Here is a 427,005-nt window from a genome sequence, read left to right on the forward strand (position 1 = left end):
GGAGAGGGTTTTTCTTTTGCGCCGTGCGTGCCCTCGCGGCGGCAACGACATCGTCAGCACCGGCGCTTGGTACAAAAGTCCTCCTCGCGAAGAACAGACTCGCGCAAAGCCCTTGGAGGAGCGCCCCTGGGCGCCACCACGCGGGCAGTGGTTAGCCGGGGAACGGCCAGCATCGCGGTTGCGCCCAGGACGCCTCTACATGGGCTATGGCGGAGGTGGGCCTGCGCGTTCTCATCGGAACGGCGAGGCGAAGGCGCCGCGATGCCCGCCAACTTGAATCTGACGCGCGCCCCGGGCGACCGGCGATCACCGCCCAGCGTTTGTGGTCCCGGTCCGCTCCCAATCGTACCCATGCCTCTATGATGTGAAGGGATACGCCATCGCGCTGAGGGAGAGGCCGCTTGTTCGTCCACGTCGAAACCCGGCGGCGCACCACCACACAGTGGGCGACGTTGCTGCTGGTGGTTGTCTGTGTGGCCTGTTTCGTGGCGCTGGCGCTGATGTTGCCGCCGCAGCGGATTTCGTTTCTGCTCGAATGGGGCACGATCCCGGCGAATATCTTCGATACCCACGAAGCGTTCTGGCGGCAGCTGGCGGATCCGGCGCTGGTGCGCCTGTTCACGGCCCTGTTCATTCATGTGGCCTGGATCCACCTGTTGAGCAATCTGCTGTTCCTGGTGATCTTCGGCCTGCCGGCGGAGCGGACACTGGGCTCGGCGCGGTTCCTTTCGCTGTTCGTCGCAGGCGGCATCGTGGCCAACCTGGTCGGTGCCCTGACGCTGGCCGGCGTACGGCTTCCGATCATCGGCTGCAGCGGCGCCGTATCGGCCGTGCTGGGTGCCTATGCGGCGTTGTTCCCGCGTGCGCGGTTGGGCCTGGTGTTGCCGCTGGGCCTGTTCCTGGAATTCGTGCGCGTGCCGGCCTACCTGCTGATCGGCATCTGGGTGCTGCTGCAGCTGCTTTTCAGCTATGCGGGACCCAGCTATGGCGCGGTGGTGTGGTGGACGCACATCGCGGGCTTCCTGTTCGGCATGGCGTTCGCGCTGTTCTCGCGTGACGCCATCGCGCGCCGGCTGCGCGGTTAGGCGGCCATATGCGAGCCAGGAAACTCTACAAGGTCACCTTCCTTCACCTGGGCAAGTGCTACGAGCTGTATGCGCGGCACGTGGATACCAGTTCGTTGTGGGGTTTCACGGAGGTGAGCGAGCTGGTGTTCGAGCCGGCCGGCGCAGGGTTGCTGGTCGATCCCACGGAGGAGCGCCTGCGCGAGGAATTCGCCGATACGCGCGTGCTGCATCTGCCGATGCCCTCCATCGTCCGCATCGAGGAAGTCGAGCGCAAAGGCGCACTGGTCATTCGCGACGCCAGCGATGGCCAGAAAGTTACCCCGTTCCCGATGCCGTCCAAACCGCGTTGAGCGTCGTCTGCAGGCGTGGGCGCCCACGTTGGAAAGGAATGGACGGCCGGCGGCGCAAGCTGCGCGGCTGACAGCCCCAGCTATATGGCAGGTTGGCCGCTGCGTGGGAACCGATTGGCGCGAGGCTCAGCCGGCACTCAACCCGTGGCGCTGTCCGAAACCGCGCATGAGCCGCCGCGCGATCGGCGTAGCCGCGACCTCGCGCCAGAGCTGCATCGGATCGCTGCCTTCGCGCTGGATCGCCTCGCGCCTGCGCCGGATATAGGCGCGCATCACGTCCGCGTTGAACTCGGGATGGAACTGCACGCTCAACGCATTCGGTCCATAGCGCAGCAGGTGGTGCGGGTCGCGCGCCGAGCCTGCGAGCACCGTCGCGCCAGCCGGCGGTTCCAGCACGCTCTGCTCGTGGGTGGTGTGGGCGCGGAAGCTGGCCGGCAATGTCGACGTCAGCGGATCGTCGGCCGCCGCGGTGGTCAGTCCAATCGACTGCGTGCCGATCTCGCGGCCGCCAGGCAGGTAGTCCACCCGGCCACCCAGCGCGTGGGCCATCAGTTGGTGGCCATAGCACACGCCGAACAGCGGCAGTTGCGCATCCATCGCGTGGCGGATCCAGCCGGCCGTGCGTTCGCTCCAGGCGGCGCGCTCGGTGACCATCGCGGCCGAGCCGGTGATCAGCGCCCCGGCGACCTCCCCCGGGTCCGGCAGGGCTTCTCCGGAAGCCACGTCGACGATGCGCACGCGCACGGGCGACAGTGCCGCGCACAGCCGGAACCAGTGCGGGAAATCGCCATGGCGCGCGCGGATCGAATCCGGCGCGCGGCCGGTGCGGATGATCAGGACGGGTTTCATGCGGACGCCTGGATGGCGAAGCCTAGGACTGGCTTTCGTGTTCGATGGGTGGCAATACGGTGAGGACTTCCTGCACCGTGGTCAAGCCCTTGGCCACCTGCGTCGCTGCCGAAATGCGCAGCGGCTGCATGCCCTCGGCCAAGGCCGCCTCGCCCAGCCGTGCCAGGTCGAGCTGGGCCGAGATCAGGCCGCGCAGACGGGGACTCAGCCTGAACATCTCGTACACGCCGGTGCGTCCCATGAAGCCGGTGTTGCGGCATTCCAGGCAGCCGACCGGTTCGAACACCTTCTCCGGCAGCGGCAGCGACCAGCCGTGGGTCAGCGCCGTCCACGCGTGCGGATCCTGCGCCGCCTCGCGCTTGCAGTGCGGGCACAAGGTGCGCACCAGGCGTTGCGCCACCACGCCGGTCAGAGTGGACTGGATCAGGTAGTGCGGCACGCCCAGATCGAGCAGGCGGGTCACCGCGCTGGGTGCATCGTTGGTATGCAGGGTGGACAACACCAGGTGACCGGTCAGCGAAGCCTGCACCGCCATCTGCGCGGTTTCCAGGTCGCGGATCTCGCCGATCATGATGATGTCCGGGTCCTGTCGCAGCAGCGTGCGTACGCCGGCGGCGAAATCCAGGTCGATGGATGCCTGCACCTGCATCTGGTTGAGCTCGGGGCTGACCATCTCGATCGGGTCTTCCACCGTGCACACGTTGAGTTCCGGCCGCGCCAGGTGCTTGAGCGTGGAGTACAGCGTGGTGGTCTTGCCCGATCCGGTCGGGCCGGTCACCAGCACGATGCCGTGCGGGCGCTCCACCATCGAGCGCCAGATGCCGCCTTCCTCCGCAGAGAACCCGAGCTGGCCGAAATCCTTGGCCACCACGTCCGGATCGAAGATGCGCATCACCACCTTCTCGCCGAAGGCGGTGGGCATGGTCGAGATGCGCAGCTCCACTTCTCGCCCGGCCGCAGAGCGGGTCTTGATGCGGCCATCCTGCGGACGGCGCTTCTCGGCCACGTCCATGCGCGCCAGGATCTTGATGCGCGCGGTGACCGCGGTCATCACCGGTGAGGGCAGCTCGAAGACCTTGTGCATCACGCCATCGATGCGGAAGCGCATCTGCCCGGCCTCGCGGCGCGGCTCCAGGTGGATGTCCGAGGCGCGCTGCTCGAAGGCGTACTGCAGCAGCCAGTCGACGATGTGCACGACGTGCCGGTCGTCGGCACCGACCTCGCCGGTCTTGCCCAGCTCCACCAGCTGTTCGAAGTTGAGGATCGCGGCGGAGTTGTCGTAACCGGCCGCCTTGGCGTCCTGCGCCAGCTGGATCGAGCGCTGCACGCCGTAGAACTCGGCCAGGTAGCGATTGATGTCCAGCGGACTGGAAACCACCCGGTGCACGTCGCGGCGCAGCATCTGTGCCAGGTCGGCCGCCCATTCCGCATCGAAGGGTTCGCAGCTGGCGAAGGTGACTTCGCCGGGCGTGGCCGCGACCGGCAGGATGCGATGGCGCTTGGCGTAGGCGTGGCTGACCACCTGGGTCACCGCCGCCACGTTGATCTTCATCGGGTCGATCTTGAGGTACGGCAGTGCCGCCTGTCCGGCCAACCATTCGGTCAGCCCTTCCAGGCTCAGCGGCCGGCCCGGCTCGCGCTGGTTGGGCAACTTGGCGTTGGCGATCAGCACCAGCGGATGCAGTTCCACCGTGCTGCGGCCGGCGCGCGCACCCATGCGCACGTTCCTGGCGTCCTCGGTCGAGACGTAACCATCGACCACCAGCGCGGCCAGCATGTCATCCAGTCCAAGTCGGCCGCGGCGGCCAAGCAGGGATGCGATTTGCGGTGATGCGGCCATCCGGACGGTTCCCCCGAGCTGCGTGCGACCCTGCGCCGGACCAGTGCGGGCGCGGGCTTTGGCTATACTAACGCGCTTTGTAGTTGGGCCAATCGCCATGCCAGCGCGCACTTTCCAGGACGTGATCCAGACCCTCAACCGCTACTGGGGGGCGCAGGGCTGCGTGCTGCTGCAGCCGCTGGACACCGAGGTCGGCGCCGGCACCTTCCACCCCGCCACGTTCCTGCGTTCGCTCGGCCCGGAACCCTGGGCCGCAGCCTACGTGCAGCCCTCGCGCCGTCCCACCGACGGCCGCTACGGCGAAAACCCCAACCGCCTGCAGCACTACTACCAGTACCAGGTGGTGATGAAGCCCAACCCGGAAAACATCCTGGAGCTGTACATCGGTTCGCTCAAGGAGCTGGGCCTGGATCCGCTGGTGCACGACCTGCGCTTCGTCGAGGACAACTGGGAATCGCCCACGCTCGGCGCCTGGGGCCTGGGCTGGGAGGTCTGGCTCAACGGCATGGAAGTCACCCAGTTCACCTACTTCCAGCAGGCCGGCGGCCTCGAATGCCGCCCGGTGACCGGCGAGATCACCTACGGCCTCGAGCGCCTGGCGATGTACCTGCAAAATGTAGATAACGTTTATGACTTGATCTGGACTGACGGCCCACGTGGCGTCGTCACCTACGGCGACGTGTTCCACCAGAACGAGGTCGAGCAGAGCACCTACAACTTCGAGCACGCCAACGTGGCCGAGCTGCTGCGCTGGTTCGACGTGTGCGAGGCCACCGCGACCGAGCTGGTGGCCGCCGGCCTGCCATTGCCGGCCTACGAACAGGTGATGAAGGCCAGCCACACCTTCAACCTGCTCGATGCGCGCCGCGCGATCAGCGTGACCGAGCGCCAGCGCTACATCCTGCGCGTGCGCACGCTCTCGCGCAGCGTCGCCGAGGCCTACGTGGCGCAGCGCGAAAAGCTCGGCTTCCCGGGCCTGAAGAACGTATCGAAGGAGCAGGCCGCATGAGCGCCGCCAAATCACTGTTGATCGAACTGGGTACCGAGGAGCTGCCACCCAAGGCGCTCGACGAGCTGTCGCAGGCGTTCCTGGACGGCATCGTCCAGGGCATGAGCAAGCGCGGCATCGACGCCGGGCTGGATGAAGCACGGGCCTATTGCACGCCGCGCCGGTTGGCCGTGCTGGTGCCGGCGGTGGCCGCCATGCAGCCCGAGCAGCACATCGAGCGCCGCGGCCCCGCGATCAATGCCGCGCTGGACGCGCAGGGGCAGCCTTCGCGCGCGCTGCTCGGCTTCGCGCAGTCCTGCGGCGTGGACGTGGCGCAGCTGGAGAAACTAGAGACCGACAAGGGCGCCTGGTTCGTGTTCCGCGCGGTCAAGCCGGGCCAGAGCCTGGCCGCCTTGTTGCCGGAAATTGTCGAGGAGGCGCTCAAGGGCCTGCCAATCCCGCGCCCGATGCGCTGGTCCGATCACGACTACGCTTTCGTGCGCCCGGTGCACTGGCTACTGATGCTGCATGGCGCGGACATCGTCGATGGGCGCGTGCTCGGCCTTGCGAGCGGGCGCAAGTCGCGCGGCCATCGCTTCATGCATCCCAACCCGGTACACGTGACCGACGCCGACAGCTGGCTCGATGCGCTGCGCGCGGCCAAGGTGCTGGCCGACCCGGTCGAGCGGCGGCAACGCGTGCAGGACGAGGTGGCCCGGGTGGCCGGGGAAACCGGTGGCGTGCCGCGACTGGACGGCGTGCTGCTCGACGAGATCGCCAATCTCACCGAGTGGCCGACGGCGATCGCCTGCACCTTCGAATCGGCGTTCCTGGCAGTACCGCCGGAGGCGCTGGTCACCACCATGGAGACCAACCAGAAATTCGTGCCGGTGTTCGATGCATACGGCAAGCTCAGCGAACATTTCATCGGCATTGCCAACATCGAATCGAAAGACCCGGCCGAGATCCGCAAGGGTTACGAGCGGGTGATCCGCCCGCGCTTCGCCGACGCCAAGTTCTTCTGGGACGAGGACCTGAAGACCCCGCTGGCCGGCTACCAGGAGGCGCTGAAAAACGTCACCTATCAGCAGGCCCTGGGCAGCCTGTGGGACAAGAGCGTGCGCGTGGCGGAACTGGCGCGTGTGATCGCCGCGCGCATCGGCGTCGATGCCGGCGCGACCACCCGTGCCGCGTCCCTGAGCAAATGCGACCTGCTCACCCGCATGGTCGGCGAGTTCCCCGAACTGCAGGGCGTGATGGGCCGCTACTACGCGCGGCATCAGGGCGAGGGCGACGCGGTCGCACAGGCGCTGGACAGCTACTACCAGCCGCGCTTTGCCGGCGACGCCATCGCCGCCGACGAGGTGGGCCAGGTGCTTGCCGTGGCCGAACGACTGGACACCCTGGCGGGCATCTTCGCCGTCGGCATGAAGCCCAGCGGCAACAAGGATCCGTTCGCGCTGCGTCGCGCGGCGCTGGGCCTGGCGCGCACGCTGGTCGAGGCCAGGCTGGAACTGGACCTGCGCGCCAGCTTCGCCGAAGCACTGGAACTGCTGCCCGACGCCGCGCTCGCCGCCGGGCTCAAGCCGGGCAAGGACGGCAAGCCACCGGTGCTCGATGCCGGTGCGCGCCGCGCCGCCTTGCTGCCCGAGCTGGTCGACTTCGTGTTCGACCGTCTGCGCGGCTACTACGCCGAACTGGGCTTCACCAGCGAACAGTTCGAGGCGGTGCTCGCGGTCGCGCCGGTCACGCTGCCCGACCTCGATCGCCGCCTGCGTGCGGTGGCCGAGTTCGGCCGGCGCCCGGAGGCGGCCAGCCTGGCCGCGGCCAACAAGCGCGTGGCCAACATCCTGCGCAAGGCCGAGGAGGAGACCGGCACGGCACCCGCCGGCACCGTCGATGCGGGCTGTTTCGAGTCCCCCGCCGAGCATGAGCTCGCCAACGCGCTGGATGCCGCGCTGGCCGACACCGCCGCGCCGCGCGCCGCCGGCGACTACACCGCCGTCCTGACACGGCTGGCCCAGTTGCAGCCACCGGTGGACGCCTTCTTCGAGGGCGTGCTGGTCAATGCCGAGGATGCGCGCGTACGCGCCAACCGCCTCGCGCTGCTGGCCCGGTTGAAGGCGCAGTTCGCCGCGGTGGCCGATATCGCGCGCCTGTAGTCAGGCGCCGCGGGCGCGGCCGATCCGCGCGGCCAGCTGCCGGTTGAAGGCGAGCATCGCGCGGGTATCCACGCGCGTGCCGCCGGGCCCCAGCGCCTCGTAGAGCCCGGCCAGCAGATCGGTGGTGTCGGTCAGCGCAAGCGGTTGGCCGGCCAATTCCAGCTCCGATTCCAGGATCCGCATGGCGGCGGCGAGCCGTGACGCGTCCATGCCGCCGCGGGCCTCCGGCAGATGTCCGCCCACGCCATCCGGGGGTGGCCGCGGCGGATCGATGGTCGCGCTGCTGGATTGCTCGTCGCTGCCGGAATCCACGTCCGACAGGATGGCGCCCTCCCCGGCGACCAGCCACACCAGCGAGATGCCCAGAGTGCGCGCCAGCGTGACACAACGCGCGCGCGAGGGGTCGGTGTTGCCGTCTCGCCAGCTGCGTACGACGCCCTCGGAAAAGCCGCACACGCGGGCGATCTCCGTGGCGCTGCCGACGCGCTGGATCAGCAGTTTGATGCGATCGGCAAAGCTATTGCCGGTGTCGGGGGTGAGCGAAGGCGGTGCGAGGTTCATGGGCCCTCCCCAGATAGCTGCAGGTACGCTGGCGACCCGCCGACCGGCGGGCCACCGTTCGCCATCCTAGCGCAGCGCGTCGCCGCGGGCTTCGATCGGCGGCATTCAGGCGCAGAGAGGACGGATCGTGGCTTGCCGGGCGGCATGGCCAATCAGTCTGGCTTGACTTTTGCGTGGGTATGGACCTTTCGGCTATGCTTGGAACTTCCCCCGCGGAAAACGTGTCGCCGTGCGCTGGACGTTTCCGTGTATTTCCCAAGCTTTTCTTTCAATTAGAGGTTTCCCCATGCGCAGGATGGTCTGGTCGCTGATGTCGGTAGCTGCGTTGGCCTTGGCCGGCTGCAATGGCTCCAATGCGCCCGATCAGGGCAATGAGGGCAACGCTGCCGCGGTGAAGGCCGACTCGGTCAGCGGCACGATCACCGTGCGCGGCGACAACGCGGTCTCGCCGGAAGCGAAGCTGGTGGTCAACCTGGTGGACGTCTCCTCGACCGACCAGGCCGGCGCCGCGCCGCTGGCCAGCAAGTCCATCGCGCCGGTGCAGTTTCCGCAGTCGTTCGAGCTCACCTTCAACCCCGCAGACGTCAATCCGGCCGACCTGTACGTGGTCAAGACCGAGCTTACCGACGGCGAACGGCACTACAAGATGGCGCTGCAGGCGCCGGTGCTGACCAAGGGCGCGCCCAACCAGGTGTCGATCGAACTGGTGCCGGAGCAGACCGCGGCGGAGAAGGAACTGGCCGAGTTCCAGTCGCTGCAGAAGCAGATCGGCGGCATGAAGATCAGCGACGGCACCAAGCTGGAGAAAGACGTCTCGCGTGCCTGGCAGGTGTTCCGCCAGGATGGCCAGGTCAAGTTCATCCGCGGCCGCGCCGATTACGGCGACAAGGGCTTTACCAGCACCGACTACGCCTACAAGGACGGCAAGCCGTGGGTCGTGGTGCAGCAGAAGAAGGCCAGCCAGGATGCCAAGCCCAGCTCGATCGAGCGTGCCAGCTGGGACAAGGATGGCAACCTGGTGCTCAAGCAGGTCGTGTCCGGCGGCAACACCAGCGCCAGCCTCGGCGACGACCAGGCCGCCAGCCTCAAGCAGCAGGCGCAGGACATCCTCAAGCTGGCCACCGGCGGCAAGGGCAAGTAAGCCGGTTGCTTGCAACGGACGTCCGTCCGCCTGGACGTCCAAACAAAAAAAAGCCGCCCGGAAGGGCGGCTTTTTCGTGGGCGTCGATGGGCGTCAGAAGCCGATCTTGACGCCCAGGTTCAGGCTGTCGTCCTTCTGGTTGTCGTCGCTGAAGCGGCCGTGATAGCCGAACCACCCCGTGACGCTGGAGCTGAACTGTGCGGACAGGCCCACGTCGGCGCTGGCCCAGCTGCGGTCGGGCTCGTAGCCGGTCAGTGCAAAGCTGCCCGGCATGCTGACCAGGCCGGCCTCGACCGCGTGCGGATCGGCCTTGTCGTCATGGTTCCATGCCAGCTCCACGAACGGCATCAGCATGGCGCCGCCGGCCTGCCACTGGCCCTGCAGCCGCCAGCCCAGCGTTTCGATCAGCGCATCGCGCTGCTGCGAGCCGAACCACATCGCGGTGCTGTCGCTGCTGCCTTCGGTGAACCCGTCCACCTTCACCGTCTGCCATTCGACGTGCGCGAACGGGCCGGTCTTCAGGCCATCGGTACCGAACCACCAGCCGCCCTCCAGGCCACCGCCCAGGTGCGTGCCGTCGGCCTTGCCGCCCTCGGTGCGCAGCGCCTGGCCCAACTGGATGCGACGGTTGATGTCGGTGAAGTTGGACTGGCCGAAGCTGGCGAAGCCGCCGACGTAGCCGCCGCCGTTGTGGTACGTCGCGTAGCCGAGGCCGGAGATGTCAGTCATCTTGTAACCGCCCATGCCGCCGGCGAAATCGGCGTCGTGCTGGCCCAGGCCAAGCGCCACGCCCAGGGAGACGTGCTCGCTGGCGCGCACGTCGGCGCCGAGGGTCAGGTTGACATTGTCGCTGTCGGTCCTGGGCGAGCCGCCGGTGGCGTCGAAGCGCTGCCGGCCGTAGTCGACGCTGGCGAACACGCGCGTATCGCGGCCCTGTCCATCGGCCAGCATCTCGTTGCGGATCGCGCGGTACTGCGCGGCGGTGGCCGCCAGCGGCGCCTCGCCCAGCAGCGACATCTGGCCCGGCGCCATGATTTCGGACACCACGTACTGCGCCAGCATGGCGTGGGCCGCGGTGGTCGGATGCACGCCGTCGGCGAACAGGTAGGTCTGGTCGGTGCCGGCGGCATACGAGAACGGCAGGCCCGCGCCGGCCGGTCCGCACTGCACCGAACTGCCGGTGCAGGCCGGTGTGGTGACATTGTCGAAGCCGTAGGCGGACGGGTTGGCGATCACTTCGTTGAGCAGCGCGAAGGTGTTCACCGGGATCACGTTGAGCCCGTTGGCGCTCAGCTGGGCGATGCCGGCATGGAGCACGCCGTTGTAGACCACCGACAGCTGCGTGCCGCCGGCCTGCGCCGCCGGGCCGCCCGCCGCGCTGGCCGGGGTCTTGCCGACGTCGGGCAGGTTGTAGACCACCACGTAGCGCGCGCCGGCGGCCTGCAACTGGCCGAGCATGTTGACCTCGGTCAGCGCCGCGTTGGCGGTTCCGGCGGCCAGCACGTTCGTATCGGTGCTGGTGCCGGTCAGGTAGAAGATGTCGTTGGCGCCGCCCCAGACCTGGTACAGCGCGTTCGGATCGGCGGTGCCCCCGCTGGCGCCCAGGTACATCGCCATCTGCTGCGGCAGCGTGGGCACCGGCGCCACGCCCCGCACCACGCCCGCGCCGCCGAAGGCGAAGTCGGTGCCGCCGGCGACCGACGGGGCCAGGGTGAAGCCCAGCGAGGTCGCCACGTTTTCGGCCGTGGTGGTGCCCGGGTTGGTGGTGAAGCGCAGCGGCACCGGCGAGCCCTGCGAGAGCGACAGGTTGCCGGCATCGCTCAGGCTGTCGCCGAACACGACGACCTGGCTGAAATCGGTGGCGGCAGCGGCAGTACTGAACAACAGGCCGGCCAGGATGGCACCGGCGAGACGACGGGTACGGGGCATGGGCAACGCTCCTAGGGCCGGGATGGCCTCGTTATTTGCACGTTACGTTAATGCACGCCATACGGAAGCGCATGCTGCGCCGCATCGCGGCGTCGCCGGCCACGGACGGGCATCCGGGGGCGTTCAGCGCCGCCTGACCAGCCGATACTGGCCGTGGTCGCCGTAGTGCCTGCCATTGGTGTCCAGGCTGGCGCACAGCCGACCGTCGCAAAGGCTTACGTCCGCTTCGTTGTAAGCCTGGAGTGTGTCCGCGGAGAGCCGGTTCTGGTTGATGACCCGCGCGTAATGCAGCGAGAGCCACGCGCCGCCGGCCAGAAGCAGGAGCAGGCTGGCCAGTGCGATGCCGGCCGCCTTCCACACCAGATGCCGGTGCAGCCGTTCCAGCGCCACCATGCGTAAGGCAAGTGCCTGCGCCTGGCTGTCGACGTCGCGGCTGGCCGCCTGCAGGCGTCGCTCGTGGTCGTCGAGCGAGCGCCCGATCCCGGCCTGCATGACATGGAGCAGCCGGTCCGGCAGGGTGTCCAGAAGGCCGCCGGACGATTGCCGGACCGCCGCCGGAACCTGCTGCACGAGCAGGCCGAGGCGCTGCTCGATGAGGTCACAGCGCCGTTCGAACTGTTCCATCAGCATCGCGGCCTTTTCTGCCGTTGCGATGAGCTGCTCTTCCGGTGGCATCACTTTTTCCCGTAGCGAAAAGCGTCAGCGGCCCCAGGCCGGGCCGGCGGCGTCCGGGACCGGCTGCGTGGGTGCCGGTCCCAGCGGCTGCCACTGCTGGTCGATCATCCCGGTGGCATGGGCGCGCAGTGCCTGTCCACGTTCGGACGAGGCCAAAGCCTGCGTATCGTCGCGGAACCGGTCCCAATCACCCGCGCCCGCGGCAGCGAGCATGCGGTCCAGCCGCGCCGAAAAGGCGGCAAACCTTCCGGCGACGCCATCCACGATGGCTTCGCCACGCTGTTCCAGCTCATGCAGGCCCTGGGCGATGCCATGCCCGACGTGGCGCGCGGCCCGGACCGCCCGTTGCCCCTCGCCGAGCCCGAACGCGAGCGTGTTCACGAGTGGCTGGGCGGCGGCTCCGGCGAGCAGCGACGTGGCGGCGCGGGCGTGGCCGATGTCGCCGCGGTAGGCCTGGATCATGATCGCGTGCTCGCGGTAGCGGGCCGCATTCGCCGGGGCGAGCAGTGATTCCCCGTCACGCGCGGGGTCCGGCACGAAGTTGGCGATGCCATGCGCGTCGGCCTGGACCTTGCCCAGCCACGGCGCATGTGTCGACGGCAGCATGTTCAGAAGCGGGATGTCCGTGTAACCGGCCCGGCCCAGCGCATCGACGTCCTGCGCGGTGGCATAGATACGCACTTCGCCGAAATGCGGGCTGGCCGCGCTGACCACGTCGGTGGCGCGAACGTGGTTGATCACCTGGTGGCCACCTTCGGGTATGGCTGGCATCAGGCCGGCGGCGCCATAGGCGTTGAAGGTTTCGCCTCGGAGCCCGTACTCGTAGGCCATCATTTGCGCCAGCGTGCCGCCGAGGGAGTGGCCGGTGACCGTCACGTTCAATTCGTAATGCCCTCGCTCCGCTTCGAGCTTTGCTTTCGCCAGGACACGTTTGGTAAAGGCCATGGCATCGGGGGTCTGTGCGTTCAGGCCAGCCATGACCATGCCGGCGTCAACGCAGACGTCGAGCCCCTCATCCACCCGGCGTCCCTCGCCTGTTTCGGTACCACGATAAGCGAGAACCAGCTCGTGACTACCGTCGGGGTTTATATGTTCGTAAGCGGTAGCCTGAAAACCGGTGCGGGGGTTGTCCGCATAGCCTGCGATCGTGTAATCGAAATCGCCCATATGAACCAATTCATGCAAGCTGCGTGATCGGTAGGAGTCCTGGTCCAGCAAGGCGTAATCGGCTGATCCGAGGGTCACCGGGCGGCCTCCTTTGTCGCAAGGGCGACATGGAAGAAGGCATCGGGATGTTCGCTTACATAGGTGGTGAGCGGTTGCCCTGACATTCCGCCCGTCGGGTCACGATAGGAAACTTTTGGGAAGTAAGTGATCGCCGCTTTCCCGGCGGCAATATCTTTGGCCCAGATCGCGGAGCTGAAGCCTGTTGAGCGAGTTTTCAGCTGAGCTCCGACACCCACCAGTGCCCAGTGGCATGTGCCCATCTGGTAGTAATCCGCATCCAGCATCAGATCGGCAAAAAACGACCCCTCGTACGTGTTGTCTCCGATCCCCTGCAGGCGAATCGGCATCTGCCGATGCGGTGCAAGTCGGGCACCGCTGACAGGCTGCAGTGGAACGCAACCACTGTTGGTGACCTGGTAATCGACTGTCCCGCCGATGGACTCGAACGGTCCGGGCGCATCTTCGACGGTTACCGTTAGCGTGTATCGCTTTACCGGATGAGGGTTCTGTCTGATATCGGCGGGCGGCACTGACGAGCTACAGGCGCAAAGCGTTAGGACGGCCAGGAGAAGGGCGAGGGTGGAGCGTCCGGCACGGGCGGGATCCATTGTTCCTCCGTGAATCATGAATGCCTGTGCCGAGTATAGGAGCGGGGCCGACGGGCCTTGCTGCCTTCATGGCGCGCGTGGTTGTAGGCCGGCGCCGGCAGTCAACGGAGGGGTGCGCCGGTGCGCGGCTTCGCGCACGCAGGCGAAACTCCGGTAGCAGTGCTACCCGAGGCGTGAGTGAAGTAGGAAGTTAAGGCCACCTCCCGCCTGGTTGGGGAGGTGGCCGGACGGTTGAAGGTGACGGCGCGAGTGTTACCGCTTTTCCTGCTTCGCACGAAGCAGCGCCTCGGCGAAGGCATTGTTGGCGGGCGGAGCGGAGGGCTTGGGTGTCGGCGCGCTTCGCTGCTGGCGACCGGGGCGCTGGTCACCGCCAGAAGGACGCGCGCCGCGGGTCTGCCCGGGCTCGTCGTCCAGGCGCATCGACAGGCCGATGCGCTGGCGTGGCAGGTCCACTTCCATCACCTTGACCTTGACGATGTCGCCGGCCTTGACCGCGTCGCGCGGGTCCTTGACGAACGTGTGCGACAGCGCCGAGACGTGCACCAGCCCGTCCTGGTGCACGCCGATGTCGACGAAGGCGCCGAAGGCGGCGACGTTGGTGACGCGGCCCTCGAGGACCATGCCGGGCCTGAGGTCCTTCAGGTCTTCCACGCCCTCGGCGAAGCTCGGGGCGACGAATTCCGGACGCGGATCGCGGCCGGGCTTCTCCAGCTCCTTGAGGATGTCGCGCACGGTCGGCACGCCGAATTTCTCGTCGGTGAACTGCTCGACCTTCAGGCCGCGCAGGAAGCCAGTGTCGCCGATGATGTTGCGCACCTCGCGACCGCACTGGGCGATGATCCGCTCGACCACCGGGTAGGCTTCCGGATGCACCGCGCTGGCATCGAGCGGGTTGTCGCCATTGGGCACGCGCAGGAAGCCGGCGCACTGCTCGAACGCCTTGTCGCCCAGCCGCGGCACCTTGAGCAGCGCCTTGCGGTTGGCGAACGGGCCGTTGGCGTCGCGGTGCTTGACCACGTTCTCGGCGACGCTGGCGGAGAGGCCGGCCACGCGCGAGAGCAATGCGGCCGAGGCGGTGTTGACGTCCACGCCGACGGCGTTGACGCAATCCTCCACGCGCGCGTCCAGCGCGCGCGCGAGCTTCACCTGGTTGACGTCGTGCTGGTACTGGCCCACGCCGATCGCCTTGGGTTCGATCTTGACCAGTTCGGCCAGCGGGTCCTGCAGGCGGCGGGCGATGGAGACGGCACCGCGCAGGCTGACGTCGAGGTCGGGGAATTCCCTGGCGGCCGTTTCGGAGGCCGAGTAGACGGACGCGCCTGCCTCGCTGACCACGATCTTGGATAGCTTGGCGTCGGGCAGTTTCTTGATCAGTTCGCCGGCGAGCTTGTCGGTCTCGCGCGAAGCAGTGCCATTGCCGATCGCGATCAGGTCCACCCCGTGCTGCTTGCACAGTTTGGCCAACGCGATCAGCGACTCGTTCCACTGCCGCCGCGGCTCCAGCGGGTAGATCGTCTCGGTGGCCAGCAGCTTGCCGGTGGCATCGACCACGGCCACCTTGCAGCCGGTGCGGATGCCCGGGTCCAGGCCCATCACCGTCCGGGCGCCGGCGGGCGCGGCCAGCATCAGGTCTTTCAGGTTGTCGCCGAATACGCGGATCGCCTCGTCCTCGGCGCCTTCGCGCACGCGGCCGAACAGGTCCAGGGTCAGATGCAGGTGCAGCTTCACGCGCCAGGTCAGCCGCACGGTCTCGCGCAGCCAGGCGTCGGCGGGGCGGCCGCGGTCATGGATGCCGGCGTGCGCGGCGACCCGGCCCTCGCCTTCGTGATGGCCCTGCTCGGCGTCCAGCAATGGCTGCAGTTCCAGTTCGATCACGCCTTCGTTGCGTGCGCGCATCAGCGCCAGCAGCCGGTGCGAGGGAATCTTGCCGACCGCTTCGACGTGGTCGAAATAGTCGCGGAACTTGGCGCCTTCGTTCTCCTTGCCCTCGACCACCCTGGCGCGGATCTGGCCCTTGTCCCACAGCCAGTCACGCAGTTCGCCGACCAGGTGCGCGTCCTCGGCGATCGACTCCATCAGGATCGCGCGCGCGCCATCGAGCGCCGCGCGCACGTCGGCCACGCCCTTGTCGGCGTCGACGAACGATTCGGCGAAGGTTTCGGGGGTGAGCGTGGGGTCTTCGCGCAGGCCGGTCGCCAGCGGCTCCAGGCCTGCCTCGCGGGCGATCTGCGCCTTGGTGCGGCGTTTGGGCTTGTAGGGCAGGTAGAGGTCTTCCAGCCGCGCCTTGGTGTCGGCGGCGAGAATGTCGTTCTTCAGCGCTTCGCCGAGCTTGCCCTGTTCCTCGATGCTGGCCAGGATCGCGCCGCGGCGATCCTCCAGTTCCCGCAGGTAGCGCAGGCGCTCTTCCAGCAGGCGCAACTGGGTGTCGTCCAGGCCGCCGGTGGCCTCCTTGCGGTAGCGGGCGATGAAGGGAACGGTGGCGCCCTCGTCGAGCAGGGCCACCGCCGCGCGCACCTGGTCGGGCTTGGCGGCGATGTCCTGGGCAATGCGGTGTTCGATGCTGAGCATGTGATCGGTGCTTCGGTGGTGCAGGAAGCCGTCGATCATAGCAACCGCAGCACGATTCGTAGGGTGGGCTTCAGCCCACCTTGCGGCGTGGTGATGGTGGGCTGAAGCCCACCCTACGCGGCCCTACGCGTGGAAGGAGCGGTCGTCGCGCGGCGCCGGGCTGTGGAACGCGCTGGCGCGGCCATTGAGCACCAGCGTGTTGGCCAGCATGTCGTGCAAACCCTGCTTGCGCCGGGTCCAGGCAATCATCAGGAAGCCGATCGCCACGATCATCCAGCTGAGGATCTTGGCCGCGTAGCGACCCAGCGCGCGCCAGAAACTGATGCGGCGTCCTTCCAGGTCGGTCACGCGGATACCCATCGCCAGCTTGCCGACGGTGGCCTGCCACTTGGAGCTTTCGCACAGCGCGAAATAGAGCCAGGCCAGTACCGCGGTCAGCGCGATGCCGACGCGCATGGTCTCGTAGTACTGGCCATAGGCGGCGAGCATGACGTTGGGGTCCGTGCTGGCCGCCAGCAGCGCCTGCTCCAGCCGGGCCTGCGCCGCGCCGTTGCCGAACGCCTGCATGATCAGCATGTTGGGCACGTACAGCACGATGATGTCGATGATGTAGGCGGCCAGCCGCTTCCAGAACCCGGCGTAGTCCTCGAGCGACGCGGTGGTGGTCGGCGGCGGCATGGCCGGTGCGTGAGCGTCGGCCGGGACCGGCGGCGCCGCCGCCAGTGCGTCGCGGAACAGCACCGACAGCGGCTGCCAGTCGGCCAGGCCCTCGTACCAGCCCAGGTCCTCGGCGGCGAGCTTGCCTTCGCGCAGCCACAGGCGCACGTCCTCCTCCTTGTACGGGCCATGGCGCTGGCCGTCGCGGCCGATCCAGATTTCCATCGCTTGCTCCACGAACGTCGTTGGGCTTGATGATGCCATGGGGCAGGGCGAGGTCGCGCACGGGGCGCGATCCAGCGGTGGCCTGTCGCCGGTCTCCTGCAGGTTCCTCACACGACCTGCATGGGGCAGCAGGGGGCGGTGTCAGGCGCTGCGGCGCTTCAGGTGCACCAGCAGCAGCGAGATCGCCGCGGGCGTGACGCCGCCGATGCGCGCCGCCTGCCCGAGCGTGGCCGGCTGCGTGCGCTTGAGTTTGGCCAGCACCTCGGCGGAGAGGCCGCGCACCTTGTCGTAGTCGAAACCATCGGGGATGCCGGTGTGCTCGTGGCGGCGCTGGCGTTCGATCTCGTCGCGCTGGCGCTCCAGGTAGCCGGCGTACTTGGCCTGCACTTCCACCTGCGCGGCGACGTCCTCGCGCGCCACCGCCGGGCCGAGTCCGGCGACGGCGGTGAGTCTGGCGTAATCGAGTTCGGGACGGCGCAGCAGGTCCAGCGCGCTGGTCTCGCGGCTCAGCGGGGTGCCGAGCTGGCGTTCGATGGCCTGGCCCAGTGCGTTGGCCGGCGCGGCCCACAGGTGGGCCAGGCGGTGGGTTTCGCGCTCGACCGCCTCGCGCTTGGCGCGCAGCGCGTCGAAGCGCGCCTGCGGTACGACGCCGAGCGCATGGCCCTGTTCGGTCAGGCGCAGGTCGGCATTGTCCTCGCGCAGGTGCAACCGGTATTCGGCGCGCGAGGTGAACATGCGGTAGGGCTCCAGCGTGCCGTTGCTGGTGAGGTCGTCGATCAGCACGCCGAGGTAGGCCTCGTCGCGACGCGGGTACCACGGTGCGTCGCCGCGGGCCGTGCGCGCGGCGTTCAGGCCCGCGACCAGGCCTTGCGCCGCCGCTTCCTCGTAGCCGGTGGTGCCGTTGATCTGGCCGGCGAAGTACAGCCCGCCGATGGCTTTGGTTTCCAGCCACGGGTTGAGCCCGCGCGGGTCGAAGTAGTCGTACTCGATGGCGTAGCCGGGGCGCGTGATGTGCGCGCGTTCGAAGCCGCGGATCGAGTGCACCAGTTCCAGCTGCACGTCGAACGGCAGCGAGGTGGAGATGCCGTTGGGATAGATCTCGACGCTGTCGAGGCCTTCCGGCTCGATGAAGATCTGATGCGAGGCCTTGTCGGCGAAACGCACCACCTTGTCCTCGATCGACGGGCAGTAGCGTGGGCCGACGCCTTCGATCTGGCCGCTGTAGAGCGGCGAGCGGTCCAGTGCGCCGCGGATCAGCTCGTGCGTGCGCTCGCACGTATGGGTGACCCAGCAGCTGACCTGGCGGGGATGTTCGGTGCGCGTGCCGAGGTAGGAAAACACCGGTGCGGGATCGTCGCCCGGCTGCTCGTCCAGTCCGCTGAAGTCGATGCTGCGTGCGTCGATGCGCGGCGGCGTGCCGGTCTTCAGGCGATCGGCGGCCACCGGCAGTTCGCGCAGGCGCTGCGCCAGCGTGCTGGCGGGCGGGTCGCCGGCGCGCCCGCCGGCGTACTGCGCCGGGCCGATGTGGATCTTGCCGGCCAGGAAGGTGCCGGCGGTCAGCACCACCGCAGCGGCGCGGAAGGTCACGCCCATCTGCGTGACCACGCCGGTGACGCGGCCACCCTCGATGAGCAGGTCGTCCACCGCCTGCTGGAACAGCTCGAGGTTGGGTTGCGATTCGATAATGTGCCGGATCGCCGCGCGGTACAGCGCGCGATCGGCCTGGCAGCGCGTGGCGCGCACGGCCGGTCCCTTGGAGGCATTGAGCGTGCGCCACTGGATGCCGGCGCGGTCGGCCGCATGCGCCATGGCGCCGCCGAGCGCGTCGATCTCCTTGACCAGGTGGCCCTTGCCGATGCCGCCGATGGCCGGGTTGCAGCTCATCGCGCCCACGGTTTCCAGGTTGTGGGTCAGCAGCAACGTGCGCGCGCCGCAGCGGGCCGCGGCCAGCGCGGCCTCGGTGCCGGCATGGCCGCCGCCGACCACGATGACTTCGTAGCGGGTGGGATGGATCATAAGTGACAGGCGCGGGACGCGTGCAGGACGAAACGTGCTTATGTTAGCGCTTCGGCGCGCGCTCCCGTGCATAATCAAGAGCTTGGCACGAATACTGCTTCACCTTTCGTGCACTTTCCATGGGCAGACGCTGCGCGATCGCGCGCCGAGGCCGGGCAGACAGGGGCCTGACCGCGTACCGGGAGAGGAAGCATGACGGCGCCGCTGGGGCTTCCCACGGCGCCGTCGCCTTTTCCGTACCCCGGAAAAACCAAACCCCGCCAATGGCGGGGCTTGGTTTGCTTAGATCTGGCGCCCGGCGGTCTCAGGAACAGGGGGAATCCAGGATGACCGTGTTGCCGGGCGCCAGAAACCGGAAAGTTCGCGGGCGTCGTCGCGATCCGTCGCGACTGCGAGAGCGATATTCCCAGTACGGTCGTGAATAAAAAGTGACTAATTCCGGCTTTTTTTTGTAAGGCAGTTGACGCTCAGCGTCAGCCCGCCAAACAGGCCGGGGCTTGAATGTGACGGCGATCACGCTCTGGCACGCGCATTGCAGAGTCCGCTTCACCAACCCAACCAGATCTGTTCTGTCATGAACAACGTCTTCGACTTCCAGCCTGTCTATCCGCGGCACGACCTGATGATCGAGATCGGCAAGGTGCAGATGGCGATCGAACACCTGACCGCGCGCAGCGAGCAGGAGCGCCAGCAGCTGCGTCCGCGCCTGGAATCGCACATGCACCGCCTGCGCAGCGCGCTGAGCCAGCTGGCCGCCTGAGCGATCTGCGGCCGCACCCCGGCACAGGACGCCCGCCGCACCCCTGCAGGAGCCCACAAGTGGGCTCCTGCGAGGACCGTGAAGCCCGCGTGGCTCAGCCCTTGAGCATGTTGCCGACGATCTCGGCCAGGTTGCGCGACAGGCGCTTTCCGGCCAGTTCCGCCACCGCCGCGCGTGCCTGTTCGCGCCGCGACGGCTCCAGCCGCTGCCAGCCGTTGAAGGCCGTGGCCAACCGCGCCGCCACCTGCGGGTTGAGCGCATCCAGCGTCGCCAGCCGCGCGGCCAGGAACCGGTAACCCTCGCCATCGGCCCGATGGAAGCCGCTTGGGTTGCCGCGCGCCCAGGTGCCCAGCAATGCCTGCACGCGGTTGGGATTCTTCAGCGTGAACTTCGGATCGGTCTCCAGCGCGCGCACGCGCCCCAGCGCCGGCTCGCCCGGGATCTGCGCCTGCACCGCGAACCACTTGTCCAGCGCCAGCGCATTGTCGGCGTGGCGCGCGCGGTAGCGGGCGAGGGCTTCGGACGCTTGCGGCGCCCCGCTGCGCACCAGCACGGCTAGCGCGGCCAGCCGGTCGGTCATGGTGGTCGCACGATCGAACTGCGTGGCCGCGAACGCCTGCGCTGTGGCCGCGTCGAGCAGCACCAGCAGTTCCAGCACGCGGCGCTTGAGCCGCCGCCGCGCCTGGCTGGGCGCGTCCAGCGCATCGCTGGCCTGTGCGACCAGGGTGCGGTAGCGCTCGGCCAGCGGATTGACGCCGATGCGGTCGGCCAGCTCGCGCTGCAGCGTCTGGCGCAGCGCGTGGATGCGCGCCGGGTCCACGTCGGTCTCGCGTTCGGCCAGCTCCACTTCGCCCGGCGGGGTCAGCAGGTCGGCCAGCAGCGCGGGGTCGAGCGCGGCCTGGTCGAACAGCCCGGCCAGCGTGTCGCTCCATACCGTCAACGCTTCGCGGCCGTGGCCGTCGCGCAGTTCGGCGTAGGCGGCCCATGCCAGCTGCTGGGCGGCCTCCCAGCGATTGAAGCCGTCGGTGTCATGGGTCAGCAGCAGGGCCAGCTCGGCCGGCGCGTAGGCGGCGTCGAGGACCACCGGGGCAGAGAAACCGCGCAGCAGCGAGGGTACCGGCGCGCGTTCGATGCCCGGGAACACGAACGCCTGTTCGTCCGCGGCGAGCACCACCACCTGTTCGGGGGCGCCATCGTGCAGCGGCAGCATGCGGCCGTCCGTATCGAACAGCGCGAGCTTGACCGGAATCGGCAGCGGCCGCTTGTGCGGCTGGCCGGGCGTGGCCGGCGTGTGCTGGCGCAGGGTCAGCGTGTAGGAGCGCGTGTCGGCGTCGTAATGGCCGACGGCCGACAGCTGCGGCGTGCCGGCCTGGCCGTACCAGGCCAGGTAGGGCGACAGGTCGATGTCGTTGGCCTGGCCCAGCGCGGCGAGGAAATCCTCCAGCGTGGCGGCGCGGCCGTCGTTGCGCTCGAAGTACCGGTCCATGCCGCGGCGGAAGCCCTCCGGCCCCAGCCGTCCGGCCAGCATGCGCACCAGCTCCGAACCCTTCTCGTACACCGTGGCGGTGTAGAAGTTGTTGATCTCGCTGTACGCGGACGGACGCACCGGATGGGCCAGCGGACCGGCATCCTCCGGAAACTGCGCGCGGCGCAGCAGGGCGACGTCGTCGATGCGCTTGAGCGGGGCCGAGTTCATGTCCGCCGAGAACTGCTGCTCGCGGAACACGGTCAGGCCTTCCTTCAGCGACAGCTGGAACCAGTCGCGGCAGGTCACGCGGTTGCCGCTCCAGTTGTGGAAGTACTCGTGGCCGATCACCGCCTCGATCGCGCGGTATTCGTCGTCGGTGGTGGTGTCCGGATCGGCCAGCAGGTACTTGGCGTTGAAGATGTTGAGGCCCTTGTTCTCCATCGCGCCCATGTTGAAGTCGTGCGTGGCCACGACATGGAACACGGAAAGGTCGAAGTTGCGCCCGTAGGCCTGCTCGTCCCAGCGCATGGCGCGCTCGAGCGCGTCCATGGCGAAGTGGCAGCAGTCGATCACGTCCGCTTCGGCCCAGATCACCAGCCTCACGTCGCGCCCGTCGGCGGTGCGATAGTCGCGCTCGAGATGTTCCAGCCGCCCGGCGACCAGCGCGAACAGGTAACTGGGCTTGGGATACGGATCGACGAAACGCGCCCAGTGGCGCCCATCCGGCAGCTCGCCGGCACCGTCCGGATTGCCGCCGGCCAGCAGCACCGGAAAGCGCGCGCGGTCGGCGCGCAGCGTGACGGTGTAGCGCGCCAGCACGTCCGGGCGGTCGGGGAAGAAGGTGATGTGGCGGAAGCCCTCGGCCTCGCACTGGGTCAGCAGGAAGCCGTGCTCGCGCGAGCCTGACAGGTACAGGCCTTCCAGCGCGGTGTTGGCCGCCGGGCGCACGCGCACGCGGGTCTCCAGCACGCTGCCGTCGCCGGCGCCATCGACCTCCAGCACGCTGTCGCGATAGCGGTAGGCCTGTGCGTCCAGCGGCTGGCCGTCCAGCAAGATGTCGACCAGCTCCAGGCCTTCGCCGTCCAGCCGCAGCGGCGCGTCCTGCGCGCCATCGCGGCGCAGGTGCAGGCGCGTGCGCACCTCGGTGGTGTCGATCCCCAGGTCGAACTCGAGCTCGATCCGGTCGACCGCCCACGCGGGTGGGCGGTAGTCGGCGAGGCGGATGGGCGAGGGGGTCTGGTCGTCGCGCGCAGTCATGGGGAAAAAGCCGCTGGGGGAAGGCTCAGGCTAACATGCGACGCTTTCGCGACCGGGCCGAGACATGGGTGCTTTCGACGCCGCCATCGAGTGGCTGGACACGCAGCCGGTGGTGGTATTGGACGACACGGTGCGTGGTCGCCGCGTGCGGATCGCACGGCACGGCGCCTGCGTGCTGGGGCTGGCGGCGCGCTTCGGCGGCGGCTGGCTGGAGCTGGCCGACGGCCACCGCGATGCCGTCGAGCTCGGCGCGCGGCCGGGCTCGCGCTTCGCCGTGCTGGCGCCGTTCGCCAACCGCATCGCCGATGCGCGCTACCGCTTCGACGGGATCGAACACGACCTGCTGCCGGACGCCCCCGATGGAGCACGAGCGAGCCGGCACGGTTTCGCGCGCGATGCCGATTTCGCCATCGGCGCGATGGCGGCGGATGAACGCACGGCGCAAGTGGCGTTCACCACCACGATCGGGCCGCGGCCGGGTTATCCGTTCACGCTGGACCTGGCGGTGCGCTACACGCTGGCGGCCGACGGCCTGACGCTGCAGACCACCCTGCGCAACGTCGGGATCACCGCGGCACCGGCCTTCGTCGGGTGGCATCCGTACTTCCGTCTGGGCGACGGACCACTGGCGTCGTGGGAATTGAACATCCCGGCGGACTGCGTGATCCGCACCGACCAGGATTTCATTCCGCTGCCGGCCGAGACCGCCTATCTGCCCCTGGACCAGGCGCCCGAGCTGGACTTCCGCCAGCCGCGCGCGATCGGCACGCGGCAACTCAACCACACCTACGCACGGTTGCGGTCCGACGCCGACGGCCGCGCACGCACCTGGCTGCGCGAACCGAAACGCGGTCTTGCCATCGCGGTGTGGCAGGAACACGGTGTCATGCTGGCCTTCACCGGCGACACGCTGGAACGCGGCGCGCGCCGCTCCATCGCGCTGGAACCAATGGAAAGCCTGCCCGACGCCTTCAACCGGGCCGACTGCGCCCACGCCATCCGACTTGAACCTGGCGCCGCACGCACGTTCCGCTGCGGCGTGGAGATCGACCTGCCATGACCACCGTTGCCCTGCCCACCTTTGCCCGGATCCAGGACGCCGCCGCGCGCATCGCGCCGCATGCGCGCGTCACGCCAGTGATGCGCAGCGACGCGCTCGATGCGCTCGCCGGCGCCGAGCTGCATTTCAAGTGCGAGAACCTGCAGCGCGGTGGCGCGTTCAAGTTCCGTGGCGCCTGCAACGCGGTGTGGGCACTGGACGAGGCGAGCGCCGCGCGCGGCGTGGTCACGCATTCGTCCGGCAACCACGGCAACGCGCTGGCCCTGGCCGCGGCCACCCGCGGGATCCGCGCGCACGTGGTGGTGCCCGAGGGCGCGGTGCGCGCCAAGCTGCAGGCGATCGAACGCGCCGGCGCGCTGCTGCATCGCTGCGCGCCGACCCAGGCGGCGCGCGAGGCCACCACCGCACAACTGGTGCAGGACACCGGCGCGGTGCTGGTGCATCCGTATGCCGACACGCAGGTGATGGCCGGGCAGGGCACGATCGGGCTGGAACTGCTGTCCCAGGTGGCGCAGCTCGAGGCCATCGTCACGCCGGTCGGCGGCGGCGGGCTGGCCGCCGGCGTGGCGATCGCCGCGCATGCGCTGCGGCCCGGACTGGTGCTCCATGCCGCCGAACCGGCCGGCGCCGATGACGCGGCGCGCTCGCTCGCCCGCGGCGAGCGCGTCACGGACGTGGTTCCGGACACGCTCTGCGACGGCCTGCGTGCGCTGGTGGGCGAGCCCAACCTGGAGGCGCTGCGCACGCACCGGGTCGACATCATCACCGTCAGCGACGCGGAAACCGTCGCCGCCATGCGCCTGCTGTGGCAGGAGCTCAAACTGGTGGTGGAAGTCTCCAGCGCCACCGCGCTCGCGGCGATCCTCAAGGCCCGCGAACGTTTCGCCGGCCGCCGCGTCGGCGTGGTGCTCACCGGCGGCAACGTCGACCTCGACGCACTGCCCTGGTAAGCGGATCCGTAGGGTGGGCTTCAGCCCACCGCCACCTTGCGGCGTGCGGGATGGTGGGCTGAAGCCCACCCTCCGCCAGGCTACGTACGCTTGCGGCGGGCCCCGACGCCGACCACGGCCATCAACCCGGCGAGCACCAGCGCGATGCCCAGCCACTCCATCGCGTCGGGCCGCTCATCCAGGATCAGCCACGCCAGCAGCACGCTGACCACCGGCACGCCGAGGCTGGACAGGCTCGCCACCGTGGTGGGCAGGCGCTTGAGTACCACCAGCCACAGGCCCCAGGCCACGCTGGAGGCCATCACCGCGCTGTAGGCCAGCGCGCCGGCGAACGCCCAGTTCCAGACGATCGGCCGCGACGGCACCAGCAACGCCACCACACCCAGCACCAGCGCACCGACCAGCATCTGCCAACTGGTCAGCGCCAGCGGCGTCACCGCGTGGCGCTGGAACAGCCGCTTGCTGAGCACCGTGCCGCCGGCCCAGCCCACGCCACCGGCCAGCGCCAGCACCGTGCTCAACGGACTGCCCAGGCCCTGCCACGGCTCCAGGATGCACAGCAGGCCCACCGCGGCCAGCGCCAGGCCCAGCCAGTGCCGTGCCGAGGGTCTCTCGCCCAGCAGCGGCCAGGCCAGCAGCACTGCCCAGAACGGCATGCTGTAGGCCAGCAGCGCCACGTGCCCGGCGCCGCCGCCGACCAGCGCCCACTGCTCCAGCCCCTGGAACGCGGCGGTCTGGAACAGGCCGATCAGCACCGTTGGCAACAGCGGCGGCGGCCGCAGCGATTGCCTGCTCACCAGCATCACCGCGAACAGCACCACCGCGCCCAACAGATAGCGCAGCGCGGCGAAATCGAACGGCCCGGCCCAGTCGAGCGCCTGCTTCATCACCACCCAGCTGTAGGCCCAGATCAGGATGGTGCCGGCCAGCGCGGCCAGTGCGCCGCGCTGCGGCGAAGGGTTCGACATGACGGGAAGGGTGCGGGGGAAAGTGCGCCAGTGTACGCCGCAGGCGCTGCGCTACAGTGGCGCCCTGCCACCACGGGAATCCACATGCAGCGCTGCGCCTGGGCCACCGACGACCTGCTTTGCGCCTACCACGACACCGAGTGGGGCGCGCCATTGCACGACGACCGCGTGCTGTTCGAGTTTCTCTGCCTGGAGGGCGCGCAGGCGGGACTGTCCTGGCGCACGGTGCTGGCCAAGCGCGAGCGCTACCGCGAGGTGTTCCATGGCTTCGACATCGCCCGCGTGGCGCGCATGAGCGACCGCGAGCTGGAAAAAGCGCTGCTTGATCCGGGCATCATTCGCAACCGCCTGAAGGTGACCGCCACGCGCGACAATGCCCGCGCCGCGCTGGCCGCGATCGAGGCACACGGCAGCCTGGATACCTACCTGTGGTCGTTCGTCGAAGGCCGGCCGTTGCGCAACCGCTGGAAGACATCGGCCGAGGTGCCGGCGACCACCGCCGTCTCCGACCGCATGAGCAAGACGTTGAAGAAGGACGGCTTCCGCTTCGTCGGCAGCACCATCTGCTACGCCCTGATGCAGGCCACCGGGATGGTCAACGACCATCTGGTCGGTTGCTTCCGCCACCGCGAGGTTTGAAGAACTCCCGCCTCGGTGCGGGTTGGCGAGCGGTGGCCGGATGATCGTGCGGGACCGTGCCGTTGCCGCTCTCGCGGCGCCCAACGACGATGCCCTGGGCCGCGCTTCACCGGTGCATCACCCGACAGCGGCTTGCATGGCCGGTGGCATCGGCGACGGGAACAAGCGTGGCGAAACTCCGCATCGGCATCTCCGGCTGGCGCTACGCGCCCTGGCGCGGCGTGTTCTATCCCGCGGATCTGCCGCAGCGCGCGGAACTGGAATATGCCTCGCGTCAGGTCGGCAGCATCGAGCTCAACGGCTCGTTCTACAGCCTGCAGCGGCCGGCGAGTTACGCGGGCTGGAACGAAGCCACGCCGCGCGGCTTCGTGTTCGCGGTGAAGGGGCCGCGCTTCATCACCCACATCAAGCGGTTGCGCGATATCGACGGACCGCTGGCCAACTTTCTGGCCTCGGGCGTGTTCGAGCTGGGCGCCAAGCTGGGGCCGATCCTGTGGCAGTGCCCGCCCAACCAGCGCTTCGACGAGCCGTTGTTCGACCAATTCCTCGGCGCATTGCCGCGTGACACCACCCAGGCGGCGGCGCACGCGCGCCGGCACGACCATCGTCTCAAGCACGGCGCCAGCGTCACGCCCGACCGCAAGCGGCGGCTGCGCCACGCGCTGGAGATCCGCCACGACAGTTTCATCTGCGAGGACTTCATCGCGCTGCTGCGCCGGCACAAGGTGGCACTGGTGGTGGCCGACACCGCCGGGCGCTGGCCCTACCTGGAGGACGTCACCGCCGACTTCATGTACCTGCGCCTGCACGGTGACGAGAAGCTCTACACCAGCGGTTACGGCGAAGAGGCGCTGGAGCGCTGGGCGGCGCGCGTCCGGGTCTGGTCGCAAGGCGGCGAGCCGGAGGATGCCGTGTGCGCCAGCGAGCGGGCGCCGCCGAAGCGGGTCGGGCGCGACGTGTATTGCTACTTCGACAACGATGCCAAGGTGCACGCGCCGTTCGACGCGCAGGCGCTGATGCGCAAGCTGGGTCTGTAGACTGCATCCGGGCTACGCAGAGTGGACTTCGGCCCACCATGCCTGCGCGTGTGGGCTGAAGCCGACCCTGCGGGAACGTTACGGCTTGCTGGCCGCCTTGGCTTCGTTCGCCTCGTTGGCGGGATCCTCGTGCAGCAGCCGGCGGGTCACGCCGTTGGTCCAGCCGAAGCCGTCCTGCAATGGGTACTCGCCGCCGCCGCCGCCTTCGGCGTTCTCGCCGTCGTGGGTGATCACGTACTTCTCCACCAACTTGCTTTCCGACTTGTAGAGCGTGCCGACGGTGCGCAGCCAGCGGCAAGCTATGTCGGTGGCGTCGATGTCGTAATTGCGCAGGCCGCGGATCGCCATCCACTGCAGCGGCGCCCAGCCGTTGGGCTGGTCCCATTGCTGCCCGCTCAGCGATTCGCTGGTGCCCAGGCCGCCCTGGGACAGCAGTCGGTCGTGCAGGGCGTCGGCGGTGCGCCGGGCCTGCTCGCGGCTGGCCAGGCCGACGAACAGCGGCGTGGCGGCGGCGCTGTTGAGCGCCTCGCGCGGCGCGTCGCGCGCCCAGTCGAAATCGAAAAAAGCGCCAGCCTGGTCGTTCCACAGCAACCGCTCGATCGCCTTCTTGCGCAGCACGGCCCGCTGCCGGAACTTCTCCGCCTGCCTGGATTGCCCGGCGGCATGGTTGAGCAGGCAGATCTGTCGCTCCAGCTTGAACAGGAAGCAGTTGAGGTCCACCGGCAGGATCGAGCTGGTGCGGATCGTCGACAGGTCGGTGCCATCGCACCAGCGTGAGCTGAAATCCCAGCCCGACTCCGCGCCCGCGCGCAGCTCGCGGTAGACCTCGTGCGCCGCGCGCGAGGACTGGCGCGCGGTCGCCACGTCCTCGTGATAGGACTCCTCACGCGGCGAGTCGCGATCGTCCCAGTAGCGGTTGAGGATGCTGCCGTCGTCCAGGCTCACGCAGCGGCCGCGCGTATCGCCCGGGCGCATGTCCTCGGCGCCGGCCATCCAGTAGTTGTATTCCTTGCGCAGGCGCGGCAGGTACTCGATCGCCTTGTGCACGCCGCAATCCTCGAACAGCTCCACCATCAGCGCGAACACGGGCGGTTGCGAGCGGCTGAGGTAGTAGGTGCGGTTGCCGTTGGGTACGTGGCCGTAGGTATCGATCAGGTAGGCGAAGTTGTCCGCCATCGAGGCGACCAGGTCGTGCCGCCCGCTTTCGGCCAAGCCGAGCATGGTGAAGTACGAATCCCAGTAGTACAGCTCGGCGAAGCGCCCGCCGGGCACCACGTAGTCGTTCGGCAGCGGCAGGATGGACGAGTTCGGCGGATGCTGGCGCGGGTGGCGGGTGAGCACGTCCCACAGGCTGTCGATGTGCGCCTTCAGCGACTGGCCCGGCGGCGACTTGTAGTTGCTGGTGTGCACCGTCGGCGGCTCGAAGTGCGTGTCCACGAAACCGGCCAGGTCGAAACCTTCGTCGTCGCACTTCTCCCGATAGCACTCCAGGATGTCTTCCGGATCCCCGCGCGGCACGCAGTCGACGAAGGTCTTGCTGTCGGCGAACACGCCGCCCATCTGCACGTCGACGAACAGCTCCTGGTAGCGGTCCGCCGGCGTGAGCGTGTCGGCCTTGGGGACGCTGGCGGCCTTTTCCTCGTTCTGGCGTTTGGTCTCGTCGGTCATTGTTCGGCGTAGTTCCACAGCAGGCCGCCGTCGATGAACAACGTGCTGCCAGTCATGTAGCTGGCGTCGCCACCACACAGGAAGGCCACCGCGCCGGCGACTTCCTCGGGCGAGCCCAGCCGCTGCAGCGGGATGTTCTTCATCAGCGCCTTCATCAACGCCGGGTCACTCATCAGGTGAGCGTTGATCGGCGTCTTGATCGCGCCGGGTGCGATGTTGTTGAGGGTGATGCCCAGCGGTGCCAGCTCCACGGCGAGGTCGCGCATCAGCATCTTCACGCCGCCCTTGCTGGCGCAGTAGCTGGCGAAGTGCGGGAAGGGCAATTCCTCGTGCACCGAACTGATGTTGACCACGCGGCCGCCGTCGCCGCGCTCGCGCACGTGGCGGGCGAACGCCTGGGTGAGGAAGAACACGCCCTTGAGGTTGACGTTGAGCACCAGATCGTAGTCGGCCTCGGTGACGTCGAGGAACCCGGCGCGCCGTTCGACGCCCGCATTGTTGACCAGGATGTCGATCCGGCCGAGCTGGGTCACCGCCTCGGCGATCACGCGCCGGTCGACCTCCACCTCGCCGATGTCGCCCTCGATCAGGCAGGCTTGCACGCCGCAGGCCTGGACCTGTGCCAGCGTCTCCCGGGCACGGTCGTTGGCGACACGATCCTCGATCGCCACCGCGGCACCTTCCTGCGCCAGCCGCAGCGCGATGGCGCGGCCGATGCCCTGTGCTGCGCCGGTAACCAGCGCGACCTTGCCCTGCAGCCCCATCGCGGCTCCTTCGGAAGTGGATGAGGTTGTCCACGTTAGGCGGCCACGGGTGAAAATTGCGCTTCGAACGCCATCCACGGCCATGCGCGCGCCTCCATTTCGGCCGCGATTTGCCCGAACCGGACAGGCCCGGTTCGGCAAGACTGCCGTTTCCGTTGCATACGAAAAGGATCTTGCGATGCACCGCGTTCCCGGACTGGACCTGTTGCGTGCCTGGGCGATCGCATGGGTGATGCTGTTCCATTCCTACGTGGTCGGCGGCCTGGGCGAGCGTTTCGCGTGGCTGGGCAACGACGGCTGGATCGGCGTGGACCTGTTCTTTGTCCTTTCGGGCTACCTGATCGGATTTCAGTTGCTGGCGCCGCTGGCGCGTGGCGAGGCGCTTGCGTGGCGGGCGTTCTACCTGCGTCGCGCGTTCCGCATCCTGCCGGCATTCCTGGTCGTGCTGGCGGTCTACGCCGCCTGGCCGGCGCTGCGCGAGGCGCCGGGCCTGGCGCCGGCGTGGCAGTTCCTCAGCTTCACGCTCAACCTGTTGATCGACTACGAGCACGACAAGGCGTTCTCGCATGCCTGGTCGCTGTGCGTGGAGGAGCACTTCTACCTCGTGTTTCCCTGGCTGGGGTGGTGGCTGATGCGGCGGCCGTCGCCGGCCAAGGCGCTGGCCGTGGGGCTGGGCGTGGTCGGCTTCGGCATGGCCGTGCGTGGCTACGTGTGGCTGCACGACATGGCGCCGGTGATCGGGCAACCCGGGCCGGCGTTCGGCCTGCGTTTCGTCGAGGGCATCTACTACCCGACGTGGGCGCGGCTGGACGGATTGCTCGCGGGCGTGGCGCTGGCGGCGCTGAGGGTGGGCCGGCCCGGGGCGTGGATGCGCCTGCAGCGCCATGCGGGCCTCGTACTGACCGCGGGCCTCGGCCTGTTCGTGCTGGCGCTGTGGATGTTCCGCGAGCGGCTGGGCCTGTGGCCGTCGGTGTTCGGCTACCCGCTGCTGTCGCTGGCCCTGGCCCTGTGCGTCGGCGCCGTCACTGCCATGCACACGCACTGGCGGCTGCCGGGCGTCGGCTGGATGGCGCGCGTCTCCTACAGCTTGTACCTGAGCCATAAGCTGGCGCTGCATGCGGTGGCGACCTGGTGGGTGGGGCCGTGGCAGCTGCACGGGCTGGCGGCGTTCGGCCTGTATGCCGTGGGCGTGCTGGCGGCAGGCGCGGCGCTGTACTACGCGGTGGAGCGCCCGTTCCTGCGCTGGCGCGAAAGGCTGGATGGACGCCGTCCGGACGTCGTCGCCCTGGACATACCGGCGTCTACGTAGGCTCGATCCTGCAGGGAACCTCGAAATACCCCAAAAAAAGCTTCCGACGTCCCTGTAAGTGGGCTCCTACAAAAAACGTCGCACGAAGGGAGTTATTCGAGTTTCTACAGGAATCCCGCGTCAGCTCAGCTCCGCCGCGAGCCGCGCAGGCTGGACAGCGAGAAGGTGGCGATCTCGCCTTCGGGCGTGCGCCGCGCCTGGCCCGGCGGCGGGCCCCAGGCATGGGCGGTGACCACTTCCCAGGTGGCGGGAATGCGGCCATCCACGCGCATCGCCTCGTAGGCGGCGAGCATGGCGCGGTAATGGCTTTTGCCGGTGAGGTGGCGTTCGCGCGCGTGGTCGGCATGGGTGGCGCCCAGGCCTTTCAGCTCCTTCAGCAGCGCGCGCGGCTCGCTGTAGGTGAGCGTGTAGCGGTTGACGTCCAGTACCGGGTCGCGCAGGCCGGCGTTGATCATCGCGTCGCCCACGTCATGCATGTCCAGGAAACGGCTGATGTGCGAGCGTTCGTCCACCGCCGCCCACGCCGCGCGTAGCTCCTTCAGCGTGTCCGGGCCGAAACTGGAGAACGCCAGCAGGCCGCCGGGCTTGAGCACACGCACGCATTCGCCGAACAGCCGGGGCAGATCGTCGATCCACTGGAAGCAGAGGCTGGAATACAACACGTCCACGCTGCGGTCGGGCAGCGGCAGGGCGCTGGCTTCGGCGCAGACGCGCTGGAACGGGCGCAGCAGGCCCTGGTGCCGGCGCGCCGCATGCAGCATGGGCTGGGCCTGGTCGATCGCGATCACCTGTGCCTTGGGGTAGCGCTTCTTCAGCAAGGCACTGCCGCGGCCCGTGCCGGCGCCGACGTCCAGCACGCGTTCGGGCGTCTGCAGGTAGAAGTCCAGACGGCCGAGCAGGTCGGCCTGGACTTCGCGCTGCAGTGCGTCGTGCTGCTCGTACGTGGCGGCGGCGCGGGCGAAATTGCGGCGCACGCGGGCGCGATCGAGGTGGAACGTGCTCATGCCGGACCTTCCGTGAACAGGGGCTGCAATGCGTCGGCGACCGCGCTGGCGTGGCCGATGAAGGGTGCGTGGCCAGCGCGCGGAATCTCCACGAAGCGGCCGCCGCACTGGTCGGCCGCCCAGGCCATCGCGGCGGGTGGCACCAACCGGTCGCGGCGGCCGGCGATCCAGACGCTGGGCACCCCCAGTTGCGGCAGGCGCTGGCGCAGGTCGCTGCGTTCGAGCAGGCCGATGCCTTCCTGCAACACGCGCAACTCCGGCTCGCCGCGCTCGAACACTTCCGTGCGCAGGCGCTGCAACTCGGCCTTGGGGTCGTCGCTGCCCATCGCTTCCAGCGCGAGGAAGCGCTCGATGGTGGGGTGGTAACCGGTTTCCAGATCCAGCGCGAGCTGGCGCACGAGGGAGGCATCGCTGCCGTGCGGCCAGCTGGCATCGCGCACGAACCGGGGCGTGGCGCAGAGCATGGCCAGGCCCTGCACGTGGGCGGGGTTGTCCAGCGCCGCGGCGAGCGCGACCAGGCCGCCGAGCGACCAGCCCAGCCAGGGCGCCGGTGGCGTGGCCGCGGCGATCGCCCCGGCGATGGCGTGCGGCTCCAGCGGCAGGCCGCAATGGCGCGAATGGCCGTGGCCGGGCAGGTCGGCCACGTACAGTGTGCAGCGTTCGGCCAGCGCCTCGGCCAGCGGCGCGAACACGCCGCCGTGCATGGCCCAGCCGTGGAGCAGCACCAGCGGCTGCGGGCCGTGGCCGAGTCTGTCGATATGCAGGCTCATGCGACGCTCTTTGTAACCTCTTCTCCGGTTCCCACCAGGGACGGGGCAGAGGGGCGGGGCGGATTGCCGGAATCCGCGGGAAAGGCGACTTCCGCGAGCGCGTCCGGGTCAGGCCCTGTGCAAGAGCCGCTGCCCATCACGGCGTTCTCCCCGGGGGGAAGAGGGCGCCCGGCCGGCCGCAGGTCGTGGTCCACCGCGCCGCGCCCGTCGAACACGAAGCAATCGCCTTCCCAGTAGCTGCCGTCGGTCTGCTCCAGGTACTTGAGGATCCCGCCTTCGAGCTGCAGCACGTCGCCGAGCCCCAGGTTGGCCAGATGCAACGCGGCCTTCTCGCAGCGGATGCCGCCGGTGCAATAGGACACGATGGTCTTGCCGAGGTAGCGCTCGCGGTCGGCCAGCACCGCGCCGGGCAATGCGGTGAAGCTCGGCAGGCGGTAGTCGATGGCGCCGGCAAAGCGGCCGGCGTCGGTTTCGTAGTCGTTGCGCGTATCCAGCAACACCACGTCGCGCCCGGAATCGTCGTGGCCCTGGTCGAGCCAGCGCTTGAGCGTGGCGGCCTCGACCGTCGGCGCGCGGCCCTGGTGAGGAGCGACCGGCGCGCGCAGGGTGATGATCTCGCGCTTCAGCCGCACGCGCAGGCGACCGAAGGGCACCTGTGCGGACAGCGATTCCTTGAGCGGCAGACCGGCAAAGCGCGGGTCCTCGCGCAGCCAGGCGAGGAACGCGTCGATGCCGGCGCGCGCCCCGGCGAGGAACAGGTTGATGCCTTCGGGCGCGAGCAGGATGGTGCCCTTGAGCGCGGCCGCCTCGGCGCGCGCGTACAGCGACGCGCGCAGCGCAGGCAGGTCCGCGAGCGGGACGAAACGATAGGCGGCGACGTTGACGATCATGGGAGCGTAAGGCGGTGAGCCGCCCATTATACGGGCCATCAGCCGGGCGGCCGCGGCAGGGCGGCCAGTGCTTCCAGCAGGCGGTCGACGTGCTCGTCCTCGTGCGCCGCGCTCAGCGTGATGCGCAGGCGCGCCTGGCCGGCCGGCACGGTCGGCGGCCGGATCGCCGCGACCAGCAGGCCGCGCGCCTCCAGCGCCCGGGCCGCCGCCAGCGCGTCCGCCGCTTCGCCCAGCAGCAACGGCTGGATCGGCGTATCCGAGCGCGCCAGCGGCAGGCCCAGTTGTGCCGCGCCGCTGCGGAAGCGCGCGGTCAGCGCGGCGAGCTTCTCGCGGCGCCAGCCCTCCGCGCGCGCCAGCCGCACGGCCGCCAGCGCGGCGGCGGCCAGCGCCGGTGGCATCGCGGTGGTGTAGACGTAGGTGCGGGCGAACTGCGTCAGCCCCTCGATCAACGCGGCGGAGCCGGCGACAAACGCGCCGTGGACGCCCAGCGCCTTGCCCAGCGTGGCCATCAGCAGCGGCACCTCGCGCGCGTCCAGGCCGGCCTCGGACACGCTGCCGGCGCCATCGGCGCCGAGCACGCCCAGGCCGTGGGCGTCGTCGATCATCAGCGTGGCGCCCTGGCGCCCGCACAACGCGGCGAGTTCGCGCAGCGGGGCGCGGTCGCCGTCCATGCTGAACACGCCATCGGTGGCCAGCAGCGCAGCGGCCCGGGGTTCGCCGGCGAGCTGGCGCGCGGCCGCCGCGGCGTCGCCGTGCGGGTAGCGGCGCAACGTGGCGCCGGCGAGCCGGGCGCCGTCGAGCAGGCAGGCGTGGTTAAGCTTGTCCTGCACGCACAGGTCGTCGCGGCCGAGCAGCGCCTGCATTACGCCGAGGTTGGCCATGTAGCCGGTGGAAAACAGCAGCGCACGCTCGCGGCCGGTCCAGTCGGCCAGCGCCTCTTCCAGTTCGGCGTGTTCGCGGCGGTGACCGCAGACCAGGTGCGCAGCGGTGCTGCCGACGCCCTCGTCGTCGGCCACGCGCTTGAAGGCGGCGATCAACTGCGGGTGTTGCGCGAGGCCGAGATAGTCATTCGAGCAGAAGGCGAGCAGGCGGCGCTCGCCGGCTTCCAGCCAGGGACCTTGAGCATGGCCGATGGTACGGGCGCGGCGGAGCCGACCGGAAGCGGCACGTTCGGACGTCTGGATGGCCAAGCGCTGAAGCAGGTCGGCGCGCTTCGCGCCGCTTTCCCCTGCGGTGGGCGTCATCGTGAAAGGGCTCCCGGCTTGTTGCTGCTCATGTCAGCGCGAAGGACCTCGCCTCCTTGCAGCCCTCTTCCCCGGCAATGCCGGCAAGAGGGCCTGGATCACGCGGATTCGAGGATGTCGGCGTGAACGGTGTTCGCGCGCTCGGCCACGTCCAGCGGGTGCAGGTCGAGCCGGGCGAACAGCGCGCGGTCGGCGGCCACGTCAGGGTTGCCGGTGGTCAGCAGTTTCTCGCCGTAGAAAATCGAGTTGGCGCCGGCGTGGAAACACAGCGCCTGCACCGCTTCGTCCATCTGCTGGCGACCGGCGGACAGGCGCACCATCGAGGCCGGCATCAGGATGCGCGCCACCGCGATGGTGCGCACGAACTCGAACGGATCGAGCGCCGCGGTGCCGTGCAGCGGCGTGCCCTCGACCTGCACCAGCTGGTTGATCGGTACCGACTGTGGATGCTCGGGCAGGTTGGCCAGCGCCTGCAGCAGGCCGGCGCGTTGCTCGCGCGATTCGCCCATGCCGACGATGCCGCCGCAGCAGGTCTTCATGCCGGACTCGCGCACGTGGCCGAGCGTGTCCAGCCGGTCCTGGTACTCGCGGGTGTGGATGACCTGGCCGTAGAACTCCGGCGCGCTGTCGAGGTTGTGGTTGTAGTAATCCAGCCCGGCCTGCTTGAGCGTGCCGGCCTGCTCGCCGCTCAGCATGCCCAGCGTGGCGCAGGTTTCCAGGCCCAGCGCCTTCACCGCGCTGACGATCTGCGCCACCTTGGCCACGTCGCGATCCTTCGGGCTGCGCCAGGCCGCGCCCATGCAGAAACGGCTGGCGCCGGCGTCCTTGGCGGCCTGCGCGCGCTCGAGCACCGCTTCCACGCTCATCAGCTTCTGCGCCTTGACGCCGGTCTGGTAGCGCTGTGCCTGCGGGCAATAGGCGCAATCCTCCGGACAGCCGCCGGTCTTGATCGAGAGCAGGGTGGACACCTGCACCGCATTCGGATCGTGGTGCGCCCGATGGACCGTGTGTGCGCGATGGAGCAGGTCGTTGAACGGCAGCGCGAACAGCGCGGCGACTTCCGCGCGCGTCCAGTCGTGGCGGATGGGAGTGGGGCTCATGCGGGGCTCCGCGTGGGGACGCGGCAGTGTGGGAGCGGTTTCGCGAGCTGTCAACTTTGATCATTGATTGTCGGTTGACGGACATCCGGCCCGTGCCGCTCCGCTACCATCGGCGAACCCACTCCAGCGGAGCCACCAGATGAGCGCAGGTCAGGGCAGCAGCGGCAACGTGATTGCCGCGGTATGCAGCTTCTTCATTCCCGGGTTGGGCCAGCTGGTGCAGGGACGCCTGCTCAAGGCGATCGTCATGTTCGTGCTGGCGGCCGCACTGTGGATCGTCTGGCTGGGCTGGATCATCCACCTGTGGTCGATCCTCGACGCGGCGCTTTACAAGCCGCAGGGCTGAGACAGCCATGCGCATGGATGCGCTCTTCCGAACAGTCCAGGGGCTGCACGCCTGGCTGCTGCCGTGGCGCTGCCTGCTGTGCGGCGATGCCGGCGGCGACGGACTGGACCTGTGCGCTGCGTGCGCCGCCGAGTTGCCACGCAACACCAGTTGCTGTGCGCGTTGCGCGCTGCCCCTGCCGGGCGCGGTCGCCTTGTGCGGCGCCTGCCAGCGCAAGCCGCCGCCGTGGCAGGCGGCCTGGGCGCCGTTCCGCTACGGCTGGCCGCTGGACCGGCTGGAGGCGCGCTACAAGTTCGGCCGCGACCTGGCCGCCGGACGCACGCTGAGCGAACTGTGGCGACGCGCGGCTCCCGCGGTTGCGTTGCCGGCGTTGATCCTGCCCGTGCCGCTGCACCGCGCGCGCCTGCGCCAGCGCGGTTACAACCAGGCGCTGGAACTGGCCCGGCCGTTGGGCCGCGCGCTGGAGATCCCGGTACGCCACGACCTGCTGCTGCGCGCGCGGGCCACCGCGGCACAGACCGAACTGGATGCCGCCGCGCGCCGACGCAACGTGCGCGGCGCCTTCGCCGTGTGCAAGGGAGCGGCGCTGCCCTCGCACGTGGCCTTGCTGGATGACGTCATGACCACCGGTGCCACGCTGGCCGAATGCGCGCGGATGCTCAAGCGGGAGGGCGTGGCGCGGGTGGACGTGTGGGCGCTGGCGCGGGCGCCGTCGCCGCGCCACCGCCCTTCGTAGGCTCCTACGAAGAGCGGGCCAGCCAGCGGACGGGTGGGCTTTAGCCCACCATGCCCGCGCCGTCGCGGTGGGCTGAAGCCCACCCTACGCAACGCTTCACTTCACGGCCAGGCCGAGCACGATGCCGATCCACACCACCAGGCCGACCCAGTTGTTGTGCCGGAACGCGGCCAGGCAGGCATCGCGGGCGCGGCCACGGATCAGCCACAGCTGGTAGCCGAACAACCCGGCGGCGGCGAGCAGCCCCAGCCAGTAGGGCCACGGCAGTTGCGCGCGCTGGCCGACAAACAGCATCGCCAGCAGGAACGTGCCGATCAGCATGCCGAGGATCGGCACATCCGCATCGCCGAACAGGATCGCGGTGGATTTGGCGCCGACCTTGAGATCGTCGTCGCGGTCGACCATCGCGTACTCGGTGTCGTAGATCACCGACCACAGGATGTTGCCAAGGAACAGCAGCCAGCCCAACGGCGGCACGTCGTTGGTCACCGCCGCGAACGCCATCGGGATGGCCCAGCCGAACGCCGCGCCCAGCACCACCTGCGGCAGGTAGGTCCAGCGCTTGGTAAACGGGTAGATCGCTGCCAGCGCGGCGCCGGCGAAGGACAGCTTGATGGTCAGCGCATTGGTGAACAGCACCAGCACGAACGCGAACGCCAGCAGCGCGCCGAACACGGCCAGCGCCTCGCGCGGGCTGACCCGGCCGCTGGCGATCGGCCGCCCGGCGGTGCGCGCCACCTGCGGGTCGAGCTTGCGGTCGGCATAGTCGTTGATCGCGCAGCCGGCCGAGCGCATTGCAAACACGCCCAGGGTGAAGATCACCAGCGCGCCCCACGGCGGAAAGTCGCCGGCGGCCAGCCACAGCGCCCACCAGGTCGGCCACAGCAGCAGCAACGCGCCGATCGGGCGGTCCATGCGGGTGAGCACGAGGTAATCGGCGGCCTTCTCGCGCCAGTGCGGCGGCAGCGGGCGCAGCAGCAGGTCGAGCACGCGCGTGGCGCGAGTCGAACTGTCGGCCGGACGGACCGGGCGGGCGGGGGCGGCGGGGCGCGGCCGCGCCGTCGTCGGCGGCGTACGGCGCTGGCGCTTGCGGGAAGGAGGGGCCATGCCGGGGAGTTTAGCCCGGGGTGGACTGCAGGATTGGCTGGTCAGTCGCTTCGCTTGCCGTCCTCGAAGCGCAGGCCGCGGAGCCGAAGGGTCGGGTCCGGCGGGCCATGTCGCGCCCCGACCCCCTTCCGCGCCGTCGACCGGTGCGGGCAAGAGGGTCATGAGGCCCGGGCAAAAGTCACCAGGAACCGTCAGAGCGGCGGCGGCGCCAGCGGATCGTTCTCCTCCAGCGGGCTGCCCAGCGGATCGGGATCGGCATCCCGCGCCGGGCTGGCCTGGCCGGGGTTGCGGATTTCATCGTCCGGTCGTTGTTTGCCGGGCTGGGCGATGGGCGGCTCCGGATGTTGCGGATTGTTCGGCATGAAAGGTCTCCCGTGGGATGGGAGTCCAAGCGTTGCGCAATCGCCGTCAAGCGGGCGAGAGCGCGGGAAGTCCGGGCGGTTGCGTTCCTGCGTAGTCCGTTCTACCCGCCGTTGTGAGTGGCATGCGCAATGCTGCACGGCGCTCGAGCGCTCCCGCCAGCGACAGCGCCGACTAGGCGCTGCAATTGGAAGGACATGGCCACAACCGCACTCGTGGCATGTGCCAAGCGATCTCTTGCCGCGTCCGGTTCGGTCGACGATATCGGCCGGCTGGACGTCCGTACATATCGTCGCGCCAACAGTCCGGATGCCTCGTCCAGCGCCCGCTCCCTATGGCAAGTGCCGGTCGCGGGAACCCGGGCCGCGTTGGCAGTGCGAATAGGCCCTTCGGGCGACTTCGCATGCTGCGCTGCGTCGTTGCTGCACGTCACAGTTCGCGGTTTGCACGCTTGAGTCGTCGCCCGATAGTGGTAGAACAAAAGTCACGAAGCCTGCACTCGGCGGCTTTTTCGTTCAGCGGAATTGGACGATTCCAGTCTTTTGCGTTGGCCCGCATGGCTGCGCATGACTCATTCCACGGATCGGAAATGATGACTCGGCAGTTGCTCTTCAGACGCGAGGTCGTCGAAGCCAGGCAAGACGGATGGATGGGCACCGCCATCCTCGTTGCGCCGCGCATCGGCTGGGTCGTCGCAGGGATCGGCTGTCTTGCTGTCGTCGCCATAGGCCTCCTGGCCGTATTTGGCCATTACACGCAGCACGTCACCGCGACAGGGCGGCTGGTTCCCTCGCGGGGGCTGCTTACGCTCACCTCCGCGGAAGCTGGCGAGCTGACATCACTGCGTGTCCAGCAAGGGCAGTCCGTCCATCAGGGCCAGGTCATCGCGACAGTCTCCGGCGAGCTCGACAGCGCGGCCATGGGCGGCACCTACGCGTCGGTGAGCAAGCAACTGCGTTCGGAGAAAGACCGGCTGTACTCGAATCTACAGTCGAACAAAGCGGCGTTCGATCGTCAGCGGCAGCTTCTGGAGAGTCGCATCAGCTCGCTCTCCGGCCAGGCCGAAGAGCTCGACGGGCGCATCGCGCTCCAACGGCAACAGGTCGAGATCAACCGGCGACTTCTGGACAAGATGCAATCCCTCAGCAGCAAGGGCTACATCTCAACCTTCCAGATCGTCCAGCAAAAGGGCACGCTGCTCGACCAGCAATCCCAGCTCAATGCCTTCGGCGTGCAAGCCCTGGCCACCAGGCAGCAGCTCAAGGAGGCCCGTAGCGATCTGGCCCAGCTTCCGCTGGATGCCGCGGCGAAAGGCAACGCCATCCGGAGCAAGCTGGCGGATATCGAGCAGACGCTGGCGCAAAACGAAGCTCGGCGCGCTTTCGTCATTCGCGCCCCGCGCGATGGTGTGATCTCCGCCGTAATGGTCGAAGAGGGCCAACCCGTCAAGAGCGGGCAGCCGATCATGGTCGAGTTGCCGGCGCATTCCGTGTTGCAGGCTCGCCTTTTCGTGCCGAGCCGCCAGGTCGGCTTCATCCATCACGGCAGCGCCGTGCTCCTTCGTTTCCAGGCCTTTCCCTACCAGGACTTCGGTCAGGCGCGCGGCACCGTGCGCGGGATCTCGCAGAGCGCCCTGTCGCCGGAGGATGTCCAGCGGCTGACCGGCAAGCGTTCCGAAGAGCCGCAGTACCAGATCGAGGTTGCGCTGGACAACCAGACGGTCGGTGGAACGGCGGCGGACAAGCTACTGCTTCCGGGGATGACGGTCGATGCAAGCATCCGGTTGCGCAAGCGGCGGCTCATCGAGTGGTTCTTCGAGCCGCTACGCGACTTCCGGTGGCGTTTCCGATGAGGACGGGCCGGAGCCGGAGCGTGAAGGCCAATTCGATGTGGCCCTTGTTCAGCGGCCGCCGACGGCCCGAACTCGTGCTTCAGTCCGAAGCTGCCGAATGCGGCCTGGCCTGCCTGGCGATGATTGCCGGCTACCACGGACACGAGCTGGATCTCAACGCGCTGCGCCGCCGCTTCGGTTCCTCGCTCAAGGGCGCGAGCCTCGCGCAACTGATCGCCACGGCCAGGAATCTCGGGTTCGACACCCGAGCGCTGCGTGCAGAAATGGAGTACCTGTCCCGGCTCGACATGCCGTGCATCCTGCACTGGGACTTGAACCACTTTGTGGTGCTCGAGCGCGTCGATGGCAACGGGGTGCACATACTCGATCCCGCCCACGGGGCGCGGATGATCTCACTTGCCGAAGCCGGCCGGCATTTCACCGGCGTCGTGCTGGAGCTGAGCCGATCGGCCAGTTTCGAGCCGATCAGGGACGTCGAACAGGTCCGTCTTCGGACGTTGACCGGCCGGGTACGAGGCCTCGGCAAGGTGTTTTCCCAGGTGCTGTGTTTTGCCCTGGCGATCGAGACCTTGGGGCTGCTGCTGCCGTTCCAGCTGCAGTGGGTCGTCGACAAGGTGCTCGTATCCGCGGACGGCAACCTCCTTTTGATCATCGGGCTGGCGTTTGCGGTGATCGTCCTCGCGCAGGCCGGATTGATGTTCGTGCGTGGCTGGGTCATCAGTTGGGCGGGCGCGACGCTGTCCGCGAAATGGACGACCAACCTGTTCAGCCACTCGATGCGCCTACCGCTCGAGTTTTTCGAAAAGCGCCATATCGGCGACGTCGTTTCCCGATTCTCCTCCCTCAATCAGATCCAGCAGACCCTGACCGGAAGCTTCGTCGAGACACTGCTCGATGGAATCGTGGGCCTGCTGGCCCTCGTGGCGCTCATGATGTACAGCGCATCGCTGACCTGCATCGTGCTTGCCGGCGCCGGCCTGTACGGCGTATTGCGGATGTTGATGTACAGGCGGCTATGGCGCGCCAACGAGGAGCAGTTGGTCTACGGCGCGCGCCAGCAGAGCGAGCTGATGGAGTCGATAAGGGGCGTGCAGGCGATCAAGCTGGCCAATCGCCAGGCCAGTCGCGTCGTGCGTTTGACCAACCTGACCCAGGAATCGGTGCTCCGGTCCATGCAAAGCCAGCGCATCGGGCTGGCCTTCACCGCTATCAACCAGGGTGTCTTCGGTATCCAGCGAGTGGCGCTCATCACGATCGGAGCGCGCATGGTCATCGGCGGCGAACTGACCGCCGGGATGTTGATCGCCTTCCTCGCCTTCGCCGACCAGTTGACTCAGAAGGTCGGCAGCGTGATCGACAAAAGCATCGATCTGGGAATGCTCCGGCTGCACAAGCAGCGCATCGCCGACATCGCTCTTGCGCTGCCGGAACGCGAGGGCGAGGGAAGCGTCCATGCCTGGGAAGCCGAACCTGGCGTAGTCGTCCGCAACCTGAGTTTCCGCTATTCGGACAATGACCCATGGGTGTTCCGCAACCTCGACTTCAGCGTCAGGCCGGGGGAATCCGTTGCCATAACGGGGCCTTCCGGGTGCGGAAAATCGACACTGGCGAAAATCATTCTCGGCCTGCTCAAGCCCACGCAGGGCAGCGTGGAGATCGGTGGCATCGACATCGAGCGGCTCGGAATGGAGCGCTACAGGGAGTTGATCGCTGCCGTCATGCAGGATGACCAGCTATTCGGCGGGTCGATTGCCGAAAACATCGCGTTTGGCGATACGGGCGCGTCGATGGAGCGCATCATCGAGGCGGCCATGATCGCGTCCATCCACGACGAAATCATGGCGATGCCCATGGGATACGAATCCCTCGTAGGCGATATGGGATCGTCGCTGTCCGGCGGGCAAAAACAGCGCGTGATCTTTGCTCGAGCGGTATACCGCCAACCCAGGATCCTGCTTCTGGACGAGGCGACGAGCCACCTGGACGTCGCGCGCGAAGGATGCATCAACGATGCGGTCAGCCGGATAAAGGCGACCCGAATCATTATCGCCCATCGAAAGGAAACGATTAACAGTGCCGATCGCGTGATCGACATGGGAGATCTGTCCCTGGTCGCGTCGCAGGTCGCATAGTTTTGGGTGCACGGAGGCGCCTCACCGCGCCGGAAAACTGTCTTTCCGGCAACCGATCATCGCACTTACGGAAGATGTGCGTTCGATCAAATCCCGTCATAGGAGAAAGCGAAATGGATGCGAACGAAATGGTGAGCCCGGTGGGTCTGGAACTGGCCCGTGAGCTGTCGGTGTCGGAAACGGAGATGGTCGGCGGTGGGCGCGTCAAGCAGACTGCTGGCGGCAAGTTGACCGGTTCGACCGGCGACTGGGACGCCGAAGTCCACTACGACGTCGAATGGTAAGTTAGTTCGGGGAACGCCTGGCGCCTGTGGCGCCAGGCGTTCCTATTTCCACGCGGCCGGATCTGCGCTCTTTGGTGGAATAAAGTCGATCAGAGAGACGCGGGTGTCGGAAGCCGACGAATGAATCGTCAGGACAGGCAGACAATGGACAAGCCCATCATCATATTCAGCCATGCTGGCGACTACCACGCTGCGGCGGTGAAGTGGGCTCTCGAGAAGCGCGGTCAGGACGTGCTTCTCTGGGAGGGTTTCGGAGAGGCCGGCTCCGGCCACGCGACCTGCATATCGGGTCGGTTGTCTTCGGCAGTGAAACTGGATGGTCGCTCTTGCGACGCGTTCGCCTCCGCGTGGTTCCGGCGTCGTTCGCCGTGCCGCTCCCTGAAGGAGGTGCACCCCGATGGTGTGGGGTTCCTCAAGAACGAGGCGTCCAGCGCTCACGAAGCGTTGTCCCTGTCCGTGGAGAGCCGCTCGGACTACATAGTAGGTGGCGTGGCCTCGCGACGCGCGTCGTCCAAGCTGCTACAGCTGGAGGTCGCCCGGTCGGTGGGGCTCGCGGTGCCGGAAACGATCGTCTCCAACGATTACGGGCAGGTGGCGCAATTTGCGTCGCGCTTCGAGCGGATACTGGTAAAGCATTTCCTTCCCCATTACTGGGGCCACACGGCCGATGGTCGCATCACCGGCGTGGCACCGAGCATTATCGAGAATGTCGCTTCCATGAATCGGCGGTCCATCGAAATCTGCCCGGCGATCTACCAGGAACTGGTCCACAAGGCCTACGAGATCCGGGTCACGGTGATAGGGGAAAGGCTGTTTGCCGCCCGGATCGCGTCCCGGCAGGGGGAGGCGTTCCTCGATTGGCGCCAGGAGTACGGCAATAGCGACATGGTGATGTCCGCTATGACGCTGGACCCGGTGACCGCGCGCGGCGTGCGCAGTTTCATGGATGCGCTTGACTTGCGATTCGGCTGCTTCGACTTCGCGGTGGACCACGAGGGCACTCCATTCTTCCTGGAGGTGAACCCTGGTGGCCAGTTTTTGTTCGTCGAAGAGTACGTGCCGCAACTGCATTTGCTTGACGCGTTCGTGTCGATGCTTGTCGAAGGGTCGCCCCGCTATCGGCTCAGCTCCGATGACGCGATCACGGACGCCGCGTTCATGGACAGCCCGGAGTATGACGTGTGGACCCGGGAGCGGGCCCTGAGCGGCACTGACGAGCGTTTTGTCACGTTCGTTTAGAACATGAGTTGCTCGCCGGCCGGTCCGGCGGGCGTCTTTCGGGAAAGGTGGCCGATCCCCGTTGCCGGGCACGCGTCGTCGAAGAGACCCGATCGCTTCCGCGCCGCCGTCGACGTTTCGGCTTTTCAGCAACCTTGGTTCACGGGAGAGGACAGAAGGCAGATGGCCTACAATCTCAGAGTAGTGGGCGCGCTCGGGCTGGCCTTGGCGGTCATGATGCCGGTATCCGGTGCCATCGCTGCGACAGACGACGCCGCCTTGTTCGAAGCTTGCCCGGGCTTGTCCGGCTGGGCAGCCAGACATCCGCACGGGAGGCGCGACGTGAATAGCGGCGATGGCGCGTGGACCTCATCGGTTCCGGACGGAACGAGTGCCGAACTTGCGCGGCGCGCAGCGCTTGATCAGCAGGTTCGGGCGCCCTTGTCCGGCGGACAGACCCCCAGTCCCGCGGAGCTTCGGCGCTTGGCGGAAGTGGATGCCGACAATCTTCGCTGGCTCAAAGAGCAGATCCGTCGGCACGGATTTCCCTCAGCCGAGCAGGTAGGGGAGCAGGGGGAGCTGGACGCCTGGTTGCTGGTACAGCATGCGGATGCCGATCCCCGCTTCCAGCAATCGGTTCTTGCCTCGCTGATGGCCCGTCCGGCCTCCAGCGGCATAAGGAAGGCCGACATGGCAATGCTCTCCGATCGCGTGCTGCTTGCCCAAGGCAAGCCCCAGAAGTACGGCACTCAGTTTGTGCGGAACGGGAGTGGCGAGTTCGTGCTGCAGGAGCCCGTCGAAGATCTGGGCGGCATCGATGCGCGCAGAGCGCGGATGGATCTCATGCCGCTAGGGCTGTACCGATGCGTGCTGCACGCAACCTATGATCCACCGGCTGGCTAGCGATGAAACCCGGCGGGTTGTTCATGTCGCTGCAGTTGCCCGGCACTCGCTTCCCGAAGACGCCATAGCTGAAGGATGAGGTGACGGCGGATGCCACCGGAGATGCCCGCCGCGAGCTGCCCGGATTATGGAAGCAGCCCGTCTGAGCCTCACTCGGAATCTTTGTCGCGAGGTGGTGGCCCCCGAGGCCTGTTTCGCCACGCCGCTCACGGCGTGCGAAGCCATTGTTGGAAAGCCTGGTCGTCGACCGGCATGGACGCCGCGTGGGACGGGCGTTGCAGCATGGCGGCGAGCGCCGGCGGCACCGCAAGGGAGTGGCCGAGCAAGGGTTCCAGTACGAGCTCGAACTTGGCCGGATGCGCGGTGGCGACGACCGCCCAGGCGCGTCCGTCGCGGCGCGGCGCCTGCTCGAGCACCGCCAGGGCAGTCGCGGTGTGTGGGCAGACGACCTCGCCGTGCTCGCGGGCGTGGCGCAGCAGGGTGGCGCGGATGGTGGCGTCGTCGATGCTCGTGGCACGCAGCGCCCGTCGCAGCGCGTCGTCGTCGCCGTGGAAGAGCCAGCGCAACCGTTCGAAATTGCTGGGCGCGCCCACGTCCATGGCGTTGGCGAGGGTCGCGGTGGCATCGCGAGGCCGGTAGTCGGCGCCGGCAAAAAACTCCGGCAGCGTGGCGTTGGCGTTGCAGGCCAGCCGGATCTCGCCGATCGGCAGGCCCATGGCGCGCGCCCAGAGGCAAGCCTGGGCGTTGCCGAGGTTGCCGGTGGGAATGATGAAATCGAGCGGCCGACCATGAGCATGCCACCAGCCGAGCGCGGCATGGGCGTAGTAGCTCATCTGTGGCAGCAGGCGGCCGAGACTGATGCTGTTGGCGGAGCTCAGCGGCACCTCGCGCTGCAGGCGCGCATCGTTGAGCGCCGTCTTCACCATGCGCTGGCAGTCGTCGAAACTGCCGGCCACCCGCAACGCGTGCACGTTGTCGCCGAAGCAGCCGAGCTGGTGCGCCTGGCGCGGCGAGACGCGGTCGTCCGGATAAAGGATGACCACGCGCACGCCGGGTTGGCCGTGGAAGGCGGCGCCCACCGCGGCGCCGGTATCGCCGGAAGTGGCGACCAGGATGGTCAGCGGCGCGGATTGCCCCTGGCGAAGGCGGCAAAGGCAGGCGGCGAGAAAGCGCGCGCCAACGTCCTTGAAGGCCGCGGTCGGGCCATGGAACAGCTCCAGCAGCAAGGCATCCGCGCGCGCCAGCGGACGCAGCGGCGTGTCGAGGGTGAAGGCCTCGGTGCAGATCGCGGGCAGGGCATCGACGAGCGCATCGCCGGCGAAGAACGGCGCGAGCAGGGTGGTCGCGGTGGCGGCCAGGTCGCCGTCGGGATCGAACGCCGCCAGATCGATCGACGGCAGCTGCCCGGGCACGTACAACCCGCCATCGGGCGCCAGGCCTGCGGCAATCGCGTCGCTCAACGATGCCGCCGGCGCCCGTCCGCGCGTGCTCGGGTAGTGCAGCGCGCTCATGCGATGGGTTGCGCGGCGGGCCCGTCGATGGGGCCGACCAGCACGTCGCTGTCCAGTCCGGCCTCGGCGAAGGCCGCGCGCATGGCGGCGGCGGCGGCGTGGGCCGCCGGCGCTTCCTCGAACCAGCCGAACACGCTGGGGCCGGCGCCGGAAATGCTGGCGCCGAGCGCGCCATGGTCGAGCGCGGCCTGCTGCACGCGGGCGAAGTGGGGCACCAGCGGCGCGCGGCGCGGCTCGACCAGCACGTCCTTCAGGCCCTCGCGCACCAGCGTCGCGTCGCCACGCCAGCAGCCGGCGAGTACCTGCGCCAGGTTGGCGCTCTGCGCGACGAACTCGCCAAGCGCATAGTTGCCCGCCAGCGCCGCCCGCGCGCGGCGCGTTTCCAGCACGCAATGCGGATGCACCAGCGCGCAGTGCCAGGCCGCCGGCACCGGGATGCGCACCAGCCGCGTGGCGGTGGCGAGCACCAGGCCGCCAAGCAGTTGCGGGCCGACGTTGTCGCCGTGGCGGCCGCCGCTGGCCACCGCCTCGCCGTCCATCGCGAAGCCGTACAGCGCCTCGCGGGGCAAGGGTTCGTCCAGCAGCGTGTTGGCTGCCACCAGCGCGGCCACGCAGGAAGCGGCCGAACCGGCCATGCCCGAGCCCAGCGCGATGCCCTTGTGCAGGGTCAGCTCGAAGCCGTGTTGCAGCCCCAGCGCCTCGCGCAGCGCGATCAGCGCGGCACCTGCGGTGTTGCGTGCGGCCTCGCGCGGCAGGTCGCGGACGACGCCGTCGATGGTGGTGATGCGCACCGCTGGCTCGTCGATGCGCGTGACCCGGGCGGTATCGCCCGCGCCCGCCAGCGTGTGGCCGAGGATGTCGAAGCCGACGCCGACGTTGCCCACGCAGGCGGGAGCGAAGGCGCTGGCGACCGGCAGAGAAGGCTCAGTGGCCGGCATGGCGACGATGATGGTGGGGCTGGCCGTCGACCTTGGGCGGTACGGCGCCCTTCAGATCGATCGCGTAGGTCGCGGTGCCGTCGCCATGATCGCGCAGCTGGCGGATGCCCGGCACGCCGTCGGCGGCGGCGATCGCCTGTTTGCCGCTGGCGGCGGTGAAGGTGACCGGGCCGCGCGTCTGCAGCACCGCGAAGCGCCACGAGGTACCGGGCAGGTCGGCGCGGTCGAGCGTGCCGGTGCGCTTGAGCCAGGCGGCGACGATCTCGCGCACGCCGTCCTGCGAGGCGAGCACGGTGTTGCCGCCGCCAAGTCCCGGGAAGTTGCCGCCGCCGCTGGCGCGGTAGTTGTTGGTGGCGACGATGAAGGGCTGTGCCGGCGTCACCGGCTTGCCCCGGTACGTGAGCGACACGATGCGCTGGCCGACCGGCTTGCCGACGTCGATCACGTACGCAAGGTCGCCCTGGATCTGGTCGAAGTTGAAGCCGGGCACGTGGGTGTTGATGAGCGCCTGCTCGCCGGTCTTCGCCGGATCGATGCGGTTGAAGCGCGCGGCGGATTTCTCCAGCCACGCCTTGACCCCGGCGCCATCGGCTTTCACCGCGGCCAGGGTGTTGGGGTAGAAGTACAGGTCGGCGGCGCTGCGCAGGGTCAGCGGGCCGGGTGGCACGTCGGTGTAGTCGTCCGGTCCGCCGAAGCCGGTGCGGAAGGCGGCCGCCGCGGCGAGCACCGGTATGCCGGCCAGTTCCGGGTGCAGCTTGGGCAGTTCGCGCTGCACGTAGTCGCGCTGCGCGGCGTTGACCACCGCCAGCGCGCTCATGTCGCCCTCGTCGGCGAAATAACTGGACAGGCGCAGCGTGCTCTGGCCGATCGGCGTGTTCACGTAGGCCACGGTCGCCCTGTGCGCCTGCGCCACCAGCGGCGCGATCGCGGGGTCGGCCGGCACGCACTGGTCCTTCGCCGGGCAGATCGGGCGTACCTCGCTGTGGGTGTCGGCGCGGTCGATCGTCCAGCGACCGCCGGTGCGCTCGAGCGCAAGCTTGATCACGCCCAGGTCCTTGCCGAAGAAGCCGCCCATCACCGCCGGCTTGCCCCGCACGAAGCCGCGCCTGGCGTCGACCTCGGCCATGCCCTCGTAGCGCGGGCCGGGGAATTCGGTATGCGAATGGCCCAGCAGCAGCACGTCGATGCCCGGCACGCCGGCCAGGTACCAGCCGCCGTTCTCCATGTTCGGCGTGTACGGCGCCGTGTTGAGGCCGCCGTGCAGGATCGCCACCACCAGGTCCGGATGCTGCGCTTCGATCTGCGGCATGTAGCGCTGCGCCGCCTCGACCACGCCGCTGACGGTGACCTTGCCCTGCAGGTTGCGCCGGTCCCACTGCAGGATCGGCGGCGGCGTGAAGCCGATCATCGCCACCTTCAGCGGCACTCGGATGCGGCTGCCGTCGGGCGTATAGGCCTCGATGGTCCGGGTCACCATGGTCCACGGCTTGAAGATCGGCTGGCCGCTCTGCGCGTCGAACACGTTGGCCAGCACCAGCGGGAAATGCGGGCCGGCGCAACGCGGCGTGCGCGTGCCGTCGATGTCCATCGGGGTGCCGGTGACCTGCGAGAGGAACGGCAGGCCATAGTTGAACTCGTGGTTGCCGGCGGTGCCGCCGTCGTAGCCGACCGCGTCCATCGCCTTGTAGATGGCCAGTTCCTGGTCGCAGCCGACCGGCGCGACCAGCGCCTGGTAATCGGCCAGCACGGTGCCCTGAATGGTGTCGCCGCTGTCGAACAGGAAACTGTTGGGAAATTCCTCGCGTGCACGGCGGATCAGCGTGGCGGTGCGCTCATAGCCCACGCTGGAATCGGCCTTGGCCTTGAAGTAGTCCCAGCTCAGCACGTTGGCATGGACGTCGGTGGTTTCCAGGATCGCCACGTCGGCGCGGGTACCGTCGGGCGCGGCCACGGGGCGGGTTGCGCTGCCGGCACAACCGGCGAGCAGGGCGGTGGCGAGCAGCGGCAACAACGGGCGGAGCGACATCGGGGAACGTCCAGCGGCAAACGGCAGGGCGGGCAACGTAGCAGATCGGCGCGGCGGCGGGCGGGCCGTACGCTGTCCTGCCCGACACGCGTGGGCCGTAGGGTCGGCTTCAGCCCACCGTCGCCTCGCCGCTAGGTGGCGGTGGGCTGAAGCCCACCCTACGGAGTTCGCGTGGAGGCTTGACAGGCCGATAGTCCAACTGTACTACTACGAATAGTACAGACAGGACACCGCCATGCCCCGCACCCGAGGCTTGATGCTGCAGATCGCCACCGGCGACGCGCGGCCGATCAGCAAGCAGATCGTCGACGGCGTGCGCATGAAGATCGCCACCGCCGAACTCGTCCCCGGCGACCAGCTGCCCAGCGTGCGTGGCCTGGCGCAGCAGCTGACGATCAACCCCAACACCGTGGCCAAGGCCTACGCCGAGCTCACCGCCGAGGGCTGGCTCGAATCGCGCCAGGGCCTGGGGCTGTTCGTCGCCACCCCGCGCCAGCGGCTCTCCGACGGGGAGCGCGACCGGCGCATGGACGAGGCCATCTCGGCGTTCGTGCATGAGGTCGCCGCACTGGATTACCCGCCTGAACGTGCGCTTTCGCGGCTGGACCGCGCGCTGCAGGTGTTGTCCCGCAAAACCGCCTGAACCCCCGACGGAACCTCGATCATGGCCGATACCGATTACGTCATCGAAACCCGCGCGCTGACCAGGCGCTACGGCGACAAGCTCGCGCTCGACACGCTGGACCTGGCCATCGCCGCGGGCCACATCCACGCCATCGTGGGCGCCAACGGCGCCGGCAAGTCGACCCTGTTCCGCATCCTGCTCGGCTTCCTGCCGCCGAGCAGCGGCAGCGCGCGCATCCTCGGCCGCGACAGCCAGCGCCTCACCCCCTCCGATCGCGGCCGTATCGGCTTCGTCAATGAAGAGCACACGCTGCCCTCGTGGATGCGCGTCTCGGCGGTCACCGCCATGCAACGCCACCAGTACCCGCGCTGGAACCAGGCGGCCTTCGACGAAGTGATCGGCCACTACCACGTGCTGCCGCAGCAGAAGGTCGGCCAGCTCTCCCGCGGCGAACGCGCCGGCTTCAACCTGGCGCTGACCCTGGCCCAGGGGCCCGAACTGCTGGTGCTGGACGAACCCACGCTGGGCCTGGACGTGGTGGCCAAGCGCGCGTTCCTCGAATCGCTGATGTATTCGAGCGCCGCCGAGTCGTGCACGGTGGTGTACTGCTCGCACCAGATGGAGGAGATCGAGCGGGTCGCCGACAACCTGATCATCCTCGAGCGCGGACGCCTTGCGCACATGTCCGCGCCGGACGAATTCTGCGGCCGCGTCACCCACTGGATCGCCGACATGCCGTTCGCCGGCCCGCCGCCGGCCAGCGTGCCGGGTCTGCTGGAGGTGCAGCGCATCGACGGCCTGCACCATTACCTGGTGCTGGACCAGGACGAAGGCTTTGCCGGGTTTCTGCGTGGCGCCGGCGCGCGCACGGTGCAGAGCATGCCGGTGAGCCTGGATCGCGCGGTCAACGGCTTCCTGGCGAAGAACCACGCGATGCCGGTGGCGGCATGAGGAGCGGCGACATGCGCGATCTGGTCAAGGCCGAGCTGCTGCGCTTCCGCGGCTGGGCGCTCGGTGCGTTCGCGGCGCACCTGCTGGTGCTCGCCTTCCTCGCCCGCGTGGTCGACCTGGCGCAGCAGCCGCTGCTGGTCTACCGCGTGTTCGGCAGCATCTACGTACTGGCCGGCGTGCTGCTGGGGCTGTACCAGATGGGCAGCTACCGCCGCCCGAACGTGTGGCTCAACCTGCTGCATCGGCCGCTCGCGCCGTGGCGCATCGCGACCTCGCTGCTTGGCGCCGGGCTGGCCTGGCTGGCGGTGGCGGCGGCCTTGCCGGTGCTGCTTGCGGCCGCCTATCAATCAGGGCTGACCGCACGCGTGGTCGATGATCGCCACTGGCTGCTGCCGCTGGCCGCGTGGCTGCTCGCCGCCGGCGGCTACCTCGCCGGCGCCTGCTGCATGCTGGGCACGCGCAAGCGTTCGGCCGCGGCGCTGGTGCTGCTGGTCGCGGTGGCGCTGAACCAGGCCAGCGGCGTGTGGGCGCTGCTGGTGCAGGCACTGGCGCTGGCCTGGCTGGTGGCGATGCTGATCGTCTCGTTCAAGCCGGATCTGTCGGCGCCGCCGCGCGCGCCGCTCGCCACCGTGCTGCTGGCGCTGCCGCTGCAAATGGCCGTCTACCTGATGATCCTGCTGCTGCAGTTCGGCGGGCAGATGTTGTGGATCATGCAGGGCAGTCATCCGAACAACACCGAAACGCCACCGCGCGGCGGCGCGAACGAAACCGAGCGCATGTCGCCCAAGCAGCGCATGCTGGCCGGGCTCGCCGTGAGCCGCGCCGCTCAGGCGCCGCTATGGCGCGAGCAGGTGGCGCTTTCCGACGTGGCCGGGATCGGCCTGGACCTGCATGCGGTGCCGGTGCGTGGCGCATTGACCAACGCCGCGCCGACCGATTTCGACGATGCCGGGCGCGGCGTGCGCTGGACCTTCAGCCACGACCGCATGCGCCTGGCCGGCTACCGCATCGTGGGAGGCCGCGCGGCGGGCACGCTTGGCGTGGGCGCGGCCAATGCCGCCTTTCCGGCCCCGACCGTCGCCATCGGTGGGTTGCCTGGCCAGCCGAAAGGCGACCGCAGCCTGATCGCCGGCAACATGCTCTACCACTACGTCAGCGACAGCGCCCGCGTGCTGCCGCGCATCCGCCTGCCGGCCGGCGAATGGCTGCTCGGCGTCACTCCGGTGGGCGAGAACCTGGCGGTGCTGAGCGACCGCGCGCTGTATTTCTTCGACGGCCGCGACGTGGTTCTCGGCGAGGCGTTGCTGGCACCGCGGCAGCGCATGCCGATTCCCGGTGCCGCCGGTGACTTGCGCGACCTGGACCTGATCGAACTGGTCGACGGCTACCTGGTATCGGCGTCGTTCACCAGCTATGCCTACATGATGGACGGCGCGGCCCCCTACCAGGCGCTCAGCTGGGTCCACGACGACGGCCAGGTCACCACGGTGGCGCGGCGCGCGCTCGTGTTCGACTACCCGGCCTGGTTCCGCTACCAGGCGTGGTGGCCCTCGCCGGCGCTGTACGCGCTCCGCCAGGGCGCGCTTGGGTTGTTCGCCGTGCCCGATCCCCTGCAGGCCACGCATCCGGCGCCCATGCCGCGCGGCATCAAGCTGCTCGCCGCCGGGTTGATGCTCGTCTCGCTGCTTGCCGCGCTGTGGCTGGTACGCCGGCGCGCATTGTCGATGCCGGCGCGGATGGGCTGGGTGCTCGCCTGCGGCGCGATCGGCCTGCCGGCACTGGCGAGCCTGTGGCTGCTGTATCCGGCGTGCGAACTGGCCGGGCGGCGAGCGGAAGGACAGTCCGCCCTCGCGTCGGCCGCGCCCTTGTAGGAGCCCGCTGGCGGGCGATGCTCCTGGTCTGGCACCACGGCAAGAGCATCGCCCGCCAGCGGGCGCCTACAGGGGTTTCCTGTGCCGTGCGGCGGCACGGCAAAACGCTTGTGCCACCCATCCCATGCCGTGCCACGGAGACGTGTCCATGCTTTCGCTCCCTCGATGTCTGCTGATCCTGTGCGCCGCCTTCGCGCTGCCGGCTGCGGCGGTCCGCGCCGACGCCGCGGCTGCCTTGCATGCCGCTGTGGCGACCGAGCGTGCAAGGCCGGTTGCACCGCGCTTCCCGCGCGACGCCTTTCTGGTGCGGCCTGCGATATCGGGCGTGACGCTGTCGCCGGACGGCCGACGGGTGGCTTACCTGCACGAGCAGAACGGCCATCGCAGCCTGTGGCTGCTGCCGGCCGATGGCGGCGAGCCGCGGCGGCTGCTCGGCGAAACCGATGCGCAGCAGCTCGAGTGGTCGCACGACGGCCGCTGGCTGCTGCTGCAGTCGCCGCGCCAGCTCTTCGCGGTGGCCGTGGCCGGGCAGGGCGGGTCGGGCGCCATCGCTGCGCTGGGCGGCCGCGAGCAGGGCAAGTGGGTGATGGTCGACCCGTCGCAACCGGCCGCCGTGCTTCTGCGCGAGCGCGTGCCTGCCACGCTGGATTCGCCCGAGCGCTGGCGCTTCGTGCGCGTGGACATGCAGGGACGGCGCACGCTGTTGCACGAGGACGCGCATCGCCTGGTCGACGCCGCGTTCGATCGCAGCGGCCGCCTGGCCTACCTGCAGCGGGTCGAGGGCACCGCGCTGGTGATCCACCGCGTGGACGCGCAAGGTCGCATGCACGAGGCCGTGCGCTGTGCGCATCTGCGGCGTTGTTCGCTGTTGCCGATGACCGGCGCCGGCCGGCCATGGCTGCGTAGCGATCTGGGCGGCGACCTGCAACGCCTGCTGCGGCTTGCAGCGGACGGCACGCTTGCCACCGTGCATGTCGACCCACGCGGCGAGGCCGACCTCGACGCGCTGGTGCTCGATCCGGCCGATGGCACGCCAAGGATCGCCAGCTACCGCGGTACGGTGGCATCGAGCTATGGGCTCGACGCGCACGCACAGCGCCAGCTCGGCATCCTCCGTGCCCGCTTTCCCGGGCGCTGCCTGGAACTGGCGCTCGGCGCCTCGCACTGGCTGGTCGGCGAACTCGGCAGCTCGCTGCAGGGGGAACGCTGGCACCTGTTCGATCCGCGCACGGGCCAGCTGCGCGACATCCTCGAGCAACCGCCAAAGGGCAACGACGGCAAACCGGCGCAATGGCTGCCCGAGGCCGCCATGGGGCGGCAGCTCCCGGTGGCCTGGCGCGCTGCCGACGGCATGCGCCTGCATGGCTTCCTGTGGCTGCCGCCGGGACGCGATCCACGCACGCTGCCGCTGGTGGCGCTGGTCCATGGCGGACCATGGAACGGCGTGCAGGCGGAGGAATTCGGCAGCGGCATCGCGCAGTTCCTGGTCAACCGCGGCTATGCCGTGTTCGAACCCAATTTCCGCGGTTCGACCGGCTATGGCCGGCGCTACACGCTGGCGGCGCAGGGCGATTTCGGCAACGGCCGCGTGCAGCAGGACATCGTCGAGGGCGTGCGCTGGCTGCTCGGCCAGGGTGTCGGCGATGCGCGGCGCGTGGGCATCGTCGGCGCCTCCTTCGGCGGCTATTCGACGCTGCTCGGCGTGACTTTCCAGCCGGAGCTGTTCAAGGTCGGCGTGGCGATGGTGCCGCCGCCGGACTTCGCCTGGGACATGCGCTGGATTGCCCGCAGCGGCGAGGCGCTCCAGCTGTCCCGGTATATCCCGTTCAAGGACTGGCTGCGCCTGTTGTCGCTGGATCTCGACGACCCGGTCGCGATGGGCCGCCTGCACGCGCAATCGCCGCTGGCCCACGCCGCACGGATGAACCGCCCGCTGCTGTTGTTCGCCGGCGGCGAGGACCATCGCGTGGCGATCCGCGGCGTGCTGGGCTACGCCGCGCGTCTCACGCTGCTAGGCAAGGACGTCAACCTGCTGGTCGATGCCGAGGCCGGCCACCACGGCAGCATCCAGCCGGTGGCGCGGGAAGCGCAGTACTACCTGACCGCCCTGATGCTGCACCGTCACCTTGGCGGCGCCGCACCCACGCCGCCCGGCCCGGCGCTGCGCGATTACCTCAGGCACAGCCTGCGCATCGCCGGCAGCGACCTGCACGCGGTGGGGCTGGAACCAACGCCGGAACCGTAGGGTGGGCTTCAGCCCGCCGGCTCCGATGGGCGGCATGGTGGGCTGAAGCCCACCCTACGGTCTGCCGGGAGTTGATGGTTGCCGGTGTGCCCGTCTGTCGGTTGCCAGTGCTGATCCGGCCGGAGCTCGTCACGCCAAAGCGTAGGGTGGGCAGCCGGACTGAGGCAGGGTTCCCGGTTTGTCCGCCTGTCGGTTGCCGGGGTCTGGAGGGCCATGCTAATCCGGCCGTGCAGGGGAAACTTGCTGAAAGGAGTTCAAGCATGCTGCGCAAGATCATGACCGTCGCTATGCCCGTTGCCGCGTTGGCCGCGGTGTTCACCTTCTTCCCGGCCAAGACCGCCCAGGCCTATCCGGCCAGCTGCGACTCCACCTACTGGACGTGCATGTACAGCGCCACCTCGATCGATGGCCTCGGCAAGTGCGTGCTGGCGTTCTATGCCTGCAGTGGCGGAGCCAACCCGCCGCCGCCGAGCTCCAGGGTTGCGGCCCGGCAGCACTGAGTCATCCCTTCCCGGTCGGCGCTGCCGGCCGGGAAGTCTTGTTCAGGCCTGCCAGCGCGTGCCGCCGACCCAGGTCTCGCGCACGTGCAGGGTGTCGTCCAGCACCGCGAAGTCGGCACGTTGGCCCGGGGCGATGCAACCGTGGGTCTGTTCCAGGCCGAGCCATTCGGCCGGGTAGGCGCTGGCCATGCGCGAGGCTTCGGCCAGCGGCAGGCCGAGCAGGTTGACCGTGTTGCGTACGGCGCCGGCCATGTCCAGCGCGCTGCCGGCGAGCACGCCAGCGTCGCTCATGCAGATGCCGTCGCGGGCGGTGATGGTCTGGCCGTTGAGGACATAGTCCGGCCGCGCACTGCCCACCGGCGGCATCGCATCGGTGACCAGCACGCACTTGCCCGGCGGCTTGGCGCCGATGGCGATGCGCAAGGACGCCGGATGCACGTGGTGGCCATCGACGATCAATCCGCACCAGCTGGCCGCGTCGTCCAGCGCGGCGCCGACCACGCCCGGTTCGCGGCTGGTCAGCGGACTCATCGCGTTGTACAGGTGGGTGAAGCCGCATACGCCGGCATCCAGCGCGGCGCGCGTGGTGGCGTAGTCGGCCGCGGTATGGCCGGCGACCACGCGTACGCCGGCGGCGACCAGGCGCGCGATGAACGCCGGTTCCACCCGTTCGGGCGCCAGGGTGAGCATCACTACGCCGCGGCGCTGCGTGGTCAGCGCGAGCAGGTCGTCCGCGTCGGGCGTGCGGAACAGTGCCTCGTCGTGGATGCCCTTGCGCGCCGGCGCCAGGAACGGGCCTTCCAGATGGATGCCGAGGATGCCGGGCACGCCCTGGGCGATCGCCGCGTCGACCGCGTCCAGTGCCGCGCGCATCTTGGCGGCGGTGTCGGTGATCAAGGTGGGCAGCAGGCCAGTGGTGCCGAAGCGGCGGTGCGCCGCGGCGATGCCGCGCAGGGTGTCGACCGTGGGTGCGTCGTTGAACAACAGGCCGCCGCCGCCGTTGACCTGCACGTCGATGAAGCCGGGCAGCAACAGCGCGCCGGCCAGGTCGTGGCGCTGCGCCTGCGCCAGGCGCGGGTCATCGGCCGAGGCCAGCGCCAGCACGTGGCCCTCGCGCACGAGCACCGCGACATCCTCGCGCAGGCCTTCGTCGGTCAGCACGCGGGCGTTGGCCAGGGCGAGCAGGGGTGTCGGATTCACAGTGTCTCCGTAACCTTGCGCAAATGCGGCGGAACGTCCGGATCGTAGCCGCGCGCCAGTGAAAGCGCGCTGGTGGCACGGTAGAAGCTTTGCACGGCGAGCAGCGGCGTGGTGATTGCCGGCACGCCCGGCGGCAGCGGCAGCGCGTCCGGGCCGGCGGCGCCGGGCGCGGCCACCCACACTTGTGCGCCGCGCTCGCGGAATTCGCGGGCGACGGCGAGGGTGTGCTCCCGCGTGCCGTCGTCCTGGGCGAACACCAGCACCGGAAAACCCGCGCCGACCAGCGCCATCGGGCCATGCCTGACCTCCGCGGCGCTGAACGCCTCGGCGTGCAGGCCGCAGGTTTCCTTGAACTTCAGCGCCGCTTCCAGCGCGGCGCCGAAGCCATAGCCGCGGCCGACCACGAACAGGTTGCGTACGTCGCGCAGGCCGGTGTCGAGCGCGGACCAATCGGCCTCCCAGCCCTGGCGCAGGTCGCCAGGCAGGCGCTGGAGTGCGGCGTGCAGCGCTTCGTCGCCGCTCCAGCAGGCGGTCAGCTGCAGCACGGCCGCAAGCGTGGCGAGATAACTCTTGGTGGCGGCCACGCTGTGCTCCGGGCCGGCGCGCAGCGGGATCACCGTGTCGGCCATGCGGGCGAGCGGCGAATCCTCCACGTTGACCAGCGCCAGCAGCTGCGCGCCGCCCTCGCGCGCCGCTTCGGCGCTGCGCAGCAGGTCGGGGCTCTTGCCCGACTGCGAGATGGCGATGAACAACCCGTCCTCGAGCCGCAGCGGCGCCTCATAGATCGAACTGACCGATGGCGACGCCGACGCGGTGACCACGCCCAGGCGCGTCTCGAACACGTACTTGGCGTAGGCGGCGGCGTGGTCCGAACTGCCGCGCGCGCAGGTAACGATGCAACGCGGCGGCCGCGCGCGCAGGCGCGCGCCGAGGTCGGCCAGCAGGTCGGCGTTGGCGATCAATTGTTGCGCGATCACGTCGGCGGCGGCGTGCGCCTCCTGGTACATCAGGGTGTCGTGGGGTGATTTCATGGGATGTTCCGGGGGAAAGCGCGAGGCCACGGCGTGCATTGCCTCTCCCTCCGGGAGAGGGTGCCCGCAGGGCGGGTGAGGGTTCGGGCGGAGCGAGGTGTACGGCAGTGTCGGGCCCTCACCCCAACCTTTCTCTCGGAGGGAGAGGGGCTCGGTTTGCGGCAAATTGGGGGACCCTTCGACTTCGGCCGTTTGGGCCTACGCTCAGGGCGAACGGCTTGTGAAACCCGTTCGCCCTGAGCGTAGCGAAGCGAAGTCGAAGGGCCTGCCGGGTCTAGTCTCAGCCCTTCCGCGGCGGCGCCGTCGACCCACGCACCACCAGCTCCGGCACGAAGCCCTCGTTGGCCGTATCCGGCGCTGCCTCGCCCTGCTGAAGCTCGGCCATCAGCCGCAGAGCCGCATGCCGACCGATCTCGGCGGTGGATTGCCGTGCCGTGGTCAGCGCCGGCCAGGCCTGCTTGGAAAACGGGTTGTCCTCGAAGCCGGCGATCGACAGATCCCACGGCACGTCCAGTCCGGCCGACCGCGCCGCAGCCAGCACGCCAGCGGCGATCTCGTCGTTGCTGCCGAAGATGGCGGTGGGCGGATCTTTCAGCGCCAGCAGCTTGCGCGCTCCGCGGAAGCCGTCGTCGAAGGCGTAGCGCCCGGGCAGGATCAGCTTCCTGTTGGGCGCGATGCCGTAATCCTTCAATGCATCCGCATAGCCCTGGTAACGCTCGGGGCTGGAGCGGTGGTGCGGCTCGCCCCACAGGAAACCGATCCGCGTGTGGCCGAGCTGGACCAGGTGCTCGGTGATCGCGTAAGCCGCATCGCGGTCGTCCACCCACACGCAGGGCGAGCCATCGGCCGGGTCGGTGCGCGCGGCCAGGATGCGCACGAAGGCGATGTCGTGCGCCTTCAGCGTGGCGATCAGTTCCGGCTGCTCGGACATCGGCGGCGCCAGCACCAGCCCGGCCAGGCGCGAGCGGCGCACCAGCGCGCACAGCTCTTCGGCCAGGTCCGGCGAGCTCGAATCGCAGGGATGGATCTGCAGGCCGAAGCCGCGCTCGCGACAGGCGGACAGCACGCCGTTCTGCATGCTGATGACGTAGTGCGCATTCGGGTTGTCGTAGACCAGCCCGATCGCGTAGGAATGCGCCGCGCGCAGGCTGCGGGCGGACAGGTTGGGGCGATAGCCCAGCGCCTGGATCGCGCGCTCGACCTTCTCGCGCGTGTCCTCGCGCACTGAGGCCTCGTGGTTGATCACCCGCGATACGGTCTTCAGCGACACGCCGGCGCGCTTGGCGACATCCTTGATGGTGGCGTGACGCAACGACGGGTTCTCCGCGGACTCGGCGCGCCATCCTAGCCCACCGCCACGCCGGCGTGGCGGGGCAGTCACGCCGGACGGGCGCCATCGCCGTCACGCAGGCCCACGCGATGGCCGCGCAGGCCGTAGTACAGGATGTACAGGTAGCACGGCACCATCAGTGCCGCGAACACCAGCTGGAAGCCGAAGTGGACCTTCAGGTGCGCATACAGCTGTGGCACCACGGCGCCGCCGGCAATACCCATCACCAGCAGCGCCGAGCCGGCCTCGGTATGCCGGCCCAGCCGGTTGATCGCCAGCGGGAAGATCGCCGGCCACATCATTGCGTTGGCAAATCCCAGCGCCGCCACGAAGCCCACCGACAGGTAGCCGTGGGTGAGGTAGGCGCACACGCTGAACAGCACGCCCAGCACCGCCGACACCGCAAGGTAGCGCTGCTGGGAAATGAAACGCGGGATCACCAGCAGGCCGACCACGTAGCCCAGCAGCATCCCGCCCAGGGTGAACGCGGTGAAGAACTTGGTCTGGTCCAGCGGCAGGTCGAAGCCGGCGCCGTAGGTGCCGATGGCATCACCCGCCATCACCTCCACGCCCACGTACAGGAACAGGCACAGCACGCCCAGCCACAGATGCGGGAAGCCCAGAATGCTGGTGTCTCCGCTGGCCTGCTCGCTGTTGGCCCTGGTCGGGCGGATCTCCGGCAGCGGCGAGCGCAGGATCCAGACCGCCAGCAGCGCCAGCAGCACCGCCATGCTCAGGTACGGCGCATGGATCTTGGCGGCGAACGCGCTGAGCAACGCTTCGCGCGCCTGCGGCGTGGCGGCGGCCTGCACCTGCGCGTCGATGTCGCCGATGCCCGAGAGCACCAGCGAGCCGATCACGATCGGCGCCAGAATCCCCGCGCACTTGTTGCAGATGCCCATGATCGCGATGCGCTGCGCCGCACTGTCGATCGGCCCGAGGATGCTGATGTAGGGATTGGAGGCCGTCTGCAGCAGCGACAGGCCCGCACCGATTACGAACAGCCCCACCAGCGCGCCGGAGAACACCCGCATGGTGGCGAACTGGCCGAACGCCAGCGCACCGATCGCCATCACGAACAGCCCCAGCGCCATGCCCTTCTTCATGCCGGTGCGGCGTAGCACCACCGATGCGGGCAGCGAAAAGACGAAGTAGGAAATGTAGAACGCGAACGGCACCAGGAAGGCATAGACGTCCTCCACCTGGAAGGCCAGCTTGACGAAGGCGATCAACGGGCCGTTGAGCCAGGTCACGAAGCCGAAGATGAAGAACAGCAACCCGATCACCAGCATCGGCCCCAGTGCCGAGGGCTTGGATTGATCGGCCGCAAGCGTGGTGGACGACATGGACGGCTCTCCTGTCAGGCAACGCGATGCAATGCGAGCGCCGCCGACGCGGACACTCCCCCGGCGGGCTTTATGGCCTTGCCGGCCAACGTTGTCAATTTATGTCCTTCCCAACCATGGGTATTCGTAACCGGCCAGACCCATCCAATGGCCTACCCGCGTTATCTTCTGATGCGGCGCGTCATTGCCAGGCTGAGTGTCTAGAGTCCATGAAACATAGTGCTGTGGCGGCGTTTAGCCTAGGTTTTCATTTGTCACGACAGCTAATGCGCCGATTTGTGTTGCGACGCGTAAACATCACTTCCGAAAATCGCTTCAAAACGCGTTGACAACGTTGTCATCGCTGTCCAGACTGCGGCCCCGCCGGTGTTTCTGGAATACCGCGCCAAGGGAAGGGAGGAGTCGCGTGGCCGAGGTCGCCAACTCGAGGAGTGCGCCGCAGCGCCTGCCGCAGGAATCCCTGCTGCTGGCCGCCGACGTCGGCGGCACGCATGCGCGGGTGGGCCTGCTCAGCCAGCGCCCGGACGGGGCCAGCCCGGTGACCGTGCTGCGCTACCAGCGCTACGCCTGCGCCGAATGGCCCAGCCTCACCGCGGTGCTGCAGCACTTCGTCGCCTACCTCGACGCGCCGGCGCCGATCGAGCAATGCGTGGTGGCCAGCGCCGGCTACGTGCTGGACGACGCCATCGTCAACGACAACCTGGCCTGGCCGGTGTCGATCCGCGAGATCCGCGACAGCCTGTCGCTGGATCGCCTAGCGGTCATCAACGACTTCGAGGCGGTGGCGTTCGCCACCCAGTTCCTCACCGAGGCCGACACGCTGCCGGTGATCGAAACCAGCGCGCCGGCGCAGCCCGGCCCGGTGCTGGTGATGGGCCCGGGCACCGGCCTGGGCTCGGCCGTGTTGTTGCCCGGCCAGCCGCACGCGACGGTGCTGGCGACCGAGGCCGGCCAGATCTCGCTGGCGCCGGGCAACGAGCGCGAGATCGAGATCCTGCGCCTGCTCGCGCGCGAGCGCCCGCACGTTTCGTTCGAGCATGCCTTGTCCGGCCCCGGCCTGCGCAATCTCTACCGCGCAATCGGCACGCTGCGCGGCACGCCGGCCACGCTGGTCGAGCCCAACGCGATCACCCACGCCGCGCTGATGCAGACCGATCCGGCGGCGGTCGAGGCGCTGGAGGTGTTCTGCGGCCTGCTCGGCAGCTTCGTCGGCGACCTGGTGCTGCTCTACGGCGCGCGCGGCGGCGTGTTCCTGGCCGGCGGCATCCTGCCGCAGATCCGCCAGCCGCTGCTGGCCAGCAGCTTCCGCGAGCGCTTCTTCAACAAGGGCGTGATGCGCCCGTTCCTGCAACAGGTTCCTGTACGACTGATGGAGCACGGCCAGCACGGCGTGATCGGCGCGGCCGGCATGGCGGTGTCCGGCCACGTTGAACCCGGGTGAGTTCCTAACGACAACCGCAAACGACCGGGCGCGAGCCCATACAACCAGGCAGCGCCCCAACCATCGCACGGCGCTGGACTTCTTGAGGGGAGAACGACCATGTCACACCGCAAAACGCTGTTGACCGCGAGCATCCTCGCCAGCCTTTGCCTCGCCGGTGCGCTGCATGCGCAGGATGCGGGCCAGACCACCACCGAAGCCGAAGGGGGCGGGGCACAGACCTCAAATGCCCAAGCCGAGAAGGACCGGATCAAGCAGCTGTCGACGATTACCGTCACCGGTATCCGCGGCTCGGTCGAGAAGGCGCTCGACATCAAGCGCGACTCCAGCTCGACCATGGAAGTGGTCACCGCCGAGGACGTCGGCAAGCTGCCGGCGCACAACGTGGCCGACACCCTGCAGCGCCTGCCCGGCGTGAACATCAGCTCCTCCAGCGCCGACGAGGGCGGCTTCGACGAGGCCGACCGCGTCAGCCTGCGCGGCACCAGCCCGAGCCTGACCCAGACCCTGATCAACGGCCATGGGGTGGGTTCGGCCGACTGGTTCGTGCTCAGCCAGGGCAACAACGTCGGCCGCAGCGTGAGCTACACCCTGCTGCCGTCGGAACTGGTCAGCCGGGTGGAGGTGCACAAGTCCTCCGAGGCCCGCTTCCAGGATGGTGGTACCACCGGCAACGTCAACATCATCACGCGCAAGCCGCTGGACTTCGAAAAGCAGTACACCGGCAACCTCAGCGTGGGTGCGGTCTACGCCGACGCGCCCGGGAAGACCGATCCGCAGTTCTCGGGGCTGTTCAACTACAAGAACGACACCAACACCTTCGGCATGCTGGTGCAGGCGTTCAAGCAGAAGCGCCACCTGCGCCGCGAGGCGCAGGAGATTCCCGGCGGGTTTGCCGTGATCGACGCGGCTTCGCCGCTGGCGCAGAGCAATCCCGACCTGGCCGGCGTGTCCGTGCCCGGGCTGCTCGGCTCGACCCTGTTCGAACAGGTGCGCGACCGCAAGGGTGGCCTGGTCGAGCTGCAGGTGCGGCCGAGCGATGACCTGACCCTGGGACTGAGCGGCTTCTACTCGAAGATGGAAGCGAACAACTACAACCGCAACTTCATGTTGTGGGGCGGCAGCTTCGCCACCAGTCAGGCGCCCGAGCTGGGTTACACCGTGCAGGACGGCGTGCTGACCAACGCCACTTACGCCGGCGTGCCGGGTACCAACTATGTCGTCTACGACATGATCTACCGCGAAGCCTCGTCCAAAACGCAGTACTACACCCTGGACGCGGACTGGAACCTCTCCGACAACGTGTCGGCCAAGTTCCAGGCCGGCACCACCAAGGGCGTGGGCGAGACGCCGCGCCAGTTCATCGCCGAGGTGACCGCCGCCAATGGTGGCGGCGCCAGCTGGACCACGCACGGCAACAGTGCACCGGTGGATTGGAATGTGGGCGGCGACATCAGTCCGGCCGGCGTCACCAGCTTCGGCACCTGGGGCAATCAGGAAGTTCGTGCGTTGGACAAGGAAAACTGGTTCACCGCCGACTTCACCCAGTACTTCAACGCCGGCATGGTGCAGTCGTTCAACTACGGCGTGCGCTACGCCAAGCACAGTCGCGAGGCGCAGTCGCCCGAAGGCGCCACGCCGGGCGACATCTGGTCGACGCTGCAGAACGGCGCCACCGCCAACTACCCCGGCGGCTTCGCCGAAGGTATCGGCGGTAGCTTCCCGCGCGACCTGTGGTACTTCACTCCGGATGCGCTGAAGAGCGCGATCACCGGCAACTCCACCTGGCTGTCCAACGACGACGGCCCCACCGGCCGCCACAACTACGGCGCCGAATGGAGCGTTGACGAGAAAAACCTTGCCGCCTACTTCCAGGTCAATTTCGAAGGCGAGAACTGGAGCGGCAACGCCGGCCTGCGCTACATCAAGATCGAGCAGGACATCGACACCTATTTTGCCGATACGGTCAGCCCCGACGTGAGCAGCCTGTTCGGCGCGTGGGACCGCCGCCACTACGACAACAAGCACAGCCGCGTGCTGCCCAGCGCGAACCTGAAGTTCAACCTGGCCCAGGACCTGGTGTTGCGCCTGGCGGCGTCGCAGACGCAGACCCTGCCGGATTACTCCGCGTTGGGCGCCTCGTCCTGGGGCTCGGACCTGAACAAGACCGGCGGCGGCGGCAATCCGGACCTGAAGCCGGTGATCTCGACCAACGTCGACGCGGGTCTGGAGTGGTATTTCATGCCGCGCGGCCTGCTGTCGGCCACCGCGTACTCGATGGACATGAAGGACTACGTGGCCTACGGCGTGCAGACGCAGATGCTGTTCAGCGAGCTGACCAACCAGCTCGAGGCCTACCAGGTGTCCCGGCCGATCAATGCCGACGCCAAGGTCCGCGGCGTGGAACTGGCCTACCAGCAGCCGATCGGCGAGTACTTCGGCATCAATACCAACTACACGTATGCCGATGGCAGCTCCGACTTCACCTGGGCCGACGGCAGCGACCACCTGCTAGGCACCTCGAAGAATACCTACAACGTGGGCGCCTACTTCGAGAACGACACGTTCGGTGCGCGGGTCAGCTATACCCGTCGCTCCTCGTTCCTGATCGGCCTTTCCGGCACCCGCCCGTACTATCAGGACAGCCTCGGCACGCTGTCGGCCTCGCTCAGCTACAAGGCGACCGACTGGCTGAGCTTCAGCCTGGATGCGCTCAACCTCAATAACCCGACCATCAAGTACTACCAGAGCGAGGCCATCCCGACCTCGTTCTACGAGAACGGTCGCCAGTACTACCTCAACGCACATCTGAACTTCTGATCCGCCGATGTCCCGCAGGCCACGGATGGCCTGCGCTCTCCCCGCTCGGGTCCGGTGCACGTTTCGGGCCCTTCTTTTTTGCGCAGGCCGCGGCGATGGCATGCTGGGCCATCTCAAGGAGATGCCGATGATGCGCCGACCATCCTTGTTCCGTAGCGTCGTGTTCCGTTATGCGTGCCTGTTGTCCGCCTTGGTCCTGCTGCCCGCGCGCACGGCGCTCGCCGCCACGCCATCGCCTTCGCTGATACCGCTACCCGCACAGCTCGAGCTGCAGTCGGGCCGCTTCACGGTCGATGCGCACACGCCCCTGGTGGTTGCGAGCCGGGACGCCGCTACCCGCCAGACCGCGCAATACCTCACCGAATTGCTCGCGCGCACGCGCGGGCTGCAGCTGTCCATCACCGGACAGGACGGCGGCGCGCCTCCGATCGTGCTCAGGCGCGATCCGCGGGCTTCCGTGGCGCAGGCCGGCGGCTACTCGCTTACAGTTGCGCCCGGGCGAATCGAGGTGATTGCGCGCGATGACGCCGGGCTGTTCCATGGCGCGATCACGCTCTACCAGCTGCTGACGCCCGATGCTGCGCGCGGTGCGGTAGCCGTGCCCGCGCTCGCCATCAGGGACTGGCCACGCTTCGCCTGGCGCGGGTTGATGCTCGATTCGGCGCGCCACTTTCAGAGCGTGGCCGAGGTCGAACGCCTGATCGACCAGATGGCCCAGCACAAGCTCGACGTGCTGCACTGGCACCTCACTGACGACCAGGGCTGGCGCATCGAGATCAAACGCTATCCCGAGCTGACCAGGACCGGCGCCTGGCGCACGCCGCCGGGCGCCGGCCATGACGGCGAACCGGGACGCTACGGTGGTTTCTATTCCCAGGACGAGATCCGTCGAGTGGTCGCCTACGCCGCGGCACGCCACATCACCATCGTGCCGGAGCTGGACATGCCCGGCCACGCGCAGGCGGCGGTGGCGTCCTATCCGCGCATCGGTGTCACGGGCAAGCGGCCGCAGGTGTCCGCCGATGCCGGCATCAATCCCTGGCTTTACAACGTGGACGAGAACACCTTCAATTTCATCGACAACGTGCTCGACGAAGTCATGGCGCTGTTTCCGTCGCAGTACATCCACGTGGGTGGCGACGAGGCGATCAAGGACCAGTGGCAGGCCTCGCCCGCGGTACAGGCGAAGATGCGCGAACTGGGCATCACCAGCGAGGACGCATTGCAGGGCTGGTTCATCGATCGCATCGGCCGGTATCTCGAGCGGCACGGCCGCAAGCTGATCGGCTGGGACGAGATCCTCGAAGGCGGCAACCTGCCGGCCGGCGCCACGGTGATGTCGTGGCGCGGCACCGACGGCGCCATCAAGGCGGCGCTGCTCGGCCACGACGTAGTGATGTCGCCCTCGCCGGACTTGTACTTCGACCACGTGCAAAGCGATCTTCCGGGCGAATACGCCAGCCGGTTCGGCGTGGAGTCGCTCGAGGACGTGTACCGCCTGCAGGTGGTGCCCGCCGTACTCACCGCGAAGCAGGCCAAGCACGTGCTGGGCGTGCAGGCGAACGCGTGGACCGAGCACATGCCCACCATGGCGCATGTGGAGCACCAGGTATTCCCGCGGCTGGACGCGCTCAGCGAGGTGGCGTGGTCGCCCGCCGGCAGCCGCGACTGGCGGGGTTTCCTCGACCGGCTGCCGGCGCAGTTGGCACGCTACCGCGCGCAACACATCAACGCGGCCGACAGCACCTTCGCGGTGGCCATCGACCTTGACCGCAACGTGGCGCTGGCCACGGGCATAGCGACGGTCAGGCTTTCCAACCAGACGGACTTCGGCGCCATTCACTACACGCTGGACGGCAGCGTGCCGACGCCGGCCTCGCCACGCTACGGCATTCCGTTCAATGTGACGCTGCCGGCCACCGTGCGCGCCACCAGCTTCGCAGGCGGCGGCAGCGCGCTGGCTGCGCCGCGCGAGCGAAAGCTCGATCGCGCCGCCCTGCTTTCGCTGCCGGGAACCGCGCTGGCGAACTGCCCCGGCAGCGACTTCCGCCTGTTGCTGCAACCGACGCCCGACGCGACGAGTACGCAGCCGGTCTATGCGGTGAACTTGTTCGATACCTGCCAGCGGTTCCCGCCGACGCTGATGGGTGGTGTCGGGGCGATCCACGTCGATGCTGTCCGGCTGCCGCGCAATTTTCAGCTGGCGCACGAACAGAAGCTGGTGGTGTCGCGCCCGCACGCCACGCCGTTCGGCGAACTGGTGGTGCATGCCGATCGCTGCGACGGTCCGATGCTGGCGCGCCTGCCACTGCCCGATCCGGGGCACAGCCCGCGCCGGTTCAAGCTCGACGCGAAGCTGCCCGCGCAGGAGGGCGAGCACGGCTTGTGCCTGGTCTACACTGCGCCCATCGACGGTCCGCTGTACGCGCTGGAGCGCGTGTCGCTGGAAGCAAAGCCTTGAGGGCCTGCCGTCCCCCCGCGCTCGGCTGCCGTGGCGACTGGCCGCGGGCATGAGCGCGTCGCCCGGGCGCCTTGCCTCCCTTGATGCCCTGCGTGGCCTCACGGTGGCAGGCATGCTGCTGGTCAACGACCCGGGTGACTGGGGCCACGTGTACGGCCCGCTGGAGCACGCCGCTTGGCACGGCTGCACGCCGACGGACCTGGTGTTTCCGTTCTTCCTGTTCGTGATGGGTGTGTCGGTGGCGCTGGCGATCCTGCCGCGGCTGGAGCAGGGCGTGGCGCCCGGCCGGCTGCGTCGTGCGGCGCTGTGGCGGGCGCTGCGCATTCTCGCGCTGGGACTGGCGATCAATGCGCTGGCGGCATGGTGGCTGCCGGGACGCGACATGCGCTGGCCCGGCGTGCTGCAGCGGATCGGCGTGTGCTTCGCGGTCGTGGCGGCGTTCGCCATCTATACGCCGCGGCGCGCGTGGTGGATCGCCATCATGGCACTGTTGGCCGGCTACACCGCACTGCTGCTGTCGGGCGGCACGCTGGACAAGTGGGACAACATGGTCGACCGCATCGACGGGATGGTGTTCGGGCAATACGTATGGGACCACCATCCCCTCACCGGCCAGGTGCACGACCCCGAAGGCCTGCCCGCCACGCTGCCCGCGATCGCCAGTAGCTTGCTCGGCTTGTGCGCGGGCGCGTGGCTGCGTGCAGGGCGGCTTGGCCGGCTCTCCGTCGCCGGCGTGGTGGCACTGGTGCTCGGCGCGGCGTGCTCGCCGTGGATGCCGCTCAACAAGAACCTGTGGACGCCTTCGTTCGTCCTGTGGACGGGCGGCTGGGCAGTGCTGGCGCTGCTGGCCTGCCACTGGCTGGTGGACGTGCGCGGCTGGCCGGCGTTGGGACGCCGCTTCGGCATGAATGCGATCGCCGCCTACGCCGGTTCGGAGTTGATGCAGATCCTGCTGCCCGCGCTGGGCTGGCAGGACCGGTTGTACAGGCACCTGTTCGCCGGTTGGATTGCGCCGCTGGCCGGGCCTTACGTCGCGTCGCTGGCCTGGGCCATCGCCTTTGTGGCGCTGTGGTGGGCGATCGTGTGGGCGATGGACCGGTGCCGCATCTATCTCAAGCTCTGACGCAGCCTGCGCGCTGCCGGTCCTGAGCGAACACCTCTCGTATCGCGCCAGCAGGCCGTTCACCGAGCCGCACGGCGCGCCACGAGGGCCGGCTGCGAGTAGGCCTGGAGCCAGGGTTCCTGCCGCGCGCCACGCGACGGAACCCATCGTCGGAAATCCGCCAGCACCGGGCCGCCGGGACCGATACATTCTTTACCGAAGAGCCCGCGCCGCCTGTGGCGCGACGCAACAATAAACAGCGATTTCGCCAAATGTTGAATTTTTGCTGGCGTGATCTTAAGGTTCAGTCAAACGAGCCCCGCTTCCCCACAAGCCTGTCTCGTCAGCGCCGATCCCCCTATGCGGTTGCTGACTTCTCTCAGGCACTCCTGTGAAACCGGTTTTTTGGATGCGGAAGGATGTCCGTGCTCGTTGCCACGAGGCATAACGATGGCCTCAGTCCTTTATCCAAAAAACAGGTTTTGGGGAGTTTTGCATGAACTTGCAAGTTGCCAATCGCCCGGCGATCCGCCGGACAGCCCTGGCTATTGCCCTGAGCGTGGGCTTTGCCGGCGCCGCTTTCGCACAGTCGACCACCGGCAGCATCTTCGGTGATGCACCGGCCGCCCAGGGCGAAACCGTCCTGATCCAGAACAACACCGGCTTCTCGCGCGAAGTCGCGGTGGGTGCCGATGGCCGCTTCGCGGCCAACCAGCTGCCGCTGGGCAACTACACCGTCACCCTGCGCCAGAACGGCCAGACCGTCGACTCGCGCACGAACGTCAGCCTGCGCGTGGGCACCAGCACCCAGGTGTCCTTCGGCGCGTCCTCGGCTGATGCCCAGAACCTGTCGGCGATCACCGTCAGCGCCAACGCGCTGCCGACGATCGACGTGACCGGCGTCGATTCGCGTACCGTCATCACGGCCCAGCAGCTGGCCCAGCTGCCGTTGGCCCGCTCCGCCGAGAGCATTGCTCTGCTGGCTCCGGGCGTGGTCGAGGGCAGCGGCTACTTCGGTAGCAACGCCACCGGCGGCTCCCTGGTCTCGTTCGGCGGTGCATCCGTCAGCGAGAACGCCTACTACATCAACGGCATGAACGTCACCGATCCGCTGCAGGGTCTGGGTGGCATCACGCTGCCGTACGGCTCGATCGAGCAGCAGGAAGTGCTGACCGGCGGCTACGGCGCGGCCTTCGGCCGTTCCGATGGCGGCGTCATCAACCAGGTTGGCAAGCGCGGCACCAACGAGTGGCATTTCGGCGCCCAGATCCTGTGGACCCCGGATTCGCTGCGCGCCGATCCGAAGAACTGGTACTTCCCGGAAGACGGTTCGCTCTACCGCTACCGCAACGACAACAAGAGCACGGTCACGACCGCCAGCGCTTACGTCGGCGGCCCGCTGATCAAGGACAAGCTGTACATGTTCGCGTCAGTGGAAGGCGAGAAGACCACGGGCGACAACGTCGCCTCCGCGGCTTCCGGCACGATGACCACCGAGACCTACCACGATCCGAAGTGGTACGCCAAGGTTGACTGGAACATCACCGACAACCACATCCTCGAAGTGACCGGTGCCTCGACCAAGCACGAGTATTCGGGCAACGTCTACGAGTACGACAGCGAGGCCAGGAGCCAGGGCGACTACCTGAATGCCGATACGCACACCAAGGCCTCGGCCGACATGTGGATCGCCAAGTACACCGGCTACATCACCAACGACCTGACCATCAGCGCCCAGTACGGTGAGCAGAAGACCGACCTGTACAGCGAGCTGACCGATTTCGATCCGAGCCTGATCTACATCTCGGCCGCGACGAATCAGAACCCGGCCTATGCGCCGACCGGTGGTATCCGCAACACCCAGACGGTCAACGTGACGGACAACCCGGCGCACAAGACCAAGGGCTCGAACTACCGTTTCGACGTGACCTACATGATCGGTGATCACACGATCACCGCCGGTATCGACAACCAGCGCACGCAGGATCTGGACGACGGCACGTATGTTCCGACGGACGCCGGGTACATGTGGTCGTATGGCAAGGCCGGCTCCGCGACCGAGCGCCTCGAGGCGGGCCAGGTCGATCCGACTGGCCTGTATCCGGGCGGCGCGGAAGGCTACTACGTGACCGAGTACCGCTACCGCACCGGTGGTTCGGTGAAGGTCGAGCAGCGCGCGCAGTACATCGAGGACAGCTGGCAGATCAATGACCGTTGGCTGGTCAAGCTCGGCCTGCGCAACGACCAGTTCACCAACTACAACAGCGACGGCGAAGCCTACCTGACCCAGACCAAGCCGCAGTGGGCTCCGCGCCTGGGCTTCAGCTGGGACGTCAACGGCGACTCCAGCTTCAAGGTCTACGGTAACGCCGGTCGCTACTACCTCGCGCTGCCGACCAGCGTCGCGCTGCGTGGTGCCTCCGGCTCGCTGTTCACCCGCGTGTACTACACCTACACCGGCATCGATCCGGCCACCGGTTATCCGACCGGCCTGACCGAGATGAACACGACCAAGGGTCCGGGTGCCCAGATCTCGTCCAACAACGAGTACGGCCAGTCCCCCGATCCGCGGACCGTGACGGCCAAGTCGCTGACCGCGCAGTACCAGGACGAGTACATCCTCGGCTTCGACAAGCAGCTCAACGAAGCCTGGACCTACGGCGCCAAGGCGACCTACCGCAGCCTGAAGAACGCCATCGACGACACCTGCAACTACCAGTTGTTCTTCGACGCGGCCGAGGAACAGGGTCTGGAGACGGCCAACCTGCGTGGTTGCTACTTCTTCAATCCGGGTCGCGCCGCCACGTTCCAGCTGCCCGACGGCAACGGCGGTTATGGCGAGCTCACGCTGACCAACGATCAGCTGGGTTACGAGCACGCCAAGCGTGACTACTACGGGTTGAACCTGTACCTGGACCACCCGTTCGACGGTACCTGGTTTGGTCGCATTGACTACACCTTCTCGCGTAGCTACGGCAACACCGAGGGCCAGGTGAAGTCCGACATCGGCCAGGACGACATTGGCGCCACCCAGGACTGGGATTACCCGTCGCTGATGGACCTTGCCAACGGTCGCCTGTCCAATGACCGTACCCACCAGCTGAAGATCCAGGCTGGCTACCAGATCAACCCGGAGTGGATGGTTTCGGGACTGTTGACGGTGATGTCGGGCTCGCCGACCTCCTGCCTGGGTGCCTATGGTCCGGAGCGCGGCTACCCGGCGTACCAGGGTGACTACTACCACTGGTGCAATGGTCAGCCGGCCCCGGCCGGTTCGGCGGGTGACCTAGCCTGGCAGAAGCGTCTCTCGGTCGGTGTTTCCTACCGGCCTGAGTTCGCCGACAAGAAGCTGGCCTTCAGCATGAACGTGTTCAACGTGTTCGATGACCAGCAGCAGACGATCGTCCTGCCGGATTACAACTCCGGTGCCTATCGCCTGACCCAGGCCATGTCGCAGCCGCGCTACGTGCGTTTCGGCGTGAGCTACGACTACTAAGTCGCCTGTAGGCTTGGAAGCCATGAACGCCGGAGCTCGCTCCGGCGTTCTTTTTTTTGTCGGTTGGACTCCACCGCAGGCGCCGCTGGTTCGGGCAGCATTTTCGACGACAACCGATCCCTCTCCAAATTGGCGCAGCGCGCGGTAGGATGCAGATTCGCAGCGCGAATAGGGGGGCGGTGTTCGCCGGAAAGCCATGCACCTGCAGGAACTGATCATCACCTGGGCCACGCCGGTGTTCTTCGCCCTGATCGGCCTGGAGCTGCTGGTGGCGCGCTGGCGCGGCCGCTCGGTCTACCGCACGAACGACGCGATCAGCAGCATCGGGCTGGGTGTGATCTCGCAGGTCGCGGGCGTGTTCGGCAAGCTGCTATCGATCGGCATCTACGGTTGGGTCGCGTCGCACCTGGCGCCGCTGCAGCTTCCCGCCGACAGCGTCCTGGTGTGGGTGTCCGCGCTGCTGGCCTACGATTTCCTCTATTACTGGCTGCACCGCGCCGGGCACGAGGTGAACATCCTCTGGGCCGCGCACGTGGTGCATCACCAGAGCGAGCACTACAACCTCTCCACCGCGCTGCGCCAGACCGGCAGCGGCGTGCTGCTGGGCTGGCTGTTCTACCTGCCGATGGCGCTGGCCGGCATCCCGGTCGAAGTGTTCGCGGTGGTCGCGTTGATCGACCTGCTTTACCAGTTCTGGGTGCACACCGAGCAGGTCGGCCGGCTGGGCTGGTTCGATCGCGTGTTCTGCTCGCCCTCCAACCATCGCGCGCACCACGCGGTGAACGATCGTTACCTGGACCGCAACTACGGCGGCATCCTGATCGTGTGGGACCGGTTGTTCGGCACCTTCGTGGAAGAAGACGACACCGACCCGCCGGTGTACGGCACGCGCGCTCCGCTACGCAGCTGGAACCCGCTGTGGGCCAATGCCGAGGTGTACTGGGCGTCGATGAAGGACGCGCGGCATGCGCGCCGCTGGCGCGACAAACTGCTGGTCTTCTTCAAGCCGCCGGGCTGGCGCCCGGCCGACGTCGCCGCGCGCTACCCCAAACCGGCCTTCGACATCGGCCGCGCGCGCTTCGACCCGCCGATGTCCCGTGCGCTCACGATCTACTGCCTGATGCAGTTCGCCCTGCTGCTGGGCATGGCCACGCACTTCCTCCACCTGAGCGCGAGCGCCAGCCTGCCGACGTTGTTGGCCTACGCGACCTATCTGGTCGGTAGCCTCACCGTGCTCGGCGCGCTGATGGAAGGTCGGCGCGCTGCGCGCTGGCTCGAGGCGCTTCGCGTGCTTGCCACCGCATGGCTGCCATGGGCAACCGGACGCTGGTTCGGCGTGGTCCAGCTCGATCCCGGTGTGGCGGACACGATGCTGGTGGTTTTCGGTTTCGCCGCGTTGGCGTTGCCCTGGCTCGCTCCGGTTCGTCCGTTCGCTACGGCACCGGACGCGGGCGCGAAAGGCCACACGGCTGGCACCGCGAACTGAAGCCGGAATCTGCAGGTCGCGATTTGCTGCCAGACATTTTGTGAGGGCGCCTCGAATAAGCCTTTCGCGTGATATTTGTAGGCGCCCACTTGTGGGCGATGCTTTCGTCGCTGCGATCAGGCGTGAGGCCATCGCCCACAAGTGGGCTCCTACAGTGGTCGCCGGAAGCTTGCAGAGCTTTTCGAGTTCCCCTGCCAGGTCGCTGCGGCACTCCTGCGTCCTTGAATCGGCGCTGTTCGTGCGGTCGCCGCGTTTCCGGAACGGCCCGACGGACACCACCACCCCACCATGGGTTGCAGCCACTTGCAAGCTCCACGTTATGATCGGGGCTTGTTTTCAAGGGGACATCCGATGGGTTTTCTTTCCAGGCTCGTCCGCCGCAAGTCGGTTCAACAACTTCAATCCGAGGCCGGCGGGTCGAAGGATTTCCGGCGCACCATGGGCGTATGGCAGCTGACCGCCATCGGCGTGGGCGCCATCGTCGGCGTCGGCGTGTTCGTGCTGGCGCCCAACGAGGCCGCGCTGAACGCCGGCCCCGCCATCATCCTGAGCTTCCTGGTCGCCGGCATCGGCAGTGCCTGCGCCGCGCTGGCCTATGCCGAGTTCGCCGGCATGATTCCGGTCACCGGCAGCGCCTATACCTACGGCTACGCCGTGCTGGGCGAGTTGCCGGCGTGGATCATCGGCTGGGACCTGCTGGTCGAGTACGCGCTGATCGTGGGCGTGGTGGCGGCCGGTACATCCAATTACCTGCAATCGCTGATCATCCAGGTGACCGGTCTGCATCTGCCGGTCTGGCTGCAGGGCGCCTACGATCCGGCACAGCCGGACAGCGGCAAGGTAGTCAACCTGATCGCGGTGATCGTGGCGCTGGGGATCTCCTGGATCCAGATCATGCGCACCGAGGTCGGCGCGCGCTTCAACACCATCGTGGTGACCATGAAGGTGATCGGCGTACTGGTGGTCATCGTGGTGGGTGCGTTCTTCGTGCATGCGTCCAACTGGACCCCGTTCATCCCCGACCTCATCCACAATCCGCTCGCGACCGGCGGCACGCGCTACGGCTGGGACGGCGTGCTGGCCGCGGCGAGCATCGTGTTCTTCGCGGTGTTCGGCTACGACACGCTGACCACCGCGGCCGAGGAATCGAAAAACCCGCAGCGCGACCTGCCATTGGCGGTAATCGCCTCGCTGGGCATCTCGATGGTGATGTACCTGGCGATCTCGCTGATCCTGACGGGCATGGTGCCCTACAACGGCTGCGTCGATCCCACGCAGGCGGCCGGTCAGTGCACCAGCGGGATGATTCTGGCCAGCCAGGCGCCGGTCAGCGCCGTGTTCGAGGCACGCGGCCTGCACTGGGTCAGCGGCATCATCGACCTGGCCGCGGTGTGCGGTATCGCCAGCGTGGTGTTCGCCTTCATGCTGGGCGCCTCGCGCATCTGGTTTGCGCTGGCCCGCGACGGCCTGCTGCCGCGCTGGTTCGCCAAGGTGCACCCCACCTACGGCACGCCGTACCGGCCGACCATGCTGCTGGGCATCTTCACCGCGCTGGCCGCCGGCCTGCTGCCGATCCGCGAGCTGGCCGAACTGGTGAACATCGGCACGTTGTCGGCGTTCATCGTGATCTGCGCCTCGGTGCTGATCCTGCGCATCACCCAGCCGAACCTGGAACGCCGTTTCCGCACGCCGGCGCTGTGGCTGCTCGCCCCGCTGGGCATTGTGTTCTCGCTGTTCCTGATCATCGGCTGGCCGTGGATGACCGAAGGCCACTTCCACATGATCGGCGGCCTGGACATGGTCACCATCTGGCGCTTCCTGATCTGGATGGGCATCGGCCTGGTGATCTACTTCGCCTACGGCATGCGCAACAGCCGGCTGGGGCGCGAGAACGCCGGCGGCTGAGTTCGAACCGCCGTGATCCTCCACGAAGGCCCCCGCGGAAGCGGGGGCCTTCGTGCTTTGCGCTGTCCCCGGCAGGGGATTGCCGGTGAAAGGCGCCCGCCGCCCTGGGCCGCCTCGCATCGCGCAGCCTGCCGCTTGCCGTGACCTCTGGCAGGGGGAGGGGCGTGACCTCTGTCCTACCATCGGATGACTGCCGTGTCGGCCGCCGGGTTGCGATCCGGGCCGGCACGCCAGGCGGCGGCGCGACGCGTCGGCCGCTGTTCGCCAGGGGAGTGTGAGTGAAAGACGTTCGTTCGAAGCTGTTGGTGGTTGCGCTGGGCGCGGCCTTCTCGTGGGCTGCGCAGGCGGGCCAGGTGCCGGCGAAAGACGTGCCCTATCCGGGCATGCTGACGCTGAAGGTGGACCTTTCCGACGCACCGAAGAAGATTTTCCGCGTGCACGAAACCATCCCGGCCAAGCCGGGCGCGTTCACGCTGTACTACCCCCAGTGGATTCCCGGCGAACACTCGCCTTCGGGCCCGATCGACAACCTCGCCGGCCTGGTGATCACCGCCAACGGCAAGCGCGTGCCGTGGCGTCGCGACTTGCGCGATATGTACACGCTGCACCTGGACGTGCCCGAGGGCGCCGATGCACTCGAGCTCGATTTCCAGTTCCTCTCGCCGGGCGAGGGCGGCCAGTTCGGCGCCAGCCCGTCGTCCACGCCGAACCTGGTGGACCTGGAATTCAACCAGGTGGCGTTCTATCCGGCCGGCTACTACACGCGGCAGATCCGGATCCAGCCGACCGTGACGCTGCCCGCGGGCTGGCAGTTCGCCAGCGCGATGGAGGTGCTCTCGCGCGACGGCGCCAGCACCACCTTCAAGCCGCTCAGCTTCAACAACTTCGTCGATTCCCCGCTGGTCGCCGGCGTGCACTTCAACCGCGTGGATCTGAATCCCGGCGGCGACGTGCCGGTGCACCTGACCGTGGTGGCCGACGAGGCCGACCAGGTGAAGCTTTCCGGCGAACAGCTCAAGCAGCACCGCGCGCTGGTCGACCAGACCGGAAAGCTGTTCGGCGCGCACCACTACGAGCACTACGACTTCCTGCTCACCCTGTCCGACCACACCGGCCACTTCGGCCTGGAGCATCACCAGTCCAGTGACGACCGCCTGCCGGCGGACATGCTGGGCGACGACTCGCTCTACACCCTGGCCGCCGACCTGATGCCGCACGAATACGTGCACTCCTGGTGTGGCAAGTTCCGCCGCCCGGCCAAGCTGTGGGCGCCGGACTTCAACACGGTCGAGGAAGACGACCTGCTGTGGGTCTACGAAGGCCTGACCGACTACTGGGCCGGCGTGCTCACCGCCCGTTCGGGCATGTGGACGGCCGCGCAGTACCGCGATTCGATGGCCAGCATCGCCGCGGCCATGTCCGCGCGCACCGGCCGTTCGTGGCGTTCGCTGCAGGACACCGCCGACGCCGCGCCGCTGACCTACTTCGGTGGCGGCGGCTGGGCCAACTACCGCCGCGGCACCGATTTCTATCCCGAAGGCCAGCTGTTGTGGCTGGACGTGGACACGCAGATCCGCGCGCTCTCCGGCGGCAGCCATTCGCTGGACGACTTCGCCCGCGCCTTCTTCGGCATGGACGACGGCAGCTACGTCACCCGCACTTACACGTTCGACGACGTGGTCGACGGCCTGAACCAGGTGCAGCCCTACGACTGGAAGACCTTCCTGCGTACGCGGCTGGACTACACTGGCGATGCGCTACCCGAGCATGGCATCGCCCGCGGCGGCTGGAAGCTGGTCTACACCGACACGCCCAACGCGCAAGCCAAGGCGGCCGAGTCGTTCCGCCACAACGTCAACCTGGCCCATTCGCTGGGGCTGTCCGCGTCCAAAAGCGGCAACATCTACGACGTGCAATGGGACGGTCCGGCGTTCCGCGCCGGCCTGGTGCCGGGCCTTGCCATCGTCGCGGTCAACGGCAAGGACTTCTCGCCCGAGCGCCTGAAGGACGCCGTGGCCGCCGCGAAAACCGCCAAGGCGCCGATCGATTTGCTGGTCAAGAACGTGGACGTCTACACCACCGTCAAGGTGGACTACCACGGGGGCCTGAAATACCCGCATCTGGTCCGCGCCGATGGCAAGGACCGGCTGACCGCGATCACCACCCCGCGCAAGTAACCCAGGCAACCAACCCATCCACCCCTCACCGTTCGTCCTGAACGCAGGCCCAAAGGGCCGAAGTCGAAGGACCGGCGCGCGGCGAATGTCTTTCGACTTCGCTGCGCCACGCTCAGGAAGAACGGTCAAGTTCGAGCACCACCACCGGAGAGTCCCTTCCGTGAAAACCAAGCCCCTCGCATCCGCCCTTCTGGCCGCCGGCTTCGCGCTGGTCGCCATGCCCGCCTTCGCCGACGTGCCGCCGCCGAAGGACGTGCCCTTCAACGGCACCCTCAAGATCGAAGTGGACGCCACCGACATCGCGCACCGCGTGTTCCGCGTCCATGAAACCATCCCGGCCCAGGCCGGGCCGTTGACGCTGCTCTACCCGCAGTGGATCCCCGGCCACCATTCGCCGACCGGCCCGATCGACAAGTTCGCCGGCCTGGTGGTGAAGGCCAACGGCAAGGTGCTGCCGTGGAAGCGCGACCCGCTCAACGTCTATGCCTTCCACGTCGACGTGCCGCAGGGCGCGAGCGAGGTGCACGCCTACTTTGAATTCCTCTCGCCGCAGGACAAGCGCCAGGGCCGCGTCGTGATGACGCCGGAAATGCTCAACCTGCAGTGGGACGTCGTCTCGCTCTATCCGGCCGGCTACAACACCAACAACATCACGGCCCAGGCCAGCGCCACCTATCCGAAGGGCTGGAAGGCCGCCACCGCGCTGGAGGTGGCCTCCACCGACGGCAACACGGTCACCTACAAGCCGATCGACTACACCAACCTGGTCGACTCGCCGGTGTTCGCCGGCAAGTACTTCAAGCGCGTGGACCTGGACCCGGGCGCCAAGGTGCCGGTGTTTCTGAACCTCGTCGCCGACGATCCGAAGTACCTCGAATTCACGCCCGAGCAGATCAAGCCGCATCGCGAGCTGATCCAGCAGATGTACAAGCTCTACGGCGCGCACCACTACGACCACTACGACTTCCTGGTCTCGCTCACCGAAAAGATGAGCGGCATCGGCCTGGAGCACCACCGCTCCAGCGAAGACGGCCTGAGCGCCGACTACTTCACCGAGTGGGACAAGAACGTCTACGCGCGCGACCTGTTCTCGCACGAGTTCAACCACTCCTGGGACGGCAAGTACCGTCGCGGCGCCGACCTGACCACGCCCAACTACAATGTGCCGATGGGCGACACCCTGCTGTGGGTGTACGAAGGCCAGACCCAGTTCTGGGGCAACGTGATCGCCGCCCGCTCCGGCCTGTGGAACAAGGACGAGACGCTGGACATGTTCGCGCTGGTCGCCGCCACCTACGACAAGGGCCGCCCGGGCCTGGCCAGCTGGCGCAACGTGCAGGACACCACCAACGACCCGACCATCGCCCAACGCAGCCCGCTGCCGTACCGCAACTACCAGTCCAGCGAGGACTACTACTCCGCCGGCGCGATGATCTGGCTGGACGTCGACGGCAAGCTGCGCGAGCTGTCGCACGGCAAGAAGAAGATCGACGACTTCGCCCGCGCGTTCTTCGGCATGAACAACGGTGACTGGAGCGTCAACACCTACACCTTCGAGGACGTGGTCAAGACCCTCAACGACATCGCGCCGTACGACTGGTCCAGCTACCTGCGCAAGCGCCTGGACGACCACGGCCCGCTGATCGGCGGCATCGCCTCGCACGGCTGGAAGCTGGTCTACACCGACAAGCCCTCCAAGGCGGTCAAGGCGATGGAATCGCGCCGCCACTTCACCGACATGACCTACTCGCTGGGCCTGTCGCTCGGCAAGGACGGCTCCATCGCCGACGTGCTGTGGGACGGCCCCGCGTTCAAGGCCGGCCTGTCGCCCGCGATGACGGTCGTGGCGGTCAACGGCAAGGAATTCTCCGGCGACGCGGTCAAGGACGCGGTCACCGCCGCGGCGAAGAACAAGAACCAGCCGGTGGAACTGCTGGTGAAGAACTTCGACGAGTACAAGACCGTCCGCATCGACTACCACGACGGCCTCAAGTACCCGCACCTGGTCCGCGACAAGAGCAAGCCCGACACCCTGTCGGACCTGATCAAGCCGCTCTAACCCGCTCCGCTCCCTCTCCCCTCCGGGGAGAGGGCCGGGGTGAGGGGCCAAGGCTTGCCAAGGCCCCGATCGAAAGCCAAGAACCAAAGCCCCTCTCCCGTCGGGAGAGGGGTTGGGGAGAGGGTCCGGAAGAACCTCAGCAGCACGCGTCGCCTGCACCCCACCCGCCCTCCGGGCACCCTCTCCCGCTGGAAGAGGGAACCCCCATGAACCACCCCACCCAACTCCGCTATACTGCCCGTCCGCCGAGGATCCACCCGATCCCCCGCGCACGCCGCAACACCACGCGCCTGTAGCTCAGCCGGATAGAGTAGTGGCTTCCGAAGCCATTGGTCGGGGGTTCGAATCCCTCCAGGCGCGCCATTTCCTGGTTCAAACGACACCTCACCGAGGTCGACGACATCGCTCGTCCCTGAGTCCCTGCGCTAGTATCGGTGAAAGGGGAACACCGGGTTGGGCATGGCGACCGTGGATAACAGCTCGTTGCAAGGCGATGGCGGAAACTTTTCGTTTCTAGGCGAGCACGCACCCATCCTCCTGCAGCTGGCCCGCACGGCCGAGCAGATTTTTGCCAGCGATCCCAACACCACGTTGATCAAGCTTCGGCAGTTGGGCGAAGCGCTGGCGCAGGATCTGGCCACCCGTTCCGGCGTCGAATTCGATGCGACCATCGCTCAGTCCGAGTTGCTTTACCGGATAAACCGGGAGCTCCACCTGGACCCGGCCATCAACGGCCTGTTCCACACGTTGCGGGTGGAAGGCAACAAGGCAACGCACGGATTCACCACCCGCCACCGTGAAGCGATGGACGGGTTGAAGGTCGCGCGTGAACTGGCCATCTGGTATCACCGCTCCTTTGGCAAGGCGGGAAGCGAGTTCAAGCCCGGGCCCTTCGTTCCGCCGCGTGATCCCAGCGAAGCGTTGCGTGATCTGAAGGCCAGGATCGAGCAACTCAGCATGCAGCTGGGCCAATCGCACGAAGCGTTGCAGCAAAACCAGCAGTTGATCGAGCTGCAGCGCTGCGAACGTGAGGAAGCCATGGCGCTGGCCGAGGCCATGGATGCCGAGGCGCGTGATTATCAGGGCCTGGCAGCCGCCCGCGACGCCGAACTCACCAGGCTGAAGACCGAGTTCGAACACCGGCTGGCAAGCGTGCGTGCTGAGTTGGAGGCAAGCCCCCAACTCACGCAACAAGTCCAGAAAAAGACCCAGCGCGCCAGTCATGCGTTCGACCTGACCGAGGATCTCACCCGCATCCTCATCGACCAGCAACTGCAAACCGCCGGTTGGGAAGCCGATTCGCTCGACCTGATCCATGCCAAGGGCAGCCGCCCCGAGAAGGGCCGCAACAAGGCGATCGCCGAATGGCCGACCAGCAGCCCCAAGGCCTGCGCCGACTACGTGCTTTTCGCTGGCATGACGCCCGTCGGAATCGTCGAAGCCAAACGCAAGCGGCTCAACGTTGCCGAGCGCATCCCGCAGGCCGAACGCTATGCGCGTGACCTGCCGATCGCCGACGGCCTCGAACCGGCGTGGCCAGCCGTGGCGCCGGTGCCCGGTTGGCCGGACGGGCAGAGCGGGCTGTTCAAGGTGCCGTTCGCCTTTGCGTGCAACGGCCGACCCTACATCGCCCAGTTGGCCGAGCAATCGGGTACCTGGTTCCGTGATCTGCGCAGCCCCGCAAACCAGCGGCGCGCCCTGCGGGACTTCTACACGCCAGGTGGACTGCTGGATCTTCTCGCCCGCGATCGCGCGCTGGCGGAGCAAAAGCTGCAGCAGGAAGGGTTCGGCTACCTCAAGCTGCGCGACTACCAATGCAACGCCATCGCAGCGGTAGAACGCGCATTGGCCGACAACCAGCGCCACTGCCTGCTGGCCATGGCCACCGGCACTGGAAAGACGCGCACCATCATCGGCCTGATGTACCGGCTGCTCAAAGCCGAGCGCTTCCGTCGCATCCTGTTCCTGGTCGATCGCAACGCGCTGGGCAAGCAGGCCCGCGACGCGTTCGACGAGGCGACCCTGGAGCAGAACCACACGCTCTCGCAGGTCTACGACATCAAGGACCTCGGCGACATGGCGGCCGAGGCCGAAACCCGCATCCAGGTCGCCACCGTGCAGGCCATGGTGCGGCGCATCTTCCAGTCGGACACGCCGCCGCCGGTCGACCAGTTCGATTGCATCATCGTCGACGAGGCGCACCGCGGTTACACGCTCGACCAGGAGATGACCGAGGGCGAGCTGACCGTGCGCGACGCTCAGCAATACATGTCGCAATACCGGCGCGTGCTGGACTACTTCGACGCCTGTCGCGTGGGGCTTACGGCAACGCCGGCCAAACACACCACCGAAATCTTCGGCAAGCCGGTGTTCACCTACAGCTACCGCGAAGCGGTGGCGGACGACTGGCTGATCGATCACGAGCCGCCCATCCGCTACGAAACCCAGCTCGGGCGCCATGGCATCCACTTCGACAAGGGCGAGCAGGTCGAGGTGATCAATGCGCGCACTGGCGAGGTGGACTCCGCCGAGCTTGAGGACGAGCTCGATTTCAACATTGAATCGTTCAATCGCCGGGTCATCACGCCCGAGTTCGATCGGGTGATCTGCACCGAGCTGGCCAAGGAGCTGGACCCGGAGGGCGAAGAAAAGACCCTGATCTTCTGCGTCAACCAAGCCCACGCGGTGCGTATCAAGCACCTGCTCGATGCCGCATTCTCCGCGCTGCACGGCGACAGCTACCAGCAAGCCGCGGTGGAGGTCATTACCGGGCAGAGTGACAAAGTCGACACCTTGATCCGGCGCTACAAGAACGAGCGCTACCCCAACATCGCGATCACCGTGGACCTGCTCACCACCGGCATCGACGTGCCGGCGATCGCCCATATCGTTTTCATGCGCCGCGTGCGCTCGCGCATCCTCTACGAGCAGATGAAAGGGCGCGCGACGCGCCGTTGCGACGCGATCGGCAAGACCGTGTTCCGCATCTACGACCCGGTTGACCTGTACGCCGCGCTCGAGGCGGTCGACACCATGAAGCCGTTGGTGAAAGACCCCAACGTCACCATCGAGCAGTTGGTGCGCGAGGTGCAGGACGAGCGCAGTGCCAAGGTGCCCGGCAGCCAGCCGGGTCACAGCCATGCCGATGATGCGCTCGACCAGCTCAGCCAGCGCGTCATGCGCATCCTGCGCCGCGCCAGCCACAAGGCCGAGCGCAGGCCGGAGCTGAAGCAGCGCCTCGACCAGCTCGAAGGAGCCTGGGGCGTCGCACCCACCGAGCTTCATCGCCACCTGCGCCAGCTCGGTCCGCAAGGCGCGACCGCCTTTCTGGGAGAACACCCGCAGCTGCTGGAACAGTTGAACCAGGTCCAACAGCTGGGATCGACCGACTACCCGGTGCTCGCGCCACACGCGGACCGGCTTCTGGCGCGCGAGCAGAACTACGGCATCCGCGAGAAGCCCGGGGATTACCTGGAGAGCTTCAACCAGTTCATCCGCCAGCAACTCAACCAGTCCGTCGCCTTGGGTGTAGTGGTCAACCGACCGCGCGATCTCACGCGGGCGCAGTTGCGCGAGGTACGCCTGCTGCTGGATCAAAACGGCTACAGCGAGGTCAACCTCAGCAGTGCCTGGCGCGACCAGACCCAGCAGACCATCGCGGCCAGCATCGTCGGCTACATCCGGCAGGCTGCGCTGGGCGAAGCATTGGTCCCGTTCGACCAGCGTGTTGGCCGGGCCATGCAGCGGATCTACCAGGAACACGCCTGGACACCGGTACAGCGGCGCTGGCTGGAGCGTCTGGCCCAGCAACTGGTGCACGAAGTGGTGATCGATCGCCCGGTGGTCCAGCGCAATTTCGAGTCCGACGGCGGCACGGCCCGCCTTGATCGGCTGCTCAGCGGCCGGCTGGATGATGTACTGCAGGCGTTGAACGATCACCTCTGGGAGCAGGCCGTCGCCTGACACGCGCCCGCGGGCTGGTCAGTGAGCCGAATCCAGCGCATAATCAGCTCATCAACCGAGCCGAATAACCGATTTAATCGGCTCAAGACCCGGAGCACTGCGCTTGGACCGCCCCCGCTGGATCTGGCAACAACCGCAATGGCCGCACTTCCGTTGGCAGGCCGAAGCGCTGGCGCCGCTGCTGCGAGACTGCCAACAAGCGCAAGGCCGGCTGCTGGGCATGGCCGGCGCCATTGCGGGTGACGCCCAGGCGCAGGGCGAACTCGACACGCTGCTGCAGAACATCATCACCTCGTCCGCCATCGAGGGCGAACAGCTCAACGTCGCCTCCGTGCGCTCGTCCCTGGCCCGCCGACTCGGCGTCGACCGGGACGCAGGGGCGCGTCCAACGCCGCGAAGCGAAGGCCTGGCCGCGCTGATGCTCGATGCCACCCAGCACTACGACCGGCCGCTGGACCTATCACGCCTGATGCGCTGGCATGCGTGGCTGTTCCCGGTACAGGACACCGTACTGGCGCACCCGGTCCGCGCCGGCCGGCTGCGCGGCGACGAGCCCATGCAGGTGGTGTCCGGGCGCATCGATCGCCCCACCGTGCATTTCGAGGCGCCGCCGCGCGAGGGGCTGGAGGCACGGCTCGACGCCTTCCTCGACTGGTTCAATCGCAGCCGCAGGGACGCCACGCTCGACCCGCTGCTGCGCGCCGGCATGGCGCATTTCTGGTTTGTCACCCTGCATCCGTTCGACGACGGCAACGGCCGCCTCACCCGCGCCATCACCGATCTGGCGCTGGCTCAAGGCCAGCACCAGGCCATCCGCTTCCATGCGATGTCCGCCAGCATCCTGGCCGATCGCGCGGGCTACTACCGCGTGCTCGAATCCAGCCAGAAGGCCGGCCTGGACATCACCGCCTGGCTGCAGTGGTTCCTGACCACGCTGCTAGCCAGCCTGCACGACGCGTTGCAGCGCATCGACCGCGTGCTGGCCAAGGCCCGCTTCTGGCAGCAGCACCATCAGCACGGACTGCTGGCCGAACAGATCAAGGTGCTCAACCGCCTGCTCGACGGCGGCGAACGCGGTTTCGAGCAGGGCATCAGCGCGGCCAAATACCAGGCGGTGGCCAAGGTGTCCAAGGCCACCGCCACCCGGCACCTGGCCGACCTGCTGGACAAGGGCTGCCTCGAGCGCCTGCCCGGCGGCGGTCGCAGTACGCGCTACCAGATCAAGTCCGATCACTTAAAAACAGCGGCCAGCGCGTTGCCGTTGCCGGCCCCTCTTTCCGTTCAGAGCAACCCATGACCCAGAACGACATCGTCCAGAAACTCTGGAACCTCTGCGACGTCCTGCGCGACGACGGCATCAACTACAGCGACTACGTCACCGAGCTGGTACTGCTGCTGTTCGTCAAGATGGAATACGAGCAGGTGCAGAACAACGCCGACTTCGAGCACAAGCTGCCCGAAGGCTGCCGCTGGCCCGACCTCACCAGCCAGTCCGGCACCAACCTGTATTTCCACTACCGCAAGATGCTGCTCGATCTGAGCATGAGCCACGATCCGATGATCGCGGCCATCTATGCCGACGCGCAGACCCGTCTCAAGGAACCGCGCCATCTGGAGCAACTGGTCAAAAGCCTCGATGGCCTGGACTGGTTCAGCGCGCGCGAAGACGGCCTGGGCGATCTCTATGAAGGCCTGCTGGAAAAGAACGCCAACGAAACTAAATCCGGCGCCGGCCAATATTTCACTCCGCGCGCGCTGATCGACGCCATCATCCGCTGCATCCAGCCGCAGCCCGGCGAAACCATCCAGGATCCGGCCGCCGGCACGGCCGGCTTCCTGATCGCCGCCGACAACTACATCAAGCAGCACACCGACGACCTCTACACGCTGGACGACAAGGCCCGCCGTTTCCAGCGCCGCAAGGCCTACGTCGGCATGGAGCTGGTGCCCGGCACGCGCCGGCTGGCGCTGATGAACTGCCTGCTGCACGGCATCGAAGGCGAAGGCGAAGGCGTGGTCCAGCTCGGCAACAGCTTGGGCAACCCCGGCGCCAACCTCGAGCCGGTGCAGATCATGCTGTCCAATCCGCCCTTCGGCACCGCCAAGGGCGGCGGCGGCCCCACCCGCGACGACCTCACCTTCCACACCAGCAACAAGCAGCTGGCGTTCCTGCAGCACATCTACCGCGGCCTCAAACCCGGCGGCCGCGCCGCCGTGGTGCTGCCGGACAACGTATTGTTCGAGGCCGGCGTCGGCACTGACGTGCGCCGCGACCTGATGGACAAGTGCAACCTGCACACCATCCTGCGCCTGCCCACCGGCATCTTCTACGCCCAGGGCGTCAAGACCAACGTGCTGTTCTTCCAGAAAGGCAGCCCCGCCAGCCCGCGCCAGGACACCGGCTGCACGCAAGCGGTGTGGATCTACGACCTGCGCAGCAACATGCCCAGCTTCGGCAAGCGCACCCCGTTCGGCCCCACGCACTTGAAGCCGTTCGAAGAAGCTTACGGCGCCGACCCCAACGGCCGCAGCCAGCGCACCGACGAAGGCGAACAAGGCCGCTTCCGCTGCTTCAACCGCACGCAGATCAGCGAGCGCGGCGACTCGCTGGACATCAGTTGGCTGAAGGACGCCGACAGCGTCGATGCCAACGACCTGCCGGCGCCCGAGGTGCTGGCTGGCGAGGCGATGGCCGAGTTGAGCGAAGCGATGCGCGAGCTGGATGCGCTGATGCAGGCGTTGGGCGCGGGCGATGAGGCGCTGGCCCAGAAGCGGCTGCTGGCCGAGGTGATGGGGCTGGATGTGGCGCAGGGCGAGGTGGAAGGTGAGTGAGTTGTCGGATACTTGGGCTGAAGTGACGATAGGCGAGATCAACGCCTACAAGTCCGAGACTTTGGATCCCTCAAAGAACCAACAGCGGACGTACGAGCTTTATAGCGTTCCAATCTTTCCGACGCGCAAGCCGGAGCTCCTGGCCGGAAAAGAAATTGGATCGACCAAACAAAGGGTCGAGCCGGAAGACGTGCTCCTGTGCAAGATCAACCCGCGCATCAACCGCGTTTGGATCGTGGGCGAGCGGGCCGAGCACGAACAGATAGCCTCATCGGAATGGATTGCTATCCGTCAGCCGCTCTTGGACGCCAACTTTATTCGCTATCAGTTGAGCGAAGCCTCCTTCCGAGATCGCTTGTGCGCGGAAGTTTCGGGAGTGGGTGGCTCTCTGACACGCGCGCAACCCAAGAAAGTCGAGGGCTACACAATACGCATTGCACCTGTCGCGGAGCAAAAGCGCATCGCGCAGAAGCTGGATGCGCTGCTGGCCCAGGTCGACACCCTCAAGGCCCGCATCGACGCGATCCCCGCCCTGCTCAAGCGCTTCCGTCAGTCTGTCTTGGCTTCCGCCGTATCTGGCATGTTTCCTTTTCCGCGTAAAGACGGAGGCGATCCCATAACGACGCGCGAGGCAAAGCTGGCGCTTGGCGATGAACTCATCTCTATCCCGACCAGTTGGACCATCGCATCACTTGGCCAAGTGATTAACCCGCTGAGGAAGCTTTGCTACGGGGTGGTGCAACCAGGCGCCGCTGATGTAGAGCAAGGCGTTGAAATGGTCCGCGTGTGCGACATCGATGACGGTCAGATCGCTTGGCAGAATCTTCGGAAGATCAGCCGCACGGTTGACTCCGAATATCGACGCTCAAGGGTTATGACAGGAGATGTGGTCTTGTCGATTGTGGGATCAATCGGTCGTGCCGCAATTGTACGAAGCGCCAGGGAAGTGAACATTGCAAGAGCGGTCGCGCGCATCTCGCCCGAGACTTCAAAAGCATCAGCTGAATGGATCTTCTATTGGCTTTCATGCCCCAGCGTTCAGTGGTGGCTGATCAGCTCGTCGAAGGAGGTCGCCAGGAAAACGTTGAATTTGAAGGAGCTTTCCGAGCTGCCGGTACCGCTGCCGCCTCTGTCAGAACAAACCGAAATCGTCCGCCGCGTCGAACAGCTCTTCGCCTTCGCCGACCAGCTGGAAGCCAAGGTCGCCGCCGCCAGGCAGCGCATCGACATGCTGACCCAGAGCATCCTCGTCAAGGCCTTCCGCGGCGAGCTGGTTCCGCATGATCCCAACGACGAGCCGGCCAGCGTGCTGCTCGAACGCATCCGCGCCAAGCGCGCCGCGGCGCCCAAGCCCCGGCGCGGGCGCAAGGCATCGACATGATCGTAAGGTTCAGGGCCCTCGCCAAGGTTCTTGCTGCATCAACACAGGGACTCGGCTTCCGGCCCGGCCTGCGGAGAGCAACATCCAGATGGTTTTTTCGCGCGAGCGTGTGCCTGGCATCCGGCACGTATGCGCGATTGAGCGGTAGTAACGGGCATCGACGAAATCGTCCGCTTGCTGCCCGAGGTTGGCGAGCGCGGCGCGAGGAAGGCACAGCGCAAGGCGCGGTTGGCCCACGTGATCGCCGCGAATGAGATGGTGATCGAGAAGACGAGCAACGACATCAAGCAGTACGACTGAGGGGGCGAGATGAGCAAGGAAGATAAGGGTGGAACATCCAGGGCGGCCTGGTTTGTCGGCGCCAGTTTCGGTGGCACGGATGATCAAAGCGAACGATTCCTTGCCGATGGTGTGTGGGAGATAAGTAACCCGACTCCCAAGGAACGCACCGTCGTGCGATCCATGCAGGTTGGTGAGAGGATTGCGATCAAGGCGGCGTATACACGCAAAAACAACCTTCCGTTCGACAACCGAGGGCATTCGGTATCGACCATGGCGATCAAGGCCATCGGCGTGATCGTGTCCAATCCGAACGACGGTGAGCGCATCCAGGTGGACTGGGAGCGCGTCGAGCCGCTGCGTGAGTGGTACTTCTATACCTATCGTCCCACGATCTGGCGCGTAGAACCCGGCGCATGGCAAACCGACGCATTATTGGCGTTCGCATTCCAGGGCGAGCCGCAGGATGTCGATCGCTTCCGCAACGCGCCTTTCTGGCGCGAACGCTTTGGCACCGTTCCTGCCGAGGAGAAGCGCTTCAAATGGACCGAGTTCTACGAGGCTGTTGCCGACAAATTGCTGGCATACAGCAGGGATCGTACGCCGCTGATCGAAGGCATCCACGAAATTGCGTCACGTGTCGCCGGCCTTGGCTATCTACAGGACAAATTCGCCGATGGCAGCAGTGGGCCCTTGCGGGATATCTGCCCGTTTACGGCGATGGGCACCTTCAACCGCTCGATGACCGACGCGAACCGTCGAACAATTGCAGCCGAGTTGGCAAAGCTTATTGGCGTCACCGTACCGGTACCGGATTCCTTCGAGGGCATACCGGTACTCAACAATCAGCGCTCGTGGTTCTTCCGTTACGCGGACAAGCGAGGAGCTGACGACATCGATAGGCTGTGGAGCGTATTCGCGGCCGGCGCGGACCTCGTGAACGACGAGGGCCACAAAGCAGAATCCGCTTTCGCGGAAGCCTACGACCGGGCAGGCAACGTGTGGGGCGTGGCGTGGAATCTTTCCACGGGGCTGTACTGGGCGCACCCATGGGACTTCCCGACGCTGGACAGCCAATCGCGCCACTATCTGGATGCGCGACTGCAACAGCCCGTTGCCAGCACCGGCCAGGACGCGTGCGATGCAAAGAGCTACCTGGCATTGAGGGACGCGTTGCTGGTCCACTTCGATGAAGACGATTATCCGGTACACAGTTTCCCCGAGCTGTCGCTTGCTGCGTGGCAGTACAAGGATCCTGCCGAGGTTGCCGGTTCGCCGGCGGAGGTAGAGCCGGAAGGGTCTGGTGGACAGGAGCCGGGCGAGCCGTTGCCGGATGCCTTTCAGCCAGCGCCGCCCATCGTGCCCTACGCCATTGAGGACATTTTGAAAGACGGGTGCTTTCTCGGGCAGGACGAGATCGCCCTTTTGCTTGAGCGCTTGCGGACGAAGAAGAACCTCATCCTGCAGGGCCCGCCCGGCACCGGCAAGTCATGGTTGGCCAAACGGCTGGCTTTCGCCCTGATCGGGCAGAAGGATGACAGCAGAGTTCGGGCCGTGCAGTTCCATCCAAACCTGTCTTACGAAGACTTTGTAAGAGGCTGGCGCCCCACCGGCGAAGGGAAGTTATCGCTGGCTGACGGCGTGTTCATGGAGGCGATCAAGGCAGCCGCCAGGGAGCCGTCGTCGAAGTTCGTGGTGGTGATCGAGGAGGTCAACCGAGGCAATCCCGCGCAAATCTTCGGTGAACTGTTGACGCTGCTGGAAGCCGGCAAGCGCACGCCACGCGAAGCCATCGAACTGTGCTACCCCGATGCCGATGGCAAGCGTCGCCCGCTCCACGTCCCGGAAAATCTGTACATCGTGGGCACAATGAATATTGCGGACCGCTCGCTGGCGCTGGTCGACCTGGCGCTGCGTCGCCGCTTTGCTTTTGTCGGCCTGGAACCGAGGCTGGGCCAGGTCTGGCGCGACTGGGTAGTGAACGAGTGCGGCCTAGACCCAGAGCTTGTCGCCGATGTCGAGAGCCGGATTCTTCACTTGAATGAGCAGATTGCGTCCGATCCGAGACTCGGCAAGCCATTCTGTGTCGGCCACAGCTATGTGACCCCGCCACACCGCCTAGACCCCGATGGCACTAGGCGCTGGTTCAAGCAGGTGGTGGAGACCGAGCTGGCTCCGCTGCTCGACGAATACTGGTTCGACGCGCCGGAGGAGTCGAACAAAGCCGCTGCGCGGCTGGTGCAGGGCTGGTGATGAGCGCAGTTGCCTATCAGGTGGATGGCGCGACGGATATCGCAGAGGGATACATCGGGCGGATTCCAGTACGCAACCTGTGGTTGTTGATGCTGTATGCGTCCGACCTTTTTCGGATGCGAGGCATCGGCAAGGTTGGCCTAGAAGACAGCCCGGAGGATCTGCCCGATCTGGTCGCCCAGATGCTTGCCCGAGCGGTCGAGCTTCGGCAGCGTCGGCAGCTGAGTTTCGGTTATCGATCGCGGGACGCTCGATTGAACCGTGTGCGCGGTCGCATCGATGTCCTGACGACCGAGCGCCATCAGTTGCTGAGTCGGGGCCTGGTCGCATGCAGGTTTGACGAGTTGACTGTCGACACGCCGCGCAATCGCTTTGTTCGTGCAGCGCTCGAGACGATTTCCAGCATCGTGCGGAGCAAGCACGTTGCGCACCGTTGCCGCGGTCTCGCCAGCAGCATGAAGGCCATGGGCGTCTGTGGGGAGGTGCCTGCCCGGGCACGGATGAGCATGGAGAGATTCGGCCGCAATGATGCCGATGACCAGTTCATGGTGGCGGTGGCGAAGCTGGCATTTGATCTCGCCTTGCCGACGGAAGGCGCTGGGTCAAATGTGTTATCGCTGCCAAGTCGTGAGGAAACGTGGGTGCGGCGATTGTTCGAGCGGGCGGTCGGCGGATTCTATGCCGTGGCGTTGAGCCCGCATGGCTGGCACGTACAGTGCGGCAAGAGGCTCGAATGGCAGGTTGAAGCCGGCACCGCGGGCGTTGGCAAGATCCTGCCGATGATGAAGACCGATGTAGTGCTCGACCATCTGGCCAGCGGGCAGCGGATTGTGATCGACACCAAGTTCACTTCGATCGTCACAAGCGGCTGGTACCGCGAAGAAACCCTGCGCAGTGGCTACGTTTACCAGATCTATGCCTATCTGCACTCTCAGGTTGCACAGGGTGACGTACTTGCGGACAACGCCCACGGCTTGTTGCTGCATCCGGCCATCAGCAAAGAGGTCGATGAGCTCGTTGTCATCCAGGGACGGAAGATCAGGTTTGCCACGGTGGACCTCGCTGCTACGTCTGCAGAGCTGAGAACAAGACTGTTGAGCTTGTGCAGCGAGGGGTGGGCTGGATAGTTTTTCGGGCGTTTTCATCAGCGTTCCAGCTACTGGCGGGATCGGATCGACTTCGAGGCTGAAGCGGGACCCAGTATTCGGGCTGGCGACGCTGGCCTGCACGGCTATCTCGGCGGCGAGCCAATGCCGCAGGATCCCAACGACGAGACGGCCAGCGTGCTGCTGGAGCGCGTCCGCGCTCAGCGCACCGCCGCGCCTAGGCCTCCGCGGGGGCCTAGGCAATCGGTGTCCGCAAGGATGCCCCCGGTCTGATGCGTGACCGTACCCGCTAGCCCCGGGCACGATTCAAGCCCCGGAAGTTTCTGCCGATACAGCCAGCCTGTAGCGAAGGGTCATGGCGTGAAGGGCCTCATCATCGACGAGCCGTGGCTCGGCAACATCCTGCGCGGCGAAAAGGTCTGGGAAATGCGCACGACTGCGACGTCCGTGCGCGGTCGGATTGCGCTGATCCGCAAGGGCAGCGGCCGGGTGGTGGGCGTGGCCGAGTTGGTCGATTCGATCGGGCCGCTCGATGCCATCGCCTGCCGCGCCCATCGCGACAAGCACCGGATTCCGTCCGAGCAGGACGAGGCGCTGCTGCGCTGGAACCATGCCTGGGTGCTGCGCGACGCCCGCCCGCTGGTGCAGCCGGTGGCCTACCAGCACCCGAACGGCGCGGTGATCTGGGTCCGGTTGCCGGACGCGGTCGCGCAGCAGATCGTGCCGGACTTTGGCAGCGCCGGTCGTGCGGGCTTGCCGCCAGCGGTCCGGCGCGCGGGCGCTTCTTCGGCGCGCCATGCCGCGGTTCCGGGCAATCCCGCGGAACCACCGACCGACGCTCCGCTTTCCGACCAACCCTCGATGGTGCCGGTAGCCAAATGCGGCAGCTGGTTCGGTCCCCATCTGGCCCGTCGCGGGTGTTTCACGATTGGCGCCAAAGGCGAGGAAGTTTCCCTTGCCGACTACGCCCAGGCGCTGGCGGCCTTGCGCGCCATGCGGGCGCCCCGCTGGCGCCGTCCGAACAGCAACGGCAACTGGGGCATCGTCACCGGCGTGCGCTGGTGTCACCCCGACGAACTCGAAAGCTTCTAGCAACACTGCATTGGACCTACCCCTATGAGCGATTTCCTCCACCTGGTCACGGCGGACTGGTTGCACCAGCTCCTGGCCGGCGTCCTCCTTGTGCTGGTGCTGTTCTTTATCTGGCACGTGCTGATCAAGGGCCTGTGGCTTACCTGGCGGCTTGGTCAGCTGCGCAAGAAGATCGGCGCGCTCGGCAAGGAGCCGCCCGCGCGCATCAAGGCCGCCCTGACCCGCGTCTTCGAGGGCACGCCATGGAAGGACGCTTGGCGGGAATACGAGGAAACCCTGCACGAGCAGGTCGACCCGTCCCGCGCCGAGCCGACCGTACTCGGCGTGCGGGCCACGGTGCAGGCCGAAGCGTTCTTCCATACCGAAGCGCTCGTGGACGATCCGCTGCATATCGAGTTCTACAAGCATTTGCCGGGCATCCTCACCGGCATCGGCATCATCGCCACCTTCCTGGGCCTGATCACCGGTTTGCAGCAGTTCGACGCGTCGGCCACCGAGCCTGAAGCGTTGAAGCACAGCCTGAGCGGCCTGTTCGACTACGTGCGCCACGCGTTCATGTTCTCGGCGCTCGCGATCGGTATGGCCATGCTGCTCACGATTCTCGAAAAGGTGATCTTCAACCTTTGCGTGCATCGCGCCGTGGGCGTGGCGGCCGAACTGGACGCGCTGTTCCGTGCGGGCCTGGGTGAGGAATATCTGTCGCGGCTGGTCAAGTCTTCGGAGGATGGCGCCACCCAGACCAAGCACCTCAAAGAGAGCCTTGTCCAGGATCTCAAGGCGCTGCTGACCAACCTGACCGAGCAACAGATCCAGGCGACGCGCCAGCTCTCCAGCGACATCGGCCAGAGCCTGCATGCCAGCCTGCAGGAGCCGTTGCAGAAAATCGCCGACACGGTCGAGCGGGCCAGCGGCGACCAGTCGGCGAACTCGGCGCGGATGCTCGAGAACCTGATGAGCGCGTTCATGGCGCAGATGAAGGAAACCATGGGCGGCCAGCTGGGCGACCTCAGCGGCCTGATGCAGCAGACCACCCAGGCGGTGGCGCAGGTGGAGTCGACCTTGCGCGGCCTGGTCGCCGACATGGAGCGCAGTTCGCAGGCCTCCGCCAGTGGCATGCAGGCGGCGGTGAAGGGCCTGATCCAGTCGCTGGCCGATCACCAGAACCAGCTGGCGCAAAGCGCAGCCACACAACAGTCGCAGGCATTGGACCAGATGCAGGAGGCGCTGCAGCGCATGGCCGAGGCACAGGAAGCTTCCATGCGTCGCACGCAGGAGGCGAGCAGCACCGCCAGCGAGCAGATCGGCCGGGTGACCGCCCAGTCGATCAGCGCCAGCCAGCAGGCGACGGAGGCCGCGCAGGCGTTGCTGTCCGGCGTGCAGCAGGTGTCCATCGACGCCATCCAGGGGCTCGAGCAGGGAGCTACGCGCATCGCCGCCTCGGTCTCCGCCATGGACGCTGTGGCCGAACGCCTCACGCGCGCGGGCCAGTCGCTCAGTGGCCTGCAGGAGCAGTCAATGGAAGCCACCGGCAAGCTCGAGCGCGCCTCGACCACGCTGGGCACCGGTGCGCAGACCCTCTCCCAGGCCATGACGGCGCTGGGGCAGGCGTCCATGCGGTTCGAAGGCGTGTCCGGCTTGATGGCCAGCGAAACGCAGGCGCGCGAGGTGACCTTGCGCGAGATCCAGAGCGTGCTGGTCAAGAGCCGGGAGGCTTCGGAGCTGTTTGGCCAGCTCACCGGCGAGGTCGAGAAGCACCTGGTTGACGGTGTCGACCGGTTTGGCGATGCCACGTCAAAGGTCTTGGACAACGTCCTGAAGCAGTACGACAACGCGCTGGGCTCGACCGTATCGATGCTTAAGGAAACGATGGACGAGCTTCGCGACGCCACCGCCGATCGCATCGGCGTGCTGGAGCGCTAACCGATGTTCGCTCGCTCTACCGCCCCGCGCCGCCGGGGCAAGTCCGAAGGCGAGAAGCCGTTCTGGATCAGCTACGCCGATCTGATGACGGCCATGATGGTGCTGTTCCTGAGCGCCATGGCGGTGACCATCGCCGCCATCACGCGCAAGGTCACCGGGCCGGAGGAACAGCGGCGAAGCGAGATTGCCGAGATCTGCTCGAGCATCCAGCAGCAGCTGGCCGGCGTGGGAAACCTGCAGGTCGATTGCGTCAACAACCGCATTTCCTTCGGCGATGCCGGCCGCTTTGCCACCAACGATTACCGCCTGCCCGCCGAGGCCAACGCCGCGCTGGCCAAGCTGGTGCCAGCGGTGCTGGACGTCGCCGATGGCCCGTTGGGCCGCAAGTGGATGAAGCAGGTGGTGGTGGAGGGCTACACCGACACCGTGGGTGGTTACCTGTACAACCTGCACCTGAGCATGCAGCGTTCCGAATGGATGCTTTGCCTGCTGATGGACCCGCGCAAGAACGCGCAGCTCCAGCTCTCGCCCCCACAGCTGCAACGCGTGCGGCAACTCTTCCTCGCCGGTGGCGTGTCCTTCAACAACCAGCGCGCCACAGCGGACGAGAGCCGCCGGGTCGAGCTCAGGCTCCAGTTCTACGGGCTGCAGGACCAACACGCGCAACCCCAGCCCCTGTCCAGCGAGTCGCCGACGGATACGTGCCAGCTATGAGCACGCTCGCCGAAGATCTGCCGAACAGTCTCCAGCGCAGCCTGCAGTTGTTGCAGCAGCGCAGCCAGAACTGGTCGCCCCGAGTGCTCGAGCAGGCGCGCCAGACCATCTGCGGCTCACGCGAGCTGCCGATGTTCGATCCGCGTGCGAGCAGCCGCCTGGATGAAGCAGTGGACCGCCTGCTGGCCGGTGGCGCCGCCGGCGTCGCGGCGCGCGATCACGTGGTGCTGGCCTATAACCTGGCCGAGCCGCACCCCAACCTCGACGGCAACAGCCTCCTCAACACGACGGCAGAGCTAATCCCCCTGCTGGGGCGCTGGCGCATGCTGCTGGGTACGCGCGGTTCGTACCGGCAAATCTGGCGCGGCGCGCTGCTTAGCCTGTTCCGCGGTGCGCCCGAGGACGCGGGGTTCGAGGCCACGCGCCGCTTCCTTGCCGACACCATCGGCGTGCTGCGCGCCGGCAAGTTTCACCCGGCCTGGCTCGATGCCATGGAGCGGCACCCACGCTTGCTTGCCCAGAACCCGGTCAGTTCGTATGCCCTTGCCTGGCTCGAGGGGCACCGCGAGGGCATTGAGGAAGTCCGGGAATTGATCGAGCTGCCGCCACGCAGCTGGTTCTGGAGCCACCTGATCGAAGCAATCGTGGAAGCCTGCTGCGGTACATCCAACGACGCCTTGTTCGATGAGCGTTGGCCGGTGGTCGTGAAGCTGATCGATGACCATCCGTATTGCCGCGACCTGGTGTTGGGGCGCGTGCTTTCGCGGTATGCGAAGAAGAGCGCGCCGTTGCGTGAGAACCATTTGTTGCAGGTGTCGTTAGGCGCCTGGGGCAGTCCAGAGCTTGGCGCAGACGTGGTTGGGCGCTGGTCTGATACGTCCGATGACGCGCGTGCAATGGTGTGCGGTTGGTTGGCTGAAGAGGACCTAGAAGACTTCGCAACCTATTGCAAAGGCGACAGTACAGTTGATGCCCGCCGGCTCTCTTACTGGCTCCGGTTCAAAAAGCAGATCAGTTTCAGTCGACTTGTTCTCGGTTCCTCTATTCGGGACGCGCAGGATATGGCGAGCAGAGATTTCATCGCTCGGAAAAAAGGACGAGTTGCGTACCTGCATGGTCCATCGAACAACAACGCCATCATCCTTCGCATCGGTGCTTGGTGGTTCGTGGAGTTCAGTGAGAAAGGCAATGCCTGCTATCCCTACGCGGACCACCTCAAGCCCTTCAATGCTGCACGCAAGGAATTCAACGCGGCGGACCTGCGCGACGCTATAGCCATGGAAAACGGCGGCGGCAGGCGTTTGATACATCGCGATACGAAGGAAGGCCTTTGGGAATCGGCCAAGTTCGATCCCTTTCTTTCGGAGCAGGGCATCTGGCCCGATGCGGTCGGCAGGCCACCGAGCCGTGTTGCAGCCAGCGTGGCCACAACGAGGCCGCGCTCAGACACGGCGATCCGGCCTCACAGTGCGACAGCGCCTGTCGGAGCTCTCGCGTCCTTGGGCTTGAGCGAGTCGCTGCTGAACGACCTGAGGCCGTTCAAGCCAAGGGTGGTGGACAACCGCAGCAAGCGAGGTGCGCTGTGGATCGAGCTTGCGCGTGCCCCCGGCAGCGAGTTGCTGCGGTCAATGGAACGGCAGGGTTTCCGCTACGCCAAAGGTAGAGGCTTCTACAAGCAATGAAACGTGGATGGTTTGTTCGCAAGAAGCACGACGGCACTCAGCACGTCCATCGGCCTGCGGCATCCGAAGACGGGTGGGTGTTGGGCAATGTCGACCAACCAGACCACTCCGAGCTTGGCGCCTACGCCGGGCAACTGGTCGAAGAAGGCTTTGCCGAGAAAACCGAAGACCGCTACCTGCTGCCCTGGGATTCCCTCTATCGGCTGCTGGACGAGGAGGCACACGCCGCCAGCCTGGTCCTGCTTGGTTTGCCGCCCCAGTCGGAGCTGATACCACACCTCGCCAGCGAGGGTTCGCCTGCAGATACCGACTTTCGCATCCGACTGGCGCATTGGGTGAGCCCGCAGGGCGCGCTGCCGCCCTCTTCGGTGTCCCGCACCGGTGCTGTCGTGCGTTGGCACGACCGCGACGCGTTGCTCTCGCCAGCGGCCTATCGCTTGTTGGGCGCCATGCACGAGCTGGCCAACGAGGGCGACCGCTGGACCCCCGAGCAGCGACTACTGGCCGCCGGCCGCATCCAGTCACTCGCGCACGCATGCCGCGCTTCCACCGACGGCTATCTGTCGCAAACGGAAGTCGTGGTGCCAGAGCGGCTGGATGTCGAGCTGATCGCCGAGCAGGCGTGCGGCGTACCGGTGGTCGAGCTCGTACCGCGACCGGACGGCGCTCCCGACACCTGGCCCAGGTACTTTGACGACTACGATCATGTCCGCGCGCGCTACGACATCGTGCGCCCCGACGGCGAGCTGACCCACGTCGCCTTGCCGCCGCCCGTGCGCGGTGTGCTCGAGCAGATAAAGAAGGTTCCCGGCCGACGCTATGCCTCGCAGGCGGCCGATGCCTTCCTGCATAACCCTTATCCGTTCCTTGGCGAGGGCGCCGAAACTGTCCTGCCGCCGGAACGGTTCGAGCAGGCGAAGAAGGCCAGCGGCATCGTCGAACGCGAACTTCTGGCGCTGCCTTCGGACCCCGGCTGGGACCTGCTTTTGCTGGACACCACCGGCGAGCACAGCGATGTGTGCAAAACGATAGCTCGGCCGGAGGAGCTGAAAGACCTGTTAGCCGCCGCGGCGGAGGCGAGGACGACGGGTTTGCCGCTTTTTCGTTGGGGCCCCCATCGCGTCCTGTTCTCAGGTACCACCCATGAAGCGTTGCAGCAGTTGGGCACCTGGGTCGCTTCGGCGGCAGCGACGCCTGCGGCGCTCGACATGGCCGAGGTCTTCGATCTGCGGGCCTACAGCGATCGCGTCGTCGGCTTTGATGGCAAGCCCATTCATGTGCCTTTTCTGGGCCGAAAGGATGCCTCCGGCGACTTGGTGCCCGACAACCTGCAACTTGTCATTGCCTCCACCGATCCGATTACCGGCCACACGTCTACCACACGGCTTGCCGCCAACCAGCTGGCAGAGTTCGATCGTGCCACCCGCCAGGCGTTGGACGATGGTGCGGCTACGGTGCGGCTCCCGGGGGCGACCCTCGAGGTGCCAACCACCGAGGCGAGGGAGTGCCTGGATGCCTTCGACAAAGCCTGGAAGAAGCCGCCGGCCGCGCCGACGGTCCCCAAGCCACCCCAGCCCGGGCGTGCCACCAGTCTCAGCATTCTTCACAACATCGAGGCGCTGGAGTATGGCGCGGCGGTCGCCGCGCTCGACTCGGAACCGATAGCCCCCGTGCTGCCTGCCGCGCTGCGGCCGGAAATCGAATTGAAGGGGCATCAGCAATCCGGCCTCGCTTGGCTGCAGCATCGCTTTGCCCAGCGGCCCTCCGGACTGCGTGGTGCGTTGCTGGCCGACGACATGGGCCTGGGCAAGACGCTCCAGTGCCTGTGCCTGATGGCGTGGTATCGCGAGAACCATCCCCACCCCCATCCTTGTCTCGTCATTGCCCCTGTCTCGCTGCTGCAAAACTGGCACGCAGAAATCGGAAAGTTCCTGGACGGCAGCCAGGGCCCAACCCTGCTGCTATACGGACAAGCGCTGGCCGGACACCGTGTCGAACCGTCGCAACTGGGCGAAGACGTGCAAGCCATGGGTGTGAAGAAGCTCCTGCGCCCCGGCTTCGCCAATGGCGCGGCCTTCGTGCTGACCACTTACGAAACGTTGCGCGACTACGAACTCTCCTTTGGCCGTGAGGCCTGGGGCGTGCTGGTTTGCGACGAAGCGCAGAAGATCAAGACGCCAGGGGCGTTGGTGACGCGCTCGGCCAAGGCGATGCAGGCCGACTTCAAGATCGCCTGCACCGGAACGCCCGTGGAGAACTCGTTGGCCGATCTTTGGTGTCTGTTTGATTTCTTCCAGCCGGGCCGACTCGGCTCCTTGAGCGAATTCACCAAGAACTACCGCAAGCCTATCGAACTGCGCGAAGACGACCATGCAACGCGAGTGGAGGATCTGCGGACGGCCATTGGTCCATGGGTACTCCGACGTATGAAATCGGAGGTCGCGGACCTGCCGGACAAGATCGATGCCACCCACAAGGACTCAAACTCGGTTTGGGCAAGCCTTCCCATGTCGGAAATGCAGCGCAGGCTTTATGGTGAAGCCGTGGTGGGCTACAAGCGCGCCATGGAAAAGGCCAAGGATGATGGCGAACAGGCCGGCACCATGACGCTCGCCTTGCTGCATCGGCTTCGGATGATCTGCGCAAACCCCCTGGCGATGGCCCACGAAGGCGCTGGCGAGTCTCCTGTTAGTGAGCATGTTGCCCATTCACCCAAGTTGCAGTGGCTCCTGCAGCGGTTGGGAGAGGTCAAGCAACTTGGCGAGAAAGCCATCGTGTTCACTGAGTATCGCGACATACAACGATTGGTTCAGAAGGCTGTGGCGGAAAGGTTCGATATCGACGTCAGTGTGGTAAATGGCTCGACTACAGTCGACCCACTCAAGGATGCATCCCGCCAACGGCTGATCGACCGGTTCCAAGACAGCCCAGGCTTTGGCGTCATTGTGCTTTCGACCACCGCCGTGGGTTTCGGCGTGAACATTCAGAAGGCCAACCACGTGATCCATTTCACCCGGCCCTGGAATCCCGCCAAAGAGGACCAGGCGACCGATCGTGCGTACCGCATCGGCCAGGACAAACCCGTCTGGGTCTATTGCCCGACGATGGCGGGGGACGGCTTTGAGAGCTTCGAGCAGCGTCTGGCCGAGCGCCTGGATCGCAAGCGTGCGCTTTCCCAGGATCTGTTGGCACCCGAACAGTCGGTCGGTATGGCCGACTTCGAGGACTTGATCAGCTAGGTCTCTCGTCGTCTCATTAGCTTTGGGAGAGCCACCGGCGCGGCACGGGATAAGAAGAAGTCATCGCTGCAGAGGCGAGCCGTTGGAGGTTACCCGACTGCGGTGATGGTCACGCCGGGCGTAAGCGGGCGGTGGTGTCGCCTTTGATTGGCGCCCTCTCCGCCAGCAACTCCCGCAGCATCAGGGCGGTGGCTTGCAATTCCGCCTGCAACGCACCCAGGGCCGGCTCCACGCCACGCTCGGCACGGATCGCCTCGCGCAGTTGCGTGCACAGGCTGACCGCTTCGCTGCGGCCCATCACCAGGAAAGCGTTCTGCAACCGGTGCAACCGCGCGGCGGTGGCGGTGCGGTCGTGGGCGCGCAGGGCGGCGAGGAGTTCGTCGTTGTCCTGCTGCAATTCGGTTTGCCAGCTTTGCAGGTAGGTGCGGCGCTGCTCGGGAGTGGCGATGCGGCAGATCAGGGCAAGTGAGCTTTCCGCCGGACGCGGGGAAGCGTCGGTCGCGCTCGGGGTGCCCGGCGGCGGGCTGGCCGGGAACGTGGGGGTACGGGTGCCGACCTGGCGCAGCAGGGTGAGCAGGCGCTCGATCGAGACCGGTTTGGTGAGGTAGGCGGTGGCGCCGTGGGCGAGGGCCTGTTCGATCGCGTCCGGATCGGAGTCGGCGCTCAGCATCACGATCGGCATGCCGTCGTGCGGGTGGCGCTGGCGGTGGCGGGCGAGCACGTCCAGGCCGGAGAGGTCGGGCATGTGCATGTCCAGCAGCACCAGGTGCGGGCGGTGCGGGCCGTCCATCGCCTGCAGGCCTTCCTCGCCGCTGCCGGCGAACAGCACGCGGTGGCCGGCGCGGCGCAGCAGGTGGCCCAGGGTGTCACGGCTGGAGCGGTTGTCGTCGACCACCAGGCAGGTGATCGCCGGCACGCGGGCGCGGTGGGTGTCCAGGGCACTGATCGTGTCCAGCGGCTCGGTCACGGCCTGTTCGGGTGCGGCGCGGTCAAGCGGCAAGGCGGCGGTGAAGATGCTGCCGCCGCCGGGGTTGTCGCCGACCGCGACGCGGCCGCCGAGCTGCTGGCAGATGCTGCGCACGATGTGCAGGCCCAAGCCGGTGCCGTCGTGGCGGCGCACCAGGCCGTCGCTGGTCTGGTAGAACGGGTCGAAGATGCGCGTCTTCATCTCATCCGGCACGCCGCCGCCGGTGTCGGTGACGGTGCATAGCAGGCGCGGCTGGATCAGGCCGTTGTCGGCCAGACGCACCACGATGCCGACGTCGCCGCCGGCCGGGGTAAACTTGACCGCGTTCGTGCCGAGGTTGATCAGCACCTGCGCGATGCGGCCGGGGTCGCCCAGCATGGCGTCGTCCAGGCCGCGGCCTTGCACGGTGCGCAGGCGCACGCCGCGCTGGTGCGCGAGCGGCCCGACCACGTCGCGCACCTGGCCGAGCACGTTGGCGACCAGGAACGGTTCGCGGCTGAAATGCAGCCGGCCGGCGTCGATCGCGGCGACGTCCAGCACATCGTTGACCCGCTGCAGCAGCACGTTGGCGTTGGCGCGCAGGGCGTGCATCAGCTGGCGGTCGGAAGCGTCCAGCGCGGCGATGTCGATCAGCGAGGCGGCGTGCACCACGGTGTTGAGCGGCGTGCGCAGTTCGTGGCTCATGGTGGCGATGAAGCGGCTCTGCGCATCGCGCGAGCGCAGCGCCGATTGCGAAATGGCCGAGATGGTGCCGAGCAGGCGGTAGACGGTCAGCGGCAGGCCAACCAGCAGCACCAGTGCGAACGGCACGAACGCCGGCCGGTCCACCCAGTAGTGCGGCGGCGCGGCCAGGCCCAGCACCAGTACCGAGCCGGCCATGAAGCCAAAGAACATGCGCCGGCCGAAGCGCGTGCCGACCATGATGGTCGCCAGCGGCAGCAGCGTGATCATCGAGATGCACAGGTTCCAGGCCAGGCTGAGCAGCACGCCGATGCCCAGCACGTTCACCGCTGCGCCGATGCCGTCGACCAGCTCGGTGGTGCGCACCAGGCGCAGCCGCACCGCGCCCATCCAGGCCAGGCCCAGGGTGAAGAACAACTGCGCCCATGGCAGCAGCAGGGAAGCCTCGCGCGCCAGTACCACTTTCGAGTGCGAGGGGCCGGCCAAGTACTGCCAGTACAGGCACCACAGGATCGTCAGCCCCAGCAGCAGGGCGCGGCGTACCGAGACGTGGTATTCGCCGTAGCTTGCGACCAGCCGGGCCAGCCGTCCGTCGCGCAAACGCTGGGCGATGACGCGCAGCGAGCTTGGCGGCGCTTCCGCAGTCCCAGGATTCATGTGGTGGTTCCCCCTGCATGGCGGTCACCGGCAAGCCGGTGTCGCTGGGGCATTGTACGCACAGGAGCCGGTTGCTGGCGTGGAGAGCCTGGCAGCCTCTCGGGTCGGACGGCCGCGGGGCGCTCGGGTAGCTTGAGCCGGGGCGATGACCCCGGAACCTGGGGCCTGCGTCTCTCCCCGGCTGTGCCGGGGAGAGGGGCCCAAGGGGTGTGCGCCGGAGTCAGGCTTGCGGCGGGTAGACCAGGTGGTCGCCTTCGCGTTGGGCCGCCGGCGTCATCCGTGCCGGCTCGGCGCGGCCGTCGCCCTTGATGTGGCATACCGTGCGGCCGGCGGCGAGCAGGTAGTCGGCGATGATGCGGCGGTGGCAGCGCCACCACAGCACCTCGGCGCACATCAGCGTGCAGCGGCGCTGCGACGCCAGCTCGAGCAGTTGCGCGAACCCGTCATGGAAATCCTCGCTCATGGCGTAATCGGCGTAGCGGCGGAAGCTGGCGTTTTCCCAGAACCCGTTCGGCGAAGGTGCGCCGGCCGGCAGGCTGCGCCCGCGCCGGCCACCGAGCGGGGGCATGTGCAGGTAGTCGATGCCAAGCGGCTCGAGCGACGCGGCCAGCGCGGGTCCATCGTATTGCGGGAAGCGGCGCGAGCCGGGCAGGCGGCGCACGTCGACCACGCATTCGATCGCATGTCCCTGGAGCAGTTCGACGAACGTCCCCAGCGGATGCGTGGAATGGCCAATGCCGAAGACGGGCAGGGCGGGGTGATGACCGGGCATGGCCCGAGCATGCACCCACGGGTGTGCCTGCGGCGCGATGGCGTGTGCTTCACGGCGCCATCGCCGCCAGTTCCTACGATGAACCTGCGGCGTCCCCGTCGACCATCGACCGCCCGCGTACCGCCCATCCGATGACGAGAGTGACCCCCATGGCGAACCACGACATCCGCGTGCTCAACGACCTGATCGAAACCACCATCGACAGCGCCGAAGGTTATGCCGAAGCAGCCAGCGAAACGCAGAGTCCGCGCTTCAACTTCACCTTCCGCGAACGCGCCAGCGAGCGCCGCCTGGTGGCGACGCGACTGCAGCAGAAAGTCGAGGAGCTCGGCGGCACGCCCGAGGACGACGGCAGCGTGCTGGCGTCCGCGCATCGCATGTTCACCAACCTGCGCAAGAGCCTGCACGACGAAACCGCGGTGATCGACGAGGTCGAGCGCGGCGAGGACCACATCAAGCACAAGTTCGAGGACGCGCTGGACGACGAGGACGTCAGTCCGCCCACACATGCGTTGATCGCCGATGCCTACCGCTCGGTGCGGTCGGGGCATGAACAGATGCGTGGCCTCAAGCGGGCGGCGCACAAGACGCAGTGAGTGCTGGCCGGGCTCCTACAGGGTCGAGGACGCCGTATGGGCTGCGGAGAGCTTCGGCCCGGGCCTCAGGCCGACTTCACTTCGAACGTCTCGCTCTTGACCGGCTTGCCGTCGATGGCGATCTCCACCTTGTAGGTGCCGGCCGGCCAGTCGTTCGGGTTGCGCAGCTTGAACGCGGTGACCGCCGGCCCGTCGGTGGCGATCGTCTGGCTGATCGTGGTGACGTCCTGGCCCTTGCCCTCCAGGTAGCTGAAGTGCGCGCTCAGGGTGGCGCCGGTGGTGCTGCCGGTGGTGGCGACGCTGGCGTAGATGGTGTTCTGCGACGGTGCGAAGGTGGTGGTCGGCTTGGCCACCTCGTAGCCGGCGGTGACCGATCCGCCCAGTTCCACCTGCGCGACCTGGAAGACCGCGGGGGCGGCAGGCGCGGCGACGGCGCTGGTGCCCGCACTGGCCGGCACCGCGCTGGTGCCGGTGGCCGCGGGCGCCACGGTCGATGCCGGTGCCGGGGCGGTGCTCGCCGGCGCCGGCATCGGTGCGCTGCTGGCGGCCGGCGGGGTGGTGGCCGTTTCGTCGTCGTGCTTGCCGCAGCCGCCGAGCAGCAGCAGGCCGGCCAGGGCCATGCCGGGCAGGGCGAAGGAGCGTGCTTGGATCGTCATGGCGGGTGTCCCGTGCAGTCGTCGCGGCCGCGGATCGGCCTGGCGAAAAGGCTAGCGCCGACGATCTGAAGCGCCGATTACCGGGCGTCTGCGCCTGGCCTACTGGCGCGCGCCGCGCGGGTTGCCCGGCACCGCCTGCGGGTCGGTGCTGCGGAACGGGTTGATGTCCAGCCCGCCGCGCCGGGTGTAGCGCGCGTACACGGTTAGTTGCATCGGCGCGCAGCGCGCCATCAGGTCGACGAAGATGCGCTCGACGCACTGCTCGTGGAATTCGTTGTGGGTGCGGAAGGAAACCAGATAGCGCAGCAGGCCGGCACGGTCGATCGGCGCGCCGCGGTAGGCGATCTGCACGCTGCCCCAGTCGGGCTGGCCGGTGACCGGGCAGTTCGAGCGCAGCAGGTGCGAGAGCAGGATGTCCTCGACCGGCTCGGCGTCGTGGTTGGCGCTGAGGTAATCGGCCTTGGGCGGACCGTAGTCGTCGATCTCCAGCGGCTGGTCGTCGAGCAGCTCGCCGGGCAGGTCGGTGATCGCGTGGGTCTGTGCGCACGGCCCGCTCAGCGTCACCTCCACCGGGGCGCCGGCCGCGGCGGAAAGATCACGCGCCAGCGTGTCGACAAGCACCGGCGTGTCGATTTTCTCTTGCGAGAAGCCGTTCAAATACAGCTTGAACGACTTCGATTCGATGATGTTGGGCGAGTCGGCGGGTACGCGGAATTCACCCAGCGCTACCTGCGGCTTGCCGCGGGCGTCGAGCCAGGACAGCTCGTAGGCATTCCAGATGTCCACGCCGGTGAACGGCAGCGGATCGATCACGCCGATCTCCACGCGCTTGTGTTCGCGCGGGATGGGGAACAGCAGGGACGGGTCGTAGCGGTCGGCGTAGGCAGTGGCCTTGCCGAGGGGGGAGTGTTCGGGGGTGCTCATACTGCAAGTGTAGTGGGCGGGGCTTCTAGCGCCCTCTCCCCTGCGGGGAGAGGGCTTCAAGCTTGAGGGCGCGGCCAACTAGGCGTTGATCGCCTGCATCGACGGGCCGGCGTAGCGGTCACCCGCCGCAGCGTTCGGCGGGAATATCGCGTCGATGGCCGCAAGTTCGGTGGTGCTCAGTTGGACGTCCAGCGCCCCCAGGTTTTCATCCAGCCGGGAGCGGCGGCGCGTGCCGGGAATGGCCAGCACGTCATCGCCCTGGGCCAGCACCCAGGCCAGCGCCAATTGGGCTGGCGAGCAGCCCTTGTCGGCGGCCAGCTTCTTCACCTCGTCGACCAGCGCCAGGTTGCGGGCGAAGTTGTCGCCCTGGAAGCGTGGGTTGTGCCGGCGGAAGTCGTCGGCGTCGAAGTCGTCCGGCGAGCGGATCGCCCCGGTGAGGAAACCGCGTCCCAGCGGCGAGTATGCCACCAGCGCCACGCCCAGCTTGCGGCAGGCGGCGAGCATGCCGTTCTCTTCCGGGTCGCGTGTCCACAGTGAGAATTCGCTTTGCAGCGCGGCGATCGGGTGCACCGCACAGGCGCGCGCCAGCGTCTCGCCGGAGGCTTCGGACAGGCCCAGGTAACGCACCTTGCCCGCCTTGACCAGCTCGGCCATGGCGCCGACGGTCTCCTCGATCGGCACGCTCTTGTCCACGCGGTGCTGGTAGTACAGATCGATCGTCTCGATGCCCAGGCGTTTCAGGCTGCCCTCGCAGGCGGCGCGCACGTACTCGGGGCGGCCGTTGACGCCGCGCGCGGAAGGATCGGACGGGTCGCGCACGATACCGAACTTGGTGGCCACGAAGGCCTGCTCGCGGCGGCCGCGGATCGCCTTGCCGACCAGTTCCTCATTGGTGTGCGGGCCGTACATGTCGGCGGTGTCCAGCAGCGTGACGCCGCGGTCGAGCGCGTGGTGGATGGTGGCGATCGACTCGGCGTCGTCGTGCGCGCCGTAGAAATCGCTCATGCCCATGCAGCCGAGGCCGAGGGCGGAAACCTGGGGGCCGTTGCGGCCGAGCGTGCGCATCTTCATGGGTGGCTCCTTGGGGTGGCGAACGTACGCCGTGGAAGGTGTGAGCATCGTGCGCGCCGGCAGGCCTTCGATAAATGCTCAATAATCGCCAACACCATTCCATCAGAATCAACAATGGATCGCCTGCATGCCATGCGGCTGTACACCCGCATCGTCGAGCTGGCCAGCTTCACCGCTGCGGCCGACGACCTCGCGCTGCCGCGCGCCACGGTCACCCACACCATCAAGGCGCTGGAGGCGCGGCTGGGCGCGCAACTGCTGCAGCGAACGACGCGGCGCGTGCGGGTGACCTGCGAGGGCAAGACCTACTACCAACATTGCCTGCGCCTGCTGGCCGACGTGGACGAGGTGGAAGCCAACTTCCGCGAGGCGGCGATCGTGCCGCGCGGGCGATTGCGCGTGGATATCTCCGCTACCTTGGCGCGGCTGCTGGTGATCCCGGCGCTGCCCGAATTCCTTGCGCGCTTCCCGCAGATCGAGCTGGACCTGGGCACCGGCGATCGCTTCGTCGACCTGGTGCGCGAGGGCGTCGATTGCGCGCTGCGCGTGGGCGATCCGGGCGACAGCGGCCTGGCGGGCCGGCGCATCGCCACGCTGCCGCAGCTGACCCTGGCCAGCGCCGACTACGTGCGCCGGCATGGCCGCCCGAAGACGCTGGCCGACCTGCAGCAGGGCCATTACGCGGTGCACTGGGCTTCGCCGACTACGCGTCGCCCGGAGCCGCTGGAGTTCGTGGTCGGCCGGCAACGACGCGAGCTGCAGCTGCCCGGACGCATCACCGTCAACGGCGCCGACGCGTATCTCGCCTGTTGCCGCGCCGGCCTGGGCATTGCTCAGTTCTCGCATTACCGCATCGCCGAGGAACTGGCCGATGGACGCATGTGCGAGCTGCTGCCCGACACGCGGCCGCCGGCGCTGCCGATGACGGTGCTCTACCCGCCGCAGCGCCAGATGCCCGCAAGATTGCGGGTGTTCATCGGCTGGCTGGTCGAGCTGGCCGCCACCCGGTTCGCGCCTTCGCGCCCCCTGTAGGAGCCCGCTTGTGGGCGATGCTCTTGTCGATGGTCTCTGTTGAAAGAGCATCGCCCGCAAGCGGGCTACGAGGGCGACGCGAAGCCCGGCTCGAAAAGGCCAAGGTGACCCCGCAACGACGCCCCCCACTAATGGCATGGGTGCCATGACTTCCGGCACGTTAGGATCGTTCGATAAGCAGTCCTGACAAGGGGAACAAGATGGCATCGATGATCGGCAGCAAGCGCCTGGTGGGCGCGCTGGCACTGGGCCTGGCGGCCACCGGCGCACTGGCGCAGGGCCACACACTGACCAAGGACGACTACGCCCGCGCGGAGCGCTTTCTCGGCTACAACACCGCGCCGCTGGTCGACCATGCCATCCAACACGTCACCTGGCTGGACGACGGCCACTTCTGGTACGTCGACCACGATGCCAAGGGCGACCACTACCGCGTGATGGACGTGGCCACTGGCAAGGTCAGCGACGCCTTCGACCAGCCACGGCTCGCCGCGGCGCTGGGCAAGGCGCTGGCCAAGCCGGTCAGGGCGGACAAGCTGGGCATCCGCGAATACCTCATCGCCGACGATGGCCGCCTGGACGTGCAGTTCAAGGGCAAGCACTACCTGTGCGACCTCAAGCCCGCGCAGGGCGAATGCGTGGTCAAGGAAGGCGGCAGGGAACCGGGCGTGCTGTCGCCGGACAAGTCCTCCGAGGCCTTCATCCGCAACTGGAACCTGTGGCTGCGCGACGTCGCCAGCGGCAAGGAAACCCAGCTGACCACCGACGGCGTGGAGAATTTCGGCTACGCCACCGACAACGCCGGCTGGAAGCACACCGACAACGCCATCCTGGTGTGGTCGCCGGACTCGAAGCAGATCGCCACGTTCCAGCAAGATCAGCGCAAGACCGGCGACATGTACCTGATCAAGACCAAGGTCGGGCATCCGGAACTGATCAAGTGGAAATATCCGCTGGTCGGCGACAAGGACGTGACCATGATCGAGCGCGTCATCATCGACGTGCCGAGCAAGAAGGTGGTGCGCCTGAAGATGCCCGCGGATCAGCATCGCTCGACCCTGTGCGACGACGTCAGCTGCGGTCCCGCGGGCGGCTGGGACGACGTCAAGTGGGCGCCGGACGGCAAGACGCTGGCCTTCGTCTCCACCTCGCGCGACCACAAGCACGAGTGGTTCCGCATCGCCGATCCGAAGACCGGCGCCGTGCGCACGGTGTTCGAGGAGCAGGTGCCCACCTACTACGAGAGCGGCAACGGCCAGGTCAACTGGTTCTACCTGCCCAGGACCCACGAGGCGATCTGGTTCTCCGAGCGCACCAACTGGGGCAACCTGTATCTGTACGACCTGCAGACCGGCAAGCTCAAACACGCCATCACCACCGGCGAGGGCAACGTCACCGAGGTGCTGAAGGTCGATCCGAAGACGCGCACCGTGTGGTTCCGCGGCGTCGGACGCACCGACGGCGTCAATCCGTACTACCAGCAGTTCTTCAAAGTGAGCCTGGACGGCGGCAAGCCGACCCTGCTCACGCCCGAGGCGGCCAACCACGAGATCACCCTGTCGCCCGAGGGCGACGCCTTCGTCGACAGCTATTCGACGCCGACCACGCCGCCGGTGACCGTGCTGCGCGACAGCGGCGACGGCCACACCCTGGCCACCGTCGCCAAGGCCGACATCAGCCGCCTGCGCGCGGCCGGTTGGGTGCCGCCGACCCCGATCACGGTCAAGGCGCGCGACGGCAAGACCGACCTGTACGGCATGATGTTCAAGCCGACCCGTTTCGATCCGCACAAGAAATATCCGATCGTCGACTACATCTATCCGGGCCCGCAGACCGGCTCGGTGCGCGGCCGCAACTTCCTGTCCGCGCGTGGCGACCACCAGGCGCTGGCCGAGCTCGGCTTCATCGTGGTGGCGATCGACGGCATGGGCACGCCGTGGCGTTCCAAGGCCTTCCATGACGCCTACTTCGGCAACATCGGCGACAACACGTTGCCCGACCAGGTCGCCGGCCTGAAGGAATTGGCCAAGCGCTATTCGTGGATCGACCTCGACCGCGTGGGCATCTGGGGCCATTCCGGCGGCGGCAACGCCACCGCCGGCGCGATGTTCCGCTACCCCGACTTCTTCAAGGTCGGCTGGGCCGAGAGCGGCAATCACGACAACCGCAACTACGAGGACGACTGGGCCGAGAAGTGGCAGGGCCTGGAAGTGATTAAGGACGGCAAGAGCAACTACGACGACCAGGCCAACCAGAACCACGCGGCGAACCTCGAGGGCAAGCTGATGCTGGTGCACGGCACCCTGGACGACAACGTGCCGCCCTCGCAGACACTGCTGGTGGTCGACGCGTTGATCAAGGCTAACAAGGACTTCGACCTGCTGATGATCCCCAACGTGCACCACGGCTATGGCAAGGACGCAGGCAGCTACGCCATGCGCCGTCGCTGGGATTACTTCGTCACCCACCTCGCCGGCAACACTCCGCCGAAGGGGTTCAAGATCACGGTGCCGAAGGACTGACCTCACCGCGCTCTGCAGGAGCGCACTCGGGCCTGACCAGTATTTCGGTCGCGCCCAGGTGCGCTCCCATAGCCGCACGAGGTCCTTTGCAGGTGCGCCCTTGGGCGCGACAGCCATCGGCAGCCTGGCGCGATGACAGGTCCGAAAAGGCGCTAGGCCGCCGACACTGCGCCCTCGACCGGCGCCAGATCGAACAATCCCGGCGCCGGCCCGCTGCAGACCGGCAAGCCATCGACTGGTGCGCCGTCGCGTCCCGCCAGCGCGGCGATCGCGCCGGCCACCTCATGCAGTAGCGCCAGGTTGGCCTTCAGCCGCACCCGCACGCCGGCATCATCCAGGCTGTCGTGCATCCCTTCGTTGAGCGCGCGGAACCAGTCCAGCCGGCGCTGGTCCAGCATCACCGAGGGGCGCTCGCTGGTCGCCGCCGCATGCCAGTCGCGGAACAGCGCCTGTACCCGCTCGTTCAACCGCTGCGCCTCGGCCAGCGCCGGCCCCAGTTCGGCGAACAGCGCCGTATCGACCAGCCGCCGCTGGAACACCAACTGGCACAGCACGCCCCAGTAAAAGGCCTGGTCCCAGACGATCTTGCTGGCCATCACCTGGGGGTTGCCGAACAACGGATACTGCCCGCGGAAGATCGCCAGCATGCTGTCGTAGAACGACTGATAGAGCCGTTCGCTCAGCCGCACGCGCGCGGCCAGCGGCTGACTGGCGCGATCGGCGCGGATCAGTTCGCAGATGTAGGTATTGGCCAGCGCGATGAAATCACTGCCGGGCGAATAGAACGGATCGAGGAAGGCGCCGGCTTCGCCGGTCAGTGCCCAGCGGTCGGCGCTGAACATCTGCCTGCAACCGTGCGAGTAGCCGCGCAGGAAGCGGAAATCCAGCAACGTGTCGCGGTGGCGCTCGACCTCCTGCGCCACCTGCGGTTGCTGGCGCGCCAGCCATGCCAGCGCGCGGTCGAAATCGCGGTACTCCTCCAGCGGGTGCATCGCTGCGTCGGCAACGATGCCGACCGAATGCGCGCCCGAAGCCAGCGGGATCAGCCATACCCAGTAGCCCGGCCCGCACAGGTGGTTGGTCGAGCGCCAGCGTTCCGGCGGGCGGCAGCGCGCGCGCCAGGCGGTGCCTTCGCACCAGTCGTCGATGGCCAGCCGCGCGCCGAGCCGGAACCAGGCGGCATTGACGTGGTGGCCGTCATCGCGGGTCAACTCGAAGCGCCGGCGCAACAGCGCCGCACGGCCGGAGGCGTCGAGCAGCCAGCGCGCCTGCAGGTGGTGTTCGCGCGCGTCGGCGTCGGCGTAGCGCACCGAGTGCGGCGCGCCATCCACGCCCACTTCGAACTGGCGCACCACGGAGCCGGGTCGGAAATCCACGCCGCGCCGCAACGCCTCTTCGCCCAGGAAGGTTTCGAAAAGTCCGCGGTCGAGCTGGTAGCTGGGTGCGGGAAATGCCTCGCTCAGGCCGAGTTCGGTGGCCTGGCCGAGGTCCGCGCAGCCGTCGGAGAAGAAATAGCGCAGGCCGAACTTGAAGATCTGCTCGCGCTTGAGGTAATCGCGCAGCCCCAGCGTGTCGCGGAAATAGTGTGCACCGATGTCGACCGTCGACTCGCCAACCTTGTGCGCCGCCGGCGGCAGCGGATGGCGCTGGCGTTCGAGTACGACCACGTCCAGGTCGGGAAACTCGCCGCGTAGTTGCAGCGCCAGGCACAGCCCGGCCAGGCCGCCGCCGAGGATGACTGCGTCGTGCGTGGCACTGGCTTCGGACATGCGATTCCCCTGCGGCCTGCGGTGGAAGACGGTGCCGGACGTGCAGCAGGCCGCCCCCCCGGCGGCCGTGGTTCGGATCAGCGGATCAGCCGCGCCGGTTCGCCCGCCTCGACCGCGAGCAGCCCGTCATCGTCGATCACCGTCGGCGGCGCTTCGTGCGAGCGTCGATAACTTGCCACGATGTCGCCGTAGGAAGCGATGCGGCCGATGGTGTAGGCGGTGATGCGGACCACGTCGCGCACCGGACTGAAATGGCTGAGCCTGAACTCGCCGTGGTAGCGCGAGGCGATCGGCACCGAGACCACGCCCAGCCCTTTCTCGCGGCAGGCGGCGATCAGGATGGCGGCTTCGAACACGAAGTTCTCCGCCGGCAGGTCGACCAGCTCCAGCGCGGCGCGCGGATACCAGCGCTGGCCGCTCTGGGTGTCGGCCACCGGCACCCCGCAGCCCCAGGAAATGCCCCAGTCGGCCACCGCATTGGCGCGGCGACGGCCCTTCGGCTGCTGCTCGCGATCGAGCAGGCGCGCGCCGATCACGATGTGCCCGGGGTAGCGCTGCGCCGCGGCGACGATGCGCGGCACGTCGCCGGCCAGATGCTGGCCGTCGCCGTCCATCGTCACCACCGCATCGAAACCCTGCCGCAGCGCTTCGCGGAAGCCGTGCCGCAGCGCCTCGCCCTTGCCGCGCCGCTGCGGGTGGCGCAGCAGCGTCACCGGCAGCGCGTCGACGATCTGCGGGGTGCGGTCGTCGGAACCGTCGTCCACCACGATCACCGGTACGTTCAACGCCAGCACCGATTCGACCACGTCGCGGATCGCCGCCTCCTCGTTGAGGCAGGGGATGAGCACGCACCAGCGTGGCGGAGTCGGGTTCACGCGCATTCCTCCAGGTGGACATCCATGCCGAGCGAACCGGCGGCCCTCAACGTGCAGCGGCCCGCGCCTTGCGCCAGCAGGGCCAGCAGCGGCAGCGCCGTGGCCGACGGGCTGCTGGCCAGCCACCCGGCCGGCAGTGCCGGAACAACCGGTGCGTCGGCGATGCTACCGGGGCAAAGGTGCAGATCAAGTCGGCCCAGCGTGGACACGCCAGGCTGGGCGTTGAGCACCAGCGCACTGCCGAACGGCGCAGCGCTGGCGGTCATGGCGGCCAGCGGGCCGCTCCCGGCGGTATCACTGCATACCAGCAATACCGGTCGTGCGTCCGCCACCGCCAGCGCGGCCGCCTCGAGCAGGCCGGCGCCGAAGCTCGCCCGCTGCGCGCACACCGCATTGGACGGCGCGTGGCAGCCGGTGGCGATGGTCCAGTAGCCGGCCGGCGCGTTGTGCACCGAGTTGTGGAAGCGCGTCGGCGACAGTTCCGCTGGCGTGCTGGCCAGCACTGCGCACATGTAGTCCATGATCGGCTGGTCGCCGTGGGAGGAGGCGAACACGCAGGCCAGCGAGGCCGCTTCGCGCCCGCTCATCGCCACCGCCTGGCTGGCCACCTCGGTGGCCAGCAGCACGCTTTCCGGCGCGCGCCGGCGCTCGTTGGCCGGCAGCAGGGCCGCCGCCGGGCGCGCGGGCGGCGGTGCCACCGGTTGCCCCTGCAGCGCCGCGCGCAAGGCGGAGAAGTCGGCCAGTTGCGGCGACCACAGTCCGACGCCTTCGACATAGACGGTCAGCGCGCTCATGCCCGCCGCTCCGGGCCGGCGAAGGCCAGGCAGGCGTTGTTGCCGCCGAAGCCGAACGAGTTGCTGAGCGCCACCTCGACTGGCCGCATCTCGTTGCGCCAGGCGAACTGCGGGCCACAGGCGGGGTCGGGATCGGCCCCGCCAAGGTTGCCCGGCACCAGTCCGTGCCCGATCGCCAGCAGCGCAATCACCGCCTCGAGGATGCCGGCTGCGCCGAGCGTGTGGCCGGTGAAGCCCTTGGTGCTGCTGGCGCGCGTGGAAGGCGGAAAGGCGCGGGCGATCAGCGCGGCCTCGACCTCGTCGTTCTTCAGGCTCGCGGTGCCGTGCAGGTTGATGTAGTCGACCTGGTCCGGGCGCAGACCCGAGCGCGCCAGCGCATCGCGCAGCGCCAGCTCGGCACCGAGGCCTTCCGGGTGCGGCGTGGACATGTGGTGGGCGTCGCTGGCTTCGCCGTAGCCGAGCAGTCGCGGCGCCTCCGGCGCGGCCTCGGCGCGCTCGAGTAGCGCGAAGCCGGCCGCCTCGCCGATCGAAATACCGGTCCGGCTGCGGTCGAAGGGCCGGCAGGGCTCGCGCGAGACCAGCTCCAGCGCGTTGAAGCCGAACAGCACGCTTTCGCACAGCGTATCCACGCCGCCGACCACCGCCGCGTCCACCAGTCCCAGCCGGATCATGCGCTCGGCGCTGGCGAATACCTTGGCACTGGAGGAGCAGGCGGTGGAAAGGGTCAGGCACGGTCCCTCCAGCCCCAGCGCGGCGGCGAGGAAGCCGGCCAGCGAATGCGGCGCATGGATCGGCGGACGCCGCATGTCGTCCGGAAAGCCGCCATCGGCATCGAGCCGGCGGTAAGCCTCCTCGGTGGCGCCGATGCTGGCGGTGGAGGTCCCCAGCAGCAGTGCCACGCGATCGGCGCCGTAGCGCTCGCGCGCGGCGAGTGCCGCCTCGAGGAAACCGTCCTGGTTGAGGCCCAGCCAGGCTAGCCGGTTATTGCGGCATTCCCAGGTGGCCTGCGAGGGTGGCAACGGGGCCTGCTCGACACCGTCGACACGGCCAACCCAGCAGGCCAGCGGCGCGAGGCTGAAATCGTTGGCGCGCAGCCCGGTGCGGGCATCGCACAGGGCGCGCAGGTGCGCCTCCCGGCCGCGGCCCAGGGCGGAGGTAGCGGTGAACGCGGAGACAGCGAGCGGAATTATCGGTTGCAACATCGAAGCAGCCTAGCGGCGGCCCGCAGACTTGCCTAGCCTTGCGCACACGGTGGCGGCCGCTCGTTCACCGAGGTGACGGAGGCGTGCACGATTGCGGCGGCAAGGCCGCCTGCGCACACTGTCGGTTTGCCGTTTTCCGATACCCGTGCCTTACCCTGCGACCCGCAATCCCTGGCGCTACCTGCGCGATGCCGACGTGGTGCACGCGGCCGTGGTCATGCTGTTTGCCGTGCTGCTTAGTGCCGGCCTGGTGTGGCTGGGCTACATCGCGCACGTGTGGCGCATCGCGCGGCGCACACCGACGACCCGGCCGGGACGCTGGGTGGTGTTGGTGTTCGGGCGGCAACTGGCCGGCAACCACCCCGAAGCCGATTACCGCGCGCGGCTCGGTCGTGCGCTGGCGCTGGTCCGCGCGGGGCAGGCGCGGCGGCTGCTACTGCTGGGTGGACACAGCGGCGGCGATCGCAGCGAGGCGCAGGCCGGCCTCGTCTGGCTGCAGCGGCACGGGTTGCCGGCGGACGCGCCGGTCGAACTGGAACAGGAATCGACCGATTCGCTGGAAAACCTGCGCCATGCGCGCGGCCTGCTGCAGGGCGGCGACCGGGCCGAGCTGCTGCCGCCGGTGGCCCTGCTGACCAGCCGCTACCACCTGGCTCGCTGCCTGCTGCTGGCGCGGCGGCTGGGCTTCGACGCCCACCCGCTGGCCGCCGAGGCCACGCTGCCGCGCACCCCGCGCTACCTCGCCCGGCTGCTCATGGAAGCGACCTACCTGATGTGGATCGACCTGGGCGTGCGCTGGGCGCGACTGATCGGCCACCGGCGTATGGCCGCGCGGATCAGCTGACGCCGAACGCCGCGACCCTGCAGACAACTGGAAAGAGCGCCATCCCATGTGGGAGCCCACTGGTGGGCGATGCTTTTTCGGCCGGACTTCAGAGCAAAAGCATCGCCCCACGAGTGGACTCCCACAGAAAGCCTGTCGATCGGGGCCGATCGACATCGTCCGCCGCGTCGACGCGCCACAGTTCCGGCACCAACCCGCTTGCTAAGCTTTTCATCCCACACCCGTCCACACCGATCCCGCCATGAGCCAGCAAGCCGACCAGGCCGAAACCTTCCTGCGCGAAGTGCAGGACCGCATCTGCGACGCGGTCGAACGCCTCGACGGCGGCGCGCGCTTTGTCGAGGATCGCTGGAAGCGCGAGGCCGGCGGCGGCGGGCGCACCCGCGTGCTGCGCGACGGCGCGCTGTTCGAGCAGGCCGGGGTCAACTTCTCGCGCGTGCACGGCCACACCCTCCCGCCCAGCGCCACCGCGCACCGGCCGGACCTGGCCGGCGGCAGCTTCATTGCCACCGGCGTATCGCTGGTGCTGCATCCGAAGAACCCGTACGTGCCCACCACGCACGCCAACGTGCGCTATTTCGAGGCGAGCAAGCCGGGCGTGGAACCGGTGTGGTGGTTCGGCGGCGGCTTCGACCTCACCCCGTTCTACCCGTTCGATGAGGACGTGCGGCACTGGCATACCGTCGCGCGCGAGCTGTGCGCACGCTATGGCGAGGACGTCTATCCGCGCTACAAACGCTGGTGCGACGACTACTTCTACCTCAAGCATCGGGACGAGACGCGCGGTGTCGGCGGGCTCTTCTACGACGATCTCAACGAAGGCGGCTTCGAACGCTGCTTCGCCTTCACCCGCGACGTGGCCCAGGGTTTCCTGGACGCCTACCTGCCGATCGCCGAGCGCCGCCGCAACATGCCCTGGGGCGAGCGCGAGCGCGAATTCCAGCTGTACCGGCGCGGCCGTTACGTAGAGTTCAATCTGGTCTGGGACCGCGGCACGCTGTTCGGCCTGCAGTCGGGCGGGCGCACCGAGTCCATCCTGATGAGCCTGCCGCCGCGCGTGCGTTTCGAATACGCCTACACGCCCGAGCCGGACTCGCCGGAGGCGCGCCTGGCCGATTACCTCAAGCCCCGCGACTGGCTGTAGGGCGTAGGGTGGGCTTCAGCCCACCACCGTGCTGCAACAATGGTGGCTGAAGCCCACCCTACGCTGTGCGCGGTTTACGGGTGCTCGCCGCTGAACTTCTTCGGCGTGGCGCCCTTGACCGGCCCGATCTGCGCGCTGTCGCTGACCTCCAGCACTACCTCGCGGCGGAATTCCAGCGTGCCCTGTACCACGGCGTGCGGGCCGATCACGATGTGCGGCGCACGGCTGTTGCCCCAGTGGAACCAGCCGCCCGGCTTCTCTACCAGAATGCCGCCTTCGACCCGCGAACCGGCGCCCACGTTGATGTCGCCACCCACGGTGCCCAGGCCGCCGGCCACGTGCGCGCCGTCCAGCTCGATGGCGCCGTTGACGTTGGACACGCGGCCGCCGACGTCGGCGTTGCGGCCGAGGTGGATGGAGCCGTTGACGGCCTCGATGGTGTCGCGGATGCGGCTGTCCGCGCCTACTTCGACTCTGCCGTTGACCGTATCGATGGATTCGGCCTGCACGTGCGAACCCAGTTCGACCGCGCCGTTGACCGTGCTGGCCTCCTCCACGACGGCGTTGTCGCCGATGCGCACGGCGCCGTTGACGGTGCTGACGTCGCCGGCGTGCGCGCCGGCTTCAACGCGCGCGGTGCCGTTGATCTTGTCGATGTCCCCGTCGCCGGCCACCGCCGCGAGCGGCAGGCAGAAGGCGAGGGCCAGGGCGAAAGCGAGATGGTGGCGACGCATGGAGCGGTTCTCCTGTTGGGATGCCTTCACTGGGATGCACGAGCGCCGGTTCGGGTTGGCATGACCTGTGGCAGGGCCTATTTGACCTCGCCGCGGCCACCCCGCACCATTTCGCGTTTCCCCGCCGCGAAGCCTACGCCATGTACAAGCTCGTCCTGATCCGCCACGGCCAGTCCCAGTGGAACCTCGACAACCGCTTCAGCGGCTGGGCCGACGTCGACCTCACCGAACAGGGCATGGCCGAGGCGAAGGAAGCCGGCCGGTTGCTGGCGGAGGCGGGCTACACCTTCGACGTGGCGCATACCTCCGTACTCAAGCGCGCGGTGCGCACGCTGTGGGGCGTGCTCGACGCGATGGATCTGATGTGGATCCCGGTGGTCACCGACTGGCGCTTGAACGAGCGCCATTACGGTGCCCTGACCGGTCTCAACAAGGCCGAGACCGCGGCCAGGTACGGCGAGGGCCAGGTCAAGATCTGGCGCCGCAGCTACGACATTCCGCCGCCGGCGCTGGAGCGCGCCGACAACCCTTCGTTGCGCGACCCGCGCTACGCGTTGCTCGATCCGTCGATGATCCCGGACACCGAGTGCCTGAAAGACACCGTCGCCCGCGTGCTGCCGTACTGGCACGACGTGCTGGCGCCGGCGGTGGCCTCCGGACAGCGCGTGCTGGTGGCCGCGCACGGCAACTCGCTGCGCGCGCTGATCAAGTACCTAGACGGGATTTCCGACGAGGCCATCGTCGAGATGAACGTGCCCAACGGCGTGCCGCTGGTGTACGAGTTCGACGAGGCGATGAAGCCGCTGCGCAGCTACTACCTGGGCGATCAGGCGGCGATCGCGGCGAAAATGGCCGCGGTGGCGAACCAGGGCAAGGCGAAGTAGGGCAGGGCTCCGGCAAGACGCCCCCGACCGCCGGGCCGGCCCGGCGCAGTAGGGCGGGCTTCAGCCCACCACCGTCGCGCCGGGAAGGTCGCTTTGACTACGCGGCTAGAGCGCGTCGTTGTCCAGCTCGCCGGTGCGGATGCGGATGACCTGTTCCAGCGGGGTGACGAAGATCTTGCCGTCGCCGATCTTGCCGGTGCGCGCCGACTGCTGGATGGCCTCGATCACCCGCTCGAGCTGGTCGTCGGCCACCGCCACCTCCAGCTTGATCTTGGGCAGGAAATCGACCACGTATTCGGCGCCGCGGTACAGCTCGGTATGGCCCTTCTGGCGGCCGAAGCCCTTGACCTCGGTCACCGTGATGCCCTGGACGCCCACTTCGGCCAGCGCCTCGCGCACGTCGTCCAGTTTGAACGGCTTGATGACCGCCACGACCAGCTTCATGGGTGCTCCTCGCTCGCGTTCCCCCGGATCACCACCATTGTGCCTGCCGGCCCGCGGCCTGTCGCCCCGGCGACGCGTGTAGGACAATCCCTACATTCTTTGGCGGAGCCGGCCGATGGTGTGCACACGTTCACAGTACCTAGACTTGCTACCGACCCGTTCGAGGCGCCGTCCATGATGGATCGGCAGGAAATCGACAGAATTGCCCTGCGACTCGTGTCGCTGGTACCGCCAGGGTTGGCACAGGCGCAGCAGGATTTGCGAACCAACTTCCACGATGTCCTGATGCAAGGATTGCGTCGCCTCGAGCTGGTCACCCGCGAGGAGTTCGAAGTCCAGAGCCAATTGCTGGCACGCACCCGTGCCAAGGTTGACGAACTCGAAAAGCGCGTCGCCGAACTGGAGGCCGACGCGGCTGCCCGCGGTCTTTAGCTACCAGCTCCCGGGAGCCGCCCCCGATCCGTCACCCTCACCCCGAGAACGATCGGGGGCGGTTATTTTTTGCCTGAGCAAGATGGAGTCGCGTTTCACATGCATTCTGGCGACCCCATCGCGTACGGCCCCGGCGGCTGTCGCGCATCTCGTCGGCGCGCGGCCCGGCCTTCCGACACGGGCGTCCGCCATGACGGTCGTCGCCGAGTCAAACCCTTCCTGTTTCTCCAGCCGTTGCGGTCAGGGATGACCGTGCTTTGGCCCCTGCGGTGCACGCCATGAGCCTGGCGGTTACGCTGACCCGCGCCCAGGAAGGCGTGTCCGCGCCGCAGGTGATGGTCGAGGTGCATCTTTCCGGCGGCCTGCCGGGCACGCACATCGTCGGCCTGCCCGAGGCGGCGGTGCGCGAGGCGCGCGACCGCGTGCGGGTGGCGATACAAAATGCCGCCTTCGAATACCCCAACCGCAAGGTCACCGTGAACCTGGCACCGGCCGAGTTGCCCAAGGACGGTGGCCGTTTCGACCTGGCCATCGCGCTGGGGATCCTGGCCGCGGGAGGGCAGGTGCCGCGCGAGAAGCTGGACGAGTGCGAGTTTCTGGGCGAACTGGCGTTGTCGGGCGACCTTCGCGGCGTCTCCGGCGTGCTGCCGGCATTGCTGCGCGCGCGGGCACGCGGGCGGCGCGTGGTGGTGCCGCGCGCCAACGCCGCCGAGGCCGCATTGGTGCCGGAGGCCGACGTACTGGTGGCCGATACCCTGGCCGAGGTCTGCGGCTGGTTGCGCGATGCGCAGGAGCTGGCGATGCCGGGCCCGGCCAACGACGGCCAGACGGTCGATCCGGAAGTGCCGGACCTGGTCGACGTGCGTGGCCAGTTGCAGGCGCGCCGTGCGCTGGAGATCGCCGCCGCAGGTGGCCACCATCTGCTGCTGATCGGTCCGCCCGGCACCGGCAAGACCATGCTGGCCGAGCGCCTGCCCGGCATCCTGCCGCCGCTGAGCGAGACCGAGGCGCTGGAAACCTGCGCCGTGCTGTCGGTCGCCGGGCGCCAGGTGGAACCGGCGCGCTGGCGCCAGCGGCCGTTTCGGGCGCCGCATCACACCGCCTCCGCCGTAGCACTGGTCGGCGGCGGCTCGAACCCGCGCCCGGGCGAAATCTCGCTGGCGCACAACGGCGTGCTGTTTCTCGACGAGTTGCCCGAGTTCACCCGGCACGTGCTCGAAGTGCTGCGCGAGCCGCTCGAGTCCGGCCACATCCTGGTCTCGCGCGCGGCGCGGCAATCCACGTTCCCGGCGCAGTTCCAGTTGGTCGCGGCCATGAACCCGTGCCCCTGCGGTTATGCCGGCGACGCCCGCGAGCGCTGCCGCTGCACGCCCGACCAGATCCAGCGCTACCGCGGCCGCATTTCCGGACCGCTGCTGGATCGTATCGACCTGTGCGTGGAGGTGCCGCGCGTGCCGCTGGCCGAGCTGGGCGCACCGCGCAGCGTCTACGACGAGGATTCGGCCACCGTGCGTGCGCGCGTGATCCAGGCCCGCGAACGCGCGCTGGCCCGCGCCGGTCGGGCCAATGCCGAGATCAATACGCGCGAGCTGGAGCGCGACTGCGCACTGGGCGCGGCCGAACGGAGCTGGTTCGAGGCCGCGCTCGAACGGCTGGGGCTGTCGGCGCGGGCCTATCACCGCATCCTGCGGGTCGCCCGTTCGATCGCCGACCTCGACGGTGGCGCAGCCCTGCTGGATCGAGCGCACCTGGCCGAAGCGCTGCAATACCGGCGTTTCTGACCTTTTCTGAACTGGCGGGTATTGACTTCCCCCGGGACGCGTTTAATATCTGCACTCGCCGGTACTTAAATGCCTCCGGCCTGCCGCCCCGGTATCGGTCCCCTCCCCCCCGCCCGATACCGGGGCCGGCCTCTCTCCTTCCGCGCGGTTCACGATCACCGAACCGGCCTTTTTCCCGATCCACGCACCGCGGCCCTTGCAGGCGCCCATCTGTCGGCGATGCTCTCGACCATGGGCGAGAGCCCGCAAGCTAAAGTCGGGCAGGTTCTCGCGGCCAGCTGTCCCGGGAAGGTTTTGCTCCGTCGCAAGCCGTGTTCGTGCGGCAAACCCCGTGGCGCGCGCGCTTTCGAAACGACGGCGACACTCAGGCAGAATGGGCCGCCCCGGAAGCGAAGGATGGCGATGACGCTACAACCCGGGCTGATGCTGGCGTGCATGCTGGGTATCGGCTTTCTCGCGCAATGGCTGGCCTGGCGCGTGAAGCTGCCGGCGATCCTTTTCCTGCTGCTGGCCGGCATCGTGTTGGGGCCGGCCACCGGCGTGTTCCGGCCCGACGCGATGCTTGGCGACCTGCTGTTTCCACTGGTGTCGCTGGCGGTGGCGCTGATCCTGTTCGAAGGCAGCATGACGCTGCGCCTGCACGAGTTGCCGGGGATCGGCCGCGCGGTGCGCGGCCTGGTCAGTTACGGGGCCATCGCCTCCTTGCTGTTGCTGGCCTTGGCCGCGCACCTGATCGCCGGGTTGAGCTGGGACGTGGCGTTACTTTTCGGTGCGTTGACCTGCGTGACCGGCCCAACCGTGATCGCGCCGATGCTGCGTACGCTGCGGCCCAACGCGCGCATCGCCAACACGCTGCGCTGGGAAGGCATCGTGATCGACCCGCTGGGTGCGTTGTTCGCGGTGCTGATCTACGAGGCCATCGTCTCGCACCAGGAAGGCCACACCGTGGGCGTGTTCCTGGGCACCATCGGCTGCGGCGCGATTGCCGGCGCACTGGCGGCATGGGCGCTGGGCTGGCTGCTCAAGCGCCAGATGATTCCCGAATACCTGCAGAATTTCGGCGTGCTGGCGACTGTGTTGATGGCCTTCAGCATCTCCAACGCCATCGCACACGAGTCGGGCCTGCTGGCGGTGACGATCATGGGCTTCGCGCTGGGCAACATCCGCGGCGTGCACATCGACGACATCCTCGATTTCAAGGAGCACCTCACCACGCTGCTGGTCTCGAGCCTGTTCATCCTGCTCGCGGCACGGCTGCAGTGGCCCTTGCCCGGCGGCATGCTGTGGGCCGGCATCGCGGTGTTTCTGGTCGCCCAGTTCCTGATCCGGCCGTTGACCGTGATCATCTCCAGCGTGCGCAGTGCCCTGAGCTGGCGCGAGCGTGCGCTGATCGCGTGGGTGGCACCACGCGGCATCGTGGCCGCCTCGGTCTCGGGACTGTTCGCGCTGCGCTTGCAGGACCTGGGCGTGCCCGGCGCCGAGGCGCTGGTGCCACTGGTGTTCATCCTCATCATCGGCACGGTAGTACTGCAGAGCGCGACCGCGCGACCACTGGCGCTGTGGCTGCGCGTGGCCGAGCCGGAGCCGCGCGGCGTGCTGATCTACGGCTCCGACGAGGTGGCGCGCGCGATCGGCAAGGCCCTGGCGGACGCCGGGTTCCGCGTGGTGCTGGCGGACGATTCGTGGGACGGCATCCGCCTCGCGCGCATGGAAGGGCTGGCGACCTTCTTCGGCAACCCGGCCTCGCCGCATGCCGAGCGCAACCTCGACCTGACCGGCCTGGGCCGTCTGCTGGGACTGTCCACCCATCGCGAACGCAACTCGCTGGCCTGTGTGCATTACCGGCGCGAATTCGGCCGCGAGAAGGTCTACCGCCTGCGTAACCTGGCCCCCCACGAGGCCACCGACCGCGCCGCGATCGCCGGCAACCTGCTGGCGCCGCCCCTGTTCGGTGAGGAGATGACGCACTCGCGCTTCGGCGAGCTGCTGGCGGCCGGCTGGCGCATCCGTTCCACGCGGCTCAGTGCGGCATTCGGCTGGCCTCAGCTGCTCGAACGGCACGGTGCGACCAGCCTGCTGCTGTTCGCGGTGGACGAGAAGGGCAATCTGCGCGTGGCATCGGCCAAACGGGTGCTGGAGCCGAAGGCGGGATGGCTGGTGCTGGTGCTGACGCCGCCGGGGGAATCGTCCGCCTGAGATGGCCGGCAGGCGTGGTCTGTGCATTCCAAAGCGGGCGGGGGTGCGAGGCCGTCGTTATGCGAGTTGGCGTGCGGCCCGCCCTGGTGGTCGCGCCTAGGGGCGCTCCTGCTGGAGATGGGAGCCGCGGGCGCGCAAAGTGCGACGCACTTCCGGTTTCGGTCGCAGGGCCGGCCCGTAAGCTCGGCCCATGTCTACTGTTTCTTCACGCCCGGCCGATAAGCCTACGGCTGTCCTCCAAGGAAACGCGGCGTGACCCTCTTTCTTTATCTGGTTCTGGCATCGTGCGCTTTCAGCCTCGCTACCTTGGCGTGGGGCTGCCTGCTGGCGTGGAAGCGCAGCCGCGCACCCCGTCACGGTGAATCCGCGAAAACTTCCGCACTCGCGATCTGAGCGCCATTTCCGCGTAGTGATGCGGCCCGCCATGCGGGCCGCATGCGTTTTGCGGGCGCCGTTCGCCTTCCGGCGGCAGTCCCCGTTCGGTACGGATGGACCTTCCGCACATGTTCCCGGCGCTTGGTTGCCGTCGTACTTAACGATGGCGGGCTTTACACATATCTCTATTGCGCGTAAACCAGCGCCATCCAGACTCCAGCCTGTCGCACCCGCGACGCCCCTCCTGGAGACCTTCCATGAAAGCACCCGCCTGTCTTCTCGCCGCGCTCCTCGTCTCGAGCCTGGCCGCCGCCAGCCCCGCACTCGCCGGTCCGTCGGATACCCCGATGGCCGCGGTTCCCGCCGCGCCCGAGCTCGACGCCGCCCTGCGCTCGCTCTGGCACGGCCACGCCGTGCACACCCGCGATTACGCGCTGGCCGTGCATGCCCACGACACCGCCAAGGCCCAGGCCGCCGCCGATGCGGTGGTCGCCAACGCCAAGCAGATCGCCGGCGCCGTTGCCGGCTTCTACGGCCAGCCGGCCGGCGCGAAGATGCTTGATCTGCTCGCCGGCCATTGGGGCGGCGTCAAGGCGCTGACCGACGCACGTGCCGCCAACGACCAACCCGCCGAGCAGAAGGCCATGGGCGCGCTCGACAGCAATGCCCAAGCGATCGCGGTGTTCCTCTCCACGGCCAATCCGAACCTGCCCGAGCGCGCGGTCAAGGACCTGCTGACCACCCACGTGGCTCACCATTCGACGCAGATAGAGCAGATCATGTCCGGCGACATGCAGGGCGAGCGTTCCACCTGGCAGGCCATGCAGGCGCACATGGACATGATCTCCGACGCCCTCGCCGGCGCCATCGCCAAGCAGTTTCCCGACAAGGCCAGCTGAGAATGAGCGCACTCGCACGGCTCGGTGCCACCCAGCAACGACTGCTGCGCCAGCTGCTGATGGCGCCGGAGGGTTGCTCGGTGGAAGAGCTGTGCGAGCGCCTGCACATCAGCCACAACGCGGTACGCCAGCACCTGAGCGCACTGCTCGCGCGCGAGTATCTCGAGCGCGGGCAGGCGCGGCCCACCGGCGGGCGCCCGCAGGCGCGGTTTCGCCTCACCGAGACCGGCCGCGCGCTGTTTCCGCGCAACTACGGGATGCTAAGCACCGCGTTGCTGATGAAGCTGCGCGAGCGCTATGGTCCGGCCGCGCTGGAGGAGATGCTGCAGGAACTCGGCCGTACGTTGGGCGGCCACGAGGTGGCGCTGCCGCCGGAGGCCAGCAATGACGAGGTTGCGCAACGGTTGGCCAGCCAGCTCGATGCCCTGGGATACGAGGCGGTGGTCGCTCGCCACGGCCAGGAACAGCACGTGGAAGCGTTCAACTGCGTGTTCCACGCACTGGCCCGCAGCGCGCCGCAGGTCTGCAAGTTCGACCTGGCCTACATGGAGGCGGCCAGTGGCCGGCGCATCCACCACATGGAATGCATCATCCGCGGCGGCCACGTCTGCCGCTTCCGCGTCGGCGACCCGAAGCGCTGATTGTCGTAGGAGCGCACCTGGGCGCGACCGCCATCCCGGTCGCGCCCAGGTGCCTCCTGCAGGGCGCGCTCGCTACGAACGCAACCCCACGCCCCTGCCCAACAATTGCAACGCCACGAACGACAACCCCGCCACGAACGCCAGCATCACCACGAACGCCACCCCGATGTTGACGTCGCTGATCCCCAGCACGCCAAACCGGAACGCATTGACCATGTACAGGATCGGGTTGGCCCGCGAGATCGCCTGCCACGGCTCGCCCAGCATGTTCACCGAATAGAACACGCCACCCAGGTAGGTCAGCGGCGTCAGCACGAAGGTCGGCACCAGCGCGATGTCGTCGAACTTCTTGGCGTACACCGCGTTGACGAAGCCCGCCAGCGAGAAGATCGTCGCGCCCAGCAGCACCGAGAAGAACGTGATCACGGGATGGACCACGTGCAGCGAGGTGAAGAACAGCGCGATCAGCAGCACCAGCACGCCCACCACCAGGCCACGGGTCACTGCGCCGGTGACGTAGCCGAGCAGGATCACCCAGTTGGGCATCGGCGACACCAGCATTTCCTCCACCGCGCGGCTGAACTTGGCCCCGAAGAACGAGCTGGAGATGTTGCCGTAGCTGTTGGTGATGATGCTCATCATCACCAGCCCCGGCACGATGTACTGCATGTAGGAAAAGCCGCCCTCGATCGAGCCGATGCGGCTGCCGATCAGCTTGCCGAAGATCACGAAGTAGAGTGTCATCGTGATTGCCGGCGGAATCAGCGTCTGCGTCCAGATGCGCAGGATGCGCATGATCTCGCGGCGCACGAGGGTGTGCAGGGCGACCAGGTTGGCGGTGGCGTTGCTCATAAGCTAAAGGTCTCTGGTATCAGCTCTTCGTAGGAGCCCACTTGTGGGCGATGCTCTTGGCTCTGGTCCAACATCCAGAGCCCGGGAGCATCGCCCACAAGTGGGCTCCTACAAGGGAAGGGGTCAGGCGGCCTTGTCCCGCCCGTTCTCGACCAACCGCACGAACAACTCCTCCAGCCGGTTGGTCTTGTTGCGCATCGACTTGACCGTCACCCCGTGCGCCGAAAGCGTGGCGAACAGCGAATTCAGGTCATGCTCGCGCGACATCTCCGCTTCGAGCGTGTAGTCGTCCACGCGCCGCAGCGTCACCCCCGGCAACGTCGGCAGCGAGGCCGGCGCCGCCACCACGTCGAGGATGAACGCCTCCACGTCCAGCGTCGCCAGCAACCGCTTCATCGTGGTGTTCTCCACGATCGTGCCGTGGTCGATGATCGCGATGTTGCGGCACAGCTGCTCGGCTTCCTCGAGATAGTGCGTGGTGAGGATCACGGTGGTGCCGGCCGCGTTGATCCCGCTGACGAACTGCCACATCGAGCGGCGGATCTCGATGTCCACGCCCGCGGTCGGCTCGTCCAGGATCAGCAGCTTCGGCTCGTTCATCATCGCCCGGGCGATCATCAGGCGCCGCTTCATGCCGCCGGAGAGCATGCGTGCCTGGTGCTGCGCCTTGTCCCACAGCCGCAACTCCTTCAGGTACTTCTCTGCCCGCTGCGCGGCGATCTTGCGCGGGATGCCGTAGAAGCCGGCCTCGTTGACGCAGATGTCGAACGGCTTCTCGAACTGATTGAAGTTGATCTCCTGCGGCACCAGTCCGATCAGCCGCATCGCGTCGTTGCGTTGCTTGTTGACCGACACGCCGAACACCCGCGCATCGCCGCTGGTGGAATTGACCAGCGAGGAGAGGATGCCGATCAACGTCGACTTGCCGGCGCCGTTGGGCCCGAGCAGGGCGAAGAAATCGCCCGGCTGCACGGTGAGCGAGACGCCCTTGAGGGCCTCCACGCCGTTGCCGTAGGTCTTGCGCAGGTTGTCGACGACGAGGGCGGGCGTGGCGGTGGCGGATTGTTGCGGCATGGGCTGCACCATGGAGGTTAGCCCTTTATTATACGAGGCCGTTTAGTTGCCGCCCGGTCACGCCGTGCGTGCCTCCCGCTCCGGAATCCCATGGCCGACCATTTCACCCTTCGTCTCGTCGACAGCTTCATGCTCGCCCCCAGCGTGCGCCACCTGGTGTTCGAGCGCGCCGACGGCCAGCCGCTGGCGTTCCAGCCGGGGCAGTTCCTGCAGGTGCATTTCCACTACGAGGACGGCACGCCGACAAAGCGCAGCTACTCGGTCGCCACCATCGGCGACGGCAGCGCGCCGGTGCAACGCATTGAGATCGCGGTGAGCTACGTCGAAGGCGGCGCCGCCACCAAACTGCTGGGCAACCTGCAGCCGGGCGAAACCATCGAAGCCAGCGGCCCCTACGGCCGCTTCTGCCTGCACCCCGGCGACGCCCACCCGCGCTACCTGCTGCTGGCCACCGGCACCGGCGTCACCCCCTACCGCGCCATGCTGCCGCAGATCCGCCAGCTGCTCGCCACCGGCGACCGCGAAGTAGTGCTGCTCTACGGCGCCCGCAGCGAAGCCGAACTGCTCTACGGCGAAGAATTCGAAGCCTTCGCCCGCGAAAACCCCCGCTTCACCTTCCATGGCTGCCTCAGCCGCCAGCCCCGCACCGCGCCCCGCCCGCACGACCGCAGCGGCCACGTGCAGACCGTCCTGGCCGAATTGTCCCCCCACGCCGATCGCGACATCGCCTACCTCTGCGGCAATCCCAACATGGTCGACGCCGCCTTCAGCGCACTGAAGGAATACGGCCTGCCCGTAGCCCAGATCCGCCGCGAAAAATACATCTCCTCGCGCTGAAGCGGCCGCTCCCCCAAAGTCACCGAAAACCCCTGTAGGAGTGCACCTGGGCGCGACCACCATTCACCCGGCCGCCCAAATGTGCGCCCCTGCAAAATCCCTCCCCCTGCAAGCAAGGGGAAGAACCAAAGCCCCCCGGCCAAAACCCCTGTAGGAGCGCACCCTGTGCGCGACCGGGTGGATGGCGGTCGCGCCCAGGTGCGCTCCTACAGGAAACACCCCCGCCCGCGGCAGCAACCCGCCGCCCGCCCCCGCAACCCCTTCAGTTTGTTTCCCCCACGTCGATAACTCCCGCACCAGCGCACGCGCGTCCCTCACCCGCCGTCCGCTAAACCTTCCCCTGGCCGGGACCGTCAAAAAATGTGACGGCCATCGCGCTTTCGGCGGGAAGTCCGCCGCGCGCCATCAAGACCGCGTGCATGCTGCCGAAAGCACCTTCAGGCCACCCCGCGAAAAAGCGGGAGCGATGAGGGCAACGATATGGCGCACAGGTTTAGCCGCACCCTGATGATCGGCGGTCTCTTGGCCGCGCTGGCGCTTGCCCCCTCGGCCCGTGCGGCCGATGGGCGGATCACCTTTAACGGCATGATCGTCGAGACCACCTGTGCGGTGAGCGTGGGCGACATGGCGTCGCTGGCCACCGATGCAGGCTCCGGAGCGATCGCCACCTCGCGCGGCAGTTGTGGCCAGGCACCGGCTGGCGTCCATGCGGGCTCCCGTTACGAGCTGGCCGTGACCACCCTGGTCGTCGACCGGCAGGCCGATCAACTGCTCTCGTATTTCGGCGGCTACGTGCGCGCCAGCGGCGCCACCGCCCACCTGGTCACCCAGACCTACGAATGATGCGTCCCGAGCAGACCGCACCGGTCCCGACGTTTACGGATAGGTCAGGGTAAAGGTCAGGCCTGCTTTCACGCGGCCGCCCTGCGCCGGCTGCAATGCGTAATACCTTGCGTAATACACGGTGGACAGCGTGCCGCCGCCGCTCGGCACGCGGCCGATGTAACGACGGCTGTTCCCGCTGATGTCGGTTGTGTTGAAGGTGGTGTCGTTGTTCAGAATCTGCACCGCGACGTTCGGTTCGGTCCCGGTCGATTGCACGACGCCCGAGCTGGCAGGCATCCCGGCCGGGGGCGTGCCAGTCAGCGCAATCGATAGCTGGGTGCCCGGCTCGCAGCCGGAGACATCTATCGGGATGGGCGTCGGTGCTACGCCAGTGTATGGGCCAGCGCTGGCTAGGTCCTGCGTGGTGACCGTCGGCAGCTGCACCGTGACGCTGTTCGCCACGCAGGACAGGCTGCGGATCGTGGTGCCCGCGCCTATCTTGACGGTGGCAATGGTCGCCGCCTCGCTTTGATTGCCGTCCTTCGTGTTGAGCAGGTCGACCAGCGTGGCGGATATGTTGCCGGGGTCGACGTTACCCACCTTCTTGACCAGTTGGATGGAAAAATTGGCAAACCAATCCGTTTGCCATTTGCTGAGCGAAGCAAACTCGTAACGATCGCCGCCCTCGTCGATGGGCTCGGAAGAAGGGAACGACCATACCAACCGGATCTGTACGTCCAGGTTGGGGTCGCCGGTCGGGACCATCCAGGTGTTCGTCCCTGCATCGTAGGTGCCGCCGTGCATCTGGCCCTGTATGACCATCCGCGATTTGTCTGCTGAACCCGAAAAGACGCTCTGAGGACAGTGGATGAGAACGGTCTGGTTCAGCACCGGCCCAACCGGTCCGTAGGTGCCGTAGGAGAAAGCTACGGAGCCGAACGGAATGGTTATGACTGCCCCTTCATTCATACCGTTGATCGAGCAGGGCTGGGTCTTGGCGTGCGCGGCCGGGATCCATGCCAGGAGAGCAAGCAGGCAAAGGACAATGGCCGGGCGGCGGCCGACGAAGGCGAAAAACTGTTTCACGAAGAACTCCCGCCCGGTCGGGCAGACGCGTCCGGTGCGGTGCAGGTGACCGCCATCTGCCGGAATTGGCTGGTGCGAGCCTTGCCGCGAGGCTCGTCCAGCCGATAGTTGAACGAGCAGCTCTTCGCCGCGCCGGCCTCATCCTGCCAGCGCACCGCCAGCTGGCCGGCATCCACCACGCCACGCAACAGGCTGCGGCCGGATTGGCCAACCACGCCCAGGACCTGCCCTTGCGCATCGACCACCTCCGCGCCGAACGGCGCGGCGCGGCCGTCGACCATGCGCACCTGGACGATGAGGGGCCGGCCGCTGTCGGTCTTGAAGCGCAGCATCACGACAGCGCCGGCGTGCGGTGCCACCCGGGCGCTGGTCGCCTGCAACTGCACGCCCAACGGCAGGCCTTCCGGATCGAGCCGGACGGTATTGAGAGAATATGGCGCCAGGTAGGGCACCAGCGCATGTCCCGCCCCATCCACCGTCACGCCCGGCGCGCTGCTTACGCGGGCGCCTTCGGCGTGCGGCGCCACGACGATGCCGACGGTGTCGCCGGCGGGCTGGCCGAAGCTCACGCCGCCCGGGTAGGCGACCACCGTACCGGCGGCGCCGAACGAGGCCTGCGAGTAGTGCTCGCCCTCGCCGTAACTCGCACTCAGCTGGGCGTGGGAGCCGCGGTAAGCCCCGTAGACGCTGCCGGCACTGCCCGCGTCATCGCCGTGCGAGGCCGTCGCGCCATAGCTGAGCTGGTTGTCCCTGCCCGCGCTGCCGCTCAGGGTCGCCTGCTCCAGCCATCGGCTGTCCTGGTTGCGCCCGATGCTGCCGGTAAAGCCGGGGGCATGGGCGCTCTCGCCCAGCGGCAGCGAGAAGCTCAGGAAGTATTCGTTGCGATAGCGACCGTCGAAATCGCGGGCGCGGCTGGCCGACAGGCTGTAGCTCAGGTTCCGGAAGCGGTTGTTGTAGCCCACCTGGAACTGCACGTCCGTGTCGTTGCGGTTCCAGTAATCGCGTGCCGAGGCGGTGGCGTGGACCGACCCGGCGCGCAGACCCAGCTGCTGGTTGAGGGTCAGGTCGAACCGGCTGCGCTGTCGGTTCAGCGCTGTGGTGCCGGGCAGGGCAAAGCGGTTGCCGAACAGCAGGCTGCGCTGCGCCGGGGTGAGGAGGTCCGGCCGGGTATCCGCCGTGTTGGAGGACTGCAGACCATCGGCCAGCGGGTACCGTCCGCCGAGCGCGTAATCGCGGGCCAACAGCGCATCGCGCAGTCCGAGATAGCCGCTGCTGGAGTAGCGATAGGTGGCCACCGTCACCGAAGTGTCCGTTTCGGGCAGCACCTTGCTGTAGCTCAGGCGCACGCTGTGGCCGGACAGGTTCGCCTGCCCGGGAATCTGCGTGTGCGCCCCGGTCACGTCCACGGCGAACGCGCCGTAGCGGGTGTTGAGTGCCGTCCCGAGCACGGCCGCGGCGTACCCTTGCGAGCCCACGATGCCGCCATAGCCGGTGACGAGGTTGCTGAAGCCGCGCTGCATGGTGGCCTGCACGACCCACGGCGAGCGATCGCCCAGCGCGTCGTCGAGCTGGCCCACGGCTGTGTCGAAGCGCGTGGTGCCGGGCCGCAACAGCTGCGGCACCGCAGCGTAGGGCACGTCGAAGCTGCGCACCCGACCATCGGCCTCGGCCACGCTCACCTGCAGGTCGCCGCCGTAGCTGGTGGCGTAGAGGTCGTCGATCACGAACGGTCCGGGGGCGACGGTCGTCTGGTAGATGACTACGCCGTTCTGGCGCACCGTAACCTTGGCGTTGCTTTCGGCCGTGCCGCGCACGGTGGGCGCGTAGCCGCGCAGCGACTCGGGCAGCATGCGGTCGTCGGTGCTGACGCGCACGCCGAGCAGGCGGACACTGTCGAACAACTCGCCGCTTGTATAGGCGTCGCCCACGGTCAGCTGGGCGCGCCAGGCGGGCAGGTCGCGCTGCGCGTAGGTGGCGATGTTCTGCCAATGCCGCTCGCTCGAGTGTCCGGCGAAGGCCGACTGCCAGGTCAGGGTCGCGTTCTGGCGCAGGTGCCACGCACCGAGGTTGAGTCCCGCGTTGAGGCCGAGGTAGGCGAACGTCTGGCCCTGGCCATCGTTGTGGCTGCGGTAGGTATTGAGGTTGTAGTCGAGCCGGAAGGCGGAAACGCCCGGGTCCCAGTACTCCGGCGCGACATAGCCGCGTGGAGGCGTCTTCAGCAGCGCCTGCGGGATGCTGGCGTCGAGCCGCAACTGCGACTGGTCGAAGGCCAGCGTGCCGCCCGGGACCAGGTCCGCGAAGGCCGTACAGCTTTCGGGCGCTGCGAGCTTCGCCTGCTGCAAGGGCTCCAACTGCTCTGGCGACATGTTCAGCAGTTGGAGCAGGTCGGCGGTCACGCACGGTTGCGCGTTGGCATCGGGCCTGGGCGCGGAAAACCGCACGTCGCTACGGCCCGCGAACGTATTGTTGAGGTAGATATCGACGCGATAGACGCCCGGCAGCACCGGGTTGCCGCGCTCGAACCGCGACAGGTCGGTGGTGTTGTGGCCTGCGCCCGCCAGCATGCTGCGGTCGAACTCCGCCTCGATGACGCCGCCGTCGGCCTCCGCGCCCGGGCTGGCGACCGCGTTGCCGGAGGCGATGGCGGCACGGCCATCGACCGACCAGCCGGCCAGGGCGGCAGCGATGACGAGGCTCAGCAGTACCTGGCGGTGCACGGCTTGGCCGCGGCACCGCTGTGCTTGACGAGCCTGGCCATGCCGCGGGCTCACCGGCCTACTTGCCCAGTGCGGCGGTGAACGGCGCCACCGCGCCGTAGTCGTTGATCGCACCGAAACGCAGCGACGTACCCGTGGCAGGCGCCTGGTGGAGATCGCTCACGGCCAGGCGCAGGTCCGAGTAAGGCGCGACCATGCCCGGCTCGCTGGTATAGGTCTTGCCCGCCATATCCAGCTTCACCCCGGCGAGGGTGATATAGAACGGCGTGGGGTTGTGCACGGCCAGGCCGTAGCCGGTGTCCCCGGCGATCGGTTTGAACGACAGTTGCGCCGGAGCCTTCTCCACGTCGCCGAGGTTCTCGGGCCGATAGAAGACTTTCAGCCGCGAGCGGATCGCCAGTTGAAGGTAATTCTTGCCTGCGGCGTCCGGGCCGCTTGGCTTGGGCGGAACTTCCAGCACGTTCAGCCAGAACAGCGATTCGCGGTCAGCCGGCAGCGGTTCCTGCGTGAAGATGATCCGCAGGCTCTGGTCCTTGTGCGGGTCCATGCGGAACAGCGGCGGCGTGATCAGGAATGGGGTATCGACCTTGTCCGGCGTCGCTTTGGGGTCGCCACGATCGATCCACGCCTCGACCAGCGCCGGCTTGGTGTTGTTGTTGGTCAGGCGAACGGTCACTTCGCCCGGCTTGGCCGGGAAAACGATGCGGGTGCCGGTGATCTGGACGTTCGCGTTCGCGACGGGCGCGAAAAGGGCCAGCGACAGAAGCGCCGCGGCGAGGATGCGGAAAGGGCTCATGGCAAGGCCTCGTCGGGTGCGGCAGAGGCGCGAAAGGCGCCGTGGCACGAGCCACGGCGCCTTTCGGGGTTACAGATAATTGATCGTGTAATCGACCGTGGTGCTCACGCGACCGGCAGCGGCCGACCCCGCGCTGGTCTCGCGATACCGCGCGGCGTAGGTCAGCGTCGCTTCGCCGGTGGTGCTGTCCACCGTGGCCGTCTTGGTGCTCTGGCTGGCGGCCGTCGTGTTGCGCAGGTCGATCGGGTTGCTACCGCCGTCGGTCAGCTCGATGGCCACGCCATTGGCGGTGGTGGTGTCCTTGAGGTAGCCGGTGGTGCCATCGACGTTGGTGCCGTCGAAGAACACGGACACCACGAGCGGGTCGATGTCGCTGCCGGTCGGGCAGTTGGTCATCTTGACGTCGAAGGTGGTCTCGCCCGCCACGCCGGAGCTGAAATCGGTGGTCTGCACCGTCGGCAGCGTCACCGCATTGCTGGTGCCTGCGACAACGTCGCACGTGCTGCTGAGGACGAGCCCCTCGATGGTGAGCGTGCCGTCGGCGGCGTTGGCACCCGGGACGAAGGCCAGGCCGAGGCCGGCGATCAACGCAGCGGAAAGGAGTTGCTTGGACATGCTGGTTCCTCTGAAGTTGGTGTGTTGCAACTGACTCAAGTGATCCTGGGTGCGGTGCAGGCCTGCAGATTTCCGAGCTGCCTTCCGCGGCACAGCAAGCAGACAGGCGCCTGCCTTGCTGTGACCCGCTTCGCAATTCCTATGCCAATGGGCGAAAGGAGACGCCAAACTCTTGGCGCGAAAGGACTTGTGTCAAAAAAATGCCGCCTCTGCTGGAGGTGGCTTGCTCGTCTCCGGTGGACTCCCCAGTCCCGGATTGCCCCTGTGCGTCACATGTTTCACATTGTGATCACAATCACAGTTTGAACACTCAAGATGATCAACGCAAGACCGACATGAGCACCGATGTAAAGGGTGCTTGACACGTGGACGCATGATACCTACGCTGCGTGTCAAGTTTGCTTGACAGGTTCGCCGTGGGGGCGGCCTGGTCCGGCAGGGAGCCCGCCCATGTCACGTTCCAGCGCAAAGCACTACCGCCACCAGTTCAGCCTCGCGATGGTGGCCTACATGGCCGCCATGCTGCTGGTCTGGCCGCTGAGCCGGACTGCGGGCAGCGTGCCGTTGAAGGTGTTGCTGGCGGTGGTGCCGGTGTTGCCGATGCTGTACGTGATCGTGCTGATGGCGCGGCGCATCGCGGCGAGCGACGAATTCGAGCAGCGCGTGCATCTGCTGGCGCTCGGTGCTGCAACGGCGCTGCTGGGTGCGCTCAGCCTGGTCGGCGGGTTTCTCGCCGCGGCGCAGGTGCTGGCCCTGGATGGCAGCATCCTGATCTGGGTCTTTCCCGTGACGATGTTCGGCTACGGCGCCGCGCGCTGGTGGCTGCTGGTGCGCCATTACGGCGGCAGCGCGGCCTGCGAGGAGGGCGGTTCGCTGGCCTGGCGCCAGCTGTTGCTGGGCGGGTTATCGCTGATGGTGGTGGTCGCGGCCTGGTGGCGCGGGCGGCTGGACGATTTCCAGGCCGGCCTGCTCTGCGGCATGGCGCCGGGCGTGTTGTTCCTGGCCGCGGTGGTGCTGTGGCGCCGGCGCAAGCGCCGCGCGGCGCAGGAGCGCTGAGCATGGCCATGCGACCGGTGCACAAGCGTTACCTGAAGCGGTTCCTTCCGGCGATGGCCGGCTACGTGGCGCTGATCGCGCTGTACGGCTGGCTTGTTCCGCGTACCGAGAGCGTGGCCCTGCGCACGCTGCTGGCGTTGCTGCCCATGGTGCCGGTGGTGCTGGTGATGCGCGCCATGGCGCTGGTCATCCGCGAGCAGGACGAGTTGGAGCGGCAGATCGACCTGCAGGCGCTGGCCGTCGCGGCGCTGCTGACCTCCTGCGGCTTCCTCAGCTTCGGGCTGCTGCTCAGCGCTGAAGTGGTACAGGGCGCGCCGGCCGAGCTGGTCGCGATGATGGTGCTGCCGTGTTTCTTCTGGCTCTTCGGCATGGCCAAGCTGGTGCTGGTGCTCAGGCTGCGCCGCCGATGAAGAACCAGGTGCGCGACCTGCGCGGCGAGCAGGGGTGGTCACAGGCGGACCTGGCCGAACGGCTGGATGTGTCGCGGCAGACCGTCAACGCGATCGAAACCGGCAAGTACGACCCCAGCCTGCCGCTGGCCTTCAAGATCGCCCGGCTGTTCGGGCAGCCGATCGAAGCGATCTTCCAGCCGGACTGACGGGCGACAAGGAAACGGAGGAATGGCATGAACAAGTTGCTCAAACGCTACGCGCGCGCCATGTGGCTGCCGATGACGGTGCTGATCGTGGTCATCGCACTCTTCGGAACGGTCGCTCCCCATCTGGCGCCTGAGGGGAAGGTGGTGGCGCTGGCGGTGGTGATGGCGAGCTATGGCTGGGCCGGCTGGGCCGAATTCCGCCACATGCAGCGCATGGACGAAATGCGTCGCCGGATCGAGATGGAGGCGATGGTGCTGGGCTTCATCGCCAGCCTGGGCTCGACCTTGCTGTTGTCCTTCGCCGTCATGCTGAAGCTGGCCGCCATCCCGTTCGAGCTGGCGCCCATCGTGCTGGTCGGTTGCTATCTGCTGGCGCACTTGTGGGCGCGCGTGCGCTATCGCTACTGGTCGCTCTAGGGAGGTCCACCGTGAAAAGGAAAACCATCTTCGTCGCCGCTGGCTTGCTGCTGCTCCTGGGCACGCGGTCGGTGGCATGGCCGGACGTCGCGTCGATCGCTTCGGCGCCCGCGCCCGTGCTGGCGCTGGGCAACCCCGCGCACGACTGGGTCAGCGTGCGCATCGAATGGCAACTGGGGCCGGTGCCGCGGCACTGGCTGGGACTGCTTCTGGAAACGGGAAGGGAGTTGAGGACATGGCTTTGAAATCGCGCACCGTGTTGCGCATCGTGGTGGTCGCCGTCGCGCTGGGCGTGCTGGCGTGGAACCAGTTCCGCCCGCACGGCTCGGCCAAGGCCGACGCCGATGGGATCGCCGAGACGGCGCCGGCCAAACCGCAGGCCGCGGCCAAGCCGCGCACCTGGAAGCTCGGCCGGCTCACCCTGACCGCCTGCGAACTGGGCCGTCCGGACAGCGGCCTGACCACCGCCGCCTGGTGCGCGCCGTTCGAGGTGCCGGAGAACCGGGACGATCCGAACAGCCGCAAGATCAAGCTCAACCTGGCGGTGATCCGCTCCGACGCGCAGGTGCCGGCCAAGGACATGCTGGTGTTCCTCGCCGGCGGCCCCGGCCAGGCGGCCACCGAAACCTGGCCGATGGTCGCCCCGGCGCTCGATCCGCTGCTGGCGCACCGCAACGTGCTGTTGATCGACCAGCGCGGCACCGGCAAGTCCAACCCGCTGGACTGCAAGGCGGCCGACAAGGCCGACAAAATCGGCGCCGTCGCCGGCTTCGACGCCGACCGCCTGCGCGCCCAGGTCGCCGCCTGCCTGAAAGAAGTGCAGGCCACGGCCGACCCGCGCTACTACACCACCACCGCCGCGGTGGCCGATCTGGAGGACGCCCGCCAGGCGCTGGGCGCGCCGAGTTTCGACCTGGTCGGCGTGTCCTATGGCACCCGCGTGGCGCAGCAGTACGCCATGCACCATCCGGACGCCGTACGCAGCATCCTGCTCGACGGCGTGGCGCCCAATTCGCTGGTGCTGGGCGAAGACTTCGCGCGCAACCTGGAGGACGCGCTCAAGGCGCAGTTCGCCCGTTGCACTGCCGAGCCGGCGTGCAAGGCGCGCTTCGGCGATCCCTACCAGACGCTCTACCAGTTGCGCGATGCGTTGCGCGCCAACCCGCACAAGGTCAGCTTCCGCGATCCGCAGACCTACAACAGCGTCGAGCGCACGCTGAGCGACGATGCGCTGGCCAGTGTGGTGCGCATGTTCGCCTACACCCCGGTCACCGCTGCGCTGCTGCCGCTGTCGATCGACGCGGCCGCGCACGGCGACGTCGGCCCGCTGCTGGGGCAGGCCAAGCTGATCACCGGCGACCTGGCCGACAGCATGAACGGCGGCATGCAGTCTTCGGTCATCTGCAGCGAGGATGCCGACCTGCTCAAGCCGCGCCCGCAGGACGCCGACACCATCCTGGGCACGCGCATGATCGACACGCTCGAGGCGGTCTGCTCGGTGTGGCCGCACGGCACGCGCCCGGCCGACTTCCATGAGCCGCTGAAGACGGCCATCCCCACGCTGCTGCTGTCGGGCCAGTACGACCCGGTGACGCCGCCGCGCTACGGCGAGGAGGTGCTTTCGCACCTGTCCAACGCGCGCCACCTGGTGCTCAAGGGCCAGGGCCACAACGTCATCGGCGCCGGCTGCATGCCCAAGCTGGTCAAGCAGTTCATCGAGGACCTGGATCCCAAGCAGCTCGATGCCGGCTGCCTGGACCGCCTGCAACCGACCCCGCTGTTCATCGACTTCAACGGAGCGACCCCATGATCGAGGTCAAGGATCTGCATAAGGCGTTCGGCGCGGTGAAAGCCGTCGACGGCGTCAGTTTCACCGCCCGCGACGGCGAGATCACCGGCCTGCTCGGCCCCAACGGCGCCGGCAAGACGACCACGCTGCGCATGCTCTACACGCTGATGAAGCCCGACCGCGGACAGGTGCTGGTCGATGGCGTCGACGCGGCCACCGACCCGCTGGCGGTGCGCCGCCAGCTGGGCGTGCTGCCCGATGCACGTGGGCTGTACAAGCGCCTGACCGCGCGCGAGAACGTCGACTACTTCGCGCGCCTGCAGGGGCTGCCGGAGGACGAACTGCGCGCGCGCCGCGAGACGCTGATCGAGGCGCTGGGCATGGCGGACATCGCCGACCGCAAGACCGAGGGCTTCTCCCAGGGCCAGCGCGTGAAGACCGCGATCGCCCGCGCGCTGATCCACGACCCGCGCAACGTGATCCTGGACGAGCCCACCAACGGCCTGGACGTGATGGCCACCCGCGCGCTGCGCCAGTTCATGCTGAGCCTGAAGGCGGAGGGCCGCTGCGTGCTGTTCTCCAGCCACATCATGCAGGAGGTGGCGGCGCTGTGCGACCGCATCGTGGTGATCGCGCACGGCCGCGTGGTGGCCGACGAGACGCCCGACGCGCTGCGTGCGCAGACCGGCGAGGCGAACCTGGAAGAGGCCTTCGTGAAACTGATCGGCACCGATGAGGGACTGGCCGCATGAACAAGATGGACACTCACCCGCTGCGCCGCAGCCGCGCCTTCCTCACCGTGTTCTTCAAGGAAGTGCGCGAGAACCTGCGCGACCGGCGCACCCTGATCAGCGCCTTCGTCACCGGCCCGCTGCTGACGCCGCTGCTGTTCGTGATGCTGATCAGCTTCACCGTCAACCGCGAGTTGGACAAGGCCGAAAAGCCGCTGGAGGTGCCGGTGATCGGCGCGCAGTACGCGCCCAACCTGGTCAACGCGCTCAAGGCCGGCGGCGTGGTGCCGAAGCCGGCGCTGGCCAACCCCGAGCAGGCCGTGCGCGAGCAGCAAGCCGACCTGGTGCTGCGCATCGCTCCGGATTATGCCGAGGCCTGGCGCAAGGGCGAGCCGGTGCAGGTGGAGCTGATCTACGACTCCTCGCAGCGCGACTCGCACACGCCGGTGGAGCGGGTGACCGACCTGGTACAGCACTACGCCCGCCAGCAGGGCGCGATGCGGCTGGTCGCGCGCGGGCTGTCGCCGGCGGTGGCCTCGCCGGTGATGGTGGCCAAGCGCGACCAGGCCACGGCGGAATCCCGTGCGGTGCTGATGTTCAACATGCTGCCCTACCTGTTCGTGCTGACCATCTTCATCGGCGGCATGTACCTGGCAATTGACCTGACCGCCGGCGAGCGCGAGCGGCAGTCGCTGGAACCGCTGTTCGCCAACCCGGTGCCGCGCTGGAAGATCTTCCTGGGCAAGCTCGCGGCGATCTGCGCCTTTTCCACCGCCAGCCTGGTGATCTGCCTGGTCGCCTTCGCTGTGGTCGGCCGCTTCATGCCGACCGAGAAACTCGGCATGGAGGTGGACCTGGGGCCGTCCTTCGCGTTGCACGTGCTGCTGTTGCAGCTGCCGTTGATCGTGCTGCTGGGCGCGCTGCAGTCGATGGTGGCCGCCTTTGCCAAGAGCTACCGCGAGGCGCAGACCTACCTGGGGCTGCTGATGATGCTGCCGATCCTGCCGAGCATCGCGTTGATGGTGATGCCGATCAAGCCGCAGAACTGGATGTACGCGGTGCCGTTGCTGGGCCAGCACCTGGGCATCCTGGACCTGGTCGGTGGCAAGGGTCTGGATGCCGTGCCGCTGATGCTGTGCCTGGCCGGCAGTGCCGTGGCCGCGCTGATCGTGGCGCTGGTGACCATGCAGTTGTATCGGTCCGAGCGGTTGGCGATCTCGGCGTGATGATTCCTCTCTCCCGGGCAGAGCCCGGGGGAGAGGGAGCAAGAGCGGTCCGCGGGATATCACATCCCTACGCGCCCCTGAAGCCCTCTCCCCTCCGGGGAGAGGGTTTGGGTGAGGGGCCGGGGCTCGCGGGAAAAGCCGGGCTGGCCCAGAGCTGAAGAAGCCCTCAATGCGAAGCCGTGCTGCTCGCCGCCGCCGGCAGCGGCTGCACCGGCGTACTGTCCGCCGGCCGCCGCACCAGCTTGCCCTGCTTGAACAGCTCCGCGGCGACCTGGTAGTACGCAATCGCATCATCGATGTCCGCGGTATCGCGCGCGTGCGTAGGCAGGGCGCCACCGGTGGCGAAATCCGGACGGAACTGTTCCACCTTCCGCTGCGGCTCCAGGATGGTCAGCAAGCCGCCCCGCAGGTAGCCCAGCTTCTCGTAGGTGGCCGGAAACGCCCGCTCCCGTCCCGGCGGCAACTGGAAGATGTCGTAGCCGAAGAACCGGCTGCGATAACTGAAGTCGAGCAGCCCCAGCAAGGTCGGCGGAATGTCGATCTGGCTCATGAACCGACTCACCCGCCGCGGCGCGATGTGCCTGGGCGAATAGATCCACAGCGGGATGTGATAGCGGTTCACCGGCAGGCTGGTCCGGCCGGCGCTGGAGGCGTCGTGGTCGGCGGTGATCACGAACACGGTGTCGTCGAAATACGGCTTGGCGCGCGCGCGGTCGAGGAAGTCGGCGATCGACCAGTCGGTGTAGGCGATCGCGCCCTCGCGGGTGCCGTTGGGCACCGTCACGCGCCCGGCCGGGAAGGTGAACGGGCGGTGGTTGGAGGTGGTCATGATGTGCAGGAAGAACGGCTTGCCCTGGCCGTGGATCTTGTCCATCTGGCCCAGCGCCAGCGTGTACAGGTCCTCGTCGGCCACGCCCCAGACGTTCTCGCTGTGGATGGTCGCGCCCTTGGGGATGGCCTTGCGGTCCACCGGGATGTAGCCGTTGTGGCCGAAGAAGTAGTTCATGTTGTCGAAGTAGCCGTAGCCGCCGTAGACGAACTCGGACACGTAGCCGCGATCGTTGAAGATGTCCGCCAGCGAGAACAGGTTCTCGTTGTGGTGCATCTTGATCACCGAGTCGCCCGGCGTCGGCGGGATCGACAGCGATAGCGCTTCCAGCCCGCGCACGGTGCGGGTGCCGTTGGCGTAGACGTTGTCGAAGAACAGGCTGTTGTCGGCCAGCGCGTCCAGGTGCGGGGTGATGTCGCCGTGGCTGGCGCCGAAGGTCTTGAGGAAATCGGCCGACAGGCTTTCCACGCTGATCAGCACCACGTTGAGGTGCTTTTCGGGGCCGGGGTTGCGGATCGCGCGGGTGAGGTCGTGCGGGTCGTCGCTCAGGTAGGTGGCGTCGGGCGTCTTGAGTCCCTTGCGCACGCGTTCGAAGGCGGCCTCGTCGGGCAGCGTGCGGTAGAAGCGCGAATAGTCCAGGTGGCTGCTGCGGAAGGCGGCGAAGAACTGGTAGATGCCGTTGCCGGCCAGCTCGTTGACGTAGGCGTCGTCGCTGTGGTCCTTCATGCTGCCGTTGACGGCGAACACGGACACCACGGTGAGCACCAGCCAGGCCAGCACCAGCTTGCCGCGGCCCAGGAAACGGCTGCCCGCATCGACCGTGCGCAGCCAGCGTCGGCTCAGCCACAGGATGGCGAGCGCCAGTACGCCGATCAGGCCCAGCCACCAGCCGATCGGATAGGACTCGCGGATGTTGCCGATCACCTCGGTGGTGTAGACCAGGTAATCGACCGCGATGAAGTTGAAGCGCACGCCGAACTCGCCCCAGAAGACGAATTCCGACGCGGCCACGAACAGCAGCCCGTAGAGCAGCAGCAACGCCAGCAGATAGAGCGCCCACTGTCCCGCGCGCGACACATAGGCCCGCCGCGGCACCAGCCACAGGAACAGCACCAGCGGCCAGGCCACGTACAGCAGCGTGACCAGGTCGTAGCAGGCGCCGATGCCGAAGGCATAGAGCCAGTACAACGGGTTGAGCGGCACGCCGGCGCCGGTCATCGCCAGCAACACGATGCGGGTCGCCACGCCGATCAGCAGGTAGGCGGCTCCCAGCCACCACAGCGGTCGGAAACGCTGGCGCAGCGGGTGATCGGGCGTGACGGTCGAGGACATGGCAACCCCTGTCGGGTTCGTAGAGCGGCGGGGCTTTATACCGACCGGTGCTTGGCAGCCGCTTAGGTGCGCGGCCGGCGCGCATCGGCGTGGCGGGGTTCAAGTCCCCGCGCGGCATCCGATAGCCAGCGTGGGCGGTTCGCGCGAAAATGGCGGTCTTGCCTTCCCACCGGCGCGCCGCAACAGGCGCCGCCATGCGCCCTGAAAGAGGTTCCGAAGTGTCCGATACCCCCAAGATCATCTACACGCTGACCGACGAAGCCCCGTTCCTGGCGACCCAGTCGCTGCTACCGATCGTCGAGGCGTTCGCGCGCACCGCGGGCATTGCGGTGCAGACGCGCGACATCTCGCTGGCCGGGCGCATCCTGTCGCAGTTTCCCGAGTACCTGAAGGACGACCAGCGAATCGCCGACGACCTGGCCGAGCTCGGCCAGCTGGCCACCACGCCGGAGGCCAACATCATCAAGCTGCCGAACATCAGCGCGTCGGTGCCGCAGCTGAAGGCCGCGATCAGGGAGCTGCAGTCCCAGGGCTACGCGCTGCCGGATTATCCGGACGAGCCGCACGGCGACGTCGAGCAGTACAACATCAAGGCGCGCTACGACAAGGTCAAAGGCAGCGCGGTCAACCCGGTGCTGCGCGAGGGCAATTCCGACCGCCGTGCGCCGGCGTCGGTGAAGAACTACGCGCGCAAGCACCCGCACCGGATGGGCGCCTGGAGCGGCGATTCGAAGACCCGCGTGGCGCACATGGACGGCGGCGACTTCTACGGCTCCGAGCAGTCCGCCACGATGGAGCGCGCCGGCAGCCTGAAGATCGAGCGGGTCGGCAAGGACGGTGCGGTCACCGTGCTGAAGGAGAAGGTCGCCGTGCAGGCGGGCGAGATCGTCGACGCCGCGGTGATGAGCCGCGCCGCGCTGGCGCGCTTCGTCGACCAGGCGATCGCCGAGGCCAGGGCAGACGGCGTGCTGTTCTCGCTGCACCTGAAGGCCACCATGATGAAGGTGTCCGACCCGATCATGTTCGGCGTGGTGGTGGGCGAGTTCTACAAGGACGTACTGGCCAGGCACGCGGCCGATCTGAAACAGATCGGTTTCGACCGCAACAATGGCATCGGCGATCTCTATGCGCGCCTGGGCCAGTTGCCGGCGGACAAACAGGCGGCGATCAAGGCGGACATCGAGGCCGAGTATGCCAAGCGGCCGCCGCTGGCGATGGTCAACTCCGACAAGGGCATCACCAACCTGCACGTGCCCAGCGACGTGATCGTCGACGCCTCGATGCCGGCGATGATCCGCGACTCGGGCAAGATGTGGAACGCCAGCGGCGAGCTGCAGGACACCCTCGCGCTGATCCCCGACCGCAGCTACGCCGGCATCTACCAGGCGGTGGTGGAGGACTGCAAGGCGCACGGCGCGTTCGATCCGGCCACCATGGGCTCGGTGCCCAACGTGGGCCTGATGGCGCAGAAGGCCGAGGAATACGGATCGCACGACAAGACCTTCCAGATCGATGCCGACGGCAGCGTGCGCGTCACCGACCAGGACGGCCGCACCGTGTTCGAGCACGCGGTCGAGGCCGGCGACATCTGGCGCATGTGCGAGACCCGCGACGCGCCGATCCAGGACTGGGTCAAGCTCGCCGTCACCCGCGCGCGCCTCTCCGCCACGCCGGCGGTGTTCTGGCTCGACCCTGCGCGTGCGCACGATGCGCAGCTGATCGCCAAGGTCGAGCGCTACCTGAAGGACCACGACACCGCCGGCCTGGACATCCGCATCCTGTCGCCGGTGGACGCCATGCGTGTCTCGCTCGAGCGCATCCGCAAGGGCCAGGACACCATCTCGGTGACCGGCAACGTGCTGCGCGACTACCTGACCGACCTGTTCCCGATCATGGAACTGGGCACCAGCGCCAAGATGCTCTCGATCGTGCCGCTGATGGCCGGCGGCGGCCTGTTCGAGACCGGCGCCGGCGGCTCGGCGCCCAAGCACGTGCAGCAGTTCGTCGAAGAGAACTACCTGCGCTGGGATTCGCTTGGCGAATTCCTGGCGCTGGCCGCGTCGTTCGAGCATCTGGCCGAGCGCTACGGGAACAAGCGCGCCGCGGTGCTGGCCAAGGCGCTGGACCGGGCCAACGGCCGGATCCTGGACAACAACAAGTCGCCGGCGCGCAAGATCGGCCAGCTCGACAACCGCGGCAGCCACTTCTACCTGGCCCTGTACTGGGCACAGGCACTGGCCGCGCAGGACGAGGACGCCGGGCTGAAGGCGACTTTCGCGCCGCTGGCCCAGGCACTGGGCGGGAACGAACAGGCCATCGTCGCCGAGCTGAACGGTGCGCAGGGCAAGCCGGTGGACATCGCCGGCTATTACCACCCGGATCAGGGCCGCGCCCGCGTGGCGATGCGGCCGAGCAAGACCTTCAACGACGCGCTCGCGACGCTGAAGGCTTAAAAACAGAAGGGCGCCACTCGGCGCCCGCCGCCTTTCTGTAGGAGCACACCCTGTGGCGACCGTGGGCATCCCGGTCGCGCACAGGGTGCGCTCCTACAGGGGTGTCACGCTGGCTCGGCGCTGGCCTGGTCGAGCAGCGCGATCTCGTCCGGTGTCAGCGCGAGCTTCACCGCCCCCAGCAGTTCGTGCAGTTGCGCCACGCTGGTGGCGCTGGCGATCGGCGCGGTGAGTCCGGGGCGGGCGATCAGCCAGGCCAGCGCGATCTGCACGGGCGTGGCCTGGTGGCTGGCGGCGACGCGGTCGAGTGCATCGAGCACGCCCAGCCCACGCGGGTCCAGATACTTGCGTACGGCGCCGCCGCGGGCGCGGCTCTTGGCCAGGTCCGCCTCGCTGCGGTATTTGCCGGAGAGGAAACCGCTGGCCAGGGCGTAGTAGCTGATCACGCCGATCTGCTCGCGCCGGATCAGCGGCTCCAGCTCGCGTTCGTAGCCGGCACGCTCCATGAGGTTGTATTCCGGCTGCAACGTCTCGTAGCGCGGCAGGCCATGTTCGGCCGACGCCTCCAGCGCCTCGGCGAAGCGGCCGGCGGTGTAGTTGGAAGCGCCGATCGCGCGCACCTTGCCCTGCTCGATCAGCCGTCCGAACGCGCCCAGCGTTTCGGCCAGCGGGACCGAGGCGTCGTCCTCGTGCGCCTGGTAAAGGTCGATGCACTCGACCTTGAGCCGCCGCAGCGAGCCTTCCACCGCCTGCTGGATGTTGACAGGCGACAGGCCCGGCTGCTCGGCCCACTTGGCCACCTTGGTGGCGATCACCACCTTGTCGCGCTTGCCGCTGGCCTTGAGCCAATTGCCGATGATGGTCTCCGACTCGCCGCCACGGTTGCCCGGCACCCAGGCCGAATAGGCGTCCGCGGTATCGATCAGGTTGAAACCGGCGTCGACGAAGGCATCGAGCAGTTCGAAGGAGCGTTTCTCGTCGACGCTCCAGCCGAACACGTTGCCGCCGAAGGCGAGCGGGGCGATGGCCAGCGGCGAGCGGCCGAGCGGGCGCAGTTGCATGGGAGCTCCTTCGTGCGAGGGGAGTCCGCAACATGGTGCGCGCTGGCCAGGGAATCAACTGCAGGGGCGCACTGTCCATGACCTTGAGCCTCGCGGTCGCGCACAGGTGCGCTCCTGCAGGATGCCGGCTAGCTGAGCAGTGCCGCGCGCAGCACCTCGCGCCAGCGCAACATGGGTGCGACGGCTCGCGCGGCGGGACCGCCACGGGCCGCCGGCGCATCCTCGCGCCAGCGCAGGTCGGTCGGCGTGGCATGGCCATGCAGGTACAGCAACTGCTTCCAGAGCGGTTTCATGGGAACCTCCGGTGGGGATATTGCCTTGGGGTGCATTCAAGGTACGGCGACGTCAGGGCGCCGAAAAGCGATATATTCGCAAGCCAGCCTTGATCTGGATTCAAGGCGTGTGCGCAGCCACGAGGCCGATCCCATGAGCCAGATTCCGTTGGGCCTGTTGCAGCAGTTCGTGCGGGTCGCCCGCCTAGGCAACCTCTCGCGGGCGGCGGAGCAGGCCAACCTCACCGTCAGCGCGTTGAGCCACCAGGTACGCCAGCTGGAAGAGCGGCTCGGCCGGCGGCTGTTCGAGCGCGGTCCGCGCGGGGTGACGCTCACCACCGAGGGCTGCAGCCTGCTCGAGGCGGTGGCCGAGCACTTCGACGGCATCGACCACGCGCTCTCGCGCTACCGCGAGCGGCGGCACGATTCGCTCACCCTGAGCGCCAGCTCCGGCATCACGTCCAGCTGGCTGATGCCGCGCTTGCCGCGGCTGGTGGCGACCCACCCGGAACTGGAGCTCAACCTGCAATCGAGTTCGGCACTGGTGGATTTCGAGCGCGAGCCCGTCGACGTGGCCCTGCGCTACGGCCGCGGACAGTGGCCGGGCCTGCGCAGCGAGCGGCTGTTCGGCGAATGGCTGGCGCCGGTGGCCACGCCCGGCCTGCTCGCGCGCATGGAGGGCGCGGACCCGGACGACCTGGCCGCCTGGCCGCTGCTGGGGGATCCGGGCGACCGCTGGCGCGACTGGTTCGCCCACGTCGGCGGTACGCCGCCGAAGCGCTACGTGGCGCATTTCGACAGCACCGACGCCCTGCGCCACGCGGCGCTGGAAGGCCTCGGCGTGGCGCTGGGGCGGATGGTCACCTCGCGCTCGCTGATCGACGCCGGCCGCCTGGTGGTGCTGGGCGAACGCTACCTGCCGATCCACGAGGCTTACTGGCTGGTCTATCCGCCGCGCTCGCAGGAACATCGCGGGCTGCAGGTGTTCCGCGAATGGCTGCTGGACGAAGCGGAGGCGTACTGCACGCAGATGCCGCGATTGCGCGAAGACGAATCCGCCAGCGCCTGATTTCCTGTAGGAGCCCACTTGTGGGCGATGCTTTTGGCGTTGCGATCAGGCGTGAGAGCATCGCCCGCAAGTGGGCTCCTGCAAATATCGCGCGAAAGGGCTTGTTCGAGGTCCCCTGCAGGTTCCTTCTGTCGGCGCCGCGCGGCATGATCGGCGTTTGCCCAATCTGGAGTCGCCCATGAAAACCCGCGCCGCCGTCGCCTGGGAAGCAGGCAAGCCGCTGTCGATCGAGCACGTGGACCTGGCCGGCCCCAGGGCCGGCGAGGTGCTGGTGCGCATCGTCGCCACCGGCGTGTGCCACACCGACGCCTTCACGCTCTCCGGCGCCGATCCGGAGGGCTTGTTCCCGGCGATCCTGGGCCACGAGGGCGGCGGCATCGTCGAAGAAGTGGGCGAGGGCGTGACCACGCTGGCCGTTGGCGACCACGTCATCCCGCTGTACACGCCCGAATGCGGCACCTGCGAATACTGCCGCTCGGGCAAGACCAATCTGTGCCAGCGCATCCGCGCCACCCAGGGGCAGGGACTGATGCCCGACGGCACCTCGCGGTTCTCGAAGGACGGCCGGCTGATCCACCACTACATGGGCACCAGCACGTTCAGCGAGTACACGGTACTGCCGGAAATCTCGCTGGCGAAGATCGACAAGGCCGCGCCGCTGGAGAAGGTCTGCCTGCTCGGCTGCGGCATCACCACCGGCATCGGGGCGGTGCTCAACACGGCCAAGGTCGAGCCGGGCGCCAGCGTCGCGGTGTTCGGTATGGGTGGCATCGGCCTGTCGGTGGTGCAGGGTGCGGTCATGGCCAAGGCCGGGCGCATCGTGGTGGTCGATACCAACCCCGCCAAGTTCGAGATGGCCAAACTGCTCGGCGCCACCGATTGCGTCAATCCGAAGGACTACCCGGATACGCCGATCCAGCAGGTGATCGTGGAACTGACCGGCGGCGGCGTGGACTACTCGTTCGAATGCATCGGCAACGTGGACGTGATGCGCTCGGCGCTGGAGTGCTGCCACAAGGGCTGGGGGGAGTCGATCATCATCGGCGTGGCCGGCGCCGGGCAGGAGATCCGCACGCGGCCCTTCCAACTGGTCACCGGGCGCGTTTGGCGTGGTTCGGCCTTCGGCGGCGTCAAGGGGCGCTCGCAGCTTCCCGGTTACGTTGACCGTTACCTGGCCGGGGAGATCCGGATCGACGAGATGGTCAGCCAGGAGCTGCCGCTGGAGCGCATCAACGAGGCGTTCGACGCCATGCACGAAGGCCGCGTGATCCGCTCGGTGATCCGCTACTGACGCCAGGCCATCTCCTTGTAGGCGCCCACTTGTGGGCGATGCTCTTCGTCACGCAACAGACGGACATCGCCCACAAGTGGGCTACAGGGGCCGCAGGCGTGGAAAAAGCATTCCCGCAGACGCATCGCCCGGCTCGGCTAGAATGCGCGCGCTTCCCCGGCATGCCCAAGGATCCCCATGCAACGCACCGCCATCCTGGTCGACGGCGCCTTCTTCCTTGCCCGCTACCGCAAGGTCTGGGGTGAGCGCGACGCCAATGACGCGCGCACCGTGGCCAAGACCGTGTTCGGCATGGCGCTGGAACACCTGAAGGCGCTGGACCGCCCGCGCGAGGCGCTGTATCGCATCTTTTTCTACGACTGCCCGCCGCTGGAAAAGGTGCTGGTGCGCCCGCTCAGCGGCGAGGCGGTGGATTTTTCGCGTACCGGCGCGGCCGCCTTCCGGCGCGAGCTGCATGACCAGCTGCGCCGCCAGCGCAAGATGGCGCTGCGACTGGGCCGGCTGGCCGAGCGCGGCGAGTGGAAGCTGAGGTTCCACGCCTACCAGCAGCTGCGCGAAGGCACCCTGGCGTGGGAAGATCTGGGCGACGAGCATTTCGAGCCGGACATGCGCCAGACCCAGGTGGACATGAAGATCGGCATCGATATTGCCGCACTCACCTACAAGAAGCTGGTCGACCAGATCGTCCTGGTGGCCGGCGATGCGGATTTCATCCCGGCGGCCAAATTGGCCCGCTACGAGGGCATCGATTTCATCCTCGACCCGATGTGGCAGGGTATAGCCGCGGACCTGCACGAGCACATCGACGGTTTGCAGTCGGTCTGCCCGCGACCCTTCTGAAGAGTTTTGTCCCACGCGTGGCCATGGAGATCACGATGAAGACCTTGCTGCTTTGCGCCCTTTGCACCGCCGTCCTGCTGGCCAGCCCGGTCATGGCCCAGGACGACCAGCCCACCGATGCCCTGGTGCCGCCGACCAGCGCCAGCGACTACACCGCCGCGCAGCTGGACCGGGTCATCGCCGGCGACTGGCGTCCCGCCGCGCAGCGCGCGCGAGACGTCTGGCGCCACCCGAAGGCCACCTTGGAGTTCTTCCAGCTGCGCCCGGACCAGACGGTGATCGAGATCACTCCGGGCGGCGGCTGGTACACACAGATCCTGGCGCCGCTGCTGCGCGACAACGGCCACTACATCGCGGCCGAGAAGCAGCCGGCGACCGACACCGAGGCGCGCAATGACGACAGCGCGCTGCGCAAGCTGTTTGTCGCGCACCCGGCGCAGTTCGACCGCGCCCGCATCGTCACCTTCGATCCAAAGGCACCCGCGCTCGGCGCGCCGGCCTCGGCCGACCGCGTGCTGACCTTCCGCAACGTGCACAACTGGGCGATGGACGGCACCGCCGGCGCGATGTTCAAGGCGTTCTACACGGTGCTCAAGCCCGGTGGCGTGCTCGGCGTGGTCGACCATCGCGCCGATGCCGGCGCCTCGCTGGACGAGGTCAGGCGCACCGGATATCTCCCGGTCGACTACGTGGTCAAGCTCGCCACCGATGCCGGCTTCGTGCTCGACGCCCGCAGCGAGATCAACGCCAACCCGAAAGACAGCCACGACCATCCCAAGGGCGTGTGGACGCTGCCGCCCACGCTGGCCATGGGCGACCAGGACAAGTCCTCGTACCAGGCGATCGGCGAGTCCGACCGCATGACGCTGCGCTTCGTCAAGCCGGAGGCGCCCGCGAACGCCGCCTCCGCGCGGTGACGGATGCTGGTCGCGTTCAACAAGCCCCATGGCGTGCTGTGCCAGTTCTCCGGTGACGGAAGCCGGCCGACGCTGGCCGGATACGTGCACGAAAAAGACGTCTATCCGGCCGGACGGCTGGACCACGACAGCGAGGGCCTGTTGTTGCTCACCGACGACGGCCGCCTCGCGCATCGGCTGACCGATCCGCGCCACAAGCAGCCCAAGACCTACCTGGTGCAGGTCGACGGCGCGGTCACCGACGAAGCGGTGGCCGCGTTGCGCCGGGGTGTCATGCTCAAGGACGGTCCCACGCTGCCGGCCGGCGCCGAGCACGCCGCGGAACCGGCCTGGCTGTGGCCGCGCGACCCGCCAGTGCGTTTCCGCAAGGCGATTCCCACCAGTTGGCTGGCGATCACCCTGCGCGAAGGGCGCAACCGGCAGGTGCGCCGGATGACGGCGGCGGTGGGCTTTCCCACTCTGCGGCTGATCCGCGTACGCATCGGCGACTGGGGGCTGGACGGCCTGCCGTCGGGCGAAACCCGCCGGCTCTTGTAGGAGCCCACTTGTGGGCGATGCTTCTGGCTCGTGTGCGCAAAAGAGCATCGCCCACGAGTGGGCTCCTGCAGGGGCTCGAGAGACAATGGGGTTTCCGCCGGGGCCTGCCCATGACCACCTTCAAGGACCACTTCTCCGCTCACGCCACCCTCTACCGCGATGCGCGGCCGCTGCCGCCGGTCGACTGGTTCGCCTGGCTCGCCGGCCAGGCGCCGGATAACGCGCTGGCCTGGGATGCCGGCTGCGGCAACGGGCAGGCCAGCCGCGGGCTGGCCGCGCATTTCGAACGCGTGGTGGCTACCGACCCCAGCACCACGCAGATCGCGCAGGCCCTCGCGCACCCGGCCATCGACTACCGCGTGGAACCGGCCGAGCACAGCAGCCTGGCGGCGGGCAGCGCGAGCCTGGTCAGCGTGTCGCAGGCGTTGCACTGGTTCGATCTGGAGGCCTTCCATGCGCAGGTGCGCAGGGTCGCCCGGCCGGGGGCGCTGTTGGCGGTATCGGCCTACGGCAACTGCAGCGTGGACAGGGCCGTCGATGCCGTCGAGTGGAAGCTCTACGCTGAGACCCTCGCTGGCGACTGGCCGCCCGAACGTGCGCTGGTGGACGAGGGCTATCGCGGGCTGGCGTGCCCGTTTGCGCCGGTGGCCACACCAAGCTTCGCGATGCAGGCGCAGTGGAACCTGCCGCAGTTCCTCGCCTACCTGCGCTCCTGGTCGGCCACGCAGCGGTATCTGCGGCGCACCGGCGAGGATCCCGTCGAAGCGGCGACGCCCGCGCTGGCCGACGCGTGGGGCGAGGAGGGCAGGGTGCGTACCGTGCGCTGGCCGTTCTTCACCCGCGTCAGTCGCCTCTGACCCGGGCGCTAAAGCCCGAAGAAGGCCGCGGCTGTCGCCGTACTGTTCGCCGCCGTCACTTCCAGCGGTTCGCCGCGATCGCGCGCGACCTCCTCGCAGATGTGCCTGAGGTACATCGGCTCGTTGCGCCGGTGGCTCGGCTGCGGTCGCACCGTGCGCGGCAGCAGGTACGGCGCGTCGGTTTCCAGCATCAGGCGGTCGGCGGGGATCTCGCGCACGAACTCGCGCAGGTGAGTGCCCCGACGCTCGTCGCAGATCCAGCCGGTGATGCCGATGTGGCAGTCCAGCGCGAGGTAATCCCGCAGCGCTTCGCGGGTGTCGGTGAAGCAATGCACCACCGCCGCCGGCACGCGGGCGCGGTAACGCCTGAGCAGCGCCAGGAAATCGGCGTGCGCGTCGCGCTGGTGCAGGAACAGCGGCTTGCCCTGTTCCGCGGCGATGGCGAGCTGCCGTTCGAATACGCGCAGCTGCACGTCGCGCGGGGAGTAGTTGCGGTGGTAATCCAGCCCGGTCTCGCCGACGGCGCGCACCTCCGGCTGCCGGGCCAGCTCGCGCAGGCGCGCGTCGATGGCCTCGTCGTAGTCGATCGCGTGATGCGGGTGCACGCCCGCGGTCGCCCACAGCACGCCCGGGTGCTCGCGCGACAGCGCCAGCGCCTGTTCGCTGCCCTCGCGCGAGGCGCCGGTCACCATCATCCGCGCCACCCCCTGCGCCGCGGCCCGCGCGAGCACGTCGGCGAAGTCGTGGCGGAAGGATTCGTGGGTGAGGTTGGCGCCGATGTCGACCAGCTGCATGGCTTGTCCGCAAAAGCGCGCATTGTTGCAAAACGCGCCGGATTGGCAACGCCGCAGCGGTCGAGCCCGCTGTCACGCCGAAGCGACAAGCCACTGCCTAGCTTGCAAGCCGACGGTGGCAGGGAAGCGGTGGGCGTTCGTGAAGCAGTTACGCGATAGCCGGCAAGGAGCGTTCACGGCAGCCATCGTCAACGGAAGCGGGGTCGCAGGGCCCCGTGCAGTACGGCCCGCCGTGCAAGGCGGCGGGCGCTCAAGATCGGGGAATCTCTTCATGGCAAATCGTATGCGGATCGGGGCGCTGCTCGGCGCTTCCCTGGCTTTCGCCTTTTCGATGGCTGCGCACGCAGCCAATAACACCGGCGGACTCGGCGGCACTCACTACAACATCAGCTCGCTGAAGAACAACGGCCAGTACGACCGCTTCATCGTGACCTGGCGTCCGGGCAGCGCCGAACACGCCAACCCGGCGCTGATGCAGCAGAGCATGGGGGCGGCGATCAGTCGCGCCGGCCTGATGCGCAGCACGTTCGGCCCGCAAGGCACCCGCATGGCCGCCGTGCATGCGAGCTTCGGGCGGCGGCTGGCGATCGGCGCGGACCTGCTGCGCACCTCTCGCAAGCTCGATCGCAGCGAGGCGGCCGCGTTGATGGCGCAGATCGCCAGCGACCCGGCCGTGCTGCATGTGGCGCCGGACGTACTGCGCCGGCCGGTGGCCGACATCGCCGCGCCCGCGTCGCTGCGGCCGAGCGCATTCCGGCCCAGCGACGCGGACTACCGCCAGTACCAGTGGGACCTGAAGGCGCCCAGCGGCCACGACACCGCCTTCGGCCACCGCAACTGGGGCGGTTCGCGCGTCAATGCCGCCTGGGACCTGGCCGACGGCAAGGGCATCGTGATCGCCGTGCTCGATACCGGCATCACCACGCACGTGGACGTCAACACCCAGCTGGCCAGCGCCGGCTACGACTTCATCAGCGACAAGCTGCTCTCCGGACGCAAGAAGGACGGCCGCCGGGCCGGCGGCTGGGACCGCGGCGACTGGACCACCAGCGAACCGTGGAAGTCCATGTGCACGGATGCCTTCTACCCGCCCCAGCCTAGCTCCTGGCACGGCACCCACGTGGCCAGCACGGTCGGCGCCGAGCGCACCAACAACGGCATCGGCATGGCCGGCATCGCCTACCGCGCACGGGTGCTGCCGGTTCGCGTGCTGGGCCATTGCGGCGGCTACGACAGCGACATCAGCGACGCCATCATCTGGGCCGCCGGCGGCCACGTGGACGGCGTGCCGGACAACACCCATCCGGCGCAGGTGATCAATCTCAGCCTGGGTGGCTACGGCCAATGCACCGCCGACGACCCGATGGGCAGGGCGATCGCCCTGGCCAACCGGCGCGGCGCCACGGTGGTGGTGGCCGCGGGCAACGACTCGGACAACGCCAAGTACTACTCGCCGGCCAGTTGCCCGGGCACGATCACCGTGGCGGCCACCGGCGTCACCAGCCGGCGCGCGTTCTACTCCAACTACGGGCGCGCGGTGGACCTGGCGGCCCCGGGCGGCGGCATCTATGCGGGCGACCGCAGCAGCGGCGACCAGGTGACCGACGGCTTCGTCTGGCAGGCGATCAACAGCGGCGCCAGCGGCCCGGTGGCCGACGACAGCAACTACGCCGGCTACGCGGGCACCTCGCAGGCCACGCCGCATGTGAGCGGCACCATCGCCCTGATGCAGGGCGCGCGGCTGGCCCGCGGCCTCAAGCCGCTGTCGCCCGCCAAGGTGCTGGAGATCCTCCAGCGCACCGCGGCCACGCCCCGGGTGGCGCCGGACCGCCGCATCGGCGCGGGCATCCTCGATGCCTATGCGGCGGTGAACATGGTCGTGGCCAACGCGGCGACCGCCACGCAAGCGACCATGCTGGGCAATGGCGCGGCGCGCACGGGGCAATCCGGTGCCAAAGGCAGCCGCACGGTCTATCGGATCGACGTGCCCAAGGGGGCCGGCACGCTGCGCGTGCGCACCAGCGGCGGTCGCGGCGACGTCACCCTGTACCTCAAGCGCGGCACGCCGGCCACGCCGGACGACTACCACTGCCGGTCCGCCCACAGTGGCACCGCCGAATCGGTGAAGCTGGACCGTCCGGCCGCCGGCACCTGGTACGTCACCGTGGTGGGGCGGACGGCCTACAGCGGCGTCAGCGTCATCGGCAAGTACACCTCGCCGAATTGAGGCGATGCCCCGGCGGCAGCGCGCCGCCGGGGCATCGCATCCGGAGCCCATCGGCGCGGTCCATGACGCCTTCTACACGGCGCCTTCACGGGCGCGGGCAGCCCTTTGACATGCAGGAATCCGAAGCCCGCGGCGCAGCTGCGGGCTTTTTCGTCGAGGGCGAAAAAATCCGATTGACGGTTATGGTCGTGGTTGCTAGGTTCTGTGAGCGGCATCACAAAACGGTTCCGCATGAAGTATTGACTTGAGGGCGCCCGGTTTCCGGGCGGGTCTTTATTTCGAGCGCAGCACAAGCACGCTGCCATTGACCCAGGGGAAACGCGAAGGGGAGCACGGGGGTGCTCCATACCGGTTGCGAAAGGGGGCTTCCGGCCAGCCGGACCTGAGGATGCGTCGAACGGCACCCGCGTGCCCGGCCACGACCATTCCGGTCCATCGTCAGCCATCGCCGGCCCTCGGGCCGGATGCCCACCGACGGGCAACCACGCAGCACAAGCAAGCAGTCCTTCGTTCGACCGGCGACGCCGGTGGGTGGCCAGCGGCGCGAACCGTTCGGCAATCCAGCGGTCGCGGCGGCGGGCGGCGGTCTCATCACGCGCTTTGAAATCGGGAGAGGGAAGATGCATCGTTTCTGGAGTTTCGCGTGCCTGGCTGCGGCCGGTACGCTCGCCTGCGGCAGTGCCATGGCCGCTCAGAGCCACAGGCTCTCAACCAAGCAGCCGGCCACGGCGCCCGCGACCGTGGTTTTCAAGGGGGCGCAAGTCGCCATCGATCCCGCTACCGGCCGCCTGCGTGAGCCGACCGACGCCGAGCGCCAGGCGCTCACCCGCGCGATGCTGCAGAAGCAGGCCTCCGATGCGGTCATGCCGCGCGCTGCCGGGGAGCGGCCGCGCAATCAGGCCGAGGCGCTGGCAACGCTCAGGAAGAACGCGCACGGCCGCGTCGGCATGTCCATGCAGGTGCCGGAGAACCAGTTCGATTACCTGACGGCCGACCGCACTGCCGATGGCCACCTGTCGATCCATCACCAGGGTGACGCGCAGGCGTCCGCCGCGCCGGTGGAGGTGACCCAATGATCCGCCGTACGCTGCTTGTCTCCGCGCTGCTGGCCGCCGGCCTCTGCGCTTTCCCGGCGGTCCAGGCCGCCGACATCACCATCGTCAACCAGGACGTCGGCACCGGTCAGGGCCTGGACGATCACACCCCGGTGGCGCCCGTCGGCGGCAACCCCGGCACCACCCGCGGCGAGCAGGCGCTGATCGTGTTCCAGTTCGCCGCCGACCTGTGGGGCGCCGTGCTGCACAGCGATGTGCCGATCATCAACACGGTGACCTTCCAGCCGCTGTCGTGCAACGCCACCTCCGGCGTGCTCGGTTCCTCCGGCACCAACTACATCTTCTCGTTCAACGCGGGCGACACGCTGCCGCAGGGTGCCCTGGCCGACACCTGGTACCACTCGGCGCTGGCAGACGCGCTGGCCGGCACCGACCTGGGCGTGGAAAACGAGCTGCCGCCGAATACCCCGGACATCGTCAGCCGCTTCAACGGCAAGCTCGGTTCCACCGGTTGCCTGGAAGGCTCGGCGTGGTACTTCGGCATCGACGGCAACACGCCGGCCGGCCAGATCAACTTCCTCGACGTGGTCACCCACGAGATGGCGCACGGCCTGGGCTTCTCGGGCTTCAACGACCTCAGCACCGGTCAGCAGAACCAGGACCAGCAGGACATCTACTCCAGCTTCGTCAAGGACAACACCACCGGCCAGTTCTGGACGGCGATGACCGACGCCGAGCGCATGACGGCGGCGCTGGACGATGGCCACCTGGTGTTCACCGGTACCAACGTCAAGGCCGAAGCGCCGCTGGCGCTGGAGGCGCCGGTGCTGTTCCAGGTGACCGCTCCGGCGGCCATCGCCGGCAACTATGCCTATGACGCGGCCGCCTTTGGTCCGGCGCCCGCTCCGGGCAACTTCAACGGCGACGTGGCGGTCCCGGGCGGCGATCCGCAGGCCTGCAACGTGTCCGGTGCCTCGGCCCCGGTCGCGGGCGTCAGCGGCAAGATCGCGCTGATCGATCGCGGCACCTGTGCGTTCGTCGAGAAGGCGGCCAATGCGCAGGCCGGCGGTGCGGTCGGCGTGGTTATCGCCAATACCGACGACACCCAGATCATTCCCTCGGGCGATGACCCCTCGATCACCATTCCGGTGATCGCCGTGAGCCACACCACGGGCGTCACCTTCAAGGCGAACCTGTCCGGCCTGCACGTGCAGCTTGCCCAGAGCACTGGCCTGGCCGGCGCCGATGCCGATGGCAACGTGCAGTTGTACGCGCCGACGACGCTGGCCCAGGGTTCGTCGTTCTCGCACTACGACACGCGGCTGTCGCCCAACGCGATCATGGAATACGCGATCAATGCCGACCTGGAAGCCAACCTCGACCTGGACCTGACGCCGGCTCTGTTCAAGGACATCGGCTGGGGCGTGGACCGCGGCAACCAGTTCCTGCTCGACTGCGACACCGGCGTGCCGGTGAGCACCGCCGGCGGATTGATCGTGGGCGCCAACATCTACGGCACGGCCAAGGTGCTGGCCGGCGCCGCCGCGGATGTCGGTTCGTATCGCCAGGCGATCCGCGCCCACGCCGACGAACTGGCCGGTGAAGGCCTGTTGACCGTCGACCAGGCGAGCTCGCTCAACCAGTGCCTCTCCGACGAAGCCACCGAGGCGCAGTTCGAGGAATGGGGCGGCGACACCGGCGGCACGCCGGGCGGCGACACCGCCATCGTGCTGACCAACGGCGTGGCGATGGCCGGGCAGGCGGGTTCGGCCGGCGTGGCCACCGTGTACAAGCTGGACGTCCCGGCAGGCGCGCTGGCGCTCAACCTGCGCACCTATGGCGGCACCGGCGATGTCTCGGTGTACGTGAAGGTCGGCGCCCCCGGTGGCCCGGAGGATTACGACTACAAGTCGGTCCATCGCGGCAACAACGAGGCCGTGGCCAACACGCGACCGGTCGCGGGCACCTACTACGTCACCGTCGTCGGCGAGACCGCCTACAGCGGGCTCGGCGTGATGGGCAGCTTCCTGCAGGTCCTGCGTTGATCGACCACGGGTGAACGGTGGTTCGCGCCCCGCCTTCCGGCGGGGCGCGAACCGCTCGCTCAACCGGTTTTTCCTGATCGCAACTGCGCTCGAAGGGTGCCGCGAAAGCGGCGCTCCGGCCCGTCGCACGCCCGATCACCGCGGCGCAAGGCGCCGCGCTTGCCAAAACCGGGTCGGCCACGCGCGTGGCATCGCCCGACACACATGCATTTCGTCGGGCGGCCGCCAACCCGCCGTCCGCACATCCGCTCGGAGGTAAGGCTCGTGAACAAGGTCTACAGCAAAGTTTGGAACGCCTCGCTCGGCGTGCTGGTCGTCGCGTCCGAGTTCGCCCGCGCGCACGGAAAGGGCGGCAGGCTCAAAGGCGCCCGACCGGCCGTGCTGAGCGTGGCTGCCGCGGTAGGCATCCTGTTCGCGGGAAGCGTGGCGCCCTTGCAGGCAGCCGAGCTTGCCGCCGACCCCGGCGGGGAGGCCGTCGTCGACCCGGTGGTCGACCTCGGCGGCACGGCCGGCGGCCAGGCCGCGATGGCTGGCATGTACGGCACCGCCATGGGCTTCTACTCGCTGGCGCAAGGCGCCTATGCGTCGGCCATCGGCGCCAACAGCATCGCGCTCGGAGACAGCAGCACCGCCACGGGCGCCAACAGCGGCGCCATGGGCCTGGAAAGCTCGGCCTTCGGCGCCGGCAGCATGGCGACCACCGACAACGGCACCGCCGTAGGTGCCTACAGCGGCGCCTACGGCACCGGCGGCACCGCGGTAGGCAGCCTGGCGCAGGCCAATGGCGAGTACGCGACGGCGGTCGGCTTCGGCGCTACCGCCAACGGCTACAACAGCGCCGCGTTCGGCAGCGGCTCGGTAGCCGACGGCGCCGGCTCGGTGGCGATCGGCGGACAGGCCGTGAATGAAACCGGCGCGGCGCTGATCACCGACGCCGACGGCAACCCGATCGGCGCGGCGACCAGCGCCGGCATGGGCGGCACGGCGGTGGGCGCCAGCGCGCAGGCCGTGGGCGACCTGAGCTCGGCGTTCGGCATCGGCGCCTACGCCTCTGGCGCGCTCTCGGTGGCGAGCGGTCCGGTGGCCAACGCGCTGGGCGACTATTCGATCGCCAGCGGCTACGGTTCGGCTGCCTTCAGTACGTCGAGCATCGCCATCGGCGATAGCAGCCAGGCCGCGGGTGACAACAGCATCGCCATCGGCGGCAATGCGTGGACCGGTTTTGCCGGGCTGGGCCTGGAAGCGCCCAACGCCGTGGCGTTGGGCTACAACAGCTTCGCGATCGGCCTTGACAGCATGGCACTGGGCGCCAACAGCTTTGCGGGCGCGGACAATTCGGTGGCACTCGGTGCCGGTTCGTATGCCGACCGCGACAACAGCGTGTCCGTGGGCGACGACGGCACCGAGCGCCAGATCACCGACGTGGCCGCCGGCACAGAGGCGACCGACGCGGTCAATGTGGCCCAGCTGGAAAGCACGGTTGGCGGCGCGACGGCGATGTTCCAGGCCGACGGCGCCACGGACGGCACGGAAGATGCGCTGGCCTTCGGCGAGCACAGCACGGCCGGCGGCGCGGCCAGCGCCGCACTGGGTACCGAAAGCTCGGCCTACGGCGCCGGCGCCTACGCGACCACCGACAACGGCACTGCCGTGGGTGCCAACAGCGGCGTTTACGGTACTGGCGGCACCGCGATCGGTAGCCTGACGCAGGCCAATGGCGAGTACGCAACGGCGGCAGGCTTTGGCGCCACCGCCAACGGCTACAACAGCGCCGCGTTCGGCAGCGGCTCGGTAGCCGACGGCGCCGGCTCGGTGGCGATCGGCGGACAGGCGGTGGACGAGACCGGCGCGGCGCTGATCACCGACGCCGACGGCAACCCGATCGGCGCGACGACCAGCGCCGGCATGGGCGGCACGGCGGTGGGCGCCAGCGCGCAGGCCGTGGGCGACCTGAGCTCGGCGTTCGGCATCGGCGCGTATGCGCAGGGCGTGCTGTCGGTGGCGAGCGGTCCGGTGGCCAATGCGCTGGGCGACTACTCGATCGCGACCGGCTACGGCTCGGTGGCGGCGGGTACCGAAAGCATCGCCATGGGCGGCATGGCGCTCGGTTCGTACTCGACGGAGGCTGACGGCTACGGCGCAGTGGCGCTGGGCGCCGGTGCGTATGCGGTGGGTGATTACAGCTCCGCGGTGGGCTGGCTGGCCGAGGCCGATGCCACGGACAGCACGGTGCTGGGTTCGCTGGCCTGGGTGACGCTGGACGCCACCAACGCGGTGGCCCTGGGTGCCGGCTCGGTGGCCGATCGCGCCAACAGCGTGTCGGTCGGTGACGACGGCGCCGAGCGCCAGATCACCGACGTGGCTGCCGGCACCGAAGCGACCGATGCAGTCAACCTGGCGCAGCTCGAAAGCACGGTCGGCGGCGCGACGGCGATGTTCCAGGCCGACGGCGCCACCGACGGCACGGAAGACGCGCTGGCGCTGGGCGAACACAGCACGGCCGGCGGCGCGTCCAGTGCCGCGCTGGGCACCGAAAGCTCGGCCTACGGCGCCGGCAGCTACGCGCTGTCTGACAACGCCACGGCCGTGGGCGCCTACAGCGGTGCCTTCGGTACCGGCGCCACGGCGATGGGCAGCCTGGCCACCGCCAACGGCGATTACGCCACCGCCGGCGGCTATGGCAGCGTGGCCGATGGCGCCAACAGTGCGGCCTACGGCAGCAATGCGCAGGCGACCGCCGAGTACGGCACCGCGCTCGGTTCGGAGAGCGAAGCCAGTGGCGAGCAGTCGACCGCCACGGGCGCGGCCAGCCTGGCCAGCGGCGACGGCGGCGTGGCCACCGGTGCGCTGAGCGAGGCTTCCGGCATCGAAAGCACCGCCAGCGGCTACTACAGCACCGCTTCGGGCGATGCCGCGACGGCCACCGGCGCCGAAAGCGTGGCGGCCGGCGTGGAATCCACGGCCAACGGTTACCTGGCCAATGCGCTGGGGCTGGGCGCCACGGCCATCGGTGCCGAAACGGTGGCCGGGGACTATGCGACGGCCGTGGGCGTCGGCGCCGCGGCCGAGGGCACCAGCGGCACGGCCGTGGGCGAGTTCAGCATCGCCTCGGGCGACGAGAGCGTGGCCGTCGGCGGCACCGTGTTCGGTCAGGTTTCCGCTGCCGCCAACGGCACCGGCAGCTCGGCACTGGGCGCCGGTGCCACGGCCGGCGCGGACTACAGCACCGCGCTGGGCTGGCTGAGCGCGGCGGACATGGAAGGCGGGCTGGCCCTGGGCGCGGCGTCCTGGGCCGAGCAGGTCAACGCCACCGCGATCGGCTACGGTGCCTACGCCCAGGCGGCCAACAGCGTGGCGCTGGGTGCCGGATCGGTGGCCAGCCGCGAAAACGCGGTGTCGGTGGGCGACGTCGGCAGTGAGCGCTTCATCACCAACGTGGCCGCGGGTACCGCCGCCACCGACGCGGTCAACAAGGGCCAGCTCGATGCCTTGCAGACCCAGGTGAGCCAGGGCGATGCGCTGTCGGTCAACTACGACGCCGCCTGCCAGTGCGACGTGACCCTCGGTGGCCAGGGCGGCACCCAGGTGCACAACCTGGCCGACGGCACGGCCGCCCATGACGCGGTCAACAAGGGCCAGCTGGACGCCGCGGTGAGCCAGGTGAACACCCAGGTGACCACCAACACCCAGTCGATCACCAACCTGGACGGCCGGGTGACCACCATCGAAACCCAGCTGGGAAGCCTGAGCGAAGGCGCGGCCGACCTGGGCTACCTGAGGGTGGACGGCACCGCCAATGCCAACGTCGCGGCCGGCACCAAGGGCGTGGCGATCGGCTCGGCCGCCTCGGCCGGTGGCGACCATGGCACCGCGGTGGGCGGCGACAGCTACGCGGCAGGCAAGAACGACACCGCGCTTGGCGGCAACGCCAAGGTCAACGCCGACGGCAGCACGGCGGTGGGCGCCAACAGCACCATCGCCGCCGCCGCGACCAATGCCGTGGCGGTCGGCGAGAGCGCCACGGTGCAGAACGCCTCCGGCACCGCGATCGGCCAGGGCGCGACGGTCACCGCCGACGGTGCGGTGGCGATCGGCCAAGGGTCGGTGGCCGACGCGGCCAACACCGTCTCGGTCGGCACCGCCACCAACACCCGGCGCGTGACCAACGTCAGCGCCGGTACCGCGGCGACCGATGCGGCGAACACCGGGCAGGTGGACCAGGCCATCGCCACCGCCAAGACCTATGCCGACGCCGGGGACGTGCAGACCCTGAACCAGGCCAAGGCCTACGCGGACCAGAAGCTGGCCGGCTTCGTCACCACCGGTGACCTGGACTCCTTCCGCAACGAGGTCGACGACCGCTTCCGCGCCGTCGATCGCCGACTGGACCAGGTCGGTGCGATGGGGGCGGCGATGGCGCAGATGTCGTTCAGCACCCAGGGCATCACCGACGCCAACCGGCTGGGCGTGGGCATGGGCACCTACGGCAACCGCGCGGCGCTGGCGGTCGGTTACTCGCGGCAGGTGTCGTCGCACGCGAGCGTCACCTTCGGTGCCGCGGTCAGCGGCGACGAGACCAGCGGTGGCGTGGGTATCGGCATCGGCTGGTAAGCCGGGTTCGAAGGCTGATCCGGAGCCGGCACCGCGAGGTGCCGGCTTTTTTTCCGGCACACTGTATTCACTTCCGGTGGGGCAGCTTCTCCACCGACATGTCCGGCGGCAGCCACGCGGCCGCGCGGGAACATCCATCGACGCGCCCGGGGAGGGAACCAAGGATGCGCAAGGCGAGCTGGCTTCTCCTGGCACCGGCGGTCGTCGGCGCCTGTGCCTGCAGCGGCCTGCGGGCGGCGGACCAGGCGGCCGCCGCCAGTGCCGGCCGATCCCATGTGGCCAGGCCGGCCGACGGCTGCCAGCAACTGCAGGCAGCGATCGATCCGGCCACCGGGCAATTGCGCGAGCTGACCGCCGCCGAACGCCAGGCACTGGCCGACGGAAAGCCGCAAACCGGCAGCCAGCGGCCGCAGACGGCAGCCGAGGCCGAGCAAACGCTTAGGCACACCCCGCGCGGAATGTCGATGCAACTGCCCGATAGCCGGTTCAATGACAACGGTCGGACATCGCCGCCCACCGGGGGTTGCGGGGGCAGCCCGAGCGGCGCCGGGGGTGCGATCGAGGGGAAGGACGCGGGCGGCTGACGAACCCGCCACAGCCCCGCGAAGCCCATTCGCGGCGTCGCCCTGCACCGGCCACGTGTTCATGGTTGTGGTCGCATCGTTTTCGTCGATTGTGCTAACAATGCCTGTCCTGCCGGCCCCGGGTGGCCAGCGTGATACGCGATCTGCATGGGGGAGTAGTGACATGTCGACAGCGGCGCAGACGGCGGCCACCTGGGCGCTCACCGTGGACGACCGCGAAGCGGCGGTCTGCGCCCTGCTGGTGTCGCGCGGGCATCTGAAGGACAGCGACCTCCATCGCGCGCGCCGGCTGCACGAGGAGGCGCCCGAGGGCACGCTGACCGCGCTGCTGGCGCGGCTCGGGCTGGTATCGGAGCGCGACCTGGCCGAAGGCTGGTCCGAACTGCTCGATGTGCCGCTGCTGGCCGCGCGCGACGCGCCGGAAATGCCGCCGGCGGAGCCGGAGCTTTCGTTGCGCTTCCTCAAGCAGCAGCACGTGGTGCCGGTGCGCGAGGGCGAGGACGACCTGGCGCTGGTGGTGGCCGATCCGGCCGACCCCTATCCGCTGCAGGCCGTGGAACTGGCCGCCGGCCGGCCGGTGGCATTGCGCATCGGCCTGCGCTCGGAAATCGACGACCTGATCGAGCGCTACTACGGCACCGGCCGTTCGGCGATGGGCACGATCGTGGAGAACCTCGGCGGCGAAGCCAGCGAGGAGGACGACGTCGAGCACCTGCGCGACCTGGCCTCCGAGGCGCCGGTGATCCGCCTGGTGAACCTGATCCTGCAGCGCGCGGTCGAACAGCGCGCGTCCGACGTGCACATCGAGCCGTTCGAGAACCGCCTGAAGGTGCGCTACCGCATCGACGGCGTGCTGCACGAAGTGGAGGCGCCGCCGTCCTCGTCGACCGCGGCGGTGATCAGCCGCGTCAAGATCATGGCCAAGCTCAACATCGCCGAACGGCGACTGCCGCAGGACGGGCGCATCCAGTTGCGCGTGCAGGGCAAGGAGCTGGACTTGCGCGTGTCGACCGTGCCGACCGCCTACGGCGAATCGGTGGTGATGCGTATCCTGGACCGCGAGTCGGTGGTGTTCGATTTCGAATCGCTCGGCTTCACGAGCGCGTTCGAGAAGCGCTTCGTCGAAGTGCTCGAGCGTCCCAACGGCATCCTGCTGGTCACCGGCCCCACCGGCTCGGGCAAGACCACCACGCTGTACACGGCGCTGTCGCGCATCAACACGCCGGACGTGAAGATCATCACCGTCGAGGACCCGGTCGAGTACCAGCTCGAGGGGATCAACCAGATCCAGGTCAAGCCGCAGATCGGGCTGGATTTCGCCAACGCGCTGCGCTCGATCATGCGCCAGGATCCGGACGTGATCATGATCGGCGAGATGCGCGACCTGGAGACCTGCCGCATCGCGATCCAGTCCGCGCTCACCGGCCACCTGGTGCTCTCCACCCTGCATACCAACTCGGCCTCCGGCGGCGTCACGCGCCTGCTTGACATGGGTGTCGAGGACTACCTGCTCGGCTCGACCGTCAACGCGATCCTGGCCCAGCGGCTGGTGCGCCGGCTCGACCCGGATACCGCGATTCCCTACGAGCCGCCGCCGGAAGTGGTCGCCGAGTTCGAACTGGAGAAATACACCGACGAACGCCCGATCCGTTTGTGGAAGCCGGGCAGCAATGCCGCCAACCCGACCGGCTACCGCGGCCGTCGCGCGATCGTCGAGTTCCTGGTGATGAGCGAGCCGCTGCGCCGCCTGGTGATGCAGCGCGCCGACGCCAGCGAGATCGAGCGGGTGGCTCGCGCCGAGGGCATGCGCACGATGTACGAGGACGGCATCGCCAAGGCGGTCGCCGGCGTCACCACCCTCGAGGAGGTGTTGCGTGTCACGCAGGAAGGCTGAACTTCTGGCTCCCTCTCCCCTCCGGGGAGAGGACTGGGGCGAGGGGTCGGGGCTCGCCCCGAACTTCCATCGAGTGGCTGTTTCTGCCCAGAAGAGCAAAAGCGCGTCCTGTCCCGCCCGCCCTCTTTCGCAAGCCTTGACCCCTCACCCCAGCCCTCTCCCGGGAGGGGAGAGGGAGCAAAGCGCGAAGGGTCTCTGACATGGCGCAGTTCCGCTACCGCGCCATCAGCGCCGCCGGCGAGATGCTGCAGGGGCAGATCGAGGCGTCGAGCCTGGAGGAGGCGATCGGCCGCCTGCAGGACCAGGGCCACACGCCGCTGGAGGCTCGGCCTGCCGACGCCATGGGCGACGGCTCGGCGTTCGCGGCCCTGTTCAAGCGCGGCCCCTTTACCGGCGACCAACTGGCGCAGTTCACCCACCAGTTGGCCACGCTGCTCGGTGCCGGCCAGCCGCTGGATCGCGCGCTGGGCATCCTGATGGAGCTTCCCGAGGCCGAGCGCGCCAAACGCCTGGTCGAGCGCGTGCGTGACCGCGTGCGTGGCGGCATCACGCTGTCGCAGGCGCTGGACGAGGAACATGGCGTGTTCCCCCGGCTCTACATCTCGCTGGTGCGCGCAGGCGAGGCGGGCGGTTCGCTGGAAGACACCCTGCGCCGGCTGGCCGATTACCTCGAACGCGCCCAGCAACTGCGCGGCAACATCATCAATGCGCTGATCTACCCGGCGTTCCTGATGATCGGCGTGCTCGGCTCGCTGGTGTTGCTGCTGGCCTACGTGGTGCCGCAGTTCGTGCCGATCTTCCAGGACATGCAGGTGCCGATCCCCTGGATCACGCGCATCGTGCTGTTCATCGGCCAGGTGCTTCAATCGTGGTGGTGGCTGATCCTGGTCGCGCTGGGCATCGGCATCGCGGTGTGGCGGGCGCGTCTGCGCGATCCGGCCCAGCGCATGGCCTGGCACGCGAAGCTGCTCACCATGCGGGTGATCGGGCCGCTGCTGCTCAAGGTCGAGACCGCGCGCATCGCACGGACGCTGGGAACGCTGCTGAAGAACGGCGTGCCGCTGCTCACCGCGCTGGGCATCGCGCGCCAGGTCACCGGCAATACCGCGCTGGACGATGCGCTGGCGCAGGCGGCCGAACAGGTCAAGGGCGGTGGCGGCCTGAGCGCCGCGCTGGCCCGTTCGCAACGCTTTCCGCGGCTGTCGCTGCAGATGGTGCAGGTGGGCGAGGAGGCCGGGCAGCTCGACAGCATGCTGCTGAAGGTCGCCGACACCTTCGACCTGGAATCGAAGCGCGCGATCGACCGCCTGCTGGCCGCGCTGGTGCCGGCGTTGACCATCGTGATGACGGTGCTGGTGGCGATCATCATGGCGGCGATCCTGCTGCCGCTGCTGAGCCTTACGGCGAATATTCAATGAGTGTGGAGACTTTTATGGTTGATCAGATGCGGAGATTCGGGAATCGGGAATCGGGATTCGCAAAACCGGGTGGCCGGCGCTTGCGCGCCTTGCCCAATCCCGAATCCCGAATCCCGAATACCGGGCGCGCCGCGCGCGCCAAAGGCTTCACCCTGCTCGAGATGCTGGCCGTGATCGTGTTGATCGGCATCATCGGTGCGATCGTGGTGCGCCAGGTTGGCGGCAGCGTCGACAAGGGCAAGTACGGCGCCGGCAAGGCACAGTTGATGACGCTGGGCCAGAAGGTCGAGAACTACTCGCTCGACAATGGCTCGCCGCCGGCCAGCCTCGATGCGCTGGTCAAGAAGCCGCCGAACGCGGTGAACTGGCAAGGCCCGTACGCCAAGCCATCGGACCTGGTCGATCCGTTCGGCCACGCCTTCGGCTACAAGTCCCCCGGCGAGCACGGCAGCTACGACCTGGTGTTCTACGGCCAGGACGGCAAGCCGGGCGGCGACAAATACAGCAAGGACATCGGTAGCTGGCAATGAGGCTGGGATTCGGGAATCGGGATCGGGGATTCGACAAGGCGCGCAAGCGCCTGCTGCCCGCTGCTTTTGCGAATTCCGAATCCCGACTCCCGAATCCCCGGCGCGCAAAGCGCACCAGGGGCTTCACCCTGCTCGAGATGCTCGCCGTGATCCTGCTGATCGGCATCGCGGCGGCGGCGGCGGCCGTGTCGGTGAGCCAGGGGCTGGCCAGCGCGCGCGTGCGCGCGGCCAGCGTGGAACTGGCCGCGGCGTTGCGCGCCACCCGCGCGCAGGCGATCGTCAAGGGCCAGCAGCAGACGTTCGACCTGGATATCAAGAACGCTAGCTACCGCGCCGCGGGTGGCAAGCAGGTGGCCTTGCCCGAGGGCATGCGGCTGTCCATCACCAGCGCGCGCGAGGACCAGCCTGACGACCACACCGGCCGCATCCGCTTTTTCCCCGATGGCAGCTCCACCGGCGGCCACGTCGTGCTGCAGCAGGGCGAGCGCCGGTGGCGGGTCAATGTCGCCTGGCTCACGGGTGCGGTGAGCGTGGTCAATTCGTGATGGGGCGGGGATGGGGGATTCGGGATTGGCGATTCGGCAAGGCGCGCAAGCGCCTGTCGTGCGCTGTTGCGAATCCCGAATCCCGAATCCCCCATCCCGGGCGCCGCGCCGCGCGCGCCCGCGGCTTCACCCTGCTCGAGGTGATTGCCGCGGTGCTGCTGCTGGCGATCACCTTCGCCACGTTGATGCGCGTGGCGGGCAGTTCGCTCACGCTCACCGCGCGTTCGGCCGAGCGCAGCCAGGCGGCGATGTGGGCGCGCAGCCTGCTCGACAGCGCGTTCGTGCTCGAGCCGGTCCATACCGGCCGCAGCAGCGGCCGCTTCGACGAGCGCTACAGCTGGCAACTGGACGTGCAGCCGTTTCCGGTCCGGGCGACCGCACCCGCGGCCGGGCCGCAACCGCGGGCGCCGGCCTCGCCGCTCAAGCTCTACCGGCTGGACCTGGACGTGATGTGGAAGAGTGCAGGGCACGATTATCGCGCGCGTTTCAGCACGCTGCGGGTGGGTGGCCCCCAGCCGCGGGGGGTGGGGTCGTGAGGCCGGGATTCGGCATTCGGGATCCGGGGTTCGGCAAGGCGCGCAAGCGCCTGCCGTCCGCTGTTGCGAACCCCGGATCCCGAATGCCGAATCCCCGACAGCGCGCCCGCGGCTTCACCCTGCTCGAAGTGCTTGCCGCGCTGGCGCTGCTGGCGTTGTTGCTGGTGGGCGTGTATTCGGGCATCCGCACCGCTTCGCACAGCGTGCGCGCCGGTACGGCGGCGGTGGAGCGGCTGGACGCGGTTCGTGCGGCGCAGCAGTTCCTGCGCAGGGAGCTGGCGCAAGCGATGACCCAGCAACTGGCCAAGGATCCGGACGACGACGAGCCGATCTTCTTCCAGGGCGACGCGCGGTCGATGAGCTTCGTGGCGCCACTGCCCGGTTATCTTGGCAAGCTCGGGCCGCAGGTGCAGATGCTCGATCTGGTCGACAACGGCAAGGGCGGACAGCGGCTGCAGATCCGCTTCGCGCTGCTGCCGCCCAGCGGCGAACCGCTGAAGCCGGGACCGCCGCAGGTATTGCTCGAGGACGTCCGCCAGGGCAGCTTCCACTACCGCGGACTCGATGCGCGCGGCCGCGTCGGCGCGTGGCGCGGCGACTGGCCCGCCGGCGACCATCTGCCGCAGCTGGTACGGATCGATCTGAAACTTCCCGGCGCCGGCTACTGGCCGCAGCTGACCGTGCCGCTGCGCGTGGACGCTTCGGCCAACCAGCGCCAGTTCACCATGCTTGACGGGGCCACGCCCGCCAGGCTCCTGGCCGGGAGAGAGCCATGAGCGCGCAGCGCCGGTCGCAGCGCGGCGTGGCCTTGCTGCTGGTGCTGTGGGCCTGCACGCTGCTGGCGATCATGCTCGGCGGCTATGCCCTGACGGCGCGCACCGAGGGGTTGCAGGCGCGCTTCCAGTTCGCCCAGACGCAGGCGCACTACGCCGCGGAGGCTGGCCTGGCGCGCGCCGTCTACGGTCTGCAGGACCCGCGCCTGAAGCAACGCTGGCAAGCCGACGGGCGACCTTATACGTTCCATTTCGGCGACGCCACGGTGCGCGTCAGCGCGTTCGATGAAGGCGGCAAGGTGGATCTGAACACCGCCTCGCCGATCGTGCTGCAGGGGCTGTTCCACGCAGCCGGCCTGCGCAACGACGCGGCGCAGAAACTGGCCTTGGCCGTGCTCGACTGGCGCGATTTCGACCCCAACCGCCGGGTCGGCCTGGAGGTTTACGCGGCGAACGGCTACCAGCCGCGCCACGCCCCGTTCATGAGCATCGAGGAACTGCAGCAGGTGGCGGGAATGACGAGTGCGCTGTACCGCACCCTGGCCGGTGCGATCACCATCTGGTCCGGGCGCGAGAGTCCCGACCCCAAAACGGCCGCGCCGCTGGCGCTGGCGGCGGTCCCCGGCATGACGCCGGAGCGGGTCGCGCAGGTCATGGCCGCGCGCAAGAACGCCCGCCCGGGCGTGGCGGCCCTGTTCGCCGGCAATGGAGTGACGCATAGTATCCGCTCGGAGGCCACGATGGCCGATGGCACGCGCGCCGTGCTGCACGCCACCGTACGCCTGCAGGGCGTTCGTCCGGGGGCGCAGCCCTACGCGGTGTTGCACTGGCGGGAGGGTGACCGCGAATGACCAACGCAACGCAATCGCTGCGGCCCCAGCTGGACCGCGCACGCCGGGCCTGGCGTGCCTCGCCGCTGCCGCGCTTCTTTGGCTGGTGGTTCGGCGAACTGGGCGCGATGCTGCCTTCGTCGTGGGCCCGCCTGTTCGGCGGCGGCGCGCAGTGGTATCTGCTTCAGCGGACCGGCCAGCGCTGGGAACTGCGCCGTGCCGGCGAGGCGGAGGTGCGCGCGCAATGGCCGCGCGGCAGCGAGGCGGCGATCGAGCAGGCGGCCCTGTCCGCGGCCATCGCCGAGGTCGACCGCGAGGACTTGCGCCTGGCGTTGCTGCTGCCGGCCACCGCGGGCCTGCGCCGGCGGCTGCTGCTGCCGCGCGCGGCAGCGGACAACCTGCAACAGGTCGGCGCCTTCGAGATGGACCGGCAAACGCCCTTCCGCGTGGAGCAGGTCTACTACGCGGTGCTCGAACGCGATGCGCCGGCGCCGGCCGGGCGCTTCTTCGCCGAACTGGTGGCGGTGCCGCGGGACACGCTCGACCCGCTGCTGGCCGAGCTGGAAGGTGCCGGCATCCGTGTCGACGCCGTGGACGTGGCCGAGGGCAACGGCCGGCTCGGCGCCAACCTGCTGCCGCCGGCGCGGGTGCTCCACCGCACCCATCCGCGCCAGCGGCTGAACCTGGCGCTCGCCGCGGCGGCCGTGCTGCTGCTGGTGCTGGCGCTGGCGCAGTGGCTGAACAACCGCGAACAGGCGCTGGCCACGATGCAGGCCCAGGTCGAAAGCATGCAGGCCGAGGCGCAGCAGGTCGGCGCGCTGCGCCAGGAGCTGCAGGACAACGCCGGCGCGGCCAGCTTCCTGGTGCGGCGCAAGCAGAACCGCGTGACCATGCTCGATCTGCTGCTGGACCTCACCCGCCGGCTGCCGCAAAACGCCTGGCTGGAGCGGTTGAGCGTCGATCCGGGCGGGCAGGTCGGCTTCCAGGGCCAGGCGCCGCAGGCGGCCGCGCTGATCGACGCGCTGAAGGATTCGAAGATCGTGCGCGATCCCAATTTCCAGGGCAGCATCCAGCCCGATCCGGCGTCGGGCAAGGAGCGCTTCTACATGGTCGCCCAGCTGCGCCAGGCCGGCGCCACCGCCCAGGCCGCTCCAAGCAGTTCCAGCGCGGGGGACCGGCCATGAGGCAACTCGTGCTGAAGCCGCGCGACAGCCGTATCGCCGCCGTGCTGCTGCTGGTGCTGGCGCTGGTGCTGGTCTATTTCCTGCTGATCCACTGGTGGTTCGTGGCGCCGTTGCGCGCGGTCCACGCACAGATGGCCGACCTGCGCGACACGCAGAGCCGCTACGCCGCGGCCATCGCCGAAAGGCCGGCGCTGCAGAAGCGCATCGCCGAACTGGGCGCCGGCCAGGCGGCCAGTGCCGCCTTCCTGCCCGAGAGCGACCCCAATGCCGCCTCCGCCGGGCTGATGCAGCGGGTGGTCGACGCGGTCGGTGCGCACACCGCCGGCGGCGCCTGCGAAGTGACCCAGAAGATGCCGTTGCCCAATCCGCCGGACGACGACAACAGCCCCTACCGCAAGGCCGCGGTGAGCATCAGCCTGCGTTGCGACATGGAACCGCTGGTGGCGGTGCTCAACGCGCTGGAACAGGGCACGCCCTACCTGTTCGTCGACGACCTGAGCATTTACCGCAACCCGGTCGCCGCACAGCAGGGCAACCAGCCGGTGCTGGAAATCCAGTTCACCCTGTCCGGCTACGTGCGCCCGGCGCGCGGTCAGGGTGCCGCGGCGCCGGCCCCGGCGGCCAGCGTCATCGACAGCGGGGAGGCGCCATGAACGCCGCCGCGCAGCGCCGCCTGACCGTGCCGCTGGCCGCCGCCGCGGTGGTATTGGGCGTGCTGTTCCTGGCCCTGCTCGCCGGCATCGGCCGTGGCGTGCACTGGGCCGCGCCGCGCCGGCCCGCGCCGCTGCCGGCGCAACATGCCGCCACGCTGCCGCCGCCGGTACCGCTGCAGCGCTACGCGGCGGTGTGGCAGCAACCGCTGTTCAACCCCGACCGCAAGCCGGTGGCGCATGCCGCCAGCGGCACCAGCCAGCTCGGTGACATGCAGCTGACCGGCATCATCCTCACGCCCACCCTGCGCATGGCGCTGCTGCACAACAAGCGCGCGAAGGACAGCGGCAAGGAGCTGCGCGTGAAGGAAGGCGCCAGCCTGCCCGACGGCAGCTGGACCCTGGTCGAGGTCAAGCCGCGCGCGGCGGTGTTCGACTCCTCCAGCGGCCGCGTCGAACTGCAGTTGCCGGCCAGCGCCCCGGTCGACCAGGTCCGCGGCGGTGCGGGTCCTGGCCCGGGCCCGGGCGGCGTCCCGGCGGAGGCTTCCTCGATACCCGAGGACGTACCCATCGAAATGCGCCGGGGACATCGCCTGCAGCCGCCGCCCGAGGATGGCGAGGACGAGCAGGACGGCATTCCGCAGGACGAGCCCGGCCCCGGCCCGGGCCCCGGCAACCCGGACGATGGCGGCGACGAGGACGACGAAGGCGGCATGGCGCCCGCCGGCGGCGGGGCCATTTCGGCCCTGCGCGGTGGTCCGGCACGCATGGACATGACCAACGATGCGCGCCAGGCCGAGCGCCTGCGCCAGCTCAAGGCCGCCATCCAGAAACGCCGCGCCGAACAGGCAGCCGCGAAAGCTCACCAAGGAGATCGCTGAACCATGTTCCCCTATGCCCTGCACGGTCTGTCCCGGATCGGCGCCATCGCGCTGACGGTCTGGCTTGTCGGCTGCTCCAGCATGCCGCAGCCGCGCGACGACTACGCGCTGCAGCGGGAGGCCGTGGCCGGCACCGAAAAGCCCGCACCCGCGCCGCTGCCGCTGAACAACAACGCCGGCCCCGCCGGCCAGGAAAGCCCGCAGCCGCAGATCGACAGCGGTACCGGCCAGTTCATCCACCCGCAGCCGCTGGCCAAGCCACGGCCGCCGGCGCACGGCGAGGGCGCGGTGACCTTCAACTTCGAGAACCAGCCGGTGCAGGCAGTGGTCAAGGCGATCCTCGGCGACTTCCTGAAGAAGAACTACACCATCGTGCCAGGCGTGCAGGGCAACATTTCCTTCTCCACCGCCGAGCCGATCGACGCCAGCGAGGCGCTGCCGGTGCTGGAGACACTGCTGTCCTGGACCGGCAACGCGCTGATCCAGCGTGGCGCCAGCTACGTGGTGCTGCCGGCCAAGAACGCGGTCGCCGGCAGCGTGGTGCCCAGCCTCGGCGCGGTGGCGCCGCGCGGCGGCATGCAGGCGCGGCTGTTTCCGCTGCACTACATCTCCGCCGCGCAGATGCAGAAGCTGATCAAGCCGTTCGCCCGGCCTGACTCGATCCTGCTGGTCGACCCGGCGCGCAACCTGCTGGTGCTGGCCGGTACCCCGCAGGAGCTGGAGAACTACGCGCGCACCGTGCGCACCTTCGACGTCGACTGGTTGAAGGGCATGTCGGTGGGCGTGTTCAGCCTGGAACGGGCCAACGTCGCCCAGCTGATGCCAAAGCTCGATGCCATTTTCGGCAAGCAGGGCGACAGCCCGCTGGCCGGCATGCTGCGCTTCATCCCGATCGAACGCACCAATGCGCTGGTGGTGATCAGCACCCAGCCGGACTATCTGCGTGAAGTGGGCGAATGGATCGCCCGGATCGACCGCGGCGGCGGCAACGAGCCGCAGCTGTACGTCTACGACGTGCGCAACATCAAGGCCTCGGACCTGGCGCGCTACCTGGCGCGGATCTACACCAACGCGTCCGGCGGTGGCGGTGGTGGCGGCGAAGTCGGCCCGGGGCTTTCCTCCGGCACGCTGGGCAGCGCCGACAACACCAACGACACCGCGATGGGCAGCACCGCCGGCAGCTTCGGCAACAGCGGCGGTTTCGCGGGCGCCGATGGCGGCAGCCGGGGCGGCAGCCGGGGCGGCAGCGACAGCGGCGCGGGCAACAGCGGCATGCTCGGCGGCAACAACGGCACGGGCAACGGTTTCGGCAGCGACAACGGCACCGGCACCGGCGGACTGAGCGGAGGCGGCGGCTTCGGCAGCAGCAGTGGCCTGGCCAACGCCAGCAGCGCGGCCAACGACCAGCAGTACAGCTCGTCCGACGGCTCGATCAAGATTTCCTCGGTGGACGCCAACAACCAGTTGCTGGTGCGTGCGCGGCCGTCGCAGTGGTCGGAGATCGAAGGCGCCATCGAGCGGTTGGACACCGTGCCGCTGCAGGTGCAGATAGAGACGCGCATCCTCGAGGTGCAGCTCACCGGGGAATTCCAGTTCGGCGTGCAGTGGTACCTCGAAGGGCTGGTAGGCGGCACGCCCAACAGCGGCGGCGGCATCACCCCCGGCCAGCCGGGGAACCGGCAACAGTGGGCGCTTGGGCGCGGAGGCGTCACGTACAACCCGTCGGCCGATTCGTTCTTCTATTCGTTCCTCAGCAACAACCTCAACGTCGCCCTGCATGCGCAGGAGAAGAACGGTAACGTCAAGACGCTGTCGGCACCGTCGCTGGTGGTGATGAACAACCAGGTCGCACACATCCAGGCCGGCGACCAGATCCCGGTCAACCAGACCTTCTTCACTACCGGCCTGGGCACTACCAATAGCAATGATCCGACCACCATCGGCCAAGTGCAGTACATCAACACCGGCGTAATCATGGACGTGCAGCCGCGGATCAATCCCGGTGGCCTGGTCTACCTCAACATCAAGCAGCAGGTGAGCGTGCCGGGCGACAAGGACACCAACGGCAACTACACCATCCAGCAGCGCGAGATCTCCACCCAGGTCGGCGTGCAGAGCGGCCAGACCGTGCTGCTCGGTGGCCTGATCCGGCAGGACGAGGGCAGCACCGATACCGGCATTCCCGGGCTCAACCGCATTCCGCTGATCGGCCGCCTGTTCGGCACCACCGACCGCCATCGCAACCGCTCGGAGCTGATCGTGCTGATCACCCCGCGCGTGATCGGCTCCAGCGACGACGCCAAGCGCATCACGGACGAGTACCAGTCCAAGTTCGAATCGCTCGCGCCACTGCGCGCCGAACGCGCGAAGGCACCGCCGTCGCCGGCTCCTTCGCCCGCCGACGTGCCGTTGCCGACGCCGCCGGCCACGCCGGAACAGCTCAATCAGCAGGCCGAGGCCGCGCTCAGGCAGACCGACTACGACGCGGCGCAACGGCTGGCATTGGAGTCCTGGCGCAACGGCCCGCAACACGGTCAGCTGTGCGCGCGCAACTGGCAGATCATCGCCAGCGTGCGTACGCACCTGGGCGATACCAGCGGCGTGGCCACCGCGCGCAAGTGGGTGGCACAGTGCATGGCGGGGAGCAAGTAGCCACCCGGTCCGGCCGCCCTTTGCAGGAGTCCGCTTGCGGGCGATGCTTCGCTTTGACCCGGTCGAAGCGCATCGACCGCACGCGGGCTCCTGCATGAATCCGCACGGGTTGAGCGTGCCCAGCGGCTATCATCCGCGTGGATGATGCAAGCGCCGACCGCCTTTCCGATCACCCCGCTGCTGCCCGAGTTGCGCAACGCGCTCGACGCCCATACGCGGCTGGTGCTCGAAGCCCCGCCCGGCGCCGGCAAGACTACCCAGGTCCCGCCCGCGCTGCTGGATGCATCCTGGCTGGCGGGCCGCCGCATCGTGATGCTCGAACCGCGCCGCATCGCCGCACGCGCCGCCGCCCGGTTCATGGCCGAGCAACGGGGCGAAGAGGTCGGCCGGACCATCGGCTACCGCATCCGCTTCGAATCGAAGGTGAGCGCCGCCACCCGCATCGAAGTGGTTACCGAAGGCATCCTGACGCGACTGATCCAGGACGATCCGGAGTTGTCCGGCGTCGGCGCGATCCTGTTCGACGAATTCCACGAACGCCACCTGGCCGGCGACCTCGGCCTGGCGTTGGCGCTGGACGTGCAGGCCACGCTGCGTCCGGACCTGCGGCTGCTGGTGATGTCCGCCACGCTCGACGGCGAACGCATCGCGCGCTGGCTGGACGCGCCACCGCTGTCCAGCCCGGGCCGCAGCTTTCCGGTGCGCATCGAACATCCACCCGCCCGCGCGCAGGAAACCCCGGAACACCAGCTCGCCCGCGTCGCCCGCCAGGCGCTGGAGGAAAGCGCCGGCGATGTGCTCGTGTTCCTGCCCGGTCGGCGCGAGATCGCGCGCGCCCAGACGCTGCTCGAAAAGACGCTCCCCCCTCGCGGCGAAAGCGGGGAGGAGCTCGAGATCCTCGCGCTGCACGGCGAGCTCTCGCTGGCCGAACAGCAGGCCGCACTGGCGCCGGCCGAAGCGGGCACGCGGCGCGTGATCCTGGCCACCAACGTGGCCGAATCGAGCGTGACCCTGCCCGGCATCCGGGCGGTGATCGACGCCGGCCTGGCGCGCGAACCGCGTTTCGATCCCAACTCCGGCTTCTCGCGGCTGGAGACGGTGTCCATCTCGCAGGCCTCCGCTGACCAGCGCGCCGGCCGCGCCGGACGCGTCGCCGAAGGCACGGCCTACCGCCTGTGGCCGCAAAGCCGCCGACTGGAGGCCGCACGCACGCCGGAGATCGCCCAGGCCGAACTTTCCGGGCTGGCGCTGGAACTGGCCGCCTGGGGCATCAGCGCCGGCAGCGACGACACGCTGCGCTGGCTCGATCCGCCGCCGCCCGGCGCGCTGGCGCAGGCGCGCGAGCTGCTCGCCGCGCTGGGCGCGCTCGATGCCGACGGACGCATCACGCCGCTGGGCCGGCGCATGCTGGCGCTCGGCGCCAGTCCGCGGCTGGCTGCCGCGGCGCTGCGCGCGCCAGCGGAGTTGCGCCCGCTCGCGGCCGACCTGCTCGCCCTGGTCGAGGCGCGCTCGCCGCTGCGCGGCGAGCAGGCGCGCAGCGACGACTTCCGCGCGCGGGTGGATGCGCTGCACGCCTGGCGCGATCGCCGCGTCTCCGCCCTGGGCACCTCGAGGGGAGCAGTCGCGCGCGGCGGTTTCGACAGCGGTGCCATGGTGGCGATCGAACAGGCCTCCAAAGGCTGGCGTCGGCGCCTGGACGTGCGCACGGCCGCGAGCGGCGTCCCCGACAGCCACGCCGTCGGCGACCTGCTGCTGCACGCCTGGCCCGACCGCATCGCCCGCCGCGACGAGGCCAACCCGCGTCGCTACACGCTGGCCAACGGCCGCGGTGCCAGCCTGCACGAAGCCAGCGCCCTGTCCGGCGAGCCCTGGCTGGTGGTGCTGGACCTGCGGCTGGACGCGCGCGACAGCCTGGTGCTCGCCGCCGCGCCGTTCGATCCGCGTCGGCTGGAGGCGGATTTTCCACGGCACTTCCACCGCGAGCGCGCGCTGCGCTGGAATGAAGCGCGCGGCGCCGTCGAGGCCTTCGAGGAACAGCGCTTCGGCGCGATCGTGCTGGAGCGCCGCAGCGTGCCGGTGCAGCCCGCGGATGCCTTGCCCGCGCTGCTCGCAGCCGTCCGCAGTCGCGGCCTCGACGCGCTGCCCTGGAGCGACACGGCCCGCCGCCTGCGCGCGCGCATGCAGGCGCTGGCCGGCTGGATGCCGGAGTTCGGCCTGCCCGACGTCTCCGACGCCGCTTTGCTGGATTCGCTCGAACACTGGCTCGGGCCGTACCTGCAGGGCAAGCGCAAACTCGACGCGCTCGGCACCGATGAGCTCTCGCAGGCCCTCGCCGCGCTGCTCGACTACGAGCAACGCCGCCAGCTCGACCAGCACGCGCCCGAAAGCCTCACCGTGCCCAGCGGGCAGGCGCGCAAGCTCGAGTACGCGCCCGGCGAGCCACCGGTGCTGGCGGTGAAGTTGCAGGAACTGTTCGGCCTGGCCGACACGCCGCGCGTGGCCGGCGGCCGCGTACCGGTCACGCTGCACCTGCTCTCGCCGGCCGGCCGCCCGATCCAGGTGACCCAGGATCTCAAGGGTTTCTGGGAGCGCACCTACCCCGAAGTAAAAAAGGAACTGAAGGGCCGCTACCCGCGCCATCCCTGGCCGGACGATCCGTGGTCGGCCACCCCCACGCATCGCGCCAAGCCGCGCGGAACGTAGCGGCGCGCGGCAGCAGCGCCGCGGGGAATTCCCCGTGTGGGCGAGGGGAGTGCCGCTGGCAGACGGGGCAACCTCGCGAAAAGCCATCAACCTTCGCCGTCCACCGAAACGTTCCCGCACCGCCGGGCACTAGACTCGCCGTATGGCCACCTCGCTCACCCCGCACCAACTTGCCGAAATCGGCGCGTTGCTGGCAGAACCGGCCCGTGCGGCGATGCTGCTTGCCCTGATCGACGGCACGGCGCGGCCGGCCGGCGAGCTGGCCCGCGCCGCGGGCGTCGGCGCATCGACGGCCAGCGCCCACCTGAAGCGCTTGCTCGAAGGCGGCCTGCTTGCGCTGCAGGTGCAGGGACGCCATCGCTACTACCGCCTGGCCGGCGATGAGGTGGCCGCCTGGCTGGAAGCGCTGGCACCGCCACGCAAGCCCGCCGCCGTGCCGCCCCCGACCGCCGACGCCGCGCTGCGCCGCGCACGCAGCTGCTATCGCCACCTCGCCGGCCAGCTTGGCGTGGCGCTTTGCGCGCAACTGCTCGACCGCGGTCACCTGGCCACGACCAGCGACGGCCTGGTGCTACACCCCGCCGGCGCCGAGGCGCTGGTCGCCGCCGGACTGGACGCCGCCAGCACCGCCCGCCTGCCGGGCCTGCGCGGGCGCGGATGCGTGGACTGGACCGAGCGCCGCCTGCACGTGGGTGGGCCACTCGGCGTGGCGCTCACCGGTGCCATGCTCGACGCGGGCTGGCTGCGGCACGCGCCGCAGGGACGCGCCCTGCTGCCCAGCGCGGAAGGGCTGCGACGGTTCGGCCTGCTCGGCGTGCGGTTGCCAGGCTGAGTCACCACGGCCGGCTGGCCGCAGGGAGCCCCAAGACCTGCTCTCCGCCCGATGGATTCCGAGGCAAGCCCCGGCCCCTCACCCCAGCCCTCTCCCCGAGGGGAGGGGGAGCCAAGCGTGGATGTGCCGCACAACCCGCAACCCGCAGCCAACCGGCTCCCTCTCCGGGGAGAGGGTTGGGGTGAGGGGCCAAGGCTTGCGGAGATGCTCGATGGGGCCGGATGGACAACCAAGGCCACGCCATGGCGAAAGCTCCCCAGCCTTCGTCTCACCTTTCCCGAAGAAGGCAGCGAACCCACCGCAACGCGGCGGCCGTCAACGCCCCAGCACGAACCCGGTGAGCACCTGCGCGGTGGCTTCGGGCTTTTCCATCATCGGCATGTGGTTGCAGCCGGAAAGCAGGCTGGAGCTGATCGTCGATGCCTGGACCAGGCCATCGCGCAGGCTGTCCAGCGCGGACGGGTCGACCATGCGGTCCTCGCGGCACCATACGCCCAGCACCGGCATGGTGAGCCGATCCAGCACGTGCTGCAGCGAAAGGTAGTCGTCCGGCTGGCGCAGCTTAGCGAGGGTGCGCTCGATGAAGGCGCGGTCCTGGCGGTTGCGTGCGACGAACACGTCCTCGATCCGCCCCGGCACCTCCGGCGGGTGCAGGAAGGCCAGTTCGAGCGCGTGTTCGAAGCCGGCGCGATCGTCGTAGACGAATGGATTCTTGCCGGCCAGCACGGCGCGGTCGAAGTCGTTCTCGCGGGCCTTCAGGCCGTAGGCATCCAGCAGCGCCAACGCGGCAACCCCGCGTGGGTGATTGGCGGCATAGACGCCGGCCACCGCGCCGCCCATGGAGTGCCCGACCAGCACCACCCGCTGCAGATTCAGCGCGTCGAGAAAAGCCTGCAGGCGGGCCGCCTGCGCCTGGATGCCGTAGTTGCCGCCCGGCTCACGCGAGGATTCGCCCCAGCCCGGCAGGTCGGGAATCACCAGGTGGAAATGCGGGGTGAGCTGTTCGGCCAGTGGCAACCACAGCGTCTTGTCGGCGGCAAAGCCGTGCAGCAGCACCAGCGTCGGACCCTGGCCGCCTTCGTAGTAGCTCCAGGTGGTGTCGCCGGCGCGCACGGTGTGCTTTTCCACGTGCGCGGTCATCGCCTGGCGCATCACGTGCGCGCGCAGCAGCCATTGCGGCGCGAACAGATAGCTGCCGCCCAGCAGCACGACCACCAGCGCCACCAGCACGCCGAAGAATTTCAGCCGACGGATCAGCATGCGCTGCCAGAGGGGGCGGGTGGCGGGTGGGTTCATGCGTGGATTCCTGATGTTCCGAAAACCGGCTCCTCCCCCCTGCATGCGGGGGGAGGCCGGGAGGGGGTGGCCCGTTCGGAGCGAAGAGCACCCCTCCCCAGCCCTCCCCCGCAGGCAGGGGAGGGAGCAGGGCTTACTTCTTCGCTTGCTTGGCCTTGCCCAGGATCGATTCGATCGCGCCCTGGGTCATCGGGTGGTAGCCGTTCCTGGCCTGGGCGTAGGCCGCCTCGGCGTAGGCCAGCCCCTCGGGCGTGGCGGCGAAGGCCTTGTACACCGGCAGCGTCAGGTACATGCGGCCGATCCGGGTCATGTGCTCGCGCGCCGCCTCCCATACCGCCTTGTCGCCGGCGGCGATGGCGTGGCTGTACCAGCGCATGCCGATCTCGGCGTTCGGCGTGCCGGTGAGGTGCCAGGCGGCGTCGAGCTGCTTCATCTTCGACAGCGGCGGCGCATCGGGCAGGCGGTCGAGGAAGTACATCCACTCCTGCGTGTTCCAACCCTTGGCGTCGAGCTGGCCGGCGTCCAGCGTGCCGGCCAGGAACGCGGCGCGCTCCTTGTCGATCGCCTGGAAGCGGGCCGAGGTCGGCAGCGGCGCATCCTTGGGGACACCCGGCTCGTACACCCACGCCCTGGCCTGGTCCCAGTCCATCTTGCCCGGGTGCGCGTCGAACAGGTTGGCCTTCATGTCGGCCAGCATCTGCTCGGTGGTGATCGAGGTGAAGGCGTGGCGGTGGAAGTAGGCCTCGAGCCAGTTGTCGAACGTCGCGCGGCCGAAGCGCTGCTCCAGCGTGCGCAGGAACCAGGAGCCCTTGTCGTAGGCGACGTCGGACAGCGAGTCGTCCGCACCCACGCCGCGCGGATCGGGCGCGAGCTTCTGCGCGTTGGCCGGCATGTCGCCGATCGACTTCTGCAGCGCGCGCGCCGACAGCAGCGCCTCCTCGTCGGCCAGCGCCTTGCCGTACACCGCCTCGGTGATGCGGCCCTGCACGTAGGTGGTGAAACCCTCGTTGAGCCAGATGTCGCGCCAGGTCGCGGCGGTCACCAGGTTGCCCGACCAGGAGTGCGCCAGCTCATGCGAGACCAGCGAGACCAGGCTCTTGTCGCCGACCAGCACGGTCGGCGTGGCGAAGGTCATGTTCGGGTTTTCCATGCCGCCGTAGGGGAACGACGGCGGCAGCACCAGGATGTCGTAGCGGCCCCACGCGTAGGGGCCGTAGAGCTTCTCGGTCGCCTCGATCAGCTTCTCGGTGTCCTCGAACTCGTGCGCCGCCTTGCCGACCACCGAAGGCTCGGCATAGACGGCCGAGCGCGGGCCGGTTTCCTGCACCGCGATGTCGCCGGCGGCGATCGCCAGCAGGTAGGAGGGAATCGGGTGCGGCTGGTCGAAGCGGAAGTCGCCGTCGAGCGGGTGCCTGGCGTCATTGATCGCGCTCATCACCACGCGCACGTCCTTCGGCGCGCTCACGTGGGCCTTGTAGGTGAAGCGGATCGCCGGCGAATCCTGCAGCGGCACCCACGAACGGGCGTGGATCGACTCGGACTGCGAGAACATGAAGGGCAGCTTCTTGTCGGCCGTCTGCTCGGGACTCAGCCATTGCAGGCCGGACGCCGTGGGCGCGGTCGAGTACGCGATGCGCACCTTGCCCGGGTGTTTCGGCGCCTGGATGGTGAGCTTGCTGCCCAGCTCCTTGTCACGCGGCGCCAGTGCGAACTTCAGCGCGGTGGCGCGGCCGGCGGCGTCGAGGGCCTCGACTTTGGCGATCTTCAGGTCGCGCGTATCCAGCACCAGCGCGGGGGCCTTGGGATTCTTCCAGTCCAGGCTGAGCGTGGCGGTGCCGTCGAGTTCCTTGTGCGGGAAGTCGATCGCCAGGTCGAGATCCAGGTGGGTCACGCGCACCTGCCCGGGCTGCGCGTACGAATGCGGCTCGGCGGCAAGGGCGGACAGCGGCAGGACCAGCGCGCCGAGGGCGAGGGTGGTGATTACACGCATGCGGATTCTCTGCGGGAACGGAAACGTCGAGTATGCCATCCGGCTGCACGGCGGTGCCCGTGACGAAAGGCCTTCGCGCACCGCCATCCGCAGGGTGGGCTTCAGCCCACCGGCGAGGCCCTCACCCGCGCGGAGAGGGCCCAGAGCCACGATCTCAGGCGTCGGGATCGTTCTTGTGGTGCTCGGTGTCGGTGTGGCGCCGGTGCAGGTCCTCGCTGCTGCTGTCCTCGGGCACGTGTGCCACGGCCTTTGGCGCTTCGGCATCCATGTCGCCGTCCACGCCGGTGATCTTGAGGATCGAATGGCGCACGTCGCGGGCCAGGATCACCCGCGCATCGCGCACCATGTCCTCCAGCGCCCGGTCATAATCGAGCTTGCCGGCGTCGTCGGTCCATACGATCTTCTGCTCGCGCAGCTTCTGGATGAAGCCGCGGAACAGCGCCTTGTCGAAGAACTCCGGCGCGGACTGCTCGCTGAGCAGCGACAACCGTTGCGCGGTGAGCGCGCAGGCGTTTTCCAGTTCCGCGGCGGTGATCGTGTGCGGACCGTTCTTGGCCAGCGCGGCGATGGTGATGTAGTAGCGCTCGAAGGCCTGGATCAGGCTGCGCGCGATGGTCTTCATCTGGAACGCGGCGTCGTCCTGGCCCGGGCCGCGCTCGAGCACGCGGCCGTCGCCGGACGCCTCCAGCAGGCCGCGGCGCACGAAGAAATCGATCGTGCCCTGCATCTGCGCCACGAAGCCGTCCGAATCCCACGGCAGGAACAGCTCGGCCTGGATGAACGGGTAGATGATGCGGCCCAGCCGCAGTACCGAGGCGCGCGTCATGCGCCGGTTGTTCAAGAAGCAGCAGGCCACCCAGGCCGCGGTCGCGGTCAGGTGTAGCACGTTGTTGCGGAAATAGGACAGCAGCACTGCCGGTTCGTCGTCGGCCTTGAGCACGTCGCCCAGCGGGTGGCGCACGCGGCGGATCCAGCCCATCTGCTCGCCGTAGGCGACGATCGCCGGCGGATCCATCGGCGTCAGCGTGACGCGGTCGGAGTAGGGCATCTGCTCCAGCAGCGCGCGCATCAGCTCCAGCTGCGCGAGCAGGTCGCTTTCGGCCATCGCGTGCTTGGGCGTGGCCAGCAGCGCCAGCGCCAGCAGGTTGATCGGATTGACGTCGGCGGCACGGTTGATGTTGACCTGGATGCGTTCGGCCAGGTCGTCGACCGCGCGGCCGAGCCATTCGGGCTTGGCCTCCGGATCGCCGGTGGCGGCGCGCCAGTCGGCGCTGGCCGCGTCCAGCAGCGGGGTCAGCTCGATGGGTTCGCCGAAGTTGAGCGCCACGTGGCCGTAGCGCTGGCGCAGCACCTTCAGGCCCTTGAGCAGGCCGAGCAGGGATTCCTTTTCCTTCGGCTTGCCGGTCAGCTCGCCGATGTAGCTCTTGCCCTCCATCAGCTTCTCGTAACCGATGTAGACCGGCTGGAACAGCACCGGCCGGCGCGGCGCGCGCAGGAAGGCGCGCACGGTCATCGAGAGCAGGCCGCCGCGCGGCGCCAGCAGGCGCCCGGTGCGCGAGCGCCCGCCCTCGATGAAGTATTCCATCGGCACGCCGCGGTCGATCAGCTGCGCCATGTATTCCTTGAACACCACCGAGTACAGCGGCGTGCCCTTGAAGCTGCGGCGCATGAAGAACGCACCGCCGCGGCGCAGGATCGGGCCGATCACCGGCAGATTCAGGTTCACGCCCGCGGCGATGTGCGGCACCACCACGCCGGAGACGTGCAGCTGGTAGCTCATCAACAGGTAGTCGGCGTGGCTGCGATGGCTGGGCACGTAGACCACTTCGTAGCCGGGCGCCGCGGCGCGCGCCTTGTCGAAGTGATGCATGGCGATGCCGTCGTACAGCTTGTTCCAGAAGTTCGCCAGCAGGAACGAGGCCGAGCGCACCACCGGGTGCGAGTAGTCCGCGGCGACCTCCATCACCAGCTTGTGCGCGCGGCGCCAGGCCTTGGCGTAGGAGATCTGCTCCTTGGCCGCGGTGGCGCTGATCGCCGCGCGCACCGGTTCGGCGTTGAGCACCGCGTCGGCCACGGTGCGCCGGTGCGACAGGTCGGGCCCGATCACCGCCGCGCGGATGCGGTGGAAGTGCGTGCGCAGCACCCGCGCGATCTTGCGCGCGAAACGTTCGGGCTGCGCCTCGCCGGCCTCGTCCAGCACCTGGCGCAGCGACACCGGCGCGGAGAAGTGCACCACCGTGTCGCGGCCGTTGAGCAGCAGCGCCAGCAGGCGGCGGAAGCGGCCGACCATCACCCAGTTTTCGGAGAACAGCACGCGGAACCAGCCGGTGTCCCGGCTGGGCGCGCGGCCGACGTAGATCGACACCGGCACGATCTGGATGTCGCGCTCGGCATGGCCATCCAGCGAGCGGACCAGCTGGTCCAGCGTTTCGTAAGGCGCGCGGTGGCGGCTGCGGCCGAACAGCCAGCCATCGCGCCGGGCCAGCGCGAACACCGACCGGCGCCGGCGCGTGCCGGACAACGGCTGCATCGGCGGGGGCAGGCCGGCCTCGCGGCAGGCGCGCTCCAGGATGAGTGCATCGGAGAAGCCGTCGCGCTCGATCACGTAGCACACCGGCGCGCCGGTCTTGAGCAGGCTGGCCGGTTCGGCCGGGTCGCGCCGGATGCGCACCCAGGGTTCGAGCAATTGGCCGGCCAGGCTGAACCACCAGGGGGCGCGGCTGCGGGCGGGGGAATCCGCGGTCATGTTCTGCATCGGCGGATTGTAGCCGGTAGGCGCTGGGATGCCCCGTCACGGGGCCGGCGGCGCTCCTACAGGTTCTTCGCCCGTAGCGGGCGTAGGGTGGGCTGAAGCCCACCCTACAGGAAGGCTCAGCGCGAGGCGGCGATCGCGGTGCTGGCGGCGACGGCCGGATCGCTCAGCCGCTGGTGCGCCAGGCGCACGCCCTCGAGCAGGTCCTGGTCGTACCAGCGGCCGCTCTGCTGCACCAGCGTCGACTCCATCGACAGCGGCTTGCCCAGCAACTGGTACTCGATGCGCACGCGCGCATACGGCGGGTGATAGTCCAGCGGCACCACCCGCGCCGAGGCGAGTGCCTGGTCCAGCGGCAACCCGTACAGCGCCAGCAGCTGCTCGAGGCCGGCGAAGGTGATGGTGTAGCGGTGCATGGCCTGGTCGAAGTCCATCGTGCGCAGGCTGGCGGCATCCTTCAGGTCGAGCTTGCGGGCGGTGGCGACCACCATGCCGACGGCCTGCCGCGCTTTGGCCGGGTCGAACCACGGCGCCTGTTGCGCCCACGGGCCGAGCGCCTCGACCAGCGCCGTGGCATGGCGTTTCTGAGTGTCGCTCAGGCGCGGGTTCTCGCTGATCGCGTTGCTGGCCAGCGCGCGGCCCACGCCGACCAGGAACGGCAACTGGTCGCCGTAGCGGGCCTGCGCGTCGGCCAGCCAGGGCTGCAGTTGCGCATCGAGCGTGGCTGCGGCGTCCGGTGCGGCGAGCTGGCGCAGCGCGTCGTCGATGCGCGCGCGCTCCGTCTCGCTCAGCGGCGCCTCGCCGGCGCGGGCGCGGCCCCAGTCGTCGCGCAGCATGGCGTAGTCATGCGGCGGCAGCGCGTGTTCCCAGAAGCCGGCGAAGTCGCCCGCGCGGATCAGCGCGATCGACTGGCGCACCGCCGCTTCCGGGGTATCGCCGCCGCTCGCCGCCGGCGTGCCCTCGCGCGAATCGCAGGCGACCATGCCCAGCACGGCGAGCAACAACAGCAGCAATCGGAACGGCGTCGGGCGCATGGACCTCTCTCGTGGTGCGCGGGCAGGGTGGCAGCAAGGATGAGCCACCGAGCGTACGCGGCCCGTGGAACTGGCGGCAAGGCCGTGTCTGCTTGTGCGCCGTGGCACGCGGGCAAGAAAAACCCCGCGGGCGTGGAGCCGCGCGGGGTAAGTCCGGCCGGGCCGGAAGGGAAATGGCCTTGCCCGCGGTTGGAGGTCGGCAGGTTTCGGCGGAGACGAGCTTACGCGTTCCAGTTTCTTGAGGCAATAGGTTTGTTTTATCGCACAAGCTATTGTTTTTTCTATTCAATACGGAGGCTTTCGATCTTGCGCAGGCGTCGATCCTGCATCGGCGCGGCCCACTGATTGCCGAACAGCGCCGGCTCCCAGCTGCCGTAGCTGGGATTGGGCAGGACGAACCAGCGCCGGCCGATCCATTCCAGATACGGCTTCACCGCAGCCTCGCGCCCGGCCGGCGTGTTCTGGGAGATATCCAGGAAGTCGCCCAACTGGTCGCCGAATTGCATCAGCACGCGGTAGTGCCGGCTCACCTGCTGTCGCCGGCAGCCCTTGTCCGATCCGTGCTGGGTACAACCGGGCACCTTCGTGCCCAGGCCGAGCAGGGCTTCGGGCCCGGATACCGGCACGCCGACCTGGCGCAGGTTGGCCAGCGTGGCCTCGTCCAGCGCCTTGTCGCGGTTGGAGATGTAGATCACCTTGACGCCGTGCGCGGCGGCGTAGCGGGTGAACTCCACCACGCCCGGCAGCGCGCGGGCGCGCCCCTCGCGGCACCAGGCATCCCAACTGGCCTGGTTGAACGGGGCGTGCGCGCGGATCAGGCGCGCCTGGTAGGGGGAGTTGTCCAGTACCGTTTCGTCCACGTCCAGCACCACCGCCGGCGGCAGGCGGCGGGCCGGCGCCACGCGGTCGTCGGGCGTGAGCGCATCCCAGCGCCGGTCGGCCAGCGCGGCGGGCAGTCGACGCTGGGCGTCGCGGTAGGTCTGCAGGTAGATCAGGTCGTGCTCGACCGAGCCCTGGATCCAGGCGACCGCATTGAGATTGTCGTCCGCCGGCACGGCCGGCGCCATCGGGCGCGGCGGCGGCGCGGCGGTGCAGCCGGCAAGCAGCAGCAGGGCGGCCAGGGCAGGGAGGCGCGAGGTCATCGCTTCGATCCTTGTGCATGCGGACGGCCGGCCAGTGTACGCCAGCGCGCCAGGCTGGCAGCCGGGTCGGGCTGCTGCGAGACTGGGCGTCCCCACCCCGGCGCCGTCATGCATGACCCTCCCCTCGTCCCTGCTGCGCGAGCCCTCGCGCGCCATCCGCATCGCCAGCTACCTCCTGGCCGGTGCCGCGCTGCTGCTGGTGATGAAGCTGCATCTGCTTTCGGCCTTGCTGGCCGGCCTGCTGGTGTACGAGCTGGTGCAGACGATCAGCCCGCTGCTGGAGCGGCGCCTGTCCGGGCCGCGCGCCCGCATGGTGGTGGTGGCGCTGCTGGGCGCGGTGGTGGTGGCGCTGTTGATCCTGCTGGCGCTGGGCGCGATCAGCTTCTTCCGCAGTGAAATCGGCAACCCGCAGGACATGTGGGACAAGCAGCTGATGCCGCTGGTGCAGAAGGCGCGCGAACAGTTGCCGGCAAGCTGGGTCGGCTGGCTGCCCGACAGCGTGGACGAGCTGCGCGTGATGGCCGCCGAGCTCACCCGCAAGCACGCCGCCAGCCTGCAACTGGCCGGCAAGGACACCGCACGCGGCTTCGCGCACATCATCATCGGGCTGGTGCTGGGCGCGATCGTGGCGCTCAGTCACAGCACCCGTCCGGCGCACCAGGTCGGCCCGCTGGCGACGGCGCTGGGCCAGCGCTGCCACCGACTGGCCGATGCGTTCCACAACATCGTGTTCGCGCAGATCAAGGTGTCGCTGATCAATACCGCGTTCACCGCGATCTTCCTGCTCGGCGCGCTGCCGCTGCTGGACATCCACGTGCCGCTGGCCAAGACGCTGGTGGTGGTGACCTTCGTGGTCGGCCTGCTGCCGGTGATCGGCAACCTGATCTCCAACACCGCGGTGACCATCGCCGGCCTGTCGGTGTCGCTGGGCGTGGGCGTCGCCGCGCTGGTGTTCCTGATCCTGATCCACAAGCTGGAGTATTTCCTCAATGCGCGCATTGTCGGCACCCAGATCCGCTCGCGCGCCTGGGAGCTGCTGATCGCGATGCTGGCGATGGAGGCGGCCTTCGGGCTGCCCGGGCTGGTCGCCGCGCCGATCTACTACGCCTACCTCAAGAGCGAGCTGGAAGGCGAGCGGCTGCTGTAACGGCGGGCTTGGCCTATGCTGCATCCGGGGCGCCGTGGCCGCGGCGCAAGGGGAGCGGAGTCCGCAATGCGTCTGCGCCATATCGAACTGTTCCACGCCGTGCTGACCACCGGCAGCCTGACCGGTGCAGCGGACCTGCTGAACATCTCGCAGCCGGCCGCCAGCAAGGCCCTGCAGCACGCCGAGCACCAGCTCGGCTTCGCCCTGTTCAACCGCGTGCGCGGGCGCCTGCAACTGACGCCCGAGGCGCTGCTGCTGCGCCATCGCGTGGAGAAGATCATCCAGGACCTGCACGACCTGCAGCGCCTCACCGCGAACCTCGGCCGCCCGGAAAGCCACCCTCTGCGGGTGACCTGCACGCCGACGCTGGCGCAGGCGCTGGTGCTCGATGCGACCACGCTGTTGCGCCGGGACTTCCCGGACACGACCACGGAGCTGTTCACCCAGCACTCGGCGGAAATGTGCGAGTCGCTGATGCTGCACGAGGCCGACATCGGATTGACTTTGCAGGAAGCCTGTCATCCCGGCCTGCGCCAGGAGCCGCTGTGCCGCGGCCACGTCATGGTCATCGCGCCGCCGGGCTGGTGGCCCGAGGCGGCGCTTGCGCAACCGCTGCCGGTGGCCGAGCTGGCCGGGCAGCCAATGATCGGCATCGCGGTGCAGGATGCGCTGGGGCGCATGCTGCAGAACCACCTGGCCCAGGTGGAGCCTGCGCCGCGGACTTCCGTCTGGGTACAGACCTACCAGCTTGCCTACGCGCTGGTGGCGCAGGGCGAGGGCCTGGCCCTGGTCGACCCGTTCACCGCCTCGCGCGACGGCGGCCAGGCCGTGCAGACGCGCCCGCTCAAGCTGCAACTGGACATCGTGCTGTACGCGCTCTACCGGCTGGAAAGCCCGTTGAACCCGGTGCAGCGGCACTTCCTGGACCAGGTGCGGGAGCTCGCCGAACAGGTGCTGGCGCCAGCCTGAGGGCGCGGTCGCGGCTGGGACGGTCCCACACCGCCGCCACGTGCTGCCATGCGCCGTGCCCGGCTCCGGCGGGTGGCGCGCCTCCCGCACCGGATCGGCCGTGCGCGGCCCGCAGTGCGCTTTGCAGCTCACTGTCGACCTCGACCTCGACCTCGGTCGCGGTCGACTCCCTCGCCGACCATGGCGCAGCAACCTGCAGTACAGCGGCATCGCCTGTTTCACCAAGGCCGGCAACGTGCGGGGGCATCGACATCGTCTCCAGCGACCGCAGCGACCCGATCACCGGCATCCGGCCGACCCACGGCGTCCGATGCGGCGCGATCTCCGCGCGCCTCGACCGCAGCGCCTCCAGGCTACTGGCCGGCGGACCCGCGATATCCGGCGAGGCCCGTCCGGGACGCCGGGGCCACAACCACCAGTTATGCATCGTGCCGGTCTTTTCATTGGTGGCGCCCGGCCGCCCTTAACTATCCTCCAGCCATCCTCCGGAGGAACGATGGGATGACCGATCCAAGCGGGCGACGTCTTCATGCGCCGACGACCGGCCACACGGCGATACCACGACGGGGCCGGCGCTGGCGGTATGGCGTGCTGGCGGTGGCGCTGGTCCTGTCCGCGCCGCAGGCGCAGGCGCAGGATGCGGCCGGGCAACGCACCGCGGCGATCGCCAGCGCCAACGCGCTGGCCACCGAAGCCGGCTTCGAGACACTGGCCCGCGGCGGCAACGCGGTCGACGCGGCGATCGCAGTGGGCACCGCATTGTCGGTGGTGCAACCGGAGTCCTCGGGCATGGGCGGCGGCTTCCTGGCGGTGATCCACGACGCGGCCACCGGCAAGAACACCTTCATCGATGCACGCGAAATGGCGCCGCAGGCGGTCAGCTCGGCCGACTACCTCAAGGCCGACGGCACGCCCAACCGCGACACCTCGCTCAACGGGCCGCTCGCCGCCGGCATTCCCGGCTTCCCCGCGGGGGTGGCCTACATGGCCGGCAAGTACGGCAAGCTGCCGCTGGCCGAATCGCTGCGGCCGGCGATCCGGCTGGCCGAGCAGGGCTTTCATCCCAGCGGCGCGCTGGTGCGTTCGATCCAGCACAAGAGCGAAGTGTTGCGGCGCTACCCGGCATCCCGGGCCAAGTTCATGCCGGGCGGCAAGCTGCCGCAGGCCGACGGCATCTTCCGCGACCCAGGCCAGGCGCGCACTCTCAAAGCGTTGGCCCGCAACGGCGCGGACGGCTTCTACAAGGGCGCGGTGGCGAAGGAACTGGTGCGCGCGGTGCGCGCCGCCGGCGGCACCTGGACGCTCGCGGACCTGGCCAGCTACCGCGCCAAAGAGCGCACGCCGATCGTGCTCGACTACGCCGGCTACAAGGTGGTCACGGCACCGCCGCCGTCCTCCGGCGGCGTGGCGGTGGCCGAGATGCTGAACATCCTGGCGCCGATCGACCTTTCCCGGCTCGACCAGGCCCATCGCATCCACTGGCTGGTCGAGGCGATGCGCCGCGCCTTCCGCGACCACAACGAATACCTGGGCGACCCGGACTTCGTGAAGGTGCCGATGGACATGCTGCTCTCGCCGTACTACGCCGATGGCCTGCGCCAGAGCATCCTGCCCGACCGCGCCACCAAGTCGTCCTGGCTGCCGTCGGTGCACGCGGCCACGCCCGGCATGCACACCACCCATTATTCGATCATCGACGCCGACGGCAACATGGTCTCGATGACCGCCACGGTCAACACCTCGCTGGGCTCGAGCTTCGTCGCCGGCAACACCGGCATCCTGCTCAACAACGAGATGGACGACTTCGCGCTGGTGCCGGGCAAACCCAACGCTTTCGGCCTGCTCGGCGGCAGCGCCAACGCGCCGGTCGGCGGCAAGCGAATGCTGTCGTCGATGACGCCCAGTTTCGTGATCGGCAAGGAGCGGCTCGCGGTGATCGGCTCGCCCGGCGGCTCGACCATCATCACCCAGGTGTTCGGCGCCATCCTCGCCTTCATCGACGGCAAGGATGCCGGCCAGATTACCGCGCAGAAGCGCATCCACCACCAGTTCATGCCCGACCGCATCGACATCGAAAGGGGCAGCGACCTCCCCGCCGGCGTGATCGCCAAGCTCAAGGCGATGGGCTACGAGATCAACGACGACGACTCGTGGGGCAACATGAACGTGGTGGTCTGGGACCGCCGCACCGGCGTGAAGACCGCCGCCAGCGACCCGCGCAACCCCAACGGCCTGGGCAAGGTCGACACCGTCCACTGAAGAGCGCGGGCCCGCACCGCCCGGCACCCGGCCACTCCTCCCCCTGGCCGCACGGCGGCCGGTGCGGGCCCCCCCACTGGTCGACGGCCCCCGCCGTCATTCGGAGCAATCTTTCATGTCCCACCACGGCGATGCGGCCCCGTCCGGTCACTGGGGCCCGCCCTACCTGCTCTACCTGGGCAACCCGGCTGATGACCTGGCCATCAAGACCGCCCGTGGCGTCGCCTACTGGCGCCCGGACTGGTGCGTGGGCCAGTACCGCCACCCCGACTGCCGGCTGACGCTGGGACTGCCCGACATGGACATGGCGCAGGCCAGGGCCTGCGGCGCCAGGACGATGCTGATCGGCACCGCCAACGCCGGCGGCACGATGGCGGCGGAGATCGTCGCCGACGCCATCGCGGCGCTCGATGCCGGGCTCAACGTGGTGGCCGGGCTGCACCACAAGCTGCGCAGCCACCCGGACATCGCCGCCGCCGCGCAGCGCAACGGCCGCACGCTGTTCGACGCGCGCGACCCGGCGCCCGGCATCCCGGTCGGCAATGGCCGCCCGCGCGCCGGCCGGCGCCTGCTTACCGTGGGCACGGACTGTTCGGTCGGCAAGATGTACACCACGCTGGCGCTGGAGCGTGCCATGCAGCGGCGCGGGCTGGCGGCGGATTTCCGCGCCACCGGGCAGACCGGGATCTTCGTCGCCGGGGCCGGGGTGCCGATCGACGCGGTCGTGGCCGACTTCATCTCCGGCGGCGCCGAATGGATCTCGCCCGCGCGCGACGACGGCGGCTGGGACCTGATCGAGGGGCAGGGCTCGCTGTTCCATCCGTCCTACGCCGGCGTGTCGCTGGGCCTGCTGCACGGCTCGCAACCGGACGCGCTGGTGCTCTGCCACGAGCCCACCCGCCGCCACATGCGCGGCCTGCCGCACTATCCGATACCGGAGCTCAAGCCGTGCCTGGAAGCCAACCTGGCGGCGGCGCGCCTGACCAACCCGGCGGTGCGGGCGGTCGGCGTGGCGCTCAATACCTCGGCGATGCCGGCGGCGGAGGCCGAAGCGCTGTGCCGGCAGATCGGCCAGGAGCTCGGACTGCCCTGCCAGGACCCGGTCACCATGGGCGTCGACGCGATCGTGGACCACCTGCTCGCATGCTTCGCGAACTGAGGGTCTCCCGCCGAAGTTTTCCGCTGGTGGCGCCTTTCCGCATCGCGCGGGGCATCAAGCACGTCGCCAGGGTGGTCACGGTGGAGCTGTGCCAGGGCGCCATGACCGGGCGCGGCGAGGCGGTGCCCTATGCCCGCTACGGCGAATCGATGGACTCGGTGCTCGCCCAGATCGAGGGGCTGCGCGCCGAACTGGCCGCCGGGATGGGCCGCGACGAGCTGCAGGCACGTTTGCCGGCCGGGGCCGCGCGCAACGCACTCGACACGGCGATGTGGGATCTCGAATCGCAATTGAGCGCGGTACCGGTGTGGGCGCGGCTGGCGCGCCCGCCACGCGCCGCGCTGGTCAGCGCGATCACCCTGGGCATCGACACGCCCGAGCGCATGGGCGAAGCGGCGGCGCGGCTCGGCAGCGCCAGGCTGATCAAGATCAAGGTCGACGCCAGTGACCCGGCCGCGCGCATCGCGGCGGTGCGCGCCGCGGCGCCGGACGCCCGGCTGATCGTCGATCCGAACGAAAGCTGGGATGTCGATCTGCTGCGCCAGATGCAGCCGGCGCTCGAACGCACGCGCGTGGACCTGCTGGAGCAGCCGCTGCCGGCCGACGCGGACGAGGCCCTGCTCGGCTTCGACAGCTGCGTGCCGATCTGCGCCGACGAGGCCTGCCACGTCACCGCCGACCTGCCGCGGCTGCGCGATCGCTACCAGGCGGTCAACATCAAGCTGGACAAGACCGGCGGTTTGACCGAAGCATGGCGGCTGTTGCGCGCCGCGCGCGCGGAGGGCTTCCGGATCATGGTCGGCTGCATGGTGTGTTCGTCGCTGGGCATCACGCCGGCGCTGGAAATCGCGCGTGAGGCGGAGTTCATCGACCTGGACGGACCGCTGTGGCTGCAGGACGACTACCCCGGCGGCGTGAGCCTGCGCGAAGGCCGGCTCACGCCGCCGGCGCCGGCGTTCTGGGGCGGATGAGCATGGTCGTCGCGGGAGGGGTCGCATGCTGACGCTCGATCCGGTGCAGACGGTGGCCTGCGGCGGCCTGTTCCTGATGGTCGGCTATGCGATCCGCCGGCGCGTGCCGCTGCTGGCGCGCTTCAGCATCCCGGCGCCGGTGATCGGTGGCCTGCTGGTGGCGTTGGCGCTGCTCGCCTGCCGCCAGTGGAACCTGACGCCGGTACGCTTCGACACCGCGTTGCAACAGCCGCTGATGATCGCCTTCTTCACCAGCATCGGCTTCAACGCGAGCGCGACGCTACTGAAGGTTGGCGGTCGCCAGATCGTGCTGTTCCTGGCCCTGGCCAGCGTGCTGGCGGTAGTACAGAACGTGGTGGGCATCGGCCTGGCCAGCGCGTTCGGGCTGCCGCCGCTGTTCGGCGTGCTCACCGGATCGGTCACGCTCACCGGCGGTCCGGCCACCGGGCTGGCGTTCGCGCCGCTGTTCACCGAGGCCGGCGTGTCCGGAGCCCCTAGCGTGGCGCTGGCCAACGCGATGGCCGGCATCATCTGCGGTTCGGTGATCGGCGCGCCGCTGGCGACGCTGTTGATCGAACGCTGCCGCCTGCGCACGCCGCATGCGGCCGGTGGCGCGCCGTCCACATCGCCGGTGGCGCCCGTTGCGGCCGCGAGCACCGGCAGCCAGGAAGCGCAGGCGTTCGCCGGGCTGCGCAGCTTCGTGCTCGTGCTGCTGGCCATGGGCATCGGTGGCTGGATCAGCGACGGCATCGGCGCGCTGGGCGTCACCCTTCCCAGCTACATCGGCGCCATGCTGGTGGGCGCGCTGATCCGCAATATCGACGACCGCCGCGGCTGGTTCGGCCTGTCGGAACGCAGCCTCGACATCATCGGCAGCGCGTCGTTGTCGCTGTTCCTGGTCGTCGCGCTGATGAACCTGCACCTGTGGGACCTTGCGGGCCTGGCGCTGCCGCTGCTGGCCGGCCTGGCCGTGCAGACGCTGCTGGTGGTGGGGTTCTGCGCTTGGCCGCTGCTGCGGCTGATGGGGCGCGACTACGACGCGGCGGTGATGGCCGGCGGCTTCGCCGGCTTCATGCTCGGCACCACGGCCAACGCGGTGGCGGTGATGGGTTCGCTGACCGAGCGCTACGGCCCGGCGCCGCGCGCGTTCCTGGTGGCGCCGATCGTCGGCGCGTTCCTGATCGACTTCACCAACGCCATCATCATCACGGCCTTCGTCAACGGCTGGACGTGAGGCGGGTAGCGCAGCGTCAGCCGCTGGCGAGCATGGCCTTGATTCTGGCCATGTGCGATTCGGCGGTCTCGCGTACCGCTTCCTTGTCCGCCTCGGGGTCCTTGCCCTGCCAGTGCAGGTCGGCCTGCGGCAGTTCGTGCAGGAAGCGGCTGGGCTGGTTGTTGTGGACCTCGCCGTAGCGCTTGGTGCGGGCCGACCAGGACAGCGTGAGCAGTTCCTTGGCGCGGGTGATGCCCACGTACATCAGGCGCCGCTCTTCGTCGATGCGGCCTTCGTCGATGGCGCCTTCGTGCGGCAGCGTGCCGTCCTCGCAGCCGACGATGAAGACGAAGCGGAACTCCAGGCCCTTGGCGGCGTGCAGGGTCATCATGCGCACGGCGTTGCCAGGCTCGTCGCGGTCGGCGTGGCTGAGCAGGGCGAGCTGCGCGGCCAGGTCGCCGGCGCTGTTGCCCTTCTGCATGGCGCGGAACCAGTCGGCCAGCTCCTGCAGGTTGGCCAGGCGGCGGTCGCGCAGGGTGGCATCGGACGTGCCGGCGAGGATGTGCGCAGCGTAGCCGGTGCGCTTGATGATGCGGTCGACCAGGTCGGCGGCGCTTTCGTGCAGCGAGGCGCTGCGCAGTTCGTCGAGCAGGTGGGAGAAGCCGGCCAGCGCCGCGGCCGGGCGCGGCGTGAGCTGGCGCAGCACGGCATCGCTGCGGGTGGCCTCAAGCAGCGAGCAGTGTTTCGACTGCGCCAGCTGGCCCAGCTTTTCCAGCGTGGTCGCGCCGATCTCGCGCTTGGGCACGTTGACCACGCGCAGGAAGGCGGCATCGTCGCTGGGGTTGGTCAGCAGGCGCAGGTAGCACAGCAGGTCCTTCACCTCGGCGCGGTCGAGGAACGATAGCGCGCCAGTCAGGTGGTAGGGAATGCGCGCCAGGCGCAGCGCCTTTTCCAGCGGACGGGCCTGGAAGTTGCCGCGGTAGAGGATGGCGATGTCGTGCCAGCGCGCCTTGTGCTTCTCGGCCAGGGTGGCGGCGATCGCGGCCACCTTTTCGGCCTCGTGCTCGGCCTCCTTGCACTCGAGTACGCGGATCGGCGCGCCTTCGGGGTGCTCACTCCACAGCTTCTTTTCGTGCAGGTGCGGGTTGTTGGCGATCAACTGGTTGGCCGCGCGCAGGATGCGCTTGCCGCAGCGATAGTTCTGCTCCAGCTTGATCACGCGCAGGTCCGGCCAGTCGCGGCCGAGCTGGTCGATGTTCTCCGGGTTGGCGCCGCGCCAGGCGTAGATCGACTGGTCGTCGTCGCCCACGCAGGTGATCCGGCCGCGCTCGCCGGCCAGGCATTTGAGCAGGCGGTACTGGGCATCGTTGGTGTCCTGGTACTCGTCCACCAGCAGGTAGCGCAGGCGCTCGCGCCAGGTGTCACGGCACTCCACGTCCGATTCGAGGATGCGCAGCGGCAGGCGGATCAGGTCGTCGAAGTCGACCGCGTTGAAGGCTGCCAGGCGCTGCTGGTAGAGCTCGTAGATGGTCGCCGCCTCCAGCTCGCGCGGCGCGCGGGCGGCTGCCAGCGCTTCCTCCGGCGAAAGGCCGGCATTCTTGGCACGGCTGAGCAGGTTGCGCAGGCCGAACAGCACGTCGGGCTTGATGCCCTTGGGCGCCAGCTCCTTGACGATGCCGGAGCTGTCGTCCGCATCCAGCACCGAGAAGCCGCGGCGCAACCCCGCGCGCGCGTGTTCGATCTGCAGGAACTTCAGCCCCAGCGCGTGAAAAGTGCACACGGTCAGCGCCGCCGCATCCTCGCTGCTGACCAGCTTGCCCACGCGCTCGCGCATCTCGCGCGCGGCCTTGTTGGTGAAGGTGATGGCGGCGATCTTGTTCGCGGCCAGCTTCCGGCGCTGGACCAGGTGCGCGATCTTCTGCGTGATCACGGACGTCTTGCCGGAGCCGGCGCCGGCCAGCACGAGCAAGGGGCTGTCGCAGTGTTCGACAGCGGCCAGTTGTTGCGGATTGAGCATGGAGCAGGCGGCGGTTCGGGCGGGGCACGATGGTAGCAGAGGGGCTCTTCTGCCCCGGGGCGCATCGGCCATAATCGCGACCAGGGCATCGATGGCGGGGAAGGCGATGGATCGGGAAACCACGGTCGAGCAATGCGACGTGGCAGTGATCGGCGGCGGGCCCGCCGGCAGCACCGCGGCCGCGCTGCTGGCCAGGCGCGGCTATCGCGTGATCGCGCTGGAGAAGGAGCGCCATCCGCGGTTCCACATTGGCGAATCGCTGCTGCCGATGAACCTGCCGATCCTCGAGCGCCTGGGCGTGCTGGAGAAGGTGCACGCCATCAGCGTGTTCAAGGCCGGCGCCGATTTCGAGGCCGCCAACGAGCGCGGCTACAACGTGTTCTCGTTCGGCCGCGCGCTGGGCGACAGCCCGCCGCACAGCTACCAGGTCTGGCGGCAGGATTTCGACAAGCTGCTCTACGACCACGCCCGCGCGTGCGGCGCCGATGCGCGCGAGGGCCAGCAGGTGGTCGCGGTGGAACAGCACGGCCCGCGCCAGACCCGCCTGGACGTGAAGGGCGACGACGGCAGGCGGTACACCATCGACGCGCATTACGTGATCGACGCCACCGGCCGCGAAGCGTTGCTGTCGACCCGCAAGAAGCTCAAGCGCAGGAACCGCCAGCACCAGAGCGCGGCACTGTTCAGCCGCTTCCGCAACGCCGCGCACCGCGCCGGCGAGGATGCCGGCAACGTCAGCATCTACCGCTTCGAGCACGGCTGGATGTGGATGATTCCGCTGCCCGACGGCAGCATGAGCGTGGGCGCGGTGTGCTGGCCCGATTACCTGAAGCGCCGCCGGGGCGACCTGCGCGCATTCCTGCTCGACACGCTGCGCCAGAATGCCGCCCTGTGGCGGCGGCTGGAAGGCGCCGAACTCGTCGATGAAGTGCGCGCGGCGGGCAACTATTCCTACGATTCGGCGCAGATGGCCGGCCCCGGCTGGATCCTGGTCGGCGATGCCTTCGCCTTCCTCGACCCGGTGTTCTCCTCCGGCGTATTCCTGGCGATGGACAGTGCCGAGCGCGCGGTCGAGGTGGTCGACGGCGCGCTGCGCGAACCGGGGCGCGAAGCCCCCTTGCAGCGTGCGCTGGAAAAGCGCCTGCGTGACGGCATGGCGCGTTTCGCGTTCTTCATCGAACGCTTCAACGAGCCGGTGATGCGGCGCATGTTCTCTTCGCCACGCAATACCTGGCAGCTGGAGCAGGGCGTGATCTCGATGCTCGCCGGCGACCTTTTCGACCCGCCGCCGGTGCTGCGGCGGCTGCGCCTGTTCAAACTGGTCTACGGCGTCATGGTGTTGCGCAGCCTGCGCCAGTGGTGGGTCGGCCACCGCTACCGCCTGGCCCAGGCGCGCGCCGAATGATGCGCGTGGCCCTTACAATGCCCCGTTTCCGCTGACGACTCCGGCCTCGCCGCCTGCTCATGGCCAAGCTCTATTTCTATTACTCGGCGATGAATGCCGGCAAGACCACCACGCTGCTGCAGAGCGCGTACAACTACCACGAGCGCGGGATGCGCACGCTGATCCTCACGCCGGCGCTGGACAACCGCTATGGCGAGGGCGTGGTCGCCTCGCGCATCGGCCTGAAGGCCAACGCGCGCCGCTTCGGCGCGGGCGAGGATCTGCTCGCGCTGGTCGAGCGGGACATCGCCGCCCGCGGCGCACTGCACTGCGTGTTCGTCGACGAGGCGCAGTTCCTTTCCAAGGCGCAGGCGTGGCAGCTTTCCGACGTGGTCGACCGGCTCAACATCCCGGTGCTCGCCTACGGGCTGCGCACCGACTTCCGCGGCGAGCTGTTCGAGGGCAGCCGCTACCTGCTGGCCTGGGCCGACAACCTGGAAGAGATCAAGACCATCTGCCACACCGGTCGCAAGGCCACCATGGTGGTGCGCGTGGACGAGCAGGGCCGCGCGGTGACCGAAGGCCCGCAGGTTGAGATCGGCGGCAACGACCGCTACGTCTCGGTGAGCCGCGCCGAGTTCAAGCACATCACCGAAGGCCGCGGGCGCATCGAACTGCAGCAGAGCGTGCTGCCGCTCGACGACAAGCGCTGAGCGCTCCTGCTTCTTCGGCCGGCGCGGTCGGGGGAGAGCGACAGGGCCGTTCCCGATATGCATAACCCAAGGAACCCCATGACCGCCACCCCGGAATCCTGGCCTCGTCCCTACTGGCAGCCGGGCGACGAAACCATCGTGCTGCACTTCTACCTTTTCGGCCGCTTCGCGAAGGACCTGGCGATTCCCGCCGCGCGCTACGCCAGCCGCGGCCTGCCCGAAGGCGTGGAGCTGCAGCGTTTCACGCACGACGCCTTGCGCGGCTGGGACGGTTACCCGCTGAAAGGCGCGCTGGGCGAGCTGCTGAAGGAAGACGCGCCGCACGCCTTCGGGCAGGCCCTCGCCGCGCACGACGTACTGGTGGTGCGCGGCGAGCTGGCCGATCGCGGCAACCTGGATTACCTCCGCGACACGCTGGGCGTACTCGCCGGCCTGCTCGACGTGGGCGGCAGCGTGATCCTCGATCCGCAGATCCTCACGATGTTCGACGCCGACGCCTGGCGCCGGCACTATCTGGTTCCCGGTGGCGCGCCGCCGCGCCACCACGTGTTGGTCCTGCGCAACGGCGACGGGGAAGGCCGCGCGCACGTCCACACGCGCGGCCTGCGCAAGTTTGGCCGTCCGGACCTGAGCTTCCGCCACGTGCCCGATGCGCAGGCCGGCCCGGCCGGCATGTTGTGCGAACGGCTGGTCGAGCTGCAGGCGTTGGGCGCGCACTTCGTCGAAGGCCAGCCGCTGCAGGTCGAAGGGCTGCCCGGCGAGCTCGTCGCCCACCCCGGCGGCAGCCTGGACGATCCGCGCTTCAACAACACCCATGTGTCGTTCGACTGGCCGGTGTGATCGCCGGTCCTTTGCAGGAGCCCACTTGTGGGCGATGCTCTTTCTGCGCCGGGACGAAAAGGCGTCGCCCCCAAGTGGGCCCCTACAGGGGTTTCGCCACGCAGTGGCTCAGCGCTGGCAGCGCGGGCACCAGAAGGTCGAGCGTTGGCCCTGCGTGACCTGCCGGATCGGCGAGCCGCACACCTTGCATGGCTCGCCCGCCCGACCATAGACGTTGAGCTCGCGGAAGAAGTAGCCGGGCGCGCCATCGGGATTGAGGAAGTCGCGCAACGTGGTACCGCCGCGTTCGATCGCCCAGCCGAGGATGCGCTTGACCTCCGCGGCCAGCCGCGCGTAGCGCCCGCGCGAGACCTTGCCGGCAGCGCGACGCGGGTCGATGCCGGCGGCGAACAGCGCCTCGCTGGCGTAGATGTTGCCCACGCCCACGACGATCGCGTTGTCCATCAGGAACAGCTTCACCGCCGCGCTTCGGCCACGCGAAAGCCGCCACAGCCGGTCGCCGTCGAAGGCGTCGGTGAGCGGTTCGGGCCCCAGGGCGGCGAGCAGCGGGTGGGTCTGGCCAGGTGGCTGCCACAGCAGACAGCCGAAGCGGCGCGGGTCGGTGAAGCGCAGCACGCGCGCGGGGCGGTGCGGTTCCGACGCCAGCGCGATGTCGACGTGGTCGTGCGTGCCCAGCGGCGCGTCCGGCGGCAGCACGCGCAGCATGCCGCTCATGCCCAGATGCATCAGTGCGCTGCCGACGCGGGTGTGCAGCAGCAGGTACTTGGCGCGCCGCTCGACCGATTCGATGCACTGGCCGGGCAGCAGCTCGCTCACCTCGCGCGGGATGGGCCAGCGCAGGTCAGGACGGCGCAGGACTACCTCCGTCACGCAGCGGCCTTCGACGTGTGGGGCGATGCCGCGGCGGGTGGTTTCGACTTCAGGCAATTCGGGCATGGCGCGGACATTGTAGGAGCCCACTCGTGGGCGATGCTCTTGCTCTGGTCCCGCATCAGGGCATCGCCCGCGAGTGGCTTCTACAGGGAAGCGGTCATTCCCAGTCGACGTGGAAGTTGCCGGGACGGTCGATGCGTTCGAACGTGTGCGCACCGAAATAGTCCCGCTGCGCCTGCAGCAGGTTCGCCGGCAGCTGCTCGCTGCGATAGCCGTCGAACCAGGCGACCGCCGACGCCAGGCACGGCGTGGCCACGCCGCAGGTCACCGCGGTGGCGACCACCTCGCGCAACGCCTGCTGGTACTGGCCGGCGATGTCCGCGAAGTAAGGATCGAGCATCAGGTTGGCCAGCTGCGGCTCGCGCGTGTAGGCGGCCATGATCCGTTGCAGGAAGCCGGCGCGGATGATGCAGCCGGCGCGGAAGATGCTGGCGATGGTGGCGTAGTCCAGGTCCCAGTCGTGCACCTGCGAAGCGGCGCGCAACTGGGCGAAGCCCTGCGCGTAGGAGATCAGCTTGCCCAGGTAGAGCGCGCGGCGCACCGCCTCGATGAAGGCCGCGCGATCGCCGGTGAAGGCGGCGCCGGGGCCATGCAGCACGCGGCTGGCGGCCACCCGTTCGTCCTTCTGCGCGGACAGGCCGCGCGCGAACACCGCGCCGGTGATCAGCGGCAGCGGCACGCGCATTTCCAGCGCGTCCTGGCAGGTCCACTGGCCGGTGCCCTTCTGCGCGGCGCGGTCGAGGATCATGTCGACCAGGTCGCTGCCGGTGTCGGCGTCCTTGCGGGTGAAGATGCGCGAGGTGATCTGAATCAGATAACTGTCCAGTTCGCCCCGGTTCCAGTCCGCGTAGACCTCGGCCAGTTCGGCGTTGGACAGGCCCAGCACCTGGCGCAACATCGCGTAGCTTTCGGCAATCAACTGCATGTCGCCGTACTCGATGCCGTTGTGCACCATCTTCACGTAGTGGCCGGCGCCGTCGGGGCCCATCCAGGCCACGCAGGGGGTGCCATCGGGTGCGCGCGCGGCGATTTCGGTGAGAATGGGTTCGACCTGCGCGTAGGCCTCGCGCGGCCCGCCCGGCATGATCGACGGGCCGCGCAGGGCGCCTTCCTCGCCACCGGACACGCCGCAGCCGATGAAGTTGAAGCCGGCCGCCTGCATCGACTTTTCGCGACGGATGGTGTCGCGGTAGTAGCTGTTGCCCCCGTCGATCACGATGTCGCCCGGCTCCAGCAGAGGCTTCAGCGCTTCCAGCATGGCGTCGACCGGCGGGCCGGCCTTGATCATCAACAGGATCCGCCGCGGGCGTTCGAGCGAGGCGACAAACGCGGGCAGGTCGTGGAACGGCACCAGCCGCCGATCGGGATGGGCGGCCATCACCTGGTCTGTGAAGGCCGGCGCGTGGTCGTAGACCGACACGGCGTGGCCGCGGCTCTCGATGTTCAGCGCCAGGCTGCGGCCCATCACGCCCATGCCGAACACACCCATCACCTGCTGGCTCATCGCGCGCTCCTTTCGGAAGGTTTCAACCCGTCCGATATGGGACCGGCCGCGCGCGCCACAAGCGCCGGCGGCGCAGGTGAAGGTAGGGTGCGCTTCAGCCCACCGGGCATTCTCGCGGGACGGGTGGTGGGCTGAAGCCCACCCTACGGTGCTCACTATAGGAGCGTGGTCAGTGGATGCGTTCGGCGTCCTGCGTGGCGGGGCGTGGCGTGTAGCGCAGCGGCACCAGCGCGACGCGCTCGCCCACGCGCACGTAGCGCAGCGGGCCGGTGACGGCGGTGGTGCCGAAATCCAGCGATCGGCCGTCCAGTTCAAGTCGCGCGACCGGCGTCGCCAGGCCGATCTTCGCGGCATCGAAGTCCGCGGCCGGACGCCAGCTGATCACCGGCGCCTGCGCGATCTCGGTGAGCTCCTGCAACCGGCCGTCGTCGGCGCGCTGGCCGTTTTCCTGCCACCAATGTCCATCGTGGCGGCGATAGTGCTCCGGCGGCTGGCCTTGCAGCGTGAGCGTGACGGACGTGACTGTGGTGGGATCGAGCGCCAGCAGCGTGCCTGGCGCCTGGCGCCGGTCGTGCAGGTACTGCACCGCGGCCAGCGCCAGCAGCGCCAGCGCAAGGCCGGACACGATCCAGCGCTGGCGCGCCGCGCGCCGCATCAACGTCGGCGCCGACGCCAGACCAGCGTGCCGCCGACGATCAGCAGTAGCAGCGGCAACACGATCAGGAAACCGAGGCTGAGCAAGTTGAGCTCGGTCTGCGAGATCTGCAGCACGCGGTCGGGCGCGCCGCGTGGCGGCAGGCTCACCAGCGCATCGTCGCCGAGCAGCCAGTCGAACACGCGCTCGCCCAGCGCGCGGTTGCCGCCGTTGCCCAGGAACGTGTTGGAAAGGAAATCGCCATCGCCGATCACCACCACGCGCTGCTGGCTCTTGTCCGGGCTGGGCGAAAGGCGGGACAGCGCGAAGCCGAAGTCCAGCGGGCCCTTCAGCTCGCCCGCCGCGGCATCATGGCGAATGGTCGATCCGGCGTCGTTCTCGATAGGCTGGAACTCGGTCCAGCTCTGCGGCCCGGACTGCAGGAAGCCCTGCACCGCCCAGTCGTTGCGGTTGACCTGGGCCAGCGCGGCGACCTGCGGGAACAAAGTGGTGAGCATGAAGCCGCGGGTGATCGCGTGCGGCGGGTAGGCGCCCAGCGCGATCAGGCGCGGATCCTTCAGGCCCAGTGCGGCGCCACCGCCATCGACCAGCACGCCTGGCAGCATGCGCAGGCCCAATGCATCGGCCAGCGGCGCCAGGTTCAGGTCGCTGTTGGCCGGCTCGGTGAGCCAGAGCAGGTTGCCGCCGTTGCCGAGATAGTCGACCAGCGCGCGCACCGCGCCGGGCGCCAGCGCCAGCGTGGGGCTGGCCAGCACCACCAGGTCGGTGTGCTGCGGCACCGCCGTCACCTGGGCGAAGTTGAGCGGCACCGCGCGCATGCCCCGGCTTTCCAGTTGCGCCATGAAGGTGCCGAGGTCCGCGTTGGCCTGGCCGTCGGCGCGACGCTCGCCGTCGCCGGTGACGAAGGCGACGATGCGCTCGCCGCCGCGCGCGAGCCGTTCCAGCGCGTTGGTGAGGCTGCGCTCGGACAGCTCGTCCAGCCGCTGCTCGCGGCCGTGGTAGTGCACAATGATGGCGCCGTCGACGGTGATGCCCAGCTCGCGCATCTTCGCCGGGTCCTGCTGCGGATCGACAAAGCGCAGCACGAGATCGGGCTTGACGCGGCGGTAGCGCTCGAGGAAGCCGGCGATGGTCTGGCGCAGGTCGCCCTGCGGGTTGGCATAGCTGACGATCTCGACCGGGCCGTCGAGCTTGCCGAGCACCGCACGGCTCTCCGGCGACAGGCTGGCGCGCCCGCCCGCGGTCCAGTCGGCGACGATCGTGTGCCGGGTGGAAAGGTAGCCGACGGCGCCGGCCGCGACGAGCAGCGCCAGCGCGAACAGCCAGCCGTCCAGACGTCCGAATAGCGTGCGCATCAGCCGCGCTCCCGTTCCGCCGCGACGCGACGCGTGGCCAGCGCCAGGCTGACGACCGTCAGCAGCACGAACCACACCACGTCGGGACTGGCGACCAGCCCGCGCAGCAGTGGCTGCAGGTGCGAGCTCATGGCCAGCCAGTTGAGCGCGCCGTCGTCCACGCCGGCCATCCGCGCGCCCAGGTTCACCGCCCACAGGCCGAGCGTGATCACCAGCGCGGCCGCGGCGGCGATCGCCGGATGCGAGGCGAAGGCCGAGCAGGCCAGGCCCAGCGCGGCCAGCGAGGCCAGCAGCAGCGCCATGCCCAGCGCGGCGGCGGCGAGCTTGCCCCAGTCGATGGCGGTGGCGTGCGCCAGCGCAACCGGCATCGCCACGACCAGCGCCAGCCAGGCCAGCAGCCACACCAGCAACGCGACGTATTTGCCCAGCACGATGCGCGAGGGCTTCAGGCCCATGCCGAGCAGCAGCGCCAGGCGCCCCTCGCGGCGCTCGCCGGCCAGCGCCGACATCGACAGCAGCGGCACCACCAGGAACGCCAGTTCGGCCAGCTTGGCCAGCAGCGGCACGGCCACCAGATCTGTGTAGCCGGGGCCGTCGGGCAACGCGGCGAGGCGGATCTGCGCAGCCAGGAAGCTGCCCAGCATCAGGGTGAAATTCCACGCCAGCCAGGCCAGCGTCAGCGCGCCGAGCACCCAGGCGAGTGGGCGCACGAACAAACGGCGCAGTTCCAGTCGCGTCACCGCCAGCGCGCTCATGCGGCGGCCCTGGCGGTGGCGATGGCGAAGAAGTGCTGCTCGAGCGCGGCGTGGTCGGCGGACGTCAGCATGCCTTCGTGGCGCAGAGCGCCGTCGTGCAGGATTGCCACGCGATCGCACACCGCGGTTACTTCGGCCAGCACGTGGGTGGAGAGGATCACCGCGGTGCCGGCGGCTGCCTCATCGCGGATCAGCGTGCGCAGCGCCGCCACCTGCACCGGATCGAGCGCGTTGCCGGGTTCGTCCAGCACCAGCAGCGCGGGCTGGTGCAGCAGCGCGCAGGCCAGCCCCAGCCGCTGCCGCTGGCCTTGCGAGAGGACGCCGGCGAGGCGGCGCTCCAGCGGCGCCAGTTCCAGCCGCTCGACCATGCGTGCGCGTGCCTGCTTGAGCGCCGCGCCCTTCAGCCCGCGCAGGCGACCATGCGCGTCCAGATGTTCGCCCACCGTCAGTTCCTGCCACAGCGGGGCACGTTCGGGCAGCCAGCCCACCAGGCGGCGAGCGAGTGCCGGGTGCTCGGCAAGATCCTCGCCGTCGAGCAGGATGCGGCCGCTGTCGGGCGCCAGCGCGCCGGCGACCATCGACAGCGTGGTGGACTTGCCGGCGCCGTTGACGCCCAGCAATCCCAGTACCTGGCCACGTTCCAGTGCCAGGGTGAGATCCTGCACCGCCGTGCGGCCGGCGCGGCGGCGACTGGCTTGCTCAAGCTTTAACAGCGGTTGTGGCAGAGTCATTGCATGATTGTCACGGTGCCCCCACCTTTACACAACCGCGGGCGCCCATGAACGAACCTTGCGGAGCGCTTCACGCATGCGTGAAACGCGTTGCGCCATGCTGGCGGGTACGGAAACCCCTCCGATAGACTGCCTTTCAACTTCCCTGGTGTTTTCCTGATGCTCGATGCCGTGCTGACGTTCCTTTCCAACGGCGTGACCCACGCCGGTTGGGTCGCCATGCTGGTCTACATGCTGGTGGTGACCCAGCTCACCATCTTCACGGTGACCATTTACTACCACCGCTGCCAGACGCACCGGGGCGTGGACCTGCACCCCATCGTGCAGCATTTCTTCCGTTTCTGGGGCTGGCTGACCACCGGCATGGTCACCCGCGAATGGGTGGCGGTGCACCGCAAGCACCACGCCAAGGTGGAAACCGCGGAAGATCCGCACAGCCCGCAGATCTACGGCATCAAGAAGGTGTTCTGGGACGGCGTGTCGCTGTACCGCGACGCTTCCGAGGTGAAGGACGACCTGGAGAAGTACGGCCGCGGCTGCCCGGACGACCTGATCGAGCGCAAGCTATACACCGGCCACCCGTACTGGGGTCCGGCGCTGATGCTGATCATCAACCTCGCCCTGTTCGGCGTCATCGGTGCCGCGCTGTGGGCCGTGCAGATGATCTGGATCCCGTTCTGGGCCGCCGGCTTCGTCAACGGCATCGGCCACTGGTGGGGTTACCGCAATTTCGAGAGCGCCGACACCGCCACCAACCTGATCCCCTGGGGTTTCTGGATCGGCGGCGAAGAGCTGCACAACAATCACCACGCCTTCCCCAGCTCGGCCAAGTTCGCCCTGCGCAAGTGGGAGTTCGACATCGGCTGGGCGATCATCTGCGGCCTGCGCGCGGTGGGCCTGGCCAAGGTGCTGCGCGTGGCGCCGACGCTGGACATCCGCCCGAATGTGAACCTGCCCGACGCCGAGACGCTCAAGGCGGTGCTGACCCATCGTTTCCAGGCGATGACCGACTACTACCGGGGCGTGATCGTGCCGACCCTGCGCGACGAGGCCACCCACGCCGGCGACAATCTCAAGTCGATGCCGCGCCGCCTGCGCCGCGCGCTGGCCGACGGCGGTCGCTGGCTGGACCATGACGGCAGCGCCAAGCTGCAGGCCATGCTGGCCAAGCGCCCGACCCTGCGCACCGTCTGCGATTTCCGCGCCCGCCTTGCGGCGCTGATGGAACAGCGCGGCGCCGACCAGGCACTGAAGGGCCTGCAACAGTGGATCGCCGAGGCCGAGCAGAGCGGCATCCGTTCGCTGCAGGAGTTCGCGGGGCGATTGAAGGGATACCGCGTCGCCAACGCCTGAGCGTTCCGGCCGCAGTAACGAAAAAGCCCGCCTCACGGCGGGCTTTTTTTGTTTCGACATCCAGGCCCGCGGCGTTGCCCTTGGGTCCGGAGCTTGTCCGTCAGAGCTTGTCCACACCTCGGGCCAGCCAGCGATCGATCACGCGCTTCTCGTAATGCAACGGATCGGTGTTGGACAGGCCACCGGGACTGGCGTGCATGAAGCCCAGGTCGGTGAGCTTGCGCTCGCCTTCGCGGATCAGCCGGCCCTGGGCGTCCAGCAGGCGGAAATGCAGCGTGATGCGCGGCGGATAGATGTCCTTGACCACGCGCACCGATTGCAGCGCTCCCATCGAGGGCAGGTAGGAACCGGCCCGGTCGAGGTCGGTGACCACGATGTCCAGACGTTGGCCCGGCCGCAACGCCTTGGCGGCGTGCTTCTCGATGTAATGCTTGAGCGTCTCCAGGTATGCGAAGTCGGCACGCGAGGGCGCGAACGCCCTGACCTCCCTCGTTTCGGTGAAATTCTCCGGATGGTCGTAGCGAACGTTCACCGAACCGGCGCTGGCCGCGAAGGCCACCGCGGCGACCAGGGCGAGCGCCAGGCCGGCGGCCGGGCGGATAGGCAACATGGACATGGCGATTCTCCGGACAGATGCGGTGCCAACGGGGATCCCTTGTGCAAACGCATGGCCGCGCGACGCGTGGACAGCGCACCGCAACGCCCGCCATCGGTCCCCACGCCCTAGTCGAGAAAGCGCCAGGCCTGTGCCGGTTCGGGCAGGCGGCAGCTTGTGCGCCGGCCGAACAGCCGGTAGCGGTGGCGCGCCAGTCAGCGATAGGCCGGATCACGGCAGGCTCGCGGCACCGCCCGCAGCAGTGCGGCTGCCATCGGGCAGCGTCCGCCGAGCGCGCGCAGCACGATGACGATGGCGTCGGTATCGGTATGCCCGCGGCCGTCCTGCACCAGCAGGAACGACGACGGGTCGTCGGCCGACAGGCCATGGGCCTGGAGCAGCGCGCGCCCCCGCGCGCCCCCGCGCGCCCTGCATGGCGGCCAGTCGGAAGTGGCCGGCGTGATCGTGGCGCAGCACGAAATCGACCCAGCGGCTGCACAGCAGGCAGACTCCGTCGAAGACGATCACCGGCGTCGGTTCACTCATCGACCACCTCCAACCAGCCGCGGTAGGCCACCAGCCGCCCCAGCAGCGGCAGCCGCGTGTCGATCCGGAAGGCGTAGCGCCCGCCCTGCGCGCCGCTGCGCGAGAGCACCGAACCCAACCATGCCCGCGGCAGTGGCAGGCCCAGCAGGCGCCCGCCGCACAATCGCCAGTCGATCGCGTCGCCAGCGCGGCATAACTCGAACCGCAGAGTCACCGGCCCGAGCCGTTCATGCAGCCGCAGGCGGTCCGGACTGGCTGCCAGGCGCGAACGCATGCATCCGCTGGCGAAGCGGCGTGTCCAGATCTCATGGCCCGCGTGGCGTTCGATCGTCACTTCCAGGGCCTGCCCGGCGCCCGGTTCCGGCAGGCCCAGCCACCGGCGCAGGACACGCGCGGGAAGATGGCCGGCGCCCTCGACCCGGACGCTACCCCGCGCCCGCACCCACGCCTCCTCGCCATGCATGCGCCGCACCGGCGCGGCCAGCGCGTGCCAATGCTGGCCGAGCAGGGCCGGGAACAGGGCGGGGGACGGGACCATGGCGCGGATCATAAGCGACCGTCGCGCACCTCCGGGAAAAAGAAAACCCGCCACCAGGGCGGGTTTTCTCGGCAGGTCACTTGATCTTGCCTTCCTTGTAGATCACGTGCTTGCGGATCACCGGATCGTACTTCTTGAACTCGAACTTTTCCGGCGTGTTCTTCTTGTTCTTCTGCGTGGTGTAGAAGTGGCCGGTGCCGGCCGAGGAGATCAGGCGGATCTTGTCTTGGGTTTTGTTAGCCATGGTTCAATCCTCAGACCTTCTCGCCGCGGGCACGCAGCTGGGCGATCACGGCCTCGATGCCATTCTTGTCGATGGTGCGCAGCGCGGCGTTGGAGACGCGCAGCTTCACCCAACGGTTTTCGCTGGCGACCCAGAAACGGCGCTCGTGCAGGTTCGGCAACCAGCGGCGACGGGTCTTGTTGTTGGCGTGCGAGACGTTGTTGCCGGTCTGCACACCCTTTCCGGTGACTTGACATACACGGGCCATGAGGGCCTCCGTAATCGGTATCTGACCGCCCGTTGGCCAGGGCGGCATCGGCCCAGCGGCGCCTTGGGCGCCACGCGATGCTGGAGGGTGTTGCGCTTCGAACGGGGCCGGCGGATGTTCCGCATCGCGTCGCGGAAGGCCCGGGAAACCGGGGCGGCTATCGTCGAGCCGCGTATTCTCCCGGAAAAACAGGCTTCTGCGCAAGTCGGCAGGACCGGCAAACCGTGGCAGGGCGGCCGGATGTATGGAACAATCGTCCCCTTTGCTCCGCCGCACTCACGAATTCGAGGGACTCCACGATGGCAGAAGTCACGCCCGCCAACGACCAGGCCGCCGGCCAGGCCATGCCGCAGCTGGTGCTGCAGAAGATCTACGTCAAGGACGTGTCCTTCGAGGCGCCCAATGCGCCGCAGATCTTCCAGGAGATCGGCGAGAACGACCTCCAGCCGCAGGTGCAGCTGAACCTCGGCCAGCGCGCCACCGACCTGGGCAACGACCTGTATGAAGTGGTGCTGAGCCTGACCCTCACGTGCACCATCGGCGAGCGCACCGCCTACCTGGCCGAAGTGCACCAGGCTGGCGTGTTCGGCATCGCCGGCTTCAACGAGCAGGACCACGCCGGCATCATCGGCAGCTACTGCCCGAACCTGCTGTTCCCGTATGCCCGCCAGGTGATTTCCTCGCTGGTGCTCGAGGGTGGCTTCCCGCCGTTCCTGCTGCAGCCGATCAACTTCGATGCGTTGTTCGCGGAACAGCAGCGCCGCGGGCCCAGCGGCGAGGCGCCGACGCTCAACAGCTGACGCCCAGAACCATGCCGGACCAACCGATCCTCGCGGTGCTCGGCGCCGGTTCCTGGGGCACCGCGCTCGCCGCCCTGGCCGCGCGCAACGGTGTCGCCACGCGCCTGTGGGGCCGCGACCGCGAAGCGCTGGCGGCGATGGCGGCCAGCCGCCGCAACCAGCGCTACCTGCCTGACCTGGAGCTGCCGGCCGGGCTCGGCTACGAGCCTGCGCTGGCCGCCGCCGTGCGCGATGCCGACATCGTGCTGGTGGTGGTGCCCAGCCACGCCTTCGCCACGATGCTGGACGAGCTCGCGCCGCTGCTCGGGCCCGATACCGCGGTCGCCTGGGCGACTAAGGGGTTCGAGCCGGGCACCGGCCGCTTCCTGCACGAACTGGTGGCGCAGAAGCTGCCGGGACGGCCCGCGGCAGTGGTCACGGGGCCTTCGTTCGCCCGCGAAGTCGCCGCCGGACTGCCCAGCGCGGTCACTGTGCATTCGGACGACGAGGCCTTTGCCAAGGCGCTCGCCGCGCTGTTGCATGCGCCCAATTTCCGCGCCTATTCGGGCAACGACGTGCTCGGGGCCGAACTCGGCGGCGCCATGAAGAATGTGCTGGCGGTGGCCACCGGCGTGGCCGATGGCATGCAGCTGGGCCTGAACGCCCGCGCTGGCCTGATCACCCGCGGCATGAACGAGATGCTGCGGCTCGGGCTGGCGCTCGGCGCCCGCCCGGAAACGCTGATGGGCCTGTCCGGCCTGGGCGACCTGGTGCTGACCTGCACCGGCGACCTGTCGCGCAACCGCCGGCTCGGGCTGGCTCTCGGCCAGGGCATCGCGCTGGACGAGGCAGTGCGCCAGATCGGCCAGGTGGTCGAGAGCGTGGTCACCGCCGACGAAGTGGCCCGCCTGGCCGAACAGCATGGCCTGGACCTGCCCATCGCCAACGGCGTGCGTGCCGTGCTGCATGGCGAAGTCACTCCGGTAGAGGGCGTGCGCCTGCTGATGAGCCGCGAGCAGAAGCCCGAGTACCCGCAAGGTCTGTTCGGCTGACCCAGCGCAGCGTGTCGTAGGGTGGGCTTCAGCCCACCAGGCATTCTCGCGGGAACAGTGGTGGGCTGAAGCCCACCTACGCCAGCCCCCGCACAAACTTGCGCCCTCGACGCGCACGCCACCGATCCCCTTGCTAAGCTCGTGGTTTTGGCCGGCAAGGCAGATCGCACGCGCATGCAGCAACCGGACGAAAAGCAGCCTGCGGACCGTGCCTCCTCCCCGGAGGACATGGCCGGGGGCGGCTTGCCGCCGGCCTGGCGTCGATTGTTCAAGCCACCGGCCGCGGCCCCGGTGGAAGCCCAGGTCCTGGGATTCTTCCTCGAGGTGATGCCCGAGGAGGGCGCGCTCTACGCCCATCTGGATATCGCCCCGGTCCTGCTCGGCACGACCGAGCACGGCCGCTACGTGCGCCCGGTGCCGCTGGACAGCCGCCATCTGGCGCATGCCCCGTTGGAGCCGCACGAGCGGCATCTGGCGGCCAGCGTGCTCGGCCTGCCGCAGAGCGTACGCAAGGGGCGCAGCTACGTGCGCCTGGCCGGCCACCTCGGCGACGCGCTGCTGGCGCAGGTGCTCGATACCGCGCCGTGTTTCCTGGGCGGCCTGGCCGGGCTGCGCCTGTCGCGCGGCAAGGCCCATCCGCTCGTCTGGCAGTGGCAGCTCGAACAGGACGGCAGCCAGCGGCTGCTGCCCAAGCTCGGCCACAACCAGCGACTGCTGCGGCTGGACGACCTGTGGTACCTGGATGCCGAGCGCGCGGTAGTCGGCCTGCTCGAGGCCGAGCCGCGCGAAACGCACTGGCTGGACCTGCCGCCGCTGCGCCACGAATCGGGTCGCTCGCTGCTCAAGGTGCTGAAGAACAGCCCATTGGGCCAGCGCTTGCCCGCGCCCCAGATATTCGACGAACTGCGCCGCGCGGAACTGGCGCCCAAGCCGGTGCTGACCCTGCACGCGCTCACCCGCCACGCACGCCTGGCCGCCGGTACGCCGCCGCTGGCCTACGCACGGCTGGCCTTCGACTACGCCGGCGAACGCCTGCCCGGCCGCGGCGGCGAGCCGCTGGTGCGCCGCGTGTGCAACGGCCACCTGGTCGAGATCGCCCGTCGTCGTGCCGAGGAGCTCTCGGCGATGGAGCAGCTCGAGCGCGCCGGACTCACCCCGGGCGTCGATACCGAAGGCCTGCCCTGGGACCTGGCCGATACCCTGCCCGAGGACGCCTGGTTGTTCCCCGGCAAGGGCTACGCCGGCGCCCTCGAAGTGAATACGCCAGCGCGCTGGCTGGCGCTGCGCGCCAAGCTCGAGGCCGAAGGCTTCATGCTCGAGTACGCACCGAGTTTCCCGTTCGAGGTGCTCGAAGGCCCGGTGCGCTGGTATGGCAACGCCACCGAGGACGCCGACGACCATGCCTTCGACCTGGAGATCGGCATCGAGGTCGAAGGCAAGCGCCACAACCTGTTGCCCGCGGTGGCGCAGGCGCTGGCCGAGCACCAGTTGAATCTCAGCCCGGCGCCGAACGAACCCGAAGACGCGGTGTGGTACGCGCCGGTCGACGAACGCCGGCGCGTGCCGGTGCGCCTGAAGGAACTGCGCGGGCTGCTCGCGCCGCTGGCCGAATACCTGGAACGCCCGAAGAAGAAGCTGCACCTGCCGCGTGTGCAGGCTGGCCGCCTGGAAGAACTGGTCGAGGCGCTGCCCAGCGGTGGCGAATTGCGCGCACCCGAAGGCCTGCGCGGCTTCACCGCGCGCCTGCGTGACGCCGCCGAGCGCGCCAGCGACGTAGTACCCGAAGGCATCACCGTCGAACTGCGTCCGTACCAGCGCGAAGGCCTGCGCTGGCTGAATGCGCTGGCCGAAGCCGGCGTCGGCGGCGTGCTCGCCGACGACATGGGCCTGGGCAAAACGCTGCAACTGATCACCCATCTGCTCGCGCTTAAAGCACGCGGCGCGCTCACCCAGCCCGCGCTGGTGGTGGTGCCGACCAGCCTGATCCCGAATTGGCAGGCCGAGGTCGCGCGCTTCGCGCCCGACCTGACCGTGCTCGCGCTGCACGGTCCGCAGCGCAGCGGCGACTTCTCCCAGCTCGGCGCGCAGGACATCGTGCTGACCAGCTACGCGCTGCTGCCGCGCGACGTGGCTACGCTACGGAAGCAACCCTTCGCACTGATCGTGCTGGACGAGGCGCAGCAGGTGAAAAACCCGCGCACGCAGGCGCGCCGCGCCGTGCTCAGCCTGCGCGCGCCGCGTTGCGTCTGCCTGACCGGCACGCCGCTGGAAAACCACCTGGGCGAACTGTGGTCGCAGGTGGACCTGGCCGTGCCCGGCCTGCTGGGCGACGAAGGCGCCTTTCGGCGCCACTATCGCGTACCGATCGAGAAGCAGCGCGACGAGGATTGCCAGGCGCGCCTCAACCATCGCCTGGCGCCGTTCATCCTGCGCCGGACCAAGGCGCAGGTCGCCGCCGAACTGCCGCCGAAGACCGAGATCACCCGCCGCGTGGTGTTGGACGGCCGCCAGCGCGAGCTGTACGAAAGCCTGCGCCTGACCCTGGCCGACGAACTGCGCGAAGTGATTGCCCAACGCGGCATCCAGCATTCGGGCATCGTCGTGCTCGACGCGCTGCTCAAGCTGCGCCAGGTCTGCTGCGACCCGCGCCTGGTCAAGCTCGAAGCCGCGCGCGGCGTGCGCGAATCGGCCAAGTTCGAGCTGCTGATGGACATGCTGCCGGCGCTGCTCGCCGAAGGCCGCAGGGTGCTGCTGTTCTCGCAGTTCACCGAAATGCTCAAGCTGATTGCCGCCGAGCTCGACCGCAAGCGCATCCGCTACGTCATGCTCACCGGCGAAACGCGCGACCGCGCCGAACCGGTGCAGCGCTTCCAGGACGGCGACGTGCCGCTGTTCCTGCTCTCGCTCAAGGCCGGCGGCGTGGGCCTGAACCTCACCGCCGCCGACACCGTGATCCACTACGACCCATGGTGGAACCCCGCCGCCGAAGCGCAGGCCTCCGATCGCGCCCACCGCATCGGCCAGGACAAGCCGGTATTTGTGTTCCGCCTGATCACCGCCGACACGGTCGAGGAGCGCATCGAAGAGCTGAAGGCGCGCAAGGCCGAACTGGCCGAAGCGGTGCTCGAGGGCGGCGGCGCGCGCGAGAAGCTCAGCTTCGACCAGGACGACCTGGACGCATTGCTGGCGCCGGGATAACTGCCCCTACTCGGCCGGGATGTCGCCATAAGGATGATGCGAAAGGCTTGAGGGAGTAGTCTCCCTTTTGGGTGGCTGTTCATTTGTGCTGACGAAGATTAGCCCTTGGCGCTCGCAAAGACGGGAGGAACCTTATGGACGGGTCGAAATACATAACTTTGCGTGGTAACTGGTTAGGTATCGTTGCCAGCATCCTTATATTGCTGGTTCTGGCTTGCCAGCACTCAGCGTGGGCGGCCGAAACAACGACCTACGTGTTGACGGACATGCAGGGCACCGTGCTCGCGAAGGAAGATGCGCACGGCCAGATCATCGCCAGATACGACTATCGGCCCTACGGCAAGCAGCAGACCGGCCCGACGACGGCGGGGCCGGGCTACACAGGGCACGTGAGCGATCCGGACACGGGGCTCATTTACATGCAGGCGCGGTACTACGATCCTATAGGCCGCATGCTCAGTGTGGACCCTGTCGGGCCGACGCCAGGAGATGTTTTTAGCTTCAATCGATATGCCTATGCCAAAAACAATCCGTACAGATATACCGATCCTGATGGCCGAAATGCTACCGCATTTGTCGGTGGGCTCTTTGTCGAAACCGGGCACTTCATAACCGGCCAAGGATTTAATGGATCTAACCTCGCCGGTGCTCTGAAAGACGGGTACAACGGCGAAGGCGGCGGTGTCTTGCACGCGGCTATACAAGATGCTGGGACGCTCTCGGCGGCTCTCGGAGTTGCCGGTGCAATAAAAGGTGGTGCCGCTCTGGCCACTCGCTTTGTTGCAAACAGAGCCATCGAAGAGGGAGCGGAACTAGCAGGGGGTGCTTCGAAATCGCTCAAAGAGCAGGCTGCAGACCTTATTTCTAAGAACGGTGGAAGAAATCGGGTTGCTATTGAGACTCCTGCGCAGAAAATAGAAATAGACTTGGCGGGTAAGAGTCACGGTGGGATAGAAACTCCACATGTGAAAGTTTCCCAGAGAAATCTAAATGCTCCGAACCAGCCTGCATATAATACTAAGTCTGCGCAAGTTAGATCTGCTACGCAAGAAGATATAGATATGGCAAAAAATCATTTGGATAGAGATTGACGGCATGTTGATGAACTTTCTGATTGAGGGAAGCGTTGGAATCAGGTTTGAAGGTAAGCACTTCGATCTCCACAGTTTTTTTTCGATAGACAAGTTTATTGTTAATCCCGGCGAGGGTGCCGTTATCCTAGAATTTGTGCCGATAGGAGATTTCAAAAATGAGTCGCATAATGTAAAAATATTGGGCCTTCAGTTCAGCATGATAAGTTATCTTGAATTTAGCCCATCGTTCTGCGCAAATGCCTCAGATTCATTAGAGGAATTTGGCTTCAAGGCACCCTGGGACAGGGATGACAATTGGTTAAAGACTTTCGAGCAGTCTAACGCTGGCGACCACCTATTTATCCGGCTTTCAAGTCTCGAGTTTTTTCGCATTCAATGTGCGGAAATATGCGTGTTCTTAAACCGGGATAGACATAAGTTGGGCTGACGAGTCAGTACACCTGAACGGCACTGAGGTTAATCGCGCGCGGAGACCTCGTCGATGTGACGTAGCAGATCGGCAGGATCTTCGTACACGCGGAAGGCGCCGGCGCGTTCGAGTTCCTCCTGGCCGTAACCGCCGGAAAGCAGCCCAACCCCGAGCGCATGGCAGCGCTGCGCCGCGAGCATGTCCCAGATGCTGTCGCCCAGCACCAGCGCGTGCCGGATGTCCGCGCCCAGGCGGTCGGCGGCCGCGACGAACAGATCCGGATCAGGCTTGGCGTGGCGCACGTCGTCGCGCGTGATCACCGGCACCTTCGCCGGATCGACGCCGAGCGCTTCCAGGTTGTGCGCCGCCGTCTGCATGCGGCCGCTGGTGGCGATCGCCCAGGGCAGGCCCGCTTCCGTCAGCCAGCCGAGCAGCTCGCGCGCACCGGGCAGCGGCCGTACGCCGCCGGCCTCGGCGCGACGACCATAGGCCTCGGCGTGCCACCGGCGCAGCCGCGCCACGCGTTCTTCAGTGATCTCGATGCCGGTCTCGCGCAGCAGGATGCGCGTGAACAACCCGCCGCTCATGCCGATCTTGCGATGAATGCGCCACACCGCCAGCTCGATGCCTTCGCGGTCGAGCGCTTCCTTCCACGCCAGTACGTGCTGGTAGACGCTGTCGACCAGCGTGCCGTCGAGGTCGAACAGGAACGCGGTGCGCGGGCGTGTCATCGGTGTCCTCCTTTGAATCGGGAGGATGGCCGCTGCCCTGCCTACGTGGTGTCTATGGGCGGGGCAGCAGCGGCCGGCCGGCTTCCATCACGGCCAGCGCCGCGGCGCCGAGCAGGCCTGGTTCCGGATGCAGCACGGCGACGGTCGGCACCTGGGCCATGGTGTCGCTGAAGCGGCCCTTGGCCTCGAAGCGCTGGCGGAAGCCGCCGCGCTGCAGCCACGGCAGCAGGACCGGCAGCAGCCCGCCGGTGAGGTAGACGCCGTCCCAGCCGCCCAGGGTCAGCACCAGATCGCCGGCGACCGAGCCGAAGATCCCGGCCAGCGTCTCCACCGTGCGTACGCACAGCGGATCGGTACCGGCGCCGGCGTGGGCAGTGATGTCCTCGGGGGTGTATTCCTGCGCGCGCTCGCCGGCGATGTCGGCCAGCGCCTGGTAGAGATTGACCAGGCCGTTGCCGCAGATCAGCCGCTCGTTGGACACCCGTCCGAAGCGCTGGTTGAGCCGGTGAAGGATCTCGATGTCTTCGGCGCTGTGCGCGGCGAAGCCGGCGTGGCCGCCCTCGCTCTCCAGCACGCTGCAGTGGCCGTCGCGGCGCAGCAGGCCGCCGACGCCCAGGCCGGTGCCGGGGCCCATCACCACGAAGGTCTGGTGGTCGCAGCGGTCCAGCCGCGGCAGCGGCGGGTGGCCGACCGCCTCCAGGTGCTCGGGTTGCAGCAGCGGGACGGCCATGCTCTGCGCGGCGAAGTCGTTGACCAGCCGCACCGATTCCAGCCCGAGGTCCGCCTGCAGCGCATGCGCTGCGACCGCCCAGGGATTGTTGGTGATCTGCACCGTCTCGCCATCGGCGATGCGTCCGGCCGCGGCGATGATCGCGCGCGGCGCGGCCAGACCGGTGTCGGTGAAGTACTGCCGGATGGTGTCGGCCAGCGTGGCGAAGTCGCGCACGCGGTAGCGGCGCACGCTGTCGGCCAGCAAAGGCCGGGGCTGGTCGACGTCGGCCAGCGCGAAACGCACGTTGGTGCCGCCGAGGTCGGCCAGCAGGGTAGGGGATCGGGTGTGGAAGCTCATGCGGTCGGTGGGCAGTGGACGCAGCGTCGCGGGCGCGGCGGCAATCAAGGCAAGGTATCGGAAACCGGCGGGGCTGGCTACTTGCGGGTACCGGTAGCGATTGCGACACTCGAGGACGTGTGATGCAAGGGGAATCATGCATGGTCTGCATGGAAGCAGTGACCCGGCACTACCGCGTCGGCGGACAAACCATCGCCGCGCTGGACGGGGTGAGCTTCAAGGTGCCGCACGGGCAATTCATGGCCATCGTCGGGCCGTCCGGATCGGGCAAGTCGACCCTGCTCAACATGCTCGGCTGCCTGGATCGGCCCGACAGCGGCCGCTATTTGCTCGAGGACGTGGACGTGTCCACCTTCGACGACGAGCGCGCCAGCGATTTCCGCAACCGGCGCATCGGCTTCGTGTTCCAGTCGTTCCACTTGCTGCCGCGGTTGTCGGTGCTGGAGAACGCCATGTTGCCGGCGCGATTCCTGCGCGGACCGGACGAGGGCCTGGGCCAGCGCGCCCGCGAACTGCTCGAGCGCATGGGGCTGCATCGCCATCTGGAACATCGCCCCGGACAGCTTTCCGGCGGCCAGATGCAGCGCGTGGCGATCGCCCGCGCGCTGTTGATGAAGCCGGCGCTGCTGCTGGCCGACGAGCCCACCGGCAACCTCGATTCGAAAAGCGCGGCCGACGTGCTGGCGCTGCTGGACGAAGTGCACGGCCAGGGCCAGACCGTGGTGATGGTGACCCACGACGCCGAGGTCGCCGCACGCGCGCAGCGCCAGGTCGGCATCCGCGACGGGAGGATCGAATTTGATTCGGCGGCGTGAGTGCGCGGCACTGCTCGTGCTGCTGGCCTGCGGCGGCGCGCAGGCCACCGTGTTCGGCGGCGAGGTGCAGATGGCCGATGCGCAGGCGATCTACACCCCGCCTTCGATGAGTTCGCCGGTGGTGTTGCGCTACTACGTGCCCGACGGCACGCACGTGGACAAGGGCGATGTGCTGTTGCGCATCGACGCCGGCCCGGCCGAGGCGCAGCTGCGCAAGCTCGAGGCGCAACTGGAGCAGACCGCGGCGAAGAACGCCAAGGAGATCGCCGAGCTGGAACTCAAGCAGTCCGACGCCGAGCTCGCGCTGGCCGATGCCCGGGCCGAGCGCGACACCGCGGCGCTGGATGCCGCGGTCCCGAAAAACCTGATTTCCGGGCTCAACTACGACCGCTACCAGAGCGAGATCAAACGCACCGAGCGCGCGCTCGTGGTCAATCACAAGGCCGCCGGCCAGGCGGCCGCAGCGGTGGCGCGCCGGCGCCATGACAGCGAACTGGAGCTCGAGAAGCAGCGCCTGTCGCTGGGTTTCTACCAGGACCAGGTGGTGCAGTCGGAGGTGCGCGCCACGCGCGCCGGCACCGTCATCCACGGCTTCGACAGCTTCCTCGGCGGCGGTGGCCGCGTCGAGGAAGGTTCCTCGTCCTATCCGGGCAACCAGGTCGGCGAGGTGGTCGGCCAGGGCGGCGACTATACGGTGAAGGCCTGGGTGCTGGAGCCCGATCGCGCCGGCCTGAAGGTGGGCCAGGCGGTCTGGCTGGCCATCGATGCCTTGCCCGGCAGCCGCGCACGCGGCCGTATCCAGGCCATTGCCGGTGCGCCCACCGCCCGCAAGGCCTGGGGCGACGGGCGCTATTTCGAGGTGGCCATCGCGTTCGACAAGGGGCCGCGGCTGGCGCTGTGACCGGGCATGAGCGTGCGCGTCGATACCGCGGCGCAGGCGCCCGTGGCCGCTGCGGCACCGACCGATGCGCCTTTTCACATCACCGGCGAACTGTTCGCGCAACGCAGCCTGGCGATCTCGCCGCCGGCAGTCGATGGCCTGTGGCAACTCACCGTGACGCAGATGGCCGCCGATGGTGCCAAGGTGAAAAAGGGGGGCGTGCTGGTGGTGTTCGATGGCAGCGAGGTAAGCAAGAACCTTACGGCCAAGCGCAGCGAACTGGCCGAGAAGCAGCGCCGGCAGGAACAGCTGAAGCTCGACCTCGCCGACCGCGCCCGCGAGGCCGAGCTGGCAACTGCGCAGGCCCGCGCCGAGGCCGACAAGGCCAGCCGCAAGGCCAGCGTGCCGAAGGATTACGTCGCCGGCATCGAGTACCGCAAGCTGGTGGTCGCGCGCGACAAGGCCGAGCGGAAGCTGCGCCTGACCGTCGAGCGCGAGCGCATCGCCGCGGTCGCACGCGCCGCCGAACAGCGCCTGGCCGATGCCGAGGTGGAGCAATTGAGTGGCGAGGTGGCCGAGCTCCAGGCCTCGGTCGCGGCGCTCACCGTGACCTCGCCGCGCGACGGCATTCTGCTGCACCAGACCAAATGGAACGGGGACAAGATCGACGATGGCTCGCAGGTGTTCCGCGGGCAGTCGGTCGGCGAGGTGCCGGACCTGTCCAGCCTGGCCGTGCGCGCAGCCCTGCCGGAGCGCAAGCTCGGGCGGGTGCGCATCGGCCAGGTCGTGCAGGTGCGGATCGCCGGCGGTGGCCGGCGGCAGCTGGCCGGCACCGTGGTCTCGATCGGCAACAACGTGCACAGCAAGTCGCGGGTCGAACCGATCCCGGTCGTCGACGTGCTGATCCGGCTCGAGGGCGCGCAGCACGCGAAGCTCAAGCCGGGGCAATCGGTGCAGGTGGCGATTCCGTCGGCGGGGGAGGGCGCTTGATCAGGCATCGTGCGTACGGGCTGTGGCCCCTGTTGCTGGCATTGGCCGCCTGCGGTAGCCCGCCGCAAGCCGACTACACCGTGCTCGAACAGGCCCGCGCCGGCCCGCTGGAATTCAGCGTGCAGGCCGAGGGCGAGCTGCGCGCGGTCAATGCCACGCCGCTGCTGGTGCCCGGCCAGCAATGGACGCCGCGCCAGTTGAACTGGATGCTTCCCGACGGCAGCCACGTGTCCAGGGGCGAACTGGTGGCGCGCTTCTCCGCCACGCAGAGCAAGCAGGACCTGGCGCAGGCGCGCATCGATCTGCAACGCAACCTGCTTGCCCACGCCGGCAAGCAGAACGAACTGGCCGGCAAGCGCGGGCAACTGGACGTGGATCTGATTCAGGTCGACGGCCAGCTCGCCATCGCCCAGCGCTACGCCCATGCCACGCTGGCCGCGATCGCACGCAACGATATTCTCGATGCCGTGCAGGATGCGGCCTACCTGGGCGTGCGCCGGCAGATACTGGAGTGGCGCGAGCAGCAGTCCAGCGCTCGCGGCAAGGCCGAACTGGCCGTCCTCGATGCCCAGCACGATACGTTCGCCACGGTGGCCCGGCAGAAGCAGGCCGACCTCGATGCACTGGAACTCCGCGCGCCGCACGACGGCGTGCTGGTGCTGCAGCGCAACTGGTCCGACGAACTGCCGCACGTGGGCAGCAGCCTGTGGGCCGGTTTCACGTTCGCCAATTTGCCGGACCTGGATGCGCTGGAGGTGCAATTGGCGGTGCCGCAGATCGAATCGCAGGGGATTGCCGTGGGCGAGGCGGTGGCATTGCATCCCTGGGGGCGCCCGGACGAACGGGTGACCGCCAGGCTCAGCTGGATCGCCGCGGCCGCACAGCCGCGCGATCGCGAAAGCCCGGTCAAATACCTGCTGATGAAGGCGGCGCGCGTGCCGGGCGACGCCGCGCGCCGCTACGGCTGGACACCGGGCCAGCGCTTCGTCGGCACGATCCTGCTGCTGAAGGCCGCGCGAGGCATGAGCGTGCCCAACCTGGCGCTGGGCGGCGAAGGCGACGCGGCCTCGGTACGCGTGTTGAGCGGCGGCCGTGAGGTGGTGCGCAAGCTCAGCCTCGGCGTGCGCGGGGCGACCCGCACGCAGGTGCTCGAGGGCCTGCATGAAGGCGATCGGATCCTGCTGGCGGGTGGCAAGGGAGCAGGTGCATGAAGACCGGTCCATGGCGCGAGGCGATCGAGGAACTCTCGCGGCGCAAGCTGCGCACCCTGCTCACGCTGCTGGGCATGATCTTCGGCGTGGGCGCGATCGTGGCCATGCAGGGCGTGGGTGCCGGCAGCCGGCGCGAGGCGCTCAAGCTGGTCGAAAGTCTGGGCCTGCACAATCTTATCGTCGAGGCACGCAGCGCCGACGGCGATGCGCTCAAGGAGGCGCGTGCGCGCAGCCTGGGCCTGACCGACGCCGACGCCCGCGCCGCGCTCTCGGTGGTGCCCACCGCCGAGCGCTACGCGGCGGAGAAGCGCATCAAGGCCTGGGGCATCTTCAGCGACAGCGGCGGCAGCCAGGCGCAGGTCAGCGGCATCAGCCCCGACTATTTCGCGCTGGCTTCGCTGCGCGTGGCGCAGGGTCGCGCGCTCAGCGCCGCCGACGATGCGAGCCTGGCCGCCGTGGCCGTGCTCGGCGCCAGGGCCTCGCAGGAGTTGTTCCCCGACGGCAAGCCGCTGGGTCGCCTGTTCAAGGTCAACCATGTCTGGCTGCGCGTGGTCGGCGTGCTGGCCGATCGCGACCTGGACAAGGATCATTTCGAGGGCGTGGCGCTGGGCGCCGACAGCCACCGCATCTTCCTGCCCCTGGGCAGCGCCCGCGCCCGCTTCCGCTTCGAACCGATGGAGGACGAGATCGACCGCTTCCTGCTGCGCGTGGCCGAGCCGGACCGCCTGGGCGACGGTGCCCGCGTACTGGGGCAGGTGCTCGAGCAGCGCCACGCCGGGGTGGACGACTACCAGTTGGTGGTGCCGCAGCAACTGTACCGGCAGAACCAGCAGACCCAGCGCATCTTCTCCATCGTGATGGGCTCGATCGCCGGGGTGAGCCTGCTGGTGGGCGGCATTGGCATCATGAACATCATGCTGGCCAGCGTGCTGGAGCGGCGCCGCGAAATCGGCCTGTTGCGCGCGATCGGCGCGCGGCGGCACGACATCGTGGTGCGCTTCCTGCGCGAGGCGGTGGTGATCTGCACCGCCGGCGCGCTGATCGGGCTGCTGTTCGGCGCGGCCCTGGCGTATGCCATCGCCCTGTTCGCCGGCTGGCAGGTAGCGTGGGAACCGATCGGCATCCTCGCCTCGGTGATCGCGTGCCTGGCGATCGGCCTGGTGTTCAGCTTCTACCCCGCACGGCAGGCGGCGGCGCTGGACCCGATCGCGGCGATCCGCGACGCCTGAGGCGGGCGGCCCTTCGACTTCGCTGCGCTACGCTCAGGGCGAACGGCTGATGATTCGCTGCGCCATGTCCGGCGAACGGCCGCCAAAACGGGACACCGTCGGGAAAATTCCGTTCCTGCTGAGCGTAGGCGCGCCGCGCCGAAGTCGAAGCACCTGCCTCAGCCTCCAGGCCAGACCGCCCGCCGACGGAACGGGTTTTCCGGCGGCGTACAATGGGCGCTTTCGCACCATCGCTGGAATTCCCATGAACTTCCCCGCCGTCCGTATGCGCCGCATGCGCCGCGATGCCTTCTCCCGCGCGCTTATGCGCGAGCACACCCTGCTGCCGAGCGACCTGATCATGGTCGCCTTCGTGATCGAGGGCGAGGGCCAGCGCGAGGCCGTGCCATCGATGCCCGGCGTGGCGCGGCTGTCCATCGACGAACTGTTGAAACTGGCCGGCGAGTGCGTGCAGCTGGGCATCCCGGCGCTGGCGCTGTTTCCCTCGCCCGGTCCGCAGGTCAAGAGCGAGGACGCCGCCGAGGCATGGAACCGCGACAACCTCATGCACCGCGCCACCCGCGCGCTGAAGGCGAAGTACCCGGAACTGGGCCTGATCGGCGACGTAGCGCTGGACCCCTACACCACCCACGGCCAGGACGGCCTGATCGACGCCGACGGCTACGTGATGAACGAGCCCACGGTCGAGGCGCTGGTGAAGATGTCGCTGGCGCAGGCCGAGGCCGGCATGGATTTCATCGCCCCCTCGGACATGATGGACGGGCGCATCGGCACCATCCGCGAGGCGCTGGAAGCGGCCGGCCATATCCACACGCGTATCCTGGCCTATTCGGCCAAGTACGCCTCCGGCTTCTACGGCCCGTTCCGCGACGCGGTCGGCTCGGCGGCCAACCTGGGCAAGGGCAACAAGCACACCTACCAGATGGACGTGGGCAACTCGGACGAGGCGCTGCGCGAAGTGGAACTGGACCTGGCCGAGGGCGCCGACGCGGTGATGGTCAAGCCCGGCATGCCTTACCTCGACGTACTGCGCCGGGTGAAGGATGCCTTCGGCGCGCCGACTTTCGTCTATCAGGTCTCCGGCGAGTACGCGATGCTCAAGGCTGCCGCGCAGAACGGCTGGCTGGACGAAAAGGCGGTCGTGCTCGAGTCGCTCACCGCGTTCAAGCGCGCCGGCGCCGACGCGATCCTGACCTACTACGCCATCGACGCGGCCCGCTGGCTGCGCGGCGGATAAGTTGCAGGCGCGCACCTGCGCGCGACCGCAACACGGCCACCCGGGCCTCAGGCCGACCGCGCACAGACGCACTCCCACAAGGAAGGAAACAGCCATGGATACCACCGGCTCCAACGCCCGCGACCTGGACGCCCTGCAAGGCACCTGGGAACAGATCGCCTTCGAGGAAAACGGCATCGTCGACGCACCGGACAGTTCCGGCGCGCCTGGCGCGCTGACCACGATCCGGGGCGACCGGTTCGCGGTGCATACGCGCGCTGGCGAACTGCTGCTGAAGGGCCGCTTCCTGCTCGATGCCGCCACCATGCCGCGCTCGATCACCTGGATCGACGCGATCGGCCCGGACGCCGGCAGGCAGCTACCCGCCAGCTATCGCCTCGACGGCGACCGGTTCGTCTTCATCGCCGCCGATGAGGGCATGCCGCGGCCGGTCGAGTTTCGCACCGTGCCCGGCCTGACCATGCGGGCTTTCGTCCGCTGGCACGGGCGAAACCGGGCCACCGACACCGCCGGTCGCTGATCAAGCGTCCACGCCGCGGCCGATCAGTCGGCGAACAGGTGGGTGGCGTGGGTGACGGCGCCGCCGGCGCGGATGGCGGCGGCGACCATGGCGGCCTCGGCCAGTTGCGCATCGGTGGCGCCGGCATCGCGCGCGGCCTTGTTGTGCAACTCGATGCAGTACGGGCACTGCGTGGTCAGTGCCACCGCCACCGCGATCAGCTGCTTGTGCTGGGCACTGAGCACGCCATCGGCGAACGCGGCCTTGTCGAAGGCCCAGAAGGCCTTCATGGTTTCGGGCGCATTCTCGCCCAGGGTCTTCAGTCGGCTCAGATTCTTCATGTCGAACATGGGATGTCCTCGCTTGGGGTTGAGGCGCACGCCTGGGTTGGCGGTCGGCAGGCCGTCCTTACGGACGCTGGCTGTTCGCCACTCGGCGCCCTCCGGTTACCTCACCCGGGATTTCTTCAACGCGGCGACGGCGGGCGCAGGCGGATCTCATACACCTGCGGCCAGCGTTTGCCGGTGACGAACAAGCGGTCGTGGGCGGCGTCGTAGGCAATGCCGTTGAGCACGTCATTGGCCGGGTCCGCCAGCGTGTCGGGCGGGGGAGCCAGGCCGGCCAGATCGATCCAGCCGAGTACCTGGCCGCTGCCCGGGTCGATGCGGGCGATGCGTTCGGTCAGCCAGACGTTGGCGTAAACCTCGCCGTTGACCCATTCGAGCTCGTTGATGCCGGCCAGCGGCCGTCCATCGGCGGTGACGTCGATGTGGCCGACCTGCTGCAAAGTGTCCGGATCGAGCAGGCGGATCGTGGGCGTCCCGTCGCTCATCAGCAGGTGCGTGCCGTCGGTCGTCAGGCTCCAGCCCTCGCCCGGGTAGGCGAACTTCGCGCGCGGCGTGAGCGTGGCCAGGTCGAACACGAAGCCTTCGTGGTTCTGCCAGGTGAGCTGGATCAGCCGGTCCTTCCACGCCACGATGCCTTCGCCGTAATCGGGCCAGGGCGTCGGCGTCTGCTGGAGCACCTTGCCGCTGCGCAGCTCGACCTTGCGCACCGAGGAGCTGCCCACGATGCCGGTCGCTTCGTAGAGATAACCGTCGAGGTAGAACAGGCCTTCGGTGTAGGCGGACGGATCGTGCGGATAGGCGTGCACGACGGTATAGCCGGCGACCGGCAGCGGGCCGGAAGCGGCGGCGAGGGTCGGCAGCAGCAGGCCGGCCAGGGCGGACGCGAGGCGTTTCATGCCGGCATGATCCCACGTTGCCCGCCGCGCGCACCGGGTCGGCGCTGCGCGGGATGCGGCATGGAATAATCGCCACTCCCCCCGCGTCCGAGAGCGTGCATGGAAAGTCACCACTACCTCGAAACCGCGCTGGTGTTCCTGCTGGCGACGGTGATCGCCGTGCCGCTGACCAAGCGCTTCCGGCTGGGCTCGGTGCTGGGCTACCTGCTGGCGGGCGTGGTGATCGGGCCGCAGGAGCTGGGGCTGGTCAGCGATACCGCCGGAGTGGCGACCATCTCCGAGTTCGGCGTGGTGCTGATGCTGTTCGTGATCGGCCTGGAACTGTCGCCGCAGCGGTTGTGGGTGATGCGCCGCGCGGTATTCGGCACCGGGTTTTTGCAGGTGCTGGCCTGCGGCGTGGTGATCGGCTCGATCGGCTTTGCCTGGTTCGGCCTGAGCGGCGCGGCCGCGGTGATCATCGGCGGCAGCCTGGCATTGTCGTCGACCGCGTTCGGGCTGCAGATCCTGGCCGAACGCAAGGAGGCCGGCTGGGCGTACGGGCGGCAGGCGTTCGCGATCCTGCTGTTCCAGGACCTGGCGGCGATTCCGTTGATCGCCGCGGTGCCGCTGCTGGCGGCCAGCGGCGGGCAGGGCCTGGACATGGCCGGCGTGCTGCGCACGGTCGGCGCGATCGTGGCGGTGGTGGTCGGCGGCCGGTATCTGTTGCGGCCGGTGTTCCGTTTCGTCGCCAGGGCCGACGCGGTGGAGGTATCCACCGCCACCGCGCTGCTGGTGGTGATGGGCACCGCCTGGCTGATGGAGCGGGTGGGCGTGTCCTCCACGCTGGGCGCCTTCCTGGCCGGTGTGCTGCTGGCCGATTCGGAATACCGGCACGAGCTGGAATCACACCTGGAGCCGTTCAAGGGCCTGCTGCTGGGGTTGTTCTTCATCAGCGTGGGCATGTCGATGGACCTGTCGCTGCTGTTGAGCGAACCGTGGCGCGTGCTGGCGCTGGTCGCCGGTCTGATGCTGGTCAAGGGCGCGCTGCTGTGGCCGCTTGGCCGGTTGATCGGCGGGCTCGATCGCGGCGAAGCGCTGCGGCTGGCGGTGCTGCTGGCCAGTGGCGGCGAGTTCGCCTTCGTGGTGCTCAACCTGGCCGCCGGAAAGCAGGTGCTCGACGGCGTGCTGCACAACCGGCTGGTGCTGGCGATCACCCTGTCGATGGGACTGACGCCGCTGCTGGTGGCGCTCACCGGGCGGCTGCTCGGCGAGCGGCCGAAGAAGACGGCGCGTGAGTACGACACGATCGACACCGACACGCCGAAGGTGATCATCGCCGGCTACGGTCGCATGGGGCAGATCGTGGCGCGTGTGTTGCGCGCGCAGGGCGTGCGCTTCGTGGCGCTGGATCATTCGGTCGAGCAGATCGACCTGGTGCAGCGTTTCGGTGGCTGGAACGACATCTTCTACGGCGATCCGGCGCGGCCGGAGCTGCTGCGCGCCGCGCAGGCGCACAAGGCCGAGGTGTTCGTGCTGGCCAGCGACGACCCCGAATCGAGCCTGCGCGTGGCGCGACTGGTGCGGCGGCAGTACCCGCACCTGAAAGTCATCGCCCGCGCGCGCAACCGCCAGCACGTGTGGCGCCTGATGGACCTGGGGATAGACGCGCCGGTGCGCGAGACGCTCTGCGCCAGCCTGGAGATGACCCGCATGACGCTGGAGGCGCTGGGCATGGGCAAGGAGGTGGCCACCGCGCGGGTCGAGCGCTTCCGCGAGCAGGATGCCGATCTGCTCAAGCGGCAATACCTGGTCTACGACGACGACGCGCGCATCGTGCAGACCACGCGCGAGGCATTGGCCGACCTGGAGCAGTTGTTCGAGGCGGATGCGGAGCGGGAACGACCGGAGTCTTCTTCGCCGCCCGCTTGAACGGATGAGCTCCCTCTTCTCCGGCAACGCCGGAGAGAGGGATTGCGCGGGACTGGATTACTCCGCCGGCTGCGCCGGTTGCCGCAGCATCTGCCGCACGCTCGGCACGGCGCTGCTGCGCGCGGCCAGTTCGTGGGCGATGTCGACCAGACCCAGGTGGCGCGCCACGTCGGCCGGGGTGCGGCCGAATGCGTCGGCGGCCTGGCGATCGGCGCCGCGGGCGAGCAATACGCGGGCCGCGGGCAGCAGCGCGTGCATGGCGCAGGCGTGCAGGGCGGTCACGCCACGCTGGTCCGCATGTTCCAGTTGCGCGCCGGCATCGAGCAGGACCGGCAGCAGCGCGGCCAGGTGGGTCGCGTCGCAGGCGGTGTCGGGCTTGAACTGGGCGCCAAGCAGCAACAGCAGTGGCGTCTTGCCTTCCTTGTCGGCGCGGTCGACGTCGGCGCCGTGCTTGAGCAGCGCGTCGAACAGGCGCCGCGCGCGCAGGCTGTCGTTGTGCTCGAAGCCGAACTGCGCGGCCGCGTGCAGCGCGTTGCGCCCGCGCATGTCGACCGCATGGATGTCCGCGCCGGCCGCCAGCAGGTGCTCGGCGATCTCCGGATAGCCCAGGGCCGCGGCAACCATCAGCGCGGTGGCCTCGCCGGGCAGCGGCTGGTCGACCGCCACGCCATGCTCGAGCAGCACGGCGACCAGAGCATCGCGGCGTGCGCCCACCGCCGCGGCGAGCGGAGTGACGCCGGTGTCGGCGGCCAGCGAGGCGTCGGCACCGGCCTTGAGCAGGCGCGCGGCGATCTCGCGATGGCCGGCGCCGCAGGCGTGCAGCAACGCGGTGGCGCCCTGGGCGTCGCGCGTGTCCACCGCGAAGCCCAGTTCGAGCAGGCGCTCGACCGCGGTCAGCGCGCCGGCGCGGCTGGCCGCGGGCAGGTCCGCGGCGGTCAGCGCGCGGCGCGGGCGGCTCCAGTCGCCCCAGTCCAGCCAGTGCTGGACCGCACCGTGTTCGAGCGCGAGACCGAGCGGCGTCTCGCCGTTGGCGTCGGCGGCCTCGGCATCGGCGCCGTGGGCGATCAACGCGCGCACCAGCTCCAGCGCGCCGTCACCGTGTTCGATCGCCGCGAACAGCGGGGTGCGGCCGGCACTGTCGCGCGGGTCCGGATTGCAGCCGCGCGCCAGCAGGGCGTCCAGCAGCGCGCCATGGCGATGGCTGGCGGCCAGGTGCAGGGGCGTGCGTTCGCGCGCGTCGACGCCAAATGGATCGGCACCGGCATCGAGCAATTTCAGCGGCAAGGCCGCGCCCTGCGCGCTCTCGCCCAGCGTCCCCAACGCCTGCGCCAGCAGGCCGGCACCGGCGGGCGAAGCGCCGGCCTTGAGCAGATCGTCGATCGCCTCGGTGGCTGCGGGCAACCGCGCCAGAAGGGCGTCGAACAGGCGCAGCCCAGAGGTGCCGGAACCTTCTTCTGTTTCGCCGGCCGCGGGCAGCCGTGCCTCGGCGGCCAGGCCGTGCTCGAGCAGCCAGCGCCGCGCCGGGCCCATGCCAGGGGCGCAAAGTTCCAGATAGCACCGCGCCAGCCGGGCTTGCGGCCAATGCCGCACGCGCTCGGCGAACGTGGCGACGACCGCCCACTGGCCGCGGCGTAGCGCCTCGAGCAGCCGTTCGGGTGTTTCGGCGCTTTCGTCGGTATCGCCGTCCAGGCTGGCGGGCAGCGGCGATGCCGGGTCGAGCAGGGCGACCAGATCCCAGCGGCCGGCGGCCGCGGCGTGGTCCAGCGCGCTGCGGCCGTCGCTGGCGGGCCGCATGGGTTCGGCGCCGAGCGCGAGCAGAGCGCGCGCGGTGCCGGCCTGCGCACGCGCAGACTGGCAGGCGAGGGTGAGCGCATCGCGGTCGTGGCTGTCGCGTGCGCGGGCGTCGGCGCGTGCCTCGGCCAGCGCCTGCACCAGCTCGTCGGCACCACTGCGGGCGGCTTCCATCAGGGCGGTGGTGCCATGGCGGTCGGCCAGGTTCGGGTCGGCGCCGGCGGCGAGCAGGGCGCGCGTGATCTGCAGGTGGCCTTCGGTGGCTGCGGTCATCAAGGCGCTGCGCTGGTGTGCGTCGGTCGCGTTGACGCTCGCGCGGTGCTTGAGCAGCAGCTTGACGCCGGCCGGGTCGTCGTCGGCGATGCCGGCAGCGGCAACCAGTGCTGGCTCGCCTTCGGCGAGAGCCGGCTTGGCGCCGTGCTCGAGCAGAAATTTCGCAAGCGGCCAATTGGCAGCGCGGCAGGCGGCTGCCAGTGGGCTGACGCCGGCCCGATTGAGCGCGTTCACCGGCGCGGCGGCATCCAGCAGCATCGCCGCGACGATCGGTTCCTCGCTCAGTGCGGCCCCGTGCAGGGGGGTGTTGCCTTCGCCGTCAGTGGCCAGCGGGCTGGCGCCGTTGGCCAGCAGGGTCATCACCGCTTCGGCGCGGCCGTGCCAACTGTCGCGGGTGGCGGCGAGCAGGGCGGTCAGGCCGCCGCTGGCGTGGTTGAGGTCGGCACCCTTGGCGATCAGCGCGCGCAGCAGCCGCATGTCCGGCAGCAGCGCGGCCAGGGTGAGCACCGGGCGCTGGTCGCGCTCGCCCGGCACGGGAGCGGCATCCGGGTCAGCGCCGGCATCCACCAGCGCCAGCGCACGTTCGATGTCGCCATCGCGCACCGCCGCCAGCAGCGCGGCACCCTGTGCGGGCGTGCCAGCGGTGTTCTCGTCCTCGGTCAGCGCGACCGGGCGCGGCGCCGGCGGCGCGGGAAAGTCGTCAGGTAGCGGCGCGTCCTCGGTGCGGCGGCGCGGCCGCGAGCGCTCGCACAGCAGCGCTCGCAGGGTGCGGTTGGCGATCACCAGGCAGCCCAGCGGCAGCACCGCCAGTCCGTAGACCACCAGCGCCGCGGTGCGCAGTTCCGAGGGCAGCACGTCGTACAGGCCGGTCAGTGCGATGGCGCCGAACGCCAGCACCAGCAGCGCAAAGGCGGCCGGCAGGAAGTGGCTGAAGAAGCGCTCTTCGCGCGCCAGGTGGCGTCCGAAGGCGAGGCTGCGCGCGGTGGCGGTGAAGATCCACGAGCCATCGCTTTGCGGGGGATAGGCATCGTCCCAGACGAACACCAGCCCGAACGCCGGCCACACGCGCCACAGCGCCACCAGTGCCACCACCAGGGCGGCGGCCAGCAGCAGCACTTCGCCCAGCGTCGGTTGCTGGCGCAGTTCCAGCATCGGCCAGGCGATGAGCAGGAACACCAGCGCCACGTAGCCGGTGAACATCACCAGGTGCGCCGCGCCCCGGCGCAGCACGGTGCGGCCGAAACGCGGCTCCGGATCGAAACCGATCGCGTGGCATACCGCCGCCATGGTCAGCGCGTTGGCCAGCAACAGCGGGATCAGCGCCAGCGGATGGGCGCCCAGCGCGGCGATCGCCACGGCAATCCATCCAGGCAGGAACCAGGCCGCCCCCTTGAGCAGGGGCGGCGGGCGGCGGCGCGATCGGGGCTCGTTCATGGCGCGAGTATAGGAAGCGTTGGCGCTGCAGACGGTAACGCCACGTTAACCAGGGCACCACGATTTTCGAGTCACTTCATTCGTCGCGATCGGCCGGTTCGCTGCGCTGCATCTGGTTGGCCACCGCAAGCGTCTCCTGCGGCGGCAGTTGCAGGTGCCATCCCTGGGTCTGCAGATGTTCCATCACCACGCGGTTGTCCTCGTGCGGCAGGCGGCGCTGCTCGTCGAGCTGCACCTCGAGCACGAAGCGCAGGTCGCCGAGCAGCATCGACAGCGACTCGGGAATCACGCCGAACTCGTCGCGCGCGGCGAGCCATACATAGGTGTCGGGCTTGCGCTGGCTGGCATAGACGAAGCAGTGCATGGGGAACTCCGACGGTGGGGACACGAGGGCGAGAGGCGAAGCGTAGCAGCGCGATCGCAAATGCTGCGGTCGCACTTGCAAGCCCTCCGGTGGCTGGGCAGAGTGACGCCCGGGAACGTCAAACGCGCGTATGAAATCGCCGCGACGCATCCCATCGACACCCCGAGCCGCGTCTTAAGATAAGCAGGAGCTTAGCGATGCCTATGTCTTTTCGTTCCCTTCCGGGCGCTGCCCGGCCCCTGGCGCTGGCTGCGCTCAGCCTTGCCGTCGCCGGCGGCCTGGCGCTGCCGCAGGACGCCAGTGCCAGTGCCTTCCAGTTGAAGGAAAACAGTGCCAAGGGCATGGGTCGCGCCTATGCCGGCTCGGCGACCGCCGGCGGCGACGCCTCGGTGGTGGTCAACAACCCGGCGGCGATGACCGACCTGGACGGCACCTATCTGCAGGCCGACGTCACCGCGATCAACTTCTCCGCCAAGTTCTCCGGCGAAGGCCACAACGTGCTCGGCCAGCCGACCGCCGGCGGTAACGGCGGCGACGCGGGCACCACGTTGCCGGTGCCGGCGCTGTTCTTCGCCACCCAGGTGTCCGATCGCGTGCACCTGGGCTTCGGCTTCTCGGTGCCGTTCGGTTTCCAGACCGAGTACGACAACAACTGGGTCGGCCGCTACCACGGCCTGAAGTCCAAGTTCCAGTCGCTCGACGCCACGCTGTCGGCGTCGTTCGACGTCACCGACAACTTCGCGCTGGGTGCCAGCGTGATCGCCCAGAAGACCTCGGCCGAGCTCACCTCGGCGATCAACTACAACGCCATCGGCCTGAGCGTCCAGCAGGGCATCCAGGCGCAGACCCAGGCCGGTGTGGCGCAGATCCAGGCGGCCGCCGCGGCCGGGCTGATCCCGCCGGACCAGGCCGCGGTCATGATCCAGCAGGCCGTGCAGCAGGGCCAGGCCGCCGCGGCCGGCGTTGCCGCCGCCACGCCGGCGGGCGTGGACGGCTTCGCGCGGATCAAGGGCGACGACACCGCCTACGGCTGGCAGGTGGGCGGCTACTGGAAGCTCACCCCGAACGACAAGCTGGCGCTGAACTACCGCTCCAAGATCGACCACACGCTGGAAGGCACCGGCAACTTCACCCGCACGCCGGGCTACAACCTGCTGCTGGCGAACCCGGCGCTGGCCGGCTCGATCCCGCCGTTCGAGCACACCACCGGCACGGCCGACTTCACCACCCCGGCCACCGCCACCGCCAGCTACTGGCACCAGGGCGAGAAGTTCGGCCTCGGCATCGACCTGGCCTGGACCAAGTGGGACGTGTTCAAGGAACTGCGCGTGACCTACGGCAACAGCCAGCCGGACAGCGTGGAGACCTACAACTGGCGCAACACCTGGTACGCGGCGATCGGCGGCGACTACTACATCAACGACAAGCTGACCCTGCGCGCCGGCATCTCGGTGGACACCACGCCCACCTACAACGCCACCCGCACGCCGCGCGTGCCCGATTCCACCCGCAAGTTCGCCGCGGTGGGCCTGGGCTACAAGGCCAGCGAGCACTTCGAGATCAACGCTTCGTACGCGCACATCTTCGTCAACGAGGCCCACGTCAACGCCACCAGCAGCACTGGTGACGTGCTGACGGGCAACTTCGAGGATTACGGCAACCTGCTGAGCCTGTCGGCGCAGTACAAGTTCTGATCGGCCGCACGTAAAGCCTCCCCGCGCGAGCGGGGAGGCTTTTTTTTGCGTTTTTTTCGAGCTGGCGGAAACAGGTGTTGACCGCCGACGCATCACCTCATGCGTTTGCAGGAGCCCACCTGTGGGCGATGCGCTTTGGGCAACTTGGAGCAAGAGCTATCGCCCACAAGTGAGCTCCTACAGGTCGCTGCGAGCGTCCCGCTTTGTCGGCGAGGCCGCCTCAATCGTCGCGCAGTGGCTTCTGGCCCTGGTCGGTGGCGATGTAATTGCCGTCGCCCTGCGGCTCGCGGATGGCCGAGGTCCGCTCGTCCTGTTCGCTCACGCCGCTCTGCCCGGCGGGCCGGGCGCGGTAGCCGGACTGGGCCTTGTCCGAGGAATGTTCGCGCGGCTGCCCGGCCGTGGAGGCCGGATGAGGTGCGGCGTGGTCGGGAGCATCGTCTTCCAGGCGCCCGCCCCTGGGCTCGCCACCGGTGCCGGCGACGCCGCTCTGCGGGCCGGCATTCACGCCGTCCGGGCCGGGCGTGCGCGTGCCTTCGGGAAGATTCGGATTAGCCATGGAGCGACTCCTGCAGATTGCCTGTCCACAGTGTCGCCATGGCGCTGTAGGCGACGCGTGCAAGGGAGCTCGAGAGGGTCAACCGTGCCTGAGCAACCATTCGAGCAGCCGCCGGAAGCGCGATCCATAAGGCGGGCGCAGCAGTCCCGCTCCATTCCAGCGGCTCTGCGTGAACACCGGCTTGAGATGCGAGAACGTGTCGAAGCCGGCCTTGCCGTGGTAGCCGCCCATGCCCGAGGCGCCGACGCCGCCGAACGGCAGGCCGTGCTGGGCGATGTGGTAGAGCGTATCGTTGACGGTGACGCCGCCGGCTTGCGTGCGTGCCAGCACCGCGTCGATCGTGGACCGGTCGCGCTCGAACAGGTACAGCGCCAGCGGGTGCGGGCGTGCGTTGACGTAGTCGACCGCCTGGTCGATGCAGTCGCAGGTCACCAGCGGCAGCAACGGACCGAAAATCTCCTCGCGCATGACCCGGGCGTCCTTCGGCACATTCCGCAGCAGCTGCGGCGGGAACAGTCGTCGCGCGGCGTCGGCCGGCGCATCATCCAGCAACTCGACGCGTGCGCCGAGCGCAACCGCCTCGTCGCGTAGCGCGGTCATGCGCTCGAAGTGCCGGTCGGAAATCAGGCTGGTGTACTGCCGGTTGTGCGCCAGGCCGGGATACAGCCGTGCCATCGTGGCGCGCGCGGCCTCGATGAACTCGTCCACCCGCGCGGGCGGCAACAGCACGTAGTCCGGCGCGATGCAGGTCTGCCCGGCGTTGACCAGCTTGCCGACCAGGATGCGCTCGACCGCCTGCGCCATGTCGGCACCCGGCCCGATGATCGCCGGCGACTTGCCACCAAGCTCCAGCGTCACCGGCGTCAGGTTGGCCGCCGCCGCGCGCATCACCTGATGGCCCACCGCGGTCGAGCCGGTGAACAGCAGATGGTCGAACGCCAGCGCGGTGAACGCGTGCGCCACCGTTGCGTCGCCGGTGATCACCACCACCTCGTCGTCGGCGAAGTACCGGCCCACCTGTTCGGCGAACAGCGCCGAGAAGCGTGGCGTGAACTCGCTCATCTTGAGCATCGCGCGGTTGCCCGCCGCGAGCGCGTCGACTAGTGGACCCACGGCTAGAAACAGCGGGTAGTTCCACGGCACCACGATGCCGACCACGCCGCGCGGCTGCGGCAGCAGGCGGTTCTTCCCCGGGAAAAAGGCCAGGCCCGTCGGGGCACGGCGCGGGCGCATCCAGCGCCGGCCGTGGCGCAGCGCGTGGCGGGTCGCCGAACGCGAGGGAAACAGTTCCAGCAGGCCGGTTTCCTCGACCGGACGCTGGCCGAAATCGGCGTCGATGGCCTCGGCAAACGCCATGCGCTGCTCGCGCAGCATGCGTGCCAGGCGCTGCAGCCGGTCGGCGCGCACGTTCCACGGCGGCACGGGGGCACGCGCCTGTGCGTCACGCAGGCGATGAAGGATGATGGTGAGCTCGGCGGTATCGGCCATGGCGCGCGCCTGGTGGGGCAGGGTCTCATGGTCGCATGGCCCGGCAAGTCACACGCGACTGGTCTCCTCGCTATCGTGGAGGGCTGGCGGTGCTTGCGCGGAGGACTATCCACAAGCGCCTGATGTCCGACCGGACCATTCACCAGCCCGGCAAGCAGCGGATCGCGGCGAGTTGAAACCCCTGCCCTTGGAACGGGAAGGGAGTAGATGGCGGCGGCTGGCCTTCCCCTTCGCGGGAGCGTTTGGGCGGGAATGGGTTTGCGCGCGGAGCTGGCTCACCGTCACCCTGGCTGCGGGTGCCTGGGTGATTCTCGCCCTTCGCCCCGGTCCTCTCCTGAAGGGACCTCGCATAACTCCCTTCGTGCGACGTTTTTTGTAGGGGCCCACCAGTGGGCTTCTACAATGGGCGTCGGAAGCTTTCGGGTTTTTCGAGGGTTTCCCGAAGGAGAGAAAGCACTCTTGCACTTTATCCTTGCCTCAGTGCGCGCGGTGCTGGTCGATCCAATGCCCGATGTCGTCGGCGGTGGGCGAGCCGTGCTTTGCCAGCGATGTGCTGATGACCGCGGCGGCCATGCGACCGTGGGGATCGACGAGGACCAGGGTCGGATAGGTGTCCACGCCGATCACGTCGATCCAGGCCTGTGCATCGATCAGGCTGTCCAGTTGCAGCTTTCGTTGCCCGGCGAAGGTCCTGGCCGTTTCCCCGGGTTCGTAGGTGACAGGAGGGACCTCGAGGTCATCACGCCGTTGCGCCAACGCGTTGAGCGCCGGCACTTCGGCGATGCACGGCAGGCAGTCGGCGAAATAAAAGCTGAGCAGGGTGTAGTGGCCGGACAGAGCTGCCTCGGTCAGATGCCGGGCCTGGGCCGTATCGAGCGCGAAGGAAGGCAGCGTCTGGCCTGGATGGATCTTGAGCGTTGGCTGCGAGGCGCTGGCAGGCTTGCTGACCGAACCGAGTCGCAAGGTCGCTGTGTGGGCGTCCACGTCCTTGTCGATGCTGAAGGAAAGCTTGTCGTCCTTGGCCTTCTGCATGAACTCCCGGTAGCCGATCGTCGATCCATCGGTGTCCAGGAAGCTGAGCTTGGTGTCGGCTGGCAAGGCCAGGGCGCTGACCAGCTCCGGCGGCGCACTGGCTGTCTGGGCATGCGCCGTGCCGAATGCGTGATGGCGAAGAGACAGGCGAGGATGATCGACCGCGTCATGGTGGTCCTTCCCTCGAAGACTGCACCCGACTTTAGCCCATGACCCGGCGAATGGCGGCATGGCCGCCACCCGCCGGTCCCACGCTTACTCGCCGATGGTCAGCAGCGAGGCGTTGCCGCCGGCGGCGGTGGTGTTGATGGTGAGCGTGCGCTCGCTGGCGAAGCGCAGCAGGTAGTGCGGACCGCCGGCCTTGGGGCCGGTGCCGGACAGGCCTTCGCCGCCGAACGGCTGCACGCCGACCACCGCGCCGATCTGGTTGCGGTTGACGTAGCAGTTGCCCACGCGGGTATGGCGGCTGATGTAGTCGATGGTGGCGTCGATGCGGCTGTGCACGCCCAGGGTCAGGCCGTAGCCGGTGGCGTTGATCTTCTCGATCACCTCGGGCAGCTCGCTGGCCTTCCAGCGCAGCACGTGCAGCACCGGGCCGAACACCTCGCGGTCGAGGATCGACAAGGTGGGGATCTCGTAGGCGCGCGGAGCGAAGAAGGTGCCGTGGGCGGTGGCGGCCGGATCCATCGGCGCCTCGGCGATCTTCTTGGCCTCCTTGTCCATGCGTTCGGCGTGGGCGACCAGGATGGCCTTGGCGTCTTCGTCGATCACCGGGCCGACGTCGGTGGAAAGCAGGCCCGGGTCGCCGACCTTGAGCTCGGCCATGGCGCCGGCGAGCATGGTGATCACCTTGTCGGCGATGTCCTCCTGCACGTACAGCACGCGCGCGGCCGAGCAACGCTGGCCGGCGGACTGGAACGCCGAGGCGATCACGTCCTTGACGATCTGCTCCGGCAGCGCCGAGGAGTCGGCGATCATCGCGTTCTGGCCGCCGGTCTCGGCGATCAGGATGGCGATCTGCGCCTTGCGCGCGGCCAGCGCGCGGTTGATCGCCCAGGCGGTCTCGGTCGAGCCGGTGAAGACCACGCCGGCCACGCGCGGATCGCGGGTCAGCGCGGCGCCGACGGTGGGGCCGTCGCCCGGCACGAACTGCAGCACGTCCTTCGGGATGCCGGCGTCGTGCAGCAGCTGGGTGGCGACGTAGCCGATCAGGCTGGTCTGTTCGGCCGGCTTGGCGATCACCGTGTTGCCGGCGGCCAGCGCGGCGCTGACCTGGCCGATGAAGATCGCCAGCGGGAAGTTCCACGGGCTGATGCCGACGAACACGCCGCGGCCTTCGAGGAACAACTGGTTGGATTCGCCGGTCGGGCCGGGCAACGCGATCGGCTCGCCGAACAGGCGCCGCGCCATGGTGGCGTAGTAGCGCAGGAAGTCGGCCGCCTCGCGGATTTCGGCGATCGCGTCGGGCAGGCTCTTGCCGGCCTCGCGCACGCACAGTGCGATGAACTCGCCGCGGCGCGCTTCGAGCTGCTCGGCGGCGTATTCCAGCATCGCCGCGCGGTTGGCGACCGGGAAGTTGCTCCAGCGGTCCTGCGCGGCGTGCGCGTTGGCCAGCGCCTTGTCGACCGTGGCCTCGTCGGCGGCCACGTAGCTGCCGAGCTTGCGGCGGCGGTCGGTCGGGTCGGTGACTTCGATGGTCGGACCCTTGCTGGTCGCGCCGGGCACCAGCGGGCCGGCGGTCCACGGACCCTGGTGGGCGTTGGCCTCGTCGGCCAGGGCCTTCAGTTCGTTGTCGTTGGCAAAGTTCACGCCCATGGAATTCTTCCGTAGTTCACCGTAGAGGTTGGCCGGCAGCGGGATGCGCGGATGCGGGATCGACTCGAACGAGCGCACCGTCTGGCACGGGTCGGCGACCAGTTCGCGTGCCGGCACGTCCTCATCCACCACGCGGTTGACGAAGCTGGTGTTGGCGCCGTTCTCCAGCAGGCGGCGCACCAGGTACGGCAGCAGGTCCTCGTGCGTGCCCACCGGCGCGTAGACGCGGCACGGCGCGTTCAACCCGGTGCGCCCGATCACCTCGCCGTAGAGGTCCGCGCCCATGCCGTGCAGGCGCTGATATTCGAACGGGCGTCCCTGGGACAGGTGGTGTACCGCGGCGATCGTGTGCGCGTTGTGCGTGGCGAATTGCGGGTAGATGAAGGCCGGACCGGCATTGAACAGGCGCCGCGCGCAGGCCAGGTAGGACACGTCGGTGTTCGGCTTGCGCGTGTACACCGGATAGCCGGCCAGGCCGCCTTCCTGCGCGCGCTTGACCTCGGCATCCCAGTAGGCGCCCTTGACCAGCCGCACGTACCAGCGCCGGCCGTGCGCCAGTGCCATCTCGACCAGCCAGTCGATCACGAACGGGGTGCGCTTGGCGTAGGCCTGCACCACGATCCCTAAGCCGTTCCAGCCTTCGAGCGACGGATGCGCGAAAACCTCGCCCATGATGTCCAGCGACAGTTCCAGGCGGTCGGCTTCCTCGGCGTCGACCGAGAGCGCGATGCCGGCGGCCATCGCCAGTTGCGACAGCTCCAGCAGGCGCGCGACCAGCGCCTGGCGCGCGCGCTCGCGCTGGCTCGGCTCATAGCGAGGGTACAGCGCCGATAGCTTGACCGAGATCGACGGCGCGTCGGTGTGGTTGGCGTATGGCCCGCGCTTGCCCAGTGCCGCGATCGCATCGCGATAGGCCTGCTGGTAGCGCTCGGCATCCTCGGCGGTGAGCGCGGCCTCGCCGAGCATGTCGAAGGAATAGCGGTAAGCGGCGTTTTCTTTCTTCTTCGCCCGGTCCAGCGCCTCGTCGATGTCGCGACCCATGACGAACTGGTGGCCCATCAGGCGCATGGCATGGCGCACCGCGGTGCGGATCGCCGGCTCGCCCAGGCGGGCGACCAGCCGGCGCAGGGAGCCGGTGAAATCGTCGCGGGTGGTCTCGGCCAGGTTGACCAGCTCGCCGGTCAGCAGCAGGCCCCAGGTCGAGGCGTTGACCAGCGCCGATTCGCTCTGGCCCAGGTGCTTGCGCCAGTTGGCGTCGCCGAGCTTGTCGCGGATCAGCTTGTCGGCGGTGCGCTGGTCGGGGATGCGCAGCAGCGCCTCGGCCACGCACATCAGCAGCACGCCTTCTTCGCTGGACAGGTCGTACTGGCGCATGAACGCCTCGACCATGCTCTGGTCCTTGGCCCGCGCACGCACGCGGGTGACCAGCGCGGCGGCGCGGTCGACCACCGCTTCGCGTTCGTCCGGCGGCAGGTCGGCCTGGTCGAGCAGGTCGAGTACCGCCTCGGTCTCGTCGCGCAGCCAGGCCGCGGTGATGCGGGCGCGGGCCGGTTCGGCGACCGCGGGGATTTCTGGGGTCAGGATGGATTGCGTCACGTGGGGATCTGCTGGCTGGGGAACCGCCCGGGGCGGCGGCGAAGCCCCCGATTGTACGCCCCGCACACAGGCGCATGCATCCGTGCGCGGAGGCACCGGGCGATAGCCCTGCGCCTGCCTCCGCGGCCGGCTGCCCCGCGCCTGGCGCGCGGGCAGGGCTGCGCGAAATGCAGTGCCCGCAGGCGGGCACTTTTTCCGGCGCGGCCCGTGGTTCGGCCGTCCCGCTTCGTTCTCTCCGGCGCCCTGATCCGGGTCATGCGGGTGCGACATTCTTGCCTCGCGACGATGCCGCGGCCTATCATTCCGCTGTTCCAGGCACGCCGGATCCCCATGATCGTGCTTCGACCAGCTGCCGCCGGCCTGCCGTGCGTGACGATGTGGCTACGGCCCAATCGCGCACTCAGCCGACGCGGCTTGCGTCGCTTGATCGTGGTACTGGCGGCCCTGGCGCTGACGACGGCCGGGTTGGGTGCGTGGCAGGGGAATGTGTTCGCTCCGCTGTTTGCCCTGATCGAGTCCTGTGCGATGGCCGTTGCCCTGCGGCAGGCCTGGCGCGCGGGCGACCGCAGCGAACGCATCATCCTCGACGAGTCGTCGCTGGAAGTGCGCTCGCTGCCCGGGCGCCGGTGCGCGCGCTTCCAGTCCTACTGGGTGCGCGTGCGGCTGGCGCACGGCAACGGGCACGACCGTCTGCTGCTGGGGTCGCATGGACGCGAGCTGGAGATCGGTGCATTCCTCGCCGAAGAGGAGCGCGCCGAGCTGTCGAGGAAACTGAAGGTGCTGCTGGCTCAGGTGCGAGGCCAGCCGTGCAGGTAGCTACAACAAAGGTGCAGGACATGACATCTGGCGGCATCAGGATCAAGGCCTTGGGGACACGGGCATGGGCGGCAGCGGTCGGTGCGCTGTGGGCCGGTTCGGCCTGGGTTAATCCGGCATGGGCCAATCCCCAGCCGGGCCAGCTCAACATGACGAAGGGCGTGACCGAGTGGTCGCACGAGCCTTACTTCCTCAACAACGTCGCGCTGGGCGTGTGCACGGTCATCGGCGTGCTGGTGTTCGGCGCGATGTTCGTCGCCATGTTCCGCTTCCGCAAATCGCGCGGCGCGGTGGCCGAGAAGTGGTCGCACAACACCATGCTCGAAGTGGTGTGGACCACCATCCCGGTGATCATCCTGATCGTGCTGGCCTGGATGTCCACCGGCGGCCTGGTCTCCTTCGCCGACACCACCGGCTCGCAGATGACCGTCAAGGTCACCGGCTACCAGTGGAAGTGGCGTTACGACTACGTCAACTACCAGGGCAAGGCGATCGACGGCGTCGGCTTCGTGTCGAAGCTGGACGAGCAGAGCAACGATACGCGCCAGCTCGGTTCGGAGCTCGATCCGGATGCGGTCAAGGTGGGCGACGAGAACACCTACCTGCTGAACGTCGACAAGCCGCTGGTGGTGCCGGTCGACACCAAGATCCGCTTCGTGATCACCGCCGGCGACGTGATCCACTCCTGGTGGGTGCCGGCGCTGGGCTGGAAGATCGACGCCATCCCGGGCATGGTCAACGCGGCCTGGACCAACATCAAGGTGCCGGGCACCTACCGCGGCCAGTGCGCCGAGCTGTGCGGCCAGGACCACGGCTTCATGCCGATCGTGGTCAAGGCGCTGCCGAAGGCCGAGTTCGCCCAGTGGCTGGCGCAGCAGGAGGCCGCCGGCAAGGCGCCGCCGGCCACGCCCGCGACGCCGGCTTCGCCGACGCCGGCGCCCGCCTCGACCGCCGCCGCCCCGGCATCCGCTTCGACGACGGCCGCCGCGGCGGCCACGACGCCGGGCAAGCAGGGCTGATCGCCCCAGCCCACCCGCTTTTCAGTATTCGCATTAGGTAGAGGTGCAAGGCCATGGCCCACGCAGCCACCCACGATCACCACGACGCACACCACGGCGCGCCGTCGAACTTCTTCACGCGCTGGTTCATGTCCACGAACCACAAGGACATCGGCACGCTGTACCTGATCTTCTCGCTGACGGCCTTCTTCATCGGCGGCAGCTTCGCGATGGTGATCCGTGCCGAGCTGTTCAAGCCCGGCATGCAGCTGGTGCAGCCGTACTTCTTCAACGAGATGACCACCATGCATGCGCTGGTGATGATCTTCGGCGCGATCATGCCGGCCTTCGTCGGCCTGGGTAACTGGATGATCCCGTTGATGATCGGCGCGCCGGACATGGCGTTGCCGCGCATGAACAATCTCTCGTTCTGGATCCTGCCGTTCGCCTTCGTGCTGCTGCTGTCCACGCTGTTCCTGCCCGGCGGTGCGCCGGCCGGCGGCTGGACCATGTATCCGCCGCTGTCGCTGCAGTCCGGTTCGCTGGCCTACGCGGTGTTCGCCATCCATCTGATGGGCATCAGTTCGATCATGGGTGCGATCAACATCATCGCGACCATCCTCAACATGCGCGCGCCGGGCATGGACCTGCTGAAGATGCCGGTGTTCGTGTGGAGCTGGCTGATCACCGCGTTCCTGCTGATCGCCGTGATGCCGGTGCTGGCCGGTGCGGTGACCATGCTGCTGACCGACAAGTACTTCGGCACCAGCTTCTTCAACGCCGCCGGCGGTGGCGACCCGGTGCTGTACCAGCACATCTTCTGGTTCTTCGGTCACCCCGAGGTCTACATCATGATCCTGCCGGCATTCGGGATCATCTCGGAAATCGTGCCGACCTTCTCGCGCAAGCCGATCTTCGGCTACAAGGCGATGGTGTTCGCCATCGCCGCGATCGCCTTCCTGTCGTTCATCGTGTGGGCGCACCACATGTTCGCGGTGGGCCTGCCGCTGGGCGCCGAGATCTTCTTCATGTACGCCACCATGCTCATCTCGGTGCCCACCGGCATCAAGGTGTTCAACTGGGTGAGCACGATGTGGGGCGGCTCGCTGACGTTCGAGACGCCGATGCTGTTCGCGATCGCGTTCATCATCCTGTTCACCATCGGCGGCTTCTCCGGCCTGATGCTGGCGCTGGTGCCAGCGGACTTCCAGTACCACGACACCTACTTCGTGGTGGCGCACTTCCACTACGTGCTGGTGACCGGTGCGGCCTTCGCCATCATGGCGGCCACCTATTACTGGCTGCCCAAGTGGACCGGCCAGATGTACAGCGAGTTCTGGGGCAAGGTGCACTTCTGGTGCAGCGTGATCTTCGTGAACGTGCTGTTCTTCCCGCAGCACTTCCTGGGCCTGGCCGGCATGCCGCGCCGCATCCCCGACTACAACGTGGCGTTCGCCGACTTCAACATGATCAGCTCGATCGGCGGCTTCCTGTTCGGCGCCTCGCAGCTGATCTTCGCCGGCGTGGTGATCCATTGCGCGTTCTTCTCCAAGAAGAAGGCCGCCGACCGCGTCTGGGAAGGCGCCCGGGGTCTGGAGTGGACCGTGCCGTCGCCCGCCCCGCACCACACGTTCGAGCTGCCGCCGGTGATCCACGACGACGAACTGGCCCACGGCCACGTCGAGGATTGACGGAACGCGCGACGATGAACGGGCAGGCGCAGGATCGGGACATGGAGCGCGCACGCCGGAAGGGCGTGCGGCGCACCGTCTGGATCGCCGGCGCGATCGCGGTGGCGTTGTTCCTGTTCTCGATTCTGAGCATGTTCAAGATCGAATAGCGCAATTCGTACCAACCGGTCCGCCGCGGCGGACCGGCCAGCAATGCCCCGCGCACCATGGCGGGGATGGAAGCAAACAAAGAGATATCCACGGGGACCACTCATGGGTCAGCAGCAAGGCGCTTATTTCGTACCGGTCAAGAGCTATTGGCCGATCGTGGCCGCGGTGGTCATGTTCCTCACCGTGTTCGGTGCCGCGCATTGGTTGAATGCCGAGCCGGGCGAAACGGGCTTCGGCAAGACGGTCATCACGGTCGGTTTCATCGGCATCCTGCTGATGTTCTTCGGCTGGTTCCGCTCGGTGATCAACGAGTCGCTCGCCGGCAAGTACGACGCCCAGGTGGACCGTTCGTTCCGCATGGGCATGATGTGGTTCATCTTCTCCGAAGTGATGTTCTTCGGTGCATTCTTCGGCGCGCTGTTCTACACCCGCATGTTCTCGGTGCCCTGGCTGGGCGGCGAAGGCCACGGCGTGCTCACCCACCAGTTCCTGTGGGGCGACTACGCCGCTGCGTGGGGCGCTGGCGGCGGCAACGGCCCGGGCAACATCGGCGGCAATTTCCAGACCGTCGCGCCGTGGGGCCTGCCGCTGCTCAACACGCTGATCCTGCTTACCTCCAGCGTCACCGTGACCATCGCGCACCATGCGCTGAAGGCCGGCCACCGCGGCAAGGTGCTGGTGTTCCTGGGCCTGACCGTGCTGCTGGGCGCCGTGTTCGTGTATGCCCAGGCGCACGAGTACATGGAGGCCTACCACGAGCTCAACCTCACCCTGCACAGCGGCGTGTACGGCTCGACGTTCTTCATGCTCACCGGCTTCCACGGCCTGCACGTGACGCTGGGCACGATCATGCTGGCAATCATCTGGCTGCGCGTGCTCGCCGGCCACTTCAGCCGCGATCATCATTTCGGCTTCGAGGCGGTGGCGTGGTACTGGCACTTCGTCGACGTGGTGTGGCTGGGCCTGTTCATGTTCGTCTACATCCTCTGAGGCGAACCACGCTGCAAAAAAGCCCGCCGGATGGCGGGCTTTTTTTTGGTTCGTGGCAGGTTCGTCGCTCCCCCGCACGCGACTGTTCGCCGCCGTGCAGGAGCGCACCTGTGCGCTCCTGCAGAAACCGGAAATCGATGGGTTGTCGACCGGCCCCTCCGGCATCGCGGCTGGCCTGACGGGCGGCTGCAAGGAAACACACCTGGCTGCGCCGGAATCGACGGCAGGCGGCAGTGGTCTAAATGTCGCGCTCGCGGACCGCGCTTGCCTGGGACCGCTACAATTACCGGCCGACGCCGTGGGGCTGCAACCAGCCCATCCAGATGCCCAGCATGATCATGGCGATCAGCACGATCGACAGGCCGATGCGCCGGGTCAGCGCCCAGGCGGTGCGTTTGCTGCCGTCCTTGTCGGTCATCATGTAATACAGGGCCTGGCCGAGGTTGAACACCACGACCAGGAACATGATCACGACGACGATGGGATAGATGGTTTCCACGTGAGCGGTCCGAACGACTTCCGAGCCGGCAGTATAGCCACGGCCGACGAGGCCTCCGCGTGACACGTTGGCGCAGGCCGGCCTGGTGGAGCGTGCTGCTGACCGTGGCCGCCGCGGTGCTGTTCGTGCGCCTGGGCGTCTGGCAGCTCGATCGCGCCGACTACAAGGAAACCCTGGTGCGACGCTATGCCGCCGCGGCGACGGCTCCGCCGGTGCCGTTCGACCGGATCGCCGCCGCGCCGCCGGCCGAAGCTTTCCCGCGGGTGGTAGTACACGGCCACTGGCTTGGCGACCGCGTCTATCTGCTGGACAACCCTCGCCATGATGCGCATGGCGGCGTGGAGGTCTACGCGCCGCTGGCGCTGCCGGACGACTCGCGCCTGCTGCTGGTGGACCTGGGCTTCTTGCCCGGCGCCGGCCGGGCAAAGCTGCCGCCGCTGCCGGCGGGCGAAGCCTCCCTGCACGGCCTGTACCTGCCGCCGCCGGGCGTGGGTCTGGAACTGGGCGGCGACGCGCTGGCTGGCCAGACGCAATGGCCCAAGACCACCATTTACCTGGATCTCGATCAGGTCGCCGGCGACCTGGGCCGGCCGCTGTACCCGCGCGTGCTCGCGCTCGACGCCGATCCGGCGGTGGCCTACCAGCGCGTGCACGCCTTCGATTTCTCCTCGATGCCGCCGTCGCGGCATCGGGCCTACGCCTTCCAGTGGTTCAGCCTTGCGGTCGCCGTGCTGGCGATTTTCCTGGTCCTGCACCGCAAGCGCCGCCCCCGACGCACGGACAACCGATGAATACTCCCAAGCCTCCCTCCATCAAGGCCAGCCGGCTGAAGCTGATCGCCATCGCCGTGGTGTTCGCCGCGCCGATGATCGTCGCCGGCGTGCTCACCTTCACCGGCTGGCAGCCGGGCAGCAAGGGCTACGGCCAGCCGATCCTGCCGCAGCGCAACTTCGTCGACGAGCAGTTGCGCGTGACGCTGGCCGACGGTGGCGATTACGCCTGGCGCGATCCGGCTCAGCCGCGCATGACCCTGGTCGCGCTGGCCGGTCCCGATTGCGCCGCGCGCTGCTTCGAGACGCTGAGCGGCATGGCCAAGACCTGGGTGATGCTCAACCGCAACCAGCACCGCCTGCGCCTGCTCTACGTCGGCCAGCCGCCGGCCGATCCGCAGCACCTGGCGGCGGTGAAAACCTACTGGAGGTTCGGCCACGACGCCGAGGGCAAGCTCGCCGCCTTCCGCCCCACCGGTGCGGACAGCGTGAGCGCGCTGCTGGTCGAGTCCAACGGCACGGCGCTTTCCTATTATCCGGCCGGCTTCGACGGTACCGGTTTGATGCGTGACGTGATCAAGGTGGTCAAGTGAGCATGTCGGCGATGACGTCGTCCGGAAGCCCGGCGCCCGCCCTGGCGGGCGGAGCCAAGGTCCGCCGCATCATGCGCTGGCTGGCGCTGTGCGCGGCAGTGTTCGCTTTCGGCGTGGTGATGTTCGGTGCCTTCGTGCGGTTGTCCAACGCGGGCCTGTCCTGTCCGGACTGGCCGACCTGCTATGGCCAGGTCAGCTGGCCGCAACACGAGCAGGCGGTGGCGCGCGCCGACGCTGCCTTCCCGGATCGCCCGTACGAGGCGAACAAGGCCTGGCGCGAGCAGGTGCATCGCTTCCTCGCCGGCACGCTGGGGGTGCTGGTACTCGTGCTGGCGTTGCTGGCCGCCTGGCGACCGCGCTGGGCGCGCGGCGCGGTGATCCTGGGCGCGATCTTCGCCGCCGGCGGGGTCAGTCTCTACATGAGTGGCGAGCACGTCTGGTCCTCGATCCTGGCGGTGGTGGCGATCGCGCTGCCGCTGGGCGCGGCGGTGCGCCTGCGCGGGCCCGGTGCGTGGCGGCTGGCGGTGCTGGTGCTGGCGGTGATCATCTTCCAGGCCATGCTGGGCATGTGGACGGTGACGCTGCTGCTCAAGCCAATCGTGGTGATGGGCCATCTGCTGGGCGGCATCACCACCTTTGCCCTGTTGGCCTACGTGGCGCTGCGCTTCGCCGGCGTCGGCGCCACCGACGAGCGCCACGCGCCGCTGCGGCGCTGGATCGCGCTGGGCATCGTGCTGCTGGCCTGCCAGATCGCGCTCGGCGGCTGGACCTCGTCCAACTACGCCGCGCTGGCCTGCGGCGCCGGTGCGGACGCGTTCCCCAAGTGCCTGGGGCAGTGGATGCCGCCGACCGACTTCAGGGAAGGCTTCGTCCTGTGGCGTGGCATCGGTGTGAACTACGAGGGCGGCGTGCTGGACATGGCCGCGCGCAGCGCGATCCAGATCGCGCACCGCTTCGGCGCGCTGGTGGTGTTCGTGTACCTGCTGTGGCTGGGATACCGCGTGGCCCGCCGCGGACTGCGCCGGGCCGGCGCCGCGATCGGCGTGGTGCTGGTGGCGCAGGTGCTGCTGGGCATCAGCAACGTTCATTTCGGGCTACCCTTGCCGGTGGCGACCCTGCACAACGGCGTGGCGGCGCTGCTGCTGTTTACCCTGCTGGCGACGCTGGCGCAGACCCAGCCGGGCGTCCTGCCGACCCAGGGCGAGCCGGGACCGGCCCCGGGGCGGCATTGACGCTCCGGGAGCAGTTGTCCCGCACGCGCCCCGCCGGGTTCCGCCCTGCCGTCCATCCATGCCTCCGCGAAGTTTCCAAGTGACCCTGCACCTTTCCCAGTATTTCCAATTGACCAAGCCGCGCGTCGTCGCGCTGCTGGTGTTCTGCGCCGTGATCGGCATGTTCCTGGCGGTGCCGGGCATCCCGCCGTGGCGCGCGCTGGTGTTCGGCACGCTGGGCATCTGGATGGCTTCCGGTTCAGCGGCGGCGTTCAATCACCTGATCGACGAGCGTATCGACAAGCTGATGGCGCGCACCGCGCGACGACCGCTGGCGACCGGTGTGTTGAAGCCGCGCCAGGTCCTGCTGTTCGCCATCGCGCTGGGCATCGCTTCGATGCTGGTGCTGGCGCTGCTGGTCAACCCGCTGACCGCGTGGCTGACCTTCGGCGGCCTGATCGGTTATGCGCTGGTCTACACGGCGTACCTCAAGCGCGCCACGCCGCAGAACATCGTGATCGGCGGCCTGGCCGGGGCGATTCCGCCGGTGCTGGGCTGGACCGCGGTCACCGGCGAGCTGCACGCCTTCGCCTTGCAGCTTTGCCTGATCATCTTCGTGTGGACGCCGCCGCACTTCTGGGCGCTGGCGATCTTCCGCCGCGACGACTATGCACGCGCGCAGATCCCGATGCTGCCGGTGACGCATGGCGTGGCCTACACGCGCTGGCACGTGTTGTTCTATACGGTACTGCTGGTGCTGGTGACGCTGTTGCCGGCGCTGACCGGGTTCAGTGGCGCGGTCTACCTGGGCGGCGCGCTGGTGCTGGGCGGCGGCTTTCTCTATTACGCGATCCGCCTGCTCAACCCGCCCGACGAGTTCTTCGCCATGCGCGTGTTCAAGTACTCGATCGTCTACCTGATGGCGCTGTTCGCTTTCCTGCTGGCCGACCACTGGATGGCCCCGCCGTCGCAGCCCGCGCTGGTGCTTAATTCGGCCATCACGATGGCCTCGCCCGCCACGGCACAGGACACCGCCCGGCTTCTGCGCTGAACGCCTGGCCCGCGGTGTGCCTGGCAGTCTGGCCGTCCGGCTGCTTCAAGCAGCGGTACATCCTTGCCACGGCCGCAGGCTTTGAACGCGAGACTCGCCGAACCCGGCAATGGCGCGCCCGATCGTCCACGAGTCAGCTCCTACAGGGTCGGCGGCTTCTTGTGGCCTGAGGCGTAGCGCCGCGCCAGCACCGCGCACACCATCAGCTGCAGCTGGTGGAAGATCATCAACGGCAGCAGCAGCGCCCCGAGCCCGCCGGCCTGTCCGGCAAACAGAATCTTGGCCATCGGCACGCCGCTGGCCAGGCTCTTCTTGGAGCCGCAGAACACCAGCGTGATGCGGTCGGCGCGGCTGAAACCGAACAGTCGCCCGGCCAGGCCGGTGCACAGCAGCGCCAGCGCCAGCAGCAGCGCGCCGACCGCCAGCGTCGAGGCCAGCGCCAGCGGGGCGGTCGCGCGCCACAGTCCGGCGACCACTGCCTCGCCGAACGCCGCGTAGACTACCAGCAGGATCGTACCGCGATCGGTCATGCCGACCAGCGATCGATGCCGGTCGACCCAGCCGCCGATCCACGGCCGCAACAGGTGGCCGATGGCGAAGGGCAGCAGCAGGAGCCTGACGATCTGCCACACCCCGGCCACGCCGGGCGCATGGCCGCCGTGCGTGGCCAGCAGCAGCTGCACCAGCAACGGCGTCAGCACGATGCCGATCAGGCTGGACAGCGAAGCACTGACCACCGCCGCCGGCACGTTGCCGCCAGCGATCGAGGTGAAGGCGATCGAGGATTGCACGGTCGAGGGCAGCGTGCAGACGAACAGCATGCCCAGGGCCAGTTCCGGCGTCAGCAGCGTGCGTGACAGCGGCGCCAGCAGCCAGCCCAGCAGCGGGAACAGCGCGAAGGTGCTGGCGAACACCGCCAGGTGCAGCCGCCAGTGCGTCACGCCGCGCACGATCGCCTCGCGCGGCAGCTTGGCGCCGTGCAGAAAGAACAGCAGCATGATCGTCGCATCGGTGATCGCGTCCAGCCACAGCGCCGCCTCGCCGCGGCAGGGCAGTACGGTCGCCACGCCGACCGCCGCCAGCAGCGCGAGGGTGAAGCCGTCGGGGAGAAGCCGGCGCAGCGAAGCGGGGAACATGGTGAAGGGGGAGGACGCGAAACGCCAGATTGTAGCGGCCGGAGGTGCCGCCTCAATCGTCCTTGCGCTCGTGCGCGCAGCGTCGGTGGCGCCACCACAACACCAGCGCCACCAGCGCGGCAAGCCCGGCGAGCAGCCAGATGCCGTTCTGTCCGCGGCCGATCCACATCGCCAGCCACTCGCGGTTGTTGGCGCCGAAGTAGCCCAGGTACACCCACACCGGCACGCTGATCAGCGCGGCGAGCCCGTCCAGCAGGAAAAAGCGCAGGAACGACACGCGGTGGGTCGCGCCTGCGGTGACGTAGACCGCCGTACGCATGCCCGGCAGAAACCGCGCCAGGAACAGCAGACGGTTGCCGTAGCGGGCGAACTTCTCCTGCACCCGGGCATAGCGCGCCGGGGTGAGCAGCCGCGCCACCAGCGGCCAGCGCATGATGCGCGCGCCATGGCGGTGGCCGAGCAGGAACATCGCCGCGTCGCCAACCAGTACGCCGACCAGCGCGACCGCCGCCATCGCGTGCACGTTGGCAAAGCCCAGTCCGGCGATTACCCCGCCGGCGACCAGTGTGATGTCCTCCGGCAACGGCGCGCCGGCGCCGCACAGCAGCAGCGCGGCGAACACCGCCAGGTAGCCGCTCTCGGCAAACAGCAGGATCAGCCGTTCAAGCAGCGCCATCGGGGTTCCAGGCTGGCGCGCGCGCCGATCGGTAAGGGCGCAGGCGCCCGGAAGCAGGAGCCATCGATCAACCCTGCGCGGCGGAAGGACGGCGAGCCGCCAGCAGTTCGCGCAGCTCGGCCTTTTCGGCCTGGCTCAAGCTGCCGTCGCGGTGCTTGGCGGTCAGCGCCTCGCGACGCAACGCGACGGCCTGGTCCTCCATCCGCGCCAGCGCGTCGAGGAATTCCATGCGCTGGATCTCCGGTTCGCCCACCACCATCGCCGCCATCAGCTTCTGCAGCGCGGGGTATTCCGCACGCTCGGCGAAATGTTCGACCAGCATCGCCGGGTTGATCCCCGGTCGCGCGCGGCACAGGTCCACCAGCTCGGCCAGCAGCCCCACGCCCGGTTTGTCCAGGCGCAGGAAGCGGTAGGGCGGCTCGACCTGGTCAGCCAGCCCGGGCTGGGCCAGCAGCAGCGCGATGGCGCTGCGCACCAGCGAACGCTGCACCGCCACCGGCCGCTGCACGGCGCGGCGCGCGGCCGGCTCGGCCGGCACGTTGGCGCTCGCGCCGGTGCGTTTTTCCAGTTCCTGCGCCATCAGGTCGCGGAAGGCGCCGTCGGGGAGCCGGGCGATCAGCGGCCGCGCGCGCTCGGCCAGCCGTGCACGGCCGCCCAGGTTCGCGGTGTCGACATCGTGCGCCAGCTCGCCGAAGAAATAATCCGACAGCGGCGTGGCTTCCTTCATACGTTGCTCGAAACCCTCCTTGCCCTCCTTGCGCACCAGCGTGTCCGGATCCTCGCCCTCGGGCAGGAACAGGAAATACGCCTGGCGGCCGTCGCGCAGCCGTGGCAGCGCCGCCTCCAGCGCCTTCCAGGCGGCGGCGCGGCCGGCGCGGTCGCCGTCGAAACAGAACACCACGTCCGGGGCGGCCCGGAACAGCACTTCGGTGTGCTCGGGGGTGGTCGCCGTGCCCAGCGTCGCCACCGCAATCGGCAGGCCCGCCTGGTGCAGCGCGATCACATCCATGTAGCCCTCGACCACCACGATGCGCGCGAGCTGGCTGTTGGCCTGCTTGACCTGCCACAGCGCGAACAGCTCGCGGCCCTTGTGGAACAGCGGGGTTTCGGGGGAGTTGAGGTATTTGGGGCCATCGCCCTTGCGCGCATCCTGGGCGCGGGAATCGGCCGTCGCGGATCCATCGCCGGCCTTTGCGAGCACCCGCCCGCCGAACGCGATCACGCGCCCGCGGCGGTCCAGGATCGGAAACATCAGGCGTTCGCGAAAGCGGTCGTAGCGGTGCCCGCGTTCGCCGGTGGCGACCATGCCGGCCTCGGTCAACAGCTGCATGCGCCTGTCGTTGCCTCCCAGCGCCTTGATCAGTCCGTCATAACCGGCGGGCGCCCAGCCCAGGCGGAACCGCGCGATGGTGTCGGCATCGAGCCCGCGCCTTTCGCAATAGGCCCGCGCCTCGGCGCTGCCGGGCAACGCGTTTTCGTACCAGCGTGCGGCGCCGTCGAGCAGCGCGTAGAGGTCGCTCTTGTCCTCGCGCGGCGCCGCCTCGCGGCCGCCCTCGCGCGGCACGGTCAGGCCGACCGATTGGGCCAGTTCCTCCACCGCGTCGGGGAATTCCAGCCGCTCGTAGTCCATCAGGAACTTCACTGCGCTGCCGTGCGCGCCACAGCCGAAACAGTGGAAGAACTGCTTGGCCGGACTGACGTAGAACGAGGGCGTACGCTCGTTGTGGAACGGACAGCAGGCCGTCCATTCGCGCCCGGCCTTCTTCAACGGCACGCGCCGCTCGATCACGTCGACGATGTCGACGCGGGCAAGCAATTCGTCAATGAAGCTGTCGGGGATACGGCCGCGCATAGGCGGCTAGTCTAGGGCTTGTGCCTGCGCTGCGGTGCGCCTGCGACCTCGCGTAACGCAAGCGCGGGGTGGGTTTCAGCCCACCCTCCAGCGTGCGGCGAGGATGCAGTGGACTGAAAGCCGCCCTGCGCGGAGGCCTACAGAATGTGGAATACCCCGATCACCGCCAGCAGGGCGATGATGAACAGGATGATGAAGATCACGAACAGCACCTTGGCGATCGTGCCGGTGATGCCCGAGATGCCACCGAAACCGAGCCAGCCGGTGACCAGCGAGATGATGGCGAAAATGATGGCCCACTTGAGCATGCGGCTTCTCCCTGTGTCGCGCGGCCGGGGGCGGATGCTTCCCGATCAGGCGACGCCGGGCCGTTGTAGGCGATCCGGCGTGAAGGGTGCGCATCAGCTCGCTGTGCGGAACGTGAGGGCTTTAGGGCGCCGTCTACCGCCGCGGCGGGGGCGGCGGGAAGGCACTCTCGCCATGGCATGCCGCCCCCTTCGCGCCCCCTTCGCCTACTTCGATGCTTCGGGAGGACGAGCGGGCTCAGCCGCCCAGGCGCGCCTTGATCCGGGCCGACACCTGCGCCATGTCGGCGCGACCGGCGGCCTGTTGCTTCACAGCGCCGACCACTTTGCCCATGTCGCGCGGTGAACTGGCGCCGGTCTGCGTGATGGCGTCGTCGATCAGCGCGTCGACCTCGGCCTCGGAAAGCTTGGCCGGCAGATAGGTGTCGATCACCACCATCTCGGCGCGTTCGATGTCCGCCAGGTCGACCCGGCCGGCGGCGTCGAACTGCACGATGGAGTCGCGCCGCTGCTTGAGCATCTTTTCCAGCACGGCAAGCGTTTGCGCTTCGTCCAGTTCGATGCGCTCGTCCACCTCGCGCTGCTTGATCGCGGCCAGGATCAGCCGGATAACCGCCAGGCGCTCCTTCTCGCCGCCGCGCATGGCGGCCTTCATGTCGTCGCTGATGCGCTGCTTGAGGCTCATGGTCTGGACTCCGGAAATGCGAAAGGCCGGCGTTGCCTTGGATGGCAACACCGGCCTCGAGGATGTGTAACCACCGTGCCGCGCGCTACGCAGCGGCAGCGGGAATCAATACATCCGGGTCTTGCGCGAAACGTCGCGCGAGAGGCGACGCAGGTGGCGCTTCACCGCGGCGGCACGCTTGCGCTTGCGCTCCTGGGTCGGCTTCTCGTAGAACTCCCGCTTGCGGGTCTCGGCGAGGACGCCGGCCTTTTCGCAGGTACGCTTGAAACGGCGCAGGGCAAGCTCGAACGGCTCGTTCTCGCGAACTTTTACGCTGGGCATGAAAACTCCGGGTGGTAAACTGGCCCGCCAACCTGGCGCGCCTTGAGAAATAGGGCGAGCCGCGAAGTATAGCGTGCATACCAGCGAACTTTCAAACATGTCCAGCAAGCCCGTCCTGGGCCGCCCCGTGCTCGGCGTGGAGACCTCCTGCGACGAGACCGGCGTGGCGGTGCTGCGCTGGGAGCCCGGGGCGCCCGGTCGCGGCCTGCTGGCGCACACCCTGTACAGCCAGATCAAGCTGCATGCCGAGTACGGCGGCGTGGTGCCGGAACTGGCCAGCCGCGACCACGTGCGCAAGCTGATGCCGCTGGTGCGCGAAGTGCTGGCGCAGGCGGGCATGACGCCCGCCGACCTCGGCGGCGTGGCCTATACCGCCGGGCCCGGCCTGGTCGGCGCGCTGCTGGTGGGCGCGGCCGCGGCGCGGGCGATGGCCTGGGCGCTGGACGTGCCGGCGATCGGCGTACACCACATGGAGGGCCATCTGCTGGCGCCGCTGCTGGAGGCCGATCCGCCGGAGCCGCCGTTCGTGGCGCTGCTGGTATCCGGCGGGCATTCGATGCTGGTCGAGGTCAGGGCGATCGGCCAGTACCACCTGCTTGGCGACACCCTGGACGACGCCGCCGGCGAGGCCTTCGACAAGACCGCCAAGCTGATGGGCCTGCCGTACCCAGGCGGGCCGGCGCTGGCGAAGCTGGCCGAACAGGGCCGGCCGGGTGCGTTCCGTTTTTCCCGTCCGATGACCGACCGGCCGGGGCTGGATTTCAGCTTTTCGGGCCTGAAAACCCAGGTGCTGCTGGCCTGGCAGAAATCGGACCAGGCCGAACAGACCCGCGCCGACGTCGCCCGCGGCTTCGAGGAGGCCATCGTCGACACGCTGGTGATCAAGTGTCGCCGGGCGCTGGAAGCCACCGGCACGCAGCGGTTGGTGATCGCCGGCGGCGTCGGCGCCAACAAGCGGCTGCGCGAGACGCTCGCGGCGGCCGGCGAAAAGGACGGTTTCCGCACCTACTTCCCGCGCTTGCAGTTCTGCACCGACAACGGCGCGATGATCGCGCTGGCCGGCGCGATCCGGCTGGCCGCGGGGCAGGGCCAGGACGAGGCGGTGCGCGTGTCGCCGCGGTGGGACCTCGAAAGCCTGCAGCCGGTCGTGTAGGGCTCCTACAAAAGGCGAATGGCCTAGACTGGTGCGATGGATATCGTTTTCATCGAAGACCTGCGCATCGACGCGGTGATCGGCATCTACGACTGGGAGCGGCGCGTGCGCCAGACGCTCGCGTTCGACATCGAAATGGCGTTCGACAACACCGTGCCGGCCGCCAGCGACGACATCGCGCACACGCTCAACTACAAGGACGTGTCCAAGCGGCTGATCGAGTACGTCGGCAGTTCCAGCTTCGGCCTGGTCGAGACACTGGCCGAGCGCTGCGCGACGATCATCCGCGAGGAGTTCGGCGTGGCCTGGGTGCGGTTGAAGCTGTCCAAGCCCGGCGCCGTGCGCGGCGCGCGCTCGGTGGGCGTGCGCATCGAGCGCGGCGTCCGGCCGCAATAACCATTCGCTGGCGCCAGCGGCGCCACCCGCGGCCCGAGGCCGCCCGGACGCGCCCGCGCGCGCCGAGCCGAAGAGGAAACCGACGCCCATGTCCGAATTGATCGACCATCCCTGGATGCGCACGCTGCTGGGTGTGCTGGCGCTGTTGCTGCTGGCCTGGCTGGCCGGCGAGCTGTGCCGTCGCCTGCTGCTGCGGCTGGTGCGCGGCCTGGCCCGGCGCACCGCGTGGCACTGGGACGACGCGCTGTTGCAACGCGGCGCCTTCCGCTGGCTGGCGCGGCTGGTGCCGCCGTTGGCGGTGCAATACGGCCTCGCGCTGGTGCCGGGCGTGCCGGAAACGGCCGAGGCGGTGGTGGGCAAGGCGATGCTGGCGCTGGTAGTGCTATGCGTGGTGATGGCGCTCGATGCCGCGCTGTCGGCGGCGGAGGACGTCTACCGGCAGACGCCGGCCGGCCAGCAGCGCTCGATCAAGGGGGTGTTGCAGCTGATCAAGCTGGGCCTGTTCCTGGTCGGCGCGCTGGTGGTGATCGCGGCGGTGACCGGAAAGCAGGTGGGCCTGTTGCTGTCCGGACTGGGCGCGATGTCGGCGGTCCTGATGCTGATCTTCAAGGACACCATCCTGGGCTTCGTCGCCGGCGTGCAGCTGTCGTCCAACGACATGCTGCGCGTGGGCGACTGGATCGAGATGCCGCAGCTCAACGCCGATGGCGACGTGATCGACATCGCCCTGCACACGGTCAAGGTGCGCAACTGGGACAAGACCGTCACCAGCATCCCGAGCTGGCGGCTGATCTCGGACTCCTACAAGAACTGGCGCGGCATGCAGGAGACCGGCGGGCGGCGGATCAAGCGCGCGCTGGCCATCGACGCGGCCAGCGTGCAGTTCCTGGACGACGCACAGATCGCGCGGCTGTCCAGCCTGCGCCTGCTGGCCGACTACCTGCCGCCGAAGACCCGCGACGTGGCGCAGTGGAACCAGGCGCTGGGCGAAGCCGGCACGGTGCCGGCCAACCGTCGTCGACTGACCAACCTGGGCACCTTCCGCGCCTACGTGCAGGCCTATCTGGACGGACATCCACGCATCCACCACGGCCTGTTCTGCCTGGTGCGCCAGCTGGCCAGCGGGCCTCAAGGGATCCCGCTGGAGCTCTACTGCTTCACCAATACGGTGGCCTGGGCCGAGTACGAGGGCATCCAGGCGGACATCTTCGACCACCTGTTCGCGCTGCTGCCGGAGTTCGGACTGGCGCTGTACCAGCAGCCCTCGGGGCAGGACGTGCGCACGGGGCTCATCGCGGCGGGGCCGGCGCGCGCACCTGCCGCCGCGGCGCTTGCCGGAGCCTGAGCGATGGCGCGCGCCTATCTCAGCCTGGGCTCCAACCTCGAGCCGCAGCGCCACCTGCGCGCGGCGCTGGACGAACTGCGCGCACGCTTCGGCGAGATCACGGTGTCGGCAGCCTACCGCAGTCGTGCGGTGGGCTTCGATGGCGCTGATTTCGTCAACCTGGCGGTGGCACTCGATACCGCACTGGAGCCCGAGGCGCTGAACGACTGGCTGCACGCGCTGGAGGATCGCCACGGCCGTCGCCGCGACGTGCCGCGCTACTCCGATCGCACGCTGGACGTGGACATCGTGCTGTATGACCGGCGCGTGGTGGACGGGCCTGGCCACCTGCAGATTCCTCGCAGGGAACTGCGCCATGCCTTCGTGCTGCGGCCGCTGGCGGACATTGCGCCGGATCTGCGCCATCCGCTCGATGGGCGCAGCATGGGCGAGCTGTGGGCGGCGTTTCCGCATGACAGCGAGCCGCTCGAGCCCGTGCCCTTGTAGGAGCCCACTGGTGGGCGACGCTTTTGGTGGGCATCAAGGCAAGAGCATCGCCCATCAGTGGGCCCCTGCAGGATCTGGCTGGCGGGCCCGGCCGGTGCTAGAAAGGCAGCGGGTATTCACGGAGCGAAGGGGGAAACCGATGGCTGGCAAGTTTGCGCGTAGTTGGGCCCTGATGAAGGCGAGCGCCGCGGTGTTGCGGTCGGACAAGGCGCTGCTGGCCTTTCCGCTGCTGTCGGGGCTGTGTTCGCTGGTGGTGGCGGCGAGCTTCATGATCCCGGTGGCGGTCGTGGCGGTCGCCAGCGACGGCGCCGCGATCGACCACGACCGCTGGTCGCCGGCCACCTGGCTGGTGATGTTCGCCTTCTACCTGGTGCAGTACTTCGTCATCGTGTTCTTCAACACGGCGCTGGCCGGTTGCGCGTTGCGCCACCTGCGCGGTGAACCCACCAGCCTGTCCGATGGGCTGGCCCTGGCGCGCTCGCGCTGGGCCGCCATCCTGGGCTATGCGCTGATCGCCGCCACGGTAGGCCTGCTGCTGCGCGCCCTGCAGGAACGGCTGGGCCTGATCGGGCGGTTGATGGTCGGCCTGCTCGGCCTGGCCTGGACCGTGGCGACGTTCCTGGTGGTGCCGGTGCTGGCCAGCCAGTCGGTCGGGCCGGTCGATGCGGTCAAGCGCAGCGTGGACCTGCTCAAGCGCACCTGGGGTGAGAACCTGATCGGCAACGTGGGCCTGGGCGCGGTGTTTACCCTGGTCACCTTCGTCGCCCTGCTGCTGGGCGCGGCGCTGGTCGGCGGTGCGTTCGCGCTGCATTCGATGCCGGCGGTGCTGGTCGCGGTGATCGTGGCGGTGCTCGGCCTGATGCTGCTCAGCCTGGTACAGGCCTCGCTGCAAGGTATCTATGCCGCGGCGCTGTACCGCTACGCCGAGGACGGCGTGGTCGGTGCCGGCTTCGACCCGGCGCTGCTGGAAGGCGCCTTCCGCCAGAAGAAGAAATAAGCCTCGACCTTGCAGGGGCCCACTGGTGGGCGATGCCCTGGCTCTGAGGTCACGTCACAGAGCATCGCCCACAAGTGGGCCGCTACAGACGCAGGGCTGGTTACACGGCGAGAGTGCGGCCGCCGTCCACGCGGATGATCTGGCCGGTGACGAAGGGGGCATCGCGCAGCAGCCACAGCACGGCGGAGGCGACATCCTCCGGCGTGCCGGCGCGCTGCAGCGGGGTGCGCGCCAGCAGCGTGGCGCGATCGTCGTAATCCTTGCCTTCGGCCGGCCACAGCACCGCGCCGGGGGCGACGCCGTTGATGCGCACCTCGGGGGCGAGGTCCTGCGCCAGGGTGCGGGTCATCGCGGCCAGCGCGGCCTTGGCCATCACGTAGATGGGGTGTCCGGGCAGCGCGCGCTCGGCGTAGATGTCGATCAGGTTGACGATGGCGCCGCGCGCCTCGCGCAGCGCCGGGCCGGCGGCCTGGACCAGGAAAAACGGTGCCTGCGCATTGGAGGCGAACAGCTCGTTCCATTGCGCTGGCGTGGCATTGCCTATGGGCGTGGGATAGAACGCGGAGGCGTTATTGACCAGTGCGTCCAGCCGGCCGTAGCGCGCCAGCACCTGTTCGACCAGCGCCGGCAGGTGCGCCACGTCGGCCAGGTCGGCCTGAATGCCCAGCGTGCTGCCGGGGCGCGCGCGCTCCAGCTCCGCCATCAACGCGTCGGCGTCATCGGCCGAATGGCGGTAGTGCAACGCCAGGTCGTAGCCGGCCGCGTGCAGGGTGCGGGCGATGCTGGCGCCGACGCGGCGTGCGGCGCCGGTGACCAGCGCGACGGGAGCGGTTGCGGTATCCATGCGCCGAGCTTGCCGCAAAGCGGCCGGGGCGTCATCGCTCCTGCGGCTGAAGCTAAGCGATTTCTATGGGCCGGGCTCCCGGGCGTCCGCGTCGGGCTCGATCACCTCGCCGCTCTCCGCCAGCGGTTCGGTGCGCACCAGGCTGCCGCTGCCGAACAGGTCGATCGCGGTACGCGCCACGCTGCGCGTGTCGTACCAGGCGTAGGCGCCCACCCCGGCTGCGCCGACCACCGGCAACCAGCGCGAGATGCCGGCGCCGACCGCGCGCTGCGACAGGCTGACACCGATCCGCCGCGCCACCCGCTCGGCCAGCGTGGCCGAGAGCCGGCGGAACAACAACCGGTCGCCCATCCGCACCACCAGGTCGCGGAACGCCTGCGCCGCGGTGTGCCGGAACAGGCACCACAGCATCTGCTCGCGGCCCAGGCTGGCGTGCTGGCCGAAGGCGGCGGCGATGTCGCTGACCATCTGTGCCTGGATGCGCCAGATCGCCACCAGCTCCGGCAGCACGGTCAGCCAGCCCAGCGGGCCCGGCGGCAGCGCCAGCGAACCGGCGGTGAGCGCCGCCTTGCGCGCGGCCTGGGAGGCCAGCTCGCGTGCCTGCGCTTCCGGATGGATGCCGCGATGCACGTGGCTGCCGGGGATCTGGCTGGCGAAATCGAGGATCGCGGCGGTGATCCGGCCATGCTCGACCGGGGCGGGTACGGCGGGGACCTGGGTGGGCGGATCGGCCATGGCTGCTCCTGGCGAACGGGACGACCAGTGTGGGCGACGACCCGTGAATGAGGCATGGGCCACGGCGTGACTTCCGGCCTAGGTCGGTCGTGAGAGTTATATTATAACATTCCACTTACCCCGCCTCTGGACCGCCCGCCGATGACCCGTACGTTGCTTGCCCTGAGCCTTGCCCTCGCCCTGAGTCCCGCCGTCGCCGCCGTGGCGCCGGGCGATGGCGATGCCGCCGTCGTGCCCGCCCCTGCGCAAGTGCGGCAACTGGGCACGGTCGACGTCAGCGCCGCGCTGGACCTGTCGCGCAACGCGCTCTCGCCGGACACCGGCTCCAGCCAGTACGTGATCGACCAGCAGGCCATCGCGCAGTTGCCGCTGGGCGCGTCCACGCCGGTCAACCAGGTGCTGCTGCAGGCGCCGGGCGTGGTGCAGGACTCCTATGGCGGCCTGCACGTGCGCGGCGACCACGGCAACCTGCAGTACCGCATCAACGGCGTGATCGTGCCCGAATCGATCTCCGGCTTCGGCCAGACGCTGGATGCGCGCACCATCCGCAGCATCAAGCTGCTCGACGGCGCGCTGCCGGCGCAATACGGCCTGCGCACCGCCGCGGTGGTCGACATCACCACCAAGAGCGGCCACCAGCTCGGCAACGGCGGCAGCGTCGGCGTGACCGGCGGCTCCTTCGGCACGCTCAACCCGAACGTTTCGCTGTGGGGTAGCAGCGATCGATGGAGCGCGTTCGTTACCGCCAACTATCTGGAAAACGACGCCGGCATCGAAAACCCCACCGCCAGCCGCAAGCCGATCCACGACCACACCAACCAGGCCAAGGGCTTCGGCGACGTCAGCTACCTGCTCGACGCCGACACGCGGCTGAGCTTCCTGTTCGGCGCGGCGAACAACCGCTTCGAGATCCCCAACGTGCCGGGCCAGCAGCCGCAGTTCGGCTACCTCGACCGTACCGCGTTCGATTCGGCGACCATGGACGCACGCCAGCGCGAGAACACGCGTTTCGGCATCCTTGCCCTGCAGGGCAAGCTCGGCCGCACCGACTACCAGGTCTCGCTGGGCCAGCGTTACACCGCGGTCGACTACGCGCCCGACCGGGTCGGCGAGCTGATGTTCAACGGCGTGGCCACCCACGTCACCCGCAGCAACCGCGCCAGCACCCTGCAGACGGATTTCGCCACCCCGCTGGGCGATGACCACACCTTGCGCTATGGCCTCTACGGCAGCTTCGAACACGCCGCCAGCGGCAACGACGCCTGGGTGTTCCCGGCCGACGCCCAGGGCAACCAGGCCAGCACCACGCCGTTGAACATCGTCGACGACGGTGGGCTCACCGCCCGCACCTGGTCGGCGTACGTGCAGGACGAATGGAGCCTGGGCGAGGCCTGGACGCTCAACCTCGGCCTGCGCGGCGACCGCTACCAGCTGACCCGCACCGAGAGCCAGTTGAGCCCGCGCCTGGGCGTGGTGTGGCAGGCCACCGACAGCACCGTGGTGCACGCCGGCTACGCGCGCTACTTCACGCCGCCGGCGAGCGAGATGATCACCAGCGAGAACATCGCGCGCTTCGACGGCACCACCAACGCGGTGCCGGACCTGGGCAACAACACCCCGCTGGCCGAGCGTTCGGACTACTTCGACGTGGGCGTCCAGCAGAGCCTCGGCAGCGCCTGGACGCTGGGCCTGGACAGCTACTACCGCAAGGTCGATCGCCTGCAGGACGAGGGCCAGTTCGGCTCGGCGCTGGTGTACTCGACCTTCAATCTCGCCAAGGGGCGGGTCAAGGGCGTGGAGTTCACCGCCGACTACAGCGCCGGCCCGCTGTCGGCGTACTTCAACGTCGCGCTCAGCAAGGCGGTCGGCAAGGGCATCATCACCAGCCAGTACAACTTCGACCCGGACGACCTGGCCTACGTGGCCGAGCACTGGATCGCGCTGGACCACGACCAGAAACTGGCCTCCTCCGGCGGCTTCAGCGTCGCGCTCGGCGAGCGCACGCGGATCGGCGCGGACTACCTGTTCGGCAGCGGCCTGCGCCGCGACGGCGAAGTGCCCAACGGCGACCACCTGCCAGCGTACTTCCAGCTCAACCTGAGCGTGGCGCACGATTTCGCCTTCGACCGCCTTGGCGACCTGCACACCCAACTGGCCCTGATCAATGCGCTGGACCGCGGCTACGAGCTGCGCGACGGCAGTGGCATCGGCGTGGGCGCGCCGCAGTTCGGCCCGCGGCGTGGGGTGTACCTGAGCGTGCAGAAGGATTTCTGAGCCGGATGCGTTTTTTTGTAGGAGCCCACACGTGGGCTCCTACAGGGACGGCGCCTTGCCGCGGGGCTGACACGCCATCGGCTACTCTTTTGGTTTGACTACGCACCCGACGCATGGCCTCCCGACTCCCCGATCCCGGTCCCGACGAGCGCACCCATTCCGATCGCCTGTTGCAGCTGCTGCGCAGCCAGATCGCCTCGCAGGGGCCGATCCCGTTCGCCCAGTACATGGAGCGCTGCCTGTACGCGCCAGGGCTGGGCTACTACAGCGCCGGCAAGACCAAATTCGGCGAGGGTGGCGATTTCGTCACCGCGCCGGAACTGGGTGGCATGTTTGCGCAGTGCGTGGCAAACGCGGTGCAACCGATGCTGGCGATGCTGGGCGAGGAGGCCGACGTGCTGGAGCTCGGCGGCGGCACCGGCGCGTTCGCCGAAGCGGCGCTGCGGGCCTTCGCCGAGGCCGGCACGCTGCCGCGCCGCTATTTCATCCTCGAACCCAGCGCCGACCTGCGCGAGCGCCAGCGCGGGCGGCTCGCCGCGGCGCTGCCGGCCGGGCTGAACGCGCGGGTGGCCTGGCTGGACCGCCCGCCCGAGGAAAGCTGGCGCGGCGTGCTGTTCGCCAACGAGGTGGTCGACGCACTGCCGACCACGCGCTTCACCCTGCGCGCGGGCGAGGTCTACGAGGAACACGTCGCACTCGACGGCGAAGGCCGGCTGATGCGCACCGACCGCCCGGCCGATGCACTGGTCAGCGGCGCGGTGCGTCATCTGGAGCGCGACCTTGGCGGTGCGTTCGCCGACGGTTACCGTTCGGAGGTGTTGCCGCAGCTGCCGTACTGGGTCCAGGCCGTGGCCGGTACGCTCGAGGCGGGGGTGATGCTGTTCATCGACTACGGCTACGTACGCCGCGAGTACTACCTGCCCGAGCGCACCGACGGCACGCTGATGGCGCACTACCGCCACCACGCGCACAACGACCCGTTGCACTGGCCGGGCCTGAACGACCTGACCGCCTCGGTCGACTTCACCGCCCTGGCCGAGGCCGGCAACAGCGCCGGCTTCGGCGTGGCTGCCTATCTGCCGCAGGCGCAGTTCCTGCTTGCCAGCGGCCTGCAGTCGGCGTTCGAACGCGCCTACGCCGAGGCGGGCGATGACCTGGCCCGGCATCGGCTGGCGCAGGAAGTGCGCCGGCTGACGATGCCCGAACAGATGGGCGAGCGCTTTCAGGCGATGCTGTTCGCGCGCGGTCTGGAGGTGGTGCCGCTGGCCGCCGAACTGCTCGCGGCCGACCAGGGCGGGCGGCTGTGAACCCGGCCGCGGCCCCCGTGCCCCATTGGCGCACCGGCTGGTCGGTGCTGGGCTTGCTGCTGATGCTGGCGGTGCTGGCCTCCGCGCTGCTGCCGGTGACGCGCCAGCTCACCGCGATGGCGATCTCGCTGACGCCCGAGGGCGACAAGCTGCTGCACGTGGCCGCCTTCGCCGGGTTGATGCTTTGGTGGGGCAACGTCTACCGCCGCACCGGCGTGCGGCTCGGCGTGGCGGCGGCGTGCCTGGCATTCGGCGTGCTGATCGAATGCGCGCAATGGCCGGCCGATCCGGACGATGCCAGCGCCTGGGACGTGCTGGCCGACCTGGTCGGACTGGGGCTGGGCGTGTTGCTGTTGCGCACGCCGCTGGCCGACATGCTCGTGCGCGCCGAGGACTGGTTGGGTTTGCGGCAAACCCGCTGATCCGCGCGCAGGGCCGGCTTTGGTCCGGCATCCCGCGACGGTGGGCTGAAGCCCACCCTACCTGGCCGATCCGTTTACGGGCTGCCGCCGAAACCGGGCCAGCCCTGTGCATGTCGCCGGACCAGTACGGCCAGGCTGGCCACCTGCTCGGGCGAATCGTTGAGCGCCGGGATATATCGCAGCTCCTCGCCGCCGGCCTCGACGAAGAAATCGCGGTTTTGCATGGCGATTTCCTCCAGCGTCTCCAGGCAGTCCACCGCGAAGCCGGGGCAGGCCACGTCCAGTCGCCTGATCCCCTCGCCGGCGAGCCGCCGCACGGTAGCGTCGGTATACGGCTGCAGCCACGGCTCGCGACCCACCCGCGACTGGAAGCTTACGAGCAGTTGCGTCGAATCCAGGCCCAGCCGCTGGCGCAACCGCGCGGCGGTGGCCTGACAGTGCGCCAGGTAGGGGTCGCCCAGCCGCACGTAGCGTTCGGGAATGCCGTGGAAGGACAGCAGCAGCTTCTCGCTGCGGCCGTGCTCGCCCCACCAGCGCTCGATGCGCCGCGCCAGCGCCTCGATATGCGCCGGATCGTCGTGGTAATCGTTGATCAGCCGCAGTTCCGGCGGCCAGCGCAGCGCCTTCAACGCGTCGGCCACCGCGTCGATCACCGAGCCGGTGGAGGTGGCCGAATACTGCGGGTACAGCGGCAGCACCAGCAGCCGGCGCACGCCGGCCGCCTGCAGCTCTGCGATCTTCGCGGCCACCGACGGCGCGCCGTAGCGCATCGCCAGCGCCACGTGCGCCTGGCCGGCCAGTTCCGCCTGTAGCGCCCCGGCCAGCGCTTCGCTCAGCACGCGCAAGGGCGAGCCGGCCTCGCTCCAGATACGTGCGTAGGCATGCGCCGAGCGGCGGGGGCGGATCGCCAGGATCACCTGCAGGATCGGCCACCACCGCCAGCGCGGGTAATCGATCACCCGGCGATCGCCCAGGAACTCGGCCAGGTAGGGCTTGAGCGCGCGCGACGTGGGCGCCTCGGGCGTGCCCAGGTTGACCAGCAGCACGCCCGTCTCGCAGGCAGCGCCTGGCTGAACGTTCTGGTCAGGGGCGTGGTCTGAAGGGCCGGTATAGTGGTCGTGCTGTGACATCGAAGGCATCGGCGGCGTGCAGGCGATGGAGTCTGCCACAAGCCGTCCGGCGCGCCCCGGCAACCCGCCAAAGGAGTACCCCATGTTCAAGGCATTGCGTCGTTGTTCGCTGATCGCGCTGGCGCTGTGGCTGCCCGCGATGGCCGCCCATGCCGAGGATCCGCCGCTGGTACGCGCGCAGAACGCGGTGCGCGTGCTGCACGAGATCATGCAGGCGCCGGACAAGGCGATCCCGAAGGACCTGCTGGGCAACGCCAAGGCGATCGCGGTGATCCCGGACATGGTCAAGGCCGGCTTCATCTTCGGTGGCCGTCGCGGCGAAGGCCTGATCTCGGTGAAGACCCGCGACGGCACCTGGTCCAACCCCAGCTTCATCACGCTCACCGGCGGCAGCGTGGGTTTCCAGGCTGGCGTGTCGGCGACCGACGTGGTCCTGGTGTTCCGCACCCAGCGCGGGGTCGATTCGATCGTCCACGGCAAGTTCACCGTCGGCGCCGATGCCGCCGCCGCGGCCGGCCCGGTCGGGCGCACCGCCAGTGCCTCCACCGACGCGCAGATGAAAGCGGAGATCTATTCCTACTCGCGCTCGCGTGGCCTGTTCGCCGGCGTGGCGGTGGACGGCTCGGTGCTGCGCATCGACTACGACGCCAACGCCGCCGTGTACGGCGAGGGCATCACCCCGCGGCGCATCTTCGAAGGCGGCGTGAGCAACGTGCCGAGCCCGGTCGTGGACTTCCGCGACCAGCTCGAGGAGTACACTGCGCGTTGATCGCGTTGCTGGCATAGCGCCTGGCAACCCCAACGTTTTCGGCATAGTCCGTCAGAGGTTTGAAGTCATGGGTCTGGACAGTTTTTGGCATTGGATCATCCTGCTGGTCGTGGTGCTGGTGATCTTCGGTACCGGCAAGCTCTCGAAGATCGGCCCGGACCTGGGCAACGCCCTGCGCGGCTTCAAGAAGGCCATGCAGGGTGACGACGAGGACGAAGCGGAAGCCAAGCGCAAGGCGCAGGAGCATCTGCGCGCCGATCCGCCGCCGACGCAGGACACGGCCAGCAAGGCGCGCGACACCAGCGAAACCAAGTAAGCGCGCGGTGGCGCGACCATGATCGAGATCAGCTTCGGCAAGCTGCTGCTGCTGGCGCTCATCGCGCTGCTCGTGCTCGGCCCGGAGAAGCTGCCCGGCGCCGCACGCACGGCCGGCGCGCTGGTGCGCCGCGTGCGCAACAGCTGGGACAGCGTGCGCGCCGAGGTCGAGCGCGAACTGGAAGTGGAGGAGATCAAGCGCACTGCGCGCCAGGCCGCCGCGCGCGCCGAGGCGGCGCAGACGCAGATGAACGCCACGGCGCGCGAGGTGCGCGAGGCAGTCGGTTCCGTGGCCGCCGCGGCGCAGCCCGATCCGGAGTCCCCGCCGGCCGCCGGCGAACCGATGCGCCTGGACCAGGAGCCTTCGGAGCAGCTCGCGCCCGCCGACGAGGCGCCGCCCGAGCGCGACACGTTGACGGGCGATCTGTTTGCGCAAGACCCCGAGCACGCGCCGGTGAAGGAACCCCCGCATGGCATCGCCTGAGTCCGAGCCGCAGGTCGACCTGCAGCAGGGCCTGTTCTCCCATCTGATCGAACTGCGCTCGCGCCTGCTCAAGGCGACGGCGATGGTGCTGATCGTGCTGCTGGCGCTGATTCCCTTCGCCAACCGGCTTTATTCGCTGCTGGCCGAGCCGCTGGTGGAGCGGCTGCCGCAGGGCTCGCACCTGATCGCCACCGAGGTCGCCAGCCCGTTCATCACGCCGCTGAAGCTGGCCTTCTACACCTCGCTGTTCGTCAGCATGCCGGTGATCCTCTACCAGTTGTGGGCGTTCATCAGCCCCGGCCTGTACCGCCACGAGAAGCGCCTGGCGCGGCCGCTGCTGCTGGCGGCACTGGCGCTGTTCTACATCGGCTGCGCATTCGCCTACTTCCTGGTGCTGCCGGCGGCGTTCCGCTTCCTCACCGCGGTGACGCCCGAGGGTGTGGAGATGATGACCGACATCACCCACTACCTCGATTTCGTCATGCTGATGTTCTTCGCCTTCGGCCTGTGCTTCGAGGTGCCGGTGGCGGTGGTGATCCTGGCGGCGGTCGGCGTGGTGGACGTGGCCAAGCTGCGCAGCATCCGCCGCTACGCCATCGTCGGTGCGTTCGCGATCGCGGCGGTGATCACGCCGCCGGACATCACCTCGATGATCATGCTGGCCGTGCCGATGTGCCTGCTCTACGAAGTCGGCGTGCTGGCGGTGCGCTGGCTGATCAAGCCGCGCGACACCGACGAATAACGTTTCCGCGGCCGCACAACGCAACGCCTGCGTCGGAATGCCCGCCGGCGTCGGCGGGCCGCCTCGCCAGAAGAACCGGAATCGGCGCGCGGACGGGGGCGCCAAGCACCGCGCGCATCCCGTATCCTCTGCCGCTGGTGCGCGACAAGGAACCAGACGCGGTGATCCGCTTCGACCAGGTGAGCAAGCGCTATGAGGGCGGCCACGAGGCGCTCTCGCAACTGTCCTTCGAGGTGGCGGCGGGCGAGATGGCCTTCGTCACCGGCCATTCGGGCGCCGGCAAGAGCACGCTGCTCAAGCTGATCGCGCTGATCGAGCGGCCCTCGCACGGGCAGATCGTGGTCGATGGCCAGAGCCTGGCCAAGGTCGGCCGCGGCGGCATTCCCCGGCTGCGGCGCCGGCTGGGCATGGTGTTCCAGGACCATCGGCTGCTGATGGACCGCACCGTGTTCGCCAATGTCGAACTGCCGCTGATGATTGGCGGCATCGCGCCGGCCGAACGCAGCCGTCGCGTGCGCGCGGCGCTGGAGAAGGTCGGCCTGCTTTCGTACGAGCGACAATTGCCCGACTCGCTGTCCACCGGCGAGCAGCAGCGCGTGGGCATTGCCCGTGCCATCGTGGCGCGCCCGGCGGTGCTGATCGCCGACGAGCCCACCGGCAACCTCGACCCGCAACTGGCGGTGGAGATCATGGGACTGTTCGCCGAGTTCCAGGACATCGGCACCACCGTGCTGGTGGCCAGCCACGACCTGCCGCTGATCAAGCGCATGCGCAAGCGCGTGGTGGTGCTCGACCACGGCCGGCTGGTGGCCGACATCGCCTCAGAGGAAGTGCTGTGAACGCGCCCGTCGATCCGGAAAACGCCGTCCCGCGCAGCGAGCGCAGCCAGGCGCGCCGGTTCGGTGGCTGGCGCGAACACCACGGCTGGAGCGCCGCCGCCAGCCTGCGCCGCCTCGGCGGGCGACCGCTCGGCACGCTGATGACCGTCGCGGTGCTGGGCCTCGCGCTGGCACTGCCGCTGGCGTTCTACCTGTTGTTGGCCAACGTGCAGGCGATGGGTAGCGCGCTGGGCCAGAACCCTGCTGTCAGCGTGTTCCTGAAAGCCGACCAGGCCGGCGCGCAAGCCAAGTTGCTGGCCGGCGAGTTGCGCGATCGCACCGACGTGGCGGCGGTGACCCTCAAGACCCCGCAGCAAGGCTTGGACGAACTGGCCACGTTGCAGGGGTTCTCCGGCGCGGTGCATGCGCTGGACGACGCCAATCCGCTGCCGTGGGTGCTGGTGGTTCAGCCCAGGGCCGGCCTGGATGCCGCCGCGGTGGATGCGCTGGTGCAGGCCCTGCGCAGCGAGCGCTCGGTCGACCTGGTGCAGGACAGCGGCCAGTGGCGGCAGCGGCTCGACGCACTGCTGGGCGCGGGCCACCGCGTGGTGCTGGTGTTGGCCGGACTGCTCGCGCTGGCCGCGCTGCTGGTGGTCGGCAACACCGTGCGCACCGACATCGCCAGCCGCAGCGAGGAAATCGGCGTGTTGCTGCTGCTCGGCGCCAGCCGCGCGTTCGTGCGCCGACCCTACCTGTATGCGGGCATCTGGTACGGCTTGTTCGGCGGCGTGCTTGCCTCGCTGCTGGCGCTGGCGATCGAGCTGGCGCTGGCCGGCCCGGCCGCCGAGCTGGACCGCGCCTATGGCGGTGCCCTGACCCTCGGCGCGCTGCCCTGGTGGCTGTTGTTCGCCGCTCCGCTGGCGGCGGCCGTGCTCGGCTGGATCGGCGCGCGTCTGGTCAGCGCATGGCAGCTGCGCAAGGCCGCCTGATCGCGGCGTCCGGTTGCCGATGACCGAACGGGTGACCGCCTTCGCAACCGGCGAACGGCGTGATGGTGCAAGATAAGCCCCGGGTTGCGCGCGGGGCGCACGGGGTGTTCGATGTGGATGGGTGGGGCATGAATGCAGGCATTGGCAGCCGTAGCGCCGACACCGCTCCGCGGGTGCTGGTGGTGGACGGCTCCAAGGTGGTGCGGCAGCTGATCACGCGCGTGCTCAAGGCCGAGCTGCCGGAGGCCGAACTGGTCGGTTGCGGCAGCGGCGCCGAGGCGCGCGAGCTGGTCGAGCAGGGTCCGTTCGACTTCGTTACCGTCGCGCTGCGGCTGCCGGACATGGACGGGCTGGAACTGGCCCGCCACGTGCGCGAATCGGCGCAGGCCTACGTGCCCATCGTGGTGGTCTCCGGCGACGTCGACACCCGCCTGCACAAGCGCACGCTGGGCGAACACGTCACCGACTATTTCGACAAGTCGCTGGGCTTCCAGGCCCTGGCCGACTTCATCCGCGGCTACGTGCGCCCGGAAGCCACCGCCGAGGGCACCGTGCTCTATGTCGAGGACAGCCGCGTGGTGGCGCTGGCCACCCGCCGCATCCTGGAGAAGATCGGCTTGACCGTGCGCCACGTGGTCAGCGTCGAGGACGCCCTGGCCATGCTGGAAACCGATCGCGCCCAGGGCAACATCGGCGCCGACGTGGTGCTTACCGATGTCAGCCTGAAGGGCGAGCTCACCGGCGGCGATCTGCTCGACCGGGTGCGCAGCCAGTTCGGCTACGGCAAGGGCCAGTTGCCGGTGCTGGTGATGACCGGCGACGAGAATCCGGCCAACCAGGCGGCGCTGCTGCGCGCCGGTGCCAACGACCTGGTCGAGAAGCCGGTCGAGGAAAAACTGCTGGTGACCAAGCTTCTGTTCCAGTTGCGCGTGGCCCGGCACCTGCGCGAGCGGACGCGGGCGTCGTGAGAGAAACGGCCGAGGCCGAGCGCATCCGCCTGGAGCCTTCCTGGAAGGCGCGCCTGGGCGATTACCTGGAACGTCCGGACATGCGCGCGCTGGCCGGCTTCCTGCGCGAGAGCAAGCGCGCCGGCAAGGTGCTCTACCCGCCGGGACCGGACATCTTCAACGCGTTCGCGCACACGCCGTTCGACAAGGTGCGCGTGGTGATCCTGGGCCAGGATCCGTATCACGGCCCCGGCCAGGCGCACGGACTGTGTTTCTCGGTGCGGTCGGGCGTGCGGGTGCCGCCGTCGCTGGCCAACATCTTCGCCGAGATCGAGCGCGACCTGGGCCTGCCCCGTCCCGACCACGGTTGCCTGACGCCCTGGGCCGACCAGGGCGTGCTGCTGCTCAACAGCGTGATGACGGTCGAGCAGGGTCATGCCGGCGCGCACCAGAACAAGGGCTGGGAAGGTTTCACCGATGCCGCCATCGAGGCGCTCGACCGCGAGCGCGAGGGGCTGGTGTTCCTGCTGTGGGGCGCCTATGCGCAGCGCAAGGGCAGGCTGGTCGATCCCTCGCGACACCTGGTGCTGAGTTCGGTCCATCCCTCGCCGCTGTCGGCGCACCGCGGTTTCATCGGCAACGGGCATTTCTCGGCGGCCAACCGCTATCTGGAAAGCCGCGGACAGGCGCCGATCGACTGGTCGCTGCCGCCGCGTTCCGAGTTGAGCACCTGAGCCATGGCGGGGGCCGCAATGGAGTGATGCCCGCCCCGGAGTGGCCAGTTCACGGCCGATAGATCGCCGTTGTGAACAATGGCCGCATGACCGCGCGGCGAGGGCTGGCAGTGTCGCCTTCATTGCTGTACGATTCGGTACAATAAATCCCGCAGCCGAACTTTTCGCCCCTTTAGCACTCTCAACATTGGAGTGCTAAGCTGCGATTTACTTACCGGAGGTTTCACATGTCCCAAGCCCTGGTGACCGCCAACCTGCCGATTCCCAGCGTCGTCGGCAGCCTGGATGCCTATATTTCGGCCGTGCACCGGATCCCGGTGCTCAGCCACGACGAGGAGCAGGCGCTGGCGCGCAGCTTCATCGAGGCGGACGACCTCAATTCGGCCAAGAAGCTGGTCATGGCGCACCTGCGTTTCGTGGTGCACGTGGCGCGTGGCTACTCCGGCTACGGCCTGCAACTGGGCGACCTCATCCAGGAAGGCAACATCGGCCTGATGAAGGCGGTCAAGCGCTTCGACCCGGACCAGGGCGTGCGCCTGGTCAGCTTCGCGGTGCACTGGATCCGCGCCGAAATGCACGAGTTCATCCTGCGCAACTGGCGCATCGTCAAGGTCGCCACCACCAAGGCCCAGCGCAAGCTGTTCTTCAACCTGCGCAAGAGCAAGAAGCGCCTGGGCTGGATGAACGCCGAGGAAGTGCGCGTGGTGGCCCATGACCTGGGCGTGCCGGAGGCGACCGTGCGCGAGATGGAATCGCGCCTGTCCGGCCGCGACATCGGCTTCGAGGCCCCCACCGACGCGGACGACGATGCCCGCCCGGCGCCGGAGGCGTTCCTGGTCGACGACGGCGCCGATCCGTACGACAACGTGTCCGACGCCGACCAGGCCGATAACCAGATGGAAACGCTCTCCAGCGCGCTGTCCAAGCTGGACGATCGCTCGCGCGACATCATCCAGCGGCGCTGGCTCAACGAGGACAAGGCCACCCTGCAGGACCTGGCCGACGAGTACGGCGTGTCGGCCGAGCGCATCCGCCAGGTCGAGGCGAACGCGATGAAGAAGATGCGCGCGGTGTTCTGAAGGATATCCGGCCATCGGTGCAAAAACGGCCCCGCGAGGGGCCGTTTTGCTTTGACGCGGCAACACCGCCATGACCATCGGCGCTCCTTGCAGGAGCCCACTTGTGGGCTCCTGCAAAGGGCGGGTGTCGAGACCGGTTACAGCCGCTCGGCCAGCAGCTTCTCCAGCTGCCGCTGGTCCGCTGCGAACTTGCGGATCCCCTCGGACAGCTTGTCGGTGGCCATCGCGTCCTCGTTCATGCCCCAGCGGAAGCGCGCCTCGTCGATCGCCGGCGGGCGTTGCGTGCGGGTGCCGTCGTCGGACAGGCGCCGCGGCAGTTCCTCGTCGGAGGCATCAAGCTCCTTCAGCAGGTCCGGGCTGATGGTGAGGCGATCGCAGCCGGCCAGGGCGTGGATCTGGCCCACGTTGCGGAAGCTCGCGCCCATCACCACGGTCTCGTAGCCGTGGGTCTTGTAGTAGCGGTAGATGCGCCGCACCGATTGCACGCCCGGATCTTCATCCGGCGCATATTGCTTGACCCCGGTGTTGGCCACGTACCAGTCCATGATGCGGCCGACGAACGGCGAGATCAGGAACACCCCGGCCTCGGCGCTGGCCACCGCCTGCTCGAAGGCGAACAGCAGGGTCATGTTGCACTGGATCCCGCGGCGCTGCAGTTCGCGCGCGGCGCACACGCCTTCCCAGGTGGAGGCGAGCTTGATCAGCACGCGGTCGCGGCCGATACCCTCGGCGTCGTACAGCCCGATCAGCCGCTCGGCCTTGGCGATGCTGGCGTCGGTGTCGAATGACAGCCGCGCGTCCACCTCGGTGGAGATGCGCCCGGGGATCAGCTCCAGGATCTTGCGCCCGACCGCCACCGCCAGATGGTCGCCGGCGTCCACCAGCTGCTGCTCGCGCGCATTGCCCTGTGACCGGGCCCAGGCCAGCGACTCGTCCAGCAGCGATGCGTAGGCCGGCTGGGTAACGACCTTGAGCAGCAGCGAGGGGTTGGTGGTGGCATCGACCGGTTTGTAGCGGGCGATCGCGTCGATGTCGCCGGTGTCGGCGACGACGGTGGTGTATTGGCGCAATTGTTCGAGTTGGGAAGGCACGGCAGGGTCCGGAAGTGGGGGAGGTCAGGAAGGCCGCTCGTCCGCGGCGGGCACGGCGTCCGCGTCGGCGCCGGTGACGATGCGGGCATGCCGCTGGTAGGTCCAGTAGGCCCAGGCCCAGTCCAGCAACACGACCAGCCGGTTACGGAAGCCGATCAGGAAATAGATGTGGGCGACCAGCCACACCCACCAGGCGGGCGGGCCGGAGAGCCGCAGCCGTCCGAATTGTGCCACCGCGGCCATGCGGCCGATGGTCGCCAGCGCGCCTTGGTCCTTGTAGTGGAACGGAGCGGGCGTCGAGTCGGCGTCGAGACGGCCGCGAATGCGGCCGGCCACATACTGGCCCATCTGCTTGGCGGCTGGCGCCACGCCGGGCACCAGCGTACCGTCGCCGCGCTCGACACATGCCAGGTCGCCGATGACGAACACATCCGGATGCGCCGGCAGGCTGAGGTCGCCGGCTACCCGCACGCGACCGGCACGATCGATCGGCGCACCCAGTTGACGCCCCAGCGGCGAGGCGGCCACGCCGGCGGCCCAGAGCACCGTGTAGGCCGCCAGCGGCGTATCGCCCAGGCACACCCCGTCGCCGTCGATGGCGGTGACCGCGGTGCCGGTGCGGACCTCCACGCCCAGCTCTTCGAGTTGGCGCTGCGCCTTGGCCGACAGTGCCGGGTCGAATGCCGCCAGCAGCCGCGGGCCGGCTTCCACCAGCAGCACCCGCGCGGCGCTGGGGTCGCTGCGGCGAAACTCGCGCGGCAGCGTGTGCCGGGCGATCTCGGCCAGCGTGCCGGCCAGCTCCACGCCGGTCGGGCCGCCGCCGACCACCACGAAGGTGAGCCATGCCCGGCGCTGGTCTGCATCGGTTTCGCGTTCGGCCCGTTCGAAGGCGAGCAGCACGCGGCGGCGGATCGCGAAGGCATCGTCCAGCGTCTTCAGGCCCGGCGCCCAGCGCGCCCATTCGTCGTGGCCGAAATAGGCGTGCGTGGCGCCGGTGGCGACGATGAGGAAATCATAGTCCAGCGTGCCGTGCTCGAAACGCACGCGGCGCGCGGCGAGGTCCACCTCGAGCGCCTCGTCCAGCAGCACGGTGACGTTGTCCTGCCGACGCAGGATCTGCCGCAGCGGCGCGGCGATGGACGGCGCCGACAGTCCGGCGGTGGCGACCTGATAGAGCAGCGGCTGGAACAGGTGATGGTTGCGCCGGTCGACCAGGGTGATGCGCACAGGTGCGCCGGCCAGCTTGCGCGCGGCGGCCAGGCCGCCGAAACCGCCGCCGAGGATCACGACGTGGGGAGGCGTCGGGCCTTCGTCCATGGGCTTGTCTCATGCAAGGATGCGTCCGCCCATTGTCCCACCTGCGCGTGCGGAACCGAATGGGGCTCTGGCTGCGTCCCCTGCAAGCAGGGCAGGGGACGATCCACCGCTACAAAAGGCAAGCCGCCCGGCGCCTAGTACAGATCGACCGGATCGACATCCAGCGACCAGCGTACCTTGCGCGCCGACGGCAACCCGGCCAGCACATGCTGCCAGGGCCGCAGCGCCGCATGCAGCGGCCCACGGGTATCGGCCTCGACCAGCAGTTGCCCGCGATGGCGTCCAGCGCGCAACGGCATCGGCGCGGGCATCGGGCCGGCGATGCGCAACGAGGGATCGGCCGCCAGCGCGGCATGCGCGTCGCCGAGAAAGGCATCCACCGCCTCGCGCTGGAGCGCCTCGACCCGCAGCAGCGCCTGGTGGCTGTACGGCGGCAGCATGGCCTGGCGTCGCTCGACCAGCAGCTCGCCCGCGGCGGCGGCGTAGCCGTGGGCGAGCAGGCCGCGCAGCAGCGGGTGTTCGGGATGATGGGTCTGCAGCAGCACGCGGCCGGGCTTGCGCGCGCGCCCGGCGCGCCCGGCCACCTGCACCACCAGCTGCGCCAGCCGTTCGCCGGCGCGGAAGTCGATGCTGTGCAGCCCCTCGTCCACACCCACGATGGCGACCAGCGTGAGGTTGGGCAGGTCATGGCCCTTGGCCAGCATCTGCGTACCGACCAGGATCGCCGGAGCGTCCTCGTGCAGGCCCTCGAGCAAGTGTTCGAAGGCATCGCGGCGGCGGGTGGTCTCGCGGTCGATGCGCAGCACCGGCACGTCGGCGAAGCGCGCCGTCAGGGCTTCTTCAAGCCGCTCGGTGCCCTGGCCCTGGGGCTTGAGATCTAGGGCGCCGCAGGCGGGGCAGGCGGCGGGCACCGGCGCGTGGCGGTCGCAGTGGTGGCAGATCAGCACGCGGCGCCGCGCATGCAGAGTCATCGGGCGATCGCAGCGGGGGCATTCGGCATGCCAGCCGCAGGCGTGGCACAGCAGTACCGGTGCGTAGCCGCGGCGGTTGCGGAACACCAGCGCCTGCTCGCCGCGTGCGACCGTATCGGCCACCGCCGCCAGCAGCGCGGGCGACAGGCCGTGATCCAGCCGCTGCGCGCGCATGTCGACGATCTGCACCTGCGGCGGCCTTGCCGCGCCGGGCCGCGCACGCAGGTGCAGCGTGCGGTAGCGGCCCGCCTCCACGTTGGCCAGCGACTCCAGCGAGGGCGTGGCCGAACCCAGCAACACCGGCACGCCCAGCGCGCGCGCGCGCACCAGCGCCAGGTCGCGCGCGTGGTAGCGGAAGCCTTCCTGCTGCTTGTAGGCGCCGTCGTGTTCCTCGTCGACCACGATCAGGCCGGCCTGCGGCAGCGGCGTGAACACCGCCGAACGGGTGCCCAGCACCACCCTGGCCTCGCCATTGCGGGCGCGCAGCCAGGCCCGCGCGCGCTCGCCGTCGGCGAGATTGGAATGGATCACCTCCACCGGCACGCCCAGCCGCTGGCGCAGGCGACGCACGGTCTGCGGCGCCAGGCCGATCTCCGGCACCAGCAACAGCGCCTGCCGGCCGGCGGCCAGCGCCTGCGCGATCAGCGCCAGATAGACCTCGGTCTTGCCGCTGCCGGTGACGCCATCGAGCAGGAACGGCTGGAAGCGGCCAAAGGCCGCCGCCACGGCCTCCACCGCCACCTGTTGCTCGGTGCTCAGTGGCGGCGCCGGCGTCGGCGTGGGTGCGGTCGGCGCGGGCGTCCGTTGCTCGACCAGGCCCGCCGCCAGCAAGCGGCGCGCGGCGGCGCGCCAGCCGGGCAGGGCGATGTCCAGCTCGCCGGCGCCGCGCGGAGCCCCGGCCAGCAGCTCGAGCAGCGCGTGGCTGGAACCGCGCCGGCTGCCCGCGTCGCGCGCGCTCTGTCCGGCGAGGGTGAGTGCGTAGCAGGGTTCGCGGGTCTCCGGCAGCGCCCGCGGCTCGCGCAACGCCAGCGGCAGCGCATTGGCATAGGCCTCGCCCGGCGCGGCCAGCCAGTAATCGGCGGCCCAGGCGAGCGTCTGCATCAGCTCGGCATCGAGCAGCGGACCTTCGTCCAGTACCCGCAGCACGCCCTTCAGGCGCGCGCCGGCGACCCCGGCCTCGACCCCGGTGGCGACCACCACCCCGACCATCTTCTTGCGCCCGAACGGCACCAGCACGCGGCTGCCGACCGCCACGCCGCCGGCGGGCGGCAGGTAGTCGAACAGGCGGGCGAGTGGAACCGGCAGGGCGACGCGGACGACGGCGGGCATGGGCACCTCGTGGGCGGCCCAGTGTAGCGGCTCGCCGACGGTGTCCTGCGGCCGCGCGCGGGCGTGCTGCCGCGTCATCTAGGAATCGTGCCTAAGTGACTCTCCTCCGGCGGAAATTCCGCTTATCCACAAAGGCTGTGGATAAGTCTGTGGACGGGCCGGGGAGAGCGCCGTCAAAGCCCCGTTACGATGCCCTCGGGCACGCGCTGGGCAAAAAATAACCAGTAAATTTAGGTAATAAAAATCAAAGACTTGCAAAAGCATATGTGACGGTGTTCACGTACCGCTCATGCTTCCCGAAGCGGCCTTGACAGGTTCATGGCGCTGTGCAAAACCGCCATGACAGGCAGTGTCCGACCCACGCCCGGCGGCCGCCGGTTTCAGTGCCCGGCGCCCAGCAGCATCGCCACGCCCAGCACCGCCAACAGCAGCCAGAAATAGCACCAGCCCACGCACCAGTACTTGAGCAGGGTCATCGGCCAGCCCTGGCGATAGATGCGTTTCTGCATGATCAGCAGGTAGACGGGCATCCAGCACAGCACCACCGCCCCGACATTGCTGAGGCCGCTGCTCGCCCAGCCCGCGTACGGCTGCAGCCAGGCAGACAACAGGCTCAGCAGGCCGACCAGCAGCAGCGCCAGGAACAGGAAGGCATGGCTGTGCAGCGCCACGATCAGGTGCTCCATGTAGAGCCGGCGCCGGAACACGTAGAACAGCTTCAGCAACAGGGCGAAGATCGGGATCATCACCACCATCGCCTGCGGCAGCAGGCTGAAGATGCCCGTGATCATCCGCGCGCGTGCCTCGTGACGCTTGGCCGGCGTGGACGCATCGTCGAACGCGTCGTGCACGTTGGCCTTCACGTTGGCGAGCAGGTGCGCCAGGCGCTGGTCCGCAAAATCGGGCAGCCATGGAACGTCCACTTTCGGCAGATGTTGCTCTTCGGCCACGGCCGGGACGGCCCGGGCCGGGGCCGGCGCGCCGAAATCCGCGGCCAGCGGCGCGGCACCCAGCGCGGCGAGCCGCGCGTTGGCAAGGCGCCGCAGCTCGTGCTCCTTGCCGTCCAGCACGCCGGACATGGCGCCGGGCATGGTCCGGCGGGCGGTGGCCAGCCCGTCCAGGCGTTCCCGCAGGGCGTCGCGCACCTCCGCGGCGTCGTCCGCGTCGGCGAACGCATCGGCCTGGACGGTCAGCTGCGCCTTCTGCATGGTTGCCTCGGCGCGTGCCACGCCCCATTCCAGCGCGATGTGGAAGGCGAAGAACGCCAGCAGGCACAGCACGAACATCAGCCGGAAAGGCGCCACATAGCTTTGCCGGCGCCCGGCGAAGTACTCCAGGGTGAGGAAGCCCGGCTTGGTGAACAGCGGCGGCAGCGTATGCACGATGCGCCCGTCCACGTGCAGGAACATGTCCATGCTGTCTTCGAGCATGTGGTGCACCGGCTTGAGCACGCTGTGCACGGACTGGCCGCAGTGGTGGCAGAACTCGCCCTCGAGCGGCGTTCCGCAGTTGGCGCAATGCAGCGTGCCGGCTTCGCTCAGCTCGTTCATGGACGCGACGTCTTTCTGGAAAGCGTGCGATCTTGGCACAGCGCGGCGGCCGGGGCAGCCCTGCCGACTCGGCTAGAATGATCGGCCGTTCGAAGATCCTGGAACCATGAGAACCATCGACCGCGCGCGTGTCGTGCATGAGGTCGGCGCCACCGTGCGCCTGGCCCTGCCGCTGGTGCTCGCGCAACTGGCGGCGGTCGGCACCAACGTGGTCGACGCGCTGCTTTCGGGTCATTTCAGCGCGCACGTGCTGGGCGCGGTGGCGGTGGGCACCAGCGTGTGGTCGCTGGCCATCGTCAGCGGCATCGGCGTGATGATGGCGGTGCCACCGTCGGTGGCCCAGCTCGACGGCGCCGGCCGGCGCGCGGACGTGGGCGCGGTGTTCCGCCAGGCGGCCTGGCTGGCGGTGGCGCTGGGCGTGCTGCTGTGGTTCGGCGTGCGCCATGCCGAGCCGCTGGTCAACCTGATCGGGGTGACGCCGAGCCTGCGCGACGACGTCAACGCCTTCCTGCATGCGATCAGCTGGGGCGCACCGGCGCTGGCCTGCTATTTCACGCTGCGCGGGTTGTCCGAGGGGCTTTCGCTGACGCGCCCGTCGATGATGTTCAGCCTGGGCGGGCTGGCGATCCTGGCGCCGCTGGGCTACGTGTTCATGTTCGGCAAGCTCGGGCTGCCGCCGCAGGGTGCGCGTGGCTGCGGCATCGCCACCGCGATCGTGCTGTGGCTGGAAATGCTGGGTTTCCTCGCCTATGTGCTGTGGCATCCCAACTATCGCGGGCTCCGCCTGTTCGAGCGCTTCGAGTGGCCGCACTGGCGGCGCATCGGCGCGTTGCTGCACGTCGGCCTGCCGATGGCGGTGACGCTACTGGCCGAGGCCGGGTTGTTCGTGGCCACGGCGTTGCTGATCGGCACCATGGGCGAGAACGTGGTGGCCAGCCACCAGGTGGCACTCAACGTGGCCTCGGTGTTCTTCATGATCCCGCTGGGCATGGCGATGGCGATCACCGTGCGGGTGGGCAATGCGGTCGGGCGCAACGACGAGCGCGGCGTCCGCTACGCCGGCTTCTGCGGCATCGCCCTGGCGCTGCTCACGCAACTGCTCTCGGCCGGGCTGATGCTGGGCTTGCCGCATGCGATCGCCTCGCTGTACACGGACAACGCCACGGTGATCAACCTGGCCGCGCAACTGCTGGTGCTGGCCGGGCTGTTCCAGTTCTCCGACGGCATCCAGGTGGCGTCCAACGGCGCGCTGCGGGGACTGAAGGACACCCGCGTGCCGATGGGCATCACCCTGTTCGCCTACTGGGGCGTGGGCATGCCGGTGGGCTGGTGGCTGGCCTTCCGCCATGACCTGGGCGCGCGTGGCATGTGGATGGGGCTGATCGCGGGCCTGAGCGTGGCGGCGGTGCTGCTGTTCGCGCGCTTCTGGCGCAGCGCCTGGCGCCACCGCTGGCACGCCGGCCCGCCCGAAGACCCCATGACGGTGCATGCGCAAGCGGTTACGCTCAACGATCATTTGTGAGGAACGACCGATGAGCACCCCGCCGCCGCTGCGCCGCCCGAACGGATTCTGGGCCTTCCTTCGCGTGATCGGCCGCGGCTTCAACATGGTGCGGCTGGTGATCCTCAACCTGGTGTTCTTCGTGCTGCTGTTCTTCGTGCTGCTGCTGATCGTCGGCGGCGTGGCCGGCAACCGGCTGGCGCACACGGTCAAGGACGACAGCGTGCTGGTGCTGCAGCCCAAGGGCGAGCTGGTCGAGCAATACAGCATCGAGCCGCTGCAGCGGGCGCTCCAGAGCCTTTCGGGCGAGCCGCCGAAGCAGGTGCAGATGCGCGACCTGGTCGGCGCCATCGACGCGGCCGCGCAGGACAAGCGGATCAGCCGCATCCTGCTGCTGCCGGATGAACTCAAGAGTGGCGGCTTTGCCGCGCTGCGCGAGGTGGGCGCAGCGCTGGACCGCTTTCGCGCCAGCGGCAAGCCGGTGATCGTGTGGGGCGTGAACCTGGACCAGGGCCAGTACTACCTGGCCGCGCACGCCGACCGGATCCTGCTCGATCCGCAGGGTGGCGTGCTGATCACCGGCCTGGCCAGCTACCGGCTGTTCTACAAGGACCTGCTCGACAAGCTCGGCGTGGACGTGCACCTGTTCCGCGTCGGCCGCTTCAAGAGCGCCGCCGAGCCGTACATCCTCGACCATGCCTCGGACGATTCGAAGGCGGCCGACCGCTACTGGATGGGCGGCCTGTGGGACGAATACATCGCCGAGGTGGCGCGGCTGCGCAAGCTCGACCCGGCCGCCGTGCGCGCCGACATCGACAACCTGCCGGCGGCCATCGAACGCACCCGCGGCGACCTGGCCCGACTGGCGCAGGACCAGCACCTGATCGATGGCACCGCCACCCGCGCGCAGCTCGACGCGATGATGCGCAAGGCCGGCGTACCGGCCGGCGACAAGCCGCAGCAGGGCTTCCGCCAGATCGATCTTTCGCGGTACGCGGCCAACCTCGGCCACGGCGGCGCGTTCGCCTCCGGCGTGGCGGTGGTGGTCGCCGAAGGCGAGATCGTCGGCGGCCGCCAGCCGCAGGGCAGCGTCGGCGGGGAATCGACCGCCGCCTTGATCCGCGCGGCGCGGCAGGACCGGCGCACCAAGGCGCTGGTGCTGCGGATCAACTCGCCCGGCGGCGAGGTCTACGCCGCCGAGCAGATCCGCCGCGAAGTGGCGCTGACCCGTGAGGCCGGCATCCCGGTGGTCGTGTCGATGGGCAACGTGGCGGCCAGCGGCGGTTACTGGATCGCGATGAACGCCAACCGCATCCTTGCCGATCCCAACACCATCACCGGTTCGATCGGCATCTTCGGCATGTACTACGCGGTGCCCGGCACCCTGGACAAGCTCGGCATCCACAGCGACGGCGTGGGCACCGGGCCGATGGCCGGCGCCTTCGACATCACCCGGCCGCTTGACCCACAGGCCGGCCAGGTGATCCAGGCGATCATCGACAAGGGCTACCGCGACTTCGTCGGCAAGGTGGCCAAGGCGCGCGGCAAGAGTTTCGAGGCGATCGACGCGATCGCCCAGGGCCGCGTGTGGACCGGTCGCCAGGCGCTCGCGCGCGGGCTGGTCGACCAGCTCGGCGGCATGGACGCCGCGCTCGACCAGGCGGCTGCACTGGCCAAGCTGGGCAAGGACTACCCGGTGCATTACATCGAAGCGCCGCTGGGTGGCTTCGAGCAGTTCCTGGTCGGCATGAACCGCAGCGCGATGGTGCAGGCGGCCCGCAGCTACGGTCTGCACTTGCCCGCATGGCTGGCCGAACTGCCGCGCCTGGCGCCGGAGCTGAAGCTGTTGCGACACGCGCAGGCCGGCCGGCCGAACGTCTACGCCTACTGCTTCTGCGCGCCGCGCTGAGCACAGCCGGCTTCGCACGCTTTTTGTAGGAGCGCGCTTGTGGGCGATGCTTTTGCCTTGGCGCTGCCGAAGAGCATCGCCCACAAGTGGGCTCCTACAGGAGGGAACCGGTGCTATTGCCCGGCTTCGTCCAGCGCCTTCCGTTGCGCCTTGGCGCGGTCGTCGACCAGCTTCTGCACGTCCCGGGCCTTCTGCTCGTCCTTCTTCATGTCGTCCCACGGCGTGGCGACGCGCTCGGACGCGGCGGTGGCCTGCGGTTCGGGCGCCTTGTTCGAACAGCCGGCGAGTGCCAGCAGGCAGGCGAGTGGCAGCAGATGTTTCACGGGCGGATCCCCTGGGTATCGACCAGCCGGCAGTGTCCCGCCGCCACGCGATCGCGGCAAGCGCATCGGCTAAGCTCTGCGCCCATGAACCTGCGCACCGACGCCTGGCAGCTCACCGGCCACACCGCCCTGATCACCGGCGCCAGCAAAGGCATCGGCCTGGCCGTCGCGCGCGAGCTCGGTGGGCTGGGCGCGGACCTGCTGCTGGTGGCGCGCGACGAGGTGCATCTGGAACAGGTGCGCGCGGAGCTGGCCGAGGAACTGCCCGGGCGCGAGGTGCTCGCCTTCGGCGCCGACCTGGCCGAGGAGGAGGATCGGCTGGCGGTGTTCGACTGGATCGCCGACCTCGATGCGTCGCTCTCGCTGCTGATCAACAACGCCGGCGGCAACGCGCCGGAGTCCACGCTCGCCTACGCCAGCGACGACTACCGCGCCATTTTCGAGCAGAACCTGTTCAGCGCTTTCGAGATGTGCCGGCTGGCGCATGCGCACCTGGTCGAGCACGGCAACGCGGCGATCGTGAACGTGGGTTCGGTCTCCGGCACCACGCACGTGCGCACCGGCTCGCCCTACGGCATGAGCAAGGCGGCGCTGCACCAGCTCACCCGCAACCTGGCCGCGGAATGGGCGATCGACGGCATCCGCGTCAACGCGGTGGCGCCCTGGTACATCCGCACCCAGCGCTCGGAGGCGGCGCTGGCCGATCCGGATTACCTCGAGGAAGTGCTCGAGCGCACGCCGCTCAAACGCATCGGCGAGCCGGAGGAGGTCGCCGCCGCGGTGGCCTTCCTGTGCCTGCCGGCGGCCGGCTACATCACCGGCCAGGTGCTGGCGGTGGACGGCGGCTTCCTGAGCTTCGGTTTCTAACGATCTGCGAAGATCGGTCATCCTCCGCAGTGGCCAACTGCGGATCGCGCTTCTCCAGTCGTAGGGTGGGCTTCAGCCCACCACGGTTCGTGCGGAAGAGCATGGTGGGCTGAAGCCCACCCTACGAAGCGGTCACCCGCCGCAGTTGGCGAGCTGGGCGCGCAGTTGTGCCTCGCGTTTCTCCAGCGGCGGGCGCTGGCTCTTGAAGGCGTTGCGCAGCTTGTGCTCGTTTTCGTCGCGTGCCTCCTGCAGGGCCTGGCAGGTTTCGTCGATGTCCAGTTCGCGGCACTGGTCCTGCACCCACACGTAGTTGTTCGCCACCAGGCCGGAGCTGACGCGGCCGCGGTTGGCTTCGGGCGCCGAGATGCCGGCGCCGCCACGGTCGGGGCCGTAGACGTCCGAGAGCGGCTGCTGCCAGGCGCCCAGCACGCCCAGGGGCGCCTGGTAGGGCGCCGGGTTGCCGTTGTCGCTGAGGTAGCTCTTGCCGTCGGTGGCACGGACGCAGGTGTACATCAGCGGCAGCGGCGCCGACGGTGGTTCGGGCGCTGGCGGTGGCGAGGCCGGCGCCGGCGGCTCGGGTGCGGATGGCGCGGCGGCGGCTGGCGGCGCCGAGGGCGCATCGGCCACTTCCATCGTGCGTTGCTTCTGGCCAGCGCGGCAGGGCGTGTCCTGGTAGATCAGCCGCCCGTCGGCGGTGGTGCATTCGTAGATGGTGGTGGCGGCGGCGGTGCCGTGCCAGCCCAGCCCGCCGGCGAGCAGGCCGGGGCCGAGCAGGAAGAGGGCAGACGGGAGGCGGCGCATGGACCGATTCTAGGAGCGTACGGGTGAACCCTGCGCTTCGGCTCCCCCCGGCGAGGCCGGCCCTCTCGCCGGAGGGGAGGAGCAGGGCGGTCCAGGCTAGAAATCGGCCTCGTGTTCCTCGGCGGCGAATCCCAGCGTGACGGCGCCTTCGCCCACGTTGACCATGCCGGTGATGCTCATCGGCGCCTCCAGCAGAGTGATGCCGGCCTCCTCACAGGCCTGGCGCAGGCCGTCGTAGCCGGGCAGCCTGGCCAGTTCGGCCAGGTCGCCGCCGTAACTGACGCACACCACCGGCACCATCAGCCCTGCGCGCACGCGGCGGGTGGCGTAGCCGAACAGCGTCTCGGCGCCGTGCTCGAAGCCGCGCACCTTGCCGACCGGGCCGGTTTCGCCGCGGAAGCAGCGCAGCAGCGGCTTGATGTCCAGCGCCGTGCCGACCACCGCGCTGAACAGGCTGACGCTGCGGTCGCCCCGCTTCCTGGTACGGCTGCGCAGGTGGTGCAGGTCGCGCGGCAACATGTAGCCGTAGGTATGGTTGGCCACCGCGCCCAGCCGTTCGCGGATCACCGGCGGCGTCTCGCCGGCCCGGATCAGGCGCGCCGCCTCGAACACCGCCGGGCCTTCGCCAGCGAACACGTTGCGGGTATCGACCACGCGCATCAGGAACGGCCCCGGCACGCCGGCGCGGTCGCGCGCCTCGCGATAGTTCTTCAGGATCGCGAAGCTGGCTTTCAGCACGTGGTCGTGGATCGGGCTGCGCGTGGCGGTGATGGTCAGGCAGAAGACGCAGTCGCGCTCCAGCACCAGCTTGTCCAGGAACAGCCGCTGCACGTCCTCGACCGAACACGGCTCGGTCTCGGCCGCGTGCGTGCCGGCCAGCTTCATGTAGAGGAAGCGCTCGATCTCTTGCTGGTCGCGGTCGTCCTTGAAGACGGTGCCGTCGAGCTTCACCGCGATCGGCATCACCGCGATATCGTGTTCTTCGATGAACGCCTGCGGCAGGTCGCAGGACGCATCAATAGCCAGCCCCATCCGCATCGTGTCATCCCCCTGGTCATGACGCGCCGAACATAACACGCGCATCAATGCTGTGACCTGAGTCATGTGGCGCGGGTTTCCTGACAGTTATCGGCCAGCTTCGAACGCGCTTGAGTGACCGCCGCGGGCCGCACCCCGTACAATGGCGGTACTCGAGAAATGGCTCCTGCCGGCGTGGCGTCGCCGGCGCGCGTGCCGCCGACGCGGTGCGCTTTCGTCGGATACCCCATGAAGGACAAGCAAGAGATCGTCTCCAACTGGCTGCCGCGCTACACCGGCACGCCACTGGAGCAGTTCGGCCGGCACGTGCTGCTGACCAATTTCGGCCTGTACGTGGACATGTTCGCGCAATGGCATGGCGTGGAAGTGCAGGGCCGCGACCGGCCGATGCCCAATGCCACCGCCGACGGCATTACCCTGATCAACTTCGGCATGGGCAGCCCCAACGCCGCCACGGTGATGGACCTGCTCAGCGCGGTGCAGCCGCAGGCGGCGCTGTTCCTGGGCAAGTGCGGCGGGCTCAAGAAGAAGAACCAGCTCGGCGACCTGGTGCTGCCGATCGCCGCGATCCGCGGCGAGGGCACCTCGGGCGACTACCTGCTGCCGGAAGTGCCGGCGCTGCCGGCGTTCCAGTTGCAGCGCGCGGTCTCCACGATGATCCGCGACCTCGGCCACGACTACTGGACCGGCACGGTCTACACCACCAACCGGCGCGTGTGGGAGCACGACGAGGCGTTCAAGGATTACCTGCGCCGCACCCGCTGCATGGCGGTGGACATGGAAACGGCCACCATCTTCGCCGCTGGCTTCGCCAACAAGATCCCGGTCGGCGCGCTGCTGCTGGTGTCCGACCAGCCGATGATCCCCGAGGGCGTCAAGACCGAGGCCAGCGACCGCAGCGTGACCGAGAAGTACGTCGAGGCGCACATCCGCATCGGCATCGAGGCACTCAAGCTGGTCCGGCGCAACGGCCGCAGCGTCAAGCACCTGCGCTTCGAGGACGACACGGACGGCGACTGAACCCGCCCCTGTAGGAGCCACTTGTGGGCGAGGCTCTTTCGCCGCATCCGGCCAGAAACGCATCGCCCACAAGTGGGCTCCTACACAGGCGTCGTCGCAGGAACCTGCGCCAGGCATAGCGCCTGCATCGCGCCTCTTTCACCCGCAGATGACCGCCTGCGCGGCAAGGTAGGGCGGTCCGATCCCGCGCGCATCGGTAGCGGCGTCCCCCTGCCGTGGCACCGATCCTTGCCAGACCCCGCAGCTCTGACAGGCACGCGCTTTTTCGCGCGAGGCGAAGCCTTGCGCCCCGTCCGCGGCGCCACGCGCCCGCAAGGAGCCAGGCCTTCCATGAGCGACACCGTCGGCGACTTCATCCTGCAACGCCTCACCGACTGGGGCATCCGGCGCATCTTCGGTTTTCCCGGCGACGGCATCAACGGGATCATGGGTGCGATGGGTCGCGCCGCCGAGCGCTTCGACTACGTGCGCGTGCGCCACGAGGAAATGGCCGCCTTCATGGCCGGCGCGCACGCCAAGTTCACCGGCGAGATCGGCGTATGCATGGCCACCTCCGGGCCCGGCGCGATCCACCTGTTGAACGGCCTGTACGACGCGCAGATGGACCACATGCCGGTGCTGGCCATCGTCGGCCAGTCCGCGCGCAGCGCGATCGGCAGCGACTACCAGCAGGAGGTGGACCTGCAGGTGCTGTTCCAGGACGTTTGCGGCTACGTCGAAACGGTGCTGTCGCCGGTGCAGGTGCGCCAGGTGATGGACCGCGCCATCCGCGTCGCCGCGGCGCGGCGCACGGTCACCTGCGTGATCGTACCCAACGACATCCAGGAGCTGCCGGCGGTCAAGCACCCGCCGCGCAAGCACAACGACATCTACACCGGCGTGGGCTACGCCAACCCCTGCCCGGTGCCCAGTGACGCAGACATCCAGCGCGCCGCCGACCTGCTCAACGATGGGCGCAAGGTGGCGATCCTGATCGGCGCGGGCGCGATGGCGGCCGGCGACCAGGTGGTCGCGGTGGCCAACCGGCTCGATGCCGGCGTGGCCAAGGCGCTGCTCGGCAAGGCGGCGCTGCCGGACGAGCTGCCCTTCGTCACCGGCTCCATCGGCCTGCTCGGCACCAAGCCGAGCTGGGACATGATGAACGACTGCGACACCCTGTTGATGGTCGGCACCACCTTCCCGTATTCGGAATTCCTGCCCGAGGAAGGCCAGGCACGCGCGGTGCAGATCGACATCGACCCGCGCAACGTGTCGATGCGTTATCCCACCGAAGTGAATCTCATCGGTGACAGCGCGCAGGTCCTCGAACGGTTGCTGCCCCTGCTGCGTCCCAAGGACAACCCGGACTGGCGCGAGCGCATCGAGCTCAACGTGCGCAAGTGGTGGCGCGACCTGGAAGCCAAGGCGATGGAGCCGGCCAATCCGATCAATCCGCAGCGTATTTTCTGGGAGCTGTCGCCGCGGCTGCCGGACAACACCATCATCTGCGGCGACTGCGGCTCGCATACCAACTGGTACGCGCGCGATGTGAAGATCCGCAAGGGCATGAAGGCCTCGCTCTCGGGCAAGCTCGCCACCATGGGCAGCGGCATGCCCTACGCGATTGCGGCGAAGTTCGCCTATCCCGACCGCCCGGTGCTGGCGATCGTCGGGGACGGCGCCATGCAGATGAACGGCAACGCCGAGATGATCACCGTCAAGCAGTACTGGAAGCAGTGGGGCAACCCGTGCTTCGTGGTGATGGTGCTGCACAACGACGACCTCAACCAGGTCACCTGGGAGCAGCGCGCGCTGGGCGGTGATCCGAAGTTCTCCGAGTCACAGGATGTAGAGGAGTTCTCCTACGCCAAATACGCCGAGCTGCTCGGTTTCAAGGCGATCCGCGTGGACCGGCCCGAAGACCTCGGCACCGCCTGGGAGCAGGCTTTCGCCGCCGACTGCCCGGTGCTGCTGGACATCATCGCCGACCCTGACGTGCCGCCGCTGCCGCCGCACATCACCTGGAAACAGGCCAAGGACTACATGACCGCGCTGGCCAAGGGCGATCCCGACGAAGCGGGCATCATCAAGCAGAGCCTGCGCCAGGTACTGGCCGGCATCCTCCCGAACAACCCGCGATGAACGACGGGCGGCCAGCGGCCCCCGCGACCGTTCCCGCAACGCGCCGCATCGCTCGCATCGAGGCGAGCGCCTACCGCATCCCCACCGATGCGCCGGAGGCCGACGGCACCATTGCCTGGAACGCCACCACGATGGTGCTGGCCCGGATCTCCGCCTGCGGCCAGACCGGCCTGGGTTGGACGTACGCGCATGCCGCCGCGGCCGCGGTGATCGCCGATCCACTACGCGATTGCCTGCTCAATCGCGACGTCGACGACATCCCCGGCGCCTGGCACGCCATGAACCGCAGCCTGCGCAACATCGGCCGTCCCGGCGTGGGGTTGATGGCCATCAGTGCCCTCGACGTGGCCATGTGGGATCTCAAGGCGCGCCTGCACGGCGTCGCGGTGGTGCGCCTGCTCGGCCGTGCGCGCCAGGCGGTACCGGTGTACGGCAGTGGCGGCTTCACCTCCTACACGCTCGAGCGCCTGCAGCAACAACTGTCAGGCTGGGTGGGGCAGGGCATGAAGCGGGTCAAGATGAAAGTGGGCACGCATCCGGAGCAGGACCCGGCCCGCGTGCACGCCGCGCGCCAGGCCATCGGCAGCACGCCCGAACTGATGGTCGACGGCAACGGCGCCTACGAGCGCAAGCAGGCCCTGGCGCTGGCCGAGCGCTACGCGCACGAGGGCGTGGGCTGGTTCGAGGAGCCGGTGTCGTCGGACGACCTGGAAGGCCTGGCGCTGTTGCGCGACCGCGCGCCGGCCGGCATGGCGATCGCCGCCGGCGAATACGGCTGGGACGCCTTGTACTTCCGCCGCATGCTGCAGGCCGGCGCGGTCGACGTGCTGCAGATCGACGGCACCCGCTGCGGCGGCTTCACCGGCTTCCTGCATGCCGCGGCACTGGCGCACGGCTTCGGCATTCCGGTCTCGGCGCATTGCGCGCCGCACCTGCACGCGCATGTGTGCAGCACGGTCGGGCACCTCGAGCACGTCGAGTATTTCCACGATCACGCGCGCATCGAGTCGATGTTCTTCGACGGCCTGCCCGAGCTGCGCGACGGCGCGCTGGTGGTCGACGCCCATGCCATGGGGTTGGGCCTGACCTTCAAACAGCGCGACGCGGAGCGCTACCGCGTTTCGCCGGAAGAAACCCTGAGATGATTGCCAGAACTCACCGTTGCCAAACACGCCGCGCTCACGAGGTGGGTCGACGCGCCCCGCCATGGAACATGCCGAATGGCCCCATCGGCCGACATTTCTGTAGGAGCGCACCCTGTGCGCGACCGCCTGGGGCGGCAGGCCCACGGTCGCGCACAGGGTGCGCTCCTACAGGAAATCCCTCGCGCTACCTGCAAGGAGGGGCGGCATCATGACCAAACAGCGAGAGCATGGCTCCGTCCCCTCGTTCCCGCACAATCCCGACGCATCCGGCGCCGAGGCGTCTTCTTCTTCCACCGACGGCCGCGACCGCCGGGACAGCCACCGCGATGCCGCGGTATTGCCGCTGGCGCCGCCGCGCGTGCGCCACTCGCACAGCAGCCGCTTGGCCTTCTCCAGCGCCGCTGCCGCGGTGCTGGCGCAGGACCTGGCCGCGGCGATCGAGGGCGAGGTGTGCTTCGACGACGGCAGCCGCGCGCTGTACGCCACCGACGGTTCGATCTACCGCCAGGTGCCGATCGGCGTGGTCAAGCCGCGCCATGCGAAAGACGTGGAAGCCGTGCTGCGCATCTGCCGCGAACACGACGCGCCGGTGCTCTCGCGCGGCGGCGGCACCAGCCTGGCCGGGCAGTGCTGCAACACCGCGGTGGTGATGGATTTCTCCTTCCACCTGAACCAGATCGTCGCGATCGACCCCGAACGGCGCCGCGCCCGCATCGAGCCCGGCTGCGTGCTGGACGACCTGCGCGACGAGGCGGAAAAACACCACCTGACCTTCGGCCCCGACCCGTCCACCCACGCGCACAACACGCTGGGCGGCATGATCGGCAACAACTCCTGCGGCGTGCATTCGGTGATGGCCGGGCGCACGGCCGACAACGTGCACGCGCTGGAGATCGTCACCTACGACGGCTTGCGCATGCGCGTGGGGCCAACCAGCGAAGAGGAGCTGGAACGGATCATCGGCGAGGGCGGCCGGCGCGGCGAAATCTATGCGGGCCTCAGATCCATCCGCGACCGCTACGCCGACCAGATCCGCGCGCGCTACCCCAAGATCCCGCGTCGCGTTTCCGGCTACAACCTGGATGAACTGCTGCCCGAGAACGGCTTCAACGTGGCGCGCGCGCTGGTCGGCACCGAAGGCACCTGCGTCACCATCCTGGAGGCCGAAGTACGGCTGGTGCCCAGCCCGCCGGTGCGCTCGCTGCTGGTGCTCGGCTACCCCGACGTGTTCGAAGCCGGCGACCACGTGCCGCAGATCCTGTCTTTCGGCCCGACCGGCCTGGAGGGCATCGATGATGCGCTGATCGCCGACATGAAGCGCAAGGACATGCACCCGAAGGACCGCGCCCTGCTGCCGCCCGGCGGCGGCTGGCTGATGGTCGAGTTCGGTGGCGACAGCAAGCAGGAGGCCGACGCCAAGGCGCGCAAGCTGATGCAGGCGCTGAAGGCGGAAGACCATCCGCCCAGCATGAAGCTCTTCGACGACCCGGCCGAAGAGGGCATGTTGTGGATCATCCGCGAGTCGGGCCTGGGCGCCACCGCGCGGGTGCCCGGCCAGCCGGACGGCCATCCCGGTTGGGAGGACGCCGCCGTGCCGCCGGACAAGGTCGGGCCGTACCTGCGCGACTTCCGCAAACTGCTGGCCAAGTACACCTATACCTGCGCGCTGTACGGCCATTTCGGTGACGGCTGCATCCACTGCCGCATTGCCTTCGACCTGTCCACGCCCGAAGCCGTGGCGCAGTGGCGCGCGTTCATGGACGAGGCCTCCGACCTGGTGCTGTCCTACGGTGGCTCGCTCTCCGGCGAGCACGGCGACGGCCAGGTGCGCGCGTCCTTCCTGCCCAAGATGTTCGGCGACGAGCTGGTGCAGGCCTTCGGCGAGTTCAAGGCGCTGTGGGACCCGCGCGGGCGTATGAACCCCGGCAAGGTGGTCGATCCCAATCCGATGGACGCGGACCTGCGCGACGGTCCCGGCTACCAGCCGCCCAAGCTCAGGACCGCGTTTGCCTACCCGGCCGACGGCATGAGCTTCGCCCAGGCCGCGCGCCGCTGCGTGGGCGTGGGCAACTGCCGCAACAAGCACAAGAACGTGATGTGCCCGAGCTACCGCGCCACCCACGAGGAGAAGTGGTCGACGCGCGGGCGCTCGCACCTGCTGTTCGAGATGCTCGAAGGCGATCCGCTCAAGGACGGCTGGCGCAGCGAGGCGGTGCGCGACGCGCTGGACATGTGCCTGGCCTGCAAGGGCTGCAAGAGCGACTGCCCGGTCAACGTGGACATGGCCACCTACAAGGCCGAGTTCATGCACCACCACTACGAAGGCCGCCTGCGCCCGCGCGCGGCCTACGCGATGGGGCGCATCTTCGACATCGCCCGCGTCGCTTCGCACGTGCCGTGGCTGGTCAACGCGGTCCTTCAGACGCCGGGCCTTTCCCATTTGGCCAAGGCGATCGGCGGCATCGCCCAACAGCGCACGATGCCGCACTTCGCCAGCGAGACCTTTCGCGACTGGTTCGCCGCGCGCACGACCCCGCGCGCGCGCGGGCCCGAGGTGCTGTTGTGGCCGGATACGTTCAACAACTACCTGCATCCGGAGCCGCTCAGGGACGCCGTGGGCGTGCTGGAGGCGGCCGGCTACCACGTAGTGGTGCCGCGGGCGACGCTGTGCTGCGGCCGGCCGCTGTATGCCGAGGGCATGCTGGACAAGGCGCGCCGCCAGCTCGGCGACATCCTCGATGCGCTCTCGCCACAGATCGACCGCAGCGTGCCGGTGGTGGGGCTGGAACCTTCCTGCGTGGCGGCGTTCCGCGACGAGCTGCCCAACCTCTTCCCAGGCGACGAGCGCGCGCACTGGCTCTCGCGCAACACCTTCCTTTTCAGCGAGTACCTCGACCGCGTCGGCTACGCGCCGCCGCCGCTCAAGCGCAAGGCGCTGGTGCACGCGCATTGCCATCACCACGCGGTGATCGGCACCGACGCGGAGAAGCGGCTGCTGGCCAAGACGGGACTGGATTTCGAATGGCTCGATGCCGGCTGTTGCGGCATGGCCGGTTCGTTCGGCTTCGACGCAAAGAAGGTGGACGTGTCGCTCGCCATCGGCGAACTGCAACTGCTGCCGGCGATCCGCGCGGCCGATCCGGACACGCTGATCATCACCAACGGCTTCTCCTGCCGCCAGCAGATCGAGCAGTGCACCGGGCGCACCGCGCTGGACGTGTCGCAGGTGCTGGCGATGGCCCTGGCGCAGGGCACGTCCAACCTCGATGACATTCCGGCCCGCGAACGCGAGGCCTCGCTGCCGGCCGCGCGGCCGGAGCCCGGGCGTGGCGGGGAAGGTCGGGGAGGAACGCCGCCGTGAGATTCGTCCGGAACCTTCCCCCCCCAAGCCCCTCTCCCGGTGGAAGAAGGGAGACAAGCAGGAGCGTCCACCCATGCACTACCAACTGATCCACCAAGGCGACACGCGCACCTGGGCCGTCGTGCTCGAGACCGGCGACGAGGCCAACGCCTGCCTGCTCGCGTTCGCCAAGGCGCAGCAGCTGTCCGCCGCGCACCTGACCGCCATCGGCGCCTTCCAGCGCGCCATGCTGGGCTACTTCGACTGGGACACCAAGGCCTACAAGCGCAACCCCGTCGACGAACAAGTGGAGGTGGTGTCGCTGATCGGCGACGTGGCGCTCAAGGGCGAGGAGCCCAAGCTGCACATGCACGCGGTGCTGGGGCAGTCCGATGGCCGCGCGCTCGGCGGCCATCTGCTCGAAGGCCACGTGCGCCCCACGCTGGAAGTGATCGTCACCGAGGCGCCCGCGCACCTTCGCCGGCGCCACGATCCGGTGTCCGGCCTCGCGTTGATCCAACCTGACAAGGAGCTGCCATGACCACGCCAGAACCGATCGGCGAACGCCGCTGGGCCATCGCCGAGGGCTACATCCCGCCCGGCGGCACCCATGCCGACGACCCGCGCTTCCTCAGCCACGAGACCGCCTGCCTGCTCAACGCCAACGACCGCGACGCGCAGGTGACCATCACCATCTATTTCAAGGATCGCGAACCGGCCGGCCCCTACCGCATCATGGTGCCGGCGCGGCGCACGCTGCACCTGCGCTTCAACGACCTGAAAGACCCCGAGCCGATCCCGACCGATACCGACTATTCCAGCGTGATCGAGTCCGACGTGCCCATCGTCGTCCAGCACACGCGCCTGGATTCGCGCCAGGCCGCGCTCGCGCTGCTTTCCACCATCGCCTACAGCTAGCCGCCCTTGTAGGAGCCCACTTGTGGGCGATGCTCCTGTTGCTGGTGCCGCATCGAACAAAGAGCATCGCCCACGAGTGGGCTCCTACAGGAGGCGTTCCAGGAGTCCCGCCCATGCATCGCAGCAAACCCGAAGTCGTCGTCATCACCGGCGCCTCCGCCGGCGTCGGTCGCGCCACCGCCCACCGCTTCGCCCGCGACGGCGCCCGCATCGCGTTGCTCGCACGTGGCAGCGATGGCCTGGAAGTCGCCGCGGACGAAGTCCGCAAGCTCGGTGGCGAGGCCCTGACGATCCCGCTCGACGTGTCCGATGCCGAGGCCGTGGAAGCCGCCGCCGAACGCATCGAACAGCAGCTCGGTCCGATCGACATCTGGATCAACGACGCCATGGCGACGATCTTCGCGCCCGTGCACGAGATCAGTCCGGCCGAGTTCCGCCGTTCCACGGAAGTGACTTACCTGGGCACCGTGTACGGCACCATGGCGGCGTTGAAACGCATGCGCGAGCGCAATCGCGGCACCATCGTGCAGGTGGGCTCGGCGCTGGCCTATCGTGCAATCCCGCTACAGGCGCCGTACTGCGGGGCAAAGTTCGCCATCCGCGGTTTCACCGACGCGTTGCGGGTGGAACTGATGCACGCCCGAAGCGACATCCACATCACCATGGTGCAACTGTCCGCCTTCAACACGCCGCAGTTCCAGTGGGGCCGCACCACGCTGCCGCGCCGGCCGCAGCCGGTGCCGCCGATCTTCCAGCCGGAGGTGGCCGCCAAGGGCATCCACTGGGCGGCGCATCATCGCCGGCGCGAGCTGCGCGTGGGCTTTCCGGCGGTCAAGGCGATCGTCGGCAACAAGCTGTTCCCGCGCCTGGCCGACCGCGACCTGGTCAAGCTCGGTTTTGACGGCCAGATGGGCAAGCTACCGCTGCCGCAGGACCGGCCCGACAACCTGTTCGAGGCGGTGCCCGGCGACTACGGCACGCACGGGCGCTTCGACGCACGCTCGAAGGCCTACAGCCTGCAGTTGTGGGCGACCACGCACCACGGCCTGGTGGCGGCCGGCGTGCTGGCCGCCGGAGCGCTGCTGTGGGCCGGCCGGCGCGGACTGCGCCGGCCGGAGCGCACGTAGGGTGGGCTTCAGCCCACCGCCACGGTGCAGGAAGGTGGGCTGAAGCCCACCCTACGTCCGTCGCGGTTGCTCAGTAGCGCGGGACGGTCGGGTCGATCTCGCTCGCCCACGCGTCCATGCCGCCTTCGACGTTGAACACGTGGGTGAAACCATGCGCAGCGAAGCGCTCGGCCACGCCGCGGCTGGAATTGCCGTGGTGGCAGATGAAGGCGATCGCGGTGTCCTTGGGCAGCGTGGCGAGCGTGTCGTAACCCTCGTCCTCCAGCACGCGTGCCTGCGCCAGCGGGGCGGCTTGGGCGCGGCCGGCGGCCGGACGCACGTCGACCAGCATCACGCTGCCGTCGGCCAGGCGCTGCTTCAGTTCCTGCACGCTGAGCGAGCCGATCGTCTGCGCACCGGGGAACTTCAGGCTCAGGCCTTCGCCCTGCACGGTGGAAACCCAGTCGATCACGATGCCCCTGGCGCGCTGCGCGCTGCCCGGGTCGAAGTGCACCTCGATGCCGTTGGCGCTCACCACGATGTCATGGTCGCCGGCCGGCGCCAGCTGGAAGCCGGCGCTGTGGTCCGGGCCGATCTCCAGGTGCAGGGCCAGGCCCTGTGCGCTGGCGATGCCGGCCTGGATGGCCTCGGCGGCCTTGTCGGTAATCGTGATTTCCGGCGGCGTGCGGTCCGGCGGCGCAGCGCCGAACAGCGTGTGCAGCTCGCCGCTGGCGTACATCTGGCGAATGATGTCGGCGCCGCCGACCAGTTCGCCCTCGACGTAGAGCTGCGGGATCGTCGGCCAGTCGCCGAAGGCCTTGATGCCCTCGCGGATCTCCGGATCCTCCAACACGTTGACCGTGTGGTACTCGGGGACCAGTTCGTTGAGCGTGTTGGTGGCCGCGGCGGAGAAACCGCACATCGGCTGCTGGCGGTCGCCCTTCATGAACAGCACCACGCGGTGCTCCTTGAGCAGGGTTTCGATGCGTTCGCGGGTGGCGGGGTCGAGGGACATGGGAAAGCTCCGGCAAAGAGGATCAATGATACCCCCGGAGCTTGGGGCAGGCGCCGGCGATCCCAACGGCCGCGCTATTTCACCGCAGCGGCGGCCACCGGTTCGATTGCCTCGGTCCACAACGAGTACTGCGCGGCCGAAGGGTGCAGCCCGTCCTCGGCCACCTGCTCCGGATGGCGGCGCGAGATCGGCGTGATGTCCACCCAGCGCGCGCCCGCGCGGTCGGCTTCATCACGGGCGACGGCGTTGTAGGCGTCCAGCTCGTGGGCGATCGGCGCAGCATCCCGGCCCTGTTCGCGCGCGAAGCGGGTGACACCCCAGTCGGGGATCGAGACCACCACCACGTGCGAGGGACGGCCGCCAACCAGCTCGATGGCGCGTGCGAGCAGGGCTTTGAACTGTGCGCGGTATTCGTCGGCCTCGCGTCCGCGGTACTGGTTGTTGACGCCGATCAGCAGGGTGACCAGGTCGTAGGGCGGCGTCAGCGCGGCCGCATCCATGCCGGCGGAAAGCTCGTCGGTGGCCCAGCCGGTGACGGCGACGATCTGCGGGTCGTCGACGGCCACGCCGCGCGCGCGCAGTTGCCGCACCAGTTGCGCGGGCCAGCGGCCGGCGGCCGGCACGGCTTCGCCGATGGTGTAGGAATCGCCCAGGGCGAGGTAGTGCAGGGGCATGGCAAGTCATCCGTTTCGGTAGTGAGGGCCCTTCGACTCCGGCGCTGCGCGCCTACGCTCAGGGCAAACGGCATTTCTCCGAACCCTGAAAAGGCCCGTTCGCGCTGAGCGTAGCCCGAAGGGCGAAGTCGATGCGCCAACCTCGAGCCCCACGCCAAACGCCTCTCCCGACGGGAAAGGGTCCTGGATCAAGCCACCGCCGACTCGCGCGCCTGCTCCTGCGCCATCCGCGACAGCACCCGCTCGATCCGAACGAACACCTCCGCCAACTGCGCCGGCGGCGGCAACAGGGTCAGGCGGAAATGGCGGCTCGCCGGCACGTTGAAGCTGGAGCCGGGCACCACCAGCACGGCCTCCTCTTCCAGCAGGCGCAGGGCGAAGGCGTTGTCGTCGAACTGCGGCAGTCGTTCGGTGCGCACCCGCGGGAAGGCGTAGAGCGCGCCCGCGGGGGCGACCAGGTCGAGGAAACCGCTCGCCGCCACGCCTTCCAGCACGGCGCGGCGGGCGTCATGCAGGCGCCCGCCCGGCGCGGTCAGCGCGGCAATGGTGGCGCGGCCACTCAGCGCCGGCTCGATCGCCCACTGGGCGGTGACGTTGGCGCACAGGCGCAGCGCCGCGAGCAGCTGCAGCGCGTCGCGATAGCTGCCGGTGCGCGCCGGATCACCGGACAGGCTTACCCATCCGACGCGGTAGCCGCAGGCGCGGTGCACTTTGGACAGGCCGCCGAAGCTGAGGCAGGGATGCGCGCCGGCGACTTCGGCCAGTGGCTGGAACGATGCCTCGTCGTAGAGGATCTCATCGTAGATCTCGTCGGCCAGCAACAGCAGTCCGTGCCGCTCGGCGATCGCCACCAGCCGTTCCAGCAGCGCGCGCGGGTACACCGCGCCGGTGGGGTTGTTCGGATTGATCAGTACCAGCGCGCGGGTGCGCGGGGTGATCAGCGCCTCGATCGCCGCCGGATCGGGCAGGTGGCCGTTTTCCGCCAGGCATCGGTAGTAGCGGGGCCGGCCGCCGTTGAGGATGGTGGCGGCACTCCACAGTGGATAGTCCGGGCTGGGCAGCAGCACCTCGTCGCCCGGCTGCAGCAATGCGCGCAGCGAAAGGTCGATCAGTTCGCTGACGCCGTTGCCGATGAAGATCCGCTCCACCGCCACGTCCCGGGCCCCGCGGGCGCGCTGCTGCGCCGCGATCGCCTCGCGCGCCTCCTCCAGCCCCTGTTCGTGGCCGTAGCCCTCGCTGTCGGCCAGGTGCGCGGCAATCGCCTCACGCAGGTGCATCGGCGTTTCAAAGCCGTAGCGGGCCGGGTTGCCGATGTTCAGCTTGACGATGGCGCGGCCGGACGACTCCAGCTCGCGGGCACGGCGGGTAAGCGCGCCGCGGATCTCGTAGCGCACGTCGGCGAGGTGGGGGCTGGGGATGATCGGAACCGGCACGTGCGTCCTCGGCGGCGGGCGAAAGCGGCGATCCTAACAGCGCCCCCCGCCTCACTTGTAGGAGCCCATTTGTGGGCGGTGCTCTATTGGTGGGCTCATACAGGAAACGGAGCCCAGTGCAGCACACAAAGCCAATGCAGGAGCCGGCACGGGAAACGGGCATAATCGGCAGCCATGAGCGATGCCGCGACGATCGAACGCCTGCGCCACATCGGTTGGCGCGGCGACCTGCCGCCCGGCGGAAAACGCATCGTGCGCGTGGTGGCGCAGCACCGCGCCGGCTACGAACTTCACGACGGCCAGGCGCTGTTCGGCGCGCAGCCGGCCGGACACTTCCTCAAGCGCACGCTGGATCCGGCCGAGCGCCCGGCGGTGGGCGATTTCGTGGAAGTGGAAGACGGCCGCCCGCCACACATCGTCACCGTGCTGCCGCGGCGCAGCGTGCTCTCGCGCGCGGCCGCCGGCGAGCGCTACGAACGGCAGGTGATCGCCACGAATATCGATTATGTCCTCGTCCTTACGGGGCTGGACAACGACTTCAATCCGGCGCGCATCGAGCGCTACCTGTCGCTGATCGAGGACTCCGGTGCCCAGCCGGTGGTGCTGCTGAGCAAGCTCGACCTGCGCGCCGATGCCGAGGAACGCCAGGCGGCCCTGCGCGAGCGGCTGCCGGAGCACACGCCGATCCACGCCATCAACGGCAAGGACCCGGCCAGCGCCACCTTGCTGGCGCGCTACCTGCAGCCGGGCGACAGCGCGGTGCTGGTGGGTTCCTCCGGCGCGGGCAAGTCCACCCTGACCAACACGCTGCTCGGCGACGAGCGCATGGCCACCAGCGAAGTGCGCGCGCATGACAGCCGCGGCCGTCACACCACCACCCACCGCGCGCTGCTGATGCTGCCCTCCGGCGGCTGCCTGATCGACACGCCCGGCATGCGCGAGCTCAAGCTCACCGGCGAGGAAAACCTCGACCTGTTCGCCGACATCGAGGCGCTGGCCGAAACCTGCCGCTTTGCCGACTGCGGCCACGGCAGCGAGCCGGGCTGCGCCGTGCAGTCGGCGCTGGACCGCGGCGAACTGACCGCCGAGCGCTGGCGCAATTACCTGAAACTGCGCGACGAGCGCGAGGAGCAGGCCGCCACGCTCGAAGCGCGGCTGCGCCGCCAGCGCGGCGGCCGCCCGCCCGATCGCCCGCACGGCCATCGCGGCCGGCGCGAGCGCGAATAGAGGCGCCGACGTGCAGCCGGCACTCGCCCCTGCGACCCACCGGCGCGTCACCGCGCCCGCGCCGCCTGGGCGATGAACATCGACGCCTCCGCGCATCGCCACTACGCCGCGCTGGACCAGCGCCTGCTCGCCGCCACCCGTGCGATCAACATCCTGCCGACAGTGACCTGGCCGGCCTCGCTCGAGCAACGCATGATCGCGGCCTACGACCAGGGCCGGTTCACGCTGCCGCAGGTGCATTACGAGCGACCGGACCTGGCCGATACGCGCGCCGAACTGACGGCGATCGAGCGCGAGGCCGAAACGGTGCTGATGGGCGACCCGATCGGCGATTACCTGTGCCGGACCGCCACCTCCTGGCGCATCGCCGCGGAGATGCTCGAGGCGGTCGGCAGCGTGGGCGTCACGGCGCCCTCCATCGCGCTGTACGGGCGGCCGGGCGATTCGATCCCGGGCAGCCAGAAGAGCAACCTGGACGCGGCACGCTACTTCGTCGAGCTGTCCGACGAACTGGGCGCGGACCTGCTGGCCGACGCCGTCACCATGGATCTCACGGCCGAGCAACTGCGCGCGGATCTCGGCGGCGTGCTGGACGACTTCTTCGGCCCCGGCCGCATCGCCGTGGAAGTCGACCCCGAGCTCACCGCCAAGGCCGCCGCCGGCGCCACCCGCATCCGCCTGCGCGGCGGCGCCCACTTCAGCGAATACGACCGCCACCAGCTGCTGGCGCACGAGGCCTTCGTCCATTCGCTGACCGCGCTGAACGGCCGCGAGCAGCCGCTGCTGACCTCGCTCGGGCGCACCTCGCCCCGCGTCACCGCCACCCAGGAAGGCCTGGCGGTGTTCGCCGAACTGATGTCCGGTGCCATCGACATCGCCCGGCTGAAGCGCATCAGCCTGCGCATCCTGGCCATCGACATGGCGCTCAACGGCGCCGATTTCGTCGAGGTCTACCAGTACTTTTGCCAGTGCGGGCAGGGCGCGGCCGACAGCTTCCATTCGGCGCAGCGGGTGTTCCGCGGCGTGCCGCTGACCGGCGGCGCGGCCTTCGCCAAGGACAACGTCTACCTGTCCGGCCTGCTCACCGTGCACACCTTCTTCCGCTGGGCGTTCAAGCAGCAGCGCATGGACCTGCTGCGCTACCTGTTCGCCGGCAAGCTGGCGCTGCACGACGTGATCACCCTGCAACCGCATTTCGAAGCCGGCACGCTGCTGCCGCCGCGCTGGCTGCCGCCGTGGATGCAACACGTCCATGGCCTGGCCGGGAAGCTGGCGTTCTCGCTGTTCGTCAACGGCATCCACATGGGCCGTGTGCAGGCCGACGAGTTGAACCTGCAGTTGTAGAAGCGGGTGTTCCGGCCAGGAGAATGATTCACGGGTACGTGACGCCGGGACCGCTACAACCACCCCTTCGGCGAGTTGCGGCCGATCGTCAGGCGAGACCAGGGATGACTCTGAAATACCGGGCCGACATCGATGGACTGAGGGCGGTGGCTGTACTGTCGGTGCTGCTTTACCACGTGGGCAGCGGCGTCTTCAGCGGGGGCTATGTCGGCGTCGACATCTTCTTCGTGATCTCGGGCTACCTGATCACCACGATCATCCTGCGCGAGGTGGAGAACGGCAGCTTTTCCATCGTCCGCTTCTACGAGCGGCGCGCGCGGCGGATCCTGCCCGCGCTGGCCGCGGTCATGCTGGTGGCGTTGCCCCTGGGCACCGTCCTGCTGACGCCCTTCCAACTACGAAAGCTGGCAGAGAGCGCCGTGGCGGCCGCGGCGTTCTGCTCGAACGTGCTGTTCTACGCCACCTCGGGCTACTTCGACGGCCCGGCCGCGTTCAAGCCGCTGCTGCACACCTGGTCGCTGGCGGTGGAGGAGCAGTACTACATCTTCTTCCCGCTGATGCTCCTGCTGATCGCACGCTACGGCGGGCGCCGCTACTTCCGGTGGGTGGCCGGGCTGGGCCTGCTTTCCTTCCTCGGCTGCGTGCTGGTCACGCGCGTCGATGCGACGGCGGCGTTCTACCTGATACCCACGCGCGCCTGGGAGCTTTTCATCGGCAGCGTGCTTTCGCTCAAGGTGTTCGCCGAACCTCGCAACCGAGGCACGCGCGAAGCGATCGCGGCGCTGGGCGCTGCGCTGGTGGCCTGGGCCGTCTTCGGATACACGCCGGACACGAGCTTCCCCGGCGTCGCGGCCGCCGTGCCGACGCTGGGCGCGGCGCTGATCATCCACGCCGGCACCGGGGGCACTTCGCTGGTTTCGCGCGTGCTCAGCCTGCGCCCGATGGTCTTCGTCGGCCTGATTTCCTACTCGCTGTATCTGTGGCACTGGCCGGTGATCGTCTACACCGAGCTGTACCTGATAGGGGCGCGGAGCCTGACCGGCTCGGCTCTCATCGTGGCCGCCAGCTTCATCCTGGCGGTGCTGTCGTGGAAGTACGTCGAGACGCCGTTCCGCACCAAGCGGTTGCTGCCGCGCACCGGTCCCTTGCTGGGTGCCGCGGCCGCCACGCTGTTTGTCATCGCCTGCGCCGGCGTGTCGCTCTGGGCGCTGCGCGGCCTGCCCAACCGCCAGTACGTGCGCGACGTCGCCGGCGCAGGCGACGCCCGGTGGAAGCACTGGGGGCGATGCGACAAGGCCTTCGACAGCAAGCACAACCTGAGCGAGCTGTGCAGCCTGGGCGTGGCCGATGGCAAGGCCCGCTTCCTGCTGTGGGGCGATTCCCATGCACGCGCGCTCGCCACGGGCATCGACAAGGGCGCTGCGCGGCACGGCTTCAAGGGCAAGTACGCCAGTCATTCCGGTTGCCCGCCGCTGACGGGCGTCGGCGTGGTCCATCATCCGGAGTGCAGCGCGTTCAACCGCGCCGTGCTGGGCATGCTTGCAAGTGCGCCCAACATCAAGACCGTCGTCCTGGCGGCGCGCTGGCCGCTGGATGCGGAGGGAAAGCCCAGCCCGCACGAGGGCGGCGAGACCGTTCGGCTGGTGGACCTCAAGGCCGCGGACGGTGCGCGCCTGCCCAACCCGGTCGTCCTGCAGGCCGGCCTCAAACGCACGATCGACGCGTTGCATCGCCTGGGCAAGCACGTCGCCGTGGTCCGCTCGATACCCGAAATCGACTACAGCGTGCCATCGGCCTATCTCATCGCGCAGATGACCGGTCGCGATGCCAACGCCGCCATTTCGCCACCCATCGCGTCCTACCAGTCCCGCAACCTCAAGGTCGATCCGATCTTCGCGCGCATCGCCAGCCGGGGGGCGGTCGAGTTCGTGGATCCCTCCAGCTACCTCTGCACCGAACGTTGCATGGTGGTCCACGACGGGCGGCCGCTGTATCGGGACAACGACCACCTTTCCGAGTTCGGGGCCACCTATCTCGTCCGCTCAGGTGCCTTCGACGACGTATTCGCCAAGCTGACCCAGGCACCCGACAAGTCGCTGGCGACCGAGCCGGTGGCCACCATGGGCGCCCACCAGCCATAGCGCACCCCTGCGCGCTTTTCCCGCGCCACGATGGATACCGGGCTTTCGCTGGCCCGGTACGGCTGCCTGCTACCATGTAAGGCCGCTTCCCCACGCAGAAAAGCCGCCACCCATGGCCCATTCCGACGACCTGCGCCACGCCGCGCTCGAGTACCACCGCCATCCCCGCCCCGGCAAGATCAAGGTCACCGCGACCAAGGCGATGGTGACCCAGCGCGAGCTGTCGCTGGCCTACTCGCCCGGCGTGGCGTATGCCTGCGAGGCAATCGTCGAGAACCCGCAGGCGGCCAGCGAGATGACCGCGCGCGGCAACCTGGTGGCGGTGATCACCAATGGCACTGCGGTGCTCGGCCTGGGCGACATCGGCCCGCTCGCCGGCAAGCCGGTGATGGAAGGCAAGGGCGTGCTGTTCCAGAAGTTCGCCGGCATCGACGTGTTCGACATCGAGCTGAACGAGCGCGACCCGGACAAGCTGGTCGACATCATCGCCGCGATGGAGCCGACCTTCGGCGGCATCAACCTGGAAGACATCAAGGCGCCGGAGTGCTTCATCGTCGAGCGCAAGCTGCGCGAACGGATGAACATCCCGGTGTTCCACGACGACCAGCACGGCACCGCGATCATCGTCGGCGCGGCGGTATTGAACGCGCTCGAGGTGGTCGGCAAGAAGATCGAAGACATCAAGCTGGCCACCACCGGCGCCGGCGCGGCCGGCATCGCCTGCCTGGACATGCTGGTGGCCCTCGGCGTGAAGCCGGAAAATATCCTGGCGTTCGACCGCGAGGGCGTGATCCACACCGGCCGCCCGGGGCTGGACCCGGACAAGGCGCGCTACGCGCGCGACACCGACAAGCGCGAGCTGGCCGAGATCGTCGCCGGCGCCGACGTGTTCCTGGGCCTCTCCGCCGGCGGCATCCTCAAGCCGGAGATGGTCGCCACCATGGCCGAACGGCCGGTGATCCTGGCGCTGGCCAACCCGAACCCGGAGATCCTGCCCGAGGACGCCAAGCGCGTGCGGCCGGACTGCATCGTCGCCACCGGCCGCTCGGACTATCCGAACCAGGTCAACAACGCGCTGTGTTTCCCGTACATCTTCCGCGGCGCGCTGGACGTCGGCGCCACCGGCATCAACGAGGCGATGAAGCTTGCCTGCGTGCGTGCGATCGCCGGACTGGCGCGGATGGAGGCCTCCGACCTCGCCGGCGCGTACGGTGGCGAGGTGCCCTCGTTCGGCGACGAGTACCTGATCCCGCGCCCGTTCGACCCGCGCCTGCTGGTGATGCTGGCGCCGGCCGTGGCGCAGGCGGCGATGGACTCGGGCGTCGCGTCCCGGCCGATCGAGGACATGGACGCCTACGTCGAGAAGCTCGGCCAGTTCATCTACCGCACCAGCCTGCTGATGAAGCCGGTCTACGAGCGCGCCCGCGCCGACCGCAAGCGCGTGGCCTACGCCGAAGGCGAGGAAGAGACCGTGCTGCGCGCGGTGCAGACGGTGATCGACGAGAAACTCGCCTTCCCGATCCTGATCGGCCGTCCGGACGTGATCGCCCAGCGCATCGAGCGCCTCGGCCTGCGCATGCGCGAGGGCGTGGATTTCGAGCTGACCAACATCAACGACGACCCGCGTTTCAACGACTACTGGCAGCAGTACCACGCGCTGACCGAGCGCCGCGGCGTCACGCCGGCCGCGGCCAAGAACCTGCTGCGCTCGCGGCCCACGCTGATCGCCTCGATCATGGTCGAGCGCGGCGAGGCCGACGCGATGATCTGCGGCCTGGTCGGGCGCTACCACAAGAAGCTCGGCTACCTGCGCAGCGTGTTCGGGCTGGACCCGGGCGTGCAGTGCACCTCGGCGATGACCGGCGTGATCAACGAGCTGGGCGCGTGGTTCTTCGTCGACACCCACGTGCAGCTCGACCCCACCGCCGAGCAGATCGCCGAGGCCACGCTGCAGGCCAGCTACCGGCTGAAGCTGTTCGGCATCGAGCCGAAGGTGGCGCTGCTGTCGCATTCGAACTTCGGCAGCCACGACAACGCCAGCGCGGCCAAGATGCGCAAGGCCTACCAGCTGATCCGCGAGCGCGCGCCGCGGCTGGAAGTGGATGGCGAAATGCAGGCCGACACCGCCTGGGACGCCGCGCTGCGCCAGCGCATCTTCCCCAACACCACCCTGTCCGGGCGCGCTAACCTGTTCGTGTTGCCCAACCTGGACGCGGCCAACATCGTCTACAACATGGTCAAGGTGATGACCAACGGCGTGGCGATCGGCCCGATCCTGATGGGCGTGGACAAGAGCGCGCACATCCTCACTCCGGCCTCGACCGTGCGCCGCACGGTCAACATGACGGCCATTGCCGCAGTGGACGCGCAACTGCGCGGTGCGGGACGCACCACTGGCGCCGAGGCCTGGCGCAGCATGCGCTAGTGCGCCGTCGGGTGGGGACGGTCCGCCCAGGGCCGCCCTGCCGTGCCTGAACAGGACGTAGCCCTCCGTCGGGCGTGCGCTCCCGGCTCGGGTGTGCCGCGAACCTGGCCGCGCAAGGCGCGCCAGGGTGCCGGCTGCGCCTGAAAGAAGAAACCTTCCCCGACCGCGGCCTCTGGTCGCCCGGGCGCCGCCTGTCTCGCCGAAAGCACCTGTTGCGGTGCACGCGCACCGGGCGCCAGTACGGCGTATGCTGCGCCCGGCGCACCGGGTGGACGTGCGGACGCGGGGGGCGTCCGGCCGGCCGGCGGGAATCCGGGATGGCGCGAGGGGATAGATAAGGATAAGCATGGTTGCCGCGCCTGCGGGCGCGCTTCGAGCCCCTGTGGGCGCGGGCGCGACCGGCCGGGGCGGCGGCACGGCGGGATCACGGCCATGGAGCGGCGTTGGCAACGCAAGGCGTCCTTGGGGTCGGGTGAGCCATGTCTGATACCGCACTTTCCGCCAGCATCCTGGTGCTTTGCTACCGGGATGCGCCTTACATCCGCGCGGCGCTGGAATCGGCACTGGCACAGACCGTGCCGTGCGAGATCATCGTCTCCAACGACGGCTCCGACGATGGCACCTTCGAGCTGGCGCAAGACATGGTGGCCAACTACCGCGGCCCGCACCGGGTCGTCGTGCGCCGGAACGCACAGAACCTGGGGGTCGCGGCGCACGTCAATGCCACCGTGCCGATGACCCGCGGCGACATCGTGGTGATGATGGCGGGCGACGACATGTCCCATCCTCATCGCGTGGCGACCATCCTGGAGGCGTTCCGGCAGCGGCCGCAGGCGACCGTGCTGGGCAGCGATTTCGACGGTATCGATGACAACGGTCGCCCGTGCGAGGTCTCCTTCCGCCAGCGGCCGGAGGTGTTCGGGCTGGACTACTACGTCAACATCGGCCGGTTGATCGGCCTGCTGGGCGCGACGCTGGCATTCCGGCGCGAGGTGTTCGAGCGCTTCGGCCCGCTGCGGGGGCCGATCGAGGACAACGCCCTCAGCCTGCGCGGCGCGCTGCTGGGAGACTGCCTCAACCTGCGCCAGCCGCTGGTCCGTTACCGCCAGCACGCCAACAGCGTCAGTGCCGGCGTGTTCGCGCGCCACGAGCCGCCGACACTGCGCATGCAACGGCGCTACGAGCGCACCATCGGCTTCTACCGCGGCACCGCCGACGACCTGGAGTACTGCCTGGCGCAATTGCCCGAGCTGACACCTCGCAAGCGCGCGCAGGCCCGCGATGTGGTGGCGATGTACCGGATCGAGGCCGACGCCCGCGAGGCGTTATTGCACAAGGCCCGCCGCCACTGGCTCAAGCCGATCGGCCGCGGCCTGCTGCAACTGGGCCTGCGCCGCAAGAGCGCCGAGCGCGCGCTGAAGCTGTTCGTGCCGCGGCGCTGGTTTGGGCTGTACGGCCGCTAGCCCGCCTGCATCCTGCGGGAAACCTCGAAAGTTTTTTACGACGACCTGTAGGAGGGCGTCGGCGGAACGCGGCCGTGCGCGTTTCCGGCAGGGCGCCTTGGGCGCGACCGCGGCGCCCGACCAGCCGACCGGCCATCGCCGTGCCCCGCACGGCCCGGTCGCCCCCGGACGCGGAAACCCGCACCCGCAGGCCTCATCTGGCGGCCCCGCACCCCGAAAGCTAGAATCGGGGGCTCCCCACACGTCGAATACATCAGGCGCCCCGTTGCGCCGCGGAGAAGCTTCATGGATCAGTTCGATGACATCCTGAACCAGGATCTCGACCCCACCGAAACCCGCGAGTGGGTCGAATCGCTCAATGCGGTCATCCAGCACGACGGCACCGAGCGGGCGCATTACCTGCTCGAGCGCATGGTCGACTCCACGCGGCGCTCCGGCGGCTACCTGCCGTTCGATCCGACCACCGAATACGTCAATACCATCGCCCCCGCCAACGAGGCCAAGAGCCCGGGCGACGCGGCGATGGAATGGCGCATCCGCTCGCTGATCCGCTGGAACGCGATGGCGATGGTGGTGCGCGCCAACCGCAAGCCGGGCGAGCTGGGCGGACATATTGCCAGCTTCGCTTCGTCCGCCACGCTTTACGACGTCGGCTTCAACCATTTCTGGCGCGCCCCCAGCGCCGAGCACCCGGGCGACCTGGTGTTCCACCAGGGCCATTCCAGCCCCGGCATCTATGCCCGCTCCTTCCTCGAAGGGCGCATCGGCGAAGACCAGCTCGACCTGTTCCGCATGGAAGTGGTCGGCAAGGGCCGCGCCTTGTCCTCCTACCCGCACCCGTGGTTGATGCCCGACTACTGGCAGGTGCCGACGGTGTCGATGGGCCTGGGCCCGATCCAGGCCATCTACCAGGCGCAGTTCTGGAAGTACCTGGAGCATCGCGGCCTGATGCCCAAGACCGACCGCAAGATCTGGTGCTTCATGGGCGACGGCGAATGCGACGAGCCCGAGTCGCTCGGCGCGATCTCGCTGGCCGGCCGCGAAGGCCTGGACAACCTGGTGTTCGTGATCAACTGCAACCTGCAGCGCCTGGATGGCCCGGTGCGCGGCAACGGCAAGATCATCCAGGAGCTGGAGGGCGTGTTCCGCGGCGCCGGCTGGAACGCGATCAAGGTGATCTGGGGCTCGTACTGGGATCCGCTCCTGGCGCGCGACAAGGACGGCGTGCTGCGCAAGCTGATGATGGAAACGCTCGATGGCGAGTACCAGGCCTGCAAGGCCTTCGGCGGCGCCTACACGCGCGAGCATTTCTTCGGCAAGTACCCGCAGACCCGCGAGATGGTCGCCAACCTGTCCGACGAGGACATCTGGCGCCTCAACCGCGGCGGCCACGATCCGCACAAGGTCTATGCCGCCTACCACGCGGCGTCGAACACCAAGGGCATGCCCACGGTGATCCTGGCCAAGACGGTCAAGGGCTACGGCATGGGCCTGGGTTCGGGCGAATCGCAGAACCCCACCCACCAGCAGAAGAAGCTGGACGAAGACGCCGTGCGCGCCTTCCGCGACCGCTTCAACATCCCGGTGGCGGACGACAAGCTCGCCGACGTGCCGTACTTCCACCCGGGCAAGGATTCGCCGGAAGCGGAGTACATGATGGAGCGTCGCCGCGCGCTCGGCGGCTCCCTGCCGCAGCGCCGGCGCAAGACCGACGTCAAGCTGCAGGCGCCGGAACTGTCGGCGTTCGAACAGATCACCAAGGGCACCGGCGAGCGCGAGATCTCCACCACCATGGCGCTGGTGCGCGGCATGAACCTGCTGCTGCGCGACAAGGCGATCGGCCCGCGCGTGGTACCGATCGTCGCCGACGAGGCGCGCACCTTCGGCATGGAGGGCATGTTCCGCCAGATCGGCATCTACGCGCCGTTCGGCCAGAAATACCGCCCGCAGGACGCCGACCAGTTGCTGTACTACCGCGAGGACCAGAAGGGGCAGGTGCTGCAGCAAGGCATCAGCGAGGCCGGCGGCATGGCGTCGTGGATAGCCGCGGCCAGCAGCTACTCGATCAGCAACCAGCCGATGCTGCCGTTCTTCATCTACTACTCGATGTTCGGCTTCCAGCGCATCGGCGACCTGGCCTGGGCGGCCGGCGACATGCGCGCGCGCGGCTTCCTCATCGGCGGCACCTCCGGCCGCACTACCTTGAACGGCGAAGGCCTGCAGCACGAGGACGGCCAGTCGCACCTGCTCTCCGGCGTGATCCCGAACGTGAAGTCCTACGATCCGACGTTCTCCTACGAGATCGCGGTGATCATGCAGGACGGCACCCGCCGCATGCTGCAGGAACAGGAGGACGTGTACTACTACATCACCGTGATGAACGAGAACTACCAGCACCCGGATCTGCCCAAGGGTTGCGAGGAAGGCATCATCAAGGGGATGTACCTGTTCCGGGATTCGGGATTGGGGAATCGGGAATCGGGTAAAGCCAAGGGCAAGAGCAAGGCACCGTGCGTGCAGTTGCTCGGCTCCGGCACCATCCTGCGCGAGGTGATCGCGGCGGCCGAGTTGCTGGAGAAGGATTTCGGCGTGGCCTCGGACATCTGGTCCTGCCCGAGCTTCAGCGAACTGCGCCGCGACGGCTTCGACGCCGAGCGCTGGAACCGCCTGCATCCGGAAGACAAGCCGCGGCTGCCGTACGTCACCGAACTGCTGCAGGGACGCGCCGGCCCCGCGATCGCCGCCACTGACTACGTGCGCGAGTTCGCCGACCAGATCCGCGCCTTCATGCCCGACGGCATGCGCTACACGGTGCTGGGAACCGACGGCTACGGCCGCTCGGATACCCGCGAGCACCTGCGCGGGTTCTTCGAGGTCGACCGCTACTGGATCGCCCACGCCGCGCTGGCCGCGCTGGCGAAGGACGGCCTGGTCAATGCCAAGGACGTGGCCCGCGCGATCAAGGAGTACAAGCTCGATCCGGAGAAGCCCAATCCGCTGACGGTCTGATCGGCTCAAGGACTTTCTTCCTTCCGGGGAGGGTTGGGTTTTCGCCGGGCGGCTCCGGCGCGCTTTGCTCCCTCTCCCTCCGGGGAGGGGGTTGGGGTGAGGGGCCGGGGCTCGCGGGCTCCGCGGGGGCGTTGCTTTGTTTGTCGCTCTTTCGGAACCTTCCCGTGATTTGGCAGGGTGCGAAGAGCTTCCGATCGCCTGCGGCGCTCGGGTCACTTTCTTGCTGGCCCAAAGAAAGTAACCAAAGAAACGGCCTGGCGCGGCCCGGGGTGAGTAAAGAGCTAGATGCCTCCTCGCCTTGGCGGGATCGTCTCTTGCTCTTAGAGGAGCTGCCGCCGCTTTACCGCGGGCGCTCGGGAGCTGCAGCGAGGGAGCTGCGGCGAGGGAGGCATGCGTGCGCTTCAGCCCATCGTTAAGTCACCGGACATGAGCGACGAACGTGATCTGCCCGTCGTGCGTCAGCGCGGTGAACCACACACGACCAACAACCCTCCCTTGCCTCAGCTCCCGAGCGCCGCAGGCGATCGGAAGCTCTTCGCATCCAGCCAACCACGAAAGCGAACGCAGGCACGCAGCTCTTCGCCGGCCCGCCGGAAAAGCACCCCGTGCGCGCCTACGCTCACCCGCTACTCGGACAACACCTGCTGGATCGCCTCCAGCCCGCGCCCGCGCGTCTCGATGCCGCGCCTGACCAGCAGCCACGCCGCGAGCCCCATTGGCAAAGCGATCAGCAGCGCCGACAGCATGAAGTACTCGAACAGTCCGAGCACCCCCAGCAGCGCGCCGAGGATGCCGCCCAGTTTGGACCCTCCGGCGATCAACCCGGCGCCCGTGCTGCGCAGGTGCACGGGGTAGATTTCCGCCGCGTAGGGAATCAGCGTGGCGATCACTCCGCTGATGCTCAGGAGCAGCGCCACCGTGGCGGTCGTGGTAAGCGTGTCGGAACGCAGCTGCGTCCAACCGATTGCGAAGAACAGCAACAACGACGCGGCCGTCAGCGCGATGAACAACACCAGCGTGCGGATGCTGCTCCAGCGCTGGTAGCAAGCCACCACCACGGCAATGCCGGGCAGGGCCAGGATCGCCGAGCGCGCCAGCAGCGCGGCGCTGGCCTGCGCATCGATGCCGAGCACGACCAGGTTGGCCGGCAACCACAGCAGGAAGCCGAAATTGGCCAGTCCCCATGCCACGGCGCAGACCATCAAGCCCCAGGTGATCGCCGCATGGCGGCCGCGCAGCAGCTGGCGCATGCCGATCCGCTCCACACCGTGCGCGTGCGCCCCGGCCGGCACTGCCGCCGGCTCGCACACCGGCGGCCGGTTGCCGGAAAACTTCGACAGTACCGCGCGCGCCTGCTCCTCCAGCCCGGCCAGCGCCAGGAAGCGCGGCGATTCGGGAATGTAGCGGTTGAGCAACACGATCAGCGCGCCGGTCGGCAGGTTGAGCAGCCACAGCGCGCGCCAGCTGTAGGCCGGTTCGAACAGCGTCGCCGCGCCCGAGGCAAGCAGATAACCGGCCGACGTGCCGACGCCGCCGAGGGCCACCAGCAGCCAGCCGCGGTGCGCGGTGGGTATGGTCTCGGCCATCAGCGTGAAGGTGATCGGCAGCATGCCGCCGGCGGCCGCGCCCATCATGAAGCACATCACCAGGTTCCAGCCGAACGCCGGCATCGCGCCGCAGATCGATGTGCCCATGAACATCAGCGCCGACAGCAGGATCGTGGCGCGCCGCCCGAACAGGTCGCCCAGCCGCCCCCACACCACCGAGCCCACCGCGGTGCCGATGAGTGCCGCCAACGCCAGCAGCCCGCCGGTGGCGGCGCTGATACCGTATTCGGCCGACATGCCGGGCATGACGAAGCCGATCGTCGCCGGCTTCATCACGTCTACCGCCAGCGCCAGGGTCAATACGCCCACCAGTTTCCAGTGCTCGCGGTTGAGCGGCACGTGGTCGGCCACGTGGAACGGCAGCGGCGGCGCGTCGGCATGCCGCGCGCGGCGCATCTGTGCCAGCCGCGGCATCAGTCCGTAACCGGCCAGCAACACGCCCAGCGGCACCAGCGCCATGCCGGACAGCATCAGGTTGTCCATCGGCATGCCGGCGAGCCGGTAGTGCATCGGCGCGGCCATCGCCAGCATCGGCAGGTGCGCCAGCACGCCCGCCACCACGCAGGCGCAGCCGGACCAGAAGGCGAGCGGGTGATGAAAGGTGACGCTCGTGGAGGGCATGCCGGCGAAAGTGGAGGCGAAGGCTGAAGCTTACCTGCGTGCGGCACGGGATTTGCGCCCTTGCCCGGCGTCGGCGGCGTCGTTCGCCGGCCACGCGGACGTCCGAGGTTCCGGTTCCGCGCGAGCTCGCCCCTCCCCGGCCGAAAGAGCCGCTGGGGGGGGGATCGTGGCGAAAGTGAACACGCCTTTCGCGCCGTGCGCACGAAGGGCTGCCGATACTGCGCGTCCAGGCAGCCACACGCAGGTTTTCATGATCCAGCGCATGCAGGGCGCCGCCGCTGGCGCGCCGACATCCCCTTCCGGCCAGAGTCACCCGGGCGGTTCGCCCAACGGGCCGCCCGGCGAGCCGGAACATCCGCAACAGGACCCGGCGCCGCAGCGACCGCGCGATCCGGTGGACCCGGGCCGGCCGCAACAGCCGGAGTTGCCGCCGATCGATCCGCACACGCCAACCTTGCCCGAGCCGAACATGTAAAAACGCGGACGCCGCTGGCGGGCGTCCGCGCAAGGAATCATCGAGGCCCCCTCGCCCCAACGGCAGAGGGGCCTCGGGTGTTCGTACGAGTCAGTCCTCGTCGCTGCGCAGCAGTTTGCGCAACAGCAGGAACGCGCCAACGGTGCCGGCCACCACGGCGACCGTGGCCACCGGATGGCGGCTGGCATGGCGGCGCACGCGGCGGTACTGGTAGCTCGCCTCGTCGGCCAGGTCCTCGGCCGCGTGCGAAAGCTGCCTGCCGTAGCCGCTGGTGCGGCGGCCGAGGCGGCCGGTGATGCGGCGGCCGCGCTCGATCAGGTCGTTGGCGGTGTCGGCCGTGCCGTTGGCATACTGGCGCACGCGATCGCGTACGCGTTCGCTGGCGCCATCGAAGCGCTGCTCGATATCGCGGTGTCGGTTCATGATGCCTCCTGTGCGTCGAGGCCCCAGCCTGACCGCCACGGCGTGAGCGATGCGTCGAAACGCGGCGCGCGATTCAGGCGTACCTCACGCTAACCGAGCGCGTAGTCGCCGCCGCGCTCGAGCGCGCGCCGATAGGCCGGGCGCGCGTGGATGCGCTCGAGCCACGACTGCAGCCGCGGCCGGCTGCCGTCTAGGCCGCCGCGTGCGGTGGCCGCTTCCAGCGGAAAGCTCAGCGCGATATCGGCCACGCTGAACTGCGTGCCGGCGAACCAATCCTGCTTGCCGAGCTCGCCTTCCAGGTAATCCAGGTGCAGCGCGATCTGCGGATCGACGAAGGCGCGCTGTACCTTGGCCGCGATTGCCCGCGCCACCGGGCGGACGAAAAACGGCGCGGGTGCGCTGGCCACGCGTCGGAATACCAGCTTGAGCAGCAGCGGCGGCATCGCCGAACCTTCGGCGTAATGCAGCCAGTAGCTGCAACGGCGGCGTGCGGCGGTGCCGTGGGCGGGCATCAGCGTACCCGCGCCGTAGGTATCGCCGAGGTACTCGATGATCGCGCCGGACTCGGCCAGCACGAGCTCGCCGTCGACGAGCACCGGCGCCTTGCCCAGCGGATGGAGCGCCCGCAGCGCCGGCGGCGCCAGCAGGGTCTTGGGATCGCGCCGGTAGTGTTCGATGCGGTAGTCGAGCCCGAGCTCCTCCAGCAGCCAGAGGATGCGCTGGGAGCGCGAGTTGTCGAGATGGTGGACGGTGATCATCCGGCCATCTGAGCGGATCGGCGTCAGCGGCGCAAGCGCGAGGCGGTCCGGCGGCCGATAGCTTCGACGACCGCGTCGAGAAGCGGAAGGCGGTCAGGCGGGTGGCGGCTTGCCGCGTCCCCTGTAGCAGCCCGCTTGCGGGCGATGCTCTTCGCTCGGCGTGGACGAAACGCATCGCCCGCAAGCGGGCTTCCACAAGTTGCCCTCGGCGTCAGAAGATTTCGGCGACGCAGCACCGCAGGCTGCCGCCGGCCTTCTCGATTTCGTCCAGCTCGACCGCGCCGATGCGGAAACCCCAACCGGCCAGCGCCTGGCGCTGCGGCTCGGTCAGCGCCGTCGCCGCCGCCGTGCTCATCCATACCCGATCGTCGGCCAGCGCGATCGCGTTGCCGGCGAAGGCCCGTTTCTGCGCCGGCGTAAGCCGCAGCGCACGCTCGCCATAGGCGGTAGCGATCGCCCGCGGCACCGCCGGGTCGGCGAAGCCGTCCGGCGCCACGATCGCCGCGCGGCCGGCCAGCAGCGCCAGCACCACATTGGTGTGGTATTCGCCCGCGGCGAGTGGAAAACAGAATGTCAGGCGCAAGCCGAATGCCTCGTGCATGGCGCGTGCGCCGGTCTCGTCGCAACGCTCGGACAGGCCGCAGTAGCCGACGCCGCGGGCGCGGTCGATCACCAGCGCGCCGGTGAGCTCGGCCACGCAGTCGTCGCGGCCGGACAGGTCGACTTCCTCGTAGCCGAGCACCTGGGCGAAGAACCCGCGCACGTCGCGCCGGGCCGCCTCGCGCTGCCGTACCGCGTGGCGCATGCGGCCCACCACCAGCCGGCCGGGCGCGGTGGCGAACACGTTGTTGGGAAACACCGCGTCGGGCGTGCTGGCGTCGCCCGGGAAGGTGACCACCGGGCAATCGGCGCGCAACGCCTGCGCCAGCGCCGCGTGCTGGGCCAGCGCGCGCAGCGGGTCGACGCTGTCGGCCAGGTCCATGTAGCGGTTGTCGCTGGCCGATTCGGCAGCCAGCGCGAACTCCGCTGGCGCCAGCAGGAAAGCCGCGCGCGCCGTGGCGCGGGCACCCGGCAGCGGCGACAATGCGGCAAAGGCCTCGAGGAAGGCGTCGGGCGAGGTGGTGATCACGGCAGGCTCCTGGCAGCACCGGCCATGTTAAAGCGTCCTGGCGGTGGCCTCTTCGGCCTGTCCGATCGCCTCCGCTTCGAGCTGCAACCGCTGGCGCCGGCGCAGGCCCGGGAACATCGCCATCCACAGCCCCACCACCAGCAGCGTGCCGACGCCACCGACGACCGCGGCGCCCACCGCGCCCAGCCACGCGGCGACCAGGCCCGACTCGAACTCGCCCAACTGGTTGGAGGTGTTGATGAAGATCGAGTTGACCGCGTTGACCCGCCCGCGCATGGCATCGGGCGTGTCCAGCTGCACCATCGAGCCGCGGATCACCATGCTGACCATGTCGAACGCGCCGCCGGCGAACAGCGCCACCAGCGACAGCCATATCCATGACGACAGCGCGAACGCGAGCGTGGCCACGCCGAAGCCCGCCACCGAGGCGAACATGATCATGCCCACGCGCCGGGTCAGGTCGTGCCGCGCCAGCCAGAACGACATCAACAGCGCGCCCACCGCCGGCGCCGCGCGCAGCAGGCCCAGGCCCCACGGGCCGGTGTGCAGGATGTCCTTGGCGAAGATCGGCAACAGCGCGGTGGCGCCCCCGAACAGCACCGCGAACAGGTCCAGCGAGATCACGCCCAGCACGTCCTTGCGCTCGCGGATGAAATGCACGCCGGCGAACAGCGACTTCAGCGTGGCCGGCTCGCGCTTGGGTGGGTTTTGTTCGTAGCGCAGCAGCGCCATCAGCGTGGCGGCGACGAGGTACAGGCCCGCAGCCGTGGCATACACCACGCCGGGGCCCGCCACGTAGAGCAGGCCGCCCACCGCCGGCCCCAGCACCATCGCCATCTGGAACGCCGAGCCGCTCACCGCCACCGCGCGCGGCAGGATCGCCGGCGGCACCAGCGCCGGCAGCAGCGAGGCCATCGAGGGCGACTCGAACGCCTTGGCCGTACTGATCACGAAGACGAGCGCGAGGATGCCCAGCTCGTCGATGCCACGGCTGAAGCTCAAGCCGGCCAGTAGGACGATCGCGCACCATTCGACGATCTGCCCGGCCAGCACCACGCGCCGGCGCTCGAGCTGGTCGGCCACGTGTCCGGCCGGCAGCGCCAGCAGCACCGAAGGGAGGAATTGCACCAGGCCGATCAACCCCAGGTCCAGCGCGCGGCCGGTGATCGCATAGATCTGCCAGGCCACCGCCACCGAGAGCATCTGGAAGCCGAAGCCCGAGGCGATGCGGGCGAACCAGAACTGCACGAAGGCGCGGTGTTGCAGCAGCGAATCGGTGGGCATGAGGAATCCCGGGGACGAGGCGGGATTATCGCCGAAGGGCAGGTGCGAGGAGCTCCGAGTTCGAGCCCCCCGTTTTACCGGGGAAGGTGCCGGCAGGCGATGGGGCAACCTCGCCAGAAACTTCACAAGCACTTGCCCGCCCCCACCCTAGCCTCGTCCCATCGCCGCAGCGGGAGACCCGCCATGGGCCGCCAGGCCGAACACGTCTACACCGACCAGTCCACCATCGCCCGCTTCAACGGCATGGTCGAGCACCTGCAGAACGGCGCGCGGGTGCGCCTGCACCTGGCCGACGGCGAAACCTGCGAAGGCGTGGTCGCCGCCCGCCCGACCGTGCAGGAGTTCTTCGACGGCGACGGCAACGAGGGCAGCAACGGCGTGGTGCATCTGGAGCAACTGGGCACGTCGGAATGGCGGCGCTACATCTGGTTCGACCAGATCGAGCGCATCGAGCACCTGGATTCGGACGCGCAACTGCGCGCCTGAGTCGCTCCGGACGCAGGCGCCCGCCGTGTCCGGCGAGCGCCCCGCGGCGGGCGGATCAGGCCAGATCGTCGGCCAGTGCCGGTACGGCCCGGGTTTGCGGCGGCACGCGTGGTGCCGTTTCCAGGCCGAACAGCGGGCGCAACCAGCGGCTCGGGCGAATGACGGCGTGGTGCAGCACCGCGCAACCGACGATGGTAGCGAGCAGGATCAGCACTGGTTCCAGCATCGGCCCCAGCCCCAGGGGCATCAGTTGCCAGGCGGCCAGCAGCAGCACGCTCTGGTGCAGCACGTACCACGGGTAGACCGCCTCGCGCGCGTACGGAAGCCAGCGGAACGGTCGGTTCAGGTAGGCATGGCCCCAGCCCAGCACCGCGACGATGGCGCTCCACAGGTAGGCATAGCGGGCCGCGTGCACTCCCCACCAAAGCGCCGTCGGGGTCGCGTCGGGGAGCCAGGTGATACCGGCCAGGTAGACGCCGAAGCAGCCGAGCGCGAGCGGCAGCGAGAGGCGGCGCAGCCGCGCCAGCTCCTTCCACAGGCCGGCGTCGGTACCCAGCAGGTAGCCGTAGAGGAACATCGTCGCGTAGATGGCATGGGCGTACCAGTCGTCGATCAGCGCGCCGGTGATCGGGTAGCGCGCGGCCAGCAGGCGGTCCCAGGCGAACAGCGGCACCGCCGGCACCAGCAGCAGCGCCGGCCCGCGCAGCCTGAGCACCACCGCGCGGACGCGCTGGCCCAGGCGCGATTCCAGCACCGGCAGCAGGCCCAGCAGCAGCATCGTGTAGACCCACAGATAGGGCAGGTACCACAGGTGGTTCCAGGTGACACCGAACTGCCAGCCGGTGAACGCGCCCGCCGGCCAGGGGCCGCCGCTCCAGTAGCGCAACAGGAACCGGCCGAAGCCCGGCTGCACCAGATGGTTGGCCAGGCCCTGCACGTACGGCTGGATCGGGATCACCACCAGCATCCCGAAGCCCAGCGGCAACAACAGCCGCAGGCTGCGCTTGCCCATCAGCCCCAGCACGCCGCCGCGGCGGCGCATGAACGTCACCGCCAGGCCGGAGATCAGGAACAGCAGCTCCATCCGCCAGCGGTTGAGGAACAGCATCGGGTACTGCAGCCACCCGGCAAGGTGGCTGCTCTTGAGGTGGAAGTCCCAGTCGGCCACGTACAGCATGGCGGCGTGGTAGAGGATCAACAGGCCGAAGGCCAGCACGCGCAGGGCGTCGATGTCGTGGCGGCGGTTCATGGCGCGGTTCCAATGGCGGAGGGGGCGCCAGTGTTCGCCCCGACCGGGCCCACGGCACGGCCGTAGTGACCATGCGGGGGCGTGCGGGGACGAACGGCGGACCGCCGGGACGAACCGCGGCGGCGCCCGTGCGTAGAATTGGCGCATGACCCCGCCGCCCGTTCCGGACTTCTTCCAGCGCTGGCGCCGGCCCATCGAGGTCGGCGCCTGGATCGGATTTTTCGTCCTGAACGCGCTGTTCAACAGTTTCAATTCGACCGTCGACCATCCCGACGTCGCGGCCTGGGAGCCGTGGGTGTGGGAATGGACCAGCGCGCTGGTCATGTTGTGCCTGCTGCCGGCGGTGATCGCGCTGGAGCGGCGCTGGCCGATCCGTTTCGATACCTGGCGACGCAACCTGCCGCTGCACGCGCTGGCGAGCGTGCCGTTCAGCCTCATCCACGTGGGCGCCATGGGCGGCCTGCGCCGGCTGGTCTACCTCGCGCTGGGCGGGCACTACGAGCAGGGTCCGTGGTGGTTCGATTTCGGCTACGAGTATGTCAAGGACGTCCGCAGCTACTTCGTGATCGTCGGCGCGCTGGTGCTGTACCGCCTGTGGCGGCTGCGCCAACGCGGCGAGGCGCGGCTGCTGGCCGCGCCTGACGAGGGGCCGCCGGTGGAGCCGGTGGAGCGGCCCGAACGGTTCCTGGTGCGCAAGCTGGGCAAGGAATTCCTGGTGTCCGCGCGTGAGATCGAATGGCTGCAGGCAGCCGGCAATTACGTCAACCTGCACGTGCGCGGGCGCGATTACCCGCTGCGCACGACCATGGCGGCGATCGAGGAGCGGCTGGATCCGGGCCGCTTCGTGCGCGTGCATCGCAGCTATTTCGTCAATCTGGACTACCTGTCCGAGATCGAGCCGCTCGATACCGGCGATGCGCGGCTGAAGCTGCGCGACGGGGCGATCGTTCCCTGCAGCCGGCGCTACCGGGCGCAGTTGCGCGAGCGTTTCGGCGAGGCGGCGCCGGCCTAGCGGACTTCCTGCAGCGAGGCCTGCGCTTGCGCCGTCCGCCCGTGCGTCCCACGCTAGGGCCTTCCCCTTGCCTGGAGAGCACCCGATGAAGTTGCCCTTCCATCCTTCCGTGGCCGTGCTGTGCGGTGTGCTGGCCGTGGCCGGTTGCAACTCGCCGGATCAGGCGGCCCAGGCCCCCGCAGCCTCGGCGCAGGACGACGCGGCCGCGCGCAAGCTCGACACCTACCGCCAGCTGCTGCGCATCCACAATGACGAGATGTCGGTGACCATGGGCCACGACATCCTCGACCGCTACCCCGGCAGCGCCGCCGCGAAGGAAGTGCAGCAGACCCTGCCGCAGATCGAGAAGCGCTGGAAGACCGAAAGCGAAAAACGCCGCCTGGACGCGTTGTGGCTTTACCAGGTATCGCCAATGCAGGGCGGCACGCAGTCGACCGCCACGATCTATTCCAGCCAGCCAGGTGGCAACGACCGCGTGCGGCTGGTGCTGCGCCGGCACACCGACTGGGGCCAGAACGTGTTCCTGTACGGCGGCGGGCATGGCTTCGTCTGCCGCGGCAACTGCACCATCCACGCCACCTTCGATGGCAAGGCGCACGGCATCAAGGCGTTCGCGCCCTCCACCGGCGAACCGGCGCTGATGATCCGCGACGACGACGATTTCATCGCGCGGATGAAGGAGGCCAGGAAGATCACCATGGATGTCACCCTGGTCGACGGCGAGAAGAAGCAGACGCTGGTCTACGAAGTGGCCGGCTTCGATCCGGCCAAGTGGAAGGGCCTGCCGAAGAAGTAGGGCGGGTACACCGGCCCGGCGCCGGCGCGTTGGAAGTCGAGGCGGTCCGATCCGGAAGGAGAAACACCATGTCCCTGAAACACACCCTGCTCGCCGGCGCCGCCATGGCGCTGGTCGCCGGCTGCGCCAGCGCCCCCCACGGGCAACGCCCGGCCCAGCGGCAGGCGGCCTACGCGGCGGCCGCCGGCGCGCCCGTCAACAACTTCCGGTTCTTCACGCCGCTGTGGTCGTGGGAGCCGCTGGGCACCGATCAGGTCGTGATCTACACCAAGCCGAAGGAAGCCTGGTTGCTGGACGTGCCCGGCTGCACCGAGCTGCCGTACGCCCCCGCCATCGGAGTGACCTCGAACCTCAACCAGGTGTCGATCAACTTCGACAAGGTGGTCACCGGCCGCAACCAGCTGCGCTGCACGATCCAGCAGATCCGGCCGGTCGACCTGGGCAAGCTCGAGGCGGTGCAGCAGGAGCAGCGGCAGATCGAGGCCGAGCCGCGTCAGTAGTCTTGACCATGCGCCCCGTAGGGTGGGCTTCAGCCCACCGGCTCCTGCCCTTCGGGTGGCCGGTGGGCTGAAGCCCACCCTACGGGGCGCGGCGTGTCAGTTCAGGAACAACCGCTCCGCCAGCTTCGCCAGCGGCTTCTCCAGCGCCCCCTGCAGCCGCGGCGGGAAATCCAGCGGCTTGAGCAGCATCTTCACCGTCATCTCCGCCGGGATGTGCCGCCGCAACAGGTTCTGTGCCTTGCCGGCGACTTTGCGAAACGCTTCGCGGTCGCCCTTGTGTTGCGGGTAGCACTGTTCGAACACGTGGCGCAGCGCGATGTCGCTGTCTTCGCTGCGAATCTCGTTGACCCGTTTCAACACCGCGCGGAACACCTTGTAGCGGCCCAGCCCCTCATGCTCGCGGTAGCGCCGGAAGTGCTGGTAGAAATACTTGAAGTGGCGCACCTCGTCGCTCTTGATGTGACCGGTCAGCTGCTTGAGCACGGGCTCGTCGGTGATCTCGTGCAGCGCGCGATACAGGCTCGCGGTGCCGGTCTCGACCACGCAGCGCGCGGCCAGTTCCAGCCCGCGGCTGTCTTCCAGCTGCTCGGCCGTGCACACCGCGCCGTATTCGGTCCAGAACGCGGCGAAGCCCCTGTCCCAGTCGAACTCCGGCCATACCGCGCGCACGTAGGCGGCCAGCGCGCGGCCATGCTGCAGTTCCTCGTGTTCCCAGTGCTGGCTGAGCCAGGTCTGCAGCTCCTCGTCGCCGCTGAAATGCGCGACCAGGTTCTGCGTGTAGAGGTCCGAACCGCTTTCGACGAACGAGGAGCTGCACAGCAGCAGGAACAAATCCTCGTTGTGGCGCACCTGGGCGCGGTCGATCCGGTCCAGGTCGAGGCTTTCCAGCATCCAGGGCAGGGAGGGGACGTAGCTCACGCGGGCATCCAGTGGGGGCGCGGCATGAAGCGCGCGCGTAACGAAGGGATGACAGACAGCATAAGGCGTCGTGACGCCCCCGGATTAACCCCGCCCCACCCGCCGGACGGCGATGCCTAGCGCACCACCGTCACCGGCACGTGCGCGCGGGCCAGCACGTCGGCGGAGACCGAACCGAGCAGCCAGCGCGCCAGCGTGCCGCGTTCGGTATGCCCGATCACGATGTGATCGATGCCGTGCTGCTCGACCTGGCCGAGCAGCACGTCGCCCGGGCTGCCGTGGGTCACCTCCACGTCGACCAGGTCCCTGGCATCCGGCGCCATGGCGATCAGCTCGTCGAGCAGTTCCTGCGCGCGCTGCGCGCTGGAGTCGGCCATCATCAGCGTGCAGGCGTCGGCGCCGCCCTCGGTCACCTGCAGCACCGACACCACCCGCACGCGGCCCTGGCCGCAGCGCGCCAGCGCGATGGCGGTATGGAAAGCCTGTTGCGAGGAAGGCGAACCGTCGTAGCCGACCAGCGAATACCTGAACATGGCGCGTCTCCGTTTGCGCGTGCGCGTGCGCGTGTGTCTTCACCTGTGCCGCCCGATTATGCCTCGCCGCTGTTTTCGCACGGGCCGGCCACCTTGGCGTGCGCGTTGGGCCGGATCGGCACACCGCGCACCTCGGCCACGTTCTGGGTCAGCTCCGCGCCGAGCAGCAGGATCACCACCGAGTAGTACACCCAGACCAGCAGCACCACCACGCTGCCGGCCGGACCGTAGGCCCCGCCGACGTCGCTGTGGGCCAGGTACAGGCTGATGCCGAACTTGCCGATGGCGAACAACACGGCGGTGAAGGCGCCGCCGAGCAGGGTGTCGCGCCAGTCGATGTGGGCGTCGGGCAGCACCTTGTAGATCGCGGCGAACACCAGCCCGAACAGCACCAGCGAAACCCCCGCCTCGGTCGCGTCCCAGGCCACCGTGTCGCTGCGCACGAACACGGCGATGGCCGCGCTGGCCACCAGCGAGATGATCAGCAGGAAGGTCAGCGTCAGCAGCAGCCCGAGCGCGTGCATGCGCGTGCGCAGCCAGCTGAAGATCGCGTTGCGCGGCGCCGACTGCAGGTTCCATACCCGGTTGATCGCCAGCTGCAGCTGGGCGAATACCGTGGACGCGCCAATCAGCGAGATCAGCACGCCCAGGATGCCGGCCCACTGGCCCAGCTCGGGGCGCTGCTCGGCGTTGCTGATCACCAGTTTCACCGCGTCCGAGGCGCGTTCCCCCACCAGGTTGTTGATCGAGCCCACCAGCTGCTGTTGCCAGTCCGGCTGCAGCGAGGTCACCAGCCACAGCAGCAACACCAGCATCGGCGCGAACGACAGCGCCGAATAGAACGCCACCGCCGCGGCGTGCGTCATCAGGTCGTCCTTGGCCGCGCCGCTCGCGGTGCCCTTGACGACCTTGACGGTGGACTGCCACAACCAACCCATGCATCGCCTCCGCGGCCTGTGCGGACCCCAAGCATGGCCGGGCTCCTGCGCGGCGTTCGTGAACGCGCGCCGCCGCCGGGCATCGCGACAAGTCCTGGCAACACAAACAAGGATCGGCTTCCACCCGCCGCCCTGGACCTGGCATTACCCCTGCGAACCGGCGCGGCGGCGTAAACTCGGCGGGCCTTCCCCACGGAGACCCGCCATGCGTCGCTTCCCGCTCGCTCTCGCGCTCGTCCTGTTCGCCGGCCTGCTGGCGCCGGCTTTCGCCGCCATGCCGCAGGTCGGCCAGCGAGCCCCCGATTTCCGCCTGCAGGACCAGAACGGTCACTGGCAGACCCCCGCCGACCACCACGGCCGCTGGCTGGTGCTGTACTTCTATCCCAAGGATTTCACCCCCGGCTGCACCACCGAGGTATGCACCTTCCGCGACGACGTGCTGAAGCTGCGCAAGGCCGGTGCCGACGTGGTCGGGGTGAGTCTGGATGACGTCAAGTCGCACGCCGATTTCGCCAGCAAGTATCACGTGCCCTTCCCGCTGCTGTCCGACGCCGACCGCAAGGTGGCCGAGGCCTACGGCGTGCTGACCAGCCGCGCCGGCATGCACTACGCCAAGCGCACCACGTTTCTGATCGACCCGGCGGGGAACATCGCCAAGGTGTACGAGGACGTGGACCCGGAGAAGAACTCCGCGCAGGTGCTGGCCGACCTGGCCACGCTGAAGGCGGCGTCCTGATGGCCGTGGTCGCGGCGCGGTCGCGGCCGGGTTTCGGTGCCTGGCGCGTCGGTACCTGGATCGTGCTGTTGCTGGCCGCCTTCGGCGGCGTGGCGTACCTGCGCCATGGCGACTGGCCGTACCTGGCCGGTGCCTTCGCGGTGATCGTCGCCTGCGCCGGTAGCATCCTGCGCCAGCCCTGGGCGCGCCAGGCGCTGCGCGTGGTCGCCCTGCTGCTGGTGCTGTGGGCGCTGGCCACCGGCGGCCTGATGCTGGCTCATTGGGACCAGTTCGACGCCGCCCGTGCGCACGCGGCCGGCCAGCCGCAGGCGGAGATCCTGTTGCTGGCGATCGAACAGGCGCGCCGCAGCTTCCTGCTCGGGCTGGTGCTCAAGGCGCTGCTGATCCCCTTGCTGCTGTGGTTGGCCTGGCAACTGGGGCGACCGGCGGTGCGTGCGCAGTTCCTCACGCGTCGTTGACAGCCGCGCGTACCTCCAGTGGCCGAGCGAGAAGGGCGGAGCTTCCGCTCACCGGTCGGTCCGATTCGGCGCAATTCAGCCGGGGTTGACACACAGGCGGGTATCGCTTGAGTCCCCCGCACCCCGGACCAACGCGATGCGCCTGCGGTTCCTGCTCGCCAGCCTGATCCTGTCCATCCCCTTGCCGGTCCTGCACGCGCAGGACCTGGCAGCCACCTGCCATGCCAGCAGCAGCTACGACCTGACGCTCAAGCCGGACGGGCTGCTGTTCGATCGGGCGCAGCCGGCACCCTTCCACGTGCAGGTGGCCGACGGCCGCCTGCGCACCGACGGCAAGGCAGTGCGGCTGAGCGCCGAAAGCCAGGACCGGCTGATGCTGTTCGAGCGCGAGCTGCGCGCGCTGGTGCCGCGCGTGCGGGCGGTGGCCGGCGCGGGCGTCGACCTGGCCGTCCGCGCGGTGCACGAGGAAGCCGCCGGCATGCAACTGGCGCCCGCCACCATGGCCGAGCTGGATCGGCGCCTGTCCGTACACGCCACGCAACTGAAGCAACGCATCGCGCAGAGCCAGAGCACCCACGACTGGCAGGGCGCTGCCGCGCAACAGCTTGCCGACGACATCGTGGCCGACCTGGGGCCGCTGGTTGCCGCCGACCTCGGACAGCAGGCGCTCGCCGCCGCGATGACCGGCGACATGGCCGAGGCGGCGCGTCTGCGTGACCAGGCGGCGGACCTCGCTACCGAGCTGCGGCCGCGGCTGCAGCGTCGCATGCAGGCGCTGCAGCCGCAGGTGCAGGCGCTGTGCCCGGCGATCCGGCGCCTGGCCGACCTGCAGCAGGGTGTCCGCGGTGCCGATGGTCAGCCGCTCGGGCTGCTGCAGGTCGGGCCGTAGCTTTGCCCGCTTCGGGGTGAGGGACGGGACAGGCGCGTCTGCCCGGTGCGGGGGCGAGTCCCATGTGAACGGCCCGCAGAGCATCCCGAATGCCGCCTGACGGCCGATGCCAACCCGCCGCTGTCCACGCCGCCAGTTAATCCGCGGCTAAGTGCGCAGGGCCGACCATGGCCGCGTTCCCCTTTTCCCCAGGAAACGTCCGACGTGGCGCCACGCCCGCAAACGCTCTTCAACGCACTGATCCGCCGTGGCATCGACCTGCGTGCGATGTACCGCGACGCCTCGGCGCAGGCGACCGAGCCGGGCCTGCGCGCGGTGCTGGGCGAGAACGCCGGTGCGCTGGATCAGGTGATCGCCGACCTGCAACTGCAGGTCGGCCAGCTCGGCGGCATTCCGGCGCGACGCGGGCGCCTGGGCGGCGCGGCCCGGCGCCAGTTGATCGAGTGGCTGCTGCCGGACACGCCGCGTCGCGACGTCGCCTGGATCGCCCGCCTGGCGCACGGAGAAGCGGCACTGGTGCACGCCTTCGAAGAGGGCCTGCAGCGCGCGTCCCCGGACGCCGCGCTGGTACTGCGCCGGCAGTTGCCGCGGCTGCAGGGCATTCACCTGGACATGCATAGCCTTGCCCGGGCCCGACGCTGCTAAGCTCAGCCCGCCTGGGGCACGCCCGGGAGGAACGGCATGATCGCGAGCGCGCAGGACGTACTGGATTTCTGGTTTGCCGACGAGAACGCGGTGCGCTGGTTCGTGCGCGATGCCGACTTCGACCAGGTCATCGCCGGGCGATTCGGCCCCACGCTGGAGGCGGCGGCCAACGACGCGCTCGACGACTGGGCGGTGACTCCGCACGGCTGGCTGGCGCTGTTGATCGTGCTGGACCAGTTCAGCCGCAACATCCATCGCGGCAGCGCACGCGCGTTTGCGCAGGACGCCAAGGCGCAGGCGCTGGCGCTCGAAGGGCTGGCGCGCCGCGACGACGAGGCGCTGGCGCCGCTGGAGCGCGTGTTCGCCTACCTGCCGCTGGAGCACGCCGAGGACCTCGCGCTGCAATGGCGTTCGGTGACGCTGTTCCGCGCGCTTTCCCTACAGGCTTCGCCCAACGCGCGCGGGCAATATGAGAGCTTTCTCGACTACGCCCGCCGGCATTGCGAAGTCGTCGCCCGCTATGGCCGCTTCCCGCATCGCAACGCGGCGCTGGGCCGGCCTGGCACGGCGGACGAGCAGGCCTACCTGGCCGAGGGCGGCGGGTTTTAGGGCGCGCCGGCCGAGCGGGCCTATAGCGAACGTCCGGTCACGAAGGGAGAATGGACAATGCGCAAGCTCCTGTTGGGCGTCGTGTGTGCGCTGGCATGGCTGACGGCCAGCCCGTGGGCACACGCGGGCAATACGTACCGCGTCGGCAGCCGGGTCCTGACCGTCGGTGACAGCGCGGTGTTCACGCGAAGCCTGCTCGGCGACCCGCAATACAAGGAGCCGATCGAGGACCGGTTTGGTGCCTTCCGCGGCGAGCGCTGGCAGTACCAGGTCGATGGCCGCATGGTCACGGTGACCATCATGGCCGGCAAAGTCGGCGACATCCAGATCGAGCAGCGCTGAAGGAGCTGCAATGGCGCCCGGACGGAGTGATCCGGGCCTTGACCCAGGGAAGGAGTACGACATGCGCATCATCCTGCTCGCCGGCTTGTGGCTGCTGGCGTTTTCAGCCTTTGCTTCGGACACGCTGCGTGTGGGCAGCCGCCTGCTGGTGGCCGGCGACAGCCCCGCGCAAGTGCGTGAACTGCTGGGCCGGCCCAGCCGCGTGACGCACCAACGCGCCAGGCGCCACGGCCGCGGCGCGGTGGTGATCACGCCGGCCAGCGAACGCTGGGTCTACCGCCGCGACGGCAGCGAAATCACCGTGACGATGATCGACGGCGAGGTGGCGGAGATCGAACAGCGGCCTTAGCCGCCGATGCCCTGCCGGGACATGACCGATGGCACGGCATGACACCTGGCCCATGCCGCCGGGGAAGGCACGCGCGAAGCTGGGGCCACCATCGATCATGGAGTCCCGCCATGCGCCCGCTGATCATTTCCTTCGTGCTCGCCGCCGGCCTGGCCGTGGGTATGCCTGCCCAGGCGGGCGTCCACGTCGGCGAACAGCAATGCAGTTTCGAGACCGACTACGACGTGCTGGTCAAGCCGGACGGCATCACCTTCGAGCGGGAGGACGGCACGCCCGGCCGCGTGTTCATGCACGACGGCGCGGTGCGCGTGGATGGCAGGGAGCTGGCTGTTTCCGCTGGTGACGCCAGGCGCCTGCGCGAATACGAGGGCCAGGTCCGCAGCCTGTTGCCCGAGGTGGCCTCGATCGCGCGCGAAGGCGTGGACATCGGTTTCGATGCACTCACCACCGTGGTTGCCAGCTTTGCCGAGGATCCGGACGAGCGCAGCCGCCTGACCCGCGAGCTCAACGTGCAGCACAAGCAGGCGCTGGCCAAGCTCGACAACGGACTGGGCAGCGGCCAGTGGCGCCAGCACGGCGTGCAGGACCTGATGGAGAACCAGATTGGCGATGCGGTCTCGACCTTGGTGAGCACGGTCACCGCCAAGGCGGTCAAGGCCGCGCTCAGCGGCGACGAGAGCCAGGTCGCCGCGCTGGAGGCACGCGCCGACTCGCTCGACCACAGCATCGAAACGCAGGTCAACGCGCGCGCGGACAAGTTGGGCGAACGCGCCGAGGCGCTGTGCCCGCGCCTGGCGCGGCTGGACGAGCTGCAGCAGCAGTTCGAGTTCCGCCTGAAGGACGGTTCGCGCCTGGCGCTGGTCGAACACCAGGCCGAGCATGACAACGAGGCTTCCGCCAAGACGAAGCCCGAAGCCCGCTAGCCACCCCCTCGGCGGCGGGCTGGCCGCTCCCCCACATCGCGGCCCATGCGCCGCGCCGGTTTCCCCAGGCCGGCGCGGCGTTTTTTTTTGCCTGCTCGCTTGCCGGGCGCCACGGGCGTTCTGCTAGTTTGACGGCCCCGTTCGTACGCGGAGCCCGCCATGCCCGACCTGCTCGCCCGGATCCATTTTTCCGAAAACGCCACGCGACTGGGAATCAACATCCTGGTCGCGCTGCTGATCCTGCTGATCGGCACCTGGCTGGCCGCGCGCGTGGCCAACCTGGTCCAGCGGGCGATGCAGCGGGCGAGCGTGGACGCCACGCTGATCGGCTTCCTGCGCAATCTTCTCTATGGCGTGCTGGTGGCGGTGCTGGTGGTCAGCGCGCTGATCACCGCGGGCGTGCCTTCGGCGCCGCTGGTCGCCGCGCTCGGCGCCAGCGGCCTGGCCATCGGCCTGGCCCTGCAGGGCTCGCTCAGCAACCTGGCCTGGGGCGTGCTGCTGATCGTGTTCCGGCCGTTCCGCGCGGGCGACTTCGTTCACGCCGGCGGCGTCGACGGCACGGTGGAGACGGTCAACCTGATGTATACGTTGCTGGTGCTGCCGGACAACCGCGAGGCGATCGTGCCCAATGCCAAGATCGGCAGCGACGCCATCATCAACGCCAACCGCCGCGGCACGCGCCGGTTCGAGCTGAAGGTGGGCATCGGCTACAAGGACGACATCGGCCAGGCGATCGGCGAGGTCGAGAGGCTGTTCGCGGCCGACTCGCGCATTCTCGATGAGCCGCCGCCGAGCGTGGTGACCGGGACGCTGGCGGAGAGTTCGGTGGACCTGATCATTCGTGCCTGGACGCGCAGCGAGGATCTGTGGGCCACGCAGACGGAGTTGCTGCGCAGTATCAAGGAGCGCTTCGCCGACGTGGGCATCAGCATTCCCTACCCGCAGCGCGAACTGACCGTGGTGCAGGGCGCATTGGCGGATGGGAGCGGGAAAGCCGGCTGACGTCGGTTCTGTAGGAGCCCACTTGTGGGCGATGCCTTCTGGCATGAGGTCCGAAAGAGCATCGCCCACAAGTGGGCTCCTACGAAAGGCGGTTCGTTCCTGCCGGGGAACGGCTACTGCATCACCACCGGCCGCCGGTTGTCGCCCGATACCCGATCGATCAGTTCGTTGAACGGATCGATGCCTGCTTCGGCCGGCTTGTCCTTGACGATCACCGTAATCGTGCTGTCGCCGGCCGGCAGCAAGCGTTTTTCCAGGTACAGCGGCTCGCCGTCCCGGCCCTTGCCCGGGGAGGCGGCGAACACGCCGATATCGACCGGCACGTCCGTTTCGGCGGGCGTCTCCCTGCCGGTGCCGTCGACGTGCACCTTGCCGGCGTGCACCTTCAGGGTCACCTGGTAGCGGCCGTCCGGCAGCCTCGAAGCGGCGGCCTCGCTGATCCGGTTGTCGAACAGCGTGATCTTCCAGAACAGATCATCCAGCAGGCCCTTCCACTTGGCGCCGAGACCGCGGGCGAGGGTGTCCATGAAATCCTGGGAGCTGGGGTAGGGCGGGCCGCGGAATTGCCAGGCGAGCAGGAACTGCCTGAGCAAGCGATCGAGGTTCGCTTCGCCGACATAGTCCTGCAGCGCGTAGAACACCAGCGAGCCCTTGTTGTAGTGGATGTACTGCTGGTTCTCCACCTTCGCCAGCGGCTCCTCGGCCACCTTTTCGGTGGCGCGGCTCATCAGGTACTTGTCCAGCTCGTACTTGAGGAACTTGCGCATCTGGTCGGCGCCGTACTTGTGCTTCATCACCATCAGCGCCGAATACTGCGCCAGCGATTCGCTCAACATGGTCGAGCCCTGCATGTGGGCGCCGATCACCTGGTGCGCCCACCACTGGTGCGCAACCTCGTGCGCGGTGACGTAGTAGACGTAGTCGATCTTCGACCGATCCCGCAGGTCGGCGATGAAGCCGAGCGATTCGGAGTAGGGAATCGTGTTGGCGAAGGACTGCGCGAAAGTCCGGTAGTTGGGGAACTCCAGGATGCGCACCTGGCGGTACTGGTAGGGCGTGAAATGCGCCTGGTAGTACGCCAGTGAGTCCTTCACCGCCTCGATCATGCGCTCGACGTTCCAGGCGTGTGCCGGATCGTAATAGACCTCGATGGCGATGCCTTGGTAGCTGTCCTTCTTCACCGCGTAGCGCGCCGACAGCCACGAGTAGAAGTCCAGCATCGGCCGGTCCATGGTGTAGGTGAAATAGCGCCGGCCGTTGGCCGTCCAGCTCTTGGTCAGGTATCCGGGTGCCAGCGCGGTCTGGTCGGCGGAGGTGGAGACGGTGGTGGAAAACTCGATCCAGTCCGCGTCGTTGCTGACGTAGTTGTTGCCCAGCGCCCGGGCGTCACCCAGCCTGGGCATGCGCGGCACGTGCGGCGGCAGGCCGTACTTGCGACGGTCGCTGCGGTCGGTGAGCTGCGCGTCGCTCTGGTAGCCGAAATGCGGCAGCATGCCGCTGTCGAAGAAGCTGCCATTGGCGACCAGGAACTGGCCGGACGGTTCGTTGGTGAAGCCGCGCGGGGTGTACTCGAGGTCAAAATCGAAGGCCATCGATGCGCCGGGCGCCAACGGCGTCTTCAGCCGGTAGATCGCATAGCCCAGCCGCTTGTCGTCGCTGACCGTCTCGTGTGGCGCGAAGCGCAGCGACTTGACGGCCAGGTCGGTATCGAAGTTCACGTGCAGCGCGTCGATCGGCCCGGAGGTGCGGTTGACCAGCGTGTAGTGGCCGCGGATCTCGAGCCTGCGCTGGTACGGGTAGATGTCCACCGCGGTGTTCACCGCGCTGATGCGTGGCTGCGGCAGGTCCTTGTAGCGGGCGTAGGCCTTTTCGTAATCGGCGCGTTTGCGCTGGGCCTGCTCGCTGCTTTCGTAGTGGTTGAGCACGTTGGTGTTGTAGAAGATCCACGCGCCGGTCAGCACGAAACCGGTAAGCGCCACACCCAGCGCGATCGCCGCCGGACGACGCAGGCGCGCGCGCGCCTCGTGCAGGCGTTCGCGCCCGGCCTGCCCGGTGCCGCGCACGCTGAATAGCGATGCCACCACCAGCAGTGCCGCCGCGGCGAAGCCCCAATAGAGGTCGAACCACAGCGCGCCGGCAAGGAAATGGCCGAAGCCGTTCATGTCCGAGTACGGCACCGACGGCGCATGGCCGTAGATGAAAAGGTTGTGGTCCCAATGCAGCAGCGGGAAGCCGATGATCGAAGCCACCAGCCATACGATGCCCAGCAGGTAGCCCATGAACTTGCTGCCGGCGAGCGTCTGGAACAGCAGCATCAGCACCGCCAGCAACACGAACGGCGCCGCGTCGAGCCCCAGCGTAGCCAGATACAGACCCGGCTCCAGCCGCGTGTAGCCATGGGCGAGCTGCCACGCGATGCCGACCAGGTCACCCACCGCCAGGTATCCCAGCGCCACCGCGACCAGCGCCAGCAGCCGCGCCGCGAGCGGCAGCCAGTCCGGCAGCGGAAAGGCGTCGACGACCTCGGCGGTGTGCCGGTCGCGCTCGCGCCACACCAGCTCGCCGGCGTAGAAGGTCACGATGATCGCCAGCAGCCAATGGAAGCTGCCCTGCACCGTGGCGAGCACCGAATGGGTAACCGGATAGGTGGCGGTGCCGTAGATCTCGCCCGCGAACGCCAGCGCGAACAGCAGGTTGACCAGCCCGAACGCCAGCATCACCAGGAACGGCACGCCGCGCAGCACCTGGCCCAGGTCGAACGCCAGCAGTGCGCGCAGCTGCGCCAGGCGGGCGCGCAGGTCGTAGGCCATCCGCACCGCCGGCAGGCGGATGCGCGGCGCGCCGGCCACCGGGCGCAGCAGCGGCGGCTCGGCACGCGGCTTGCGCCGCGACAGGCGCAGGCCTTCGCGATTGGTGCGGAAGAGCGCGAACGCGGCGCCGGCCAGCAGCGCCGAGACGCCCAGCCACAGCAAGCGGTTCCACAGCAGCAGGCCTTCCAGCGGCGGCAGGCGCCGGTTGAGCTCGTCCGCGGACCAGTAGCGGGTGACGATGCCCAGCGTGCGACCGCCGAACGGATCGAGCATCGCGGCCAGTACATGGTGGTTGACGTCGCGCGTGAGCAGGCCCGACAGCGACAGCAGCACGAGAAAGGCGATCACCCCGATGTAGGTGGCCAGCAGCGAGCGGGTCACCGTGGCCAGCAGGAACAGCAGCGCCGCCACGAACAGCATGTCCGGCAGCACCATCACGCCGAATGCCCAGGCGTAGCCCTGCCAGTCCGCCGGGCCCAGCCGTGCCGGATCGATCCACGGCATCGCACCGCCCAGTGCCACGCCCAGCGCCACCGCCAGCATGATCGCCACCGCTGCCGCGTAGCCGGCCGCCAGCCGGCCGCCCAGGTAGGCGCCGCGGCCGACCGGGGTGGCGAACATCAGCTCGGCGGTGTCGTTGTCGAAATCGCGCAGCGCTGCGCCGGCGACGAACACGCCGCCGGCGAGCATGCCGAAAATCGTGAACGCGGTGATCAGCCGCACGATCACCATCGGCGCGTTGCGCAGCACGTTGCCGCTGGCGCCGCCGATCATCACCGCATCGGTGCAGGCGACCGCGAAGGCCAGTGCTCCGAAGGCCAGCGCCATGATCCAGAACAGCGGCGCCCGCCACTGCTGGCGCCACTCGAAGCGGAAGATTTCCCCCAGCATGGCGTCAGGCGGCCCGCGCCGTGGCCTGCGCGCGCAGGCGGCCGAAATAGACGTCTTCCAGGTCCGGCGCCACCGGCTCGAAGCCCGGCTCCGGGCGCGCCTCGGCCAGCACGTGCAGCAGCGTGCGGCCGCCGGCCAGGCGGGTAGAGAGGATCGTCATGCGGGCGCGGTAGCTGTCCAGTTCCGCCTTGTCGATCGAGCGCCGCCATACGTGCCCGTCCAGGCTGCGGATGGCCTCGCGCGGCTCGCCGGTGAGCAGCACCTGGCCCTGGCCGATGATCGCCATGCGCGGGCACAGGTCGGTCACGTCGGCCACGATGTGGGTGGACAGGATCACCACCACCGTCTCGCCGATCTCGGCCAGCAGGTTGAGGAAGCGGTTGCGCTCCTCCGGGTCCAGGCCGGCGGTGGGCTCGTCCACGATCACCAGCTTCGGGTTGCCGATCAGCGCCTGGGCGATGCCGAAGCGCTGGCGCATGCCGCCGGAGAAGGTGCCGAGCTTCCGCTTGCGCACGTCCCACAGGTTGACCTGGCGCAGCAGTGCCTCGGTGAGTTCGCGCCGTTCGCCGCGCGCGGTGACGCCCTTGAGCACGGCGAAGTGGTCCAGCATCGCCTCGGCCGACACCTTCGGATAGACGCCGAACTCCTGCGGCAGGTAGCCGAGCAGGCGGCGCGTGGCCGGCTTGTCGGCCAGCAGGTCCAGGCCGTCCAGTTCGATGCTGCCCTGGTCGGGGTCCTGCAGCGTCGCGATCGTGCGCATCAGCGAGGATTTACCCGCGCCGTTGGGGCCGAGCAGGCCGAACATGCCATGGGGAATGTCCAGATCGATGCCGCGCAGCGCACGCACGCCGTTGGCGTAGGTCTTGGACAAGTGGCGGATGGTCAGCATGCGTTCTCCTCCGCGCCGCCCCGCGCAGCGCGCCATGGCACCAGCATAGGTAGCGCCGCGGGCGGACACATCGGCACAAGGTCATGCATGGGGTTCCCGGGCCGCTCGCCCCGGGCGCCGGCCGGCGCGGCGCCGGGCGCACGGCGTGGCCACGGTAACGGCTTGCGGCGCCGTCCGGCGGTTTTTCAGCCTTGTCCGCCCGAGGCTACGCGGCGGCCGGCCGTTCGCTATCATGGGAGGCCTTGCGCGGCCGTCATCCCCGGGCGGTGCGCCGTAGCCATCCGCAGGAGACCCCCATGGCCGACCCCAAAGAAGCACGCGTCCCCGACATCGGCGGCCACGACAACGTGCCGGTGATCGAAGTGCTGGTCAAACCCGGCGACCGCGTCGAGAAGGAACAGAGCCTGATCACGCTGGAGTCGGACAAGGCGACCATGGAAGTGCCCGCGCCGTTCGCCGGCGTGGTCAAGGAGGTCAGGCTCAAGGTCGGCGACGAAGTCTCCGAGGGCGCGGTGATCGCGACCATCGAGGCCGAGGGCGGCGCGGCCGCGCCAGCGCCGGCCGCAGCGCCCGCCCCCGCGCCGGCCGCAGCGCCCGCTCCCGCGCCGGCCGCAGCGCCCGCTCCCGCGGCGGCACCGCTGTCCAGCCAGCAGGCCAGGGCCGCCGAACCCGGCTCGGGCAAGGGCGCCGTCGACGAGGCCGCGCCGCAGCCGCCACCGGCCGCTGCCCCGGCGGCCGGCGGCGTGCGTGAAGCACGCGTGCCGGACATCGGCGGCCACGGCAATGTGCCGGTGATCGAGGTGCTGGTGAAGGTCGGCGACACCGTCGCCAAGGACCAGAGCCTGATCACGCTGGAGTCGGACAAGGCGACCATGGAAGTGCCCGCGCCGTTTGCTGGCGTGGTCAAGGACCTCAAGCTCGGAGTCGGCGACGAGGTCTCCGAAGGCGACGTCATCGCGCTGATCGAAGGCGGCGCTGCCGCACCCGCTCCCGCCGCGCCGGCGCCGGCCTCGGCCCCGGCCGCCTCGCCCGACGCGCGTTCCGCCACCGGCCTGCCGATCAGCGGCGGCGGTCCCGAAAAACCCGCGCCGGCCGCCGGTCGCGGCGCACAGCCCGGCCCCGTGGCCGAGGGCGACGTGCGTCCGCAGGAGCGCCCGCCGTTCGACGCGCGCATCGTGATGCCCGGCGACGCGCCCTACGCCAGTCCCGCCATCCGCGCCTTCGCGCGCGAACTGGGCGTGGACATCCAGCAGATCAAGGGCTCCGGCCGTGGCGGACGCATCCAGCGCGAGGACGTCAGCGCCTACGTCAAGCATGCACTCGCCTCGGGCGCGCGCCCGGTGCAGGGCGCGCCGGTGGCCGCCGGCGGCGGGCTCAACCTGCTGCCGTGGCCGAAGGTCGACTTTTCCAAGTTCGGCCCGGTCGAGGAAAAGCCGCTCTCGCGCATCCAGAAGATTTCCGGCGCCAACCTGGCGCGCAACTGGGCGATGATCCCGCACGTCACCCAGCACGAAGACGCCGACATCACCGAACTGGAAGCCTTCCGCAAGCAGCTCGGCGCCGAAAACAAGGACCTGAAAGTCACCCCGCTGGTGTTCCAGATCAAGGCGGTGGTGGCGGCGCTCAAGCAATTCCCGCAGTTCAACGCCTCGCTGGACGGGACCGGCGAGAAGCTGATCCTGAAGAAGTACTTCCACATCGGCATCGCGGTGGACACGCCCGACGGCCTGGTGGTGCCGGTGATCCGCGACTGCGACCAGAAGGGCCTGCTCGATCTGGCCCGCGAGCTTGGCGAGATCTCCAAGAAGGCGCGCGAGAAGAAGCTCGGCCCGGCCGAGATGTCCGGCGGCTGTTTCTCGATCTCTTCGCTGGGCGGCATCGGCGGCACCTCGTTCACGCCGATCGTCAACGCGCCGGAGGTGGCGATCCTCGGCGTGTCCAAGGCGCGCATGCAACCGGTGTGGAATGGCAGGGAGTTTGCGCCGCGGCTGATGCTGCCGCTGTCGCTGTCCTACGACCACCGCGTGATCGACGGCGCGCTTGCCGCGCGCTTCGCCGCGTTCCTGGCCAACCAGCTCGGCGATATCCGCCGGCTGCTGCTCTGACGGAGGCGCAGCCATGGCGAACACGATCGAAGTGAAAGTTCCCGATATCGGCGGCCACGACAACGTGCCGGTGATCGAAGTGCTGGTGAAGGCCGGCGACCGCGTGGAGAAGGAACAGAGCCTGGTCACGCTGGAATCGGACAAGGCGACCATGGAGGTGCCTTCCAGCGCGGCCGGCACGGTCAAGGACGTGAAGGTGAAGGTGGGCGACGAGGTGTCCGAGGGCGCGGTGATCCTCACGCTTGAGGCGAGCGCTTCTGCTCCCTCTGCCCCCCGGGGAGAGGGCCGGGGTGAGGGGTCACCCTCGCGACAGCCTGGCGACGGAGCGAACGCATCTACCACCTCTCCCGCGAGCCCCGCCCCCTCACCTCAATCCTCTCCCCGTAAGACAGAGGAAGCAAAAGCGGCAAGCCCCAGCGGCCGCCAGCCAGACGTTGAGTGCAAACTCGTCGTCCTTGGCTCCGGCCCCGGCGGCTACACCGCCGCCTTCCGCGCCGCCGACCTCGGCGTCGACACCGTGCTGGTCGAGCGCTACGCCAGCCTGGGCGGCGTCTGCCTCAACGTCGGCTGCATCCCGTCCAAGGCGCTGCTGCACGCGGCCGCGGTGATTGACGAAGCCGAAGCCATGGCCGCCCATGGCGTCAGCTTCGGCAAGCCGAAGATCGAGCTGGACAAGCTGCGCAAGTTCAAGGACCAGGTGGTCGGCAAGCTCACCGGCGGCCTGGCCGGCATGGCCAGACAGCGCAAGGTGCGCACCGTGCAAGGCACCGGCAGCTTCGTCTCGCCGCACGAGCTGGAAGTAGAGACGGCCGAAGGCACCAAGCTGATCCGCTTCGAACACGCCATCATCGCCGCCGGCTCGCAGGCCGTGCGCCTGCCGATGTTCCCGTGGGACGACGCGCGCGTGATGGATTCCACCGGCGCGCTCGAGCTGGCCGACATCCCGAAGAAGCTGCTGGTCGTCGGCGGCGGCATCATCGGCCTGGAGATGGCCACCGTGTATGCCGGCCTGGGCAGCGAAGTGACCGTGGTCGAGTTCATGGACCAGCTCATTCCCGGCGCCGACGCCGACCTGAGCAAGCCGCTGGCCAAGCGTCTGGGCGGCAAGCTCAAGAGCGTGCACCTGAAGACCAAAGTGGTCGAGGCCAAGGCCACCAAGAAGGGCATCGAGGTCCGCTACGAGGGCGAGAACGCCCCCGACACCATGCTGTTCGACCGCGTGCTGGTCGCCGTCGGCCGCTCGCCCAACGGCAACAGGATCGGCGCCGACAAGGCCGGCGTCGCCGTGACCGAGCGCGGCTTCATCAACGTCGACACGCAGATGCGCACCAACGTGCCGCACATCTTCGCCATCGGCGACCTGGTCGGCCAGCCGATGCTGGCGCACAAGGCCACCCACGAGGCACGCGTCGCCGCTGAAGTGGTCGCCGGTGAGAAGAGCCATTTCGACGCCCGCGTGATCCCGTCCGTCGCCTACACCGACCCCGAAATCGCCTGGGTCGGCGTGACCGAGCGCGAAGCCAGGGAGAAGGGCCTGAAGATCGGCGTGGGCAAGTTCCCCTGGGCCGCCTCCGGCCGCGCCATCGGCATCGACCGCACCGAGGGCTTCACCAAGCTGCTGTTCGACGAGGAAACCCACCGCATCGTCGGCGCCGGCATCGTCGGCCCACACGCGGGTGACCTGATTTCCGAACTGGCGCTGGCCATTGAGATGGGCGCCGAGGCGGCCGACATTGCGCTGACCATCCACCCGCACCCGACCCTGAGCGAGTCGGTGGCGATGGCCGCGGAAGTCTACGAAGGCACCATCACCGATCTGTATCTGCCCAAGAAGAAGTAGGCCCGTACCGGTGAGGATGAAGGCCAGCCGCCAATGGCGGCTGGCCTTCCATGGCAGCGTGCAATTCGCTTATCTGTGGCTCGCTTGTTCCGCAATCGCATCGGCTCGCCGTAGGAATCCGCTGATACCCCGGTGCACGAAGCTGAGGCATCCTTGAAAAGGCTCGTGGCGGGTGAGGGCAGACGCTCTCGCCTCCAGAAGCGGTCCGCATTCGGCGGAGCTTTCCCTCGCACGGTCTTTCAAGCACGGCTGCAGCAATGCATCGCCGACACAGGGGGCCGAGCGACCAAACGTAAAGGAGTACGAGCGATGCGTAGCTATCCAATCGTGGGCTTGCTCGCGACAATTGCGCTAGGTGTGGCCTATGGGCAATCGCCTGAGACCGGGGCAGCGACGAACCAGCCAGGCATCAGGGCGTCTTATGGCGCATGTATCGGGGCCTCGGGTGGCGTGACCGCGGCGATGCTTGATTGCATGGGGGACGAACTCGACTATCAGAACCTGCGCTTGAACAATGCCTATCGGTCACTGATGGCACAGTCGGATGACCCCAGGCAGGAACAGTTGCGCACGGCGGAACGAAAGTGGATCTTGCTTCGGGATGCCCGTTGCCGCCCCGCTCCGGACAGCGGAACGGCTGCCGATGTCTCCTCGACGAGCTGCTATGTGGAAGAGACTGCCAGGCAGGCGTCAAAACTGGAGTCGGCCTTGGGCCAGCGCTAGCTGGCGCGCGTTTTTCGATCGCATGGAGCGAAGGAATGGATTCTCAACTTGGCTGGCATCTGGGTCAGACGTCCGAGCGTTACGAGAGCGGTGGCCGTGGGCCCGGCACGATTTCAAGCGGCAAGGGAGACCACGGTGGTGTTTCGTACGGCACTTTCCAGTTGTCCACAAACTCGGGAACGCTAAGGGCCTACCTCGACCAGTCCGTGTACAGAGACGCGTTTGAAGGGTTGGAGCCGAAAACTCGCGCTTTCAACGAAAAATGGGGCGACCTTGCAAGGACGGACCCGGCCTTCGCGCAGGATCAGTACGACTTCGTAAAAGCTACGCACTACGACGCCCAGGTTGAGCGCCTGGCGGCGGCGGGCTTGGACCTGTCAGCTCGTGGCCCTGCAGTCCAGGATGCACTGTGGAGCACCTCCGTACAGTACGGAAATCGCACAACCTCCATCGTCACCAGAGGCCTGGAAAGAGCGTTCGGGAGCGACTACGAGATCGCTGTACTGTCCGACCGGGACATCGTCGGTGCGATCCAGGACTACAAGCTCGCCTATAACGACCAGTTGTTCGCCAGCTCCGCGCCGATCGTAAAGGCGAGTGTCGCCCATCGCATAGCCAGCGAAAAAGCCGATCTCATTGCCTTGGCCGAAGGCCGCGCCCTCGTCCATGAACCTCCCCTCCGGCAAAACATGCACGGCGGCGAGGTTCGACGCCTGCAAGGTGCGCTCAGCAGCCTGGGCTACGCCGATGCCCACCGACGCCCCCTTGAGCTCGACGGCAAGTTCGGTCCGAGCACACGGGCCGCTGTGGAGGCTTTCCAGCAAGACCACGGTCTGGAACGTGACGGCATCGTCGGTAGTGCTACTTGGCAGGCATTGCATGTAAGTCTCAAAGCCAGCCGTGAGGCTACGGCTGGCCTCGCTGGCACGAAGTGGCCAGCGACACCCGATGTTCCGGAGCGAGCGCCGGGGTGCCTGGACGATTTCCGTCACCCAGGCCACCCCATGCACCGCTACTACAGCAATCTGCTCGGACAGGTGCATGCGATGGAGGACCGTAGCGGACTGGCCCATGGTACGCATAGCGAGCGTGCTGCAGCGGCCCTCACAGATGCGGTGGCCATACACAATGCAGGAATAGCTGGACTGGACCGTTTTGGTACCGTGGCCAGCGTCGAACTGCGGCGGCAGAACAACATCACCTGCGCCGTGGCCGTGGAGCAACGGGTGAACTATCACCTCGCCGCTGCCGAAATCGGTGTTCCCGTGGAAAAAGCAACCGCCCGCTCGGTCGAGGAGGTCTCACGCGGCTGGCTTGATCGACAAGCGCCACGTCCGAACGAGCTGGACCGCATCGCAAGCCAGGATGCTGCGCACCAGGAGGTGGCCACCTTGCTGACAAGCCCTGGCCTTGGGCACCTCGCAGTCATCGACGATGCAACGTTGGGCAGGCACATGGGGACGACTTTGCAATCGACCCCAGCAGCCGTGGGTGTATCGCCGGCCGGGCCGCCGCGATAGCGGCCGACACGCGCTGCAATGCCGCGTGATAGCGGGCGGCTCAGCTTTTGGATGGGCGTTCGCGAGAGGCCCCCGCGATCGAACAGCAGCGATCAATCCGTCAGTCCGGCAGACTTGAACAAGCCCAGTTGGTGGACGAAGCCGTCACGGTCGACGAATCCAGCCAGGCCAACTCCGACCAGCCGGTAGCGCGTGCCGATGGGCTGCTCCGCGCGCGCTCGCAATGCGCACGCGACGTCGGCCAACTCGCGCGAGGAAGCCGGCAAGGTGGATGGCGAAAAGCTACGGGTAAGTGTGCGGAAGTCGGTGGTCTTGAGCTTGAGGACTACCGTGCGCGCGACGCGTCCTTTCTCGCGTTGGTGGCCGGCCCACGTTTTCTCGGCCAGGCGACGGATATGCGGTTCGAGTTCATCCAGCGTCAGGTCGCGTTCGAAGGTGTCTTCGGCCGATACCTGCAGGGTAAGCCGGTCCGGCTGTACCGGATGGTCATCGATGCCCCAGGAGAGTTGGTGCAGGCGTCGACCCCAACGACCGAAGCGCTCCTCCAGCGCGGCCAGGCCCTGGGTGCGCAGGTCGGCCGCCGTGGCCACGCCCATCGCCGCGAGCTTGCCTTCCATCACCTTGCCCACGCCCGGCAGCCGCCCTACCGCCAGCGGCGCGAGGAACGCCTCGACCTGGTGCGGGCGGATCACGAACAGGCCATCGGGTTTGCGCCAGTCCGAGGCGATCTTGGCCAGGAACTTGTTCGGCGCCACGCCGGCCGACGCGGTCAGGCCGGTTTCCTCGCGGATCGCCGCGCGGATCGCCTCGGCCGTGGCTGTCGCCGAGGACAGGCCGCTCTTGCTGCGCGTGACGTCCAGGTAGGCCTCGTCCAGCGACAGCGGTTCGATCAGCTCGGTGTGCTGCGCGAAGATCGCCCGCACCTGCCGCGAGACCGCCTTGTAGCGGGTGAAATCGGGCGGCACGAAGACCGCTTGCGGGCACAACCGCTCCGCGCGCACCGCCGGCATGGCCGAGCGCACGCCGAACACGCGCGCCTCGTAGCTGGCCGCGCACACCACCGAACGTGCCCCGCGCCACGCCACCACCACGGGCCTGCCGCGCAGTGAAGGGTCGTCGCGCTGTTCGACCGACGCGTAGAACGCGTCCATGTCGACATGCAGGATCTTGCGCGGGGGAGGGGACACAGTACGGGCCGGCAATACGTGACGGGGATTCTAGGCGACTGGCGCCGCCATGCGGCAATCGCCCGCCATCCAGGTGGCTGTGTGGCTTGACACCTGGTTGATCGGGTCCGCACTAGCGTGGCGGGTTCCGACCGGAGGTGACCGATGGCCGACTTCGCCCGACAACGCCAGCGCATGGTCGAGCGCCAGCTCGCCGGGCGCGGCATCACCGATGCGCGGGTGCTGGAGGCGATGGGCACGATTCCGCGCGAGGCGTTCGTGGCCGGCACCATGCACGAGTTCGCCTACGAGGATTCGCCGCTGCCGATCGAGGCCGGGCAGACCATCTCCCAGCCGTTCATCGTCGCGCGCATGCTGCAGGCGGCCGAGCTGGACGAGAGCGACAGCGTGCTGGAGATCGGCGCAGGTTCGGGCTATGCCGCCGCGGTGATGGCGGCGTTGGCTGCTTGCGTGCATGCGGTCGAGCGCCATCCCGAGCTGGCCGACCTGGCGCGCCAGCGCTTCGAGGCATTGGGCTACCGCAACATCCAGCTGCGCGTGGGCGACGGCAGCGGTGGTTGGCCGGAGGCCGCGCCGTTCGATGCCATCCTCGCTGCCGCCGGCGGTCCGGCAGTGCCGGACGTGTTGCGCCGGCAACTGGCGATCGGCGGGCGGCTGGTGATGCCGGTGGGCGAGACGCTGCACCGGCAGCGACTGGTCAAGGTCACGCGCGTCGAAGAGGATCGCTTCGAGCACGAGGAACTGGATGAAGTGCGCTTCGTGCCGCTGGTCGGCAGCTACGGCTGGAGCGAGCAGGACGCTGCGCCGGTGCCGGCGATGGAGCCGGTGGCGGCGCGCGCGCCGGTCGACGGCGGCGGCCTGCCGGACCTGATCCGCGCGGCGATGGAGCCGCTGCCCGAGTTGGACGATCCCGCGTTTGGACGGCTGTTCGACCGCTACGCCGATGCCCGCGTGGTCCTGCTGGGCGAGGCCAGCCACGGCACGTCCGAGTTCTATCGCGCGCGGGCGGCGATCACCCGCCGGCTGATCGAAGCGCACGGCTTCACCATCGTCGCCGTGGAGGCGGACTGGCCCGACGCGGCGGCGCTGGACCGTTACGTGCGCGGTCGTCCGGCCACGCGCGACGAACCGATCTTCCAGCGCTTCCCGACCTGGATGTGGCGCAACCGCGAGGTCGCCCGCTTCATCGACTGGTTGCGCCGCCACAACGCGGGCCGACCGGCCGAAGCGCAGGCGGGCTTCTACGGGCTGGACCTGTACAGCCTGGACAGTTCGATCCGCGCGGTGCTCGATTACCTGGACAAGGTCGACCCGCGGGCCGCGCAGGTCGCCCGCCATCGCTACGGTTGCCTGATGCCCTGGAGCAAGGAGCCCGCGCAGTACGGCCGCATGGCGCTCTCCGCGGGCTACGCGCTGTGCGAGAAGGCGGTGGTGCAGACGCTGCGCGAGTTGCTCGCGCGCCGCATGGAATATGCCCAGGCCGACGGCGAGCACTTCCTCGACGCGGCGCAGAACGCGCGCCTGGTGAGCAACGCCGAGGCCTACTACCGCGCGATGTACTACGGTTCGGCCGAGTCGTGGAACCTGCGCGACAGCCACATGTTCGAAACGCTGGAGCACCTGCTCGCCGCGGGCGGGCCGCAGTCGAAGGCGGTGGTGTGGGCGCACAACTCGCATATCGGCGACGCGCGCCACACCGAGATGGGCCAGGTGCGCGAGGAGCTGAACCTGGGCCAGTTGTGCCGGCAGCGCTTCGGCAGCGCCGCCGCACTGATCGGCTTCGGCACGCATACCGGCACCGTCGCCGCCGCCGACGACTGGGACGAGCCGATGAAGGAAATGGACGTGGTGCCCTCGCGCCAGGACAGCTACGAGCGGCTGTTCCACGAGGCCGGTCAGCCGCGTGGCCTGCTCGACCTGCGCGAAGGCGTGCATCCGGACCTGTGCAGGCGGCTGGCCGAGGGCCGGCTGGAACGCTTCATCGGCGTGATCTACCGGCCCGACACGGAGCGCTGGAGCCATTATGTGGAATGCTCGCTGCCGCGCCAGTTCGACGGCTACACCTGGTTCGACGAAACGCGCGCGGTCGAGCCGCTGGGCGAGGAACCGCGCACCGGCACTGCCGACACATGGCCGTTCGGCCTCTGACCGCCGGCCCCCATGTAGGCAACCTCGAAAAACTCCGTAAGCTTCCGGCGACCACTGTAGGAGCCACTGTTGTGGGCGATGCTTTTGGCGGAGCGATCAGGCGCAAGAGCATCGCCCACAAGTGGACCCTTACAACGCATCGCGCGAAAGGGAGTGAATCGAGCATCCCTGTAGGAGCGCACCCTGTGCGCGACCGCACCGCCACCGGGTATCCACGATCCGGTTGCGTGCCTACGGGATCGCGCGCCGCCGACGCGCCTCGAATACGCCCAGCGCCAGCGCCGCCACGCCGAACGGCAGCAGGTTGTAGACCAGCCGGTAGCAGAGCAACCCCGCCAGCACCTCCGCGCGCGCCTCGGCCGGAAACGCACCCAGCAGGATCGCCTCGAACACGCCCAGCCCGCCCGGCGCATGGCTGACGATCCCGGCCAGCAGCGCGGCCAGGTAGATCGGCACGAAGTCGGCGAACGCCGGCGCGATCTCCGGTGGCAGCAGCAGGTACATGGCGCCGATCGCCGCGCTCATCTCGATGCCGCCGATCGCCATCTGCAGCGCCGCCGAGCCCGAGCGCGGCAGTGTCACCGCCCAGCGACCCAGGCGCAGGTTGCGCGGCCGCGCGAGCCAGGCCAGCAGTCCGGCCATCAGCACCACGATGGCCATGCCCGCGATGCGGCCCCAGCCCCCGACCACCGCCGGTTCCATCAACAAGCCGGCGGCGCCCAGCACTGCGTAGCCCAGCCCGACGCCCAGGCTGGCCAAACCGACGATGCGCGCGATATCACCCCCGCCCAGGGCTGCGGAGGCATAGATGCGATAGCGAACCGCGCTACCGATGAACGCGTGGAAACCTAGCGTGTTGGACAAAGCATGTGCCGCGAACCCCGCAAACGCCGCGAGCCCGGGCCGAGTGCGTGTCGGCGCCACGCTGCGCGCGGCCAACACGTCGAACGTCGCCAGCATGGCGAAGCTGGTCGCCGTCGCGGCCATCGCGCCGGCCACGTGGGCGCGCGGCAGATGCGCCAGTGCCGCGGTGACGTCGCGCCAGCGCATCGCACCCAGATAGCGGTGCAGCAGCCAGGCGGCCAGCGCGAGCAGCGCCGCGGAGACCAGCCAGGACAGCACGCGCAGGATTCGCCGCGTGCGCGGGCGGCTGGTTTCGTCGATCAGGGAGGTGGGAAGCGCAGACATCCGCGTGACCTTACGCCGGATGCGCGTGGGCGCGCGAGTACAGAGCAGTCATGCGGCAAGCGTAGCGGTTCGGACAGCCCGGACGAAGGGCGCGCCGCACGTAAGGGCGCGCTTGGGGCGCGGCCGCAACGCCTCCCGGTCGCGCCCAGGGGCGCTGCTACGGGAACCGGCGCCTTCGCAACGTGCCCCCGGTGGCTGAACCGAGCACCGAGTCACGCTATCGTGTGCCCCTTCCGCCGCCGCCGATGCCGCCCGACGCATGAGCACCGAAACGAACACCTACCTGCGCCGCCTCGGTACCTGGGACGCGGCGATGATCGTCATCGGCGGCGTGATCGGCGCCGGCATCTTCCGCACGCCGGCCACGCTGGCGCAGCGCACCAGCTCGGGCTGGGAGTTGCTGATCCTGTGGGCGGTCGGCGGCCTGCTCACGCTCGCCGGCGTGTTGTGCTACGCGGAACTGGGCGCGCGGCGGCCGCAGGCCGGCGGCAGCTACATCTACCTGCGCGAGGCGTTCGGCCAGCTGCCGGCGTTCCTGTTCGGCTGGACCATGGCGCTGATCAACTACCCCGGCAGCGTGGCGGCGGTGGCGACCGCCTTCGCCGATTACTTCTGCGCGGCGCTGGGGCTGTCGACGCTGTACATCAAGCCGGTGGCCGCCGGCGCGATCGCCTTCATCGTCGGCATCAACCTGTTCGGCATCCGTGCCGGCGCCTGGGTGCAGAACATCTTCACCGTGATCAAGCTGACCGCGATCGTGCTGCTGGTGGCGGTGGGCGTGGTGCTGGCCGATGGCCACCTGGGCGTGACGCTGGCCACCGATCCGACCCGCAACGTACCCAACAGCGCCCTGTTCGGCGCGCTGCTGCCGGTGCTGTTCACTTACGGCGGCTTTCACTACCTCAACGACCTGGCGGGCGAGGTGCGCAACCCGCAACGCACGCTGCCGCGCGCGCTGGGGCTGGGCATGGCGGGCGTGATGATCGCCTACGTGCTGGCCAACTTCGCCTATCTCGCCGGCCTCGGCCACGCGGGGCTGGCGGCCAGCACGGCGCCGGCCGCCGACCTCATGCGCCGGCTGTTCGGCGACCGCGGCGCCACGCTGATCGCGCTGGGCATCGCCTGCTCCACCTTCGGCTACTGCAACATCGCCATCGCCGGCGGCGCGCGCGTGCTGCAGACGATGGGCGCCGACGGCATGTTCTTCTCCGCCGTCGGACGCATCGAGCCGCAAAGCCGAGCGCCGCAGGTGGCGCTGGCCACGCTGGGCGCGTGGGCGATCGTGCTGGCGGTCTCCGGCAGCTTCAACCAGTTGCTGGACTACACCACCGTCGGCGAGTGGCTGGCGCACGCCTGCAGCATCGCCACGTTGTTCTGGTACCGGCGCTACCTGAGCGAACCCTCACCCTACCGCGTGCCGTTCTACCCCTGGCTGCCGCTGGTGTTCGTGGTCACCGTGCTGGGCGTGATCGGCGCCACCGCGATCCAGAATCCAGGCCGCGCCGGCATGAGCCTGGTCATCATCGCCTGCGGCATCCCCGCCTATTACGGCTGGCGCTGGCTGGAACGCAGCGGCGCCTGAGGCGTGCGCTGCTCTGTAGGAGCCCACTCGTGGGCGATGCCCTGATGCTGCCTGGCCGGCCGGAAAAGCATCGCCCACGAGTGGGCTCCTGCAGCGGTTTCGCGGCGGATTGAGGCTGGAACGCGGACACTGGCCCGATGAAGACGTGCGCTGCCCTTGTGTGCCTGGCCCTGTCCCTCGCGTGCCGGGCGGAACCGCAGGCCCCGGGCGATCCGGCGACCGGTTTTCAGGTCGGCCTGTCCCACGTCCAGTCCGGCGGGGCGCAGCGCGTCTCCGGTGAGTTCCTGCACCGGTACACCTTCGAGCCCTCGGCGCAGCCCCACGTACGCCTGGCGCCTGCGCGACCCTGGAGCGGGAGTGGCGAACTGCAGGTGCGGGTGCAGAACGCCATGCCCTGGGCGGTGACCCTGGTGATCGACCTCGAAGGCGCCGCGGGTGCCCATCTGCGGGCGACGGTCGGGCTTCCCGCCGGCCCCCCGCAGACCCTCGTCGTGCCGCTGCACGCGACCTCACCGCGCGCCTTCGGCATGTAGGCCGGGCCGCCGATGCCGTTCGAGTCGAAGGGGCAGCGCACCGTGCTGGCCACCACCGTGGAAGGCGCGCCGGTGCTGCAGGCGATCCAGGCCGTGCAGTTCTCCATCCCTGCGCCGCAGGCCCCGCAGGTACTGCTGATCGGCGCGCCGCACGTGGTCGCGGGCGATATCCAGCACGCCGCCTATGCGGGCATCGTCGACCGCTACGGCCAGTACACGCGTGGGCAGTGGCCGGAAAAGATCGCCAGCGACGCCGCGCTACGCGGCGCCCACGCGCGCGAAAGCGCCCGGCTGGCCACGATGCCCGGAGCGGCGAACCGCCACGGCGGACTTCCGGATGCAAAGGGCCAGGCCACCGGCTGGTTCCACGCGCAGAAAATTGGCAACCGCTGGCAACTGGTCACGCCGGACGGCGATCCGTTCTTCTCGCTGGGCGTCAACACCGCGGTGGCCGACGGCGGGCGCAGCTACGTGCAGGGCCGCGAGTGGATGTTCATTGCCCTGCCGCCCGCCAAGGGCGCCTGGCGGGCGTTCCACGGACAGGGCGATAGTCGCCGCGACACCGGTGCCGCCAGCGGGCTGGCCTTCAATCACGGACGCTGGTTCGATTTCTACGCGGCCAACCTCTATCGCGTCGACGGCGCAAAGTGGAAGGACGCCTGGCGTGCGCGCACGCGCCAGCGGCTGGCTGCGTGGGGCTTCAACACGCTGGGCAACTGGAGCGACGAGGCGATCGCGCGTGGCCGCGAGCTGGCCTACACCCGTTCGATCAATATCGCCGGCGACTACGCCGATGTCGCCACCGGCTACGACTGGTGGGGCCGCATGCCCGATCCGTTCGACCCGCGCTTCGCGAAGGCTGCCGAGCGCGCCGTCGCCAAGGCCACCGACGGCGTGCGCGACGATCCCTGGCTGCTCGGCTACTTCGCCGACAACGAGCTGGCCTGGGCCGCGCCCGGTCCGCAGGGACGCTGGGCGCTGGCGCTGGGCACGTTGCGCGGCAAGCCCGACAGTCCCGCCAAGCAGGCCTTCCTGGCCATGCTCAGGCACAAGTACGGCGATGCGCTGCCCCTGGGCGTGGCGTGGGGCATCGGCGTGACGCGCTGGGACGCGCTGGAACCCGCCGGCTTCCAGGCGCCCGCACCCGACGAAGCCCACCCCGCCATCGGCGAGGACTACCGCGCCTGGCTGCGCGCCTACGCGGATCAGTATTTCCGCACCGTCGCACAGGCGCTGCGTCGCCACGACGCGCACCACCTGCTCCTCGGCGGCCGCTTCGCCGTGCGCACGCCCGAGGCCGTGGCTGCCTGCGCGCAGTGGTGCGACGTGCTGAGCATCAACATCTACGCCGAACTGCCGCAGCACGGCATGGATCTGGCTGCGCTGCACGCGCTCGACAAACCGGTACTGGTGAGCGAGTTCTCCTTCGGCTCGACCGATCGCGGGCCGTTCGGCGCCGGCCCGGTGGCGGTGTGGAACGAAGCACAGCGCGGCGAGGCCTACGCGCGCTTCCTTGCTGCCGCCGCGGCCGACCCGGCCATCGTCGGCGCGCACTGGTTCCAGTACGCCGACCAGCCCGTCAGCGGCCGCCTGCTCGACGGCGAGAACGCACACTTCGGGCTGGTCGGCATCACCGACATCCCGTTCGCCGGCTTCGTGGGTGCGGTAACCGCAGCCAACAAGGCCGCGCAGGCAACCCCCTAGGGCGGACGTAGGGTGGGTTTCAGCCCACCGGCTCCTGCCGCCCATGGTGGGCTGAAGACCACCCTACGCCACGCTTCCGGCTATCGGCCGATGTCGCGCAGCCGCTTGCCGTGCATCAGGTTGCGCTCGATCTGCTCCAGCGTGACGCCCTTGGTTTCGGGGATCAGCCAGAACGTCAGCCCGATGAACACCAGGTTGAGCGCGGCGTACAGCCAGAAGGTGTTGCCGTTGCCGATGCCGTTGAGCAGGGTCAGGAAGGTGGCGCCGACCACCATGTTGGCGATCCAGTTGGTGAAGGTGGAGCAGCCGATGCCGAAGTCGCGGCCCTTGAGCGGCTGGATCTCCGAGCACAGCGTCCACACCAGCGGACCGGCCGACATCGCGAAGCCGACGATGAACACCAGCAGCATCGCCACGGTGAAGATCTGCTCGGCATGGGTGGCGATGCCGCCGTGCATCATCGTGCCGACCACGCCCAGGCCCACGGCCATCACGGCGAAGCCCGTGTACAGGATCGGCTTGCGGCCCCAGCGATCGATCAGCGCGATGGCGATGAAGGTGGCCAGCACGTTGGTCAGGCCCACCAGCGCGGTGAACCACATTTGCGAGGCCGTGTCGTAGCCCATCGTCTGGAAGATGCGCGGCGCGTAGTACATCACCACGTTCATGCCGGTGAACTGCTGCATCAATTGCAGCAGCACGCCCAGGCCGACCGAGCGGCGGAAGTTGCGGTTTTCCAGGAACAGGTGCCAACCGCGCTGGGGTGTCTTGAGCTGTTCCTCGATGTCCGCCGCCTCGCGTTCGACGACGGCCGCATCGCCACGCAGGCGGTGCAGCACGCCGAGCGCTTCGTCGCGGCGGCCGCGCATCATCAGCCAGCGCGGGCTGTCCGGCAGCATCAGCACGCCGAGCAGGAACAGCACGCCGGGGATCGCGATCACGCCGAGCATCCAGCGCCAGGCGCCGGTGTAGCTGAGCGCCGTGTCGGAGAGGAAGGCCACCAGGATGCCGATGGTGATCATCAACTGGTAGGTGGAGATCATCGCGCCGCGGATGTGTTCCGGCGCCACCTCGGCCAGGTACAGCGGCGCGGTGAAGGTGGCCACGCCGATCGCCAGGCCAAGCACCAGGCGTGCGGCGATCAGCGTCTCCGGCGACCAGGCCATGCCGCACAGCAACGAGCCGAGCACGAACAGCACCGCGCCCAGGATGAGCGAGCGCTTGCGCCCCAGCGCCGCGGAGAGCCAGCTGGCCGCCACCGCGCCGACCGCGGCGCCGAACATCATGGCGCTGACGATCCACTCGATGGTGTGGTCGCTGACCTTGAACTCGGCCTGGATGAACTGGGTGGCGCCGGAAATGACGCCGATGTCCAGGCCGAACATCAGCCCGGCCAGCGCGGCGAGTATGCAGGTGAAGATGACGGTGGCCTTGGGCCGCGCAGTGGGTGACGCGATGGCATTGGAGTTCATGCGGTGTGCTTCCCCGGGAGCGAGATGGAGGGCGTCGATCGTGATGACGGCGGCGTACCGGCAAAGCGCGGCTCCGGCAGCCCGATGGTGCCCGACGGCACCGCGAACAGCGCACCGGCGGATGGTTGAGCGGCGAGCGCATCGACGTCCAGGCCGTCGCGCGCGCTGGTGATGTAGAGCATCGCAAGGTCCGGCCCACCAAAGGCAGGGCGGGTCGGCTGCGAGGCGGGTATGTCGATGCAATGGTCCAGGCGGCCATCCGCGGTATAGCACGCTACCCGCCCCAGACCCCACTGCGCATTCCACAGGTTGCCCGCGCAGTCCACCGCCGATCCGTCCGGCTCGCCGCGCGGATCGTCCAGCCGGGCGAAGGTGCGTAGCGGTCCGCAACGGGTATCGTAGTCGCAGCACTGGATCGTGCGGGTGGGCGAATCGCAGTAGTAGAGCGTGCGGCCGTCGGGGCTGAACGCCACGCTGTTGCTGATCGCCACGCCGGGCAGGTCCAGGCGCTCGAGCGAAAGATCCGCGTTCAACCGGTAGAAGCTCCCGACGGGCTGCCGGGAGCCGCCCGCGGGCGGTTCGTGCAGGGTGCCGAACACGAAGCGCCCCTGGCGGTCGCAGGCGCCGTCGTTCAGGCGCGTCGGCATGCCAGCTTCCACCGTCGCGACGGACGCGAGCGTGGCGCTGGCCAGGTGGAAGAACGCCAGCCGCGAGGCGAGTCCCAGCAGCAGCCAGCCGTCGGCCTCGCACAGCGCCAGGCAGGCCAGCCGTTCGGGCATCGCCCACCGGTCCGTCCGGTTGTCGCGCGGACGGTAGCGCCAGAGCGTCGCGGCGTGGATGTCGGTCCAGTACAGCGCCTGTTCGCGCTCGCACCACACGATGCCTTCGCCCAGCGTGTTGCGCGCCTGGAAGGCGATCGTCGCCGGGGTGTTCATACCCAGCCGCCGTCCACGATGAAGTCCTGGCCGGTGCACATGCGGCTGTCGTCGGCGCCCAGGAACAGGGCCGCGCGGGCGAGGTCGTCGGTCATCAGGTAACCGGGCAGGCACTGCACGCGGGCGATCTCCGCTTCGCCCTCGGCATCCAGCCACAGCCGGCGCTGCTTTTCGGTGATCACCCAGCCGGGCACCAGCGCGTTGATGCGGATGCGGTCGCGGCCGAGTTCGCGCGCCAGGCCGTTGACCAGGCCATGCACCGCGGCCTTGGCCATCGCGTACATCGGATAGCCGGCGTTTTTCTTCATCCAGCCGGTTGAACCCAGGCAGATGACCGAACCGCCGCCGAGTGCGCGCATGTCCTCGCGCACCGCCTGCGTGGCGAAGTACTGGTGGCGCAGGTTGACCGCGATGTTGCGGTCGAAGTCGGCGGCACTTGTGTCGCCGAAGGCATGGCGCACGTCGTTGGCGGCATTGTTGACCAGCACGCCGATCGGCCCGGTTGCGGCGCGTGCCTGCGCGATCGCCGCGGCCAGCGCGTCCAGGTCGGTGACGTCGCAGGGCAGGAACAGCGGCCGGTGGCGGGTATCGGCCAGCGCCTCGCACAGCGCGTCGCCGTGCGCGCGGTCGAGGTCGACGAAGGCCACGCGGCTGCCCTGCCGCGCGAAGTGCTCGACGAAGGCGGCGCCGATGCCGGTCGCGCCGCCGGACACGAACACGGCGCGGTCGATCAGGCTGGGGTAGCTGGCGAAGGCGGCCATGTTCACCACTCCGCCACGCTGCCGTCGTCGTGGCGCCATACCGGATTGCGCCAGCGATGGCCGGCCGAAGCACGCTCGGCGACGTAGTCCTCGTTCACGTCGATGCCCAGGCCCGGGCCATCGGGAATGGCGACGAAGCCGTCTTCGTAGGCGAACACACTGCGGTCGCTGACGTAGTCGAGCAGGTCATTGCCGGCGTTGTAATGGATCCCCAGGCTCTGCTCCTGGATGAAGGCGTTGTGGCACACCGCATCGAGCTGCAGATTGGCGGCCAGCGCGATCGGACCGAGCGGACAGTGCAAGGCGATGGCCACGTCGTAGGCCTCGGCCATCGCCGCGATCTTGCGCGTCTCGGTGATGCCGCCGGCGTGCGAGGGATCGGGCTGCAGGATGTCCACGCCGCCGATCGCCAGCACGCGCTTGAAGTCGTAGCGCGAATAGAGCCGCTCGCCCAGGGCGATCGGCGCGGGCGAGATGGCCGCCAGCTCCGGCAGCGCCTCCAGATGCTCGGACAACACCGGCTCCTCGATGAACATCAGCTTGTAGGCGGCCAGTTCTCGCATCAGCACCTTGGCCATCGGCTTGTGCACGCGGCCGTGGAAATCCAGGCCCAGCCCGACGTGCGGGCCGACCGCCTCGCGCACCGCCTGCACATTGGCGAGCACCTGCTCGACCTTGGCGTAGGTGTCGACGTACTGCATCTCCTCGGTGGCGTTCATCTTGACCGCGGTGAAGCCGCGTGCCACCGCGTCCCGGGCGGCGCGCGCGGTGTCCGCCGGGCGGTCGCCGCCGATCCATGAATACACGCGGATGCGCTCGCGCACCGGTCCGCCGAGCAGCGCGTGTACCGGCTGGCCCAGGTGCTTGCCCTTGATGTCCCACAGCGCCTGGTCGATGCCGGCGATCGCGCTCATCAGCACCGGCCCGCCGCGGTAGAAGCCGCCGCGGTACATCACGCTCCACAGGTCCTCGATGTGACGCGGATCCTTGCCGACCAGGTAGTCGGACAGTTCGTCCACCGCCGCCGCGATGGTGTGCGCGCGACCCTCCACGATCGGCTCGCCCCAGCCGCTGATGCCCGCATCGGTATCGATGCGCAGGAACAGCCAGCGCGGAGGCACGATGAACGTGGTCAGGCGGGTGATCTTCATGGTCATGGGGCGTGGGATCCTTGCGAATCGAGATGGCGCCGCCAGGCCCGGGTGAAGGCCTGCGCGCGCGCGCCGACATCGTCGGCCGCGCGTCCCGGCGCGTAGAGCGACGAGCCGATGCCGAAGCCGGCAGCACCGGCGGCCAGCCACGGTTCCATGGTGTCGGGCGCGATGCCGCCGACCGGCAGCAAGGCGGTGCCGGCCGGCAACACCGCGAGCCAGGCCTTGAGCACGGCCGGCGAGGCGTGTTCGGCGGGGAACAGCTTGAGCGCGCCGGCGCCGGCGGCGAGTGCGGCGAATGCCTCGGTCGGCGTCGCCACGCCGGGCACGCAATGGAGCCCCGCCTGCGTGGCCGCGCGGATCACGGCCAGGTCGGCGTGCGGCATCACCACCAGTCGTCCGCCGGCCGCGGCGACGTCGCGCACCTGCGCCGGGTCCAGCACGGTGCCGGCGCCGATCAGGTATCTGTCGCCGAAGCGCTCGGCCAGCCGGCGGATGCTGTCCAGCGGCGAGGGCGAATTGAGCGGTACTTCGAGGATGTGGAAGCCCGCGCCCACCAGCGCCTCGCCGACCGCGACCGCTTCGACGGGACGCAGGCCGCGCAGGATGGCCACCAGCGGCAGCGGTTCGAGCCAGGTCTTGAACGGGGTCATGGGCGGGAATCTCCGTCGAGCAGGCCGGCCGCCGAGGCGACTTGCCACAGTCCATGCGCGGTAGCGGGTCCGGCGGCGGCCGATACGGCCAGGCCAAACGCCGCAGCCGCCTGCAGGTAGCGTGCGCACAGCGCGTCTTCGCCGATTACCTTCACGGGTACACCGGGCGCAACCCAGTCCGCGGCGAGCGCCATGCGCAGTTCGTCGCCGATCAGCAGGCCGGAAAGGAAATCGGCGACCGAGCCCGGCGGGAGCGTGCCCTCGAGCATCAGCGCGCGCGCGGAAAACAGCCGCGACAGGCCGCCGGCCGCGCCGGACTCGCACGCCGCCGCGACGCCGCGCGCGAAGGCATCGGCATCGCCCGGACCCTCCGGCAACCCGGCGCCAAGGATCGAATGCGCGCGCAGCACGGCGAACAGCTCGCCGGTCATCGCGGTATGGAAGCCGACCACGGCGCCCTCGCGCACGCGCACCCACTTGCTGTGCGTGCCGGGCAGCAGCAGGCGGGCTTCACCGTCACCCGCGATCGAGCGGGCGATCACGCCGGCCACCTGGGTTTCCTCGCCGCGCATCACGTCCGGTCCGGCCGGGTCGCGCAGTCCCGGCACCACGTGCAGGCGGCGTCCGCCGGGTGCGTCGACTGGGGTGAGCGCACCGGCCAGCCGGTCGAGCGGGCAGGGCGTATCCAGGTAGGGTGCTTCGCGCCAGCCGCCGCGGCTGCCGACCATGCCGCAGGCCAGCACCGGCGCCTGCGGCCAGCCATCGACCGCGCGCGCGAACGCCTCGGCGAAGCCGCCGTCCGGCAGTTGCCGGCTGCCCCAGGGCAGTGCGCGCGTTTCCGCCACCCGGCCATCGCGGTCGAAACGGTACGCGCGCAGCCGCGTGCTGCCCCAGTCCAGGCCGAGCAGCGGCGTGTTCACGCACCGGCCTTCTTGCGCGCGCGTGCACGGCCGCGGCTCTGCTGCAGGTTGGCCTGCGAATCGGCGATCAGCGCCTGCATCGCCTTGCGCGCCACTTCGGGTTGCCTGCGGCGGATCGCCTCGAGCACCTTCTGGTGATGCGGAAGCGAGTACTTGAAGTTGGCAGCGGTGCGCGCGGACAGGGCGAAGAAGGTGCCCAGCGCGGTCTCGATCACCGAGAACAGCGACTGCAGCAGCTCGTTGCCGGTGGCGTGCAACACGGCGTCGTGGAACTGCAGGTCCGCCGCGGTCCACTCGTCGAGCGTCTGCGCCGCGTCCATCGCGCGGTAGGCCGAATCGATCTCGGCCAGATGTTCGGCAGTGCGCCGCCGCGCCGCTGCCGCGACCGCCGCCGGCTCGATCACCTCGCGCATCTCCACCAGCTTGTCGACGAAGTCGTCGGTCGGCATCGAGGCGCAGCGCCAGGCCAGCACGTCGGCATCGAGCTGGTTCCAGTGGCGCTTCTCCAGCACCCGCGCGCCCACGCCGGTACGCGATTCGATCAGGCCCTTGGCCGAGAGCACCTTGAGCGCCTCGCGCAGCGCGGTGCGGCTCACCTGCAGGCTTTCGGCAAGCGTCTCCTCGCGCGGCAGCACGTCGCCGGGCTTGACCTTGCCGCTCACGATACGTTGCCCGATTTCGTGCATGACGTGTCCGTACAGGCTGCGGACTGCGCTCGTCTTCCTCATGTAACTGCGGCCCCGGATTGCGTTCGACTTTCCATGCTGGCGGACCCTGCCGAGGCCCGAGCTGTTTGTCATACAAATCGACTATAAGCATTCGGCGCGCATCCTGCCAAGGTGCAGTAGCGGAAATTTTTCGCGCTCTCGTATCGCTTCTGCGGAAGGGTCCTTGACGCAGTGCGGAAAATGCGGCGTGCGGCTCGCTCGTCCCGGCATCGAAGTCGGCCGTCCATCTGGCCATGTGACGCGGAAGCCGGGTGGGCCAGGCGTGGCCGCAGGCGCAATGCCGCGTTGCACAAGGAAATTTTTCCTGCCATCGAACACTTGCACGATAATCATACAATGTGATTGCATGCCTCCACTTCGATGGTCGTGGATGGGGTTCCAAGGACATGCGACGTGCAGGGTGGATGGGTTCGGTATTCGGTCTGGTCGCGCTGTCGATGACGGCGCAGGCGGGCACCATGGCGAAACGTGAGGCCTTCGGCACGATGCCCGATGGCCGGACGGTGGACGCGGTGGTGCTGACCAACGCGCACGGCCTGTCGGCACGCGTGATCGCGTACGGCGCAAGCCTGCAGTCGCTCAGTGCGCCCGACCGCGACGGCCATGTCGCCGACATCGTGCTCGGCTATCCCTCGCTCAGGGGCTACCTGGAAAAGCCGCAGTATTTCGGTGCGACGGTAGGCCGCTATGCCAACCGCATCGCCAACGGCCGCTTCGTGCTCGACGGCAAGACCTACCAGGTGCCGGTCAACGACGGCCCCAACTCGCTGCACGGCGGCACCCGCGGCTTCGACAAGGTGCTGTGGACCGTCGGTGAGGTGAGCCACGACGCGGGCAAGGCCAGTGTGACGCTGACCTACGTCAGCCCGGACGGGGACATGGGCTACCCGGGCAAGCTCTCGGTCAGCGCGACGTACACGCTCGACGACGAGGACCGGCTGTCGATCGACTACCACGCGACCACCGACCGGCCGACCATCGTCAACCTGAGCAACCACGCCTACTGGAACCTCGCCGGCGAGGGCTCCGGCAGCGTGATGGCACAGCGCCTGACCATCGTGGCCGACGCGTTCCTGCCGATCGATGCCACCTCCATTCCCACCGGCGAGGTGCGCAAGGTCGACGGCACGCCGTTCGACTTCCGCCACGCCAAGCCGATCGGCCGCGACATCCGCACGGCCGATCCGCAACTGCTCAACGGCCGCGGCTACGACCACAACTGGGTGATCAGCCGCGCGCCGGCGTCGGCGCCGCGCATGGTCGCGCGCGTAGAGGACCCGCGCTCGGGCCGTGTGCTCACGCTCAGCTCGGCACAGCCGGGCCTGCAGTTTTACTCGGGCAATTTCCTGGACGGCACCACGGTCGGCACCGGCGGGCACGTGTACCGCCAGGGCGACGCGTTCGCGCTCGAGCCGCAGTTGTATCCGGATACGCCCAACCAGCCGGCCTTCGGGTCGGCGCGGCTGGAACCGGGTCAGGCCTATCGCAACCTGATCGTCTACCGCTTCACCACCGAGCCGGCGCGCTCCGCGCGCTGACCCGGCCGTTCACGCTGCAAGGGCGCCCGGCCGGGCGCCCGAGGGAAGCGTTTGCCCGCGCAATCGTCCGCACGAGGAGATCACATGAAACACGCACTGTTGGCCCTGGCATTCGGAGTGAGCGCCTTGTTCGCCGCGCGCGCGCCGGCCGCGGATGCCCCGGCTCGGTGGACGCCCGCCCAGGCGCACGCGTGGTACCAGCAGCAAGCCTGGCCGCTGGGCAGCAACTACGTTCCGGCCAACGCGATCAACGAGCTGGAGATGTGGCAGGCGGACACCTTCGATCCGGCGCGCATCGACAAGGAGCTGGGCTGGGCGCAGCAGCTGGGCATGAATACCATGCGCGTGTTCCTGCACGACCTGTTGTGGAAACAGGACCCGGACGGATTTAAGCAGCGCATCGAGCAGTTCCTGGCGATCGCGGACAAGCACGGCATCAAGCCGATGTTCGTGCTGTTCGACTCGTGCTGGGATCCGGAGCCGAAGCTTGGGCCCCAGCATCCGCCGATCCCCGGCGTGCACAACTCCGGCTGGGTGCAGAGCCCTGGCGTGGCGATGGCCGATCCCAGCCAGTACCCGCGGCTGGAAAACTACGTGAAAGACATCGTCGGGCACTTTGCCAAGGACCGGCGCATCCTTGCCTGGGACGTGTGGAACGAGCCGGACAACCCCGGCGGCGGCAACTACGATGCGCGCGAGCCGAAGGACAAGGTGGCACTGGTCGCCAGGTTGCTGCCGCAGGTGTTCGCCTGGGCACGCAGCGCCGCGCCGACGCAGCCGCTCACCAGCGGCGTGTGGCACAACGACGACTGGTCGGATCCAGCCAAATTGAACGCGGTCGAGCGTACCCAGCTCGAGCAGTCCGACGTGATCAGCTTCCACACCTACGGCTGGCCGGAGGACTTCGCCGATCGCGTGCGCCAGCTCGCCGGCTACGGCCGACCGCTGATCTGCACCGAATACCTGGCGCGCGGCGCCGGTTCGACCATCGACGGCGTGCTGCCGCTGGCCAAGAAGCTCGACGTGGGCATGGTCAACTGGGGCTTCGTCGAAGGACGCACGCAGACCACGCTGCCGTGGAACTCCTGGCAGCGGCCCTACACGCTGCAGCCGCCGACGATCTGGTTCCACGACCTGCTGCACGCCGACGGCACGCCGTACCGCCAGCGCGAGGCCGACATCCTGCGTGCGCTGTCGCATGCGCCGCGCGGGGTGGTGCCGGCCGCGGCGGCCACCTATCCCGCGCCGCTCGGCGCCACCAAGCCATGAACGACTGACGCCCGGGACGTTCCAGCCACCCGGCGACCCTGCGCCGGTGGCGCGTCCAGGCCATGACAACGCCGGCGCACCGGCGGCCCACGATTCCGACGGGAGGTTTCACCCATGTACCGCAACCGCATTTCCGTGACGATCCTCGCCGCCGCGATCGCCGCGGCCTTTGCCCCGGCGTACGCCCAGGACGCGGCGGTCCCTGCCGATACCGCCCAGCCGGCCACCGACGCTACCCAGGCCGACCCGGCCAAAGCGGACGGGCAGGATTCCACCGAGCGCCAGTCCGGCGAACGCGTGGTCAACCTGTCGCAGGTCACTGTCACACCGCTGCGCCAGAGTCTGGAAAGCGCCCAGTCGCTCAAGCGCGACGCGCGCATGGTGGTCGATTCGATCGTCGCCGAGGACATCGGCAAGCTGCCCGACAACAGCGTGGCCGACGCCATGCAGCGCATCACCGGCGTGCAGATCGCGCAGGGTTTCCAGGGCGAGACCAGCTCGGTGGTGGTGCGCGGCCTGCCCAACGTGGTCACCACGCTCAACGGCCGCGAGATCTTCAGTGGCGTGGGCCGCGCCTTCGCCTTCCAGAACCTGCCGGCCACCGCGGTCAAGACGATCAAGGTCTACAAGAGCAGCGAGGCGAGCCTGCCTGACGGCGGCATCGCCGGCGTGGTCGACATGCAGCTCTACCGCCCGTTCGACTTCGACGGACCGAAGGCCGCGGTGACCTACACCGCTACCCACAGCAAATACGGCGGCCGCACCGATCCCAACTTCAGCGTGCTGTTGAGCGACCGCTGGCAGACCGGCATCGGCGAGATCGGCGCCCTGGTCAACGGCAGCTTCATGGCGCAGCACTATCAATACAACGCAGTGTGGGGCGACTTCCCGAAGCTGCTGACCGATGGCACGGGCGAGCCGATCCGCACCGACGCGGGCAACCTGATCGCCGCGCCCAACGGTTTCGGTGCCGACTACAACATCGGCTACCGCCAGCGCCCCGAGCTGAACTATGCGTTGCAGTGGAAACCCAACGACAGCACCGAGTTCTATGTCGAAGGCCTGTACGACTGGGTCTCGGACGACTACAACCAGCCGTTCTTCTTTTCCTTCCCGGTCGGCGCGGTATCGCCCAGCAGCCTGGCCGTCACCGACAACTGCTACGCCAACCAGCTCACCGGCGCGCCGTTCGAGGGCCAGACCATCTGCGACGCCGCCAGCGGCAGCTGGACCGGCAACACCTACGCGGCCACCAGCACCCAGGCGCACGTGCAGCACGGTCGCGACATGCAGCATTCGGTCGGCGTGAAGTGGCAGGGCGACCGGCTGCGGCTGAGTTCGGACGTGTCCTACGGCAGCACCGCGTTCGACGACAACACCTTCATCGTCGATACCTTCCTGGCCGGTCCGGTGACCACGATCTGGAGCGGCACCGCCGGCAACCAGACCAACTGGTCGCTGGGCGGCAGCCAGCAGCTCGATCCGGGCAGCTACTACCTGAACGGCCTGTTCCAGACCTGGCACACCGAGCGCGGCAAGCAGTTCGCCTGGCGCGGCGACGGCAACCTGGATATCAACGGCAGCTTCTTCAGCTACCTGGATTTCGGCCTGCGCTATGCCGACCACAAGGCCGAGTACGTCGGCAGCGTGGAGATCTCCACGCCGCCGCCCGGCGGCGCCGGCACCGGCAACATCACCGAGACGCCGAACCCGGCCAACCTGGTCACCGCACGGTTCCCGGACGGCTATTTCTGCTCGATGCCGACCACCTCGGCGATCCCGATGTCGTGGCTGACCGGCTGCTTCAATTACCTGACCGACAATGCCGACGCCATCCGCAACCTGTACGGGCTGCCCTCGGGCCTGGCCGCGGAAAACCCGGGCCGCTATTACCACATCGACGAGAAGACCTTCGCCGGCTACCTGCAGGCGGCCTACGACACGTCCGTGTTCGGACTGCGCGCCGACGGCCTGATGGGTATGCGCGTGGAGCGCATCAAGCGCAACCTCGATGCGTTCTCGTTCAACGCAGCCACCAGCATCTACACGCCGTTGTCGGTCGACACCAGCGAGCCGGTGTACCTGCCTAACCTGAGCTTCAACCTGCATTTCACCGACGCGCTGCAGATGCGCCTGGTGGCCGCCAAGACCGTCAGCTACCCGGGCTTCGGCCAGCTCAACCCGTCGATCTCGCTCAACCCCGGCACGATCAACCGCGCCGGCGTCGCCGCCAGCGGCAATCCCAACCTCGAGCCGATCAAGTCGACCAACTACGACGCCTCGCTGGAGTGGTACTTCTCGCCGTCCGGCTACGTCAGCGGCGGCGTGTTCTACCGTGACATCACCGGCTACATCCAGAACTACGTGACCGACGTGACCATCAACGGCGAGGCCTACCAGCTGTCCTCCCCGCAGAGCGCCGGCAGCGGCCACCTGGACGGCGCCGAGGTGGCCTACCAGCAGTTCTTCGACTTCCTGCCCGGCGCGCTCAGCGGCCTGGGCGTGCAGCTCAACTACACCTACATCGAAGGTTCCACCCGCTCGCCGCAGTTCATCGGCGGACCGGTCGTGGTCTCGCCGCTGCAGAACGTCTCCAAGAACAACTACAACGCGGTGTTGATGTACGAGAAGTACGGCTTCTCGGCTCGGCTGGCCTACAACTACCGCAGCCGCTACATCGACTTCTTCACCCAGCCGACAGTGGCCGGCAACTACGACGAGATCGAGCCGGCCAACCGCCTGGACCTGTCCATCGGCTACGACATCAACCCGCACGCGACGGTGGTGCTGTCGGCGACCAACCTGACCGGCGAGGACCTGCACCAGTACTGGGGCGACGGCAACACGCGCCCGCGCGACATCCGCTATCAGGACCGTACCGTCGGCGTAGGCGTGCGCTTCCAGCTTTGAGCGGGGCGGAGCGACGGCGGCGGCACCTCCCCGCCCACCGTCGTCGCTCTGCCTTTTTTTGCGGGGTCGACAAAGCGAGTCGTCATTCCCGCGAACGCCGGAATCCATGTCGACTGCGCCACCTGCCACCTGCCACACGGCTGACCGGCCCTGGCTGCAAGTACCCGCCACGTTTCGCGGGAGTGGCCCCACGGGACAATTCGTCCGCGTTCCCACACGCGCATGTGTTTCGCCCATGACGTCGGAGATTTCATGAAACGTTCGCTGGCTCTTTCCCTCGCGCTCGTCCTGGCCTGCCTCGGTATGGCCGCCGCAGCCTCCGCGCCGCCGTCCACGCGTGGGCAGGTACTGGCCGATGGCGTGGGTTACGTCTCCGTGGTGCGCCTGGCCCACCAGCCGGATGCTGCCGCCAACGGACGCATGCTGATGGTGTTCGAGCGCGACGGCAGGGACGGCGTCCCCCTGTACGAAAGCCGCGACGGCGGCGCGCACTGGCGTTTCCTCGCCAACGTCACCGACCAGGCGCACGGCGGCGATCCACGCTGGCAACTGCGGTGGCAACCGCACCTTTCCGAGCTGGCGCATCCCAGCGCCGACCTGCCGGCGGGGACGCTGCTGCTGGCCGCCAACGCCACCGGCGACGATGCGCAGGGCCGCCTGGTCGCCGAGGACCTGCAGCTGTATGCGTCCACCGATGGCGGGCGCAGCTGGCGCTACCGCGGCTCGATCGTCAAGGGCGGCGGCAACCCCGGCGACAAGGACAACCATGGCGTGTGGGAGCCCAACGTCCACCGCCTCGACGACGGCCGGCTGGTGGCCTACTACTCCAGCGAAGGCCACAAGGAAGCGGGCTACAACCAGCTGCTCGCGCACAAGGTATCCGCCGACGGCGGTCGCCACTGGGGCGGGGAAAAGGTCGACGTGGCCATTCCCGGCGGCGTCGAGCGCCCGGGCATGACCGTAGTCGATCGCCTGCCCGACGGCAGCTACGTGATGAGCTACGAGGACATCGACGGCCCGCGCAACGGGCAGGTGTATCTGAAGTTCAGCGCCGACGGGCTGGATTGGGGCAATCCGCACGAGCGCGGCACGCCGGTGCGCACCGCGGCCGGCGCGTGGCCGGCCGCTTCGCCGATCGTGCGCTGGCTGCCCTGGCGCGGCGGCCCGGGCGTGATCGCGGTGCTGGCCGAGCGCGCCGGCGGCGACGGCGATCCGTCCGGGCGCAGCCTTTACTGGAACAACGACGGCGGGCGCGGACCCTGGTGGGAGGCCGAGGCGCCGGTGCAGAAACTCACGGGCAACATCCATGCAGGCTGGACGCAGGCGCTGCTGGCGATGCCCGGCGACCGCCTGTGGCACGCCACTACGTCCTCGACCGCCGCCGATCCATCGGACGCGCGCAAGAACATCGTCATGTATGCCGAGGCGCCGGCCCGCTTCGATCGCTACGAAGCCGAGGATGCCGCGCGGGAATGGTCCGTGCGCATCGGCGACGCAACCGCATCCAACGGCGCCAAGGCGCGCATGGCCTCCGCGCCCGGCGGAAAGCTCACCTTCCCCGTGCACGTGCAGGTTGGGGGCAGCTATCGCGCCACGGTCCGCTGGCAGGATCTCGGCTACACGCCGGCGCTGCCGGTGTTGCGCGTCAACGGCACCGCCTGGGAAACCGCCGATCGTGTGGACCGCGACGGCTGGCACGTGGCCACCGCCAGCGGCCGCCTGCGCGAGGGCGACAACACGGTGGTGCTGGAGGGCGCCCGGCGTCCAGCCGACGTGGATTACGTGCAGCTGGATCCGGCCTCGCCACCCAGGTCATGAGGCGCAAACGGCCGCTGCACTGAACGCTATCCTGCGTGCCGGAGGCCGGCACGCCGCACCACACGGAAACACCATGCCAACCATCCGTCGACGTTGCTTCCTCGCCTGCCTGGTCCTCCTGCTCGCCGGTCTCCAGGCACACGCGGCCAACGTGCAGGACTACGCGCAGCCGCTGCTGCCGTCGGGGCCTGACCCGTGGGTGGTCCAGCGCGACGGCGTCTACTACTACACCAGCACCACCCGCGACCGCATCGAACTGCGCAAGACCCGCGACCTGCGCCGGCTGGCACAGGCCACGCCGGTGGTGGTGTGGCGCGCGCCCGCGCAGGGGCCGGCCTCGACTTCGGTGTGGGCGCCGGAGCTGCACTTCGTGCAAGGCAAGTGGTACCTGTATTTCACCGCCGCGGAGGCAGGACACGACGACGATGCCCACCGGCACGTGTTCGTGCTGGAGAACGCCTCGTCCGATCCCACCCGTGGGCAGTGGGTGGAGCGCGGCATGCTCCAGACCGACTACACCGGCATCGACGGCACCGTGTTCGAGCACCGCGGGCGCTGGTATTTCGTCTATTCGGCCTATGTCGACGACCACAGTGACCTGGTGATCGCGCCGATGGCCGACCCCTGGACGCTCGCCGCGCCGCAAGTGGACATCGCCGCGCCCACCTACGACTGGGAGATGCAGGGCGGGCGCAAGATCCTCGAAGGGCCTGAATTCCTGCGCGGGCCGGACGGCACGGTGTTCCTGAGCTACTCGGCCAGTGCGTGCTGGTCCGACCACTACGCACTGGGCCTGCTCCAGGCGGACGCCGGCGCCGACCTGCTCGATCCGGAGTCCTGGAAGAAATCGCCGCGCCCGGTGTTCGCCAGCTCGCCGCGCCACGGCATCTACGCCCCCGGCCACAACGGCTTCTTCAAGGACCCGGAAGGACGCGACTGGATCATCTACCACGCCAACGGCGGGCCGGACTGGAAATGCACCGCCCGCCGCGCGCCACGTATCCAGCCGATCGGGTGGACCGCGGAGGGCAGGCCGGACTTCGGTGAACCGGGAGCGCCGCCGCAAAAGCTCGAACCGTAGGTGGGCTTCGGCCCGCCGGGGTCGATCGAAGCGGTGGGCTGAAGCCCACCCTGCGCCTGGCTGGTAGCGACGTCTCCGGGTCCGGCCGCGCCGGGCCGGCCGCCAGGGCAGCGACGACGCACACGCGACGTAACCTAGCCGGCCCCTTCACGGCCCGGGCTGATACTGAATGGCGCCAAAGCGGGCTCGACGTAAGTCGACCGCCGCAATGGAGTTGCTGCTTCGCCATTGGCCATCGGCCTGCAAGGGAGGAACCACGCATGAACGCAGTCTTCGCGATCACCACCCCCCGCAATCCATCCAAATGGGGCCGGCTGTCCGCACCCGTGGACCCGGAAGAGACCCAGGTCTGCATGCGCGCGCAATCGATCCTGTCCGGCGGCGACGTCGGGCAATGCCCGCCGCTGGACCTGCGGCAGGCCCGCGACGTGCTGGCCTGGTACCACCCGGCATTGATCGGTAGCTGATGCCGTGCGCCTACGCCCTCTCCCCGGTATTGCGCCGGAAGAGAGAGACAGGCCGGGCGAATTTCGTTTGCGGCAGTGGGTGCGCTCAGCCGGCCAGCGAGGTGGCCAGTCCAAACGCGATCGCCATCACCGCCGCCACGGCCATGCAGGCGCTGGTGGGACGGATGCGGCGGGCGTCCAGGCGGGGCGTCAGCCGCCACAGCAGCAAGGCCCCGGCGAGCATGTCCACCACCAGCGCCAGGCGTAGCGCGCCGGAACTCAGCAGCGGGGCGTAGGGCGGTTGCAGGTGGCCTTCGTAGGCGGCCACGGCGGCTATCAGCAGCATGCCCAGCAGCGTCCATGCCAGGCAGGCCAGGTAGACCCGGTTGAACACCACGTTGGCGCGTTCGGACCAGCGCAGCACGGGCCACGCCACCAGTGTGGCGAGCAGTGCGCCGATCGAGCCGTAGAGCACCCACCAGAGCAGGGCGCTGAGCAGGGCGAGCAGGTTTTGCATCAGTTTTCCGTGTGGACGCCGAGCTTGCGCAGCAGTTTTGCCATCAGCCAGGCAGGACCGACCAACAGGTAGGAGAGGTCGGTGAGGAAGCTGGGCCGGTGGCCTTCGAACTTGTGGCCGATGAACTGGCCGACCCAGGCCGCCACGAACACCGCGATGGCGACCCAGCGCAGCCGCACTTGCCCGAGCAGCTCGAACAGCCAGGCGGTGAGCAGCGCCAGCAGCACGAACGTAACCAGCAGCGCGCCACCGAGCCGGTGCGAATGCTTCCAGTACCAGCCGAACGCCAGCACCATCGCGAACACCGCCCAGGCACCGGGCTTGAGCCAGGCGCTGGGCACCGGCACGGTCCACAGCAGCGCCACCACCGTCCACACGATCGGCGGCACGCAGATCCAGTGGATCACCTGGTTGACCGGATTGCGGTGGTCGGCGCTATAGCCGTCGAGCCAGCTCTGCATGCTGCGCATGGCGTTGCCCCCTCGTCAGTGGCTCAGTCGAGCCGGATCCCGGCCAATCGCTCCAGCGCCTCGGCGTATTTGGCGCGGGTGCGTTCGATGATCGGCCCGGGCACATGCGGCCCGGGTGCGGTCTTGTTCCAGTCCAGCGTTTCCAGGTAGTCGCGCACGAACTGCTTGTCGTAGCTGGGCGGGCTGATGCCGGTGGCGTATTCCTCGGCCGGCCAGAAGCGCGAGGAGTCGGGGGTGAGCATCTCGTCCATCACGTATAGCGTGCCGTCGGCGTCGGTGCCGAACTCGAACTTGGTGTCGGCGATGATGATGCCGCGCTCGGCCGCGTAGGCGGCGGCCCAGCGGTAGATCGCCAGCGTGGCGTCGCGCACCTTTTCGGCCAGTTCGCGGCCCACCGTGTCGACCACCGCGTCGAAGCTGACGTTCTCGTCGTGGTCGCCCACCGCGGCCTTGGTCGAGGGTGTGAAGATCGGTTCGGGCAGCTGCTGTGCCTGTTTCAATCCCGGCGGCAGCGCAATGCCGCAGACCTTGCCGGTGGCCTGGTAATCCTTCCAGCCCGAGCCGATCAGGTAGCCGCGCGCGATCGCCTCGACCGGCACCGGCTTGAGCCGCCGCGTCACCACCGCGCGGCCGGCATAGAGGGACAGGTCGGTGCCGTCGGGCAGCACCTCGCCCAGCGGCACTTCGAGCAGGTGGTTGGGGATGATGTGCGCGGTCTTGTCGAACCAGAAATTGGAGATCTGCGTGAGCATCTCGCCCTTGCCGGGGATCGGATCGGGCAGCACCACGTCGAAGGCGGACAGGCGGTCGCTGGCGACGATCAGCAGGCGGTCATCGGAGAGTGCGTAGACGTCGCGCACCTTGCCGCGGTGGATCAGCTCCAGGCCGGGCAGGTTCGATTGCAGCAGGGTGGTGGGCACGATGCGATCCGCCGTCGAAGGTGGGAAAGCGGCCTATTCTAGCGAGTCCCCGCGGGGGTGGGCTTCAGCCCACCGTGCACCAAGGTGGGCTGAAGCCCACCCCGCGGCGCGCGGCCAGGCGGCGCGGCGCTGCTAGAATCCCGCCTTCCGGGAATCCATCTCGCTGTACGCCTTGCCGATGCGACTCGTTCTGTTCGCGGTGCTGTTGGCCGCTGCCCTGCCTGCGCTCGCCGCCGGTCCCGTCCGGCCCGCTCGCCTGGGCCTGTGTGCCGCCTGCCATGGGCCCACCGGCATCGCCCAGATGCCCGGCGCGCCCAATCTGGCCGGCCAGCGGCTGGATTACCTGCGCAATGCGCTGGCGCAATACCGCGACGGCCGCCGCGACGTGGCCGTGATGCGCGCGGCGATCGGCCCGGTCAGCGACGCCGAGCTGGACGCGCTGGCGCGCTGGTACAGCGCGCAGGCACCGGCCGTGCAGGCGCAGCCATGAATCTGTCCTCCACGCTGATCCTGGCCTTCGTCGGCCTGGTGCTCGGCCACGGCATCCCCGGCGCGATCGTCGGCGCCGCGATCGGCTTCGTCATCGACAGCCTGCGCCAGAGCCAGCGCTACCGCACCACACCCGAGGCCGGCGGCTTCATCGGGCCGCTGTTCGCGCTGCTCGGTGCCGTGGCCAAATCGGACGGGCGCGTGTCCGAGGCCGAGATCGCCGTGGCCGAGCGGCTGATGACGCGCATGGGGCTGTCCGGCGAGCAGCGCAAGGAGGCCATCGCCAGCTTCAACCGCGGCAAGCAGCCCGAGTTCGACGTCACCCCGGCGATCGACGGCCTGCGCCAGTGGGTCGGCATGCGCCGCGACCACGCCTTCCCGGTGTTGGACGTGGTGATCGAGACGGTCATCGCCGAGGGCAACCCGCCGCCGGAGAAAATGGCGATCCTGCGCCAGCTCGCCTTCGCACTGCGCATCAGCGACATGGAGCTGATGGCGCTGATGGCGATGAAGGGCTACGCCTGGAACGCCGGCGCGGGCGACCGCCGCCGCGGCCCGGGCGCCGGTGGCGGCTACGTGCCGCCGCGGCGCAACACCCACGGGCCCGATCCGTACACCGTGCTCGGCGTCCAGCGCAGTGCGGACGAGCGCACCGTCAAGCGCGCCTACCGCAAGCTGATCTCCGAACACCATCCCGATCGCCTGGGCGACCTGCCCGAAGCCATGCGCAAGCAGGCCGAGGCGCGCGCCAGCGAGATCAACGCGGCGTACGAGCGGGTCAAGGCGGAGAAAGGTTTCAAATAGGCGGCGCTCGCCCCACCGGCGCCACTAACGCACCGTTCGCCCTGAGCGTAGGTCCGCAGGGCCGAAGTCGAAGGGCATCGCGCCCCACCGGCCCTTCGACTTCGCTGCGCTACGCTCAGGGCGAACGGCTGGAAATCCACACCCACGCAGGCCCCGGCATGAGCAAACAACCCTCCGTCATCGCCCCCTCCATCCTCTCCGCCGACTTCGCCCGTCTGGGCGAGGACACCGCCAAGGTGCTGGCCGCCGGCGGCGACTGGGTGCATTTCGACGTGATGGACAACCATTACGTGCCCAACCTCACGATGGGGCCGATGGTGCTCAAAGCCCTGCGTGGCTACGGCGTCACCGCGCCGATCGACGTGCACCTGATGGTCAAGCCGGTCGACCGGATCGCGCCGGATTTCGCCAAGGCGGGCGCCAGCCTGATCAGCTTCCACCCGGAGGCCAGCGAGCACGTCGACCGCACCCTCGGGCTGATCCGCGACGCCGGCTGCCAGGCCGGCCTGGTGTTCAATCCCGCCACGCCGTTGAACTGGCTCGACCACGTGCTCGACAAACTCGACCTGGTGCTGATCATGTCGGTCAACCCCGGGTTCGGCGGGCAGAAGTTCATTCCCGGCGCACTGGACAAGCTGCGCGAGGTGCGCCGGCGCATCGACGAGAGCGGCCGCGCGATCCGGCTGGAGATCGACGGCGGCGTCAGCGCCGCGAACATCGGCGAGATCGCCGCGGCGGGCGCCGACACCTTCGTCGCCGGTTCGGCCATCTTTGGCGCGCCGGATTACGCGCAGGTCATCGCCGCCATGCGCCAGGCCATCGGCTGAACCCGCAAAGAAAGATCCCGGTGCAGGGGCTGCACCGGGATAAGCGTCGTCGGAATGGGACGCGAGGAGTCCACCAGAGCGGGCGCCTGGCCACCGCCACCCGGAACGTCGATTCAGGCGGCGGCGGTGTATCCACGGCAATGGACGACGCCCGCCGACAGGTGGGACACGGGCATCGCCGGTTTGGTTCCCCGCCTTAAAGGCCGCGTCCGCTTGAACCGCCGCGCCCGCTCTTCGCAGGGCTCCTACAAGAGATGCGCGAGACGGCCAAAAAAATCCCCTCGCGAGGAGGGGAAGGGAACGGTTGCTAACGGAGGTGTTGCGGGGGTGCGCGTGGAGCGCTCAGAGCGGCTGCCAGTCGGGGTCCGGTTCCTCGCCGGCACCCGCCGCGCGTCCCTGCGCGACGGGTGCATCGCTGCCTTCCACGCCAAACGGGTCGACATAATCGGGGTTCATGGCCTCATCTCCCTTTAGTGGATGCCCATCACCAGGCCCAGCAGCAGGGCGCCGACGGCCAGCACCACGCGCAGCGGTTCGAAATGGCGCAGTTCGGCGTTTGGATCGGGCTTGGCGGGTGCGTTGGACATGAGGTCTCTCCGGGTTCGGCTCCATGAAACCGCCCGGCACGGCGCGCGCGGCGGCAGCGCGCGGGCGATGCGCGGGCCGGATCGGGCAAAACGCGGGCAACAGTCCTTGGCGCCTTGCGCCGCGGCGGTGCGCATAGCACGCTGCCGCCACCACAGGAGGACACCATGGGCCGCAGCATCGCCATCGTCGAGGACGAACCGCTCATCCGCGCCAACTACGTCGAGGCGCTCACCCGCTTCGGCTACGACACCCGCGGCTACGGCTCGCGGCAGGACGCCTCTACCGCCTTCGGCATGAAACTGCCGGAGCTGGTGATCATCGACATCGGCCTGGGGGATGAGCCCGAGGGTGGCTTCGACCTGTGCCGCGAGCTGCGCGCCAAGTCCGCCACGCTGCCGATCATCTTCCTGACCGCGCGCGATTCGGATTTCGACGTGATCTCCGGCCTGCGCCTGGGCGCGGACGACTATCTGTCCAAGGACACCAGCCTGCACCAGCTGGCCGCGCGCATCGCGGCGCTGTTCCGGCGCATCGAATCGCTGAAGGTGCCCGCGTCCAGCGAGACGGTGATCGCACACGGCCCGCTCAAGCTCGAATCCGAGCGCATGCGGATCACCTGGAACGACGCCGAAATCCCGCTTACCGTCACCGAGTTCTGGATGGTGCACACGCTGGTGCGCTTCCCCGGCCACGTGAAGAACCGCGACCAGCTGATGCGCGAGGCCGAGCTGGTGGTGGACGATGCGACCATCACGTCGCACATCAAGCGCATCCGCAAGAAGTTCGTCGCCGTCGCGCCGGACTTCGATGCGATCGAGACGGTGCACGGCGTGGGCTACCGATGGAAGCCGTGAAATCGGGGATGCGGGAGTCGGAATTCGGGATTTGCGTGATCGCGTGTGCCCGTCGCTCGCGGGCTGGTGGTCTGCTCTTGCCAATCCCTAACCCCGGCTCCCGTATCCCGGCAGCTCCTTGAACCTGCGCCGCAAACTCGTGCTGGTGGCCCTCTGCACGCTGGCCCTGCCGGTGGCCGGCTGGCTGTACGTGCGGCAGATGGAAACGCTGTTGCGCGAAGGGCAGGCGCAGGCGCTGGTGGCTTCGGCGCGGGCGGTGGCGCGCAGTCTTGTGGCGATCGGCACGGCGCTGCCGCGGGATGGTAGCGGCTGGTACGTGGAGCGAACCGCCACGCCGATTACGGTCGACGGCTACGGCGACGACTGGGCGCCGCTGACGCCCTGGAGCCAGCCGCTGGGGCCACGCGGCAGCGTGTTGCTGGCCGAGGACGGCGACGGGCTCTACCTCTACGTGCAGCAGCGCGGCATCACGCGCAAACGCTCCGATGCGGACGATCGCGGCGCGCTTCATGCCGACCACATGGTGCTCGAGCTCGAGCGCGGCGGCACCCGCCTGCGCTTCCTGCTGGCCAGCGCCGCACCCGGCACCTTCACCGCACGGCTGCTCGATCCGCCCGTGGCCCGCTGGCCCGACCGGCTGGTCGGCCAGTGGCAGGAGGATGGCGGCGGCTGGCGCGTCGAACTGCGACTGCCGCGCGACCTGGCGCTGGACCGGCTCGGCCTGGGCTTGTACGACGCAGCCGCCGGCGGCGATCCACTGGCGGTCGATGTACGCCCGCTGTGGCATTACTCGCCCGCGCTCGCTGGCGAACTGGCGCGCATCGCGCCGGAGAACGTGCGCGCACGCGTGCTGGCGCCGACCGGCTGGCTGCTTGCGCAGAGCGGCCGGCTGCGCGCCGATGGTCCGCAGCCGGGCTGGTTCGCCGCGCTGGTGTACCGCGCGCTGCTGGCCAGCCGGGTCGAGGACGCCGCGCTGTGGACCCACGATGCGCCGCGGCTGGACCTGCCGGAAGTTGTCCAGGCGCGTAGCGGCGAGCCGGCCACCGTCTGGCGCGACGGCGAAACCCGTGCCAGCGTGGTGCTCGCCGCGGCGGTGCCGATCGGCCCGCCGGGGCAGCCGCGCGGCGTGCTGTTGCTCGAGCAGGCCAGCACCACCGTGCCGCTGCTGGCCAACCGCGCGCTACTGAGCTTGCTGCTGACCAGCTTCGGCGTGCTGCTGGTGGCCGGCGGTATCCTCTTGTGGTTCGCCACGCGCCTGAGCCTGCGGCTGGGGCGCTTGCGCGATGCCGCCGAGCGCGCGCAGATGGCGGACGGCCGCATCGATGGCCTGTTCACCCAGGGTCGCTTCCCGCTGACCGCCGCGCCGGACGAAATCGGCGATTTGGCGCGCAGTTTCGAGCGCCTTTTCGAGGCCATCGGCGGCTACACCGACTACCTGCGCACGCTGGCGTCCAAGTTGTCGCACGAACTCAACACGCCGCTGGCCATCGTCAAGAGCTCGCTGGACAACCTCGAGCATGCGTTGCAGGCCGACGGCCCATTGCCGCCCGAGGCACAGCCCTACCTCGCCCGCGCCCGCGATGGCGTGGCGCGGCTGGGCACGCTGGTACGCGCCATGAGCGAGGCCAGCCGCATGGAGCGCGCGATCGCCGCGGCCGAAGCCGAAGACGTGGACCTGCGCGAGGTGGTGCGCGGCTGCGCCGAGGCCTACCGTCCGCTGATCGGCGCCCGCGAACTGGCCTGCAACCTGCCGGCTGCGCCGCTGCCGATGCACTGCGCGCCCGAGCTGATCGCCCAGGCGCTGGACAAGCTGCTCGACAACGCGCTTTCGTTCACCCCGCCCGACGGCTGGCTGCGCCTGGCGCTTGCCGCTTGCGGGGACGGCGCCGAAATCACCCTGGCCAACCAGGGCCCGCCGTTGCCCGCTGCGATGCAGGCGCGCCTGTTCGATTCGCTGGTCAGCCTGCGCGACAAGGCCACCCCGGGCGACGCACCGCACCTGGGCCTGGGCCTGTACGTGGTGCGCCTGGTCGCCGAACGCCACGGCGGCAGCGCCGCTGCCGGCAACCTGGCCGACGGCAGCGGCGTGGCCTTCAGCCTGCGCCTGCGCAACATGCCGCGCCAGCGGCTGGGGGTCGGCTGAGGGCGGTTATCGGCGCCGGCGTTCTAGCGGCATTCCGGCGGCAGGTAGCGCGGGTCGATGTCCGGGCTTTCGCAGCGCCACACGATCGCGCCATCGCGTCCTTCGGCGACCAGCGCCAGCCGTTTGCCGTGCAGCGCCGCGGGCGCCTTGCCCTCGAAGACGGTGACCAGCGCGGTGCCTTCCTTGACCGCCAGCACCTCGAAACCGGCCAGGTTCTCGCTGGCATAGGCCGCGGCTTCCTTCAGGCCGGCCTGGGCGTTGTTCTGCGGCCAGGCGCGGTTGCGGCCGATCGAATCGAGCACCTGCTGCTTGACCGGCTCGGCCTGTGCCAGCGCGCTGAGCACCTGCGAGCGCACCACGTACAACTGATAGGAGGGCAGCGCGACGGCGCCCACGATCGCGGCGAACGGCACCACCATGAAGATCCAGAGCACGCCCTTGGGTGGCTTCGGCCGGGTCTGTCCGGTCTGCTGCCAGCGGGCCAGCCAGGACAGCTGCCCCTGCAGGTAAAGCGTGTTGAAGCAGAACAGCGTGATGCCGCCGATCTGGACGGGCAGCCGGTAGGCGGCCATTTCCCGGCGGATCGACGCGGCCATGGCGAAGTAGGCGAGCAGGAAGATCACCACGTAGGCCAGTTGCAGCAACCAGCCGAGGCGCTCCATCACGGTGGCCGGGGCCATCTCGTCGGCGGGTGCGCCGGCCGAGGCCAGCGCATAGCCGATGACGGAGCAGGCCAGCGCCGCGCCCAGCATCGGCGTGGCGCTGCTGTCCGGATCGATCTTGCGCACCCAGCTGGCCTGGACGAATGGCCAGACGAGGGCAAAGATTCCCAGGCTGAGCACGCTGAACAGGAACACCCAGCCCCAATGCAGCGAGGGTGGCGCGGGCAACGTGGCACGGTTGGCCGTTTCCCCGGGCCACTGCTCGGCGTCCCGGTCCACGAGCCCGGGCATGTCACTGCGTTCCATTGGTTTTCCCCCCTCCCTGGGCCGCAAGATTAGGCGGACGGCTTTGTGGCCCGCAAGTCCACGAGTGGTGCATCGGTCGGTGGAACTGGGCGCTCCGCGCGTCCGGATCCCGGAGGCATTGGCCCGGATAGGTGGCGTTCGCCGCGAAGGCCCTTCGACTTCGCTGCGCTACGCTCAGGGCGAACGGCTTTTTCGAGTTCCACCACACCGTTCGTGCTGAGCGTAGGCGCACGGCGCCGAAGTCGAAGCACACGCCTCAGCCTCTCCCAGGCGAGTCCCTCTCCCTCCGGGAGAGGGTGCCGACAGGCGGGTGAGGGTTCGGGCGGAGCGCACCTGGCTGGACGGACGGCGATCCGACAGCTGCCGTCCGGATAGCGGCGGCACGCAAAGACACCTGCTTGACCGTCCTGCTATCGTCTGCGATCCGTTTAGCCGTCCGGATCGCTGCGTGATCTCCCGAGACCAATTCGACGCGTTGGCCGCACAAGGCCATACGCGCATCCCGCTGGTGCGCGAGGTGTTTTCCGACCTCGACACGCCGCTGTCGGTGTACCTCAAGCTCGCCGACGGGCCGTACACCTTCCTGTTCGAATCGGTCGAGGGCGGCGCCACTTGGGGGCGCTATTCCATCATCGGCCTGCCCGCGAAGCGCGTGTACCGCCTGCGCGGGCACGAGCTGGAAGTGGAGGACGCCGGCGAGGTGACCGAGCGCCGCCACCTGGACGACCCACTGGGCGAGATCGAGAAGCTGCGCGCGCAGTACGACGTCCCGCGGTTGCCGGAACTGCCCGCCTTCACCGGCGGCCTGGTCGGTTATTTCGGCTTCGAGACGATCGGATACATCGAGCCGCGGCTGGCGCAATGGGACCGCCCGGACGAGCTGGGCACGCCCGACGTGCTGTTGATGCTGGCCGAGGAAGTGGCCGTCTTCGACAACCTGAAAGGCCGGCTGTACCTGATCGTGCACGCCGACCCGGCGCAGCCGCAGGCCTATGCGCAGGCGCAGCGGCGGCTCGACGCGCTGGTCTACCGGCTGCGCCAGGGCGGCGCGTCCTATCCCCAGCTCAACCAGTCGGTCGCGCTGGACGAGAGCGACTTCAAATCCTCCTTCACCCGTCCCGAATTCGAGGCGATGGTGGAGAAGGCCAAGGAATACATCCGCGCCGGCGACATCTTCCAGGTGGTGCCCTCGCAACGGTTGAGCGTGGGCTTCAACGCGCGGCCGGTGGACGTGTACCGCGCGCTGCGCGCGCTCAACCCCTCGCCGTACATGTATTTCGTCGACTTGGGCAACACGCAGATCGTGGGTTCCTCGCCGGAAATCCTGGCGCGGCTGAAGGACGGCAAGGTGGTGGTGCGCCCGTTGGCCGGCACCCGCAAGCGCGGCGCCACCGAGGAAGAGGACCAGGCACTGGAGGCCGAACTGCTGGCCGATCCGAAGGAACGCGCCGAGCACGTGATGCTGATCGACCTGGGCCGCAACGACATCGGCCGCATCAGCGAAACCGGTACGGTCCAGGTGAGCGAATCGTTCGTGATCGAACGCTACTCGCACGTCATGCACATCGTCTCGCAGGTGCAGGGCAACGCGCGCGACGGGCTGTCCTACATGGACGTGCTCAAGGCCACCTTCCCGGCCGGCACGCTCTCCGGCGCGCCGAAGATCCGCGCCCTGGAAATCATCCAGGAACTGGAACCCGCCAAGCGCAACATCTACGCCGGCGCGATCGGCTGGATCGGCTGGTGGGGCGATGCGGACACCGCCATCGCCATCCGCACCGCGGTGATCCAGGACGGCCGCCTGCACGTGCAGGCCGGCGCCGGCATCGTCTACGACTCAGACCCGGCGGCCGAGTGGGAGGAAACGATGAGCAAGGGCCGTGCGCTGTTCCGCGCGGTGGCGCAGGCGGCCAAGGGGCTTTGAGCAACCGATGGATGCGAGCCAGGATGCGCCATCTCGGCAGAGAGAATCCATGAATTCTTTCCAGGGTCATCCAGGCGTGCATCGCGCAGCGCCGGCAACGACGCGGAAACCCCGGTTCTTCGTCGGGATCCAGGTCCTGCGGGGCATTGCCGCGATGCTCGTGGTGGCCTACCACTTGGTCGACGCCGAGCTGGTCCACGGGCGAGGGGTCCAGCTGATGGACGGGCTCGCGCGTTTCGGGTTCGCCGGCGTCGATATCTTCTTCGTCATCTCCGGTTTCGTGATGACCACGATCGCCACCGGCCGGTACGCCTCGCCCGCGGCCGCGGGGCAGTTCCTGCTGCGGCGCGCGATCCGGATACTGCCGCTGTACTGGATCTACACGTCAGTGATCGTGGCGATCCTGCTGCTCGCACCGCATGCGCTCGATGCGATGTATCGCGACAAGAGCGTCCTGGCCTCTTATCTGCTGTGGCCGCAGGAGGGGCGCCCGCTGCTGCAGGTCGGCTGGACGCTCATCTATGAGGGGTTCTTCTACCTGATGATGGCCGGAGCGATAGCTTTCGTGCCGCAGCGCGCGGTCGGCGGCTACCTGCTGGCCTGGGCCGGCGGCCTCCTGTGGTTGCAGTTCAATCCGGTAACGACACCCTGGGTGGGGGTGGTGGCAAGTCCGATGGGATGGGAGTTCATCGCCGGCGCGCTGGTCGGTTGCTACGCCCGCCGCCTGCCAGGCCGGGCCGGCGGGCCGCTGCTGGCGTGCGGGACCGCCGCATTCGTTGCCGCGGCCCTGGTGCTCAACGGGATGGATCTGACCGAGCAACGTCCGCTGTTGCGGACGCTGACCTTCGGCGCCTGCAGCGTCTTGATCGTATTGGGGCTGGCGCTGCGGGAACCGGCCTCGGCTCGCGACGGCAGGGGTCTGTTCGAGCGCATAGGCGATGCGTCCTATTCGATTTACCTGTCACACCTGTTCGTCCTGTCGGCCGCCGCGCGGGCCTGGAGCGCGTCGGGCATGAACACCACCGTGGGCGAGCATGTCATTTTCCTGTTGGCGACAATGGTGACGAGCATCCTCGTCGGATGGGTGTCCTACCGGTTCATCGAGCGCCCGCTGCTGACGCTTTCCAGCGCCTACCTGACCCGCCGACAGCGGGCGGCTGCGTCCCTGGCGGCTCCGTAGCGCTGCTTTCCCTGTCGTGTCCGCGTCGGCCAGCGTTGGGTTGAGGAACTGCGCCTCCGGCGGCCGCCCATCGCAAGCCTTGCGACGAAGCACCGGTATCATCAGCCGATGTCACAAGCGACGCTCAACGACCTTTCCAGCGGACTGACCGTGATCCGTGCCAGCCGGCTGGAGGCGCTGCTGGAGCCGTTGGTGTCGCTGCTCGACGCGGCGCCGCCGGCCAACGTGCTGGCGCCGCAGACGGTGATCGCCGCTCATCCGGGCATGCGCCACTGGCTGGCCGGGGCGCTCGCGCGCAAGCGCGGACCGGGCGGGATCGTCGCCAACCTGCGCATCACCCTGCCGAGCAGCTGGCTCGACGAGCTGGCGCTCAGCGTGCTGGGCAGTGCCGCGGTGGCGCTGGCGCCGTACCGTCGCGACCGCCTGCGCTGGCGCATCCACGAGCTGCTGCCGGCGATCGACGATGCGCAGGTGCGCGCCTACCTCGCCGGCGGCGATGCCGCGCGCCGCCGCTACCAGCTGGCCGACCGGCTGGCGCGGCTGTACACGCAGTACCTGACCTACCGTCCGGACTGGCTGCAGGCGTGGGAGCGCGGGCGCGACGACCTGCCCGAACCGACCTTCATGGCGCCGCTGTGGCGTGAACTGCATGCCGCGATCGGCACGCCGCACCGCGGCGAACGGGTCGAGGCGCTGGTGCGCGAGCTGGCGCGGCATCCGGAAAAACAGACCACCATCGAACCGCTGCACATTTTTGGCGTGAGCCATCTCGCACCGGCCGAACTGGCGCTGCTGCGCGCCGTGGCGCACGTGCGTCCGGTCGTGCTCTACGTGCCCGATCCGTGCCGCGAATACTGGGCGGGCCTGCGCGGCGAGCGCGCGCAGTTGCGCGAACTGGCCCGGCACATCGATTTCACCGACGCCTCCGAGCAGGTATTCCAGCAGCTGGGCCATCCGCTGCTGGCTAGCTGGGGCCGCATGGGCCAGCACTTCATGCTGAACCTGCAGGAAGTCGAGGACACCATCCGCATGGACGTGCGCCACTGGCAGGACGAGCAGCCCGGCGAATCCGGCGGCCTGCTGCAGCGGCTGCAGGAAAGCCTGCGTCAGCTCGATCCCGAACGCGTCACGCCGTTTGCCCGCGGCACCCGGGCAGCGATGGCCGACCGCTCGCTGCGCGTGCACCTGTGCCACACGCGCCTGCGCGAGCTCGAAGTGCTGCGCGACGTGTTGCTGCACGAGCTCGCCGAGCGGCCCGGACTGAAGCCCTCCGACATCGTCGTGATGGCCCCGGACATCCAGGCCTACGTGCCGCTTCTGCCGGTGGTGTTCGGCGAGAGCGGCCGCGCGCACGGCCCGCTGCCCTACCACCTGGCCGATGTGGCGGTGGCGCGCACGCATCCGCTGCTGGAGGCGTTCAGCCGGTTGCTCGACGTACCCGATGCGCGCCTGGGCGCGCCCGAACTGCTCGATCTGCTCGAGGTCCCCGAGATCGCCCGCGCGCTGGCGCTCTCCGAGGATGATCGCGAAACGCTCACCCGCTGGTTGCGCCAGAGCCGCGTGGCCTGGGCGCTGGATGGCGAGCACCGCGCGCGCTTCGGCGTGCCGGCGATCGAGGAAACCACCTTCGCCTGGGGCATGGACCGCCTGCTCGCCGGCTACGCGATGGGCGATGACGCGGCGGGACAGGGCGAGGCCTGGCGCCTGCCCGACGGCGAGTTGTGGCCGGTCGAAGGCGTGCACGGACCGCAGGCGCAGGTACTCGGCGCACTCGACCGGCTGCTGCTGGAACTGGCCGCCCTGCAGCGCGATGCGGCGCAGCCGTGCACCGCCTCGGCCTGGTCCACGCGATTGGAACAACTGCTCGATACGCTGTTCCGCATCGACACGCGCGATAGCCAGGCGGCGGAAGCCCTGTCGCTGCTGCGTCGCTTCATCCAGGCCACCGCCGCGGAGACGGCCGACTGCGGGCTCGATCCGCTGCTCGACTTCGCGGTGGTACGCGACGTGCTGCGCGAGCGCCTGGGCGCGGCGCCGGAGCGCCAGCGCTTCCTGCTCGGCGGCGTCACCTTCTGCGGCATGGTCCCGCAGCGCGCGATCCCGTTCCAGGTGGTCGCCGTGCTGGGCTTGAACGATGGCGAGTTCCCGCGCAACGCCAGCGACGCCGGGCTGGATTTGATGGCCCGCCACCGCCGTCTGGGCGACCGCGACGTGCGCAGCGACGACCGCTACCTGTTCCTGGAAACAGTGATGGCCGCGCGCGAGGTGTTGCACCTGTCCTACCTCGCCGAGGGCGTGCGCGACGGCAAGCCGCGCAACCCCGCCGCGCCACTGGCCGAGCTGATGCAGTTCCTCGACGAGCAGGCCGATCTGCGCACGGTCGAGGCAGACATCGACGAGCAGCCGCTGCCACCCGGCACGGCGCGCGAATTCCGCCGGACGTGGCGCGTGCGCCATCCGCTGCAGCCGTTCGATGCACGCTACTTCGACGGCAGCGATCCGCGGCTGTGCTGCTACGACGCGGGCTTCGCCGCGATGCGCGCAGGCGGCGAGGGACCGCGGCCGTTCCTAGACGGCGCGCTCGCGCAGGCCGCTGCGCCCGATCCGGCACCGGTCCCGCTGCGTGAAGTGAACGCCTGGTTCCGCGACCCCTCGCGGCAGGTCCTGGCCGGCCAGCTGCACGTGCGGCTGGATGCGCTGGAGGACGATCGCCTGCAGGGCCGCGAGGCGCTGAGTGACCACATTCCTGCCTTGGAGCGGGTGTCACAACAGCTCTTCCTCCAAGCGCTAGGCAACGACTTCGAGCTGACAGAGCAAGCGCCCGCATGGTTGCGCCTGAGTGGGTTGTTACCCCCGGGGCGCTTGGGAATCGACGCATGGACTAAGGAACGCGCCAAGGTGCAGACCCTGCTTGCGCGCGCCGCCGACCACCCCTTGTTCGCTGGCGCGCTGCCGACGCGCACGCCGGTGACGTTGAGCGAGCCGGTGGCAGGCCTGTCCGTCGAAGGGACGCTCGAGCGCGTGTGGACCACGGGCGATGCGCGCTGGCAGTTCGAGGTCTATCCGGGCAAGGCCGAGGACAAGCTCGGCTTCCGCGAGCGGGTGCCGTTCTTCATCGAATGGGCGCTGCTGCGCCTGGCCACCGACCCGTCGGTGCCGGTGCGCGCCTGCCTGCTCACCGACGGCGCCGAGCACGCCTGGGAAGCCATGTTCAACGGCTGGGACGAGGCCTGTCGCGCAGTCGACGCGAGCACGGCGCAGGCCATGCGCGCGGACCTGGCCGCGCGCGTCGGCACCTTGCTCGAGCTGTGGCGTCAGGCACAGTGCTACCCGTCGCGATACTTCCCGAAGACCAGCTGGGCTGCGCTGGACGAGCGGCTCGACAAGGCCCAGTCGACCTGGGCCGGCAGCCACGGCCATCCAGGCGAGCGCGACTACGCGCCGGGCTATGCGTGGCTGCTTGCCGGCGACGCCGACTTCTCGCCGGGCCAGCCCGCGTTCGCCGATCTGCAGGCCTTCGCCCAACGGCTGCAGGCCCTGATCAACCTCAACGTCGCGGTGACCGCATGAACGCCGCCGTCGCCCGCGACTGGACCGCGCTGGATCTGGCGAATCCCGGCCGCACGCTGATCGAGGCCAGCGCCGGCACCGGCAAGACCTGGACGATCTCGGTGCTGTACCTGCGCCTGCTGCTGGAGCAGGGCCTTTCGCCCACGCAGATCGTGGTCACCACCTTCACCGACGCCGCCGCGCAGGAACTGCGCGAGCGCCTGCGCGGCCGGCTCGTCTGGGCCGAAGACCAGGCGCTCGCGTGGCCGGTCGAGGCGCCCGCCGATGCGCCGACCGACCTGGCCTGGCTGCACGTCCGCTGGCACGCCGACCCGGCGCAGGCCGGGCGTGACCGCCTGCGCCTGCGGCTGGCCCTGGCGGATCTTGATCGCGCGCCGGTCACCACGCTGCATGGCCTGTGCAAGCGCATCCTCGACGACTACCCGTTCGAGAGCGGCGCCAGCCTGCAGGCCGGCGAACTGGTCTCGGCCGAGACCTTGCTGGACGAATGGGCCGAGGACCTGTGGCGTCAGCTGCAGCAGGCGGCAGTGCCGCCGCCGCCCACGGCGCCGGCCGCGCTGGGCGAGCTGCGCCGGTTGCTCCGGGCCTACCTGCAGCCGGGCGTAGCGCTGTGGGCGCCGGACGCGGACGAGCTGGCGCGGCTGCTGCCGGCCGAACGCGCGGACGCGCTCGAAGCCCTGGCCGATCGCGCCGACATGTTCCAGCCGCGCAAGTCGGCGCTGCGCAATGCGCTGCGCGCCTTTGCGGGCTGGCTGCGCGACCGTGGCGGGGAGCTCAAGGATTCCACCCTCAAGAACCTCGCCGCGACACCGTGGGACGACCAGCTGCAACCGCAGGTGTGGAACAACGCCGGCCACGCGGAACTGCTGCGCTTCGTCGGCAGTGCCTGCCGCGCACTCGGCTACGCCCTGCACGCCGACCACGTCCTCGCCTGGCAGGACTGGCTGGCCCAGGTCGACGCCTGGCGCAGCGAACGCCTGGCCGCCCGCGGCCAGCTCACCTTCGACGAGCTCATTGCGCGCGTCGGCGACGCACTGGCACGGCCGGAGGGGCGGCTTGCCGCGCGCCTGTTCGCCGAATGGCCGGTCGCGCTGGTGGACGAATTCCAGGACACCGACGCGCAGCAGTACGCCATCCTCGATGCCATCTACCGCGGGCGCGATGGCGCCGCGCGCGGCCGGCTGGTGATGATTGGCGACCCCAAACAGGCGATCTACCGCTTCCGAGGCGGCGACATCCGCGCCTACCTGGCCGCCGCCGACACCGCCAGCGAAGTGCTGCGGCTGGACGTGAACCAGCGTTCCGCCAGCGGCCTGGTCGAGGCGACCAACCAGTTCTACGCGCTGGTCGGCGAGCCGCTGGGACGCGCGCCCGATACGGCGATCCGCTACCAGGAAGTACGCGCCGCCGGCCGTCGCGACCACGCGCCGCTGACCATCGACGGCGCGCCACTGGCGCAGCCGCTGCAACTGCATTTCAACGCCGACCTGCCCGACAGTGCGCCGGCGCGCCGCCGCGCCGCGCTGGAAGCCTGCGCCGCGCAGATTGCCGCGATGCTGGGCGAGGGCCGCCACCGCCTCGGCGAGGCGCCGCTGGCACCCGGCGACATCGCCGTGTTGCTGCCGGGCAACGCCGACATCACCACGCTGCGCACGCTGCTGCAGCGCTACCGCGTGCCCTGCGTCGGCGCCGGCCGCAGCAGCGTGTTCGAGCTGCCGCTGGCGCGCGAGCTGCACGTGCTGCTGCATGCGGTCGAACACGCCAGCGACGAGGGCGCGGTGCGCGCGGCGCTGGCCACGCGGCTGTATGGCCTGGACTACGCCACGCTCAAGGCGCTGCGCGACGAGCCTGACGCCTGGCTCGTGTACGAGCAGCAGTTCGCCGCCTGGCGCACACGCTGGCAGCGCGAAGGCGTGCTCGCCGTGGTGCGCGCGTTGATCGAACGCGCCGCGCCGCGGCTGCTCGCCGGCGACGACGGCGAGCGCGCGCTCACCGACCTGCGCCACCTGGGCGAGCTGCTGCAGGCGCAGGCCGAGGCCATGCCGGGCCCGGCGCAGTTGCTGGACTGGCTGGCCCGCCAGCGCGACGGCGAGGACGCCGGCGGCGACGCCGCCGAGGAGCGCCAGCTGCGCATCGAATCCGACGCGCGCCGGGTCCGCCTGATGACCCTGCACGCGAGCAAGGGGCTGGAGTTCCCGGTGGTGTTCCTGCCGCTGATGTGGAACCACTGCCGCAACGACCGGGACACCGACGTGGTCATCCACGAGCCACTGTGCGAGCGGCGCGTGGTCGGCTTCGGCAAGGCGGCCAAGGCGCAGTACGACGCCGAGGGCCAGGACGAGCGCTTCCGCGTGCTGTACGTGGCGCTGACCCGCGCGATCCATGCCTGCCACGTCTATGCATTGCCGCCGGACCGGCTGGCCAAGGCCAACGCCAGGGAGCCGCAGAAGGATCCGGAGCGTTCGCCGCTGGATGCCTCGATCGCCCGCCTGCTGCAACGGCAGCAGGCGGGCGAGGACCTCGCCACCCTCGCGCCGCGGCTGGCGTGGTCGACCGCCGGCTGGCCGTGGCGAGCTACGCCGCTGCCGCCGGCGCAGGACGATGCGCCCGCGCGCCAGGCCCGCCCGCTGCCCGCGGCGCGGCCGATGGCGCAGGTCTACAGCTTCTCCAACCTCACCCGCGGCGCGCACGCCGGGGCGCTGGAAGACCAGGCCGCCAGCGACGAGGCGGCGCTTCCATCCGCTGCCGACGTGCTGGAAGACGTTGCACCGCGCGCGGCGCCGCACCCCGAACTGCTCGCGCTGGCCGGCGTGCGCGGCGCGGATATCGGCAACGCGCTGCACGCGATGTTCGAGCTGCGCGCGATCGGCCAACCGATGGAGGCGCAAAGCGGCCTGATCGACCGCTGCCTGCGCGAGTTCGGCGTACGGCTGGACGAGGGCACGCGCGAGGCGTTCATCGCACGCCTGGCGCGGCGGCTGCAGGCCAACCTCGACACACCCCTGCTGCCCGGCCTGCGCCTGGGCGCGCTGCCGGCGAAGCGGCAGCTGGCGGAGATGGAATTCCACTACGCGCTCGACGATGCCTCCATGGCCGCCCTGCGCGAGGCCTGCACGGCGCTGGGCGAGCCGGCGCTGGTGCCCTTCGCCAGCAGCGGCCACCTGCGCGGACGCATGACCGGCAAGATCGACCTGATCCTCGAACACGACGGCCGCTACCTGGTGCTCGACTACAAGAGCAACTACCTGGGCGAGCACGTCGAGGACTACCTGCCGGCGGCGCTGGGGCCGGCGATGGATGCGCACCACTACCGCTTCCAGGCGCTGCTCTACACCGTGGCGCTCGACCGCATGCTTCGCCAACGCCTGCCCGACTACACGCGCGAGCGCCACCTGGGCGAGTCGATCTACCTGTTCGTGCGCGCGGTGGGTCTTGAACCTGACGCGGGCGTGTGGCGCCACCGCTTCGACGATGCGCTGATCGAGGCGGTCGACAACGCGCTGGCCGGGCGCGAGCTGGAGTTGGTCGCATGAGTGCCTACCGCTTCCAGCGCGCTCCCGCGGAACTGGCCGACACGCCCTGGCGACCGCTCGATCGCGCGCTGCTGCGCTGGACGCTGGCGCACGGCGGCTCGCCGCTGGTGGCGCGGCTGGCAGCGTGGACCAGCTTTGCCGACGGCGAGGGCGACACCGCGCTGCCGCTGGCGGGCGCGCTGGCGGGGCGCCATGGCGCCCCGGTGCTTGCGTCGGACGAACGGGCCGCTGTGCGCAACGACCCGCTGGTCAGCGACGGCAGCTCACCCGCACCGTTCGCGGTCGACGCGCACGACCGCTTCTATTTGTGGCGCAACCACGCCGACGAGGTCGCGGTGGCGCAACAGTTGCGCGCGCGCCGCGAGGCGGGCCACGGCGTGGCGGTCGACGACGCCACGCTGGACGAGCTGTTCGGCGGCGTGCGCAGCGACGCGGTCGCGCGCCAGCGCCAGGCGGTGGCGCAGGTCGGCGGGCGGCGACTGTTCGTGCTCACCGGCGGCCCGGGCACCGGCAAGACCACCACCGTGCTGCGCATGCTGCTGATGCTGCAGCATCTCGATCCCGACCGGGTGCCGGCCATCCAGGTCGGCGCGCCCACCGGCAAGGCCGCGCAGCGGCTGGTGCAATCGCTGCGGCAGGGCAAGCAGTCGCTGCAGGCCTCACTGCCCGACGCGTGGCGTCCGCGGCTGGAGCGCATACCCGACAGCGAGGCGCTCACCCTGCATCGCATGCTCGCCTACGATCCGCGCCGCAACCGCTTCGGCCGCCATGCCGCCCACCCGCTGGCCGCCGACATCGTGGTGGTCGACGAAGCCTCGATGATCGACCTGGCGCTGCTGCGCGCGCTGCTCGAAGCGGTGCGCCCCGACGCGACCCTGGTGCTGGTGGGCGATGCCGACCAGCTCACCTCGGTGGCGGCCGGCTCGGTGCTGATGGACGTGGTAGCGGTGATGGAAGCCGAACGCGCGCCCGAGATCGTGCGACTGGAACACAGCTTCCGCGCCGGACAGCAACTGGTGCCGGTCAACCGCGCCGTGCGTGCCGGCGAGCCGGTCGCCCTTCGCGAGGCCGTGGCGCACGCGGGCGAGCATGCGCCGTGGACCACGGTCGATGATGCCACGCAGCTACGCCGCGAATTGATCCATTGGACCGAAGCACTGGCGCATCTGCCGATCCGCCCCGTCCTGCCCGCCCACCAAGCGGAGCTGGAGGAAACCGGTGCCGAGCGCAGCACGCTCGCGCTGCAGGCGCTGCACGCCCTGGCGCGGCGCCAGCTGCTGTGCGCGCTGCGCGAGGACGGCTTCGGCGCGCTGGCGCTCAACAGCTGGATCGAGCAGCGCCTCAAGCAGGCCTGGGGCGTGCCGGAGGATCGCGTGTGGTACCCGGGTCGCGCCGTACTGATCACGCGCAACGACTACGCCACGCGCCTGTACAACGGCGACGTCGGCCTGTGCCTGGCCGATGCCGATGGCGCGTTGCGGGTGTGGTTCGAAACCACCACCGCCGACGGCCAACCGGGCGCGCGCAGCTTCGCCCCCGGCACGCTGCCGGCGCACGAGGGCGCCTTTGCGATCACCATCCACAAGAGCCAGGGCTCGGAGTACGACGAGGTCGCCGTGCTGCTGCCGCCGGATCCCGAGAGTCGCATCCTGTCGCGGCAGTTGCTCTACACCGGGCTCTCGCGGGCGAAGAAGACCGCGTTGCTGTGGGCGTCCGAAGCCGCGCTGGACGCGGCGCTGGCGCGGCCGGTGCGGCGTGCCGGCGGGTTGGCGGATCGGCTGGCAAGTACGGCCACCATCGAGGAACCGCAGCAGCTTTCGCTGCTGTAGGAGCGCTCTCGGGCGCGACCGCCCTGCTTGCGCCCAGGGGGCAGCTGGCGCACGTGGGCACACCTTTAGGAGCGCACCCTGTGCGCGACCGCGGACATCACGGTCGCGCATGGGGTGGGCCCCTGCAAAAGGGCGGCTCACTCCTCCAGGAATGGCTGCGCGATCTTCAATACCGTCTGGTACGGCTCGGGTTCGTTGCGGTTGCTGAGCAGGATGATCGTCAGGTGCTGCTTCGGCCAGCGCACGATCACGTTGCGGAAGCCGATGCTCTCGCCCGAATGCCAAAGGGTGTCGCCGGTGATGCGCCAGCCGTAGCCGTAGCTGGCCTCGTACGGCTCGCCGGTGACCTTCGCGTGCGGGCTGAAGGCGGCCTTGCGCGAGGCGTCGCTGAGCAGGCGGTCGTCGTAGAGCGCCGCGTCCCACCGGACCAGGTCGTCGATGTTCGAATAGATGCCGCCGTCGCCGCGGGTGGCGGAGGTGACACTCTGGTCGGTGCGCTGCCAGTGGCCGTCGATCTCGCTGTAGCCGTAGGCGCGATTGGGCACGCGGCTTTTCACCGGCGAGGGATCGTCGTGCACGTAAAGCAGGGTGTGGTCCATGTGCAGCGGCGCGAAGACGCGCTGCTGGAGGAAATCCTGCAAAGTCTTGCCGGACGCCTTCTCCACCACCAGGCCCAGCAGCACGTAGCCGGTGTTGCTGTAGCGGTAGGCGCTGCCAGGAGGGAAGTAGCTGCGCGGCGTGGCCGAGAGCATCCGCAACACGTCCTGGTCGCTGACTTGCGCGGTCTGGTCGGGCGGGATCAGGTCCTCGTAGTCGATCAGCCCGCCGGTGTGGTCGAGCAGCTGGCGCAGGGTGACTACGGCGGTGGTGGCCGGCAGCGAAGGCAGCCAGTGGCGGATGGAATCGTCGAGCCCGAGCTTGCCGTCTTCGGCCAGCAGCAGGATCGCGGCCGCGGTGAACTGCTTGGTGATCGAGGCCAGGCGAAAATCGGTGCCCGGGGTGACCCGGGTGTGCTGCTCCAGGTTGGCCAGGCCGTAGCCCTTGCGCAGCAGCGGCTTGCCATCCCTGAGCACGAGCAGGGCGGCGCCGGGACCGTCGCCCTGGTACTTCTGCATCAAGCGGTCGGCGTGCCGCAGGGCGTCGGCGGCATGCACAGAGCCGGCAAGGAAGAACGAGGCGAAAAGCAGGGCGAGGCGCATGGTCTTTCTCCGTGCGTGGAACTCAAGCCCCTCTCCCGCCGGGAGAGGGGTTGGGGTGAGGGTTCGGCCAGCGCGAGGTGCGCGCTCCGCCCGAACCCTCACCCGCCTGTCGGCAGCCGCTCCCGAGGGGAGCGGACTCGGCCGTGTGCCGTGATGCACGCATCACTTCACCGGCACGTCGTAGATCGTGTGCGGCGTGGGCTCGTTGGCCCAGGTGTAATGCCACCACTCCAGCGGATAGTTCTTGAAGCCCTCGCGCTCCATCGCCGCGCGCAGGCGCAGCCGGTTGGCGTGCTGCTGCGGGGTCACGTCCGGTGCATCGGTGTGGGCGCGCAGGTCGAAGAAGTCGAATGGCGTGCCCATGTCCAGCGGCCGGCAATGCGCGCCCTCGGCATCGCACTGCTCCATCGTGAGGTCCGTCGTGCCGCCGCGGCTGTGCCCGGAGACCGACGCGATGTAGCCATCCAGCAGCACGCGCTTGTCCAGGTTCGGGTAGTGCGCCGGCTTGGTCCGCTGGTCGGACAGGTCGTGCGCCCAGCGCACGAAATGCGACACCGCGCGGGCGGGTCGATAGCAATCCCACAGCTTCAGGCGCATGTGTGCCGCGCGCAGTTCGTGCTCGACCCGCGCCAGCGCCTCGGCGACCGGGCGCTTGAGCAGGCATTTGGGCGCGAGATAGCCGTCGACCGCTGTGCCGACGAAGTTGTCCCGGCCGGCATACTTGATGTCCTCGGCGATGTCGGGGACGAGCGTGCGGATGTCGACCAGATCGGCCGCGGCGGCGGTCGTGGCAGGGGAGAGCGTGGTGGCGTCCCTGGCCAGCGCTGGCATCGCCACTGCCAGTGTGCAGGCCAGCGCGAGCTGGCTGCAGGAGCGCACCCTGTGCGCGACCCGATCGTTCCGCTCCGCCCGGTCGCGCACAGGGTGCGCTCCTGCACGAGTGTTCCGCGTCATAGGCAGTCTCCGATGCGCTCGAAATGCAGGTCTTCGTAGTCCGAACTGAAGTCGCCCAGCGGATCGAGCTTGGCCATGGTGAGGGTGGGCGGGGCGCCGGCGTGGGGGTCGAGCCAGGCGTCCAGGTCGACGGCCGGATCGTCCCACTGCACCAGGTAGCGCTTGCCCAGCCGCTTGACCGTGCCCTTCATGTGCGGCGATTTGCGCGAGGCCCACTGCACCGCACCTTCGCGCGGACACAGCGCGATCTCGCCGAACCACGGGTCGCGATAGCGGCCGCTCCAATCGAAAGCGGACGGTGCCACCGTCGTGGCGCCGGCGGTGTCCGGCGGGCGCGCGGCGGCCGGACGCTGCGCCGCCTCGTGGTCGAGTGCGTCGGCATACCAGCTGACGCCATGGCCGTCGTCCGGCGCGGTGAAATGCTTGATCAGCACCTCGCCCAGTACGGTGCGCGCGTCCCCGGCTTCGCCGTTGATCATGAACACGAAGCCGCTCTTGCGGTCCGGCAGCAGCGCCAGCATCGAGTACATGCCGCCTAGCGTGCCGGTGTGCCAGACCACCCATGTCCCGTCGACGTCGGCCATGCGCCAGCCGTAGCCGTAGGCCATCACGTGGGTATGGTCCCAGGCGCGGCGCTGGTCGGAGACCGGGATCAGCATATGCGGCGCTTGCAGCTCCTTTCGCTGGGCGGAAGAGAGCCACCCGAGCTGCGCCGGCGTGGGCGCCAGCCAGTTCTTCGCCCAGGCGAGCATGTCGGTGAGGTCGCAGCGGATGCCGCCGGCCGGGGCCGAGGTGATCCCCGGAATGGCCGGGCCGTCCTGGCGCATCGGCAGGTTGCGGCCATCGCGCTGGAAATGCGGTTGGGCCACGTCGCCGACGGCATCGCGGTTCCAGCGGCCGACCTGGCAACGGCCGAGCCCGAGCGGTTCGAACACCTCGCGGTGCATCAGCGCCTCGTAGGACGCGCCGCCCGCGGCCGCGGCCACTTCGCCGGCCACCACGTAGAGCAGGTTGTCGTACTGGTACTGCGAGCGGAAGCTGTAGCCGGACTGGATGTAGCGCAGCCCGTGGATGATGTCCTGGCGGGTGAAGTCGTTCGGCTCGGGCCACAGCATCAGGTCGCCGCCACCTTCGGGCAGGCCGCTGGAGTGGGTAAGCAGGTCCGCCACGCGCATGTTTTTCGTGACCCAAGGGTCGGCCATGCGGAAGTCGGGCAGGTACTTCGTCACCGGGTCGCCCCAGGCGAGCTTGCCCTGGTCGACCAGCCGGCCGAGCAGCGCCGTGGTCATCGCCTTGCTGTTGGAGGCGATCTTGAAGAGCGTTTGCGGGGTGATCGGCTGGCCGGAACCGGCGATGGTTTCGCCGCGGGTGGCGGTGTAGACGACCTGGCCGTTTTCGATCACGCCGACGGCGATGCCGGGAAGGTGGTAGCGGGCGACGACGGCGTCGACGATGGGGTCGTAGGTCTTGTCAGCTGAAGCGTTGGCGGGCGAGGCGAGCGCGCTGCTTGCCAGGCAGGCCGTGGCGAGTAGGGCGAGAGTGAGGCAAAGACCTCCCCCTCTCCCCAGCCCTCTCCCCCGAGCAGGCTCGGGGGAGAGGGAGCGCATGGTCGCGGGCCGGACTGCTCCCTCTCCCCCGGCCACGCCGGGGGAGAGGGTTGGGGAGAGGGGGAGGCCTTTCGTCGTTCGGTGACGCTCAATGTTGGGCATCGCGCTCCACCTCGCGCCACACGCGCAGCAGGTTGCCGCCCCAGATCTTGGCGATGTCAGTGTCGCTGAAGCCGGCGCGGCGCAGCGCGGCGGTGAGGTTGCGGGTTTCGCTGGCGTCCTTCCAGCCGGTGATGCCGCCGCCGCCGTCGAAGTCCGAGGCGATGCCGACATGATCCACGCCGGCGACGTCGGCGATATGGCGGATCTGCCTGACGTACTCCGCGACCGTGGCCAGCGGGTACTTCTGTTCGATCTTCGCCATGCCTGCCGCCATCGCCGGCAGGTAGTCATGCTTGTCGCTGTCGTATTCCTTGTCGCCGGCCTGGCGTGCGACCTCGGCCTGCAGCTTTTCTTCGGCCGCCGCGCGCGCCGGATCCTTCTTCAGGAACTCCTTGTACGCCACCGCCTGCACCACGCCGCCGTTGGCGGCGACCGCGCGCAGCAGGTCGTCGGGAAGGTTGCGCGGGTTGTCGAGCACGGCGCGGGCACCGGAGTGCGAGGCGATGATCGGCGCCTTCGAGGCGGCCAGCACGTCGCGCGCGCAGGCGTCGGAGGCGTGCGAGATGTCCACCATCATGCCCAGCGCGTTGGCGCGCGCGACCACCTTTCGGCCGAAGTCGGTCATGCCGTGGTCGTCGGCGCTGTTCATCGCCGGCTCGCCGTGCTCGGTGTCCGGCTGCGAGCTGGTGCACAGGTCGTTGTCGCCCACGTGCACCAGGCCGACGTAACGCGCGCCGCGGTCGTAGGCCGCATCCAGCCGGTGCAGGTCGTGGCCGAGCGAGTAGGCGTTCTCGATGCCGATCATCGCCGAGAGCAGGCCGGCCTTGTGGTTGGCCAGCGCCTGCGCCGGCGAGGTGGCCAGGCGGATGCGGTCGGGGTAGCGCATCAGCATGCGGCCGATCGCCTCGTACTTCGTTTCCGCCTGCCGCACGGCCTTGGCGTAGCCGGCCGCGTCGAGCTTGTGCTGTGGCACCCAGATCACGAAGAACGCGGCGTTCAGTCCGCCGCGCTCCATCTTGCCCAGGTCGACCTTGAGCGACGTGTCCTTGCCGACGTCGAAGCGCGCCTCGCGCATGTAGGTGAACGGGATATCGACGTGGGTGTCGATGGTGATCGGCGGATCCGGCGGCGCTGTTTGCGCCAGCGCGGGCATCGTGGCGCCTAGCAGGGCGAGGAGGACAAAGTGGCCAGGTCGGGTCATGCGCTTCTCTCCTGCGGTCATGGGGCCAGCCAATCCTGCGCCGGTTGTTCGCCCGCGACCATCTCCTCGAGGGTCTGCCGCCGGCGGATGACGGCGTAGCGGCCATCGTCCAGCAGCGCCTCGGCGGCGAGCGGGCGCGAGTTGTAGGTCGATGCCATCGAGGCGCCATAGGCGCCGGTGCCCTGGATGGCGAGCAGGTCGCCGGGCGCGCACGCCGGCAGCACGCGCCCGCGGGCGAAGGTGTCGCCGGTCTCGCAGACCGGGCCGACCACGTCGTATGTCGCCAGCGGCCGCGGCTCGGGCGAGACCGGCACGATGTCGTGCCAGGCGTCGTAGAGGCTCGGGCGCTGCAGGTCGTTCATCGCCGCGTCGAGCACCAGGAAGCTGCGTTCGGTGCCTTCCTTGATGCGCAGCACGCGGGTCAGCAACACGCCGGCCTCGGCGACCAGATAGCGGCCCGGCTCCAGCAGCAGCCGCCCGTCGAAGCCGGCCAGCGCCTCGCGGACCACCTGCACGTAATCGGCCGCGGCGACCGGTTGGTCCTGCCCGGCGCGGTAGCGCACGCCCAGCCCGCCGCCGACGTCGATGCTGGCGACCGGATGCCCGGCCTGCACCAGCTCGCGCCAGAACGCGGCCACGCGATGCAGCGCCAGGCGGAACGGCGTGAGGTCCAGGATCTGCGAGCCGATGTGCACGTGCAGGCCGTCCAGCCGCACGTGCGCCAGTTGCCGACCCTCGGCGAACCAGCGGCGCGCCTCGGCGATGCTGACGCCGAACTTGTTCTCCGCGCGGCCGGTGGAAATCTTGGCGTGGGTCAGTGCATCCACGTCCGGGTTGATGCGCACGGCGGCGTTCGCCACCACGTGCCGCGCCGCGGCGACGCGTTCGATCGCGTGCAGCTCGTCCAGCGATTCGACGTTGAAGCGGGCGATGCCGGCGTCGAGCGCGGCGCCGATTTCCTCGTCGGTCTTGCCGACGCCGGAAAACACGATGCGCGCGGCCGGGATGCCGGCTGCCAGTGCGCGTTGCAGTTCGCCGGCCGAGACGATATCGGCGCCCAGGCCGGCGGCGGCCATCAGTTCGAGGATCGCGCGGTTGCTGTTGGCCTTGACCGCGTAGCAGATGGTGGCATCGAGGCCTTGCAGGGCGGTCTGGAGCTCGCCGATGCGTCGTCGGATCGCATTGGCCGAATAGGCGTGCAGTGGCGTGCCCAGGCGTTCGGCCAGCGCGTGCAGGTCGACGCCATCGAGAAAGGGTTGTGGTTCGGGCACGGAGGAAGTGTCGTCGTGCCGGGAAGAAGCGATCATGGGGATCATCTGGCAAATGGGCCCAAAAAAAGGGCGGCCCGCGATGACCGCGGGCCGCCAGGCGGGGAATGCCTCAGAAGTCCACGCTTACGGTCAACTGGGTGAAGCGCGGCGCCTGGAAGCCGATCGGCAGCCCGAAGGTGGCGTCGGTTTCGTTGGAGATCGCGCTCTGCAGATCCTGATCCACCTGCACCTTGCGCTGCTGGTTGAGCAGGTTGTAGACGGCCAGCTTCACGCGCAGGTTGCCGCCGCCCTCGAACGGCAGGATGTAGCTGAGGCTGGCGTCGAAGGTGTAAGTCCACGGCAGGCGGCCGTAGTCGCCGCGCGAGGAGTGCTGGTACACGCGCTCGGCCGAGTTGTCCGACTCGCAGTTCTCCACGCAGATGTAATAGCTGTGGTAGTTGCTCGCGTCGAACGGGTTGCCCACGCCGAAGCCGGTGATCGGGCCACCCGAATGGATGTCCGCGTTGCCGCCGATCTGCCAGTGCGGGGTGATCGCGTAAGTGCCGCGCAGCTTCAACTGGTGGCGGCGGTCGTTGGGCAGGAAGCCGTTGCCGCCGAAGTTCACCCACGGGTCGTCGTAGTTCTCGGTGCGGCCGGTGTCGTCGAAGTTGGTGTCGGAGTTGACCGGACCCTCGGCGTTGCCGCGGTTCCACGCCATCGTGTAGGAGGCGTTGAACGCCCACTTCTCGTCCCAGGCGCGGTCGAGCTGGAATTCGACGGCGGTGTAGGTGCGCTTGGGTTTCACCCAGCCGCGCTGGCCGATGTAGACCATGTTCGGTTGGGTCTCGCCATCCTCATCGACATAGGTGCCCTCCTGCTGGTACATCGCCCAGCCTTCCTTGGAGGTGTCGACGGTGAGGTAGCCGTCGGACTCGCCGTCGCAGTTGGTGTCGCCCCACACGGTGACCTTCTGGCCCGGGTTGGCCATCACCCAGCCGATGTAGCCGTCCTCCCCGCACTGGGCGGTGGCGCTGATCTCCATGTCGTCGATCGCGTTGTGCAGGCGGCGGTAGGTGCCGCTGACGCCCCACGACCAGCTGTTGTCGATCATCTGCTGGAAGCCGATGATCGCCTCGTCCTGGTAGACCGGATCCATGTCGTGGTCGACCTCGGCGCGCAGGTCGCCGACCGTGCCGTCACCCTGCGACGTATCGGTATGGCTGCCCGGCAACGCGTCGCCGACGATCGGCATGGCGTACTCGAAGCCGTTGATCTCGCGCGTCTCCCAGCCGAGGAAACGATGGGACGAGCGCTCGTCCAGCAGGCCGCCGGCCTGCTTGATGTTGATCACGTTGGCCACCGGCAGGTAGTAGCGGCCAAGGTTGCCGAACAGCTTGGTGGTGCCGTCGCCCTTCATGTCCCAGGAGAAGCCCAGGCGCGGGGCGATCTGGCGGTCGATCTTGATGTAGCTGTTGCCCGCCGAATCCTGGTTGTCGAAGCTGTCGTTGCGCAGGCCGCCGTTGAGCACCAGGTTCGGGGTGACCTGCCAGTTGTCCTCGATGTACCAGGCCGCGTTCTTGGTCTCGAACGTGCCGCCGATCTCGTAGCGGCGCACGCGCACCCAGGCCTCGTCGCCCACCGGGACGCGACCGCCACCGTCGGCGCTGCCGACCTGGCCGCCGGTCGGCGCGGTGTTGACGTTGTAGTAGTAGCCTCCCGGACCCGGGTAGCGGCGGCCGTAGTCGGAGGTGTCGACCTCGTGGTCATAGCCGAAGCGCAGCAGGTGGTCGCCCAAGGTCCAGTTGAAGTCGGCGCGGTACTGCTTGCGGATGTCCTCGCGCGAGGCCACCTGCGAGGAACTGGTGCAGCCCAGCGGCAGATCGCCCGCGGGCAGCGGTACGCCGGCCTCGACCGCCACGCGGTTGCACTCTTCGTCACGCTGCGAGCTGACGTCCGCCTGGCGCTGGTTGCGGCCGTACATCAGCTTCATCGACAGGTCGTTGGTGAGATAGCTGGTCCAGGTCAGCGCCCAGTTCTTGCCGCCGGTGTCGGTGTAGACCTCGTTGGTCTTGTCGCCGCGCGTGTCGGTGTCGTAGTTGTAGCTGTAGACGTCGCCGACGTCCTTGTTCTTGTCCGAGAAGGCCATCAACGACAGCGTGTTGTTGTCGGTGACGTTCCAGTCGATGGTGGCGCCCCAGAAGCCCTCGTTGGCGCTGTGGTCGGTCATCGTGGTGCCGACGTTGTCGGTGTTGTGCGGGCTGGCGCCGCGCGCTTCGTACATGGCGAAGAAGAACAGCTTGTCCTTCACGATCGGACCGGACGCCCAGACGTTGGTCTTGATCAGTGAATCCTGGTCGCGGCTGGAGGTGTAGTAGCGCTCGCCGTCGAAGTAGTAGTCATGGCCGGCGGCGTGCCAGGCGCCCGGCTCCATGGTGATCGTGGCGCCGCCCTGGAACTGGTTGGTGCCCGAGCGCGCCACCGCGTTGACCACGCCGCCGGTGGTGCGGCCGAACTCGACCGAATAGCCGCCGGTCTTGACCTGGAACTGGTCGTAGAAGGCGAACGGCGCTTCGGAGAAGCCGTTGCGGTTGTAGAAGTCAGTGACGTTGAGGCCGTTGACGTAGAACGCGTTCTCGGCGATCGAGGAGCCGCCGAAGGAGATGCCGCCGAAACCGGCGTCGCCCTTGACCACGCCCGGCGCCAGCAGCGCCACCGAGCTGACGTTCTGGTCGACCGGCAAGCGCACCAGGTCGGCGCGCGAGACGATCGTGGCCGATTCGGTGGAGCTGACGTCGATGACCGGCAGCACGGAACTGGTGACGTTGATGGTGGCCAGGCTGGTCGCGTCGACCGCGCCCAGGTCGACCGTGGTGGTGGTGCCCAGCGCGACCGTGACGTTGCGGGTCGGACCGACCTGCTGGCCGCCGCTGCTGGCGCTGATCGTGTACTGGCCCACCGGCAGGAACGGGAAGCGGTAGTTGCCTTCGCCGTCGGCGGTAATGGTGCGGGTGAAGCCGGTGGCCGGGTTGTTCACCGTCACCACGGCGCCGGCCTCGGTATGGCCGGTCACCGAACCGTCGTTGTTGGCGGCGTGCGCCGGTGGCGCGCCGAAAGCGGCAAGCGCGAGCCCGAGCGCCGTACCGAGTACGGTCCTGCGCATGTTCCAAACCTTGCTGGTCATGTCCCCTAACTCCCCTCGACGCCCGGTCGATGTCTGTGAACTGTTGGTTACTTGTCGTTGCGTCCGTGCAGGAATTGCCAGTCGAAGTCGTAGTCCCACTGGTCGAAATACAGATTGCCGCCGCGCCACTCGACCTCGCCGCGCTGCGAGTCCACCGTCTCGGAGCGCGGGTATTGCTTGGCCGGTACGAACGGACGGCTGTAGTCGTCGTTGAAGGCGATGCGGTAGGCGTCCAGGCCGCCCAGGTAGAACCATTGCAGGCGCGGATCGTCGCCGGCCGTAGGTTCGAGCTGGCCGAAGGTGACGTCCACCGGCATCCAGCCGTAGGGCGCCAGGTACAGCTGGCCCCAGTCGTGGATGTTGTTGTACTTGCCCTCGGAGAACATCCAGCCGGATTGCCAGCGGGCCGGGATGCCGTTCAGGCGCAACAAGGTGAGCAGCAGCAGGGTCTGCTCGCCGCAGTCGCCGTGGCCGGCGTGCAGGGTGTAGTCACTGATGTTGCTGATGGTCGAGTATTCGCGCGCGCCGGCCCACGGGATGCGGTCGACGGCGATGAACAGCTTCTGCGCGATGCGGTAGGGATTCTTCTCGTCGCCGACCACCTTGCGCGAGAACGCGCGCAGGTCGTCGGTGAAGACGATGTGCGGTGCGCGCTCGCTCACGAAGGGCGCAAGCTCGGGTGTGATGGTCGCCGGCACTACCTTGTCCGGGTCGACCGGGTGGTACTGCGCGCGCAGGGTCAGTTCATAGGTGAGCTTGAAGACGGTCGGCTGGCCGGCCGTGGCAGGCGCCTCCATATAGGCGGTGCGCTGCAGCGTGTCCGTCGGCGCGACGCGGGCGCCGGCGGGCGTGCTGGCGACCAGGCGGATGTCGTCCTGCTGGCCGGGGATGGCGCGCGGGTAGGGGATCCAGGCCTTGAGGGTTTCGCCGGACGGCACCGCGTCCGGGTTCACTGTCACCGTCTGGGTGACCCGCACGCGCATCGGCAGCACGCCGGTCTGGCCGCTGGCGAGCGCCTCGCGCAGCGCGGCGCGGTGGTGGTCGTTGAGCGTCTCGTTGGGGCCGTCGGTGATCGGCGCCTGCACCGCGCGACGCGCGCGCGCCTCGGCGCTGAGACGATAGAGGTTGGACGGCGCGCGGTTGAAATACAGCGTGCGACCGTCGATCACCATGTGTTCGAGTAGCCCGGCCTGGTCCCAGCGTGCGAATTCGGCGTCGGTGAGGTCGGGGATCTGCTTGCGGATGCGCGCCTTGGCTTCGGTGGCGGTGAGCGTGAAGTCGAGCAGGATGCGATGCATGCGCTCGCGCTGGAACTGCAACGCTTCGCGCGCTTCAGGCGTGAGGCCGGGCTGGGCCAGCGCGTTGGCGATGGCGGCACGGGCGGCGTCGAAATGGCCGTGGTCGATCTGCGCCACGATCGCCGGCGGACCGGGCGGCGGCAGGCTGGCCAGCGCCGGTGTCGCGCAACAGACAAGGGCTGCCAGCATGGCGCCCGCCAGCGCGCGCCGGCGCGCCGGTTCGTGTTTGCGTTGCTTCGCTGGCACCCTCGTCATTGCGCGAACGCCCCCGCCAGTTGGCATCAAGGGCTTGTGTAACACGCTTGCAAAAGGTGGTCAATAATTTATGCTTCGATTCAACGTATGAGGAATGGCATATTCCTGACGCGACGCACGAGGGGTAGCGCGTGATCCACACGGTATGGCCGTATCTGGCCGTGATGTTGCTGGCCGCCGGATTGTTCCCGGCGCTGGAGCGGCGGTTCGGCTGGCGCGTGTTCAACGTGTTGCCGCCGATCGTCTTCACCTACCTGCTGGTGACCGCGCTGGCGGTTTCGGGCCTGTGGCAGGTGAACGAGGAGATCCGCACTGCGCAGTCGGTGCTGGTGTCGCACATGGTGCCGGCGTTGCTGTTCCTGCTGATGATCAATTGCGACCTGCGCGCGATCTTCGCGCTGGGGCCGCGCGTGCTGGGCGTGTTCGCATGCACCTCGGTCAGCCTGTTCATCGCCTTCATCGCCACTTTCCTGATCTATCACCGCTGGCTGCCGGGCGACGATTGGCATCCGCTGGCCGCGCTGTCGGGCAGTTGGGTGGGTGGGACCGCCAACATGATCGCGGTCAAGCAGGCGATCGCCATGTCCGACCAGCACCTGGCGATGAGCCTGCTCACCGACGCCCTTTGCTATTCCATGTGGGTGGCGGTGTTGTTCGCGGTGGCGCGGCTGGCGCCGGCGTTCAACCGCTGGACGCGGGCGAAATCCAGTGGCGATCTGCAGGTGGTCGAACCGCCGAGCGCCGGACCGACGACCACCGACAGCGTGCTGCTGTGGCTGGGCATGGCGCTGGGCGTGGCGGCGATCGCCGCGGTGGTGGCGACCTATTTGCCGACCTCGACGATGATCAGCGCCACCACCTGGACCATCCTGCTCGCCACCGGTGCGGGCCTGGTGGTGGCGCACACGCCGCTGGCGCGCTACCCGGGCGCCGGCACCATTTCCAGCGCGTTGCTGCTGGGCGTAGTGGCGGTGCTTGCTTCGCAGAGCAACTTCCACGGCATCGCCGCCGCGCCGCTCTACCTGCTTTGCGGCGCCACCGTCATCAGCCTGCACGCGGTGCTGCTGGTGGGCTTTGCCAAGCTGTTCCGCTTCGACCTGTTCCTGTGCGGCATTGCCTCGCTGGCGCACATCGGCGGCGTGGCGGCCACGCCGATCCTGGCGGCGAGCTATTCGCGCGCGCTGGTGCCGGTGGGCATCCTGCTCGCGCTGCTGGGTTACATACTGGGCACCGGCTTCGGCCTGCTGGTGGCGTCGATCATGTCGGCGCTGGCCGGGGCATAGCGCCATGAGGACCACGATCATGCGAACTTCCCTCACTTCGATGCTGCTGGCGCTGGCGCTGGCGGCGACGCCCTTGCATGCGCGCGAGCAGGTCTCGACGCTGCCCATTCCGCCCTCGGGTGTATTGGGCGTGGGCGATGCGCAGTTGACGCCGCAGTTCTGGATCGGACTGCAGGCGCAACCGGACAAGGCAATCATGAGCCGCGCGCAGATCGACGCGCAGAACGCGGCGCTGTTCGCCCGCGACAAGTCCATGCACGAGCTGCGCAAGCTGCCGGCCACGCTGAGCGGGAGCCAGGTGCGCGGCTGGATCGGGGATCTGGCCGATCCGCCGACCAGGCCGCTGTACGACGTCGAGGGCAAGCCGGTGCCGGCCGCCACGCTCCAGGGCATCACCCAGGCGCGCGCGCTCGATGCGGTCCCCGCCAGCCAGAAGACCCGCTACGGCATGGTGGTACGCCGCGCCGCGCTGCGCACCTTCCCGACCACGCTGCGCGTCTTCCGCGAGCCGGGCGATACCGACATCGACCGTTTCCAGGAAACCGCCGAGTTCCCCGGCACGCCGGTGGTGATCGCCCACGCCACCCGCGACGGCCGCTGGCTGTTCGTGGTCAGCCCGCGCTATGCCGCCTGGACCGAAGCGAAGAACATCGCCGAGGGCAGCAAGGAGGCGGTGTTCGCCTACGTCGACAAGACGCCGTATCGCATCGTTACGGGCGCGAAGGTCCATACCGTGTTCACCCGCGAGGCGCCGGCGGTCTCGCAGGTCGAGCTGGACATGGGCACGCGGGTACCGGTGCTAACCGACCTGCCGCCGGATCAGCCGGTCAACGGCCAGACCCCCTACGCCACCCACGTGGTCGAGTTGCCGGTGCGCAAGGCCGATGGGTCGCTGGCGTTCAGCCCCGCGCTGATCCAGAAGAACGCCGACACCGCCGGCGACTACCTGCCGCTCACGCCGCGCAACCTGATCACCCAGGCGTTCAAGTTCCTGGGCGAGCGCTACGGCTGGGGCCATGCCTACGACGGCCGCGACTGTTCGGGCTTCGTCTCCGACGTCTACCGTTCGCTGGGCGTGCAGATGCCGCGCAACACCTCCAGCCAGGGCGTGAGCCCGGCGTTCGCCAAGCAGGCCTTCACCAAGGCCAGCTCGCACGAGGAACGCCTGCGCGCGGCGAAGAACCTCAAGCTCGGCGACCTGATCTACATCCCCGGACACGTGATGATGTCGCTGGGGCAGTGGCAGGGGCAGCCGTGGGTGATCCATGACGTCGGCGGCATGCGCTATCGCAAGGCGGATGGTTCGACCGCGCACGTCAAGCTGAACGCTGTTTCGGTGACGCCGCTGCTGCCGATGCTCTACGGCTCCGATTCCACCTTCATCGATCGCATGACCAGCATCGTGCGCATGCGGCCCTGAGCGGTCCGTAGGGTGGGCTTCAGCCCACCAGACGTTCCGGCGAAAGGGCCGGTGGGCTGAAGCCCACCCTACGGACCATAGAAGACCCAAGAAACCATGAAGATCACAGACATCCAGTTCGGCATGTTGCGGGTGCCCTTGAAGACACCCTTCAAGACCGCGTTGCGCACCGTCAACCAGGTCGAGGACATCGTGGTCATGGTGCACACCGACACCGGCCAGGTCGGCTACGGCGAGGCGCCGGCCACCGCGGTGATCACCGGCGACACGCACGGCTCGATCGTCGATGCGATCCGCCACTACATCTCGCCGCGCCTGATCGGGCAGGACGTGGCCAACATCAACCGCATCGCGCATCTGATCCAGGGCTCGATGGAGAAGAACTCCAGCGCCAAGGCCGCGGTGGAGATCGCGATCCATGATCTGTGGGGCCAGCTTTACGGTGCGCCGCTATACAAGTTGCTCGGCGGCGGCGACCCGGTGATCACCACCGACATCACCATCAGCGTGGACTACATCGACAAGATGGTGGCCGACTCGGTGGCCGCGGTGGAACGCGGCTTCGAGTCGCTCAAGATCAAGGTCGGCAAGGACATCGGCGTCGACATCGAGCGGGTCAAGGCGATCTACGCGGCGGTCGAAGGCCGCGCGCTGCTGCGGCTGGACGCCAACCAGGGCTGGACCGCCAAACAGGCGGTGTATGCACTGCAGACGCTGGAGGAGGCCGGCATCAAGCTGGAACTGGTCGAGCAGCCGGTCAAGGCGCGCGACCTGGAGGGCATGCGCTACGTCACCGAGCGCGTGCACACGCCGGTGATGGCCGACGAGAGCGTGTTCGGCCCGATGGAGGTGATCGAGCTGATCCGCATGCGCGCGGCCGACATCATCAACATCAAGCTGATGAAGACCGGCGGCATCTCCAATGCCATCAAGATCGCCGACATCGCCCAGCTGCACGGCATCGACTGCATGATCGGCTGCATGCTGGAAACGTCCATCAGCGTCGCGGCGGCCGTGCACGTGGCGGTGGCGCGCGCCGATGCGATCAGCAAGGTCGACCTGGACGGCCCCTCGCTGGCGCAGTTCAACCCGGTCGACGGTGGGGTAATCTTCAACGAATCGGAAATCTCCGTGACCGACGCCCCGGGCCTCGGCATTCGCGAGATCAGGGGCCTGGAGAGGATCGACGACTGATGTCGCCGCTGGTCAAAATCCGCTCGGAACGCGACCAGATGTCGGCGGTGGAGCGGCGCGTGGCCGACTTCATCCTGGAAAACGCGCACCTGCTGCGCGACTACTCCTCGCAGCAACTGGCCAATGCGCTGGGCATCAGCCAGTCCAGCGTGGTCAAGTTCACCCAGAAGCTGGGCTTCAAGGGCTATCCCGACCTCAAGTACTCGGTCAGCGAGGCGATCGCGCGTGCCGACAACGGCGACGCGCCGGCGCTGACGCGCTCGGGCGAGGGCGAGGAAGAAGGCCCCGGCGCGCTGTGGCGACGCAAGTCCGAGGCGGAGGAGGCGACCCGGCTGATCAACCCGCCGGAAATCATCCACTCGATCGCCGCGGCCATCGAACAGGCCGGGCGCGCCGGCAAGGTGTTCATCATCGGCCTGGGTGAGGACGACATCTACGCGCGCAACTTCGCGCTGCGGTTGTCGCTGCTGGGCATCCTCACCGTGCACAACTTCGACACCGCCCGGATGACCGCCAACGTCTCGGTGGCGGGCGCGGGCGACGTGCTGCTGGTGTTCTCCGAGCACGGCAACCACCCGGCGCTGTGCAAGATCGCGCGCTACTTCCGCGAGCGGCGCGGGCAGGTGATCAGCGTCACCCGGCACACCGCCAATCCGCTGCGCACGCTGGCCGACATCGCGCTGCTGGTCAGCGCCCACGATGAGCGGCCCTATATCCAGCCGCTGCTGTACCAGTCCGCGCTGCAGCACCTGCTCGACTGCGCCTTCGTGCTGTTGTGCGAAAGCCACGACGACCGCCACGCGCAGCTGCTGGCCAACCTGGATCGCATCCAGTTGATGCTGGAGCCGTAATGCGCGGATGGTCCCGTAGGGTGGGCTTCAGCCCATCATGCCCCGCTCGCCAGATCCACCACGGTGGGCCGAAGCCCACTCTACGCATCCGTTCCGCGTGAGGTTTCGATGTCCATTCGCCTGCTCTTGTCGTTGATGCTCGTGTTTGCCGGCGCAGCCGCTGCCCACGCGGATGAAGCCGATGCCTGGTCCGATGCCCGCCAGATGGTCGTGGTTACCACCTCGGGCTGGGACACCAATCACGGCACCCTGCGCACCTACGAGCGCGCCCCCGATGGCTGGAAGGAAATCGGCCAGCCCGCCGCGGTCACCATCGGCAAGGCCGGCGCCGGCTGGGGCCTCGGCCTCAACGCGCCGCGCCACGATGGCCCGGTCAAGCGCGAGGGCGACCTGCGCAGTCCGGCCGGCGTGTTCGATATCGGCGAGGCGTTCGGCTACGCCGCCAAGGCCGACACCGCCATGCCCTACCGCGCGCTGAGCGCCAGCGACTGGTGCGTCGATGTCAGTGGCTCGCCGCAGTACAACCGCATCGTCGATGCGAAGGCCGTTGGCGAGAAGACGGTCGAGGGCGCCACCGAACCGATGCGCCGCGACATCCACGTGCACGGCGACCAGCGCTACCGCCAGGGGTTCGTGATCGAACACAACGTGCAACAGCGCGCGCAGGGCGGCAGCTGCATCTTCGCCCACCTGTGGAAGTCGCCCGCCGATCCCACCACCGGCTGCACCGCGATGGCGCCCCCGCTCATGCATCGCCTGCTCGGCTGGTTGCGGCCGGAGGACGATCCGGTGTTCGTGCTGTTGCCGCAACCGGTCTACGCCACGCTGCAGGCGTCCTGGCACCTGCCCGCGCTGGACGGGACCGCCCGATGAATGCCACCGCTCGCGTGCTTACCGGCCTGGCGGCCGGCGCCGCCATCGGCTTGCTGCTCGCCGCTTGGGATCCGGTCGTGGCCGGGCAGGTGGCCAGCGTGGTGCAGCCGTTCGGCAAGCTGTGGCTGAACGCATTGCAGATGACCGTGGTGCCGCTGGTGCTGGCGCTGGTGGTGGTGGGCGTCAACACGGCGACCGACGCGGCCGCCTCCGGACGCATCGCGCGGCGCGCGATCGTGGTGTTCATCCTGTTGCTGCTGCTCGGCGCGCTGTTCACCGCGCTGGTGGCGCCGCCGCTGTTCGACCTGTTTCCGCACAATCCGGCGCTGCGCGGCGCGCTCGACCATGCCGTGGTCGGCGCGGCCGCGCAGACCAGCCCGGTGGGCTGGACCGACGCGCTGGTGGCGATGGTGCCGAGCAACGCGATCATGGCTGCCGCGCAGAGCGCGATGCTGCCGCTGGTGGTGTTCGCGCTGTTCCTCGGCTTCGCATTGACCCGCATCGCGCCGGCGCGGCGCGCCATGCTGGTGGAGTTCTTCCAGGCGATCGCCGACGCCATGATCGTGATCGTGCGCTGGGTGCTGTGGGTGGCACCGCTGGGCGTGTTCGCACTGATTCTGGGTGTGTGCGCGCGCTCGGGCCTGGGCATGCTGAGCGCGCTGGGCGTGTACGTGCTGGTCGAGATCCTGTTGTACCTGGCCGTCAGCATCATGATGTATGCCGTGGCCGTGACCTGGGGTGGCGAGAAGCTCGCCCGCTTCGTCGCCGCGCTGTTGCCGCCGCAGGCGGTGGCGATCAGCACGCAGTCCTCGCTCGCCTCGCTGCCGGCGATGCTGGAAAGCGCCGAACAGCGGCTGGGCTATCCCAAGCAGGTCAACGCGCTGGTGCTGCCGATGGCGGTCACGCTGTTCCGCCTGACCAGCCCGGTGCAGTACGTGACTTCGGCCGCGTTCATCGCCTGGGCCTACGGCATCGACCTGTCCGCGGGCCAGCTCGTCGCCGGCGCCGTGCTGGCGGTGGTGATCAGCCTGGGATCGGTGGGCCTGCCGGGCGCGGTGACCTTCATCGCCACCAACCTGCCGGTCGCGCAGGCGATGGGCGTGCCGGTGGGGCCGCTGGGGCTGATGCTGGCGGTGGACACGCTGCCCGATGCTTTCGCCACCCTCGGCAACGTCACCGCGGACGTTACCGCGACCAGTGTGGTGGCGCGGCAATCGCGCCGCGACGCCCCATGACCCACAGACGCACGCCACCCCTGTAGGAGCCCACTTGTGGGCGATGCCTTTTCCACCGGTCAGGGCATCAAAGCATCGCCCACGAGGGGGCTCCTGCAAGTGCCGGCACCGACCCAACGACAGAGTTGACGATGAACCTGATCGATACCGATGTGATCGTGATCGGCGCCGGCATGGCCGGTGCCTCGGTCGCGTACTTCCTCGCCCCGCACGCGCGCGTGCTGATGCTCGAGCGCGAAGCCTACGCCGGCATGCATTCCACCGGCCGGTCGGCGGCACTGTTCAGCGAGACCTACGGCTCGCCGCAGGTGCGCGCACTGACCCGCGCGACGCGGCCGTTCCTGGCCAGTCCGCCGGAAGGCTTCGCCAGCGCGGCCATCCTGACGCCGCGCGGGGCCACCGTAATCGGCACGGCCGCCGATGCCGACCGCGTGCGTGCCGAGTACGAGGCGATCGTGCCCTACACGCGTGACCTCGAACTGCACGATGCCGCCCGCCTGCGCGCGAGCGTGCCGGTGCTGCGGCCCGAGGCCGCGCACATCGGCATGCACGAGCCGGGCGCCGCCGACATCGATGTCAACGAGCTGCACCAGGGCTTCCTGCGCGGCCTGCGTGCGCGCGGCGGACAATGGCGCCTTGACGTGGCCATCCGCGCGATCGAGCGCACCGCCGCCGGCTGGGAGGTCGACGCAGGCGAAGCGGTGTACCGCGCGCCGCTGCTGCTCGACGCCGCCGGCGCCTGGGCCGACCAGGTCGCGCGGCTGGCCGGCGTCGCACCGCTGGGCTTGCAGCCCAAGCGCCGCTCGGCGTTCGTGTTCGAGCCGCCGGCCGGCGTGGACGTGCACCGCTGGCCGTTCATCTGCGACATCGCCGAAACCTTCTACTTCAAGCCGGACGCCGGCCTGCTGCTCGGCTCGGCCGCCAACGCCGACCCGGTCGACGCGCATGACGTGCAGCCGGAGGAGTACGACATCGCGCTCGGCATCCACGGCATCGAGCAGGCCACCACGATGGAGATCCGCCGCCCGACCCGCACCTGGGCCGGCCTGCGCTCCTTCGTCGCCGACGGCGACCTGGTCGGCGGCTTCGCCCCGGATGCGCCGGGCTTCTTCTGGGTCGCTGCCCAAGGCGGCTATGGCATCCAGACCAGCGCGGCCATGGGCGAGGCCTGTGCCAACCTGGCGCTGGGCCGGCCGTTACCGAGCCACCTGGCCGACGCTGGCATCACCTCGTCCCTGCTTGATCCGGTACGCCTGCACCGCTGACCGGCGCGCCGCACGGGAGCAGGGTTTGTGGCCTGTGGGGCGATCGGCGCACTTGGCGCCAGCCCTGTCGCCGGCGTCCGTGGCTGATGCGCATCGTCATCGGCGCCATCGCCCCGGAAAAGCTTGTCGGGGCTTCGACGGGTCGTGGTTGCCGCCGGCGCCGCCACCCCTTGGATCGGCAGCGCCGGAGCCTTTCGATCAGTAACCCGCGGCCAGGCCGGCGGGGCGACGCGGATCGTTGGCGCCCTCGAGCACGCCGGTCTCGGGATTGATCAGGATTGCCTCCACGGCGCCGCCGCTGAACCGCTTGAACGTGTAGCCCATCGCTTCGAGTGTCTGCTGCGACTTCGGCGTGAGCAGGCCCTCACCGGCGTAAACCACGTCCGGATACCACTGTTGGTGCAGGCGGGGCGCGTTGACGGCTTGCTGCATGTTCATGCCGAACTCGACCACGTTGAGGAAGCTTTCCAGCGTGGACGAGATGATGGTGGCGCTGCCGGGGCTGCCGGTGAGCATGAACGGCTTGCCCTGGCGCAGCACGATGGTGGGCGTCATCGAGCTCAGGGGACGCTTGCCCGGCTCGACCTGGTTGACCACGCCCTGGACCAGCCCGGCCCCGTTGGCCACCCCCGGCTTGGCGGTAAAGTCGTCCATCTCGTCGTTGAGGAAGAAGCCGGTGTCGCCGGCGATCTGCTTGTTGCCGAACAGGAAGTTGATGGTGTAGGTGACCGCGACAGCATTGCCGTCCTTGTCGACCACCGAGTAGTGCGTGGTGTGGTTGCCTTCGGGTGCGCCGAGGCTGCCCTTGATCTCGGAGGACGGCGTGGCCTTGTCCGGCAGGATGGTGGCGCGCAATTCCGCCGCGTGTTCGTCCGAAAGCAGCCTGTCGATCGGGTTGTGCACGAAGGCCGGATCACCCAGGTAGGTGTTGCGATCGGCGAACGCCCGCCGCTCGGCCTCGACCAGGTAGTGCACGCTGTTGACCGAACCGTAGCCCCATTTGGCCAGCGGATAGGGCTCGATGATTTGCAGAATCAGGCACAGCGTGGTACCGCCGGAGCTCGGCGGTGGCGCCGAGACGACGGTGTAGCCGTGGTACTGGCACTGGATCGGCTTTTCCCACTGCGCTGTGTAGTCGGCGAAATCCTGAAGCGACAGGATGCCGCCGTTGGCGTCGCTGGCCTTGACTACCGTGTGCGCGATCGACCCCTCGTAGAAGGCCTTGGTGCCGCCTTTGGCGATTAGCTCCAGCGTATGCGCCAGATCCTTCTGCACCAGCCGCTCGCCGACCTTGAACGGCTTGCCATGGTTGAGGAAGATCGCCGCCACGTTGGCATGCTCGGCAAAATCGCTGGTGCGCGAATCCAGGCTGTCGACATCGCCCTGCTTAAGTATGTAACCCTCGCGGGCCAGCTTGATCGCCGGGGCGATGACCTCCTGCAGCGACATCGTGCCGTAGGCCTTCAGCGCGGTAGCGAAACCCATCACCGTGCCCGGTACGCCCACGCCCAGATAAGTGTCCGTACTACGTCCGTCGACGACGTTGCCGTCGGCATCCTGGAACATGGTGGGCGTGGCTTTCGCCGGCGCCTTTTCGCGGAAGTTGAGGAACAGGTTGCGGCCATCCTTCAAATGGATGGTCATGAAACCGCCGCCGCCGATATTGCCGCAGCACGGATGCACCACGGCCTCGGCGAAACCCACCGCCACAGCGGCGTCCACGGCGTTGCCGCCGCGCTTGAGGATGTCCACGCCCACCAGGGTGGCCAGGTGTTGTGCGCTGACCACCATGGCGTGTTTGGCCGTCACCGGCTTGGCACGTGCCAGTGCTTCCCGGGTCTGGACGGGCTCATGACCGGTCTCGTCCGGGTTGACCTGCTGGGCCCAGACCAGTGCACAGGGTGTCGCCAGCAGGGCGACCATCGCCACCCCGAGCCATCGAACCCTGTTGCCGCGTGCCGTTGTGCAGTGGGCGGGGTTTGCGTGGGCGTGGGTCGCGTTTGGATCTGACATGAACTCGGACTCCAGATGGGTGGGGGGAGCGTGATCGCTGACTGCTGCCATGCACGAACCCGGCGTGGCATCGGGGCGGGTCATGGGCATGGCCCGCGGTCAGTGGTGGTAGCTTCCTCGGCAGCGGGGGAGCGGGGCAATTCGAACGCGGGTGCCGGGGCATCTGTTCGAAGCAGTCGCTTTGCGTGAATCACCGTTGACGCCGTCGGCCCGGCGGGCGTTGCCGCTGGGTGCGGCATGGTTCGGTTGGACACAGGCTCATCCCACGCGGTCATGCGCTCGAGAATAGTCGCCGCCAGCCGGGCGGCACCAATGAAAAGACCCATGCCTGGCATAACCGGTGGTTGTGGCGGCATCACCCGCGCCATCGAGTGGGGCGCTGCCAGCGCAAAAAGCCCACAACCGTGGGTTATGTCAGGTGCCGGTATTTTCATTGGAGGCCGGCGTTGGCCTGTGACTATGCTCGAGACAAGTGGCAAGGCGCCAACCCGAACGGGACGGTGCCTGTCCGCACAACCATGGTCAATGCGTTGCCGACGCGGGGCGGCAACCACAGCAAATCATCGCCGGCAACGAGCCGGTTGTTGTTGCATCCAAACCTTGGGGGAGCCTTTCATGAACGAGCGTCTCGGTCGCGTCATTCCCAATCTGCTCTCCGCATCGGTGCTGTTGGCGCTGACGGGTACTGCCATGGCGCAGCAGACCCAGCCGGTCCAGGCCGCCGACGCAGCGACATCGAGTGCGCAACAAACAAACGAGGAGCAGCAGAAGCAGAATGCCGCCACCCTGTCCCGGGTAATCGTGACCGGCACGCGTACCAGCGATCGCACGCAGTCCAGTTCGCTGGTACCGGTGGACGTGATTCCGAGCCAGGTCCTCAACGATTCCGGCGCCGTCAGCCTGGGCAACGCGCTGGACCTTGCCGTGCCGTCGCTGAATTTCCCGCTGGCCTCGATGTCCGACACGTTCGCCTTCGTGCGGCCGTTCCAGATGCGCGGCCTCAACAGCGACCAGGTGTTGATCCTGGTGGACGGCAAGCGCTGGCACTCCAGCGCACTGATGCTGACGCTGGGCCAGGTCGGCCAGGGTTCGCAGGGCGTCAACATCAACACGATCCCGATTGGCGCGATCGACCATATCGAGGTGCTGCGCGATGGCGCTTCGGCCCAATACGGTTCGGATGCGCTGGCCGGCGTCATCAACATCATCCTGAAAAAGGGCGCCAGGGGCGGCGAAGTGCAAGCCGATTACGGCAAGTACTCGGCAGGCGACGGCGCCAGTACCCGGCTGCAGAGCAACCTCGGCTTCTCACTGGGCGACAAGGGATGGGTGCGGATTTCCGCGCAGGTCGGCAAACAGGATCCGACCAATCGCGCGGGGCTGGACAACCGGCCCGGGTTTACCGAGCTGGGAAGGAAGTACCACGTAGGCATTGCCAATTCCAACAACTACAACACCTTCCTCAACTGGCAATACGACTTCACGCCCAAGGTGCATTTCTACGGTTACGGGCACTACGGCCGGCTGATGGCCGAGCCGATGGCGTTCTATCGCTACGGCACCAACTCGCCGGAACCGAAAGATCCCCTGATGCAGTACATCTTCCCCAACGGCGACGGTTTCAATCCGGTGGAGCACGGCGTGTCGCGCGACAAGTCCTTCGTGATGGGGGTGCGCGGGGAGACCGAATCCGGTTGGGATTGGGACACCAGTGCCACCTGGGGCGCCAATCGCGTGTCCTATGGCACCTTCGACACGGTCAACTTCGCCTTCTGGAACGACTTCGGCTACAGCCCCACCGACATCCACGACGGCACGCTGACCGCCTCGCAGGCTACCTTCGATTTCTCGATGGGCAAGTCACTGAACGATGACTGGCACTTGAGCTTCGGCGCGCAGTACCTGCACCAGGGATACAAGATCGTGGCCGGTGACCTGGCCTCGTATTACGTGGGCACGTCGGGCGTCACCGGCGGCGCGCAGGGCTTTGCCGGCTGGGGTCCGGAGGACGCCAGCAACAGCACGCGGCACTCGCTGGCCGAGTACGCGCAGCTCGAAGGCAACATCACCGACCGGCTGAGCACCTCCCTCGCGGCGCGCCACGAGGATTACTCGGACTTCGGCACCAACCTCTCCTACGCGCTGTCCGGCCGCTACGACTTCGACCACGGGTTCGCCTTGCGCGGCACCGTCTCCACCGGGTTCCGCGCGCCGGGCCTGGGCCAGCAGCACGCGTCGGTGACCACCTCGGTGTCGTATCCGGAGGGCAACTCGCTGGGCCTGCCCGAGGGCATCTACCTGCGGGGCCTGGTACCGCCGGACAACAGGACCGCCGTGCTGCTGGGCAGCCAGCCGCTGAAGCCGGAGACCACGCGCAGCTATACCGTGGGCGCCGTGTGGGCTCCCACCCGCACGTTCACGACCACGGTGGACCTGTACAACATCCAGCTGAAAAACCGCATCCTGATGTCGAGCTCGATGTCGCTGGTGACCGATTCGGTCAAGGACTACCTGGCGGCCAATGGCATCGTCAACTCCGAATACGTGGCCCTTGCCTATTTCACCAATGCCGCTGAAATGCGCATCAAGGGCATCGGCGTGGTCATGAACTACCTCAAGGAGTTCGACCACGGCGGGTCACTCCAGACCACCGTCAACTGGTCCTACCACAAGAACAAGGTGACCGAGGTCCTGCCCAACCCCGCGGTGCTCGACGCGCTCGGCGATGTCGGCTTCCAGCGCATCACGCGCAGCCAGGAGAAGGGCCTGCTCGCCGACCAGATGCCGCGCTCCAAGTTCATCTGGACCAACACCTACAAGACCGGCCACTGGGGCTTCACCGGCACCGCGGTGCGTTACGGCGGGGTCACCGAGTACGGTTCGACCAGCTACCTCGACGACGACGTCTACCCGGCCAGGTGGATCTTCAACCTGGCCGCGAATTACTTCCACGATCGCTGGACCTTCACCCTGGGCGCCGACAACGTCTTCGACACCTATCCGCAAGAAGCGCCCGAAGGCAGCAATTTCCACGGCATATTCCCCTATCCGAGCAGCTCGCCGTTCGGTGCCCAGGGCGCCTACGTCTACGGCAAAGTCGCCTATCGCTGGTGATGACACCATGGCGACGGCCGGCATGCCGGCCGTCGCCATGGTGTCGCGCTACGGTCAGCGTTGCCTGCGGTCGCGGTTCGCGATGCGGCTGATCACGCCGGTCGCCGCAACGTCCGCCGCGTCGGTGCGGCGGGTAGCGCGCACCCGGCGCGGCATCTGTCGGTAAGGGCGACGGCCGGCATCTTCGATCCTTCCATCGTCGCGATGACGGGTCGGCGAGTGCGCCCGGTGGGTTCGCATGGGCCGGAAGCGATCACTCCAACGTAGCGCCACCGGGCCTTGCCCCTGGGCCGTCGGGCTATCATGGCCGCCTTCTTGGTTCGCTTGCGGAAGCGTTCGCCATGCTTTTGATGATCGACAACTACGACAGCTTCACCTTCAACCTCGTGCAGTACCTGGGCGAGCTGGGGCAGGAGGTGAGGGTGGTGCGCAACGATGCGCTGGACGTGACGGGCATCCGCGCGCTCAAGCCCTCGCACATCATGATTTCGCCCGGCCCGGGCACACCGGACGATGCGGGCGTGTCGCTGGAGGTGCTGCGCGAGCTGTCCGGTGACGTGCCGGTGTTCGGCGTGTGCCTGGGCCACCAGGCGATCGGGCAGGCGTTCGGCGGCAAGGTGGTCCGTGCCAAGCAGATCATGCATGGCAAGACCTCGCCGGTGCGGCACCGCGGGCAGGGCGTGTTCGCCGGCCTGCCCGATCCGTTCGAGGCGACCCGCTACCACTCGCTGGTGGTCGAGCAGGGCTCGCTGCCGGACTGCCTTGAAGTAACCGCATGGACGGAGCATGCGGACGGCTCGCTCGACGAGATCATGGGGCTGCGCCACAAGACCCTGCCGGTCGAGGGCGTGCAGTTCCACCCGGAATCGATCCTGACCCAGCACGGCCACGACATGCTGGCCAATTTCCTCGGCCTGCCGCGGCGGAAACTGGCCGCATGAGCCCGCGCGAGATTGCGATCACGCCGCAGGAAGCACTCCAGCGCACCATCGAGCACCGCGAGATCTTCCACGACGAGATGATCGCGCTGATGCGCCAGATCATGCGCGGCGAGGTGAGCCCGCTGATGACCGCGGCGATCATCACCGGCCTGCGCGTGAAGAAGGAAACCGTCGGCGAGATCACCGGTGCGGCGCGGGTGATGCGCGAGCTGTCGGCCAAGGTCGAGCCGCCGGCGCACCCGCACTTCGTGGACATCGTCGGCACCGGCGGCGACGGCGCCTCCAGCTTCAACATTTCCACCGCCTCGATGTTCGTCGCGGCGGCGGCCGGCGCGCGCGTGGCCAAGCACGGCGGGCGCAGCGTGTCGTCCAAATCCGGTAGCGCCGATGTGCTCGAGGCGCTGGGCGCCGTGATCGACCTGGACGCCGCGCGGGTCGCCCAGTGCATGGAAGAGACCGGCATCGGTTTCATGTTCGCGCCCAACCACCATCCGGCGATGAAGGTGGTCGCGCCGGTGCGCAAGGAAATGGGCGTGCGCACCCTGTTCAACATCCTCGGTCCGCTGACCAACCCGGCGGGTGCGCCGAATATCCTGATGGGCGTATTCCATCCCGACCTGGTCGGCATCCAGGTGCGCGTACTGCAGGCGCTGGGCGCGCGCCACGCCATGGTGGTGTGGGGCAGGGACGGCATGGATGAGATTTCGCTGGGCGCGGCCACGCTGGTCGGCGAGCTGCGCGGCGGCGAGGTGCGCGAGTACGAGATCGAGCCGGAGGATTTCGGCCTGGCGATGGCCTCCAGCCGCAATCTGCGGGTGGAAAGCGTGGACGAGTCGCGCGCCATGCTGCTCGATGCGCTGGGTGCCAGCCACGGCGTGGCCCACGACATCGTCTGCCTCAACGCGGGCGCGGCGCTTTACACCTCGGGCGTGGCGAGCGACATCGACGAAGGCATCGCGCTGGCGCGGCAGACCATCGCCAGTGGCGCCGCCCGTGCGAAAATGACCGAATTCATCGCCGCGACGCGGCGGCTGGCCGACACCATGTAGGACCGACGCACCCGTGCGCGACGGGTACGGCTTTACCGCTCCGTTGGCTTTTCGCGCACAGGTGCGCTCCTACAGTCCCACGCCATGACCGACATCCTGCAACGCATCCTGGCCCGCAAGGCCGAGGAAATCGCCGAGCGCAGCGCCACGCTGCCACTGGCCGACCTCGCCGCCCGCATCGAAGGCCTGCCGCCCACCCGCGGCTTTGCCATCGCGATCGAGGACAAGCTCGCCGCCGGCCTGCCCGCGGTGATCGCCGAGGTGAAGAAGGCCAGTCCCAGCAAAGGCGTGATCCGCGCCGAATTCGATCCCGCCGCCATCGCGCGCAGCTACGAAGCGGGCGGTGCGGCGTGCCTGTCGGTGCTGACCGATCGCGACTTCTTCCAGGGCAACGAGGCGTACCTCATGCAGGCGCGCGCCGCCTGCGGGCTGCCACTGCTGCGCAAGGACTTCATCGTCGATCCTTACCAGGTTTACGAGGCGCGCGCGATCGGCGCCGACTGCGTCCTGCTGATCGTGGCCGCGCTCGGCGACGCGGCGCTGCTGGAGCTGTCGCTGCTGGCCGCCGAGCTCGACCTGGACGTGTTGTGCGAAGTGCATGACGACGATGAACTGGAGCGCGCGTTGGCCTTGCCGGTGCCGCTGATCGGCGTCAACAACCGCAACCTGCGCACGTTCGAGACCACGCTGGATACCTCGCTGGCGCTCAAGGCCCGCATGGCCGACGACGACCGCGTGCTGGTGGCCGAATCCGGCATCCACACGCGCGAGGACGTGGCGCGGCTGCGCGCGGCGGACATCCATGCGTTCCTGGTCGGCGAGGCCTTCATGCGGGCCGAGGATCCGGGCCAGGCGCTCGATCGGCTGTTCGCGGCCTGACGCCATGGACGGGCAGGACACCCAGGCCACCGGCGCGCCGCCGGTCGTACTGTTCGACTTCGACGGCGTGCTGACCCACGCCGATACCTACGCGCTGTTCGTGCGCGAGCGCTATGCCCGCTCCGCCTGGCGCAAACTGCTTGCCCTGCTGGCGCTACCCTGGCTGCTGTTGCTGTGGCCGCTCACCCGGCGGCTGCAGCGCCCGCTGGTACACATCGCGCTGCTGGGGATGGACGAGCGCCGTTATCGCGCCACCGTGGAGGCGTTCGCCGCCGGGCTGGTACGCCGGCCGGGACACTTCTGTCGCGATGGCGTGCGCGCCCTGCGCCGGCACCAGGCGGCGGGCGAGCGTGTGATCGTGGTGACCGGCTGCGAGCACACGGTGGTCGAGAACCTGCTTTCGCAGCTGGGATTGACTGGCCTGGAACTGGTCGCTTCGCGGCTCAGGCCCGGGGCATTCGGGCTGCGCCTGGCGCATCACAACGTCGGCGCCGGCAAGCTCAAGGCGCTCGCCACGCACGGCGTACCGGCCTGGCGGCGCGCCTATGGCGATTCGCTGCACGACCTGCACATGCTCAAGGCGGCGGCCGAACCGGTACTGGTCAACGGCACGCCGAAGCTGTGCAAGCGGATCGAGCGGGCGCTGGGACGGTCGGTCGAGCGGGTGGCCTGGCACTGAGGCTGCGGCCATTGTAGGAGCCCGCTTGCGGGCGATGCTTCCGCGCCAGGGCTGCGAGAGCATCGCCCGCAAGCGGGCTCCTACAGGGTTCGCTGCTAGCGCGTGCCCTTGACCACGATGGTCTTGCCGGACACGTTGATCATGCCCTGTTCCTCGAGCTGCTTGAGCACGCGGCCAACCATCTCGCGCGAACAACCGACGATGCGGCTGACTTCCTGGCGCGAGATGCGGATCTGCGTGCCTTCCGGATGAGTCATGGCGTCCGGCTCCTGGCACAGGTCCAGCAGCGTGCGCGAGATGCGGTTGGTGACGTCCATGAAGGCCATGCGGCTGACCTGGCGCGAGGTGCGCAGCAGGCGGTTGGTCAGCTGCGAGCCGATCGCGAACAGGATCTTCGGGCACTCCTCGCGCAGCGGGCCTTCCATCAGCTGGAACAGGCGCTCGTAGCTGATCTCGGCCATCTCGCACGGCGTGCGGGTGCGCACGATGGACTCGCGCTGCGCCTGCTCGACGAACAGGCCCATCTCACCGATGAACTGGCCGCGGTTCAAGTAGGCCAGGATCAGTTCGCGACCTTGCTCATCCTCGGTACACACTGCCAGCGAGCCGTCGATGATGTAGTAAAGCGTGTTGGCCGGATCGCCCGGACGGATGATCGCGGTCTTGCCGGGATAGCGCCGGCGGTGACACAACGCCAGGAAACGCTCCATCGATGCCGGGTCAGGCGCGAAGCTCGGTGGCGCCTGGGACCGTTCGAAAGCCTGTTGTAATTGGTATTTGAGTTGCGCCACGTTTGGGTATCCGCTGATGAGCCACGGCGCTGCCGCCAGGGCGTTACCATGCATCACGTATCTCGCCTGATCAAGAGATGACTTGCCCGGGCGCCCGTGAGTTCTGTTTTCCGGGGTTTTGCCGCATACTTCGCAGTCTTTCGGCCAAGCTGTCCACCAGGCCGGAACCTCGAGTCGCGCAGGATGAGGGTCCTGGCGCGTCTTTTTCTTTTTCGCGGGGACCCTTGCTGCTAACCCGCCTCATCTGCTGGCCGTGACCGGCCATGGAGAGTCGCCGTGGTGAAACCGCTCCCGCGCCTGCGCCTGCAGGGCTTCAACAACCTGACCAAGGCCCTGAGCTTCAACATCTACGACATCTGCTACGCGGTGTCCGAAGATCAGCGCCAGCGCTACATCGAGTACATCGACGAGCAGTACGACGCCGACCGGCTCACCCAGATCCTCACCGACGTGGCGGAGATCATCGGCGCGAACATCCTCAACATCGCGCGCCAGGACTACGACCCGCAGGGTGCCTCGGTCACCATCCTCATTTCCGAGGAGCCGGTGGTGGAGAAGCTCGGCCGCGACACCATCTCCGGCGCGATGGTGGCGCACATGGACAAGAGCCACATCACCGTCCACACCTATCCGGAAACGCACCCGCACAACGGCATCGCGACCTTCCGCGCAGACATCGACGTGGCCACCTGCGGCGTGATCTCGCCGCTGAAGGCCCTGAACTACCTGATCGACAGCTTCGAGTCGGACATCGTGGTGTGCGACTACCGCGTGCGCGGCTTCACCCGCGACGTGAAGGGCAAGAAGCACTTCATCGACCACAAGATCAACTCGGTGCAGGACTACCTGGCGCGCCACATCCGCCAGAAGTACGAGATGTTCGACGTCAACGTCTATCAGGAAAACATCTTCCACACGAAGATGCACATCAAGGACTTCGACCTGGACACCTACCTGTTCGAGGCGCACGCGGACGACCTGTCGTTCAAGGAGCGCCAGCGGATCGAGTCGCTGCTCAAGCGCGAGATCGAGGAGTTGTTCCACGGGCGCAACCTGATGTGATCGACGACCCCGCCGCGAGGCGGGGTTTTTCGTTGCGGGGACGCAAGCGTGGCTAAGGTGGCCACATGCGCGCCTTCCTGCTGTTCCTGCTGCTGCTCGCCCTGCTGACGCTGGTGTGGTCGCGCGGCTGGCGCCCTCCGGATCGCTACAACCCCTGGGCGCCGCTGGACCTGCGTGAGCCGCCGGATCTTTTCTTTCGTTACAAGCTTGATCGGCTCGCGCGCGAGCCGGCAGCCTGCAGGGCAGCGCTGGCGCGGGCGGGTGCGCGCTTCGAGCCGCTGCGCGACCGCGCCGGTCCCGGGGCGTGCGGCTGGACCCATGCGGTGCGCCTGGAGGGCACCGGCGAGGCGAGGCTGCAGCGGCCGGCCATCGTCACCTGCCCGTTGGCGGCCACGCTGGTGTTGCTCGACCGCCAGGTATTGCAGCCGGCCGCGAGCGTCATCTACCGCAGCCACGTCACGCGGATCGACCACGTCGGCAGCTACGCCTGCCGCAACGTTTACGGTCGCCCCGGCGCCCCGCTCAGCCGCCATGCGCGCGCCGCGGCAATCGACCTGACCGGATTCGCATTGGCCGACGGGCATACCTTGCGCATCGCCGACGACTGGAAGGCACGAGGCAAGGCCAGCGCGTTCCTGCACCGCGTACACAACCGCGCCTGCGAGGTGGCTGGCATGGTGCTGGGGCCGGATTACAACGCCGAGCACCACAGCCATTTCCACATGCAGGCGAGCGGGTGGGGGTATTGCCGGTAAGGCCGAGGTGGCCCTGTAGGAGCCCGCTCGCGGGCGATGCCCTTGCTTTGGTTTGGTGCCGGTGAAAAGAAATCGCCCGCAAGCGGGTTTCCTGCAGTGAGCAGGAGGTCAAATGCGGTAGGCGACGCTCTTCATGATCAGCGAGCTCAGATGCATCAGCCCGGGGATCGGAAAGGGCAGGTCGATGCCGCCACGCGCGCGGGCGTTGTCCGCGTGGCGCACTTCGTCGGCCTGCATCTGCGCCAGCACGGCGCGCGAGCGTTCGTCCTGCGGCGGCAGGCGCTGCAGGTGGTCTTCCAGGTGCGCCTCCACCTGCCGTTCGGTTTCCACCACGAAGCCCAGGCTGACCTTGTCGCCGACCAGGGCGGCGGCGGCGCCTATCGCGTAGCTGCCGGCATACCACACCGGATTGAGCAGGCTCGGGCGGCTGTCCAACTCGCGCAGGCGTTGCGCGCACCAGGCCAGGTGATCGGTTTCCTCGTCCGCCGCGTGCTGCAGGTGCGCGCGCGTGGCTTCGTCGCGCGCGAGCGCCGCCTGGCCGTCGTACAGCGCCTGGGCACACACCTCGCCGGTGTGGTTCACGCGCATCAGGCCGGCGGCGTGGCGGCGCTCCCGTTCGTCCAGCGGCGCATCTTCCAGCGAGGCGGCGGGCGAGGGACGGGCCGCCTCCGGCGCGCCGGCGACGGTTTCCAGGGCGCGCTCGACACCCGCCAGCAGGCGGTCGAGCGGAGAGAGTGTGCGTACGGTCATGACGGCTTCCGAGAGGCGGCGGCGCATCGTCGATGCGGCATCGGCCAGGCGTGGCCGAGCGGGTATTGGACGACAGCGCAGCCGCCGGCGCCAGCGCGGCGGCGTTCCGGCGGCTCGCGTGCGCTGACGGGCTCCACGATATAATGAAGGTGTCGGTCATGGCCGCCGCGTGCGCGCCGGCCGCTGGACGGGTCGACTTTCGGTTCGGCGAGCGCGTCGGCTGACGCTTAGAGGTTCCCGGGCTTGTCCTCGGACATGGCGTGCGTGCTATCATTGTCAGCTCACAGCCGGCCGACCGGCAGGCTTGCGCGATGGATGACGGCTCCGCTATCATCTCGCGCCTTTGTTCCACCGATTCCGCTTACCGCCTTCGTGGCGGCAGACAGGTATTCTTGAGATGAAAACGTTCAGCGCCAAGCCGGAAAGCGTCAAGCGCGACTGGTTCGTGGTCGACGCCACGGGCAAGACGCTCGGCCGTCTTTCCACCGAGATCGCCCGCCGCCTGCGCGGCAAGCACAAGCCGGAGTTCACCCCGCACGTCGACACCGGCGATTACATCGTCGTGGTCAATGCGGAGAAGGTCGCGGTTACCGGCGCCAAGCTGGACGACAAGATGTACCACCGGTTCACCGGTTATGTCGGCAACCTCAAGACCATGAGCCTGAAGGACCTGCTGGCGACGCACCCGGAGCGGGTGATCGAGATCGCCGTCAAGGGCATGCTGCCGAAGAACCCGCTGGGCCGTGCGATGTATCGCAAGCTCAAGGTGTACGGCGGCGCCGAACATCCGCATACCGCCCAGCAGCCGCAGGCGCTGGAGATCTAAGGGAAACTCATGGCAATCCAGCAGAATTACGGCACCGGCCGCCGCAAGACCTCCGCCGCCCGCGTGTTCCTGCGCAAGGGCAGCGGCGCCATCGAAGTCAATGGCAAGTCGCTCGACCAGTTCTTCGGTCGCGAAACCTCGCGCATGATCGTGCGCCAGCCGCTCGAGCTGACCGAGAGTGCCGACAAGTTCGACATCAAGGTCACCGTCGCCGGCGGCGGTATCACCGGCCAGGCCGGTGCGATCCGCCTGGGCATCGCCCGCGCGCTGATCGAGTATGACGAAAGCTTGAAGTCGCCGCTGCGCAAGGCCGGTTTCGTGACCCGCGACGCCCGCGAGGTCGAGCGCAAGAAGGTCGGTCTGCACAAGGCACGTCGCGCGACCCAGTTCTCGAAGCGCTAAACCGCGCTTCATGGGGCGATGCATCCGGTCAGAGCGCATCGTATCCCGGGGTTTTGGGAGATCGTCTAACGGTAGGACAACGGACTCTGACTCCGTTTATCTAGGTTCGAATCCTAGTCTCCCAGCCAATCGAGGGGCCCGCCACTGGCGGGCCTCTTTTTTTTGCATGCCATTCAGTGCGGCCAAAAGCTGCCGATAACCCGCAATGGCCGTACACTCTGAGGGTGGGCCCCGGCAGCCGCGAATCCTGCGACGCACGCCACATCGGCAGGCTCCATCGGCTGCAGCGCCATGCCCGACTTGCGCTACGATGGTCGTGCTGGGAGCGGGGCCGATAGGTTGTTGGTTTCACTCGTTTTTCACGCGATGAATTGTTTGATTGTCGGAATATGATGCGGGCGCGCAAGCGTCGCTGAGTTGGGGCGACTCAGGATGTCCAGCCAAGGGGGTAGGGAGATGCTAGCTAGGATTTCGGCCAATGCATGGCTTCAGCACATTGCTGTTGCCGTCGCGTACGCCCTTGTGTTCGCGCTCTTGCGCGAGGTGTCGTTCTCCCACTGGTTCCTTTTTGCCGGACTTCGTTTCGGCGCGTTGCTGCTCGTGCCGTATCGCTACTGGCCGGCGCTTCTGATCGGAGAGGCTGGGCCTCTGGCCTATACCGCCATCGAGTGTGCGGGCCAATATGGCTGGCTTTGGGGCGCCTTCTTCATGGTGCCGCCGATGCTGTTCGCGATGCCGGTGGCGGCCTGGTGCCGGCGGCGGCACCGCCTGTTCCCCACGAGGGCCTCGACCAACATCAATGTTTTCCTGCTGAGCACCTTGGTCGTTTCAGTGATCTGGACGGCACTGAACATGGCCACCTTGTCGCTGATGCAGTTGCCCCCGGGCGAAGCTCTTCCCTACCAGGGCGAAGTGGCGGGATGGTATTTCGTCGGCTTCTTCCTGGGCATTCTTACGGTAGTTCCATTGGTGCTCCTCGTGCGCGAGGAGCTGCTGACTGCGGGATTGCGGCAGCTCTGGTCGCGGTTCTCGGAAAGCCGCCTGGTCATGGACACGGTATGCCTCCTGTTGCCGTCCCTGGCTTTGCTGGTCTGGCTGGCCTCAAGCGGAGCGGGCGCAGCGAGCCAGGAGGCCAGGGTCGCCATGTTCCTGCCCGTCGTGTTGTTGTCGCTCCGGCACGGTTGGCGGGGGGCCGCGGTCGGTGGAACTGCCGCCAGCATCGCCGTGGTGCTCACCATGCCGAAGTTGTATGACAACAATACGCTGCACGCCCAAGTCTTTATCGCCTTCACCATCACCACCATGATGATGCTGGGGGGACGGATCGCGGTTCTGCATGAGCGGGAGAAGCGCGACAAGGCTGATGCCCAGCTCGCCCTGGCGGTGGCCCAGAGGAATATCTATCTGGGTGAGATGCAGCTGCGACAAACTTCTTTTGCTCTAGAACAAATGAGTGGCGCCATTCAAGCGTCCTATACGCAGCTGCTTGGCCGCCTCCGCTGCCTGATGCCCGGGACCGACGAGCGAAGCTATTACCGTCAGGCAGCCGTGACGCAGCATCAGATGTACCGCTTGGCCGATTCTCTGTACCCGTTGTCCTGGCGAGAGCGCGGGCTGCCGGCCGCGCTGCGGGAGGGTTCCATGCCGCGTGCGCTGGACGAAGCCGGCATTACCTACTGGTGCGATATCCATGACGCGGGTCTGAGCGAACTATCGACCAGCATTCACATGACGCTCTACCGCCTGGCTTGTGAAGCGGTGGCTTTGGCTTGCGCCAAGCGCAACGTCAGCGGTATCCGGATGCGGCTGCGCAGCGGTTCGTTCAAGGGCCGCCGCTGGGCTGTACTCTGCGTGGACAGCCACGTCGACTACGAACGCTTGGCCCGGGTGCGCTGGGATGAGCTGATTCCAGCGCTGGGCGGAAGCGGTCTGGGTGTTGGTGCCCTTAAAGACCGGGCTACCGTATTCAATGGCAAGGTCCGGGTGCGGTCCCTGGCCGATTCGAACCGCATCAGCCTCATACTTTTCGAGCCTGACCTTGTTTGATGCGTTTTCTGCTCATCAAAAAAAACCGCCTTCCGGCGGTTTTTTTTTATTTTTTACCCGGGGTCAGTTGATGTGACCGTTGCACTCGACCGGGTTGTCGCACGGACTAACTGGCGCAGCCAGGGCGCTCGTCGTTGGCGCCGCCTGGAACATGGTCGTGCCATCGCTCATCGGCACCGCTTCGAGCTTGATGCTGCTGTCGCTGTAGACCGTCTCGGTGTACGAGGTCAGCGGCACGACCGTGTCGCTGGTCGACAGCGGCTGCTGCGGGGTGGAAAGGCGCTGCGCATCACGACCCATCGGCAGGACCAGGAACTGGCCATTGGCCGCGCCGAAGGCGGTGCGGATGTTGCCGTTGAGATCGTTGACCTGGACGTAACGGATGCCATTGTTGGCAAACACATAGACGTGCCAGTGCGGATTCGCGCTCACGTCCTGTGCGTTCGGCCAGGCTTGACCCAGCCCCGTGCTCAACGGCTGAGCCGCCAACGCAGAGGCCGAAAAACCGAAGACGACCAGGCCGGCGCAGAGCGCACGGCGCGGCAGGAATTTGATCATAGCCATGTCCCCTTGTTGGACTGCTCACTAATTGAGCAGTTGCACTCTATCAGTATCAAAAGTGATTCTTTTGCGAAGGCGCTCGACGAAACTGAGCGCCACGTTAAGTTTTCCCGGTGTTCTCGATCGGCTTGGGCCGGATCGGCACTGGTAGGTCGACGTGGCCGGGCGCGCCTTCCGGCTCCCGGAATGCATTCTAGGAAATTATGCGAAGCCTGTGTGGATGCGCAGGCAAAGGACTCACGCCAGGTCCAGGACAAAGTGCCGCAGTGCGTGGTGCCGGGCCGCTGAACGGCAAGCGAGGAACCGCGCCGCGGGCGTCCCATGGCCCTGCGCCCTTCGGTTCCTGGGCAAGCAAGCGTAAAATCCCCGTTTTGCGTTCGCGGTAATCCCATGACCTCCCCCTCCGAGAAGCCGGCGCAGCCGCCGGGCGTGCGCCTGGAAGGCAGCACGGATGCCTTGCCCCTGTCTCCCGGTCTGGGAGTCAGCCTGGACGCGACGCGCATGCCGCGCCGCTCCACCCTGGTCGATCGCCGGGTGCTGCGCATCACGGCGGTGGCGCTGGTGCTGGGCGTGGCGGCGGCATTCATCGCGCAGATCCTGACCGCGCTGATCGGGCTGGTCACCAACCTGGCCTTCTATGGCCGCTGGTCGACCGCGTTCTCTTCGCCGGCCGACAACCACCTGGGCGCCTGGGTGATCGTGGTGCCGGTGATCGGCGGCCTGATCGTCGGCGCGATGGCGCGCTGGGGTTCGCGCGCCATCCGTGGCCATGGCATTCCCGAGGCGATGGAACAGGTGCTGCTCAACGAGTCGAAAATCCCGCCGCGGATCACCTTCCTCAAGCCCGTTTCTTCCGCGATCGCGATCGGCACCGGTGGTCCGTTCGGTGCCGAGGGCCCGATCATCGCCACCGGCGGCGCGCTGGGCTCGTTCATCGGCCAGCTGCTGCGGGTGACCGGCGGCGAGCGCAAGGTGCTGCTGGCGGCCGGCGCGGCGGCGGGCATGGCGGCGGTGTTCGCCTCGCCGGTGGCTGCGGTGGTACTCGCGGTCGAGTTGCTGCTGTTCGAGCTGCGTCCGCGATCGCTCATCCCCGTCGCGCTGGCGACGGTGGCCGCCACCGCGGTGCGCTACGCGTTCCAGGGCACCGAGCCGGTATTCGCGATGCCGGACCTGGCCGAACCCGGCGCCGTGGCGCTGGCGTGCTACGTGGGCGTCGGCGCGATATTGGGGCTGATCAGCGTGGGCGTCACGCGCATCGTCTACGGCATCGAGGACGCCTTCGAGCGACTGCCGATCCACTGGATGTGGTGGCCGGCATTGGGCGGCATCGCCGTGGGCGTGGTCGGCTACTTCGCGCCGCTGACCCTGGGCGTGGGCTACACCAACATCGAGGGCATCGTCAGCGGACAGTTCACCCTGCACACGCTGTTCTTCCTGTGCGTCATGAAGTTCCTGTCCTGGTCGATCTCGCTGGGCAGCGGTACCTCGGGCGGTACGCTGGCGCCGTTGTTCACCATCGGCGGCGCGCTCGGCGCGCTGATCGGCATGGGCTTGGCGGCGCTGCTGCCGCGGTTCGGCATCGATCCGCGCATCGCGGCGCTGGTGGGCATGGCGGCGATCTTCGCCGGCGCCTCGCGTGCGTTGCTGACCGCGGTGGTGTTTGCCTTCGAGACCACCGGCCAGCCGGCCGGTCTGCTGCCGCTGCTGGGTGGCTGCACCGCGGCCTACCTGATCTCGGCGCTGACCATGCGCAACACCATCATGACCGAGAAGATCGCCCGCCGCGGCGTGCGGGTGCCCTCGGAATACGCGGCCGATTACCTCGACCAGGTGGCGGTCGGCGACGCCTGCGCCCGCGACGTGGTGACGCTGCGCACCGCCCAGACCCTGGGCGAAGTGCGGCACTGGCTCAACGAAGGCACGCCCGAGGCGCAGCACCAGGGCTATCCGGTGGTCGACGAGAACAACCAGGTGCAAGGCGTACTGACCCGGCGCAGTCTGCTCGATCCGCAGTGGTCCTACTCGCTGCCGGTGGGCGACCTGATCACGCGTCCGCCAATGATGGTCAAAGAAGACCACTCGCTGCGCGAAGCGGCCGATCACATGGTCGCCGAGCAGGTCGGCCGGTTGATCGTGGTCAGCAAGGATTCGCCACACCGCCTGGTGGGCATCATCACCCGCGGCGATCTGTTGAGCGCCCACAAGCGGCGGTTGCAGGAGGCGCGTCAAGCCAAGCGGCACCTGCGCTTCGGCCGGAACGGGATGCACAAGGCCTGAAGCTCTCGTAGGGTGGGCTTCAGCCCACCTTCGCCTCGCCGCATACCGTTGGTGGGCTGAAGCCCACCCTACGGAAACATGCGCGCGATGGTCACATCTCGCGGTCGCCGATCAGCACGATGTCCGCCGGGCGGCGGGCGAACAGGCCGACGGTGACCACGCCGGGGATCTGGCTGAGTTCGGCCTCCAGCGTCACCGGGTCGGTGATCTGCCAGCCGTGCACGTCGATTACCCAGTTGCCGTTGTCGGTCACCACGCCGTCGCGCCAGACCGGCTGGCCGCCGCGCTTGACGATCTCGCGGCCGACCAGGCTGCGTGCCATCGGAATCACTTCGATCGGCAACGGAAAGCGGCCGAGCAGGTCCACGCGCTTGCTGGAATCGATGATGCAGACGAACTGCATGCTGGCCTCGGCGACGATCTTCTCGCGGGTCAGCGCGGCCCCACCGCCCTTGATCAATCGCTTGTGCGGATCGCACTCGTCGGCACCGTCGACGTACAGCGACAGGGGCCCGGTCGCGTTGAGATCGAGCACCGGGATGCCGTGTTGCTCCAGCTGCGCGGTCGACTGCTTCGAACTGGACACGGCGCCATGGATGCGGTGCTTGATGCCGGCCAGCGCCTCGATGAAATACGCCACGGTCGAGCCGGTGCCGACGCCGACGATGGCACCGTCCTCGACATAGCGGATGGCGGCTTCGCCGGCGAGGCGCTTTTCATTGCTGCTCATGGATCGAATTCCTCGAGAGTTTGTGCGCCTCTTCCTGGTGGCCAGGCCGGCCGGGAAAGAGATGAGGGAGGTTCCGGTCGATACTCCGGCAGCAACGGCCGAAGGCGATACCTGCTCCTGGTTCCGCTTCCCGGGCCTGCACTCCGGACCAGGCGGCGTCGAAGGCTACTCCAGCGCCAGGATGAATTCCCAGTCCTGCGCATCCACCGGCATCACCGACAGCCGGTTGCCCTTGCGCACCAACGCCATGCCGGCCAGCGCGGGCTGGCTCTTGAGTTCCTCCAGCGTGATCACGCGCTTGAGCTTGCGCACGAACTTGACGTCCACCAGCATCCAGCGCGGGTTGTCGCGCGAGCTGGCCGGGTCGAAGTACTTGCTCTGGGGGTCGAACTGGCTGGGGTCCGGGTAAGCCTCGCTGGCCACATGGGCGATGCCGGCGATGCCCGGCTCGGCGCAGTTGGAATGGTAGAAGAATACCTTGTCGCCCTTGCGCATCCCGTCGCGCATGAAGTTGCGCGCCTGGTAGTTGCGAACGCCGTCCCATGGCTCGCGCTTGCGCTGCTTGAGGTCGTCGATGGAGAAGGTGTCCGGCTCGGATTTCATCAGCCAGTGTGTGTAGGGCCGTTCGCTCATCGGTGGGCTTCCGGGTGGCAATCGATCAGCTCGCGGTCGGTCGCGATGTAGTCCAGCGGCACGTCCCAGGGCTCGGGTTTGATCGCCGGCAGTTCCTGGAAGTCGTAGGCGATGCCGACCAGCAGCGGTTCGGTGGGACGTGCCTGGTCGTTGAGGAAGGCGAAGCTGCGGTCGTACCAGCCGCCGCCGTAGCCGAGACGGTGGCCATGGCGATCGAAGCCGAGCAGCGGCACCAGCACCAGGTCGAGCTGGAACGGTGCGAACCATTCGCGCGGTTCCACCGGTTCGGGGATGCCGTAACGATTTGGCTGCACGTCCTCGCCGGCGCTCCAGGGGGCGAAGCGGAGCTGGCGGTCCTCGTCCAGTACCGGCAGCAGGAATCGCTGTCCGCGACCGGCCAGCGGCGGAATGACGAGATTGAGCGGCAACTCGCCGTCGCAGGCCCAGTAGCCGGCCACACGCGCGTCGGTGTGGTATTCGGGAAGCTGTTCGAGACTGTGCCGCAGGCCCTGCGCGGCGGTGATGCGCTGGCCCGGGGTCAGTGCGCGCCGCTGGGCGGCCAGGTGTTGGCGCAGTTCGCGGCGTTGGGCGGTGGAATCCACGCGCATCTCCTGGGGACGCCGCGCGGTGGCGGCCGCGCCGCCGGCCGGCGTTGCTGCCAACGTCGATCGGAAGCGGGAATAGGGTGGCGTCAACCGCGATGCCGCTGCCCACCGAACGACCTTGATCCGCTTGGATCAGGTGGGAGGGCTACATGGCCTTACAGGCTTTCCGCTCGCGGCGGACATGCACAACAACCATGTGAAGCCGACCCGGGGCCGTATATAGGAACAAGGCAAATGTAGAGTGTGCTGGCGCACACCGCAGAAAACGCCGGGGTCTATCTTACTTGCCCGTCGAGCGCCGCTTCAAGCTTACGGCGCAGTGTGGCGAGGCCGTCAGTCACGCTGCGATCAGCCCCATCGTGCTGCTTGCGCAGGCCCAGGTATTCATGGGTGATGCTGATGGCCGCCAGTACCGCCAGCCGGTCGAAACCCGGGGTCCTGGCATTGGCGCGCAGCTCGCGCATTTTCTGGTCGAGGAAAGAGGCTGCGGCCAGCAGGCCTTCGCGTTCCTCGGGCGCGCAGGCGATCAGGAATTCGCGGTCGAGCAGGCGCAGCGCGACCGGCTCGGAGGCGGGGGAGGGCGTACTGCTCATCAGCCGTTGTTCTCGAGGGCTTTCAATCGTTGGATCATCGCCTCGACGCGGCTGCGCGCCTGGTCGTTGCGCGCCATCAGGCCCGCCCGTTCGTTGGCCAGTTGTTCCTGGCTGTGCCGCAGGCTGCGGTTTTCCTCCTGCAACCGGCGCACGAGTTCCAGCAGGCGGTCCAGCTGCTGGTTCAGGGTGGCCAATTCCTGCTGGACGGGATCGGGCGTGCTCATGGCGTGAAATATAGCAAGCCTGCCGGCGGAAAAGGGTGCGGCGTTCGGCGACCGGGACGCCACGCACGGGCCTCGCGGATTAGACTTGGTGGCCGATTCTCCCGGAGCCCTCCGATGACCGCCACCGACTTCCTCGGTTACGACGAGCTGGACGCCGCCCTCGTGCGGATGCGCATTGGCACCGACGCCAGCGAACTGCACGGTTCGCTGTGCGGCTACCTGGCCGGCGGCGGCGCGCTGGACAAGCGGCCGCTGCTGGCGGCGCTGGAGTTGGAAGGCGACGAGGCGGTTGTCCCGGCCCCGCAGGACCAGGCGCTGCTGGAGCGCCTGGCCGATCAGTCCCGCGGCGAGCTGGCCGATCCGGAGCTCGGCTTCGAGCCGTTGCTGCCGGCCGACGATCGGCCGCTGGCCGAGCGCACCGAGGCGCTGGTGGAGTGGTGCCGCGGCTTCCTCGGCGGCTTCGGCCTGGCCGGCGCCGGTGCCCACGCGCAGCTGTCGGAGGAGGCGCAGGAAATCCTGCGCGACCTGACCATCATCGCCGGTTCCGCCTTCGACTTCGGCGACGAAGCCGAGGACGAGGACGCGTTGATCGAGGTACATGAATTCGTGCGCATGGGGGCCATGTTGTTGTTCACTGAATGCCAGGCCGCGCAGCGTCCGGCGAACGATACGCTGCATTGAGCATCGCCCCGGCCGAATTCGCGCGGCGCCGGCGCCAGTTGATGCGCATGGCCGGCGACGACGCGGCCCTGCTGGTAGCCGCGGCGCCCGAGCGCATGCGCAATGCCGATGCGGCCTGGCCGTACCGGCAGGACTCGGATTTCCACTACCTTTCCGGCTTCCCCGAGGCCGATGCCGTGCTGGCGCTGTTGCCTGGGCGCGCGCATGGCGAGGCGGTGCTGTTCTGCCGCGAGCGTGACCCGGCCCACGAGCGCTGGCATGGCGAGGTGGCCGGCACCGAGCGCGCGGTCAGCGCGTACGGGATGGACGACGCCTTCCCGATCGAGGACATCGACGACATCCTGCCGGGCATGATCGAGGGCCGGGCGCGGGTGTACTGCCACTTCGGCCGTGAGCCGGATTTCGACGCGCGCCTGCTCGGCTGGATGCGCCGGCTGCGCCAGCTGCGCGGCGGCGGCGTGGTACCCAAGGAGTTCGTGGCGCTGGGCCACCTGCTGCACGACCTGCGGTTGTACAAGTCGCGCGCCGAACTGAAGCTGATGCGCGAAGCGGCGGCGATCGCGGCTGAAGCGCACCTGGCCGCCATGGCGTTCGCGCGGCCGGGCCGCTTCGAGTACGAGGTGGAGGCCGAGCTGCTGCGCGTGATGCGCGGCCGCGGCGCGGTGGCGGCATTTCCGCCGATCGTCGCCGGCGGGGCTAACGCCTGCGTCATGCATTACTTGGCCAACCGCGCACCGCTGAAGGACGGCGACCTCTTGTTGATCGATGCCGGCGCCGAAGTGGACTGCTACGCCTCGGACATCAGCCGCACCTATCCGGTCAACGGCCGCTGGTCGCACGAGCAGCGCGCGCTGTACGAGGTGGTGCTGGCCGCGCAGCAGGCAGCGATCGACGAAGTGCGCCCGGGCCGTCCGTTCGATGCCGCGCACCATGCCGCCGTGCGGGTGATCGCCGAAGGGCTGTGTGCCGTCGGCCTGCTCAAGGGCGGCGCCGACGCGGCGGTCGAGAGCGGCGCCTACAAGGCCTTCTTTCCGTCCAAGACCGGCCATTGGCTCGGCCTGGATGTGCACGACGTGGGCGACTACCGCGTCGACGGGCAGGCGCGCCTGCTCGAGCCGGGCATGGTGGTGACAGTGGAGCCGGGCATCTACGTGCCACCGGATGGGCGGGGCGTGGCCGAACGCTGGCGCGGCATCGGCATCCGCATCGAGGACGACGTGGCGGTGACCGCGGCGGGCAATACGGTACTGACCGCGGCGGTACCCAGGGAACCCGAGGAACTGGCCGCGCTGCTGGCGACGCGCCCGGCGCGAGCCGGTTGAGCCAGCCGGCGATGGCCGGGCCTGGGCGGCCGATCGCCTGATAGACTCGCCGGCCCGGCCGCATCGCGCGGTACGGGGGGGCACAGGGGGAAAATCCGCATGACTGTACTGCTCGAAGCACTGGGAGCTCTGGTGCTGGTCGCGCTGGTGCTCCGTGGCGCCGTGGCTTTCGTTGGCGACCTCAGGCGTCGCCGCAACCAGGAGTGATGGATATGGTGCTGGAAATGGCCCGGTCCGGCGGCAGGCCGCGCAAGGGATGGTTCATGCTGGGCGCGCTGCTGTTGGGTGCGCTGGTGTTGCTGATGGCGTTTTTCGGCAGCTTCTACACGGTCGACCAGGGTACGCGCGGCGTGCAGCTGCGCTACGGCGCGGTGATCGGCGTGGCGCAGCCAGGGCTGCACCTGAAGCTGCCGTTCGTGGACGAGGTGAAGTTCGTCTCGGTGCAGAACCAGACCCAGGTCTACGAGAAGCTGGAGGCCTACAGCCGCGACCAGCAGCCCGCCACCATGCGCGTGTCGGTGAGTTTCCACATCCCCGACGACCAGGTGCAGGCGTTGTACGCGCAGTACGGCGGTATCGAGGCGCTGGTCGAGCGGCTGGTCAGCCGCAAGTTGCCGGACGAGCTCAAGAACGTGTTCGGCGGCTACAACGCGATCTCGGTGATCCAGGATCGCACCCAGTTCGGCATCGACGTCAGCAATGCGGTGAAGAAAGGCACCGTCGGCCCGCTGCGCATCGACGGCGTGCAGGTGGAGGAGATCGAGTTCTCGCAGGCGTACGAGGATTCGATCGAGAAGCGCATGATGGCCGAGGTGGAAATCCAGACCAAGCGGCAGAACCTGGACACCGAAAAGATCAATGCCGAGATCTCCGTGACCAAGGCCAGGGCGCGCGCCGATTCGGCACTGGCCGAGGCGACTGCGCAGGCAGAGGCCACGCGCATCCGCGGCGACGCGGAGGCAGCGGCGATCAAGGCACGCGGCGAGGCACTGCGGCAGAACGCCGGCCTGGTGCAGCTGACCGTGGCCGAGAAGTGGGACGGGCGCCTACCACAGACCATGCTGCCCGGCGGCGGCGTGCCGCTGCTCGACCTGCGCGCGACGCAGGGCAAATAGGCAACAAGGCCGGCGGGGCGACTGCTGAAGGGCGGGCATCGGCTCGCCCTCGCCTGCGTGGTGCGCGCTGTCATGGTGGGCTGAAGCCCACCCTACGCAGATGGAAGGGGCCATGAGCCCCGCTCGGGCTGCCTGACGCGGGCAACCAGGGTACGTGGCGCAATGCCGCGGTACCGACGGCATCACGCGCGCGGGCGTAAGGTACGCACCGTCGTGCGCGTACCGCGAGGTTCCCGATGCTTACGGCCGAATTCCTCTCCCGCTTGCAGTTCGCGTGGGTGATGTCTTTCCACATCCTGTTTCCCGCCTTCACCATCGGCACGGCCGCGTGGCTGGCGTTCATCGAGGGCGTGTGGCTGGTCAAGCGCACGGACCTGTGGCGCGACCTGTATTTCTTCTGGCTGAAGATCTTTGCCGTCGCCTTCGGCATGGGCGTGGTCTCGGGCATCGTGATGAGCTTCCAGTTCGGCACCAACTGGGCCGGCTTCTCGATCGCCGCCGGCAACGTGGTCGGGCCGCTGCTCAACTACGAGGTGCTGACCGCGTTCTTCCTGGAAGCCACGTTCCTGGGCGTGATGCTGTTCGGCTGGAAGAAGGTCAGCGATCGCATGCACTTCTTCGCCACCTGCATGGTCTCGCTGGGCACGTTGCTGTCCTCGTTCTGGATCATGTCGGCCAACAGCTGGATGCAGACGCCGACCGGCTACGCCATCCGCGATGGCGTGTTCTACCCGGTGGACTGGTGGCAGGTGATCTTCAACCCCTCCTTCCTGGTGCGCCTGCCGCACATGGTGATGGCCGCGTTCATCTCCACGGCGATGGTGGTCGGCGGCGTATCGGCGGTCTATCTGCTGAAGGGGCGCTTCGTCGACCGCGCCGGGGTGATGCTGAAGCTGGCGCTGGCGTTCCTGGCGATCGTGATCCCGATCCAGATCGTGATTGGCGACATGGTCGGCCTGAAGGTGCGCGAGTATCAGCCGGCAAAGCTGGCCGCGATCGAGGCACGCTGGACCACCGAGAGCAGTGTGCCGCTGGCATTGTTCGCCTGGCCGGACGAAGAGGCGGAGATGAACCGCTATGCGGTGGAGGTGCCACACCTGGGCAGCCTGGTGCTTACCCATTCGTGGGACGGCGAGGTCAAGGGGCTGAAGGATTTTCCGCGCGACGAGCGCCCGCCGGTGGCGATCCCGTTCTTCTCGTTCCGGATCATGGTCGGACTGGGTCTGCTGATGCTGGCGCTGGCGCTGGTCGGCCTGTGGCGATGGAAGCGCGGCACGCTGTTCTCCGGTCGTGGCTACCTGAGGGCGTGGGTGGTGATGATCCCTTCGGGTTTCGTCGCGTTGTTGACCGGCTGGTGGGTGGCCGAAGTCGGGCGCCAGCCGTGGGTGGTGCAGGGGTTGATGCGCACCTCCGAGGCGGCGACAAAACTGCCGGTGGGCAGCGTGCTGGCCTCGCTGATCACTTTCGTGGTGGTCTACATCGGCATCTTCGGTGCCGGCACCTGGTATCTGTTCAAGCTGTTCCGTGATGGTCCGCTGCCGGCGCCGCAACGCGGGCAACCGGCCACGCCGGTGCACGGTGGTCGCCGCCGCACGCCGGCACGGCCGTTGTCGGCGCCGGACGATCCGATGGGAGACTGACGATGGACTGGGCGACCCTGCTGCCGGTGGTGTGGTTCTTCATCATCGGCTTCGCGGTGATGATGTACGTGTTGCTGGACGGCTTCGTGCTGGGGCTCGGCATCCTGCTGCCGTTCGCCGACGACGAGGGCCAGCGCGACCACATGATGAACACCGCCGCGCCGATCTGGGACGGCAACGAGACCTGGCTGGTACTCGGCGGCGCGGGGCTGATGGCGACCTTTCCCAAGGCCTATGCCGTGGTGCTTTCGGCCCTCTACCTGCCGATCCTGCTGATGCTGATCGCGCTGATCTTCCGCGGCGTGGCGTTCGAGTTCCGCTTCAAGGCGCACAGCTCGCGCTGGCTGTGGGGCGTGGCCTTCAGCGTGGGCTCTGTGCTCACCGCGCTGGCACAGGGGTTGATCCTGGGCGCGCTGGTGGAGGGCATGCCCCTGACCGGCGGCAAGTACGTGCAGGGCGCGTTCGGCTGGTTCAGTCCGTTCGCGGTGATGACCGCGGTGGCGGTGGTGTTCGGCTATGCGTTGCTTGGGGCGACCTGGCTGGTGCTGAAGACCGATGGGCGGCTGCAGCGGATCGCGTTCGACCTCACCCGCCCGCTGATGCTGGCGGTGATCGGCTTCATGCTGATGGTCAGCGCATGGCTGCCGTTCCTCGATTCGCAGTTGATGGAGCGCTGGTTCACCGGCGCGCACATGTTGTGGCTGTCGCCGGTGCCGATCCTCACCGCAGTCAACGCCGTGCTGCTGTGGCGGGCGGTGCTGAAGAACCGCGAGGTGCAGCCGTTCGTGCTGGCGCTGTGCTTCTTCGCGCTCGGCTTCATCGGGCTGGTGGTGGGCATGTGGCCGAATATCGTGCCGCCGAGCATGAGCATCTGGGATGCCGCCTCGCCGCCGTCCTCGCAGGGTTTCGTGCTGGTGGGGGCCGCGTTCCTGATTCCGGCGGTGCTGGCCTATACGGTGTATTCGTACCGGGTGTTCCGCGGCAAGGTGCTGGCGGGCGAGGGCTATCACTAGCGCGTCGCCCTTGTAGATACTCTGTTACCGGTCAACCCCTAGCGAGGTGGCAGGCGCTGAACAACTTGGTGGGATCGAAGGTCTCGCCGCGTTGCATGCAGGCCCACAGACCGGTGAGGTACTTGCGCATGACTGCGG

General features: G+C 68.6%; 351 protein-coding genes, 2 tRNA genes, 1 other RNA gene and 1 pseudogene. 219 read left to right on the forward strand and 136 right to left on the reverse strand.

Annotated features, from left to right (window positions below; all coding sequences use genetic code 11):
• Nucleotides 1-401 precede the first annotated feature (401 nt).
• Together OSC30_RS01930 and OSC30_RS01935 are read left to right on the forward strand one after the other, a co-directional pair.
• Complete coding sequence (locus tag OSC30_RS01930) at nt 402-1,085, forward strand: rhomboid family intramembrane serine protease (RefSeq protein ID WP_267170144.1); 684 nt, start codon at nt 402-404, stop codon at nt 1,083-1,085.
• Nucleotides 1,086-1,093: 8 nt separating this feature from the next.
• The gene (locus OSC30_RS01935; RefSeq protein ID WP_267170145.1) at nt 1,094-1,417 is read left to right on the forward strand and encodes a DUF1820 family protein; all 324 of its coding nucleotides are present in this window, start codon (nt 1,094-1,096) and stop codon (nt 1,415-1,417) included.
• A gap of 126 nt (nt 1,418-1,543) precedes the next feature.
• Here the strand turns inward: OSC30_RS01935 and OSC30_RS01940 are convergent, their stop codons facing one another.
• A complete protein-coding gene (locus OSC30_RS01940; protein ID WP_267170146.1) occupies nt 1,544-2,266 on the reverse strand; it encodes a glutamine amidotransferase in 723 nt (240 codons plus the stop codon).
• Nucleotides 2,267-2,288: 22 nt separating this feature from the next.
• Nucleotides 2,289-4,106, reverse strand: coding sequence for a type IV pilus assembly ATPase TfpB (gene tfpB / locus OSC30_RS01945; protein WP_267170147.1), 1,818 nt, complete (start codon nt 4,104-4,106; stop codon nt 2,289-2,291).
• A 97-nt stretch (nt 4,107-4,203) separates the two neighbouring features.
• On the opposite strand from tfpB, the gene glyQ reads away from it, so the two are divergent.
• Nucleotides 4,204-5,115 carry a glycine--tRNA ligase subunit alpha gene (glyQ, locus tag OSC30_RS01950; protein ID WP_267170148.1) on the forward strand — a complete coding sequence of 304 codons (912 nt, stop codon included), beginning with the start codon at nt 4,204-4,206 and terminating at the stop codon, nt 5,113-5,115.
• On the forward strand, nt 5,112-7,256 hold the full coding sequence (gene glyS / locus OSC30_RS01955) for a glycine--tRNA ligase subunit beta (RefSeq protein WP_267170149.1): 2,145 nt from the start codon (nt 5,112-5,114) through the stop codon (nt 7,254-7,256). Before glyQ ends, glyS begins: the two co-directional genes overlap by 4 nt.
• Here glyS and OSC30_RS01960 read toward each other — a convergent pair whose 3' ends face one another.
• Complete coding sequence (locus OSC30_RS01960) at nt 7,257-7,817, reverse strand: helix-turn-helix domain-containing protein (protein WP_267170150.1); 561 nt, start codon at nt 7,815-7,817, stop codon at nt 7,257-7,259. It lies immediately after the preceding gene.
• A gap of 286 nt (nt 7,818-8,103) precedes the next feature.
• Here OSC30_RS01960 and OSC30_RS01965 point away from each other — a divergent pair, with 286 nt between their 5' ends.
• Nucleotides 8,104-8,958, forward strand: a complete 855-nt coding sequence (locus tag OSC30_RS01965) for a YbaY family lipoprotein (RefSeq protein WP_267170151.1) — start codon at nt 8,104-8,106, stop codon at nt 8,956-8,958.
• 93 nt (nt 8,959-9,051) lie between these two features.
• On the opposite strand, the gene OSC30_RS01970 is transcribed toward OSC30_RS01965, so the two are convergent.
• The 7 genes from OSC30_RS01970 to mnmG form a co-directional block, all read right to left on the reverse strand.
• The gene (locus tag OSC30_RS01970) at nt 9,052-10,887 is read right to left on the reverse strand and encodes an autotransporter domain-containing protein (protein ID WP_267170152.1); all 1,836 of its coding nucleotides are present in this window, start codon (nt 10,885-10,887) and stop codon (nt 9,052-9,054) included.
• 123 nt (nt 10,888-11,010) lie between these two features.
• Nucleotides 11,011-11,562: a relaxation protein gene (locus OSC30_RS01975; protein WP_267170153.1), complete on the reverse strand. Its 552-nt coding sequence runs from the start codon at nt 11,560-11,562 to the stop codon at nt 11,011-11,013.
• A gap of 24 nt (nt 11,563-11,586) precedes the next feature.
• Complete coding sequence (locus OSC30_RS16870) at nt 11,587-12,807, reverse strand: Tle-like phospholipase domain-containing protein (RefSeq protein WP_323374185.1); 1,221 nt, start codon at nt 12,805-12,807, stop codon at nt 11,587-11,589.
• A complete protein-coding gene (locus tag OSC30_RS01990; RefSeq protein ID WP_267170154.1) occupies nt 12,804-13,397 on the reverse strand; it encodes a hypothetical protein in 594 nt (197 codons plus the stop codon). Before OSC30_RS01990 ends, OSC30_RS16870 begins: the two co-directional genes overlap by 4 nt.
• 252 nt (nt 13,398-13,649) lie before the next feature.
• On the reverse strand, nt 13,650-15,965 hold the full coding sequence (locus OSC30_RS01995) for a Tex family protein (protein ID WP_267170155.1): 2,316 nt from the start codon (nt 15,963-15,965) through the stop codon (nt 13,650-13,652).
• Between the two features lie 123 nt (nt 15,966-16,088).
• Nucleotides 16,089-16,847 carry an RDD family protein gene (locus OSC30_RS02000; RefSeq protein ID WP_267170156.1) on the reverse strand — a complete coding sequence of 253 codons (759 nt, stop codon included), beginning with the start codon at nt 16,845-16,847 and terminating at the stop codon, nt 16,089-16,091.
• Nucleotides 16,848-16,988: 141 nt separating this feature from the next.
• A complete protein-coding gene (gene mnmG / locus OSC30_RS02005) occupies nt 16,989-18,863 on the reverse strand; it encodes a tRNA uridine-5-carboxymethylaminomethyl(34) synthesis enzyme MnmG (RefSeq protein WP_267170157.1) in 1,875 nt (624 codons plus the stop codon).
• 574 nt (nt 18,864-19,437) lie between these two features.
• On the opposite strand from mnmG, the gene OSC30_RS02010 reads away from it, so the two are divergent.
• On the forward strand, nt 19,438-19,623 hold the full coding sequence (locus OSC30_RS02010; RefSeq protein ID WP_267170158.1) for a hypothetical protein: 186 nt from the start codon (nt 19,438-19,440) through the stop codon (nt 19,621-19,623).
• 94 nt (nt 19,624-19,717) lie between these two features.
• On the opposite strand, the gene pepN is transcribed toward OSC30_RS02010, so the two are convergent.
• Nucleotides 19,718-22,348 carry an aminopeptidase N gene (pepN, locus tag OSC30_RS02015; protein WP_267170159.1) on the reverse strand — a complete coding sequence of 877 codons (2,631 nt, stop codon included), beginning with the start codon at nt 22,346-22,348 and terminating at the stop codon, nt 19,718-19,720.
• A gap of 64 nt (nt 22,349-22,412) precedes the next feature.
• On the opposite strand from pepN, the gene OSC30_RS02020 reads away from it, so the two are divergent.
• Entirely contained in the window at nt 22,413-23,408 is a 996-nt protein-coding gene (locus OSC30_RS02020) for an aldose 1-epimerase (RefSeq protein ID WP_267170160.1), read from the forward strand.
• Complete coding sequence (locus OSC30_RS02025; RefSeq protein ID WP_267170161.1) at nt 23,405-24,358, forward strand: pyridoxal-phosphate dependent enzyme; 954 nt, start codon at nt 23,405-23,407, stop codon at nt 24,356-24,358. Before OSC30_RS02020 ends, OSC30_RS02025 begins: the two co-directional genes overlap by 4 nt.
• Before the next feature lie 80 nt (nt 24,359-24,438).
• Here the strand turns inward: OSC30_RS02025 and OSC30_RS02030 are convergent, their stop codons facing one another.
• Entirely contained in the window at nt 24,439-25,326 is an 888-nt protein-coding gene (locus OSC30_RS02030) for a DMT family transporter (RefSeq protein WP_267170162.1), read from the reverse strand.
• Between the two features lie 84 nt (nt 25,327-25,410).
• On the opposite strand from OSC30_RS02030, the gene OSC30_RS02035 reads away from it, so the two are divergent.
• Nucleotides 25,411-25,965, forward strand: coding sequence for a DNA-3-methyladenine glycosylase I (locus OSC30_RS02035; RefSeq protein ID WP_267170163.1), 555 nt, complete (start codon nt 25,411-25,413; stop codon nt 25,963-25,965).
• A 167-nt stretch (nt 25,966-26,132) separates the two neighbouring features.
• Nucleotides 26,133-27,002: a DUF72 domain-containing protein gene (locus tag OSC30_RS02040; protein ID WP_267170164.1), complete on the forward strand. Its 870-nt coding sequence runs from the start codon at nt 26,133-26,135 to the stop codon at nt 27,000-27,002.
• 78 nt (nt 27,003-27,080) lie between these two features.
• Here the strand turns inward: OSC30_RS02040 and treF are convergent, their stop codons facing one another.
• On the reverse strand, nt 27,081-28,670 hold the full coding sequence (treF, locus tag OSC30_RS02045) for an alpha,alpha-trehalase TreF (protein ID WP_267170165.1): 1,590 nt from the start codon (nt 28,668-28,670) through the stop codon (nt 27,081-27,083).
• Nucleotides 28,667-29,434, reverse strand: a complete 768-nt coding sequence (locus OSC30_RS02050; protein WP_267170166.1) for an SDR family NAD(P)-dependent oxidoreductase — start codon at nt 29,432-29,434, stop codon at nt 28,667-28,669. The genes treF and OSC30_RS02050 overlap by 4 nt, the downstream gene beginning before the upstream one ends.
• A 178-nt stretch (nt 29,435-29,612) precedes the next feature.
• Here OSC30_RS02050 and OSC30_RS02055 point away from each other — a divergent pair, with 178 nt between their 5' ends.
• Nucleotides 29,613-30,743, forward strand: a complete 1,131-nt coding sequence (locus OSC30_RS02055) for an acyltransferase family protein (protein ID WP_267170167.1) — start codon at nt 29,613-29,615, stop codon at nt 30,741-30,743.
• A 125-nt stretch (nt 30,744-30,868) separates the two neighbouring features.
• Here the strand turns inward: OSC30_RS02055 and bioC are convergent, their stop codons facing one another.
• From bioC to bioB, 5 genes are all read right to left on the reverse strand, one after another.
• Nucleotides 30,869-31,747, reverse strand: coding sequence for a malonyl-ACP O-methyltransferase BioC (gene bioC / locus OSC30_RS02060; RefSeq protein ID WP_267170168.1), 879 nt, complete (start codon nt 31,745-31,747; stop codon nt 30,869-30,871).
• Nucleotides 31,744-32,517 carry a pimeloyl-ACP methyl ester esterase BioH gene (bioH, locus tag OSC30_RS02065; RefSeq protein ID WP_267170169.1) on the reverse strand — a complete coding sequence of 258 codons (774 nt, stop codon included), beginning with the start codon at nt 32,515-32,517 and terminating at the stop codon, nt 31,744-31,746. The genes bioC and bioH overlap by 4 nt, the downstream gene beginning before the upstream one ends.
• Nucleotides 32,514-33,407, reverse strand: a complete 894-nt coding sequence (locus OSC30_RS02070; protein ID WP_267170170.1) for a sulfurtransferase — start codon at nt 33,405-33,407, stop codon at nt 32,514-32,516. The genes bioH and OSC30_RS02070 overlap by 4 nt, the downstream gene beginning before the upstream one ends.
• Nucleotides 33,408-33,445: 38 nt before the next feature.
• Nucleotides 33,446-34,651, reverse strand: a complete 1,206-nt coding sequence (bioF, locus tag OSC30_RS02075; protein ID WP_267170171.1) for an 8-amino-7-oxononanoate synthase — start codon at nt 34,649-34,651, stop codon at nt 33,446-33,448.
• 98 nt (nt 34,652-34,749) lie between these two features.
• On the reverse strand, nt 34,750-35,751 hold the full coding sequence (gene bioB, locus OSC30_RS02080; protein ID WP_267170172.1) for a biotin synthase BioB: 1,002 nt from the start codon (nt 35,749-35,751) through the stop codon (nt 34,750-34,752).
• 139 nt (nt 35,752-35,890) lie between these two features.
• On the opposite strand from bioB, the gene OSC30_RS02085 reads away from it, so the two are divergent.
• Nucleotides 35,891-36,097 (forward strand): hypothetical protein, encoded by a 207-nt coding sequence (locus OSC30_RS02085; RefSeq protein ID WP_267170173.1) that lies wholly within the window; start codon nt 35,891-35,893, stop codon nt 36,095-36,097.
• 13 nt (nt 36,098-36,110) lie between these two features.
• Nucleotides 36,111-36,833: a ComF family protein gene (locus tag OSC30_RS02090; RefSeq protein WP_267170174.1), complete on the forward strand. Its 723-nt coding sequence runs from the start codon at nt 36,111-36,113 to the stop codon at nt 36,831-36,833.
• A gap of 96 nt (nt 36,834-36,929) precedes the next feature.
• Here OSC30_RS02090 and ubiA read toward each other — a convergent pair whose 3' ends face one another.
• Nucleotides 36,930-37,823, reverse strand: coding sequence for a 4-hydroxybenzoate octaprenyltransferase (gene ubiA, locus OSC30_RS02095; protein ID WP_267170475.1), 894 nt, complete (start codon nt 37,821-37,823; stop codon nt 36,930-36,932).
• A gap of 308 nt (nt 37,824-38,131) precedes the next feature.
• On the reverse strand, nt 38,132-38,302 hold the full coding sequence (locus OSC30_RS02100; RefSeq protein WP_267170175.1) for a hypothetical protein: 171 nt from the start codon (nt 38,300-38,302) through the stop codon (nt 38,132-38,134).
• Between the two features lie 590 nt (nt 38,303-38,892).
• Between OSC30_RS02100 and OSC30_RS02105 the strand changes: the two genes are divergently transcribed.
• The 5 genes from OSC30_RS02105 to OSC30_RS02125 all read left to right on the forward strand — a co-directional run bounded on the left by OSC30_RS02105 (nt 38,893) and on the right by OSC30_RS02125 (nt 44,689).
• Nucleotides 38,893-40,152, forward strand: coding sequence for a beta-barrel domain-containing protein (locus OSC30_RS02105; RefSeq protein WP_267170176.1), 1,260 nt, complete (start codon nt 38,893-38,895; stop codon nt 40,150-40,152).
• Nucleotides 40,153-40,172: 20 nt separating this feature from the next.
• Nucleotides 40,173-42,284: a peptidase domain-containing ABC transporter gene (locus OSC30_RS02110; protein WP_267170177.1), complete on the forward strand. Its 2,112-nt coding sequence runs from the start codon at nt 40,173-40,175 to the stop codon at nt 42,282-42,284.
• Between the two features lie 113 nt (nt 42,285-42,397).
• The gene (locus OSC30_RS02115; RefSeq protein WP_267170178.1) at nt 42,398-42,568 is read left to right on the forward strand and encodes a hypothetical protein; all 171 of its coding nucleotides are present in this window, start codon (nt 42,398-42,400) and stop codon (nt 42,566-42,568) included.
• Nucleotides 42,569-42,712: 144 nt separating this feature from the next.
• Entirely contained in the window at nt 42,713-43,807 is a 1,095-nt protein-coding gene (locus tag OSC30_RS02120; protein ID WP_267170179.1) for an MvdC/MvdD family ATP grasp protein, read from the forward strand.
• Nucleotides 43,808-43,969: 162 nt separating this feature from the next.
• Nucleotides 43,970-44,689, forward strand: a complete 720-nt coding sequence (locus OSC30_RS02125) for a DUF6624 domain-containing protein (protein WP_267170180.1) — start codon at nt 43,970-43,972, stop codon at nt 44,687-44,689.
• 206 nt (nt 44,690-44,895) lie between these two features.
• On the opposite strand, the gene thrC is transcribed toward OSC30_RS02125, so the two are convergent.
• From thrC to OSC30_RS02140, 3 genes are read right to left on the reverse strand one after another with little or no spacing between them, the layout of a single operon-like run.
• Entirely contained in the window at nt 44,896-46,191 is a 1,296-nt protein-coding gene (gene thrC, locus OSC30_RS02130; protein ID WP_267170476.1) for a threonine synthase, read from the reverse strand.
• Between the two features lie 5 nt (nt 46,192-46,196).
• On the reverse strand, nt 46,197-47,138 hold the full coding sequence (locus OSC30_RS02135; protein ID WP_267170181.1) for a homoserine kinase: 942 nt from the start codon (nt 47,136-47,138) through the stop codon (nt 46,197-46,199).
• Nucleotides 47,125-49,164 carry a bifunctional 2',3'-cyclic-nucleotide 2'-phosphodiesterase/3'-nucleotidase gene (locus OSC30_RS02140; RefSeq protein WP_267170182.1) on the reverse strand — a complete coding sequence of 680 codons (2,040 nt, stop codon included), beginning with the start codon at nt 49,162-49,164 and terminating at the stop codon, nt 47,125-47,127. Before OSC30_RS02140 ends, OSC30_RS02135 begins: the two co-directional genes overlap by 14 nt.
• Nucleotides 49,165-49,399: 235 nt before the next feature.
• On the opposite strand from OSC30_RS02140, the gene OSC30_RS02145 reads away from it, so the two are divergent.
• The 5 genes from OSC30_RS02145 (at nt 49,400) to OSC30_RS02165 (ending at nt 55,356) form a co-directional block, all read left to right on the forward strand.
• Nucleotides 49,400-49,807 (forward strand): GntR family transcriptional regulator, encoded by a 408-nt coding sequence (locus OSC30_RS02145; RefSeq protein ID WP_267170183.1) that lies wholly within the window; start codon nt 49,400-49,402, stop codon nt 49,805-49,807.
• Between the two features lie 21 nt (nt 49,808-49,828).
• Nucleotides 49,829-50,740, forward strand: coding sequence for an ABC transporter ATP-binding protein (locus OSC30_RS02150; protein WP_267170184.1), 912 nt, complete (start codon nt 49,829-49,831; stop codon nt 50,738-50,740).
• An 11-nt stretch (nt 50,741-50,751) separates the two neighbouring features.
• Nucleotides 50,752-52,611, forward strand: a complete 1,860-nt coding sequence (locus OSC30_RS02155; RefSeq protein ID WP_267170185.1) for a hypothetical protein — start codon at nt 50,752-50,754, stop codon at nt 52,609-52,611.
• Nucleotides 52,612-52,759: 148 nt separating this feature from the next.
• Nucleotides 52,760-54,856 carry a S9 family peptidase gene (locus tag OSC30_RS02160; protein WP_267170186.1) on the forward strand — a complete coding sequence of 699 codons (2,097 nt, stop codon included), beginning with the start codon at nt 52,760-52,762 and terminating at the stop codon, nt 54,854-54,856.
• A gap of 260 nt (nt 54,857-55,116) precedes the next feature.
• Nucleotides 55,117-55,356, forward strand: a complete 240-nt coding sequence (locus OSC30_RS02165; protein WP_267170187.1) for a hypothetical protein — start codon at nt 55,117-55,119, stop codon at nt 55,354-55,356.
• A gap of 42 nt (nt 55,357-55,398) precedes the next feature.
• Here the strand turns inward: OSC30_RS02165 and nagA are convergent, their stop codons facing one another.
• From nagA to OSC30_RS02185, 4 genes are all read right to left on the reverse strand, one after another.
• Nucleotides 55,399-56,556: an N-acetylglucosamine-6-phosphate deacetylase gene (gene nagA, locus OSC30_RS02170; RefSeq protein WP_267170188.1), complete on the reverse strand. Its 1,158-nt coding sequence runs from the start codon at nt 56,554-56,556 to the stop codon at nt 55,399-55,401.
• Nucleotides 56,553-57,587 (reverse strand): SIS domain-containing protein, encoded by a 1,035-nt coding sequence (locus tag OSC30_RS02175; RefSeq protein ID WP_267170189.1) that lies wholly within the window; start codon nt 57,585-57,587, stop codon nt 56,553-56,555. The genes nagA and OSC30_RS02175 overlap by 4 nt, the downstream gene beginning before the upstream one ends.
• 280 nt (nt 57,588-57,867) lie before the next feature.
• Entirely contained in the window at nt 57,868-58,899 is a 1,032-nt protein-coding gene (locus OSC30_RS02180) for a LacI family DNA-binding transcriptional regulator (protein ID WP_267170190.1), read from the reverse strand.
• Nucleotides 58,900-58,964: 65 nt separating this feature from the next.
• Entirely contained in the window at nt 58,965-60,263 is a 1,299-nt protein-coding gene (locus OSC30_RS02185; RefSeq protein ID WP_267170191.1) for a sugar MFS transporter, read from the reverse strand.
• Between the two features lie 406 nt (nt 60,264-60,669).
• On the opposite strand from OSC30_RS02185, the gene glk (OSC30_RS02190) reads away from it, so the two are divergent.
• The 22 genes from glk (OSC30_RS02190) to OSC30_RS02295 all read left to right on the forward strand — a co-directional run bounded on the left by glk (OSC30_RS02190) (nt 60,670) and on the right by OSC30_RS02295 (nt 99,671).
• A complete protein-coding gene (gene glk / locus OSC30_RS02190) occupies nt 60,670-61,704 on the forward strand; it encodes a glucokinase (RefSeq protein ID WP_267170192.1) in 1,035 nt (344 codons plus the stop codon).
• A 99-nt stretch (nt 61,705-61,803) separates the two neighbouring features.
• Nucleotides 61,804-64,524, forward strand: coding sequence for a TonB-dependent receptor (locus tag OSC30_RS02195; RefSeq protein ID WP_267170193.1), 2,721 nt, complete (start codon nt 61,804-61,806; stop codon nt 64,522-64,524).
• 127 nt (nt 64,525-64,651) lie between these two features.
• Entirely contained in the window at nt 64,652-66,985 is a 2,334-nt protein-coding gene (locus OSC30_RS02200) for a beta-N-acetylhexosaminidase (RefSeq protein WP_267170194.1), read from the forward strand.
• 49 nt (nt 66,986-67,034) lie between these two features.
• Nucleotides 67,035-68,108 carry an acyltransferase family protein gene (locus OSC30_RS02205; protein WP_267170195.1) on the forward strand — a complete coding sequence of 358 codons (1,074 nt, stop codon included), beginning with the start codon at nt 67,035-67,037 and terminating at the stop codon, nt 68,106-68,108.
• A 475-nt stretch (nt 68,109-68,583) separates the two neighbouring features.
• Nucleotides 68,584-71,583: a TonB-dependent receptor gene (locus OSC30_RS02210; RefSeq protein ID WP_267170196.1), complete on the forward strand. Its 3,000-nt coding sequence runs from the start codon at nt 68,584-68,586 to the stop codon at nt 71,581-71,583.
• Nucleotides 71,584-71,779: 196 nt separating this feature from the next.
• Nucleotides 71,780-73,069, forward strand: coding sequence for a sterol desaturase family protein (locus OSC30_RS02215; protein WP_267170197.1), 1,290 nt, complete (start codon nt 71,780-71,782; stop codon nt 73,067-73,069).
• A gap of 351 nt (nt 73,070-73,420) precedes the next feature.
• Nucleotides 73,421-74,974 (forward strand): amino acid permease, encoded by a 1,554-nt coding sequence (locus OSC30_RS02220; RefSeq protein WP_267170198.1) that lies wholly within the window; start codon nt 73,421-73,423, stop codon nt 74,972-74,974.
• 278 nt (nt 74,975-75,252) lie between these two features.
• Complete coding sequence (locus tag OSC30_RS02225) at nt 75,253-77,151, forward strand: M61 family metallopeptidase (RefSeq protein ID WP_267170199.1); 1,899 nt, start codon at nt 75,253-75,255, stop codon at nt 77,149-77,151.
• A gap of 217 nt (nt 77,152-77,368) precedes the next feature.
• Nucleotides 77,369-79,210, forward strand: coding sequence for a M61 family metallopeptidase (locus OSC30_RS02230; RefSeq protein ID WP_425474726.1), 1,842 nt, complete (start codon nt 77,369-77,371; stop codon nt 79,208-79,210).
• Between the two features lie 286 nt (nt 79,211-79,496).
• Nucleotides 79,497-79,573: transfer RNA gene (locus OSC30_RS02235), tRNA-Arg, on the forward strand.
• 96 nt (nt 79,574-79,669) lie between these two features.
• Entirely contained in the window at nt 79,670-83,173 is a 3,504-nt protein-coding gene (gene hsdR, locus OSC30_RS02240; protein ID WP_267170201.1) for a type I restriction-modification system endonuclease, read from the forward strand.
• Between the two features lie 103 nt (nt 83,174-83,276).
• On the forward strand, nt 83,277-84,470 hold the full coding sequence (locus tag OSC30_RS02245) for a Fic family protein (protein ID WP_267170202.1): 1,194 nt from the start codon (nt 83,277-83,279) through the stop codon (nt 84,468-84,470).
• Nucleotides 84,467-86,005 (forward strand): class I SAM-dependent DNA methyltransferase, encoded by a 1,539-nt coding sequence (locus tag OSC30_RS02250; RefSeq protein WP_267170203.1) that lies wholly within the window; start codon nt 84,467-84,469, stop codon nt 86,003-86,005. Before OSC30_RS02245 ends, OSC30_RS02250 begins: the two co-directional genes overlap by 4 nt.
• Nucleotides 85,998-87,386: a restriction endonuclease subunit S gene (locus OSC30_RS02255; RefSeq protein ID WP_267170204.1), complete on the forward strand. Its 1,389-nt coding sequence runs from the start codon at nt 85,998-86,000 to the stop codon at nt 87,384-87,386. Before OSC30_RS02250 ends, OSC30_RS02255 begins: the two co-directional genes overlap by 8 nt.
• 174 nt (nt 87,387-87,560) lie before the next feature.
• On the forward strand, nt 87,561-87,686 hold the full coding sequence (locus OSC30_RS02260) for a hypothetical protein (RefSeq protein WP_267170205.1): 126 nt from the start codon (nt 87,561-87,563) through the stop codon (nt 87,684-87,686).
• A 9-nt stretch (nt 87,687-87,695) separates the two neighbouring features.
• Entirely contained in the window at nt 87,696-89,918 is a 2,223-nt protein-coding gene (locus OSC30_RS02265; protein ID WP_267170206.1) for an McrB family protein, read from the forward strand.
• Nucleotides 89,918-91,045 (forward strand): 5-methylcytosine-specific restriction endonuclease system specificity protein McrC, encoded by a 1,128-nt coding sequence (gene mcrC, locus OSC30_RS02270; RefSeq protein ID WP_267170207.1) that lies wholly within the window; start codon nt 89,918-89,920, stop codon nt 91,043-91,045. The genes OSC30_RS02265 and mcrC overlap by 1 nt, the downstream gene beginning before the upstream one ends.
• A gap of 339 nt (nt 91,046-91,384) precedes the next feature.
• Nucleotides 91,385-92,116 (forward strand): ASCH domain-containing protein, encoded by a 732-nt coding sequence (locus OSC30_RS02275; protein WP_267170208.1) that lies wholly within the window; start codon nt 91,385-91,387, stop codon nt 92,114-92,116.
• A gap of 24 nt (nt 92,117-92,140) precedes the next feature.
• Nucleotides 92,141-94,036, forward strand: a complete 1,896-nt coding sequence (gene zorA, locus OSC30_RS02280) for an anti-phage ZorAB system protein ZorA (protein ID WP_267170209.1) — start codon at nt 92,141-92,143, stop codon at nt 94,034-94,036.
• Between the two features lie 3 nt (nt 94,037-94,039).
• On the forward strand, nt 94,040-94,750 hold the full coding sequence (locus tag OSC30_RS02285) for a flagellar motor protein MotB (RefSeq protein WP_267170210.1): 711 nt from the start codon (nt 94,040-94,042) through the stop codon (nt 94,748-94,750).
• Entirely contained in the window at nt 94,747-96,432 is a 1,686-nt protein-coding gene (locus OSC30_RS02290) for an EH signature domain-containing protein (RefSeq protein ID WP_267170211.1), read from the forward strand. The genes OSC30_RS02285 and OSC30_RS02290 overlap by 4 nt, the downstream gene beginning before the upstream one ends.
• Complete coding sequence (locus tag OSC30_RS02295; RefSeq protein ID WP_267170212.1) at nt 96,429-99,671, forward strand: DEAD/DEAH box helicase; 3,243 nt, start codon at nt 96,429-96,431, stop codon at nt 99,669-99,671. The genes OSC30_RS02290 and OSC30_RS02295 overlap by 4 nt, the downstream gene beginning before the upstream one ends.
• A gap of 109 nt (nt 99,672-99,780) precedes the next feature.
• On the opposite strand, the gene OSC30_RS02300 is transcribed toward OSC30_RS02295, so the two are convergent.
• Nucleotides 99,781-101,976 carry an ATP-binding protein gene (locus OSC30_RS02300; RefSeq protein WP_267170213.1) on the reverse strand — a complete coding sequence of 732 codons (2,196 nt, stop codon included), beginning with the start codon at nt 101,974-101,976 and terminating at the stop codon, nt 99,781-99,783.
• A gap of 220 nt (nt 101,977-102,196) precedes the next feature.
• A complete protein-coding gene (locus tag OSC30_RS02305) occupies nt 102,197-102,748 on the reverse strand; it encodes a DUF488 domain-containing protein (protein WP_267170214.1) in 552 nt (183 codons plus the stop codon).
• 149 nt (nt 102,749-102,897) lie between these two features.
• On the opposite strand from OSC30_RS02305, the gene OSC30_RS02310 reads away from it, so the two are divergent.
• Nucleotides 102,898-103,344 (forward strand): PA2169 family four-helix-bundle protein, encoded by a 447-nt coding sequence (locus OSC30_RS02310; protein ID WP_267170215.1) that lies wholly within the window; start codon nt 102,898-102,900, stop codon nt 103,342-103,344.
• Between the two features lie 65 nt (nt 103,345-103,409).
• Here OSC30_RS02310 and OSC30_RS02315 read toward each other — a convergent pair whose 3' ends face one another.
• The 3 genes from OSC30_RS02315 to OSC30_RS02325 all read right to left on the reverse strand — a co-directional run bounded on the left by OSC30_RS02315 (nt 103,410) and on the right by OSC30_RS02325 (nt 105,995).
• On the reverse strand, nt 103,410-104,000 hold the full coding sequence (locus tag OSC30_RS02315; RefSeq protein WP_267170216.1) for a hypothetical protein: 591 nt from the start codon (nt 103,998-104,000) through the stop codon (nt 103,410-103,412).
• 99 nt (nt 104,001-104,099) lie between these two features.
• Nucleotides 104,100-104,924 (reverse strand): NADPH-dependent 7-cyano-7-deazaguanine reductase QueF, encoded by an 825-nt coding sequence (gene queF / locus OSC30_RS02320; protein ID WP_267170217.1) that lies wholly within the window; start codon nt 104,922-104,924, stop codon nt 104,100-104,102.
• 78 nt (nt 104,925-105,002) lie between these two features.
• Complete coding sequence (locus OSC30_RS02325) at nt 105,003-105,995, reverse strand: aldo/keto reductase (RefSeq protein WP_267170218.1); 993 nt, start codon at nt 105,993-105,995, stop codon at nt 105,003-105,005.
• A 114-nt stretch (nt 105,996-106,109) separates the two neighbouring features.
• Here OSC30_RS02325 and OSC30_RS02330 point away from each other — a divergent pair, with 114 nt between their 5' ends.
• The gene (locus OSC30_RS02330; protein ID WP_267170219.1) at nt 106,110-107,027 is read left to right on the forward strand and encodes a LysR family transcriptional regulator; all 918 of its coding nucleotides are present in this window, start codon (nt 106,110-106,112) and stop codon (nt 107,025-107,027) included.
• A gap of 200 nt (nt 107,028-107,227) precedes the next feature.
• Nucleotides 107,228-109,549: a S9 family peptidase gene (locus OSC30_RS02335; protein WP_267170220.1), complete on the forward strand. Its 2,322-nt coding sequence runs from the start codon at nt 107,228-107,230 to the stop codon at nt 109,547-109,549.
• Between the two features lie 152 nt (nt 109,550-109,701).
• Here the strand turns inward: OSC30_RS02335 and OSC30_RS02340 are convergent, their stop codons facing one another.
• The 4 genes from OSC30_RS02340 to OSC30_RS02355 form a co-directional block, all read right to left on the reverse strand.
• Nucleotides 109,702-111,318 (reverse strand): NAD(P)/FAD-dependent oxidoreductase, encoded by a 1,617-nt coding sequence (locus OSC30_RS02340; protein WP_267170221.1) that lies wholly within the window; start codon nt 111,316-111,318, stop codon nt 109,702-109,704.
• Nucleotides 111,319-111,395: 77 nt separating this feature from the next.
• Nucleotides 111,396-112,193 (reverse strand): glycosyltransferase family 2 protein, encoded by a 798-nt coding sequence (locus tag OSC30_RS02345; protein WP_267170222.1) that lies wholly within the window; start codon nt 112,191-112,193, stop codon nt 111,396-111,398.
• Nucleotides 112,190-112,987, reverse strand: coding sequence for a beta-ketoacyl synthase chain length factor (locus OSC30_RS02350; RefSeq protein ID WP_267170223.1), 798 nt, complete (start codon nt 112,985-112,987; stop codon nt 112,190-112,192). Before OSC30_RS02350 ends, OSC30_RS02345 begins: the two co-directional genes overlap by 4 nt.
• Nucleotides 112,984-114,189: a beta-ketoacyl-[acyl-carrier-protein] synthase family protein gene (locus OSC30_RS02355; RefSeq protein ID WP_267170224.1), complete on the reverse strand. Its 1,206-nt coding sequence runs from the start codon at nt 114,187-114,189 to the stop codon at nt 112,984-112,986. The genes OSC30_RS02350 and OSC30_RS02355 overlap by 4 nt, the downstream gene beginning before the upstream one ends.
• 145 nt (nt 114,190-114,334) lie before the next feature.
• Here OSC30_RS02355 and OSC30_RS02360 point away from each other — a divergent pair, with 145 nt between their 5' ends.
• Both OSC30_RS02360 and hemF read left to right on the forward strand, forming a co-directional pair.
• On the forward strand, nt 114,335-115,033 hold the full coding sequence (locus tag OSC30_RS02360) for a YdcF family protein (RefSeq protein WP_267170225.1): 699 nt from the start codon (nt 114,335-114,337) through the stop codon (nt 115,031-115,033).
• Nucleotides 115,034-115,274: 241 nt separating this feature from the next.
• On the forward strand, nt 115,275-116,177 hold the full coding sequence (hemF, locus tag OSC30_RS02365) for an oxygen-dependent coproporphyrinogen oxidase (protein WP_267170226.1): 903 nt from the start codon (nt 115,275-115,277) through the stop codon (nt 116,175-116,177).
• A gap of 74 nt (nt 116,178-116,251) precedes the next feature.
• Here hemF and OSC30_RS02370 read toward each other — a convergent pair whose 3' ends face one another.
• Nucleotides 116,252-116,911 (reverse strand): DUF4097 family beta strand repeat-containing protein, encoded by a 660-nt coding sequence (locus tag OSC30_RS02370; protein ID WP_267170227.1) that lies wholly within the window; start codon nt 116,909-116,911, stop codon nt 116,252-116,254.
• Between the two features lie 140 nt (nt 116,912-117,051).
• Between OSC30_RS02370 and gpmA the strand changes: the two genes are divergently transcribed.
• Complete coding sequence (gene gpmA, locus OSC30_RS02375) at nt 117,052-117,795, forward strand: 2,3-diphosphoglycerate-dependent phosphoglycerate mutase (protein ID WP_267170228.1); 744 nt, start codon at nt 117,052-117,054, stop codon at nt 117,793-117,795.
• Nucleotides 117,796-117,900: 105 nt separating this feature from the next.
• Here gpmA and glnK read toward each other — a convergent pair whose 3' ends face one another.
• Nucleotides 117,901-118,239 (reverse strand): P-II family nitrogen regulator, encoded by a 339-nt coding sequence (gene glnK / locus OSC30_RS02380; protein ID WP_267170229.1) that lies wholly within the window; start codon nt 118,237-118,239, stop codon nt 117,901-117,903.
• A 174-nt stretch (nt 118,240-118,413) separates the two neighbouring features.
• On the opposite strand from glnK, the gene OSC30_RS02385 reads away from it, so the two are divergent.
• The 5 genes from OSC30_RS02385 to OSC30_RS02405 all read left to right on the forward strand — a co-directional run bounded on the left by OSC30_RS02385 (nt 118,414) and on the right by OSC30_RS02405 (nt 124,563).
• On the forward strand, nt 118,414-118,671 hold the full coding sequence (locus tag OSC30_RS02385) for an accessory factor UbiK family protein (protein ID WP_267170230.1): 258 nt from the start codon (nt 118,414-118,416) through the stop codon (nt 118,669-118,671).
• 278 nt (nt 118,672-118,949) lie between these two features.
• Nucleotides 118,950-120,452: a YifB family Mg chelatase-like AAA ATPase gene (locus OSC30_RS02390; protein WP_267170231.1), complete on the forward strand. Its 1,503-nt coding sequence runs from the start codon at nt 118,950-118,952 to the stop codon at nt 120,450-120,452.
• 402 nt (nt 120,453-120,854) lie between these two features.
• Nucleotides 120,855-122,648: a cation:proton antiporter gene (locus tag OSC30_RS02395; protein WP_267170232.1), complete on the forward strand. Its 1,794-nt coding sequence runs from the start codon at nt 120,855-120,857 to the stop codon at nt 122,646-122,648.
• 632 nt (nt 122,649-123,280) lie between these two features.
• Nucleotides 123,281-123,922, forward strand: coding sequence for a hypothetical protein (locus OSC30_RS02400; protein ID WP_267170233.1), 642 nt, complete (start codon nt 123,281-123,283; stop codon nt 123,920-123,922).
• A gap of 2 nt (nt 123,923-123,924) precedes the next feature.
• Entirely contained in the window at nt 123,925-124,563 is a 639-nt protein-coding gene (locus OSC30_RS02405) for a helix-turn-helix transcriptional regulator (protein ID WP_267170234.1), read from the forward strand.
• Nucleotides 124,564-124,635: 72 nt separating this feature from the next.
• Here the strand turns inward: OSC30_RS02405 and OSC30_RS02410 are convergent, their stop codons facing one another.
• Together OSC30_RS02410 and OSC30_RS02415 are read right to left on the reverse strand one after the other, a co-directional pair.
• The gene (locus OSC30_RS02410; RefSeq protein WP_267170235.1) at nt 124,636-125,415 is read right to left on the reverse strand and encodes an ABC transporter permease; all 780 of its coding nucleotides are present in this window, start codon (nt 125,413-125,415) and stop codon (nt 124,636-124,638) included.
• 123 nt (nt 125,416-125,538) lie between these two features.
• Entirely contained in the window at nt 125,539-126,489 is a 951-nt protein-coding gene (locus OSC30_RS02415; protein ID WP_267170236.1) for an ABC transporter ATP-binding protein, read from the reverse strand.
• Between the two features lie 90 nt (nt 126,490-126,579).
• Between OSC30_RS02415 and OSC30_RS02420 the strand changes: the two genes are divergently transcribed.
• Entirely contained in the window at nt 126,580-127,326 is a 747-nt protein-coding gene (locus OSC30_RS02420; RefSeq protein WP_267170237.1) for a ferredoxin--NADP reductase, read from the forward strand.
• Between the two features lie 480 nt (nt 127,327-127,806).
• A complete protein-coding gene (locus tag OSC30_RS02425; protein WP_267170238.1) occupies nt 127,807-128,169 on the forward strand; it encodes a hypothetical protein in 363 nt (120 codons plus the stop codon).
• Nucleotides 128,170-128,202: 33 nt separating this feature from the next.
• Here the strand turns inward: OSC30_RS02425 and OSC30_RS02430 are convergent, their stop codons facing one another.
• The 4 genes from OSC30_RS02430 to OSC30_RS02445 form a co-directional block, all read right to left on the reverse strand.
• Nucleotides 128,203-129,237, reverse strand: a complete 1,035-nt coding sequence (locus OSC30_RS02430) for a fimbrial protein (RefSeq protein WP_267170239.1) — start codon at nt 129,235-129,237, stop codon at nt 128,203-128,205.
• Nucleotides 129,234-131,954 carry a fimbria/pilus outer membrane usher protein gene (locus OSC30_RS02435; protein ID WP_267170240.1) on the reverse strand — a complete coding sequence of 907 codons (2,721 nt, stop codon included), beginning with the start codon at nt 131,952-131,954 and terminating at the stop codon, nt 129,234-129,236. Before OSC30_RS02435 ends, OSC30_RS02430 begins: the two co-directional genes overlap by 4 nt.
• 58 nt (nt 131,955-132,012) lie before the next feature.
• Nucleotides 132,013-132,750, reverse strand: coding sequence for a fimbrial biogenesis chaperone (locus OSC30_RS02440; protein WP_267170241.1), 738 nt, complete (start codon nt 132,748-132,750; stop codon nt 132,013-132,015).
• Nucleotides 132,751-132,819: 69 nt separating this feature from the next.
• Entirely contained in the window at nt 132,820-133,365 is a 546-nt protein-coding gene (locus OSC30_RS02445) for a fimbrial protein (protein ID WP_267170242.1), read from the reverse strand.
• Nucleotides 133,366-133,815: 450 nt separating this feature from the next.
• Between OSC30_RS02445 and OSC30_RS02450 the strand changes: the two genes are divergently transcribed.
• From OSC30_RS02450 to OSC30_RS02485, 8 genes are read left to right on the forward strand one after another with little or no spacing between them, the layout of a single operon-like run.
• A complete protein-coding gene (locus OSC30_RS02450; RefSeq protein WP_267170243.1) occupies nt 133,816-134,421 on the forward strand; it encodes a hypothetical protein in 606 nt (201 codons plus the stop codon).
• A gap of 2 nt (nt 134,422-134,423) precedes the next feature.
• The gene (locus tag OSC30_RS02455; protein WP_267170244.1) at nt 134,424-134,831 is read left to right on the forward strand and encodes a hypothetical protein; all 408 of its coding nucleotides are present in this window, start codon (nt 134,424-134,426) and stop codon (nt 134,829-134,831) included.
• On the forward strand, nt 134,828-135,019 hold the full coding sequence (locus OSC30_RS02460; RefSeq protein ID WP_267170245.1) for a helix-turn-helix transcriptional regulator: 192 nt from the start codon (nt 134,828-134,830) through the stop codon (nt 135,017-135,019). The genes OSC30_RS02455 and OSC30_RS02460 overlap by 4 nt, the downstream gene beginning before the upstream one ends.
• Nucleotides 135,020-135,046: 27 nt before the next feature.
• Nucleotides 135,047-135,436, forward strand: a complete 390-nt coding sequence (locus OSC30_RS02465; protein WP_267170246.1) for a hypothetical protein — start codon at nt 135,047-135,049, stop codon at nt 135,434-135,436.
• An 11-nt stretch (nt 135,437-135,447) separates the two neighbouring features.
• Entirely contained in the window at nt 135,448-135,681 is a 234-nt protein-coding gene (locus OSC30_RS02470) for a hypothetical protein (RefSeq protein ID WP_267170247.1), read from the forward strand.
• The gene (locus tag OSC30_RS02475) at nt 135,672-137,246 is read left to right on the forward strand and encodes an alpha/beta hydrolase (protein ID WP_267170248.1); all 1,575 of its coding nucleotides are present in this window, start codon (nt 135,672-135,674) and stop codon (nt 137,244-137,246) included. The genes OSC30_RS02470 and OSC30_RS02475 overlap by 10 nt, the downstream gene beginning before the upstream one ends.
• Nucleotides 137,243-137,977 (forward strand): ABC transporter ATP-binding protein, encoded by a 735-nt coding sequence (locus tag OSC30_RS02480; RefSeq protein WP_267170249.1) that lies wholly within the window; start codon nt 137,243-137,245, stop codon nt 137,975-137,977. Before OSC30_RS02475 ends, OSC30_RS02480 begins: the two co-directional genes overlap by 4 nt.
• Nucleotides 137,978-137,982: 5 nt before the next feature.
• Nucleotides 137,983-139,182 carry an ABC transporter permease gene (locus tag OSC30_RS02485; protein ID WP_267170477.1) on the forward strand — a complete coding sequence of 400 codons (1,200 nt, stop codon included), beginning with the start codon at nt 137,983-137,985 and terminating at the stop codon, nt 139,180-139,182.
• Nucleotides 139,183-139,348: 166 nt separating this feature from the next.
• On the opposite strand, the gene OSC30_RS02490 is transcribed toward OSC30_RS02485, so the two are convergent.
• Nucleotides 139,349-141,343: an LTA synthase family protein gene (locus tag OSC30_RS02490; protein ID WP_267170250.1), complete on the reverse strand. Its 1,995-nt coding sequence runs from the start codon at nt 141,341-141,343 to the stop codon at nt 139,349-139,351.
• Between the two features lie 218 nt (nt 141,344-141,561).
• Here OSC30_RS02490 and OSC30_RS02495 point away from each other — a divergent pair, with 218 nt between their 5' ends.
• Nucleotides 141,562-143,796, forward strand: a complete 2,235-nt coding sequence (locus OSC30_RS02495) for an NADP-dependent isocitrate dehydrogenase (RefSeq protein WP_267170251.1) — start codon at nt 141,562-141,564, stop codon at nt 143,794-143,796.
• A gap of 104 nt (nt 143,797-143,900) precedes the next feature.
• On the opposite strand, the gene OSC30_RS02500 is transcribed toward OSC30_RS02495, so the two are convergent.
• Both OSC30_RS02500 and OSC30_RS02505 read right to left on the reverse strand, forming a co-directional pair.
• Nucleotides 143,901-144,854 (reverse strand): aldo/keto reductase, encoded by a 954-nt coding sequence (locus OSC30_RS02500; RefSeq protein ID WP_267170252.1) that lies wholly within the window; start codon nt 144,852-144,854, stop codon nt 143,901-143,903.
• A gap of 128 nt (nt 144,855-144,982) precedes the next feature.
• Nucleotides 144,983-145,147 (reverse strand): hypothetical protein, encoded by a 165-nt coding sequence (locus OSC30_RS02505; protein ID WP_267170253.1) that lies wholly within the window; start codon nt 145,145-145,147, stop codon nt 144,983-144,985.
• A gap of 133 nt (nt 145,148-145,280) precedes the next feature.
• Here OSC30_RS02505 and OSC30_RS02510 point away from each other — a divergent pair, with 133 nt between their 5' ends.
• From OSC30_RS02510 to OSC30_RS02535, 6 genes are all read left to right on the forward strand, one after another.
• Nucleotides 145,281-146,195 (forward strand): LysR substrate-binding domain-containing protein, encoded by a 915-nt coding sequence (locus OSC30_RS02510; protein WP_267170254.1) that lies wholly within the window; start codon nt 145,281-145,283, stop codon nt 146,193-146,195.
• Nucleotides 146,196-146,373: 178 nt separating this feature from the next.
• A complete protein-coding gene (locus OSC30_RS02515; RefSeq protein WP_267170255.1) occupies nt 146,374-147,486 on the forward strand; it encodes an S-(hydroxymethyl)glutathione dehydrogenase/class III alcohol dehydrogenase in 1,113 nt (370 codons plus the stop codon).
• A gap of 177 nt (nt 147,487-147,663) precedes the next feature.
• Entirely contained in the window at nt 147,664-148,326 is a 663-nt protein-coding gene (locus OSC30_RS02520) for an NYN domain-containing protein (protein WP_267170256.1), read from the forward strand.
• A gap of 35 nt (nt 148,327-148,361) precedes the next feature.
• A complete protein-coding gene (locus OSC30_RS02525) occupies nt 148,362-149,243 on the forward strand; it encodes a class I SAM-dependent methyltransferase (protein ID WP_267170257.1) in 882 nt (293 codons plus the stop codon).
• Nucleotides 149,244-149,246: 3 nt separating this feature from the next.
• On the forward strand, nt 149,247-149,780 hold the full coding sequence (locus OSC30_RS02530; RefSeq protein ID WP_267170258.1) for a pseudouridine synthase: 534 nt from the start codon (nt 149,247-149,249) through the stop codon (nt 149,778-149,780).
• A 110-nt stretch (nt 149,781-149,890) separates the two neighbouring features.
• A complete protein-coding gene (locus OSC30_RS02535) occupies nt 149,891-150,637 on the forward strand; it encodes a class I SAM-dependent methyltransferase (protein WP_267170259.1) in 747 nt (248 codons plus the stop codon).
• 8 nt (nt 150,638-150,645) lie between these two features.
• Here the strand turns inward: OSC30_RS02535 and OSC30_RS02540 are convergent, their stop codons facing one another.
• A complete protein-coding gene (locus OSC30_RS02540) occupies nt 150,646-151,431 on the reverse strand; it encodes a TatD family hydrolase (RefSeq protein WP_267170260.1) in 786 nt (261 codons plus the stop codon).
• Between the two features lie 271 nt (nt 151,432-151,702).
• Here OSC30_RS02540 and OSC30_RS02545 point away from each other — a divergent pair, with 271 nt between their 5' ends.
• The 18 genes from OSC30_RS02545 to OSC30_RS02635 all read left to right on the forward strand — a co-directional run bounded on the left by OSC30_RS02545 (nt 151,703) and on the right by OSC30_RS02635 (nt 177,381).
• Nucleotides 151,703-153,658 carry a S8 family peptidase gene (locus OSC30_RS02545; protein ID WP_267170261.1) on the forward strand — a complete coding sequence of 652 codons (1,956 nt, stop codon included), beginning with the start codon at nt 151,703-151,705 and terminating at the stop codon, nt 153,656-153,658.
• Between the two features lie 464 nt (nt 153,659-154,122).
• Nucleotides 154,123-154,734 (forward strand): post-PEP-CTERM-1 domain-containing protein, encoded by a 612-nt coding sequence (locus tag OSC30_RS02550; RefSeq protein WP_267170262.1) that lies wholly within the window; start codon nt 154,123-154,125, stop codon nt 154,732-154,734.
• Nucleotides 154,731-156,758, forward strand: coding sequence for a PA domain-containing protein (locus OSC30_RS16875; RefSeq protein ID WP_323374187.1), 2,028 nt, complete (start codon nt 154,731-154,733; stop codon nt 156,756-156,758). The genes OSC30_RS02550 and OSC30_RS16875 overlap by 4 nt, the downstream gene beginning before the upstream one ends.
• Nucleotides 156,759-157,022: 264 nt before the next feature.
• Nucleotides 157,023-161,369, forward strand: a complete 4,347-nt coding sequence (locus OSC30_RS02565) for an ESPR-type extended signal peptide-containing protein (protein WP_267170263.1) — start codon at nt 157,023-157,025, stop codon at nt 161,367-161,369.
• A 164-nt stretch (nt 161,370-161,533) separates the two neighbouring features.
• On the forward strand, nt 161,534-161,953 hold the full coding sequence (locus OSC30_RS02570) for a hypothetical protein (protein WP_267170264.1): 420 nt from the start codon (nt 161,534-161,536) through the stop codon (nt 161,951-161,953).
• Between the two features lie 163 nt (nt 161,954-162,116).
• Nucleotides 162,117-163,847 (forward strand): type II secretion system ATPase GspE, encoded by a 1,731-nt coding sequence (gene gspE, locus OSC30_RS02575; protein WP_267170265.1) that lies wholly within the window; start codon nt 162,117-162,119, stop codon nt 163,845-163,847.
• Nucleotides 163,848-164,047: 200 nt separating this feature from the next.
• Nucleotides 164,048-165,265 carry a type II secretion system inner membrane protein GspF gene (gspF, locus tag OSC30_RS02580; RefSeq protein WP_267170266.1) on the forward strand — a complete coding sequence of 406 codons (1,218 nt, stop codon included), beginning with the start codon at nt 164,048-164,050 and terminating at the stop codon, nt 165,263-165,265.
• Nucleotides 165,266-165,375: 110 nt separating this feature from the next.
• Complete coding sequence (gene gspG / locus OSC30_RS02585) at nt 165,376-165,795, forward strand: type II secretion system major pseudopilin GspG (RefSeq protein WP_267170479.1); 420 nt, start codon at nt 165,376-165,378, stop codon at nt 165,793-165,795.
• A 53-nt stretch (nt 165,796-165,848) separates the two neighbouring features.
• Nucleotides 165,849-166,340 carry a GspH/FimT family pseudopilin gene (locus OSC30_RS02590; RefSeq protein WP_267170480.1) on the forward strand — a complete coding sequence of 164 codons (492 nt, stop codon included), beginning with the start codon at nt 165,849-165,851 and terminating at the stop codon, nt 166,338-166,340.
• The gene (locus tag OSC30_RS02595; RefSeq protein ID WP_267170267.1) at nt 166,340-166,876 is read left to right on the forward strand and encodes a type IV pilus modification PilV family protein; all 537 of its coding nucleotides are present in this window, start codon (nt 166,340-166,342) and stop codon (nt 166,874-166,876) included. Before OSC30_RS02590 ends, OSC30_RS02595 begins: the two co-directional genes overlap by 1 nt.
• Nucleotides 166,877-166,959: 83 nt before the next feature.
• On the forward strand, nt 166,960-167,652 hold the full coding sequence (locus OSC30_RS02600; RefSeq protein WP_267170268.1) for a prepilin-type N-terminal cleavage/methylation domain-containing protein: 693 nt from the start codon (nt 166,960-166,962) through the stop codon (nt 167,650-167,652).
• Nucleotides 167,649-168,500, forward strand: a complete 852-nt coding sequence (locus tag OSC30_RS02605) for a type II secretion system minor pseudopilin (RefSeq protein ID WP_267170269.1) — start codon at nt 167,649-167,651, stop codon at nt 168,498-168,500. The genes OSC30_RS02600 and OSC30_RS02605 overlap by 4 nt, the downstream gene beginning before the upstream one ends.
• Nucleotides 168,497-169,663 (forward strand): PilN domain-containing protein, encoded by a 1,167-nt coding sequence (locus OSC30_RS02610; RefSeq protein WP_267170270.1) that lies wholly within the window; start codon nt 168,497-168,499, stop codon nt 169,661-169,663. Before OSC30_RS02605 ends, OSC30_RS02610 begins: the two co-directional genes overlap by 4 nt.
• Nucleotides 169,660-170,316, forward strand: coding sequence for a type II secretion system protein GspM (gspM, locus tag OSC30_RS02615; protein ID WP_267170271.1), 657 nt, complete (start codon nt 169,660-169,662; stop codon nt 170,314-170,316). The genes OSC30_RS02610 and gspM overlap by 4 nt, the downstream gene beginning before the upstream one ends.
• The gene (locus tag OSC30_RS02620; RefSeq protein WP_267170272.1) at nt 170,313-171,194 is read left to right on the forward strand and encodes a general secretion pathway protein GspN; all 882 of its coding nucleotides are present in this window, start codon (nt 170,313-170,315) and stop codon (nt 171,192-171,194) included. Before gspM ends, OSC30_RS02620 begins: the two co-directional genes overlap by 4 nt.
• 3 nt (nt 171,195-171,197) lie before the next feature.
• A complete protein-coding gene (gene gspD / locus OSC30_RS02625) occupies nt 171,198-173,846 on the forward strand; it encodes a type II secretion system secretin GspD (RefSeq protein WP_267170273.1) in 2,649 nt (882 codons plus the stop codon).
• Nucleotides 173,847-173,990: 144 nt separating this feature from the next.
• Nucleotides 173,991-176,549 (forward strand): ATP-dependent helicase HrpB, encoded by a 2,559-nt coding sequence (gene hrpB / locus OSC30_RS02630; RefSeq protein ID WP_267170274.1) that lies wholly within the window; start codon nt 173,991-173,993, stop codon nt 176,547-176,549.
• A 142-nt stretch (nt 176,550-176,691) separates the two neighbouring features.
• Nucleotides 176,692-177,381 (forward strand): ArsR/SmtB family transcription factor, encoded by a 690-nt coding sequence (locus tag OSC30_RS02635; protein WP_267170275.1) that lies wholly within the window; start codon nt 176,692-176,694, stop codon nt 177,379-177,381.
• A gap of 315 nt (nt 177,382-177,696) precedes the next feature.
• On the opposite strand, the gene OSC30_RS02640 is transcribed toward OSC30_RS02635, so the two are convergent.
• The 5 genes from OSC30_RS02640 to OSC30_RS02660 form a co-directional block, all read right to left on the reverse strand.
• Nucleotides 177,697-178,641, reverse strand: coding sequence for an alpha/beta fold hydrolase (locus tag OSC30_RS02640; protein WP_425474727.1), 945 nt, complete (start codon nt 178,639-178,641; stop codon nt 177,697-177,699).
• Nucleotides 178,642-178,810: 169 nt separating this feature from the next.
• Complete coding sequence (locus OSC30_RS02645; protein WP_267170277.1) at nt 178,811-180,667, reverse strand: M1 family metallopeptidase; 1,857 nt, start codon at nt 180,665-180,667, stop codon at nt 178,811-178,813.
• 154 nt (nt 180,668-180,821) lie between these two features.
• Entirely contained in the window at nt 180,822-183,422 is a 2,601-nt protein-coding gene (plsB, locus tag OSC30_RS02650; protein ID WP_267170278.1) for a glycerol-3-phosphate 1-O-acyltransferase PlsB, read from the reverse strand.
• A 116-nt stretch (nt 183,423-183,538) separates the two neighbouring features.
• Nucleotides 183,539-184,453 (reverse strand): hypothetical protein, encoded by a 915-nt coding sequence (locus tag OSC30_RS02655; protein ID WP_267170279.1) that lies wholly within the window; start codon nt 184,451-184,453, stop codon nt 183,539-183,541.
• A gap of 281 nt (nt 184,454-184,734) precedes the next feature.
• On the reverse strand, nt 184,735-185,595 hold the full coding sequence (locus OSC30_RS02660) for a 5'-nucleotidase, lipoprotein e(P4) family (RefSeq protein ID WP_267170280.1): 861 nt from the start codon (nt 185,593-185,595) through the stop codon (nt 184,735-184,737).
• A 112-nt stretch (nt 185,596-185,707) separates the two neighbouring features.
• On the opposite strand from OSC30_RS02660, the gene OSC30_RS02665 reads away from it, so the two are divergent.
• From OSC30_RS02665 to gltS, 6 genes are all read left to right on the forward strand, one after another.
• Entirely contained in the window at nt 185,708-186,742 is a 1,035-nt protein-coding gene (locus OSC30_RS02665) for an AI-2E family transporter (protein ID WP_267170281.1), read from the forward strand.
• A 66-nt stretch (nt 186,743-186,808) separates the two neighbouring features.
• Entirely contained in the window at nt 186,809-187,711 is a 903-nt protein-coding gene (locus tag OSC30_RS02670; protein WP_267170282.1) for a LysR family transcriptional regulator, read from the forward strand.
• A 501-nt stretch (nt 187,712-188,212) separates the two neighbouring features.
• Nucleotides 188,213-189,970 (forward strand): gamma-glutamyltransferase, encoded by a 1,758-nt coding sequence (gene ggt / locus OSC30_RS02675; protein ID WP_267170283.1) that lies wholly within the window; start codon nt 188,213-188,215, stop codon nt 189,968-189,970.
• Nucleotides 189,971-190,085: 115 nt separating this feature from the next.
• Nucleotides 190,086-191,129 (forward strand): N-acetyltransferase DgcN, encoded by a 1,044-nt coding sequence (gene dgcN, locus OSC30_RS02680; protein ID WP_267170284.1) that lies wholly within the window; start codon nt 190,086-190,088, stop codon nt 191,127-191,129.
• On the forward strand, nt 191,114-192,100 hold the full coding sequence (gene dgcA / locus OSC30_RS02685) for an N-acetyl-D-Glu racemase DgcA (protein ID WP_267170285.1): 987 nt from the start codon (nt 191,114-191,116) through the stop codon (nt 192,098-192,100). The genes dgcN and dgcA overlap by 16 nt, the downstream gene beginning before the upstream one ends.
• Before the next feature lie 25 nt (nt 192,101-192,125).
• Entirely contained in the window at nt 192,126-193,334 is a 1,209-nt protein-coding gene (gene gltS / locus OSC30_RS02690; protein ID WP_267170286.1) for a sodium/glutamate symporter, read from the forward strand.
• A 16-nt stretch (nt 193,335-193,350) separates the two neighbouring features.
• Here the strand turns inward: gltS and OSC30_RS02695 are convergent, their stop codons facing one another.
• On the reverse strand, nt 193,351-195,330 hold the full coding sequence (locus OSC30_RS02695) for a UvrD-helicase domain-containing protein (protein WP_267170287.1): 1,980 nt from the start codon (nt 195,328-195,330) through the stop codon (nt 193,351-193,353).
• 106 nt (nt 195,331-195,436) lie between these two features.
• Here OSC30_RS02695 and OSC30_RS02700 point away from each other — a divergent pair, with 106 nt between their 5' ends.
• The 3 genes from OSC30_RS02700 to OSC30_RS02710 all read left to right on the forward strand — a co-directional run bounded on the left by OSC30_RS02700 (nt 195,437) and on the right by OSC30_RS02710 (nt 198,267).
• Nucleotides 195,437-196,735 (forward strand): NAD(P)/FAD-dependent oxidoreductase, encoded by a 1,299-nt coding sequence (locus OSC30_RS02700; RefSeq protein WP_267170288.1) that lies wholly within the window; start codon nt 195,437-195,439, stop codon nt 196,733-196,735.
• A gap of 59 nt (nt 196,736-196,794) precedes the next feature.
• Nucleotides 196,795-197,427, forward strand: coding sequence for a thymidine kinase (locus OSC30_RS02705; protein ID WP_267170289.1), 633 nt, complete (start codon nt 196,795-196,797; stop codon nt 197,425-197,427).
• A gap of 78 nt (nt 197,428-197,505) precedes the next feature.
• Nucleotides 197,506-198,267, forward strand: coding sequence for a hypothetical protein (locus tag OSC30_RS02710; RefSeq protein ID WP_267170290.1), 762 nt, complete (start codon nt 197,506-197,508; stop codon nt 198,265-198,267).
• A gap of 108 nt (nt 198,268-198,375) precedes the next feature.
• On the opposite strand, the gene mutM is transcribed toward OSC30_RS02710, so the two are convergent.
• The 6 genes from mutM to OSC30_RS02740 all read right to left on the reverse strand — a co-directional run bounded on the left by mutM (nt 198,376) and on the right by OSC30_RS02740 (nt 204,200).
• The gene (mutM, locus tag OSC30_RS02715) at nt 198,376-199,203 is read right to left on the reverse strand and encodes a bifunctional DNA-formamidopyrimidine glycosylase/DNA-(apurinic or apyrimidinic site) lyase (RefSeq protein WP_267170291.1); all 828 of its coding nucleotides are present in this window, start codon (nt 199,201-199,203) and stop codon (nt 198,376-198,378) included.
• A 94-nt stretch (nt 199,204-199,297) separates the two neighbouring features.
• Entirely contained in the window at nt 199,298-200,704 is a 1,407-nt protein-coding gene (gene gndA, locus OSC30_RS02720; protein WP_267170292.1) for an NADP-dependent phosphogluconate dehydrogenase, read from the reverse strand.
• A 169-nt stretch (nt 200,705-200,873) separates the two neighbouring features.
• On the reverse strand, nt 200,874-201,359 hold the full coding sequence (locus OSC30_RS02725) for a hypothetical protein (RefSeq protein WP_267170481.1): 486 nt from the start codon (nt 201,357-201,359) through the stop codon (nt 200,874-200,876).
• Nucleotides 201,359-202,714, reverse strand: a complete 1,356-nt coding sequence (locus OSC30_RS02730) for a GldG family protein (RefSeq protein WP_267170293.1) — start codon at nt 202,712-202,714, stop codon at nt 201,359-201,361. The genes OSC30_RS02725 and OSC30_RS02730 overlap by 1 nt, the downstream gene beginning before the upstream one ends.
• On the reverse strand, nt 202,714-203,469 hold the full coding sequence (locus OSC30_RS02735) for an ABC transporter permease (RefSeq protein WP_267170294.1): 756 nt from the start codon (nt 203,467-203,469) through the stop codon (nt 202,714-202,716). Before OSC30_RS02735 ends, OSC30_RS02730 begins: the two co-directional genes overlap by 1 nt.
• Nucleotides 203,466-204,200 carry an ABC transporter ATP-binding protein gene (locus tag OSC30_RS02740; RefSeq protein ID WP_267170295.1) on the reverse strand — a complete coding sequence of 245 codons (735 nt, stop codon included), beginning with the start codon at nt 204,198-204,200 and terminating at the stop codon, nt 203,466-203,468. Before OSC30_RS02740 ends, OSC30_RS02735 begins: the two co-directional genes overlap by 4 nt.
• A gap of 159 nt (nt 204,201-204,359) precedes the next feature.
• Between OSC30_RS02740 and OSC30_RS02745 the strand changes: the two genes are divergently transcribed.
• Nucleotides 204,360-205,553: a DesA family fatty acid desaturase gene (locus OSC30_RS02745; protein WP_267170296.1), complete on the forward strand. Its 1,194-nt coding sequence runs from the start codon at nt 204,360-204,362 to the stop codon at nt 205,551-205,553.
• Nucleotides 205,554-205,653: 100 nt separating this feature from the next.
• On the opposite strand, the gene OSC30_RS02750 is transcribed toward OSC30_RS02745, so the two are convergent.
• From OSC30_RS02750 to rpmB, 4 genes and pseudogenes are all read right to left on the reverse strand, one after another.
• Nucleotides 205,654-206,169 (reverse strand): DUF3016 domain-containing protein, encoded by a 516-nt coding sequence (locus tag OSC30_RS02750; protein ID WP_267170297.1) that lies wholly within the window; start codon nt 206,167-206,169, stop codon nt 205,654-205,656.
• Between the two features lie 107 nt (nt 206,170-206,276).
• A pseudogene (locus OSC30_RS16915) lies at nt 206,277-207,244 on the reverse strand (DCC1-like thiol-disulfide oxidoreductase family protein).
• Nucleotides 207,245-207,308: 64 nt separating this feature from the next.
• Nucleotides 207,309-207,476, reverse strand: a complete 168-nt coding sequence (rpmG, locus tag OSC30_RS02765; protein ID WP_267170299.1) for a 50S ribosomal protein L33 — start codon at nt 207,474-207,476, stop codon at nt 207,309-207,311.
• Between the two features lie 10 nt (nt 207,477-207,486).
• Nucleotides 207,487-207,723: a 50S ribosomal protein L28 gene (gene rpmB, locus OSC30_RS02770; protein WP_209619039.1), complete on the reverse strand. Its 237-nt coding sequence runs from the start codon at nt 207,721-207,723 to the stop codon at nt 207,487-207,489.
• A 299-nt stretch (nt 207,724-208,022) separates the two neighbouring features.
• Here rpmB and secB point away from each other — a divergent pair, with 299 nt between their 5' ends.
• From secB to OSC30_RS02795, 5 genes are all read left to right on the forward strand, one after another.
• On the forward strand, nt 208,023-208,523 hold the full coding sequence (gene secB / locus OSC30_RS02775; protein WP_267170300.1) for a protein-export chaperone SecB: 501 nt from the start codon (nt 208,023-208,025) through the stop codon (nt 208,521-208,523).
• 11 nt (nt 208,524-208,534) lie between these two features.
• The gene (locus tag OSC30_RS02780; RefSeq protein ID WP_267170301.1) at nt 208,535-209,554 is read left to right on the forward strand and encodes an NAD(P)H-dependent glycerol-3-phosphate dehydrogenase; all 1,020 of its coding nucleotides are present in this window, start codon (nt 208,535-208,537) and stop codon (nt 209,552-209,554) included.
• 174 nt (nt 209,555-209,728) lie between these two features.
• Nucleotides 209,729-212,752: a DEAD/DEAH box helicase gene (locus OSC30_RS02785; protein ID WP_267170302.1), complete on the forward strand. Its 3,024-nt coding sequence runs from the start codon at nt 209,729-209,731 to the stop codon at nt 212,750-212,752.
• Between the two features lie 134 nt (nt 212,753-212,886).
• The gene (locus tag OSC30_RS02790; RefSeq protein ID WP_267170303.1) at nt 212,887-213,843 is read left to right on the forward strand and encodes an RHS repeat-associated core domain-containing protein; all 957 of its coding nucleotides are present in this window, start codon (nt 212,887-212,889) and stop codon (nt 213,841-213,843) included.
• Between the two features lie 10 nt (nt 213,844-213,853).
• Nucleotides 213,854-214,273 (forward strand): hypothetical protein, encoded by a 420-nt coding sequence (locus OSC30_RS02795; protein ID WP_267170304.1) that lies wholly within the window; start codon nt 213,854-213,856, stop codon nt 214,271-214,273.
• Nucleotides 214,274-214,302: 29 nt separating this feature from the next.
• On the opposite strand, the gene OSC30_RS02800 is transcribed toward OSC30_RS02795, so the two are convergent.
• Together OSC30_RS02800 and glk (OSC30_RS02805) are read right to left on the reverse strand one after the other, a co-directional pair.
• Nucleotides 214,303-214,986, reverse strand: coding sequence for an HAD family hydrolase (locus tag OSC30_RS02800; protein WP_267170305.1), 684 nt, complete (start codon nt 214,984-214,986; stop codon nt 214,303-214,305).
• Between the two features lie 52 nt (nt 214,987-215,038).
• Entirely contained in the window at nt 215,039-216,055 is a 1,017-nt protein-coding gene (glk, locus tag OSC30_RS02805; protein WP_267170306.1) for a glucokinase, read from the reverse strand.
• 149 nt (nt 216,056-216,204) lie between these two features.
• Between glk (OSC30_RS02805) and OSC30_RS02810 the strand changes: the two genes are divergently transcribed.
• From OSC30_RS02810 to OSC30_RS02840, 7 genes are all read left to right on the forward strand, one after another.
• Entirely contained in the window at nt 216,205-216,870 is a 666-nt protein-coding gene (locus tag OSC30_RS02810) for an ABC transporter ATP-binding protein (protein WP_267170307.1), read from the forward strand.
• Nucleotides 216,854-217,771 (forward strand): HlyD family secretion protein, encoded by a 918-nt coding sequence (locus OSC30_RS02815; RefSeq protein WP_267170308.1) that lies wholly within the window; start codon nt 216,854-216,856, stop codon nt 217,769-217,771. Before OSC30_RS02810 ends, OSC30_RS02815 begins: the two co-directional genes overlap by 17 nt.
• A gap of 6 nt (nt 217,772-217,777) precedes the next feature.
• Nucleotides 217,778-218,740: an HlyD family secretion protein gene (locus OSC30_RS02820; protein ID WP_267170309.1), complete on the forward strand. Its 963-nt coding sequence runs from the start codon at nt 217,778-217,780 to the stop codon at nt 218,738-218,740.
• Nucleotides 218,737-219,951, forward strand: coding sequence for an efflux RND transporter periplasmic adaptor subunit (locus OSC30_RS02825; protein WP_267170310.1), 1,215 nt, complete (start codon nt 218,737-218,739; stop codon nt 219,949-219,951). Before OSC30_RS02820 ends, OSC30_RS02825 begins: the two co-directional genes overlap by 4 nt.
• Nucleotides 219,948-221,180: an ABC transporter permease gene (locus OSC30_RS02830; protein ID WP_267170311.1), complete on the forward strand. Its 1,233-nt coding sequence runs from the start codon at nt 219,948-219,950 to the stop codon at nt 221,178-221,180. Before OSC30_RS02825 ends, OSC30_RS02830 begins: the two co-directional genes overlap by 4 nt.
• Before the next feature lie 244 nt (nt 221,181-221,424).
• A complete protein-coding gene (gene hemB, locus OSC30_RS02835; protein ID WP_267170312.1) occupies nt 221,425-222,417 on the forward strand; it encodes a porphobilinogen synthase in 993 nt (330 codons plus the stop codon).
• A 94-nt stretch (nt 222,418-222,511) separates the two neighbouring features.
• Nucleotides 222,512-222,937, forward strand: coding sequence for a TIGR03067 domain-containing protein (locus OSC30_RS02840; RefSeq protein WP_267170313.1), 426 nt, complete (start codon nt 222,512-222,514; stop codon nt 222,935-222,937).
• Nucleotides 222,938-222,960: 23 nt separating this feature from the next.
• On the opposite strand, the gene OSC30_RS02845 is transcribed toward OSC30_RS02840, so the two are convergent.
• Nucleotides 222,961-223,266 (reverse strand): carboxymuconolactone decarboxylase family protein, encoded by a 306-nt coding sequence (locus OSC30_RS02845; RefSeq protein ID WP_267170314.1) that lies wholly within the window; start codon nt 223,264-223,266, stop codon nt 222,961-222,963.
• Nucleotides 223,267-223,382: 116 nt separating this feature from the next.
• On the reverse strand, nt 223,383-224,159 hold the full coding sequence (locus OSC30_RS02850; RefSeq protein WP_267170315.1) for a glutaminyl-peptide cyclotransferase: 777 nt from the start codon (nt 224,157-224,159) through the stop codon (nt 223,383-223,385).
• Nucleotides 224,160-224,258: 99 nt separating this feature from the next.
• Here OSC30_RS02850 and OSC30_RS02855 point away from each other — a divergent pair, with 99 nt between their 5' ends.
• A complete protein-coding gene (locus OSC30_RS02855; protein WP_267170316.1) occupies nt 224,259-226,067 on the forward strand; it encodes a monovalent cation:proton antiporter-2 (CPA2) family protein in 1,809 nt (602 codons plus the stop codon).
• Nucleotides 226,068-226,124: 57 nt separating this feature from the next.
• Here OSC30_RS02855 and OSC30_RS02860 read toward each other — a convergent pair whose 3' ends face one another.
• Together OSC30_RS02860 and OSC30_RS02865 are read right to left on the reverse strand one after the other, a co-directional pair.
• Nucleotides 226,125-229,565: an ankyrin repeat domain-containing protein gene (locus OSC30_RS02860; RefSeq protein ID WP_267170317.1), complete on the reverse strand. Its 3,441-nt coding sequence runs from the start codon at nt 229,563-229,565 to the stop codon at nt 226,125-226,127.
• Nucleotides 229,566-229,641: 76 nt separating this feature from the next.
• The gene (locus OSC30_RS02865; RefSeq protein WP_267170318.1) at nt 229,642-229,929 is read right to left on the reverse strand and encodes a YcgL domain-containing protein; all 288 of its coding nucleotides are present in this window, start codon (nt 229,927-229,929) and stop codon (nt 229,642-229,644) included.
• A 197-nt stretch (nt 229,930-230,126) separates the two neighbouring features.
• Between OSC30_RS02865 and OSC30_RS02870 the strand changes: the two genes are divergently transcribed.
• Nucleotides 230,127-231,623: an OmpP1/FadL family transporter gene (locus OSC30_RS02870; RefSeq protein ID WP_323374188.1), complete on the forward strand. Its 1,497-nt coding sequence runs from the start codon at nt 230,127-230,129 to the stop codon at nt 231,621-231,623.
• A 220-nt stretch (nt 231,624-231,843) separates the two neighbouring features.
• Here OSC30_RS02870 and OSC30_RS02875 read toward each other — a convergent pair whose 3' ends face one another.
• The 4 genes from OSC30_RS02875 to putA all read right to left on the reverse strand — a co-directional run bounded on the left by OSC30_RS02875 (nt 231,844) and on the right by putA (nt 238,110).
• Complete coding sequence (locus OSC30_RS02875) at nt 231,844-232,179, reverse strand: hypothetical protein (protein ID WP_267170320.1); 336 nt, start codon at nt 232,177-232,179, stop codon at nt 231,844-231,846.
• A gap of 78 nt (nt 232,180-232,257) precedes the next feature.
• Complete coding sequence (locus OSC30_RS02880) at nt 232,258-233,667, reverse strand: coniferyl aldehyde dehydrogenase (protein ID WP_267170321.1); 1,410 nt, start codon at nt 233,665-233,667, stop codon at nt 232,258-232,260.
• A 477-nt stretch (nt 233,668-234,144) separates the two neighbouring features.
• Complete coding sequence (locus OSC30_RS02885; protein ID WP_267170482.1) at nt 234,145-234,930, reverse strand: TlpA family protein disulfide reductase; 786 nt, start codon at nt 234,928-234,930, stop codon at nt 234,145-234,147.
• 24 nt (nt 234,931-234,954) lie between these two features.
• On the reverse strand, nt 234,955-238,110 hold the full coding sequence (gene putA, locus OSC30_RS02890; protein ID WP_267170322.1) for a bifunctional proline dehydrogenase/L-glutamate gamma-semialdehyde dehydrogenase PutA: 3,156 nt from the start codon (nt 238,108-238,110) through the stop codon (nt 234,955-234,957).
• Nucleotides 238,111-238,485: 375 nt separating this feature from the next.
• On the opposite strand from putA, the gene OSC30_RS02895 reads away from it, so the two are divergent.
• The 5 genes from OSC30_RS02895 (at nt 238,486) to OSC30_RS02915 (ending at nt 242,755) form a co-directional block, all read left to right on the forward strand.
• A complete protein-coding gene (locus OSC30_RS02895) occupies nt 238,486-238,926 on the forward strand; it encodes a DUF2244 domain-containing protein (protein ID WP_267170483.1) in 441 nt (146 codons plus the stop codon).
• A 20-nt stretch (nt 238,927-238,946) separates the two neighbouring features.
• Nucleotides 238,947-239,945: a cytochrome c oxidase subunit II gene (coxB, locus tag OSC30_RS02900; RefSeq protein WP_425474724.1), complete on the forward strand. Its 999-nt coding sequence runs from the start codon at nt 238,947-238,949 to the stop codon at nt 239,943-239,945.
• Between the two features lie 53 nt (nt 239,946-239,998).
• Entirely contained in the window at nt 239,999-241,615 is a 1,617-nt protein-coding gene (gene ctaD, locus OSC30_RS02905; RefSeq protein WP_267170323.1) for a cytochrome c oxidase subunit I, read from the forward strand.
• A gap of 14 nt (nt 241,616-241,629) precedes the next feature.
• Complete coding sequence (locus OSC30_RS02910) at nt 241,630-241,764, forward strand: hypothetical protein (protein ID WP_267170324.1); 135 nt, start codon at nt 241,630-241,632, stop codon at nt 241,762-241,764.
• Between the two features lie 103 nt (nt 241,765-241,867).
• The gene (locus OSC30_RS02915; RefSeq protein ID WP_267170325.1) at nt 241,868-242,755 is read left to right on the forward strand and encodes a cytochrome c oxidase subunit 3; all 888 of its coding nucleotides are present in this window, start codon (nt 241,868-241,870) and stop codon (nt 242,753-242,755) included.
• 283 nt (nt 242,756-243,038) lie between these two features.
• On the opposite strand, the gene OSC30_RS02920 is transcribed toward OSC30_RS02915, so the two are convergent.
• Nucleotides 243,039-243,254, reverse strand: coding sequence for a twin transmembrane helix small protein (locus tag OSC30_RS02920; protein WP_267170326.1), 216 nt, complete (start codon nt 243,252-243,254; stop codon nt 243,039-243,041).
• A 59-nt stretch (nt 243,255-243,313) separates the two neighbouring features.
• On the opposite strand from OSC30_RS02920, the gene OSC30_RS02925 reads away from it, so the two are divergent.
• From OSC30_RS02925 to cyoE, 4 genes are all read left to right on the forward strand, one after another.
• Nucleotides 243,314-244,045, forward strand: coding sequence for an SURF1 family protein (locus OSC30_RS02925; RefSeq protein WP_267170327.1), 732 nt, complete (start codon nt 243,314-243,316; stop codon nt 244,043-244,045).
• Nucleotides 244,042-244,617, forward strand: coding sequence for a hypothetical protein (locus tag OSC30_RS02930; protein ID WP_267170328.1), 576 nt, complete (start codon nt 244,042-244,044; stop codon nt 244,615-244,617). Before OSC30_RS02925 ends, OSC30_RS02930 begins: the two co-directional genes overlap by 4 nt.
• Nucleotides 244,618-244,628: 11 nt before the next feature.
• Nucleotides 244,629-245,849 (forward strand): COX15/CtaA family protein, encoded by a 1,221-nt coding sequence (locus OSC30_RS02935; protein ID WP_425474725.1) that lies wholly within the window; start codon nt 244,629-244,631, stop codon nt 245,847-245,849.
• A 79-nt stretch (nt 245,850-245,928) separates the two neighbouring features.
• The gene (cyoE, locus tag OSC30_RS02940; protein ID WP_267170329.1) at nt 245,929-246,879 is read left to right on the forward strand and encodes a heme o synthase; all 951 of its coding nucleotides are present in this window, start codon (nt 245,929-245,931) and stop codon (nt 246,877-246,879) included.
• 140 nt (nt 246,880-247,019) lie between these two features.
• On the opposite strand, the gene OSC30_RS02945 is transcribed toward cyoE, so the two are convergent.
• The 6 genes from OSC30_RS02945 to rpsU all read right to left on the reverse strand — a co-directional run bounded on the left by OSC30_RS02945 (nt 247,020) and on the right by rpsU (nt 251,854).
• Nucleotides 247,020-248,015, reverse strand: coding sequence for a bile acid:sodium symporter family protein (locus OSC30_RS02945; protein ID WP_267170330.1), 996 nt, complete (start codon nt 248,013-248,015; stop codon nt 247,020-247,022).
• Nucleotides 248,016-248,067: 52 nt separating this feature from the next.
• On the reverse strand, nt 248,068-248,691 hold the full coding sequence (locus OSC30_RS02950) for a DedA family protein (protein ID WP_267170331.1): 624 nt from the start codon (nt 248,689-248,691) through the stop codon (nt 248,068-248,070).
• 67 nt (nt 248,692-248,758) lie between these two features.
• A complete protein-coding gene (dnaG, locus tag OSC30_RS02955) occupies nt 248,759-250,543 on the reverse strand; it encodes a DNA primase (RefSeq protein WP_267170332.1) in 1,785 nt (594 codons plus the stop codon).
• 137 nt (nt 250,544-250,680) lie between these two features.
• On the reverse strand, nt 250,681-250,851 hold the full coding sequence (locus tag OSC30_RS02960; RefSeq protein ID WP_267170333.1) for a DUF1328 domain-containing protein: 171 nt from the start codon (nt 250,849-250,851) through the stop codon (nt 250,681-250,683).
• A gap of 235 nt (nt 250,852-251,086) precedes the next feature.
• Nucleotides 251,087-251,533 carry a GatB/YqeY domain-containing protein gene (locus OSC30_RS02965; RefSeq protein WP_267170334.1) on the reverse strand — a complete coding sequence of 149 codons (447 nt, stop codon included), beginning with the start codon at nt 251,531-251,533 and terminating at the stop codon, nt 251,087-251,089.
• A gap of 105 nt (nt 251,534-251,638) precedes the next feature.
• Entirely contained in the window at nt 251,639-251,854 is a 216-nt protein-coding gene (gene rpsU, locus OSC30_RS02970; RefSeq protein ID WP_055999514.1) for a 30S ribosomal protein S21, read from the reverse strand.
• Between the two features lie 97 nt (nt 251,855-251,951).
• Here rpsU and tsaD point away from each other — a divergent pair, with 97 nt between their 5' ends.
• The 5 genes from tsaD to OSC30_RS02995 all read left to right on the forward strand — a co-directional run bounded on the left by tsaD (nt 251,952) and on the right by OSC30_RS02995 (nt 256,231).
• Complete coding sequence (gene tsaD / locus OSC30_RS02975; RefSeq protein ID WP_267170335.1) at nt 251,952-253,007, forward strand: tRNA (adenosine(37)-N6)-threonylcarbamoyltransferase complex transferase subunit TsaD; 1,056 nt, start codon at nt 251,952-251,954, stop codon at nt 253,005-253,007.
• A 36-nt stretch (nt 253,008-253,043) separates the two neighbouring features.
• Nucleotides 253,044-253,403 (forward strand): dihydroneopterin aldolase, encoded by a 360-nt coding sequence (gene folB / locus OSC30_RS02980; protein WP_267170336.1) that lies wholly within the window; start codon nt 253,044-253,046, stop codon nt 253,401-253,403.
• Between the two features lie 88 nt (nt 253,404-253,491).
• On the forward strand, nt 253,492-254,748 hold the full coding sequence (locus tag OSC30_RS02985; protein ID WP_267170337.1) for a mechanosensitive ion channel family protein: 1,257 nt from the start codon (nt 253,492-253,494) through the stop codon (nt 254,746-254,748).
• 3 nt (nt 254,749-254,751) lie between these two features.
• Nucleotides 254,752-255,234, forward strand: coding sequence for a 2-amino-4-hydroxy-6-hydroxymethyldihydropteridine diphosphokinase (folK, locus tag OSC30_RS02990; protein ID WP_267170338.1), 483 nt, complete (start codon nt 254,752-254,754; stop codon nt 255,232-255,234).
• 139 nt (nt 255,235-255,373) lie between these two features.
• Nucleotides 255,374-256,231: a DUF6159 family protein gene (locus tag OSC30_RS02995; RefSeq protein WP_267170339.1), complete on the forward strand. Its 858-nt coding sequence runs from the start codon at nt 255,374-255,376 to the stop codon at nt 256,229-256,231.
• A 100-nt stretch (nt 256,232-256,331) separates the two neighbouring features.
• On the opposite strand, the gene OSC30_RS03000 is transcribed toward OSC30_RS02995, so the two are convergent.
• Both OSC30_RS03000 and OSC30_RS03005 read right to left on the reverse strand, forming a co-directional pair.
• Complete coding sequence (locus tag OSC30_RS03000) at nt 256,332-257,075, reverse strand: pteridine reductase (protein ID WP_267170340.1); 744 nt, start codon at nt 257,073-257,075, stop codon at nt 256,332-256,334.
• A gap of 63 nt (nt 257,076-257,138) precedes the next feature.
• Nucleotides 257,139-257,810 carry a hypothetical protein gene (locus OSC30_RS03005; RefSeq protein ID WP_267170341.1) on the reverse strand — a complete coding sequence of 224 codons (672 nt, stop codon included), beginning with the start codon at nt 257,808-257,810 and terminating at the stop codon, nt 257,139-257,141.
• A 141-nt stretch (nt 257,811-257,951) separates the two neighbouring features.
• Here OSC30_RS03005 and OSC30_RS03010 point away from each other — a divergent pair, with 141 nt between their 5' ends.
• The 3 genes from OSC30_RS03010 (at nt 257,952) to OSC30_RS03020 (ending at nt 261,813) form a co-directional block, all read left to right on the forward strand.
• The gene (locus OSC30_RS03010; RefSeq protein WP_267170342.1) at nt 257,952-260,084 is read left to right on the forward strand and encodes a TonB-dependent receptor; all 2,133 of its coding nucleotides are present in this window, start codon (nt 257,952-257,954) and stop codon (nt 260,082-260,084) included.
• Nucleotides 260,085-260,197: 113 nt separating this feature from the next.
• A complete protein-coding gene (locus OSC30_RS03015; RefSeq protein WP_267170343.1) occupies nt 260,198-261,391 on the forward strand; it encodes a class I SAM-dependent methyltransferase in 1,194 nt (397 codons plus the stop codon).
• A gap of 17 nt (nt 261,392-261,408) precedes the next feature.
• The gene (locus OSC30_RS03020) at nt 261,409-261,813 is read left to right on the forward strand and encodes a VanZ family protein (RefSeq protein WP_267170344.1); all 405 of its coding nucleotides are present in this window, start codon (nt 261,409-261,411) and stop codon (nt 261,811-261,813) included.
• A gap of 74 nt (nt 261,814-261,887) precedes the next feature.
• Here OSC30_RS03020 and hemH read toward each other — a convergent pair whose 3' ends face one another.
• A complete protein-coding gene (hemH, locus tag OSC30_RS03025; protein ID WP_267170486.1) occupies nt 261,888-262,943 on the reverse strand; it encodes a ferrochelatase in 1,056 nt (351 codons plus the stop codon).
• A gap of 82 nt (nt 262,944-263,025) precedes the next feature.
• Between hemH and OSC30_RS03030 the strand changes: the two genes are divergently transcribed.
• The 9 genes from OSC30_RS03030 (at nt 263,026) to rpoH (ending at nt 269,820) form a co-directional block, all read left to right on the forward strand.
• Nucleotides 263,026-263,712, forward strand: a complete 687-nt coding sequence (locus OSC30_RS03030; RefSeq protein ID WP_267170345.1) for a lipid-binding SYLF domain-containing protein — start codon at nt 263,026-263,028, stop codon at nt 263,710-263,712.
• Between the two features lie 67 nt (nt 263,713-263,779).
• Nucleotides 263,780-264,028: a twin-arginine translocase TatA/TatE family subunit gene (gene tatA, locus OSC30_RS03035; RefSeq protein ID WP_267170346.1), complete on the forward strand. Its 249-nt coding sequence runs from the start codon at nt 263,780-263,782 to the stop codon at nt 264,026-264,028.
• 18 nt (nt 264,029-264,046) lie between these two features.
• Nucleotides 264,047-264,511 carry a Sec-independent protein translocase protein TatB gene (gene tatB / locus OSC30_RS03040; protein WP_267170347.1) on the forward strand — a complete coding sequence of 155 codons (465 nt, stop codon included), beginning with the start codon at nt 264,047-264,049 and terminating at the stop codon, nt 264,509-264,511.
• Nucleotides 264,498-265,253, forward strand: a complete 756-nt coding sequence (gene tatC / locus OSC30_RS03045; protein ID WP_267170348.1) for a twin-arginine translocase subunit TatC — start codon at nt 264,498-264,500, stop codon at nt 265,251-265,253. Before tatB ends, tatC begins: the two co-directional genes overlap by 14 nt.
• Nucleotides 265,254-265,414: 161 nt before the next feature.
• Nucleotides 265,415-266,092 (forward strand): cell division ATP-binding protein FtsE, encoded by a 678-nt coding sequence (ftsE, locus tag OSC30_RS03050; protein ID WP_267170349.1) that lies wholly within the window; start codon nt 265,415-265,417, stop codon nt 266,090-266,092.
• Nucleotides 266,089-267,060: a permease-like cell division protein FtsX gene (ftsX, locus tag OSC30_RS03055; RefSeq protein WP_267170350.1), complete on the forward strand. Its 972-nt coding sequence runs from the start codon at nt 266,089-266,091 to the stop codon at nt 267,058-267,060. Before ftsE ends, ftsX begins: the two co-directional genes overlap by 4 nt.
• Nucleotides 267,061-267,188: 128 nt before the next feature.
• Nucleotides 267,189-268,028: a response regulator gene (locus OSC30_RS03060; RefSeq protein ID WP_267170351.1), complete on the forward strand. Its 840-nt coding sequence runs from the start codon at nt 267,189-267,191 to the stop codon at nt 268,026-268,028.
• A complete protein-coding gene (ung, locus tag OSC30_RS03065; RefSeq protein WP_267170352.1) occupies nt 268,025-268,741 on the forward strand; it encodes a uracil-DNA glycosylase in 717 nt (238 codons plus the stop codon). Before OSC30_RS03060 ends, ung begins: the two co-directional genes overlap by 4 nt.
• Nucleotides 268,742-268,968: 227 nt before the next feature.
• Nucleotides 268,969-269,820: an RNA polymerase sigma factor RpoH gene (rpoH, locus tag OSC30_RS03070; RefSeq protein WP_267170353.1), complete on the forward strand. Its 852-nt coding sequence runs from the start codon at nt 268,969-268,971 to the stop codon at nt 269,818-269,820.
• Between the two features lie 137 nt (nt 269,821-269,957).
• Here rpoH and tal read toward each other — a convergent pair whose 3' ends face one another.
• The 4 genes from tal to OSC30_RS03090 all read right to left on the reverse strand — a co-directional run bounded on the left by tal (nt 269,958) and on the right by OSC30_RS03090 (nt 276,078).
• Nucleotides 269,958-270,911, reverse strand: a complete 954-nt coding sequence (tal, locus tag OSC30_RS03075) for a transaldolase (RefSeq protein ID WP_267170354.1) — start codon at nt 270,909-270,911, stop codon at nt 269,958-269,960.
• Between the two features lie 24 nt (nt 270,912-270,935).
• Nucleotides 270,936-272,228: an NAD(P)/FAD-dependent oxidoreductase gene (locus OSC30_RS03080; RefSeq protein ID WP_267170355.1), complete on the reverse strand. Its 1,293-nt coding sequence runs from the start codon at nt 272,226-272,228 to the stop codon at nt 270,936-270,938.
• Between the two features lie 134 nt (nt 272,229-272,362).
• A complete protein-coding gene (locus OSC30_RS03085; RefSeq protein ID WP_267170356.1) occupies nt 272,363-274,528 on the reverse strand; it encodes a primosomal protein N' in 2,166 nt (721 codons plus the stop codon).
• 380 nt (nt 274,529-274,908) lie between these two features.
• Nucleotides 274,909-276,078 carry a DUF3667 domain-containing protein gene (locus OSC30_RS03090; protein WP_267170357.1) on the reverse strand — a complete coding sequence of 390 codons (1,170 nt, stop codon included), beginning with the start codon at nt 276,076-276,078 and terminating at the stop codon, nt 274,909-274,911.
• A 106-nt stretch (nt 276,079-276,184) separates the two neighbouring features.
• Between OSC30_RS03090 and OSC30_RS03095 the strand changes: the two genes are divergently transcribed.
• Both OSC30_RS03095 and sppA read left to right on the forward strand, forming a co-directional pair.
• Complete coding sequence (locus OSC30_RS03095; protein WP_267170358.1) at nt 276,185-277,600, forward strand: MATE family efflux transporter; 1,416 nt, start codon at nt 276,185-276,187, stop codon at nt 277,598-277,600.
• Between the two features lie 10 nt (nt 277,601-277,610).
• On the forward strand, nt 277,611-279,488 hold the full coding sequence (sppA, locus tag OSC30_RS03100) for a signal peptide peptidase SppA (RefSeq protein ID WP_267170359.1): 1,878 nt from the start codon (nt 277,611-277,613) through the stop codon (nt 279,486-279,488).
• Between the two features lie 113 nt (nt 279,489-279,601).
• Here sppA and OSC30_RS03105 read toward each other — a convergent pair whose 3' ends face one another.
• The gene (locus tag OSC30_RS03105; RefSeq protein ID WP_267170360.1) at nt 279,602-279,811 is read right to left on the reverse strand and encodes a hypothetical protein; all 210 of its coding nucleotides are present in this window, start codon (nt 279,809-279,811) and stop codon (nt 279,602-279,604) included.
• An 84-nt stretch (nt 279,812-279,895) separates the two neighbouring features.
• Here OSC30_RS03105 and OSC30_RS03110 point away from each other — a divergent pair, with 84 nt between their 5' ends.
• On the forward strand, nt 279,896-280,678 hold the full coding sequence (locus tag OSC30_RS03110; protein WP_267170361.1) for an SDR family oxidoreductase: 783 nt from the start codon (nt 279,896-279,898) through the stop codon (nt 280,676-280,678).
• Between the two features lie 132 nt (nt 280,679-280,810).
• Here the strand turns inward: OSC30_RS03110 and OSC30_RS03115 are convergent, their stop codons facing one another.
• Nucleotides 280,811-281,479 (reverse strand): DUF4124 domain-containing protein, encoded by a 669-nt coding sequence (locus OSC30_RS03115; protein WP_267170362.1) that lies wholly within the window; start codon nt 281,477-281,479, stop codon nt 280,811-280,813.
• 96 nt (nt 281,480-281,575) lie between these two features.
• The gene (locus tag OSC30_RS03120) at nt 281,576-282,517 is read right to left on the reverse strand and encodes a DegV family protein (RefSeq protein ID WP_267170487.1); all 942 of its coding nucleotides are present in this window, start codon (nt 282,515-282,517) and stop codon (nt 281,576-281,578) included.
• Nucleotides 282,518-282,745: 228 nt separating this feature from the next.
• On the opposite strand from OSC30_RS03120, the gene OSC30_RS03125 reads away from it, so the two are divergent.
• The 7 genes from OSC30_RS03125 (at nt 282,746) to OSC30_RS03155 (ending at nt 292,188) form a co-directional block, all read left to right on the forward strand.
• Nucleotides 282,746-283,537 (forward strand): AMP nucleosidase, encoded by a 792-nt coding sequence (locus OSC30_RS03125; protein ID WP_267170363.1) that lies wholly within the window; start codon nt 282,746-282,748, stop codon nt 283,535-283,537.
• 330 nt (nt 283,538-283,867) lie between these two features.
• The gene (locus OSC30_RS03130) at nt 283,868-285,658 is read left to right on the forward strand and encodes a thiamine pyrophosphate-requiring protein (protein WP_267170364.1); all 1,791 of its coding nucleotides are present in this window, start codon (nt 283,868-283,870) and stop codon (nt 285,656-285,658) included.
• Nucleotides 285,655-286,803 (forward strand): enolase C-terminal domain-like protein, encoded by a 1,149-nt coding sequence (locus tag OSC30_RS03135; protein ID WP_267170365.1) that lies wholly within the window; start codon nt 285,655-285,657, stop codon nt 286,801-286,803. The genes OSC30_RS03130 and OSC30_RS03135 overlap by 4 nt, the downstream gene beginning before the upstream one ends.
• Before the next feature lie 208 nt (nt 286,804-287,011).
• Nucleotides 287,012-290,164: an FAD-binding and (Fe-S)-binding domain-containing protein gene (locus tag OSC30_RS03140; RefSeq protein WP_267170366.1), complete on the forward strand. Its 3,153-nt coding sequence runs from the start codon at nt 287,012-287,014 to the stop codon at nt 290,162-290,164.
• 73 nt (nt 290,165-290,237) lie between these two features.
• Nucleotides 290,238-290,684: a PPC domain-containing DNA-binding protein gene (locus OSC30_RS03145; RefSeq protein WP_267170367.1), complete on the forward strand. Its 447-nt coding sequence runs from the start codon at nt 290,238-290,240 to the stop codon at nt 290,682-290,684.
• Nucleotides 290,681-291,061: a sensory rhodopsin transducer gene (locus OSC30_RS03150; protein ID WP_267170368.1), complete on the forward strand. Its 381-nt coding sequence runs from the start codon at nt 290,681-290,683 to the stop codon at nt 291,059-291,061. The genes OSC30_RS03145 and OSC30_RS03150 overlap by 4 nt, the downstream gene beginning before the upstream one ends.
• A gap of 113 nt (nt 291,062-291,174) precedes the next feature.
• Nucleotides 291,175-292,188, forward strand: a complete 1,014-nt coding sequence (locus tag OSC30_RS03155; protein WP_267170369.1) for an SDR family oxidoreductase — start codon at nt 291,175-291,177, stop codon at nt 292,186-292,188.
• A 70-nt stretch (nt 292,189-292,258) separates the two neighbouring features.
• On the opposite strand, the gene grxD is transcribed toward OSC30_RS03155, so the two are convergent.
• From grxD to OSC30_RS03170, 3 genes are all read right to left on the reverse strand, one after another.
• On the reverse strand, nt 292,259-293,182 hold the full coding sequence (grxD, locus tag OSC30_RS03160) for a Grx4 family monothiol glutaredoxin (RefSeq protein ID WP_267170370.1): 924 nt from the start codon (nt 293,180-293,182) through the stop codon (nt 292,259-292,261).
• Between the two features lie 74 nt (nt 293,183-293,256).
• Nucleotides 293,257-293,856, reverse strand: coding sequence for an SGNH/GDSL hydrolase family protein (locus OSC30_RS03165; protein ID WP_267170371.1), 600 nt, complete (start codon nt 293,854-293,856; stop codon nt 293,257-293,259).
• A gap of 188 nt (nt 293,857-294,044) precedes the next feature.
• Nucleotides 294,045-295,289, reverse strand: a complete 1,245-nt coding sequence (locus tag OSC30_RS03170) for an aminotransferase class I/II-fold pyridoxal phosphate-dependent enzyme (protein ID WP_267170372.1) — start codon at nt 295,287-295,289, stop codon at nt 294,045-294,047.
• A gap of 174 nt (nt 295,290-295,463) precedes the next feature.
• Between OSC30_RS03170 and rsgA the strand changes: the two genes are divergently transcribed.
• The 6 genes from rsgA (at nt 295,464) to aceE (ending at nt 306,898) form a co-directional block, all read left to right on the forward strand.
• Nucleotides 295,464-296,516 (forward strand): ribosome small subunit-dependent GTPase A, encoded by a 1,053-nt coding sequence (gene rsgA / locus OSC30_RS03175; RefSeq protein ID WP_267170373.1) that lies wholly within the window; start codon nt 295,464-295,466, stop codon nt 296,514-296,516.
• A gap of 72 nt (nt 296,517-296,588) precedes the next feature.
• A complete protein-coding gene (locus OSC30_RS03180; protein WP_267170374.1) occupies nt 296,589-297,860 on the forward strand; it encodes a peptidase MATCAP family protein in 1,272 nt (423 codons plus the stop codon).
• Between the two features lie 104 nt (nt 297,861-297,964).
• A complete protein-coding gene (locus tag OSC30_RS03185; RefSeq protein WP_267170375.1) occupies nt 297,965-300,001 on the forward strand; it encodes an acyltransferase family protein in 2,037 nt (678 codons plus the stop codon).
• A gap of 112 nt (nt 300,002-300,113) precedes the next feature.
• Nucleotides 300,114-302,426, forward strand: a complete 2,313-nt coding sequence (locus tag OSC30_RS03190) for an NADP-dependent malic enzyme (protein ID WP_267170376.1) — start codon at nt 300,114-300,116, stop codon at nt 302,424-302,426.
• A 479-nt stretch (nt 302,427-302,905) separates the two neighbouring features.
• Nucleotides 302,906-303,889: a glycosyltransferase gene (locus tag OSC30_RS03195; protein ID WP_267170377.1), complete on the forward strand. Its 984-nt coding sequence runs from the start codon at nt 302,906-302,908 to the stop codon at nt 303,887-303,889.
• A 285-nt stretch (nt 303,890-304,174) separates the two neighbouring features.
• Nucleotides 304,175-306,898 (forward strand): pyruvate dehydrogenase (acetyl-transferring), homodimeric type, encoded by a 2,724-nt coding sequence (gene aceE / locus OSC30_RS03200; RefSeq protein WP_267170378.1) that lies wholly within the window; start codon nt 304,175-304,177, stop codon nt 306,896-306,898.
• Nucleotides 306,899-307,524: 626 nt separating this feature from the next.
• On the opposite strand, the gene OSC30_RS03205 is transcribed toward aceE, so the two are convergent.
• A complete protein-coding gene (locus OSC30_RS03205) occupies nt 307,525-309,126 on the reverse strand; it encodes an MFS transporter (RefSeq protein ID WP_267170379.1) in 1,602 nt (533 codons plus the stop codon).
• 250 nt (nt 309,127-309,376) lie between these two features.
• On the opposite strand from OSC30_RS03205, the gene OSC30_RS03210 reads away from it, so the two are divergent.
• A complete protein-coding gene (locus OSC30_RS03210) occupies nt 309,377-309,601 on the forward strand; it encodes a hypothetical protein (protein WP_267170380.1) in 225 nt (74 codons plus the stop codon).
• Nucleotides 309,602-309,691: 90 nt separating this feature from the next.
• On the opposite strand, the gene OSC30_RS03215 is transcribed toward OSC30_RS03210, so the two are convergent.
• The 4 genes from OSC30_RS03215 to OSC30_RS03230 all read right to left on the reverse strand — a co-directional run bounded on the left by OSC30_RS03215 (nt 309,692) and on the right by OSC30_RS03230 (nt 313,195).
• Nucleotides 309,692-310,024, reverse strand: coding sequence for a hypothetical protein (locus tag OSC30_RS03215; RefSeq protein ID WP_267170381.1), 333 nt, complete (start codon nt 310,022-310,024; stop codon nt 309,692-309,694).
• 89 nt (nt 310,025-310,113) lie between these two features.
• Nucleotides 310,114-310,782, reverse strand: a complete 669-nt coding sequence (locus OSC30_RS03220) for a glutathione S-transferase family protein (RefSeq protein ID WP_267170382.1) — start codon at nt 310,780-310,782, stop codon at nt 310,114-310,116.
• Nucleotides 310,783-310,993: 211 nt separating this feature from the next.
• Nucleotides 310,994-311,911, reverse strand: coding sequence for an arginine deiminase-related protein (locus OSC30_RS03225; RefSeq protein ID WP_267170383.1), 918 nt, complete (start codon nt 311,909-311,911; stop codon nt 310,994-310,996).
• A gap of 27 nt (nt 311,912-311,938) precedes the next feature.
• A complete protein-coding gene (locus OSC30_RS03230; RefSeq protein WP_267170384.1) occupies nt 311,939-313,195 on the reverse strand; it encodes an MFS transporter in 1,257 nt (418 codons plus the stop codon).
• 183 nt (nt 313,196-313,378) lie between these two features.
• Between OSC30_RS03230 and OSC30_RS03235 the strand changes: the two genes are divergently transcribed.
• Complete coding sequence (locus tag OSC30_RS03235) at nt 313,379-313,681, forward strand: DUF3247 family protein (RefSeq protein ID WP_267170385.1); 303 nt, start codon at nt 313,379-313,381, stop codon at nt 313,679-313,681.
• Nucleotides 313,682-313,736: 55 nt separating this feature from the next.
• On the opposite strand, the gene OSC30_RS03240 is transcribed toward OSC30_RS03235, so the two are convergent.
• The gene (locus OSC30_RS03240; protein ID WP_267170386.1) at nt 313,737-314,930 is read right to left on the reverse strand and encodes an acyltransferase family protein; all 1,194 of its coding nucleotides are present in this window, start codon (nt 314,928-314,930) and stop codon (nt 313,737-313,739) included.
• Nucleotides 314,931-315,075: 145 nt separating this feature from the next.
• Here OSC30_RS03240 and OSC30_RS03245 point away from each other — a divergent pair, with 145 nt between their 5' ends.
• The 3 genes from OSC30_RS03245 to OSC30_RS03255 all read left to right on the forward strand — a co-directional run bounded on the left by OSC30_RS03245 (nt 315,076) and on the right by OSC30_RS03255 (nt 317,238).
• Nucleotides 315,076-315,942 carry a LytTR family DNA-binding domain-containing protein gene (locus OSC30_RS03245; protein WP_267170387.1) on the forward strand — a complete coding sequence of 289 codons (867 nt, stop codon included), beginning with the start codon at nt 315,076-315,078 and terminating at the stop codon, nt 315,940-315,942.
• Nucleotides 315,943-316,027: 85 nt separating this feature from the next.
• Entirely contained in the window at nt 316,028-316,738 is a 711-nt protein-coding gene (locus OSC30_RS03250; RefSeq protein WP_267170388.1) for a hypothetical protein, read from the forward strand.
• 68 nt (nt 316,739-316,806) lie between these two features.
• Nucleotides 316,807-317,238, forward strand: a complete 432-nt coding sequence (locus OSC30_RS03255) for a DUF6491 family protein (RefSeq protein WP_267170389.1) — start codon at nt 316,807-316,809, stop codon at nt 317,236-317,238.
• A gap of 96 nt (nt 317,239-317,334) precedes the next feature.
• On the opposite strand, the gene OSC30_RS03260 is transcribed toward OSC30_RS03255, so the two are convergent.
• From OSC30_RS03260 to OSC30_RS03270, 3 genes are all read right to left on the reverse strand, one after another.
• Complete coding sequence (locus OSC30_RS03260) at nt 317,335-318,156, reverse strand: ferritin-like domain-containing protein (protein WP_267170390.1); 822 nt, start codon at nt 318,154-318,156, stop codon at nt 317,335-317,337.
• Between the two features lie 116 nt (nt 318,157-318,272).
• Entirely contained in the window at nt 318,273-318,689 is a 417-nt protein-coding gene (locus tag OSC30_RS03265; RefSeq protein ID WP_267170391.1) for a universal stress protein, read from the reverse strand.
• A gap of 56 nt (nt 318,690-318,745) precedes the next feature.
• Nucleotides 318,746-319,627, reverse strand: coding sequence for a YihY/virulence factor BrkB family protein (locus OSC30_RS03270; protein WP_267170392.1), 882 nt, complete (start codon nt 319,625-319,627; stop codon nt 318,746-318,748).
• A 205-nt stretch (nt 319,628-319,832) separates the two neighbouring features.
• Between OSC30_RS03270 and OSC30_RS03275 the strand changes: the two genes are divergently transcribed.
• The 9 genes from OSC30_RS03275 to OSC30_RS03315 all read left to right on the forward strand — a co-directional run bounded on the left by OSC30_RS03275 (nt 319,833) and on the right by OSC30_RS03315 (nt 325,580).
• Complete coding sequence (locus tag OSC30_RS03275; RefSeq protein WP_267170393.1) at nt 319,833-320,363, forward strand: peroxiredoxin; 531 nt, start codon at nt 319,833-319,835, stop codon at nt 320,361-320,363.
• The gene (locus tag OSC30_RS03280) at nt 320,363-320,821 is read left to right on the forward strand and encodes a hypothetical protein (protein ID WP_267170394.1); all 459 of its coding nucleotides are present in this window, start codon (nt 320,363-320,365) and stop codon (nt 320,819-320,821) included. The genes OSC30_RS03275 and OSC30_RS03280 overlap by 1 nt, the downstream gene beginning before the upstream one ends.
• 136 nt (nt 320,822-320,957) lie before the next feature.
• A complete protein-coding gene (locus OSC30_RS03285) occupies nt 320,958-321,710 on the forward strand; it encodes a DUF2884 family protein (RefSeq protein WP_267170395.1) in 753 nt (250 codons plus the stop codon).
• Nucleotides 321,711-321,914: 204 nt separating this feature from the next.
• On the forward strand, nt 321,915-322,355 hold the full coding sequence (locus OSC30_RS03290; RefSeq protein ID WP_267170396.1) for a DUF2383 domain-containing protein: 441 nt from the start codon (nt 321,915-321,917) through the stop codon (nt 322,353-322,355).
• A 36-nt stretch (nt 322,356-322,391) separates the two neighbouring features.
• Entirely contained in the window at nt 322,392-322,964 is a 573-nt protein-coding gene (locus tag OSC30_RS03295; protein ID WP_267170397.1) for a DUF924 family protein, read from the forward strand.
• Between the two features lie 57 nt (nt 322,965-323,021).
• Nucleotides 323,022-323,306: a DUF2845 domain-containing protein gene (locus OSC30_RS03300; RefSeq protein WP_267170398.1), complete on the forward strand. Its 285-nt coding sequence runs from the start codon at nt 323,022-323,024 to the stop codon at nt 323,304-323,306.
• A gap of 61 nt (nt 323,307-323,367) precedes the next feature.
• A complete protein-coding gene (locus OSC30_RS03305) occupies nt 323,368-323,655 on the forward strand; it encodes a hypothetical protein (RefSeq protein WP_267170399.1) in 288 nt (95 codons plus the stop codon).
• A gap of 110 nt (nt 323,656-323,765) precedes the next feature.
• The gene (locus OSC30_RS03310; protein WP_267170400.1) at nt 323,766-324,578 is read left to right on the forward strand and encodes a DUF2884 family protein; all 813 of its coding nucleotides are present in this window, start codon (nt 323,766-323,768) and stop codon (nt 324,576-324,578) included.
• Nucleotides 324,579-324,737: 159 nt separating this feature from the next.
• Nucleotides 324,738-325,580 (forward strand): mechanosensitive ion channel family protein, encoded by an 843-nt coding sequence (locus OSC30_RS03315; RefSeq protein ID WP_267170401.1) that lies wholly within the window; start codon nt 324,738-324,740, stop codon nt 325,578-325,580.
• 113 nt (nt 325,581-325,693) lie between these two features.
• Here the strand turns inward: OSC30_RS03315 and OSC30_RS03320 are convergent, their stop codons facing one another.
• Together OSC30_RS03320 and OSC30_RS03325 are read right to left on the reverse strand one after the other, a co-directional pair.
• The gene (locus OSC30_RS03320; RefSeq protein WP_267170402.1) at nt 325,694-329,281 is read right to left on the reverse strand and encodes a M1 family aminopeptidase; all 3,588 of its coding nucleotides are present in this window, start codon (nt 329,279-329,281) and stop codon (nt 325,694-325,696) included.
• A gap of 4 nt (nt 329,282-329,285) precedes the next feature.
• Nucleotides 329,286-330,170: an ABC transporter ATP-binding protein gene (locus tag OSC30_RS03325; protein ID WP_267170403.1), complete on the reverse strand. Its 885-nt coding sequence runs from the start codon at nt 330,168-330,170 to the stop codon at nt 329,286-329,288.
• 296 nt (nt 330,171-330,466) lie between these two features.
• Here OSC30_RS03325 and aceF point away from each other — a divergent pair, with 296 nt between their 5' ends.
• The 4 genes from aceF (at nt 330,467) to OSC30_RS03345 (ending at nt 336,358) form a co-directional block, all read left to right on the forward strand.
• A complete protein-coding gene (gene aceF, locus OSC30_RS03330; RefSeq protein WP_267170404.1) occupies nt 330,467-332,275 on the forward strand; it encodes a dihydrolipoyllysine-residue acetyltransferase in 1,809 nt (602 codons plus the stop codon).
• A gap of 13 nt (nt 332,276-332,288) precedes the next feature.
• Nucleotides 332,289-334,115 carry a dihydrolipoyl dehydrogenase gene (gene lpdA, locus OSC30_RS03335; RefSeq protein ID WP_267170405.1) on the forward strand — a complete coding sequence of 609 codons (1,827 nt, stop codon included), beginning with the start codon at nt 332,289-332,291 and terminating at the stop codon, nt 334,113-334,115.
• Between the two features lie 309 nt (nt 334,116-334,424).
• Nucleotides 334,425-334,838, forward strand: coding sequence for a lysozyme inhibitor LprI family protein (locus OSC30_RS03340; protein ID WP_267170406.1), 414 nt, complete (start codon nt 334,425-334,427; stop codon nt 334,836-334,838).
• Nucleotides 334,839-334,873: 35 nt separating this feature from the next.
• Nucleotides 334,874-336,358, forward strand: coding sequence for a peptidoglycan-binding domain-containing protein (locus tag OSC30_RS03345; RefSeq protein ID WP_267170407.1), 1,485 nt, complete (start codon nt 334,874-334,876; stop codon nt 336,356-336,358).
• Nucleotides 336,359-336,450: 92 nt separating this feature from the next.
• Here OSC30_RS03345 and dinB read toward each other — a convergent pair whose 3' ends face one another.
• On the reverse strand, nt 336,451-337,545 hold the full coding sequence (gene dinB, locus OSC30_RS03350) for a DNA polymerase IV (protein ID WP_267170408.1): 1,095 nt from the start codon (nt 337,543-337,545) through the stop codon (nt 336,451-336,453).
• A 144-nt stretch (nt 337,546-337,689) separates the two neighbouring features.
• On the opposite strand from dinB, the gene OSC30_RS03355 reads away from it, so the two are divergent.
• Nucleotides 337,690-339,693, forward strand: coding sequence for a protein-L-isoaspartate(D-aspartate) O-methyltransferase (locus tag OSC30_RS03355; protein WP_267170409.1), 2,004 nt, complete (start codon nt 337,690-337,692; stop codon nt 339,691-339,693).
• A 231-nt stretch (nt 339,694-339,924) separates the two neighbouring features.
• Here the strand turns inward: OSC30_RS03355 and OSC30_RS03360 are convergent, their stop codons facing one another.
• Nucleotides 339,925-340,881 (reverse strand): putative bifunctional lysylphosphatidylglycerol flippase/synthetase, encoded by a 957-nt coding sequence (locus OSC30_RS03360; protein ID WP_267170410.1) that lies wholly within the window; start codon nt 340,879-340,881, stop codon nt 339,925-339,927.
• A 259-nt stretch (nt 340,882-341,140) separates the two neighbouring features.
• Here OSC30_RS03360 and OSC30_RS03365 point away from each other — a divergent pair, with 259 nt between their 5' ends.
• The 3 genes from OSC30_RS03365 to OSC30_RS03370 all read left to right on the forward strand — a co-directional run bounded on the left by OSC30_RS03365 (nt 341,141) and on the right by OSC30_RS03370 (nt 344,700).
• Nucleotides 341,141-342,463: an APC family permease gene (locus OSC30_RS03365; RefSeq protein ID WP_267170411.1), complete on the forward strand. Its 1,323-nt coding sequence runs from the start codon at nt 341,141-341,143 to the stop codon at nt 342,461-342,463.
• Nucleotides 342,464-342,600: 137 nt separating this feature from the next.
• Nucleotides 342,601-342,996 (forward strand): hypothetical protein, encoded by a 396-nt coding sequence (locus OSC30_RS16880; protein ID WP_323374189.1) that lies wholly within the window; start codon nt 342,601-342,603, stop codon nt 342,994-342,996.
• Nucleotides 342,997-343,008: 12 nt separating this feature from the next.
• On the forward strand, nt 343,009-344,700 hold the full coding sequence (locus tag OSC30_RS03370) for a beta-agarase (RefSeq protein WP_323374190.1): 1,692 nt from the start codon (nt 343,009-343,011) through the stop codon (nt 344,698-344,700).
• A gap of 80 nt (nt 344,701-344,780) precedes the next feature.
• Here OSC30_RS03370 and OSC30_RS03375 read toward each other — a convergent pair whose 3' ends face one another.
• From OSC30_RS03375 to OSC30_RS03405, 7 genes are read right to left on the reverse strand one after another with little or no spacing between them, the layout of a single operon-like run.
• Complete coding sequence (locus OSC30_RS03375) at nt 344,781-346,172, reverse strand: sugar porter family MFS transporter (RefSeq protein WP_267170412.1); 1,392 nt, start codon at nt 346,170-346,172, stop codon at nt 344,781-344,783.
• Nucleotides 346,169-347,107 carry an SMP-30/gluconolactonase/LRE family protein gene (locus OSC30_RS03380; protein ID WP_267170413.1) on the reverse strand — a complete coding sequence of 313 codons (939 nt, stop codon included), beginning with the start codon at nt 347,105-347,107 and terminating at the stop codon, nt 346,169-346,171. The genes OSC30_RS03375 and OSC30_RS03380 overlap by 4 nt, the downstream gene beginning before the upstream one ends.
• Nucleotides 347,104-347,868, reverse strand: coding sequence for an SDR family NAD(P)-dependent oxidoreductase (locus OSC30_RS03385; protein ID WP_267170414.1), 765 nt, complete (start codon nt 347,866-347,868; stop codon nt 347,104-347,106). Before OSC30_RS03385 ends, OSC30_RS03380 begins: the two co-directional genes overlap by 4 nt.
• Nucleotides 347,869-347,870: 2 nt before the next feature.
• Nucleotides 347,871-349,019, reverse strand: coding sequence for a galactonate dehydratase (gene dgoD / locus OSC30_RS03390; protein WP_267170488.1), 1,149 nt, complete (start codon nt 349,017-349,019; stop codon nt 347,871-347,873).
• Between the two features lie 2 nt (nt 349,020-349,021).
• Nucleotides 349,022-349,672, reverse strand: coding sequence for a 2-dehydro-3-deoxy-6-phosphogalactonate aldolase (locus OSC30_RS03395; RefSeq protein WP_267170415.1), 651 nt, complete (start codon nt 349,670-349,672; stop codon nt 349,022-349,024).
• Nucleotides 349,669-350,592 (reverse strand): 2-dehydro-3-deoxygalactonokinase, encoded by a 924-nt coding sequence (locus OSC30_RS03400; protein WP_267170416.1) that lies wholly within the window; start codon nt 350,590-350,592, stop codon nt 349,669-349,671. The genes OSC30_RS03395 and OSC30_RS03400 overlap by 4 nt, the downstream gene beginning before the upstream one ends.
• The gene (locus tag OSC30_RS03405; RefSeq protein ID WP_267170417.1) at nt 350,589-351,320 is read right to left on the reverse strand and encodes a FadR/GntR family transcriptional regulator; all 732 of its coding nucleotides are present in this window, start codon (nt 351,318-351,320) and stop codon (nt 350,589-350,591) included. The genes OSC30_RS03400 and OSC30_RS03405 overlap by 4 nt, the downstream gene beginning before the upstream one ends.
• A gap of 404 nt (nt 351,321-351,724) precedes the next feature.
• Here OSC30_RS03405 and OSC30_RS03410 point away from each other — a divergent pair, with 404 nt between their 5' ends.
• The 6 genes from OSC30_RS03410 to OSC30_RS03435 all read left to right on the forward strand — a co-directional run bounded on the left by OSC30_RS03410 (nt 351,725) and on the right by OSC30_RS03435 (nt 360,403).
• Complete coding sequence (locus OSC30_RS03410; RefSeq protein WP_267170418.1) at nt 351,725-352,858, forward strand: aldose epimerase family protein; 1,134 nt, start codon at nt 351,725-351,727, stop codon at nt 352,856-352,858.
• Nucleotides 352,859-352,942: 84 nt separating this feature from the next.
• The gene (locus OSC30_RS03415) at nt 352,943-354,127 is read left to right on the forward strand and encodes an endo-1,4-beta-xylanase (protein ID WP_267170419.1); all 1,185 of its coding nucleotides are present in this window, start codon (nt 352,943-352,945) and stop codon (nt 354,125-354,127) included.
• Nucleotides 354,128-354,241: 114 nt separating this feature from the next.
• Entirely contained in the window at nt 354,242-357,037 is a 2,796-nt protein-coding gene (locus OSC30_RS03420) for a TonB-dependent receptor (protein ID WP_267170420.1), read from the forward strand.
• 252 nt (nt 357,038-357,289) lie between these two features.
• The gene (locus tag OSC30_RS03425; RefSeq protein ID WP_267170421.1) at nt 357,290-358,855 is read left to right on the forward strand and encodes an exo-alpha-sialidase; all 1,566 of its coding nucleotides are present in this window, start codon (nt 357,290-357,292) and stop codon (nt 358,853-358,855) included.
• Between the two features lie 73 nt (nt 358,856-358,928).
• On the forward strand, nt 358,929-359,936 hold the full coding sequence (locus OSC30_RS03430) for a glycoside hydrolase family 43 protein (RefSeq protein ID WP_267170422.1): 1,008 nt from the start codon (nt 358,929-358,931) through the stop codon (nt 359,934-359,936).
• A 260-nt stretch (nt 359,937-360,196) separates the two neighbouring features.
• Nucleotides 360,197-360,403: a hypothetical protein gene (locus tag OSC30_RS03435; protein ID WP_267170423.1), complete on the forward strand. Its 207-nt coding sequence runs from the start codon at nt 360,197-360,199 to the stop codon at nt 360,401-360,403.
• An 85-nt stretch (nt 360,404-360,488) separates the two neighbouring features.
• Here the strand turns inward: OSC30_RS03435 and OSC30_RS03440 are convergent, their stop codons facing one another.
• The 3 genes from OSC30_RS03440 to OSC30_RS03450 are packed head-to-tail and all read right to left on the reverse strand — an operon-like array spanning nt 360,489 to nt 362,289.
• Nucleotides 360,489-360,899 (reverse strand): hypothetical protein, encoded by a 411-nt coding sequence (locus OSC30_RS03440; RefSeq protein ID WP_267170424.1) that lies wholly within the window; start codon nt 360,897-360,899, stop codon nt 360,489-360,491.
• Entirely contained in the window at nt 360,899-361,369 is a 471-nt protein-coding gene (locus tag OSC30_RS03445; protein ID WP_267170425.1) for an Mpo1 family 2-hydroxy fatty acid dioxygenase, read from the reverse strand. Before OSC30_RS03445 ends, OSC30_RS03440 begins: the two co-directional genes overlap by 1 nt.
• Nucleotides 361,370-361,392: 23 nt before the next feature.
• Nucleotides 361,393-362,289, reverse strand: coding sequence for a phosphoribosylaminoimidazolesuccinocarboxamide synthase (locus OSC30_RS03450; RefSeq protein ID WP_267170426.1), 897 nt, complete (start codon nt 362,287-362,289; stop codon nt 361,393-361,395).
• Nucleotides 362,290-362,467: 178 nt separating this feature from the next.
• Here OSC30_RS03450 and OSC30_RS03455 point away from each other — a divergent pair, with 178 nt between their 5' ends.
• From OSC30_RS03455 to OSC30_RS03475, 5 genes are all read left to right on the forward strand, one after another.
• Complete coding sequence (locus OSC30_RS03455) at nt 362,468-362,779, forward strand: c-type cytochrome (protein ID WP_267170427.1); 312 nt, start codon at nt 362,468-362,470, stop codon at nt 362,777-362,779.
• Nucleotides 362,776-363,582: a co-chaperone DjlA gene (gene djlA / locus OSC30_RS03460; protein ID WP_267170428.1), complete on the forward strand. Its 807-nt coding sequence runs from the start codon at nt 362,776-362,778 to the stop codon at nt 363,580-363,582. Before OSC30_RS03455 ends, djlA begins: the two co-directional genes overlap by 4 nt.
• A gap of 158 nt (nt 363,583-363,740) precedes the next feature.
• Nucleotides 363,741-364,409 (forward strand): ribulose-phosphate 3-epimerase, encoded by a 669-nt coding sequence (gene rpe, locus OSC30_RS03465; RefSeq protein WP_267170429.1) that lies wholly within the window; start codon nt 363,741-363,743, stop codon nt 364,407-364,409.
• 752 nt (nt 364,410-365,161) lie between these two features.
• Nucleotides 365,162-365,851, forward strand: coding sequence for a proteobacterial dedicated sortase system response regulator (pdsR, locus tag OSC30_RS03470; RefSeq protein WP_267170430.1), 690 nt, complete (start codon nt 365,162-365,164; stop codon nt 365,849-365,851).
• A 118-nt stretch (nt 365,852-365,969) separates the two neighbouring features.
• Nucleotides 365,970-367,994: an ATP-binding protein gene (locus tag OSC30_RS03475; RefSeq protein ID WP_267170431.1), complete on the forward strand. Its 2,025-nt coding sequence runs from the start codon at nt 365,970-365,972 to the stop codon at nt 367,992-367,994.
• A 23-nt stretch (nt 367,995-368,017) separates the two neighbouring features.
• On the opposite strand, the gene OSC30_RS03480 is transcribed toward OSC30_RS03475, so the two are convergent.
• Nucleotides 368,018-368,947 carry a pilin gene (locus tag OSC30_RS03480; RefSeq protein WP_267170432.1) on the reverse strand — a complete coding sequence of 310 codons (930 nt, stop codon included), beginning with the start codon at nt 368,945-368,947 and terminating at the stop codon, nt 368,018-368,020.
• 463 nt (nt 368,948-369,410) lie between these two features.
• Between OSC30_RS03480 and trpE the strand changes: the two genes are divergently transcribed.
• The 5 genes from trpE to recD all read left to right on the forward strand — a co-directional run bounded on the left by trpE (nt 369,411) and on the right by recD (nt 380,998).
• Entirely contained in the window at nt 369,411-370,886 is a 1,476-nt protein-coding gene (gene trpE, locus OSC30_RS03485; RefSeq protein WP_267170433.1) for an anthranilate synthase component I, read from the forward strand.
• Nucleotides 370,887-370,935: 49 nt separating this feature from the next.
• Complete coding sequence (locus OSC30_RS03490; protein WP_267170434.1) at nt 370,936-372,066, forward strand: acyltransferase family protein; 1,131 nt, start codon at nt 370,936-370,938, stop codon at nt 372,064-372,066.
• 108 nt (nt 372,067-372,174) lie between these two features.
• Nucleotides 372,175-375,636 carry an exodeoxyribonuclease V subunit gamma gene (gene recC, locus OSC30_RS03495; RefSeq protein ID WP_267170435.1) on the forward strand — a complete coding sequence of 1,154 codons (3,462 nt, stop codon included), beginning with the start codon at nt 372,175-372,177 and terminating at the stop codon, nt 375,634-375,636.
• A complete protein-coding gene (locus OSC30_RS03500) occupies nt 375,633-379,169 on the forward strand; it encodes a UvrD-helicase domain-containing protein (RefSeq protein WP_267170436.1) in 3,537 nt (1,178 codons plus the stop codon). The genes recC and OSC30_RS03500 overlap by 4 nt, the downstream gene beginning before the upstream one ends.
• Entirely contained in the window at nt 379,166-380,998 is a 1,833-nt protein-coding gene (gene recD, locus OSC30_RS03505; protein WP_267170437.1) for an exodeoxyribonuclease V subunit alpha, read from the forward strand. Before OSC30_RS03500 ends, recD begins: the two co-directional genes overlap by 4 nt.
• 137 nt (nt 380,999-381,135) lie before the next feature.
• Here the strand turns inward: recD and OSC30_RS03510 are convergent, their stop codons facing one another.
• The 7 genes from OSC30_RS03510 to OSC30_RS03540 form a co-directional block, all read right to left on the reverse strand.
• The gene (locus tag OSC30_RS03510; protein WP_267170438.1) at nt 381,136-382,197 is read right to left on the reverse strand and encodes a serine hydrolase domain-containing protein; all 1,062 of its coding nucleotides are present in this window, start codon (nt 382,195-382,197) and stop codon (nt 381,136-381,138) included.
• A 162-nt stretch (nt 382,198-382,359) separates the two neighbouring features.
• On the reverse strand, nt 382,360-383,028 hold the full coding sequence (locus OSC30_RS03515; RefSeq protein ID WP_267170489.1) for a M15 family metallopeptidase: 669 nt from the start codon (nt 383,026-383,028) through the stop codon (nt 382,360-382,362).
• A gap of 119 nt (nt 383,029-383,147) precedes the next feature.
• Entirely contained in the window at nt 383,148-384,758 is a 1,611-nt protein-coding gene (locus OSC30_RS03520) for a serine hydrolase domain-containing protein (protein WP_267170439.1), read from the reverse strand.
• Nucleotides 384,759-384,846: 88 nt separating this feature from the next.
• On the reverse strand, nt 384,847-386,061 hold the full coding sequence (locus OSC30_RS03525) for a dipeptidase (RefSeq protein WP_267170440.1): 1,215 nt from the start codon (nt 386,059-386,061) through the stop codon (nt 384,847-384,849).
• A gap of 17 nt (nt 386,062-386,078) precedes the next feature.
• Complete coding sequence (gene lysA, locus OSC30_RS03530; protein WP_267170441.1) at nt 386,079-387,368, reverse strand: diaminopimelate decarboxylase; 1,290 nt, start codon at nt 387,366-387,368, stop codon at nt 386,079-386,081.
• A gap of 73 nt (nt 387,369-387,441) precedes the next feature.
• Nucleotides 387,442-390,492, reverse strand: a complete 3,051-nt coding sequence (locus OSC30_RS03535) for a TonB-dependent receptor (RefSeq protein ID WP_267170442.1) — start codon at nt 390,490-390,492, stop codon at nt 387,442-387,444.
• A 47-nt stretch (nt 390,493-390,539) separates the two neighbouring features.
• On the reverse strand, nt 390,540-391,979 hold the full coding sequence (locus OSC30_RS03540) for a transglutaminase-like domain-containing protein (RefSeq protein ID WP_267170443.1): 1,440 nt from the start codon (nt 391,977-391,979) through the stop codon (nt 390,540-390,542).
• Nucleotides 391,980-392,176: 197 nt separating this feature from the next.
• Here OSC30_RS03540 and OSC30_RS03545 point away from each other — a divergent pair, with 197 nt between their 5' ends.
• The 7 genes from OSC30_RS03545 (at nt 392,177) to OSC30_RS03575 (ending at nt 400,166) form a co-directional block, all read left to right on the forward strand.
• A complete protein-coding gene (locus OSC30_RS03545) occupies nt 392,177-393,328 on the forward strand; it encodes a DUF819 family protein (protein WP_267170444.1) in 1,152 nt (383 codons plus the stop codon).
• A 19-nt stretch (nt 393,329-393,347) separates the two neighbouring features.
• Nucleotides 393,348-394,748 (forward strand): C40 family peptidase, encoded by a 1,401-nt coding sequence (locus OSC30_RS03550; protein WP_267170445.1) that lies wholly within the window; start codon nt 393,348-393,350, stop codon nt 394,746-394,748.
• Between the two features lie 96 nt (nt 394,749-394,844).
• Nucleotides 394,845-395,942: a dipeptide epimerase gene (locus OSC30_RS03555; protein ID WP_267170446.1), complete on the forward strand. Its 1,098-nt coding sequence runs from the start codon at nt 394,845-394,847 to the stop codon at nt 395,940-395,942.
• Entirely contained in the window at nt 395,942-396,793 is an 852-nt protein-coding gene (locus tag OSC30_RS03560) for a MurR/RpiR family transcriptional regulator (RefSeq protein ID WP_267170447.1), read from the forward strand. Before OSC30_RS03555 ends, OSC30_RS03560 begins: the two co-directional genes overlap by 1 nt.
• A 108-nt stretch (nt 396,794-396,901) precedes the next feature.
• Nucleotides 396,902-397,666 (forward strand): L,D-transpeptidase family protein, encoded by a 765-nt coding sequence (locus OSC30_RS03565; RefSeq protein ID WP_267170448.1) that lies wholly within the window; start codon nt 396,902-396,904, stop codon nt 397,664-397,666.
• Nucleotides 397,663-398,901, forward strand: coding sequence for a dicarboxylate/amino acid:cation symporter (locus OSC30_RS03570; RefSeq protein ID WP_267170449.1), 1,239 nt, complete (start codon nt 397,663-397,665; stop codon nt 398,899-398,901). Before OSC30_RS03565 ends, OSC30_RS03570 begins: the two co-directional genes overlap by 4 nt.
• 131 nt (nt 398,902-399,032) lie before the next feature.
• Complete coding sequence (locus OSC30_RS03575) at nt 399,033-400,166, forward strand: NAD(P)/FAD-dependent oxidoreductase (RefSeq protein ID WP_323374191.1); 1,134 nt, start codon at nt 399,033-399,035, stop codon at nt 400,164-400,166.
• A gap of 198 nt (nt 400,167-400,364) precedes the next feature.
• Here the strand turns inward: OSC30_RS03575 and ggt (OSC30_RS03580) are convergent, their stop codons facing one another.
• Nucleotides 400,365-402,179 carry a gamma-glutamyltransferase gene (gene ggt, locus OSC30_RS03580; protein ID WP_267170450.1) on the reverse strand — a complete coding sequence of 605 codons (1,815 nt, stop codon included), beginning with the start codon at nt 402,177-402,179 and terminating at the stop codon, nt 400,365-400,367.
• Nucleotides 402,180-402,794: 615 nt separating this feature from the next.
• On the opposite strand from ggt (OSC30_RS03580), the gene OSC30_RS03585 reads away from it, so the two are divergent.
• From OSC30_RS03585 to OSC30_RS03605, 5 genes are all read left to right on the forward strand, one after another.
• Complete coding sequence (locus tag OSC30_RS03585; protein ID WP_267170451.1) at nt 402,795-405,293, forward strand: TonB-dependent receptor plug domain-containing protein; 2,499 nt, start codon at nt 402,795-402,797, stop codon at nt 405,291-405,293.
• A 341-nt stretch (nt 405,294-405,634) separates the two neighbouring features.
• Complete coding sequence (locus OSC30_RS03590) at nt 405,635-406,234, forward strand: anthranilate synthase component II (RefSeq protein ID WP_267170452.1); 600 nt, start codon at nt 405,635-405,637, stop codon at nt 406,232-406,234.
• Nucleotides 406,231-407,283 (forward strand): anthranilate phosphoribosyltransferase, encoded by a 1,053-nt coding sequence (gene trpD, locus OSC30_RS03595; protein ID WP_267170453.1) that lies wholly within the window; start codon nt 406,231-406,233, stop codon nt 407,281-407,283. Before OSC30_RS03590 ends, trpD begins: the two co-directional genes overlap by 4 nt.
• 84 nt (nt 407,284-407,367) lie before the next feature.
• The gene (gene trpC, locus OSC30_RS03600; RefSeq protein WP_267170454.1) at nt 407,368-408,162 is read left to right on the forward strand and encodes an indole-3-glycerol phosphate synthase TrpC; all 795 of its coding nucleotides are present in this window, start codon (nt 407,368-407,370) and stop codon (nt 408,160-408,162) included.
• Nucleotides 408,163-408,166: 4 nt separating this feature from the next.
• On the forward strand, nt 408,167-408,841 hold the full coding sequence (locus OSC30_RS03605; RefSeq protein ID WP_267170455.1) for a haloacid dehalogenase-like hydrolase: 675 nt from the start codon (nt 408,167-408,169) through the stop codon (nt 408,839-408,841).
• A 95-nt stretch (nt 408,842-408,936) separates the two neighbouring features.
• Here OSC30_RS03605 and crp read toward each other — a convergent pair whose 3' ends face one another.
• Nucleotides 408,937-409,632 carry a cAMP-activated global transcriptional regulator CRP gene (gene crp / locus OSC30_RS03610; RefSeq protein ID WP_267170456.1) on the reverse strand — a complete coding sequence of 232 codons (696 nt, stop codon included), beginning with the start codon at nt 409,630-409,632 and terminating at the stop codon, nt 408,937-408,939.
• A gap of 276 nt (nt 409,633-409,908) precedes the next feature.
• Between crp and speD the strand changes: the two genes are divergently transcribed.
• Entirely contained in the window at nt 409,909-410,694 is a 786-nt protein-coding gene (speD, locus tag OSC30_RS03615) for an adenosylmethionine decarboxylase (RefSeq protein ID WP_267170457.1), read from the forward strand.
• A 65-nt stretch (nt 410,695-410,759) separates the two neighbouring features.
• Nucleotides 410,760-411,449, forward strand: a complete 690-nt coding sequence (locus tag OSC30_RS03620) for an extensin-like domain-containing protein (protein ID WP_267170458.1) — start codon at nt 410,760-410,762, stop codon at nt 411,447-411,449.
• 108 nt (nt 411,450-411,557) lie between these two features.
• On the opposite strand, the gene coq7 is transcribed toward OSC30_RS03620, so the two are convergent.
• On the reverse strand, nt 411,558-412,199 hold the full coding sequence (coq7, locus tag OSC30_RS03625) for a 2-polyprenyl-3-methyl-6-methoxy-1,4-benzoquinone monooxygenase (RefSeq protein ID WP_267170459.1): 642 nt from the start codon (nt 412,197-412,199) through the stop codon (nt 411,558-411,560).
• A gap of 397 nt (nt 412,200-412,596) precedes the next feature.
• Here coq7 and rplM point away from each other — a divergent pair, with 397 nt between their 5' ends.
• The 4 genes from rplM to OSC30_RS03645 all read left to right on the forward strand — a co-directional run bounded on the left by rplM (nt 412,597) and on the right by OSC30_RS03645 (nt 415,473).
• The gene (rplM, locus tag OSC30_RS03630; RefSeq protein WP_267170460.1) at nt 412,597-413,025 is read left to right on the forward strand and encodes a 50S ribosomal protein L13; all 429 of its coding nucleotides are present in this window, start codon (nt 412,597-412,599) and stop codon (nt 413,023-413,025) included.
• A gap of 9 nt (nt 413,026-413,034) precedes the next feature.
• Nucleotides 413,035-413,427, forward strand: a complete 393-nt coding sequence (gene rpsI, locus OSC30_RS03635; RefSeq protein WP_267170461.1) for a 30S ribosomal protein S9 — start codon at nt 413,035-413,037, stop codon at nt 413,425-413,427.
• Between the two features lie 54 nt (nt 413,428-413,481).
• Nucleotides 413,482-413,555: transfer RNA gene (locus tag OSC30_RS03640), tRNA-Gln, on the forward strand.
• Between the two features lie 328 nt (nt 413,556-413,883).
• A complete protein-coding gene (locus OSC30_RS03645; RefSeq protein WP_267170462.1) occupies nt 413,884-415,473 on the forward strand; it encodes an MASE1 domain-containing protein in 1,590 nt (529 codons plus the stop codon).
• A 63-nt stretch (nt 415,474-415,536) separates the two neighbouring features.
• Here the strand turns inward: OSC30_RS03645 and OSC30_RS03650 are convergent, their stop codons facing one another.
• Nucleotides 415,537-416,031, reverse strand: coding sequence for a hypothetical protein (locus OSC30_RS03650; protein WP_267170463.1), 495 nt, complete (start codon nt 416,029-416,031; stop codon nt 415,537-415,539).
• Between the two features lie 393 nt (nt 416,032-416,424).
• Between OSC30_RS03650 and OSC30_RS03655 the strand changes: the two genes are divergently transcribed.
• The gene (locus tag OSC30_RS03655; protein WP_267170464.1) at nt 416,425-418,311 is read left to right on the forward strand and encodes a chloride channel protein; all 1,887 of its coding nucleotides are present in this window, start codon (nt 416,425-416,427) and stop codon (nt 418,309-418,311) included.
• A 91-nt stretch (nt 418,312-418,402) separates the two neighbouring features.
• Here the strand turns inward: OSC30_RS03655 and rpiA are convergent, their stop codons facing one another.
• The 6 genes from rpiA to OSC30_RS03685 all read right to left on the reverse strand — a co-directional run bounded on the left by rpiA (nt 418,403) and on the right by OSC30_RS03685 (nt 421,096).
• Entirely contained in the window at nt 418,403-419,041 is a 639-nt protein-coding gene (gene rpiA / locus OSC30_RS03660; RefSeq protein WP_267170465.1) for a ribose-5-phosphate isomerase RpiA, read from the reverse strand.
• Nucleotides 419,042-419,206: 165 nt separating this feature from the next.
• Nucleotides 419,207-419,674: an EVE domain-containing protein gene (locus tag OSC30_RS03665; RefSeq protein WP_267170466.1), complete on the reverse strand. Its 468-nt coding sequence runs from the start codon at nt 419,672-419,674 to the stop codon at nt 419,207-419,209.
• On the reverse strand, nt 419,671-420,276 hold the full coding sequence (locus OSC30_RS03670; protein ID WP_267170467.1) for a 5-formyltetrahydrofolate cyclo-ligase: 606 nt from the start codon (nt 420,274-420,276) through the stop codon (nt 419,671-419,673). Before OSC30_RS03670 ends, OSC30_RS03665 begins: the two co-directional genes overlap by 4 nt.
• An 86-nt stretch (nt 420,277-420,362) precedes the next feature.
• Nucleotides 420,363-420,547: non-coding RNA, 6S RNA (gene ssrS / locus OSC30_RS03675), on the reverse strand.
• Between the two features lie 7 nt (nt 420,548-420,554).
• Nucleotides 420,555-420,872, reverse strand: a complete 318-nt coding sequence (locus OSC30_RS03680; RefSeq protein ID WP_267170468.1) for a cell division protein ZapA — start codon at nt 420,870-420,872, stop codon at nt 420,555-420,557.
• Nucleotides 420,872-421,096 (reverse strand): TIGR02449 family protein, encoded by a 225-nt coding sequence (locus OSC30_RS03685; RefSeq protein ID WP_267170469.1) that lies wholly within the window; start codon nt 421,094-421,096, stop codon nt 420,872-420,874. The genes OSC30_RS03680 and OSC30_RS03685 overlap by 1 nt, the downstream gene beginning before the upstream one ends.
• Nucleotides 421,097-421,210: 114 nt before the next feature.
• Here OSC30_RS03685 and OSC30_RS03690 point away from each other — a divergent pair, with 114 nt between their 5' ends.
• From OSC30_RS03690 to cydB, 5 genes are all read left to right on the forward strand, one after another.
• The gene (locus OSC30_RS03690) at nt 421,211-421,777 is read left to right on the forward strand and encodes a UPF0149 family protein (RefSeq protein ID WP_267170470.1); all 567 of its coding nucleotides are present in this window, start codon (nt 421,211-421,213) and stop codon (nt 421,775-421,777) included.
• Complete coding sequence (locus OSC30_RS03695) at nt 421,735-423,099, forward strand: aminopeptidase P N-terminal domain-containing protein (RefSeq protein WP_267170471.1); 1,365 nt, start codon at nt 421,735-421,737, stop codon at nt 423,097-423,099. Before OSC30_RS03690 ends, OSC30_RS03695 begins: the two co-directional genes overlap by 43 nt.
• A gap of 206 nt (nt 423,100-423,305) precedes the next feature.
• A complete protein-coding gene (locus tag OSC30_RS03700; RefSeq protein WP_267170472.1) occupies nt 423,306-424,214 on the forward strand; it encodes a prohibitin family protein in 909 nt (302 codons plus the stop codon).
• 236 nt (nt 424,215-424,450) lie between these two features.
• Nucleotides 424,451-425,854 carry a cytochrome ubiquinol oxidase subunit I gene (locus tag OSC30_RS03705; protein ID WP_267170473.1) on the forward strand — a complete coding sequence of 468 codons (1,404 nt, stop codon included), beginning with the start codon at nt 424,451-424,453 and terminating at the stop codon, nt 425,852-425,854.
• A gap of 2 nt (nt 425,855-425,856) precedes the next feature.
• Complete coding sequence (gene cydB, locus OSC30_RS03710) at nt 425,857-426,867, forward strand: cytochrome d ubiquinol oxidase subunit II (RefSeq protein WP_267170474.1); 1,011 nt, start codon at nt 425,857-425,859, stop codon at nt 426,865-426,867.
• Nucleotides 426,868-427,005 lie beyond the last annotated feature (138 nt).

The sequence above is a fragment of the Frateuria hangzhouensis genome (genome assembly GCF_026410505.1).
Taxonomy (GTDB): domain Bacteria; phylum Pseudomonadota; class Gammaproteobacteria; order Xanthomonadales; family Rhodanobacteraceae; genus Frateuria_A; species Frateuria_A hangzhouensis.

Coding starts and splice junctions, on each gene's coding strand:
- OSC30_RS01935 (WP_267170145.1), top strand. CDS start 1,094: ATGCGAGCCAGGAAACTCTACAAGGTCACCTTCCTTCACCTGGGCAAG.
- OSC30_RS01940 (WP_267170146.1), bottom strand. CDS start 2,266: ATGAAACCCGTCCTGATCATCCGCACCGGCCGCGCGCCGGATTCGATC.
- tfpB (WP_267170147.1), bottom strand. CDS start 4,106: ATGGCCGCATCACCGCAAATCGCATCCCTGCTTGGCCGCCGCGGCCGA.
- glyQ (WP_267170148.1), top strand. CDS start 4,204: ATGCCAGCGCGCACTTTCCAGGACGTGATCCAGACCCTCAACCGCTAC.
- glyS (WP_267170149.1), top strand. CDS start 5,112: ATGAGCGCCGCCAAATCACTGTTGATCGAACTGGGTACCGAGGAGCTG.
- OSC30_RS01960 (WP_267170150.1), bottom strand. CDS start 7,817: ATGAACCTCGCACCGCCTTCGCTCACCCCCGACACCGGCAATAGCTTT.
- OSC30_RS01965 (WP_267170151.1), top strand. CDS start 8,104: ATGCGCAGGATGGTCTGGTCGCTGATGTCGGTAGCTGCGTTGGCCTTG.
- OSC30_RS01970 (WP_267170152.1), bottom strand. CDS start 10,887: ATGCCCCGTACCCGTCGTCTCGCCGGTGCCATCCTGGCCGGCCTGTTG.
- OSC30_RS01975 (WP_267170153.1), bottom strand. CDS start 11,562: ATGCCACCGGAAGAGCAGCTCATCGCAACGGCAGAAAAGGCCGCGATG.
- OSC30_RS01990 (WP_267170154.1), bottom strand. CDS start 13,397: ATGGATCCCGCCCGTGCCGGACGCTCCACCCTCGCCCTTCTCCTGGCC.
- OSC30_RS01995 (WP_267170155.1), bottom strand. CDS start 15,965: ATGCTCAGCATCGAACACCGCATTGCCCAGGACATCGCCGCCAAGCCC.
- OSC30_RS02000 (WP_267170156.1), bottom strand. CDS start 16,847: ATGGAAATCTGGATCGGCCGCGACGGCCAGCGCCATGGCCCGTACAAG.
- mnmG (WP_267170157.1), bottom strand. CDS start 18,863: ATGATCCATCCCACCCGCTACGAAGTCATCGTGGTCGGCGGCGGCCAT.
- OSC30_RS02010 (WP_267170158.1), top strand. CDS start 19,438: ATGAACAACGTCTTCGACTTCCAGCCTGTCTATCCGCGGCACGACCTG.
- pepN (WP_267170159.1), bottom strand. CDS start 22,348: ATGACTGCGCGCGACGACCAGACCCCCTCGCCCATCCGCCTCGCCGAC.
- OSC30_RS02020 (WP_267170160.1), top strand. CDS start 22,413: ATGGGTGCTTTCGACGCCGCCATCGAGTGGCTGGACACGCAGCCGGTG.
- OSC30_RS02025 (WP_267170161.1), top strand. CDS start 23,405: ATGACCACCGTTGCCCTGCCCACCTTTGCCCGGATCCAGGACGCCGCC.
- OSC30_RS02030 (WP_267170162.1), bottom strand. CDS start 25,326: ATGTCGAACCCTTCGCCGCAGCGCGGCGCACTGGCCGCGCTGGCCGGC.
- OSC30_RS02035 (WP_267170163.1), top strand. CDS start 25,411: ATGCAGCGCTGCGCCTGGGCCACCGACGACCTGCTTTGCGCCTACCAC.
- treF (WP_267170165.1), bottom strand. CDS start 28,670: ATGACCGACGAGACCAAACGCCAGAACGAGGAAAAGGCCGCCAGCGTC.
- OSC30_RS02050 (WP_267170166.1), bottom strand. CDS start 29,434: ATGGGGCTGCAGGGCAAGGTCGCGCTGGTTACCGGCGCAGCACAGGGC.
- OSC30_RS02055 (WP_267170167.1), top strand. CDS start 29,613: ATGCACCGCGTTCCCGGACTGGACCTGTTGCGTGCCTGGGCGATCGCA.
- bioC (WP_267170168.1), bottom strand. CDS start 31,747: ATGAGCACGTTCCACCTCGATCGCGCCCGCGTGCGCCGCAATTTCGCC.
- bioH (WP_267170169.1), bottom strand. CDS start 32,517: ATGAGCCTGCATATCGACAGACTCGGCCACGGCCCGCAGCCGCTGGTG.
- OSC30_RS02070 (WP_267170170.1), bottom strand. CDS start 33,407: ATGATCGTCAACGTCGCCGCCTATCGTTTCGTCCCGCTCGCGGACCTG.
- bioF (WP_267170171.1), bottom strand. CDS start 34,651: ATGACGCCCACCGCAGGGGAAAGCGGCGCGAAGCGCGCCGACCTGCTT.
- bioB (WP_267170172.1), bottom strand. CDS start 35,751: ATGAGCCCCACTCCCATCCGCCACGACTGGACGCGCGCGGAAGTCGCC.
- OSC30_RS02085 (WP_267170173.1), top strand. CDS start 35,891: ATGAGCGCAGGTCAGGGCAGCAGCGGCAACGTGATTGCCGCGGTATGC.
- OSC30_RS02090 (WP_267170174.1), top strand. CDS start 36,111: ATGGATGCGCTCTTCCGAACAGTCCAGGGGCTGCACGCCTGGCTGCTG.
- OSC30_RS02100 (WP_267170175.1), bottom strand. CDS start 38,302: ATGCCGAACAATCCGCAACATCCGGAGCCGCCCATCGCCCAGCCCGGC.
- OSC30_RS02105 (WP_267170176.1), top strand. CDS start 38,893: ATGACTCGGCAGTTGCTCTTCAGACGCGAGGTCGTCGAAGCCAGGCAA.
- OSC30_RS02115 (WP_267170178.1), top strand. CDS start 42,398: ATGGATGCGAACGAAATGGTGAGCCCGGTGGGTCTGGAACTGGCCCGT.
- OSC30_RS02120 (WP_267170179.1), top strand. CDS start 42,713: ATGGACAAGCCCATCATCATATTCAGCCATGCTGGCGACTACCACGCT.
- OSC30_RS02125 (WP_267170180.1), top strand. CDS start 43,970: ATGGCCTACAATCTCAGAGTAGTGGGCGCGCTCGGGCTGGCCTTGGCG.
- OSC30_RS02135 (WP_267170181.1), bottom strand. CDS start 47,138: ATGCCGGCCACTGAGCCTTCTCTGCCGGTCGCCAGCGCCTTCGCTCCC.
- OSC30_RS02140 (WP_267170182.1), bottom strand. CDS start 49,164: ATGTCGCTCCGCCCGTTGTTGCCGCTGCTCGCCACCGCCCTGCTCGCC.
- OSC30_RS02145 (WP_267170183.1), top strand. CDS start 49,400: ATGCCCCGCACCCGAGGCTTGATGCTGCAGATCGCCACCGGCGACGCG.
- OSC30_RS02150 (WP_267170184.1), top strand. CDS start 49,829: ATGGCCGATACCGATTACGTCATCGAAACCCGCGCGCTGACCAGGCGC.
- OSC30_RS02155 (WP_267170185.1), top strand. CDS start 50,752: ATGCGCGATCTGGTCAAGGCCGAGCTGCTGCGCTTCCGCGGCTGGGCG.
- OSC30_RS02160 (WP_267170186.1), top strand. CDS start 52,760: ATGCTTTCGCTCCCTCGATGTCTGCTGATCCTGTGCGCCGCCTTCGCG.
- OSC30_RS02165 (WP_267170187.1), top strand. CDS start 55,117: ATGCTGCGCAAGATCATGACCGTCGCTATGCCCGTTGCCGCGTTGGCC.
- OSC30_RS02175 (WP_267170189.1), bottom strand. CDS start 57,587: ATGAAATCACCCCACGACACCCTGATGTACCAGGAGGCGCACGCCGCC.
- OSC30_RS02185 (WP_267170191.1), bottom strand. CDS start 60,263: ATGTCGTCCACCACGCTTGCGGCCGATCAATCCAAGCCCTCGGCACTG.
- OSC30_RS02195 (WP_267170193.1), top strand. CDS start 61,804: ATGTCACACCGCAAAACGCTGTTGACCGCGAGCATCCTCGCCAGCCTT.
- OSC30_RS02200 (WP_267170194.1), top strand. CDS start 64,652: ATGATGCGCCGACCATCCTTGTTCCGTAGCGTCGTGTTCCGTTATGCG.
- OSC30_RS02205 (WP_267170195.1), top strand. CDS start 67,035: ATGAGCGCGTCGCCCGGGCGCCTTGCCTCCCTTGATGCCCTGCGTGGC.
- OSC30_RS02210 (WP_267170196.1), top strand. CDS start 68,584: ATGAACTTGCAAGTTGCCAATCGCCCGGCGATCCGCCGGACAGCCCTG.
- OSC30_RS02215 (WP_267170197.1), top strand. CDS start 71,780: ATGCACCTGCAGGAACTGATCATCACCTGGGCCACGCCGGTGTTCTTC.
- OSC30_RS02220 (WP_267170198.1), top strand. CDS start 73,421: ATGGGTTTTCTTTCCAGGCTCGTCCGCCGCAAGTCGGTTCAACAACTT.
- OSC30_RS02230 (WP_425474726.1), top strand. CDS start 77,369: ATGCCCGCCTTCGCCGACGTGCCGCCGCCGAAGGACGTGCCCTTCAAC.
- hsdR (WP_267170201.1), top strand. CDS start 79,670: ATGGCGACCGTGGATAACAGCTCGTTGCAAGGCGATGGCGGAAACTTT.
- OSC30_RS02250 (WP_267170203.1), top strand. CDS start 84,467: ATGACCCAGAACGACATCGTCCAGAAACTCTGGAACCTCTGCGACGTC.
- OSC30_RS02265 (WP_267170206.1), top strand. CDS start 87,696: ATGAGCAAGGAAGATAAGGGTGGAACATCCAGGGCGGCCTGGTTTGTC.
- mcrC (WP_267170207.1), top strand. CDS start 89,918: ATGAGCGCAGTTGCCTATCAGGTGGATGGCGCGACGGATATCGCAGAG.
- zorA (WP_267170209.1), top strand. CDS start 92,141: ATGAGCGATTTCCTCCACCTGGTCACGGCGGACTGGTTGCACCAGCTC.
- OSC30_RS02285 (WP_267170210.1), top strand. CDS start 94,040: ATGTTCGCTCGCTCTACCGCCCCGCGCCGCCGGGGCAAGTCCGAAGGC.
- OSC30_RS02290 (WP_267170211.1), top strand. CDS start 94,747: ATGAGCACGCTCGCCGAAGATCTGCCGAACAGTCTCCAGCGCAGCCTG.
- OSC30_RS02295 (WP_267170212.1), top strand. CDS start 96,429: ATGAAACGTGGATGGTTTGTTCGCAAGAAGCACGACGGCACTCAGCAC.
- OSC30_RS02300 (WP_267170213.1), bottom strand. CDS start 101,976: ATGAATCCTGGGACTGCGGAAGCGCCGCCAAGCTCGCTGCGCGTCATC.
- OSC30_RS02305 (WP_267170214.1), bottom strand. CDS start 102,748: ATGCCCGGTCATCACCCCGCCCTGCCCGTCTTCGGCATTGGCCATTCC.
- OSC30_RS02310 (WP_267170215.1), top strand. CDS start 102,898: ATGGCGAACCACGACATCCGCGTGCTCAACGACCTGATCGAAACCACC.
- OSC30_RS02315 (WP_267170216.1), bottom strand. CDS start 104,000: ATGACGATCCAAGCACGCTCCTTCGCCCTGCCCGGCATGGCCCTGGCC.
- queF (WP_267170217.1), bottom strand. CDS start 104,924: ATGAGCACCCCCGAACACTCCCCCCTCGGCAAGGCCACTGCCTACGCC.
- OSC30_RS02325 (WP_267170218.1), bottom strand. CDS start 105,995: ATGAAGATGCGCACGCTCGGCCGCAACGGCCCCCAGGTTTCCGCCCTC.
- OSC30_RS02330 (WP_267170219.1), top strand. CDS start 106,110: ATGGATCGCCTGCATGCCATGCGGCTGTACACCCGCATCGTCGAGCTG.
- OSC30_RS02335 (WP_267170220.1), top strand. CDS start 107,228: ATGGCATCGATGATCGGCAGCAAGCGCCTGGTGGGCGCGCTGGCACTG.
- OSC30_RS02340 (WP_267170221.1), bottom strand. CDS start 111,318: ATGTCCGAAGCCAGTGCCACGCACGACGCAGTCATCCTCGGCGGCGGC.
- OSC30_RS02350 (WP_267170223.1), bottom strand. CDS start 112,987: ATGAGCGCGCTGACCGTCTATGTCGAAGGCGTCGGACTGTGGTCGCCG.
- OSC30_RS02355 (WP_267170224.1), bottom strand. CDS start 114,189: ATGTTGCAACCGATAATTCCGCTCGCTGTCTCCGCGTTCACCGCTACC.
- hemF (WP_267170226.1), top strand. CDS start 115,275: ATGAGCCAGCAAGCCGACCAGGCCGAAACCTTCCTGCGCGAAGTGCAG.
- OSC30_RS02370 (WP_267170227.1), bottom strand. CDS start 116,911: ATGCGTCGCCACCATCTCGCTTTCGCCCTGGCCCTCGCCTTCTGCCTG.
- gpmA (WP_267170228.1), top strand. CDS start 117,052: ATGTACAAGCTCGTCCTGATCCGCCACGGCCAGTCCCAGTGGAACCTC.
- glnK (WP_267170229.1), bottom strand. CDS start 118,239: ATGAAGCTGGTCGTGGCGGTCATCAAGCCGTTCAAACTGGACGACGTG.
- OSC30_RS02385 (WP_267170230.1), top strand. CDS start 118,414: ATGATGGATCGGCAGGAAATCGACAGAATTGCCCTGCGACTCGTGTCG.
- OSC30_RS02390 (WP_267170231.1), top strand. CDS start 118,950: ATGAGCCTGGCGGTTACGCTGACCCGCGCCCAGGAAGGCGTGTCCGCG.
- OSC30_RS02395 (WP_267170232.1), top strand. CDS start 120,855: ATGACGCTACAACCCGGGCTGATGCTGGCGTGCATGCTGGGTATCGGC.
- OSC30_RS02400 (WP_267170233.1), top strand. CDS start 123,281: ATGAAAGCACCCGCCTGTCTTCTCGCCGCGCTCCTCGTCTCGAGCCTG.
- OSC30_RS02405 (WP_267170234.1), top strand. CDS start 123,925: ATGAGCGCACTCGCACGGCTCGGTGCCACCCAGCAACGACTGCTGCGC.
- OSC30_RS02410 (WP_267170235.1), bottom strand. CDS start 125,415: ATGAGCAACGCCACCGCCAACCTGGTCGCCCTGCACACCCTCGTGCGC.
- OSC30_RS02415 (WP_267170236.1), bottom strand. CDS start 126,489: ATGCCGCAACAATCCGCCACCGCCACGCCCGCCCTCGTCGTCGACAAC.
- OSC30_RS02420 (WP_267170237.1), top strand. CDS start 126,580: ATGGCCGACCATTTCACCCTTCGTCTCGTCGACAGCTTCATGCTCGCC.
- OSC30_RS02425 (WP_267170238.1), top strand. CDS start 127,807: ATGGCGCACAGGTTTAGCCGCACCCTGATGATCGGCGGTCTCTTGGCC.
- OSC30_RS02440 (WP_267170241.1), bottom strand. CDS start 132,750: ATGAGCCCTTTCCGCATCCTCGCCGCGGCGCTTCTGTCGCTGGCCCTT.
- OSC30_RS02445 (WP_267170242.1), bottom strand. CDS start 133,365: ATGTCCAAGCAACTCCTTTCCGCTGCGTTGATCGCCGGCCTCGGCCTG.
- OSC30_RS02450 (WP_267170243.1), top strand. CDS start 133,816: ATGTCACGTTCCAGCGCAAAGCACTACCGCCACCAGTTCAGCCTCGCG.
- OSC30_RS02455 (WP_267170244.1), top strand. CDS start 134,424: ATGGCCATGCGACCGGTGCACAAGCGTTACCTGAAGCGGTTCCTTCCG.
- OSC30_RS02460 (WP_267170245.1), top strand. CDS start 134,828: ATGAAGAACCAGGTGCGCGACCTGCGCGGCGAGCAGGGGTGGTCACAG.
- OSC30_RS02465 (WP_267170246.1), top strand. CDS start 135,047: ATGAACAAGTTGCTCAAACGCTACGCGCGCGCCATGTGGCTGCCGATG.
- OSC30_RS02475 (WP_267170248.1), top strand. CDS start 135,672: ATGGCTTTGAAATCGCGCACCGTGTTGCGCATCGTGGTGGTCGCCGTC.
- OSC30_RS02480 (WP_267170249.1), top strand. CDS start 137,243: ATGATCGAGGTCAAGGATCTGCATAAGGCGTTCGGCGCGGTGAAAGCC.
- OSC30_RS02485 (WP_267170477.1), top strand. CDS start 137,983: ATGGACACTCACCCGCTGCGCCGCAGCCGCGCCTTCCTCACCGTGTTC.
- OSC30_RS02490 (WP_267170250.1), bottom strand. CDS start 141,343: ATGTCCTCGACCGTCACGCCCGATCACCCGCTGCGCCAGCGTTTCCGA.
- OSC30_RS02500 (WP_267170252.1), bottom strand. CDS start 144,854: ATGCAACTGCGCCCGCTCGGCCGCTCGCCGCTGGCCATCGCCCCGCTC.
- OSC30_RS02505 (WP_267170253.1), bottom strand. CDS start 145,147: ATGAAACCGCTCTGGAAGCAGTTGCTGTACCTGCATGGCCATGCCACG.
- OSC30_RS02510 (WP_267170254.1), top strand. CDS start 145,281: ATGAGCCAGATTCCGTTGGGCCTGTTGCAGCAGTTCGTGCGGGTCGCC.
- OSC30_RS02515 (WP_267170255.1), top strand. CDS start 146,374: ATGAAAACCCGCGCCGCCGTCGCCTGGGAAGCAGGCAAGCCGCTGTCG.
- OSC30_RS02520 (WP_267170256.1), top strand. CDS start 147,664: ATGCAACGCACCGCCATCCTGGTCGACGGCGCCTTCTTCCTTGCCCGC.
- OSC30_RS02525 (WP_267170257.1), top strand. CDS start 148,362: ATGAAGACCTTGCTGCTTTGCGCCCTTTGCACCGCCGTCCTGCTGGCC.
- OSC30_RS02530 (WP_267170258.1), top strand. CDS start 149,247: ATGCTGGTCGCGTTCAACAAGCCCCATGGCGTGCTGTGCCAGTTCTCC.
- OSC30_RS02535 (WP_267170259.1), top strand. CDS start 149,891: ATGACCACCTTCAAGGACCACTTCTCCGCTCACGCCACCCTCTACCGC.
- OSC30_RS02540 (WP_267170260.1), bottom strand. CDS start 151,431: ATGCAGCTGGTCGACATCGGCGCCAACCTCACCCACGAATCCTTCCGC.
- OSC30_RS02545 (WP_267170261.1), top strand. CDS start 151,703: ATGGCAAATCGTATGCGGATCGGGGCGCTGCTCGGCGCTTCCCTGGCT.
- OSC30_RS02550 (WP_267170262.1), top strand. CDS start 154,123: ATGCCCACCGACGGGCAACCACGCAGCACAAGCAAGCAGTCCTTCGTT.
- OSC30_RS16875 (WP_323374187.1), top strand. CDS start 154,731: ATGATCCGCCGTACGCTGCTTGTCTCCGCGCTGCTGGCCGCCGGCCTC.
- OSC30_RS02570 (WP_267170264.1), top strand. CDS start 161,534: ATGCGCAAGGCGAGCTGGCTTCTCCTGGCACCGGCGGTCGTCGGCGCC.
- gspE (WP_267170265.1), top strand. CDS start 162,117: ATGTCGACAGCGGCGCAGACGGCGGCCACCTGGGCGCTCACCGTGGAC.
- gspF (WP_267170266.1), top strand. CDS start 164,048: ATGGCGCAGTTCCGCTACCGCGCCATCAGCGCCGCCGGCGAGATGCTG.
- OSC30_RS02595 (WP_267170267.1), top strand. CDS start 166,340: ATGGGGCGGGGATGGGGGATTCGGGATTGGCGATTCGGCAAGGCGCGC.
- OSC30_RS02600 (WP_267170268.1), top strand. CDS start 166,960: ATGCCGAATCCCCGACAGCGCGCCCGCGGCTTCACCCTGCTCGAAGTG.
- OSC30_RS02605 (WP_267170269.1), top strand. CDS start 167,649: ATGAGCGCGCAGCGCCGGTCGCAGCGCGGCGTGGCCTTGCTGCTGGTG.
- OSC30_RS02610 (WP_267170270.1), top strand. CDS start 168,497: ATGACCAACGCAACGCAATCGCTGCGGCCCCAGCTGGACCGCGCACGC.
- gspM (WP_267170271.1), top strand. CDS start 169,660: ATGAGGCAACTCGTGCTGAAGCCGCGCGACAGCCGTATCGCCGCCGTG.
- OSC30_RS02620 (WP_267170272.1), top strand. CDS start 170,313: ATGAACGCCGCCGCGCAGCGCCGCCTGACCGTGCCGCTGGCCGCCGCC.
- gspD (WP_267170273.1), top strand. CDS start 171,198: ATGTTCCCCTATGCCCTGCACGGTCTGTCCCGGATCGGCGCCATCGCG.
- hrpB (WP_267170274.1), top strand. CDS start 173,991: ATGCAAGCGCCGACCGCCTTTCCGATCACCCCGCTGCTGCCCGAGTTG.
- OSC30_RS02635 (WP_267170275.1), top strand. CDS start 176,692: ATGGCCACCTCGCTCACCCCGCACCAACTTGCCGAAATCGGCGCGTTG.
- OSC30_RS02640 (WP_425474727.1), bottom strand. CDS start 178,641: ATGCTGATCCGTCGGCTGAAATTCTTCGGCGTGCTGGTGGCGCTGGTG.
- OSC30_RS02645 (WP_267170277.1), bottom strand. CDS start 180,667: ATGCGTGTAATCACCACCCTCGCCCTCGGCGCGCTGGTCCTGCCGCTG.
- plsB (WP_267170278.1), bottom strand. CDS start 183,422: ATGCAGAACATGACCGCGGATTCCCCCGCCCGCAGCCGCGCCCCCTGG.
- OSC30_RS02655 (WP_267170279.1), bottom strand. CDS start 184,453: ATGCGCCCGACGCCGTTCCGATTGCTGCTGTTGTTGCTCGCCGTGCTG.
- OSC30_RS02660 (WP_267170280.1), bottom strand. CDS start 185,595: ATGACCTCGCGCCTCCCTGCCCTGGCCGCCCTGCTGCTGCTTGCCGGC.
- OSC30_RS02665 (WP_267170281.1), top strand. CDS start 185,708: ATGACCCTCCCCTCGTCCCTGCTGCGCGAGCCCTCGCGCGCCATCCGC.
- OSC30_RS02670 (WP_267170282.1), top strand. CDS start 186,809: ATGCGTCTGCGCCATATCGAACTGTTCCACGCCGTGCTGACCACCGGC.
- ggt (WP_267170283.1), top strand. CDS start 188,213: ATGACCGATCCAAGCGGGCGACGTCTTCATGCGCCGACGACCGGCCAC.
- dgcN (WP_267170284.1), top strand. CDS start 190,086: ATGTCCCACCACGGCGATGCGGCCCCGTCCGGTCACTGGGGCCCGCCC.
- dgcA (WP_267170285.1), top strand. CDS start 191,114: ATGCTTCGCGAACTGAGGGTCTCCCGCCGAAGTTTTCCGCTGGTGGCG.
- gltS (WP_267170286.1), top strand. CDS start 192,126: ATGCTGACGCTCGATCCGGTGCAGACGGTGGCCTGCGGCGGCCTGTTC.
- OSC30_RS02695 (WP_267170287.1), bottom strand. CDS start 195,330: ATGCTCAATCCGCAACAACTGGCCGCTGTCGAACACTGCGACAGCCCC.
- OSC30_RS02700 (WP_267170288.1), top strand. CDS start 195,437: ATGGATCGGGAAACCACGGTCGAGCAATGCGACGTGGCAGTGATCGGC.
- OSC30_RS02705 (WP_267170289.1), top strand. CDS start 196,795: ATGGCCAAGCTCTATTTCTATTACTCGGCGATGAATGCCGGCAAGACC.
- OSC30_RS02710 (WP_267170290.1), top strand. CDS start 197,506: ATGACCGCCACCCCGGAATCCTGGCCTCGTCCCTACTGGCAGCCGGGC.
- mutM (WP_267170291.1), bottom strand. CDS start 199,203: ATGCCCGAATTGCCTGAAGTCGAAACCACCCGCCGCGGCATCGCCCCA.
- gndA (WP_267170292.1), bottom strand. CDS start 200,704: ATGAGCCAGCAGGTGATGGGTGTGTTCGGCATGGGCGTGATGGGCCGC.
- OSC30_RS02725 (WP_267170481.1), bottom strand. CDS start 201,359: ATGCGGCGCGCGGCGCGCCAGCGCTGGATCGTGTCCGGCCTTGCGCTG.
- OSC30_RS02730 (WP_267170293.1), bottom strand. CDS start 202,714: ATGCGCACGCTATTCGGACGTCTGGACGGCTGGCTGTTCGCGCTGGCG.
- OSC30_RS02735 (WP_267170294.1), bottom strand. CDS start 203,469: ATGAGCGCGCTGGCGGTGACGCGACTGGAACTGCGCCGTTTGTTCGTG.
- OSC30_RS02740 (WP_267170295.1), bottom strand. CDS start 204,200: ATGACTCTGCCACAACCGCTGTTAAAGCTTGAGCAAGCCAGTCGCCGC.
- OSC30_RS02745 (WP_267170296.1), top strand. CDS start 204,360: ATGCTCGATGCCGTGCTGACGTTCCTTTCCAACGGCGTGACCCACGCC.
- OSC30_RS02750 (WP_267170297.1), bottom strand. CDS start 206,169: ATGTCCATGTTGCCTATCCGCCCGGCCGCCGGCCTGGCGCTCGCCCTG.
- rpmG (WP_267170299.1), bottom strand. CDS start 207,476: ATGGCTAACAAAACCCAAGACAAGATCCGCCTGATCTCCTCGGCCGGC.
- rpmB (WP_209619039.1), bottom strand. CDS start 207,723: ATGGCCCGTGTATGTCAAGTCACCGGAAAGGGTGTGCAGACCGGCAAC.
- secB (WP_267170300.1), top strand. CDS start 208,023: ATGGCAGAAGTCACGCCCGCCAACGACCAGGCCGCCGGCCAGGCCATG.
- OSC30_RS02780 (WP_267170301.1), top strand. CDS start 208,535: ATGCCGGACCAACCGATCCTCGCGGTGCTCGGCGCCGGTTCCTGGGGC.
- OSC30_RS02785 (WP_267170302.1), top strand. CDS start 209,729: ATGCAGCAACCGGACGAAAAGCAGCCTGCGGACCGTGCCTCCTCCCCG.
- OSC30_RS02790 (WP_267170303.1), top strand. CDS start 212,887: ATGGACGGGTCGAAATACATAACTTTGCGTGGTAACTGGTTAGGTATC.
- OSC30_RS02795 (WP_267170304.1), top strand. CDS start 213,854: ATGAACTTTCTGATTGAGGGAAGCGTTGGAATCAGGTTTGAAGGTAAG.
- OSC30_RS02800 (WP_267170305.1), bottom strand. CDS start 214,986: ATGACACGCCCGCGCACCGCGTTCCTGTTCGACCTCGACGGCACGCTG.
- glk (WP_267170306.1), bottom strand. CDS start 216,055: ATGAGCTTCCACACCCGATCCCCTACCCTGCTGGCCGACCTCGGCGGC.
- OSC30_RS02810 (WP_267170307.1), top strand. CDS start 216,205: ATGGAAGCAGTGACCCGGCACTACCGCGTCGGCGGACAAACCATCGCC.
- OSC30_RS02820 (WP_267170309.1), top strand. CDS start 217,778: ATGAGCGTGCGCGTCGATACCGCGGCGCAGGCGCCCGTGGCCGCTGCG.
- OSC30_RS02830 (WP_267170311.1), top strand. CDS start 219,948: ATGAAGACCGGTCCATGGCGCGAGGCGATCGAGGAACTCTCGCGGCGC.
- hemB (WP_267170312.1), top strand. CDS start 221,425: ATGAACTTCCCCGCCGTCCGTATGCGCCGCATGCGCCGCGATGCCTTC.
- OSC30_RS02840 (WP_267170313.1), top strand. CDS start 222,512: ATGGATACCACCGGCTCCAACGCCCGCGACCTGGACGCCCTGCAAGGC.
- OSC30_RS02845 (WP_267170314.1), bottom strand. CDS start 223,266: ATGTTCGACATGAAGAATCTGAGCCGACTGAAGACCCTGGGCGAGAAT.
- OSC30_RS02850 (WP_267170315.1), bottom strand. CDS start 224,159: ATGAAACGCCTCGCGTCCGCCCTGGCCGGCCTGCTGCTGCCGACCCTC.
- OSC30_RS02855 (WP_267170316.1), top strand. CDS start 224,259: ATGGAAAGTCACCACTACCTCGAAACCGCGCTGGTGTTCCTGCTGGCG.
- OSC30_RS02860 (WP_267170317.1), bottom strand. CDS start 229,565: ATGAACGAGCCCCGATCGCGCCGCCGCCCGCCGCCCCTGCTCAAGGGG.
- OSC30_RS02865 (WP_267170318.1), bottom strand. CDS start 229,929: ATGCACTGCTTCGTCTATGCCAGCCAGCGCAAGCCCGACACCTATGTA.
- OSC30_RS02870 (WP_323374188.1), top strand. CDS start 230,127: ATGCCTATGTCTTTTCGTTCCCTTCCGGGCGCTGCCCGGCCCCTGGCG.
- OSC30_RS02875 (WP_267170320.1), bottom strand. CDS start 232,179: ATGGCTAATCCGAATCTTCCCGAAGGCACGCGCACGCCCGGCCCGGAC.
- OSC30_RS02880 (WP_267170321.1), bottom strand. CDS start 233,667: ATGGCCGATACCGCCGAGCTCACCATCATCCTTCATCGCCTGCGTGAC.
- OSC30_RS02885 (WP_267170482.1), bottom strand. CDS start 234,930: ATGCCGCCATTCGCCGGGTCATGGGCTAAAGTCGGGTGCAGTCTTCGA.
- OSC30_RS02895 (WP_267170483.1), top strand. CDS start 238,486: ATGTGGCTACGGCCCAATCGCGCACTCAGCCGACGCGGCTTGCGTCGC.
- coxB (WP_425474724.1), top strand. CDS start 238,947: ATGACATCTGGCGGCATCAGGATCAAGGCCTTGGGGACACGGGCATGG.
- ctaD (WP_267170323.1), top strand. CDS start 239,999: ATGGCCCACGCAGCCACCCACGATCACCACGACGCACACCACGGCGCG.
- OSC30_RS02910 (WP_267170324.1), top strand. CDS start 241,630: ATGAACGGGCAGGCGCAGGATCGGGACATGGAGCGCGCACGCCGGAAG.
- OSC30_RS02915 (WP_267170325.1), top strand. CDS start 241,868: ATGGGTCAGCAGCAAGGCGCTTATTTCGTACCGGTCAAGAGCTATTGG.
- OSC30_RS02930 (WP_267170328.1), top strand. CDS start 244,042: ATGAATACTCCCAAGCCTCCCTCCATCAAGGCCAGCCGGCTGAAGCTG.
- OSC30_RS02935 (WP_425474725.1), top strand. CDS start 244,629: ATGACGTCGTCCGGAAGCCCGGCGCCCGCCCTGGCGGGCGGAGCCAAG.
- OSC30_RS02945 (WP_267170330.1), bottom strand. CDS start 248,015: ATGTTCCCCGCTTCGCTGCGCCGGCTTCTCCCCGACGGCTTCACCCTC.
- OSC30_RS02950 (WP_267170331.1), bottom strand. CDS start 248,691: ATGGCGCTGCTTGAACGGCTGATCCTGCTGTTTGCCGAGAGCGGCTAC.
- dnaG (WP_267170332.1), bottom strand. CDS start 250,543: ATGCGCGGCCGTATCCCCGACAGCTTCATTGACGAATTGCTTGCCCGC.
- OSC30_RS02960 (WP_267170333.1), bottom strand. CDS start 250,851: ATGCTCAAGTGGGCCATCATTTTCGCCATCATCTCGCTGGTCACCGGC.
- OSC30_RS02965 (WP_267170334.1), bottom strand. CDS start 251,533: ATGAGCCTCAAGCAGCGCATCAGCGACGACATGAAGGCCGCCATGCGC.
- rpsU (WP_055999514.1), bottom strand. CDS start 251,854: ATGCCCAGCGTAAAAGTTCGCGAGAACGAGCCGTTCGAGCTTGCCCTG.
- tsaD (WP_267170335.1), top strand. CDS start 251,952: ATGTCCAGCAAGCCCGTCCTGGGCCGCCCCGTGCTCGGCGTGGAGACC.
- folB (WP_267170336.1), top strand. CDS start 253,044: ATGGATATCGTTTTCATCGAAGACCTGCGCATCGACGCGGTGATCGGC.
- OSC30_RS02985 (WP_267170337.1), top strand. CDS start 253,492: ATGTCCGAATTGATCGACCATCCCTGGATGCGCACGCTGCTGGGTGTG.
- folK (WP_267170338.1), top strand. CDS start 254,752: ATGGCGCGCGCCTATCTCAGCCTGGGCTCCAACCTCGAGCCGCAGCGC.
- OSC30_RS02995 (WP_267170339.1), top strand. CDS start 255,374: ATGGCTGGCAAGTTTGCGCGTAGTTGGGCCCTGATGAAGGCGAGCGCC.
- OSC30_RS03000 (WP_267170340.1), bottom strand. CDS start 257,075: ATGGATACCGCAACCGCTCCCGTCGCGCTGGTCACCGGCGCCGCACGC.
- OSC30_RS03005 (WP_267170341.1), bottom strand. CDS start 257,810: ATGGCCGATCCGCCCACCCAGGTCCCCGCCGTACCCGCCCCGGTCGAG.
- OSC30_RS03010 (WP_267170342.1), top strand. CDS start 257,952: ATGACCCGTACGTTGCTTGCCCTGAGCCTTGCCCTCGCCCTGAGTCCC.
- OSC30_RS03015 (WP_267170343.1), top strand. CDS start 260,198: ATGGCCTCCCGACTCCCCGATCCCGGTCCCGACGAGCGCACCCATTCC.
- hemH (WP_267170486.1), bottom strand. CDS start 262,943: ATGTCACAGCACGACCACTATACCGGCCCTTCAGACCACGCCCCTGAC.
- OSC30_RS03030 (WP_267170345.1), top strand. CDS start 263,026: ATGTTCAAGGCATTGCGTCGTTGTTCGCTGATCGCGCTGGCGCTGTGG.
- tatA (WP_267170346.1), top strand. CDS start 263,780: ATGGGTCTGGACAGTTTTTGGCATTGGATCATCCTGCTGGTCGTGGTG.
- tatB (WP_267170347.1), top strand. CDS start 264,047: ATGATCGAGATCAGCTTCGGCAAGCTGCTGCTGCTGGCGCTCATCGCG.
- tatC (WP_267170348.1), top strand. CDS start 264,498: ATGGCATCGCCTGAGTCCGAGCCGCAGGTCGACCTGCAGCAGGGCCTG.
- OSC30_RS03060 (WP_267170351.1), top strand. CDS start 267,189: ATGAATGCAGGCATTGGCAGCCGTAGCGCCGACACCGCTCCGCGGGTG.
- rpoH (WP_267170353.1), top strand. CDS start 268,969: ATGTCCCAAGCCCTGGTGACCGCCAACCTGCCGATTCCCAGCGTCGTC.
- OSC30_RS03080 (WP_267170355.1), bottom strand. CDS start 272,228: ATGGACGAAGGCCCGACGCCTCCCCACGTCGTGATCCTCGGCGGCGGT.
- OSC30_RS03085 (WP_267170356.1), bottom strand. CDS start 274,528: ATGCCCGCCGTCGTCCGCGTCGCCCTGCCGGTTCCACTCGCCCGCCTG.
- OSC30_RS03090 (WP_267170357.1), bottom strand. CDS start 276,078: ATGAACGAGCTGAGCGAAGCCGGCACGCTGCATTGCGCCAACTGCGGA.
- OSC30_RS03095 (WP_267170358.1), top strand. CDS start 276,185: ATGAGAACCATCGACCGCGCGCGTGTCGTGCATGAGGTCGGCGCCACC.
- sppA (WP_267170359.1), top strand. CDS start 277,611: ATGAGCACCCCGCCGCCGCTGCGCCGCCCGAACGGATTCTGGGCCTTC.
- OSC30_RS03110 (WP_267170361.1), top strand. CDS start 279,896: ATGAACCTGCGCACCGACGCCTGGCAGCTCACCGGCCACACCGCCCTG.
- OSC30_RS03115 (WP_267170362.1), bottom strand. CDS start 281,479: ATGCGCCGCCTCCCGTCTGCCCTCTTCCTGCTCGGCCCCGGCCTGCTC.
- OSC30_RS03120 (WP_267170487.1), bottom strand. CDS start 282,517: ATGCGGATGGGGCTGGCTATTGATGCGTCCTGCGACCTGCCGCAGGCG.
- OSC30_RS03125 (WP_267170363.1), top strand. CDS start 282,746: ATGAAGGACAAGCAAGAGATCGTCTCCAACTGGCTGCCGCGCTACACC.
- OSC30_RS03130 (WP_267170364.1), top strand. CDS start 283,868: ATGAGCGACACCGTCGGCGACTTCATCCTGCAACGCCTCACCGACTGG.
- OSC30_RS03135 (WP_267170365.1), top strand. CDS start 285,655: ATGAACGACGGGCGGCCAGCGGCCCCCGCGACCGTTCCCGCAACGCGC.
- OSC30_RS03140 (WP_267170366.1), top strand. CDS start 287,012: ATGACCAAACAGCGAGAGCATGGCTCCGTCCCCTCGTTCCCGCACAAT.
- OSC30_RS03145 (WP_267170367.1), top strand. CDS start 290,238: ATGCACTACCAACTGATCCACCAAGGCGACACGCGCACCTGGGCCGTC.
- OSC30_RS03150 (WP_267170368.1), top strand. CDS start 290,681: ATGACCACGCCAGAACCGATCGGCGAACGCCGCTGGGCCATCGCCGAG.
- OSC30_RS03155 (WP_267170369.1), top strand. CDS start 291,175: ATGCATCGCAGCAAACCCGAAGTCGTCGTCATCACCGGCGCCTCCGCC.
- grxD (WP_267170370.1), bottom strand. CDS start 293,182: ATGTCCCTCGACCCCGCCACCCGCGAACGCATCGAAACCCTGCTCAAG.
- OSC30_RS03165 (WP_267170371.1), bottom strand. CDS start 293,856: ATGCCCCTGCACTACCTCGCCCTGGGCGATTCCTACACCATCGGCGAA.
- rsgA (WP_267170373.1), top strand. CDS start 295,464: ATGAGCGATGCCGCGACGATCGAACGCCTGCGCCACATCGGTTGGCGC.
- OSC30_RS03180 (WP_267170374.1), top strand. CDS start 296,589: ATGAACATCGACGCCTCCGCGCATCGCCACTACGCCGCGCTGGACCAG.
- OSC30_RS03185 (WP_267170375.1), top strand. CDS start 297,965: ATGACTCTGAAATACCGGGCCGACATCGATGGACTGAGGGCGGTGGCT.
- OSC30_RS03190 (WP_267170376.1), top strand. CDS start 300,114: ATGGCCCATTCCGACGACCTGCGCCACGCCGCGCTCGAGTACCACCGC.
- OSC30_RS03195 (WP_267170377.1), top strand. CDS start 302,906: ATGTCTGATACCGCACTTTCCGCCAGCATCCTGGTGCTTTGCTACCGG.
- aceE (WP_267170378.1), top strand. CDS start 304,175: ATGGATCAGTTCGATGACATCCTGAACCAGGATCTCGACCCCACCGAA.
- OSC30_RS03205 (WP_267170379.1), bottom strand. CDS start 309,126: ATGCCCTCCACGAGCGTCACCTTTCATCACCCGCTCGCCTTCTGGTCC.
- OSC30_RS03210 (WP_267170380.1), top strand. CDS start 309,377: ATGATCCAGCGCATGCAGGGCGCCGCCGCTGGCGCGCCGACATCCCCT.
- OSC30_RS03215 (WP_267170381.1), bottom strand. CDS start 310,024: ATGAACCGACACCGCGATATCGAGCAGCGCTTCGATGGCGCCAGCGAA.
- OSC30_RS03220 (WP_267170382.1), bottom strand. CDS start 310,782: ATGATCACCGTCCACCATCTCGACAACTCGCGCTCCCAGCGCATCCTC.
- OSC30_RS03230 (WP_267170384.1), bottom strand. CDS start 313,195: ATGCCCACCGATTCGCTGCTGCAACACCGCGCCTTCGTGCAGTTCTGG.
- OSC30_RS03235 (WP_267170385.1), top strand. CDS start 313,379: ATGGGCCGCCAGGCCGAACACGTCTACACCGACCAGTCCACCATCGCC.
- OSC30_RS03240 (WP_267170386.1), bottom strand. CDS start 314,930: ATGAACCGCCGCCACGACATCGACGCCCTGCGCGTGCTGGCCTTCGGC.
- OSC30_RS03245 (WP_267170387.1), top strand. CDS start 315,076: ATGACCCCGCCGCCCGTTCCGGACTTCTTCCAGCGCTGGCGCCGGCCC.
- OSC30_RS03250 (WP_267170388.1), top strand. CDS start 316,028: ATGAAGTTGCCCTTCCATCCTTCCGTGGCCGTGCTGTGCGGTGTGCTG.
- OSC30_RS03255 (WP_267170389.1), top strand. CDS start 316,807: ATGTCCCTGAAACACACCCTGCTCGCCGGCGCCGCCATGGCGCTGGTC.
- OSC30_RS03265 (WP_267170391.1), bottom strand. CDS start 318,689: ATGTTCAGGTATTCGCTGGTCGGCTACGACGGTTCGCCTTCCTCGCAA.
- OSC30_RS03270 (WP_267170392.1), bottom strand. CDS start 319,627: ATGGGTTGGTTGTGGCAGTCCACCGTCAAGGTCGTCAAGGGCACCGCG.
- OSC30_RS03275 (WP_267170393.1), top strand. CDS start 319,833: ATGCGTCGCTTCCCGCTCGCTCTCGCGCTCGTCCTGTTCGCCGGCCTG.
- OSC30_RS03280 (WP_267170394.1), top strand. CDS start 320,363: ATGGCCGTGGTCGCGGCGCGGTCGCGGCCGGGTTTCGGTGCCTGGCGC.
- OSC30_RS03285 (WP_267170395.1), top strand. CDS start 320,958: ATGCGCCTGCGGTTCCTGCTCGCCAGCCTGATCCTGTCCATCCCCTTG.
- OSC30_RS03295 (WP_267170397.1), top strand. CDS start 322,392: ATGATCGCGAGCGCGCAGGACGTACTGGATTTCTGGTTTGCCGACGAG.
- OSC30_RS03300 (WP_267170398.1), top strand. CDS start 323,022: ATGCGCAAGCTCCTGTTGGGCGTCGTGTGTGCGCTGGCATGGCTGACG.
- OSC30_RS03305 (WP_267170399.1), top strand. CDS start 323,368: ATGCGCATCATCCTGCTCGCCGGCTTGTGGCTGCTGGCGTTTTCAGCC.
- OSC30_RS03310 (WP_267170400.1), top strand. CDS start 323,766: ATGCGCCCGCTGATCATTTCCTTCGTGCTCGCCGCCGGCCTGGCCGTG.
- OSC30_RS03315 (WP_267170401.1), top strand. CDS start 324,738: ATGCCCGACCTGCTCGCCCGGATCCATTTTTCCGAAAACGCCACGCGA.
- OSC30_RS03320 (WP_267170402.1), bottom strand. CDS start 329,281: ATGCTGGGGGAAATCTTCCGCTTCGAGTGGCGCCAGCAGTGGCGGGCG.
- OSC30_RS03325 (WP_267170403.1), bottom strand. CDS start 330,170: ATGCTGACCATCCGCCACTTGTCCAAGACCTACGCCAACGGCGTGCGT.
- aceF (WP_267170404.1), top strand. CDS start 330,467: ATGGCCGACCCCAAAGAAGCACGCGTCCCCGACATCGGCGGCCACGAC.
- lpdA (WP_267170405.1), top strand. CDS start 332,289: ATGGCGAACACGATCGAAGTGAAAGTTCCCGATATCGGCGGCCACGAC.
- OSC30_RS03340 (WP_267170406.1), top strand. CDS start 334,425: ATGCGTAGCTATCCAATCGTGGGCTTGCTCGCGACAATTGCGCTAGGT.
- OSC30_RS03345 (WP_267170407.1), top strand. CDS start 334,874: ATGGATTCTCAACTTGGCTGGCATCTGGGTCAGACGTCCGAGCGTTAC.
- OSC30_RS03355 (WP_267170409.1), top strand. CDS start 337,690: ATGGCCGACTTCGCCCGACAACGCCAGCGCATGGTCGAGCGCCAGCTC.
- OSC30_RS03360 (WP_267170410.1), bottom strand. CDS start 340,881: ATGTCTGCGCTTCCCACCTCCCTGATCGACGAAACCAGCCGCCCGCGC.
- OSC30_RS03365 (WP_267170411.1), top strand. CDS start 341,141: ATGAGCACCGAAACGAACACCTACCTGCGCCGCCTCGGTACCTGGGAC.
- OSC30_RS16880 (WP_323374189.1), top strand. CDS start 342,601: ATGAAGACGTGCGCTGCCCTTGTGTGCCTGGCCCTGTCCCTCGCGTGC.
- OSC30_RS03370 (WP_323374190.1), top strand. CDS start 343,009: ATGCCGTTCGAGTCGAAGGGGCAGCGCACCGTGCTGGCCACCACCGTG.
- OSC30_RS03375 (WP_267170412.1), bottom strand. CDS start 346,172: ATGAACTCCAATGCCATCGCGTCACCCACTGCGCGGCCCAAGGCCACC.
- OSC30_RS03380 (WP_267170413.1), bottom strand. CDS start 347,107: ATGAACACCCCGGCGACGATCGCCTTCCAGGCGCGCAACACGCTGGGC.
- OSC30_RS03385 (WP_267170414.1), bottom strand. CDS start 347,868: ATGGCCGCCTTCGCCAGCTACCCCAGCCTGATCGACCGCGCCGTGTTC.
- dgoD (WP_267170488.1), bottom strand. CDS start 349,019: ATGAAGATCACCCGCCTGACCACGTTCATCGTGCCTCCGCGCTGGCTG.
- OSC30_RS03395 (WP_267170415.1), bottom strand. CDS start 349,672: ATGACCCCGTTCAAGACCTGGCTCGAACCGCTGCCGCTGGTGGCCATC.
- OSC30_RS03405 (WP_267170417.1), bottom strand. CDS start 351,320: ATGAGGAAGACGAGCGCAGTCCGCAGCCTGTACGGACACGTCATGCAC.
- OSC30_RS03410 (WP_267170418.1), top strand. CDS start 351,725: ATGGGTTCGGTATTCGGTCTGGTCGCGCTGTCGATGACGGCGCAGGCG.
- OSC30_RS03415 (WP_267170419.1), top strand. CDS start 352,943: ATGAAACACGCACTGTTGGCCCTGGCATTCGGAGTGAGCGCCTTGTTC.
- OSC30_RS03420 (WP_267170420.1), top strand. CDS start 354,242: ATGTACCGCAACCGCATTTCCGTGACGATCCTCGCCGCCGCGATCGCC.
- OSC30_RS03425 (WP_267170421.1), top strand. CDS start 357,290: ATGAAACGTTCGCTGGCTCTTTCCCTCGCGCTCGTCCTGGCCTGCCTC.
- OSC30_RS03430 (WP_267170422.1), top strand. CDS start 358,929: ATGCCAACCATCCGTCGACGTTGCTTCCTCGCCTGCCTGGTCCTCCTG.
- OSC30_RS03435 (WP_267170423.1), top strand. CDS start 360,197: ATGAACGCAGTCTTCGCGATCACCACCCCCCGCAATCCATCCAAATGG.
- OSC30_RS03440 (WP_267170424.1), bottom strand. CDS start 360,899: ATGCAAAACCTGCTCGCCCTGCTCAGCGCCCTGCTCTGGTGGGTGCTC.
- OSC30_RS03445 (WP_267170425.1), bottom strand. CDS start 361,369: ATGCGCAGCATGCAGAGCTGGCTCGACGGCTATAGCGCCGACCACCGC.
- OSC30_RS03455 (WP_267170427.1), top strand. CDS start 362,468: ATGCGACTCGTTCTGTTCGCGGTGCTGTTGGCCGCTGCCCTGCCTGCG.
- djlA (WP_267170428.1), top strand. CDS start 362,776: ATGAATCTGTCCTCCACGCTGATCCTGGCCTTCGTCGGCCTGGTGCTC.
- rpe (WP_267170429.1), top strand. CDS start 363,741: ATGAGCAAACAACCCTCCGTCATCGCCCCCTCCATCCTCTCCGCCGAC.
- pdsR (WP_267170430.1), top strand. CDS start 365,162: ATGGGCCGCAGCATCGCCATCGTCGAGGACGAACCGCTCATCCGCGCC.
- OSC30_RS03480 (WP_267170432.1), bottom strand. CDS start 368,947: ATGCCCGGGCTCGTGGACCGGGACGCCGAGCAGTGGCCCGGGGAAACG.
- OSC30_RS03490 (WP_267170434.1), top strand. CDS start 370,936: ATGAATTCTTTCCAGGGTCATCCAGGCGTGCATCGCGCAGCGCCGGCA.
- recC (WP_267170435.1), top strand. CDS start 372,175: ATGTCACAAGCGACGCTCAACGACCTTTCCAGCGGACTGACCGTGATC.
- OSC30_RS03500 (WP_267170436.1), top strand. CDS start 375,633: ATGAACGCCGCCGTCGCCCGCGACTGGACCGCGCTGGATCTGGCGAAT.
- recD (WP_267170437.1), top strand. CDS start 379,166: ATGAGTGCCTACCGCTTCCAGCGCGCTCCCGCGGAACTGGCCGACACG.
- OSC30_RS03510 (WP_267170438.1), bottom strand. CDS start 382,197: ATGCGCCTCGCCCTGCTTTTCGCCTCGTTCTTCCTTGCCGGCTCTGTG.
- OSC30_RS03515 (WP_267170489.1), bottom strand. CDS start 383,028: ATGCCAGCGCTGGCCAGGGACGCCACCACGCTCTCCCCTGCCACGACC.
- OSC30_RS03520 (WP_267170439.1), bottom strand. CDS start 384,758: ATGCGCTCCCTCTCCCCCGAGCCTGCTCGGGGGAGAGGGCTGGGGAGA.
- OSC30_RS03525 (WP_267170440.1), bottom strand. CDS start 386,061: ATGACCCGACCTGGCCACTTTGTCCTCCTCGCCCTGCTAGGCGCCACG.
- lysA (WP_267170441.1), bottom strand. CDS start 387,368: ATGATCGCTTCTTCCCGGCACGACGACACTTCCTCCGTGCCCGAACCA.
- OSC30_RS03535 (WP_267170442.1), bottom strand. CDS start 390,492: ATGACCAGCAAGGTTTGGAACATGCGCAGGACCGTACTCGGTACGGCG.
- OSC30_RS03540 (WP_267170443.1), bottom strand. CDS start 391,979: ATGCTGGCAGCCCTTGTCTGTTGCGCGACACCGGCGCTGGCCAGCCTG.
- OSC30_RS03550 (WP_267170445.1), top strand. CDS start 393,348: ATGCGAACTTCCCTCACTTCGATGCTGCTGGCGCTGGCGCTGGCGGCG.
- OSC30_RS03555 (WP_267170446.1), top strand. CDS start 394,845: ATGAAGATCACAGACATCCAGTTCGGCATGTTGCGGGTGCCCTTGAAG.
- OSC30_RS03560 (WP_267170447.1), top strand. CDS start 395,942: ATGTCGCCGCTGGTCAAAATCCGCTCGGAACGCGACCAGATGTCGGCG.
- OSC30_RS03565 (WP_267170448.1), top strand. CDS start 396,902: ATGTCCATTCGCCTGCTCTTGTCGTTGATGCTCGTGTTTGCCGGCGCA.
- OSC30_RS03570 (WP_267170449.1), top strand. CDS start 397,663: ATGAATGCCACCGCTCGCGTGCTTACCGGCCTGGCGGCCGGCGCCGCC.
- OSC30_RS03575 (WP_323374191.1), top strand. CDS start 399,033: ATGAACCTGATCGATACCGATGTGATCGTGATCGGCGCCGGCATGGCC.
- ggt (WP_267170450.1), bottom strand. CDS start 402,179: ATGTCAGATCCAAACGCGACCCACGCCCACGCAAACCCCGCCCACTGC.
- OSC30_RS03585 (WP_267170451.1), top strand. CDS start 402,795: ATGAACGAGCGTCTCGGTCGCGTCATTCCCAATCTGCTCTCCGCATCG.
- OSC30_RS03590 (WP_267170452.1), top strand. CDS start 405,635: ATGCTTTTGATGATCGACAACTACGACAGCTTCACCTTCAACCTCGTG.
- trpD (WP_267170453.1), top strand. CDS start 406,231: ATGAGCCCGCGCGAGATTGCGATCACGCCGCAGGAAGCACTCCAGCGC.
- trpC (WP_267170454.1), top strand. CDS start 407,368: ATGACCGACATCCTGCAACGCATCCTGGCCCGCAAGGCCGAGGAAATC.
- OSC30_RS03605 (WP_267170455.1), top strand. CDS start 408,167: ATGGACGGGCAGGACACCCAGGCCACCGGCGCGCCGCCGGTCGTACTG.
- OSC30_RS03620 (WP_267170458.1), top strand. CDS start 410,760: ATGCGCGCCTTCCTGCTGTTCCTGCTGCTGCTCGCCCTGCTGACGCTG.
- coq7 (WP_267170459.1), bottom strand. CDS start 412,199: ATGACCGTACGCACACTCTCTCCGCTCGACCGCCTGCTGGCGGGTGTC.
- rplM (WP_267170460.1), top strand. CDS start 412,597: ATGAAAACGTTCAGCGCCAAGCCGGAAAGCGTCAAGCGCGACTGGTTC.
- rpsI (WP_267170461.1), top strand. CDS start 413,035: ATGGCAATCCAGCAGAATTACGGCACCGGCCGCCGCAAGACCTCCGCC.
- OSC30_RS03645 (WP_267170462.1), top strand. CDS start 413,884: ATGCTAGCTAGGATTTCGGCCAATGCATGGCTTCAGCACATTGCTGTT.
- OSC30_RS03650 (WP_267170463.1), bottom strand. CDS start 416,031: ATGATCAAATTCCTGCCGCGCCGTGCGCTCTGCGCCGGCCTGGTCGTC.
- OSC30_RS03655 (WP_267170464.1), top strand. CDS start 416,425: ATGACCTCCCCCTCCGAGAAGCCGGCGCAGCCGCCGGGCGTGCGCCTG.
- rpiA (WP_267170465.1), bottom strand. CDS start 419,041: ATGAGCAGCAATGAAAAGCGCCTCGCCGGCGAAGCCGCCATCCGCTAT.
- OSC30_RS03665 (WP_267170466.1), bottom strand. CDS start 419,674: ATGAGCGAACGGCCCTACACACACTGGCTGATGAAATCCGAGCCGGAC.
- OSC30_RS03680 (WP_267170468.1), bottom strand. CDS start 420,872: ATGAGCAGTACGCCCTCCCCCGCCTCCGAGCCGGTCGCGCTGCGCCTG.
- OSC30_RS03685 (WP_267170469.1), bottom strand. CDS start 421,096: ATGAGCACGCCCGATCCCGTCCAGCAGGAATTGGCCACCCTGAACCAG.
- OSC30_RS03690 (WP_267170470.1), top strand. CDS start 421,211: ATGACCGCCACCGACTTCCTCGGTTACGACGAGCTGGACGCCGCCCTC.
- OSC30_RS03695 (WP_267170471.1), top strand. CDS start 421,735: ATGCCAGGCCGCGCAGCGTCCGGCGAACGATACGCTGCATTGAGCATC.
- OSC30_RS03700 (WP_267170472.1), top strand. CDS start 423,306: ATGGATATGGTGCTGGAAATGGCCCGGTCCGGCGGCAGGCCGCGCAAG.
- OSC30_RS03705 (WP_267170473.1), top strand. CDS start 424,451: ATGCTTACGGCCGAATTCCTCTCCCGCTTGCAGTTCGCGTGGGTGATG.
- cydB (WP_267170474.1), top strand. CDS start 425,857: ATGGACTGGGCGACCCTGCTGCCGGTGGTGTGGTTCTTCATCATCGGC.